The 460,435-nt window shown below is 64.8% G+C and carries 401 protein-coding genes and 2 pseudogenes; 236 read left to right on the forward strand and 167 right to left on the reverse strand.

Going from position 1 to position 460,435, the window contains the following annotated elements:
* Positions 1–213, reverse strand: a 213-nt coding sequence (locus A3AS_RS0100005; RefSeq protein WP_018315544.1) for a transposase family protein, incomplete at its 3' end; no start/stop codon positions are given.
* Positions 214–454: 241 nt separating this feature from the next.
* Here A3AS_RS0100005 and A3AS_RS0100010 point away from each other — a divergent pair.
* The 5 genes from A3AS_RS0100010 to A3AS_RS48095 all read left to right on the forward strand — a co-directional run bounded on the left by A3AS_RS0100010 (position 455) and on the right by A3AS_RS48095 (position 5,965).
* Positions 455–1,852: a hypothetical protein gene (locus tag A3AS_RS0100010; RefSeq protein ID WP_018315545.1), complete on the forward strand. Its 1,398-nt coding sequence runs from the start codon at positions 455–457 to the stop codon at positions 1,850–1,852.
* The gene (locus tag A3AS_RS0100015) at positions 1,849–3,000 is read left to right on the forward strand and encodes a Gfo/Idh/MocA family protein (RefSeq protein WP_018315546.1); all 1,152 of its coding nucleotides are present in this window, start codon (positions 1,849–1,851) and stop codon (positions 2,998–3,000) included. Before A3AS_RS0100010 ends, A3AS_RS0100015 begins: the two co-directional genes overlap by 4 nt.
* Before the next feature lie 137 nt (positions 3,001–3,137).
* Positions 3,138–4,328 carry a dihydrodipicolinate synthase family protein gene (locus A3AS_RS0100020; protein ID WP_018315547.1) on the forward strand — a complete coding sequence of 397 codons (1,191 nt, stop codon included), beginning with the start codon at positions 3,138–3,140 and terminating at the stop codon, positions 4,326–4,328.
* Positions 4,328–5,191 (forward strand): sugar phosphate isomerase/epimerase, encoded by an 864-nt coding sequence (locus A3AS_RS0100025; RefSeq protein WP_018315548.1) that lies wholly within the window; start codon positions 4,328–4,330, stop codon positions 5,189–5,191. Before A3AS_RS0100020 ends, A3AS_RS0100025 begins: the two co-directional genes overlap by 1 nt.
* A gap of 603 nt (positions 5,192–5,794) precedes the next feature.
* On the forward strand, positions 5,795–5,965 hold the full coding sequence (locus tag A3AS_RS48095; RefSeq protein WP_198293670.1) for a hypothetical protein: 171 nt from the start codon (positions 5,795–5,797) through the stop codon (positions 5,963–5,965).
* 183 nt (positions 5,966–6,148) lie between these two features.
* Here A3AS_RS48095 and A3AS_RS0100035 read toward each other — a convergent pair whose 3' ends face one another.
* The 3 genes from A3AS_RS0100035 to A3AS_RS0100045 form a co-directional block, all read right to left on the reverse strand.
* Positions 6,149–7,522, reverse strand: a complete 1,374-nt coding sequence (locus A3AS_RS0100035) for a Spy/CpxP family protein refolding chaperone (protein WP_245283118.1) — start codon at positions 7,520–7,522, stop codon at positions 6,149–6,151.
* Between the two features lie 589 nt (positions 7,523–8,111).
* Positions 8,112–9,326 carry an ornithine--oxo-acid transaminase gene (gene rocD / locus A3AS_RS0100040; RefSeq protein WP_018315550.1) on the reverse strand — a complete coding sequence of 405 codons (1,215 nt, stop codon included), beginning with the start codon at positions 9,324–9,326 and terminating at the stop codon, positions 8,112–8,114.
* A gap of 195 nt (positions 9,327–9,521) precedes the next feature.
* Positions 9,522–10,742: a cytochrome P450 gene (locus A3AS_RS0100045; protein WP_018315551.1), complete on the reverse strand. Its 1,221-nt coding sequence runs from the start codon at positions 10,740–10,742 to the stop codon at positions 9,522–9,524.
* A gap of 105 nt (positions 10,743–10,847) precedes the next feature.
* Between A3AS_RS0100045 and A3AS_RS0100050 the strand changes: the two genes are divergently transcribed.
* From A3AS_RS0100050 to A3AS_RS0100090, 9 genes are all read left to right on the forward strand, one after another.
* Positions 10,848–11,390, forward strand: coding sequence for a phosphonopyruvate decarboxylase (locus A3AS_RS0100050; RefSeq protein ID WP_026201519.1), 543 nt, complete (start codon positions 10,848–10,850; stop codon positions 11,388–11,390).
* Positions 11,387–11,977 carry a thiamine pyrophosphate-dependent enzyme gene (locus A3AS_RS0100055; protein WP_018315553.1) on the forward strand — a complete coding sequence of 197 codons (591 nt, stop codon included), beginning with the start codon at positions 11,387–11,389 and terminating at the stop codon, positions 11,975–11,977. The genes A3AS_RS0100050 and A3AS_RS0100055 overlap by 4 nt, the downstream gene beginning before the upstream one ends.
* Before the next feature lie 160 nt (positions 11,978–12,137).
* Positions 12,138–12,824 carry a TetR/AcrR family transcriptional regulator gene (locus A3AS_RS0100060; RefSeq protein WP_018315554.1) on the forward strand — a complete coding sequence of 229 codons (687 nt, stop codon included), beginning with the start codon at positions 12,138–12,140 and terminating at the stop codon, positions 12,822–12,824.
* Position 12,825: 1 nt separating this feature from the next.
* Entirely contained in the window at positions 12,826–14,019 is a 1,194-nt protein-coding gene (locus tag A3AS_RS0100065) for an efflux RND transporter periplasmic adaptor subunit (protein ID WP_018315555.1), read from the forward strand.
* Between the two features lie 70 nt (positions 14,020–14,089).
* Positions 14,090–17,185: a MexW/MexI family multidrug efflux RND transporter permease subunit gene (locus A3AS_RS0100070; RefSeq protein ID WP_018315556.1), complete on the forward strand. Its 3,096-nt coding sequence runs from the start codon at positions 14,090–14,092 to the stop codon at positions 17,183–17,185.
* A gap of 146 nt (positions 17,186–17,331) precedes the next feature.
* Positions 17,332–19,929, forward strand: coding sequence for an ATP-binding protein (locus tag A3AS_RS0100075; RefSeq protein WP_018315557.1), 2,598 nt, complete (start codon positions 17,332–17,334; stop codon positions 19,927–19,929).
* The gene (locus A3AS_RS0100080) at positions 19,926–20,315 is read left to right on the forward strand and encodes a response regulator (RefSeq protein ID WP_018315558.1); all 390 of its coding nucleotides are present in this window, start codon (positions 19,926–19,928) and stop codon (positions 20,313–20,315) included. The genes A3AS_RS0100075 and A3AS_RS0100080 overlap by 4 nt, the downstream gene beginning before the upstream one ends.
* Complete coding sequence (locus A3AS_RS0100085; protein ID WP_018315559.1) at positions 20,312–21,562, forward strand: adenylate/guanylate cyclase domain-containing protein; 1,251 nt, start codon at positions 20,312–20,314, stop codon at positions 21,560–21,562. Before A3AS_RS0100080 ends, A3AS_RS0100085 begins: the two co-directional genes overlap by 4 nt.
* Before the next feature lie 9 nt (positions 21,563–21,571).
* On the forward strand, positions 21,572–22,318 hold the full coding sequence (locus tag A3AS_RS0100090) for a hypothetical protein (protein ID WP_018315560.1): 747 nt from the start codon (positions 21,572–21,574) through the stop codon (positions 22,316–22,318).
* Between the two features lie 220 nt (positions 22,319–22,538).
* Here A3AS_RS0100090 and A3AS_RS0100095 read toward each other — a convergent pair whose 3' ends face one another.
* From A3AS_RS0100095 to A3AS_RS0100150, 12 genes are all read right to left on the reverse strand, one after another.
* The gene (locus A3AS_RS0100095; RefSeq protein ID WP_018315561.1) at positions 22,539–23,423 is read right to left on the reverse strand and encodes an ABC transporter permease; all 885 of its coding nucleotides are present in this window, start codon (positions 23,421–23,423) and stop codon (positions 22,539–22,541) included.
* Positions 23,424–23,426: 3 nt separating this feature from the next.
* Positions 23,427–24,368 carry an ABC transporter permease gene (locus A3AS_RS0100100; RefSeq protein ID WP_018315562.1) on the reverse strand — a complete coding sequence of 314 codons (942 nt, stop codon included), beginning with the start codon at positions 24,366–24,368 and terminating at the stop codon, positions 23,427–23,429.
* 10 nt (positions 24,369–24,378) lie between these two features.
* Positions 24,379–25,887, reverse strand: a complete 1,509-nt coding sequence (locus tag A3AS_RS0100105; RefSeq protein WP_018315563.1) for an ABC transporter substrate-binding protein — start codon at positions 25,885–25,887, stop codon at positions 24,379–24,381.
* 22 nt (positions 25,888–25,909) lie between these two features.
* Complete coding sequence (locus A3AS_RS0100110; RefSeq protein ID WP_018315564.1) at positions 25,910–27,016, reverse strand: ABC transporter ATP-binding protein; 1,107 nt, start codon at positions 27,014–27,016, stop codon at positions 25,910–25,912.
* Complete coding sequence (locus A3AS_RS0100115) at positions 27,016–28,005, reverse strand: ABC transporter ATP-binding protein (RefSeq protein ID WP_018315565.1); 990 nt, start codon at positions 28,003–28,005, stop codon at positions 27,016–27,018. Before A3AS_RS0100115 ends, A3AS_RS0100110 begins: the two co-directional genes overlap by 1 nt.
* Positions 28,002–28,712 carry a DUF1028 domain-containing protein gene (locus A3AS_RS0100120; RefSeq protein WP_018315566.1) on the reverse strand — a complete coding sequence of 237 codons (711 nt, stop codon included), beginning with the start codon at positions 28,710–28,712 and terminating at the stop codon, positions 28,002–28,004. Before A3AS_RS0100120 ends, A3AS_RS0100115 begins: the two co-directional genes overlap by 4 nt.
* 9 nt (positions 28,713–28,721) lie before the next feature.
* A complete protein-coding gene (locus A3AS_RS0100125) occupies positions 28,722–30,527 on the reverse strand; it encodes a gamma-glutamyltransferase family protein (protein ID WP_018315567.1) in 1,806 nt (601 codons plus the stop codon).
* An 81-nt stretch (positions 30,528–30,608) separates the two neighbouring features.
* Positions 30,609–31,598, reverse strand: coding sequence for an ABC transporter ATP-binding protein (locus A3AS_RS0100130; protein WP_018315568.1), 990 nt, complete (start codon positions 31,596–31,598; stop codon positions 30,609–30,611).
* Positions 31,595–32,581: an ABC transporter ATP-binding protein gene (locus A3AS_RS0100135; RefSeq protein ID WP_026201521.1), complete on the reverse strand. Its 987-nt coding sequence runs from the start codon at positions 32,579–32,581 to the stop codon at positions 31,595–31,597. Before A3AS_RS0100135 ends, A3AS_RS0100130 begins: the two co-directional genes overlap by 4 nt.
* Before the next feature lie 28 nt (positions 32,582–32,609).
* Positions 32,610–33,581 (reverse strand): ABC transporter permease, encoded by a 972-nt coding sequence (locus A3AS_RS0100140; protein ID WP_018315570.1) that lies wholly within the window; start codon positions 33,579–33,581, stop codon positions 32,610–32,612.
* Positions 33,582–33,590: 9 nt separating this feature from the next.
* Entirely contained in the window at positions 33,591–34,571 is a 981-nt protein-coding gene (locus tag A3AS_RS0100145) for an ABC transporter permease (RefSeq protein WP_026201522.1), read from the reverse strand.
* A 104-nt stretch (positions 34,572–34,675) separates the two neighbouring features.
* Complete coding sequence (locus A3AS_RS0100150; RefSeq protein ID WP_018315572.1) at positions 34,676–36,271, reverse strand: ABC transporter substrate-binding protein; 1,596 nt, start codon at positions 36,269–36,271, stop codon at positions 34,676–34,678.
* 305 nt (positions 36,272–36,576) lie between these two features.
* Here A3AS_RS0100150 and A3AS_RS0100155 point away from each other — a divergent pair, with 305 nt between their 5' ends.
* The 6 genes from A3AS_RS0100155 (at position 36,577) to A3AS_RS0100180 (ending at position 44,289) form a co-directional block, all read left to right on the forward strand.
* Positions 36,577–36,831, forward strand: coding sequence for a DUF6489 family protein (locus tag A3AS_RS0100155; protein WP_018315573.1), 255 nt, complete (start codon positions 36,577–36,579; stop codon positions 36,829–36,831).
* Positions 36,831–37,631 (forward strand): triacylglycerol lipase, encoded by an 801-nt coding sequence (locus A3AS_RS0100160; RefSeq protein ID WP_018315574.1) that lies wholly within the window; start codon positions 36,831–36,833, stop codon positions 37,629–37,631. Before A3AS_RS0100155 ends, A3AS_RS0100160 begins: the two co-directional genes overlap by 1 nt.
* A gap of 47 nt (positions 37,632–37,678) precedes the next feature.
* Positions 37,679–39,229, forward strand: a complete 1,551-nt coding sequence (locus A3AS_RS0100165; protein WP_018315575.1) for a wax ester/triacylglycerol synthase family O-acyltransferase — start codon at positions 37,679–37,681, stop codon at positions 39,227–39,229.
* A 10-nt stretch (positions 39,230–39,239) separates the two neighbouring features.
* On the forward strand, positions 39,240–40,235 hold the full coding sequence (locus tag A3AS_RS0100170) for an alpha/beta fold hydrolase (protein ID WP_018315576.1): 996 nt from the start codon (positions 39,240–39,242) through the stop codon (positions 40,233–40,235).
* Between the two features lie 112 nt (positions 40,236–40,347).
* Positions 40,348–43,584 (forward strand): bifunctional cytochrome P450/NADPH--P450 reductase, encoded by a 3,237-nt coding sequence (locus A3AS_RS0100175; protein ID WP_018315577.1) that lies wholly within the window; start codon positions 40,348–40,350, stop codon positions 43,582–43,584.
* Between the two features lie 30 nt (positions 43,585–43,614).
* Entirely contained in the window at positions 43,615–44,289 is a 675-nt protein-coding gene (locus A3AS_RS0100180; RefSeq protein ID WP_018315578.1) for a spermidine synthase, read from the forward strand.
* Here A3AS_RS0100180 and A3AS_RS0100185 read toward each other — a convergent pair.
* Entirely contained in the window at positions 44,286–45,200 is a 915-nt protein-coding gene (locus tag A3AS_RS0100185; protein WP_018315579.1) for an alpha/beta fold hydrolase, read from the reverse strand. The two genes, A3AS_RS0100180 and A3AS_RS0100185, sit on opposite strands and share 4 nt — an antisense overlap.
* Before the next feature lie 167 nt (positions 45,201–45,367).
* On the opposite strand from A3AS_RS0100185, the gene A3AS_RS0100190 reads away from it, so the two are divergent.
* From A3AS_RS0100190 to A3AS_RS0100265, 16 genes are all read left to right on the forward strand, one after another.
* The gene (locus A3AS_RS0100190; protein ID WP_026201523.1) at positions 45,368–45,751 is read left to right on the forward strand and encodes a hypothetical protein; all 384 of its coding nucleotides are present in this window, start codon (positions 45,368–45,370) and stop codon (positions 45,749–45,751) included.
* The gene (locus tag A3AS_RS0100195; protein WP_018315581.1) at positions 45,748–46,830 is read left to right on the forward strand and encodes an alpha/beta hydrolase; all 1,083 of its coding nucleotides are present in this window, start codon (positions 45,748–45,750) and stop codon (positions 46,828–46,830) included. Before A3AS_RS0100190 ends, A3AS_RS0100195 begins: the two co-directional genes overlap by 4 nt.
* Complete coding sequence (locus tag A3AS_RS0100200; protein WP_026201524.1) at positions 46,827–47,420, forward strand: GNAT family N-acetyltransferase; 594 nt, start codon at positions 46,827–46,829, stop codon at positions 47,418–47,420. Before A3AS_RS0100195 ends, A3AS_RS0100200 begins: the two co-directional genes overlap by 4 nt.
* Positions 47,421–47,638: 218 nt before the next feature.
* The gene (locus A3AS_RS0100205) at positions 47,639–48,094 is read left to right on the forward strand and encodes a phasin (RefSeq protein ID WP_018315583.1); all 456 of its coding nucleotides are present in this window, start codon (positions 47,639–47,641) and stop codon (positions 48,092–48,094) included.
* A gap of 220 nt (positions 48,095–48,314) precedes the next feature.
* Complete coding sequence (locus A3AS_RS0100210; protein ID WP_018315584.1) at positions 48,315–49,601, forward strand: DUF445 domain-containing protein; 1,287 nt, start codon at positions 48,315–48,317, stop codon at positions 49,599–49,601.
* A 188-nt stretch (positions 49,602–49,789) separates the two neighbouring features.
* Positions 49,790–50,560 carry a triacylglycerol lipase gene (locus tag A3AS_RS0100215; RefSeq protein WP_026201525.1) on the forward strand — a complete coding sequence of 257 codons (771 nt, stop codon included), beginning with the start codon at positions 49,790–49,792 and terminating at the stop codon, positions 50,558–50,560.
* A 210-nt stretch (positions 50,561–50,770) separates the two neighbouring features.
* Positions 50,771–51,637, forward strand: coding sequence for a phenylacetic acid degradation operon negative regulatory protein PaaX (gene paaX, locus A3AS_RS0100220; RefSeq protein WP_018315586.1), 867 nt, complete (start codon positions 50,771–50,773; stop codon positions 51,635–51,637).
* A gap of 76 nt (positions 51,638–51,713) precedes the next feature.
* Positions 51,714–52,706, forward strand: a complete 993-nt coding sequence (paaA, locus tag A3AS_RS0100225) for a 1,2-phenylacetyl-CoA epoxidase subunit PaaA (protein ID WP_026201526.1) — start codon at positions 51,714–51,716, stop codon at positions 52,704–52,706.
* 10 nt (positions 52,707–52,716) lie between these two features.
* Positions 52,717–53,004, forward strand: coding sequence for a 1,2-phenylacetyl-CoA epoxidase subunit PaaB (gene paaB / locus A3AS_RS0100230; protein WP_018315588.1), 288 nt, complete (start codon positions 52,717–52,719; stop codon positions 53,002–53,004).
* Complete coding sequence (gene paaC / locus A3AS_RS0100235; protein ID WP_018315589.1) at positions 53,004–53,780, forward strand: 1,2-phenylacetyl-CoA epoxidase subunit PaaC; 777 nt, start codon at positions 53,004–53,006, stop codon at positions 53,778–53,780. The genes paaB and paaC overlap by 1 nt, the downstream gene beginning before the upstream one ends.
* A complete protein-coding gene (gene paaD / locus A3AS_RS0100240; RefSeq protein WP_018315590.1) occupies positions 53,774–54,277 on the forward strand; it encodes a 1,2-phenylacetyl-CoA epoxidase subunit PaaD in 504 nt (167 codons plus the stop codon). Before paaC ends, paaD begins: the two co-directional genes overlap by 7 nt.
* Before the next feature lie 2 nt (positions 54,278–54,279).
* Positions 54,280–55,362, forward strand: coding sequence for a 1,2-phenylacetyl-CoA epoxidase subunit PaaE (paaE, locus tag A3AS_RS0100245; protein WP_026201527.1), 1,083 nt, complete (start codon positions 54,280–54,282; stop codon positions 55,360–55,362).
* Positions 55,363–55,463: 101 nt separating this feature from the next.
* Positions 55,464–55,913: a hydroxyphenylacetyl-CoA thioesterase PaaI gene (gene paaI, locus A3AS_RS0100250; protein ID WP_018315592.1), complete on the forward strand. Its 450-nt coding sequence runs from the start codon at positions 55,464–55,466 to the stop codon at positions 55,911–55,913.
* A gap of 38 nt (positions 55,914–55,951) precedes the next feature.
* On the forward strand, positions 55,952–57,283 hold the full coding sequence (gene paaK, locus A3AS_RS0100255) for a phenylacetate--CoA ligase PaaK (protein WP_018315593.1): 1,332 nt from the start codon (positions 55,952–55,954) through the stop codon (positions 57,281–57,283).
* A 76-nt stretch (positions 57,284–57,359) separates the two neighbouring features.
* On the forward strand, positions 57,360–58,364 hold the full coding sequence (locus A3AS_RS0100260; protein WP_018315594.1) for a zinc-binding alcohol dehydrogenase family protein: 1,005 nt from the start codon (positions 57,360–57,362) through the stop codon (positions 58,362–58,364).
* Between the two features lie 2 nt (positions 58,365–58,366).
* Positions 58,367–59,425: a YeeE/YedE family protein gene (locus tag A3AS_RS0100265; RefSeq protein ID WP_018315595.1), complete on the forward strand. Its 1,059-nt coding sequence runs from the start codon at positions 58,367–58,369 to the stop codon at positions 59,423–59,425.
* On the opposite strand, the gene A3AS_RS0100270 is transcribed toward A3AS_RS0100265, so the two are convergent.
* On the reverse strand, positions 59,404–60,318 hold the full coding sequence (locus tag A3AS_RS0100270; RefSeq protein ID WP_026201528.1) for a DMT family transporter: 915 nt from the start codon (positions 60,316–60,318) through the stop codon (positions 59,404–59,406). The two genes, A3AS_RS0100265 and A3AS_RS0100270, sit on opposite strands and share 22 nt — an antisense overlap.
* Positions 60,319–60,418: 100 nt before the next feature.
* On the opposite strand from A3AS_RS0100270, the gene A3AS_RS0100275 reads away from it, so the two are divergent.
* Positions 60,419–61,849 (forward strand): PLP-dependent aminotransferase family protein, encoded by a 1,431-nt coding sequence (locus A3AS_RS0100275; protein ID WP_018315597.1) that lies wholly within the window; start codon positions 60,419–60,421, stop codon positions 61,847–61,849.
* 10 nt (positions 61,850–61,859) lie between these two features.
* Here A3AS_RS0100275 and A3AS_RS0100280 read toward each other — a convergent pair whose 3' ends face one another.
* From A3AS_RS0100280 to A3AS_RS0100300, 5 genes are read right to left on the reverse strand one after another with little or no spacing between them, the layout of a single operon-like run.
* Entirely contained in the window at positions 61,860–63,083 is a 1,224-nt protein-coding gene (locus tag A3AS_RS0100280; protein ID WP_018315598.1) for a bifunctional alpha/beta hydrolase/OsmC family protein, read from the reverse strand.
* A gap of 27 nt (positions 63,084–63,110) precedes the next feature.
* Entirely contained in the window at positions 63,111–63,770 is a 660-nt protein-coding gene (locus A3AS_RS0100285) for a sulfite oxidase-like oxidoreductase (RefSeq protein ID WP_018315599.1), read from the reverse strand.
* Between the two features lie 3 nt (positions 63,771–63,773).
* Entirely contained in the window at positions 63,774–65,096 is a 1,323-nt protein-coding gene (locus A3AS_RS0100290; protein WP_018315600.1) for an MFS transporter, read from the reverse strand.
* Positions 65,097–65,124: 28 nt separating this feature from the next.
* The gene (locus tag A3AS_RS0100295) at positions 65,125–66,345 is read right to left on the reverse strand and encodes a cytochrome P450 (RefSeq protein ID WP_018315601.1); all 1,221 of its coding nucleotides are present in this window, start codon (positions 66,343–66,345) and stop codon (positions 65,125–65,127) included.
* Between the two features lie 54 nt (positions 66,346–66,399).
* Entirely contained in the window at positions 66,400–66,609 is a 210-nt protein-coding gene (locus A3AS_RS0100300) for a ferredoxin (RefSeq protein WP_007607931.1), read from the reverse strand.
* A 155-nt stretch (positions 66,610–66,764) separates the two neighbouring features.
* On the opposite strand from A3AS_RS0100300, the gene A3AS_RS0100305 reads away from it, so the two are divergent.
* Complete coding sequence (locus A3AS_RS0100305; RefSeq protein ID WP_018315602.1) at positions 66,765–67,412, forward strand: TetR/AcrR family transcriptional regulator; 648 nt, start codon at positions 66,765–66,767, stop codon at positions 67,410–67,412.
* Here A3AS_RS0100305 and A3AS_RS0100310 read toward each other — a convergent pair.
* The 4 genes from A3AS_RS0100310 to A3AS_RS0100325 form a co-directional block, all read right to left on the reverse strand.
* On the reverse strand, positions 67,409–68,059 hold the full coding sequence (locus A3AS_RS0100310) for an aspartate/glutamate racemase family protein (protein ID WP_018315603.1): 651 nt from the start codon (positions 68,057–68,059) through the stop codon (positions 67,409–67,411). The two genes, A3AS_RS0100305 and A3AS_RS0100310, sit on opposite strands and share 4 nt — an antisense overlap.
* Positions 68,060–68,206: 147 nt before the next feature.
* Positions 68,207–69,220 carry an amino acid ABC transporter substrate-binding protein gene (locus tag A3AS_RS0100315; RefSeq protein ID WP_018315604.1) on the reverse strand — a complete coding sequence of 338 codons (1,014 nt, stop codon included), beginning with the start codon at positions 69,218–69,220 and terminating at the stop codon, positions 68,207–68,209.
* Between the two features lie 10 nt (positions 69,221–69,230).
* On the reverse strand, positions 69,231–70,580 hold the full coding sequence (locus tag A3AS_RS0100320; RefSeq protein WP_018315605.1) for an aspartate aminotransferase family protein: 1,350 nt from the start codon (positions 70,578–70,580) through the stop codon (positions 69,231–69,233).
* Between the two features lie 3 nt (positions 70,581–70,583).
* A complete protein-coding gene (locus A3AS_RS0100325; protein WP_018315606.1) occupies positions 70,584–71,456 on the reverse strand; it encodes a MurR/RpiR family transcriptional regulator in 873 nt (290 codons plus the stop codon).
* Positions 71,457–71,545: 89 nt separating this feature from the next.
* On the opposite strand from A3AS_RS0100325, the gene A3AS_RS0100330 reads away from it, so the two are divergent.
* Positions 71,546–72,733: an amino acid ABC transporter permease gene (locus A3AS_RS0100330; RefSeq protein ID WP_018315607.1), complete on the forward strand. Its 1,188-nt coding sequence runs from the start codon at positions 71,546–71,548 to the stop codon at positions 72,731–72,733.
* A gap of 2 nt (positions 72,734–72,735) precedes the next feature.
* Positions 72,736–73,842, forward strand: a complete 1,107-nt coding sequence (locus tag A3AS_RS0100335; protein ID WP_018315608.1) for an amino acid ABC transporter permease — start codon at positions 72,736–72,738, stop codon at positions 73,840–73,842.
* A 184-nt stretch (positions 73,843–74,026) separates the two neighbouring features.
* Here the strand turns inward: A3AS_RS0100335 and A3AS_RS0100340 are convergent, their stop codons facing one another.
* On the reverse strand, positions 74,027–75,445 hold the full coding sequence (locus A3AS_RS0100340) for an amidase (RefSeq protein WP_018315609.1): 1,419 nt from the start codon (positions 75,443–75,445) through the stop codon (positions 74,027–74,029).
* Between the two features lie 122 nt (positions 75,446–75,567).
* Positions 75,568–76,344, reverse strand: coding sequence for an SDR family oxidoreductase (locus A3AS_RS0100345; RefSeq protein WP_018315610.1), 777 nt, complete (start codon positions 76,342–76,344; stop codon positions 75,568–75,570).
* A 154-nt stretch (positions 76,345–76,498) separates the two neighbouring features.
* Between A3AS_RS0100345 and A3AS_RS0100350 the strand changes: the two genes are divergently transcribed.
* Positions 76,499–77,572 (forward strand): tartrate dehydrogenase, encoded by a 1,074-nt coding sequence (locus A3AS_RS0100350; RefSeq protein WP_018315611.1) that lies wholly within the window; start codon positions 76,499–76,501, stop codon positions 77,570–77,572.
* A gap of 183 nt (positions 77,573–77,755) precedes the next feature.
* On the opposite strand, the gene A3AS_RS0100355 is transcribed toward A3AS_RS0100350, so the two are convergent.
* From A3AS_RS0100355 to A3AS_RS0100370, 4 genes are all read right to left on the reverse strand, one after another.
* Positions 77,756–78,829, reverse strand: a complete 1,074-nt coding sequence (locus A3AS_RS0100355; protein WP_018315612.1) for a malate/lactate/ureidoglycolate dehydrogenase — start codon at positions 78,827–78,829, stop codon at positions 77,756–77,758.
* Between the two features lie 148 nt (positions 78,830–78,977).
* The gene (locus tag A3AS_RS0100360) at positions 78,978–79,889 is read right to left on the reverse strand and encodes an NAD(P)-dependent oxidoreductase (protein WP_018315613.1); all 912 of its coding nucleotides are present in this window, start codon (positions 79,887–79,889) and stop codon (positions 78,978–78,980) included.
* 12 nt (positions 79,890–79,901) lie between these two features.
* Entirely contained in the window at positions 79,902–81,152 is a 1,251-nt protein-coding gene (locus tag A3AS_RS0100365; protein WP_018315614.1) for a Zn-dependent hydrolase, read from the reverse strand.
* Positions 81,153–81,185: 33 nt separating this feature from the next.
* On the reverse strand, positions 81,186–82,103 hold the full coding sequence (locus A3AS_RS0100370) for a LysR family transcriptional regulator (RefSeq protein WP_018315615.1): 918 nt from the start codon (positions 82,101–82,103) through the stop codon (positions 81,186–81,188).
* A 119-nt stretch (positions 82,104–82,222) separates the two neighbouring features.
* Between A3AS_RS0100370 and A3AS_RS0100375 the strand changes: the two genes are divergently transcribed.
* The 6 genes from A3AS_RS0100375 to A3AS_RS0100400 all read left to right on the forward strand — a co-directional run bounded on the left by A3AS_RS0100375 (position 82,223) and on the right by A3AS_RS0100400 (position 87,800).
* On the forward strand, positions 82,223–83,038 hold the full coding sequence (locus tag A3AS_RS0100375) for a putative hydro-lyase (RefSeq protein WP_018315616.1): 816 nt from the start codon (positions 82,223–82,225) through the stop codon (positions 83,036–83,038).
* Positions 83,039–83,127: 89 nt separating this feature from the next.
* Positions 83,128–84,372: an ABC transporter substrate-binding protein gene (locus A3AS_RS0100380; RefSeq protein ID WP_026201530.1), complete on the forward strand. Its 1,245-nt coding sequence runs from the start codon at positions 83,128–83,130 to the stop codon at positions 84,370–84,372.
* Between the two features lie 195 nt (positions 84,373–84,567).
* Positions 84,568–85,401 (forward strand): branched-chain amino acid ABC transporter permease, encoded by an 834-nt coding sequence (locus tag A3AS_RS0100385; protein WP_245283139.1) that lies wholly within the window; start codon positions 84,568–84,570, stop codon positions 85,399–85,401.
* A complete protein-coding gene (locus A3AS_RS0100390) occupies positions 85,401–86,384 on the forward strand; it encodes a branched-chain amino acid ABC transporter permease (protein ID WP_018315619.1) in 984 nt (327 codons plus the stop codon). Before A3AS_RS0100385 ends, A3AS_RS0100390 begins: the two co-directional genes overlap by 1 nt.
* Positions 86,381–87,112 (forward strand): ABC transporter ATP-binding protein, encoded by a 732-nt coding sequence (locus A3AS_RS0100395; RefSeq protein WP_018315620.1) that lies wholly within the window; start codon positions 86,381–86,383, stop codon positions 87,110–87,112. The genes A3AS_RS0100390 and A3AS_RS0100395 overlap by 4 nt, the downstream gene beginning before the upstream one ends.
* Positions 87,096–87,800: an ABC transporter ATP-binding protein gene (locus A3AS_RS0100400; protein WP_018315621.1), complete on the forward strand. Its 705-nt coding sequence runs from the start codon at positions 87,096–87,098 to the stop codon at positions 87,798–87,800. Before A3AS_RS0100395 ends, A3AS_RS0100400 begins: the two co-directional genes overlap by 17 nt.
* A 16-nt stretch (positions 87,801–87,816) precedes the next feature.
* Here the strand turns inward: A3AS_RS0100400 and A3AS_RS0100405 are convergent, their stop codons facing one another.
* Complete coding sequence (locus A3AS_RS0100405; RefSeq protein WP_018315622.1) at positions 87,817–88,218, reverse strand: hypothetical protein; 402 nt, start codon at positions 88,216–88,218, stop codon at positions 87,817–87,819.
* Between the two features lie 385 nt (positions 88,219–88,603).
* The gene (locus A3AS_RS0100410; RefSeq protein ID WP_018315623.1) at positions 88,604–89,290 is read right to left on the reverse strand and encodes an aldolase; all 687 of its coding nucleotides are present in this window, start codon (positions 89,288–89,290) and stop codon (positions 88,604–88,606) included.
* A gap of 104 nt (positions 89,291–89,394) precedes the next feature.
* On the opposite strand from A3AS_RS0100410, the gene ltnD reads away from it, so the two are divergent.
* The 7 genes from ltnD (at position 89,395) to A3AS_RS0100445 (ending at position 100,709) form a co-directional block, all read left to right on the forward strand.
* Positions 89,395–90,312, forward strand: a complete 918-nt coding sequence (gene ltnD, locus A3AS_RS0100415) for an L-threonate dehydrogenase (RefSeq protein ID WP_018315624.1) — start codon at positions 89,395–89,397, stop codon at positions 90,310–90,312.
* Between the two features lie 14 nt (positions 90,313–90,326).
* Positions 90,327–91,109 (forward strand): 2-oxo-tetronate isomerase, encoded by a 783-nt coding sequence (gene otnI, locus A3AS_RS0100420; RefSeq protein ID WP_018315625.1) that lies wholly within the window; start codon positions 90,327–90,329, stop codon positions 91,107–91,109.
* On the forward strand, positions 91,106–92,380 hold the full coding sequence (gene otnK / locus A3AS_RS0100425) for a 3-oxo-tetronate kinase (protein WP_018315626.1): 1,275 nt from the start codon (positions 91,106–91,108) through the stop codon (positions 92,378–92,380). Before otnI ends, otnK begins: the two co-directional genes overlap by 4 nt.
* Before the next feature lie 168 nt (positions 92,381–92,548).
* Positions 92,549–94,240, forward strand: coding sequence for a methyl-accepting chemotaxis protein (locus A3AS_RS0100430; RefSeq protein ID WP_018315627.1), 1,692 nt, complete (start codon positions 92,549–92,551; stop codon positions 94,238–94,240).
* Between the two features lie 237 nt (positions 94,241–94,477).
* Positions 94,478–96,172 (forward strand): methyl-accepting chemotaxis protein, encoded by a 1,695-nt coding sequence (locus tag A3AS_RS0100435; protein ID WP_018315628.1) that lies wholly within the window; start codon positions 94,478–94,480, stop codon positions 96,170–96,172.
* A 168-nt stretch (positions 96,173–96,340) separates the two neighbouring features.
* Positions 96,341–99,520 (forward strand): efflux RND transporter permease subunit, encoded by a 3,180-nt coding sequence (locus A3AS_RS0100440; RefSeq protein ID WP_018315629.1) that lies wholly within the window; start codon positions 96,341–96,343, stop codon positions 99,518–99,520.
* Positions 99,507–100,709, forward strand: a complete 1,203-nt coding sequence (locus tag A3AS_RS0100445) for an efflux RND transporter periplasmic adaptor subunit (RefSeq protein ID WP_018315630.1) — start codon at positions 99,507–99,509, stop codon at positions 100,707–100,709. The genes A3AS_RS0100440 and A3AS_RS0100445 overlap by 14 nt, the downstream gene beginning before the upstream one ends.
* A gap of 116 nt (positions 100,710–100,825) precedes the next feature.
* Here the strand turns inward: A3AS_RS0100445 and A3AS_RS0100450 are convergent, their stop codons facing one another.
* Positions 100,826–102,340: an acetyl-CoA acetyltransferase gene (locus A3AS_RS0100450; protein WP_018315631.1), complete on the reverse strand. Its 1,515-nt coding sequence runs from the start codon at positions 102,338–102,340 to the stop codon at positions 100,826–100,828.
* Between the two features lie 228 nt (positions 102,341–102,568).
* Entirely contained in the window at positions 102,569–103,702 is a 1,134-nt protein-coding gene (locus A3AS_RS0100455; RefSeq protein ID WP_018315632.1) for a nitronate monooxygenase, read from the reverse strand.
* Positions 103,703–104,013: 311 nt separating this feature from the next.
* Here A3AS_RS0100455 and yghU point away from each other — a divergent pair, with 311 nt between their 5' ends.
* Entirely contained in the window at positions 104,014–104,889 is an 876-nt protein-coding gene (gene yghU / locus A3AS_RS0100460; RefSeq protein WP_018315633.1) for a glutathione-dependent disulfide-bond oxidoreductase, read from the forward strand.
* 215 nt (positions 104,890–105,104) lie between these two features.
* Here yghU and A3AS_RS0100465 read toward each other — a convergent pair whose 3' ends face one another.
* The 3 genes and pseudogenes from A3AS_RS0100465 to A3AS_RS0100475 form a co-directional block, all read right to left on the reverse strand.
* Positions 105,105–106,382, reverse strand: a complete 1,278-nt coding sequence (locus tag A3AS_RS0100465; RefSeq protein WP_018315634.1) for an acyl-CoA dehydrogenase family protein — start codon at positions 106,380–106,382, stop codon at positions 105,105–105,107.
* Positions 106,383–106,675: 293 nt separating this feature from the next.
* Positions 106,676–107,056, reverse strand: coding sequence for a VOC family protein (locus A3AS_RS0100470; protein ID WP_018315635.1), 381 nt, complete (start codon positions 107,054–107,056; stop codon positions 106,676–106,678).
* Between the two features lie 107 nt (positions 107,057–107,163).
* Positions 107,164–107,942, reverse strand: a pseudogene (locus A3AS_RS0100475) (SDR family NAD(P)-dependent oxidoreductase).
* Positions 107,943–108,109: 167 nt separating this feature from the next.
* On the opposite strand from A3AS_RS0100475, the gene A3AS_RS0100480 reads away from it, so the two are divergent.
* The 3 genes from A3AS_RS0100480 to A3AS_RS0100490 are packed head-to-tail and all read left to right on the forward strand — an operon-like array spanning position 108,110 to position 110,262.
* Positions 108,110–108,898, forward strand: a complete 789-nt coding sequence (locus A3AS_RS0100480; RefSeq protein ID WP_018315636.1) for an enoyl-CoA hydratase/isomerase — start codon at positions 108,110–108,112, stop codon at positions 108,896–108,898.
* Positions 108,895–109,881, forward strand: a complete 987-nt coding sequence (locus tag A3AS_RS0100485) for a phosphotransferase family protein (RefSeq protein WP_018315637.1) — start codon at positions 108,895–108,897, stop codon at positions 109,879–109,881. The genes A3AS_RS0100480 and A3AS_RS0100485 overlap by 4 nt, the downstream gene beginning before the upstream one ends.
* Positions 109,882–109,884: 3 nt before the next feature.
* The gene (locus A3AS_RS0100490) at positions 109,885–110,262 is read left to right on the forward strand and encodes a DUF6285 domain-containing protein (protein ID WP_018315638.1); all 378 of its coding nucleotides are present in this window, start codon (positions 109,885–109,887) and stop codon (positions 110,260–110,262) included.
* A gap of 168 nt (positions 110,263–110,430) precedes the next feature.
* Here the strand turns inward: A3AS_RS0100490 and A3AS_RS0100495 are convergent, their stop codons facing one another.
* On the reverse strand, positions 110,431–111,210 hold the full coding sequence (locus A3AS_RS0100495; protein ID WP_026201531.1) for an enoyl-CoA hydratase-related protein: 780 nt from the start codon (positions 111,208–111,210) through the stop codon (positions 110,431–110,433).
* A 213-nt stretch (positions 111,211–111,423) separates the two neighbouring features.
* Here A3AS_RS0100495 and A3AS_RS0100500 point away from each other — a divergent pair, with 213 nt between their 5' ends.
* Positions 111,424–112,698 carry an acyl-CoA dehydrogenase family protein gene (locus A3AS_RS0100500; RefSeq protein ID WP_018315640.1) on the forward strand — a complete coding sequence of 425 codons (1,275 nt, stop codon included), beginning with the start codon at positions 111,424–111,426 and terminating at the stop codon, positions 112,696–112,698.
* A gap of 174 nt (positions 112,699–112,872) precedes the next feature.
* Here A3AS_RS0100500 and A3AS_RS0100505 read toward each other — a convergent pair whose 3' ends face one another.
* Positions 112,873–114,450 (reverse strand): fatty acid--CoA ligase, encoded by a 1,578-nt coding sequence (locus A3AS_RS0100505; protein WP_018315641.1) that lies wholly within the window; start codon positions 114,448–114,450, stop codon positions 112,873–112,875.
* A 279-nt stretch (positions 114,451–114,729) separates the two neighbouring features.
* Positions 114,730–115,602: an SDR family oxidoreductase gene (locus tag A3AS_RS0100510; RefSeq protein WP_018315642.1), complete on the reverse strand. Its 873-nt coding sequence runs from the start codon at positions 115,600–115,602 to the stop codon at positions 114,730–114,732.
* Positions 115,603–115,718: 116 nt separating this feature from the next.
* On the opposite strand from A3AS_RS0100510, the gene A3AS_RS0100515 reads away from it, so the two are divergent.
* From A3AS_RS0100515 to A3AS_RS0100535, 5 genes are all read left to right on the forward strand, one after another.
* Entirely contained in the window at positions 115,719–116,528 is an 810-nt protein-coding gene (locus tag A3AS_RS0100515; RefSeq protein ID WP_018315643.1) for a crotonase/enoyl-CoA hydratase family protein, read from the forward strand.
* A gap of 127 nt (positions 116,529–116,655) precedes the next feature.
* Positions 116,656–118,200, forward strand: coding sequence for an acyl-CoA synthetase (locus tag A3AS_RS0100520; protein ID WP_018315644.1), 1,545 nt, complete (start codon positions 116,656–116,658; stop codon positions 118,198–118,200).
* Between the two features lie 160 nt (positions 118,201–118,360).
* A complete protein-coding gene (locus A3AS_RS0100525; protein WP_018315645.1) occupies positions 118,361–119,155 on the forward strand; it encodes an enoyl-CoA hydratase/isomerase family protein in 795 nt (264 codons plus the stop codon).
* A gap of 87 nt (positions 119,156–119,242) precedes the next feature.
* Positions 119,243–120,328, forward strand: a complete 1,086-nt coding sequence (locus A3AS_RS0100530; protein WP_018315646.1) for a rhomboid family intramembrane serine protease — start codon at positions 119,243–119,245, stop codon at positions 120,326–120,328.
* Positions 120,329–120,417: 89 nt separating this feature from the next.
* Complete coding sequence (locus A3AS_RS0100535) at positions 120,418–120,822, forward strand: YccF domain-containing protein (RefSeq protein WP_018315647.1); 405 nt, start codon at positions 120,418–120,420, stop codon at positions 120,820–120,822.
* Positions 120,823–120,888: 66 nt separating this feature from the next.
* Here A3AS_RS0100535 and A3AS_RS0100540 read toward each other — a convergent pair whose 3' ends face one another.
* The 3 genes from A3AS_RS0100540 to A3AS_RS46970 all read right to left on the reverse strand — a co-directional run bounded on the left by A3AS_RS0100540 (position 120,889) and on the right by A3AS_RS46970 (position 123,398).
* Positions 120,889–121,806: an NADP-dependent oxidoreductase gene (locus tag A3AS_RS0100540; protein WP_018315648.1), complete on the reverse strand. Its 918-nt coding sequence runs from the start codon at positions 121,804–121,806 to the stop codon at positions 120,889–120,891.
* 560 nt (positions 121,807–122,366) lie between these two features.
* A complete protein-coding gene (locus A3AS_RS48100) occupies positions 122,367–122,795 on the reverse strand; it encodes a hypothetical protein (protein ID WP_018315649.1) in 429 nt (142 codons plus the stop codon).
* An 87-nt stretch (positions 122,796–122,882) separates the two neighbouring features.
* A complete protein-coding gene (locus A3AS_RS46970) occupies positions 122,883–123,398 on the reverse strand; it encodes a hypothetical protein (protein ID WP_157644185.1) in 516 nt (171 codons plus the stop codon).
* An 845-nt stretch (positions 123,399–124,243) separates the two neighbouring features.
* Between A3AS_RS46970 and ppc the strand changes: the two genes are divergently transcribed.
* Positions 124,244–127,042 carry a phosphoenolpyruvate carboxylase gene (gene ppc / locus A3AS_RS0100560; RefSeq protein ID WP_018315652.1) on the forward strand — a complete coding sequence of 933 codons (2,799 nt, stop codon included), beginning with the start codon at positions 124,244–124,246 and terminating at the stop codon, positions 127,040–127,042.
* A 68-nt stretch (positions 127,043–127,110) separates the two neighbouring features.
* Here ppc and A3AS_RS0100565 read toward each other — a convergent pair whose 3' ends face one another.
* The 4 genes from A3AS_RS0100565 to A3AS_RS0100580 all read right to left on the reverse strand — a co-directional run bounded on the left by A3AS_RS0100565 (position 127,111) and on the right by A3AS_RS0100580 (position 130,914).
* Positions 127,111–128,223, reverse strand: a complete 1,113-nt coding sequence (locus tag A3AS_RS0100565) for an SMP-30/gluconolactonase/LRE family protein (protein WP_018315653.1) — start codon at positions 128,221–128,223, stop codon at positions 127,111–127,113.
* 116 nt (positions 128,224–128,339) lie between these two features.
* Entirely contained in the window at positions 128,340–129,254 is a 915-nt protein-coding gene (locus A3AS_RS0100570) for an SDR family oxidoreductase (protein ID WP_018315654.1), read from the reverse strand.
* 103 nt (positions 129,255–129,357) lie between these two features.
* Positions 129,358–130,497, reverse strand: coding sequence for a thiolase (locus A3AS_RS0100575; protein ID WP_018315655.1), 1,140 nt, complete (start codon positions 130,495–130,497; stop codon positions 129,358–129,360).
* Positions 130,498–130,500: 3 nt separating this feature from the next.
* Positions 130,501–130,914, reverse strand: coding sequence for a Zn-ribbon domain-containing OB-fold protein (locus A3AS_RS0100580; protein WP_026201532.1), 414 nt, complete (start codon positions 130,912–130,914; stop codon positions 130,501–130,503).
* A 193-nt stretch (positions 130,915–131,107) separates the two neighbouring features.
* On the opposite strand from A3AS_RS0100580, the gene A3AS_RS0100585 reads away from it, so the two are divergent.
* From A3AS_RS0100585 to alkB, 4 genes are all read left to right on the forward strand, one after another.
* Complete coding sequence (locus tag A3AS_RS0100585; protein ID WP_018315656.1) at positions 131,108–132,457, forward strand: amidase; 1,350 nt, start codon at positions 131,108–131,110, stop codon at positions 132,455–132,457.
* Positions 132,450–133,136: a DUF2848 domain-containing protein gene (locus A3AS_RS0100590; RefSeq protein WP_018315657.1), complete on the forward strand. Its 687-nt coding sequence runs from the start codon at positions 132,450–132,452 to the stop codon at positions 133,134–133,136. Before A3AS_RS0100585 ends, A3AS_RS0100590 begins: the two co-directional genes overlap by 8 nt.
* 238 nt (positions 133,137–133,374) lie before the next feature.
* On the forward strand, positions 133,375–134,121 hold the full coding sequence (locus A3AS_RS0100595; protein WP_018315658.1) for a 2OG-Fe(II) oxygenase: 747 nt from the start codon (positions 133,375–133,377) through the stop codon (positions 134,119–134,121).
* Between the two features lie 9 nt (positions 134,122–134,130).
* Positions 134,131–134,784 carry a DNA oxidative demethylase AlkB gene (gene alkB, locus A3AS_RS0100600; protein ID WP_026201533.1) on the forward strand — a complete coding sequence of 218 codons (654 nt, stop codon included), beginning with the start codon at positions 134,131–134,133 and terminating at the stop codon, positions 134,782–134,784.
* A gap of 168 nt (positions 134,785–134,952) precedes the next feature.
* Here the strand turns inward: alkB and A3AS_RS0100605 are convergent, their stop codons facing one another.
* From A3AS_RS0100605 to hpaH, 6 genes are all read right to left on the reverse strand, one after another.
* Positions 134,953–136,581, reverse strand: coding sequence for a thiamine pyrophosphate-dependent enzyme (locus tag A3AS_RS0100605; protein ID WP_018315660.1), 1,629 nt, complete (start codon positions 136,579–136,581; stop codon positions 134,953–134,955).
* Between the two features lie 19 nt (positions 136,582–136,600).
* Positions 136,601–137,470 carry a fumarylacetoacetate hydrolase family protein gene (locus tag A3AS_RS0100610; protein WP_018315661.1) on the reverse strand — a complete coding sequence of 290 codons (870 nt, stop codon included), beginning with the start codon at positions 137,468–137,470 and terminating at the stop codon, positions 136,601–136,603.
* The gene (gene hpaD, locus A3AS_RS0100615; protein ID WP_018315662.1) at positions 137,470–138,453 is read right to left on the reverse strand and encodes a 3,4-dihydroxyphenylacetate 2,3-dioxygenase; all 984 of its coding nucleotides are present in this window, start codon (positions 138,451–138,453) and stop codon (positions 137,470–137,472) included. The genes A3AS_RS0100610 and hpaD overlap by 1 nt, the downstream gene beginning before the upstream one ends.
* Positions 138,454–138,576: 123 nt before the next feature.
* Complete coding sequence (gene hpaE / locus A3AS_RS0100620; protein ID WP_018315663.1) at positions 138,577–140,115, reverse strand: 5-carboxymethyl-2-hydroxymuconate semialdehyde dehydrogenase; 1,539 nt, start codon at positions 140,113–140,115, stop codon at positions 138,577–138,579.
* Positions 140,108–140,506: a 5-carboxymethyl-2-hydroxymuconate Delta-isomerase gene (locus tag A3AS_RS0100625; protein ID WP_018315664.1), complete on the reverse strand. Its 399-nt coding sequence runs from the start codon at positions 140,504–140,506 to the stop codon at positions 140,108–140,110. The genes hpaE and A3AS_RS0100625 overlap by 8 nt, the downstream gene beginning before the upstream one ends.
* A 31-nt stretch (positions 140,507–140,537) precedes the next feature.
* Positions 140,538–141,344: a 2-oxo-hept-4-ene-1,7-dioate hydratase gene (hpaH, locus tag A3AS_RS0100630; RefSeq protein ID WP_018315665.1), complete on the reverse strand. Its 807-nt coding sequence runs from the start codon at positions 141,342–141,344 to the stop codon at positions 140,538–140,540.
* A gap of 111 nt (positions 141,345–141,455) precedes the next feature.
* Between hpaH and hpaR the strand changes: the two genes are divergently transcribed.
* From hpaR to A3AS_RS0100705, 15 genes are all read left to right on the forward strand, one after another.
* On the forward strand, positions 141,456–141,974 hold the full coding sequence (hpaR, locus tag A3AS_RS0100635; protein WP_018315666.1) for a homoprotocatechuate degradation operon regulator HpaR: 519 nt from the start codon (positions 141,456–141,458) through the stop codon (positions 141,972–141,974).
* A gap of 386 nt (positions 141,975–142,360) precedes the next feature.
* Positions 142,361–143,137 (forward strand): HpcH/HpaI aldolase/citrate lyase family protein, encoded by a 777-nt coding sequence (locus A3AS_RS0100640; protein ID WP_026201534.1) that lies wholly within the window; start codon positions 142,361–142,363, stop codon positions 143,135–143,137.
* 95 nt (positions 143,138–143,232) lie between these two features.
* Positions 143,233–144,756: a UxaA family hydrolase gene (locus A3AS_RS0100645; protein WP_018315668.1), complete on the forward strand. Its 1,524-nt coding sequence runs from the start codon at positions 143,233–143,235 to the stop codon at positions 144,754–144,756.
* A 230-nt stretch (positions 144,757–144,986) separates the two neighbouring features.
* Complete coding sequence (locus A3AS_RS0100650) at positions 144,987–145,505, forward strand: PAS domain-containing protein (RefSeq protein ID WP_049814751.1); 519 nt, start codon at positions 144,987–144,989, stop codon at positions 145,503–145,505.
* A complete protein-coding gene (locus A3AS_RS0100655) occupies positions 145,483–146,787 on the forward strand; it encodes a methyl-accepting chemotaxis protein (RefSeq protein ID WP_026201536.1) in 1,305 nt (434 codons plus the stop codon). The genes A3AS_RS0100650 and A3AS_RS0100655 overlap by 23 nt, the downstream gene beginning before the upstream one ends.
* A 321-nt stretch (positions 146,788–147,108) precedes the next feature.
* Positions 147,109–150,378, forward strand: a complete 3,270-nt coding sequence (locus A3AS_RS0100660; protein ID WP_018315670.1) for a DUF2126 domain-containing protein — start codon at positions 147,109–147,111, stop codon at positions 150,376–150,378.
* 27 nt (positions 150,379–150,405) lie between these two features.
* On the forward strand, positions 150,406–152,928 hold the full coding sequence (locus tag A3AS_RS0100665) for a circularly permuted type 2 ATP-grasp protein (protein ID WP_018315671.1): 2,523 nt from the start codon (positions 150,406–150,408) through the stop codon (positions 152,926–152,928).
* The gene (locus A3AS_RS0100670; RefSeq protein WP_018315672.1) at positions 152,925–153,803 is read left to right on the forward strand and encodes a transglutaminase family protein; all 879 of its coding nucleotides are present in this window, start codon (positions 152,925–152,927) and stop codon (positions 153,801–153,803) included. Before A3AS_RS0100665 ends, A3AS_RS0100670 begins: the two co-directional genes overlap by 4 nt.
* Positions 153,804–154,017: 214 nt before the next feature.
* On the forward strand, positions 154,018–154,845 hold the full coding sequence (locus A3AS_RS0100675; protein ID WP_018315673.1) for a hypothetical protein: 828 nt from the start codon (positions 154,018–154,020) through the stop codon (positions 154,843–154,845).
* Between the two features lie 114 nt (positions 154,846–154,959).
* Entirely contained in the window at positions 154,960–155,850 is an 891-nt protein-coding gene (locus A3AS_RS0100680; RefSeq protein WP_018315674.1) for an alpha/beta fold hydrolase, read from the forward strand.
* 136 nt (positions 155,851–155,986) lie between these two features.
* A complete protein-coding gene (gene folE / locus A3AS_RS0100685) occupies positions 155,987–156,613 on the forward strand; it encodes a GTP cyclohydrolase I FolE (protein ID WP_018315675.1) in 627 nt (208 codons plus the stop codon).
* Positions 156,614–156,640: 27 nt separating this feature from the next.
* Positions 156,641–158,164 carry an FAD-dependent oxidoreductase gene (locus A3AS_RS0100690; protein WP_018315676.1) on the forward strand — a complete coding sequence of 508 codons (1,524 nt, stop codon included), beginning with the start codon at positions 156,641–156,643 and terminating at the stop codon, positions 158,162–158,164.
* Between the two features lie 128 nt (positions 158,165–158,292).
* The gene (locus A3AS_RS0100695) at positions 158,293–158,868 is read left to right on the forward strand and encodes an HdeD family acid-resistance protein (RefSeq protein WP_026201537.1); all 576 of its coding nucleotides are present in this window, start codon (positions 158,293–158,295) and stop codon (positions 158,866–158,868) included.
* Between the two features lie 116 nt (positions 158,869–158,984).
* Positions 158,985–160,196, forward strand: coding sequence for an ABC transporter substrate-binding protein (locus A3AS_RS0100700; protein WP_018315678.1), 1,212 nt, complete (start codon positions 158,985–158,987; stop codon positions 160,194–160,196).
* Between the two features lie 157 nt (positions 160,197–160,353).
* Positions 160,354–161,568 carry an acyl-CoA dehydrogenase family protein gene (locus A3AS_RS0100705; protein WP_018315679.1) on the forward strand — a complete coding sequence of 405 codons (1,215 nt, stop codon included), beginning with the start codon at positions 160,354–160,356 and terminating at the stop codon, positions 161,566–161,568.
* Positions 161,569–161,633: 65 nt separating this feature from the next.
* On the opposite strand, the gene A3AS_RS0100710 is transcribed toward A3AS_RS0100705, so the two are convergent.
* On the reverse strand, positions 161,634–162,542 hold the full coding sequence (locus A3AS_RS0100710) for a LysR family transcriptional regulator (protein WP_018315680.1): 909 nt from the start codon (positions 162,540–162,542) through the stop codon (positions 161,634–161,636).
* 221 nt (positions 162,543–162,763) lie between these two features.
* Between A3AS_RS0100710 and A3AS_RS0100715 the strand changes: the two genes are divergently transcribed.
* The gene (locus A3AS_RS0100715) at positions 162,764–163,780 is read left to right on the forward strand and encodes a zinc-dependent alcohol dehydrogenase family protein (RefSeq protein WP_018315681.1); all 1,017 of its coding nucleotides are present in this window, start codon (positions 162,764–162,766) and stop codon (positions 163,778–163,780) included.
* Between the two features lie 82 nt (positions 163,781–163,862).
* Positions 163,863–164,627: an SDR family NAD(P)-dependent oxidoreductase gene (locus A3AS_RS0100720; protein ID WP_018315682.1), complete on the forward strand. Its 765-nt coding sequence runs from the start codon at positions 163,863–163,865 to the stop codon at positions 164,625–164,627.
* A gap of 25 nt (positions 164,628–164,652) precedes the next feature.
* Here the strand turns inward: A3AS_RS0100720 and A3AS_RS0100725 are convergent, their stop codons facing one another.
* Positions 164,653–165,993 carry an epoxide hydrolase family protein gene (locus A3AS_RS0100725; protein ID WP_018315683.1) on the reverse strand — a complete coding sequence of 447 codons (1,341 nt, stop codon included), beginning with the start codon at positions 165,991–165,993 and terminating at the stop codon, positions 164,653–164,655.
* 564 nt (positions 165,994–166,557) lie between these two features.
* Between A3AS_RS0100725 and A3AS_RS0100730 the strand changes: the two genes are divergently transcribed.
* Positions 166,558–166,950, forward strand: coding sequence for a hypothetical protein (locus tag A3AS_RS0100730; RefSeq protein WP_018315684.1), 393 nt, complete (start codon positions 166,558–166,560; stop codon positions 166,948–166,950).
* Positions 166,951–167,193: 243 nt separating this feature from the next.
* Here the strand turns inward: A3AS_RS0100730 and A3AS_RS0100735 are convergent, their stop codons facing one another.
* Positions 167,194–168,933: a methyl-accepting chemotaxis protein gene (locus tag A3AS_RS0100735; protein ID WP_018315685.1), complete on the reverse strand. Its 1,740-nt coding sequence runs from the start codon at positions 168,931–168,933 to the stop codon at positions 167,194–167,196.
* A gap of 222 nt (positions 168,934–169,155) precedes the next feature.
* Between A3AS_RS0100735 and A3AS_RS0100740 the strand changes: the two genes are divergently transcribed.
* From A3AS_RS0100740 to A3AS_RS43170, 7 genes are all read left to right on the forward strand, one after another.
* Positions 169,156–170,538, forward strand: a complete 1,383-nt coding sequence (locus tag A3AS_RS0100740; protein WP_018315686.1) for an ethanolamine ammonia-lyase subunit EutB — start codon at positions 169,156–169,158, stop codon at positions 170,536–170,538.
* Positions 170,539–170,686: 148 nt separating this feature from the next.
* A complete protein-coding gene (locus A3AS_RS0100745; protein ID WP_026201538.1) occupies positions 170,687–172,273 on the forward strand; it encodes a B12-binding domain-containing radical SAM protein in 1,587 nt (528 codons plus the stop codon).
* A 6-nt stretch (positions 172,274–172,279) separates the two neighbouring features.
* Entirely contained in the window at positions 172,280–173,065 is a 786-nt protein-coding gene (gene eutC / locus A3AS_RS0100750; RefSeq protein WP_018315687.1) for an ethanolamine ammonia-lyase subunit EutC, read from the forward strand.
* Between the two features lie 208 nt (positions 173,066–173,273).
* Positions 173,274–175,640 carry an RND family transporter gene (locus tag A3AS_RS0100755; protein ID WP_018315688.1) on the forward strand — a complete coding sequence of 789 codons (2,367 nt, stop codon included), beginning with the start codon at positions 173,274–173,276 and terminating at the stop codon, positions 175,638–175,640.
* A gap of 75 nt (positions 175,641–175,715) precedes the next feature.
* The gene (locus tag A3AS_RS43165; protein WP_049814752.1) at positions 175,716–176,417 is read left to right on the forward strand and encodes a class I SAM-dependent methyltransferase; all 702 of its coding nucleotides are present in this window, start codon (positions 175,716–175,718) and stop codon (positions 176,415–176,417) included.
* Positions 176,418–176,565: 148 nt separating this feature from the next.
* Entirely contained in the window at positions 176,566–176,727 is a 162-nt protein-coding gene (locus A3AS_RS0100765; protein ID WP_157644186.1) for a hypothetical protein, read from the forward strand.
* 11 nt (positions 176,728–176,738) lie between these two features.
* Positions 176,739–177,953, forward strand: coding sequence for an MFS transporter (locus tag A3AS_RS43170; RefSeq protein WP_157644187.1), 1,215 nt, complete (start codon positions 176,739–176,741; stop codon positions 177,951–177,953).
* On the opposite strand, the gene A3AS_RS0100775 is transcribed toward A3AS_RS43170, so the two are convergent.
* Both A3AS_RS0100775 and A3AS_RS0100780 read right to left on the reverse strand, forming a co-directional pair.
* A complete protein-coding gene (locus A3AS_RS0100775; RefSeq protein ID WP_018315691.1) occupies positions 177,919–178,752 on the reverse strand; it encodes a hypothetical protein in 834 nt (277 codons plus the stop codon). The two genes, A3AS_RS43170 and A3AS_RS0100775, sit on opposite strands and share 35 nt — an antisense overlap.
* A gap of 92 nt (positions 178,753–178,844) precedes the next feature.
* Complete coding sequence (locus A3AS_RS0100780; RefSeq protein ID WP_018315692.1) at positions 178,845–179,342, reverse strand: hypothetical protein; 498 nt, start codon at positions 179,340–179,342, stop codon at positions 178,845–178,847.
* Between the two features lie 460 nt (positions 179,343–179,802).
* On the opposite strand from A3AS_RS0100780, the gene A3AS_RS46975 reads away from it, so the two are divergent.
* From A3AS_RS46975 to A3AS_RS0100810, 6 genes are all read left to right on the forward strand, one after another.
* Positions 179,803–180,036 carry a hypothetical protein gene (locus A3AS_RS46975; RefSeq protein ID WP_018315694.1) on the forward strand — a complete coding sequence of 78 codons (234 nt, stop codon included), beginning with the start codon at positions 179,803–179,805 and terminating at the stop codon, positions 180,034–180,036.
* A 192-nt stretch (positions 180,037–180,228) separates the two neighbouring features.
* Positions 180,229–181,113: a squalene synthase HpnC gene (hpnC, locus tag A3AS_RS0100790; RefSeq protein WP_018315695.1), complete on the forward strand. Its 885-nt coding sequence runs from the start codon at positions 180,229–180,231 to the stop codon at positions 181,111–181,113.
* Positions 181,103–181,942, forward strand: a complete 840-nt coding sequence (gene hpnD / locus A3AS_RS0100795) for a presqualene diphosphate synthase HpnD (protein ID WP_018315696.1) — start codon at positions 181,103–181,105, stop codon at positions 181,940–181,942. The genes hpnC and hpnD overlap by 11 nt, the downstream gene beginning before the upstream one ends.
* Positions 181,942–183,198 carry a hydroxysqualene dehydroxylase HpnE gene (hpnE, locus tag A3AS_RS0100800; RefSeq protein ID WP_018315697.1) on the forward strand — a complete coding sequence of 419 codons (1,257 nt, stop codon included), beginning with the start codon at positions 181,942–181,944 and terminating at the stop codon, positions 183,196–183,198. The genes hpnD and hpnE overlap by 1 nt, the downstream gene beginning before the upstream one ends.
* Positions 183,199–183,262: 64 nt before the next feature.
* Complete coding sequence (gene shc, locus A3AS_RS0100805; protein WP_018315698.1) at positions 183,263–185,260, forward strand: squalene--hopene cyclase; 1,998 nt, start codon at positions 183,263–183,265, stop codon at positions 185,258–185,260.
* A complete protein-coding gene (locus A3AS_RS0100810) occupies positions 185,257–186,006 on the forward strand; it encodes a phosphorylase (protein WP_026201539.1) in 750 nt (249 codons plus the stop codon). The genes shc and A3AS_RS0100810 overlap by 4 nt, the downstream gene beginning before the upstream one ends.
* 1,760 nt (positions 186,007–187,766) lie before the next feature.
* Here the strand turns inward: A3AS_RS0100810 and hpnH are convergent.
* Both hpnH and ispH read right to left on the reverse strand, forming a co-directional pair.
* Complete coding sequence (gene hpnH, locus A3AS_RS0100820; protein ID WP_018315701.1) at positions 187,767–188,927, reverse strand: adenosyl-hopene transferase HpnH; 1,161 nt, start codon at positions 188,925–188,927, stop codon at positions 187,767–187,769.
* A gap of 36 nt (positions 188,928–188,963) precedes the next feature.
* Complete coding sequence (ispH, locus tag A3AS_RS0100825) at positions 188,964–189,890, reverse strand: 4-hydroxy-3-methylbut-2-enyl diphosphate reductase (RefSeq protein WP_018315702.1); 927 nt, start codon at positions 189,888–189,890, stop codon at positions 188,964–188,966.
* Between the two features lie 462 nt (positions 189,891–190,352).
* Between ispH and A3AS_RS0100830 the strand changes: the two genes are divergently transcribed.
* Entirely contained in the window at positions 190,353–192,941 is a 2,589-nt protein-coding gene (locus A3AS_RS0100830) for an MMPL family transporter (RefSeq protein ID WP_018315703.1), read from the forward strand.
* Here A3AS_RS0100830 and A3AS_RS0100835 read toward each other — a convergent pair.
* Positions 192,909–193,544 carry a DUF2147 domain-containing protein gene (locus A3AS_RS0100835; protein WP_018315704.1) on the reverse strand — a complete coding sequence of 212 codons (636 nt, stop codon included), beginning with the start codon at positions 193,542–193,544 and terminating at the stop codon, positions 192,909–192,911. The genes A3AS_RS0100830 and A3AS_RS0100835 overlap by 33 nt on opposite strands.
* Before the next feature lie 141 nt (positions 193,545–193,685).
* On the opposite strand from A3AS_RS0100835, the gene hpnO reads away from it, so the two are divergent.
* Positions 193,686–195,077 carry an aminobacteriohopanetriol synthase HpnO gene (gene hpnO / locus A3AS_RS0100840; RefSeq protein WP_018315705.1) on the forward strand — a complete coding sequence of 464 codons (1,392 nt, stop codon included), beginning with the start codon at positions 193,686–193,688 and terminating at the stop codon, positions 195,075–195,077.
* A 123-nt stretch (positions 195,078–195,200) separates the two neighbouring features.
* On the opposite strand, the gene A3AS_RS0100845 is transcribed toward hpnO, so the two are convergent.
* The 6 genes from A3AS_RS0100845 to A3AS_RS0100870 form a co-directional block, all read right to left on the reverse strand.
* Entirely contained in the window at positions 195,201–195,965 is a 765-nt protein-coding gene (locus A3AS_RS0100845; protein WP_018315706.1) for an anti-sigma factor, read from the reverse strand.
* Positions 195,962–196,513, reverse strand: a complete 552-nt coding sequence (locus A3AS_RS0100850; RefSeq protein ID WP_026201540.1) for a sigma-70 family RNA polymerase sigma factor — start codon at positions 196,511–196,513, stop codon at positions 195,962–195,964. The genes A3AS_RS0100845 and A3AS_RS0100850 overlap by 4 nt, the downstream gene beginning before the upstream one ends.
* A 103-nt stretch (positions 196,514–196,616) precedes the next feature.
* Positions 196,617–196,952, reverse strand: coding sequence for a cupredoxin family copper-binding protein (locus A3AS_RS0100855; protein ID WP_018315708.1), 336 nt, complete (start codon positions 196,950–196,952; stop codon positions 196,617–196,619).
* 14 nt (positions 196,953–196,966) lie between these two features.
* The gene (locus A3AS_RS0100860; protein WP_018315709.1) at positions 196,967–197,911 is read right to left on the reverse strand and encodes a metallophosphoesterase; all 945 of its coding nucleotides are present in this window, start codon (positions 197,909–197,911) and stop codon (positions 196,967–196,969) included.
* A gap of 234 nt (positions 197,912–198,145) precedes the next feature.
* On the reverse strand, positions 198,146–198,976 hold the full coding sequence (locus tag A3AS_RS0100865) for an alpha/beta fold hydrolase (RefSeq protein ID WP_018315710.1): 831 nt from the start codon (positions 198,974–198,976) through the stop codon (positions 198,146–198,148).
* A gap of 62 nt (positions 198,977–199,038) precedes the next feature.
* Positions 199,039–200,658: a GMC family oxidoreductase gene (locus tag A3AS_RS0100870; protein ID WP_018315711.1), complete on the reverse strand. Its 1,620-nt coding sequence runs from the start codon at positions 200,656–200,658 to the stop codon at positions 199,039–199,041.
* Between the two features lie 199 nt (positions 200,659–200,857).
* Between A3AS_RS0100870 and A3AS_RS0100875 the strand changes: the two genes are divergently transcribed.
* The gene (locus A3AS_RS0100875; protein ID WP_018315712.1) at positions 200,858–202,030 is read left to right on the forward strand and encodes a M20 aminoacylase family protein; all 1,173 of its coding nucleotides are present in this window, start codon (positions 200,858–200,860) and stop codon (positions 202,028–202,030) included.
* 73 nt (positions 202,031–202,103) lie between these two features.
* On the opposite strand, the gene A3AS_RS0100880 is transcribed toward A3AS_RS0100875, so the two are convergent.
* The 3 genes from A3AS_RS0100880 to A3AS_RS0100890 form a co-directional block, all read right to left on the reverse strand.
* Positions 202,104–203,732: an inorganic phosphate transporter gene (locus tag A3AS_RS0100880; protein WP_018315713.1), complete on the reverse strand. Its 1,629-nt coding sequence runs from the start codon at positions 203,730–203,732 to the stop codon at positions 202,104–202,106.
* 98 nt (positions 203,733–203,830) lie between these two features.
* Positions 203,831–205,273, reverse strand: a complete 1,443-nt coding sequence (locus A3AS_RS0100885) for a UdgX family uracil-DNA binding protein (RefSeq protein WP_018315714.1) — start codon at positions 205,271–205,273, stop codon at positions 203,831–203,833.
* Positions 205,273–206,508, reverse strand: a complete 1,236-nt coding sequence (locus A3AS_RS0100890) for a putative DNA modification/repair radical SAM protein (protein ID WP_026201542.1) — start codon at positions 206,506–206,508, stop codon at positions 205,273–205,275. Before A3AS_RS0100890 ends, A3AS_RS0100885 begins: the two co-directional genes overlap by 1 nt.
* A gap of 162 nt (positions 206,509–206,670) precedes the next feature.
* Between A3AS_RS0100890 and A3AS_RS0100895 the strand changes: the two genes are divergently transcribed.
* From A3AS_RS0100895 to A3AS_RS0100905, 3 genes are read left to right on the forward strand one after another with little or no spacing between them, the layout of a single operon-like run.
* Entirely contained in the window at positions 206,671–207,459 is a 789-nt protein-coding gene (locus A3AS_RS0100895) for an ImuA family protein (protein ID WP_018315716.1), read from the forward strand.
* Positions 207,356–208,951, forward strand: coding sequence for a DNA polymerase Y family protein (locus tag A3AS_RS0100900; protein WP_018315717.1), 1,596 nt, complete (start codon positions 207,356–207,358; stop codon positions 208,949–208,951). Before A3AS_RS0100895 ends, A3AS_RS0100900 begins: the two co-directional genes overlap by 104 nt.
* Positions 208,948–212,322: an error-prone DNA polymerase gene (locus A3AS_RS0100905; protein ID WP_018315718.1), complete on the forward strand. Its 3,375-nt coding sequence runs from the start codon at positions 208,948–208,950 to the stop codon at positions 212,320–212,322. The genes A3AS_RS0100900 and A3AS_RS0100905 overlap by 4 nt, the downstream gene beginning before the upstream one ends.
* 325 nt (positions 212,323–212,647) lie before the next feature.
* On the opposite strand, the gene A3AS_RS0100910 is transcribed toward A3AS_RS0100905, so the two are convergent.
* Entirely contained in the window at positions 212,648–213,418 is a 771-nt protein-coding gene (locus tag A3AS_RS0100910; RefSeq protein WP_018315719.1) for an SDR family NAD(P)-dependent oxidoreductase, read from the reverse strand.
* Between the two features lie 242 nt (positions 213,419–213,660).
* Positions 213,661–213,948, reverse strand: a complete 288-nt coding sequence (locus A3AS_RS0100915) for a hypothetical protein (protein ID WP_018315720.1) — start codon at positions 213,946–213,948, stop codon at positions 213,661–213,663.
* 53 nt (positions 213,949–214,001) lie between these two features.
* On the opposite strand from A3AS_RS0100915, the gene A3AS_RS0100920 reads away from it, so the two are divergent.
* From A3AS_RS0100920 to A3AS_RS0100930, 3 genes are all read left to right on the forward strand, one after another.
* Entirely contained in the window at positions 214,002–215,402 is a 1,401-nt protein-coding gene (locus A3AS_RS0100920; protein ID WP_018315721.1) for a CoA transferase, read from the forward strand.
* A 145-nt stretch (positions 215,403–215,547) separates the two neighbouring features.
* A complete protein-coding gene (locus tag A3AS_RS0100925) occupies positions 215,548–216,792 on the forward strand; it encodes an efflux RND transporter periplasmic adaptor subunit (protein WP_018315722.1) in 1,245 nt (414 codons plus the stop codon).
* Between the two features lie 38 nt (positions 216,793–216,830).
* Positions 216,831–219,947, forward strand: coding sequence for an efflux RND transporter permease subunit (locus tag A3AS_RS0100930; RefSeq protein WP_018315723.1), 3,117 nt, complete (start codon positions 216,831–216,833; stop codon positions 219,945–219,947).
* A gap of 3 nt (positions 219,948–219,950) precedes the next feature.
* Here A3AS_RS0100930 and A3AS_RS0100935 read toward each other — a convergent pair whose 3' ends face one another.
* From A3AS_RS0100935 to A3AS_RS0100955, 5 genes are all read right to left on the reverse strand, one after another.
* Complete coding sequence (locus tag A3AS_RS0100935) at positions 219,951–220,913, reverse strand: amidohydrolase family protein (protein WP_018315724.1); 963 nt, start codon at positions 220,911–220,913, stop codon at positions 219,951–219,953.
* 51 nt (positions 220,914–220,964) lie between these two features.
* Positions 220,965–221,522 carry a hypothetical protein gene (locus A3AS_RS0100940; protein WP_018315725.1) on the reverse strand — a complete coding sequence of 186 codons (558 nt, stop codon included), beginning with the start codon at positions 221,520–221,522 and terminating at the stop codon, positions 220,965–220,967.
* 24 nt (positions 221,523–221,546) lie between these two features.
* A complete protein-coding gene (locus A3AS_RS0100945) occupies positions 221,547–222,977 on the reverse strand; it encodes a TolC family outer membrane protein (RefSeq protein WP_018315726.1) in 1,431 nt (476 codons plus the stop codon).
* A 188-nt stretch (positions 222,978–223,165) separates the two neighbouring features.
* On the reverse strand, positions 223,166–223,945 hold the full coding sequence (locus tag A3AS_RS0100950) for an enoyl-CoA hydratase (RefSeq protein ID WP_018315727.1): 780 nt from the start codon (positions 223,943–223,945) through the stop codon (positions 223,166–223,168).
* Between the two features lie 134 nt (positions 223,946–224,079).
* Positions 224,080–224,760, reverse strand: coding sequence for a hypothetical protein (locus A3AS_RS0100955; protein WP_018315728.1), 681 nt, complete (start codon positions 224,758–224,760; stop codon positions 224,080–224,082).
* 291 nt (positions 224,761–225,051) lie between these two features.
* Between A3AS_RS0100955 and A3AS_RS0100960 the strand changes: the two genes are divergently transcribed.
* Both A3AS_RS0100960 and A3AS_RS0100965 read left to right on the forward strand, forming a co-directional pair.
* Positions 225,052–225,597 (forward strand): sigma-70 family RNA polymerase sigma factor, encoded by a 546-nt coding sequence (locus tag A3AS_RS0100960; RefSeq protein ID WP_018315729.1) that lies wholly within the window; start codon positions 225,052–225,054, stop codon positions 225,595–225,597.
* 2 nt (positions 225,598–225,599) lie between these two features.
* Complete coding sequence (locus A3AS_RS0100965) at positions 225,600–226,238, forward strand: NrsF family protein (protein ID WP_018315730.1); 639 nt, start codon at positions 225,600–225,602, stop codon at positions 226,236–226,238.
* A gap of 10 nt (positions 226,239–226,248) precedes the next feature.
* Here A3AS_RS0100965 and A3AS_RS0100970 read toward each other — a convergent pair whose 3' ends face one another.
* Together A3AS_RS0100970 and A3AS_RS0100975 are read right to left on the reverse strand one after the other, a co-directional pair.
* Positions 226,249–227,352 (reverse strand): DUF2336 domain-containing protein, encoded by a 1,104-nt coding sequence (locus A3AS_RS0100970; protein WP_018315731.1) that lies wholly within the window; start codon positions 227,350–227,352, stop codon positions 226,249–226,251.
* 63 nt (positions 227,353–227,415) lie between these two features.
* Complete coding sequence (locus A3AS_RS0100975; RefSeq protein WP_018315732.1) at positions 227,416–228,573, reverse strand: GGDEF domain-containing protein; 1,158 nt, start codon at positions 228,571–228,573, stop codon at positions 227,416–227,418.
* A 437-nt stretch (positions 228,574–229,010) separates the two neighbouring features.
* On the opposite strand from A3AS_RS0100975, the gene A3AS_RS0100980 reads away from it, so the two are divergent.
* The 4 genes from A3AS_RS0100980 (at position 229,011) to A3AS_RS0100995 (ending at position 233,287) form a co-directional block, all read left to right on the forward strand.
* On the forward strand, positions 229,011–229,580 hold the full coding sequence (locus A3AS_RS0100980) for a sigma-70 family RNA polymerase sigma factor (RefSeq protein ID WP_018315733.1): 570 nt from the start codon (positions 229,011–229,013) through the stop codon (positions 229,578–229,580).
* Positions 229,577–230,272, forward strand: a complete 696-nt coding sequence (locus A3AS_RS0100985; protein WP_018315734.1) for a hypothetical protein — start codon at positions 229,577–229,579, stop codon at positions 230,270–230,272. Before A3AS_RS0100980 ends, A3AS_RS0100985 begins: the two co-directional genes overlap by 4 nt.
* 16 nt (positions 230,273–230,288) lie before the next feature.
* Positions 230,289–232,004 (forward strand): S8 family serine peptidase, encoded by a 1,716-nt coding sequence (locus tag A3AS_RS0100990; RefSeq protein WP_018315735.1) that lies wholly within the window; start codon positions 230,289–230,291, stop codon positions 232,002–232,004.
* 536 nt (positions 232,005–232,540) lie between these two features.
* Complete coding sequence (locus A3AS_RS0100995) at positions 232,541–233,287, forward strand: TIGR03809 family protein (RefSeq protein ID WP_018315736.1); 747 nt, start codon at positions 232,541–232,543, stop codon at positions 233,285–233,287.
* A gap of 131 nt (positions 233,288–233,418) precedes the next feature.
* Here the strand turns inward: A3AS_RS0100995 and A3AS_RS0101000 are convergent, their stop codons facing one another.
* The 7 genes from A3AS_RS0101000 to A3AS_RS0101030 form a co-directional block, all read right to left on the reverse strand.
* Positions 233,419–233,727, reverse strand: a complete 309-nt coding sequence (locus A3AS_RS0101000; RefSeq protein ID WP_026201544.1) for a GIY-YIG nuclease family protein — start codon at positions 233,725–233,727, stop codon at positions 233,419–233,421.
* A 195-nt stretch (positions 233,728–233,922) separates the two neighbouring features.
* Positions 233,923–235,293, reverse strand: a complete 1,371-nt coding sequence (locus A3AS_RS0101005) for a TIGR03808 family TAT-translocated repetitive protein (protein ID WP_018315738.1) — start codon at positions 235,291–235,293, stop codon at positions 233,923–233,925.
* A gap of 201 nt (positions 235,294–235,494) precedes the next feature.
* A complete protein-coding gene (locus tag A3AS_RS0101010; protein ID WP_018315739.1) occupies positions 235,495–236,151 on the reverse strand; it encodes a pyroglutamyl-peptidase I in 657 nt (218 codons plus the stop codon).
* Entirely contained in the window at positions 236,148–237,137 is a 990-nt protein-coding gene (gene meaB / locus A3AS_RS0101015; RefSeq protein WP_018315740.1) for a methylmalonyl Co-A mutase-associated GTPase MeaB, read from the reverse strand. The genes A3AS_RS0101010 and meaB overlap by 4 nt, the downstream gene beginning before the upstream one ends.
* 52 nt (positions 237,138–237,189) lie before the next feature.
* On the reverse strand, positions 237,190–238,701 hold the full coding sequence (locus tag A3AS_RS0101020; protein ID WP_018315741.1) for a tripartite tricarboxylate transporter permease: 1,512 nt from the start codon (positions 238,699–238,701) through the stop codon (positions 237,190–237,192).
* 4 nt (positions 238,702–238,705) lie between these two features.
* Positions 238,706–239,197 (reverse strand): tripartite tricarboxylate transporter TctB family protein, encoded by a 492-nt coding sequence (locus A3AS_RS0101025; protein ID WP_018315742.1) that lies wholly within the window; start codon positions 239,195–239,197, stop codon positions 238,706–238,708.
* Positions 239,198–239,425: 228 nt separating this feature from the next.
* Positions 239,426–240,421 (reverse strand): tripartite tricarboxylate transporter substrate binding protein, encoded by a 996-nt coding sequence (locus tag A3AS_RS0101030; protein WP_018315743.1) that lies wholly within the window; start codon positions 240,419–240,421, stop codon positions 239,426–239,428.
* On the opposite strand from A3AS_RS0101030, the gene A3AS_RS0101035 reads away from it, so the two are divergent.
* Positions 240,414–241,106, forward strand: a complete 693-nt coding sequence (locus A3AS_RS0101035; protein ID WP_245283119.1) for an SRPBCC family protein — start codon at positions 240,414–240,416, stop codon at positions 241,104–241,106. The genes A3AS_RS0101030 and A3AS_RS0101035 overlap by 8 nt on opposite strands.
* A 7-nt stretch (positions 241,107–241,113) precedes the next feature.
* Here A3AS_RS0101035 and A3AS_RS0101040 read toward each other — a convergent pair whose 3' ends face one another.
* The 9 genes from A3AS_RS0101040 to A3AS_RS0101080 all read right to left on the reverse strand — a co-directional run bounded on the left by A3AS_RS0101040 (position 241,114) and on the right by A3AS_RS0101080 (position 249,273).
* Entirely contained in the window at positions 241,114–241,902 is a 789-nt protein-coding gene (locus A3AS_RS0101040) for a DUF3298 domain-containing protein (RefSeq protein WP_018315745.1), read from the reverse strand.
* A 38-nt stretch (positions 241,903–241,940) separates the two neighbouring features.
* Positions 241,941–244,097 carry a methylmalonyl-CoA mutase gene (gene scpA / locus A3AS_RS0101045; protein WP_026201546.1) on the reverse strand — a complete coding sequence of 719 codons (2,157 nt, stop codon included), beginning with the start codon at positions 244,095–244,097 and terminating at the stop codon, positions 241,941–241,943.
* A gap of 16 nt (positions 244,098–244,113) precedes the next feature.
* A complete protein-coding gene (locus tag A3AS_RS0101050; protein ID WP_018315747.1) occupies positions 244,114–244,578 on the reverse strand; it encodes a GFA family protein in 465 nt (154 codons plus the stop codon).
* Positions 244,575–246,446 (reverse strand): methylmalonyl-CoA mutase family protein, encoded by a 1,872-nt coding sequence (locus A3AS_RS0101055; RefSeq protein WP_018315748.1) that lies wholly within the window; start codon positions 246,444–246,446, stop codon positions 244,575–244,577. The genes A3AS_RS0101050 and A3AS_RS0101055 overlap by 4 nt, the downstream gene beginning before the upstream one ends.
* A gap of 81 nt (positions 246,447–246,527) precedes the next feature.
* Positions 246,528–247,019 carry a 2-amino-4-hydroxy-6-hydroxymethyldihydropteridine diphosphokinase gene (folK, locus tag A3AS_RS0101060; protein WP_018315749.1) on the reverse strand — a complete coding sequence of 164 codons (492 nt, stop codon included), beginning with the start codon at positions 247,017–247,019 and terminating at the stop codon, positions 246,528–246,530.
* Positions 247,019–247,387: a dihydroneopterin aldolase gene (gene folB, locus A3AS_RS0101065; RefSeq protein WP_018315750.1), complete on the reverse strand. Its 369-nt coding sequence runs from the start codon at positions 247,385–247,387 to the stop codon at positions 247,019–247,021. The genes folK and folB overlap by 1 nt, the downstream gene beginning before the upstream one ends.
* Entirely contained in the window at positions 247,384–248,244 is an 861-nt protein-coding gene (gene folP / locus A3AS_RS0101070) for a dihydropteroate synthase (RefSeq protein WP_018315751.1), read from the reverse strand. Before folP ends, folB begins: the two co-directional genes overlap by 4 nt.
* A 229-nt stretch (positions 248,245–248,473) precedes the next feature.
* Positions 248,474–248,881, reverse strand: a complete 408-nt coding sequence (locus A3AS_RS0101075; protein ID WP_018315752.1) for a DUF4332 domain-containing protein — start codon at positions 248,879–248,881, stop codon at positions 248,474–248,476.
* Between the two features lie 26 nt (positions 248,882–248,907).
* Positions 248,908–249,273, reverse strand: coding sequence for a hypothetical protein (locus tag A3AS_RS0101080; RefSeq protein WP_018315753.1), 366 nt, complete (start codon positions 249,271–249,273; stop codon positions 248,908–248,910).
* Positions 249,274–249,621: 348 nt separating this feature from the next.
* Between A3AS_RS0101080 and A3AS_RS0101085 the strand changes: the two genes are divergently transcribed.
* The 3 genes from A3AS_RS0101085 (at position 249,622) to A3AS_RS0101095 (ending at position 254,379) form a co-directional block, all read left to right on the forward strand.
* Positions 249,622–251,244: a helicase HerA-like domain-containing protein gene (locus tag A3AS_RS0101085; RefSeq protein WP_018315754.1), complete on the forward strand. Its 1,623-nt coding sequence runs from the start codon at positions 249,622–249,624 to the stop codon at positions 251,242–251,244.
* A 386-nt stretch (positions 251,245–251,630) separates the two neighbouring features.
* Positions 251,631–252,959: a glycosyltransferase family 87 protein gene (locus tag A3AS_RS0101090; protein WP_018315755.1), complete on the forward strand. Its 1,329-nt coding sequence runs from the start codon at positions 251,631–251,633 to the stop codon at positions 252,957–252,959.
* A 25-nt stretch (positions 252,960–252,984) separates the two neighbouring features.
* The gene (locus tag A3AS_RS0101095) at positions 252,985–254,379 is read left to right on the forward strand and encodes a M20/M25/M40 family metallo-hydrolase (protein ID WP_018315756.1); all 1,395 of its coding nucleotides are present in this window, start codon (positions 252,985–252,987) and stop codon (positions 254,377–254,379) included.
* 221 nt (positions 254,380–254,600) lie between these two features.
* Here A3AS_RS0101095 and A3AS_RS0101100 read toward each other — a convergent pair whose 3' ends face one another.
* Positions 254,601–255,380 (reverse strand): class II aldolase/adducin family protein, encoded by a 780-nt coding sequence (locus tag A3AS_RS0101100; protein ID WP_018315757.1) that lies wholly within the window; start codon positions 255,378–255,380, stop codon positions 254,601–254,603.
* Between the two features lie 181 nt (positions 255,381–255,561).
* Positions 255,562–257,211, reverse strand: a complete 1,650-nt coding sequence (locus tag A3AS_RS0101105) for a glycosyltransferase family 39 protein (protein WP_018315758.1) — start codon at positions 257,209–257,211, stop codon at positions 255,562–255,564.
* 312 nt (positions 257,212–257,523) lie between these two features.
* Between A3AS_RS0101105 and A3AS_RS0101115 the strand changes: the two genes are divergently transcribed.
* Positions 257,524–258,426 carry a hypothetical protein gene (locus A3AS_RS0101115; RefSeq protein WP_018315760.1) on the forward strand — a complete coding sequence of 301 codons (903 nt, stop codon included), beginning with the start codon at positions 257,524–257,526 and terminating at the stop codon, positions 258,424–258,426.
* A 133-nt stretch (positions 258,427–258,559) separates the two neighbouring features.
* Positions 258,560–258,979 (forward strand): MucR family transcriptional regulator, encoded by a 420-nt coding sequence (locus A3AS_RS0101120; RefSeq protein ID WP_018315761.1) that lies wholly within the window; start codon positions 258,560–258,562, stop codon positions 258,977–258,979.
* Positions 258,980–259,139: 160 nt separating this feature from the next.
* On the opposite strand, the gene A3AS_RS0101125 is transcribed toward A3AS_RS0101120, so the two are convergent.
* The gene (locus A3AS_RS0101125; protein ID WP_018315762.1) at positions 259,140–259,568 is read right to left on the reverse strand and encodes a SufE family protein; all 429 of its coding nucleotides are present in this window, start codon (positions 259,566–259,568) and stop codon (positions 259,140–259,142) included.
* 67 nt (positions 259,569–259,635) lie between these two features.
* Positions 259,636–260,088 (reverse strand): DUF5330 domain-containing protein, encoded by a 453-nt coding sequence (locus A3AS_RS0101130; protein ID WP_018315763.1) that lies wholly within the window; start codon positions 260,086–260,088, stop codon positions 259,636–259,638.
* Between the two features lie 410 nt (positions 260,089–260,498).
* Between A3AS_RS0101130 and A3AS_RS0101140 the strand changes: the two genes are divergently transcribed.
* The 4 genes from A3AS_RS0101140 (at position 260,499) to A3AS_RS0101155 (ending at position 263,829) form a co-directional block, all read left to right on the forward strand.
* Positions 260,499–262,364, forward strand: a complete 1,866-nt coding sequence (locus A3AS_RS0101140; RefSeq protein ID WP_026201547.1) for an ATP-binding protein — start codon at positions 260,499–260,501, stop codon at positions 262,362–262,364.
* On the forward strand, positions 262,357–263,067 hold the full coding sequence (locus A3AS_RS0101145; RefSeq protein WP_018315766.1) for a peptidoglycan-binding domain-containing protein: 711 nt from the start codon (positions 262,357–262,359) through the stop codon (positions 263,065–263,067). The genes A3AS_RS0101140 and A3AS_RS0101145 overlap by 8 nt, the downstream gene beginning before the upstream one ends.
* A gap of 154 nt (positions 263,068–263,221) precedes the next feature.
* Complete coding sequence (locus A3AS_RS0101150; protein WP_026201548.1) at positions 263,222–263,431, forward strand: hypothetical protein; 210 nt, start codon at positions 263,222–263,224, stop codon at positions 263,429–263,431.
* 53 nt (positions 263,432–263,484) lie between these two features.
* Entirely contained in the window at positions 263,485–263,829 is a 345-nt protein-coding gene (locus A3AS_RS0101155) for a DUF1491 family protein (protein WP_018315768.1), read from the forward strand.
* Between the two features lie 142 nt (positions 263,830–263,971).
* On the opposite strand, the gene A3AS_RS0101160 is transcribed toward A3AS_RS0101155, so the two are convergent.
* Entirely contained in the window at positions 263,972–264,946 is a 975-nt protein-coding gene (locus A3AS_RS0101160) for a DUF2336 domain-containing protein (protein WP_018315769.1), read from the reverse strand.
* Between the two features lie 253 nt (positions 264,947–265,199).
* On the opposite strand from A3AS_RS0101160, the gene A3AS_RS0101165 reads away from it, so the two are divergent.
* Positions 265,200–265,388 carry a hypothetical protein gene (locus A3AS_RS0101165; RefSeq protein WP_018315770.1) on the forward strand — a complete coding sequence of 63 codons (189 nt, stop codon included), beginning with the start codon at positions 265,200–265,202 and terminating at the stop codon, positions 265,386–265,388.
* A 14-nt stretch (positions 265,389–265,402) separates the two neighbouring features.
* Positions 265,403–266,164, forward strand: a complete 762-nt coding sequence (locus tag A3AS_RS0101170; protein WP_018315771.1) for a hypothetical protein — start codon at positions 265,403–265,405, stop codon at positions 266,162–266,164.
* Here the strand turns inward: A3AS_RS0101170 and A3AS_RS0101175 are convergent.
* A complete protein-coding gene (locus tag A3AS_RS0101175; RefSeq protein ID WP_018315772.1) occupies positions 266,148–267,020 on the reverse strand; it encodes a LysR family transcriptional regulator in 873 nt (290 codons plus the stop codon). The genes A3AS_RS0101170 and A3AS_RS0101175 overlap by 17 nt on opposite strands.
* Before the next feature lie 97 nt (positions 267,021–267,117).
* Between A3AS_RS0101175 and A3AS_RS0101180 the strand changes: the two genes are divergently transcribed.
* Both A3AS_RS0101180 and A3AS_RS48835 read left to right on the forward strand, forming a co-directional pair.
* Entirely contained in the window at positions 267,118–267,780 is a 663-nt protein-coding gene (locus A3AS_RS0101180; RefSeq protein ID WP_245283120.1) for an MBL fold metallo-hydrolase, read from the forward strand.
* Positions 267,780–267,977, forward strand: a complete 198-nt coding sequence (locus tag A3AS_RS48835; RefSeq protein WP_245283121.1) for a hypothetical protein — start codon at positions 267,780–267,782, stop codon at positions 267,975–267,977. The genes A3AS_RS0101180 and A3AS_RS48835 overlap by 1 nt, the downstream gene beginning before the upstream one ends.
* Here A3AS_RS48835 and A3AS_RS0101185 read toward each other — a convergent pair.
* The gene (locus A3AS_RS0101185) at positions 267,961–268,878 is read right to left on the reverse strand and encodes a LysR substrate-binding domain-containing protein (protein WP_049814764.1); all 918 of its coding nucleotides are present in this window, start codon (positions 268,876–268,878) and stop codon (positions 267,961–267,963) included. The genes A3AS_RS48835 and A3AS_RS0101185 overlap by 17 nt on opposite strands.
* A 132-nt stretch (positions 268,879–269,010) precedes the next feature.
* On the opposite strand from A3AS_RS0101185, the gene A3AS_RS0101190 reads away from it, so the two are divergent.
* From A3AS_RS0101190 to A3AS_RS0101210, 5 genes and pseudogenes are all read left to right on the forward strand, one after another.
* On the forward strand, positions 269,011–269,772 hold the full coding sequence (locus A3AS_RS0101190; protein ID WP_018315774.1) for an SDR family NAD(P)-dependent oxidoreductase: 762 nt from the start codon (positions 269,011–269,013) through the stop codon (positions 269,770–269,772).
* Positions 269,773–269,792: 20 nt separating this feature from the next.
* Positions 269,793–270,638 (forward strand): transketolase, encoded by an 846-nt coding sequence (locus A3AS_RS0101195; protein WP_018315775.1) that lies wholly within the window; start codon positions 269,793–269,795, stop codon positions 270,636–270,638.
* A complete protein-coding gene (locus tag A3AS_RS0101200) occupies positions 270,635–271,645 on the forward strand; it encodes a transketolase family protein (RefSeq protein ID WP_018315776.1) in 1,011 nt (336 codons plus the stop codon). The genes A3AS_RS0101195 and A3AS_RS0101200 overlap by 4 nt, the downstream gene beginning before the upstream one ends.
* A 160-nt stretch (positions 271,646–271,805) precedes the next feature.
* Positions 271,806–272,831: a TRAP transporter substrate-binding protein gene (locus A3AS_RS0101205; protein ID WP_018315777.1), complete on the forward strand. Its 1,026-nt coding sequence runs from the start codon at positions 271,806–271,808 to the stop codon at positions 272,829–272,831.
* Positions 272,828–274,715, forward strand: a pseudogene (locus tag A3AS_RS0101210) (TRAP transporter large permease subunit). The gene A3AS_RS0101205 and the pseudogene A3AS_RS0101210 overlap by 4 nt, the downstream one beginning before the upstream one ends.
* A gap of 18 nt (positions 274,716–274,733) precedes the next feature.
* On the opposite strand, the gene A3AS_RS0101215 reads toward A3AS_RS0101210, so the two are convergent.
* The 3 genes from A3AS_RS0101215 to A3AS_RS0101225 all read right to left on the reverse strand — a co-directional run bounded on the left by A3AS_RS0101215 (position 274,734) and on the right by A3AS_RS0101225 (position 276,978).
* Positions 274,734–275,312, reverse strand: coding sequence for an amino acid synthesis family protein (locus tag A3AS_RS0101215; protein ID WP_018315778.1), 579 nt, complete (start codon positions 275,310–275,312; stop codon positions 274,734–274,736).
* Positions 275,313–275,320: 8 nt separating this feature from the next.
* Positions 275,321–276,184 carry a fumarylacetoacetate hydrolase family protein gene (locus A3AS_RS0101220; protein ID WP_018315779.1) on the reverse strand — a complete coding sequence of 288 codons (864 nt, stop codon included), beginning with the start codon at positions 276,182–276,184 and terminating at the stop codon, positions 275,321–275,323.
* Positions 276,185–276,276: 92 nt separating this feature from the next.
* On the reverse strand, positions 276,277–276,978 hold the full coding sequence (locus tag A3AS_RS0101225) for a GntR family transcriptional regulator (protein ID WP_018315780.1): 702 nt from the start codon (positions 276,976–276,978) through the stop codon (positions 276,277–276,279).
* Positions 276,979–277,090: 112 nt separating this feature from the next.
* On the opposite strand from A3AS_RS0101225, the gene A3AS_RS0101230 reads away from it, so the two are divergent.
* The 7 genes from A3AS_RS0101230 (at position 277,091) to A3AS_RS0101260 (ending at position 285,729) form a co-directional block, all read left to right on the forward strand.
* Positions 277,091–278,083, forward strand: coding sequence for a zinc-dependent alcohol dehydrogenase family protein (locus A3AS_RS0101230; protein ID WP_018315781.1), 993 nt, complete (start codon positions 277,091–277,093; stop codon positions 278,081–278,083).
* Positions 278,084–278,099: 16 nt separating this feature from the next.
* A complete protein-coding gene (locus tag A3AS_RS0101235; protein WP_018315782.1) occupies positions 278,100–279,005 on the forward strand; it encodes a VOC family protein in 906 nt (301 codons plus the stop codon).
* Positions 279,006–279,077: 72 nt separating this feature from the next.
* Positions 279,078–280,055 carry a tripartite tricarboxylate transporter substrate binding protein gene (locus tag A3AS_RS0101240; protein ID WP_018315783.1) on the forward strand — a complete coding sequence of 326 codons (978 nt, stop codon included), beginning with the start codon at positions 279,078–279,080 and terminating at the stop codon, positions 280,053–280,055.
* Between the two features lie 131 nt (positions 280,056–280,186).
* Positions 280,187–280,549: a hypothetical protein gene (locus A3AS_RS0101245; RefSeq protein ID WP_018315784.1), complete on the forward strand. Its 363-nt coding sequence runs from the start codon at positions 280,187–280,189 to the stop codon at positions 280,547–280,549.
* A 101-nt stretch (positions 280,550–280,650) separates the two neighbouring features.
* The gene (locus A3AS_RS0101250) at positions 280,651–281,043 is read left to right on the forward strand and encodes a FixH family protein (protein WP_018315785.1); all 393 of its coding nucleotides are present in this window, start codon (positions 280,651–280,653) and stop codon (positions 281,041–281,043) included.
* A gap of 79 nt (positions 281,044–281,122) precedes the next feature.
* The gene (locus tag A3AS_RS0101255) at positions 281,123–282,544 is read left to right on the forward strand and encodes an efflux RND transporter periplasmic adaptor subunit (protein ID WP_018315786.1); all 1,422 of its coding nucleotides are present in this window, start codon (positions 281,123–281,125) and stop codon (positions 282,542–282,544) included.
* A complete protein-coding gene (locus A3AS_RS0101260; protein WP_018315787.1) occupies positions 282,541–285,729 on the forward strand; it encodes an efflux RND transporter permease subunit in 3,189 nt (1,062 codons plus the stop codon). The genes A3AS_RS0101255 and A3AS_RS0101260 overlap by 4 nt, the downstream gene beginning before the upstream one ends.
* Before the next feature lie 36 nt (positions 285,730–285,765).
* On the opposite strand, the gene A3AS_RS0101265 is transcribed toward A3AS_RS0101260, so the two are convergent.
* Complete coding sequence (locus A3AS_RS0101265; RefSeq protein ID WP_018315788.1) at positions 285,766–286,836, reverse strand: Cj0069 family protein; 1,071 nt, start codon at positions 286,834–286,836, stop codon at positions 285,766–285,768.
* Positions 286,837–287,253: 417 nt separating this feature from the next.
* Between A3AS_RS0101265 and A3AS_RS0101270 the strand changes: the two genes are divergently transcribed.
* Both A3AS_RS0101270 and A3AS_RS0101275 read left to right on the forward strand, forming a co-directional pair.
* Positions 287,254–287,487: a hypothetical protein gene (locus A3AS_RS0101270; RefSeq protein WP_018315789.1), complete on the forward strand. Its 234-nt coding sequence runs from the start codon at positions 287,254–287,256 to the stop codon at positions 287,485–287,487.
* A gap of 46 nt (positions 287,488–287,533) precedes the next feature.
* A complete protein-coding gene (locus A3AS_RS0101275; protein WP_018315790.1) occupies positions 287,534–288,421 on the forward strand; it encodes a DUF1259 domain-containing protein in 888 nt (295 codons plus the stop codon).
* Between the two features lie 33 nt (positions 288,422–288,454).
* On the opposite strand, the gene A3AS_RS0101280 is transcribed toward A3AS_RS0101275, so the two are convergent.
* On the reverse strand, positions 288,455–288,862 hold the full coding sequence (locus tag A3AS_RS0101280) for a GFA family protein (RefSeq protein ID WP_018315791.1): 408 nt from the start codon (positions 288,860–288,862) through the stop codon (positions 288,455–288,457).
* A gap of 257 nt (positions 288,863–289,119) precedes the next feature.
* Between A3AS_RS0101280 and A3AS_RS0101285 the strand changes: the two genes are divergently transcribed.
* Positions 289,120–289,545 (forward strand): hypothetical protein, encoded by a 426-nt coding sequence (locus tag A3AS_RS0101285; RefSeq protein ID WP_018315792.1) that lies wholly within the window; start codon positions 289,120–289,122, stop codon positions 289,543–289,545.
* 146 nt (positions 289,546–289,691) lie between these two features.
* On the opposite strand, the gene A3AS_RS0101290 is transcribed toward A3AS_RS0101285, so the two are convergent.
* Positions 289,692–290,321: a Crp/Fnr family transcriptional regulator gene (locus A3AS_RS0101290; protein WP_245283122.1), complete on the reverse strand. Its 630-nt coding sequence runs from the start codon at positions 290,319–290,321 to the stop codon at positions 289,692–289,694.
* Between the two features lie 900 nt (positions 290,322–291,221).
* Between A3AS_RS0101290 and A3AS_RS0101295 the strand changes: the two genes are divergently transcribed.
* A complete protein-coding gene (locus A3AS_RS0101295; protein ID WP_157644189.1) occupies positions 291,222–291,689 on the forward strand; it encodes a phasin family protein in 468 nt (155 codons plus the stop codon).
* 209 nt (positions 291,690–291,898) lie between these two features.
* Positions 291,899–292,114, forward strand: coding sequence for a hypothetical protein (locus A3AS_RS0101300; RefSeq protein ID WP_026201549.1), 216 nt, complete (start codon positions 291,899–291,901; stop codon positions 292,112–292,114).
* Between the two features lie 205 nt (positions 292,115–292,319).
* Here the strand turns inward: A3AS_RS0101300 and A3AS_RS0101305 are convergent, their stop codons facing one another.
* Positions 292,320–293,327: a LysR family transcriptional regulator gene (locus tag A3AS_RS0101305; protein ID WP_018315796.1), complete on the reverse strand. Its 1,008-nt coding sequence runs from the start codon at positions 293,325–293,327 to the stop codon at positions 292,320–292,322.
* Between the two features lie 233 nt (positions 293,328–293,560).
* On the opposite strand from A3AS_RS0101305, the gene purU reads away from it, so the two are divergent.
* From purU to A3AS_RS0101355, 10 genes are all read left to right on the forward strand, one after another.
* Positions 293,561–294,433 (forward strand): formyltetrahydrofolate deformylase, encoded by an 873-nt coding sequence (gene purU, locus A3AS_RS0101310; RefSeq protein ID WP_018315797.1) that lies wholly within the window; start codon positions 293,561–293,563, stop codon positions 294,431–294,433.
* A 16-nt stretch (positions 294,434–294,449) separates the two neighbouring features.
* On the forward strand, positions 294,450–295,730 hold the full coding sequence (locus A3AS_RS0101315; protein WP_026201551.1) for a glycine cleavage system protein T: 1,281 nt from the start codon (positions 294,450–294,452) through the stop codon (positions 295,728–295,730).
* Between the two features lie 7 nt (positions 295,731–295,737).
* Positions 295,738–296,646 (forward strand): bifunctional 5,10-methylenetetrahydrofolate dehydrogenase/5,10-methenyltetrahydrofolate cyclohydrolase, encoded by a 909-nt coding sequence (locus A3AS_RS0101320; RefSeq protein ID WP_018315799.1) that lies wholly within the window; start codon positions 295,738–295,740, stop codon positions 296,644–296,646.
* A gap of 101 nt (positions 296,647–296,747) precedes the next feature.
* Positions 296,748–298,118 carry an MFS transporter gene (locus A3AS_RS0101325; RefSeq protein ID WP_018315800.1) on the forward strand — a complete coding sequence of 457 codons (1,371 nt, stop codon included), beginning with the start codon at positions 296,748–296,750 and terminating at the stop codon, positions 298,116–298,118.
* A 485-nt stretch (positions 298,119–298,603) separates the two neighbouring features.
* Positions 298,604–300,109, forward strand: coding sequence for a CHASE3 domain-containing protein (locus A3AS_RS0101330; RefSeq protein ID WP_198293672.1), 1,506 nt, complete (start codon positions 298,604–298,606; stop codon positions 300,107–300,109).
* Between the two features lie 616 nt (positions 300,110–300,725).
* Positions 300,726–301,238 carry a phasin family protein gene (locus A3AS_RS0101335; RefSeq protein WP_018315802.1) on the forward strand — a complete coding sequence of 171 codons (513 nt, stop codon included), beginning with the start codon at positions 300,726–300,728 and terminating at the stop codon, positions 301,236–301,238.
* 159 nt (positions 301,239–301,397) lie between these two features.
* A complete protein-coding gene (locus A3AS_RS0101340; protein ID WP_049814766.1) occupies positions 301,398–302,357 on the forward strand; it encodes an alpha/beta fold hydrolase in 960 nt (319 codons plus the stop codon).
* A gap of 251 nt (positions 302,358–302,608) precedes the next feature.
* Entirely contained in the window at positions 302,609–303,565 is a 957-nt protein-coding gene (locus A3AS_RS0101345) for an ABC transporter substrate-binding protein (RefSeq protein ID WP_018315804.1), read from the forward strand.
* 275 nt (positions 303,566–303,840) lie between these two features.
* Positions 303,841–304,227, forward strand: coding sequence for a hypothetical protein (locus A3AS_RS0101350; protein WP_018315805.1), 387 nt, complete (start codon positions 303,841–303,843; stop codon positions 304,225–304,227).
* Between the two features lie 152 nt (positions 304,228–304,379).
* Positions 304,380–305,048: a CPBP family intramembrane glutamic endopeptidase gene (locus tag A3AS_RS0101355; RefSeq protein ID WP_018315806.1), complete on the forward strand. Its 669-nt coding sequence runs from the start codon at positions 304,380–304,382 to the stop codon at positions 305,046–305,048.
* Positions 305,049–305,261: 213 nt separating this feature from the next.
* Here A3AS_RS0101355 and A3AS_RS0101360 read toward each other — a convergent pair whose 3' ends face one another.
* From A3AS_RS0101360 to A3AS_RS0101370, 3 genes are read right to left on the reverse strand one after another with little or no spacing between them, the layout of a single operon-like run.
* Positions 305,262–305,846 carry a DUF1254 domain-containing protein gene (locus A3AS_RS0101360; RefSeq protein WP_018315807.1) on the reverse strand — a complete coding sequence of 195 codons (585 nt, stop codon included), beginning with the start codon at positions 305,844–305,846 and terminating at the stop codon, positions 305,262–305,264.
* Positions 305,843–306,421: a DUF1214 domain-containing protein gene (locus A3AS_RS0101365; RefSeq protein ID WP_018315808.1), complete on the reverse strand. Its 579-nt coding sequence runs from the start codon at positions 306,419–306,421 to the stop codon at positions 305,843–305,845. Before A3AS_RS0101365 ends, A3AS_RS0101360 begins: the two co-directional genes overlap by 4 nt.
* Positions 306,422–306,430: 9 nt before the next feature.
* On the reverse strand, positions 306,431–308,719 hold the full coding sequence (locus A3AS_RS0101370; RefSeq protein WP_018315809.1) for a transglycosylase domain-containing protein: 2,289 nt from the start codon (positions 308,717–308,719) through the stop codon (positions 306,431–306,433).
* Positions 308,720–309,013: 294 nt separating this feature from the next.
* Here A3AS_RS0101370 and A3AS_RS0101375 point away from each other — a divergent pair, with 294 nt between their 5' ends.
* Both A3AS_RS0101375 and A3AS_RS0101380 read left to right on the forward strand, forming a co-directional pair.
* The gene (locus tag A3AS_RS0101375) at positions 309,014–309,529 is read left to right on the forward strand and encodes a YcgN family cysteine cluster protein (protein WP_018315810.1); all 516 of its coding nucleotides are present in this window, start codon (positions 309,014–309,016) and stop codon (positions 309,527–309,529) included.
* Between the two features lie 163 nt (positions 309,530–309,692).
* The gene (locus tag A3AS_RS0101380; protein WP_026201554.1) at positions 309,693–311,276 is read left to right on the forward strand and encodes an MDR family MFS transporter; all 1,584 of its coding nucleotides are present in this window, start codon (positions 309,693–309,695) and stop codon (positions 311,274–311,276) included.
* A 104-nt stretch (positions 311,277–311,380) separates the two neighbouring features.
* Here the strand turns inward: A3AS_RS0101380 and A3AS_RS0101385 are convergent, their stop codons facing one another.
* The 3 genes from A3AS_RS0101385 to A3AS_RS0101395 form a co-directional block, all read right to left on the reverse strand.
* On the reverse strand, positions 311,381–313,081 hold the full coding sequence (locus A3AS_RS0101385) for an alpha/beta-hydrolase family protein (RefSeq protein ID WP_018315811.1): 1,701 nt from the start codon (positions 313,079–313,081) through the stop codon (positions 311,381–311,383).
* 27 nt (positions 313,082–313,108) lie between these two features.
* On the reverse strand, positions 313,109–316,669 hold the full coding sequence (locus A3AS_RS43175) for a GAF domain-containing protein (protein WP_018315812.1): 3,561 nt from the start codon (positions 316,667–316,669) through the stop codon (positions 313,109–313,111).
* Positions 316,670–316,755: 86 nt separating this feature from the next.
* Complete coding sequence (locus A3AS_RS0101395) at positions 316,756–318,432, reverse strand: thiamine pyrophosphate-requiring protein (RefSeq protein WP_256375076.1); 1,677 nt, start codon at positions 318,430–318,432, stop codon at positions 316,756–316,758.
* Positions 318,433–318,889: 457 nt separating this feature from the next.
* Between A3AS_RS0101395 and A3AS_RS0101400 the strand changes: the two genes are divergently transcribed.
* Positions 318,890–319,561, forward strand: coding sequence for a type 1 glutamine amidotransferase domain-containing protein (locus A3AS_RS0101400; RefSeq protein ID WP_026201556.1), 672 nt, complete (start codon positions 318,890–318,892; stop codon positions 319,559–319,561).
* 620 nt (positions 319,562–320,181) lie between these two features.
* Here the strand turns inward: A3AS_RS0101400 and A3AS_RS0101410 are convergent.
* The 4 genes from A3AS_RS0101410 to A3AS_RS0101425 form a co-directional block, all read right to left on the reverse strand.
* Positions 320,182–322,932: a calcium-binding protein gene (locus A3AS_RS0101410; RefSeq protein WP_018315816.1), complete on the reverse strand. Its 2,751-nt coding sequence runs from the start codon at positions 322,930–322,932 to the stop codon at positions 320,182–320,184.
* Positions 322,933–323,945: 1,013 nt separating this feature from the next.
* The gene (locus tag A3AS_RS0101415; RefSeq protein ID WP_018315817.1) at positions 323,946–324,110 is read right to left on the reverse strand and encodes a Flp family type IVb pilin; all 165 of its coding nucleotides are present in this window, start codon (positions 324,108–324,110) and stop codon (positions 323,946–323,948) included.
* Between the two features lie 289 nt (positions 324,111–324,399).
* The gene (locus A3AS_RS0101420) at positions 324,400–324,636 is read right to left on the reverse strand and encodes a hypothetical protein (protein WP_018315818.1); all 237 of its coding nucleotides are present in this window, start codon (positions 324,634–324,636) and stop codon (positions 324,400–324,402) included.
* A 57-nt stretch (positions 324,637–324,693) separates the two neighbouring features.
* Positions 324,694–325,677, reverse strand: a complete 984-nt coding sequence (locus A3AS_RS0101425) for a Ku protein (RefSeq protein WP_018315819.1) — start codon at positions 325,675–325,677, stop codon at positions 324,694–324,696.
* 236 nt (positions 325,678–325,913) lie between these two features.
* Between A3AS_RS0101425 and A3AS_RS48105 the strand changes: the two genes are divergently transcribed.
* The 14 genes from A3AS_RS48105 to A3AS_RS0101495 all read left to right on the forward strand — a co-directional run bounded on the left by A3AS_RS48105 (position 325,914) and on the right by A3AS_RS0101495 (position 343,267).
* A complete protein-coding gene (locus A3AS_RS48105; protein ID WP_018315820.1) occupies positions 325,914–326,069 on the forward strand; it encodes a hypothetical protein in 156 nt (51 codons plus the stop codon).
* 230 nt (positions 326,070–326,299) lie between these two features.
* Entirely contained in the window at positions 326,300–326,965 is a 666-nt protein-coding gene (locus A3AS_RS0101435) for a response regulator transcription factor (RefSeq protein ID WP_018315821.1), read from the forward strand.
* A gap of 94 nt (positions 326,966–327,059) precedes the next feature.
* On the forward strand, positions 327,060–328,436 hold the full coding sequence (locus A3AS_RS0101440) for a sensor histidine kinase (protein ID WP_018315822.1): 1,377 nt from the start codon (positions 327,060–327,062) through the stop codon (positions 328,434–328,436).
* Positions 328,437–328,597: 161 nt separating this feature from the next.
* Positions 328,598–329,998: a hypothetical protein gene (locus tag A3AS_RS0101445; protein ID WP_018315823.1), complete on the forward strand. Its 1,401-nt coding sequence runs from the start codon at positions 328,598–328,600 to the stop codon at positions 329,996–329,998.
* 100 nt (positions 329,999–330,098) lie between these two features.
* Entirely contained in the window at positions 330,099–330,368 is a 270-nt protein-coding gene (locus A3AS_RS0101450) for a hypothetical protein (protein ID WP_026201558.1), read from the forward strand.
* A 131-nt stretch (positions 330,369–330,499) separates the two neighbouring features.
* Positions 330,500–331,609 carry a c-type cytochrome biogenesis protein CcmI gene (gene ccmI / locus A3AS_RS0101455; protein ID WP_026201559.1) on the forward strand — a complete coding sequence of 370 codons (1,110 nt, stop codon included), beginning with the start codon at positions 330,500–330,502 and terminating at the stop codon, positions 331,607–331,609.
* 37 nt (positions 331,610–331,646) lie between these two features.
* Positions 331,647–332,174, forward strand: a complete 528-nt coding sequence (ccmE, locus tag A3AS_RS0101460; protein ID WP_018315826.1) for a cytochrome c maturation protein CcmE — start codon at positions 331,647–331,649, stop codon at positions 332,172–332,174.
* Positions 332,171–334,153 carry a heme lyase CcmF/NrfE family subunit gene (locus A3AS_RS0101465; protein WP_018315827.1) on the forward strand — a complete coding sequence of 661 codons (1,983 nt, stop codon included), beginning with the start codon at positions 332,171–332,173 and terminating at the stop codon, positions 334,151–334,153. The genes ccmE and A3AS_RS0101465 overlap by 4 nt, the downstream gene beginning before the upstream one ends.
* Positions 334,154–334,157: 4 nt before the next feature.
* A complete protein-coding gene (locus A3AS_RS0101470) occupies positions 334,158–334,640 on the forward strand; it encodes a cytochrome c-type biogenesis protein (RefSeq protein WP_018315828.1) in 483 nt (160 codons plus the stop codon).
* Between the two features lie 104 nt (positions 334,641–334,744).
* Positions 334,745–336,088 carry a methyl-accepting chemotaxis protein gene (locus A3AS_RS0101475; RefSeq protein ID WP_018315829.1) on the forward strand — a complete coding sequence of 448 codons (1,344 nt, stop codon included), beginning with the start codon at positions 334,745–334,747 and terminating at the stop codon, positions 336,086–336,088.
* Positions 336,089–336,309: 221 nt separating this feature from the next.
* On the forward strand, positions 336,310–337,887 hold the full coding sequence (locus tag A3AS_RS0101480; RefSeq protein WP_018315830.1) for a Do family serine endopeptidase: 1,578 nt from the start codon (positions 336,310–336,312) through the stop codon (positions 337,885–337,887).
* 274 nt (positions 337,888–338,161) lie between these two features.
* Positions 338,162–338,842: a response regulator transcription factor gene (locus A3AS_RS0101485; RefSeq protein WP_038947105.1), complete on the forward strand. Its 681-nt coding sequence runs from the start codon at positions 338,162–338,164 to the stop codon at positions 338,840–338,842.
* Positions 338,826–340,286: an ATP-binding protein gene (locus tag A3AS_RS0101490; RefSeq protein ID WP_018315832.1), complete on the forward strand. Its 1,461-nt coding sequence runs from the start codon at positions 338,826–338,828 to the stop codon at positions 340,284–340,286. Before A3AS_RS0101485 ends, A3AS_RS0101490 begins: the two co-directional genes overlap by 17 nt.
* Positions 340,283–343,267, forward strand: a complete 2,985-nt coding sequence (locus tag A3AS_RS0101495; protein ID WP_018315833.1) for a bifunctional [glutamine synthetase] adenylyltransferase/[glutamine synthetase]-adenylyl-L-tyrosine phosphorylase — start codon at positions 340,283–340,285, stop codon at positions 343,265–343,267. The genes A3AS_RS0101490 and A3AS_RS0101495 overlap by 4 nt, the downstream gene beginning before the upstream one ends.
* On the opposite strand, the gene A3AS_RS0101500 is transcribed toward A3AS_RS0101495, so the two are convergent.
* The 5 genes from A3AS_RS0101500 to A3AS_RS0101520 are packed head-to-tail and all read right to left on the reverse strand — an operon-like array spanning position 343,227 to position 349,204.
* Positions 343,227–343,457 (reverse strand): formate dehydrogenase subunit delta, encoded by a 231-nt coding sequence (locus A3AS_RS0101500; protein WP_018315834.1) that lies wholly within the window; start codon positions 343,455–343,457, stop codon positions 343,227–343,229. The two genes, A3AS_RS0101495 and A3AS_RS0101500, sit on opposite strands and share 41 nt — an antisense overlap.
* Complete coding sequence (gene fdhD / locus A3AS_RS0101505; protein ID WP_018315835.1) at positions 343,447–344,274, reverse strand: formate dehydrogenase accessory sulfurtransferase FdhD; 828 nt, start codon at positions 344,272–344,274, stop codon at positions 343,447–343,449. The genes A3AS_RS0101500 and fdhD overlap by 11 nt, the downstream gene beginning before the upstream one ends.
* 4 nt (positions 344,275–344,278) lie before the next feature.
* Entirely contained in the window at positions 344,279–347,164 is a 2,886-nt protein-coding gene (gene fdhF, locus A3AS_RS0101510; RefSeq protein ID WP_018315836.1) for a formate dehydrogenase subunit alpha, read from the reverse strand.
* A gap of 10 nt (positions 347,165–347,174) precedes the next feature.
* Positions 347,175–348,731 carry an NADH-quinone oxidoreductase subunit NuoF gene (locus tag A3AS_RS0101515; protein WP_018315837.1) on the reverse strand — a complete coding sequence of 519 codons (1,557 nt, stop codon included), beginning with the start codon at positions 348,729–348,731 and terminating at the stop codon, positions 347,175–347,177.
* The gene (locus A3AS_RS0101520) at positions 348,728–349,204 is read right to left on the reverse strand and encodes a formate dehydrogenase subunit gamma (RefSeq protein ID WP_018315838.1); all 477 of its coding nucleotides are present in this window, start codon (positions 349,202–349,204) and stop codon (positions 348,728–348,730) included. The genes A3AS_RS0101515 and A3AS_RS0101520 overlap by 4 nt, the downstream gene beginning before the upstream one ends.
* Positions 349,205–349,429: 225 nt before the next feature.
* Here A3AS_RS0101520 and A3AS_RS0101525 point away from each other — a divergent pair, with 225 nt between their 5' ends.
* Positions 349,430–350,323 (forward strand): LysR family transcriptional regulator, encoded by an 894-nt coding sequence (locus A3AS_RS0101525; protein WP_018315839.1) that lies wholly within the window; start codon positions 349,430–349,432, stop codon positions 350,321–350,323.
* A 3-nt stretch (positions 350,324–350,326) separates the two neighbouring features.
* Here A3AS_RS0101525 and A3AS_RS0101530 read toward each other — a convergent pair whose 3' ends face one another.
* The 17 genes from A3AS_RS0101530 to A3AS_RS48110 form a co-directional block, all read right to left on the reverse strand.
* Complete coding sequence (locus A3AS_RS0101530; RefSeq protein ID WP_018315840.1) at positions 350,327–352,657, reverse strand: PAS domain-containing sensor histidine kinase; 2,331 nt, start codon at positions 352,655–352,657, stop codon at positions 350,327–350,329.
* 227 nt (positions 352,658–352,884) lie between these two features.
* A complete protein-coding gene (locus A3AS_RS0101535; RefSeq protein WP_018315841.1) occupies positions 352,885–354,258 on the reverse strand; it encodes a cation-efflux pump in 1,374 nt (457 codons plus the stop codon).
* A gap of 206 nt (positions 354,259–354,464) precedes the next feature.
* On the reverse strand, positions 354,465–355,436 hold the full coding sequence (locus tag A3AS_RS0101540) for a zinc-binding dehydrogenase (RefSeq protein WP_018315842.1): 972 nt from the start codon (positions 355,434–355,436) through the stop codon (positions 354,465–354,467).
* Positions 355,437–355,461: 25 nt separating this feature from the next.
* On the reverse strand, positions 355,462–356,457 hold the full coding sequence (locus A3AS_RS0101545) for a nitronate monooxygenase family protein (protein ID WP_018315843.1): 996 nt from the start codon (positions 356,455–356,457) through the stop codon (positions 355,462–355,464).
* Between the two features lie 1,330 nt (positions 356,458–357,787).
* Positions 357,788–358,438, reverse strand: a complete 651-nt coding sequence (locus A3AS_RS0101550) for a hypothetical protein (RefSeq protein WP_018315844.1) — start codon at positions 358,436–358,438, stop codon at positions 357,788–357,790.
* A 47-nt stretch (positions 358,439–358,485) separates the two neighbouring features.
* Positions 358,486–358,683 (reverse strand): hypothetical protein, encoded by a 198-nt coding sequence (locus A3AS_RS0101555; RefSeq protein ID WP_018315845.1) that lies wholly within the window; start codon positions 358,681–358,683, stop codon positions 358,486–358,488.
* Between the two features lie 188 nt (positions 358,684–358,871).
* Positions 358,872–359,975 carry a hypothetical protein gene (locus A3AS_RS0101560; RefSeq protein ID WP_245283123.1) on the reverse strand — a complete coding sequence of 368 codons (1,104 nt, stop codon included), beginning with the start codon at positions 359,973–359,975 and terminating at the stop codon, positions 358,872–358,874.
* Positions 359,972–360,277, reverse strand: coding sequence for a hypothetical protein (locus A3AS_RS48845; protein ID WP_245283124.1), 306 nt, complete (start codon positions 360,275–360,277; stop codon positions 359,972–359,974). Before A3AS_RS48845 ends, A3AS_RS0101560 begins: the two co-directional genes overlap by 4 nt.
* 736 nt (positions 360,278–361,013) lie before the next feature.
* Positions 361,014–361,787 (reverse strand): fumarylacetoacetate hydrolase family protein, encoded by a 774-nt coding sequence (locus A3AS_RS0101570; RefSeq protein ID WP_049814768.1) that lies wholly within the window; start codon positions 361,785–361,787, stop codon positions 361,014–361,016.
* A gap of 11 nt (positions 361,788–361,798) precedes the next feature.
* Positions 361,799–362,818, reverse strand: coding sequence for a 2-dehydropantoate 2-reductase (locus A3AS_RS0101575; RefSeq protein WP_018315848.1), 1,020 nt, complete (start codon positions 362,816–362,818; stop codon positions 361,799–361,801).
* Between the two features lie 98 nt (positions 362,819–362,916).
* Entirely contained in the window at positions 362,917–363,345 is a 429-nt protein-coding gene (locus A3AS_RS0101580; protein ID WP_018315849.1) for a CBS domain-containing protein, read from the reverse strand.
* A gap of 177 nt (positions 363,346–363,522) precedes the next feature.
* On the reverse strand, positions 363,523–364,857 hold the full coding sequence (oxlT, locus tag A3AS_RS0101585; protein WP_018315850.1) for an oxalate/formate MFS antiporter: 1,335 nt from the start codon (positions 364,855–364,857) through the stop codon (positions 363,523–363,525).
* Between the two features lie 262 nt (positions 364,858–365,119).
* Positions 365,120–366,409, reverse strand: coding sequence for an oxalate/formate MFS antiporter (gene oxlT / locus A3AS_RS0101590; protein WP_026201561.1), 1,290 nt, complete (start codon positions 366,407–366,409; stop codon positions 365,120–365,122).
* A gap of 406 nt (positions 366,410–366,815) precedes the next feature.
* Positions 366,816–368,315, reverse strand: coding sequence for a tripartite tricarboxylate transporter permease (locus tag A3AS_RS0101595; RefSeq protein ID WP_018315852.1), 1,500 nt, complete (start codon positions 368,313–368,315; stop codon positions 366,816–366,818).
* A 42-nt stretch (positions 368,316–368,357) separates the two neighbouring features.
* On the reverse strand, positions 368,358–368,855 hold the full coding sequence (locus A3AS_RS0101600) for a tripartite tricarboxylate transporter TctB family protein (protein ID WP_026201562.1): 498 nt from the start codon (positions 368,853–368,855) through the stop codon (positions 368,358–368,360).
* A gap of 84 nt (positions 368,856–368,939) precedes the next feature.
* Positions 368,940–369,944, reverse strand: a complete 1,005-nt coding sequence (locus tag A3AS_RS0101605) for a tripartite tricarboxylate transporter substrate binding protein (protein WP_018315854.1) — start codon at positions 369,942–369,944, stop codon at positions 368,940–368,942.
* A gap of 456 nt (positions 369,945–370,400) precedes the next feature.
* Positions 370,401–370,538, reverse strand: coding sequence for a hypothetical protein (locus A3AS_RS48110; RefSeq protein WP_018315855.1), 138 nt, complete (start codon positions 370,536–370,538; stop codon positions 370,401–370,403).
* Between the two features lie 398 nt (positions 370,539–370,936).
* On the opposite strand from A3AS_RS48110, the gene A3AS_RS0101615 reads away from it, so the two are divergent.
* The gene (locus tag A3AS_RS0101615; RefSeq protein WP_026201563.1) at positions 370,937–372,268 is read left to right on the forward strand and encodes an Hsp70 family protein; all 1,332 of its coding nucleotides are present in this window, start codon (positions 370,937–370,939) and stop codon (positions 372,266–372,268) included.
* Positions 372,269–372,498: 230 nt separating this feature from the next.
* On the opposite strand, the gene A3AS_RS0101620 is transcribed toward A3AS_RS0101615, so the two are convergent.
* Together A3AS_RS0101620 and A3AS_RS0101625 are read right to left on the reverse strand one after the other, a co-directional pair.
* Positions 372,499–372,942, reverse strand: coding sequence for an SRPBCC family protein (locus tag A3AS_RS0101620; protein WP_018315857.1), 444 nt, complete (start codon positions 372,940–372,942; stop codon positions 372,499–372,501).
* 132 nt (positions 372,943–373,074) lie between these two features.
* Positions 373,075–373,764 carry a hypothetical protein gene (locus tag A3AS_RS0101625; RefSeq protein ID WP_018315858.1) on the reverse strand — a complete coding sequence of 230 codons (690 nt, stop codon included), beginning with the start codon at positions 373,762–373,764 and terminating at the stop codon, positions 373,075–373,077.
* A 345-nt stretch (positions 373,765–374,109) separates the two neighbouring features.
* Here A3AS_RS0101625 and A3AS_RS0101630 point away from each other — a divergent pair, with 345 nt between their 5' ends.
* The 3 genes from A3AS_RS0101630 to A3AS_RS0101640 all read left to right on the forward strand — a co-directional run bounded on the left by A3AS_RS0101630 (position 374,110) and on the right by A3AS_RS0101640 (position 375,041).
* A complete protein-coding gene (locus tag A3AS_RS0101630) occupies positions 374,110–374,319 on the forward strand; it encodes a cold-shock protein (RefSeq protein ID WP_026201564.1) in 210 nt (69 codons plus the stop codon).
* Between the two features lie 199 nt (positions 374,320–374,518).
* Positions 374,519–374,761: a hypothetical protein gene (locus A3AS_RS0101635; RefSeq protein ID WP_018315860.1), complete on the forward strand. Its 243-nt coding sequence runs from the start codon at positions 374,519–374,521 to the stop codon at positions 374,759–374,761.
* Positions 374,762–374,816: 55 nt separating this feature from the next.
* The gene (locus A3AS_RS0101640) at positions 374,817–375,041 is read left to right on the forward strand and encodes a hypothetical protein (RefSeq protein WP_018315861.1); all 225 of its coding nucleotides are present in this window, start codon (positions 374,817–374,819) and stop codon (positions 375,039–375,041) included.
* A gap of 74 nt (positions 375,042–375,115) precedes the next feature.
* On the opposite strand, the gene A3AS_RS0101645 is transcribed toward A3AS_RS0101640, so the two are convergent.
* The 4 genes from A3AS_RS0101645 to A3AS_RS0101660 form a co-directional block, all read right to left on the reverse strand.
* Complete coding sequence (locus tag A3AS_RS0101645; RefSeq protein WP_018315862.1) at positions 375,116–375,313, reverse strand: hypothetical protein; 198 nt, start codon at positions 375,311–375,313, stop codon at positions 375,116–375,118.
* Between the two features lie 281 nt (positions 375,314–375,594).
* Positions 375,595–376,872 carry a formyl-CoA transferase gene (gene frc / locus A3AS_RS0101650; RefSeq protein WP_018315863.1) on the reverse strand — a complete coding sequence of 426 codons (1,278 nt, stop codon included), beginning with the start codon at positions 376,870–376,872 and terminating at the stop codon, positions 375,595–375,597.
* A gap of 65 nt (positions 376,873–376,937) precedes the next feature.
* On the reverse strand, positions 376,938–378,671 hold the full coding sequence (gene oxc / locus A3AS_RS0101655) for an oxalyl-CoA decarboxylase (RefSeq protein WP_018315864.1): 1,734 nt from the start codon (positions 378,669–378,671) through the stop codon (positions 376,938–376,940).
* A 66-nt stretch (positions 378,672–378,737) separates the two neighbouring features.
* On the reverse strand, positions 378,738–379,433 hold the full coding sequence (locus tag A3AS_RS0101660; RefSeq protein ID WP_161966556.1) for a GntR family transcriptional regulator: 696 nt from the start codon (positions 379,431–379,433) through the stop codon (positions 378,738–378,740).
* 351 nt (positions 379,434–379,784) lie between these two features.
* Between A3AS_RS0101660 and A3AS_RS0101665 the strand changes: the two genes are divergently transcribed.
* From A3AS_RS0101665 to A3AS_RS0101715, 11 genes are all read left to right on the forward strand, one after another.
* Positions 379,785–381,914, forward strand: coding sequence for an acetate--CoA ligase family protein (locus tag A3AS_RS0101665; RefSeq protein ID WP_018315866.1), 2,130 nt, complete (start codon positions 379,785–379,787; stop codon positions 381,912–381,914).
* Positions 381,915–382,115: 201 nt separating this feature from the next.
* A complete protein-coding gene (locus A3AS_RS0101670; RefSeq protein WP_026201566.1) occupies positions 382,116–382,958 on the forward strand; it encodes an IclR family transcriptional regulator in 843 nt (280 codons plus the stop codon).
* A 106-nt stretch (positions 382,959–383,064) separates the two neighbouring features.
* The gene (locus A3AS_RS0101675) at positions 383,065–384,033 is read left to right on the forward strand and encodes a tripartite tricarboxylate transporter substrate binding protein (RefSeq protein ID WP_018315868.1); all 969 of its coding nucleotides are present in this window, start codon (positions 383,065–383,067) and stop codon (positions 384,031–384,033) included.
* Complete coding sequence (locus A3AS_RS0101680) at positions 384,030–384,515, forward strand: tripartite tricarboxylate transporter TctB family protein (protein ID WP_018315869.1); 486 nt, start codon at positions 384,030–384,032, stop codon at positions 384,513–384,515. The genes A3AS_RS0101675 and A3AS_RS0101680 overlap by 4 nt, the downstream gene beginning before the upstream one ends.
* A complete protein-coding gene (locus A3AS_RS0101685) occupies positions 384,515–386,014 on the forward strand; it encodes a tripartite tricarboxylate transporter permease (RefSeq protein ID WP_026201567.1) in 1,500 nt (499 codons plus the stop codon). Before A3AS_RS0101680 ends, A3AS_RS0101685 begins: the two co-directional genes overlap by 1 nt.
* 54 nt (positions 386,015–386,068) lie before the next feature.
* Positions 386,069–386,866 (forward strand): NYN domain-containing protein, encoded by a 798-nt coding sequence (locus A3AS_RS0101690; RefSeq protein WP_018315871.1) that lies wholly within the window; start codon positions 386,069–386,071, stop codon positions 386,864–386,866.
* Between the two features lie 85 nt (positions 386,867–386,951).
* Positions 386,952–388,754: an adenine deaminase gene (locus A3AS_RS0101695; protein ID WP_018315872.1), complete on the forward strand. Its 1,803-nt coding sequence runs from the start codon at positions 386,952–386,954 to the stop codon at positions 388,752–388,754.
* Positions 388,755–388,906: 152 nt separating this feature from the next.
* Positions 388,907–390,697, forward strand: a complete 1,791-nt coding sequence (gene gcl / locus A3AS_RS0101700) for a glyoxylate carboligase (protein WP_018315873.1) — start codon at positions 388,907–388,909, stop codon at positions 390,695–390,697.
* 14 nt (positions 390,698–390,711) lie between these two features.
* Positions 390,712–391,497: a hydroxypyruvate isomerase gene (gene hyi, locus A3AS_RS0101705; RefSeq protein WP_018315874.1), complete on the forward strand. Its 786-nt coding sequence runs from the start codon at positions 390,712–390,714 to the stop codon at positions 391,495–391,497.
* 211 nt (positions 391,498–391,708) lie between these two features.
* Entirely contained in the window at positions 391,709–392,596 is an 888-nt protein-coding gene (locus tag A3AS_RS0101710; protein WP_018315875.1) for a 2-hydroxy-3-oxopropionate reductase, read from the forward strand.
* A 113-nt stretch (positions 392,597–392,709) separates the two neighbouring features.
* Positions 392,710–393,093: a DUF1236 domain-containing protein gene (locus tag A3AS_RS0101715; RefSeq protein WP_018315876.1), complete on the forward strand. Its 384-nt coding sequence runs from the start codon at positions 392,710–392,712 to the stop codon at positions 393,091–393,093.
* A gap of 45 nt (positions 393,094–393,138) precedes the next feature.
* On the opposite strand, the gene A3AS_RS0101720 is transcribed toward A3AS_RS0101715, so the two are convergent.
* The 3 genes from A3AS_RS0101720 to A3AS_RS0101730 form a co-directional block, all read right to left on the reverse strand.
* Positions 393,139–393,516, reverse strand: a complete 378-nt coding sequence (locus A3AS_RS0101720) for an antibiotic resistance protein VanZ (RefSeq protein ID WP_018315877.1) — start codon at positions 393,514–393,516, stop codon at positions 393,139–393,141.
* A 77-nt stretch (positions 393,517–393,593) separates the two neighbouring features.
* Positions 393,594–394,190 (reverse strand): thiamine pyrophosphate-dependent enzyme, encoded by a 597-nt coding sequence (locus A3AS_RS0101725; RefSeq protein ID WP_026201568.1) that lies wholly within the window; start codon positions 394,188–394,190, stop codon positions 393,594–393,596.
* A gap of 8 nt (positions 394,191–394,198) precedes the next feature.
* A complete protein-coding gene (locus tag A3AS_RS0101730; RefSeq protein ID WP_018315879.1) occupies positions 394,199–394,756 on the reverse strand; it encodes a thiamine pyrophosphate-binding protein in 558 nt (185 codons plus the stop codon).
* Positions 394,757–395,009: 253 nt separating this feature from the next.
* On the opposite strand from A3AS_RS0101730, the gene A3AS_RS0101735 reads away from it, so the two are divergent.
* The 3 genes from A3AS_RS0101735 to A3AS_RS0101745 all read left to right on the forward strand — a co-directional run bounded on the left by A3AS_RS0101735 (position 395,010) and on the right by A3AS_RS0101745 (position 396,945).
* Positions 395,010–396,059, forward strand: coding sequence for a hydroxyacid dehydrogenase (locus tag A3AS_RS0101735; RefSeq protein ID WP_018315880.1), 1,050 nt, complete (start codon positions 395,010–395,012; stop codon positions 396,057–396,059).
* Between the two features lie 114 nt (positions 396,060–396,173).
* Positions 396,174–396,611: a flagellar basal body rod protein FlgC gene (locus tag A3AS_RS0101740; protein WP_018315881.1), complete on the forward strand. Its 438-nt coding sequence runs from the start codon at positions 396,174–396,176 to the stop codon at positions 396,609–396,611.
* Between the two features lie 121 nt (positions 396,612–396,732).
* Positions 396,733–396,945 carry a hypothetical protein gene (locus A3AS_RS0101745; RefSeq protein ID WP_018315882.1) on the forward strand — a complete coding sequence of 71 codons (213 nt, stop codon included), beginning with the start codon at positions 396,733–396,735 and terminating at the stop codon, positions 396,943–396,945.
* Between the two features lie 3 nt (positions 396,946–396,948).
* Here the strand turns inward: A3AS_RS0101745 and A3AS_RS0101750 are convergent, their stop codons facing one another.
* The 6 genes from A3AS_RS0101750 to A3AS_RS0101775 form a co-directional block, all read right to left on the reverse strand.
* Entirely contained in the window at positions 396,949–397,524 is a 576-nt protein-coding gene (locus tag A3AS_RS0101750; protein WP_018315883.1) for a GNAT family N-acetyltransferase, read from the reverse strand.
* 6 nt (positions 397,525–397,530) lie between these two features.
* On the reverse strand, positions 397,531–399,885 hold the full coding sequence (locus A3AS_RS0101755) for an Orn/Lys/Arg decarboxylase N-terminal domain-containing protein (RefSeq protein WP_018315884.1): 2,355 nt from the start codon (positions 399,883–399,885) through the stop codon (positions 397,531–397,533).
* Between the two features lie 100 nt (positions 399,886–399,985).
* Positions 399,986–402,190, reverse strand: a complete 2,205-nt coding sequence (locus A3AS_RS0101760) for a xanthine dehydrogenase family protein molybdopterin-binding subunit (protein ID WP_018315885.1) — start codon at positions 402,188–402,190, stop codon at positions 399,986–399,988.
* Positions 402,191–402,197: 7 nt separating this feature from the next.
* The gene (locus A3AS_RS0101765) at positions 402,198–403,214 is read right to left on the reverse strand and encodes a xanthine dehydrogenase family protein subunit M (protein WP_018315886.1); all 1,017 of its coding nucleotides are present in this window, start codon (positions 403,212–403,214) and stop codon (positions 402,198–402,200) included.
* On the reverse strand, positions 403,211–403,696 hold the full coding sequence (locus tag A3AS_RS0101770) for a (2Fe-2S)-binding protein (protein WP_018315887.1): 486 nt from the start codon (positions 403,694–403,696) through the stop codon (positions 403,211–403,213). Before A3AS_RS0101770 ends, A3AS_RS0101765 begins: the two co-directional genes overlap by 4 nt.
* Before the next feature lie 140 nt (positions 403,697–403,836).
* A complete protein-coding gene (locus A3AS_RS0101775; RefSeq protein ID WP_026201569.1) occupies positions 403,837–404,316 on the reverse strand; it encodes an Lrp/AsnC family transcriptional regulator in 480 nt (159 codons plus the stop codon).
* Between the two features lie 145 nt (positions 404,317–404,461).
* On the opposite strand from A3AS_RS0101775, the gene ald reads away from it, so the two are divergent.
* Positions 404,462–405,577, forward strand: a complete 1,116-nt coding sequence (gene ald, locus A3AS_RS0101780) for an alanine dehydrogenase (protein ID WP_018315889.1) — start codon at positions 404,462–404,464, stop codon at positions 405,575–405,577.
* A 76-nt stretch (positions 405,578–405,653) separates the two neighbouring features.
* Here the strand turns inward: ald and A3AS_RS0101785 are convergent, their stop codons facing one another.
* From A3AS_RS0101785 to A3AS_RS0101795, 3 genes are read right to left on the reverse strand one after another with little or no spacing between them, the layout of a single operon-like run.
* Complete coding sequence (locus A3AS_RS0101785; protein ID WP_018315890.1) at positions 405,654–407,564, reverse strand: NAD(P)/FAD-dependent oxidoreductase; 1,911 nt, start codon at positions 407,562–407,564, stop codon at positions 405,654–405,656.
* Entirely contained in the window at positions 407,561–408,208 is a 648-nt protein-coding gene (locus A3AS_RS0101790) for a TetR/AcrR family transcriptional regulator (RefSeq protein ID WP_018315891.1), read from the reverse strand. Before A3AS_RS0101790 ends, A3AS_RS0101785 begins: the two co-directional genes overlap by 4 nt.
* Positions 408,205–409,698 (reverse strand): AMP-binding protein, encoded by a 1,494-nt coding sequence (locus A3AS_RS0101795; RefSeq protein ID WP_026201570.1) that lies wholly within the window; start codon positions 409,696–409,698, stop codon positions 408,205–408,207. Before A3AS_RS0101795 ends, A3AS_RS0101790 begins: the two co-directional genes overlap by 4 nt.
* A gap of 171 nt (positions 409,699–409,869) precedes the next feature.
* On the opposite strand from A3AS_RS0101795, the gene A3AS_RS0101800 reads away from it, so the two are divergent.
* The 19 genes from A3AS_RS0101800 to mmsB all read left to right on the forward strand — a co-directional run bounded on the left by A3AS_RS0101800 (position 409,870) and on the right by mmsB (position 430,133).
* Positions 409,870–411,129 (forward strand): ABC transporter substrate-binding protein, encoded by a 1,260-nt coding sequence (locus A3AS_RS0101800; protein ID WP_018315893.1) that lies wholly within the window; start codon positions 409,870–409,872, stop codon positions 411,127–411,129.
* Between the two features lie 89 nt (positions 411,130–411,218).
* Positions 411,219–412,121: a branched-chain amino acid ABC transporter permease gene (locus tag A3AS_RS0101805; protein ID WP_018315894.1), complete on the forward strand. Its 903-nt coding sequence runs from the start codon at positions 411,219–411,221 to the stop codon at positions 412,119–412,121.
* Entirely contained in the window at positions 412,118–413,137 is a 1,020-nt protein-coding gene (locus tag A3AS_RS0101810; RefSeq protein ID WP_018315895.1) for a branched-chain amino acid ABC transporter permease, read from the forward strand. The genes A3AS_RS0101805 and A3AS_RS0101810 overlap by 4 nt, the downstream gene beginning before the upstream one ends.
* A 2-nt stretch (positions 413,138–413,139) precedes the next feature.
* Complete coding sequence (locus tag A3AS_RS0101815) at positions 413,140–413,895, forward strand: ABC transporter ATP-binding protein (RefSeq protein WP_018315896.1); 756 nt, start codon at positions 413,140–413,142, stop codon at positions 413,893–413,895.
* Positions 413,892–414,605, forward strand: a complete 714-nt coding sequence (locus A3AS_RS0101820; protein ID WP_018315897.1) for an ABC transporter ATP-binding protein — start codon at positions 413,892–413,894, stop codon at positions 414,603–414,605. The genes A3AS_RS0101815 and A3AS_RS0101820 overlap by 4 nt, the downstream gene beginning before the upstream one ends.
* Positions 414,606–414,770: 165 nt before the next feature.
* Positions 414,771–414,989, forward strand: coding sequence for a hypothetical protein (locus tag A3AS_RS0101825; protein ID WP_018315898.1), 219 nt, complete (start codon positions 414,771–414,773; stop codon positions 414,987–414,989).
* Between the two features lie 111 nt (positions 414,990–415,100).
* Positions 415,101–416,159, forward strand: a complete 1,059-nt coding sequence (locus tag A3AS_RS0101830) for a YeiH family protein (RefSeq protein ID WP_018315899.1) — start codon at positions 415,101–415,103, stop codon at positions 416,157–416,159.
* A gap of 95 nt (positions 416,160–416,254) precedes the next feature.
* Positions 416,255–417,427 (forward strand): fumarylacetoacetate hydrolase family protein, encoded by a 1,173-nt coding sequence (locus A3AS_RS0101835; RefSeq protein WP_018315900.1) that lies wholly within the window; start codon positions 416,255–416,257, stop codon positions 417,425–417,427.
* A 381-nt stretch (positions 417,428–417,808) separates the two neighbouring features.
* A complete protein-coding gene (gene ytfQ, locus A3AS_RS0101845; protein WP_018315902.1) occupies positions 417,809–418,774 on the forward strand; it encodes a galactofuranose ABC transporter, galactofuranose-binding protein YtfQ in 966 nt (321 codons plus the stop codon).
* A 116-nt stretch (positions 418,775–418,890) separates the two neighbouring features.
* Positions 418,891–420,435 carry a sugar ABC transporter ATP-binding protein gene (locus A3AS_RS0101850; protein ID WP_020508593.1) on the forward strand — a complete coding sequence of 515 codons (1,545 nt, stop codon included), beginning with the start codon at positions 418,891–418,893 and terminating at the stop codon, positions 420,433–420,435.
* Positions 420,432–421,424 (forward strand): ABC transporter permease, encoded by a 993-nt coding sequence (locus tag A3AS_RS0101855; protein WP_018315904.1) that lies wholly within the window; start codon positions 420,432–420,434, stop codon positions 421,422–421,424. Before A3AS_RS0101850 ends, A3AS_RS0101855 begins: the two co-directional genes overlap by 4 nt.
* A complete protein-coding gene (gene yjfF, locus A3AS_RS0101860; RefSeq protein ID WP_018315905.1) occupies positions 421,421–422,401 on the forward strand; it encodes a galactofuranose ABC transporter, permease protein YjfF in 981 nt (326 codons plus the stop codon). The genes A3AS_RS0101855 and yjfF overlap by 4 nt, the downstream gene beginning before the upstream one ends.
* Positions 422,398–423,162 (forward strand): FadR/GntR family transcriptional regulator, encoded by a 765-nt coding sequence (locus A3AS_RS0101865; protein ID WP_018315906.1) that lies wholly within the window; start codon positions 422,398–422,400, stop codon positions 423,160–423,162. The genes yjfF and A3AS_RS0101865 overlap by 4 nt, the downstream gene beginning before the upstream one ends.
* On the forward strand, positions 423,159–424,085 hold the full coding sequence (locus A3AS_RS0101870) for a Gfo/Idh/MocA family protein (protein WP_018315907.1): 927 nt from the start codon (positions 423,159–423,161) through the stop codon (positions 424,083–424,085). Before A3AS_RS0101865 ends, A3AS_RS0101870 begins: the two co-directional genes overlap by 4 nt.
* 2 nt (positions 424,086–424,087) lie before the next feature.
* Positions 424,088–425,164 carry an aldose epimerase family protein gene (locus A3AS_RS0101875; protein ID WP_018315908.1) on the forward strand — a complete coding sequence of 359 codons (1,077 nt, stop codon included), beginning with the start codon at positions 424,088–424,090 and terminating at the stop codon, positions 425,162–425,164.
* Positions 425,164–426,042, forward strand: a complete 879-nt coding sequence (locus A3AS_RS0101880) for an SMP-30/gluconolactonase/LRE family protein (protein ID WP_026201571.1) — start codon at positions 425,164–425,166, stop codon at positions 426,040–426,042. The genes A3AS_RS0101875 and A3AS_RS0101880 overlap by 1 nt, the downstream gene beginning before the upstream one ends.
* A 75-nt stretch (positions 426,043–426,117) precedes the next feature.
* Positions 426,118–427,191, forward strand: a complete 1,074-nt coding sequence (gene chvE / locus A3AS_RS0101885; RefSeq protein ID WP_018315910.1) for a multiple monosaccharide ABC transporter substrate-binding protein — start codon at positions 426,118–426,120, stop codon at positions 427,189–427,191.
* A gap of 177 nt (positions 427,192–427,368) precedes the next feature.
* Complete coding sequence (mmsA, locus tag A3AS_RS0101890; RefSeq protein ID WP_018315911.1) at positions 427,369–428,946, forward strand: multiple monosaccharide ABC transporter ATP-binding protein; 1,578 nt, start codon at positions 427,369–427,371, stop codon at positions 428,944–428,946.
* The gene (gene mmsB, locus A3AS_RS0101895) at positions 428,943–430,133 is read left to right on the forward strand and encodes a multiple monosaccharide ABC transporter permease (RefSeq protein ID WP_018315912.1); all 1,191 of its coding nucleotides are present in this window, start codon (positions 428,943–428,945) and stop codon (positions 430,131–430,133) included. The genes mmsA and mmsB overlap by 4 nt, the downstream gene beginning before the upstream one ends.
* A 99-nt stretch (positions 430,134–430,232) precedes the next feature.
* On the opposite strand, the gene A3AS_RS48115 is transcribed toward mmsB, so the two are convergent.
* Complete coding sequence (locus tag A3AS_RS48115) at positions 430,233–430,400, reverse strand: hypothetical protein (protein WP_018315913.1); 168 nt, start codon at positions 430,398–430,400, stop codon at positions 430,233–430,235.
* Between the two features lie 173 nt (positions 430,401–430,573).
* Between A3AS_RS48115 and A3AS_RS0101905 the strand changes: the two genes are divergently transcribed.
* The 15 genes from A3AS_RS0101905 to A3AS_RS0101975 all read left to right on the forward strand — a co-directional run bounded on the left by A3AS_RS0101905 (position 430,574) and on the right by A3AS_RS0101975 (position 445,798).
* Positions 430,574–431,152 (forward strand): cytochrome c oxidase subunit 3 family protein, encoded by a 579-nt coding sequence (locus A3AS_RS0101905; RefSeq protein WP_026201572.1) that lies wholly within the window; start codon positions 430,574–430,576, stop codon positions 431,150–431,152.
* On the forward strand, positions 431,152–431,412 hold the full coding sequence (locus A3AS_RS0101910; protein WP_026201573.1) for a cytochrome C oxidase subunit IV family protein: 261 nt from the start codon (positions 431,152–431,154) through the stop codon (positions 431,410–431,412). The genes A3AS_RS0101905 and A3AS_RS0101910 overlap by 1 nt, the downstream gene beginning before the upstream one ends.
* Positions 431,413–431,526: 114 nt before the next feature.
* A complete protein-coding gene (locus tag A3AS_RS0101915) occupies positions 431,527–431,979 on the forward strand; it encodes a cytochrome c (protein WP_018315916.1) in 453 nt (150 codons plus the stop codon).
* 100 nt (positions 431,980–432,079) lie between these two features.
* Positions 432,080–433,426 (forward strand): cbb3-type cytochrome c oxidase subunit I, encoded by a 1,347-nt coding sequence (locus A3AS_RS0101920; protein ID WP_018315917.1) that lies wholly within the window; start codon positions 432,080–432,082, stop codon positions 433,424–433,426.
* Positions 433,427–433,491: 65 nt separating this feature from the next.
* Complete coding sequence (locus tag A3AS_RS0101925; protein ID WP_018315918.1) at positions 433,492–434,301, forward strand: CbbQ/NirQ/NorQ/GpvN family protein; 810 nt, start codon at positions 433,492–433,494, stop codon at positions 434,299–434,301.
* 10 nt (positions 434,302–434,311) lie between these two features.
* Positions 434,312–436,228 carry a nitric oxide reductase activation protein NorD gene (locus tag A3AS_RS0101930; RefSeq protein WP_018315919.1) on the forward strand — a complete coding sequence of 639 codons (1,917 nt, stop codon included), beginning with the start codon at positions 434,312–434,314 and terminating at the stop codon, positions 436,226–436,228.
* A 71-nt stretch (positions 436,229–436,299) separates the two neighbouring features.
* A complete protein-coding gene (locus A3AS_RS0101935) occupies positions 436,300–436,962 on the forward strand; it encodes an HAD family hydrolase (protein ID WP_018315920.1) in 663 nt (220 codons plus the stop codon).
* A 7-nt stretch (positions 436,963–436,969) separates the two neighbouring features.
* Positions 436,970–437,920, forward strand: coding sequence for a sugar-binding transcriptional regulator (locus A3AS_RS0101940; protein WP_018315921.1), 951 nt, complete (start codon positions 436,970–436,972; stop codon positions 437,918–437,920).
* A gap of 327 nt (positions 437,921–438,247) precedes the next feature.
* Positions 438,248–439,561: a sugar ABC transporter substrate-binding protein gene (locus A3AS_RS0101945; RefSeq protein ID WP_018315922.1), complete on the forward strand. Its 1,314-nt coding sequence runs from the start codon at positions 438,248–438,250 to the stop codon at positions 439,559–439,561.
* 85 nt (positions 439,562–439,646) lie between these two features.
* Entirely contained in the window at positions 439,647–440,519 is an 873-nt protein-coding gene (locus A3AS_RS0101950) for a carbohydrate ABC transporter permease (protein ID WP_026201575.1), read from the forward strand.
* Positions 440,520–440,522: 3 nt separating this feature from the next.
* Positions 440,523–441,353, forward strand: coding sequence for a carbohydrate ABC transporter permease (locus A3AS_RS0101955; protein ID WP_018315924.1), 831 nt, complete (start codon positions 440,523–440,525; stop codon positions 441,351–441,353).
* A 15-nt stretch (positions 441,354–441,368) separates the two neighbouring features.
* Entirely contained in the window at positions 441,369–442,376 is a 1,008-nt protein-coding gene (locus A3AS_RS0101960; protein ID WP_018315925.1) for an ABC transporter ATP-binding protein, read from the forward strand.
* 20 nt (positions 442,377–442,396) lie between these two features.
* Positions 442,397–443,170: an SDR family NAD(P)-dependent oxidoreductase gene (locus tag A3AS_RS0101965; RefSeq protein ID WP_018315926.1), complete on the forward strand. Its 774-nt coding sequence runs from the start codon at positions 442,397–442,399 to the stop codon at positions 443,168–443,170.
* Between the two features lie 40 nt (positions 443,171–443,210).
* A complete protein-coding gene (locus A3AS_RS0101970) occupies positions 443,211–444,857 on the forward strand; it encodes an FGGY-family carbohydrate kinase (protein ID WP_018315927.1) in 1,647 nt (548 codons plus the stop codon).
* Positions 444,858–444,862: 5 nt separating this feature from the next.
* Positions 444,863–445,798, forward strand: coding sequence for a carbohydrate kinase (locus A3AS_RS0101975; protein ID WP_026201576.1), 936 nt, complete (start codon positions 444,863–444,865; stop codon positions 445,796–445,798).
* A gap of 167 nt (positions 445,799–445,965) precedes the next feature.
* Here A3AS_RS0101975 and A3AS_RS0101980 read toward each other — a convergent pair whose 3' ends face one another.
* Positions 445,966–446,853, reverse strand: coding sequence for a LysR family transcriptional regulator (locus A3AS_RS0101980; protein ID WP_018315929.1), 888 nt, complete (start codon positions 446,851–446,853; stop codon positions 445,966–445,968).
* A gap of 126 nt (positions 446,854–446,979) precedes the next feature.
* Here A3AS_RS0101980 and A3AS_RS0101985 point away from each other — a divergent pair, with 126 nt between their 5' ends.
* The 8 genes from A3AS_RS0101985 (at position 446,980) to A3AS_RS0102025 (ending at position 457,117) form a co-directional block, all read left to right on the forward strand.
* Entirely contained in the window at positions 446,980–448,401 is a 1,422-nt protein-coding gene (locus tag A3AS_RS0101985; protein ID WP_026201577.1) for an amidase, read from the forward strand.
* Between the two features lie 84 nt (positions 448,402–448,485).
* The gene (locus tag A3AS_RS0101990) at positions 448,486–449,436 is read left to right on the forward strand and encodes an ABC transporter permease (RefSeq protein WP_018315931.1); all 951 of its coding nucleotides are present in this window, start codon (positions 448,486–448,488) and stop codon (positions 449,434–449,436) included.
* Positions 449,433–450,326 carry an ABC transporter permease gene (locus tag A3AS_RS0101995; RefSeq protein ID WP_018315932.1) on the forward strand — a complete coding sequence of 298 codons (894 nt, stop codon included), beginning with the start codon at positions 449,433–449,435 and terminating at the stop codon, positions 450,324–450,326. Before A3AS_RS0101990 ends, A3AS_RS0101995 begins: the two co-directional genes overlap by 4 nt.
* A gap of 2 nt (positions 450,327–450,328) precedes the next feature.
* A complete protein-coding gene (locus A3AS_RS0102000; RefSeq protein WP_026201578.1) occupies positions 450,329–451,342 on the forward strand; it encodes an ABC transporter ATP-binding protein in 1,014 nt (337 codons plus the stop codon).
* On the forward strand, positions 451,339–452,343 hold the full coding sequence (locus tag A3AS_RS0102005) for an ABC transporter ATP-binding protein (RefSeq protein WP_018315934.1): 1,005 nt from the start codon (positions 451,339–451,341) through the stop codon (positions 452,341–452,343). Before A3AS_RS0102000 ends, A3AS_RS0102005 begins: the two co-directional genes overlap by 4 nt.
* Positions 452,344–452,399: 56 nt before the next feature.
* Positions 452,400–453,896, forward strand: a complete 1,497-nt coding sequence (locus tag A3AS_RS0102010; protein WP_018315935.1) for an ABC transporter substrate-binding protein — start codon at positions 452,400–452,402, stop codon at positions 453,894–453,896.
* A 572-nt stretch (positions 453,897–454,468) separates the two neighbouring features.
* Entirely contained in the window at positions 454,469–455,671 is a 1,203-nt protein-coding gene (locus tag A3AS_RS0102015) for a calcium-binding protein (RefSeq protein WP_018315936.1), read from the forward strand.
* 240 nt (positions 455,672–455,911) lie between these two features.
* Complete coding sequence (locus A3AS_RS0102025; RefSeq protein WP_018315938.1) at positions 455,912–457,117, forward strand: calcium-binding protein; 1,206 nt, start codon at positions 455,912–455,914, stop codon at positions 457,115–457,117.
* 148 nt (positions 457,118–457,265) lie between these two features.
* Here the strand turns inward: A3AS_RS0102025 and A3AS_RS48120 are convergent, their stop codons facing one another.
* The 3 genes from A3AS_RS48120 to A3AS_RS0102040 all read right to left on the reverse strand — a co-directional run bounded on the left by A3AS_RS48120 (position 457,266) and on the right by A3AS_RS0102040 (position 459,380).
* The gene (locus tag A3AS_RS48120) at positions 457,266–457,418 is read right to left on the reverse strand and encodes a hypothetical protein (RefSeq protein ID WP_018315939.1); all 153 of its coding nucleotides are present in this window, start codon (positions 457,416–457,418) and stop codon (positions 457,266–457,268) included.
* Between the two features lie 400 nt (positions 457,419–457,818).
* Positions 457,819–458,445, reverse strand: coding sequence for an alpha/beta hydrolase (locus A3AS_RS0102035; RefSeq protein ID WP_018315940.1), 627 nt, complete (start codon positions 458,443–458,445; stop codon positions 457,819–457,821).
* On the reverse strand, positions 458,442–459,380 hold the full coding sequence (locus tag A3AS_RS0102040) for a ring-cleaving dioxygenase (RefSeq protein WP_018315941.1): 939 nt from the start codon (positions 459,378–459,380) through the stop codon (positions 458,442–458,444). The genes A3AS_RS0102035 and A3AS_RS0102040 overlap by 4 nt, the downstream gene beginning before the upstream one ends.
* Before the next feature lie 128 nt (positions 459,381–459,508).
* Here A3AS_RS0102040 and A3AS_RS0102045 point away from each other — a divergent pair, with 128 nt between their 5' ends.
* Complete coding sequence (locus A3AS_RS0102045) at positions 459,509–460,420, forward strand: LysR family transcriptional regulator (RefSeq protein WP_018315942.1); 912 nt, start codon at positions 459,509–459,511, stop codon at positions 460,418–460,420.
* The last annotated feature ends 15 nt before the right edge of the window (positions 460,421–460,435 follow it).

Raw genomic sequence — 460,435 nt, forward strand, 5'->3', positions numbered from 1 at the left:
GAACGTATCGTGGCTCGGGATGCCATGTTCCAGGCGAAGGAAGAGCCGCAACAACTCCTCCTTCGACTGTCCGAAGTCCGCCATGTCCGAGCACGAATCCGCCCCGCACAACGTCGCCGCCAACGCGATGAACAGTACTTCCAGCAGATCATGCCGGGCATTGTCCGCGCGCGGGTCCGGCAACCGCCGAAAGGCCTTTCTGAACTTCTGCATCCGACCCCCTCCGTCTTCCGGGAGTCGTCTTCAGAATCCGTCTTGCCTTCCAATGCAATAGCTAGACAAAACCCATATGCGATTCCCCTGCGCTTGCGGGGGAGGGTCGGGGAGGCGGTGTCTCCGCTCGCGAGGACCCCTAAGAGGAGAAAACCCTCACCCGGCGCGTTGCGCCGACCTCTCCCGCAAGCGGGAGAGGTGCACCGCCGCCGTGGCGAAATCGTCGGGACCAACTAGCACCATGTCACCCCGCCTGAAGCTGCGAGACATCGCCTTCTTCGAACGTCCCGTGCAGTTCGCGCGGCCATTCCGCTTCGGTGCGATCACGATCAACGCGACGCCACAATTGTTCGTGCGAGTCGAGATCGAGGTGGAGGGCAGGGGGAGCGCGGTCGGCGCCAGTGCCGAGCTGCTCGTGCCAAAATGGTTCGACAAGCGGCCGGAGCTGTCCCCGGCGCAGACGGTGGATGGCTTGCGGCGGTCGCTCGAGATTGCGCGCGGGCTTTATCTTGCGGAGACCGGGTTTCGTCCAGCGTTTGGATTGCATGCGTCGTGTATTGCCGCCCAAGTCAAAGCGTGTGCGGAAGAGGATATTCCGCCGCTTGCAGCGGGCTATGGTCCGGCGGAAATCGACAAGGCGATCCTCGACGCGCTCCTGCGCGCGGTCGGTGCGAGCTTTTTCGAGGGAATGGCTGACAACATCGCGGGGATCGACGGGCGGATGTCACTCGATCTGACCGGCGCCGAGATCGCAGGGTTTCTGAAGGGCCGAACGCCTCTGCCGCGGGTTGCTATACGGCACACGGTTGGCCTCGATGACAAGATCGAGGGCGAAGGTGGGGTAGCGGACGTGCGCGAAAACGCTGGCGCTCGCTATTTCAAGCTCAAATTGTCGGGCGATCCGGAAGCAGATGTGGCACGGCTGGCGCGCATCGGCAAAGAACTCGGAAACCTGGATCGTGACTACAAGGTCTCCCTCGACGCCAACGAACAATACGCCGACCTTGCTGCATTGCGTGCATTGATCGATCGCCTTGATGGCGACGCAGCCCTGCACGGAATCTCGACCCGGCTTCTTTACATCGAGCAGCCAATGCCGCGCGATATTACATTCCAGACCGCTCTCGGGTCGCTCGCCACGCGTGACTTCATCATCGACGAAGCCGATGATTCCTACGGAACGTTTCTGGCGATGAGGCCGCTCGGCTATCGCGGCATCTCCTCGAAATCCTGCAAGGGTCTCTACAAATCGATCCTTAACGCGGTCCGCGCCGCGCAATGGACTACCGGCGCTGAAACGTTTTTCATCACAGGCGAGGATCTGACCTGCCAGGCCGGCCTCGCCGTGCAGCAGGACCTCGCGCTCGGCGCCTTCCTCGGCGTCACCCACGCCGAACGCAACGGCCATCATTATGTCGACGGCTTTGGCGACACGCCTCTCGCCGAAGCGCAGGCGTTCGCCGCCGCGCATCCCGATCTCTATGCCGATGCCGGGCAGGGCATCCGCCTCTCCATTCACAACGGCGATCTCCTGACGGGATCGCTTCACGCAACGGGCTTTGCGACGTCGGTTCATCCGGACTGGTCGGCACTCCGCCCGCTCGAACAGCCGAGATCACTTCAGGAGCATTTGACATGACCACCCAACGCCTCGGCCTCATCATGAACGGCGTCACCGGCCGCATGGGGCTCAACCAGCATCTGATCCGCTCGATCGTCGCGATCCGGGAGCAGGGCGGTGTACGGCTGAAGAACGGCGACCGCGTGATGCCAGATCCGATCCTGGTCGGCCGCAGCGCCGAGAAGGTCGAGGCGCTCGCCAAGCGCTACAACATCACACGCTGGACCACCGATCTCGATGCGGCGCTCGCCGACAAGAACGACACCATGTTCTTCGATGCCGCGACGACGCAGGCTCGGCCGGGTTTGCTGACCCAGGCGATCAATGCCGGCAAGCACGTCTATTGCGAGAAGCCGATCGCGACGAATTTTGAGGAGGCGCTCGAAGTCGTCAAGCTCGCCAATGCCAAGGGCGTCAAGCACGGCACGGTGCAGGACAAGCTGTTCCTGCCCGGCCTGAAGAAGATCGCCTTCCTGCGCGATAGCGGCTTCTTCGGCCGCATCCTCTCGGTGCGCGGCGAGTTCGGCTATTGGGTGTTTGAAGGTGGTTGGCAGGAAGCGCAGCGGCCGTCCTGGAACTATCGCGACGAAGACGGCGGCGGCATCATTCTGGACATGGTTTGCCACTGGCGCTACGTGCTCGACAACCTCTTCGGCAATGTCCAGAGCGTGAGCTGCATCGGCAACACCGACATCCCCGAGCGTTTCGACGAGCAGGGCACGAAGTACAAGGCGACCGCGGATGATTCCGCCTATGCGACCTTCCAGCTCGAAGGCGGTGTCATCGCCCACATCAACATGTCCTGGGTGACGCGCGTCTATCGCGACGACCTCGTCACCTTCCAGGTCGACGGCACCCATGGCTCGGCGGTCGCGGGGCTCAGCGACTGCATGATCCAGGCGCGGCAGGCCACCCCGAGGCCGGTGTGGAATCCCGACGAGAAGCGGCTGCACGATTTCTACGGCGACTGGCAGAAGCTGCCCGACAACGTCAGCTACGACAACGGCTTCAAGGAGCAGTGGGAGATGTTCATTCGCCACGTCTACGAGGATGCGCCCTACAAGTTCACGCTGTTGGAAGGCGTCAAGGGCGTGCAGCTCGCCGAATGCGCGCTCAAGAGCTGGAAGGAGCGGCGCTGGATCGACGTCGCGCCGATCAAGGCGTGAGATCGATTGGATAGCGTCCCGATATCTACCAAGCCGTCATTGCGAGCGAAGCGAAGCATTCCAGAGTCTTTCTGCAGAGGCAGTCTGGATTGCTTCGTCGCTTCGCTCCTCGCAATGACGGGGAGAGGTCTGAAGTCATGAACAAGCCCGTTCTGCCGATGTCGTCATTGTCGCTCAAGCTGCCCAAGGCCGACCGGTCGATCGAGACCTACCGGCTCGCAGCCTCCCGTACGTTTCCCGCAAAGCTCGAAGGACCGCTGAACCGCATAGCCTTCTCGGCCGTGCACACGGTCGTCGATCCCTTCGCGGACAACGATCCCTGGCTGTCGGCTGCCGTCGACTGGGACAAGACCATCGCCTTCCGCGAGCACGTCTGGGACCTCGGTCTTGGTGTTGCCGAGGCCATGGACACCGCGCAGCGCGGCATGGGGTTGGACTGGCCGACCTCGCTGGAGCTGATCACGCGCTCGGTCGCCGCCGCCAAGCGCCGCAACGCGCTGGTGTTCTCCGGCGCCGGCACGGACCATCTCGCGGTCGAGGATGCCAGGAGCCTCGACGACGTGATCTGCGCCTATGAGGAGCAGATCTCGGCGGTGGAGAAGGTCGGTGGCCGCATCATCCTCATGGCATCGCGCGCGCTGGCGAAACTCGGCCGCACCGCTGACGATTACGCCAAGGTCTACGACCGCGTGCTGTCGCAGGTCCGTGAGCCCGTGATCATTCACTGGCTCGGCGACATGTTCGATCCGGCGCTGGCGGGCTATTGGGGCACCGGGGATCTCGACAAGGCGATGGACACGGCCGTGGCCATCATCAACGGCAACGCCGCCAAGGTCGATGGCGTAAAAGTCTCGCTGCTCGACAAGCAGCGCGAGATCGACATGCGCCGGCGCCTCGACAAGCGCATCAAGATGTACACCGGCGATGACTTCAACTATGCGGAGCTGATCGCCGGCGACGAGCAGGGCTTTTCGCATGCGCTGCTCGGCATCTTCGACGCCATTGCGCCGGCGGCATCCTACGCACTGTCGCGGCTGGCGGCCGGCGACGAAGCCGGATTCCACGACGTGCTGGGGCCGACGGTGCCGCTGTCGCGCCACATCTTCAAGGCGCCGACGCGGTTCTACAAGACCGGCGTGGTGTTCATGGCGTATCTCAACGGCCACCAGGACCATTTCACCATGGTCGGGGGACAGGAGAGCACGCGCTCCACGTTGCATCTGGCCGAGCTGTTCCGTCTGGCCGACAAGGCCGGCCTGCTTGCCAACCCTGAACTCGCGACGCAGCGGATGAAGACCGTGCTCGCCACCCACGGTATCGAATCCTGATGCGCGATTTTTCGTCCGACCATCGCTGGCTGTCGCTGAACACGGCGACCGTCCGCAAGCAGGGTGACCTGGTCGAGATCATCAATGCCTGTGCAAAGCAAGGCATCCGCGCCATCGATCCCTGGCGCGACCAGGTGGCATCCGTCGGCCTCGACCGCGCCGCGCGCGCAGTGCGCGATGCCGGCCTCGAGCTCTCAGGCTATTGCCGCGGCGGCATGTTCACCTCGGACGCATCGCGCCGGAGTGAAGTGCGCGACGACAACAGGCGCTGCGTCGACGAAGCCAAGGCGCTGGGCGCGCCCTGCATCGTCCTGGTCGTCGGCGGCCTGCCGCAATATTCGCGGCCGGGCAGCGAGGCCTCGAAGGACATCGTGACGGCACGCGGGCAGGTCGAGGAGGCTCTCGCCGACATGCTCGACTACGCGAGGCAGGCCAAGCTGCCGCTGGCCATCGAGCCCTTGCATCCGGCTTACGCGGCCGACCGCGCCTGCGTGAACACGACGAAGCAGGCGCTCGACATCTGCGACCGGCTCGATCCTGCTCGCAGCGGCATGCTCGGCGTCGCGCTCGACGTCTATCACATCTGGTGGGATCCGGAGCTGATGAGCCAGATCGCGCGCGCCGGCAAGGATCGCCTGCTCGCGTTCCATGTCTGCGACTGGCTGGTGCCGACAAGGGACATCCTCAACGACCGCGGCATGATGGGCGACGGCGTCATCGACATCAAATCCGTGCGGGCGGCGGTCGAAGCGGGGGGCTTTGAAGGCTATTCCGAGATCGAGATCTTCTCCCACGGTTGGTGGGGCAAGCCGATGGAGGAGGTGCTGCGGACCTGCATCGCGCGGCATAAGGCGGCGGTGTAAAGTTACCACGAGTTCGGCCCCTACGGGCTGGCGAGCTGTTGCAGCGTGTTGAAGCGGACCTTTTGCCCGCTGTTCGGCGTCGATAGAACTCGTCCAGCGCAAGTTCGACCCGCTGGCGAGGCGGCGAGCTGGTCGGAGTACCACCAAAGATGTGGTGGACTGCCATCAGCTTTCAGGCAGAATGTCATCATGCCGATGCCGCAGCCTCGCCACAGTCTGTGCCAGATCGGATGCGGTAATCAGTGGCATCAACGATCAGCAGGGACGGCGGATGTACCCATGCCTGTTGACCTTGAATGGCCCCGACGTGCAACCGTCGGGGCCATTGCCGTGTCCGGCGTGACATGGCTGGCGAGCTTTGCCGAAGGCACTGGCGTGCTTTGGCGCGGCGAAGGACCGCCAAGGACGACCTGCAATTCAATGCGCCGTGCCAAACTGGTTTTGCGATCGAATTTGTCGGCCACGGCCGTTCGCCGAAAAGTCGGACGATTGCGCTATCATTGATTCACCGTCAAACACCGGACTATCACCTGTCAATTCGATCTGCGAAGCTGTGACAACAGAATGCGCTTGCAAACAAGCAAGCGTGAAGAGAGGTTCGCAGTGGATAAGGTGCAGCGTTTGCGTGCGATGAGCTCACTATGCCGCCAACAGGCCGCGTACAACAGCATGAACAAATGGAAGCTGCTCGCAGAAGCGGAATACTGGGATCATCTGGCTAATCTCGAGTTGTCTTCTCACTTCCAGCAATGCAACGCGATCAAACACGAATGACGCTGGGCAGTCCTCGTGAGGTCGGAAACGAGGCTGTCGCTTGCGTTACGTGCCGCCGCACCCTCACAGAGAGTGCGCGGCAGCGACATACATGGTCTCGTCGAGCTTTGAAGCAGGACGATTACGTGACCCCGCTTCGTTCGACCGCGACGCAAATTGCAACGAGAGAACGCGATGCCGTCCTCACGGCCCCGCGACCTGTTGCAGCGTGTTGAAGCGCGCCTTCTGCTCGCTGCTCAGCGTGGCATAGAACTCGTCCAGCGCAGGCTCTACCAGCTTGGCGGCCGTCAGCATCGCCTCGAGCCGGTGCTGCATCGCCTCCAGCCGTCCGACCGGCGTCAGCGGCACATCGTTCGGGCAAGCCGCTTGCAGGCCTTCAACGCCTTTGGCTGTCGCTTCACTGAGGCGGTCGAGCGCCTCCTTCTGCTTGCCGGCTGGGTGGAGCACAGCCTCGATCCTTTGGATCGGCAGCTGGGTCAGGCTGGATTTCGGATCGCCGCAGCCCTCGACGTTGGCTTGTTGCTGCGGCGAGCGCTCGCCGACATTCGGGCCGAGCGCATTGAAGCTGGCCTTCTGCTCGTCACTGAGCGAGTTGTAGAAATTCTCCAGGGCCGGTCGAACGATCTTGACGGCTTCCAGCGTCGCGCTGATGCGGTTCATCATCGCGCGCAGGCGGCCGGGGGGAGTCAGTGCATAGGTCTCCGCGCAGGAGTCCTTGAACACGCCGGCAGCGTTGGCCGCCGCGGTCTTCAATTCATCGAGCAGCGCGCGTTGCTCCGGCGTCGGCCGCACCGCTTTCGCGATATCGGCAAGCGGCCAGGCGGTGACGCCCTTGTCCGGTGTGCCGCACAATTGCTGTAGCGTTTGCGGGCTCACGCTCGCGCGCGGACGGGCGCGACTGCTGCCGCCGGCTTGCGGATAATCATACGGGTTGGTGCTGGCATAGGCGGAATAGGGGCCGTCACCACCCCAGAACACGGTGTCGACGAAGTCGTCATAGGCATATGCCCAATAACCGGGCTCGTAGCCATAGGACCAGAACGTGTAGTTGAAAATGTCGGAATAAGCGTAAGGCCAGAACACCGGCCCAAGCCACGCCACGAACACCGCGGGATGGCGGTGTCGCCAGGCCTGCCGGGGAGCCCAGCCGCTCTGGCGGGTGGTGAGCGCCGCCTGGGCTTGCGCAGGGGCCTGCTCGCGGAAGCGCTCGGCAAATCGCCCGCGCTCGGCCGCCTGCACGGCGGCGACGGCAGTGGCGGCTCGCCCAACTGTGGCGGGCTCGGGGCCCAACCGCTGCAGGCGCGCCTGATCGCGCTGCTGCATGCTCTGTTCGCGCTGGAGCAGGCGGTTCTGCGTCTGCAGCGTCCGCTCCTGTGCACGTTGCGCCCGCACGCCTTCCGGCTTCTGCGACTGCAATTGCTGCACGCGCTGTTGCATCCGATCGATGCGGCTCTGCCGTTCCGAACTCTGACGCGTGAGCATCTCGCGCTGCCGCTGCTGCACGATTTGCTGTCGCTGCTGGATCTGCTGCTGATGCTGCTGCGCGCGCTGCTCCATCCCCTCCTGTCGCGGCGGCCGCGCGGTCACAGCCGATGGCCCGCTTGGACGCGAGGGGGCGGCGATATGCGGCGTCGGCCGCGGGGCCATGGCCGGACGTTGTGGTGCTGCCGGCGCCCGGTGGATTTCAGGTCGCGGCGCTGCCACGTGCGGGGCGGCTCGCGGCGGTGGTGCTGCAAAACGGGGGCCCGGACGCGGCGGCGGTGCGGCGATGTGGGGCGCCGGGCGCGGCGCCATGGCCGGTCGCTGCGGCATGGCCGGTGGATGGAATGCCGGGGCGGCGGGACGTGCCATCGCTGGCGGCGCCGCCGGACGGGCCATGGCCGGCGGTGCTGCTGGCCGTGCTGCCGGCGCTGCGGCCGGACCGGCAGGTCCGCCCCTTCCATGTCCCTGGCCGGGTCCTTGGGCGAGCGCGCCGACGCTCGTCGCCAGCATCGAGACACCAATGAAAGCAGCCGTAAGGCAAGCGCCATGCGGAAGCATGATTGTCGCTCCCAGCTCGTAATCGCCCACGACGTTCAACGCGCAGCTGGCGGAATCGTTCGTTGCCGGCCGCGGCCGGCATTGCGATCTTCCGACGCAGGCCGCCTCAAGAGAAATCCTGCGTCAGAGTGGTGGCGAGCCGCTCTAACGCCCAGTCGACCTGGTCGCTTGTGATTACCAGCGGCGGAGCGATGCGGATCGTCTGCTCGTGGGTATCCTTGGCCAAGATGCCCTTGCTCTGAAGCGCCTCGCAGTAGCGGCGGGCGCGGCCGGCCTCGGGATGCAGCTCAACCGCCAGCATCAAGCCGCGTCCGCGCACCTCGCGGATCGTGTTGGCGCGAATGTCTTTCAAGCCTTCCAGAAAGCGCGCGCCCTGCCTGGCCGCGTTCTCGATCATGCCTTCCTCGGTCAGCACGCGCAGCGCCGCGCGCGCCACCGCGCAGGCAAGCGGATTGCCCCCGAACGTCGAACCGTGCTGGCCGGGCCTCAATGTCCCGAGCACGTCGTTGTTCGAGAGCACGGCCGACACCGGATAGAAGCCGCCGGACAAGGCCTTGCCGAGCAGCGTCACGTCCGCCTCGATTCCCTCGTGCTGTTCGGCGAGAAGCTTGCCGGTGCGGCCGAGCCCGGTCTGGATCTCGTCGAGCACCAGCATCACGTTGTTGGTGGTGCAGAGCTCCCGCACCTCAGCGAAATAACCGGCTGGAGGAAGGATGACACCGGCTTCGCCCTGGATCGGCTCGACCAGAAAGGCGACCGTGTTTGGTGTGATTGCCTCCGCCAGCGCCGTGGCGTCGCCGAACGGGATGATCTTGAAGCCCGGCGCGAACGGGCCGAAATGTGTGCGAGTGTCGGGGTCGGTTGAAAAGCCGACGATGCCCAGCGTGCGTCCGTGGAAATTATTGGCGCAGACGATGATCTCGGCCTGGCAGTCCGGCACGCCCTTCACCTCATAGCCCCATTTGCGCACCGACTTGATCGCGCTTTCGACCGCCTCGGCGCCGCTGTTCATCGGCAGCACCTTGTGGGAGCCGGTCAGTGCCGCGATCTCTTCGTAGAAGGGGGCGAGCTGGTCGTTGTGGAAGGCGCGCGAAGTGAGCGTCAGCCTGTGCGCCTGTTCCACCATCGCCGCCAGGATCTTGGGGTGGCAGTGGCCCTGGCTGACCGCCGAATAGGCCGAGAGGCAATCGAGATAGCGGTTGCCCTCGGTATCCCAGACCCAGACACCTTCGCCGCGGGACAGGACGACCCCGATCGGCTCGTAATTATGGGCCCCAAAGCGTGCTTCCGTTGCGACGAAATCAATGACCGACGCGCTCATCTGTCGTCACTCCATGGCTGCGCGCGGCGGTGCCAACCGACTGCACCGCCGGCCCTCAGCTTGATCTGGGTATCAACTTGCCGCCTTGGAAGTCTTCATCCCTTCCGGTGGCGTAGCCCGATCTGATTTGCCAAAAGTATCAGAGGGTTCTCTACTGTGCATGGGGTTGTTTTCGCAGTTTTTGGTGTCGAGCCCTCAGCCGATCGTACAGGGCACGCTCAAAAAGCCGCGAAACCGCACCCGTCCGCCCCGCACCGGCTGGCCGCTGACGGCATAGTTCGGGAAGCGCGCCAGGAAGCGCGAGATCGCAATCGCGCCCTCCAGCCGCGCCAGCGCCATGCCGGCGCATTGATGCGCGCCGGTGGCGAAGGCGAGATGCCGGTTCGGCGTGCGCGCGATGTCGAAGCTCTCGGGGTCCGGAAACTGTGCGGGATCGCGGTTGGCGGCGCCAATACACAGCGTCACCGACGTGCCGGCATCGAGCATGACGCCGCCGAGTTCGATCTTTTCCGTGGTCATGCGGTTGCCGAGCTGGTTCGAGCTCTCATAGCGCAGCATCTCCTCGACGGCGGTCTTGATCATGTCGGGATTGCCGATCAGCCGCTGCTTCTGGTCGCGATTGCGATCCAGCGCGACGAGGCCGTTGCCGATCAAATTGGTGGTGGTCTCGTGCCCGGCATTGAGCAGGAAGATGCAATTGTGCAGCAGCTCCTTCTCGGTCAGCCGCTCGCCATTCTCCTCACCCTGGATCAGGCGCGTCAGCACATCGCGCTCGGGATTGCCCGGCTTGTCGCGCCGGCGTGCCACCAGCGTCTGGAGATAGCTGAGAAAATCCGTCACCGCCTGGTTGCCGCGCGCGGCGACCTCGGGCGACACCACGGGTTCGAGCGCACCAAGGATCGCCAGCGACCAGTCGCGCAGTGGCCCGCGTTCCTCATGAGGCACGTCGAGCAGATTGCCGATCACCTCGATCGGGATGGACGCGGCGAAATCCTCGATCAGCTCGCAAGCCCCTTTGGCCGCGATGGCATCGAGCAGACCGTCCACCAGCTTGACGATGTCAGGCTCCATGCCGGCGATCGCCCGCGGCGACAACGCGCCCATGATCAGGCGACGCACGCGGGTATGCGCCGGCGGATCGTTGAAGACGAGGCTGGTGGTGTGATGCTCGTAGAGCGGGGTGTCGCCGTATTTCGGCGCGAACTCGCGCTTCTTGTCCGAGCTGAACGACTTGGTGTTCTTGTAGGTGGTGACGAGATCGTCATAGCGGGTCAGGAACACGGTGCCGCTGCGCAGGCGCTTGACCGGCTCGTTCTCCCGCAGTGCACGATAGGTCGGGTAGGGGTCGTCGTAGAATTCCGGCGTCAGCTTCTCGAGGTCGAAGCTTGCCGCCAGCGCCTTCGCATCTGCGTTCATCCCGTTATACTCGCCGGTTAAAGCCGTTATGCCGTTTTTGTTGTTCTGGTCGGCGCATGCATGCGTCTACAGTCTGCCCACCTTGCTAGCCGACCGGACAGGAAAATGCACGCACGCGCTGACGCTGCCGACACGGCGCCGAATTGGCCCGACGATATTTTCGCGACCTTGCAACGCTTCGATGTCAGGCAGGTACCTTACGTGCCGGATGCCGGCCATTCCAAGTTGATCCAGCGCGTGCTGGCATCGTCCACGATGCGCGGCATTCCGCTCACGACGGAAGAGGAGGGCGTGGCGCTTCTTGCCGGCGCCTGGGCCGGCGGACAGCGCGGCGTCCTGCTGATGCAGTCGAGCGGCGTCGGCAATTGCATCAACATGCTGTCGCTGATCCCGATCCTGCGCTTCCCGTTCCTGACGCTGGTGACCATGCGCGGCGAGTGGGGCGAGTTCAATCCGTGGCAGGTGCCGATGGGCTCGACCACGCAGGGCGTGTTCGAGCTGTCGGGTGTCCAGGTGCTGCGGGCCTCCAGCGCGGCCGAGGTGCCGGCTGTGCTCGAAGCCGCTGCGTCGCAAGCCTACAACGCGCTCACCCCCACTGCTGTCCTTCTGTCGCAGCGCCTGATCGGCGCCAAGGTTTTCACCAAATGAGCAAGGCTAATCTCCTCGATCGCCGCCAGGTGGTGTCCACGCTGCTCGCGGACCGCAAGGACGTCGTCGCGATCGGCGGCCTTGGGGCCTCCACCAACGACATGTGCGCGGCCGGCGACCACGCCCGCAATTTCTACCTCTGGGGCGGCATGGGCGGCGCCGCGATGATCGGGCTGGGGCTCGCCCTGGCGCAGCCAAAACTGCCGGTATTGGTCATCACCGGCGACGGCGAGATGCTGATGGGCATGGGCAGCCTGGCCACCATCGGGCTGCAGAAGCCGTCCAACCTCTCGATCGCAGTGCTCGACAACGAGGCCTATGGCGAAACGGGCGGCCAGACCAGCCACACCTCCGCTGCCGCCGATCTCGTTGGCGTCGCCAAGGCCTGCGGCATCGGGGATAGCCGGGCCGTCACGACCATGGCCGAGGTCGAGGCCTTTGCCAAAGCCGTCCACGACGTCTCTGGGGGGCCGCGCTTTGCCAATATGAAGATCGACAGCGCCAGCCTGGAGCGGATTTTGCCAAGCCGGGACGGGACTTACATCCTCAACCGGATCCGCGGCGACCTCGGCTTCCAGCCGATCTAGGGCGGGCCTGTCCATTCCCACCGGCGCCCAGGTCCTGCACGGAAGCCGTGCAGGCGAGGCCAATTTCCACTGAATTAACGACGCACTCAGGTTGCGATGCAACATAGTGCTTGACTTTTGCGTGGGTGAGTGCTTACTCACTAGCATGAGCTCATTGCGTATGACGAGCGACCTGAGGCGTCAATTGATCCTCGGAGCCGCGAAACGCTGCTTTGCCCGACATGGCTATACCGGCACCACGACCAAGAGCGTGGCGGCCGCCGCTGCCATTTCCGAGGCGTTGCTGTTCAAGCATTTCCCGTCCAAGGCGGCGCTCTACGCCGAAATCCTCAGCGACGAATGCGAGGCCGACCCGGCGCTCACCGAGCTTCTCGAGCGAGAGCCTTCGACCGCCACGCTGGTCGAAGTGATCCGCGGCATGGTCGAGCATTTCCTGCACATCGCTGACGGTCCCGATCAGGAAGAGGCTCAGCGCCTGCGACTGATGGCCACGAGCCATTTGGATGATGGCGAATTCGCCCGTTTGCTGTATGCCAAGATCGAGACGCTGATCGGGGCGATCTTCGTCTCCTCGCTCGAACGTGCCGTTGCCGCCGGGGACGCGCGGCCATGCAGCGGCAATCCACTCAACCTGTTCTGGTTTGCGCATCACTCGGTGATGACTGCGGCGCTGACCAGGCTGCCGGCCACGCCTTGCCTCGCTTACGGCAAGGCTGAAGACCTCGAGCGGCAGCTGTGTGAGTTTCTCCTGAGGGGTATCGGACTTAACGACGCCGCAATTGCTTCGCATCTGGGCCACAATCAGGCCGCGGGTGCCGGCAAGGCGGCGATTGCAGAGAGTGCATGACATGAACATCGTAACCGAACACAAGATTTCGGGCGAACCGATCGACAACAAGGCTCCCAAGCGTCCGGTCCGGCCGGTGCTCTGGTTCATCATCGTCGGCACGCTCCTGGCGGTGCTGGTCGGCGGCCTCGTCTGGTTCAATTATTTCCGCGGCCAGATGATCAAGCAGTTCTTCGCCAACAACAAGCCGCCGCCGACCGCGGTCAGCGCGGCGGAGGCCAAGTCCGAGGTGGTGCCGAACCTGCTCACCGCGGTCGGCGGCCTCGTCGCCGTGCACCAGGTCGACGTCAGTGCCGACGTCAACGGCCGCGTCACCGAGATCAAGTTCGCGCCGGGCACGCGCGTCGAAGCCGGCACGCCGCTGGTCCAGCTGTTCGACGCGCCGGAGCAGGGCGACCTTGCCAATTACAAGGCCCAGGCGACCGTCGCGCAGCTGTCGCTTGATCGTGCCAAGCAGCTGGCCGCGCGCCAGTTCGGTCCGCAGGCGACCGTCGATACCGCGCAGGCCGCCTACGACCAGGCGCAGGCCGGCATCGCCAAGACCGAGGCGCTGATCTCGCAGAAGCTGGTGCGCGCACCGTTCTCCGGCGATCTCGGCGTCCGCAAGGTCGAGGTCGGTCAGTATCTGACGGCGGGTACGGCGATCGTGTCGTTGACCGATCTGTCGGAGCTGTGGGCCAACTTCACCGTGACGGAAAAGGATTCCGGCAGCCTCAAGGTCGGCCAGACTGTCAAGTTGAAGGTCGATGCCTATCCGGGCCGTATCTTCGAAGGCAAGATCACCACGATCGAACCGCAAATCTCGACCGACACCCGCAACATCCGCGTGCAGGCGACGATCGCCAATCCGGAGAAGATCCTGAAGCCCGGCATGTTCGTGACCACCACGGTGGTGCTGCCGGACAAGCCGGCCGTGATCACCGTTCCGGAGACGGCGGTCGACTACACGCTGTACGGCGACTCGGTGTTCGTGATCACCGAGAAGAAGGAAGAAGACGGCAAGACCAGCCTGTCCGCGGTGCGCACCTTTGTGCAGACCGGCAACCGGGTCGAAGGTCGCGTCGAAATCATCAAGGGCGTGAAGGCGGGCGACAAGGTCGTTGCCGTCGGCCAGCTCAAGCTGCAATCGGGCGCGGCGGTGTCGATTTCGACCGACCCGGCTCCGCAGATCCCGGCGCAGCCGCCGCGCTACTGACCCTCTGCATTCAAGTGATCCGGCTCGGCCGGATCACTTTTCTTGAGACATATAAATCGAGATCGCCGCGATGCGCTTTACCGATATTTTCATCAAACGCCCGGTTCTGTCGGTCGTCGTCAGTCTGCTGATCCTGCTGATCGGCCTGCGCGCGGCGATGGTGCTGCCGATCCGGCAATATCCCAAGCTGTCGAACACGGTCATCAACATCACGACCGTCTATCCGGGCGCGTCCGCGGATCTGATCCAGGGTTTCATCACCACGCCGATCGAGCAGGCGGTCGCGTCCGCCGAGGGCGTCGACTACATCACCTCGTCCTCGGTGCTCGGCACCTCGACGATCCAGGTCTACATCAAGCTGAACTTCGATCCGAACCAGGCTCTCACCGAGGTGCTGGCGAAGACGAATTCGGTCAAATACCTGATCCCGAAGGAATCCAACGACCCGATCGTCACCAAGACCACGGGCCAGACCACGGCCGTGATGTATCTCGGCTTCTCGTCCGAGGAGCTCTCGGGCTCGGCGATCTCGGATTATCTGACGCGCGTGGTGCAGCCGGTGCTGTCGACCGTCGACGGCGTGGCTTCCGCCGACATTCTCGGCGGCCAGACCTTCGCGATGCGGCTGTGGCTCGATCCCGAGAAGATGGCCGGCCGCAACGTGTCGCCGGCTGACGTCGCTGCGGCGATCACCGCCAACAACTTTCAGTCCGCGGCGGGCCAGACCAAGGGCTATCTCATCGTCTCGAACGTCTCGACGAACACGGGCCTGACCGACGTCAACCAGTTCAAGAAGATGATCGTCAAGGCCAAGGACGGCGGCTTCGTGCGGATGGAGGACATCGGCAGCGTCGAGCTTGCCGCCCAAAGCACGGATGCAAGCGTCGCCTTCAACGGCGAGCACGCGATCTTCATCGGTGTGCAGGCAACCCCGCAGGGCAACCCGCTGACGCTGGTCAAGGGCGTGCGCGCGCTGTTCCCCGAACTCGAGCGCAATCTGCCGCCGTCGATGAAGATGAAGGTCGCCTACGACTCGACCAAGTTCATCCAGTCTTCGATCGACGAGGTGGAGAAGACGCTCGGCGAAGCCGTGATCATCGTGATCGTGGTGATCTTCCTGTTCCTGGCGTCGCTGCGGTCGGTCATCATTCCCGTCGTCACGATTCCCTTGTCGATGATCGGCGTCTGCACCCTGATGCTGGCGCTGGGATTCAGCTTCAACCTTCTGACGCTGCTCGCGATGGTGCTGGCGATCGGCCTCGTGGTCGACGACGCCATCGTCGTGGTGGAGAACATCCATCGCCATCTGGAGGAGGGCAAGACGCCGGTCCAGGCCTCGCTGCAAGGCGCGCGTGAAATCGTCGGCCCGGTCATCTCGATGACCATCACGCTCGCCGCGGTGTACGCGCCGATCGGCTTCCTTGGCGGCCTCACCGGATCGCTGTTCCGCGAATTCGCCTTCACGCTGGCGGGCTCGGTGATCGTGTCGGGCGTGATCGCGCTGACATTGTCGCCGATGATGTGCTCGGTGCTGCTCAAGAACACCGAAGAGGGCCGCTTCGCCAAGGCCGTCAACAAGGTGTTCGGTGCGTTGACGCGCTGGTATGGCCGCAGGCTCGACCGCTCGCTCGACTACAAGGCGATCACGGGCCTGTTCGCGGTGACGATCCTCGGACTCGTCGGCTTCCTCTACATGCACACGTCGAAGGAGCTGGCGCCCGAGGAAGACCAGGGCATCGTGTTCGCGGTGACCAAAGCGCCGAAATACGCCAACATCGACTATGTCGATTTCTACGGCGACAAGCTCGACCACGAATTTTCGAAATTCCCCGAGACCGATCTGCGTTTCGTGCTGAACGGCATCAACGGCCCGCAGGGCGGCATCGCCGGCATGCTGCTCAAGCCCTGGGAGGAGCGCAAGCGCTCGTCGATCCAGTTGAAGCCGCTGGTGCAGGCCGAGCTCTCCAAGATCGAGGGCGTGCAGGCCTTCGCATTCAACCTGCCGCCGCTGCCGGGCGGGCCGGGCGGTCTTCCGGTGCAGATGGTGATCAATTCCACCGCCGGGTTCCAGACGGTCTATGAGCAGATGGAGAAGCTGAAGGACGCTGCGCGCAAGAGCGGCATGTTCATCGTCTCCGACAGCGATCTTGCCTACAACCAGCCGAACGTGAAGGTCACGATCGACCGCACCAAGGCGCAGGATCTCGGCGTCAATATGCAGAACCTCGGCGCCACGCTCGCGGTCCTGCTGGGTGGCAACTACGTCAATCGCTTCAATCTGGAGGGCCGGTCCTACCAGGTGATCCCGCAGGTTCCGCGCGCCAAGCGGCTGTCGCCGGAATCGCTCGGTGGCTTCTATGTGACGACCAACACCGGCCAGCAGCTTCCGCTGTCGACGGTGGTGTCGATCGAGACCAAGACCGATCCGAACTCGCTGACGCACTACAATCAGCTCAATTCGGCGACGTTCTCGGCCGTGCCGATGCCCGGCGTGACCGTCGGTGCGGCGGTCGACTTCCTCGAAAGCGAGGCCAAGAAGCTGCCGCAAGGCTTCAGCCACGACTATCTCGCGGACTCCAGGCAGTACGTGCAGGAAGGCAATCAGCTTGCGATCACCTTCGGCTTCGCGCTCATCATCATCTTCCTGGTGCTGGCCGCGCAGTTCGAGAGCTTGCGTGACCCGTTGGTGATCATGATCTCGGTGCCGATGGCGATCGTCGGTGCGCTGATCCCGCTGTTCTTCGGCGTGGCGACCATGAACATCTACACCCAGGTCGGTCTGCTCACCCTGGTCGGCCTGATCACCAAGCACGGCATCCTGATGGTGGAGTTCGCCAACGAGCTCCAGGTCAACGAGCGGCTCGACCGCCGCTCGGCCATCGAAATGTCGGCCCGCATCCGCCTGCGGCCGATCCTGATGACGACGGCCGCGATGGTGACCGGACTGATCCCGCTCCTGACTGCGACCGGCGCGGGCGCGGCCAGCCGCTTCTCGATCGGCCTGGTCGTCGTGGCCGGCATGTCGATCGGCACGCTGTTCACGCTGTTCGTGCTGCCCGCGGTCTATGTGGTGCTGGCAACCGACCATCGCGCGGCCGCCGATTCCGAGCGGAACAAGCAGGTCAATGAGCTCGACCTTGGCTCCAAGGCCCTGCGGCCGACCTGACGCCGCAAGCTAGCAAGCGAACGAGGGCGGCAGCGGCGGGTCCGCTGTCGCCCTTTTTGTTGCGTCCGGGCGCCGGGCTCACTGGATGGGGCCTTATCCCGCGCTTGCGAAAGACAAGGTCCCGTCTTCTTGCTAGGTTCCGGGTGATGAGCCTTTCTCTCCATCCCGACACCCCGCAAGCCAGGACGCTGCCGAGCGCGGCCTCGGATGGCGTCGCTGCCGGCGCGGGTGCGGGGCGGGGGATCAGGACCCGGCTGTTCACCAAATATGTCGCGCTGTTCGTGGCTGTCGTCGCCATCGCGCTGCTGGCCAACGGCCTGTTCGAGGTCTTCTTCTATTATCGCGAGCACAAGGCTTCGCTGATCCGGGTCCAGCATGAGCAGGCCGAGGCGGCCGCAGCCAAGATCGGCCAATTCGTCAAGGAAATCGAGAACCAGCTCGGATGGACGACGCAACTGCCGTGGTCGGCGGGCTCGACCGAGCAGCGCCGGTTCGACGCGCTGCGGCTGCTGCGCCAGGTGCCCGGGATCACCGAGCTTGCCCAGGTGGATTCGACCGGCAAGGAACGGTTGCGGGTCTCGCGGCTGGCGATGGATGCGATCGAGAGCGGGATCGACCTGTCCAATGATCCGAAGTTCACCGAGGCGGTCGCGCACAAGGTCTATTACGGTCCGGTCTATTTCCGCCGGGAGTCTGAGCCCTACATGACGCTGGCGCTGGCCGGCGCGCGCAGGGATGCAGGTGTCAGTATTGCCGAGGTCAATCTCAAGCTGATCTGGGACGTGGTCTCGCAGATCAAGGTCGGCCAGCACGGGCATGCCTATGTCGTCGGCCCGGAAGGGCGCCTGATCGCGCACCCCGATATCAGTCTCGTGCTGCGCAACACCGACATGTCCGGCCTCGCACAGGTGCGCGCCGCGCAGGCGGCCGGCGGCACCATGCCGGACGCGCTCGAGGAAGCGCGCAACATCCAGGGCCAGAAGGTCCTGACCGCATCGGCACCAATCGAGCCGTTGCACTGGACCATGTTCGTCGAGCTGCCGGTCGAGGAGGCCTATGCGTCGCTCTACGCCTCGCTGCAGCGGCTTGCGATCGTGCTGCTCGGGGCGTCGATCTTCGCGGTGCTTGCGGGGGTATTCCTTGCGCGCCGCATGGTCGGGCCGATCCAGGCCCTGCGCAGCGGTGCGGAACGGATCGGCGGTGGCGACTTCTCCCAGCGCATCTCGATCCGGACGGGCGACGAGCTCGAAGGGCTCGCCGACCAGTTCAACGACATGGGCGCGCGCTTGCAGGAATCCTATGCCGACCTCGAAAACAAGGTCGAGCAGCGCACTGCGGAACTGCGGGAATCGCTGGAACAGCAGACCGCAACGTCCGAAGTGTTGGAAGTGATCAGCTCCTCGCCGGGCGAGCTGGAGCCGGTGTTTCGCAAAATGCTGGAGAATGCCACGCGCGTGTGCGGCGCATCCTTTGGAACGATGAATTTTTGGGACGGCGAAGAATTCAATCTGGCTGCGGACTACAACCTTCCATCCGAGTTCTCTGATTTCAGGCGACGCACACCGATGCGTCCTTATCCCGGCACCACGCTTGAAACTGTCGTCAAGACACGCAAGTCTTCGCAGGTTCCCGATCTTAGGGAGAGCCCGGCTTACCTGGCTCGCGTTCCCAATGTCATTCCGATGGTGGAGGTTGCCGGAGCCCGCACGCTCATGGTCGTCCCCATGCTTAAGGAAGATCAATTGATCGGCGCGATTACGATCTTTCGAAAGGAGGTACGGCTCTTCACGGACAAGCAGATCGCGCTGGTCGAAAACTTCACCAGGCAAGCGGTCATCGCCATCGAGAACACGCGGCTGCTTCGAGAGTTGCGTGAGCGCACCGAGGCACTGTCCCAATCCCTGAGCGAGCTGCGCGCCGCCCAGGATCGCCTGATCCAGACCGAGAAGCTTGCCTCGCTCGGCCAGCTCACCGCCGGCATCGCCCACGAGATCAAGAACCCGCTCAACTTCGTCAACAATTTCTCCGCTCTCTCGACGGAGCTGATCGATGAGCTCAACGAGGCGCTGCAATCGGCTGCGCTCGACGGCAAGTCCAGGGAGGAGGTCGACGAGCTGACCCGCATGCTCAGGAGCAATCTCGAGAAGGTGGTGCAGCACGGCAAGCGCGCCGATTCCATCGTCAGGAACATGCTGCTGCATTCGCGCGAGGGTTCCGGCGAGCATCGGGCCGTCGACATCAATGCGATCGTCGAGGAGAGCCTCAATCTCGCCTATCATGGCGCGCGCGCCGAACGGCCGTCCTTCAACGTTACGCTCCAGCGCACGTTCGATCCCGCTGCCGGTATGGTCGACATCTATCCGCAGGAGATCACGCGCGTCTTGCTCAACCTGATCTCGAACGGCTTCTATGCCACGGCCAAGCGCAAGGAGAGCGCGGGTGAGACCTTCGAGCCGAGTTTGAGCGCAGCAACAAAAGACCTCGGCGGCAGGGTCGAGATCCGGATTCGTGACAATGGCACGGGAATTCCGCCCGAGGTGAAGGAGAAGATGTTCAATCCCTTCTTCACCACCAAGCCGGCCGGCGAGGGCACTGGGCTCGGCCTCTCCATGAGCCATGACATCGTCGTGAAGCAGCACGGTGGCACCATCGACGTGAACACCACACAAGGTGTATTCACCGAGTTCATCATCACCCTGCCGCGCACGATGGCGGCGGACGGCACTTCCGGAGGCAAGTCGTGAACGTTTACATCCTGGTCGTCGACGACGAGCCCGACGTCGAGGCGCTGTTCCGGCAGCAATTCCGGCGCGAGCTGCGCGCCGGCCGCTTCCAGATGGAGTTCGCCTCCTCGGCGCCCGATGCGCTCAAGCGGGCCGCCGAGGTTCGCGATCCTTCGCTGATCCTGATCCTGTCCGACATCAACATGCCCGGCATGAGCGGGCTCGACATGCTGCCGAAGGTGCGTGCCGCGCATCCGGACGTCCCCGTCATCATGATCACGGCATATGGCGACGCCGAGACGCGGCGAAAGGCGATCGAGCGCGGCGCCGTCGGGCTTCTCACCAAGCCGATCGACTTTGCCTTGCTGCGACAGGAGATCGACACGAGGCTCGAGCAAGCCGCATGAGCGCGACCATCCTCTTCGTCGACGACGAGCCGGATCTCGAAGCGCTGGTCCTGCAAAAGTTTCGCAGGCAGATCCGCGACGGACAGGTCGCCATCATATTCGCCCGCGACGGTATCGAGGCGCTGGCCTCGCTCGAGCAGAACCCGCAGGTCGACATGGTGGTCTCCGATATCAACATGCCCAGGATGGATGGCCTCTCGCTGCTCGCGAAACTCCAGGAGGCCGAGGACAAGAAGTCGACCATCATTGTCTCGGCCTATGGCGACATGAGCAATATCCGCACCGCAATGAACCGCGGCGCGTTCGACTTCCTGACCAAGCCGATCGACTTCGCCGATCTGGAAGCCACCATCGAGAAGACCATCCGCCATATCGAGATGCTGCGCGAGGTGCGGCGGCGCCAGATGGAAGCCGAGCGCGCCCATGCCGCGCTATCGCGTCATTTCTCGCCCGAGCTTGCCAAGCGTCTGGCCGCCAGCGGCGACGGCGAGGGCATCGAAGTGCAGTGGCGCGATGTCGCCACCATCTTCACCGATATTACCGGCTTCACCTCATTGGTCGAGAGCGCACCGCCCGAGACGTTGGGCAAGTTGCTTAACGAGTATGTCGGCGGCATGACCGAAATCGTCTTCGCCCATGAGGGCACGGTCGCAAAGATCATCGGCGATGCGATCCAGGTGCTCTTCAACGCGCCCGGCGATCAGCCGGATTATGCCACGCGTGCGGTCGCCTGCGCCCATGAGCTCGATGCCTGGGCGCAGGACTTTCGCGCGCGCCAGAGCGCCATGGGCGTGACCTTCGGTGCCACCCGCATCGGCATTCACGCCGGTCCCGCGCTGGTCGGCAATTTCGGCGGCAACCGCTTCTTCGATTACACCGCGTATGGGGACTCCATCAACATCGCGGCGCGGCTGGAGGCCGCCAACAAGCATCTGGGCACCCGCATTTGCGTCAGCGCCAGCGTCGCCGAGGCGGCTGAGAATTTTCAAGGCCGCCCCGTGGGGGAGCTGATGCTGCGCGGACGCAGCGAGCCGTTGCGCGCGTTCGAGCCGCTCCCACCGGGCAAGTTCGAAGCGCCGGAAACGGCGCTGTATTCGGAGGCTTTCGCCAAGATGGAGGCCGGTGATGCCGCGGCCATGCCGGCCTTTGCCGCGCTGATCGGCATGCACGCCGACGATTCCCTGGCCGGCTTTCACCTGAAGCGCCTGCTCAACGGCGCCAAGGGCATTCGCATGCAACTGGAATAGGAGTTCGCCATGGTTCGTGAGTTCGCTGCCGGCAATTACCGCTTCATTCCGTCCGTGTTCCAGTATTCGGCGGGGGCCGCCGCGGACGACGGCTATGAAATCGAACGCGTCCGCTTCGACCGTCTGGTCCCGCTCGCGGAAGGGTTTGCACTGGCGGCAAGATTCATTCAGGAGGCAGGACGGCCGCTGACGGCATTCTGCGCCTGCGAGCTGCGTTCACCGGCAGCCTTCAGCGAAGAGGGCTTTCGCGCGTTCAACCTGCACTATGTGAAGACGCTGTCCGAATGGAGCATCTTCGACGGCACCACCAATCCGGTGGCGCGCAGCAATGTCTGTCCCGAGATCGATCCGCCGTCGGAGCCGTCGTTCTACGCGTTCTCGTTCACGCGTCCGACCCGCTCGAAAGCGCCGTCCTTCGTGATATCGGGCGGTGCCGAGGCGCGCGAGGGCGGCGGCACCTATGTCGAGCGCACCGTGCGCTATCGCGACCTCAGCCCGGAGGGGCTGCGGGAGAAGGTGCGCTTCACGACGACGTCGCAGATGGAAAACCGCATGGCGGCCTTCGGCTTCGGCTGGAGCGACACCACCGCGGTGCAGGCCTACTCCGTGCACGACTTCCACCACGCACTCGCCGACGAACTGGTCCGCCGTGGCGCGCTGCGCTCCGGCCTGACCTGGCATTTCGCCCGCCCGCCCGTGGTCGATCTCGAATACGAGATGGATTGCCGTCGGGTATTGCGGGAAGTGGTGATCTAGAGTTTCTGACGGCAACGCTCTCTCCGTTCCCTCCCCCCTTGTTGGGGAGGGGCAGGGAGGGGGGGTGCCACACGGGGATTCCGTCCGTGGCGCAGCCGTCCTCCGCGCGCAATCAACCGGCACCTTTTCCTGGGCTACCCCTCTCCCTAGCCCTCCCCCACAAGGGGGGAGGGAACGCTACCGCCGTCGGCGCGCCAGGCGAGGTCTCTTTCTTAAGATCTCAGCGCTGCCGCGGATCGAGCGCGTCGCGCAGGCCGTCGCCGAGCAGGTTCAGCGACAGCACTACGAGGAAGATCGCAAGCCCCGGCCAGATCGCCATCCACGGCGCCTGCGTCAGGAAGCGTTGCGCGGCGTTGAGCATGCTGCCCCAGGACGGCGCCGGCGGCTGCTGGCCGAGGCCGAGGAACGACAGCGCGGCTTCGGCGATGATGGCGGCGGCGATCGAGAGCGTCGCCTGCACCAGCAGCGCGGGCAGGATGTTCGGCAGGATATGCGACAGCGCGATCCGCCACGGCGGGTTGCCGAGCGCGCGCGCGGCCTCGACATAGTCCTCGGCCTTGACGACGAGCACCTGGCCGCGGGTCAGGCGGATGAAGATCGGCGTTGCGGAGATGCCGATTGCGATCATGGCATTGCCGAGGCTCGGCCCGAGGAACGCCGCCAGCGCGATCGCCAGGATCAGGAACGGGCAGGCCAGCATCGCATCCGTGATCCGGCTGATCAGCGCATCGACGAAGCCGCCGCGATAGCCGGCGAGCAGGCCGAGCGGCACGCCGATGCCGAGCGCGATCGCGACCGAGATGAGGCCCGCAAGCAGCGAGGCGCGCGCGCCGTAGACGATCCGGCTGAAGATGTCGCGGCCGAGCTCGTCGGTGCCGAACCAATGCGCCGCGGTGGGCGGCTTGCGCACCAGGCTCCAGCTCGTCGCGATGGGATCATAGGGCCCGATGAGCGGGGCCAGCACGGCGAGCACGATGAACATCGTGAGCACGACGAGCCCGAACACCGCCGCCTTGCGCTTGAACAGCCGCCGACGCGCGCGGCGGGCCGGGCTATCCAGCTGATCGGCTTGCGTGAGAGGGCCCGGCAGCGCGGCGTCGGTCATGATCTAGCCCCGCAGCCGCGGATTGACGAGGATATAGGCGATGTCGGCAACGAGATTCAGCGTGATATAGATCGTGGCCGTCACCAGCACGACGCCCTGCACCACGGCGTAGTCGCGGTTGAAGACGGCATCCACGATCAGCTTGCCGAAGCCGGGAATGGAGAAGATCTGCTCGGTCAGGACGGCGCCTGATAACAGCGTGCCGAGCTCGAGCGCGCCGAGCGTGATCACGGGCGTCAGCGCGTTGCGCATCGCGTGCTTCAGGATCACCGAGCGCTCCAATAATCCCTTGGCGCGGGCGGTGCGGACGTAGTCGCTTTCCAGCACCTGCAGCATGGCGCTGCGGGTATGCCGCATCAGGACCGCGGCAATCGCGTTGCCGAGCACGAAAGCCGGCATGATGGTGACCGCCAGGCTCGCGCGCCAGTTCTCGGTGAGCGGCACGTAGCCGGAAGCCGGCAGCCAGCCAAGCTCGATCGAGAACAGGAAGATCAGCATGATCCCGAGCCAGAAGTTCGGCGTCGAGATGCCCCACAGCGCAAACAGGTTCGCACCGTAATCCCAGGCCGAGCCCTTCTTCACGGCTGCGACGATGCCGGCGGGGATGCCGATCAGGAACGCGATCACGATCGCCATGCCGCCGAGCTGCAGCGTCACCGGCAGCTTCTGAGCGATCAGCTCGCGCACCGGCATCTTGTTGCGTAGCGACTCGCCGAAATCGCCTGAGAGTACGCCCTTGATCCAGTAGGCGTACTGCACCGGGACCGGCTGATCGAGCCGGTACTGGCGGCGGATCTGTTCGATCACGGCCGGATCGCGCTCTTCGCCCGCCATCACCAGCGCGGGATCGCCCGGCAGCAATTGCTGCAGCGAGAAGATCAGCACCGAGACGAAGAACAGCGTCGGCACGATCTGCGCGAGGCGGCGGGCGAGGAAGTTCAGCATTCTGGCGGCGTCACTTCAGCTTGAGCCCGATCACGCGCACGAGGCCGTCAGGCATCTGCTTGTAGCCTTCGAGCTTGGTCGTGTGCGCGATGATGATGCGGCGGTGGTAGAGGTACAGCAGCGGCTCCTCGTCCTGGACCAGCTTGGCCAGGGTCTCATAGCTGGCCTTGCGCTTGGCGGGATCGGTGACCGATCGGGCGTCCTCCAGCGCCTTGTCGGCCTGCGGGTTGTTCCACGCGCCGTAATTCTGCGGCGCACCGCTGTGCAGGAATACAAAGGTGTTGCCGTCGGGATCGACGCGCCCGCTCCACGCCAGCATATAGGCCTGGTAATCGCCGGACTCCGCCTGCTTCAGCCCGGTCGCGAATTCGGTGAGGCGGATCTTCATGTCGAACCCGGCCTCGGCCGCCATCGACTGGATCACCTGCGCCGGCGTCTCGGTCTCCGCGCCCTTCGGCACGAGGAAATCGACGCTGACCGGCGGTGTCACGCCGGCCTCCTTCAGCAGCGCCTTGGCCTTCTCGACGTTGCGGGGACGGACCGGAAGGGATTTCTGATAGTAGGGATGATCAGGGTTGACCCATTGATTGCCGACCTGAAACTCGCCGTTGAACACGACCTGGTTGATGGCGTCGCGGTCGATCGCAAGGTCGAGCGCCTGGCGCACCTTGGCGGACTGGCTGAGCGGCCCCTTGGCCTTGTCCTTGCCGATGTTGAGCGTGACGCCCTGATAGCCAAGCTCGATCGCGGTCGCGACCTTCAGCCGTGAATCCGCGCGGACTTCCTTCAGGTCGGTGGCGAGCACGCGCTCGATCAAATCGAGGCCGCCGGATTTCAGGTTGGCGAGCCGCACCGTGGCATCGACGATCGGCTGGAACACGATCTTGTCGATGAAGACGTTGTCCTTGTTCCAATAGTCCGCGAATTTCTCGAACACGATGCGGTCCTGCTGTACGCGCTCGACGAATTTGTACGGGCCGGCGCAGACCGGACGCAGGCCGAACTTGTCGCCGGCCTCTTTCGCCGCCTTCGGCGACACCATCATCCCGGCGCGGTCGGTGAGCTGGGCCAGCAGCGGCGAGAACGGCGACTTCAGCACCAGCTTGACCGTGAGGGGATCGACGATTTCGATATGATCGACCGAGGCGAGCTCGGGCTTGCGGAACGAGCCGGGGAACGTCAGATGCCGCTCCAGCGAGAACTTTGCGGCTTCGGCGTCGAATGGCTCGCCGTCGTGGAATTTCACGCCGGGCCGGAGCTTGAGGACCAGCGCCTTGCCGTCGTCGGCGGTCTCGCTCGACAGGGCGAGCTGCGGCACGATGTTGAGCTTCTCGTCGATGTCGAACAGCTTGTCGCAGAAGGCGGAGAACACGATGCGGCCGACATAGGTGCGCGCCATCGTGGGATCGAGGATATCAGGATCCTCGGCGAGGCCGATGCGCAGCGTGGTCTGGGCCTGCGCGGCTCCAAGCGACAGCAGGACAGCGGCGGCCGTTGCGGCCAGGCGAAACATCTTCATCGGACAATCCCCATTGCTTCGGCTACGTCGTTGTGGGCGCGGCGCCTTGTATACCAACCCCGGCAGGGCTCCCGCCTTCCGTCTTTCGGCTGAAGGCCGCGACCAATTTAGCAAGCGCCGGCGAAAACCCGCCGGCTGCCGGCAGGATGGCGTCGGCAGACGGCAGCTCCGCCGTGCGGTGACAGGCGGTGGCGTGGCCCGAGCCGTCAGCTAGAAGCGCCGGCGCCTCGTTGCGGCAGCGCTCGATCACGAACGGGCAGCGGGTGTGGAAGCGGCAGCCAGCGGGCGGATTGAGCGCGCTCGGGATCTCGCCCTCGAGCAGGACGGTCGCGCGCTTCGCCTTCGGCTGCGGCAGCGGGATCGCGGACAGCAGCGCTCGGCTATAGGGATGTCGGGGTGAGGCGAACAGCGCATCCGCCTCCGCCGTCTCGACGATCTGGCCGAGATTCATCACCGCGACGTGGTCGGCGATGTGCTTGACCACGGCGAGGTCGTGCGAGACGAAAATGTAGGCGAGGCCGAGCCGGTCCTGTAGCTCGCGCAGCAGATTGAGGATCTGCGAGCGGATCGAGACGTCGAGCGCCGAGACCGGCTCGTCGCAGATGATCAGCTTCGGCTCGACCGCGAGCGCACGGGCGATGGCGATGCGCTGGCGCTGGCCGCCGGAGAATTCGTGCGGATAGCGCCGTGCCAGCCTCGGCTCCAGCCCGACCAGCCGCAAGATTTCCGCGACGCGCGCGCGCCGCTCTGCCGGCGGCACGAGATCGTGCAGCGCCAGCGGCTCGGTGAGGATCTGCCCGACGGTCATGCGCGGATTGAGCGAGGCGTAGGGGTCCTGAAAGATGATCTGCGCTTCGCGGCGGAAGGCGCGCAGCGCATTGGGATCAAGCGAGAGGAGATCGCGGCCGTCGAACCGGATCGTGCCCGCATCCGGCTCGATCAGCCGCAGCACCAGGCGGCTGACGGTGGATTTGCCACATCCGGATTCGCCGACGAGCGCCAGCGTCTTGCCGGCTTCGAGCGAGAAGGAGACGCCATCGACCGCCTTGACATGCGCCAGCGCCCGGCCGAACAGCGAGCGCTCGGCGACGAAATGCTTGACCAGGCCCGTGACCTCGAGCAGCGCCATCACGACACCAGACGTTCGAGCGGCGCGCGGATGCAGCGCGAGAGGTGGCCGGGGCTGACTTCGATCAATGGTGGCGGTGCCTTGGTGCAGGCGTCCAGCACGAACGGGCAGCGTGCGGCGAAGCGGCAGCCTGCGGGCGGCTGCGCCATGTTCGGCACCATGCCCTCGATCGTCGCAAGCTGTTCGGCGCGATGGTCGAGCCGCGGGATCGAGCCGAGCAGGCCGACGGTGTAGGGATGCTGCGGCGCCGAGAACAAGTCGTCCACCGGCGCGCGCTCGACGATCTCGCCGGCATACATCACCGCGACCTCGTCGCAGACCTCGGCGACCACGCCGAGATCGTGCGTGATCAGGATGATCGCGGCGCCGCTTGCCGCTTTCAACTCCCGCATCAGCTCCAGGATTTGCGCCTGCAAGGTGACGTCGAGCGCGGTCGTCGGCTCGTCCGCGATCAGCAGGCGCGGATCGCAGGCCAGCGCCATCGCGATCATCACGCGCTGGCGCATGCCGCCGGAGAGCTTGTGCGGATATTCGTCGATCCGCCGCTCGGGCGAGGGGATGTGGACGCGGCGCAGCAGCTCGATCGCCCGCTCGCGCGCGCTTTTCCGCGAGCCGCCGCGGTGGCGCAAAATGGTCTCGATGATCTGGTCGCCGATGGTGAAGCTCGGATTGAGCGAGGTCATCGGCTCCTGGAAGATCATCGCGAGCCGGTTGCCGCGCAGATTGCGCAGGGTCTGGTCCGGCGTTCGCAGGAGGTCGAGGCCGTCGAAGCGGATCGCGCCCGATATCTCCGCACTTTGCTTCGGCAACAGGCCCATGATCGCCAGCGACGTCACGCTCTTGCCGCAGCCGGACTCGCCGACGAGGCCGAGCGTCGCGCCGTTGGCGACACTGAGGTCGACACTGTCGACCGCGTGGGTGATGCGGCCGTCGTCGCCGTGGAAACGGATGCGGAGGTCCCTGATCTCGATGAGGGGGCTCGCGCTCATGATTGCCTTGCACGCGCTGCTTGGATGCTGGCGTCGATGACGCTGCGATCGGTATTGCCGGCCGGGTTCTGCCGCGTCGGCATGGATGTGCGAAAATGAACCCATAGCTCGTGGCTGACCTGCTCAAGCCGTTCGAGCTCACTGATCGGATCGGGATGGTCGTCGGCGCGAATATCCAGTGCCGGCCATTCCTCCTCGCCATGGATCAAGAGCGCGGCGGACTGCTTGCCGCGCTTGTCGCCGCCGGCGGCTTCGCCCGCTCGCATCGCGGCGAGCAGGCGGCGCGGGAAGGACAGGCTGTCATTGGCGATATAGGTCTTCGCGGTCTCGTCGAGCACGTCGGCGCCAGCCAGCATGTTGCCGGCGATGGAGAACCCGCTGCCTGCGATGTGCCCGCACCAGTCGACGCAGTCGCGCCCGGTATGGGCGGCGATCTCGCCGCTCGCATCCATGATGTGGATCTGACGGCTCTCGCGGCCATCGTCGGTCGCGAGCAGCGCGGCCAGCACGTCGTGCGCGTTGAGGCCTTCCCGCAGCAGCTTGACGCCGTCGATGCCGTAATATGGATTGACGAAGGCCTGCGTCGCGATGGCGCCGACGCCGGCGGCAATATACGGCACGCGTGCCCCAACGGCGAAGAAGCGTGTCGCAACGGCGATGCCGAACTGGCCGGTAGCAGGGTCTCGCGCGATGATCGACCAGGTCATGTGCTGCCTTCAGCGTCCCGCGGCGTAACCTTGCATGCCGCGCGGATTGGCGGCGGCGCGCCGCCGCACGCCCAGGCGCGAGGCCGCGGTGAGGCGGCCTTCGGACCAGTCGGGGCCAACTTCCACGATGTGTCCGCGCTCACGAAGGTTCTCGATCGTCGCCTTGGGCACGCGGTTCTCGACCACGAGCACGCCGGGGCGCGCTGTACGCGGCCAGAACGAGATCGGGAAATGCTCGGAGTGCCAAGCCGGCGCGTCGATCGCCTCCTGGAGATTGAGATTGCAATGGACATGGCGCAGGAAGAACTGCGTGATCCACTGGTCCTGCTGGTCGCCGCCGGGCGAACCCCAGGCGAGGTACGGCTCGCCGTCGCGCAGTGCCATGGTCGGCGACAGCGTCGTGCGCGGCCGCTTGCCCGGCGCGAGCGAACCAGGTTGGTTCTCCTCCAAATCGAACATCTGCGCGCGGCTGCCGAGGCAGAAACCCAGCTCGGGAATGACAGGCGAGGATTGCAGCCAGCCCCCTGAAGGCGTCGAGGATACCATGTTGCCGGCTTTGTCGATGATGTCGAAATGCACGGTGTCGCCGCGCACCTCGCCGAAGCGCCCCACGGTTGGTTCACCGGCGCCGAGCGCGCCAACGGCCTCGCGTTGGCCTTCAGCGCGGCGCAGCTTGACAACGCCGCCAAAGCCCTCGATTGCGCCGGGCCGGAGATCGAGCGAAGCCTTCTCGGTAACCAGCTTGCGGCGTTCGTCGTTATAGGCGTCCGATAGCAGCGTCGCGATCGGGATCTCGCTGAACTTGGGGTCGCCGTAGAATTTTTCGCGATCGGCAAAGGCAAGTTTTGCGCATTCGATCTGGAGATGGATGAACTCCGGCCCGGTGGGATCGAGCCCGTCGAGGGCAAAGCCCTTCAGAAGCGCGAGCTGTTGCAGCGTCACCGGACCCTGGCTCCAGACTCCGGCCTTGCAGACGGTATAGCGGCCATAGTCGTAGGTGAGCGGCGCTTCGATCGTCGGTTGCCAGCGCGCCATGTCGTCGGCAGAGAGCACGCCGCGATGCGGCGAACCGCTGACGTCCATCACCTCTTGCGTCCGGCAGAATTTGTCGATGGCTTCCGCGACGAAGCCTTGCGACCAGGCTTTGCGCGCGCGCTCGATTTCGGCATCACGGCCACCGCCGCCGCTCTCGGCTTCGCTGAGAATTCGTGCGTAGGTCGCGGCCAGCGTTTTGTTGGTAAAGAGCGTGCCGGGCTTCGGCACCTCGCCGTTCGGCAGGTAGACGGCGGCCGACGTTGGCCAGTGCTTGCGGAATAATTGTTCGACGGTCTGGATCGTGGCGCAGGCGCGCTCCACCAGCGGGTAGCCGTCGCGCGCATAGGAGATTGCGGGCTCCAGCACGTCGCGCACGCGCATCGTACCGTAGTCGCGCAGCAGCATCATCCAGGATTCGAAGGTGCCGGGGACGCAGGCCGCGAGCAGGCCGGTGCCGGGCACCATGTCGAGGCCTTCGCTCTTGTAATGCGCGATGGTGGCGCGTGCCGGTGCCGGGCCCTGGCCGCAGATCACCTCGGTGCGGCCGCGCTTCACGTCGTGCACGATGACAGGCACGTCGCCACCGGGGCCGTTGAGATGCGGCTCGACCACCTGCAGCGTGAAGGCGGTGGCAACGCCGGCGTCGAAGGCATTGCCGCCCTTTTCCAGGATGGCCATGCCGACGGCGGTCGCGATCCAGTGGGTTGTGGCGACGACCCCGAACGTGCCCTCGATCTCGGGGCGGGTCGTGAAGGGATCGGGATTGACATTGCTGGCCATGGATTACCTCATTTGCGGCGCGCGCAATTGATCACAGGCGATGCCGCGCCGCCAATGCGCTGCCAGCATGGCACGCGCGCGTCACGCCGGGACCGGCGCGGTGTTGACGGCGTGGCAGGCGACGCCGTCAATCAGTTCCGGCGTCTCCTTGCGGCAGAGATCGAACGCCAGCGGGCAGCGCGGATTGAAGGCGCAGCCGGGCGGCGGATTGATCGGGTTCGGGATCTCGCCCTTCACCGGAATGCGTTGGCGGCCGCTCATGGCGAGGTCGGGCACGGCACCCAGCAGCATCCTGGTGTAGGGCATACGCGGACGGGCGAACAGCTCGCGTCCTTCCGCGATCTCGACGATGCGGCCGAGATACATCACGCCGACGCGGCTCGCCATGTGGCGGACCACGGCGAGGTTGTGGCTGATGAACATGTAGGTCAGACCGAACTTGTCCTGCAGGTCGCGCATCAGGTTCAGGATCTGCGCCTGTACGGAGACGTCGAGCGCCGAAGTCGGCTCGTCGCAGACGATGAACTCGGCATCCGATGCGAGCGCCCGGGCGATCGCGATGCGCTGGCGCTGGCCGCCGGAGAATTCGTGCGGAAACTTCAACCGATCGTCGGGATGCAGGCCGACCAGGCTGAGCAGCTCGCCGACGCGCGCCTGGATGTCGCGCTCACCCTGGATCAGGTCGAAGGCGCGGATCGGCTCAGAGATGATGGCATCGACGCGGAAGCGCGGGTTCAGGCTCGCATAGGGATCCTGGAAGATCATCTGGATGCGGCGGCGCAGCTTTCGGCGCGCCGGCGCCTGCCGCGGATCGGTCATCGAGACGCCGTCGATCAAGACATCGCCGGAGCTCGGCGGCAGCAGGCCGACGACCATCCGCGCCACCGTGGTCTTGCCCGAGCCGGACTCGCCGACCAGCGCAAAGGTCTCGCCCTTCCTGATGTCGAAGGTGACGTGATCGACCGCCTTGAGATATTCGAGATGGCCGCCTTCGAGCACGCGGTTGAGCCAGGGTTTCGAGACGTCGAACACCCGGCGCAGATTTGTGGCCTGGACGAAGGAAGCGCTCATGCCGCGCTCTCCGCCGGCACGCTGTCATAGAGATGGCAGGCGACCGATTGCGCACCGCGCGGCAGCGGCTCGGGTCGATCGACACGACAGCGATCGAACGCGAACGCGCAGCGCGGGTTGAACGAGCAGCCGCGCGGGATCGCCGACAGCCGCGGCATCGAGCCAGGAATCTGCATGAGACGCTTGTCGTCGCCGGCCAGCGTCGGGATCGCGCCCATCAAGCCCTTGGCATAGGGATGCAGCGGATTTCTGACGACGTCCTGCACCGGACCGATCTCGGCGACACGGCCGGCATACATCACGGCGACGCGGTCGGAGGTCTCCGCGATCACGCCCATATCGTGCGTCACCAGCATCACGGCGGTGCCGTGGTCGCGGCCAAGCCGCTTGATCAGCGAGATGATCTGCGCCTGCACGGAGACGTCGAGCGCGGTGGTCGGCTCGTCCGCGATGATCAGCTCGGGCTCGGCGCAGATCGCGAGCGCGATCACGACGCGCTGGCGCATGCCGCCGGAGAATTCGTGCGGGTAGCCGTCGATGCGCTTTTCCGGCGCGGGAATGCCGACCTCGGCAAGCAGGTCGATGGCGCGGCGGCGGGCGGCCGTCTCGGACAGGTTCAGGTGGGTTCGGATCGTCTCGATGATCTGGTCGCCGACCCGGTAGAGCGGATTGAGCGAGGTGAGGGGGTCCTGGAAAATCATGCCGATCCGTTTGCCGCGGATGCGGCGCATCTCCTCCGGCGGCAGATTGTCGATGCGCAGGCCGGCGAGATGAATCTCGCCGCCGGCGATGCGGCCCGGCGGGTCGATCAGGCCGATCACGGCGAGGCCGGTGACGGATTTACCGGCGCCGGATTCGCCGACCACGCCCAGCACTTCGCCCTTGGCGATGTCGAAGGAGACGCCGTCGATGGCGCGCAGCGTGCCGCGGCGGGAGGCGAACTCCACCTGAAGGTTGCGGACGGAGAGGATGGGCTCGGTCATGAGTGAGGCGCTCTTGTCGAGGTTTTGCTCATCGGAGCTTCGGGTTGAGCGCATCGCGCAGCCAGTCGCCGAGCAGGTTGATCGACAGGATCAGCCCGGCCAGCGCGAGGCCGGGGAATGCGACGATCCACCATTCGCCCGCGAACAGATAATTGTTGCCGATGCGGATCAACGTGCCCAGCGAGGGCATGGTGTCGGGCAGGCCGACGCCGAGGAAAGACAGCGTCGCCTCGGTGATGATGGCCAGCGCGAGGTTGATGGTGGCGATCACCAGGATCGGGCCCATCGTGTTCGGCAGCACGTGCCGCAGCATAATCTTTGGCGCGGGCAGGCCGATCAGCTGCGCGGCGGCCACGTAGTCCTTGTTCTTCTCGACCATCACGGAGCCGCGCACCGTCCTTGCATACCCGACCCAGAAACTCAGGCCGATCGAGATCACCAGCACCACCAGCATGCTGGTGGCATCCAGGCGGTTGCCGAGGATGGATTTCGCGATGCCATTGACCAGCAGCGCGATCAGAATGGCGGGAAAGGTCAGTTGCACGTCGGCGATCCGCATGATCACGCCATCGACCGCGCCGCCGAAATAGCCGGCGATCAGGCCGAGTGCGATGCCGAGCGCGCCGGCGAAGATCACACCGGCCACGCCCACGGCGAGCGAGATGCGCATCCCGTAGAGAATGGCGGAGAACACGTCGCGACCCTGCTCGTCGGTGCCGAGCAGGAACGGGCTTTGGCCGTCGGCGGTCCAGAGCGGCGAGATGCGCGAGTTCATCAACTGGAGCTGCGCAGGATCGAACGGGTTCTGCACCGCGAGCGCGGATGCAAAGATCGCGAGCAGGAAAAGCAGCACGGTAATGGCCGCTGCCACCATGGTCAGCTTGGAGCGGCGGAATGAATAGAAGATGTCGCTGTCGAGGGCGCGGCTGAGCCAGCTGCGACCGGTATGCGCGGGCGGCGCGCTCTGCTTGTCGGAATTGGAGGCGACGGCGTCGGACATGCAGGGGCCTTATGTAGCGCGGCCGACGGTCGCGCGCAGGCGCGGATCGACCACGGTGTAGAGAATGTCGACCACCAGATTGATGGTGACGAAGATCAGCGAGACCATCAGCAGGTAGGCGGCCATGATCGGGATATCGACGTTTTGCACGGCCTGCACGAACAGGAGTCCCATGCCCGGCCATTGGAACACGGTTTCGGTGATGATCGAAAATGCAATAACCGAGCCAAACTGAAGGCCGGCGACGGTGATGACGGGGATGAGCGTGTTCTTCAGCGCGTGGCCGAAATGGATGGCGCGGGTAGTCAGCCCGCGGGCGCGGGCGAAACGGATATAGTCGGTTCGCAGCACTTCCAGCATCTCCGCGCGCACCAGCCGCATGATCAGGGTCATCTGGAACAGGCCGAGCGTGATCGAGGGCATGATCAATGCCTTCAATCCCGACAGCGTGAGCAGGCCCGTGCTCCACCAGCCGAGCTTGACCACCTCGCCGCGGCCGAACGAGGGCAACCAGCCCAATGTCACCGCGAACAGATAGATCAGGAGAATGCCGATCAGGAAAGTCGGCAATGAGATGCCGATCAGCGAAACCGCCTGGAATAATTTGGCGAGCACGGTGTCGCGCCTCAGCGCCGAATAGACGCCCATCAGAATGCCGAACACCATTGCAAACACGGTGGCGCAGATCGCAAGTTCCAGCGTGGCCGGCATACGTTCCATCAACAGGGTCGAGACCGGCTGGCGGAACTGGTAGGAGACGCCGAACTTGAATTGCGCGGCGTCGGCGAAATAACGCACGAACTGCACCGGCACGGGATCGTCCAGGCCGAGCGACTTGCGCACGGCTTCGCGTTCGGCCGCCGACGTGTCGATCGAGACGATCTGGTTGACGGGGTCGCCTGCGAAACGGAACATCGAGAAGGCGATGATGCCGACGGCGAACATGACGCCGATGGCCTGAACGGCGCGGCGAAGAGTGAAAGCGAGCATGCCTTCCACTATCCTTGGGTGTGCGTGCGGTCGACGTCTTTGTCAGCCGGAAAAGGAAAGGTCCCGGATGCATGACGCCGCCGGGACCTCGTGTTCAACTGGCACTATTCCTTCTTGGTCGCCCAATGGAACATGACCAGATTGTCGGCGCGCTGCGGCAGGTTGACCTTCTTCGACACGCCCCAGGCCAGCGCCTGCTGGTGCAGCGGAATGTAGGACCAGTCCTTGTTGCCGATTTCGTAGGCCTGCTTGATCAACTGGTTGCGCTTGGCAGTATCGGTTTCGACCAGCACCTTGTCGGTGATGGCGTCGAACTCCTTGTTGCAGTAGCCGCCGAGATTGGCCTCGCCGCGTGAGGATTTCGCATCGTCGCGGCAGCCCATGATGTCGTAGAGCACGTTGTGGGAGTCCATCGTGCTCGGCGTCCAGCCCAGGAGGTAGAACGAGGTCTGATAGCCGCCCTGCTTCAACACCTTGGCGAAGTACTGCGCCTTCGGCTGCGCCAGCAGGTTGATCTTGACGCCGATGCGGGCCAGCATGCCGACAACGGCCTGGCAGATCGCGGCGTCGTTGACGTAACGGTCGTTCGGACAATCCATCGTGACCTCGAAGCCATCGGGATAGCCGGCTTCGGTCAGGAGCTTCTTGGCTCCATCAGGGTCGAATTTCGGCCGCGTGAACTCCTTGGACAGTGCGAACAACTCCGGAGCGATCATCAGCGCCGACGGCGTCGACAGCTCGCGCATCACGCGCTTCTTGATCAGCTCGATGTCGATCGCCTTGTAGAAGGCCTCGCGGACGCGGACGTCCTTGAACGGGTTCTTGCCCTTGATGTTGGAGTAGAGCAGCTCATCGCGCATCTGATCGAAGCCGATGAAGATGGTGCGCAGCTCCGGCCCCTTCAGCACCTGGGCGTTCGGGCTGGAATCGACGCGGGAGATGTCCTGGATCGGCACCGGCTCGATGACGTCGACTTCGCCTGAGAGCAGCGCAGCGACACGGGTTGCGTCCGAAGCGATCGGGGTGAAGACGATCTCCTTCAGGTTACCCTCGACCTTGCCCCAGTAATTGGGGTTGGCCTTGAAAACCGTCTTCACGCCGGGCTGATGGCTTTCGATGGTGAACGGACCGGTGCCGTTCTCGTGGAGAGAGGCATAGCTCGGCGTGGTCGCCGCCACCGGCGTCGGGTCGACGACGTTGTTCTCCTCGGCCCATTTCTTGTCCATGATGTACCAGACATCCCACGAGTTATGCAGGATGGGATTGGGCGAAGGCAGCACGAAATCGACGGTGTAGTCGTCGACCTTGACCACCTTGACGTCGGGCGCAAGGCGGGTCTGCATGTTGGACCCCTTCTTGCGGACGCGATCGGCCGAGAAGACTACGTCGTCGGCGGTGAAGGGGTCGCCGTTGTGGAATTTCACGCCCTTGCGCAAATGGAAGCGCCAGCGGGTCGGCTCCGGGGTTTCCCAGCTTTCGGCAAGCGCCGGAATGATCTTGAGGTCTTTGTCGCGCGCGGTGAGGCCTTGATAGACGTGGCCGAGATGGGCGTGGGTGGTGCTTTCGTTCAGCGTATAGGGATCAAGGGATTTCAGGTCACCCTGGTTGGCATAACGCAGCGTCTGGCTCGACGCCGGCGCGACCGTCAACGCAAGCGTACCGGCGAGCGTCGCCGCAAACAGACTTCGACCGACTGACATTCTTGACCCTCTCCACTCTACCGTGCCGATGATTTTTGATTGTTCGGCAGGGCTGATTGATCCATGTTGCCCAGAGTTCTCGACCGGTGCAAGCGCCATTCCAGCAAGGAACGCGCCAAGTTGCACCGCTGTGCAGCAATGCTGACCGTGCCGCCTGGCATGGAGGACCGCGTCTTTCGACTTTGGTTGACTATATCGGCCGATTGCGGGACGGGGCATGTCGCGCCTGCATCAGGTCGCTTGCGTCGCACCACAACTCGCGGCGATACTGCCGACAGGCCGCTCGAATCTCATCCGGAGGGGATATGAAAGTTAATATCGAAATCGACTGCACCCCCCTCGAGGCCCGCCAGTTCTTCGGTTTGCCTGACGTGGGGCCGATGCAGACGGCGGTGATGGACAAGCTGCAGCAGCAGGTGCTCAGCAACATCGAGAAGGTCTCGCCGGAATCGCTGATCCAGAGCTGGTTCACCTTCGATCCCAAGATCGCCGAGCGGTTTCAGGACATGTTCGTCACGATGGCGGGCCTCGGCGGCACGCGCAGCGACAAGAAGAAATAATGCCGTCCGGGCCGGACGGGCGACAGGCACCGGGCGGGCTTCGTCCGCCGGGCCTCGCCTTGCTGCTTGCAGAAGCGCGCGGCCTGTTCGAATTCAATGCGAGCCTGCTGCTGTCGCCAGTCCTGATGCGCGCGCCCAGGGGTGACGGTCATCCGGTGCTGGCGCTGCCGGGCTTTCTGGCCAGTGACCTCTCGATGGCCCCGATCCGGCGCTATCTCGCCGAGCTCGGCTATGAGGCACATGCCTGGCGGATGGGCCGCAATCTCGGCGGGCTGGGGCGGATGCGCCAGTCGCTGCGCACCCGTCTGGCCGAAATCCATGCTGCGAGCGGACGCAAGGTCAGCCTGGTCGGATGGAGCCTCGGCGGCGTCTATGCTCGCGATCTCGCGCTCCAGGCGCCCGACATGGTCCGTTATGTCGTCACGCTCGGCAGCCCTTTTGCCAATGACGTGCGGGCGACCAATGCCACGCGGCTCTACGAGGCGCTGTCCGGCGAGCGGGTCGAGGATTTCACCGAATTGCGCGAGGCGATCGCCGGCGATCTTCCGGTGCCGGCGACGTCGATCTATTCGCGGGCCGACGGTGTCGTGAACTGGCGAACCTGCTTGCTGCGTCCCTCCGACCGTGCCGAGAACATCGAGGTGCATCTGGCGAGCCATATCGGGCTCGGGGTGAACCCTGCGGCGCTGTGGGCCGTGGCCGACCGCCTGGCGCAACCGGAAGGGGAATTCTCGCCATTTGACCGGGCCGGGCCGTTTGCCATTGCATATGCCCCGCCGGAACAGGCAGTATCGGCCTGACGAGAAGCGCCGGCCAAGGCGCCCGTCAAATCTTGCGGGAGGGAACTATGGCTGACGGTAAGAAGCTGTCGTCGCTGGACGCGTCGTTTCTCTATCTGGAAACGCCGGAGATGCCGATGCATGTCGGGAGCATGGCGATCTTTCGCCTGCCCGACGACTACAAGGGCGACTTCTTCGAAGACTTCAAGGCGATGATCGTATCGCGCCTGCACATCGCGCCGATCCTCAAAGCGCGGCTGGAAAAGGCGCCGCTCGATATCGATCATCCCTCCTGGGTCGAGGACGATCAGTTCGACATCGACCGCCACATCTTCCGTGCCAGCCTGCCACAGCCGCGTGACCGCGCCACGCTGGAGCGCATCGTCGGCTGGATGCACGCCAAGCTCCTGAACCGGGCTCGCCCGCTCTGGGAGTTCTACGTGTTCGAGGGCATGAAGGACAACGAGGTCGGGCTCTATTCGAAGATGCACCATGCCGCGATCGACGGCGGCGCTGGTGCCGCCCTGACCAACATGATCTACGACATCTCGCCGATCCCGCGGAAGGTCGATCCGCCGGCCGCGGGATCCAAGCCTGGACAGGAGCCGCGTGACATCGCCGCCAACCTGCTCGATTCCTATCAGCAGCTGTTCAACCAGCCACTCGACGCGGGCAAGGCCGCCCAGAATCTGCAATTGCCGCGCACCGGCAAGAGCGACATCGGCTCGATCCTGTTCGACAATGCGATGTACCAGATCGAGAGCGCGGTGCGCTTTGCCGGCAATATCCCGACCATGGTCAAGAGCGTCTCCGAGGTGCTTGGCAAGGTCGCCGATCCGAAGTCGCGCGAGAGTCTCGCCAGTATGGTGTCGCCGCCGACCATGCTCAACAAGACCATCTCCTCGGAGCGAAGCTTCGCCGGCGTCTCGATCCCGCTGTCGCGGGCGAAGGCGCTGGCCAAGCGGGCCGGCGGCAAGCTCAACGACGTCGTGCTGGCGCTCGCCTCCGGCGTGGTCCGGCGTTACCTGAAGGAGTACGGCACGCTGCCGGCGAAATCGCTGACCGCGGCGGTGCCGATCTCGCTGCGCGAGGAGGGTAACACCGAAGCCAATAACCAGGTGTTCGGCATGATCTGCTCGATCGCGACCAACATCGACGATCCCAAGGCGCGGCTCGAAGCCATCATCGCGCAATCGACCAAGTCCAAGGAGATGTCGCACCCCTTGCGCGCGCTGATGCCCCAGGTCTCCAACATCTCGATGCTCGGCGCGCCGATCATGGTGCAGATCCTGGCGCTGCTCTACAGCCGCTCCAACCTGTCGGACGTGCTGCCGCCGGCCGCGAACATCACGGTGTCCAACGTGCCGGGGCCGCGGCAGACGCTCTATGCTACCGGCGCGGAGCTATTGCACATCTTCCCGGTGTCGATCTCGACGCACGGGCAGGCGCTCAACATCACCGTGCAGAGCTATCGCGACCAGCTCGATTTCGGCTTCATCGTCGGCGCCAACATCATTCCGCATGTGCAGGTGATGTGCGACATGCTGCCGGAGGAGTTCGCCGCGCTGGAGGCGGCCTACGCGCCGCCAGCGACCGACATCAAGGGTGCCGCTGAGTAGGAATGGTTCGATGATTGAAATGCCACCGCTCAAGTTCGTGCAGACGAACGGAATCCGCATGGGCTATTACGAAGCTGGCCCGAACACCGACATGCCGCCGATGGTGCTGTGCCACGGCTGGCCCGAGCTCGCCTTCTCCTGGCGTCACCAGATCAAGGCGCTGAGCGAGGCCGGCATCCGCGTGATCGCGCCCGACCAACGCGGTTATGGCGCGACCGACCGGCCCGAGCCGGTCGAGGCTTACGACATCGAGCACCTGACCGGCGACCTCGTCGGGCTCCTCGATCATTTGAATATCGACAAGGCAATCTTCGTCGGTCACGACTGGGGTGGCTTCATTGTCTGGCAGATGCCGTTGCGCCACATTGAGCGGGTTGCGGGGGTGGTCGGCATCAACACGCCTCATACCAACCGCGCCTGGGCCGACCCGATCGAGCTCCTGCGCGCGCGCTTCGGCGACAAGATGTACATCGTGCAGTTCCAGGATCCGGCGCGTGAGCCCGACAAGATCTTTGGCAGTCGCGTCGAGCAAACCTTCGATGCTTTCATGCGCAAGCCGGTGCCGCGCCCGCCCGACGCGCCGGCAGAGGAGGTGGTTGCCGGCGTCGGCGCTTCGCCGCGGGTCAATCTGGCGTTTCCGCAAATGATTGCCGCCTATGATGCGAAGCACGATCCGCGCACGCCCATCCTGTCGCCGGAAGAGAAGAAGGTATTCGTCGACAATTTCACCCGGACCGGCTTTACCGGCGGCATCAATTGGTACCGCAACATGTCGCGCAACTGGACGCGTGCCGAAGGGCTCGATCATACGGTGCGGGTGCCGTCGCTGATGATCATGGCCGAGAACGACGCGGTGCTGCCGCCGTCCTCCGCCGATGGCATGGACAAGCTGATTCCCGACCTCGAGAAGTATCTGGTGAAGGACAGCGGCCATTGGACGCAGCAGGAGAAGCCGGAAGAGGTCAGCGCCAAGCTGATCGAATGGCGTAGAAGGCGGTTTGGCTAGCTCATCATTGCGAGCGAAGCGAAGCAATCCAGAAATGTGTCTGCAATCTGGATTGCTTCGTCGCAAGGGCTCCTCGCAATGACGAGGGTTACTGAGGGGGAAACGCACGTCAATGTCATCCAAGAACCGTCTGGACCCGATTCCGCATCCGCCGACCAAGCCGGTGGTCGGCAACATGCTGTCGCTGGACTCGGCCGCCCCCGTGCAGCATTTGACGCGGCTCGCCAAGGAGCTCGGTCCGATCTTTTGGCTCGACATGATGGGCTCGCCGATTGTGGTCGTCTCGGGCCACGATCTCGTCGATGAGCTCTCCGACGAGAAGCGTTTCGACAAGACGGTGCGCGGCGCGCTGCGGCGCGTGCGCGCGGTTGGCGGCGACGGCCTGTTCACGGCCGACACCCGCGAGCCGAACTGGAGCAAGGCCCACAACATCCTGCTCCAGCCGTTCGGCAACCGCGCCATGCAGTCCTACCACCCGAGCATGGTCGATATCGCCGAGCAGCTCGTCCAGAAGTGGGAGCGGCTCAACGCCGACGACGAGATCGACGTCGTCCACGACATGACGGCGCTGACACTGGATACGATCGGCCTGTGCGGTTTCGAGTATCGCTTCAATTCGTTCTACCGGCGCGACTGCCATCCCTTCGTCGAGTCGCTGGTGCGCTCGCTCGAAACCATCATGATGACACGCGGCCTGCCGTTCGAGCAGATCTGGATGCAGAAGCGGCGCAAGACGCTCGCCGAAGACGTCGCCTTCATGAACAAGATGGTCGACGAGATCATCGCCGAGCGGCGCAAGAGCGCGGAGGGGATCGACGACAAGAAGGACATGCTCGCCGCGATGATGACCGGCGTCGACCGTTCGACCGGCGAGCAGCTCGACGACGTCAACATCCGCTACCAGATCAACACGTTCCTGATCGCGGGCCACGAGACCACCAGCGGCCTGTTGTCCTACACGCTCTATGCGCTGCTCAAGCACCCGGACATCCTCAAGAAGGCCTATGACGAGGTCGATCGTGTCTTCGGCCCCGACGTCAACGCGAAGCCGACCTACCAGCAGGTGACGCAGCTCACCTACATCACGCAGATCCTGAAAGAGGCGCTGCGGCTGTGGCCGCCGGCGCCGGCCTATGGCATCTCGCCGCTCAAGGACGAGACACTCGGTGGCGGCAAGTACAAGCTCCGGAAGGGCACCTTCACCACCATCCTTGTGACGGCGCTGCATCGCGATCCCAGCGTCTGGGGGCCAAATCCGGATGCGTTCGATCCCGAGAATTTCAGCCGTGAGGCGGAGGCCAAGCGGCCGGTCAATGCCTGGAAGCCGTTCGGCAACGGCCAGCGCGCCTGCATCGGCCGCGGCTTTGCCATGCACGAGGCCGCGCTCGCGCTCGGCATGATCCTGCAGCGGTTCAAGCTGATCGACCACCAGCGCTATCAGATGCATCTGAAGGAAACCCTGACGATGAAGCCGGAAGGCTTCAAGATTAAGGTGCGTCCGCGCGCCGATCGCGAGCGTGGCGCCTATGGCGGGCCCATCGCGGCTACGTCCTCGGCGCCGAAGGCGCCGCGCCAGCCGACGGCCCGGCCCGGCCATAACACGCCGATGCTGGTGCTTTACGGCTCCAATCTCGGCACCGCCGAGGAGCTCGCGACGCGCATGGCGGACCTTGCCGAGATCAACGGCTTTGCGGTGCATCTCGGCCCGCTCGACGATTACGTCGGCAAGCTGCCGCAGGAGGGCGGCGTTCTGATCATCTGCGCCTCCTATAACGGCGCGCCGCCTGACAACGCGACGCAGTTCGTCAAATGGCTCGGCGGCGATCTGCCGAAAGATGCCTTCGCCGGCGTGCGCTACGCCGTGTTCGGCTGCGGCAACAGCGACTGGGCTGCGACCTATCAATCGGTGCCGCGCCTGATTGACGAGCAATTGTCGTCGCATGGTGCGCGCGCGGTTTATCCGCGCGGCGAGGGCGATGCGCGCAGCGATCTCGACGGCCAGTTCCAGAAATGGTTCCCGGCGGCGGCCCAGGTCGCGACGAAGGAGTTCGGCATCGACTGGAATTTCACCCGCACTGCCGAGGATGATCCGCTCTATGCGATCGAGCCGGTGGCGGTCACAGCCGTCAACACCATCGTCGCCCAGGGCGGTGCTGTCGCGATGAAGGTGCTCGCCAACGACGAGCTTCAGAACAAGGGCGGATCCAATCCATCCGAGCGTTCGACGCGCCACATCGAGGTGCAGCTGCCGCCCAACGTCGCCTACCGCGTCGGCGATCATTTGAGTGTCGTGCCACGCAACGATCCCACGCTGGTGGATTCGGTCGCCCGCCGCTTCGGCTTTCTGCCCGCCGACCAGATCAGGCTTCAGGTCGCCGAGGGCCGCCGTGCGCAATTGCCGGTAGGGGATGCCGTGTCGGTCGGCCGCCTGCTCAGCGAGTTCGTCGAGCTGCAGCAGGTCGCGACGCGCAAGCAGATCCAGATCATGGCCGAGCACACCCGGTGCCCGGTCACCAAGCCGAAGCTGCTCGCCTTCGTCGGCGAGGAGCCTGAGCCGCTCGAACGTTACCGCAGCGAGATTCTAACCAGTCGCAAATCGGTGTTCGATCTGCTGCTCGAATATCCCGCCTGCGAATTGCCGTTCCATGTCTATCTGGAAATGCTTTCGCTGCTGGCGCCGCGTTATTACTCGATCTCGTCCTCGCCGTCGGTCGACCCGGCGCGCTGCAGCGTCACGGTCGGCGTGGTCGAAGGCCCGGCCGCCTCCGGCCGCGGCACCTACAAGGGCATCTGCTCGAACTACCTCGCCAACCGTCGCGCGGGCGATGCGATCTACGCCACCGTACGCGAGACCAAGGCCGGCTTCCGGCTTCCCGACGATCCCTCGGTGCCCATCATCATGATCGGCCCCGGCACGGGCCTCGCGCCGTTCCGCGGCTTCCTTCAGGAGCGGGCGGCGCGCAAGGCGAAGGGCGCCACCCTCGGACCCGCGATGCTGTTTTTCGGCTGCCGCCATCCCGATCAGGATTTTCTCTACGAGGACGAGCTGAAGGCGCTGGCGGCGAGCGGCATCACGGAACTCTTCACGGCGTTCTCGCGCGCGGACGGACCGAAGACCTATGTGCAGCACCTGCTCGCCGCGCAGAAGGACAAGGTCTGGCCGCTGATCGGGCAGGGCGCGATCATCTATGTCTGCGGCGACGGCGGCAAGATGGAGCCGGACGTGAAGGCGGCACTGGTCGCGATCCATCGCGAGAACAGCGGCAGCGATGCGGCCGCAGCTGCGCGCTGGATCGAGGAGATGGGGACGAAGAACCGGTATGTGCTGGACGTCTGGGCGGGAGGGTGATTGTTCGCCCGATCGTGCTACACGTCCCTCATGATTCCCTGGGAAAAAATCGATACCGCCAAGATCCCCGGCTCCGACGAGGAGCTCCGCCTGATGCGGCGGGGCAAGGAGTTTTCCATCAAGCTCGGCACCAACGAGTTGATGAACAACCGCCTGTCGGGCTCGGAGGCCGCGCTCGCAACGCTCGCGGCGAAGCAGATCGAGACGGTCGCCAAGCCTGTTGTCCTGATCGGCGGATTGGGCATGGGCTTTACGCTGCGTGCAGCGCTGGCGGTGCTTGGCGCCAAGGCGAAAATCGTGGTCTCCGAGCTCGTGCCCGCGGTGGTCACCTGGGCACGAGGACCGATGGCGGAGGTCTTCGGCGATAGCCTCGATGATGCCAGGGTCAGCATCCGGGAAACCGATGTCGGTGAAGTCATCCGTGCCAAGAGCGCGGCCTTCGACGCTATCCTGCTTGACGTCGACAACGGCCCCGAGGGGCTGACCCGCAAAGGCAATGATGCGCTCTACAGCGCAAGCGGGCTGGCAGCGGCGAAGACAGCACTGCGGCCGGGTGGCGTGCTCGCCGTCTGGTCGTCGGGACCCAATCACGCCTTCACCAAGCGCCTTAAGCGGGCGGGCTTCGACGTCAATGAAGTCGCCGTCCGCGCCACCGGCAGAGGCGGCGGCGCGCGCCACGTAATCTGGATGGCGAAGAAGAGTTAAGCCGCCTGCGCGGCCGCGCCATGCGCGTGCTTGTCGATGGCGCCAATGATCTCGGGCCAGAACCGCATCGGCAGCGCGTGGCCCATGCCTTCGATCATCAACAGTTTTGCGTTCGGGATTGACGCCGCCGTGTCCTTGCCGCCCTCGGGCCGCACCAGCGGGTCGACGGTGCCGTGAATGACCAGCGTCGGCGCCTGCACGGCGTGCAGCCTTTCCTTGCGACTGCCGGACGCCAGCACGGCGCGGAGCTGGCGGCCGACGCCGGCTGGATTGAGCCCGCGCGCGAACACGCGCTCGGCGCGTTCAGGATCGAGCGCTTCCTCCTCCGGAAAATGTCCGGCGCGCAGCACCTTCCAGGTTTGGCCGTAGCGGACGATGAACTCTTCCTTGCTGCGCGGCGGCGGCGCCATCAGCATTGCGGCGGCCTCGCGCGTCGGCGGCGGCACGCGCGGATTGCCTGTCGTCGACATGATCGAGGTCAGCGAGCGCACGCGCTGCGGGAACGACAGCGTCACCTCCTGCGCGATCATTCCGCCCATGGACGCACCGACAAGATGCGCCGACTTGATGCCGAGCGCGTCCATCAGCCCGACCGTGTCTTTCGCCATGTCGATCAGCCTGTAGGTTGCCGCGACGGGAATCTTGAAGAAGCGCAGCTTCAGTAGCTCGAGTGGCGTCAACCGCTTGCCGCCCGTCAGATGGCTCGACTTGCCGATGTCGCGATTGTCGAAGCGGATCACGCGAAAGCCGCGTGCGGCAAGCTGCTCGCAGAACGCATCGTCCCAATGGATCATCTGGGCGCCTAATCCCATGATCAGCAGCAGCGGCTCGGCATTGTCGTTGCCAAAAATCTCGTAGCAGATGTCGATGCCGTTGGCGCGGACGGTCTGGGGCGGCTGATGGGTCGTCACAGGCGTTCCCTCAAGCGTTTGACTGATGCTGTATCGCACGGTTTCCCGTTGCAATGAAAGCCGCACGCGGCACCGAGCCGCTGCTTGCCGGTTGACCGGCACGGCGCAACGGTGTGGTATGGCGGAAAAAGAAGGGCATCGAAGCTCTCGACATCTGGAGGACGCCGATGACCGACAAGACCAATGACCCGGTCGCCATGTGGCAAAAGATGGTCGGTGAGATGGAGAAGGGGTTCAACTCCTTCGCCAACCAGGCCATGTCGTCACCCGAGTTTTCGCAGGCGATGAACCGTGCGGGGGGAGTTGCTGCAGGTGCTCAGAAGCAGCTCGGCGAACTCATGGAGAAGTATCTGGTCTCCATGAACCTGCCGAGCCGGGAGCAGGTCACAGGCCTTGCCGAAAGGCTGCAAGCTATCGAAGGCCAGATCGGTGAGATCAAGTCGCTGCTGAGCCAGATGGCTGCAAGTGCCGGCGTGTCTCAGGGGGCCGATTCCGCATTGCGGCCGCCACGCACCAAGCGTCCGCCGTCTGAGGGCGGAGAGCAGGCATGAATGCAGCTCCCGGACTTGATTTCGCATCTATCCCGGAACGCATCCAATCCGAGGTGCAGCGCGCCATCCAGCGCAGCATCAAGGGCGTCGAATATTTCTCGACCTCGGGTCCGTCACTTGGATCGACGCCTAAGGATGTGCTGCATTCGCGCGGCACGATGAGCCTCTATCACTATCGGCCGATGTCGGACGAGATCTACCGTGTGCCGGTGCTGATCGTGATGGCGACCACCAACCGCGGCTACATCCTCGACCTCGTGCCCGGCCAGAGCTTTATCGAATTCCTGCTCAAGCGCGGTTACGACGTCTATATGCTCGACTGGAGTGCGCCACGGCCGGAGGAGAAGAGCCTGCGGATGGAGGACTACGTCCTCGACTTCATCCCGGACTGCGTCCGCCGGGTGCAAGCTGATTCCGGTGAGCAGGACGTCTCGGTCATCGGCTATTGCTTCGGCGGCGTGCTGTCGCTGCTCTACGGCGCGATCCACAAGGACGGGCCGATGAAGAATTTGATCTGCTTCACCACGCCGATTGACTTCCGAGAGATGAAGCTGTTCTCGAACTTCTCCGACCGTCGCTATTTCGACGTCGACCATCTCGTCGACAGTGTCGGCAACGTGCCGCCGGAGATGATCCTGTCCTCGTTCGAGATGTTGCGTCCAGCCTCGCGCACGGTCAGCCAGATCCAGCTCTGGGAAAACATCTGGAACGACGAATTCGTCAAGTCGTACCGCATGTTCGACCGCTGGGCGACCGACACGCTGCCGCTGGCTGGCGAGTATTTCCGCGCCATCACCAAGGACCTGATGTGGGACAACAAGCTGTTCAACGACACCATGTCGGTCGGCGGCCGGCCTGCGAAGCTCGACAATATCAAGGTGCCGATCCTGCATGCGGTGGCCGAGCACGATCACATCGTGCCGTATGAGGCCGCCAAGCACCTGATCGCGAAGATTGGTTCTGCGGACAAGGAAGAGGTGATGCTGAAGGGCGGTCACGTCTCGCTCGTCGCGGGAGCCAACGCCGTCAAGCGGCTATGGCCGAAACTGGATTCCTGGCTAGGGAAGAGATCGACATGAGCGAGCAGCGTTCGTATCCGCGCCACGTCAAGTCCGACGCCGGCGATATCGAGATTCGCCTGATGTCGCCCGCGGATGAAGCCGCGGTGCTCGCCTTCGGCAAAGGCCTGCCGACCCACGATTTGCTGTTTTTGCCGCGCAATATCAGCGAGCCGAAGGTGCTGTCGGCCTGGGTCAAGGAGATCGAGCGTGGCGCGATCACGAGCCTGCTTGCGGTCAGGGACGGCAAGGTCGTCGGCTGCGGCACGCTGGTGCGCGATCCGCACTCCTGGTCGCCCCATGTCGGCGAGATCCGCATGGTCGTCTCGCTCGACGTTCGCGGGAAGGGGGTAGGGCGGGCGCTGTCGCAGGAGACCTTCGCGCTCGCGCTCGGCGCGGGCCTGGAGAAACTTTCGGTCCAGATGACGGTCGACCAGCAGGCCGCGATCGCCGTGTTCGAGAGCCTCGGTTTCAAGGCCGAGGCGCTGCTGCGCGACCATGTCCGGGACGTCGACGGCAAGACCCACGACATCGTTGTGCTCGGCCACAACATCGCGCAGGTCCAGGCCCAGATGGAGGCCTACGGGCTGCCAGGCGCGGTGCAGCACTAGGACCGCCATCCAGCCACCGCGGTCCGATCACTCTAGGGAACCCGCTTGGCCAGGGAGGCATCAGATTGCCGCCCGTTAAGGATGTTCACAGTTTCGTGATATCGCAGCGCAATATGAATGTTGCATCGCACAATTAACTATGCCATATAAGCCGTGCCCCGGGCCAATGCGGACGGGGTGAGCCCATAGCTCAAACCAATGAGGATGGAGAGAACCCCATGACCACTGAAACCAACACCGCTTTCGAGGGCTTCAAGGACGCTTTCAAGAACATCCAGAATCTGGAAGTTCCCGAGGCCGCCCGCGAGTTCGTCAAGAAGACCGCCAACACCGCCAAGGATCGTGCTGCCGAGGCCTTCGCAGGCTCCGAGCGCATGACCGCGGCCGTCGAGAACGCGGTGACCGAATCCGTCGCTGAGGCCGGCAAGATCAGCCGCAACATCCAGCAGGCGATCTATGACGACGCCCAGGCGTTCTTCGCCGGCATCGACAAGCTTGCTTCCGCCAAGTCGGTCAGCGAAGCCGTCGAGATCCAGTCGAGCCTGCTCCGCGCCCGCGGCGAAGTGTTCGTCTCGCGTGCCAAGGCGACCGCCGACTATTTCGGCCAGCTCGCCGCCAACGGTGCGAAGTCCGCTCAGGACAATTTTGCCAAGGTCTACAACAAGACCGCCTGATCCGGCGCCCTGAGTGAAAACTGAAATTTGAGGCCCGCTTCGGCGGGCCTTTTGTTTCTGCGCTGCCGTCATTGTGACTGACCGTCATTCCGGGGCGCCCGAAGGGCGAACTCTGGTGCGCAATTGCGCACCAGAGAATCTCGAGCTTCTTAGGTGCGCAAGAGCGCACCATAGTTCGATGCTTCGCATCGCCCCGGAATGACGTAATCTCCCATCCGTCATGAATGCACCCGCCACCTTCTCCTTCGACACCCCCGGCGATGCCGAACGCGCGGCCGAGCTGCGCCGTGTGAAAGCGCTGGCGATGCTGGTCTTGGCCGCGACGCTTCTGCTCTTCATCGTCGCGAAATGGCTGCTGCCGGTGCATCCCGTGTTCGGCTTCATCGCCGCCTTCGCGGAAGCCGCGACCATCGGCGGGCTTGCCGACTGGTATGCCGTGGTCGCGCTGTTCAAGCGTCCGCTCGGCCTGCCGATCCCGCATACCGCGATCATCCAGAGCAACCAGGCCCGGATCGCCGACAAGCTCGGCGAATTCATCCAGGTGCATTTCCTCGAGGCCGGTCCGGTCGAGGCCAAGCTGAAGGAGATCGATTTCGGCTCCTTCGTCGCCGACTGGCTGCGCGACCGCAAGCGCAGCGACGATCTCGCGCGCTTCGCGCTCCGCCTGTTGCCGGAAGCCGTCTCGGCGACGGAGAGCTCGGGCCTGATGACCTTCATCATCCGCCGCATGTCATCGCAGCTCCAGGCCATCGACCTCGCCCCGCTCGCGGCCGGCACGTTGCGCGGCTTCGTGGCGGAGGGGCGCCACCAGATCCTGTTCGACGATCTCCTGCGCGTGATGCACGAGACGCTGAACCAGAAAGAGACGATGGGGATGATCCGCGAGAAAGTGCGCGCGGAATTGCCAACCCTGCTGCGGCTCTATCGCGCGGACAAGTTTCTGGTGAACAAGATCGTGGCGTCCGCCACCGCCTTCTTCAATGAAGTGCGCAGCGATCCCAAACATCCGTTCCGTGGCGAGTTCGATCGCATGGTGCTGAGCTTCGTCGACCGGCTCGGCACCGATCAGGCCTATATCGACCGGATCGACGGGCTGAAGCGCGATCTGCTTGCGCGGCCCGAGCTTGCCGATCTCGCCCGCACCGTGTGGGCCAACACGCGCTCTTTCATCGAGCGCAGCGCGAGCGGCGAAACGCAGGTGCTGCAGCATCATCTCGCCGGCATGTTCGTCGCCGCAGGAGAAGCGCTCGCGGGCGATGCCGAGCTGCGCGGCGAGATCAACAAGGGGCTGGTAACGGTGCTGCGCAGCTTCGTCGCTGACCAGAAAAGCGGCGTCTCCATCTTCATCTCCGACCAGGTCAAGGCGTGGGACATGGCGCAGTTGATTTCGCTGATCGAAATCAACATCGGGCGCGACCTGCAATACATCCGCTTCAACGGCTCGCTGATCGGTGGGCTCGCCGGGCTGGTGCTCTACTCCGTAGAATACCTGCTCCGATTGCTGTGACTTTTGCGTCACGGACGTTAGCATTAACGCGCGGGCCTATTGTCGCCCCGCGACTCTCCCGCTTGAATGTCGGGAACCGGCCGCCTAGCTGATTCATGCTGCGCTGCGGAACGATCAAGAAGCCGGCGTATTGGAATTCATGCCCATTTGCCGGCATCGCGCCCGGCGTCTTCTCAGGGGAAACATTGATGACCGCTACTGCCCAGACGCTGCGTCCGCCGTCGAGAACACTGATGTTTCTGGAAGGGCGCGCGATCCACGAGTTCGGCGCGTTCCTCGGCGCGCTGCCGCTGCTGAGCCTTGCGCCGCGCGGCGATGGGCATCCGGTGCTGGTGCTGCCGGGCCTCGTGGCCTCGGATGCATCCACGCGTGCGTTGCGGACGTTTCTGACCAGCAAGGGTTATGCGGTGAGCGGTTGGCGCCAAGGCCGCAACTATGGTCTGCGCGAGGGCGTGCAGCATGCCATGGTAGATCTGGTCGAGGAGCTCAGCGACACCCATGGCCGCAAGATCAGCCTGGTCGGCTGGAGCCTCGGCGGCCTCTATGCACGCCAGCTCGCCAAGATGATGCCCGAGCGCGTGCGCCAGGTGATCACGCTCGGCAGCCCCTTCGCCGGCAATCCCCGCTCCACCAATGCCTGGCGCGTCTATGAATGGGCGAGCGGTCGGAAGTCGGACGAGGTCGACCCGCGGTTCGGCGGCGAGCTCGCGGTGCCACCGCCGGTGCCGACCACCGCCATCTTCAGCCGCACCGACGGCGTCTGCGCCTGGCAGGGCTGCATGGAAAAGACGGGCGCCCAGACAGAGAGCATCGAGGTCGAGAGCAGCCATTGCGGCATGGGCCATCATCCCGCCGTGGTCTATGCGGTGGCCGACCGGCTCGCGCAGAAGGAAGGCCAGTGGCGGCCGTTCGATCGTAGCGGCTGGCGTAGCCTGGCCTATCCCGATCCGCATCGGTAGTGCGCTTCTTCACCTCGCCCCGCTTGCGGGGAGAGGTCGGATCGCATCGGAGATGCGATCCGGGTGAGGGGAGTCTCCGCGACTCCCGCTCTCACCGAATGCGCGGAGGCTCCCCCTCATCCCGACCTTCTCCCCGCAAGCGGGGAGAAGGAGAAGTGGCGTCGCTCCGGTCCATTGTCGCGCCTGTATCAAACGCGCTATGCCTCGGGCATGGCGCATCCGTTGTCCCGCATCATCGACCAGCTCAAGCGCGAACCCTCGCGCACCGGCTCCATCGTCATCACCGTGTTCGGCGACGCCATCGTGCCGCGCGGCAGCTCAGTGTGGCTCGGCACGCTGCTGGAATTCTTTCAAGGGCTCGACATCGACAGCGGCGTGGTGCGCACCGCGATGTCGCGGCTCGCCGCCGACGGCTGGCTGACGCGCGAGAAGGTTGGCCGCAACAGCTTCTATCGGCTGGCCGACAAGGGGCGCCAGACGTTCGAGGCCGCGACGCGCCACATCTACGATCCGCCGCCATCCGACTGGACCGGACGCTTCGAGCTGCTCCTGATCGGCAATGGTGAGGACCGCGACGCCTCGCGCGACGCGCTGCGCAATGCCGGCTTCGGCAGTCCGCTGCCGGGCGTCTGGGTCGCGCCGTCGGGGGTGCCAGTCCCGGATGAAGCTTCGGGCGCGATCCGTCTCGAGGTCTCGGCGGAGGATGACAGCGGGCGTCGACTGCTCAGCGCAAGTTGGCCGCTGGATCGCACCGCGGATGCCTATCTGAAATTCATGAAGACGTTCGAGCCGCTGCGCGCCGCGATCGGCCGCGGCACGGATCTGTCCGAGGCCGACGCCTTCACCGCGCGCATCCTCTTGATCCACCACTACCGCCGCGTCGTGCTGCGCGATCCGCTGCTGCCCGAAAGCCTGCTGCCGACGAACTGGCCGGGCAGGGCCGCACGGGACCTGTGCGGCGAAATTTATCGTGCGCTGCTTGCCCCCTCCGAACAATGGCTTGATGGACATGGAACCAACGAAAAGGGGCCATTGCCGCCAGCGCGGAAGTTGCTGGAAAGGAGGTTCGAGGCCTGAGTTTTATGTTACAGAAATATCTTGCATGACGTAATTATTGTTATATATTCCCTCCCAATAAATCGGGAGGATGCGCATGTATACCCAGGCGCTGAATACGGCCGAGACCAACGACCGCAGTCTTGAGGACGCAGGCCTAGCTGCGCAGTTCCAGGCCCGCATCGATGCCGAGGAGCGCATCGAGCCGAACGACTGGATGCCGGCGGCCTATCGCAAGACGCTCACACGCCAGATTTCCCAGCACGCCCATTCCGAAATCGTCGGCATGCTGCCCGAAGGCAACTGGATCACCCGCGCGCCGACCCTGCGCCGCAAGGCCGCGCTCCTCGCCAAGGTGCAGGACGAGTGCGGCCACGGCCTCTATCTCTACGCCGCGGCCGAGACGCTCGGCACCTCGCGCGAAGAGCTGGTCGACGCCATGCTCGCGGGCAAAGCCAAGTATTCCTCGATCTTCAACTATCCGACGCTGACCTGGGCCGACATCGGCACCATTGGTTGGCTGGTCGACGGCGCCGCGATCATGAACCAGATCCCGCTGTGCCGCTGCTCCTATGGACCCTATGCGCGCGCGATGATCCGCGTCTGCAAGGAAGAATCCTTCCATCAGCGCCAGGGCTACGAGATCATGCTGACGCTGTGCCGCGGCTCGGACGAGCAGAAGGCAATGGCGCAGGATGCGCTGAATAGATGGTGGTGGCCGGTGCTGATGATGTTCGGCCCGCCAGATAGCACGAGCCAGCATAGCGACACCTCGACCAAGTGGAAGATCAAGCGCTTCTCCAACGACGAGCTGCGCCAGAAGTTCGTCGATGCTACCGTGCCGCAGGCGCAATATCTCGGCCTCACCATTCCCGATCCCGGCATGACGCAGGATGCCGACGGGCACTGGCGTTACAGCGAGATCGACTGGACCGAGTTCAAGCAGGTCCTCGCCGGCAACGGTCCGTGCAATCGCGATCGCATGGCTGCGCGCCGCAAGGCGCACGAAGACGGCGCCTGGGTGCGCGAGGCCGCAGCTAGCTATGCCGCCAAACGTGCGCATCGCCAGACTGCGCAAGCTGCCGAGTAGGGAGATCAATATGGCCACGCCGAACACGCCGCTGTGGGAAGTCTTCATTCGCAGCCGCAACGGGCTCGCGCACAAGCATGTGGGATCGCTGCATGCGAGCGACGCGACGATGGCTCTGCAGGCCGCCCGCGACGTCTACACCCGCCGCGGCGAGGGCCTCTCGATCTGGGTCGTGCCGTCCACCGCGATCACCGCGAGCGATCCCGCCGAAAAAGGCATGATGTTCGAGCCGGCGGAATCGAAGATCTACCGGCATCCGACGTTCTATGAAGTGCCGGAAGAAGTGGGGCACATGTGATGGCGATCGCCAACATCGAGGTCTCCGAAACGCCGCTGGTTCTCTACGCGCTGCGCCGCGCCGACGATGCGCTGATCCTCGGCCATCGGCTGTCGGAATGGTGCGGGCACGCACCGATGCTGGAAGAGGACATGGCGCTCTCCAACATCGCGCTCGACCTCATCGGTCAGGCGCGCGAGCTCTACAGCTACGCAGCCAAGGCCGAAAGCAAGGACAACGACGAGGACAAGCTCGCTTATCTGCGCGACGTCAGGCAGTATCGCAACCTGCTGCTGGTCGAGCAGCCGAACGGCGATTTTGCCCAGACGCTGGTGCGACAGTTCTTCTATTCCGCGTTCGCCGACCTCTACTGGCGCGCGATGATGAATTCGCGCGACACGACGCTGGCCGCGATTGCCGCCAAGTCGGAGAAGGAGAGCGCCTATCATTTGCGCCACGCCTCGGAGTGGCTCATCCGGCTCGGCGACGGCACCGATGAGAGCCACGCCCGCGCGCAGGCCGCGATCGACCAGCTCTGGGCCTTCACCGGCGAGATGTTTGCCGTCGATGATGGCGAGCGCGCGCTGATCCACGCCGGTATCGCGATTGATCCCGGCACCTTGCGTGGTCGCTGGTTGCAAACGCTTTCCGATGTCGCCAATGAAGCCACGCTGGTCCTGCCGCAGAACGACTGGATGCAGCAGGGCGGCCGCGTGGGCCGGCACAGCGAACATCTCGGCCATCTCCTGTCCGAGCTGCAATCGATGCAGCGCACCTTTCCGGGGCTGACATGGTGAGCGTGCTCGACCGTGACAGCGAACTGCGCCGGCGCGCCTGGGACGCCGCGGCGAGCGTGGTCGATCCCGAAATTCCAGTGCTGACCATCGCCGACCTCGGCGTGCTGCGCGAGGTTGCGCTCGACGGCGATCACGTCGAGGTCGCGATCACCCCGACCTATTCCGGCTGTCCGGCGATGAACATGATCGCGCTGGAAATCGAGGTCGCGCTGGAGCGCGCCGGTTTTCGCCGGTCAAAAGTCCGCACCGTGCTGTCGCCGGCCTGGACCACCGACTGGATGAGCGAGGAGGGTCGCCACAAGCTGCGCGCCTATGGCATCGCGCCGCCGCAGGCTTCAAGCTCGCGCCGGGCACTGTTCGGTGAACAGGCAGTGGCCTGCCCGCAATGTGGCTCGGGAAACACCGAGCTGCTGTCTGAATTCGGCTCGACCTCCTGCAAAGCGCTGTGGCGCTGCAAGTCCTGCCGCGAACCGTTCGATTACTTCAAGTGTCATTGACCATGTCAGCCACCGCACCGCGCTTCCATCGCCTGGCCGTCAACGATCTCCGCCGCGAGGCGTCCGACGCCATCTCGATGACCTTCACCATCCCCGGCGAACTCGCCAGCGATTACGCTTTCACGCCTGGCCAATACCTCACGCTCCGCACCACGCTGGACGGTGAGGAGGTGCGCCGCTCCTATTCGATCTGTTCCGGCCCTGATGACGGCGAGATCCGCATCGCCGTGAAGAAGGTCGACGGCGGTGCGTTTTCGAACTGGGCAGCCGAAGATCTCAAATGCGGCGACGAACTCGATGTGATGACGCCGACGGGCCGCTTCGGTGCGATTCCTCACGCGGATGCCGGACGCATCCATGTCGGGTTCGCCGCAGGCTCCGGCATCACGCCGATCCTGTCGATCGTCAAGGGCACGCTCGCGCGTGAGCCGGACAGCCGCTTCTTCCTGTTCTACGGCAACCGCACCACCGACAACATCATGTTCCTTGAAGCGCTCGAGGAACTGAAGGACCGCTTCATCGACCGCCTCTCGATCTTCCACGTCATCTCCGGCGAGGAGCAGGACATCCCGATCCTGCACGGCCGGCTCGACGGCGACAAGGTGAGGGTGCTGCTGCGCTCGCTGGTGCCAGCGGTCAGCGTCGATCACGTCTACATTTGCGGGCCCCTCGGCATGAGCGAGGATATCGAGGCGACTTGCCGCGAGCTCGGCATCGCCGAAGAGCGTATCCACGTCGAACGCTTCGTCTCCGAGTTCGGTGGCAAGCCGCGGCCGAAGAAGGCGGTCGCGCCCGACGCGCCGCCGAAGGCGGTCGCCTCGCTGATCATCGATGGCAAGCGCCGCGACGTGCCGGTCGCGGAGGACGAGGCGATCCTCGATGCCGCGCTGCGCGCCGGCGTCGATCTACCCTTCGCCTGCAAGGGCGGCATGTGCTCGACCTGCCGCGCCAAGCTGGTCGAGGGTGAAGCGCCGATGGACATCAACTATTCGCTGGAGCCCTGGGAGCTGAAGGCCGGGTTCGTCCTGACCTGCCAGGCCAAGCCGTCGTCAGAGCGGGTCGTGGTCGATTATGACCATGTTTGAGCCGGTGCTTCAGACGCTGACGATGCAAATGCGTCGCATTATTTGACAGTCTTCGCCAACCAGCAGAACATCATGGGCAAACATCTGGCCGGGAGAAGCGCGTGAACGTCAAAGCCGCCCTGTCGCCTGAGGATATTGCCCGCGCCTGCGCTGAGGCGATGTGGACGGAGGACGATGCCTCCAAAGGGCTCGGCATGGAGATCGTCGAGATTGGCCCCGGCTTCGCGACGCTCGCAATGACGGTGCGGCCGGACATGGTCAACGGCCAACGCATTGCCCATGGCGGCTTCATCTTCACGCTTGCCGATTCCGCCTTCGCGTTTGCCTGCAACTCGCACAACGAACGCGTGGTCGCAGCGCAAGGGCAGATCACCTTCATCAAGCCGGGCAGGCTCGGCGACCGCCTTGTTGCGAAGGCGTGCGAGGTCACCCGCGGCGGCCGCTCCGGCATCTACGACGTGCGCGTCACCGCCGGTGACATCGTCGTCGCCGAATTCCGCGGGCATTCGCGCGTCATTCCCGGCACGTGGCTACCGACGCAGGATCAATAATCAAGCAAGAAAAAACTAATCAATGATGGGAAACGAGGATGGCTCTGACGAGACTCAAGGAAGGCGGCAGCGCCTATAGCGCCGAGCTGGACGCGCATGAGCGTGCCTCGCGCGACGAGATCATGGCGCTGCAGAAGCAGCGGCTGGCCTGGTCGCTGAAGCACGCCTATGACAACGTCGCGCATTATCGCAAGGCCTTCGACGAGGCCGGCGTGCATCCGTCCGATTTTCGCGAGCTCTCCGATCTCGCGAAATTCCCGTTCACGGTGAAAACGGATCTGCGCGACAATTATCCCTTCAACATGTTCGCCGTGCCGCGCGAAAAGCTGGTGCGCGTGCATGCGTCCTCCGGCACGACCGGCAAGCCGATCGTGGTGGGGTATACGCAAGGAGACATCGACACGTGGTCGGACGTGATGGCGCGCTCGATCCGCGCCGCCGGCGGGCGTACGGGCATGATCATCCACAATGCCTATGGCTACGGCCTCTTCACCGGCGGCCTTGGCGTGCACTACGGTGCCGAAAAACTCGGCTGCACCGTGGTGCCGATCTCGGGCGGCATGACCGAGCGGCAGGTGCAGCTGATCAACGACTTCCGGCCCGACATCATCACGGTGACGCCGAGCTACATGCTGGCAATCCTCGACGAGTTCAAGCGTCAGAAGCTCGACCCGCGCCAGTGCTCGCTCAAGGTCGGCATCTTCGGCGCCGAACCCTGGACCAATGCGATGCGCGGCGAGATCGAGGACGCCTTCGATATGGATGCGACCGACATCTACGGTCTCTCCGAGGTGATCGGCCCCGGCGTCGCCCAGGAATGCATCGAGACCAAGGATGGCCTGCACATCTGGGAGGATCATTTTTATCCCGAAGTGATCGATCCTGAAACGGGTGCGGTGCTGCCGGACGGTGAGAAGGGCGAACTGGTCTTCACCTCACTCACCAAGGAAGCTTTTCCCGTGATCCGCTATCGCACCCGCGACCTGACGCGGCTGTTGCCAGGCACGGCGCGGCCGGGCATGCGGCGGATGGAGAAGGTGACGGGCCGCTCGGACGACATGATCATCCTGCGCGGTGTCAACCTGTTCCCGACGCAGATCGAGGAGGTGCTGCTCGCGACCGACTGGTGCGGCGGCCACTTCATCCTGGAACTGACCCGCGAAGGCCGTATGGACGAGCTGACCATCATCGCGGAGGCGCGGTCCGAGAGCTGGGACGGCCGCGGTCTCCTCGACCATGCCGACCGGATTGCGACCCACATCAAGAACACCATCGGCATTAGCTCCAGGGTGCAGGTGGTCGCGCCCGCCACGCTGGAGCGCTCGCTGGGCAAGGCCAAACGCCTCTACGACAAGCGGCCCAAGGATTGACTTTACGGATTGACTTGACGGATTGACTTGACCGGCCCCAGAGGCGACAAGGCCCGCGAGAAATCGCGGGTCTTTCATGTCGCCAGCCGATACCAAAACCGTCGAAGCGCGCTGCGTGCGCCTCAATGCCAAGGCCGAGAATGCTGCCGCGGTTGCGCCCGTGGTCGAGCATCACACGCTGACGCGCGGTCCGAACGATCTCCTGATCGAGGTCAAGGCCGCCGCCGTCAATCCCTCCGACGTCAAGGCCGCGACCGGCTTGATGCCCTATGCTGTGTTCCCGCGCACGCCGGGCCGCGACTATTCCGGCGTGGTGACCGACGGGCCGGCCGGCACGGTCGGCCGCGAGGTGTTCGGATCCTCCGGCGATCTCGGCATCCGCCGCGACGGTACCCACGCAACCCATCTCGTCGTCGAGGCTGATGCGGTGGTGGAGAAGCCGAGCACGGTGTCGTGGGAGGAGGCAGCGGGCATCGGCGTGCCCTTCGTCACCGCGATGGAAGGCTTTCGCCGCGCCGGCGTGCCGAAGAGCGGGGAGACCGTTTTGGTGTTCGGCGTCAATGGCAAGGTCGGCCAGGCCGCGGTGCAGATCGCGACATGGCAGGGCGCGCGCGTCATCGGCGTGGTGCGCAAAGCGGAAGCTTACGAAGGCCACACCAACGCCCCCATCGAGGTGGTTGACGCCTCCGCGACCGACGTCGCCACGCGCGTGCGCGAATTGACCGGCGGCAAGGGGGTCGATGTCGTCTTCAACACGGTCGGCGATCCCTATTTCCAGGCCGCGCACAAGTCGCTCGCATTGCGTGGCCGTCAGATCCTGATCGCCGCGATCGACCGCATCGTGCAGTTCAACATCCTCGAATTCTACCGGGGCCAGCACACCTATGTCGGCATCGATACGCTCGGCCTGTCGTCGGCCGCTCCAGGCGCAGTGCTGCGCGATCTCGGCCCGGGCTTTGCGAGCGGCCAGCTGAAGCCGTTCCCGATCAAGGCGAATGCCGTCTATCCGCTGGAGCGTGCCAAGGAGGCGTATGTCGCGGTTGCCGGCTCCTCGCGGGATCGCGTGGTCCTGAAGCCGTAATCATGGACTCGTCCGCAGCAATCGTCATCTTCGCCGGCCTTGCCATCGGCCTTGTCTACGGCGCCGTCGGTCTGCTCAGCGGCTTCTGCCTGATGAGCAGCATGCGCGGCTGGCTTGCGGAGGGAGACGGACGGCTGGTGCGGACCTATGCGCTGGCGATCGCCGTCGCGATCGGCGCCAGCCAGTTCCTTGCCGGCAACGGCATGGCTGATTTGAGCAAGTCGATCTACCTGCAGCAGACGTTCTCGGTGCCGGTGCTGTTCCTCGGCGGAGTGCTGTTTGGTTACGGCATGGTGCTGTCGAACGGCTGCGGCTCGCGCGCCCTGGTGCTGCTCGGCCGCGGCAATCTCCGCTCCTTCGTCGTCGTGATCGTGCTCGCCATCGCTGCGCAGATGACGCTCAAGGGGCTGATCGCACCGGCGCGCATCGCGCTGGTTCAGGCCTCGCAAACCACCGTCAATGTCAATTCGCTGCCTTCGTTGCTGGCATCGCTTGGCCCCGGTGAAGTGCTCTCGCGTGCGCTGGCGGCGGCCGTGATCGTCGTCGCGCTGATCCTGTTTGCCTTCGCGCATCCGATGTTCCGGCGCTCACCGGGCCAGATCGCGGCGGGCGTCGTCGTCGGCCTGCTCGTCGCCGCCGGCTGGCTTGTCACCGGCTATCTCGGTGCCGACGACTTCAATCCGGTGCCGGTGACCTCGCTCACCTTCATCGCGCCGATCGCGGACGCGCTGCAATACGCCATGCTCTCGACCGGCCTGACGCTCAATTTCGGTATTGCGACGGTCGCTGGCGTCTTCGCTGGCAGCCTGATCACCGCACTCGCCACAGGCCGCTTCAAGCTCGAAGGCTATTCCTCGCCGCGCCACATGCTGCGCTCGGGCAGCGGCGCCGCGCTGATGGGCATCGGCGGCGTGATGGCGTTCGGCTGCTCGATCGGGCAGGGGCTCACGGGCGTGTCGACACTGGCGCTGGGCTCGTTCGTTGCGCTCGCCGGCATCCTGCTCGGCACGACCGCAGGTTTGCGTGGCGTGCTGCGGGTTCAACCCCTCGCGGTGGCCTGACTGCGCAACAGCCGGTCGCCGAGCGTCGCAAGTCCGATGCCGGTGACGATCAATCCGGCCGCAACGGCGAGGCTCTTGTCGATGGGCTCGCCCAGCAGGATCGCAGCACTGGCGATACCGACGAGCGGTGTTCCGGTGGTGCCAAGCGACGTCGTCAGCGCCGAGATGCTTTTATTGACCATCGACATCGCCCAATAGGCCAGCGCGCTTCCGATCAGGCCAGAGTACAGGAACAGCATAGCCAGCCGCCACGACCATTCCACGTGCGGCAGCCCGTCGATGACCATCGCAAGGGTCGAGAGCACGCCCGTGGCCACGAGCAGCTGCCAGAACAGGAGCTGGAGCGGAGAGGCGATCCAGCGATGCGCGCAGATATAGATGATGTTCGCAGCCCACGAGATCGCGGCCAGGATGACCATGCCGGCACCGAGCACGACGTTGGCATTGCTCCAGTCGATTGAAGACGGATTTAGGATCACGGCAAGGCCGATCAGTCCGAGCAGGGCGCCGGCGAGCTTGGGCGCGGTCAGGATGTCCTTCCCGAGCAGGGGTGCCGCAATCGCGACCCAGAGCGGCGTGGTGTAGCCGAGCACGATGCCCTTGCTTGCGGGCAGGAAGCGCAGGCCGGTCGCGACCAAAATCGAGAAGAGCGTCATGTGCAGCAGCGCGACGCTGAGGACTACTGGAACGTCGCGTCGCTCCGGAATCACAAGATTGTTGCTCAGCCCGAGGATCACAAACAATCCTGCCAGCGCGATCCAGCTCCGGATCGCCGAGCTCCACAGCGGCGGGACGAGCTGCACCAATTGCTTCGTCACCGACCAGTTCACGCCCCAGGCCAGCACGACAATGAGGAACAGGCCGACGGCCGCGCGGGGTGACAGGGAGTTCATCGCAAGATCCTTGAAGCAGTCCGGTCCGGCAGATAGCATCCGCGCTGGTACCCACAAAAGCGCCAGATGAGAAAGGAACAAGGTGCCAGTTTCGGATGATATGATCTCGGCCCTGATCGACCTGAAGCGGACCGGCGACGAAGGTCTGGTGGCTCAACTGACGAGCCAGCTCCGAGGCTTGATCGCGACCGGCCGCCTCGGCAAAGGTCGCGCGCTGCCGTCGAGCCGCCGGCTCGCGAGCGATCTCGGCGTTTCCCGCAACACCATCACCTATGCGTTCGAGCAGCTCGCCGCGGAGGGATACCTCGAGGCCTCGCATGGCCGCCGTCCGATCGTCACCGTCGACGGCGGCGAACGACGCGAAGGAGCGGATACCGTTGCGGCGCGCGTGCGCTCCGGCAAGCTGCGGCTTTCACCCTGGGCCTCGCAGCTCAAGCAGACCGACTGGCCGATGTCCTATCAGGTGCCGCTCAGACCGTTGCGGCCAGGGCTTGGAGATGCGCGAGAGTTTCCGAACGAGATCTGGGCTCGCTGCCTGCGCCGTAGCGCCGTGCATGCGGCCAAACGCGAGCTCGGACCGGTCAACCGAGCGCGCCTGCGCGAGGCGCTCGCGCATTACCTGGCCGCGAGCAGAGGCGTTCGCGCCACGCCAGAGCAGATCATGATCCTGCCGAGCGCGCAGGCCGCACTGACCTTGATCGCGGCTGTTCTCATCTCCCCCGGCGACGAGGTCTGGGTCGAGGATCCCGGTTATCCCGGCGCGGCCGCCGCTTTCTGTGCCTCCGGCGCGCGCGTGACCGGCATGAGGCTGGACACGCAGGGCATGCAGCGGATGCCGGGTCTCGCGGCCCCGAAATTGATCTTCATGACGCCATCGCACCAGCATCCCACCGGACGGCTGATGTCGCTGGCGCGCCGCACCGAATTTCTTGGTGTGTGCAGGCCCGGCAAGAGCTGGATCGTGGAGGACGATTACGACGGCGAATTCCACTACGACAGCCGGCCGGTGCCGGCCTTGCAAGGGCTCGATGCCCATGGCCGCGTGTTCTATGTCGGTACCTTCTCGAAGGTGATGACGTCCGATATCCGGCTCGGCTATCTCGTCGTGCCGCCGGCGCTGGTCAGCACCTTCGAGATCGCACAGCGGCACATCGGGCTGATCGCGTCCAGCCACATCCAGGAAGCGCTGGCCGAGTTCATCGCCGACGGGCATTTCCTCGCGCATCTGCGCCGGATGCGCCGGCTCTATCACGCGCGCCGCGACCACATCGTTGCAGGACTGGAGCGCCATCTGGGCGAGATGCTCTCGGTCGAAGTGCCCGCGGGCGGCATCCAGCTCGTCGCCCGTTTCAAACGCGGGACCGCCGATCGGTCGGCAGTCAAGCGACTGGCTGCCGGGGGCGTTGAAACGCGGGCGCTGTCCAGCCTGGCGCTGGATCGACCCCGCGATCATGGCCTGCTGCTCGGCTTTGCGGCCTGGCGCGAGAACGAGATCAGCGCGGCATTGCGGACGATGGCATCGTGCTTCTAGCGCAGTCGCGCTAGTCCACGGCCTTCGTCACGATGCGGATCTCCGACGTCAATGTCCGGTGCACGGGGCACTTGTCGGCGATCTCCATCAATTTCTTGCGCTGCTCGGCATCGAGCGCGCCATCCATCGCAATGTCGCGTTCGATCTGGTCGAGCATGCCTTCGCGTGTCTCGCACTCCGCGCAGTCTTTGGCGTAGATCTTGGAATGCTTCAATCTGACGGTGACGCGGTCGAGCGGCAGCGATTTGCGGTCGGCATAAAGACGCATGGTCATGGAGGTGCAGGCCCCTAAGCCAGCGAGCAGGAAGTCATAGGGCCCAGGACCGGCATCCTCGCCGCCGGCGGCGACCGGTTCGTCCGCCACCAGACGATGTGGTCCGACCGTGACGAGCTGGTTGAACTTGCTCTTGCGGGTCTCCTGCACCACGACCTGGCGCGGCGCCTCGGGCAGATCCATCGCCTTCGCGGGCTTTGCGGTGTCGATGTAGCGGCTGGCCCAGGCCGTAATCACGTCGGCTGCGTAGAGGGCGTCGGCGGGCTTGGCAAGCAGATGATCGGCATGGTCGAGCGAGACGAAACTCTTGGGGTGCCTGGCCGCAACGAAGATCTTGGTCGCGTTGTCGATGCCGACGGTGTCGTCGACCGGCGAGTGCATCACCAGCAGCGCCTTGTGCAGCCCTGTGATGTCCTTCATCAGCTCCTGCTCGGCGATGTCCTCGAGGAACTCGCGCTTGATCCGGAACGCGCGTCCTGCGAGCGAGACCTCGACCTCGCCCTGCGCGCGGATGTTGTCGAGATGCTCCCTGAAGAGGCCGGTCACGTGCGCCGGATCGGATGGCGCCGCGATGGTCACAACTGCCCTGGCTTCCGGGATACGTCCGGCTGCCGCGAGGATCGCGGCGCCGCCGAGGCTGTGGCCGATCAGGATCGACGGCGCCTTGCGGGCACTGCGCAGATGGTCGGCCGCGCGGATCAGATCGGCGACGTTGGACGAAAACGTCGAATTGGCGAAATCGCCTTCGCTCGAGCCGAGCCCGGTGAAGTCGAAGCGCAGGACCGCGATGCCCTTGGCTGCCAGCGCGACCGAGATGCGCTTGGCGGCCAGCGTATCCTTGCCGCAAGTGAAGCAGTGCGCAAACAGCGCGTAGGCCGCGGGCTCGCCGTCCGGCAACTCCAGCGCGGCGGCAAGCTGATGTCCGCCTTCGCCCGTGAATTGAAAGCGCTCCGTCGACATGGGCTTCCCCTCGTTCCTGCTTGAATTCTAATCGTCGGAATAGCGCTGCTCGGCCCAGGGGTCGCCGCGATTATGATAGCCGCGGACTTCCCAGAAGCCCGGCGCGTCCTCGGTCAGGAATTCGATGGCCTGGAGCCATTTCGCGCTCTTCCAGAAATAGAGATGCGGCACGACCAACCGTACCGGGCCGCCATGCTCCTCCGTCAGCGGCTGGCCGGACCAGCTATGGGCGAGCAGCGCATCCTCGGCGGCAAAGTCTTCCAGCGCGAGGTTGGTAGTGTAGCCGTCATGGGAATGCAGCGTCACGAAGCGTGCGTCCTCGCGCGGCTGGCAGGCCGCGAGCAGCTCGCGCGTGGCAAGCCCTTCCCACTCATTGTCGTAGCGCGACCAGGTGGTGACGCAATGGATGTCGGAGGTGAACCGGGCCTGTTTCTGCGCGATGAATTCGGCGAATGTCCAGAACACGGGGCTCTCGATCGCGCCATAGACGTCGAGCCGCCAGCGCTCGCGTGACACCGGCGGCACGACTCCGAGATCGAGCACAGGCCAGTCCTTGGTGAGGTGCTGGCCGGGCGGCAGCCGTTGGTCCTCCGGCCGCGTGATCTTCCCCGTGAGAAAGCGGCCCTCGCGCGCCCATTTCTCCTTGGTGCGCGTCAGCTTGCTGTCGGATGGCGTCTCGTCAGCCATGGTCTACTCGTGCCGATGCATTGCCGAAGTGTGCTTGGTGTCGCGCATGGTAGCATAGATCACCAGGGACAGGCAGATGATGCCGCTGAGGTAGAAGTAGAACCATTCCTCGTGCCCGATGCTCTTGAAATAGAGCGCGATCGCCGGCGCTGTGCCGCCGAAGACCGACACCGTGATGGCATAGGGCAGGCCGACGCCGAGCGCGCGGACGTTGGTCGGGAACAACTCGGCCTTCACCACCGCGTTGATCGAAGTATAGCCGGCGACGAACAGCCAGGCGCAGCAGATCAGGATGAACGCGACGAAGGGCGACTTAGTCTCCTTCAGGGTCATCAAAAGCGGCACGGTCGCGAGCGTGCCGGCGACACCGAAGAAGATCAAGAGCGGCTTGCGTCCGATCTTGTCGGAGATTGCGCCGTAGATCGGCTGGAGGATGGTCGCGAAGACCAGGGTGCCGAAGATCACGAAAGTGGTCTGGTCCTCGGTCAGCCCGACCGAAAGCTTGACGAAGGTCTGCATGTAGGTGGTGAAGGTATAGAACGCCGCGGTGCCGCCGGCGGTGAGGCCGACCACCAGCAACAGCTCGCGCGGATAACGCAGCAAATTGGTGATCGAGCCGGTCGGCTTGACTACCTTCTTGGCTTCCTCGAACGCCTCCGTCTCGTGCAGGCCGCGCCGCATCACCGCGGCAAAGACCGCGAGCGCTGCACCGATCGCGAAGGGGATACGCCACCCCCAGTCCTTCAGCTCCTGTGGGGTGAGGAAGACCTTTTGCAGGAGCAGCAGCACGATGATCGCGGTGAGCTGGCCACCGATCAGGGTGACGTATTGAAAGCTCGAATAGAAGCCGCGGTGCTTGGGGTCGGCGACCTCGCTGAGATAGGTGGCACTGGCGCCATATTCGCCGCCGAGGCTGAGGCCTTCGATGACGCGGGCGAGCGCGAGGATGACCGGCGCGGCGAATCCGATCGTGGCATAGGTCGGCGTCAGCGCGATGATCAGCGAACCAAAGCACATGAAGACGACAGAGAGCGTGAGCGAGATGCGCCGTCCGAAATGGTCGGCGAGATAGCCGAAGAACCAGCCGCCGAGGGGCCGCATCAGGAACGTCGCCGCGAAGACGACGGCGACGTTCAATTGCTGCACGACGGGGTCGTTGCCCGGGAAGAAGGCGGGAGCGAAATAGAGCGCGAACGCCGTATAGGCGTAGAAATCGTACCACTCGACCAGATTGCCGATGGAGCCGATGAAGATCGCCTTGATCCGCCGCTTGGCGTCGGCGATGTCGATGTGGTCGGAGGCCGGTTGAATTGCTTGTTCAGTCACGTCCGGCCTCTCCGTTGTCTGGAAAGGCCTACATCGCCTTTCCGAGCAAGAATGGCAACTGGCGGGGGCCCCGCACCGTGCCCTGTGACCAGGTCACCGCGCCTGCCGGATCGAGCCGGAAATCTGGAATGCGTTTCAGCCATTCCTCCAGCGCAACCTGCATCTCCATGCGTGCCAGGTTGGAACCGACGCAGCGGTGAATGCCGAGGCCGAAGGCGGCGTGCCGGTTTTCGCGGCGGTCGATCACGACTTTGTCAGCGTCCGGAAACATCTTTGGATCGCGGTTGGCGGCCGGGAACGACAGCAGCACCATGTTGCCCGCCTTGACCGGGCAGCCCGAGATCGTGGTCTCCTTGACCACCTCGCGGGCCATCGTCACCGGAGAATAGGCGCGCAGCAGTTCCTCAACTGCGGTCGGGATCAGTCCCGGCTCGGCGATCAGTCGCTCGCGGTCCCCCGGCGTCTTCGCGAGGTGCCAGAGCGAGGAGCCGATCGCGCTCCAGGTGGTGTCGATGCCGGCGATCAGGAGCAGGCGCAGCGAGCCAAGAACGTGCGAGTCTTCGAGCGGGTTGCCCTCCTTGTCCTTGGCGTTCATCAGGTAGGAGATGAGATCGTCGGTCGGCTTGTCCTTGCGCGCCTCGATATGCGCGCTGAAATAGGCGCTCATCTCCTGCACGGCCTGGAGCAGCTTGCTCTCGTCCTTGATGCCCAGCTCGAGGATCATGTGGATCCAGTTGATGAAGAGATCGCTGTCGCTCTCGGGGATGCCGAGCATGTGGGCGATGGCCCGAACCGGGATATATTTGGCGTAGCGTGCGGCGGCGTCGACCTTGCCATCGGCGATGAAGCCGTCGATCAGCTCGTTGCAGATCGCGCGCATCCGCGGTTCCAGCTTCTTCATCGCGTCCGGCGTGAAGGGCGGCAGCAACAGTTGCTTGGCCGGCTTGTGCACGGGCGGATCTGAGGTGATCGGCGGGGCGGCGTTCCTCGCGATCTCGGGACGGACGTCGCGCACGATGATGCGGCGCGAGGAGAAATGCTCGGTGTCGTTGGCGATCTCGCGCACCGCCTCATAGGTCGTCGGCATGTAGCAGCCGAGGAAACGCTCGGTGTGCACGACCGGGCTCGCTGCGCGCAGCTCGTCCCAGATCGGGAAGGGATCCTCCGTCCATTGCGGATCGGTATGGTCGAAATCATGGACCCAGTCGGTGACGGGCGGATGGGCGGCAGGCGGACTGGCGTCGGACATGGCAGGGAATCCCTTGGCTCGTGTTCGCTGGAAGGACGCGGGGGCGGCCGCGCGCTACTCCTCGATCACATCGATCGCGATTTCCGGGCAGTTGGATTTGGCAAGCCACGCCTTGTCCTCGAGCCCCGGCGGGACCGTGCCGTCGCCGGCTTCGTGGGCGTTGCCGTATTCGTCCAGCTCGAAAAGTTCCGGCGCGAGGGCCTTGCAGCGCGCGTGGCCCTGGCATTTGTCGGGATCGACGTGAACCCTCAGTCGCTCTGTCATGGCGGCATCCTCGGTCGTATCCGCGCGTGGCCCGATGGCGGCGCGTTCCTCATGTCAATTTTATCCGCGGCATTCGCCGCCGGCTTTAAGTTATATGCTATTACATTCGCGACAGGCTTTCCCTGTCAAGCGCAAACTTATAGGTTCGCCCCACCATGCGCTCACAACTCGCCCGCAAGCCCGCGAACACCTACCATCATGGCGATCTTCGCGATGCCTTGGTCAAGGCCGCTTTGCGCGAGGCGGAGCAGGGCGGCGCCGAGGCCATCAGCATCAAGGCGCTGGCAAAGCAGCTCGGTGTGTCGCAGCCGGCGCCGTACCGACATTTCGCCGACCGCGAGGCGCTGCTTGCAGCGGTGACGGCGGAGGCGTTCAGGCAGCTCAGCGCGATCTTGCGAGAGGCCATGGCTGGGACGTCGAAGCAATCAAAGCTGTCGCGGCTGGCGCAGGCGACGCTCGAGTTTGGCCTGCGCCGCAACGGCATCTACCGCTTGATGTTCGCGTCCCGCACCGTGGCATGCGCCGACAGGGGCAGCGAGCTGCACGAGGCCACGCGCGAGACCTTCTCACTCGTGATCGAAGCCCTGGAAGCGCCCGCCGTCGGCTATTTGCGCGAACGTCAGGCGCTCAAGATCTGGGCGGCGTTGCACGGCGTGGTGATGCTGGCCGAGCAGGGCCTGTTCACCGGCGAGGCCGCGCACGCCACGCGCGAGGAACTGGTCGAGGATTTCGTCAGCGAAACGAAGGCCGCGCTCGCCGCTGCCATCAAGGGCGCGCGGCGTCGAAAAGCGACAGATACCTAAGCCTTCGCTTTCAGCAGCTTCATCAGCTTGTCGACCGCGCTGTCAGGCGTGGTTACGACGGGACGGCCGGTTGCTTCCGTCACCAGAGGCGCCGTCGAGGCGATGCTGAACTGTGCCAGCGCGATGACGTCGCAATCGCGCAAATCGCGCGAAGCTTCAACAATCAGCCGGTCGTGCGTAGCGCGGTCGCCGCGATCGAGCGCCGCCAGCGCGCCCGCGGCAAGCTTCGGCACGATCTGGACGGAGGCAGGAAACTCCGGCGGCATCGAGGCCAGGGTCGGCGGAAAGGTGGACAGCAGGCCGATCCGCGTGCCCATCGTCACCGCGCGCTCGATCATGGCTTCGTTGGGCTTGAGCACCGGCATCGGCGCATGCGCGCGCGCGACCGCCTCGATACAGGGGCCGAAGGCCGAGCAGGTGAACAGGATCCCGTTCGCTCCGGTCGCCGCCGCATAGTCGCCGAGCGCGAGGAAGCGCTCGGTCATGGCATCGTTGAGCGCGCCGTCGCGGGCCAGATCCGCCGACAGGCTGTCGTCGAGCAGGTTCATCAGCCGCGCCTCTGGCCAAGCCTTGGCGAACGCCGCTTCGATCGGGGCGATGGAATGCTTGAGGGCGTGGATCAGGGCGATGCGAGGGGACGTCGTCATCTCAGGTGGCTATCCATGGGTCTCGTGCCCCGGACGCAGCGCAATGCGCAGTATTGCGCTGCAGAGCCGGGGCCCATTGTGGCCGCTGGGTCCCGGTTCTGCGCAGCGGCGTTGCACGCCGCAGCGCGTCCGGGACACGATCACGGTTTACTTGAACGGCACCGCGTACATCAAGCCGCCCTTGCTCCAGAGGCCGTTGAGGCCGCGATCGAGCTTGAGCGGGCTCGCCTTGCCGACATTGCGCTCGTAGATCTCGCCGTAATTGCCGGTGGCCTTGATCGCGGTGACCAGCCATTTGTTGTCGAGCCCGAGCCGCGAGCCGAGGTCGCCGGATGCGCCGAGCAGCCGCTGGATCGCGGGCGTCTGCGACTTCGCCATCTCCTCGACATTGCCTTGCGTGACGCCGAGCTCCTCGGCCTCGATCAGGCCGTAATGCAGCCAGGTGATGATGTCGCTCCAGACCTCGTCGCCGTTGCGGGTGAAGGGCCCGAGCGGCTCCTTGCTGATGGTCTGCGGCAGCACGACGTAATCGGCCGGGTTCGGCGCGGCGGTGGTCACGGCGCCGGCGAGTGCGGAGGCGTCCTGGGTCATGGCATCGCAGCGGCCGCCGAAGAAGGTCTGGTACATGGTGTCGACGCGGTCGAACACCAGCGGCTTCCAGTCGATGCCGTTGGCGCGGCCGTAATCGCCGAGCGTCACCTCATGCGTGGTGCCCTGCGCCACGCAGACGGTGGCGCCCTTGAGGTCCTTGATGTCCTTGACGCCCAGATCCTTCTTCACGACAAAGCCCTGGCCGTCGTAGAAGTTGATCGGACCTTGCCGCAAGCCCAGCGTCACGCCGCGCAGATAGGTCTGCGTCGAGTTGCGGTAGAGCACGTCGATCTCGCCCGACTGCAGGGCGGTGAAGCGGTTCTGCGCGGTCAGAGAGACGTAGCGCACCTTGCTGGCATCGCCCAGCACGCCGGCCGCGAGCGCGCGGCAATAATCGACGTCGAGACCTTTGTAATTGCCCTGCGAGTCGGGCGCGGAGAAACCGGCAAAGCCGGCGCTGACGCCGCACACCAGCGTGCCGCGGCTCTTCACCGTGTCGAGCGTCGCGGCGGATGCGACAATTGTCGATGCAGCGAGCACGCTCGCTGCGATAACCACTTTCCTCATCATGCTACTCCCCTCAGTGATTGACACTACGCAACACGTTGTCGACGGCCGTGCCGAGCTTGTCGACGATCAGGTCGATCTCGTCCGCCGAGGCGATATAGGGCGGCGCCAGCAACACGTGGTCGCCGCGAACGCCATCCACAGTGCCGCCGCCGGGATAGCAGCCGAGCCCATTGGCGAAGGCCTCCGCCTTGATCTTCTGATTGAGCTTGAGCGCAGGATCGAACGAGGTGCGGCTGGCGCGATCAGAGACCAGCTCGATCGCCCAGAACAGGCCACGGCCCCTGATATCGCCGACATGGCGGTGATTGCCGAAGCGCTCGGTCAGGCGCTGTTCGAGCTGCTTGCCGCGCTCCTTGACGCGCTCGAGCAGGCCGTCCTCGCGGATCACCTGCTGCACCGCCAGTGCGGCGGCGCAGGCGAGGGGATGTGCAAGATAAGTGTGGCCGTGCTGAAAGGCGCCCGAGCCGGCGCGGATGGTCTCGATGATCTTGCCACTCGCGAGCATCGCCCCAATCGGCTGGTAGCCGCCGCCGAGCCCCTTGGCGATCGCCTGGATGTCGGGCGCGACGCCTTCCTGCTCCCAGGCATGCGTGGTGCCGGTGCGGCCCATGCCGCACATGACCTCGTCGAGGATGAGCAGCGCGCCGTGCCGGTCGCAGATCTCGCGCACCGCCCTGAAGTAGCCGTCCGGTGCCGTTACCGCGCCGGCGGTGGCGCCGACGACCGGCTCGGCGAGGAACGCCGCGACCGTGTTGGGACCGAGCCGCTGAAATTCCGCTTCGAGCTCCGCCGCCAGCCGCGCCACGAACTGCGCATCGGATTCGCCGTCGCGCTTCTCGTGATAGGCAAATGCCGGCGTCACATGGCTGAAGGCGGCCGAGAGCAGCGGCGCATAGGGCGCGCGCCGCCAGGCGTTGCCGCCGGCGGCGAGGGCGCCCAGCGTGTTGCCGTGGTAGCTCTGCCGCCGTGCGATGAAATGTTGCCGCTGCGGCTCGCCGCGCTCGATGAAATATTGGCGCGCGAGCTTGATGCTCGCTTCGATCGCCTCGGACCCGCCGCTGACGAAATAGGCGTAGGCAAGACCACCCGGCTCATGGCCGACCAGCGTCTCGGCGAGAGCCTCGGCGGGCTCGGAGGAGAAGAAAGCAGTATGCGCGTAGGCCAGCGTTGAGGCCTGCTTTGCCATCGCCGCGATCACGCGTGGATGCTGATGGCCGAGGCAGGAGACTGCCGCACCGCCGGAGGCGTCGATGATGCGCCGCCCGTCCTCGGCAAAGAGATAGATGCCTTCGCCGCCGATCGCCTTGGGCGGCGTCTCGCGGAGTGAGCGGTGCAGCACGCGGCTGGTGCGAGCGGCCATGGGTCAACCTTTCTCTGAGACGTAGATGGAGGCAGCGGTGAGCCGCGCCTCGGTATTCTCCAGGCGCTTCTTCGCGGCGGCGCCGCCGAGCGAGAACGTCACGGCAGCCAGCGACTGCGCGATCGCGATCGCGCCGGTGAGACTCGGGAAGAAGCCGGGAGAGGAGGCCGCCTCGAACAGCAGCAAATGGTCGGCGCCCTCGGCCATCGGCGCAGAGAGGGTGTCCGCGATGGCAATCAGCGTCGCGCCGCTGTGATGAGCGGCTTGCGCGACGCGGACGCTCGCATGGGTGTACGGCAGGAAGCCGATGACGATGACGGCTTCGCCCGGCCGGAAGGCGCCGAGGTCGAGATCGTCGGGGCCGGACACGCCGACGAGTTGCACCTGCTCGGGGCGGAACAGCCGAAGCTCGTAGTTCAGGAGCTCGGCAACGCTGCGGCAGCTGCGATAGCCGGCAATCCAGATCCGCTTGGCCTCATGCAGGGAGCGCGCGGCCTCCGCGATCGGTTGCGCCGGAATGCGCGGTAGGCCGGCGGCCTCAGCCTCGAGCTTGTCGGTGACGAGCGCGACATCGGCATTCGGACCGGGCCGGCGGCTTCTGGCGCGGCCGGAGAAGGGCGAGGTCTGCGATGGTCGCCGCGCCTCGGTCAGCGCCGCGCGCAATTCGTCCCAGCCCGAATAACCGATCGCCTTGGCGAGCCGCGTGAACGCGGCGGGATCGGCGCCGGCTTCGGCCGCGAGGTCGCGCATCGAACGGGTGGTGGCGTCATAATCGTTGGCGGCGACGAAGCGCCCGACTTCCTGCAGCCGCATCGGCAGCGATGGCAATGCAATGCGCAGTTCGCTCAGAGGCGAGGATTTCGCGGACTCGACCATGAAACATTTGTTGCACGAAATATAGATTGGTGCAACAGTTGACGTGCGCCGCCCGGAAATCGCTGCCTCTCGAGAAGGGTTTTTGTGCCGTGACATCGGACACGCCGAGACCGCCACCGCGCCGCCGCCTGTTTGGCGCATGGGGACGCCGCGAGCTGCAGGGCCTGTTCTGGCAGGTGCTGGTGGTCGGGATCGCGCTCGCGGTCATCGGCTTTCTCTGGTCCAACACCGTCACCAACCTTTCGGCGCGCCGCATCACGACCGGTTTTGCCTTCCTCGGACGCGAGGCCGGCATGCCCATCGCCGACAGCTTGCTCGCCTATAATCCGAGAGACACGTATCTCTGGGCCTTCGTCGTCGGCATCGGCAACACCTTGCGCGTCGCCGTGATCGGCATCGTGCTCGCAACCATCCTGGGCACCCTGATCGGCATCTCGCGACTGTCGGCCAACTGGCTGCTGTCACGACTTGCCGCCGTCTATGTCGAAACGCTCCGCGACATCCCGCTGCTGCTTCAACTCCTGTTCTGGTACGTGCTGATGCAGGCGCTGCCCGCCGCGCGCGCGGCATGGCGGCCGGTCGAGGGCGTGTTCCTGTCCAATCGCGGCCTGATCCTGCCGGCCATTCCGCTTGGCCCGCCGCAGCTTTGGGTGCTCGGCACGGCGGTGTTCGGCCTTGCCGTGGTCTATCTCATCCGGCGATGGCTGATCGTGCAGCAGATGCGCGACGGCAAACCGCGGCCGGTATGGCCCTTTGCGGTGAGCTTCATCATCGCGTTGCCCGTGCTGGTGTCCGTACTGCTTCGCGTGTCCTGGAAGATCGAGTGGCCGGAGCTGCGCGGCTTCAACTTCGTCGGCGGGCTGACGCTCGCGCCGGAATATTTCGCGCTGCTGATCGCACTCGTCACCTACACCTCGGCCTTCATTGCCGAGATCGTGCGCAGCGGCATCCAGTCGGTGCCGCGCGGGCAGTGGGATGCCGCCAATGCGCTGGGCCTGCGCCGCAGCTTCATGCTGCGGCAGATCATCCTGCCCCAGGCGCTGCGCGTCATCGTGCCGCCGATGACGAGCCAGTACCTCAATTTGACCAAGAATTCCTCGCTCGCGGTCGCGATCGGCTACCAGGACGTGGTCTCGATCGCCAACACCACGCTGAACCAGACCGGGCAGGCGATCGAGGCGATCGCGCTGATCATGGCGGTGTTCCTGACCATCAGCCTTTCCATCAGCTTCTTCATGAACTGGTACAATTCGCGCATTGCGCTGGTGGAGCGCTGAGCATGACCGCGATCGCCGACATGCCGGAAGTGCCGCGCGCCGCCCGCCGCCCGCAGATGGGGAATCCGGCGTTGCGCTGGCTGCGCACCAATTTGTTCTCGTCGATCCCGAGCGGCATCCTCACCGTCGTGCTGCTGGCGATCCTCGCCAAGGGCATCTTCAGCTTCGTCCAGTGGGGCATCGCCAATGCCGTCTGGCTGACCCCGGCGAACGATTCCAGCGCCTGCCGTGCGGTCCGCGGCCTCGGCGCCTGCTGGGCGATCATTCCGGAAAAGTACCGCTTCATCCTGTTCGGCACCTATCCGTTCGACGAGCAGTGGCGGCCGGCGCTGTCGGTCGTGCTGTTCATCGCACTGTACTTTCTCTCGACCCGTCGCGTTTTGTGGCGGCGCGAACTCATCTATCTCTGGATCGGCGCGCTCGCGCTCATCAGCGTGCTGATGTGGGGCGGCGTGCTCGGCCTTTCCTTCGTCTCGCAGGATCGCTGGGGTGGTCTGCCGGTGACGCTGATACTGGCGACGTTTGGATTGGCCTTCGGCTTCCCGCTCGGCATCCTCGTCGCGCTCGGTCGGCGTTCGAAGCTGCCGGCGATCCGCTCGCTCAGCGTGCTCTATGTCGAGCTGATCCGCGGCGTGCCGCTGGTGAGCCTATTGTTCATGGCAAGCGTGATGTTTCCGCTGTTCATGCCCAGCGGATTCAACATCGACAAGCTGCTCCGCGCACAGATCGCGATCATCCTGTTTGCGGGCGCCTACCTCGCCGAAGTCATCCGCGGCGGCCTTCAGGCCGTGCCACGCGGGCAGTATGAAGCGGCGGACGCGCTCGGGCTGTCCTACTGGCGCAAGAACCGGCTGATCATCCTGCCGCAGGCGATCCGCCATGTCATCCCGCCGCTGGTCAACACCTTCATCGCATTCTTCAAGGACACCAGCCTCGTCCTCATCATCGGCATTTTCGATCTGCTCACGACGGCGAAGACGGCGATCATCGATCCTGCGTGGCAACAGTTTTCGGTCGAGGTCTATATCTTCGTCGCTGCGATCTACTTTGTGTTCTGCTTCGCGATGTCGCGGTACAGCCGTAGCCTGGAAGCGACGGGTGGGAGGTGATCTTCCTTCTCCCCTTGTGGGAGAAGGTGGCGCGAAGCGTCGGATGAGGGGTTCTATCGTCGAATTCAGACGGCGAGGGAGTCCCTTGTGGAGAGATNCCCCTCACCCGTCTCGCCGCTATGCGGCGAGCCACCCTCTCCCACAAGGGGAGAGGGTGGTACGGAGCGCGCGGTGTAGAGTGGAATTACTTCCTCACCTTCGGATCGATTGGCGTGGTGCCGCGCAGACCCAGAATATCCTCCAGCACCTTCGCGCCCGCGAGCACCTGCGCATCGCCCCTTGGTGCACCGACCACCTGCACCCCGACCGGCAGGCCCGACGCCGTGAAGCCGCATGGCAGCGACAGCGAGGGGCAGCAGGCGAGCGTGATGGCGTAGACGATGCCGAGCCACTCGACGTAATTGTCGAACCTTTTGCCGGCGCATTCGGCGACATAGCGGTGTTCGATCGGGAAGGGCGGCACGATCGTGGTCGGCGTCAGCAGCAAATCGTAGGTCTTGAAGAACTCGACCGCGCGCGCCGTCATGCCGACGCGCTGGGCCTCGGCGCGTTCGAGCTGCTCGACCGTCAGCTTGAGGCCTTCCTCGATGTTCCAGATCACCTCGGGCTTGAGCAGGTCGCGCTTGGTGCGCAGCAGATTGGCCTTGGTGATCGCGAAATCGAAGGCGCGCAGAACGTGGAAGCATTCATGCGCCTCGCGCCAGTCCGGATGCGCCTCCTCGACGATGGCGCCAGCCTCGGCAAAGCGTTCCGCCGCCTTGCGCGTGATCGCCTTCACCTCGGGATCGACAGGCGTGATGCCGAGATCGGGCGAATAGGCGATGCGCTTCGGCTTCTTGCCGGACTGAGCCGCCGACAGGAACGAGGTCGTGGGCGCCGGCAGCGACAGCGGATCGTCCGCATAATCGCCGCTCATCGCATCCAGCAGCAGCGCGAGATCCTCGACGCTGCGCGCCATCGGGCCGACCACGCCGAGATTGCGATCGATGCCGGATTTGGGGGTATGTGCGACGCGGCCGATGCTCGGGCGCATGCCGACTACGCCGCAGAAAGCCGCGGGGCTGCGCAAGCTGCCGCCCATGTCGGAGCCTTGCGCCAGCCAGGCCATGCCGGTGGCCAGCGCCACGGCCGCGCCGCCGGAAGAGCCCGCCGCAGATTTTAAAGTATCCCAGGGATTGAGGGTTGCGCCGAACACTTCATTGAAAGTGTTGGCGCCGGCGCCGAATTCCGGCGTGTTGGATTTGGCGTAGACGACCGCGCCGTTGGCCTCGAGATTCTCGACCATAAGGTCGGACTTGGCGGGGATATTGTCCTTGAAGATCGGCGAGCCCTGCGTGTTCAACGCGCCCGCAACGTCGGTCAGGTCCTTGATCGGCACCGGCAGGCCCGCGAGCAGCCCCCGCGCGCCGGCGGGTTTCCGCATCAGGGCCTTGGCGCTGTCCCGCGCGCGCTCGAAACACAGGATCGGCAGCGCGTTCACCTTGCCGTCGACCTCACTGATGCGCTTCTCCACGACATCGAGCAGCTCGAGCGGCGAGACATCGCCGGACCGCAGCTTGTCGACGACGGCGCAGGCGGTTTCACGGATCAGGTCTTGAGACAATTACTTTACTCCTGTGCTTATTGTGTTCGTCATTGCGAGGAGCGAAGCGACGAAGCAGTCCAGAGTCCCTCCGCGGCAACAATCTGGATTGCTTCGCTTCGCTCGCAATGATGCGGATAGAGTTAGCCCCAGCCAGCGCTGATGCCGCCGTCCACCGTGTAGATCACGCCCGACGTATAGCCGGCGCGGTCCGATGCCAGGAACGCCATGAGATCGCCGATCTCGCGCGCATGCGCGGGACGGCCGAGCGGCAGGCTCTTCTGGAATTCCTTGTAGCGGTTCTCGTCGCCGAACTGGTGCTTGGCCCGCGTCTTGAGCAGGGTGACGTGGCGATCGGTGCCGACGGGGCCGGGATTGATGCCGACCACGCGGATGTTGTCGGCGAGACTTTTTCCGCCGAGCGCGCGGGTGAAGGCCATCAACGCGGCATTGCCGGCGCTGCCGCAGATGTAATTGGCGTCAAACTTTTCGCCGGCTGCGCCGATATCGTTGACGATCACGCCGCCGCTCTTCGCCTTCATCTGCGCGTAGATCTGCCGCGTCAGGTTGATATAGCCGAACACCTTCAATTCCCAGGCGTGACGCCAGGTCGCCTCGTCGATCTTGTCGATCGAGCCGCCGGGGATGTCGCCCGCATTGTTGACGAGCACGTCGATGTCGGCGGCTTCCTTCGCAAGCCGCGCCAGATCCTCGGCCTTGCGAAGATCGACGATGCTCGTTGCGGCATCGATCTGGTGGGCGGAACGCAGGCGCTCGGCCAGCGCCTTGAGCTGGTCGCCGTTGCGGGCGGCGAGCAGGAGGTGCGCGCCTTCCTCGGCAAACGCTTCGGCGGCGGCGGCGCCAATGCCCTTGGACGCGCCGGTGATCAGGACGCGCTTGCCACGCAGATGCAGATCCATGAGGGTACTCGCAGGATAGGAACAGGATGAAATCAGTAGGCGCTTGGCCGCGCCATGGTCAACATTGCAGTGCAGCGTTGCACTGCCGCTGCGTTTGGTCCATTGCAATGCGGTCAAAAGGCGGCGACTGCCGGACCAACCAAGGACGTTCTCGATGAGCAAGAAACAATACCGGATCGCGGTCATTCCCGGCGACGGCATCGGCAAGGAAGTGATGCCCGAGGGCCTGCGCGTCCTGGAGGCCGCGGCGAAGAAGCATGGGGTCTCCCTGCAATTCGACCATTTCGACTTCTCGTCCTGGGACTATTACGAGAAGCACGGCCAGATGATGCCTGACGACTGGAAGGAGAAGATCGGCAAGCACGATGCGATCTATTTCGGCGCGGTCGGCTGGCCGGCCAAGATCCCGGACCACGTCTCGCTATGGGGCTCGCTGATCAAGTTCCGCAGGGAGTTCGACCAGTACGTGAATTTGCGCCCGGTGCGGCTGATGCCCGGCGTGCCGTCGCCGCTGGCGGGCCGCAAGCCCGGCGACATTGATTTCTGGGTGGTGCGCGAGAACACCGAAGGTGAATATTCCTCCGTCGGCGGCCGCATGTTCCCCGACACCGACCGCGAGTTCGTCACCCAGCAGACGGTGATGACCCGCACCGGCGTCGACCGCATCCTGAAGTTCGCCTTCGAGCTCGCGCAGTCGCGGCCGAAGAAGCATTTGACCTCGGCGACCAAGTCCAACGGCATCTCCATCACCATGCCCTATTGGGACGAGCGCGTTGAAGCGATGGCGAAGAAGTTTCCGGGCGTGAAGTGGGACAAGTACCACATCGACATTCTCACCGCGAATTTCGTGCTGCATCCGGATTGGTTCGACGTCGTGGTCGGCTCCAATTTGTTCGGCGACATCCTCTCCGACCTCGGCCCGGCCTGCACCGGGACGATCGGCATCGCGCCGTCAGGCAATATCAACCCCGAGGGCGATTTCCCCTCGGTGTTCGAGCCGGTGCACGGCTCGGCGCCTGATATCGCCGGCCAAGGCGTCGCCAACCCGATCGGCGCGATCTGGTCGGGCGCCATGATGCTCGAGCATCTCGGCGAGAAGGAAGCCGGCCAATCGATCGTCGAGGCGATCGAGCGCACGCTGGCCGAGCGGACGCTCCGCACCAAGGACCTCGGCGGCAACGCCGACACCACGGCCTGCGGCAAGGCTGTCGCGGATATGGTGGATTGAGGCTCTTTACCCTCTCCCTTGTGGGAGAGGGTGGCTCGCCGCGTAGCGGCGAGACGGGTGAGGGGTATCTCTCCGCGGAGTTAAACCTCTCAAAAATTTTTCGCGGCACGAACCCCTCATCCGGCGCTTCGCGCCACCTTCTCCCACAAGGGGAGAAGGGAAGAGAGGCGTGCCCCGCGCCTTTCAGCCAGCGATGTTCTCGATCGCGGCCTGATCCAGCCCGAACTTCTTCCCGGCCTCGATGATCTCCTGCCAGGTGGTCGGATCGACCGGAATGCCTTCGGCAAGGCGCTTCTCCTTGGTCTCGCGCTCGGGCTCGCCGGCGATTCTGACCTTGTCGACGCCGGGGGCAGGCGGCGAGCCGGTTTGCCAGGCAACAAAACTCTCGACTTCGCGCGCGAGGTTTTCGCCGGTGCCGAGCTTGCCGGGATCGATGACGATCGAGAGCATGCCGTTGAGGACGTTGTACTTGCCGTCGGAGGGGCCCTTGACCACCTGCCCGCCGGAGAGCGCGCCGCCGAGGATTTCGCACACGAGCGCGAGCCCCGAGCCCTTGTGCTCGCCGAACGGCAGGATCGCGCCATGCGGCGGGATCACGGTGTAGCGCGGGTTGGTGGTGGGCTTGCCTTCATTGTCGATGATGGTGCCTGGCTCCAGCGCGACGCCCTTGTTGTGGGCGACGCGGGTTTTGCCCTGCGCGATCCGGCTGGTGGCGAAGTCGAGCACGATCGGGTCCTTGCCGGCGCGCGGGATGCCGACGCAGAACGGGTTGGTGCCGTGGCGCGCATCGCTGCCGCCCCAGGGCGCCACGATCGGGCGGGAAATGACGTTGACGAAGTGGATCGAGACCAATCCGTGGTCGATGCACTGCTCAGCCCAGTGGCCGATGCGACCGATGTGATGCGAATTGGAGAGGCCGACGAGGCACACGCCGTTTCGCTTAGCGCGTTCGGCTGCCAGCTCCATGGCTTCATGACCGATCACCTGGCCGTAGCCGGTGAGGCCGTCGAGGGTGAGGAGCGGCCCCGTGTCGAGCACGATCTTGACGTGCGCGTTCACGGCGAGGCCACCATTGGTGACGCTCTGGACATAGCGCGGGATCATGCCGACGCCGTGGGAGTCATGGCCCTTGAGGTTGGCCTCGACCAGATTGGTGGCCACGAGCTCGGCTTCGCGGTCCGAAGACCCGCCCGCCTTGACGATGGCGCGGATGGCGTTGGTGAGCGGCTCTACCTTGATGGTGCGATAGTCGGCCATTGTTATTGCTCTTATCCTTTCACAATTTGGCGGGGAGCGTAGGGTGGGTTAGCCGAAGGCGTAACCCACCACTTCTGTCTCCGCGGAAACTAAAGAGGTGGGTTACGCCTCGCAGATGCGCTTTGCGCACCTGCAAGGCTAACCCACCCTACGAATTCACGATGCGGCGGCAATGAACCAATGCGGCTTCAATCAGGTTCTCGCTCGCCTCCGGCGTGCGGAAGGCGGAATGCGCCGACAGCGTCACGTTCGGAATTTTTGTCAGCGGATGATCGCCGGGCAGAGGCTCGGTGTTGAAGACGTCGAGGCCGGCATGGCGCATGTGGCCCGATTTCAGCGCGTCGATCATCGCCTGCTCGTCGACGATCGCGGCGCGGGCGGTGTTCACGAAGATGACGCCCGGCTTCATCTTTGCGATCTTGTCGCGCGTGATCATGCCGCGCGTCTCGTCGTTGAGCAGCAGGTGCAGCGACACGACGTCGCTCCTTGCCAGCAGGCTATCGAGATCGGTGAATTCCACGCCCGGATGGCTCTTCGGCGAGCGATTCCAGGCGATCACCTTCATGCCGCTGCCGGACGCAATACGCGCGACCTCGGCGGCGATGCCGCCGAAGCCGATCAGGCCGAGCGTCTTGCCGGTGAGCTGCATACCGTCTTCGCGCAGCCAGTTGCCGCCGCGCATCTCGCGATCCATCATCGCGATGACGCGGGCCGAGGCCCACATCAGCGCGATTGCGGATTCAGCGACCGCGGTGTCGCCATAGCCCTTGATCAGGTGCACGGAGATGCCGAGTTCTGACAGCTCCTCCGGGTTCATGTAGCTGCGCGCGCCGGTGCCGAGGAACACGACGTGCTTCAGCCCCGCACATTTCTTCGCCACCTCGGTCGGCAGCGCGGTGTGATCGACGATGGCGATCTCGGCGCCGTCGAGGATTTCAGGGTATTGCTCGGGCTTGATATCGGGATCCCTGTGGATCCGTACCTTGGGATCCCCGGGCTTCTCCAGCCGTTCCATGATCACGGCAAGCGCTTCATTGGCGTCGACGAAAACTCCGCGCATGGCTCTCTCCGGTCAGGACGCGACGCCGGCGATCGCCAGCACGGTATGCATGAGAACGTTGGTGCCGGCAGTGCAGTCGCCCTGCGTGGCATCCTCCAGCTCGTTGTGGCTGATGCCGTCCTTGCAGGGCACGAACACCATCGCCGCCGGCATGATCGTGTTGAGGTTGCAGGCGTCGTGGCCGGCGCCGGAGGTGATGCGGCGCGAGGAATAACCGAGCGTCTTTGCCGCGTTCTCGACTGCCGAGATCAGCTTGGGATCGAAATGCGTCGGCGGCTTGCGCCAGACCAGGTCGATCTTGACCTCGACCTTGCGGCGCGCGGCGATTTCGGCAATCGCGGCGCGCAGATCGCGATCGAGCGCGTCCATGATGGCGCCGTCCGCGCTGCGGCAATCCATGGTGAAGGCGATCTCGCCGGGAATGACGTTGCGCGAGGGATTTGCGATCACGGCTTCGCCGATGGTGCCGACCGCGTTCGGGCCGTGCTTCTTCGCGATGGATTCCATCGCCAGCACGATCTCCGACAACGTCGCCAGCGCGTCGCGCCGCAGCGGCATCGGCGTCGATCCGGCATGGCTCTCGAAACCGGAGATCTTGCCGTCGTACCACAGCACGCCCTGGCCGGAATCGACCACGCCGATGGTCTTGCCTTCGGCCTCCAAAATCGGGCCCTGCTCGATATGCAGCTCGACGAAACAGCCGAGCTTCTGGAAGCCGACCGGCTTGTCGCCGCGATAGCCGATGCTGTCCAGCGCCTGGCCGACGGTCGTGCCCTCGGCGTCCTTGCGCGACAAAATGTCGTCGGTGGTGAAGTCGCCGACATAGGCGGCGGAGGCCATCATCGCGGGTGCGAAGCGCGAGCCTTCCTCGTTGGTCCAGTTGACGACGCAGATCGGCGCTTCGGTCTCGATGCCGGCATCGTTCAGCGTGCGGATCACTTCAAGTGCGCCGAGCGTGCCCAGAATGCCGTCATACTTGCCGCCGGTCGGCTGGGTGTCGAGATGCGAGCCGATGCCGACGGGCGGCTTCGACATGTCGCGGCCCTTGCGCAGGCCGAACTGTGAGCCGAGCGCGTCGGTGTGCACTTCGAGCCCGGCGTCCTCGCATGCCTTGCGGAACCAGTCGCGCACCAGCTTGTCTTCGCTGCTCAGTGTCAGCCGCCGCACGCCGCCTTTGGCCGTCGCGCCGAATTGCGCGGTCTCGTGGATGGAGCCCCAGAGGCGGGCGGAATCGATTTGCAGATTGGTGGCGGCTCGGCTCATGCGGTGGGGTCTCTCGATTGTCCGGCGCCTTTTTCAATGACGCGCCAGCGCGGGCGCGTCAACTGCGAGGCTGCTCTGCGCAATCTGCCGTGCAAGCTCGGCGACGCGCTCCACGGCGACGACGTCGGGCGAGGCGAGCCAGCTCGCGGTGAATGTCAGCGGTGCGATCGCCAGATCGGTGTCGAGCAGCTGCAGCCGGCCGTCGGCGAGCTCGTTCTCGACGATCGCGTCGGGGATCACGGCGACGCCGAGGCCTTCGACCGCCATGTGGATGACGGTCGCGAGCGATGCGGACGCGTGCAGCCGGATCGGCGGCAGCTCCGGCCGGTCGAATACCTCGCGCACGACCTCGTAAGGCTTGGTCTTGCGCGGGAAGGTGATGATCGGAAATCGCGCAAGCTCCGCCGGTGTCACCCGGCCTTTGCCGAGGCCGAGCGAAGGGCTTGCGAGGAAGCCGATCGGGTAATCGGCGAGCACGCGATTATGCACGCCGGACGCCGACAGCGGTCCGACCACGAAGGCAAGCTCGATCTCCTGCGCGAGCAGGCGCGCGGTGAGGTTGGGCGTGATGTCAACCTCGATCTCCAGCGACAGGTTCGGATAGACCTGGTTCACGCTCTTCACGAGGCGCGGCAGCCAGGTGTGCACGATGGTCTCGGCGACGCCGAGCCGCATCACGCCCCTCATCGCCGAACGATCGCCGATCTCCGCCATCATCTGGGCGCGCAGGCCGATCAGCTTTTCCGCATAGACCATCATCTGCCGGCCGCTCGGTGTCGGCGAGGCGACGCGGTGGTCGCGGTTGAGGAGCTTGACGCCCATCTCGCGCTCGAGCTGGGCGATGCGCTGGGAGATCGCCGGCTGGGTCGTGTTGAGCCGTGCTGCAGCGCCACGGAAGCTGCCGAGCTTTACGACCCAGAGAAAAGTCTCGATCGACCTGAAGTCCAGCATTGGAAGGATTTTCCTCGTCGATAAAATGAATTTATCGATATCGATTAGAAAGGACGATTAGACTTTATAGCACGCTTGGTGTTGGCTGTCTTTGTCGAGTTTATAGGCAGGTCGATTACATGACTGTTTTGGTGGCAGTGCAGCAAACTGAAACGCCCGACGCCCTTCCGAGCCGCAAGGCGCGGCTTGCCTATCGGCAAGGGCTGGTCGCCTCCACCGCCGGCGTCGCCCCCGGCTTCGTCCAGGGCAATCTGGCGATCCTGCCGGCGGAATATGCCAGCGCCTTTCATCGCTTCTGCCAGCTCAATCCGAAGCCGTGCCCGATCATCGGCATGTCCGATGTCGGCAGTCCTTTCGTCCCTTCGCTCGGCGCCGATCTCGACATCCGCACCGACGTGCCGCGCTACCGCGTCTGGCGCGACGGCGAGGTCGTCGACGAGCCGACCGATGTGACGAAGCATTGGCGCGATGATCTCGTGACCTTCGTGCTCGGCTGCTCCTTCTCGTTCGAGGAAGCCTTGCTCGACGAGGGCATGCCGATCCGGCACATCGAGCGCAATGTGCGCGTGCCGATGTATCGTACCAGCATCGCCTGCGGCGAGGCCGGTCCGTTCGCCGGTCCCATGGTGGTCTCGATGCGTCCGTTCAAGCCGGCGGATGCGATCCGCGCGGTGCAGATCACCTCGCGCTATCCCGCCGTGCACGGCGCGCCGGTCCATCTCGGCCATCCGCATCTGATCGGCATCAAGGACATCGCCAAGCCGGACTACGGCGATCCGGTGCCGGTCGCCGACGACGAGATTCCGGTGTTCTGGGCCTGCGGCGTGACGCCGCAATCGGTGATCAACGCCGCCAAGCTTCCGTTCGCGATCACGCATTCGCCCGGCCTGATGCTGGTGACGGATCTCAAGAACAGGACCATGGCCGTGATTTAGTGGGCAGCGTTTGCTGCTTCTTCGGGCTTTACCGCATCCATCAATCGCTTCATCCGATCAGACGAAATTCAGTAACAGGGGACTTTGCCATGACGATCACTCGCCGCGACGTGTTGTTGGGAGCCACCGCGACCGCTGCACTGGTGCCGCTCGCCGCACGCGCCCAGACTTCGGAAGTCGTGATCGGCGTCATCTATCCGTTCTCCGGCGGCAGCGCGCAGCAGGGCGTCGACGCGCAGAAGGCCTATGAGACCGCGCTCGAGGTCATCAACAAGGACACCGATTTCGACCTGCCGCTGGCGAAGGGCGAGGGCCTGCCGGGCCTCGGCGGCGCAAAAGTCCGCCTCGTGTTCGCCGATCACCAGGCCGATCCGCAGAAGGGCCGCGCCGAAGCCGAGCGCCTGATCACGCAGGAGAAGGTCTCCGCCATCATCGGCACCTATCAGAGCGCCGTCGCCGTCACCGTCAGCCAGATCTGCGAGCGCTACCAGGTCCCGTTCGTGTCGGCCGACAATTCCTCGCCGAGCCTGCATCGCCGCGGCCTGAAGTATTATTTCCGCGCCGCGCCGCATGACGAGATGTATTCGGCCGCGATGTTCGACTTCTTCGACGCCATGAAGAAGAAGGGCACCAAGATCGAGACGCTGTCGCTGTTCCACGAGGACACGATCTTCGGCACCGATTCCGGCAACGCCCAGGCCAAGATCGCCGGCGAGCGCGCCTACAAGATCGTCACCGACATCAAGTATCGCGCCAACTCGCCCTCGCTCTCGGCCGAGGTGCAGCAGCTCAAGTCCGCGAATGCCGACGTGCTGATGCCCTCGAGCTACACCACCGACGGCATCCTCCTGGTCAAGACCATGGCCGAGCTCGGCTACAAGCCGAACGCGATCGTGGCGCAGGACGCCGGCTTCTCCGAGAAGGCGCTGTACGATGCCGTCGGCGACAAGCTCGAAGGCGTGATTTCGCGCGGCACCTTCTCGCTCGACCTCGCGCAGAAGCGCCCGATGGTCGGCAAGATCAACGAGATGTTCAAGACGCGGTCGGGCAAGGACTTCAACGACCTCACCTCGCGCCAGTTCATGGGCCTGATCATCCTTGCCGACGCCATCAGCCGCGCCAAGTCGACCGACGGCGAGAAGATCCGTGATGCGCTGGCCGCGACCGACATCCCGGGCGAGCAGACCATCATGCCCTGGAAGCGCGTCAAGTTCGACGAGATGGGCCAGAACAACGACGCCGACCCGGTGCTGCTGCAGTATATCGGCGGCAAGTTCGTCACCATCTTCCCGCCGCAGGCCGCGATCGCCGAGGCGGTCTGGCCGATGAAGTAAGACTGGACGCGGGAGCTCAGATGCAGCTCCCGCCCTCATCCTGAGAAGCGGGCGTAGCCCGCGTCTCGAAGGACGAGGGCTGGGCCATCCTTCGAGACGCGCGCTTGTGCGCGCTCCTCGGGATGAGGATCTATTTCGGGGGACAGACTTTTGACAGCCCAAGCCATTATCCAGAGTCTTGCCAGCGGCCTCCTGATGGGCCTGCTGTACGGACTGATCGCGGTCGGCCTCGCGCTGATCTTCGGCCTGATGGACGTCACGAACTTCGCCCATGGCGAGTTCCTGATGATCGCGATGTATCTGTCCTTCTTCCTGTTCGCCTTCTTCGCGATCGACCCCTTGCTGTCGGCGCCGTTGGTCGCCGCGGCGCTCTTTATCTTCGGAGCGGTGATCTACCTGCTCATTGTTCGCTTTGCCATGCGGGCCAAGGCCAACGCCGGCATGGTGCAGATCTTCACCACCTTCGGCCTTGCCATCGTGATGCGGGGTCTGGCGCAGTTCTTCTTCACGCCTGATTATCGCAGCATTCCGCAATCCTGGCTCGGCGGCAAAACCATCTCGGTCGGCGGCATCTTCCTGCCTGAGCCGCAGCTGGTCGGTGCGCTGGTCTCGATCCTCGCCTTTGCCGGCCTCTACTTCTTCATCCACCGCACCGATTTCGGCCGCGCGCTGGAAGCCACCCGTGAAGATCCCGGTGCGGTCGCGCTGGTCGGCATCGACAAGAACCGCGTGTTCGCGTTTGGCTGGGGCCTCGGTGCCGCGCTGGTCGGCCTCGCTGGAGCGATCATGGCAAGCTTCTTCTATATCTATCCCGATGTCGGCGCGTCCTTTGCGCTGATCGCCTATGTCACGGTGGCGCTCGGCGGCTTCGGCAGCGTGTTCGGCGCCTTTGCCGGCGGCATCATCGTCGGCCTCGTCGAAGCGACCACCGCGCTGGTGCTGCCGCCGTCGCTGAAATCGGTCGGCATCTACGCGGTCTATCTGCTGGTCGTCTTCATCCGGCCGCGCGGCCTGTTCGGATCGATCTGATGGACAAGGATTTTGCAGCGCGGCGCCGCCGCGACCTCATCATCGCCGCGGTGCTCGCCGTGATTGCCGCGCTGACACCATTGTTCGTGAAGGACGTCGTCGTCCAGAACATCCTGATCCTGACGCTGATGTATGCGGGCCTGTCGCAGAGCTGGAACATCCTGTCCGGCTATTGCGGGCAGATCTCGCTCGGCCACGCGCTGTATTTCGGCCTGGGTGCCTACACCACCGAGCTGCTGTTCACGAAGTTCGGCGTGCTGCCCTGGTTCGGCATGCTGGCGGGCGGCGTGGTGTCGGCGCTGATCGCGATGGGGCTCGGTTATCCGTTCTTCCGCCTGCGTGGCCATTACTTCGTGATCGCCACCATCGTCATCGCCGAGATCGGCCTGCTGCTGTTCCACAATTGGGAATGGGCGGGCGCTGCGATGGGCATCACCATTCCGATCCGCGGCGACAGCTGGCTGAAATTCCAGTTCCTGCGCACCAAGCTGCCATACTTCTATTTCGCGCTGGCGCTGTGCTGCCTCGCCTGGTTCGTCACCTGGTGGCTGGAGAACTCCAAATGGGGATTTTGGTGGCGGGCGGTGAAGGACAATCCGGAGGCGGCCGAAAGCCTCGGTGTCGACGTCTTCAATTCCAAGATGGGCGCGGCCGCCGTCTCCGCCTTCCTGGTCGCGGTGGGTGGCAGCTTCTATGCCCAGTTCGTCTCCTACATCGATCCTGAAAGCGTCATGGGCTTCCAGTTTTCGCTCTTGATGGCGCTGCCCGCCGTGCTCGGCGGCATCGGCACCCTGTGGGGCCCGGTGCTCGGCGCCGCCATTCTGATCCCGCTGACGGAGCTGACCCGCTTCAAGTTCGGCGGCTCCGGGCGCGGTGTCGACCTCATCGTCTATGGCACGCTGATCGTCCTGATCTCGCTGGCCTTGCCGCGGGGACTGCTCAGCCTGTTCTCACGCCCGAAGAAGACGGGGGCCGCACGATGACCGCGCTTCTTGAAACCCGCGGCGTCTGGCAGCGGTTCGGCGGCCTCGTGGCCAACAGCGACGTCTCGATCTCGGTCGGCCGCGGCGAGATCGTCGGCCTGATCGGCCCGAACGGCGCCGGCAAGTCGACGCTGTTCAATCTCATCGCCGGCGTTCTGCCCCCGACGCAAGGCTCGATTCTATTCGACGGCGAGGACGTCACCCACATGCCGGCGGCCGAGCGCTGCCAGCGCGGGGTGGGGCGCACCTTCCAGGTGGTCAAGAGCTTCGAGACCATGACCGTCATCGACAACGTCATCGTCGGTGCGCTCGTGCGCAACACCGTGATGCGCGAGGCCCGTCGCAAGGCGCATGAGGTGTTGGAATTCACCGGCCTTGCCGCGCGTGCCGACGTGCTCGCGAGCGACCTCGTGCCGGCCGAGAAACGCCGGCTCGAAGTCGCCCGTGCGCTCGCGACCGAGCCGAAACTGCTGCTGCTCGACGAAGTCCTCACCGGCCTGACGCCGACCGAGGCGCAGACCGGTGTCGCGCTGGTGCGCAAGGTGCGCGATGCCGGCATCACCGTGTTGATGGTCGAGCATGTCATGGAAATCGTGATGCCGCTGGTTGATCGCGCCATCGTGCTCGATCTCGGCAAGGTGCTGGTCGAGGGCAAGCCCGCCGATGTCGTTCGCGATCCCAAGGTGATCAGCGCATATCTGGGAGATCGTCATGCTGTCGGTGCGTGAAGTCACGACCGCCTATCAGGGCCTGGTCGCGATCTCCTCGATCTCGATCGAGGTTCAGAAGGGCGAGATCGTCTGCGTTGCCGGCGCCAATGGCGCGGGCAAGTCTACGCTGCTCAAATCCATCGCCGGTGCCGAGCGTCCGCGCTCAGGTACCGTGACGTTCGACGGCAAGCGCCTCGACGGCATGGCGCAGCACCACATCACGGCGACCGGCATTGCCTATGTGCCGGAGAATCGCCGCCTGTTCCCGCGTCTGTCCGTGCGCGATAATCTGCGTCTCGGCAGCTATCTCTACCGCGGTGAAGCGAACCGCGAAGGACCGCTCGATCTCGTCTTCCAGCTGTTTCCACGCCTGGCTGAACGCCTGGAGCAGCGCGCCGAAACGCTCAGCGGCGGCGAGCAGCAGATGCTGGCGATCGGCCGCGCGCTGATGACGCGCCCGCGCCTGTTGATGCTGGACGAGCCCTCGCAGGGCATCATGCCGAAACTGGTCGACGAGATTTTTCAGGCCGTAAAGCGCATCCGCGATGCCGGCATGACCGTTCTGATCGTCGAGCAGCGCATGGCCGAGTGCCTGGAGATCGCCGACCGCGCCTACATCCTGCAAACCGGCCGCGTGCTGATGCAGGGCCCCGCGGCTGAGATCAGGGGCAATCCCGACGTGAGGAAGGCGTATCTCGGATTGTAGCCGCTCGCTACGATCCCTATCCTGATTGTTTCTTGTTCCGGTTCTTGCTTGCGCCACGCAGCGTCGGCGCTGGTGCCGAGGGTTGCCCGAAGCCATTCATCTGAATGCAAGAGAGCAGGTCGACATAGCTTTCGATGCCACCGGCGGAGGCCTCGGTGTAGCATTGGATGCGAATTGTCTCCGGCGTTGTCGTCCAGATGGACCCGAGCTGTTGCTGTGCGGTCTGCTCGTCGCTCATGCAGGCCTCGTAGGACTGCGGCTCGGTCAGCGACTTGTCGATCTCCTGAGTTGCCTTGCAGTTGGCCTCGACCTTGAGATCGGGGACGCCGCCGCGCCCGGACGTCTGGGCGTTTGCGGATAGTGACAAGACAATAAAGCAGGCGGCAGAGAGGAAGGCGCAGGATACTTTGAAATCCATGACAATTCTCCCAGCGATCGATGAAACAACTCCTTCAGTCAATTACAGGGGGATCATGTGCTCGCGATCCCGGCAATGCAAATCAATTCCGGCAGTGTCAGACGGTGTCGTAGCCCGGATGAGCAAAGCGATATCCAAGGCCCTGGTCCCGCATATCGCTTTGCTCATGCGGGCTACGATCGTCTCGTTCCACGATCTCTGCCGTCATCCTGAGGTGCGCGCTCTTGCGCGCCTCGAAGGATGGGCCGCGAGCGCCTGTAGCCCATCCTTCGAGGCTTCACCTTGCGATGCGAATGCATCGCATGGCTCGCACCTCAGGATGACGTCGGTGGGTGTGGCGGGCGGCCGTCGCCATATTCTCCGCAATGACGAGGTGAGAGCCGGGCTAATGCCCGTGCCCATGCTCCGGCAGCGTCACTCCGAACACCTTCACCAGATCCGTCACCTGCTCCGGCGACAGATAGCGCGGGTTCATCCCGCGCAGCAGCAGGTACAGCTTCGCCGTCTCCTCCAGCTCCTCCGTCGCGAACACCGCCGCTTCCAGCGTGTCGCCGGCAACGACCGGGCCGTGATTGGCGAGCAGCACCGATGAATATTTCCCCGCCAGGCCCTTGATCGCTTCCGCAACCGCGGGATCGCCGGGGCGGTAGTACGGCACGAGCGCGGTGGCGCCGCATTTCATCAGATAATAGGCCGTCATCGGCGGCAGCGCGGCGCGCGGGTCGATCTCGGGCAGCATCGAGAGCGCGACCGAGTGTGTCGAATGCAGATGCACGATGGCGCGTGCACTGCCGCGCGTGTCATAGAGCGCGGTGTGCAGTGGAACTTCCTTGGTCGGGGCATCGCCCGACACCAGCTGGCCGTTCTCGTCGAGCCGCGACAGCTTCGCAGGATCGAGGAAGCCGAGCGAGGCATTGGTCGGCGTCACCAGCCAGCCGCCGCCGTCCAGCCGGACGCTGATATTGCCGGAGGAGCCGGGCGTCAGCCCGCGCTCGAACAGGGACCGTCCGAAGCGGCAGATATCCTCGCGCAGCCTCGTCTCGTTGCTCGTTTCGGTTCTCATGGCCGTCATGCCCGCTTGTCTCACGCTTTGGCAGCGCGGCCAAGCCGTGATATCGGTTCGCCGAGCCGCCGCAAAAGCCGGCCGTCCGGGAAACGTTCGCAAGGGTTAGTTGCATGTCCGCCTCCACGTCACAAAATCAGCGCATCGCGGTCATCGGGCTCGGCTCGATGGGTTTTGGCATGGCGACCTCGCTGAAGCGCGCCGGTCACGCCGTCACCGGCTGCGACGTTTCGGCCGAGGCGGTGGCGCGTTTCGTGAAGGATGGCGGTGCGGGTGCCAAAACGCCGGCCGAGGCGGCCAAGGGCGCGGACATCGTCGTCAGCGTCGTCGTCAATGCCGCGCAGACGGAAGCCGTCCTGTTCGGCAAGGATGGGGCCGCCGAGACCATGCCCGAAGGCAGCGTCTTCGTATCCTCCGCCACGATGGACCCGGACGTGGCGCGACGTCTTGCCAAGCAGCTGGAGGCAACCGGCCGGCATTATCTGGATGCTCCGATTTCCGGCGGAGCGCAGCGCGCCGCGCAAGGCGAGCTGACGATCCTCGCCTCCGGCAGTCCCACAGCGTTCGCGAAGGCACGGCCCGCGCTCGATGCCATGGCCGCGAAGCTCTACGAGCTCGGCGATGCCGCAGGCCAGGGTGCCGCCTTCAAGATGATTAACCAGCTGCTCGCCGGCGTGCACATCGCCGCCGCCTCGGAGGCGATGGCATTCGCCGCCAAGCAGGGTCTCGACATCCGCAAGGTCTATGAGGTGATCACGGCCTCCGCCGGCAATTCCTGGATGTTCGAGAACCGCATGCCGCACGTGCTGGACGGCGACTACACACCGCGCAGCGCGGTCGAGATCTTCGTCAAGGATCTCGGCATCATCCAGGACATGGCGCGCAGTGCCAGGTTCCCGGTGCCGGTCTCCGCTGCCGCACTCCAGATGTTTCTGATGACATCAGCCGCCGGCATGGGTCGGGACGACGACGCCTCGGTGGCGCGGATGTATGCGCAGGTCACCGGCGTCAAGCTGCCCGGCGACAAGTAACGAAGAGGACTCCAATGCCCCGTTTCGCCGCCAATCTCTCGATGATGTTCACCGAGGTGCCGTTCCTCGATCGCTTCGATGCCGCCGCTTCAGCCGGCTTCACTGCGGTCGAGTTTCTCTTTCCCTATGAGCATCCCGCCGAGGCGGTCGGCGAGCGCCTCAAGCGCAACGGCCTGACCCAGGCGCTGTTCAATCTACCGCCGGGCGACTGGAACGCCGGCGAAAAGGGTTTTGCGGCGCTCCCCTCGCGCTTCTCCGATCTCAAGACGGGCCTGGAGACGGCGCTGCCTTACGCCAAGGCGACCGGCGTCAAGCGCCTGCACCTGATGGCCGGCATCGCTAACCGCGGCGAGCGCGTCGCGATCGAGGCGTTCTACAAATCGGTGGCATGGGCTGCGGAGTTCTTCGCCCCGCACGGCATCGACATCGTGCTCGAGCCGATCAATGCGCGCAACGTGCCCGGCTACTTTCTCAACGATTTCGGCTTCGCGCGCGATCTGATCCAGGAGCTGAGGCTTCCGAACCTCAAGCTCCAGTTCGACATCTATCACTGCCAGATCATCCATGGCGACGTCACGATGCGGCTGCGCGAGATGATGCCGATTATCGGCCATATCCAGATCGCCAGCATCCCCTCGCGTAACGAGCCTGACGGGGAAGAGCTGAACTATCCGTTCCTGTTCGAAGAGCTCGACCGGCTCGGCTATGCCGGCTTCGTCGGCTGCGAGTACAATCCGCGCGGCAAGACCACCGATGGCCTTGCCTGGTTCAAGCCCTATGCAGGAGTGAAGCCGTGACACTTGCGTTGGGCTGCATCGCCGACGACTACACCGGCGCTTCCGATCTCGCCAACACGCTGACACGCGCGGGCCTGCGCACCGTGCAGACCATCGGCGTGCCCGCGGACGATCTCGCACTGCCCGAGGTCGATGCCGTCGTGGTGTCGCTGAAGAGCCGCTCGATCGAGGCCGGCCTTGCCGTGTCGCGTTCGCGTGCGGCGGATCAGTGGCTGCGCGGCCGCGGCGCCGGCCACGTGCTGTTCAAGATCTGCTCGACCTTCGATTCCACCGACGCCGGCAATATCGGTCCGGTGATGGACGCGCTGCGTGCCGATAGCGGCGAAGGTGCCGTGCTGGTGACGCCAGCCTTCCCGGAGACCGGCCGCACCGTCTACCAGGGCAACCTTTTCGTCGGCGCCGTGCCGCTCAACGAGAGCCCGCTGAAGGACCATCCGCTCAACCCGATGCACGATTCCAACCTGGTGCGCGTGCTGGCGCGCCAGAGTAGGACGCAGATCGGTCTCGTCGACCTCGCCAACGTCACGCGCGGCGCAGATGCCGTGCGGGCACGGCTGGCCGAGCTGGCGGGCAAGGGCATCGGCGCGGCCATCATCGACGCGGTCTTCGATCGCGACCTCGAGACCATCGGCCTCGTCGCCGCCGAACATCGGCTGTCGGTCGGCGCCTCCGGCATCGGCCTCGGGCTCGCGCGTGCGCTGGTGTCGACGGGTAAAGTCAAATCGGCCAGGGCGAACGGCGAGACCGGCGCTGCCGTCGGTGGACCGGCGGCCTGCCTCGCCGGGAGCTGCTCTCAGGCGACGCTTCAGCAGATCGCCAACGCCGAGCGCGTCATGCCGGTGCTTCATCTCGATCCTGACCGTATCATTACGGGGGCCGGCGAAGCGCAGCGCGCGTTGGACTGGGCGAGGCCGCGGCTGGCGGAGGGCCCGGTGCTGATCGCCTCGAGCGCGACGCCCGATCAGGTCGCCGCATTGCAGGCGCGTCACGGTCGCGACGCAGCCGGCCATGCGATCGAGCAGACCATGGCCGACATCGCGGAGAGCCTTGTAAAATCAGGGGTGCGGCGACTGATCGTTGCCGGCGGCGAGACCTCCGGTGCCGTGGTCGATCGGTTGAAGATTCCCGGATTTCTCGTCGGAGTGGAAATCGCGGCAGGTGTCCCGGTGCTGCATGCGGTGGGCGCGCAAGCCGACATGCTGCTCGCTCTGAAGTCCGGAAACTTCGGCGGCGCTGAATTTTTCTCCGACGCGCTTAGGCTCATGCGCTGAACGCAGAGCATTTTTAGCGACGTGTTCATCTCTTTGAGGCTCCGTACTCGTACGGAGTCGTAGTTAACATCTGCGCAGGTGCTCTGGTGTTGGATGTTGGTGCCGCTCCATTTGGTTGATTCGTAAAACTTCCGGACGCGCACCGCGCCAGCACAAAGAGACCCGATTATGCTTGCCACCATTTCCATCCGCGCCAAGATCATCAGTGTCGTGGCGTTCCTGCTTGTCGCAATGGCCGGCATGGGTCTCCTGGCCGTCATGAAAATGCGGTCGATGAACGCCAACACCACCGACATCACCACGAACTGGATGCCCAGTGTGCGGGTGCTCGGCGAACTTCGGGCGAGCGTCATTACCTATCGCAACGTGGTCCGCCAGCACATGCTGTCTGAAACGCTGGACGAGAAGCTCGCCAACGAGAAGACGGGTGTGACGGTGATCGAGGCGCTCGCCAAGATCCGCAGCCGGTACGAGGCAATGATCACCTCGCCGGAGGAGCGGGCGCTCTACAACCAGTGGTCAAAACTCTGGGACGACTACAAGAACGGCACCGAGGAGGTGATGGCGCTCTCGCGCAAGGAGGCCGGCAAGGTCCCGCACGAAGCGCAGGAGCTGAATACCAAGACCGTCAACAAGATCGGTCTTGCGTCGGATGAGGTCCTGATGAAGGACATCGAGCTCAACACCAAGGGCGGCGATCAGGCGGCACAGGATGCTGCAGACAGTTATTCTTATGCTTTCATGCTGGTCTCGATCATTCTCGGCGCCGCCGTCATCATCGGCATCGGCGTCGGCTTCTATCTCGTCCAGGACGTCTCGAAGGGCATCAACTCGATCATCGAGCCGATGCAGGCGCTGGGCAGGGGCGACCTGTCCGCCGAGGTCCCGCACCGGGGCGATAAGACCGAGATCGGCGCCATGGCTGACGTGCTCCAGATCTTCAAGGAGGCGCTGATCGCCAAGAAGGCCGCCGACGAGGCAGCGGCCGCGGATGCCGAAGCCAAGATCGAGCGTGGCCGCCGCGTCGACAACATCACCCGCGAATTCGAAACCATGATCGGCGAGATCGTCCAGACCGTGTCGTCGGCCTCGACCCAGTTAGAGGCCTCCGCCTCGACGCTGACTTCGACCGCCGACCGTTCGCAGCGGCTGGCGACCACCGTCGCCGGCGCTTCGGAGGAAGCCTCGACCAACGTGCAGTCGGTGGCCTCGGCGACCGAGGAGATGGCTTCGTCGGTCGGCGAGATCAGCCGTCAGGTGCAGGAATCGGCGCGGATGGCGGGCGACGCCGTCGGTCAGGCCCGTGCCACCACCGAGCGCGTCAGCGAGTTGTCCAAGGCGGCGTCCCGCATCGGCGATGTGGTCGAGCTGATCAACACCATCGCCGGCCAGACCAACCTGCTGGCGCTGAACGCCACCATCGAAGCCGCACGTGCCGGCGAGGCCGGCCGCGGTTTCGCCGTGGTGGCCTCCGAGGTGAAGGCGCTCGCCGAGCAGACCGCCAAGGCGACCGGCGAGATCGGTCAGCAGATCTCCGGCATCCAGGCGGCGACCAACGACTCGGTCGGCGCCATCAAGGAAATCTCCTCGACCATCGAGCGCCTCTCGGAGATCTCGTCGGCGATTGCAGCGGCGGTGGAAGAGCAGGGCGCAGCGACGCAGGAGATCGCCCGCAATGTGCAGCAGGCCGCGCAGGGCACCCAGCAGGTCTCCTCCAACATCACCGACGTGCAGCGCGGCGCGACCGAGACCGGCACGGCCTCCTCGCAGGTGCTGTCGGCGGCGCAAATGCTGTCGAACGATTCGGGGCGGCTGAAGAATGAGGTCAGCAAGTTCCTGACCAACGTCCGCGCGGCGTAAGTTCTCGCACACAGCTATCCCTCCAGGAACGAGCGGCGCCAAAAGCGCCGCTCGTTTTCTTTTTCTGCCGGTAGCATGATCTCGCCTAAAGGTAGCATCATGGGGAAGCACCCGTAGGCGCACGGGGTTCCCCTTTCATGGTTGGTTAAATTCGCTTTATGAGAATAACGCAAAGACGACTCGAACAGCGGCCGTCCGAATTGGAATGAACAAATAATCAATTCATTTGGGGCTCCGATGCGCAAGAATTTTCCCGTCACCGATGTCGAATATCCGGTCAGCGACGAGACGCTGATCGTTTCGCGCACCGATCTCAAGGGCAAGCTCAGCTACTTCAACGAGGACTTCATCGCGGCCGCCGGCTTCACATCGGCCGAGCTAATGGGCCAGCCGCACAATATCGTACGCCACCCCGACATGCCGCCGGAGGCGTTCGACAATCTCTGGGACACGCTGAAGGCCGGCAAGCCGTGGCTTGGCGCGGTGAAGAACCGCCGCAAGAACGGCGACTTCTACTGGGTGCTGGCCACTGCCTCGCCGATCCGGGAGAACGGCCAGGTCAAGGGTTACACCTCGATCCGCACAAAACTGCCGGCCGATCAGCGCAAGCTCGCCGAGGAGGTCTATGCCGCGATCCGCGAGAAGAAGGCGCATGGTTATCGCGTCGACGCCGGCATCATCCGCCGCCGCTCGTGGCTCGACCGCTTCAGCGTCTTCACCGGCACGCTGAGGGCGCGCCTCGTCACGACGATGGCGCTCCAGACGTTGTTCATGCTCGCGCTCGGCATCGGCGGCGCGCTCGCCTCCGGCGGTTCGGCCAGCCTGATGCTGTCCGCGCTGGCCGTCGTTGGCGCCCTCGTCGTCGGTTTCGCGGGACTTGCAACCATGCGCGCGATCCAGGGGCCGATGCAGCAGCTCAACGGCACTCTGGTCAACCTCGTGCAGGACAAGCTCGACAACCGCATCGTGATCGAGCGCGACGACGAGATCGGCGAGGCGCTGCGCAATCTTCAGACCGTGCAGACCATCATCCGCTTCAGCCGCGACGAGGTGCAGGCGGTGCAGCGCCGTGCCGAGACCCAGCGCAAGGCCGACATGACCAAGCTCGCCGACGGCTTCGAGGCCGCGATCGGCGAGATCGTCGAGACCGTGTCGTCGGCCGCAACCGAGCTCGAGGCGTCCGCCTCGACGCTGTCCTCGACCGCGGGCCGCGCGCAGGAGTTGGCGACAGTGGTCGCATCCGGCTCGGAAGCCGCCTCCAGCAACGTTCATTCGGTCGCCTCGGCCGCCGAGGAGATGTCGTCCTCGGTGCGCGAGATCGGCCGCCAGGTGCAGGACTCCTCCCGGATCGCGAGCGAGGCGGTCAGTCAGGCGCATGCCACCACCGAACGTGTCAGCGAATTGTCGCGGGCCGCATCGCGGATCGGGGACGTCGTCGAGCTCATCAATGCGATCGCCGGCCAGACCAATCTGCTGGCGCTCAATGCCACGATCGAGGCGGCGCGGGCCGGCGAGGCGGGTCGCGGCTTCGCCGTTGTGGCCTCCGAGGTCAAGGCGCTCGCCGAGCAGACGGCCAAGGCCACCGGCGAGATCGGCCAGCAGGTCGGCGGCATTCAGGCGGCGACGCAGGATTCGGTTAGTGCCATCGGCGAGATCAGCGGCACCATCGCGCGCCTGTCGGAGATTGCTGCAGCGATCGCCGCGGCCGTGGAGCAACAGGGCGCGGCCACACAGGAGATTGCCCGCAACGTTCAGCAGGCCGCCCAGCGCACCCAGCAGGTCTCGTCCAATGTCGGCGACGTCCAGCGCGGCGCCTCCGAAACCGGCTCGGCATCCTCGCAAGTGCTGTCGGCGGCGCAGATGCTGTCCCGCGATTCCAACCGTCTCAAGCTTGAGGTCGGCAAGTTCCTGAACTCCGTCCGCGCCGCCTGAGACAGGCCGCCGCATAGCTGCGATGTCGATTTCGCAGTGCGGTAGCAGGGAAGTGAATGCAGGATAGTTCTGGTTATTAGCGTTTCCGGCGGTGCTCGGGTAAAGGGGAATAGGGATCGCCGTGGGGGCAGATTCCGTATCCTCGCTTGACCCGGATTTGCCTGGCGCATGATTGCTCTGGTCCGTATTGCCCTGAGCCGGCCCTATACGTTCGTCGTGCTGGCACTCCTGCTGCTGATCATCGGACCGCTCGCGGCGCTGCGGACCCCGACCGACATCTTTCCGGACATCCGCATTCCCGTGATCGGCGTGGTCTGGCAGTACACCGGCCTGCCGCCCGACCGGATGTCCGGCCGCATCACGACGCCGTTCCAGCGTGCGCTGACGACCACGGTCAACGACATCGAGCACATCACCGCCAATTCCTATAACGGCTTTGGTATCATCAAGATCTTCTTCCAGCCGAACGTCGACATCCGTACCGCCAACGCGCAGGTCACCGCGATCTCGCAGACGCTGATCAAGCAGATGCCACCAGGCGCGACGCCGCCCTTGATCCTGAACTACTCGGCCTCCACCGTCCCGATCATCCAGGTGGCGCTGTCGGGCGATGGCCTGACCGAGCAGAACCTCGCCGACATCGGCATCAATCAGCTCCGCACGCCGCTGGTCACCGTGCCCGGCGCGGCGATCCCGTACCCGTTCGGCGGCAAGCAGCGCCAGATCCAGATCGACCTCGATCCCACCGCGCTGCAGGCCCGCGGCCTGTCCGGCCAGGACGTCGCCAATGCGCTCGCCGCGCAGAACCTGATCACGCCGGTCGGCACCCAGAAGATCGGCCAGTTCGAGTACAACATCCAGCTCAACAACTCGCCGCTCAGGATCGACGAGCTCGGTAACCTTCCGATCAAGACGGTGAACGGCGCGATGGTCTATGTGCGCGACGTCGCCACCGTGCGCGACGGCAACCCGCCCCAGACCAACATCGTCCATGTCGACGGCAACCGCTCGGTGCTGATGATGGTGCTGAAGGCGGGCGCGACCTCGACGCTCGATATCATCGCCGGCATCAAGCAGAAGGTGATCGAGGTCAAGGACCAGCTCCCGGACGCGCTCAAGATCGGCTTCATCGGCGACCAGTCGGTGTTCGTGCGCGGCGCGATTCAAGGCGTCGCGGTCGAGGGCGTGATCGCGGCGCTGCTCACCAGCGTCATGATCCTGTTGTTCCTCGGCAGCTGGCGCTCGACCATCATCATCGCGGTGTCGATTCCGCTGTCGGTGCTGGGCGCCATCATCATGCTGTCGGCGATCGGCGAGACGCTCAACATCATGACACTCGGCGGCCTTGCGCTCGCAGTCGGCATCCTCGTCGACGACGCCACCGTCACGATCGAGAACATCAATTACCATCTGGAGCAGGGCAAGCCGGTCGAGCAGTCGATCCTCGACGGCGCCAACCAGATCGTGACGCCGGCCTTCGTGTCGCTGCTCTGCATCTGCATCGTGTTCGTGCCGATGTTCTTCCTCTCGGGCGTCGCGCGCTTCCTGTTCGTGCCGATGGCGGAAGCCGTGATGTTCGCGATGATCTGGTCGTTCATCCTGTCGCGCACGCTGGTGCCGACCATGGCGAACTATTTGTTGCAGGCGCATGTCCATCATGAAGGCGGGCCGCCGAAATCGCGCAATCCGCTCGTCTGGTTCCAGCGTGGCTTCGAGGCACGGTTCGAGCGCATCCGCGGCGGTTACCATGGCTTCCTCGGGCTGGCGTTGGCGCACCGCGCGGTGTTCGTGATCGGCTTCCTCTGTGTCGTCGGCGCCTCCTTCGCGCTGGTGCCGTTCCTCGGCCGCAATTTCTTTCCCGCGGTCGACGCCGGCAACATCCTGATGCATGTCCGCACCCAGGTCGGCACTCGTGTCGAGGAGACCGCCAACCAGCTCGCCGACGTGCAGAAGGCGGTCCGCAAGCTGATCCCCGGCGAGATCGAGACCATGACCGACAACATCGGCATGCCGATCTCCGGCATCAACATGACCTACAACAACACCGGCGTGATCGGCCCGCAGGACGGCGACATCCAGATCAAGCTAAAGGAGGGCCACAAGCCGACCGAAGAACACGTACGCATGCTGCGCGAGCAATTGCCGCGGCTGTTCCCCGGAGTCAGCTTCGCGTTCCTCCCCGCAGACATCGTCAGCCAGATCCTGAACTTCGGCGCGCCGGCGCCGATCGACCTGCAGATCCGCGGCGCCAATCTCAGTGCCAATTTCGCTTACGCCAACAATCTGCTGGCCAGGGTCCGCAGGATCCCCGGCGTTGCAGATGCGCGGATCCAGCAATCGCCGAACGCTCCGACCTTCAACATCGATGTCGACCGCACCCGCGCGCAATATGTCGGCCTGACCGAGCGCGACGTCACCAACAGCCTCGTGGTCAATCTCGCCGGCTCCTCGCAGGTGGCCCCGACCTACTATCTCAACCCCGAGAACGGCGTGTCCTACTCGATCGTGATGCAGACGCCGCAGTACCAGATCGATTCGCTGAGCGCGCTGCAGACGCTGCCGATCACCGCGGCCGGCAACGCGCAGTCGCCAATCCTCGGCGGCATCGCCGACATCAAGCGTTCGAGCTCGAGCGCGGTTGTCTCGCAATACGACATCCAGTCGATGGTGCAGATCTTTGCGACGACCTCGGGCCGCGATCTCGGCGCGGTCTCCGCCGATATCCGCAAGGTGATTGCCGAGACCGCCAAGGAGGTGCCGAAGGGTTCCTCCGTGGTGCTGCTCGGACAGGTGCAGACCATGAACAGCGCCTTCACCGGCCTGTTGTTCGGCCTGCTCAGCGCCGTCGTGCTGATCTATTTCCTGATCGTGGTGAACTTCCAGTCCTGGTCCGATCCGTTCGTGATCATCACGGCGCTGCCGGCCGCGCTCGCCGGCATCGTCTGGATGCTGTTCGCGACGGGGACCACGCTGTCGGTCCCCGCGCTCACCGGCGCCATCATGTGCATGGGCGTTGCGACCGCCAACAGCGTGCTGGTGATCTCCTTCGCACGCGAGCGCTACGAGGAGCTTGGCGATCCCGTCGCCGCGGCGCTCGAAGCCGGCTTCGTCCGGTTCCGCCCGGTGCTGATGACCGCGCTTGCCATGATCATCGGCATGGCGCCGATGGCGCTGGGTCTGGGCGAGGGCGGCGAGCAGAATGCGCCGCTCGGCCGCGCCGTGATCGGCGGCCTGATCTTTGCAACCTTCGCCACGCTGATGTTCGTTCCCGTGGTGTTCAGTATGGTCCACAAAAAGCAAGGCGCCAAAGCCGCCGCCCCATTGGAGACCCCGCATGTCGCCCACTGACCCCCGCTCCCCGGTCTCGCACCGGAAACTGGGCATCTTCGGCGTGGTGGCGCTGATCGCGGCCGGCCTCGTCGTCGGCACCGGCATCCGCGCGCGCGAGGAGCAGGGCTCCAGGCTAAAGGAATGGACCGACGATCAGGCCGTTCCCAGCGTCGCGGTGGCGCAGCCCAGCGCCAAGGCGCTCAACGCCACCATCGATCTGCCGGGCCGGCTGGAAGCCTATTATCGCGCGCCGATCTTCGCGCGCGTGTCGGGCTATCTGAAGAGCTGGAGCGCCGATATCGGCGCCCGCGTCAAGGCCGGGCAGGTGATCGCCGAGATCGAGGCGCCGGACCTCGATCAGCAACTGCTTCAGGCTAGAGCCGACCTCGCCAGCCAGCAGGCCAGCGCCAGGCTGTCGGAAGCCACGCTGAATCGGCGCAAGACGCTGGTCGCCTCCAACTTCGTCTCGGCGCAGGAGATCGACGAGCGCACCGCCGATCTCTCCAACAAGAATGCCGCGGTCAATTCGGGCAAGGCCAATGTCGAGCGGCTGGAAGCGTTGGCCGGCTACAAGAAGATCACCGCGCCGTTCGACGGCGTCGTCACCGCGCGCGACACCGATGTCGGCGCGTTGATCAATGCCGGCGGCGGCTCGGGCCCGGCGATGTTCGTGATCTCCGACATCACCAAGCTGCGCGTCTATGTCAACGTGCCCCAGAATTACGTGCCGGCGATCAAGATCGGCGCCAAGGCGACGATCACGCTGCCTGAGTATCCGAACCGGACTTTCCAGGCGACGGTGGAGGCGTCCTCGCAGGCCGTCGACGTCGCCTCCGGCACCACGCGCATGCAGCTCGGGCTCGACAATTCCTCAGGCGAGCTGATGCCCGGCGGCTATGCCAGCGTCAAGCTCAACCTCCAGCGCGATTCCGCGCCGCTCAGCATCCCCGCCAGCGCGCTGATCTTCAACAGCAGTGGCCTGCGCGTTGCCACCGTCGGTGCGGACGACAAGGTGCTGTTCAAGCCCGTGACCATCGCCCGCGATCTCGGCCGCGAGATCGAGCTGGCCTCGGGGATCACCGCGGACGACCGCGTCATCACGGCACCGCCGGACGGGTTGTCGGACGGCGATGCAGTGCGTGTCGTCGGTGCGGGTGCGAAGGGCAAGCCGACGACCGCGTCGGAGAAGCAGGCGCCGAAGGGGTAGGGCGGTCTCGTGCCCCGGACGCAGCTCTCGTAGGGTGGGCAAAGGCGCTCTTACGCCGTGCCCACCAATCTTTCCTGATCACATGAAGACGGTGGGCACGCTCCGCTTTGCCCACCCTACGAAACCTTCCACTCCGGCACGCCATCCGCCGCCATTGCGATCTCGCCGAGCGAGCCAACCGGCGTGCGGTCCATGTTGAGTAGATGCGCCAGCGTGGCGCTATCGCCCGCCGGAATCCGCGCCAGCGTGCGCCTGTCATCTTCCGTCCGCAGCATCACCACGCCATGCTCGACTTCGCCGCCGCGGCCGTAGAGCACCGTAAAGCTCTCGACCTTGCCCTTGCCGCTTGCCTCAGTCACGAACCCCGGCACCGCGCGCTTGTTGCGGTCGGCCTCGCCCTGCACACTCGTCTCCTGCGCCAACGCCTCGCGCGGCCCCGCCTTCGCCACCACCAGCGCGTGATGCTTGGTAACGAAGCCGCCCTGGCCGTAGAGCAGGCCAAGTTTTGCGCCCTCGCGCACACGCCGCACCATCGCGCAGGCCGCATGCGTCATGTAGGTGTTGAGCGGGGCGCCGAAGAAGGTGAGGCCGCCGGTCACGGTCGGTTGCACGTCGGCGCCAAGGCCGAGCGTTCGCCGCGCCATCTTGGGCACGCAGGGGAAGCAGCTATAGAGCTCGATGGCGTCGAAGTTTTTGCCGTTGCCGCCGGCAAGGTCCATCACCGCTTTCAGCACCGCGTTCTGCGGATGGCTCTCGTAGAACTGGTCGCGCAACAGATAGTCGCGTGGCTCCTCCGCCGAGGCGCCGCCGAGCGGATAGACCAGTCTGTCTTCCGCGATGCCGAGCGCACGCGCCTTGGCGAGGCTGGTGAGCAGCAGCGCACCGCCCATGTTGACGCTGGGGTTGGCGACCATCAGCTTGTTGTAGGGCCAGGCGATCAGCCGGTTGTCCGCGGTCGGCGTCGTGATCTCCTCGGGCGCATAACGCCGCTTCAGCCAGGCATTGGGATTTTGCGCGGCGGCTTCCGAATAGCGCGACCACAGCGTGCCGGATTCCGCCATCGCCTCGCGCGGCGTCTGGTCCCAATGCGCGGCTGAGGCGGCCTCGTAGAACGGATAGACGGTGACGGGACGAAACACGCCGAGCTTCACCGCCAACGGCTTCTGGAATGCCGCGCCGCGCTTGGGCTCCTCGACATCATGGGCAAACGGTGTCCACGGCAGCTTTGCCCCAGTGCGTTCCGCCTTGGTCGCGGTCGATTGCGCTTCCGCGCCGCACACCGCCGCCACGCTGCATTCGCCGCGTGCGATGCGCTTGGCGGCTTCGTGGATGTAGCGGATCGGGCTTTCGCCGCCGACCGGGCCGTAATAGCAATGCGCGGGCGTGATGCCGAGGCGCTGCGCCAACAGCTGCTCCGGATCGCGGTAGCGCCAGCTCAGGAAGTTGACGACGTCGAGCGACTGCACCTCGCCGAGCAACTTTGCGCCGGCATCTGTTTCCGCGCGCCGCAGTGCCTGCTCCAGCAGGTCGAGCGGCTCAAGGCCGTCAGTGATGTCTTTCGGGCGATCGACAATCTCGCCGATGCCGACGATGACGGGGATGCGGTCTTCGGAGGTAGGGGAATTGGTCATTTCTTCTTGCTTCACGTTTCAGATTCTTGGCACGCCGTCGCCCTTCGAGGCTCGCTGCGCGGCGCTTCGCACCACGCGGCTCGCACCTCAGGGTGACGGCTACGGAGGAAGCGTCATCCCCGCGCAATGGCGAAGCCATTGTCGCTGGAGGTGCGAGGCCGGCGGCGCAACGCGCCGTCAGTGGAGCCTCGAAGGATGGGCCACGGGCGCGATGCCGGCCACCGGCAATCACTCCGCCACCAGCGCATTCATGTGCTCGACGGCTTCGGCGAAATCTTCCTTGAACTCCTGCACCACCGCGCCCGCCGACTTCACGCTGTCGATGAGCCCGACACCCTGGCCGACGAAATAGCTGACGAGATCGCGCGCCTTGGCGTTGCCGCTCGCCGCCGCGCGGTCGATCGAATTGAAGGCATCGCGGCTGACGATGCTCTGCAGCGGCATCGGCAGTGCGCCGGGGCTGTCCGGCGCGCGGTCCCAGGCATCGGTCCAGACCGAGCGGAGCTGCCGCGCCGGCTTGCCGGTGCGGCCTTTCGAGCGGACTGCATCACGGGAAGAGGCCGCGATCATCTTCTCGCGAAAGATCTCCGTGGTCTCGGCTTCCACCGTCGCGAGCCACACCGAGCCGGTCCAGGCGCCGGCCGCGCCCATCGCCATGCACGCCGCCATCTGCCGTCCCGTCATGATGCCGCCGGCCGCCAGCACCGGCACGTCGCGGATGGGCTTGATCGCCTTGATCACCTCGGGCACCAGCACCATGGTCGAGACCTCGCCGCAATGCCCGCCAGCCTCGGTGCCCTGCACGACGAGGATGTCGACGCCGGCCGCGACCTGGCGCAGCGCGTGCTCCTTGGCGCCGACCAGCGCTGCGACCGGCACGCCGTGTTTCTTGCCCATCTCGATCATCGCCTTCGGCGGCACGCCCAGCGCATTGGCAATCAGGCGGATCGGATGATTGAAGGACACCTCGAGCAATTGCAGCGCCGTCTTTCCGTCGAACGGCTGCGGCTGATCGGCTGCGACCTCGGTGGTCGTCAGCTCGATGTCGTATTTCTTCAGGAGCTCGCGCGTGTAGGCGCGGTGCTCCTGCGGCACCCGCGCTTCCAGGCTCTTCCAGGTGACGTCCTTCTCGCCCGAGGTCGAGATGTTTTCGGGGATCAGCACGTCGATGCCGTAGGGCTTGCCGTCGACGTGATCGTCGATCCATTTCAGCTCGCGTTCGAGCGTATCGGGCGTGTGCACGGTGGCACCAAGCACGCCGAAGCCGCCGGCGCGGCTGACGGCGGCGACGACGTCGCGGCAATGGCTGAAGGCCAGCAGCGGGAACTCGATGCCCAGCATGTCGCAGATCGGCGATTTCATGGCTCTCTCTCCCGGCGGTCTTCGCGTTCTCGTTGCTTTCGCGCGCGAAGCAAGGTGACGCTAGCCGATCGTCACTGGCGATGACAGGCCGGATTCGGCGAGGCATCTTGTGTGTAGGCGTCGCGCTCTACCCGAAGGCCGCTGCGTCCCAGTTGACGCCCGTCATTCCGAGCTCGCCCTGCGGGCGGCCGGAGGAGCCTGCCATGACGAAACGGTGAGATGCCCCGCCCGGCAATGCAACTCGGAGGGCTTGTCATCGGCCATTCGCGGGCTAATTAATGCAGGCGCATCTTTCCGCCGGAGCTCCTCGCATGACCGATACCCCCGCCTACGTGCCGCCCAAAGTCTGGACCTGGAACAAGGAAAATGGCGGCCAGTTCGCCAGCATCAACCGCCCGATCGCCGGTCCGACCCACGACAAGGAGCTGCCGGTAGGCAAGCATCCCTTCCAGCTCTATTCGCTGGCGACGCCGAACGGGGTGAAGGTCACGGTGATGCTGGAGGAGCTTCTGGCGCTCGGCCACAAGGGGGCCGAATACGACGCCTGGCTGATCAGAATTGGCAACGGCGACCAGTTCGGCAGCGGCTTCGTCGACATCAACCCGAACTCCAAGATCCCCGCGCTGATGGACCGCTCCGGTCCGGAGCCGATCCGGGTGTTCGAGTCCGGCTCGATCCTGCTTTATCTCGCCGAGAAGTTCGGCGCCTTCCTGCCGAAGGACATCAAGAGCCGCACCGAGGCGATGTCCTGGCTGTTCTGGCAGATGGGCAGCGCGCCCTATCTCGGCGGCGGCTTTGGCCATTTCTACGCCTATGCGCCGTTCAAGATCGAATACGCCATCGACCGTTTCGCGATGGAGACCAAGCGCCAGCTCGACGTGCTCGACCGGCGTCTTGCCGACAACGAATATCTTGCGGGCAAGGAGTATACCATCGCCGACATGGCAGTGTGGCCCTGGTACGGCGCGCTCGCCAAGGGGCTGGTCTATGGCGCCGGCGAATTCCTCTCGGTGCAGGACTACAAGAACGTGCAGCGCTGGACCGACCAGATCGCGCAGCGCCCCGCCGTGAAACGCGGCCGCATGGTCAACCGCGTCTCCGGCGATCCCGCCAGCCAGCTGCACGAGCGGCACGATGCGAGCGATTTCGAGACGAAGACGCAGGACAAGGTCGAAGCGGCGACGTAGGTCTCGTAGGGCGGATTAGCCGAAGGCGTAATCCGCCATCTCGCAAGAAAGACGGCGGATTACGCTTCGCTAATCCGCCCTACGATCTTCGTAGGGTGGGCAAAGCGAAAGCGTGCCCACCACCTCACGCGTAGGCCACAATGGTGGGCACGGCGCGCGAAGTGCGCGCCTTTGCCCACCCTACGGCTCTTCCCGAGCGGGAAGAGGAGAGACCTTTAAGCCATGCTCAGCTCATGCCGACCGACCACCATCCAGTGCACCTCGTCCGGGCCATCCGCAAAGCGCAGATGGCGCACGTCCTGATACATCTCGGCGAGCGGGGTCCAGTGCGAGATGCCGGTAGCGCCGTGCATCTGGATCGCCTGGTCGATGATCTTGCAGGCGCGCTCGGGCACCATGGCCTTGACCATGGAGACCCAGACGCGGGCCTCCTTGTTGCCGAGCACGTCCATCGCCTTGGCAGCCTTCAGCACCATCAGCCGCATCGCCTCGATCCCGCAGCGCGCCTGGGCGATGATCTGCATGTTGCCGCCGAGATGGGCGATCTTCTTGCCGAAGGCTTCGCGGGTGAGGCCACGCTGCACCATGAGATCGAGCGCCTTCTCGGCCTTGCCGATGGTGCGCATGCAGTGATGGATGCGGCCCGGTCCGAGGCGGAGCTGCGAGATCTCGAAGCCGCGGCCTTCGCCGAGCAGCATGTTCTCCTTCGGCACCCGCACATTGTTGAAGCGCATGTGCATGTGGCCGCGCGGGGCGTGGTCCTGGCCGAACACATACATGGGCCCGAGCACCTCGACGCCGGGCGTGTCGCGCGGCACCAGGATCTGCGACTGCTGCTTGCTCGGCGCCGCGTCCGGATTGGTCTTCACCATCACGATCAGGATCTTGCAGCGGGGATCGCCGACGCCGGAGATGTAGTACTTCTCGCCGTTGATCACCCATTCGTCGCCGACGAGCTTTGCCGTCGTCGAGATGTTCTTGGCATCGGAGGAGGCGACGTTCGGCTCGGTCATGACATAGGCCGAGCGGATCTCGCCGTTGAGCAGCGGCTTCAGCCACTTCTCCTTCTGCTCCTTGGTGCCGACGCGCTCCAGCACCTCCATGTTGCCGGTGTCCGGCGCCGAGCAGTTCATGCTCTCGGACGCCAGCGGGCTCTTGCCGAGCTCGGAGGCGATATAGGCGTAGTCGAGATTCTTCAGGCCCTGGCCGGTCTCGTCGTCGGGCAGGAAGAAGTTCCAGAGGCCCTCCTGTTTGGCCTTGTTCTTGGCCTTCTCCAGCACCTCGAGCTGCTTCGGCGTGAAGCTCCAGCGGTCCGCCTTGCCTTCGCCGGCCTTGGCGAACTCGATCGACATCGGCTCGACGGTGTCGCGGATGAACTTCTTGACGTGATCGTAGAGCGGCCGGACCTGGTCCGACATCCGGAGGTCGTTGAGCTCGTCGCCGGGATTGAGGGTGTAGTTGGTGGTGCGGGGAATGTAGGTGTGTTTTGTCATTGTTCCTCCCGGGGACGCTGAGATCGTTCTGGGCGCAAGAATAGTCGCAGCGCGGCCAAAGTGCGAGCGCGCATTTTTCACGCGCAGCCATGCCACGCGATGGAATATCGCGAGGGCGTTTAAAATGTTGTTTGAATGGGGTGGAGTGAGGCGGCAGGCGCGAGCCTCACTCTCCGCCGTCATCGCCCGACTTGATCGGGCGATCCAGTATCCCAGAGGCGGCAGTGATTGAATCGAGAAGCCGCGGCGTACTGGATTCCCCGCTTTCGCGGGGAATGACAGCGCCGGTTACGTCAGCTCGGCATCCGATGCATCGCGCAGATCTTGTTGCCGTCGAGGTCGCGCAAATAGGCGAGATACAGTTTGCCGCCCGGGCCCTGGCGGATGCCCGGCGGATCCTCAATCGATTTTGCGCCGGCTGCGACGCCAGCCGCGTGCCACGCATCGACCTGCTCAGGCGAATTGCAGGCAAAGCCGATCGTGCCGCCATTCGCGCAAGTCGCCGGCTCGCCGTTGATCGGCTTCGACACCGAGAACACGCCGGTCTTGGTGATGTAGAAGATGCGGTGGCCGTCGACCCTGGCCGGCCGCACTTCGAGCGTGCTCAGCAGGTCGTCGTAGAACGACTTGGCCTTGTCGAGGTCGTTGGTGCCGATCATGATGTGTGAGAACATTTGCCCATTCCCTCAATGTTGTAGCCCGGATGGAGCGCAGCGAAATCCGGGTCTTGCTTGCTTTTGGCTGTCCCGGATTGCGCTGCGCTCCATCCGGGCTACGAAAATCAAAACGCGGTATAGCCGCCGTCGATCACGAACGTATCGGCCGTATGATACGACGACGCCTTGCTCATCAGATACACCGCGATGCCGCCGAAATCGGATGCCTCGCCGAAGCGGCGCACCGGAATGCGGGGCATGACGTTGGCGACGAATTTTTCGTTGGCCATGAGACCGGACGTCATGTCGCTCTTGATCCAGCCCGGCAGGATCGCGTTGGCGGTGACGCCGTGGCGGGCGAGCTCGACGCCGAGCGCGCGCACCAGTGCGTTGATCGCGGCCTTGGTTGCGGCATAATGCTCGTTGCGCGCGGTGCCGAAGATCGAGGCGAGGCTCGAGGTCGCGACCAGCCGGCCGAAGGGATCGCCGGCATTGGCGCGGTCGGTCATGTGTCTCGCCGCGGCCTGGAACGCGTGGAACACGCCGTCGAGATTGGTCGCAAACTCGTGCGCCATTCTTCCTCGGTGCGCTCGATGAAGGAACGCCGGCCACCGCCGCCGATGCCGGCATTGGCGAAGCAGCCGTCGACCCGGCCGAAAATCTCGAGCGTCGCCTTCATCGCCGCATTGACCGAATCCGGATCGGTGACGTCGCAGACGCGGGCATCGACCTTGCCTGATAGCCCCGCCATGCTCGCGGCAGCAGCCTTGTTCTTGTCGGCATTGCGGCCCCAGATCGAGACGTTGCAGCCCTGGCTGGCGAGCGCCTGCGCGATGCCGAGGCCGATGCCGCCATTGCCGCCGGTGATCACGGCGACGCGGCCGGAGAGGTCGAAAAGGTTCATGGCGCGTTTCCTGTTTTTGGGTATGCGGCGCATCAGCCGCTGCGCGCAAGATTGCTTGCTATGCTCTGATCACCATGGACAAGACCGCGCCAAAAATCAAATATGCGCCCCGGCAAAAGTAATTCCGGTCTGCGAAACTGACGCAGGCTGCAACTGACGAGGAAACCATGCAGTTCAAACACGTCACGCTCGATTTCGATGGCTCGGTCGCGATCCTCAGGCTCGACCATCAGGAGGTGATGAACGCGGTCTCCGTGGACATGCTGGGTGGTCTCGCCGAGGCGCTCGATGCAATTGAGGAGAAGAAGGACGAGGTGCGCTGCGTGGTGCTGACCGGCGCGGGCCGGGCGTTCTGCACCGGCGCCAATCTGCAAGGGCGCAACAACCAGTCGAAGAAGACCAAGGCCGGCCTGACGCTGGAGACCGGCTTTCACCCGTTCCTGCGCCGCATTCGCAATCTGCATTGCCCGATCGTGACCGCGGTCAACGGCCCGGCGGCGGGCGCCGGCATGAGCTTCGCGCTGCTCGGCGACATGATTTTATGCGCGCGTTCGTCCTACTTCCTGCAGGCTTTCCGCCGCATCGGCCTCGTGCCGGATTGCGGCTCGACCTGGCTGTTGCCGCGCCTCGTCGGCCGCGCGCGCTCGATCGAATTGTCGTTGATGGGCGAGCGGCTGCCGGCGGAGAAGGCGCTGGAATGGGGCCTCGTCAACCGCGTCTATGACGACGGCGTGCTGATGGAGGAGGCCATGAAGCTCGCGCGCGATCTTGCCAGCGGCCCGACGGTGGCGCTGTCGCTGATCCGCAAGCTCTATTGGGACAGCCCCGAAAACTCCTTCGAGGATCAGCTCAATCTCGAATTCCAGTGCCAGCTTCGGGCCGGCGACACCCAGGATTTCCGCGAGGGCGTCGGCGCGTTCCTGGAGAAGCGTCCCGCGCAGTTCAAAGGCAAATGATCGAAGCCGAGCTTTCACGCAGCGTCCGGCGCTGGTGCAAGGGCGCGACCGGCATCACCGGCGCGGCCAGATTGTCGGGCGGCGCCAGTCAGGAAACCTGGCGCTTCGACATCACGCATCCCGATGGCGGGATCGGCGCGATCCTGCGCCGCTCGCCGAAGGGTTATGGCGCAGCGCCGACGCGCGCGGCGGGTCTTGCGGCTGAAGCGCAGCTGATGCAGCTCGCTTATGAGGCCGGCGTGCCGTCGCCGCGCGTGATGCATGTGCTCGTGCCGGAGGATGATCTCGGCACCGGCTTCATCATGCAAAGGGTCGAGGGCGAGACCATCGCGCGCAAGATTCTTCGCGATGACGAATATGCGGCGGCGCGGCCGCATCTGGCGCGGCAGATCGGCGGCATTCTTGCTGGCCTTCATAGGCTGCCAAAGGACAAGCTGCCCGAGCTTCGCAGCAGGTCGGCGACGCAGGAGATTTCCGAGTTCCAGCGCGATTATCGCAGCCTGAACTGGCCCAAGCCGGTGTTCGAGCTGGCGCTGCGCTGGCTGCGCGACAACGATCCGGGTCCGTCGGCTGAGGAGACGCTGGTGCACGGCGATTTCCGCAACGGCAATCTCATCATCGGCCGCAATGGCGTGCGCGCGGTGCTCGACTGGGAGCTCGCCCATCTCGGCGATCCCATGGAGGATCTCGGCTGGGTCTGCGTCAACTCCTGGCGTTTCGGCGAGATCGACAAGCCCGTCGGCGGCTTTGGCTCGCGCGAGGAGCTGTTCGCGGGCTATGAGGCTGCGGGCCGCCAAGTCGATCCCGCGCGCGTGAAATTCTGGGAAGTGATGGGCACGCTGCGCTGGGGCATCATGTGCGGCGGCATGATGCAGCGCTTTCGCGAGGGGCCTGACCATTCCATGGAACGCGCCATGATCGGCCGCCGCGCGAGCGAAACCGAGATCGATCTGTTGCGGCTCTTGGCGCCGCGCGGGAGCTGACGCATGCAGGACGAACCAACCCCGATCGAGCTGACCAAGTCAGTCGCCGATTTCTTGCGCAACGACATCACCCCGCTGATCTCCGGCCACCAGGCCTTCAAGCTGCGCGTCGCCATCAACATCCTCGATCTCGTGACGCGCCAGCTGACGCGGGAAGAGGGGAGTGATGCTGCGGAGGTCGAGCGCCTGCGCGCGCTGCTCGGCACGGATGGATCGGTGGCGGAACTCAACCACACGCTCGCCGAGCGCATCGCCAACGGCGAGGTTGGCCTCGCAACGCCGGGCCTCGCCGAGCATCTGTGGGCGACCACCATGGACAAGCTCGCCGTCGATCAGCCGAACTACGCGTCGTACAAGCGGGAGCTGGGGCGAGGCGGGTAGGCAGCGCCACATTCTCCGCTGTCATCGCCCGGCTNGNNNGGGCGATCCAGTATTCCAGAGACGGCAGCGATATACTGAGAGGCCGCGGCGTACTGGATGCCCCGGTCAAGCCGGGGCATGACGGCGGTTATGTTGGCGAAATCCGTTGTCGTGACGGGAGGGACGGTCCTACTTCCCCACCCATTTCGGCGGCCGCTTCTCCGAGAACGCCTTCGGGCCCTCGATGTAATCCTGCGAGGCCACCATCGCCTTCACCGCCGGATACTCCCGCTGCTCCTCGATCGCCTGCTCCAGCGAGACGCCGAGTCCCTTCTGGATCGCCTGCTTGGAGGCGCGGATCGACATGGGCGAGTTCTTGGTGATCATGTCCGCCCAGCGCAGCGCGCCCGACAGCGCCTCGCCCTGCGGCACCACCTCGTTGACGAAGCCGAGCTCAAAACCTTCCTTGGCGCTGACATGGCGTGCGGTGAGGATCATGCCCATGGCGCGCTTCAGCCCGATCTGCCGCGGCAGCCGGTGCAGGCCGCCGGCGAGCGCGGCAAGGCCGACGCGCGGCTCGGGCAGGGCGAAGGTCGCGTTCTCCGAGGCAATGATGAGGTCGCACGCCAGCGCGATCTCGAAGCCGCCGCCCATCGCGACGCCGTTCACCGCGGCGATGATCGGCTTGTCGCAGTCGACGCGCGCGGTGAGGCCGGCAAAGCCGCCCTTGTCCCAGCCGCGCTTGCCGCCGGCCGCCTGCCACTTCAGATCGTTGCCGGCGCAGAACGCCTTGTCGCCGGCGCCGGTGACGATCGCGACCCACTGCTCGGCATCCGCGGAGAAATCGTCGAACACCTTCTGCAGCTCGAAATGCGCATCGGTGTGCAGCGCGTTGTAGACCTCGGGACGCGACAGCGTGACGATCGTGATCGGCCCCTTGCGTTCCACCTTTGAGAATTTCAGCTCCATCGCGCGCTCCCGCATTTTCTTCCGAAGGAATATTGCCGGCATATTACCGCGCGTGGACGCTGGGGCACCATCGAATTGCGCTGGTGCGCCTTGCGCGCGTCACACGCCTCGCTTTGCTTGACTTGCACGCGCTCTTCTCAGCTTAATCGCACGAAGCGGAAATGCGCCTAGCGCCTTAACGCAAAACGATAAAATCAATCCGGGAGAGAACCTGTGGATTTCTCATTGCCAGCCGATCTCGTCGCCTATCTCGGAGAGCTCGATCGTTTCATCGAACACGAGATCAAGCCGCTGGAAGAGGCCGACGACAACATTCGCTTCTTCGATCATCGCCGCGAATGGGCGCGCACCGATTTCGAGAATGGCGGCCTGCCGCGGCATGAATGGGAGGCTCTGCTGCGCAAGGCCAAGGATCTCGCCGACGCGGCCGGTCACCTCCGCTTTCCAGTGCCGAAGCAATATGGCGGCAAGGATGGCTCCAATCTCTGGATGGCGGTGATCCGCGAGCATTTTGCCGCAAAAGGTCTCGGCCTGCACAACGATCTGCAGAACGAGCATTCCATCGTCGGCAACTTCCCCGTCGTCACCATGCTCGATCGCTATGGCCGCGACGATCAGAAGGCGATGATCGACGGCTCGATCAGGGGCAAGTACCGCATCACCTTCGGCCTCACCGAGCCGCATCACGGCTCCGACGCCACCCACATGGAGACGCGCGCGGTGCCCGCCACCCGCGACAACGTCAAGGGCTGGATCATCAACGGCGAGAAGATGTGGACCACAGGCATGCACGTCGCGACGCATTGTGCGCTGTTTGCGCGCACTGGCGGCAATGACGGCGACGCCCGCGGCATCACCTGCTTCCTGGTGCCGGCCAAGAGCCCTGGCGTCAAGGTCGAGGAATATATGTGGACCTTCAACATGCCGACCGACCACCCCCGCGTCAGCTTTACCGACGTGTTCGTGCCTGAGGATGCGCTGTTCGGCGAGGTCGGCCGCGGCCTGTCGCTGGCGCAGTGTTTCGTGCATCAGAACCGTATCCGCCAAGCTGCGAGCTCGCTCGGCGCGGCCGTCTATTGCATCAACGAGAGTGTGAAATACGCGCGCGAGCGCAAGCCGTTCGGACGGGCGCTCGCCGAGAACCAGGCGATCCAGTTCCCGGTGGTCGAGCTTGCGACGCAGGCCGAAATGCTGCGCCTTCTGATCCGCAAGACCGCCTGGGAGATGGATCAGCTCACCGAGGAGCAGATCGAGCGCACGCTCTCGGATCGCGTCTCGATGTGCAACTACTGGGCAAACCGCCTCGCTTGCGAATCCGCCGACCGCGCCATGCAGGTCCATGGCGGCATGGGCTACTCACGCCACAAGCCGTTCGAGCACATCTACCGCCATCACCGCAGGTATCGTATCACGGAGGGCAGCGAAGAGATCCAGATGCGCAAGGTGGCAGGATTCCTGTTCGGCTATATGGGGCCGGGGAAGCACTGAGGCATACGCGATATCTCTCCTCGAGTCGTCCCCGCGAATGCGGGGACCCATAACCCCAGGGAGTAGTTTGGGGCGAGATGGCAACTCCGAATCTTCGCCAAACTCGATCCTGTGGGTATGGGTCCCGGGCTCGCGCTACGCGCGCCCCGGGACGACGGTGCGGATGTAGCGAGGCTAATTCACCCGTCGATCCTTCCCCGCCCAATACGGCTCGCGCAACTGCCGCCGCAGGATCTTGCCGCTCGGATTCCGCGGCAGCGCCGGCAGGAACTCCACGCTCTTCGGCGTCTTGTAGCCGGCGATGCGCGTCCGGGTGAAGTTGATGATGTCGGTGACGCTCGCCTCTTTGCCCGGCTTCATCACCACGACGGCCTTCACCGCCTCGCCCCATTTGTCGTCGGGCACGCCGATCACCGCGGCCTCGGCGACATCAGGATGATCGCACAGCGCGCTCTCGACCTCGGCGGGGTAGATGTTCTCGCCGCCCGAGATGATCATGTCCTTGATGCGGTCGTGGATGTAGAGATAGCCGTCCTCGTCCATGTAGCCGGCATCGCCGGTGCGCAGCCAGCCGTCGGAACGAAGCGTCGCGGCGGTCGCCTCCGGCAAATTCCAGTAGCCCGCCATGTTGGAGCCCGAGCGCGTCGCGATCTCGCCGACCTCTCGTGGCGGCAACGGCTTGCCGTCGAGGTCGAGGATTGCGATCTCGATACCCGGCAGCGCCTTGCCCGCCGAGCGCATCCGCTCCAGCCCTTCGACGTGATCCTCCGGCGGCAGCGCGACGATGGTGCCCGTGGTCTCGGTCATCCCATACAGCTGCACGAAGCCGCATTTGAAAACCTCGATGCACTCCTTCAGCAGCGCCGCCGGTATGGGCGAGGCGCCATAGAGCATGTATTTCAGCCGCGAGAAATCGACCGTCCTGGCGCGTGGCTGCCGCACCACGAATTGCATCGCCGCCGGCACCATGAACAGCTTTGTGATGCCCGACTGCTCGAAGAAATCCAGAATCTTGGTCGGATCGAATTCGCGCGCGATCACGCCGCGGGCGCCGTGATATAGGCCCATCACACCCCAGCCGGAACCGCCGATGTGGAAGACCGGCATCGCCACCAGCGAGACGTCGTCGGTCGACCACCGGTTCCACTCCGGCTTGTCCTCGGCATTGCCTGATTGCACCAGGTTGAGGAAGTTGGCGTGGCTCAGCATCGCGCCCTTCGGCTTGCCCGTGGTGCCTGAGGTGTAGAGCTGAATCGCGATGTCGCGCGTCGCGATCGGCACCCCGGGATCGTCACCGCTCTGCGCATCCCGCCAGGCCGGAAAATCCTGCCATTCCGGCGCGCCGCCTTCGGTGGTGATGACAGTGCGCACGCCCGGCAGCTGATCCCTGATCTGGCGGACCTGCGTGATGAACTCCGGCCCGACGAACAGCACCGCGGCTTTGCAATCTTCGACGATGAAGGCGACCTCGGGCCCCGCGAGCCGCCAGTTCACCGGCGCCGTCACGACGCCGGCCTTCATCGCGCCCATCAGCAGCTCGAAATAGAGGTCGCTGTTCTTGCCGAGATAGGCGATGCGGTCTCCCTTCTTCACGCCCATCGCAATCAGCGCGTTGGCGACCTTGTTGGTCCTCGCGTCGAATTCGGCAAAGCTGGTGAGGCGGCCCTCGAACTCGTAGGCGATGGCGTTGCCGCGGCTTTTGGCGCGTTCGCGCACCATGTCGGCGAGAGTTGCCAATGGCTGTGTGGACATGTTTCTCCCGTGGCGTCTTGTTTTTATGCCCAGGAGTGTGGCGTCATCCGCGGGGGAAGACAAGGTGGGAGCCCCGCTGTCGTCCCGGACAAGCGCGCCTCAAGCGCGCGTAGATCCGGGACCCAAAACCACAGGGAGAAGTTTTACGATAACTCGGAGTTACCGTCTCGCGCCACAACTCCTCCCTGTGGTTATGGGTCCCCGCGGTCGCGGGGACGACAGGTGAGGGTGGGGCGAAGACGTCAGCCCCTTACATGCCTCCGCATTCGCGCCAGACAACTACCCCCGCTTCGCCCGGTCCTTCTCGTTCTGCGCCATGATGCTCTCCCGCGCGGTTTTCCAGTCGTCGTCGCTCCAGTCGCGGAGCTGGTAGAAATTGCCACCCATGGCGAGCGCCTGCGCGCCATCCATGGCGATGGTCTCGCCGTTGATCCAGTCGCAGCCGCCGGAGATCAGGAACACCGCGACGTTCTGCAGTTCCTCCATGGTGCCGACGCGGCCCATCGGGTTCATCGCCTTGGTGCGTGCGCCGGCCTCGTCACCCGGCTTGATGCGCTTGCTCATGCCCTCGGTCGGGATCTCGCCGGGCGCGATGGTGTTGAGGCGGATGCCGTAGCGGCCCCATTCGGCCGCGAGCGACATCGTCATGGCATGGATCGCCGACTTGCTCATCGCCGACGGCACCACGTAGGGCGAGCCGTTGCGCACCCAGGTCGTGGTAATCGACACAACGTTGCCGGGCTGCTTGGCCGCGATCCAGCGCTTGCCGATCGCCTGCGTCACGTAGAACGTACCGTGCATGACGATGTTGGCGACGGCGTCGAAGCCGCGCGGCGACAGCTCCTCGCTGCGCGAGATGAAATTGCCGGCGGCGTTGTTGATGAGGTCGGTCAGCGGCGCGTCGCGGAAGATGGTCTCCACCATCTCCTCGACCGCGAGTGCGTTGCGGATGTCGACGCCGTGACTGGTGACGCGGCCGCCATACAGATCCATCAGCTCGGTCGCGGTCTCGTCGCATACGATCTTGCGCCGGCCGCAGATATGCACCTCGGCGCCGAGCTGGAGGAAGCGGGCCGCCATCGACTTGCCGAGTCCAGTACCGCCGCCGGTCACGAGAATGCGCCGTCCGGCCAGAAGATTTTCCTTGAACATGGCTGTTTCTCCCGTACGGAATGTCAGTTAATTGGTCGATTGACTAAATCCGGCCGCCGGCGTCCTGTAAAGCGGCACTGAACAAGAACAGGCAAGAACCAGGGGAGAATTGATCCATGGAAGAGCGCGTCTCGATCTCGATCTCGGAAGGCGTCGCCGACGTGCGCCTGGTGCGCGCCGACAAGATGAATGCGCTGGATCAGGCGATGTTCGAGGCCCTTGTCGCCGCAACCGACCGGCTTTCGAAGGACAAGAGCGTGCGCGCTGTGGTCCTTTCCGGCGAGGGCCGCGCCTTCTGTGCCGGTCTCGACATGGGGCGTTTTGCCGCCATGAAGGAGAAGGGCGGCAATGGAATTCCGGGTGGCGAAAATCGCGATCTCACCAAGCGGACCCACGGCCAGGCGAATTTTCCGCAGCAGGCGGTGTGGGGCTGGCGCCAGCTTCCGGTTCCCGTGATCGCGGCCGTGCACGGCGTCGCCTTCGGCGGCGGCTTCCAGCTGTCACTCGGCGCCGACGTGCGCTTCCTCTCCGCGGACGCGCGGATGTCGATCATGGAGATCAAATGGGGTCTTGTGCCTGACATGGCGGGCACGCCGATCCTTGCGAGCCTCGTGCGCGACGACATCCTGCGCGACCTCACTTATACCGGCCGCATCTTCTCCGCGCAGGAGGCGATGACATACGGCCTCGCCACGCGCATCTGCGACGACCCGCGCGCGGCGGCGCTCGAAGTCGCGCGCGAGATCGCGGGAAAAAGCCCCGATGCGATCCGCGCGGCCAAGCGGCTGCTGAACAATCTCTCGGTCGATCCAGGTCCGGCACTGCTGGCGGAGTCGGTCGAGCAGCAGAAGCTGATCGGCAGCGCGAACCAGACCGAAGCGGTGCGCTCCAATCTGGAGAAGCGCGCGGCGAAGTATGCGGATTAGCTCGGTCCTCATCCCGAGGAGCCGCGCAGCGGCGTCTCGAGGGATGGGCCACGGGCTCTCATGGTTCGAGACGGCGCTTCGCGCCTCCTCACCATGAGGGGCAACTCCAGCAAAAAGAAAAACAACAATGAGCGAAACGTCTGACTTCCTCGGCATCGTCTCCGGCGACCGGCGCCGCAGCCACACTGAGGTCGGAGCCCGCGCAGACCGCATCGCCTCCGGCCTCGCCAGAATCGGCGTCCGCCAAGGCGATTGCGTCTGCATGCTGATGCGCAACGACATCGCCTTTCTGGAGGCCGCCTACGCCGCGATGCGCCTCGGGGCCTATGGCGTTCCGATCAACTGGCACTTCAAGCCGGAAGAGATCACCTACATCCTGAACGACACCGGCACGTCCGTGCTGATCGGGCACGCCGACATGCTGCATGCCCTGCGCGATGCGATCCCTGAGGGCGTCACCGTGCTCAGCGTGCCGACGCCGCCGGAGATCCTGTCCAACTACAGGATCAATCCCGATCATCTGAAGACGCCGGACTTCGCCATCGATTTCGAACCCTGGCTCGCGCAATTCCAGCCCTATGACGGCCCCGTTGTGCCGCAGCCGATGAACATGATCTATACCTCGGGCACGACAGGCCACCCCAAGGGCGTACGCCGCAACGCTCCGACGCCGGAGCAGCAGGCGGCGGGCGAGCGCATGCGCGCGATGATTTATGGGCTCAAGCCCGGCGCCCGCGCGATCCTGCCGGGCCCGCTGTATCATTCCGCGCCGAACTCGTTCGGCATCCGCGCCGGCAAGCTCGGCGGCGCGCTGGTGCTGATGCCGCGCTTCGAGGCCGAAGAATTCCTTGAACTGATTGACCACTACAAAATCGACACCATCTTCATGGTGCCGACCATGTTCATCCGCCTGATGAAGCTGCCGGAGGCGGTGCGCAAGAAGTACGACGTCTCCTCGCTGCGCCACGTCATCCACGCCGCCGCGCCATGTCCGGCCGACGTCAAGCGCGCCATGATCGAATGGTGGGGGCCGGTGATCTACGAATTCTACGGCTCGACCGAGTCCAGCGCGGTGACGTTCGCGACCTCCCAGGACGCGCTGAAGAAGCCCGGCACGGTCGGCAAAATCTCGCCCGGTGCGGAGCTGCGCTTCCTCGGTGAGGACGGCCGCGTGCTCGGGGTGGGCGAGATCGGCGAGATCTATTCCCGCATGGCCGCGCTTGCCGATTTCACCTACCACAACAAGCCGGAGAAGCGCTCGGAGATCGACCGCGACGGCTTCATCACCTCAGGCGACGTCGGTTACATCGACGAGGACGGCTACGTCTTCATCTGCGACCGCAAGCGCGACATGGTGATCTCGGGCGGCGTCAACATCTACCCGGCCGAGATCGAATCGGTGCTGCACGCTGTCCCCGGCGTGCATGATTGCGCGGTGTTCGGCATCCCTGACGCCGAATTCGGCGAGGCGCTGATGGCCGTGGTGGAGCCGCAAGCCGGCGTCGCGCTCGCAGCCGCCGACATCCGCGCCGCGCTGAAGGCGCATCTGGCCGATTACAAAGTTCCAAAACACATCGAGATCCGCAGCGGCCTGCCGCGCGAAGATTCCGGCAAGATCTTCAAGCGCCGCCTCCGCGATCCCTATTGGGAGCAGGCGGGGCGGAAGATCTGAGGCGGTGCCGTAGGGTGGGCAAAGCGACTGGTCCGCCGTAGCTCGAAGAGCGAAGGCGGAAGCGTGCCCACGTTCTGAATGTGATCCGGAAAGATTGGTGGGCACGGCGCAAACGCGCCTTTGCCCACCCTACGAGATCAGGGACAAGGAAACATCTGTCATGACCGACGCCGCCAACGAAGTCCTCTACACCGTCGCCGACCACATCGCGACCATCACCCTGAACGCGCCGGAGCGCCTGAACACCATCTCCGGTCCGATGTTGAACGACCTCGCGCGCCTTTTGACCGAGGCCAACGAGGACAAGAATGTCCGCGTCGTCATCCTCACCGGCAAGGGCAGGGCGTTCTGCGCCGGGCTCGACCTGCGCAAGGAGCGCGACGGCAACGGCCTCAGCGCGGCGTCCTCGCCGACCACGATCAACCTGCGCAACACGCCGCCGACGGTATTGCAGGCGATGGACAAGCCGACCGTCTGCGCCGTCAACGGCGGCGCGGCCGGCTATGGCATGGACACCGCGCTTGGGTGCGACATCCGCATCATGGCTGAGTCCTCGAAGCTCGCGGCCGCCTTCGTCAAGCGCGGCGTGGTGCCGGAATCCGGCGGCACATGGCTGCTGCCGCGCATGCTCGGCTGGGCCAAGGCGGCCGAGCTGATCTTCACCGGTCGCACGCTGAGCGCGCGCGAGTGCCTGGAATGGGGCCTTGCGAATGAGGTCGTGCCGGATGCCGAGCTGATGACCCGCGCCACGAAAATCGCCCGTGAGATCGCCGCCAACGCGCCGCTGGCGGTGCAGGCCTCCAAGCGCATGATGCGGATGGGTCTGAACGAGAATTTCCACGACCACGTCCACCACGTCTATCTCCAGCTCCTGCCGCTGTTCAAAACCCAGGACATGGCCGAGGGCATGAAGGCGTTCATGGAGAAGCGCGAGCCGAAATTCGAGGGGCGGTAGCCGGGGGCGTCTGGTACGCGTTGGAGTAGCAATCATCGAGCGGCTCGGCTAGGTTGGCGTTCCCACGCCAATCCCCTGCGATCATCCATGCCCTCATACCGTGCCGGTTTCTTCGAAGTCCCCCATGCCGCCGTCTACGTGCTGATGACGGTGACGGTCCTCGCATCGGGGTTCTGTTTCATCCAGGCGGGCGGTCCGGCGGCGCCGGCGGAGCTGCTGTATCGCTACGGCGGCATGTATGCGACCGCGATCGCGCGGCACGAATACTGGCGCCTCGTCGCCTATGGCTTCCTGCACGTCAATTTCGTCCACCTCACCATGAACATGCTGTGCCTGGTGCTGTGGGGCGCACATCTCGAGCGGCGGGTCGGGCCGGCCTATTTCCTTGTCATCTACCTGTGCGCGATGGTGTTCGGCGCCGTCATCGGCAATGGCATCCATTCGACGCCGTATTTGACGGTCGGCGCGTCCGGCGCCACCTCGGGCATCCTCGGAGCGCTGCTCTGCCTGTGGATCCTCGGCAAGCTCGACCTCAGGTTCGACTTCTTCGCGATCAATATCGGATTGAACATCGCGTTTGCGCTCGGCAATTCGCGGATCGACTGGGGCGTGCATCTCGGTGGTTTTGCGGCCGGGCTGATCGCCTGCGCGGTGCTGGACCTGATCGAGAAAGCGAATGTGTGGGTGCTTCGCTGCAAATTTCCCGAAGCCGTGAAGGTCAATCTGACACTGCTCGGGTGCGTCGTTGCGCTGTGGGCCTGGAGCGGTCAGGCCCAGGCGATCGCAGCCGGGGGTTCTGGATGGGTCCCGGCTCTCGTCGCCGTGGTCGCGTATTGCGCCGTCGTGAAGACGATTGATCTCGCACTCTCCGTCAAGAAGGGCCTTGCGATCGTCGTGGCGATTTTGGCCGGTGTGAACGCGGCCGCCGTGATGCTGTCCGGTTGGGCCCTGGCATCGTCTTGCAGCCCGCGCTGGCCCACCGGGTCTGTCCCGCTCGACAACTTACTCGCCACATTCTGCCCTAGTCCTGTTGTCATCTCGGGGCTGGCCGCGATCGGCGCCGCCGCGCTGACGCTTTGGCTCTGCTCAAAGGAGATCTCGCGCGGGATCGAGGATGTTGGGTTTGTCGGCACATCGCTGCGCGCCGAACGCAGCCGGCGTCACGGATTATGAGCTTGGAGGGGAGGGGGACATCGGGGCCGTCTTAGCAGAGACAGATTTCATGCCTATATGCACGGGATCATCCACCTCCGGATCATCCCATGACCCCCGTTTCCATGCTGCTCAACATCCTCTGGATCCTCTTCGGCGGCGCCTGGATGGCGTTCGGCTGGGTGATCGCCGCGGTCATCATGGCGATCACCATCATCGGCCTGCCCTGGGCGCGGGCAGCGTTCAACATCGCCGTCTACACGCTGTTGCCGTTCGGCTCGCGGGCGGTCAGCCGCTACGACGTGACCGGTGTCGAGGATATCGGCACCGGCCCGCTCGGCGTGATCGGCAACATCATCTGGTTCGTGCTCGCCGGCTGGTGGCTGGCGCTCGGCCACTTATTGACCGCACTGGCGCTCGCGATCACCATCATCGGCATCCCCTTCGCCTGGGCCCATCTCAAGCTCGCAGGCATCGCGCTGTGGCCGATCGGCAAGGTAATCGTGCCGGCTTGAGGCGTAGGATGGGTTTCGCAAGTGCACCCCATCCTGCGCGCTGCGGACATCAATGAGCATGCTCGCTCAGGGACGAACGCGAATGATCGTATTTCCCTTGCGTCGCCCGGTCGGATTTAAGGCGGCGACCGCATCGTCGAAGGTCGAGACCTTGCCGATGTTCGTCCGCAGTCGTCCGTCCCGCGCCCGCTGGACGATCTCACTGAGTTGGGCGCGATCCGCCTCGACGACGAAGTCGACCGCCAATCCATCGGAGGGCCGCGCCTCGGCCGGCCCGACGATGGTCACCAATGTTCCTCCGGCTCGAATGCGTTCTACCGACCGCTTCTGTATGTCACCGCCGATGACATCGAACACCAGATCGACCTTGCCGACGTCTTGCAGCGAGTCTTTGTCGAGGTCGACGAACTCGTTTGCGCCCAAATCGAGCACCGTCTGACGGTCAGCGGCGCGTCCGGTGCCGATGACGTAGGCGCCGGCCTCTCGTGCGAGTTGCGTCACCATCGACCCGACTGCGCCGGCCGCGCCGTGTGCCAGGATGCTCTGCCCCGATTTGAGACGGCCATGCTGGAACAGCCCTTGCCATGCGGTCAGCCCCGAGATCGGCAGGCTCGCCCCCACTGTGAACTCGACGTCGCCCGGCAGCGGCGCAAGATTGCGCGCCTCGATCGCCACATACTCGGCCAGCGTGCCGTCGCGATACCAGTCCGCCAGGCCGAACACCCGCTGTCCCAACACCAGCCCTGTCGTTCCATAGCCAAGAGCAGTGACCACTCCGGCCAGCTCGTGTCCAGGGATCGATGGTGTTCGGTCGCGATCGAGGCGATCAGTCCAGGTCGAAGGCCACGTCAGCTCAGTCGAGACAAATCCCGACGCATGAACCTGAACCACGACGTCGTTTATCGCAGCCTGCGGCTCGGGCCGGTCCACCAGCTTCATCCCCGCCGTTCCCGCGGCCTGTTCCGTTACAACGATCGCCTTCATTGGATTGTCTCCTCAGTCATTGTCTCTTGACCCAACGGTTGCAGTCAGTGTGAGCCGCGACGGCTATCCACAAACTGCCAGACAGTGTGGAAGTGTCCGCGGTCTGCATTGACACGGGCTCCCACTGAGACTGCCGATCGGGATCGCTTCGTTCGTGATACTAGCAGTTAGATGCGTCACGCCTGGTGATGAGACCAGTACCAAGATTGCAAAATTCGGCTGTACCAAGGGCCATTGAGACGGCGAACAGATTGAGTTCGCAGGATGGCGCGGCCGTTGTCTTCATTTTCCGATAACGGTGCCAGAGCTGACAACCCTATCCAGGCCCAGCTCGACGTCCAGGCAGTTGCTGACCGGAATTCCTGGCGGTCGATGGCAACGGGCGGCCTTTCGGCCGCACAATGTTTCTTGTGATCAAGAGGGGATCGTCGCCACATTGCGCAATGCAGACGGACCCAGCCCGTAGGATAGGGAGAGCGCCAGCGAAATCCATCAATCACTCCGCCTGTGACGAAGCAGGATGGCCTTCGCAAGTGCTCAACCCATCCTAGGTGCCGACGTCACTTTTCGAGTTCGACGATTTCGAAGGACGGCTCAACGCCGGAAAGTACGTCCATGCAGCCCCACCCGGTGATAAACTGGTAATGTTGCACAGGACGATGAACCTTCTTCCATGTCGCCGACTGCGCATCGGCGAACGCGGCACCGTCGACGCGGTAGGCGAAATGTCGGGGAACGAGACCTTCGTTTCTCGTGGGCTGTTCTTCAGTACTGAGCGGCATCTCGTCCAAAAGACGCACGATGGTCGCGCCATCGAAGCGAACGCGAAGGCTTCGCTTTTCAGTCGCAGGCAGTAGAAAGTCCGCCACCAGGCATTCTGCCTCCCACCTGATGGAGAGAAGGTCGCTCTCGTCGCAGTCAAACGTTACGCCTGCATCGATGGGAGAATACTTCGGCATGGCCTGGTTCAGAGCGTAAGCGAAACCCATCGAGCTCCGCCGACGACGCAACATGATGGGTTTCGCAAGGCTCAACCCGTCCTACGCGCTAGCAGACGCGAAGCCGATCATCAAAGCTTAGGCAATACGCCTTCGCGTGTAGAAAAGTACCAAGGCGAAGATTGAGTACGCAAGACCAAACCCCGCCATTACAATGAAATAAAGCAGCGCCGTGAAGGCGTTTGTCGGCTCGCTCGCTGCGTCCGGGTCTATTCTGCCCCATAGACTAACGAACGTGGGCAAGGCCGCTAACAAACATCCGAAAACGCAGAGGTGGATGATCCATCGCCTGCCTTGCGCCCGCAGGGCAAATACTCCACCCACAATTGTCACGAAAATGGGGGCTAGCCAGCTCCAACCGAAGATAATCAAGAAGAAGTCCGCCATTAGCCGAACTGCACATTGTGAATGTGAATGGCGTGCCATGTCGTTGTTATCTGCGTCTTTACGTTCATGACGGCCGTTCAATTGACTATCCTTATCATATTCCTCGGGGTGCCCGTCGGGCAAAACACGCCACATGCAGGTCAAGCGCTGGCGCTGCAAAATATTCTGATTGACCGAATTCGTTGTTTCGGCTAAACCGCATTCCATCCCGGCCCGTCAAAGGGGCGTTTCGCGATCGTCACGATACGTAGGCCGGGATGCGATGGACGCGGCGGCGCCGGCGCGTGAGGTGATGGCAGGGCGGGCAAATCCCGTGAGCCGTTGCGATCCGCGGCACGACACGGCGCGGTCACAGCGTTTCTTTTCGGCGTCGGGGGCGAGCACGCGCGAGCTTCCGGCTGTCCGGGGAGGGACGTCCGCGGACGGCAAAAGCGTGTGGTCCTGACGCCCGCAGTCTGGCGTCAAGGCTTGCGGTGGTGAGGCGCCCCGACCGGGTGCGCGCACCGATCATCTGCAAGACGACGGGGGCAATAGTGCAACGCTCCCCGGGGAGAGCGCGCCATAGGCCGTAAAACCATTGCGCAGGGAAGGCCGGGATGTCCCGGCGTCACCTGTGGTCACCCCGCGTGCGTCTTGTCGCGTGCGGACCTTCGGGTGCCAGCCGGCGCCCGGCCTTCCCTGCGCCCTTTGTTCTCGACGAGGGCGAAACGGACAGCAAAGCTCGGGCGGAATACGCCGCGAGGAGGCGAAGGCGTGCTTATCGGTACAAAGAGAAAGCCTCGTGCCCCGGACGCAGCGAGCGCGACGCGTCTTCGCGGCGTGGTGCGCTGTTGAGCCGGGGCCCAGAAGGCGGCAGGGACGGTGTGGCTTTTGGGGTCCCGGCTCTGCGCAGCAACGCTTGAGCGTTGCAGGCGCGTCCGGGACACGAGCGTGGCCGCCAGTTTGCACCGCCTCCAACTTCGTCTTGCACTGCGGTAGAAAAATATCGCACACTCCGCTGGGCCGAGGAGCCCAGGAAGCTCTTCAAGGGAGCTCTTGAAGAGGAGCGAGCCATGTCCCTCCAGACCATATCATCCGACAGCGCTGAACATCGCGCCAATCGCCCTGAGGACGCCCAGGCGCTGGAGGCCGATGCGCGGCTGCGGGACGACATCCGCCTGCTCGGGCGCATCCTCGGCGACACTGTGCGCGATCAGGAGGGCGCTGATGTGTTCGATCTGGTCGAGCGCATCCGGCAGACCTCGATCCGGTTCCACCGCGACGAGGACCGGCTCGCCCGCCGCGAGCTCGAGCAGATCCTCGACAGCATGTCGACCTCCGAGACGGTGCGGATCGTCCGCGCCTTCAGCTATTTCTCCCACCTCGCCAACATCGCCGAGGATCAGAACAACATCCGCCAGATGCGCGCCCGCAGCGCTGCGAAGAACGGCGGCTCCGGCGTGCTGGCGGAAACGCTCGCCCATGCCCGGGACGCCGGCATCAAGCCCGATCAACTCCGCAGCTTCTTCAAGTCCGCGCTGGTGAGCCCGGTCCTGACCGCGCATCCGACCGAGGTGCGCCGCAAGAGCACGATGGACCGCGAGATGGAGGTCGCAGGCCTGCTCGACCGCCGCGAGCGCGTGGCGCTGACCGCGGAGGAGGCCGATGCCAGCGACGAGCAGCTTCGCCGCGAGGTGCTGACGCTGTGGCAGACCAATCTGCTGCGCCGGACCAAGCTCAACGTGCTCGACGAGGTCGCCAACGGCCTGTCGTTCTATGATTACACCTTCCTGCGTGAGGTGCCGCGGCTGGTCAACGCGCTGGAGGACCGGCTGGAGGAGGGCGGCGAGCAGGCCGCCTCCGAGCTCGCCTCGTTCCTGCGCATGGGCAGCTGGATCGGCGGCGACCGCGACGGCAATCCCTTCGTCACTGCCGACGTGATGCGCGGCACGCTGCGTCTGCAGTCGAGCCGGGTGATGCAGTTTTATCTGAACGAGCTGCACGTGCTCGGCTCGGAATTGTCGATCGCGGCGCATCTTGCCGACGTCTCGGAAGAGCTGCGCAACCTGGCGGAGCGCTCGCCGGATACCTCGCCGCACCGGAGTGGCGAGCCTTATCGTCTGGCGGTCTCCGGCATCTACGCGCGCCTGACCGCGACGGCCGAAAAGCTCGCAGTCGAGATCACGCGCCGGCCGGTCGGCAAGGGTGCGCCATATGCGAGCGTGAAGGAGCTGCAGGCCGATCTCGACGTGCTGCACCGCTCGCTGATCTCCAACAATGCCCGCGTCATCGCCCGCGGCCGGCTGCGGCTGCTGCGGCGCGCGGTGGACTGCTTCGGCTTCCACCTGGCGCGGCTCGACATCCGCCAGAACTCGGCGGTACACGAACGCACCATCGCCGAGCTGATGGACGCCGCCAATCCCGGCATGTCCTATCTCGCGCTCGGCGAAGAGGCGCGCATCTCGCTGCTCACCAATGAATTGCGCTCGACGCGCGCGCTGGTCTCGCCCTTCGTCAAGTACAGCGACGAGACCATGGGCGAGCTCAACGTCTTCCATGCCGCCGCTGAAGCGCATGCGATGTTCGGTTCGGACGCCATTCCCCAATGCATCATCTCGATGTGCAAGGGCATGTCCGACATGCTCGAGGTCGCGGTGCTGCTGAAAGAGGTCGGCCTCGTCCATCCCTCCGGGCGCAGCGCCATCAACATCGTGCCGCTGTTCGAGACCATCGAGGATCTGCAGGCCTCCAGCGGCATCATGGACCGCATGCTGTCGCTGCACGATTACCGCCGCCTCGTCGACAGCCGCGGCAGCGTGCAGGAGGTCATGCTCGGCTATTCCGACAGCAACAAGGACGGCGGCTTCGTCACCTCGGGCTGGGAACTCTACAAGGCCGAGATCGGTCTCGTCGACGTGTTCGAGCGGCATCACGTGCGGCTGCGCCTGTTCCACGGCCGCGGCGGCTCGGTCGGCCGCGGCGGCGGGCCGAGCTATGACGCCATCATCGCGCAGCCCGGCGGCGCGGTGAACGGCCAGATCCGCATCACCGAGCAGGGCGAGATCATCTCGTCGAAATATTCCAACGCCGAAGTCGGCCGCAACAATCTGGAGATTCTCGCCGCCGCAACGCTTGAGGCGAGCCTGCTCAATCCGCGCCAGAGCGCGCCGCGCCGCGAATATCTGACCGCGATGGATGAATTGTCGAACCTCGCGTTTAGAGCTTATCGCGGCCTCGTCTATGAGACCGACGGTTTCGTCGACTATTTCTGGGCCTCCACCGTCATCAACGAGATCGCGACGCTGAACATCGGCAGCCGTCCGGCCTCGCGCAAGAAGACGCGCGCGATCGAAGACCTGCGCGCGATCCCGTGGGTGTTCTCATGGGCGCAATGCCGCCTGATGCTGCCGGGCTGGTACGGTTTTGGCAGCGCGATCGAGCAGTGGATCGCCGAGCATCCGCAACAGGGCATGCCGTTCCTGAAGGAGCTCTACAGGGAATGGCCGTTCTTCCGCATGCTGCTCTCGAACATGGACATGGTGCTCGCCAAAAGCTCGATCGCGATCGCCTCGCGCTATGCCGAGCTGGTGCCGGACGAAGCCCTGCGCGAGAAGATCTTCGGCCGCATCCGCCGCGAATGGCATTCCTGCATCGAGACGCTGCTCGACATCATGGGGCAGGACCGCTTGCTGCAGGGCAATCCGCTGCTGGAGCGCTCCGTGCGCCACCGCTTCCCCTATCTCGATCCGCTCAACCACGTGCAGGTCGAGCTGTTGAAGGAGCACCGCGCGCAGAACCCGGACGAGCAGGTCCTGCGCGGGATTCAGCTGACCATCAATGGGATTTCGGCGGGGCTGCGGAATACGGGGTAAATGCGAATGGCGAATAGGGAGTAGCGAATGGATTCTATTCGCCATTCGCCACCCACCATTCGCCTATCTCAACAGAAATGCGCGCCCTGCGTCTCCACATAGACCGCGTACAGCGACTGGCTCGCGGTCATGAACAGGCGGTTGCGCTTCTTGCCGCCGAAGCAGACATTGGCGCAGGTCTCGGGCAGCAGGATCTGTCCGATGCGTGCGCCGTCGGTTGGCGCGAACACCTGCACGCCGTCATAGCCGGGACCGACCCAGCCGGCGCCGACCCAGATGTTGCCCTCGGTGTCGACGCGCAATCCGTCGGGGAAGCCCGACTTGCCGTCGAGCGTCATGTCGATCAGCTTCTTCGGGTTCGACAGTTTGGCGCCGTCGATGTCGTAGGACCACACCACGTTCTTGGCCTCAGGGTAATGCGTGATGCCGGTGTCGCAGACATAGAGCTTCTTGTAGTCGTGGCTGAAGGCGATGCCGTTCGGCTTGAACGGCTCGTCTGCGACCTTCGCCACCTGTCCGGTCTGGGCGTCTATGCGATAGACGGCTTCCTTCTGGTGCGGCTGCAGCGAACCGGTATTGGCCAGCTTGCCCTCGTAGATGCTGATCGCGCCGTAGCCGGGATCGGTGAACCAGATCGACTTGTCGTTGGGATGCACCACCATGTCGTTCGGGCCATTGAGCGGCTTGCCACCGGCCTGCTCGGCCAGCGCCGTCACCGAGCCGTCGTGCTCGTAGCGGACGAGGCGCGTGCGCTCGGCGCTGAGCTGGCGTCCCTCGGTGTCGAACGAATTGCCATTGGCCTCGTTCGACGGCTTGTGGAACTGCTCGGAGATGTGGCCGTCGTCGTCGAGGTAGCGCAGCTGCCGGTTGGCGGGGATGTCGCTCCAGACCAGATATTGTCCCTGCGCATTCCACGCCGGCCCCTCCGCCCACAGGCAACCGGTGTAGAGCCGCTTGATCGTGGTGTTGCCGACCTTGGCCTTGAAGCGCTTGGGGTCGATGGCGATGATGTCGGGGTCGGGATAGCGCTGCGGCTCGGCGTTGACGCCGAAGTCGCGGGCGTCGGCTCGCGAGGCGAGGACAGTGGATGCGGCGAGAGCCGCCGTGCCTTTGAGCAGAGTGCGGCGGCCGAGGCCGCCCGTTACAGAGGTGTCGTCGGAGTTGGTCAGTGTTCTTGTCATGGTTTCCTCCCAAAGTTGCGTTGGGAGGCCACCATTCGCCCGCAATCGGGCGTAAACCGGGGCGATCTCCGGCCGAGACAACCGGAGATCGCAGGGCAGGGATGCCGGAAATGCGGCTAGACGGGATCCCAGGTGAAAATGTCGGCGGAGCGGTCCAGCTCGTAGAACGAGCCCTTCAGCGCCGGCATGCCATGTTCCGCGATCGACTGCGGCGTCCAGCCTTCGCTCCGCTGCACCGAGCGGATCGGACGGTTCTGGCTGAACAGGAATATCTCGTTCATGCGCACGCCAAAGATCTGCCCGGTGACGTCCTTGGCGGCATCGGAGATCAGATAGCCGCAGAGCGGGGCGATCTTTTCCGGACCCATCTGCTTGATCTTCTCGACCCGCGCCTTTTCGGCCTCAGTCTCGGTCGGAATGGTGCCGATCATGCGCGTCCAGGCGAACGGCGAGACGCAGTTGGAGCGGACGTTGAAACGGCCCATGTCGAGTGCGATGGATTTGGAGAGGCCGACGATGCCGAGCTTGGCGGCGGCGTAGTTGGCCTGGCCGAAATTACCGATCAGGCCGGAGGTCGAGGTGAAGTGCACGAAGGAGCCCGACTCCTGCTCGCGGAAGATTCGCGCGGCGGCATGGCTGACGTAGAACGAGCCCATCAGATGCACCTTGATGACGGCCTCGAACGCCTCCACGCTCATCTTGTGGAAGATCATGTCACGCAGGATGCCGGCATTGTTGACGACGCCGTCGAGCCGGCCGAAATGATCGGTCGCGGTCTTCACGATCTTGCTGGCGGGGATGGCTTCGGCGACCGACTCGAAATTGGCAACCGCGGTGCCGCCGCGCTTCTTGATCTCCTCGACCACCTCCTCGGCGGGCGCCGCGTTCGAACCGGCGCCGTCCGAGGCTCCACCGGGATCGTTGACCACGACCTTGGCGCCTTCCGCCGCACAAAGCAGCGCGATCTCGCGACCGATGCCGCGGCCAGCGCCGGTGACGATGATGACCTTGTCCTGCAGTGATTTAGTCATGGGATGTCTCCTGTTGTGCCCGTCATTCCGGGATGGTGCGAAGCACCAGACCCGGAATCTCGAGATTCCGGATCGCGCTGCGCGCGCCCGGAATGACGGTGTCTTACCTCTCGTTCGTAAACACGATCGTGCCACTCGCCGCGAACATGCCGCCGACGCCGTGGCACACCGAAATCTTCGCGTTCGGCACCTGCGCCGGTGCGATCCCGCGCATCTGCCGCACGCTCTCCTGCAGCGCGTACATGCCGTACATGCCCGAATGCATGTAGCTCAATCCGCCGCCATTGGTGTTGAGCGGCAACTTGCCGCCCGGACGCGTGTTGCCGTCGGCAATGAACTTGCCGGTCTCCTCGTGCGGCATGAAGCCGAGATCGCCGAGGCCGAACAGCGGCAGATGCGCGAACGCATCGTAGATCATGAGATGATCGACGTCCTTGTGGGCGATGCCAGCTTCCTTGAACGCGAGGGGGCCTGCGGTCTTGAACGCGCGCGAGGAGTTGAAGGTCTCCATCTGGCTGACCATCGGCGTCTCCACGCTCTCGCCGGTGCCCATGATGTAGACGGGCTTGCGCGGAAAATCCCTGGCGCGATCGGCCGAGGTCAGGATCAGCGCGCCGCCGCCGTCGGTGACGAGGCAGCATTGCAGCAGGCGGAACGGATAGGCGATCATGCGCGAATTGAGCACGTCGGCGACCGTGATCGGATCCTTCATCATCGCGCGCGGATTCTTCGCGGCCCATTCCCGCTGCACCACCGCGACCGCGGCGAGCTGCTCATGCGTGATGCCGTAGGTCTTCATGAAACGCAGCACGGGGATCGGGAACATGCTCGGCGGCCCGTAGACCCCGAACGGCGCCTCGAACTGGCCTTGCAGGCTGTCGGCGGGGATCGAGCGCGGCGCCTTGCCGATCATCGACTTGCCGCTCTCGGCGTGCGTGATCAGCACGGTCTTGCACAGGCCCGCCTCAATCGCCGCCGCGGCATGCCGAACGTGCAGCATGAAGGAGCAGCCGCCGACCGAGGTGCCGTCCACCCAGGTCGGCTTGATGCCGAGATAGTGGCAGACCTGCTGGGGCGTCTCGACCGCGGTGGCAAAACCGTCGATGTCGGAGAGCTTCAGTCCGGCATCGGCGATGGCGTTGAGCGCCGCATCCGCGTGCAGCTGGAGCTGCGAGGCGTTCGGGATGACACCGAGCTCGGTGGTCTCGGCCGCGCCGACGACGGCAACCTGGTTTCTGCGCATGGTCTACCCCTTCGCCGGACGAAACACGGGGAGGGTGATCTTGTCGTCGAGCGCCTGGAAGGCGACCTCGAGCTTCATGTCGAGCTCGAGCGCCTCGGGCGTCTGCGGACAGTCGATGATGTTGCTCATCATCCGCGGTCCCTCGGCAAGCTCCACCACTGCGATCGCATAAGGCGGCGTGAAGCCGGGCGCGGCCGGACGGTGGTTGATCACGTAGCTGTAGAGGAAGCCCTTGCCGCTCGCCTTGAAGATGCTGACGTTGCGCGAGGCGCAGGACGGGCAGAACGGGCGCGGCGGGAAGTAGACATGCGCGCAGGCGTCGCAGCGCTGCAGGCGCAATTCGCCCGCCTTCGTGCCGTCCCAGAAATGCTGGGTCTCCGGCGTCGGTTTCGGTCGCGCGCGCTGCGGTTCGGCCATGTCGGAACGCCCTCCCAGAAAGCAAATCTTGATAGGGCAGGCTTCACGCCCGCCCGTTTCGATCTTGATGCGACAATCGACCATGGGGCGTCAACGGTCCAGCAATACGCATGCATGCCATCATGCGCACAGTGCTTGTGTCGAACTGAGCCAGCGCTATAGATTGCGCGCGCCAATATTCCGTGAGACAGACATGCCCGATTTTCCGACACTGGCAAAACTCGCCGAAGACCTCGAAAGCGGCCGCACCACCGCCCGCAAGCTGGTCGAGGCCTGCATCGCCAGGATCGCCGATCCCGCCGGGGAGGGCCAGCGCACCTTCCTCCATGTCGACAAGGACGCCGCGCTCGCCGCGGCCGACGCGATGGACGGCTTGCGCAAGGCCAAGGCGGCGCCGTCGCGCTATGCCGGCATCCCGATCTCGATCAAGGATTTGTTCGACATCAAGGGCCAGGTGACGCGAGCAGGCTCCCGCGCGCTCGACGATTCGCCGCCGGCCGAGCAGGATGCGGCGACGGTGGCGCGGCTGCGCAGGGCCGGCTTCGTCGTGATCGGGCGCACCAACATGACCGAGTTCGCCTATTCCGGCATCGGCATCAATCCGCATTACGGCACGCCGAAGGGGGCCTGGAACAGGGCCGAAGGCCACGTGCCGGGCGGCTCCTCCGCGGGCGCGGCGGTGTCCGTGCTCGACGGCATGGCACACGGCGCGCTCGGCACCGACACCGGCGGCTCCTGCCGGATTCCGGCCGCCTTCAACGGCATCGTCGGCTACAAGCCGACGCAGCGGCGCGTGCCGCTCGATGGCTCCGTGCCGCTGTCGTTCTCGCTCGACAGCATCGGGCCGCTGGCACGATCAGTCAGTTGCTGTGCCATACTCGACGCCGTGCTCGCGAACGAGCCGATCGCCCCGCTGAAGCCGCGTCCGATCCAGGGCATGCGACTGGCGGTGCCGACCACAATCGCGCTCGACGATCTCGATGCTGAGGTGGCCGAGACGTTCGAACGCGCCCTGAAAACGCTTTCCGATCACGGCGCCATCATCGAGCGCATCGAGATGGCGGAGTTTCATGACATCGGCCCGATGAACGCCAAGGGGGGCTTTGCCGCGTCCGAGAGCTACGCCTGGCACCGCTATCTCATCACCTCCAAGGGCGATGTTTATGATCCCCGTGTCACTGTCCGCATCATGCGCGGCGAGGCGCAGAGCGCGGCCGATTACATCGATCTCCTCAACGAGCGTCGCTCGCTGATCGCCCGCGTCAACGCGCGCATTGCGCCCTATGATGCGCTGGTGCTGCCGACCACGCCCAACACGCCGCCGAAGATCGCCGACCTTGCCGATGATAAGGCATTCACGCGCGAGAACATCCGCGCACTGCGCAACTGCAGCCTGATCAACATGATCGACGGCTGCGCCATCTCGCTGCCGGCACATCGCCAGGGCGACGTCCCGGTCGGCCTGATGCTGGCGGGCGCGGGTGGAACGGACCATCGTATTTTTGAACTTGCTGCCGGCATGGAGGCCGTCATTCGTGTTTGACCTGACTTTCACCGTCGATGCCCAGGACACCACCACGCCGCTGACGCTCGCGATCGACCAGATGGTCATCGCCGGCTGGACCGGCCGCGACCCCGTTGCGCGCGACAAGCACATCGCCGAGCTGCAGGAGATGGGCATCGCCCCGCCAGCCTCGACGCCGATCTACTACCGTGCCTCGGCGCGGCGGCTGACCCAGGAAGACAGCATCGAATGCACCGGCGGGGATTCCTCCGGCGAGGTCGAGTTCGTGCTGATCGGCTGGCAGGGCCGCATCTTCGTCGGCTGCGGCTCCGACCACACCGACCGCAAGGTCGAGGCCTACAACGTCACCGTGTCCAAGCAGATGTGCGACAAACCGATCGCCGCCACGCTGTGGGAGCTGGAAGACGTCATCGGCCACTGGGACAGGATGATCCTGCGCTCCTACGCCACCATCAAGGGCGAGCGCGTGCTCTACCAGGAGGGCACGCTGGACGCGATGCTGCCGGTGAACGACCTGATCGCGCGCGGCTTCGAAGGAGGAAAATTCCCCGACGGTTGCGCCATGTTCGGCGGCACGTTTGCAGCCAAGGGCGGCATCCGCCCGGCGGAGCGGTTCGATTTCGAGCTGGAAGACCCCGTGCTGAAGCGGACGATCAGGCATGGCTATGACGTGGCGACGTTGCCGGTGAGGGGCTAGCTCCACAAGCGATGGTCCCGTAGGGTGGGCAAAGCGACTTGTCCGCCATAGCTCGAAGAGCGACGGCGGAAGCGTGCCCACGTCTTGCCAAGACGTGGGCACGGCGCAAGAGCGCCTTTGCCCACCCTACGAAACTGGTCTGCTTGATTTCCGCTGTCGCTCTTCCCTTGCAATGACGGGGAGACAGTCGTCGGAAATCGGGTGGCGGAGTGAACGTCCGGCTGCGAAGGTGATTGTTATGACAATGACCGCACGTAAAACGGCCCAATCCTCCGTTCCCGACCTCACCGCCCACGTCGACGCCCTCGACTGGCCGCAGATCACGGCCGAACTCGATTCCCAGGGCTGCGCCGTCCTGAAGGGCCTGTTGACGCCGGACCAGTGCCGCGCCGTTGCCGCGCTCTACCCGGACGACACGCAGTTTCGCAGCCGCATCGTCATGGGCCGCCACGGCTTCGGCCGCGGCGAGTACAAATATTTCTCCTATCCGCTGCCCGATCTGATCGCGCAGCTGCGCCCGGCGCTCTACACGCATCTGCAGGGCGCCGCCAATCGCTGGAACGAGGCGATGGGGATCGACATTCGCTATCCCGCCGCGCATGCCGCGTTCCTGAAACGCTGCCACGAGGCGGGGCAGGCGCGGCCGACGCCGCTGCTGCTGCAATATGAGGCGGGCGACTACAATTGCCTGCACCAGGACCTCTATGGCGAGCACGTGTTCCCGCTCCAGGTCGCGATCCTGCTCTCCGAGCCGGGCCGCGACTTCACCGGCGGCGAATTCGTGCTGACCGAGCAACGGCCGCGCATGCAGTCCCGCGCCGAGGTGGTGCCACTCGCGCGGGGCGACGCCGTCGCCTTCGCTGTGCATCACCGCCCGGTGCAGGGGACACGCGGCACTTACCGCGTTAATCTGCGCCATGGCGTCAGCCGCATCAGGTCCGGCCAGCGCCACACGTTGGGTGTAATTTTCCACGATGCCAAATGAGTGCTGCGATTGACGGCTGATCTGTTCGACAGCGTTGCCGAGGCGCAGCCGTCGCGCGAGGAGATCGCCGATGGTGCCGTGCTGCTGCGCGGCTTCGTCAAACCGATCGAGACCGAGCTGATCGCCGCCGTGCGCGCGATCGTGGCGCAGTCGCCGTTCCGTCGCATGACCACGCCCGGTGGTCATCTGATGTCCGTGGCGATGACCAATTGCGGCGAGCGTGGCTGGATCACCGACCACACCGGCTATCGCTACGACCCCATCGATCCGCGCACCAGCGCGCCATGGCCCGAAATGCCGCCGGTGCTCCGCGATCTCGCCCGCCGCGCGGCGGAGCAGGGCGGCTTTCAAAACTTCGCGCCCGATGCCTGCCTCGTTAACCGCTACGAGCCCGGCACGCGGCTGTCGCTGCATCAGGACAAGGACGAGCTGGATTATTCGGCGCCGATCGTCTCGGTCTCGCTCGGATTGCCCGCGACCTTCCTGTTCGGCGGCCTGGCGCGCGCCGACAAGCCGCGCCGCTTCCGCCTGGTGCATGGCGATGTCGTGGTCTGGGGCGGACCTAGCCGGCTTGCCTATCACGGCGTCGCGCCGCTCGCGGAAGGTGAGCATGCGCTGCTGGGGCGGAAGCGGATCAATCTGACGTTTCGCAGGACGCGGTGACCTTCCTTCTCCCCTTGTGGGAGAAGGTGCCTTCCCGAAGGGAAGGCGGATGAGGGGTCTTTATCCGCCAAGACAGACCCCTCATCCGTCTCGCTGCCGCTTCGCGTCAGCGATCCACCTTCTCCCACAAGGGAAGAAGGGAAGAACCCTGGAACGACGATGCTCCGACTAAGGCTTCGGCGGGTGAATGAACGCCCAGGGGCTGACCTCCGAATCGCGCGTCACTTCCACCGAAATCAGATACGGCCCGCTATGCGCGAGCGCCTTTTCCAGCACGGCCTTGAACTGATCCGGCGCCGTGACACGCGCAGCCGCAACGCCAAAGGACTCCGCGAGCTTGACGAAATCCGGATTGACGAGGTCGGACGCCACCACGCGGCTGTCGAAACGTTCGCGCTGGTCGCGGCGGACATTGCCATAGGCGTTGTTGTTGAACACCAGCGTCACCACGCCGATGTTGAACTGCACGGCGGTGGAAAGCTCCTGCACGCCGAACATGAAGCCGCCGTCGCCGGTGATCGCCACCACCGGCTTGTCGGGGTTGGCGACCTTGGCACCTAGCGCGGTCGGGAAGCCCGAGCCGAGCGTGCCCTGATAGCCTGACGTGATGAAGGTGCGCGGCTGGTAGATCGGAAAGCCGTACCAGGAGGCAAAGCCGACCTGCGACAGTTCATCGGTGACGATCGCGTTCGCCGGCAGCACCTCGCGCAGGATGTTGAGATACGCCATCTGCGGCTGGATGCGCTGGATCTCGGCTTGCGCGGCCGCGGTCGCCTCGCGGATGTCCTCCCGCCGGCCACGGGTCCGCGTAAAGCCGGCTTTCTTCACGGCCGCGACGAGATCGGCCGTTCCGGCCTTGGCATCGGCGACGATGGCGGCATCGACGACGACCCGGCGCATCTCGGTCGGGTCGATGTCGATCCGAACCGATTTCAGCCCCTTCGGCTGATAGGGCCAGCGGAAGCCGGATGCCGGCAGCTCTGCGCGGGTGCCGATTGCGATCATCACATCGGTTGTCGGCCACAGCTTGTAGGCCGCGGCCATTGTGAGGCCCAGCTCATGCGCATTGGAGACGATGCCGCGGCCGCTGCGGAAGGCGACCACAGGCGCATCGATCATCTCGGCGAGCTCGAGGATCTCCTCGCCTGCCTCGATCGCGCCGCTGCCGACAAAAATCATCGGTGCCTTGCTGGCCTTGATCAACGCGGCGGCCTGCTTGGCGAGATCCGGATCGGGCTGCGGTGCGGGCAGCGGCTCCAGCACCCGGGAAGCGGCGGTGTCCGCGCGCTGGGTGAAGACGTCCCAGGGCATCTCGACCGAGGCCGGGCCACGCCGTCCCGACATCATCTCCTGGAAGGCGCGCGCGACGACCGTCGGCGCATTGCCGGGATATTCGATCCGGTCGGCCCATTTCACATAGGTGCGCAAGGTCGCGAGCTGGTCCGGCATCTCGTGCAGATGGCCGCGGCCCTTGCCCAAAAACTGCGTCGGCACCTGGCCGGTGACGCACAGCACCGGCTCGTTGCAGCCGAACGCGGTGAGCAGCGCCGCACTGGCATTGAGCACGCCGGGGCCGGGCACCACGCTGAACACGCCGGGCTTGCCGCTGGAGCGCGCATAGCCGAACGCCATGTAGCCGCAGGCCTGCTCGTGCCGCGCGCCGATCACCTTGAGCTGGGCCTGATGGAAGGCGTCGAACAGGCCGTAGACCTGCGCGCCCGGCAGGCCGAACACGGTGTCGACGCCATGGGCGACCAGGCCGCTTACGATCGCTTCGCCGCCGGTGAGGGTGGTCATTGCATCATTCCAATCTTGTTCAGGCTTCGTCGACGACGCCATTTCGCAAGCTGCCGATGCCTTCGGCCGCGACTTCGATGACGTCGCCGGGCTTCAGGTACCGCGGGGGATCGAACCGGGCACCAGCGCCGGTCGGCGTGCCCGTGACGATGATATCGCCGGGGACGAGCGTTGCGAAGGTGGAGATATAGTTGATGAGATAGCGGAAGGAGAACATCAGCCGGCTGGTGCGATCGTCCTGCCTGAGCTCGCCGTTGACATGCGTGGTGAGCCTGACATCGGCGATCTGCGATTCCTGGACGTAGGGCACGAGCCATGGGCCGAGGCTGCCGCTGGAATCAAAGTTCTTGCCCTGGGTGACGTTGAACTTGGCGTGGCGCAGCCAGTCGCGCACCGAGCCTTCGTTGCACAGCGTGAGCGCCGCGATGTGATCGAGCGCGCTGCTTTCCGGGATGTGGCGGCCTTGCTTGCCGATCACCAGCACGATCTCGCCCTCATAGTCGAGCTGTGCGGACGCCCGCGGGCGCACCAGCGGCGTGTCGTGGCCGACGAAGGAGCGGGGCGAACGCATGAACATGCTCGGATATTTCGGCGCGTCCTGGCCGTCCTTGTATTCGGCGTTACGGTCGGGATAGTTGACGCCGATGCAGATGATCTTCTCCGGCGCGGGCACTGGCGGCAGCCAGGTGATGTCGGCGAGCGCGTGATCCGGCGTGCGGCCGGCGGCTTCCTCGGCAAGGCTCACGAGCTTGCCGGCCGCGATCACCTCGCGCAGCGTCGGATAGTGTTTTGCGTAGCGCGCGGAGAGGTCGACGATGCCGCCCTCGAGGACGGCACCGTAGCTGACATCACCCTTGACGGAATAGGTGGCGAGGCGAGGGAGTTTCATCAGTCGGCCACCAGCACGTCCGCGACAAACTTCGGCTCGCGCACGGCCTGCCCGCTAAACAGCGAGCCCTGCTCGAACCAGGAACGCGGGGCGGGTGCGCCCCACAGCGTCTGGCGGCGCGGATCGCGCAGTGACCAGCGCAGCGGCTCGTGGTCGTGATCCCCCGTGAAATAGTCGCTGGTGTAGAGCTCGAGCCGGTGTCCGTCGGGATCGCGGACATAGAGGAAGAATGCGTTGGAGATGCCGTGGCGTCCGGGGCCGCGCTCGATGTTCTTCACAAAGCCTTGGGACGCCATGACGTCGCAGAGATGGATGATGTTCATCGCCGTCGGCGTCCAGTAGGCGAAATGGTGCAGGCGAGGGCCCTTGCCGTTGGTGATGGCGAAGTCGTGGACATTGCCCTTGCGATGCATCCAGGCCGCGGCGATGCGGCCGTTCGGTCCATCCTCCTCGGCATATTCAGTGAGGCGGAAGCCGAGCCGGGCGTAGAACTCGACGGTGTCCTGCACCTCGGCGGCGAAGACGTTGAAATGATCGAGCCGCTGCGGGTGGCAGCCCCGGTAGAGATCATAGCGGCGCAGCAGATGCGGCCGCCGGTCCATCGACGCATAGAGCTCGATCTGGAAGCCGAAGGGGTCGGTGAACTGCAGGGTCCGGCCCTGGAACGGCTGGTCGACGAAGGCGTAGGAGAGGCCGTTCTCCGAAAGGAAAGCAGCGGCCTTGTCGAGATCCCCATCGTTGCCGACCTTGAAACCGAGCCGCGCGCACGCCGGGACTGCAGCCTTCCGCAGCACTAAAGAGTGGTGCTGATGCTCTTCCGCGGCGCGCAAGTACACGACCTTGTCGTCGGCGTCCTCGACATGCAGGCCGACAATGGTCTCGTAGAACTCGCGGCTCAGCTTCAAATCGGTGACGTCAAGCACGACGTGGCTGGAGCGGATGATGTTGAACGGCGGCTCGAAGATGTGTTGCGGTACGGGCATTTGCGTTTCCCCTCGGCTCGGTCGTCATTCCGGGCGGCTCGAAGAGCCGAACTATGGTGCGCAATTGCGCACCTGAGAATCTCGAGGTTCCGGATTCGCTTCGCGCTCCGGAACGACGAAGCGTTAAATTCCCAGTTTCTGAATCTTGTGCGTGCCCCGCGCCAGCGAGACGTGCTTGGTTTCCATGTAGAAATCGAACGAGTAATCGCCGCCGTCGCGGCCGATGCCGGAGGCTTTCATGCCGCCGAACGGCGTCGGCAAATGGCGGACATTTTCCGAGTTGAGCCAGATCATGCCGGCCTCCAGCGCGTCGGCGACACGTAGTGCGCGGCCGACATCGTTGGTCCAGACATAGCCGGTCAGGCCATAGCGGATGTCGTTGGCGATCTCGATGGCTTCGGCTTCGTCCTTGAAGGGCAGCACCGTGAGGAACGGGCCGAACACCTCCTCCTGCGCCACCCGCATCTTGCCGTGTGCGCCGGTGACCAAGGTAGGCTCGACATAATGTCCGCCGCCCGGGCCGTCATGGGCCTTGCCGCCGACGGCGATCACAGCCCCGTCCTGGCGCGCGACGTCGAAATAGGAGCACACTTTTGCCAGATGCCGCTCGTGGATCAGCGGTCCGATCTCGGTGGCGGGATCGAGGGGATGGCCGACCTTCAGGGCCTTCACGCGCGCGGTGAGCTTCTCCGTGAACTTGTCGGCAATGCCGGCCTGAACCAGGAGGCGGCTCGATGACGTGCAGCGTTCGCCGTTGAGCGAGTAGATCATGAACACGACGGCATCGAGCGCGCGGTCGAGATCGGCATCGTCGAACACGATCACGGGGTTCTTGCCGCCGAGCTCGAAATGCACGCGCTTCAGCGTCGGCGCGCCCTGCACCATGATCGCCGAGCCCGTCGCGCTCTCGCCGACGAAGCCGATCGCCTTGATCGCGGGATGCTCGGTCAGCGCCTTGCCGGCCTCCTCGCCAAAGCCGTGGACGGTGTTGAGCACGCCGTCGGGAACGCCGGCTTGCTTGACGAGCTTGCTGAGCATGTCCGCGGTGACCGGCGACCATTCCGCCGGCTTGTGCACGACGGTGCAGCCGGCGGCAAGCGCCGGGGCGATCTTCCAGGTCGAGAGCATGAACGGCGTATTCCACGGCGTGATCACGCCGACCGGGCCGATCGGCACGCGGGTCGAGATATTCCAGTGCTCATCGCTCGGCGTGTTGAGGCCGTCGCGCGCCTCCGCGCATTTGTCGGCGAAGAAGCGGAAATTCTCGGCCGCGCGGATCGCGGCCTTGGCCATGAAGCGGTAGGCCTGGCCGGTGTCGATGCATTCGAGCACCGCGATGTCGTCGGCGTTGTCCTCGATCGCGTCGGCCACGCGATGCAGCAGCTTCTTCCGCATCGCCGGGCCCATGTCGCGCCAGGACTTGAAGGCAAGCGAAGCGGCCGTTGCGGCGCGGTCGATGTCCTCGGCAGTGCCGCGCGCGACGCTTGCGAGCGTTGTGCCGTCGACCGGTGACTTCGTCTCGAACGTCTCGCCGGAAATCGAGGCAACGGTCTTGCCGTCGATCATGTGACCGATGCCGTCGGCACGCAGCTTCTTCAGCAGCGGTGCGACGCGGTCGCGGTTGGCCTGGAATACATCGGCTTTCGGGCTGGGCTTATCCATGGGCGGCTTCCACTTTCAGGGCGTCGTGGATGTTGTTGCGCTTCCAGCTGGTGTCCTTGTCGTTGATCTGCATGTCGAACGACAAAGCGAATTTGCTGGCAGCGAAGACCGGATCGAGATGGCGGGAGAGCGCCTGGAAGACGTGCTCACCGGCTTTCTGGCGCGTGGGAAGGTCGCGGCCCTCGCCGATGCGCAGCACCATGTCGAGAAAGCCATAGTCTTGCCTGTCATCGGCGATCGCATAGTGCTCGCACCTGATGGCGCGGACGCGGATGCCACCGAGCGGGAAGATGCCGGTCTCGACCGCCGCTTTGCGCACGATCTCGCACACCGCCGCGATATCGAGGCGGCCATCGAGATTGGCCGAATATTCAATCGTGAAATGCGGCATCGCGGTTTCACTCCCTGTATTCTTATGCGCCTTAAGCGAAGTAGCAGCTGACCGATCCGTAGGCGCCATAATCGGCCTGAATTGTGTCGCCCTTGCGGGTCTCGATCGGGCGGATGAAGGAGCCGGCAAGCACGACCTGTCCAGGCTCCAGCGCAAGGCCGAGCGGCGCGATCTTGTTGGCGAGCCAGGCGACGGCGGTCGCCGGATGATTGAGCACGCCGGCGGCAAGGCCGGTCTCTTCGAGCTGGCCGTTTCGAAAGCACAGCGAGCCGATCCAGCGCAGGTCTGCGTCGAGCGGGCGGATCGGCCGCCCGCCGAGCACGATGCCGGCATTCGCCGCATTGTCGGCGATGGTGTCGAAGATTTTTCGCGTCGCCTTGGTCTGGGGATCGACGCGTTCGACGCGGGTGTCGAGGATCTCCAGTGCCGGCACCACGAAGCCGGTGGCGTTGAGGACGTCGAACAGCGTGCAGTCCGGCCCTGCGAGCCGCTTGCTCATGACGAAGGCGAGCTCGGCCTCGACGCGCGTCGCGATGAAGCGCTCGGTCGGAACGATCCCGCCATCGGCGAAGAACATGTCGTCGAGCAGCACGCCGGAATCGGGCTCGTCGATATTGAGCGCGCTCTGCATCGCCTTCGAGGTCAGGCCGATCTTGTGGCCCTTGACGATGCGGCCCTCGGCGATCTTGACGTCGACCCAGGCCTTCTGAATCGCGTAGGCATCTGTGATGGTGATGCCGGGGAAATCCTGCGACAGCTGCCGGATCTGCACGCGGGTCTTCTCCGCCTGATGCAGACGCCGTGCGCAAGCTTGGATATCGTCGTTGGAAAGCGCCATTTGTGATCTTACAAACTGAGGTGCTGGGAGATACTTAACATGTTAAGTGAATGCGTCAAACACAATTTCGGCTTGCTGCACTGCAAACGTTTTGCGGTTTGAAAGGGCATCATGGTGAAGAGACCGGCTGATCCAGCCAACGGAAGCGCGCCTGCCGCACGGCAGGTGCCGATGCGCGATTTCTCCCGCTCTCTGCCGATGTCGCTGTTGCGAGCCCGCGAAGCGGTGATGCGGCAGTTTCGTCCCTCGCTGCGCGAGCACGGCTTGACCGAGCAGCAATGGCGCATCCTGCGTGCACTGGCGGCGATCGAAACGGTCGAGGTCACGGAACTCGCGCGCACGGCGTTCCTGCTCGGCCCGAGCCTGTCGCGCATCCTGCGCGATCTCGAGGCGCGCAATCTGATCGAACGAAAGACGGCGAAGGCGGACCAGCGCCGCAGCATGGTCTCGATCTCGAAAGAGGGCGTGAAGCTGATGGCCTCGGTGGCGCCGACGTCGGAAGCGATCTATGCCGAGATCACGCGACGGTTCGGCGCACGCAAGCTCGCCGAATTGCAGGAGATGCTCGGCGCGCTCGAACAGAGCCTTGCAGAGCTTGGCGCAAGCGAGGAGGCAAGTGCCGAGGAGTGAGCACGTGATGGCCGGAACCTGGGCGTCGGCGATGGTTTGACGTCGATTCGAAGGTGGGCGACGCTGGCGGTGTCGATGCCAGGGGCTAAACTGCCCATGCACGCCGCCGGGCCGATGCGGGGGATCGGGGGCGCCGATTCCGGGCGATCCGGGGCGGAAAATCGTGACAGAGCAGCCCGATCCCTTGCCGGATGACACCCCGGGCGGCAATAGTGGGCGCCGCCCGCGAGGCCGGCGTCAGCGAAGTCGGTATCCAGCGCGCGAGCGCATAGGCGTTGCGTCATTGCGAGCGTAGCGCGGCGCTCCGGTTCGCGCTAACAGCGGGTCGTGCTGTCGCGGCGCTCGTCATGGTGACGAAGGTTCAAACAACAAAGAAGGAAGGCAACGTGGCGAACAAGGTCAAGGAAATCTGGAAGTCGGGCAAGGCCGTGGTCAACGCGTGGCTCGCTATACCCTCAGGCTTCTCGGCCGAGATGATCGCGCAATGCGGCTTCGACAGCGTCACCGTCGACATGCAGCATGGCGTGCAGGACTATCTCTCGATGGTGCAGTGCTTCCAGGCCATGGACAAGCACCCCGTGACCCCGATGGTCCGTGTGCCCTGGAACGAGCCCGGCATCATCGGCAAGGTGCTCGACGGCGGCGCCTATGGCGTGATCTGCCCGATGGTCAACACGCCGCAGGAAGCCAGGAACCTGGTCTCCTATTCCAAATATCCGCCGCAGGGCGTGCGCTCCAACGGCCCGATCCGCGCCGGCATGTACGGCACCGCGGGCTCGTATCAGAAGACCGCGAATGCCGACACCATCCTGCTGCCGATGATGGAGACCAAGACCGCGGTCGAGAACATGGAAGCGATCTTCGACGTCGAAGGCATCGACGGCGTCTATATCGGACCGTCCGACCTCGGCTTCTCCTACGGCCTTGAGCCCAAGCTCGACCGCAGCGAGCCCGAGATCCTGGCGATCTACGAGAAGATCATCAAGGAATGCGGCAAGCGCGGCCTCAACCCGGGCATCCATTGCAGCGGCGCCGAAGGCGCAGCGCGCGCCATCAACATGGGCTTCAAGCTGGTGACGCTCTCGAACGAGGTCGGCCTGATGACGACCTACGCCAAGATGCAGGTCAATGCCACCCGCAAGGATTCGGGCGGGAAGGCCTAAGACCTCGCGAATGGCGAATGGGGGGTAGCGAATAGTGCTGCTCCCCTTTTTCCATTCGCCACCCGCTACTCACTATTCGCTAAAGGAGACCTGCCATGACCATCAGCCCCGTCATCCGCCTGCATCCCGATGATGGCGTGCTGATCGCGCGCGCCAGCCTGCCGCCCGGCACTGTTGTTGCTGACGGCGTGACCACGGTCGAGCGCATTCCCTCCGGCCACAAGGTCGCGATCAAGCCGATCGCTGTGGGCGAGCCTGTCATCCGCTACGGCCAGATCATCGGCTTTGCGACCATTCCGATCTCGCCGGGCCAGCACGTGCACGTGCAGAATATCGGCATGGGCGACTTCTCAAAAGACTATGCCTATTGCGCCGACGTCAAGCCGACGCCGAATTTCGACCTGCCGGCGACCTTCGAAGGCATCCGCCGTCCGGACGGCCGCGTCGCCACGCGCAACTACATCGGCATCCTCACCTCGGTGAATTGCAGCGCGCATGTCGCAGGCCTCGTCGCCGACGTCTTCAAGAAGAATCCCTTCACCGGCGACAATCCGTTGGCCGATTTCCCCAATGTCGACGGTGTGGTCGCGCTGACCCACAAGACCGGCTGCGGCATGACGCAGAACGAGCCCTTGGCGCTGCTCCGCCGCACGCTCGGCGGCTATGCGCGCCACGTCAATTTCTCCCACGTCATCGTGCTCGGCCTCGGCTGCGAGGTGAACCAGATTGGCGGCCTGATGGAGGAGCAGAAGCTCGCTGGACGCCTGCGCGCGATGGACATCCAGGAGGTCGGCGGTACCCGCAAGACGGTGGAGGCGGGCATCGCCTTCGTGCGCGAAGCGCTGGCTGACGCCAACAAGGTCAAGCGCGAGACGGTGCCGGCGAGCGAGCTCACCGTCGCCCTGCAATGCGGCGGCTCGGACGGCTATTCCGGCGTGTCGGCCAATCCCGCGCTCGGTGCGGCCAGCGATCTCATCGTGCGCCATGGCGGCACCGTGATCCTGTCGGAGACGCCGGAGACTTACGGCGCCGAGCATCTCTTGACGCGCCGCGCCGTCAGCCGCGAGGTCGGCGAGAAGCTGGTCGACCTGATGCGCTGGTGGGACGAGTACACGGAGCGCGAAGGCGCCGAGATGAACGCCAATCCGAGCCCCGGCAACAAGGCCGGCGGCCTCACCACCATTCTTGAAAAATCGCTCGGCGCGATGGCGAAGGCCGGCACCACCAACCTCGTCGAGGTACTGCGTTACGCCGAGCCCATCACCAAGAAGGGTTTCGTCTTCATGGACACGCCCGGCTACGACCCTGTTGCGGCAACCGGGCAGGTCGCGGGCGGTGCCAATCTCGTCTGCTTCACCACGGGACGTGGCAGCGTGTTCGGCTGCAAGCCGGCGCCCTCGATAAAGCTCGCCACCAACACGCCCATGTACAAGCGCATGGAAGAGGACATGGACGTCAATTGCGGCACCATCCTCGAAGGCGAGGAGAGCGTCGAGCAATGCGGCCAGCGCATCTTCGAGCTCATTCTGAAGACCGCCTCCGGCCAGCCGACCAAGAGCGAGAGCTTCGATTTTGGCGGCGCCGAGTTCGCGCCCTGGGTGCTCGGCGCGACGATGTAGTCGCGCGTCGCGCAGCATAGATGCAATTGCGTGTCATTGGGGGTAACGCGCGGGCGATGGGCAGCGCGTGTGGTCGCGCGAAATGCACCGATCGTTCGCTACGTAGTGATACGGAGGCACGCTCCTCTCGCCGGGGATTTGCGGCTTACACCTGATTAACAATGTTGTCCTAGACAGGCGGATGATGCGTTCCACAGCGTGGTGGGGCCGGCCTTTTGAGGATCGAACCGATGCAAGCGATACGTCCTACTGGGGTGGAAAATCTCCTCGGTGAGGAGGAGCTGATTGTATCGAAGACCGATCTCAAAGGCCGCATCACCTACGCCAATGACGTCTTTCTCCGCATGGCGAAATACCCCTGGAAGCAGCTGATGGGTGCGCCCCACAGCCTGATCCGCCATCCCGATATGCCACGCTGCGTCTTCAAGCTGCTGTGGGATACGCTCCAGGCCAAGCAGGAAATCTTCGCCTACGTCGTCAATCTCGCGGGAGATGGCAGCCATTATTGGGTGTTCGCCCATGTCACCCCGACGCTCGACGATCACGGCAACATCATCGGCTATCACTCCAATCGACGCAGGCCCGATCCGGCGCCGGTCGAGCGCATCAAGCCGATCTACAAAGCGCTCTGCGCGGAAGAGGCGCGCCACGCCAATGCCAAGGACGGCATGCGTGCGAGCTTCGAAATGATGGTCGGTCTGCTCAAGCAAAACGGTGTCGGTTACGATGAATTTGTGCTCTCTCTCTAAGGCGCAGGGAGCGACCGCAGTCGCGTGCCTTCTCGCCACCATCGCGTTCGTCGCCTCGCTGCTCGGCTGGACCGGAATCGTCAGCGCAGCGCCGCTCGGGGCGGCGATCCTGCTGCTCGGCTACGCCGTCTGGTGTCAGCACCGCACGGCGGTGGCAGTCGATGAGGTCGCCGATGTCTGCCGAAAGGCGGCGCGCGGCGATCTCGAAGCGCGGATCCTGAGCGAGCGCCAGGCCGGGCGGATCGGCGCCATCCAGAAGTCGGTCAACGACATGCTCGACATCACTGATGCCTTCGTGCGCGAGGCTTCGGCATCGATGGACTATGCCAGCCGCGGCAAGTATTTCCGCAAGATCCTCGCGCGCGGATTGCCCGGCTCGTTCCGCCGCTCGGCAACCGTCATCAATGCCGGCACCGACGGCCTCGGCCGCCGCGTGGTCGAGATCGCCGGCCTTGCAAAGCAGTTCGGCACGCATCTCGACGAAGTTGCGGGCAGCCTGATGAGCGCCGCGACCGACCTCGAAGCCGATGCCGGCCAGATGGCGGCGGCGGCGGAGACGACGAACCGCCAGACCTCCGGCATGCGCAGTGCGTCCGGTCAGGCCTCGAGCAACGTTGCGACGGTGGCGAGCGCCGCGGAACAGCTCGCATCCTCGATCGCAGAGATCAGCCGCCAGGTGGCCGGCTCGACCACGAGCACCGGCCGCGCCGTCGACGAAGCCAATCGTGCCGGCAGCGAGATTCGTAGCCTCGCGGATGCGGCGCTGCGGATCGGCGACGTCGTCAAGCTGATCAGCGAAATTGCCGAGCAGACTAACCTGCTGGCGCTCAACGCCACGATCGAGGCGGCGCGGGCAGGCGAGGCCGGCCGCGGCTTCGCCGTCGTGGCCTCCGAGGTCAAGAGCCTCGCCAACCAGACCGCCAAGGCGACCGAGGAGATCAGCGCCAAGGTCGGCGAGATGCAGCAATCGACCACCAATTCGGTCGCGGCCGTCGAGGCGATCGCGCAGACCATCGCGGAGATCGACGGCATCACCGCCAGCATCGCCGCCTCGATCGAGCAGCAGGGCTCCGCGACCCGCGAGATCGCCCGCAACGTCCAGGAAGCATCGGTCGGCACCTCGCAGGTGTCCTCCAACGTGTCAGGCATCAGCGAAGCCGCTGCCGACACCGGCCGCGTCGCTGCCCGCGTCAACAGCGCCTCCGAACGCGTCCACGGCGAAGTCGAGACACTCAGGCGCGAAGTGACGCAGTTCCTGCAGCGGCTGACGTCGGCGGCGTAGGGCTGCGCCGCTCACCGCTGTCGTCCCAGGCGCGCCCTGAAGCGCGCACCGGTCCGGGACCCATCACCAAAGGCAGAACCGTAGGGTGGGCAAAGGCGCGCACTTGCGCGCCGTGCCCACGAATTCTCACCAATCAAACGCAGGTCGTGGGCACGCTTCCGCCTTCGCTCTTCGAGCTACGGCGGACAAGTCGCTTTGCCCACCCTACGATACTGTCCGCGTAGCCCGCACGTTACCTAGGCACTCGCTGCCCGTTGTTAGTGCTTGATCGCGTCCACCTCAGGTGTTCTGCTCAAAAAAGCTGCTGGAGCATCGCACCCCGTGTCGATCTACGTCGCATTACACCACGTCACGCACTACAAATACGATCGCCCGATCGATGTCGGCCCGCAGACCATCCGCCTGCGGCCGGCGCCGCATACGCGCACACCGATCATGAGCTATTCGCTCAAGGTCACGCCATCCAACCATTTCGTGAACTGGCAGCAGGATCCGCAGGGCAACTGGCTCGCCCGCTACGTCTTCCCGGAGAAGACGACCGAATTGAAGATCGAGGTCGACTTCACGGCGCAGATGACCGTGGTCAACCCGTTCGACTTCTTCGTCGAACCCTATGCCGACAGTTTTCCGTTCGACTATCCGAACGGCCTGAAGACCGAACTGGCGCCTTATCTGGAGACCATCAAGCCCGATCGCCTGTTTGCGAAATATCTCGATACGATCCCGCAGGACGCTCCGAACACCGTCAACTTCCTGGTTGAGCTCAATCGCGAGCTTCAGAAGAAGATCCGCTACATCATCCGCATGGAGCCCGGCGTGCAGACGCCGGAGGAGACGCTCGCCTCGGGTGCCGGGTCGTGCCGCGACTCCGCCTGGCTCCTGATCCAGACCTTCCGTCATCTCGGGCTCGCCGCGCGCTTCGTCTCCGGCTACCTCATCCAGATCCGTCCCGACATCGATCCGATCGAGGGACCGCCGGAAGTGGAGAACGACTTCACCGACCTGCACGCCTGGGCCGAGGTCTATCTGCCCGGCGCCGGCTGGATCGGTTTCGACGCGACCTCCGGCATGCTCGCGGGCGGGGGCCACATCCCGGTCGCCGCCACGCCGCATTATCGCTCGGCTGCGCCGATTTCCGGCAGCGCCGGCTTTGCCGAGGTCGAGTTCGCCTTCGATATGAGCGTCCGCCGCATCCGCGAGGCGCCGCGCATCACCAAGCCGTTCTCCGACGAATCCTGGGCGCGACTCAACGATCTCGGCGAGCAGGTCGACGGCGATCTCGCCGCGCAGGACGTGCGGCTCACCATGGGCGGCGAGCCCACCTTCGTCTCGGTCGACGATCTCGAAGCTGCGGAGTGGAATACGGAGGCCGTCGGCCCGACCAAGCGCGCGCTGGGCGACGATTTGATCCGCCGCCTGCGCACGCGCTTCGCGTCCGGCGGCCTGCTGCATTATGGCCAGGGCAAATGGTATCCGGGCGAGAGCCTGCCGCGCTGGGCGTTTGGCCTGTACTGGCGCAAGGACGGGGTGCCGATCTGGAAGAATGCCGACCTCATCGCCAGGATCGGGAATCCGCGGCGCGCCGAGACGAAGGATGCCGAGGCCTTCATGGAGGGCACGGTGGCGCGGCTCGGGCTCGATCCCGGCTACATCATCCCGGCTTACGAGGACACCGCCTACTGGCTCCAGAAGGAAGCCGAGCTCCCCGTCAACGTCGATCCCTCCGACTCCAAATTGTCCGATCCGGAAGCGCGCGCGCGGATGGCGCGGGTGTTCGACGAGGGCCTCAACACGCCGCGCGGCTTCGTGCTGCCGGTGCAGCGCTGGAACGCGCCGCCGCGCTGGCGCAGCGAGCGTTGGGCTCTCCGGCGCAATCACCTGTTCCTGATGCCCGGCGATTCCCCGCTCGGCCTGCGCTTGCCGATCGGCTCGCTGGGCCACGTCCCGCCGAACCAATATCCGTACATCGTCGAGCAGGACCCGATGGAGCCGCGGGGCAAGCTCCCGGTGTTCACGCTTGCGGCGCGCCCGCAGTCGCCGCCGCGGATCGCGCCGGAGCAGCTCAACACGTCGGTCCCGGTCCGCACCGCGATGTCGGTCGAGATCCGCGATGGCGTGCTCTGCGCCTTCATGCCGCCGGTCGAGCGCATCGAAGACTATCTCGAGCTGATCGCGGCGCTCGAAGCCACGGCCGAGGAGATGCAGCTCCCCGTCCATGTCGAGGGCTATCCGCCGCCGTTCGATCCGCGCATCGAGGTCATCAAGGTGACGCCGGATCCCGGTGTCATCGAGATCAACATCCAGCCGGCGAAGAGCTGGCGCGAGGCGGTCGACATCACCGCCGGCCTCTATGAGGACGCCGGGAAAGTTCGCCTCGGCGCCAACCGCTTCCTGGTCGACGGCCGCCACACCGGCACCGGCGGCGGCAACCACGTCGTTGTCGGCGGCTCCTCGCCGCAGGACTCGCCGTTCCTGCGCCGGCCCGACCTGCTCAAGAGTCTGGTCTTGTACTGGCAGCGGCATCCGTCGCTGTCCTATTTCTTCTCCGGCCTGTTCATCGGCCCGACCAGCCAGGCGCCGCGCATCGACGAAGCCCGCCACGACAGCATCTACGAGCTCGAAATCGCGCTCTCGCACGTGCCGCCGCCGGGCTACCAGACGCCGCTGTGGCTGGTCGACCGGCTGTTCCGGCATCTGCTCGTCGACATCACCGGCAATACCCACCGCGCCGAGATCTGCATCGACAAGCTCTATTCCCCGGAGGGCTCGACCGGCCGGCTCGGCCTCGTCGAATTCCGCGCGCTCGAAATGCCGCCCGATCCGCGCATGTCGCTGGCGCAGCAGCTCTTGATCCGCGCGTTGATCGCAAAGTTCTGGCGCGAGCCGCAGGCCGGCAAGTTCGTGCGCTGGGGCACGGCGCTGCACGACCGCTTCATGCTGCCGCATTTCATCTGGGAGGATTTTCTCGACGTTCTCACTGAGCTGAAGCAATCAGGCTATCCGTTCGAGCCGGAATGGTATCTGGCCCAGCTCGAATTCCGCTTCCCCGCTTTCGGCCGCGTCCATCATGGCGGCGTGACGCTGGAGCTACGCCAGGCGCTGGAGCCCTGGCACGTGCTGGGCGAGGAGGGCTCGGCCGGCGGCACCGTGCGCTATGTCGATTCATCGGTCGAGCGGCTTCAGGTCAAGGCGGAGGGTTTTGTCGAGGGCCGCCACATCGTCACCTGCAACGGCCGCCGCCTGCCGATGACCGCGACCGGCCGCTCGGCTGAGGCCGTGGCCGGCGTCCGCTTCAAGGCCTGGCAGCCGGCCTCCGGCCTGCACCCGACCATCCCGGTGCATGCGCCCCTGACCTTTGATCTCATTGATACCTGGAATGGCCGCTCCCTCGGTGGCTGCGTTTACCACGTCGCCCATCCCGGCGGCCGCAGCTACGACACCAAGCCGGTCAACACCTATGAGGCCGAGGCGCGGCGGCTGGCGCGCTTCCAGGACCACGGCCATACGCCGGGGCCGGTCCAGCCACCGCCCGAGGAACGCACAAATGAGTTTCCGCTGACCCTCGACTTGCGGACCCCGCTCCTGCAATGAGTATGATGGTGGGGCAGGGAGAGGCGCATGAGCGAGGGCGCAGCCGAGCAGGACAAGGCGGGTAGGGCGCAAGGCCAGCGTGAAGGCCAGCGCCGCCTTGCCCAATGGGTCCGCGACTATCGCCGCCTGCCCGGCATTCCCGACGAGTTCCTGGGGCCAGACGGCGCCCCGCGCGCGGTCTGGAGCCGCTTCTTCGATGCCTTCGGGGCGCTCGCGCCCGACGAGATCGAGCGTCGCTTCGGCATGGCCGACCGCCATCTGCGCGAGGCCGGCGTCACCTACCGTGCGCCCGGCGACAGCGCCGACCGGCCGTGGTCGATCAGCCATCTGCCGCTCCTGATCGACGAGGCCGACTGGCAGCAGCTTTGCGCCGGCATCACCCAGCGTGCCGAGCTGCTCGAGCTGGTGCTGCGCGACATCTATGGCGAGGGCCGCCTCGTTGCGGAAGGCGCGCTGCCCGCGGCCGCGATCGCCGGCAGTCCCGAATATCTGCGTCCCGTCTGCGGCGTGCCGCCGCCGGGCGGGCGCTACCTGTCGATCTATGCTGCTGATGTCGGCCGCGGCCCCGACGGCCGCTGGTGGGTGCTCGGCGACCGCACCCAGGCGCCGTCGGGCGCGGGCTACGCGCTGGAGAATCGCCTGGTGCTCTCGCGCGCCTTCTCCGACCTCTACAAGTCGATGAACGTGCCGCGCGTCGCGCCGTTCTTCGAGGCGTTCCGCGACAGCCTGCGCGCGCGTGCCGACCGCGACGAGCCCAGGATCGGCGTGCTCACCCCGGGCAGCTTCAGCGAGACCTATTTCGAGCACGCGACGCTGGCGCGCTATCTCGGCTTCCTGCTGGTCGAGGGCGACGATCTCGCCGTCAGCGACAACCGCATCCACATCCGCACGGTCGCCGGGCTGAAGCGGCTCGACGTGCTGCTCCGCCGGGTCGATTCCAATTCGCTCGATCCGCTCGAGCTCGATGCCTCCTCGCATCTCGGTGTGCCCGGCCTGATCGACGTGCTGCGCAAGGACGGCGTCGTCGTCGCCAACATGCCGGGCTCGGGCGTGCTGGAGGCGCGGGCGCTGCTCGGCTTCCTGCCGGCGCTCAGCCGCCGCCTGCTTGGCGAAGAGCTGAAGATGCCGCATATCGCGACCTGGTGGTGCGGCCAGCGCAGCGCGCGCGAGGAGGTGCTGGCGCGGCTCGACGAGGTCGCGATCGAAGGCGCCTATCGGCGCGGCGTGCCCGGTTTCGACAGCGCGGGACCGGTGCTCGCGAACGAGCTGGATGCGAGCGACCGCCAGCGCCTGATCGACGCCATCGCCGCGCGCGGCATGGATTATGTCGGCCAGGAGGTGGTGCGGCTGTCGACCATGCCGGTGTGGGAGCAGGGCCAGATCACGCCGCGTCCGTTCGTGCTGCGCGTGTTCGCAGCCGCCACGCCCGACGGCTGGGCCATCATGCCCGGCGGCTTCTGCCGGATCGCCGAGCAGCCGGATGCGCGCGCGGTGTCGATGGGCGACGGTGCGCGCGCCGCCGACGTCTGGGTGGTCTCCGACAAGCAGGTCTCGACCGCGACGCTGCTGCCGGCGACCGACAAGGTCCGCATCCGCCGCATCGCCGGCGTGCTGCCGAGCCGCGCCGCCGACAATCTGTTCTGGCTCGGCCGCTATCTCGAACGCGCCGAGGCGACGCTGCGGCTGGTGCGCGCTTTGGGCTCGCCGAGCGGGCCCAACAAGGGCACCGCGGCCTCGCTGCAGTCGGGCGAACGCATCCAGCGCCTGCTGGTGGCCTGGGGCGCGATCTCGCAGACTTCGCGCGCCGCGCCCGGGCGGATCACCGCCGAAGCGTTGCAGAGCGCGGAACGTTTCGGCTCGGCGCTGTCGCTGGTGCGCGCGGCGCAGCGCACGGCGACCTCCTTGCGCGAGCGGCTGTCGCCCGATGCCTGGCAGGTCATCACCGAGATGGCCGAGCGCCTGGCCTACCAGGTCGAAGGCGACGACAGCGTGCTGAGCGCGGCCGAGCTGACCTTGCAGGAGCTCGCCAGCCTCGCAGGGTTGGCGCAGGAGAACATGAACCGCGCCGCCGGCTGGCGCTTTCTCGACATCGGCCGCCGCACCGAGCGTGCCATCAACACCACGCGCTTCACCCGCCAGTTCGCCTATGACGAGGCCGGCGACGAGGATCTCGACATCCTGCTGACGCTGGTGGATTGCCAGATCACCTATCGCTCGCGCTATCTGCTGGCGCCGATCCTGGCGCCGGTGCGCGACCTTGCCGTGCTCGACGGCTACAATCCGCGTTCGGTGGCGTTCCAGGTGACGACGCTGAACGAGCACATCGCCGCGCTGCCCAGCCTGAAGGAGCACGGCCTGATCGAGAAGCCGCAGCGCCTTGCGGTGGCGATGCAGGCGATGCTGGCGACCGCGGAGGCCGAGAAGCTCGAGGTCAAGACACTGTTCGCACTGGAGCAGGACCTGCTCAGCCTCGCCGATGCGATCGGTCAGCACTACTTCCCGCACGGCCCCAATGCCGCCCGGCCGGAAAAGCTGACGGGGCTGGCGTGATCTACGACATCCGTCACGTCACCACCTACGAGTACGAGAATCCGGTCAGCTTCGCGCGCTGCACGCTGCGTCTGGAGCCGAGGAGCGGTGGCGGCCAGGAGCTGATCTCGCACAAGGTCGAGATCCGCCCGCGCCCCGCCGAGCGCAACGTCCGGCGCGACTTCTTTGGCACGCTGACCGAAAGCATCGTGATCGAAGCGGCGCATCGCAATTTGCGGATCGACTCGCGCTCGCGTGTCTCCGTGTCACGTAAGCCGCCGGCGCGCGATGCCGACAGTCCGAGCTGGGAGAGCATCCGCGACATCGCCTTCGAGGCGACCAGCCTCGGGCCATCCTCGCCGGTCGGTTATGTCTTCGCGAGCCCGCTGGTGCCGGTGCTGCGTCCGGTCAGCGCCTATGCGGGGATGAGCTTTGCGCCGGGCGCGGGCATCCTCGAGGGTGCGGTCGATCTCATGCATCGCATTCGCACCGAGTTTCGCTACGACCCCAAGGCGACGGTGATCTCGACGCCGCTGAACGAGGTCTTCGACAAGCGGCACGGCGTCTGCCAGGATTTTGCCCATGTGATGATCGCAGGGCTGCGCGGGCTCGGTCTGCCGGCGGCCTATGTCAGCGGCTACTTGCGCACCATTCCGCCGCCGGGGCAGGCCCGCCTGCAAGGCGCCGATGCCACCCATGCCTGGGTGTCGCTGTGGTGCGGGGCGGAGCTTGGCTGGGTCGATTTCGACCCGACCAACGATCTCTTGATTGCCAACGACCATATCGTGCTTGCGGTCGGACGCGACTTTTCCGATGTCTCGCCGGTCGACGGCATCATCGTCGGCTCACCCAAGCAGAAGCTCGGCGTCGCCGTGGACGTGGTGATGGTGGAATAAACGCGCCTCGTCGGCCGGGCTCGCCACCCGGGCGTGCCGCACCTTCACCGCAACCGCGATCTTGCATAGCACAACGGTAACATATTTCCGTAATCGCGTTCCCGGGGGTTTGGTCACTCGGCCCAAGATGGTCTATGCTGGGTCGTTGCGTCGAGGACAAGAACGAGACTTCGGGAGCTGACATGGGACACCACCGGCACGCGGGGCTGCATCCATGATGACGTTGCCGAGACTGGCGGCTGAATCCCTGGAGAAGCTGCTGGGTACGTTTATGCGGCGTCGGTACGGCGAGACCGCTGCAAGCATGGTCGAGAGCGCAACCCGCACCGCGATGGAATGCATCGGTAACAGCGATGCACTTTACCACAATATCGAACATACGATGCTGGTGACGCTGGCGGGCCATTCGATCCTCAGTGGCCGAAATCTCCATACTCACCTGACGGCCGAGGACTACGTCCATGTCCTGATCGCCTGCCTCGCCCACGATATCGGCTATGTTCGCGGCCTGTTTGAGGAGGATGACATCGACGGCTTCGTCATCGATGCCGCCGACACCAAGATCTCGTTGCCGCGCGGTGCGTCGGACGCCAGCTTGATGATGTATCATGTCGACCGCTCGAAGCTCTATGTCTTGCGGCGTCTGCAGCACATTCCGGGTCTCGATCCTGAACGCATCGCCCGCGCTATCGAGGGAACGCGCTTTCCGGCCCAGGAAGGCCACGAGTATGACGTCGATGCCTCGATCCTGCGCGCCGCCGATTTCATCGGCCAGCTCGGCGATCCCAATTATCTGCGCAAGGCCAACGCGCTCTATTACGAATTCGAGGAGGTCGGCATCAATCGCCAGCTCGGCTACGATTCACCGGCCGACATCGTGAACCGCTATCCACAATTCTATTGGAACAGCGTCGCACCGCACATCCAGACCGAGATCGGTTACCTCAACAAGACCGAGATCGGCCGGCAATGGATCGCCAATCTCTACAGCAACGTCTTCCGCGCCGAGCGCGACATCTCGCTGTCCGGGCCGCAGCGGTAGACCTGTTGTAGCCCGGATGGAGCGCAGCGACATCCTGCATTCGCGCATGCTGGCGTTCCCGGATTGCGCTGCGCTCCATCCGGGCTACGAAATCCCCAACGCCGTGAAACAACCATGCGACAAAAAACGATCACCACGGACGTCCTCGACATCGCCTATCGCGAATACGGCGCACCTGACGGCTGGCCCTGCATCCTGGGCCACGGCTTTCCCTATGACGTGAACGCCTATGCCGAGACCGCGCCGATCATTGCCGAGGCCGGCGCGCGCGTGCTGGTGCCCTGGCTGCGCGGCTACGGACCGACGCGGTTTCGCTTCCCGGATACGCCGCGCTCCGGCGAGCAGGCGGCGCTCGGTGCCGATCTTCTGGCCTTCATGAACGCGCTTCATATCGAGCGTGCCGTCGTCGGCGGCTATGACTGGGGCGGGCGCGCGGCCTGCGTGGTCTCGGCGCTCTATCCGGAGCGCGTGATCGCCCTTGTCTCCGGCAATTCCTACAACATCCAGAACATCGCCCGTTCCATGGAGCCGGCCTCGCCGCCGGAGGAAGCCGCGCTCTGGTATCAATATCTCTTCCACAATGAGCGCGGCCGCCGCGCGCTGGAGCGCAACCGGCGTGGCTTTGCCCGCCAGCTCTGGGCGATGTGGTCGCCGAAATGGGCGTTCGACGACACGACGTTCGAGCAGAGCGCGGTGTCGTTCGACAATCCTGACTTCGTCGACGTCGTGATCCACTCCTACCGCCACCGCTATGCGCTGGTCGCGGGCGATCCTGCTTATGTCGCGATCGAGGCGAAGCTCGCAGACCAGCCGCCGATCCGCGTCCCGACGATTGCGATCGACGGCGACAGCGACGGCGTCAATCCCGGCACCGCCCATCACGCCAGCAAGTTCGAGGGTCCATTCGAGCGGCGCGTCTTCACCGATGCCGGCCATAATCTGCCGCAGGAGCGGCCGGCCGAATGGGCGCAGGCGGTGGTCGAGGTCCGGAAAGCGGCCTCATAAAGCTCGTTTCTCGTCCGGCCGGCTGGCTTGTCTGCCGTCCCTCCGATTTTTCCTGATCCTGGGAACCTTTTGCGATTGCAGCCGTCCAAGCTGAGGAGCCGCTTCTATATGCGGCTCGTTGCAGGGGAGGATCTCGATGAAGTCACAAGTGCGCAAGCTGGAACGTGTCGCGGTGGCGCAGGCGCCGGTCGAACGGCCTGACAGGCTCGAGGTCGAGCAGGCGATCCGCACCATGATCCGCTGGGCCGGCGACGATCCCGCGCGCGACGGTCTGCGTGAGACGCCGGACCGGGTCGCACGTGCCTTCGAGGAGTATTTTTCCGGCTATGCGCAGGACCCGACGGAAATCCTGCAAAAGACCTTCGAGGAGATCGAAGGCTATGACGAGATGATCGTCCTGCGCGGCGTTCGCTTCGAGAGCCATTGCGAGCACCACATGGCGCCGATCGTCGGCCGCGCCTGGGTCGCCTATATCCCGCAGGGCCGTGTCGTCGGCATCAGCAAGCTTGCGCGCGTGGTGGACATCTACGCCAAGCGCCTCCAGATCCAGGAGAAGATGACCGCGCAGATCGCCAATACCATCAACGACGTGCTCAAGCCTGAAGGCGTCGGCGTCATCATCAAGGCGACGCATCACTGCATGACCACGCGCGGCGCGCACAAGCCCGGGACCGATCTCGTCACCAGCCGCATGCTGGGCGTGTTCCGCGACAATGCGCTGACGCGCCAGGAGCTGTTGGGGCTCGCCAATTCAGACGATTGATCCGCGGCTGCTCAAGGAGACGGCGCCATGACCGAGAACAACAAGCCGAGCGGACCCGACCTGAGCAAAGGCGTGTCGCTGACCGCGTTCAGGGATGGCAGACTGCTCGGTCATGTCGGCGAGGAAGACGTCCTGCTGGTGCAGGCCGGCAGCGAGATTTTTGCGATCGAGCCGGCCTGCAGCCATTACCACGGGCCGCTCGCCGAGGGCCTGGTGGTGGGCGACACCATCCGCTGTCCCTGGCATCATGCCTGCTTCTCCTTGCGCACCGGCGAAGCCACCCGCCCGCCGGCGCTGAACGCGCTGGCGGTGTGGGAGGTCGCGCGCGATCGGGACAACATCATCGTTCAGCGCAAGCGCGAGGCGCCGAAGCCGTCGATCGCTCATCGCAACGCGCCGACGCCGGAGAAATTCGTCATCGTCGGCGGCGGTGCAGCCGGCTTCGCGGCCGCCGAGACGCTCCGGCGCGAGGGCTTTGCCGGCGCCATCACCATGCTCAGCGATGACGGCGCGATGCCGGTCGACCGGCCCAACCTCTCCAAGGATTATCTCGCGGGCAGCGCACCGGAGGATTGGCTGCCGCTGCGGGGCGAGGACTATTATCAGGACGCGGGCATCGATCTCAGGCTCAACACCGGCGTCTCCGCCATCGATGCGAAGACGCGCAACGTCACGCTCGGCAATGGCGACAGGCTTCCGTTCGACCGGCTGCTGCTCGCGACCGGCGCCGAGCCGGTCAAACTGCAGATCCCGGGCGCCGACCAGCCGCATGTCCACACCTTGCGCTCCGTCGCCGACAGCCGCGCCATCATCAAGGCCGCGGGGAGTGCCAGGCGCGCTTTGGTCATCGGCGCCAGTTTCATCGGCCTCGAAGTCGCGGCGTCCCTGCGGGCGCGCAAGATCGAGGTGCACGTCGTCGCGCCGGAAGAGCGGCCGATGCAGAAGGTGCTCGGCTCGGAGATGGGCGACTTCGTCCGGTCGCTCCATGAAGAGAACGGCGTGATCTTTCACCTCAAAGACACGGTCGAAAAGCTCGACGGCACCCGCGCCACGCTAAAGAGCGGAGCTGTCATCGAAGCCGACCTCGTCGTGGTCGGCATCGGCGTCAAGCCGCGCCTTGCGCTGGCCGAGCACGCCGGCCTTGCGGCGGATCGCGGTGTCAGCGTGAGCGAATATCTCGAAACCAGTGTCGCCGGCATTTTCGCGGCCGGCGACATCGCGCGCTGGCCCGATCCGCATTCCCGGCAAACCATCCGCGTCGAACATTGGGTCGTTGCCGAACGCCAGGGCCAGACCGCGGCGCGCAACATGCTCGGCAAGCGCGAGCGCTTCGACGCGGTGCCGTTCTTCTGGTCGCAACACTATGACGTGCCGATCAACTATGTCGGCCACGCCGAGAGCTTTGACGAGATCGCGATCGACGGCAGCATCGGAGGCAAGGACTGCCTGTTGAAGTACCGCAAGGACGGCCGCGTGCTGGCGGTTGCGTCGATCTACCGCGATCTCGACAACCTCAAGGCCGAGCTCGAGATGGAGCGGTCCCGCGGCTGATGCGCCGCAGCCGATCTTGATTTGCGTCAATGTTACTGCCGGTACGGGTGTTCTGCTGGCTGTCGTCCCGGCACGGCGCGTGCTATTCTGGCGCGTGCCCCCGGGCTACGCAAGCAGGAGTGGCCGTCATGACCAGTGCTTCGGACACGTCACATCACCCAAGTCTCGGCTCCGGCATCGCGGCGCTGCATGCCAAATGGGGCTGGATCGTCGCGCTCGGCGTCGTCTATCTCATCGCCGGGTTCATTGCACTCGGCAGCATGGTGATGGCGACGGTGGCGAGCGTCATCGTGGTCGGCGCCATGATGATCGTCGCGGGCGTCACCGAGATCATCGGCGCGTTCCAGATGAAGAGCTGGGGCAAGTTCCTGATCTGGGCCTTGCTCGGCGTGCTCTACGTGATCGCGGGCTTCCTGACCTTCGAGAATCCGCTGTTCGCGGCGGTCCTGCTGACGTTGTTTCTCGGCGCCTCGCTGATCGCCTCGGGCGCCGTCAGGCTGTTTCTCGCCTTCAGCATGAAGCGCGAGAGCCCGTGGGTCTGGGTGGCGCTGTCGGCCGTCATCACGCTGCTGCTTGGCCTGCTGATCGTCGCACGCTGGCCGGTGAACAGCGTCTACATCCTCGGTCTGTTCCTCGGCATCGATTTGATCATGGCGGGAGCGGGCTGGATCAGCCTGGGCTTCAGCCTGAAGCGGCGCGGCTAAGCCATCAGCAACTCGACGCAAGACCATCTTGCGGAACTCCGCTGATCTGACGCGCTGGCAAAAAGCAGCACGCCGCGCGGCCGCCTCGCGCGGACGATGAGCACTGGGGAGAAACCATGAAAGCCGCCTTGGCCCTGGCCGCAGCGCTCGCTGCCGCCTGCCTGTCCACATCCGTCTCCGCGCAAAAATCCTACGGTCCCGGCGTCAGCGACACCGAGATCAAGATCGGCAACACCATGCCCTATAGCGGGCCGGCTTCGCCCCTCAGCATCACGGGCAGGGTCATTGCGGCCTATTTCGACGAGGTCAACGAGAAGGGCGGGGTTGCCGGCCGCAAGCTCAATTTGATCTCGCTGGACGACGCGTTCTCGCCGCCCAAGACCATGGAGGCGGCGCGGCGGCTGGTCGAAGGTGACGGCGTCGCCTTCATCTTCGCCACCATGGGCACGGCGCCAAGCTCGGCGATCGCAAAATATCTCAACAGCAACAAGGTGCCGCAGCTGTTCCTGATCAGCTCGGCCTCGAAGTGGAACGATCCGGCCAACATGCCCTGGTCGATGGCGCTGCCCTGGGCGCCGAACTACACCAGCGAGGCTGCGATCGACGTCGCCTATGCCCGCGCCAAGAACCCGAATGCGCGCTTCGCCGTGCTCTATCAGAACGACGATGCCGGCAAGGAATATCTACGCGGCGTCAAGGAGGCGCTCGGCGCTGACGCCGACAAGGCGATCGCGATGGCCTCGAGCTTCGAGGTCGCCGATCCCACCGTCGATTCCCAGGTGCTGACCCTGGCGAACACCAAGGCCGACGTCTTCATGATCTATTCGGTGACGCCGCGCGCCTGCGCGCAGGCGATCCGCAAGGCCCACGAGGTCGGCTGGCAGCCGACGCGCTTCCTCGCTAGCGGCTGCGCCAACAAGGCGACCGTGATGGTCCCTGCGGGCCTCGAGGCCGGCAAAGGCGTGCTCTCGCTCGGCGCGCTCAAGCCGTTCGTCGAAGCGCCGAAGAACGATCCGGCGATGACGGCCTATATCGATTTCATGAAGAAGCGCCTGCCCAATGCCGACGTCAACAACGTCGCCGGCCTCTACGGCTACACCGTCGCCGAGGCGCTGGTGGTGCTGCTGAAGCAGTGCAAGGACAATCTGACGCGCGAGAACATCATGGCGCAGGCGGCGAACCTGAAGAGCGTGCCGTTGTCGCTGCTGATGCCCGGCATCACGCTGAACACCACCCCGCAGGATTTCCGCCCGATCAAGGATGGCTATATGCTGCAGTTCGACGGCAACGACTGGGTGGTCGCGAGCGAACTCTTGAAGGGGACGTGAGGGGCAGGGCCCTCTCCGCGATCTCGGAATTGTAGGGTGGGCAAAGCGAAGCGTGCCCACGCAATTTTTGCGACCGAGACAGGTGGTGGGCACGGCGCAAGTGCGCCTTTGCCCACCCTACGACACGGAACCTTGACGAAGCGAATAGGAAACTCCAATGGACTTCCAACACTCCGCCCGTTCGCTGGAGCTCCAGGAGCGCGTCCGCCAGTTCATGCGGACGCATGTCGAGCCGGTCGAGGAGCTCTATTACGAGCAGGTCAAGCCGGAGGCCGCGCGCTACAAGACGCCGGCTGTGCTGCAGGAGCTGAAGCGGCTGGCGCGGGAGCAGGGGCTCTGGAACCTGTTTCTCTCCGGCGAGCACGGCCCCGGTCTCTCCAATCTCGACTATGCGCCGGTGAAGGAGATCATGGGCCGCATCCTCTGGGCGCCCGAAATCTTCAACTGCTCGGCGCCCGATGTCGGCAACATGGAGGTGCTCGCGAATTACGGCACGCCTGCACAGCAGGAGCGCTGGCTGAAGCCGCTGCTGGAGGGGCGCATCCGCTCGGGCTTCTCGATGACCGAGCCGCAGGTCGCCTCCAGCGACGCCACCAACATCCAGTGCGCCATCAAGCGCGACGGGGATGACTACGTCATCAACGGCCGCAAATGGTTCACATCGGGTGCGATGAACGAGGATTGCGAGATCCTGATCGTGATGGGCAAGACCGCGCCCGACGATCCCGACCGCCACCGCCAGCAATCCATGATCCTGGTGCCCAGGAACACGCCGGGCGTGCGCATCGTGCGCGACATGTTGACCTATGGCTATGACGACGCCCCTAGCGGTCATCCCGAGATCGTCTACGAGAACGTCCGCGTGCCCGTGGAGAACATCCTGCTCGGCGAGGGCCGCGGCTTCGAGATCGCGCAGGGACGGCTCGGCCCCGGCCGCATCCATCATTGCATGCGGCTGATCGGCTGCGCCCAGCGTGCGCTCGAATTGATGTGCCAGCGATCAGTCTCCCGCGTGGCCTTCGGCAGGCCGCTCGCCGAGCAGGGCTCGGTGCGCGAGGACATCGCAAACTCGTTCTGCGAGATCGCGCAGGCGCGGCTCCTGACGCTGCAAGCTGCCGACAAGATGGACCGCGAAGGCAACAAGGCCGCGCGCGACCTGATCGCCGCGGCCAAGATCGTGGTGCCCAGCATGGCCGCCCGCGTCATCGACCGCGCCATCCAGATCCACGGCGCCGCCGGCGTCTCGCAGGATACGTTCCTGGCGCGTGCTTACGTCTACGCCCGCTTCATCCGCATTGGGGACGGGCCGGACCAGGTGCATCTCGCCGCGGTCGGCAAGGAGCTGATCAAGCGCGGCGGGGTGATGGGATAGAGCACCAGCGCTTGATTTCGTTGATGTGCGGCTTCGCGCTATGTCAAGCGCGGCGGCGAGGCAAACTAGCCACGTCTTCCTCGCGCTTCGTGATGGCGGAGTGCGTCGACGATCACCTTGAATGCAGCCGAGTTCTGCCGCGAGGTCGGATAATAGATATAGTAGCCGTCGAATTTCGGCGACCAGTCGTCGAGCACGATGACGAGCTCACCGGAACGGACGTGTCGTGTCACCATGTCCTCGGGGACATAGGCGATGCCGAAACCTTTGATGGCGGCGTCGATCATCGCCCGGGAATCGTTGAAGGTCAGTTGTCCCTCGACGCGTACCCGCAGGTCGGGACCGTTCCTGGCGAACTCCCACACGTAATGGCCGCCGGCGGCCGCGCGCCGCTTGATGCAGACGTGCTTCAGCAGGTCTTGCGGATGTCTTGGTTTCGGATGCTCCTTCAGATAGGCAGGCGAGGCGACCGCGACGAGCCGCCAGTCCGGACCGATGCGCACCGCGATCATGTCCTTCTCGATGCTTTCGCCGAGGCGGATGCCCGCATCGAAACCGTCTTCGACGATGTTGCGGAAGGCGGTGTCCAGGCTGAACTCGACCTTGAGGTCGGGGTATTTTTCCAAGACAGGCGACAGCTTCGGCCAGACGACCGTGTCCAGCGCATGGTCCGAGAGCGTGATCCGGATCGTGCCCGACGGCTTGTCACGCAGCGACATCAGCGCGGCGATATCGCGCTCGATCTCTTCGATGCGCGGCGCAACTGATTTTTGAAGGCGCTCGCCCGCCTCGGTCAGGCCGACGCTTCGGGTCGTGCGCGTGAGCAGCCGCAGCCCCATCTGCGATTCCAGGCGCTTGATCGTATGGCTGAGCGTCGATTGCACCACGCCCAGTTTCGCGGCGGCCTTCGTGAAGCTGCGCTCGCGGGCGACGGCCACGAAAGCCAGCAAATCGTTGAAATCCTGGCTTGCCATGGCCGCCACTATTCATGGCCCACATCGATTAATGCAAGCAAATTATATCGACTAATCGGCCGCCGCCCGGGACCCTAGATGTTGTCGTAAACGCGCGGGCTGGGGCTTCGTACCCCGCAGCCGCGTGGATCGCGGTCTTCGCGCTGTTGCTTGGTGTCTCGACGCGATGCGCCGCTTGTGTGTCGGCGGAGTCCGGCTTTGTGACTCGAAGGAAAAAAGCAATGAAAGCGACAATCCTCTACGGACCCGGCGATGTCCGTTACGAAACCGTCGACGATCCCAAAATCGTCCACCCGACCGACGCCATCATCAAGCTGTCGGCGACATGCATCTGCGGCTCCGATCTCTGGCCATATCGCGGCCTGCAGCCGAATGACGGCCCTGCGCATATGGGTCACGAATATTGCGGCGTGGTCGTCGAGATCGGCAGTGCGGTGCGGACCGTCAGGCCCGGCCAGTTCGTCGTCGGCTCGTTCTGCCTGTCGGACAATACTTGCCCGCATTGCAAGTTCGGCTTTCAATCGTCGTGCGAAAAGCGCGAGTTCATGTCGGGCGCGCAGGCGCCTTACGCCCGTGTCCCCCTTGCGGATGGCACGCTCGTCGCGACCAGGGAGGTGCCGGGCAGCGATCTCATCCCGCATCTGCTCGCGACCTCCGACGTGCTCGGGACCGGCTGGTACGCGGCCGACGCTGCGAATGTGAAGCAGGGCTCCGTGGTCGCGGTGGTCGGTGACGGCGCGGTCGGCCTCATGGGCGTGCTTGCGGCGAAAGAGATGGGCGCCTCGCGCATCATCGCCATGAGCCGCCACAAGACGCGGCAGGATCTGGCCAAAGCGTTCGGCGCGACCGATATCGTCATGGAACGCGGCGCAGAAGGCATCGCGCGCGTCAAGGACCTGACCCGGGGCGTCGGCGCCGATTCGGTGCTCGAATGCGTCGGTACGCAGGAAGCGATGTCGCAAGCCCTCGAATGCGCGCGTCCCGGCGGCAGCATCGGCTATGTCGGTGTTCCCCATGGTGTGACTTTTGACGGCCAGGCCCTGTTCTTCGGCCAGCGGCGCATGATGGGCGGTCCTGCCCCGGTGCGGCGGTTCTTGCCCGATCTCATGGACCGCGTCCTCAATGGACGCATACAGCCGGGCAGGGTGTTCGATCTCACGCTGCCGATCGATCAGGTCGCCGAGGGCTACAAGGCGATGGACCAGCGCCGCGCGATCAAGACGCTGCTGACGGTGTGACCGCGGAGCAGGGTGCTGTCTGTCGGGAGCGGCTCTTGCAGGCTCCCGATCGGCAGCCCGACGAGTCCAAAAGGAGATCGACATGAACATTTCATTCGAAGGCAAGGTCGCCTTGGTGACCGGCGCAGCTTCCGGTCTCGGCCTCGCCGCCGCGAAAGCTTTTGCGGAATCGGGGGCGTCTGTCGCACTAGCCGACTGGAACGAGAATGCGGCGCGCGCTGCCGCCGACGAACTCAATGCTCGAGGTCACAAGGCGATCGGCATTCGTTGCAATGTGGCCGATGATGCCGAGGTCGAAGCCATGGTCTCAAGGACGGTCGAGACTTTCGGTCGACTCGATGCCGCCTACAACAACGCCGGCGTCCAGAATGTGCTCGCGGAGACAGCCGACACCACTCGCGAGGATTATGACCGTGTCATGGGGATCAATCTGCAGGGCATATGGAGCTGCATGAAGTTCGAATTGCAGCAGATTCGCAAGCAGGGCAGCGGCGCCATCGTCAATTGCTCGTCTCTCGGCGGCCTTGTCGGTGGTGCGGAACGCGGGATCTATCACGCCGCCAAGCATGGTATCCTTGGGTTCACCAAGAGCGCGGCGCTCGAATATGGAACGCGTGGTATCCGCGTCAATGCCATTTGCCCGGGATTGATATGGACGCCGATGGTGGACCGGATGGTGGCCGACGGGCAAGGCGATGCGCTCAAGGCCATGGAAAAAAGCATCCCGATGGGGCGGGTCGGACGTCCCGAGGAAATCGCAAATGCAGTTCTGTGGCTATGCAGCGATGCTGCGAGCTATGTGACCGGCCAGTCCATCTCGGTGGACGGCGGCTTCGTCATGCGTTGATCCACATGTCGAGCCGCCGAGTGCGTCAGATTGCGGGCCGAAGCGGTTTGAACGCGGCGCGTAGCTCCGCGGAAAAAAGCTCGGGCTGCTCCCAGGCAGCAAAATGACCGCCTTTGTCGACCTCATGGAAGTAGGTGAGGTTGCGATAGGCGCGCCGGGCCCACGTCTCCGGGGCTTGATAGCTCTCGCCGGGAAAGACGGTGATGGCCACCGGGAGCGAGATCTCCGCGGTCTTCTCGGGGGCGGCGAGAGCGGGACTGCGCCCGCTGTATTCCCAGTAAAGTCGCGCCGATGAAACCGCGCTGTTTGTCAGCCAGTAGAGCGTGATGTCGTCCAGCACCTCGTCGCGGGACTTCTCGGGGTCGGTGCCATCGTAATTCCAATGCGAGAAGCCTGGATGACCGAGCATCCAGGCCGCCAGTCCCACGGGAGAATCCGTCAAGCCGTAGCCGATCGTCTGCGGCCTTGTTCCCATCATCACCGCATACGACCGGTTGCCCATCCTGGCCGCCGCGCTGAATGCGTCAAACGCCGTGCGCTCCTTCTCGGACAGGCCCGCCGGGGCAGACCCGCCGGCGGCGAGGATCGCGGCGATTTCGGGCGGCACGATCGCCGGCAAATTGATGTGAATGCCGAGCAGGCCTGCCGGCGCCAGCCGCGCCATCGCGCTGGAGACGGGCGAACCCCAGTCGCCGCCCTGGGCGACGTAATGGGTGTAACCCAGTCGCTTCATGAGTTCTGCCCAGATGCGCGCGGTGCGCTCAGGACCCCAGCCGGTATCGAGCGGCTTGCCTGAGAACCCGTAGCCAGGCATCGAGGGGATCACCACGTCGAACGCGTCTTCAGGCCGCCCGCCATGGGCCGTTGGATCCGTGAGCGGATCGATCACCTTGAGCTGCTCGAAAACCGATCCCGGCCAGCCGTGGGTGATGATGACAGGGAGCGCGTTGGGGTGCCTGGAGCGCACGTGAATGAAATGAATGTCGATCCCGTCGATAGCGGTGATGAATTGCGGAAGCCCGTTCATCCTGGCCTCGATCTTCCGCCAGTCGTACGCCGTCGCCCAATAGTGCATCAGCGGCTGGAGCTTCGCCAAGGGGATCCCCTGCGACTGATCGGAAACCGTCTCGCGGTCAGGCCATCGTGTCGCCAGCACACGACGTCGAAGCTCGACGAGATCGGCCTCGGGGACATCGATCCGGAAGGGGCGAATTGCGCTCTCGCCGGCAGCCGATGCTTTGTGCGCGGGAAACACGCTCGCGGAAATCGCTGCTGCAATTCCAAGCACGGCGGTGCTCAGAAGCGCGCGCCGATCTCTGTTAATGATGATCCCGGAATCGGATGACGAATTGGATGATACCGGCATGGGATGGCCTCCTGGCTTCGGGCGATCGGTGCCTGCGGGGCAGGACAGTCCTTCGTCTGTCCCTGCAACATGGCCTGGAAGCTCGCCAATGGCTCGTTAGGCGTTGTTAAATGCTGTGAGCTGTCGCGAACGCTCGGCGTAGCGAAGCGAGACAAGTGCAGCATGGCTGTCCATGTCCGCTCACAAGGGCAGGGCGGACCGGGATAACGGCGGCACCCGGCGGTAGCGGCGCTGGGAACCATCCCAGTCGTATTACGTTTCTGTTAGTTGTGGAGGCCCCTCATGAGTAACGAGTGGAATAGCCACCGCACCTCAGTCGTCCTTTTCGCTGCTGCGGTGATCGTCGCAATACTCGCGGCGTTCGTCACGACGCTCGATCGGGTCGACACAAGGACGGCGAGCAACGAGACGCCGCCTGGTACGATGGGCCTCGCAAGGCCGCATCCGCCACTGGACCGAGCACCAGGCCAGCCGATACTTGGCAACAATGAATTGCCGCATAGCGCGCCTGCCCGATGATCGAATTGTCCCTTGGACGGGCAGCTCGCGCGGCGGAGACGCACCATGGACCGCTCGCTATTTCTCGCCAGGCTGATGGGGCCAACATTTGTCGCGATCGCGCTCGGCATACTGATCAACCTCGGCATGTACCAAAGCATGATCGTGGAGGCGCTCCACACGGGCATCCTGTTCTATCTGTCCGGCTTGCTGTCGTTGCTTGCGGGCCTCGCGATCATCAATCTGCACAATAGATGGCAGGCGGACTGGCGCTCGATCATCACAGTAATGGGCTGGCTGATGACCCTCGGCGGCATCATGCGTATCGTCTTGCCGCAGGTCGCGGTGGCGATCGGTTCGACCGTCTACAGCGGCCGGGCCGCTACCGTCGTGGTAGCGCTGATAACTGGCGCCATAGGTGCTTTCCTCAGCTTCAATGGTTACGTCCGGCGCGCCTGAGGGCGCGGCGAACGGGACGCCCCCCGGGTGGGGCGACTAGGATCCCGAGCAGACCGCCATCGACATGATGACATCATGCCGGTGTCTTGTCCGACGAGTCAAATCTATTTCGAAAAATCAGAATTGTTTCGCGCCGGCAGCTAAGTCATTGATTCAGCTGCCCCCGGCTACTGTGCATGGGGTTGTTTTTCAGTTTTTTGTCGGAGCGACCCCACCGAAGGCGCTGCAGCGGTGGACGCGCCGTTATCCCGCCTTGGCGATGCGGCCGTCCGCCGACCCCGCGCGCAAGTTCTGGAAGAACGTCTCAACCTCGCGCGACAGCGTCTCTGCGGTCTCGGTCAGGCTGCCCGCCGCCGTCAGCACCGAGGATGCGGCGGTATCGGTCTCGCCGATGGCGTCTCGCAGCGAGGTGATGTTGGCGACCAGCGTCTCGTTGCCTTGTGCGGCGCTTTGCGCGTTGGACGAGATCTCGCGCGTGGCGGCGTCCTGCTGACCGATGGCGCCGGCGATTGCGGAGGTGACCTCGTTGATCTCGCGCACCGCGCCGCCGATCTCGCGCACGGCGTCGACCGCGTTGCGGGTCGAGGCCTGGATCATCGAGACGTTCTCGCTGATCTCGGCGGTGGCCTTGGCGGTCTGGCCGGCGAGCGCTTTCACTTCATGAGCGACCACGGCAAAGCCGCGGCCGGCGTCGCCTGCGCGGGCGGCCTCGATGGTCGCGTTGAGCGCCAGCAGGTTGGTCTGCTCGGCGATCGCCTGGATCAGATTGAGCACGCCGTCGATGCGCTGCGTGGCCGCGGCGAGGCTCTCGATCTCGGAGATCGATTTCTCGGTGCGCTGGCCGGTCTGCTCGACCGCGCCGGCGCTCTGCCGCACCTGGCGGCCGATCTCCACGACCGAGGCCGACAGCTCCTCGGCCGCGCCCGCCACCGCCGTGACGTTGTGCGAGGCCTGCTCGGTGGCGTTCGCCGCCGTGCCGGCGCGGCTAGAGGCATCCGCGGTGACGCGCGTGATGGTCTGCGCGGTCTCGCGCATGACCGAGGCGTTGTCGCTGAGGCCGCGCATGATGGCGCCGATGGCGCCGCGGAACTCCTCGACGGATTGTTCGATGTGCCGGGCGCGCTCCTCGCGCGCGGCAGCGCCCTGCGAGACCTGCGAGGCGAGGTTGCGGTTGCGGCCCATGGCCTCCTGGAAGACCTGGATCGCGCGCGCCAGCGCGCCGATCTCGTCGGCGCGGTCGGAGTGCGGCACCACGACATTCTCGGTGCCGTCGGCGACCTGCTTGATGGTCGCGGTGATCGCGGCGAGCGGCCGGGCGACCGAGCGGGCGATGATGACGATGCCAATCACGACCAGGGCCAGCGCCACGCCGCCGAGGCAGGTCAGCACGAAGGACAATTCGCGATTGGTCTCGGTCTGCTGCGCGATCTGCTTGGCGCGCTCGGCATAGACCTTGGACAGCGCCTCGAGATCCTTGTTCAGCGCCGAACGCACGGTCCGGTTGGCGTCGTTGTCGCCCCATTCGCGGCCGGCCGCCGCATTGATCTCGACGCCGCGGCGCACCAGCTCCTTGCGAAACTCGACGAACTGCTCGATGCGCTTCTTGAAGGTGGCGAACTGCTCGGCATCGTCGGCTTTGACGATGGTCTCCCAGCGCTTCACGACATCGAGGATCTGGGCGTTGAACTTGAGCAGGCCCTCGCCATATTTCTTCACCACGGCGGGCTCGGTCGACATGTAGACGCCGCGCGATTCCATCACGACCGCATAGACCAGCGAGTTGACGCGCTCGACGTTCAGCGCGGCGGCGTTCGCCGTCTCGATCGCGCTGGTCAGGTCGGCGCCGCGGCGGCTGTTGTAGTCGGACAGCATCGCGATCGCCGCCGTCAGCAGCGCGAACAGCGCGAAGATCGCATAAAGCTTGTTGGCAAGCGTGAAACGGCCGGCCAGCTTGGCGGCATTCCCAGATTCGTCTGATGTCATGGTTTTCGGAGGCCCGGAATGGCCTGCAGCGGCCGGTGAACGGGATCGTGTAGAATTGATGCAAAATTATGCAGAACGAAAATGGATGCGGCGTTAACACGGCCGTTGGCTGCCTCCGTCCTTGGTCGTAGGAAAGGCAAGTTATTTCAGCGTCTTGATCCGAAGGTAGAGTTTCAGGATAGTCTTAGGTCGGCCACCGGCCGACGCACCCCGGAGCGACCCTTGGTCTACCGCCATACCATCGACGCCACGACCCACACCTTCGCGGACCTTCGCGACCTCCTTGCCAGGGCGACGCCACCGCGCTCTGGCGACCGGCTGGCCGGGATCGCCGCCGACACCGCCGAGCAAATGATCGCGGCGCGGATGGCGCTCGCCGACGTCCCGCTCGGCCAATTCCTGCAGGAAGCCGTGATCCCCTACGAGGCCGACGAGGTCACCCGCCTCGTCATCGACAGCCATGACGCGAAGGCCTTCGCGCCGGTGGCGTCCCTGACGGTCGGCGGCTTCCGCGACTGGCTGCTGTCGGATGCGGCGACGCCGGATGTCCTGCGCAAGCTGGCGGGCGGCATCACGCCGGAGATGGCAGCTGCAGTGTCGAAGCTGATGCGCAATCAGGATCTGATTCTGGCGGCGCGGAAATGCGAGGTCACCACCGCCTTCCGCAACACCATCGGCCTGAAAGGGCGGATGAGCACGCGGCTGCAGCCCAACCATCCCTTTGACGATGCCAGGGGCATCACCGCCTCGATCCTCGACGGCATCCTGCTGGGCGCCGGCGATGCCTGCATCGGCATTAATCCCGCGAGCGACGATCCGACCGTCATCGCGCAATTGCTGCGGCTGCTCGACGAGATCATCACGCGGCTGAAGATCCCGACGCAGGCTTGCGTGCTGACCCATGTCACGACGACGCTGGCGCTGATCGGGCAGGGCGTGCCGGTCGACCTCGTCTTCCAGTCGGTCGCCGGCACCGAGGCCGCCAACCGCAGTTTTGGAGTCGACCTTGCGCTTCTGAAGGAGGCGCAGCAGGCCGGGTTGTCGCAGGGGCGCGGCACGGTCGGGCAGAACGTGATGTATTTCGAGACCGGCCAGGGCTCGGCGCTGTCGGCGGGCGCCCATCACGGCGTCGACCAGCAGACCTGCGAGGCGCGCGCCTATGCGGTCGCCCGCGCCTTTGCCCCGTTGCTGGTCAACAGCGTGGTCGGCTTCATCGGCCCGGAATATCTCTATGACGGCAAGGAAATCATCCGGGCCGGACTGGAGGATCATTTCTGCGGCAAATTGCTCGGCCTGCCGCTCGGGATCGACATCTGCTACACCAACCATGCCGAGGCGGACCAGGACGACATGGACAATCTGCTGACGCTGCTCGCCGCCGCCGGCGTCACCTTCATCATGGGCGTGCCCGGCGCCGACGACGTCATGTTGAACTACCAGTCGACGTCTTTTCACGACGCGCTCTATGTCCGTGACGTCTTCGGTCTGCGCCGCGCGCCGGAATTCGACGACTGGCTGGCGCAGGCAGGGATTACGGGCGCCGATTTCCGTCTTGCCGGCGATGCAGGCCTGCTGCCCGATTTTGCCTCGCGGCTGATCGCCTGAGGCTGGAAGCTCCCTAAGGCCTTCAGGAAACCATTGGTCCCTCTCCGAATTATGCTTGTGCCACAATATTGAGAAATTCCGGCGGCAGCGTTACGCTATGTGTCTGGCTGGCAATTTCCGCACCATCAGTCGTGGCGGGGGAGCTTAGATGCGAGCTGAAAGTAACGGAACGTCCCGGCGGATTCTCTGTGTGTTTCCGCGCTACACCTCGTCGTTCGGGACATTCGAGCATTCCTATCCCCTGACCGATGGTGTCCGCGCCTTCATGCCGCCGCAGGGGTTGTTGCTGATCTCGGCCTATCTGCCGCCGGATTGGCAGGTCAAATTCGTCGACGAGAACCTCCGCCGCACCACCAGGGAAGAGTTCGAGTGGGCGGAAGCGGTCTTCGTCAGCGGCATGCACATCCAGCGCCAGCAGATGAACGACATCTGCCGCCGCGCTCATGAATTCAATCTGCCGGTCGCGCTCGGCGGTCCCTCCGTCAGCGCCTGTCCCGACTATTATCCGTCCTTCGACTATCTCCATGTCGGTGAGCTCGGCGATGCCACCAACCAGCTGATCGAGATCCTGTCGCGCGACGCCTCGCGTCCCGAGGCCCAGGTGGTGCTGACGACCAAAGACCGCGTGCCGATGACGGAGTTTCCGATCCCGGCCTACGAGCTTGCCGACGTGAAGAAATACTTCCTCGGCAGCATCCAGTATTCCAGCGGCTGTCCCTATCAGTGCGAGTTCTGCGATATCCCTGGTCTCTATGGCCGCAACCCGCGCCTCAAGTCGCCGGAGCAGATCATCGCCGAGCTCGACCGCCTGCGCGAATGCGGCATGACCGACACGGTCTATTTCGTCGACGACAATTTCATTGGCAATCGCAAGGCGGCGATGGACCTGCTGCCGCATCTGATCGAATGGCAGAAGCGGACCGGCTACGTGGTGCGGCTCGCCTGCGAGGCGACGCTCAACATCGCCAAGCGGCCCGAAATCCTCGAGAAGATGCGCGAGGCCTATTTCATCACCATCTTCTGCGGCATCGAGACGCCCGATCCCGACGCGCTGAAGGCGATGCAGAAGGACCACAACATGATGGTCCCGATTCTGGAGGGCGTGCGCACCATCAACTCCTACGGCATGGAGGTCGTCTCCGGCATCATCATGGGGCTCGACACCGACAAGCCGAATACGTCTGAGGCGCTGCTTGGCTTCGTCGAGGAGTCCCGGATTCCGCTGCTGACGATCAACCTGCTTCAGGCGCTGCCGAAGACGCCGCTGTGGGACCGGCTGGAGCGCGAGGGGCGCCTGATCGAGGACGACGGCCGCGATTCCAACGTCGACTTCCTGCTGCCCTATGATGACGTCGTCGCGTCCTGGAAGCACGCCATGGCGGTCGCGTATGCGCCCGAGAAGGTCTACGCGCGCTTCCAGTATCAATGCGACCACGTTTATGTTCACCGCCTCAAGGTGCCGACCCCGGATGAGATGAAGACCTGGGCCAACATCAGGCGTGGCCTCGTCATGCTGCGCAACATCTTCTGGAAGGTCGGCGTGCTCGGCGACTACAAGCGCGTGTTCTGGAAGTTTGCGGTGGGGCGCCTCAAGCGCGGCGATATCGAAGGCCTGATCGGATGCACCCTGATCGCGCACCACCTCATCACCTTTGCGCGCGCGGCCTCCAGCGGCAGGCAGAACGCCTCGAACTATTCGATCCGGCTGCGCGAGGCCGCCGTTCCCGCCGAATGATGCGACATGTCTGATCCGGCCCTGCCGCGCCGTCCGACCCTCGATCTGCGGGCGTTCACGCCCGCGCGCGTGGCACTCGGCCGCAGCGGCGCGAGCGTGCCGACCAAGGCGCTGCTCGATTTCACGCTCGATCATGCCCGCGCCCGCGATGCCGTGCATGCCGCCTTCGATGCGCCGCGTCTGGCCGCCGATCTCGGCGCGCTGGGCCTTGCCGTCACGGAGGTGAGGAGCCAGGCGGTCGACCGCAAAGACTATCTGCTGCGGCCGGATCTGGGACGACGACTCGACCCCAGTTCAGCCGAGGTCTTGGCACGAGCGGCCTCGGCGCCGTGCCGGCTTGCGCTCGTGATCGGCGACGGCCTGTCCGCGGCGGCGGTGCACGCCCATGCGGTGGGGCTGGTGGGGCGCCTGCTGCCGCTGCTCGCGGAAGAGGACGACGTCGCGGTCGGCCATGTCGTCGTCGCCTCAGGCGCGCGCGTCGCGCTCGGCGACGAGATCGGCGCCATTCTCGGCGCGCGCATGGCCCTGATGCTGATCGGTGAGCGGCCGGGCCTGTCGGCGCCCGATAGCCTCGGCGCCTATCTGACCTTTGCGCCGAAGCCCGGCCGCACCGACGCCGAGCGAAATTGCGTGTCGAATATCCACTACGCTGGGTTGAGTTACGACGAGGCCGCCTTCAAGATCGCCTGGCTCGTCCGTGAGGGGCTTGACCGGCAGGTCACCGGTGTGGCGCTGAAGGACGAGAGCGCAGACCGCGCGCCGCGTCGAATTGGCACATCTTCGCCGGGATGACCTGTGGTCAGGCCCCGAAATCGCCGCATCTTGATCGATTTGCCCACACTTCGCCTGCTTGCGAGAAGGGTGATTGACCTGCTAAACCCCGGGCGGCGATTTTCCGCGCATTTTCAAAGGGCAAGCCTCCCATTGGTATGGCGTTTTCAAGCCGTTCGCGGGGCGCAATAAGCTCTCAGACCGAGCCGATTTAGGAACTGGATAAGGCATGCTCGAAAAGCACAGCGAGAATGAGGTTCATGTCGACAAGGTCGAGCAGGGACCTACGTCCTCGATCGCCTTCGGGCTGGAGCGCATCGGGCTGATCGCCGTCCGGGCGCCGATCGTCTCCTGCATCGTCCTGCTCGTCCTGATCGTCGGCGCCGTGTTCGGCATCCACCGGATCAAGATCGACGATTCGCTGTCGCAGCTGTTTCGCTCCGACAGTCGCGAATTCCACCAATATGAAGAGGTGACCAAGAAGTTCCCGGCCGAGGAATTCGACGTCCTCGTCGTGGTCGAGGGCAAGAACCTGCTGGCCCGGAACAATCTGGAGAAGCTGCGCGACTTCATCACCGACCTGCAGCTGGTCGAAGGCACGCGCGGGCTGGTCTCGCTGTTCTCGGCACGCCAGGCGCCGGCGCCGGGCAAGCTGCCGGCGGCGCTGTTCCCGGCCGAGCTGCCCGAAGGCGCCGACTACGACAAGTTCATCGAGACCGTCAAAAACAACGAGATCATTCGCGGCAAGCTGTTGTCGGAAGACGGCACGCTGGCGCTCGTCGTGCTGTCGCTCGATCCGGAGGTGGTGGCGTCCAGCAAGCTGACCAAGACCGTCGGCGACATCCGCGCGCTGATGAAGGAGGATCTCAGCGATACCGGTCTCAACGTGCAGCTCTCCGGCGTGCCGGTGATGCAGCTCGAGATCCGCAACGCCGTCGAGCGCGACGGGCTGACCTACAACATCCTCGGCATCCTCGCCGGCTGCATCATCGCCATCATCTTCTTCCGCAAGATCTCGTTCATGGTCGCTGCGGCGTTCCCGCCGATGATCGCGATCCTCTTGGCGCTCGGCGCGCTCGGCTGGGCCAATTTCAATCTCAACATGTTCCTGAACGTGATGACGCCGCTCATCATGGTCATCAGCTTCTCGGACTCGATGCAGCTCACCTTCGCCGCGCGCGACCGGCTGATCGCGGGCCAGGACAAGTTCACCGCGTTCAAGAACGCGGTGCTGGTGGTGGGCCCGGCTTGCGTGCTGACGCACGGCACCGCCGGCATTTCCTTCATCGCGCTGCAGTTCTCCAACTCCGACCTGATCCGCAAGTTCGGCGAGGCGGGCCTCGCCGCCACCATCATCGCGCTGGTTGCGGTGCTTTCGCTGGTGCCGGTGTTCGGCGTGCTGCTCGTGCGCAACGAGAAGACGTTCGCGGTCAAATTCCAGAGCGCAGATGCCGGCGTCCAGGCGCTGCGCAATTTCTGCTACTGGATCGCGGTGCGGATGGTGGGCCGGCCCGGCCTGTTCAGCCTGATCGCGGTGCTGTTCGTCGGCGGCCTCGGCGTCATCTACGCCAATCTGGAGCCGCGTTACCGGCTTGCCGACCAGGTGCCCGACAAGCGTCAGGCGGTCGCTGCCAGCAACCGGCTCGATGCCAAGCTCACCGGCGCCAACCCGGTCAATGTGCTGATCCAGTTCCCCAAGGGTGAATCGCTCTATTCGCCGGAGACTCTGCAGACCATCGCGGACGTGCATGCGACCGTGGAGAAGGCGGCCGGTGTCGGCAATGTCTGGTCGGTCGAGACCCTGCGCCGCTGGCTTGCGGAAAAGGCCGGCAGCGCCGACGTCGCCACGCTGAAGGAATATGTCAGCGTCATTCCCGAGCATCTGGTGCGGCGCTTCATCGATGCCGAGCAGGACGCGGTGGTGGTCGCCGGCCGCGTGCCGGACAAGGATTCCAGCCAGCTTCTGCCGATCGTCGACAAGCTCGATGCCGAGCTCGACGCCGTCCGCAAGAAGCACCCGGGCTACGAGGTCGCGGTGACCGGCCTTGCCGCGATCGCCGCGCGCAACTCGGCCAGCATGATCGAGAAGCTGAACCGCGGGCTCACCGTCGAATTCGCGCTGGTCGCGATCTTCATCGGCCTCGCGTTCCGCTCCTGGGTGGTGATGTTCGCCTGCATCCTGCCGGGCATCTTCCCGGTGGTGATGTCGGGAACGGTGCTGTGGGCGATGGGCGAGGGCCTGCAATTCGCCAGCGTCGTCGCGCTTACCGTCTCGTTCGGGCTCGGCCTCAGCGCCACCATCCACTTCCTCAACCGCCTCCGGCTCGAGAGCAAGCCGGGCGTCGGCTCGGCGCTCGCGGTGGAGCGGGCGACGGTGCTGGTCGGCCCGGCGCTGATCCTGACCACGGTGGTGCTGGCCTGCGGCCTCGTCGTCACCGTGTTCTCCGATCTGCCGTCGCTCCGGCTGTTCGGCTGGCTCAGCGCCTTCTCGATGGTGATGGCGCTGGTCGCCGACCTCTTCATCCTGCGGCCGACTGCGATGTGGCTGATCAATCTGCACGCCAAGCTGCAAGGGACCGACAAGCCGGCGATCTGAGCGGTTTCATCCATCGGACATGGAATCGGCGCAGCCTGGACGACTGCGCCGGTGTTCCGGCCGAGGATGCGGCCAATGCGGTACGACAGTTCAATCGTGCAGTTTCAGCAGAAGCGAGGCGGCGATTCCGCTGCGTTCTTCATCCCGTTCCTGACGCCGGACATGATCCTGCTCGACGCCGGTTGCGGGCCCGGGACCATCACGGCGGCGCTCGCGGGCTTTGTCGGAAGGGCGGTCGGAGTCGATATCGCGCCGAAGGCGATCGCGGCCGCCAACGAGCTCGCGGTCAAGGCGGGTTCGACCAATCTGGCCTTTGTCGAAGCCGACATGACTGCGCTTCCGTTCGAGGATGGATCGTTCGACGCCGTGTTCTTTCACGCGGTGCTCTACCATCAGAGCCGGTCGACACTGATGCGGACGCTGGCGGAAGCGCGGCGGGTGCTGAAGCCGGGTGGCTTCGTCGCAACGCGCGATGCCGATGCCGGCGGCAACATTCTTCACCCCGAAATCGACGGCGTGCACCTCGCGCTGGACCTCTGGCAACGCTGGTACGAGCACGTTGAGCCGGGGCGCTCTTCTTCGGCCGTCGGCAGAGTTCGATTCTTCGCGCCCACGGCTTCACGCCGGTCTGGGCCGGCGCCAGCTATGTCAACCACAGTGCCGATGCCGTCAGCCGCAGCGAAGCTGTTGCCGATGCGCGGCGGAGCCTGCTTAGCCTGGGGCCGCAACTCGTCCGCAAGGGGCTCGCGACGGATGACGAAATTCAGGCGGCGCTAGCCGGCTGGGACGCGTGGGGAGAGGACCCAGACTCGATCTATTTCAGGTGCCGATGCGAATGCGTCGCCAGGCCGATTTGATCCTGGACTGATCGCGTCGATCGCGGCCGGCAGAAGCTGACGTCCGCCCAGTGCAACCGCAAAGTCTGATGGAACACGCAGACTTTCCCAGTGCTGATGAACTTTTGCGGCTCCATCTTGTTCAACTGCAAGCTGCGGGGAGCTGGTCCGCATCGCTGCCGATGCAGCAGGTGGACGTGCGAACCAACAACGCGCTGAGGAACCATATCGATGGCGCGCTTCAGCTCTGAGGATGGGCGACATGCGCGCTGAGCCGGCCCATGAGGCGGCGTCTGGAGGTGGCGTCGACAGCGTCGAGGCGCCGAATTGGGCGGAGGTCGCCCTCGTGACCGCAACGGTGGGCGTGTTCGCGGTCGCGGTCGGCCTGTCGTCGCCGCTGCTCGCTCTCGTTCTCAAGAGCGAGCAATTCAGCGGCCTTCTGATCGGCACCAACGCCGCGATGATGCCGATCGGGCTTTTGAGCTCCGCGCTTTGCGTGCCGCGTCTCGTGCAGGGAACGGGTGCCTACAAGGCTGCCGTCGGGCTTGCCCTGATCGCGGCCGCAGCACTCGCCCTGATGATGGTCTTTCGCACGCTATGGATCTGGTTTCCGGCGCGGTTCGTGCTTGGTCTCGCCATCGGCGGCTTCTACATCGTCAACAAGGCGTGGTTGAACGAGATCGCCGTGCCGGTCTATCGCGGCCGCGTCATGGGACTCTATGCGGCCGTGCTGGCCGCCGGTTTCTCGCTTGGGCCCTTCGCGCTTGCGCTCACGGGCTCCTCGGGGTGGCGGCCATTCGCGGTCGGCATATTGGCCCTGCTCGCCGCTGCGCTGATCACGGCCATCTTCGCGACGCGGCTGCCCAGCTTTTCCGTCAAGGAGCGCACGCCGATCACGAGCTTCATTCCGTGCGCGCCCGTGCTTCTCGCGGCGGTCGCGACTTTTGCCCTGTTCGATCATGCCACGCTGAGCTTTCTGCCGGCCTTCGGGATGAGGAACGGATATTCCGAGCAGGCGATGGCCATCGGCCTTGCCTTGCTCAATGGTGGCAACGTGTTCCTGCAAGTGCCGGTCGGTTGGCTTGCAGACCGGTGTCCGCGGCGGCTCGTGCTCCTGGGGTGTGCAGCCGCGACCGCAGCCGGCGCTGTCCTGCTCGCCATTGCCGTCCAGCAGGGACTGCTCATGCTGTTCATACTGCTGTTCGTCTGGGGCGCGTGCGCATACGGCGTCACCACCGTCGCGCTTGCCGAACTGGGCGATCGTTTCGGCGGGCCGACCCTACTGGCGGGCAGCGCAGCCTTTACGCTCGCCAGCGGCATCGGCGGAATGTTGGGCGGCCCGCTCACCGGCGCTGCCGTCGACACTGCCGGCGACAGCGGCCTGATCCTGGTCCTGGCGGGCGCCTACGGACTGCTCGGGCTGCTGGTCGCTGTTGTCCCGCTCACGCGTCGATCCGAACGATCCCGTACGGATTGAACTTGAAATCGCTCTCGGCGTAGTCCTGCTCGTGCGACAGCATGAGCTTGCGATCGCGCAGCGTTGCATCGATCCCGCGCTCGGCCATGGCGTTGGCGATCTCCTCCATCAGCATCACCGCGGACCATTCGTTGCCGCGCGATTTCGCGACATAGACCTCCGGCAGGCCGACGAGGTGATAGCCGACGCTCTCAAAGTAGCGATCGCCGGCGAGCGGGCGCTTGGCGAAGGCGAGGCGACAGGCCTTGGCGACGGCGGGCGTCATGCGAAGGCCTTGGTCCGTCTTCGCGCCGTTGCGCGCCTGATCGGCGAGGCTGCGCCAGCGCGCGACGCCGTGTGCGACGCCGGCGCTTTCGCCCTTTGCGGCAACCGCGCCCGCGTCGAACATCTCGTCCACGATCTGCAGCGCTGCGGCCGAACCGGCAGCGGTCTTCTCCTGATCCATCCGCGGGCTCAGCACGTAGAGCACCGCCTTGTGATTGGCGACCGCCGCCTCGTCCGCCGCGGACCATGCCTTCGGAAAGACGCGGTCCCAGCACACCCCGAACGACCGCTCCATGTGCGGATCGGGTTTTGCCTGCGAATAGCTGCGGTCGATCTCGAAGCCGAAATCGGCGATGGTTTTGGCCACCGCCTTCGGCGGTCGCAGCAGGCTGTCGTTCCTGCCGAGGAAGCAGAGCACGTGACGCGGCTTCACGGACGAAGGCTGCATGTTCGCTCCCTGCTGATCATTGGCGAAAGCGCGAGAGGCCACGAAGAGCCCGGCGGCCTTGAGCAGATGCCTGCGTATCGGGTCCATCTCGGCAAGTCCGTTCCGGGTGAGTTCATGTCAGCAAAAAGCCCCCGGCTCGCGAGAACCGGGGGCCATGATTCCATTGAAGCCGGACGAAATCAGCTCCTCGTCATGGTGATGTTGACGCCGCGGATCTCGCCCTTGGAAGAGATCTGCACCGTCTGCTTGGTGCCGTTGGTGCGCAGTGACAGATTGGCGGCGAAGCCGTTGGCCTCGACGAACACGTCGATCTGGCCGCCGCCGGCGGTGCCCTGGAGGTTGCCGAAGATGTTGCGGCTGGACTCGCTCCAGTTTCCGGAGATGCGCTCGCCCTGGCTCGTCACGTCGCTGGTGAGGTCGAACTTGTAGCTGTCGGACGCGCAGTGCAGAGCCTGCTTCAAATTGAGGCCGCTGCCGGCGACCTTGTAGTCGGCCTTGCAGCGAATGCGCTCGGTGGAGCCGTCGGACAGCGACACCGTGCCGGTGCCGGTCCACGCGCCGTCGAAACCGGCAAAGGGGCCGGACGACTGAGCGTGGCCTGCCGAAACCGAGAAGAGCAGCGCCGCTCCGATGCCGGCCGCCTTGATTGCCAGTCCAGATCGCCCAAAGAATTTCATCTCAAATATCCCGTTTTGGAACGACGCCCGCTTACGCGCGATAACGTCTCGCCACATCGAAAGTTTAGTGCTCCGAGCCAGTGTCAGGTTCAAAGCCCGGCCGCCAGAGATGGCGGTTCACGACGCCTCTCGCCAGTCCTGGACCGGTCGATTTGCCCTGTTTCTGCGTGTTTCCAGCGGGAAAGGCGGGGCGGACAGATGCAGCTCTGCAACAGGTATGCAGTAAAACGCAGTGCTCCCGAATTATGACGTAGTATCAATCTCTTACATCTGCCAATGAAGGCGCAGGGAAGACCTGATTTGGTGGGCGTGGCGCCAATTTGGCCGCATTTGCCAGTGCTTGTGCCTTCTCTGAGGCCGCACCTCCCGCGGCGACATGCCATCAGAACAATCCGTTCCGGTCGTCCGCCCTGTGCAGTCCGGGTCCGGTGCGATTCTGCCGTCAGAATGAAGGAATACAATGCGTAAGCTTCTCGTCGCTCTCACCCTGCTGTCGGCTTCTGTTTCGACGGCGGCGTTCGCCCAGCAGGGCCGTGGCACGGACGCCGAGCAGAAGGCCTGCACGCGCGACGTGCAGAAGTTCTGCCGTCCGGTCATCGACCAGGGCGATTTCACCATCCTGGCCTGCCTCAAGGAGAACCGGGCCAAGATCTCCCAGGCCTGCGACCAGGTCCTGAAGACCCACAACCAATAAGCTCGGCCACTGGCCTACAAAAGGCGACCTTTGGGCCGCCTTTTCGGGCCCGATCCGCAAGGGGCAGCCATCGAGAGACAGGATTGGTTTTGCGGCCGTATTCCCCTATATGGGGGCCGCGGCGGATCGCCGGCATGAGCCCGCGCGAGCGAAGAAGCCCTTCCTGTCCAAACGATTGTAAACCAGCCCTCGATGACCTCTGCGAGCGAATTGCGATCCGGTAAGGGTGACCGCGACGAGAATTTTCCCGTCGCGTCCTGGATCATTCATCCGCGTCATCGCGCCCTGATCCTGGCGTATTACAATTTCGTTCGCACCGCCGACGACATTGCCGATCACGCGACCCTGCCGCCCGACCAGAAGCTCGCTTATCTCGACCTGCTCGAGGCGGAGCTGCTCGGCAAGGGCGACACCCAGGCTGAGGCCGTCATCCTGCGCCGTGCACTGGCCGAGCGCGGCATGGCGCCGCGCCATGCGCTCGACGTGCTCATCGCGTTCCGCATGGACGTGACCAAGCTGCGTTACGAGAACTGGGACGAGGTCATCCACTATTGCCGTTACTCGGCGATGCCGGTCGGCCGCTTCATGCTCGATGTCCACGGCGAGAGCACCTCGACCTGGGCCGCATCGGATGCGCTCTGCGCAGGCTTGCAGATCAACAATCACCTTCAGGATTGCGGCAAGGATTTCCGCGAGCTCAACCGCGTCTATCTGCCGCGCGATGCGCTGGCAGCACACGGTGCCTCCGTCGAGCAGCTCGGGCTGACACAGTCGCCGCCGGCGATGCTGGCCTGCCTGCAGGCGCTTGCGTCGCGCAACGAAGCGCTGCTCGACGAGGGCAGGTCGCTGGCTGCGGAGATCCGGGATTTCCGTCTCGGCGTCGACGTGGCGGTGATCCAGGCCTATGCCGACCGTATCGTGCGCCTCTTGAAGGTGCGCGATCCCCTGCGCGAGCGGGTGCACCTGAACAAGTTCGAACTGCTCATCTTCAGCCTTGCTGGAATGATCGGCGAGGCCGGCCGCCGCGCAATCGGACGCAAGGCCATTTCCAGACCGGGGACTGCACATGACGCTTGAGGCGACCTCGCCCGGCGCCAATTATGGCTCGACCGCATCCGGCAGCTCGTTCTACGCCGCGATGCGCATCCTGCCGCATGACCAGCGCGAAGCGATGTTCCAGATCTACAGCTTCTGCCGCCAGGTCGACGACATCGCCGATTCCGACGGCCCTCGCGCGGAGCGGCTCGCCGCGCTTCAGCAATGGCGCAACGACATCGACGCGCTCTATCAGGGCAATCCGCCGCCGCGGCTGAAGGACTACGTCGGCTCGGTGAAGACCTTCGGCCTCAAGCGCGAGGATTTCCTCGCCATCGTCGACGGCATGGAGATGGACGTGCCGCAGGACATCCGCGCGCCCGACATGGCGACGCTGGATCTGTATTGCGATCGCGTCGCCAGCGCGGTGGGACGGCTGTCGGTGCGGGTGTTCGGCCTGCCCGAGGAGGACGGCATCCAGCTCGCCTATCATCTGGGCCGCGCGCTCCAGCTCACCAATATCCTGCGCGACATCGACGAAGACGCTGGCCTTGGCCGGCTCTATCTGCCGCGAGAGGCGCTGCTGCATGCCGGCATCACCTCCGACGATCCGAACCGCGTCATCGCCGAGCGCGCGCTGCCGAAGGTCTGCCTGCCGCTGACGCAGCGTGCGAAGGCGCATTTCGAGAAGTCGGACGAGATCATGAACCGCAACAAGCGCCGCACGGTGCGCGCGCCGCGGATCATGTCGAAGTACTATCATTCCATTCTGGATCTCCTGATTGCGCGCGGCTTCAACGCGCCGCGCCAGCCGGTGCGTGTGTCAAAGGTCACACGTATCCTGATCCTGCTCCGCTACGCTTTCATCTGATGCAAAAGACAGCACATATCATCGGCGCCGGGATTTCCGGCCTTTCCGCCGCCGTGCGGCTCGCCAATGCCAGCTTCAAGGTCGCCGTGCACGAGGCGACGCAGCAGGCCGGCGGCCGTTGCCGTTCCTATTTCGACGGCGCCACCAATCTCACCATCGACAACGGCAACCATCTGCTGCTGTCGGGCAACAGCCACGCGCGCGCCTATGCGCGTTCGATCGGCACCGAGGCGGGCCTCGTCGGTCCTGAAACCGCGCAGTTTCCCTTCGTCGACGTCAAGACCGGGCAGCGCTGGCAGATCGATCTCGGCAATGGTCGTCTGCCCACCTGGGTGCTCGACGAAGGCCGCCGCGTGCCCGACACGGGCCTCACCGATTATCTGAAGCTGGCGCCGCTGATCTGGGCGTCGGAAGACACGTTGGTCGGCAAATCCATTCCTTGCGAAGGCGTGCTCTATCAGCGTCTGGTGCAGCCGCTGCTGCTCGCGGCGCTCAACGTCGATCCGCCCGAGGGCTCGGCTGGCCTCGCCGGCGCCATCGTGCGCGAGACGCTGCTTGCCGGCGGACAGGCCTGCCGTCCCCTGATCGCGCGCGACGGCCTCAGCGCCGTTCTGATCGAGCCGGCCGTGAAGTTCCTGCAGGACCGTGGCCATACCGTGCAGCTCGGCCATGAGCTGCGCTCCTTCACGACCACCGACGGCAGGGCCAGCGCGCTGAATTTCGGCGGCGAGGATGTCGTTCAGATCGGGGAGGGCGATGTCGTCGTGATGGCGGTGCCGCCGCGCGCTGCTGCGAGCCTGCTGCCGGGCGTGAAGACGCCGACCGAATTCCGCGCCATCGTGAACGCGCATTTCCGGATCACACCGCCGCCGGGTTCGGCGCCGATTCTGGGCGTGATCGGCGGCGTCGTGGAATGGCTGTTCGCGTTCCCGAACCGGCTGTCCGTCACCATCAGCAACGGTGACCGGCTGGTCGACATGCCGCGCGAGGAACTCGCGCAGGCGATCTGGAACGACGTCTGCAAGGCCGGCGGGGTATCCGGCGAATTGCCCCCCTGGCAGATCGTGCGCGAGCGTCGTGCCACATTTGCGGCGACGCCGGCGCAGAATGCCCTGCGTCCGGGGCCGGTCACTGCGCTGAAAAACCTGTTCCTCGCGGGGGATTGGACTGCTACGGGATTGCCTGCAACCATCGAGGGATCGGTTCGATCCGGTGATCGCGCCGCCGATCTGGTTCTCGCCGCCAAAGGATCCTGAAAGGCGGCCCTGACGGGCAGACGTCCCGGCCAATTTCAATCGACTATCGGAGCAATCGAGCGAGATGGATTCCGTGAACGCGACCAGCCGCGAAGCCCTTCAACCAGGGACCTTGCAACCAGGGATCTTGCAATCGGGCATCCTGGAATCGAGCATTGCATCTGCGACACAGGGCGTCCTCGACTTCCAGCAGGCGGACGGCCACTGGGTGTTCGAGCTCGAGGCCGACTGCACGATTCCGGCCGAATACGTTCTGTTGCGCCACTATCTGGCAGAGCCGGTCGATGCCGTGCTCGAAGCCAAGATCGCCAATTATCTGCGCCGCGTGCAGGGCGCCCATGGCGGCTGGCCGCTGGTGCATGACGGCGAGTTCGACATGAGCGCCAGCGTGAAGGCTTACTTCGCGCTGAAGATGATCGGCGATCCCGTCGACGCCCCGCATATGGTGCGCGCGCGCGAGGCCATTCACGCCCGCGGCGGCGCGATTCATAGCAACGTCTTCACCCGTTTCCTGCTGGCGATGTTCGGCGTCGTCACCTGGCGCGCGGTGCCGGTGCTGCCGATCGAGATCGTGCTGCTGCCATTCTGGTCGCCGTTCCACCTCAACAAGATCTCATACTGGGCGCGCACCACGATGGTGCCGTTGATGGTGCTCGCAGCCCTGAAGCCGCGCGCGAAGAACCCGAAGGGCGTCGGCATCGACGAATTATTCCTGCAGGATCCGCGCTCGATCGGCATGACCGCGAAGGCGCCGCACCAGAGCATGGCCTGGTTCGTGCTGTTTCGCTCGCTCGACGCCGTCTTGCGCGTGATCGAGCCGATGTTCCCGAAGGCCTTGCGCAAGCGCGCCATCGATGCGGCGCTCGCCTTCACCGAGGAGCGGCTCAACGGCGAGGACGGCATGGGCGCGATCTACCCGCCCATGGCCAACATCGTCATGATGTACGACGCGCTCGGCAAGGACGAGAACTTCCCGCCGCGCGCGATCACACGCCGGGGCATCGACAAGCTGCTCGTGATCAAAGACGACGAAGCCTATTGCCAGCCCTGCGTTTCGCCGGTGTGGGACACGACGCTGACGGCGCATGCGCTGCTGGAAGCCGGCGGCGACAAGGCGGTGCCGGCAGCCAAGCAGGGCCTCGACTGGCTGATCCCGAAGCAGGAGCTAGAGCTGAAGGGCGACTGGGCCGTGAAGCGGCCCGACGTGCGTCCGGGCGGCTGGGCCTTCCAGTACAACAATGCGCATTACCCCGATCTCGACGACACCGCCGTGGTGGTGATGTCGATGGACCGCATGCGCCGGGAGCACGGTGCGACCGGCTACGACGCGGCGATCGACCGCGGCCGGGAGTGGATCGAGGGCATGCAGAGCGACGATGGCGGCTGGGCTGCCTTCGACGTCAACAATCTCGAATATTATTTAAACAACATCCCGTTCTCCGACCATGGCGCGCTGCTCGACCCGCCGACCGAGGACGTCACGGCGCGCTGCATCTCGATGCTGGCCCAGCTTGGCGAGACCGAGAAGACCAGCAAGCACGTGGCCGACGGGGTCGCCTGCCTCAGGAAGACCCAGCACCCCGAGGGCTCCTGGTACGGCCGCTGGGGCATGAATTTCATCTATGGAACCTGGTCGGTGCTCTGTGCCCTCAACATGGCCGGGGTCGACCACAAGGACCCCATGATTCGGAAGGCTGCCGGCTGGCTGGCCTCGATCCAGAACGAGGACGGCGGCTGGGGCGAGGACGCCGTCAGCTACCGCCTCGACTACCGGGGATGGGAGGCCGCCCCCTCGACCGCCTCGCAAACGGCATGGGCCTTGCTTGCCCTGATGGCGGCAGGCGAGGTTGATCACCCGGCCGTCGCCCGCGGGGTGGAGTACCTGATTGCAACACAGAACAAAAAAGGACTGTGGGACGAGCAACGGTACACCGCCACAGGCTTTCCGCGTGTATTCTATCTGCGATATCATGGTTACCCGAAGTTCTTCCCGCTGTGGGCGTTGGCGCGGTATCGGAACTTGCGGAACACCAACAGCAGGGTGGTAGGGGTCGGAATGTGACTTTGGGGACGGGGGACTATCTTACCGCGGGTAATGCCATCGACCCGCGGCCGATACTGATCGTGACCGGACTGGTTCAGGAGGCCCGCATCGCAGCCGGGCCCGGAATGGCGGTTATTTGTTCGTCCAGCAGCCCGACCCAGTTGCGGGCACTGCTGACGGTGGTGGATCCGGAGACGATTCGTGGCGTGATCTCGTTCGGCGTGGCCGGCGGGCTCGACCCGAGCTTGCGCTCCGGAGACGTGGTGCTGGCGACCGAGGTGCTCGACGGCGACACCCGTTGGGCCGCAGGGCTCTCGCTCGGCGACGAATTGATCGACAGCCTGACCTCGGGCCGTCGCCGCGTGGTGCGTGGCAGCCTCGCCGGTGCCGAGGAAGTGGTCACCAAGCGCGCCTGCAAGGCGGCGCTGCATTCGGAGACCGGGGCTGCCGCCGTCGACATGGAAAGCCACATCGCGGCCGCCTACGCCGCCGAGGCCGGGCTGCCCTTTGCCGCGGTCCGCGTCATCAGTGACCCCGCCCACCGCGCGCTGCCGGCGCTCGCCCGCGCCGCCATCAAGCCGAACGGCCAGATCGACCTCGCGGCCGTCCTGCGCGGCATCGTGCGCAATCCGGCAACGCTGCATGCGCTGGTCTCGACCGGCATCGACTTCAACCGCGCTTTGCGCTCGCTGCGCGGCTGCCGCGACTATCTGATCGGCACGGAGCTCATCGAGAGCGAGGTAATGGTGTCGAAGGCGGCCTGAGCGGCGGCGGAAAGCTGAGAATAGAGAAAGGCCCGGTCGCGCGACCGGGCCTTTTCTTTCGTGTCCGTCGCCTGGATGGACCGCGCTGTCGCGAAGTATGCGCGTTGCGTTCCGCTCACAAGGCCGGCATCGCCGCTTCGAGGACATCAAGGGCCTGGTCAAGTTCGGCGCGCGAGATCGTGAACGGCGAGCATAGAGCTCGCCAGCTTGCGCGATTCCATACTCATCGGATTTGTGCGAGAATTCTGGTGGTTTTTATCGGTGGAAGAGTATCGACCATGACGTCGAAAGAAACTCATTCCGTCCTCGAAGGAGCGAAGCACGGCGCGCTAATAGATTGGTGTGGCCGGACCGTTTTCTACATTGCCTTGTGGATTGGGGCTGTGTTCTCCGTCCTTCCAATTCCGTCGGCGTTCTCTCCGCACGAATCTTCGTTGATCACCACTGTTGGTATCCCAATCGGGCTCTTGCTACTCGCATGGGCTATTTTCGAGTGGCTCAAGTGGCGGCTTCTCTAAATTACGGTGACAGTGCTGGACTGCACCCCTGAAGTGAGACACGGCAATTCGTTGCGGTGTCGGCACACGTAGTCAGCGTCCATCGCCGGGTCACGGGCGACCATTCGCTCGCTTCTCCATCTTGTAGTCTGCACCTGTTCATACGGGGGTGCAGTTGCCAGCGAGAGGCGTCGGGCAAAACACCCCAAGCCCGTCAACCCCTCCCCACAAAAATATTCTACTTTCAAGAATTTCGGATTTATGGCATAGAGCGCTTATCCCGGCCCTCCCAGAGGGGGGCTTCGCGATCGTCACGAGATGCGGGTCGGGTGCGGTGGACGCGGCAGCGCCGGCGCGAGAGGCGATGACAGGGCGGGCAACCGCGAGTCATAAGCATCGCGGGACGAACGGCGTGGTCACAGCGGTTTTTGTCGTCGTCCGGGGGCGAGCACACGCTAGCTCTCGGCGATCAGGCCAGACCGTCCGCGGACGGAGAAGTCGTGTGGTCCTGACGCCCGCAGGCTGGCGTCAAGCCTTGCGGTGATGCGGCGGCCCGACCGGGCGCGTGCATCGACCAGCCGCAACGCGACGGGGGCAATAGTGCATCGCTCCCCGGGGAGAGCGCGAAGGACGCCGTTAAAACCATCCGCGCAGGGAAGGCCGGGCGACCGGCACACCTGTAGTCCACCCCGTGTGCACTTCTATTGCGCACGGACTCGGGTGCCGCCGGCGCCCGGCCTTCCCTGCGCCCTTTGGCTTTCATGGGGCGCGAACGAACAGCAAAGCTCGGGCGAAAGAAGCCGCGAGAATGTTGACGCGTGTCTGCGAGCAAGAGCGCATGGCAAAAGCAAGCTGGTGCCGCCCTCTCCGTCATTGCGAGCGCAGCGACTTGTCCGCCGAAGCCTTTGGCGAAGGCGGAAGCAATCCAGAATCTTTCCGCGGAAGGATTCTGGATTGCTTCGTCGCAAGGGCTCCTCGCGATGACGGCGTGGAGAGAGCGGGCAACACATTCGCGACTCGTGCCCCGGACGCAGCGCAGCGTCCCCCCGGCGATGCGAAGCATCGTCCGGTTCGACGATGCGCTGCAGAGCCGGGGCCCATGCATCGATACAGCACGCGGCTGCTGGGTCCCGGCTCTGCGCAGCAGCGCAAAGAGCGCTGCAGCGCGTCCGGGACACGGGCCGCTCGTCTGACGGCGCACAAGACAAAGGCCCGGTCGCGTTGGCGATCGGGCCTTTCTCGGTTGTAGATATGATTGGCGCTTTACGCCGCCGTCGAAGCCTTCTGCGCGGCCTTTGCCTGCGCGGCCTCGGCCTCGTCCTTGCGGATCTCCGACAGGCGCTTCTGCACTTCCGCCGAGAAAATGTACTGCGCCGGGCGCTGCTTGCTCATGTCGATCTCCGGCGCCATGGGACCAGAGGTCCTGATGCCGCGCAGGGACACCCACATCGCCTTCAGCGGGTTGTTGAGGGCTGCGGTCGCCGCGGTCGGCTCGTAGCCGCAATGGGCCATACAGTCGGCGCACTTCTCGTACTTGCCGGTGCCGTAGGTCTCCCAGTCGGTGGTGTCCATCAGCTCCTTGAAGGTCTTGGCGTAGCCTTCACCGAGCAGGTAGCAGGGCTTCTGCCAGCCGAAGATATTGCGCGCGGGCATGCCCCAGGGCGTGCACTCGTATTCCTGGTTACCGGCGAGGAAGTCCAGGAACAGGCCGGAATGCATGAAATTCCACTTCTTGCCCTTGCCCATCGCAAAGACGTCGCGGAACAGCTTCTTGGTCTTGGTGCGGTTGAGGAAGTGCTCCTGGTCCGGCGCGCGCTCATAGGCGTAGCCGGGCGACATCGAGACGCCGACACCGAGCTCGACGGTGAGGTCGAGGAACTTCGCGATCTCCTCGGCCGGATGGCCGTCGAAGATGGTGGCGTTGACGTTGACAGTGAAGCCGCGCGCCTTGGCCGCCTTGATTGCGGAGACGGCGCGGTCGAACACGCCCTTCTGCGACACCGCCTTGTCGTGATGGTCCTTCAGGCCGTCGAGATGCACGGAGAAGAACAGATACGGGGAGGGCTCGAACAGATCGAGCTTCTTCTCGAGCAGCAGCGCGTTGGTGCAGAGCGAGACGAACTTCTTGCGCTCAACGAGGCCGCGCACGATCTCGCCGATCTCCTTGTGGATCAGCGGCTCGCCGCCGGGAATGGCGACCATCGGCGCGCCGCACTCGTCGGCCGCGTCCCAGCACTCCTGCGCGGTCATGCGGCGGTTGAGGATCGCATCCGGATAATCGATCTTGCCGCAGCCGACGCAGGCGAGGTTGCAGCGAAACAGCGGCTCCAGCATCAGCACGAGCGGATAGCGCTTGCGGCCAAGCAGTTTCTGCTTGAGCAAATAGCCGCCGATACGCATTTCCTTGAAGAAGGGGATGGCCATTACAAGTTTCTTTCTGGGCTTTTCAATTCGGGTGGGTCAGCTCGCAGCCAGTTGGGCCGGAAGCCGGAATTCGATGTTTTCCTCGCGGCCCGGCAACACCTGGACCTTGACCGGTCCGATTCGCCGCATCGCTTCGATCACGTCATCCACGAGTACCTCGGGCGCCGAAGCGCCGGCCGTGATGCCGACGGTCCTGGCATTTTTCAACCACTCCGGATTGAGCTCGCTGCCGTCGGCAATCAAATAACTCGCAACGCCGGCTTCGGTGCCGATTTCGCGAAGCCGGTTCGAATTCGAGCTATTGGCAGCGCCCACCACCAAGATCACGTCGACCAGCTTGCTCAAGTCCCTTACCGCAGATTGGCGGTTCTGTGTCGCATAGCAGATATCCCGGATATCCGGACCTTGAATATCTGTAAAGCGGGTCTGAAGGGCCGCGATGATATCCTTGGTGTCGTCGACCGACAGGGTGGTCTGGGTGATGTAGGCCACTGGCGTATCCGCCGGCAGCGTCAGGGCCGTAACCTCTTGAACGCTTTGGACAAGCAGCACGGGGGCGGGAACCTGGCCCATCGTGCCCTCGACCTCGGGGTGGCCGGCATGGCCGATCAGGATCAGCGTGCGGCCTTTGGTGATGTAGCGCTTCCCCTGATTGTGAACTTTCGTGACCAGCGGGCAGGTGGCATTGAGCACGGGAAGGTCGCGCGCGGCGGCCTCTTCCTCGACGCTGCGGGCGACTCCGTGAGCGCTGAAGACCGTCACCGCCTTCGGCGGCACCTCCGACAACTCCTCGACGAAGATGGCGCCTTTGTTTTTCAGGCTCTCGACGACGTATTTGTTGTGCACGATCTCATGGCGCACGTAGACGGGCGGGCCGTACTTCTCCAGCGCCCGTTCCACGATCTCGATCGCACGCACCACGCCCGCGCAGAAGCCGCGCGGTTGCGCCAGATAAACTTCCATTGGTCGCCCATCACGCAAGTTGCACCAATCCGCTTCGTAAGTCCCGGCGGCACCTCGATACTGACCAATGCGTTGCAATATCCGCACCATTGGTCCGCGCACGCGGTAGCCACCCACCCCCGTCGGGGCTCCGGCGCATGGAGGCGCAATACTTTGTGTCAAAAAATCGGCGGTAAGGAAAGCTCGAATGGACCTGGGTTCCCTGCCGAGCCGATTTTACGGTATTATAGTAGAGACGTGGGTGTATGCAAGCCAGCGACATCAGTGACCAGCCCTTCGTCACGTTCCCGCCTCAACTCCCCGGCTATACCGACCGCCCCGCATGATTTTGCCACGGTCTGCCGCCGTTTACCTCGAACCTTCTGGCGGCGAGAGCCTCTCAAAACAGCAATAGGTTTCGCCCGGGAACTCCGATAAACAGCGGGCGTTTCCGGCAAGCTGTTAACCGCAGAAAGAAAAGAAGTGCTGCAAAGCGTAGTCGTTGCCATCGTCAGGGCCTGCACCCGGTTTGCCTCCCTCGTCGTCGTTCTCGGGCTCCTGCTGTCGGTGGGAGCGGGCTATTACGCTGCGCGCCACTTCGCCATCAACACCGACATCAATTCGCTGATTTCCCAGAACCTCGACTGGCGCAAGCGTGACCAGCAGTTCGACAAGGCGTTCGATCAAAACGAAACGATCCTGGCTGTGATCGAGGCCCGGACCCCGGAGATGACGAGCGCCGCGGCGGACGCGCTCTATGCCAGGCTGAAGGACGACAAGACCAACTTCCAGTCCCTGCAGCAGCTCGGCAGCGGCGAGTTCTTCGAAAAGAACGGACTGTTGTTCCTGCCGACCGAAGAGGTCGGCAAGATCACCAGTCAATTCGAATCTGCAGCGCCCCTGATCGAGATCATGGCTGGCGATCCCTCGATCCGCGGCCTGACCGGTGCGCTGGAGACGGGACTCGCCGGCGTCAAGCGCGGGCAGGTCAAGCTCGACAACACCGAGCGTCCGTTCAACCTGATCGCGCAGACGGTCGAGACCGTGCTCAACAAGGGCAATGCGAGCTTCTCCTGGCGCGAGCTCGTCAGCGACGAGCCGCTGAAGGATTCGGACAAGCGCGCCTTCATCGAGTTCAAGCCGATCCTCGACTACAACGCGCTGGAGCCCGGCAAGGATGCCACCGACGCGATCCGCAAGGCCGCAGTGGATCTGGATTTTGCGACCAAATACCAGGCGCGGGTGCGGCTGACCGGTCCGGTCCCGATCGCCAACGAGGAATATGCGACCGTCCAGGAAGGCGCCGTCGTCAACGGCGTCGGCACGGTCCTCGTCGTGCTGCTGATCCTGTGGCTTGCGCTGCACTCGTCGAAGATCATCTTCGCGGTGTTCGTCAATCTCTTCGTCGGCCTCGCGCTGACGACCGCGGCCGGCCTGATGATGGTCGGATCGTTCAATCTGCTGTCGATCGCATTCGCGGTGCTTTTCGTCGGCCTCGGCGTCGATTTCGGCATCCAGTACAGCGTCCGCTACCGCTCCGAGCGCTACAAGCACAACGATCTCACGGGCGCGCTGGTGCTGGCGGCGAAGCGCTCGGCGGTGCCGCTGTCGCTCGCGGCGATGGCGACCGCGGCCGGCTTCCTTTGCTTCATGCCGACCGACTACAAGGGCATCGCGGAGCTGGGCCAGATCGCCGGCGTCGGCATGCTGGTGGCGTTCCTTTCCTCGATCACCGTTCTGCCGGCCATGCTGAAGCTGCTGAATCCGCCCGGCGAGAAGGAGCCGGTCGGCTACGCCTTCCTGGCGCCGCTCGATCACTTTCTGGAGAAGCACCGCGTGCTGGTCGTGGGCGGCACGCTGCTGCTGGCGCTCGCCGGCCTGCCGCTGCTCTATTTCATGAAGTTCGACTTCAACCCGATGAACCTGCGCAACCCGAGGGCGGAATCGATCGCGACCTTCCTCGACCTGCGCAAGGATCCCAACACCGGCGCCAATGCCATCAACGTGATGACCACGTCCGAGGAGCAGGCGAAGCAGGTCGAAGCGAAGCTCGAAAAGGTCCCCGAGGTGCTGCGGGTGATGTCGCTCAACAGCTTCGTGCCGGAGGATCAGCCGCCGAAGCTGAAGCTGCTCGCGCAGGGCGCCAAGGTGCTGAACCCCGCACTCAATCCTGACCAGATCGATGCGGCGCCGACCGACAAGGAAAACGTCGAGGCGCTGAAATCCTCGGTCGACAATCTGCGTCGGACCGCGGGCGATGCGAAGGGGCCGGGCTCGATCGCCTCGCGCCGTCTGGCAGACGCGCTCGAAAAGCTCGCCAATGGCGACGAGGCCACGCGCAACAAGGCGCAAGACGTGTTCGTCACACCGATGAAGATCGTGTTCGACCAGCTCAGGAACGCGATGCAGGCCGGGCCCGTCACCCTGAGCTCACTGCCGCCCGATCTCGTCAGCGCCTGGAAGAGCAAGGACGGCATCATCCGCGTCGAGGCGCTGCCCAAGGGCGATCCCAACGACAACGACACGCTGCGCAGATTTGCAGCGGCGGTGCTCGTTGCCGAGCCGACCGCGATCGGCGGGCCGGTCTCGATCCTGAAATCCGGCGACACCGTGGTGCGGGCGTTCATCCACGCCGGCATCTACGCGCTGCTGGTGATCGGCCTCTTGCTGTGGATCACGTTGCGGCGGTTCGTCGACGTGCTGATGACGCTGGTGCCGCTCCTGGTTGCCGGCGCGGTGACGCTCGAGATCTGCGTGTTGATCGGCCTGCCGCTCAACTTCGCCAACATCGTCGCGTTCCCGCTGCTGCTCGGCGTCGGCGTCGCCTTCAAGATCTACTATGTCGTGGCCTGGCGCTCGGGCAGGACAAACCTGCTCCAGACCAGCCTGACGCGTGCGATCTTTTTCAGCGCGCTGACGACGGCGACCGCATTCGGCAGCCTGTGGCTGTCGAGCCATCCCGGCACGTCCAGCATGGGCAAGCTGCTGGCACTCTCGCTGGTGACGACGCTCGCCGCCGTGCTGCTGTTCCAGCCGGCCCTAATGGGCAAACCCCGCAATCTCAGGGAGTAGGCAGATGTCGCCGACCGGATCGGCGGCACCTTTCTGACCCGGCTTTGCAGGGGCGGTGGCGCTCTTTTGGGCCGCCGCCGGCGCAGGCGCCGCTGTCGCGCCCATCGTGCCCTGAGCCTTCGGCGCCGCGCCGGTGGACTTGGGCGCGCCCTTGGCCATGGCATTGGCGGTGCTCAAGGGGATCGGCGGGCCGACCCGGGTCCAGGTCTCGCCGCCGCAGAGGAAGCCCATCACGCAGCCCTTGATTTCAAGCTGGTCGGCGCCGGCCGGCGTGATGGTGGCGCTATAGAGCTGGCCGTCCTTGGCGTTGTAGACCTGCCCTTCCCACTGATCGGCGCCGGGCTTCTTCTTCATGTCGATCAGCGTCGCCATGCCCAGCGTCGGCCTGGTCTTTTTCGAGGCATCCGGATTGTTCTCGTCGCGGCCGCCGGGCTGCTTTTCCCAGGAAACCGCGCCCCACATGCTGCCATTGCATTGGGCGACGCGAATGTTGGCGACGCCGTCGGCAACCCGCCAGTCGCCGGTGGGATCCGCGGCGAGCGCCGGGGTCAGGCAGGTGTAACCGCCAACCAGTATTAGTCCGGTGTAAAGGGCTAAACGCATGATAGTTCCTTGGCAGTGCAACATGGGCTAAAGCTGTGCTTGCGAAGATGGTCCGAAAAAGGGCAAAAGGCCGCACAGACCGTTTTCAGTAACGGTCCCTTTTCAGTTGACGAGACGGCCCTCAACCGAAGTATGTAACGGATGCACAGCCCAAATCCAGACATGTCTGAGCTTTTCGCGGACCGTCAGGCCCAGCGCAGCACCCTGCATAATCGGTATCTGAACGAGCAGTTCGTTCGGGTTCTCAAGACCATCGGCTACGATGTCGGCTTCCAGAAGGGGCAGGGGCAGTATCTCTACGATCGCGACGGCGCGCGCTATCTCGACCTGCTGTCCGGCTTTGGCGTGTTTGCGATCGGGCGCAATCATCCGGTCATGCGCGACGCTCTCAAGAGCGTGCTCGATGCCGACCTGCCCAACCTCGTCCAGTTCGACGTCTCCGTGCTTGCCGGTGTGCTCGCCGAGCGGCTGCTGAAATATGTCCCCTATCTGGACAAGGCGTTCTTCGCCAATTCCGGCGCCGAATGCGTCGAAGCCGCGATCAAGTTCGCGCGCGGCGCCACCGGCCGCCCCGGCATCGTCTACTGCGCCCACGGCTATCATGGCCTGACCTATGGCGCGCTGTCGCTGACGGGTGATTCGAACTTCCGCACCGGTTTCGAGCCGCTGCTGCCGGGCTGCACCTCGATCCCGTTCAACGATCTGGCCGCGCTGGAAAAGGCGCTGGCCTCGCGCGAGGTCGCGGCGTTCGTGGTCGAGCCGATCCAGGGCAAGGGCGTCAACATGCCCACCGACGAGTTCCTGCCGGGCGCGGCCGCGCTCTGCAAGAAGTACGGCACGCTGTTCGTCGCCGACGAAATCCAGACCGGCATGGGCCGCACCGGCCGCTTCCTCGCGGTCGAGCATTGGAACGTCGAGCCCGACATGGTGCTGCTGTCGAAGTCACTATCTGGCGGCCACGTGCCGGTCGGCGCGGTGCTGACGCGCAAGGCCATCTTCGACAAGATCTTCAACCAGATGGACCGCGCTGTGGTGCACGGCTCCACCTTCTCCAAGAACGACCTCGCGATGGCCGCAGGCATCGCCACGCTGGACGTGATGGAGTCAGAGAAGCTGATCGAGTCCGCCGCCAAGCGCGGCGCCGAGCTGCGCCTCGCGCTGACGCGCATGGTGCCCGGCTATGAGCTGATGAAGGAAGTGCGCGGCAAGGGCCTGATGATCGGCGTCGAGTTCGGCCCGCCGAAGTCGCTGCGGCTGCGCGCCTCCTGGAACGTGCTGGAGACAGCCAACAAGGGCCTGTTCTGCCAGCTCATCACCGTGCCGCTGTTCAAGGACCACAAGATCCTCACGCAAGTGGCCGGTCACGGCAGCCACACCATCAAGCTGCTGCCGCCGCTCACCATCACCGAGGAAGATTGCAGCTGGATCGAAAAGGCGTTCGACGACGTCATCGCCGGCAGCCATAAGGTCCCCGGCGCGATCTGGTCGCTCGGCAAGACGCTGGTGGACAACGCGGTGAGAAGGTCGGCCTGAATTCGGCCGAGCTATCCCGGCAATCGTCATTGCGAGCGAAGCGAAGCAATCCAAACTATCTCGGCGGAGACAGCCTGGATTGCTTCGTCGCTGCGCTCCTCGCAATGACGTTGTGCGTTAGTTCTACCCCTCCACATTCGCCTTCATCGCTGTCTCGAACTTGTCGACGAACTCGGCCAGCTCGTCGGCGCCGATATCGCTGACGGCCCAGAAATTCAGGCCGCGCTCGCCCCAGCGGCGGCAGTTGAAGCCCTGCATGGTCTGGGTCTTCGGCGGCCGATGCTCGGTGCTCGCGGTCTGCGCCACGAACAAATTGATGACGTGCTGGCGACGCTTGTAGACGACGGCGCCGATGGCGCGGGCGTCGATATAGTCGAGCCGGCCACCGACCAGGGTAAAACCCTGCGCGGTGAGGTCGATCACGGGCGGGGCGACATCGAGCTTGCCGTTGAACCACGGCTTGACCGTGTGCTGGTCGGTCGAGATCACGTCGGTGAGGTGGCCAGCCTGCAGCGAGCGCAGATGCGCGGAGACGACCTCCGAGAGGATGCGCTGCTGGTCGTCCTGGCGCAGCACGATGGCGACGATTCCGGTTGCGGCGAGCGCGGAGACCGCCGAGCCCATCGCAAAGCCACGCAGCACGGAGCGGCGGCTGGGCTGGCGTTGCCGCTCGGGCAGTGAGGCCTCGATCCGCGTGCGCAGGCTTGCCGGCGCGGTGTAGCGCAGACTGGTATTGGCGAGCACACCCTGCATCTCGCGCTGTGCGGCAAGCTCCGCCGCGCAGTCCGGGCAGCTGGCGATATGGGCTTCGACCTCGCGCGCGTGGCCGGCATCGAGCTCGTTGTCGAGCAGCGCGTGAAGCAGGATCCTTGCTTCGTCGCAGGTCATTTCGCTTGTTCCTCCTCCGCCGTCCAGGCCGCGCGCAGCAGTGTACGGGCGCGAGCGAGGCGGGACATCACAGTTCCGATGGGCGCGCCGATGGTCTCGGCGATTTCACGATAGGACAGGTTGTTGATCTCGCGCAGCACGAAGGCTTCCCTGAACGGTTCGGCGAGCGCGTCGATCAGCCTGCGGATGGCGCCAGCATCGCGGCTGCGCAGCACTTCGGTCTCGGGACTTGCCTCGCTCTCCTGCCATATCGGCGTCTGCTCGTTGGCGCCGGGCGTGTCCTCGATCGCGCTGGGCCGATGCGCGCGCCGCGCATATTCGGCGTTGCAGACATTGCGCAGGATCGCGAACAGCCATGGCTTCATCGCCGGCCCGCGATAGCTGTCGAAGTGCTTCAGCGCGCGCAGATAGCACTCCTGCACCGCATCTTCCGCGTCGGAGGCGTCGCGCAGCAGATAGCGCGCGAGCGTGTAGACGTCGTCGAGATGGGGCAGCGCCGCTTCGCGGAAGCGTTGCGCCTTGTCCAGATCGTCGCTTGTCGGTGGCATCGCCGCTCGCTTTGCCGTTTCGCCTGATGTCGCCGAAGACGCAGGAGCCCGGCCGGCGTGGGACCACCGGCCGGGCAAGACGTTGATGCCTTGGTTGGAGACGTTACTCAACCTTGATCATCCCCGTCATGTGCGGGTGCAGCGAACAAAAATACTTGTAATCGCCCGCGTTGGTGAAGGTGAAAGAGAACTTGTCGTCAGTGTCCAGGGTCTTGGACCTGAACTTGCCGGCCGACACCACGGTGTGGGGGATGTCGTCCCGGTTGGTCCAGGTCACGGTGGTGCCGGCCTTGATCTTGAGCTCGGCCGGCTGGAAGACGAAATTGTCGATATGGATCTCCATGTCGTCGGCACGAGCGCTTGTTGCGGGCAGCAGGATGGCCGCGGCCAGAGCGAGGCCGAGATCGACGCCGAAGGCGCGGCGGTTGAGGGTCTTCATTGTCAGCTTCCACCTTAGCCCTGGAGCGGCGTGTCGATGATCGCGAGCCGCTGCTCGTTCTGCTTGAAGTTGATGCTGGCAACGCCGAGCATGCCGCGGAGCCTGGCGTCCTCGACCTTCATCGGTCCGGGCGAGGCGGCGGCTCCCGGCGCCGGCTGCGGGAAGGCGGTGGAGCGCGCGGTGTGGAAGGTGACGTTACCCTCGACCTTCTGCATCACCTGGTGAATGTGTCCGTTCAGCACGGTGACCGAGCCAAAACCCTTCACCTGTTCCAGCGCGCGGCCGCCGTCCTCGGTGCCCCAGCCCCATTCCGGATAGACGGTCCAGAGCGGGATGTGGGCGAACAGCACGATCGGCGTCGATTTCGACTTGCCGCGCAGATCGTCCTGGAGCCAGGCAAGTTGCTCGGCGCCGAGATTGCCGAGGCCGCCGGCCTTGAGGTCGACGACGTTGACGAGGCCGATGAAGTGCACGCCGCCGGCATCGAAGGAATACCAGCCCTGGCCCTTGGTGCCGCGGCCATAGCGCTCGCGATACAACTTCACCTCCTCGTCGAGGAAGTCATGCTCGCCGGGCACGTAGTGCACATCGAGCTTGCTCTGCGAGATGATGCGCTCGGCATTGTCGAATTCGGCGGCCTTGGACAGATGCGTGATGTCGCCGGTATGGATCATGAAGGACGGTTTGGCCGGCATCGCGTTGATCTTGCCCACAGCCTCCTCCAGCGTGCCGAGTGCGTTGGGATTGGCCGGCTTGTCGAAGCCGACATGGCTGTCGCTGATCTGGAGGAAGCTCATGCCGGGCGCGGCTGCCGTCGCAGCCTGTGCGGAATCGATGATGCCGAGCGAGCGCGGCACACCGCCGGTGACGGTCCAGAGCACCCCGGTGCCGGCCCAGGTCATGCATTCCAGCACCTTGCGGCGGCTGACGCCGTCGCCGCCGTGATCATGTCCGCTCATCGCATCTCTCCACGTCGCCCGGAATTGGGCTTTCAGAGGAGGTGATCGGGGGAGGGGGAGGCTTATTCGCGGGAGGTGATGACGATTTCGTGAGGTGATTCGTGTCCCGGACGCGCTGCAACGCGTAGCGTTGCTGCGCAGAGCCGGGACCCAGAAGGCTTCACGGGACGTGGCGAGATGGGCCCCGGCCAGCGCAGCAGCGTTGCACGCTGCAGCGCGTCCGGGGCACGAGACCTATTTCGAAAAATCTCTGACGGCTTCGACCACGCGCTCCGGCACTTCCTGTGCCACGCAGTGCCCGGCGTCTTCAAAGACGAACGTGCTGACGCGCGGAATCAGCGACACCGCGCGTCGCGCCATCTCCCAGTAGATCGGGCCCGACTTCGCCGCGGTCGTGACGCGCACCGGGCAGTCGATTTCGGTGAGCGAGGCAAACGGATTACCGCGGGCATCGCCGACATAGACCTGCTCCATCGCCTCGTAGATCGGACGCAGGATTGCGGCCTCGATCTCCGGCGTGCAACAGAGCCGCACCCGGCCATCGTCGAGCGGCACGAAGCCGTGGCGCACATAGGCCCGCAGCGAGGTCTCGGTCCAATCCGCAAACGCCGGCGCGGTGCGATAGCGTTCGTAGACGGCCTCGGCACTGTCGAATTCGGCGCGCCGGCGCAGCGTGCCCTGGACTCGCGACAGGGATTCCTCTCCCAACCCTCCGGGGCGCGCCGCGCGCGGGTCCATGATGGTTGGCTCCATCACGAACAGGCGTGTGAAGCGTCCGGGCAAGAGCTTTGCCGCCAGCAGAAGGTCGGTCGCGCCGGCGCTGTGGCCGATGCCGTAGACGTCGCGCAGCTCGAGTGCATCGATCACCCGGCAGACGTCCTCGGCATAGTCCAGGAAGTGATAGGCGCCGGGCTTGTGGCTGGCGCCATGGCCGCGGCGGTCGAGCGCATAGACCGTATAGTTCGATGCTAGCTCGCGCGCGACTTCGTCCCAGACGTCGGCGACGAAACCGGTGCCATGCACGAGCAGAGCAGGCGGCTTGCCGCTTTCACCCCATTGCAGCATGGCGATCGCTGCGTCGGCGGGGCCGATTGAAAAGCGGTGAGGATTGATCTTGCGACAGGATGCTACTTCGCATCCTCCAAAATCATCGTCGCGCCCTTCTCGGCGATCATCGCCGTCGGCGTATTCGTGTTGCCGGAGGTGATGGTCGGCATGATCGAAGCATCGACAATGCGCAGGCCTTCGAGCCCGTAGAATCGCAGGCGTTCGTCGACCACTGCCATGGGATCGCTCACCGCGCCCATCTTCGCCGTGCCGACGGGGTGGAAGATGGTGGTGCCGATATCGCCGGCAGCCTTTGCGAGCGATGCATCGTCGTCGCCGACGGAGGGGCCGGGCAGATATTCGCTCGGGCGGTATCGTGCCAGCGCTTTCTGCTGCATCAGGCGGCGCGTGGTGCGGATGGCATCGGCGCCGACCTGGCGGTCGTCGTCGGTCGACAGATAATTCGGCGCGATGATCGGCTTCTCGTCAGGGCTCGCCGAACGCAGCCGCACGGTGCCGCGCGAGGTCGGCTGGAGATTGCAGGCGCTGACTGTGATGGCGGGGAAACGGTGCAGGGGATCGCCGAACTTGTCGAGCGACAGCGGTTGCACGTGGAATTGGATGTTGGCGCGGGCGCGCGTCGCGTCGGAGCGCGTGAAGATGCCGAGTTGCGACGGCGCCATGGTCAGGGGACCGCGGCGGCGGAAGGCGTAGTCGAGGCCCATCAATCCGCGGCGAAACAGATTGTAATAGGTCTCGTTCAACGTGCGCACGCCCTCGACCTTGTAGATCGCACGCTGCTGTAGGTGATCCTGCAGATTGCGGCCGACGCCGGGCTTGTCCATGACAATGTCGATACCGAGCGGCGACAGCCAGTCGGCGGGGCCGATGCCGGAGCGATGCAGCACCTGCACCGAGCCGATCGAGCCGGCCGACAGGACCACCTCGCGTTTCGCTCGCGCTTCGATCATCTCGCCGTTCTGGATGAAACGCACGCCGACGGCTCGGCCTTGCTCGATGATGACGCGGTCGACCAGCACATGCTTCTCGAGCCGCAGGTTCTGGCGGTTCAGCGCAGGCTTGAGGAAGCCGCGCGCTGAGGACCAGCGCCGACCGCGCTTCTGGTTGACGTGGAAATAGCTGGTGCCCTCGTTGTCGCCGGTGTTGAAATCCGGGATGCGCTTGATGCCCATCTCCTCGGCGGCATCGCCGACGGCATCGAGAACGTCCCAGGACAGCCGCGGCGCCTCGATGCGCCAGCCGCCGCCGGCGCCGTGATGCTCGCTGGCGCCGAGGAAGTGGTCTTCGAGCTTCTTGAACAGCGGCAGCACGTCGTCATAACCCCAGCCGGTCATGCCGAGCTGTCGCCAGTGGTCATAGTCCGCGGCCTGGCCGCGCATCGAGATCATGGCATTGATCGCCGAGCAGCCGCCGATGACCTTGCCGCGGGGATAGGCGAGCGAACGGCCGTTCAGGCCAGGCTCGGCCTCGGTCTTGAACATCCAGTCCGAGCGCGGATTGCCGATCGCGAAGAGATAGCCGACCGGGATGTGGAACCAGATCCAGTTGTCGTCGCCGCCGGCTTCGAGGACGAGGACGCGATTGCCGGGATTGGCCGACAGCCGGTTGGCGACGATGCAGCCCGCCGTACCGGCCCCGACGACAATGTAGTCAAATTCACCTTCGAGCCGTCTCGGCATTCTGCTTCCACCCAACCGGCGTCATGCCCGGGCTTGTCCCGGCATCCACGCACTTTCTGTTCTAATAGTCAGACGTGGACGGCTGGGACAAGCCCGGCCATGACGAGAGGACAGGGTTACCCTCGGCCCGCGGCAGTTGGGTGGACTGGCGCTTGCATGGTAGACAATCCTGCATTTTCAACAAAGCTTGAGACCCTCCATGCCCATCGTGAACCGCGTCGCCGACCTTCAACCCGATATTCAGGCCTGGCGCCGGGACATCCACGAGCATCCCGAGCTGCTGTACGATGTTCATCGCACTGCAGCATTCGTCGCGGACCGGTTGCGCGAGTTCGGTTGCGACGAGGTCGTCACCGGGCTCGGCCAGACCGGCGTGGTCGGTGTGATCAAGGGCAACAAGCCGGCCGGCGAGGGGCTCAAGACGATCGGCCTGCGCGCCGACATGGATGCGCTGCCGGTCGAGGAGCAGACCAACCTGCCTTACGCCTCCAAGACCCCGGGCAAGATGCACGCCTGCGGCCATGACGGCCACACCGCGATGCTGCTCGGGGCCGCCCGCTACCTCGCCGAAACCCGCAATTTCGCCGGCGATGCGGTCGTGATCTTCCAGCCCGCCGAGGAGGGCGGCGCCGGTGGCGCGGCCATGGTCAAGGACGGCCTGATGGAGCGCTTCGGCATCGAGCAGGTCTACGGCATGCACAATGGCCCCGGTATTCCGATCGGCTCGTTCGCGATCCGGCCGGGCCCGATCATGGCAGCGACCGACGAGGTCGATATCATGATCGAGGGCCTCGGCGGTCATGCCGCGCGTCCGCACAAATGCGTCGATTCCGTGCTGGTCGGCGCGCAGGTTATCACCGCGCTGCAGTCGATCGTCGCGCGCAGCGTCGATCCGCTGGAATCGGCCGTGATCTCGATCTGCGAATTCCACGCCGGCAACGCCCGCAACGTCATTCCGCAGACCGCGACGCTGAAGGGCACCATCCGTACGCTCTCGCCCGAGGTGCGCAAGCTGGTCGAGAAGCGCGTGCATGAGGTGGTGGCGGGCGTCGCACAGATCACCGGCGCCAAGATCGACTTGCGCTACCAGCGCAACTATCCCGTGGTGAACAACCACGCCGCGGAGACCGAGGTGGCGCGGCGCATTGCAAAACAGGTTGCCGGCGATGCCAACGTGCACGAGATGCCGCCGCTGATGGGCGGCGAGGATTTCGCCTACATGCTGGAAGCGCGCCCCGGGGCCTTCATCTTCTGCGGCAACGGCGACAGCGCCGGCCTGCATCACCCCGCCTACAATTTCAACGACGAGGCGATCGTGTTCGGCACGTCCTACTGGGTCAAGCTGGTCGAGGAATCGCTGGCGGCGTCGTAACGCCGAGCTTCAAGCGCAAATGAAAAGGGCCCGTGCATCGCACGGGCCCTTTGTCTTTGAGGAGCGTGATTGCTCAGAAGATCCGCGAGAAGATCACGTAGAGCGTGGCCGACAGCATGATCGCGCAGGGCAGCGTCAGGACCCAGGCCATCAACAGATTGCGGATGGTCGCCATTTGCAGGCCCGAACCGTTCGCGGCCATGGTGCCGGCGACGCCGGATGACAGCACATGGGTGGTGGAGACCGGCAGGCCGAACACGTCGGCGGCGCCGATCGTAGCGGCGGCCACCAGCTCGGCCGAGGCGCCTTGCGCGTAGGTCAGATGGCTCTTGCCGATCTTCTCGCCGACCGTGATGACGATGCGCTTCCAGCCGATCATGGTGCCGAGGCCGAGAGCGATGGCGACGGCGACCTTCACCCAGGTCGGGATGAACTTCGTGGCGCTGTCGAGCCCGCCCTTGTAGGCGTTCAAGGTCGCGACCTCTTCCTTGTTGAGGTCGTTTTCCTTGTCCTTCATCAGGAAGCGGATCGCTTCCGAGGTCAGGTACATGTCGTTACGGGTGTTGCCGACCACTTCCGCCGGCACCTTGTTGAGCGAGCCGTATTTCGCGACCTGGTCGCCGACATCCTTCACCAGCACCGACAGCGAGGGGTAGGTGCCTTCGCTGATGTGGTGCGAGGTGATGTACTGCGTCACCGCAGGACGGGGATCGCCGATGATCGAGTGACCGGCACCCTTGGCCGCGATCACCTTGGAAGCAGCATCCGAGACCTTCTGGAACTGGGCGACCTGGGATTCCGGCAGCGCGCGGTTGAGCGCGTAGGCCGTCGGCACGGTGCCGATCAGGATCAGCATGATCAGGCCCATGCCCTTCTGGCCGTCGTTCGAGCCGTGCGCGAAACTGACACCGGTGCAGGTCGCGATCAAGAGGCCGCGGATCCAGAGCGGCGGCGCCTTGTTGCCCTCGGGCGCGGCATACAGGGCCGGGTTGCGCACGACGAACTTGAGCAGCAGCAGCAGCGTCGCAGCGCAGATGAAGCCGAACAGCGGCGACAGCAGCAGCGCGTAGCCGATCTCGGTCGCCTTAGTCCAGTCCACGCCCGAGGTGCCGTCGCGGCCGCGCATGACGGCGTTGGCGAAGCCGACGCCGATGATCGAGCCGATCAGCGTGTGCGACGAGGAGGCGGGCAGGCCGAAGAACCAGGTGCCGAGATTCCACAGGATCGCGGCGATCAGCAGCGCGAACACCATCGCGAAGCCGGCGCTGGAGCCGACCTGCAGGATCAACTCGACCGGCAGCAGCGAGACGATGCCGAAGGCGACCGCACCGGAGGACATGAGCACGCCGAGGAAGTTGAAGAAGCCCGACCACATCACCGCGACTTCGGCCGGCAGCGAATGGGTGTAGATCACGGTCGCCACCGCATTGGCGGTGTCGTGGAAGCCGTTGACGAATTCGAAGCCGAGCGCGATCAGCAGCGCGACGAACAACAGGATGTAGGGCAGGTAGCTCGTCACGCGCGCGCCGGTCGCGTTGACGTCGACATAGATGCTGTAGGCGACGAACAGCAGGCCCGCGGCGAGGATGCCGAAGAACAGGATCATCGTCAGCGGATTGAAGCCCTTGTCGAGATTTGGCCGCGAGGCCGGCTGGATCGGCGCGGGATCGGCTACCGCGCGGTCGAATGCTACATCGGTCATGTCTGGACGCCCCTTAACTTTGAAGTAAGGGTATTGTCCGCGATTGATTTGAAGGCTGGATGACAAGCGGCGGTTGAAAACCGTTTTCCTGCCAGTATTTAGGCGGCCCGCGCGGCTCTCTTCTGCAAGCCGGCAGCGATCTTCAAATCGTCGACAAAGCGCTGATATTCCTGCACCTTGGCTTCCGGATCGGGCAGCCGCAGCAGATAGGACGGGTGCACCGTCACCAACGCTTTGCGTCCGTCGGGAAGGTCGATGAGCCGGCCGCGGGTCTTGCCGATGGGGGTGATCTTGCCGAACACGCTTTGCGCGGCGGTGGCACCCATCGCCACGATCAGATCAGGCTGAATTGCCAAGACTTCCCGCTCATACCATTGCCGGCAGGCCCGGATCTCCGGCGTATTCGGCTTCTGGTGCAGGCGGATCTTTCCGCGCGGCACGAATTTGAAGTGCTTCACCGCATTGGTGATATAGACCTTCTTGCGATCGACACCGGCCTCCTCCAGCGCACGGTCGAGCATCTGGCCGGCCGGACCGACGAAGGGATGGCCGGCGAGATCTTCCTTGTCGCCGGGCTGCTCGCCGACCAGCATGATGTTGGCGGATCTCGGGCCTTCGCCGAACACGGTCTGGGTCGCGTCCTTGTAGAGATGGCAGGCGCGGCAATGCGCGGCCTCCTCGCGGAGCGCTTCGAGATCGTCGGCAGCTCGCTTGCGTTTCATCGGAGCCTCCGGCCGCTTCTGAGGCTTGTGCGGCTCGGTTGCGGCATTGGCGATCATGGCGCCGGTCATGCGTTCGGCGTCCTCGATCAAGGGCTTAATGATCGAAGCCTCGGGCAGGTTCCTCCAATATTTCTTCGGCATCTCGGCCTGCATCGCCTTCACCTTGAGCCGGGCTGGATTGAAGATGCTGGCGTAATAGCGCCGCCAGGTTTCCTCCAGCCGGTCTTCGCCCGGCGCTTCGCTCTTGCTGACGCCCGGCGTGAACGCGAGCGCGTGGCCGTCCCAATGCGCGCAGAGGCCCGGCGTCAGGATCGACCAGGGCATGTCGGCAAAGCGTTTTGCGAAGAATGGGGCTGCAAGCTCGACGATGTGATGCTCCGGCTCGAACCAGGCAACGTAATGCGCTGCGCGCTCGCGTCCGATCTCGCGGAAGCGGACGAAGGCGTGCATCTTGTGCTCGTCGCGATGGACCGCTCGCGCCATCGCCGTGACCTGCGCGACATCAGGGTCGGTCGCGACCTCGATGAGGTCGTGGTTGTCCTTCAGCCGAAACAGCAGCCGATAGAGGATCGCAAAGCGCTTGATATCGCGGTGCAGGATTGCGGCCTGGGCGAGTTCGACAAATTTTGCGGAGACATTGAAGGTGCCGTCGTTCACCTCGAGGATCGGAGACGGCGCTTGCGGCGCGAACAAATCGGCTTCGCCGCCCCGCACGGTCCAGCTGACATCGGTCGGCTGCACATGATGAAGCACGAGGCTGCGCGCGGCTTTGCGCCAGCCGTCGAAATCGGTTTGGTTGTCGAGAGTGATGTACTGCATCAGAAGCCAAATCCCAATTGTGTTGCTTTCGGCTTGAAGCGCTCGATCAGCCCGGCGGCATCGAGACGATGCGGCGAGGGGCGGTGATCGCTGAGGACGATGAATGGCAGGGCCTTGTGCTTGGGCACGTGCAGCCGCGCGAGATCGGAGAGACGGATCGTGGTGGTGCGCCGCGTCGTAATGATGCGCTCGACCGTTTTGGTGCCGAAGCCCGGCACGCGCAGCAGCTCCTCGCGGCTGGCGCGGTTGACGTCGAGCGGGAAGCGGTCGCGATGGCGCAGCGCCCAGGCGAGTTTTGGATCGATGTCGAGCGGCAGCATCGCGCTGTCGTCGACGATCTCGCCGACATCGAAACCGTAGAACCGCATCAGCCAGTCGGCCTGGTAGAGCCGGTGCTCGCGCAGCAGCGGCGGCTGCACCAGAGGCAAGGCGCGGCTGGCGTCGGGGATCGGGCTGAAGGCGGAGTAGTAGACGCGCCGCAGGCGGTAGGCGCCGTAGAGATTGGCGCTGGTGTGGAGAATGGTGTGGTCGGAGGCAGCATCAGCGCCGACGATCATCTGCGTGCTTTGGCCCGCCGGCGCGAAGCGCTGCGGCTTCGCCCTGGTCTTCGCACTGCGGCCTTCCTCGGCCTCGTCGAGCTTCAGCCGCAGCCGGCCCATTGTACGGCGGATCGCGCGCACGTCCTTCTCCGGCGCGAATTGCTGCAGGCTCGTCTCCTCGGGCATCTCGATGTTGATGGAGAGACGATCGGCATATTTGCCGGCTTCCGCGATCAGCGCATCGTCGGCCTCGGGAATGGTCTTGAGATGGATATAGCCGCGGAAGTGATGCTCCTCGCGCAGCTTTCGCGCGACGCTCACCACCTGCTCCATGGTGTAGTCGGGGCTGCGGATGATGCCGGAGGAGAGAAACAGGCCCTCGATGTAGTTGCGACGGTAGAAGTCGAGCGTGAGCTTGACCAATTCGTCGACGGTGAAGCGGGCGCGCGGCACGTTCGAGGAGGCGCGGTTGACGCAATAGAGGCAATCGTAATTGCAGGCGTTGGTCAGCAGCACCTTGAGCAGCGAGATGCAGCGTCCATCCGGCGCATAGGAATGGCAGATGCCCATGCCGGGCGCGGTCGAACCCATGCCCTTGCCGTCGCTGGAATCCCGCTTCTCGGTGCCGCTGGAGGCGCAGGACGCGTCGTATTTGGCGGCGTCAGCCAGGATTTCCAGCTTGCGTTGTACGTCCATCTTGGAATCCCTTTGATTCAGCTCATGAATCCGCTTGCGCGCCAATTCGATTGACTCTCTACGCGCCGTTAGCTTTATATTAGAACATATCATGAACAAATGAGCCAGCCGCTTGTTCTCTTTTGAGAGCCATCGGCAATCACCTCTGAAGGAGCGGCGAGCATGAGCGGCGCACGGACAAGCGCGCTTGCGACCTTGCGCGGCCAGATCGAGCGTATCGAGACGGCGACGGTCGTGCATCCGCACGATCGCGTCGCACTCGGTCATAGCGAAGCCGACAACGCGCTGAAGGGCGGGCTCGCGCGCGCGGCGATCCACGAGGTGTTTTGTGAGGGACGGCAGGGGACGGCCGCGACCGGCTTCGTCATGGGGCTTGCCGGGCGCGTCTCGGCGCAGCGGCCGTTGCTGTGGGTACGGCAGGATTTCTTGGAGATAGAGGCAGGCGCGCTGTCGATGAGCGGGCTCGCCGAGCTCGGCCTCGATCCGCGCCGCGTGGTGATGGTGCGCGCCGCCGATGTCGAGAGCGCGCTGCGTACCTCGGCCGATGCGCTCGCTTGCGATGCGCTCGGCGCCGTCGTGCTCGAGCTCTGGGGCGAGACCAGGCAGTTCGATCTCGTGGCGAGCCGCAAGCTGACGCTGGCCGCGCAAAGCTCCGGCGTCACCGGCCTGATGCTGCGGATGGCGGCGCAGCCGCTGCCTTCGACCGCGGAGACACGGTGGATGCTGCGCGCGGCGCATTCGCCGCCGGGATCGGTGTGGGACGCATGGGGCGCGCCGCGTTTCGATGCCGAACTCTTGCGTAATCGTCATGGCCCCTGCGGCCGGTGGATCATGGAATGGAATTGTGATGAGTGCCAGTTCAGTGAACCGTCGACGTATTCTCAGCCTGTGGCTGCCGCGCCTGCCCATCGACCGGATCCAGCGTTTCTTCAACAGCGCCGGGCTGGGTAAAACCAATAATGAGCCGAGCATCGTCGTCATCAAGGACAACAATGCGCTGGTGATCCATGCGCTGGACGAGGCTGCCGAGCGCCTCGGCCTGTACATCGGTCAGCCGCTGGCCAATGCGCGGGCGATGTGCCCGGACCTGAAAGTGTTCGATGCCGATGTCGCGGCCGATGCGAAGACGCTTAGCGACATCGCCGACTGGTGCGACCGCTTCACGCCGCTGGTCGCGCTCGACCCGCCGCATGGGCTGTTCCTCGACATCACCGGCTGTGCGCATCTGTTCGGCGGCGAGGCTGCGTTGCTGCAAGCGCTGGTTCGGGCGCTCGGCCGACAAGGCTTTGCCGTCAGCGCGGCAATCGCCGGCACCTCGGTCTGCGCGCGCACGCTGACGCGGCAGGCCACGGGCACCATCGTTGCCGATGGCGAAGAGGCGAGGGCGATCAGCCGGTTTCCGGTGTCCGCGCTCGGTGCGGACGAAGCCATCACCACCGGTCTGCGCCGCGCCGGCCTCAAGACCATCGGCGACGTCGCCGCGCGCTCGCCGAGCGAGATCACGGCGCGGTTCGGGGCGCGGTTCTCAACCTTGCTCGCACATGCGCTAGGGCAGGGCGATGCGCCAATCAACCCGCGTAAGCCGTTGCCCGATTACATCGTTGAGAAGCGTTTCGCCGAGCCGATCGCGACCGACACCATGATCGCAATGACGCTGTCGCGGCTCGCCGATACGCTGATCGCGTCGATGGAGAAGCAGGGCAAGGGCGCGCGCCGGCTGGAAGCCGCGTTCTTCCGCACCGACGGCGTGGTGCGCGCGATCATGGTCGAGACCGGACGTCCGGTGACGCGAAGCGCGGTGATCGACCGGCTGTTTCGCGAGCGCCTCGACGCGCTCGCCGATCCGCTGGATCCCGGTTTCGGCTTCGACATGGTTCGCCTGTCGGCGAGCCGGACCGAGATCGTGGTGCAGGAGCAGCGCGATCTCGACGCCCATGTCCACGACAATGACGAGCTTGCCGCGCTGATCGACCGCATCGCCGCGCGCATCGGCGGAAAGCGCGTCGTCGTGCACCTGCCTGAGGATACCCATATCCCCGAATGCGCTGTGATGGCCGCGCCGGCGCAGCATCATCTCGCCGCCGCCATGCAGGCCGAATGGCCGGCACGGACCGAAAGCGAGCCGCCGCTGCGTCCCTTAAGGCTGTTCGACAAGCCGGAGCCGATCAAGGTGCCGTTCGCGGCCGTGCCGGATGGTCCGCCGCATCAGTTCACCTGGCGCCGCGCGCTGCATGCCGTGGTGCGGGTGGAAGGACCCGAGCGTATCGCGATGGAATGGTGGCGGCAGGACGGCAAGCAGCTGACGCGGGATTACTTTCGCATCGAGGACGCCGAGGGCCTGCGCTTCTGGATTTTTCGCGACGGACTTTACGAGGGGGAGGTGTTCGACGGCGACGGCGAGCCTGCTTCTCCAGGCTGGTATGTGCACGGTCTTTTCGCATGAATAGCCCCGCCTATGCCGAGATCGGCATCACCACGAACTTCTCCTTCCTGCGCGGCGGCTCGGATCCGCGTGCCTATGTGCATCAGGCGAGCAAGCTCGGCATTCCCGCGATCGGAATCGCCGACCACAACACGCTCGCCGGCGTGGTGCGGGCCTGGAATGAGCTCGACAATGACAAGGTGTTGCACAAGCCGAAACTGCTGATCGGTGCGCGCATCGTCTTCATCGACGGCACGCCCGACATTTTTGTCTACCCGCGCGACCGCGCCGCCTATGGCCGGCTGTGCCAGCTCCTGACCAAAGGCAAGCGCGGCGACGACATCACGCGGATCGAGAAGGGCGAGTGCCGTCTCACCTTCGCCGATCTCCTGGAATTTTCGGAAGGCCAGCTCCTGGTCCTGACGTTGCCGCATCGCTTCGAGCCGGCGCAGGCGCTGGATGTGCTTGCAAAGCTAAAGGCGAGCCGCGCCGAAGGCGTGTGGCTGGCCGCGAGCTTGATCTATCGCGGCGACGACCGGCGCCGCCTGGCACGGCTCGATGACCTCGCCGCCGAAGCAAAAGTGCCGCTGCTCGCGACCAACGAGGTGCTTTATCACGATCCCGGTCGCCGTCCGCTTCAGGACGTGCTGACCTGCATCCGGGAAAAGACCACGATCGAGGCAGTCGGACGGAAGCTGGAAGCCAATGCCGAGCGGTTTCTGAAGACGCCCAGGGAGATGGCGCGGCTGTTCCGCGATATCCCCGAGGCGATCGCGGAGACCATGCGTTTTGCGGGGAAGATCGACTTCTCGCTCGACCAGCTCAAATACCAGTATCCGGACGAGCCGGTGCCGCCGGGCAAGACCGCGCAAGGGCATCTGGAGGATTTGACCTGGGCGGGCGTCGATAAATATTTTGGAGGTAAGATCGACGACAAGCTACGCGCGACGTTGAACAAAGAGCTCGCGCTGATCGCCGAGCTGAAATACGCACATTATTTCCTCACCGTGCACGACATCGTGCACTACGCGCGCAGCCAGAACATTCTGTGCCAGGGGCGGGGATCGGCGGCGAATTCGGCGGTGTGCTACGTGCTCGGCATTACCTCGGTCGATCCGACCAAGGTCGATCTGCTGTTCGAGCGCTTCATCTCCAAGGAGCGGCTGGAGCCGCCCGACATCGACGTCGATTTCGAGCATTCCCGGCGCGAGGAGGTGATGCAATATGTCTATCGCCGCTACGGCCGCCATCGTGCCGCGATCATCGCAACGGTCATCCACTATCGCCCGCGCAGCGCCATCCGCGACGTCGGCAAGGCGCTGGGCCTGACCGAGGACGTCACTGCCGCGCTCGCCGACACCGTCTGGGGCAGCTGGGGCAAGGGTCTCAACGACATGCAGGTCAGGCAGGCCGGGCTCGATCCACAAAATCCCATGATCAACCTTGCTGTCGAGCTTGCGACCGAGCTGATCGAATTCCCCCGCCATCTCTCCCAGCATGTCGGCGGCTATGTGCTGACCCAGGACCGGCTCGACACCTATGTCCCGATCGGCAACGCGGCGATGGACGACCGCACCTTCATCGAATGGGACAAGGACGACGTCGACGCGCTCAACATGATGAAGGTCGACGTGCTCGCGCTGGGCATGCTGACCTGCATCCGGAAATGTTTTGATCTGATCGCAGACCACAAAGGCGAGCGTTTTGTGCTGGCGAGCGTTCCACAGGACGACCCCAAGGTTTACGACATGCTGTGTGACGGGGAATCGCTCGGCGTGTTCCAGGTCGAGAGCCGCGCCCAGATGAACATGTTGCCGCGCCTGAAGCCGCGGACCTTCTACGATCTCGTCATCGAAGTTGCCATCGTGCGCCCGGGTCCGATCCAGGGCGACATGGTACATCCGTATTTGCGCCGGCGGAACGGGCTTGAGAAAGTGACCTATCCCTCGCCATCGCCCGAGCATGGCCCCGCGGACGAGCTCTACAAGGTGCTGCACAAGACGAAGGGCGTGCCTCTGTTCCAGGAGCAGGCCATGCGTATCGCGATCGAGGCGGCAAAGTTCACGTCCGAGGAAGCCAACGGCCTGCGCCGCTCGATGGCGACCTTCCGCAATGTCGGCACCATTGGCCAATACGAGGAGAAGCTGATCGGCAATATGGTCGCGCGCGGCTACGATGCCAACTTTGCCAGAAGCTGCTTTGACCAGATCAAGGGCTTCGGCTCCTACGGCTTCCCGGAGAGCCACGCCGCGAGCTTCGCCCAGCTCGTCTACATCTCGTCATGGCTGAAATATCATCACCCCGACGCCTTCTGCTGTGGCCTCCTGAACTCGCAGCCGATGGGCTTTTATGCGCCGGCACAGATCGTCAGCGATGCCCGCAAGAACGGCGTCGAGGTGCGCGATATCGACGTGTCCTATAGTTTTGCGCAGAACACGCTGGAGAATACTGACGGCAGGTATTGTGCCGTCCGCCTTGGCTTTCGCCAGATCGACGGCTTCCATTGGCTCGATCCCGATGAGGAGGTCCTCAAGAAGGAGCAGGCGAAGCGGCAAGGCAAAGTCTACGTCACTCAGGAGGACTGGGCCGACCGCATCATCGCCGCCCGTAACCGTCGCCCCTTCACCTCGCTGGAGGATTTCGCCCGCGACACCGGCCTGCCCAAGCGCGCGCTGATCCTGCTGGCCGATGCCGACGCGTTTCACTCGCTCGGGCTCGACCGTCGCGAGGCGCTGTGGCAGGTGCGGCGGCTGCCCGACGACGTGCCGCTGCCGCTGTTCGAGGCGGCGACCGCGCGCGAGCAGCCGGACGAGCACGCGCAACCGCTGCCGGTGATGCCGCGTTCCGAGCAGGTGGTCGCGGACTACCAGACCATCCGGCTATCGCTGAAGGGGCACCCGATGGAATTCTTGCGCGAGATGTTTTCGCGCGAGCGCGTCGTCGCCTGCAAGGATGTCAGCCACGCGAACGAGCGGCGGCGCGTCCGCTGCGCCGGCGTGGTGCTGGTGCGGCAGCGGCCGGGCAGCGCCAGCGGCGTCGTGTTCATGACGCTGGAGGACGAAACCGGCATCGCCAATGTCGTGGTGTGGCCCAAGATCATGGAGCAGTACCGGAAAGAGGTGATGGGCGCGCGCCTCATCCTGGTCGAAGGCTATATCCAGAGCAGTCCCGAGAAGGTGACGCATCTCATCGCCCAGCGCATGATCGATCGCTCGCACGATCTGGTCGGCCTCGCCAACGACGCCCCGAGCCGCAAGCATCCGGTGCCGGCAGGTGCCACCGTGGTCGAGCCGCTTAACGAAGACCCTCGCGCGCTCACGGACATGCCGGCGCAAAAACACCGCCACCCCCGCAACGTCCGCATCCTGCCGCCATCGCGGGATTTTCATTGAGGGGTGGCGCGGAGTGCTGCCACGTACGGCTGCCGTAGGGTGGGCAAAGGCGCCTAAGCGCCGTGCCCACCTCCTTTTGCGGCTCGTCGCGAAGACGTGGGCACGCTTCCGCCTTCGCTCTTCGAGCTACGGCGGACAAGTCGTTTTGCCCAGCCTACGAGTTTCCCGCTCGCAATGACGAATTTGTTGAAGTAGCGTGCCACACGCTCAGCCGTCATACCCCGCGAAAGCGGGTATCCAGTACGCCGCGGCTTCTCGGCTCTAGCCGCGCCGTCTCTGGAATACTGGATCGCCCGATCAAGTCGGGCGATGACAGTGTGCCCTTCTAAAAATTCACCCGGTTCGAGATCGCGCCGTCCACGACGAGATTGGACCCCGTCGTAAACCCCGACACCGGGCTTGCCAGAAACACCGCGGCGCTCGCGATTTCCTGCGGCGTTGCCATCCGGCCGGTCGGATTGCGCTTCATCGCGTCGTTGTAACGCTCGGGCATGTTCTTCTCGACCATCTCCCAGACGCCGCCCTTGAAATAGACGGTGCCGGGCGACACCACATTCACGCGAATCTTCTTCTTCGCAAATTGCCGCGCCAGTCCCTTGGCCATGTGGATCAGCGCCGCCTTGATCGGGCCGTAGGAGCTGGCCGTGTCCGCCTGCGCCGCCGAGATCGAGGAGATGATGACGAAGGCGGCGTCGCCGCTTCTCTCGCCGCTCGTTTCGAGGAACGGCCGCGCGGCATCGAAGGCATGCACGGCGCCGAGCAGGTCGAGCTGGAAATTCTGCTGCCAGGATGCTGCATCGTGGCCCTGCGCCATCGCGCCGGCATTGGAGAACAGCATGTCGATGCCGCCGAGCTCTTTTGCGGCACCTTCGATCCAGGATTTCAGCGCCGCGCCGTCAGTCACGTCGACCGGGCCACCGGTGGCGTTGACGCCCTTCGCCTTCAGCTCGGCAACGGTGGTCGCGACCTGATCGGCATTGCGCGCGCACACCGCGACATTGGTGCCTTCCCCGGCGAGCGTCTCCGCAATCGCCCGCCCGATGCCGCGCGTGCCGCCGAGCACGATGGCGTTCTTGCCTTTGAGACCGAGATCCATTGTTGGGTTTCCTTTTTGTTGGTCGTGGAGAGTGTAGTCGCGTGCGCGGCATCGCCGCAAATCCCATTGTTCGACCGTCACCCTGAGGTGCCGGAGCGTAGCGGAGGCCTCGAAGGGCGACAGCCCGGCTGCCAACTCGGCCGTGCATCCTTCGAGGCTCGACTTGCGATGCGATGCATCGCAAGCCTCGCACCTCAGGAGGACGGGATTAGCATTGGAGGACATGCCACCACCTTACGTCCTCACTCCGGCGCGGCCCCCACCGGCGGGCCGCCGGGCGGGCGGTGCAGGAAGGTCAGCGAGGCGTAGGCGCCGGCCCAGGAGCCGATCGCCGCGAAAGCGACATAGAACGCGTTTTCGGTGTAGCTGATCACGGCGTAGGAGGAGAGCATGTACCAGACCGCGCTCCAGTTCGCAGCTGACATGCGCCTGCGCGCGATTACAGCCGAGGTGAACATCACATAGACCGCGTCTGTGGCCGCCGTTGCGATGAACACGGCACCTGCGGTGAGAGGATCGATGGCGGCCATTGCATGTCCTTATATGCTAATAGGATGTTGAAAGCTAAAGGGAGAGAAGGGTCATGCAAAGCCCCGCCGACATTCTCAGGGATATCTGGACCTCCGCCGGCGGCGATGCGTCCGCGCTCGAACGTGTGCGCTTGACCGGAGAGGAGCCGCAGATTCCATCCTCCTTTCGTGTTGCTGTTGCCGGCCAAACCACGATTGCTGCGGCGGGCCTTGCAGCGGCCGAGATATGGAGACAACGCAGCGGCGAAACCCAAAACGTCTCCGTCGACATGCGCCACGCCGTCGCCGAATGTCGCTCCGAGCGCTATCTGCGCCTCGACGACAAGCCGCCGCCGCCAGCCTGGGACGCGATCGCCGGCGTCTACCGGACCGGCGATGGCCGCTTCGTTCGCTGCCACACCAATTTCCCGCATCACCGCGACGCCGTCTGCAGGGTGCTCGGCTGCGAGCCCGAGCGCGACAAGGTGCAGGCCGCGCTGGTGCACTGGAAGGGCGAGGATTTCGAGACTGCGGCATACGCCGCGGGCGGCGTGGTCGCTCTGATGCGGAGCTACGACGAATGGTCGGCTCTGCCGCAGGCGCGCGCGCTCGCCGGGTTGCCGCTGCTCTCGATCGAGAAGATCGGCGATGCCCCGCCAAAGCCGTGGCCAAAAGGCGATCGTCCGCTTGCGGGCCTGCGCGTGCTCGATCTATCCCGCGTCATCGCGGGGCCCGTCGCCGGCCGCACGCTCGCTGCGCATGGTGCGGACGTGCTGCTGGTGTCAGGGCCGGAGCTGCCCGCCATTCCCTGGCTCACCATCGACACCGGCCGGGGCAAGCTCGCCACGTTCGTCGAGCTCAAGGGCGAGACGGGCAGGGCGCAATTGCGCGAACTGTTGCGGGATGCCGACATCTTCTCGCAGGGCTATCGCCCGCGCGCGCTCGCCGCCCTCGGCTTTGCGCCCGAGGATGCAGCGCAGATCAATCCGGGCATCGTCTATGTGACGCTGTCGGCCTATGGCCACGCCGGCCCCTGGGCCAAGCGGCGCGGCTTCGATTCCCTCGTGCAGACCACGACCGGATTCAATCATGCCGAGGGACGTGCTGCCGGTCTCGATGGTCCCAAGGAATTGCCGGCACAGATGCTCGATCACGCCACCGGCTATCTGATGGCGTTCGGTGCGATGATGGCCAAGGCGCGTCAGGCGCGCGAAGGCGGCAGCTGGCACGTGCGGGTGTCGCTGGCGCAGACCGGGCGCTGGCTTTGGGGTCTCGGCCGGCTCGATGGCGGACTGAACACCCCGGATCTTACGGGCGAAGCCGTACATACTGCGTTCATCGAGAACATGCCATCTGGCTTCGGCATGTTGAAGGCGGTGCGCCATGCGGCGATGCTGTCGAAGACGCCGGCGCAATGGAGCCGCCCGGCAATGCCGCTCGGCAGTCATCCGGCACAGTGGCCGGCGCGAAGCTGACGTGAAGCTGACATGTCGCGAAATTTTAACGCAAACCGAAAGGCGCGCAGCGTTTTTTAGGTTGTTTGGAATTGCAATTCGGCACTATTAGCGCAACCGATAAGGCAGGCATCTGCCGAGATCGTCGCAGACACGACCGGGCTCCATGGTAGTTGAAAATACCAAGCGATTGCAGGTGTTTACAAAACAACGGGTGGTCACATCCGTAGTTTTACTAGCTCTTGCCGGCGTTGGGGCCTACGGCTTTCGCTACGTCGGCGCCAAAGAAAAGAAGCACTCCGAGATCTCCAGCCAGTCGCGCAAGAATGCGCAGAATTTCACGCCGACGCCGTCGGAATGGGCGACGCTGACGATCGAGCCGGTCAAGGCCAAGGCCTTCCGCGCCGAATATGTCACCGAAGGCAAGGTCGCCGTCGACGAGGACCGCTCGACACCGGTGTTCTCGCCCTATGCCGGCCGCGTCACCAAGCTGCTGGCCAAGCCGGGTGAGATGCTGAAGCAGGGCCAACCGCTGTTCACGATCGAGGCCGCCGACACCGTGCAGGCCCAGAACGATTTCATCGCGGCGATGACCTCGCAGAACAAGGCGAAGTCGGCGCTCGAGCTCTCCGACATCCAGTTCAAGCGCGCCAAGGACCTCTATGAGGGCCATGCCATTCCGCTGAAGGATTATCAGCAGGCCGAAGCGACCCAGGTTCAGGCGCGCAACGACATGCGCTCGTCGGAGACTGCGCTGGAAGCCGCGCGCAACAAGCTGCGCATCCTCGGCTTCACCGACGAGACCATCAAGGCGTTCCAGGACAAAGGCGTGATCAATCGGGAAGTCACGATCTATTCGCCGATCGCCGGCACGGTCGTGCAGCGCAAGATCGGCCCGGGCCAGTATGTCAATTCCGGCGCCAGCGATCCGGTCTTCGTGGTCGGCGATCTCTCCACGGTCTGGCTCACCGCCTTCGTGCGCGAGAGCGATGCGGCCGCGATCTGCATCGGGCAGGACATCACGGTCAACGTGATGGCGCTGCCGGGCCGCCCCTTGACCGCCAAGATCAATTACGTCGCTGCCGCGATCGACCCCAACACCCGTCGCCTGCAGGTTCGCGCCACCATCGACAACAAGGACGGGCTGCTCAAGCCCGAGATGTTCGCCAACGTCACGATCTATTCGGCCGGCGATCGCGCAGCGCCCGCGGTGCCGAAGCAGGCGTTGATCTATGAAGCCGACAAGGTTCGCATCTGGGTCGCGCGCGAGGACAAGTCGGTCGAGCTGCGCCAGATCAAGATCGGCCTCATCAACGGCAACCTCGTCGAGGTCACCAGCAATCTGAAACCCGGCGAGCAGATCGTCACCAAAGGCAGCCTGTTCATCGACCGCGCGGCGTCCGGCAGCTGATCGACGACCCAAAAAATTGCAGACAAACTGAAGCTTGAATGGATCGTCTCGTCGCCCTTGCCGTCAACCGGCGCTTCCTGATGGTCGGGATGTTCGTCGCCGTGCTGATCGGCGGCGTCATCGCCTTCAACCAGCTCAACATCGAGGCCTATCCCGATCCGACCCCGCCGATGGTCGACATCGTGACGCAGAGCCCGGGGCTGTCGGCGGAGGAGATCGAGCGCTACATCACGATCCCGATCGAGACCCAGGTCGCAGGCCTGAAGAACATCACGACCATCCGCACCATCTCGCTCTATGGTCTCTCCGACGTCAAAATCCAATTCTCCTTCGCCTATACTTACGAAGAGGCGTTGCAGCAGGTGCTGAACCGCCTGGCGCAGCTGGCGCCGCTGCCGGGCAACGTGCAGCCGCAGATCTCGCCGCTTAGCCCGATCGGCGAGATCTTCCGCTACCGTCTCGTGGGTCCGCCGAACTACAGCGTGCTCGATCTCAAGACCATCCAGGACTGGATCCTGCAGCGCCGCTTCCGCGCCGTGCCGGGCGTCATCGACGTCACGGGATGGGGCGGCAAGAGCAAGACCTATGAGCTCCAGGTCGACTTCAATAAGCTGGTCGCCAACGGTCTGACGCTGCCGCAATTACTCCAGGCGGTCGGCAATTCCAACGTCAATGTCGGCGGCAACACCGTCAATATCGGCCAGCAATCGGCCGTGGTGCGCGGCGTCGGCCTGATCCGCTCGATCGACGATCTCGCCAATACCATGGTGGCGCAGACCGGCGGCAATCCGGTGCTGGTCAAGGACGTCGCCACCGTCACCGTTGGCCAGAAGCCGCGCCTCGGCATTGCCGGACTCGACGAGTCCGACGACATCGTGCAGGGCATCGTCCTGATGCGCCGCGGCGAGCAGAGCTCGCCGACCATCAAGCGGGTCCACCAGCTCGTTCAGCAGATCAACAATTCCAGCATCCTGCCGCCCGGCGTGCGCATCGAGCGCATCTACGACCGCGGCGATCTGATCGAGCTCACCACCCACACCGTGCTGCACAATATGGTGGTCGGCATTCTCTTGATCGTGCTGCTGCAGTGGATGTTCCTCGGCGATCTGCGCAGCGCGCTGATCGTCGGCGCCACCATTCCGTTCGCGCTGTTCTTCGCCGTCATCATCCTGGTGCTGCGCGGGGAATCGGCCAATTTGCTCTCGGTCGGCGCGATCGATTTCGGCCTGATCGTCGATGCCACCGTCATCATGGTGGAGGCGATCTTCCGCCGTCTGACCCAGACGACGCCGATGTCCGAGACCGAGCATATGTCCCATGAGACGCTGTTCGGCATGAAGAGCCACGCCATCCTCAGCGCGGCCGCCGACGTCTCGCGCTCGATCTTCTTCGCCGCGGCGATCATCATCGCGGCCTTCCTGCCGCTGTTCACGCTGTCCGGCGTCGAGGGCAACATCTTCGGGCCGATGGCCCGCACCTACGCCTATGCGCTGGCCGGCGGGCTGCTTGCGACCTTCACCGTCACGCCGGCGCTGTCCGCGATCATCCTGCCCGCGCATGTCGAGGAAACCGAGACCAGGGTGATGCGGATCCTGCACCGGTTGTACTCGCCGTTGCTGCGATGGGCGGTCGCCAACCGCAACATCGTGCTCGGCGGTGCGGTCGGCCTCGTGCTGATGACGGTGGCGCTCAGCCGGCTGCTCGGCCTCGAATTCCTGCCGAAGCTGGAAGAGGGCAATCTCTGGATTCGCGCCACGCTGCCGCCGACCATCTCGCTCCAGGAAGGCAACAGCTACGTCAACGAGATGCGCAAGGTGATCCGCGCCCGGCCCGAGGTCGAGTCCGTCGTGTCTCAGCACGGCCGTCCCGACGACGGCACCGACGCCGCCGGCTTCTTCAATGCCGAGTTTTTCGCGCCGCTCAAGCCGATCAGCCAGTGGCCCGGCACCCGCGACAAGGAAGAGCTGACCGCGCAATTGCTCAAGCAGCTCGACGATCGCTTCCCGGGCGTCGAGTTCAACTTCTCGCAATATCTCCAGGACAACGTCTCCGAGGCCGTGTCCGGCGTGAAGGGCGAGAACTCGATCAAGCTGTTCGGCAGCGACCTTCAGGCGCTTACCGACACCGCCAACAAGATCAAGTCGGTGCTGGCCACGGTGCAGGGCGTCACCGACCTTGCGGTGTTCACCTCGCTCGGGCAGCCGACCGTCCAGATCGACATCGACCGCGCCAAGGCCGCGCGCTACGGCCTTGCGCCGGGCGACATCAACGCCACGATCAAGGTCGCGATCGGCGGCGACACGGCGGGCGATCTCTACGAGTCCGGCTCCGATCGCCACTTCCCGATCATCGTCCGCCTCGCGCCGGAATACCGCCGCAGTGCCGAGGCGATCCAGAATTTGCGGATCGGCGCACCCGGGCCGAACGGCACCGTCACGCAGATTCCCCTGAGCGAGGTCGCCACCATCAGCCTCGTCTCGGGCGCGGCCTACATCTATCGCGAGCAGCAGGAACGCTATCTGCCGATCAAGTTCTCGGTGCGCGAGCGCGACCTCGGCAGTGCGATCCGCGAGGCGCAGCAGAAGATTGCCGAGCAGGTGCAGCTGCCGCCGGGCTCGCACATGGATTGGGTCGGCGAGTTCGGCAATCTCCAGGACGCGATCCGGCGGTTGTCGATCGTGGTGCCGATCTCGCTGGCGCTGATCGGCGTGCTGCTCTGGTTCAATTTCGGCTCGATGACCGACACGCTGCTCGCGATGAGCGTGATCCCGATGGCGATCTTCGGCGGCGTGCTGGGCCTGTTGATTACCGGCACTGCGTTCAGCGTCTCCGCAGCGATCGGGTTCATCGCGCTGTTCGGCATCGCCGTGATGGACGGCATCATCATTCTGTCGCAGTTCAACCAGCTCATCGAAGAGGGCATGGACCGCGCAAGCGCGGTGGTGCGCACCGGTGAGTTGCAGCTCCGGCCGGTGCTGATGACCTGCGTCGTCGCCGGCGTCGGGCTGCTGCCGGCAGCGCTGTCCGAGGGCATCGGCTCGCAGGTGCAGAAGCCGCTCGCGGTCGTCGTCGTCACCGGCATGATGCTGGCGCCGGTCGTGATCCTCGTGACCTTGCCGGTCCTGATCTCGTACTTCTCGCGCCGCGCGCGCTGACCGTCAAAATCCGTAGAGTCGTGCCGGGTTGTCGACCAGGATCTTCTTGCGCACGTCGGCATCCGGTGCCCACACCGGAAGCTGGTTGAGCAGGCGGCCGTCGTCGATCTGATAGAGCGGCGCGATGTCGGTGGCTTTGCGTCCCTCGACACGGCTCGAATCCGGATGCGGCCAGTCGGTGCCCCAGACGACGCGATCCGGGTTGGCCGCGATCAGCGCCTGCGCGAACGGCACCATGTCCTGATAATCCGGCGCGAGCTTGGATGAGCGATAGGCGCCGGAGATCTTCACATAGGCCTTGCCGGACTTCACCAGCGCAGCGAGATCGGAGAAACCCGGCTGCTCCAGGCCGAGCGAAGCTTCCAGCCCGCCGAAATGGTCGAACACGACAGCTACCGGCGCCGTCTCGACGAGGTCCTTGATCGCCGAGATCATAGGAAGCGTGGTGTAGAGCTGCACGTGCCAGCCACGCGCCTTCATGCGCTCGACGGCGGTGGTGAAGCGTGACCTGCCGACATTGGGGTCGTTGACGCCGCCGGTTGCGAGATTGAGGCGCATGCCGCGGAAACCGTCCGCCTGCATCGCATCGAGCTGTGCCTCGGTGGTCTTGTCGTCGATCACGGCGACGCCGCGCGCATTGGCGCCGCGTGCCTTCATGCCGAACAAGGTCGACGAATTGTCGGTGCCGTAGACGCTGGGGGTGACGATCACCACGCGCTCGATATGCAGCGCCTTGTGCAGTGCAGCCATTTCTTCGGGGCTTGCCGGCTCGGGCGTGTAGACGCGCCCGGCGAAGAACGGAAACTTCTCGACGTCGCCATGAATGTGAGTGTGGCAGTCGCAGGCATGCGCGGGGACGTCGAAATTGACCGGCGTCGCAGGCTGCGCCGCGCGGGCGTGGGCTCTGTTGGTCATGGCTACTCCGGCGGCGAGGGAGGCAAGCAGGACGCTGCGTCGATTGAGCACGGTTTCTCTCCCTGGTTGTTTTATTTGGCAGTGTGCCGGGACGGTACCACATCAGCCGAATCGAAGCTGCGCTTCGTTGCATAGCTGCTCGACGATGTCCGCAAGCAGACGTAAGCCGTCCACGCGCACGACCGGGCAGGGCAGGCCCGCGAGCCATGCTTCATGCTTGGCGAGACTGCGACCTTCGCGGTCACCGGCCTCGTAATGCGAAGCCCATTCGACGAAGGCTTCGGTCTGCTCATGACGCCAGCCGCCCGGTGCGACGGCATCAGCACCGAAATGGGCGGCCTCGCGGGCGCGCAATCGCTTCATCCGGATATCGCGCGGCGCGGTCACGAAGACGACGAGATCGAAGTACGAAACGAGCTCCTCACCCCAGCCGGTGACGGATCCGCTCAGCACCCAATCGAGACGCGGCAGAAACATCTCGCGCATCAGGCGCAGGCGGTCGGCGACGGAGCGCGTCGTCTGGTAGGGCGGCGCGGTCGGCAGCCAGAAATAGTCGTCGCTATCGTGATGCGGCAGCGCAAGCCGGCCGGCGAGCGCCCGGCCGAGCGTCGTCACGCCGGAGCCCGAAGCGCCCGTCAGATGGATGCGGCGGCTTTTCATGGGCACCGGCCCGATGGATTGAAACTACTGCCCCGACGGCGTGCGCAGCCCGTGCCAGGCGTCGCGGACCTGGTGGTAGTGAACCTCGGGCAGATAATCCGGCGTGTTCAGGCTGAGCGTCTTGACGTCGAGATGGCCGATAGCGCTGAGCAGCGTGTAGGAGGCGATGACGCGGTCGCGGTTGGCGCCGATCAGGCGGGCCTTGGCCTGGATCAGATCGGCCTGCGAGTTCAAGACGTCGACCGTGGTGCGTTGTCCGCCGGCGGCCTCGCGCTGCACGCCCTGGAGCGCGACGGTCGCAGCCTTCACTTCGGATTCCGAGGCAGACACGGTGATCTTGGCGCCTTCATTGGCGACCCATGCGCTCACCGCCGCCGTGCGTGCCTGGTTGCGGACCTGGTCGAGCACGAGCCGGCTCTGCGCCGTGATCTCCTTGGCCTGCCGGGTCTGCGCCGCGGCCTGGCCGCCGTCGTAGATCGGCGCGGTGACATTGGCGACGATCGAGGCCTGGTCCTCGGCGAAGGTGCCGAGCGTCGGGTCGTTGTTGCGGCTCTTGCTGGCGCTGCCCTGGATGGTGGCGCTCGGCAGCAATGCGCCTTCGGCGATGCGGATGTTGGTGGAGGCGACATCGACGTCGAAGCTGGCGGCCATCACCGCCGGGTGCTGGCGGATTGCCATCGTCATCGCGTCTTCGCGGCTCTTCGGCAGATAGCGATCGACGGCCTCGGCGGGGCGAAGCTGCGATGGTGCATTGCCGATCACTTGCGCATAGGTCGCCTGGCTGACGGCAAGCGCGACCTCGGCGGCGTTGAGATCGGCAAGGCCGCGGTTGAGGCGCGCTTCGGCCTGCGCGCTGTCGGTCGGCGTGACATCGCCGGCGTTGAGACGGCGCTGGGTGACCGAGAGCGTCTCGCGCAGGAAGGCGACGTTGGAACGCTGCGCTTCGACCAGCGACTGGTTGGCGAGCACATTGGTGTAGGCGGTGACCGCATCGAGCAGCACGCCCTGGCCGACATTGCGCAGCGCCTCGCGGCCCGACTGCACCTGGAGCTCGGCGGCCCGCACGTTGTTGGCGGTGCGGAAGCCGTTGAACAGGGTCTGCGTCACGGTGACGCCGATGATCCATGGCTTCAAATTGCCGGTCTGGATCGTGTTGTCGGGCAGCAGATTGCGCACCGATTGCAGGCCGGCGCTGAGGCTCGCCACGATCTGCGGCCGGTAACCGGCGAGGGCCTGCGGCACGTTCTCGTCCGTGGCGCGTTGTCGCGCACGTTCGGCATTGAGCTGTGGATTGGTCTGGTAGGCCTTGGCGAGCGCCTCCGGCAGGGCTTCGGCCCAGGCGGCGGAGGGCAGGGCGCAGCACAGCGCCAGCGTGGTCCATGTCGCAAGTACAGGACCCACGCCCGATCGATGCCGCGTCAACTCGCGACCAGCTCTGGCGGTACGCCCAATCATGTATTCCCGCTTAACCTCGGCTGTCCGCCCCCGCCGACGGTGGCCTCTTAACTGTTTAACCAGCCGAGGTCCCGCAGGCAAACTGCCGCGGGGGAAACCCCCATGAAATCCGTGCTTGTTGCAGCTTCGTCACAGCGTCTCACGGGAACGCGGCCGAGCCTTACACCAGCCTGACCCGTTCCCTGACGTTACCGGTTCTTGTTCACCGGCTTGCGCTTCTCGATGAACGCCGCCATGCCCTCGGAGCGGTCCTCCAGCGCGAAGGTCGAGTGGAACAGGTTGCGCTCGACGCTCATGCCCTCGGCGAGCGTGGTCTCGAAGGCGCGGTTCACCGCTTCCTTGGCCATCGCCGCCGCAGGGCGCGACATCGCGGCGATCTTCTCGGCCGCTGCCATCACTTCGTCCATCAGCTTGTCAGCGGGCACGATGCGGCTGACGAGCCCGCTTCGCTCGGCTTCCGCCGCATCCATCATGCGGCCGGTGAGGCAGAGGTCCATCGCCTTGGACTTGCCGATCGCGCGTGTCAGGCGCTGGGTCCCGCCGATGCCGGGAATGGTGCCGAGCGTGATCTCGGGCTGGCCGAACTTTGCGGTGTCGGCGGCGATGATGAAATCGCACATCATGGCGAGCTCGCAGCCGCCGCCGAGCGCATAACCGGCAACCGCGGCAATCGTCGGCTTGCGGCACCGCGCGATCCGGTCGCCGCCGATCGCGGCGAAATCCTCGGAGAACATGTCGATGAAGCCTTTCGGCTGCATCTCCTTGATGTCGGCGCCGGCGGCAAAGGCCTTCTCGCTGCCGGTCACGACGATGCAGCCGATGGCGTCATCGGCCTCGAGATCGTCGACGGCAGCTGCGATCTCGCGGAAGACGCCGAAGGAAAGCGCGTTGAGCAGCTTCGGCCGATTCAGCTTGATGATGCCGACCGCGCCTTTGCCTTCGACGATGATGTGTTCGAACGTGCTCATGCTCCACCCACGCTTTTGATTGGGCAGGCAATGTGCCCGCTGGCGCGGTGAGCTTCAAGGGGCTAACGGCCGCCGGAACACGCAGCGAGATGCGCGTTCCGGGGAGGTTTCTCAGGCCAGGATCGGGCCCGCAATCACGCCATGAACATGCGCGCGGCGGACGCCAGCGTCAGCAGCGTGCCGACGCCGATGAAGATCTTGCCGATCAGGGAGCTCTGGTCCCAGGCAGAGCTTTGCTGGGCGCTTGCCATCACCGGTGCCGGCCGGGGCTGGGCCTCGGTTGCAGCAATCACCGCCTTCTGCGCCGGCGGGTTGTCCTGTTGCGCAGCGCGGTCGATGTCGTTGAGCTGATCGGGCGCGACGACCTGGCTCTCGGCGTTCGCGGCACTGGTATTATCGGCCGCTGCCTGGACATTGGTGTTGGCGCGGTCCGTCATCGCCGAGGCCGCTGCCGCAGTCGGGGTGTCGGTGGTGGCGACCTGCGCATTGGCGTTGGCGACCGCCGGCGGCATCTGGCTCGAGGCCGGGACGCTACTATCGGCCGTGTTGTCGGCCGCCTTGTTGTCAGACTTGGCCTCGTCGGCCTGGGCCGGAGCGGCGGTCTTGTCGTCGGATTTCTGTGCTGTCTTGCCGCTGGTGGTGGTGCGGCGTGACTCATGGCGCCGGTGCTTGCTCGGCTTGGCCGCGTCGGCCTGCTTGCCCGCGCTGTCCGAATTGCTTGTGGTTGAGCTTGGGGCCGCCTGTGCAAGGCCTCCGAACAGCAACAATAGGCCGGCCAGAACGATCAGGGCCGCGCGCCCGCTGGCTTTCATCATGGTGATGATCTCCCCAATTCCGCCCGTCCCGGAAACGAACAGAGACCCCGGGGCGTGACGACAGCGGGGCAGAAAATGGGAATCTTCGGGCTACACCGGGCAAAACCGGGGCAGACCGGACCCCATGAAGCCAGCCGCCGGGTGCGGGACGGGCCGATCGGTGTTATGAGCCGTCGCAGACGTTCACGGCCGGATCGGTCGCGAGGTCCGGGGCATATCACGAATTCGTGATCTCGTCGGACCCGCGTAACAAATTGAACGGACGGCCGAATTGCATGGTGAGGGGCGCGCGTGCGCGGACGTGAGGACGAATGGACCGGCCTGATGCGGTCGGCCATGGCTGGCGACGATGCGGCCTATCATCGCCTGTTGAGGGCGGTCACGCCGGTGCTGCGTGCTGCCGCGAGGCGAGGCCTGGCACGGGCAGGCCAGCCTCCCGACCAGGCCGAGGATATCGTGCAGGAGATTCTGTTGGCGGTGCATTTGAAGCGGCACACTTGGGACAGCGAAGCCCCCTTCGCGCCCTGGCTGTTTGCCATCGGCCGCAACAAGCTGATCGACGCGCTGCGCCGGCGCGGCAGGCGCGTCTTCGTCAATATCGACGATTTCACCGAAACCCTGCCGGGCGAGGCGCCCGAGGAAACGGCCTCCGCGGGCGAGGTCGCGGCCCAGCTCAACACCCTGCCGCAGCGCCAGCGCGACGTGCTGCAGTCGATCGCGGTCGAGAGCGCCTCGATCAAGGATACGGCGGCGAAGTTTTCGATGAGCGAGGGCGCGGTGCGGGTCGCGCTGCATCGCGGACTTGCGGCGCTGACGACCAAACTGCGGGACCAGTAGTCATGGACACCGATCAACTCATCCGTTCGCTCGCAGCCGACAACGCCCATCGGGCGCCGCGCGTCGGCACCGTGCTGACCACGGCGCTCCTGGTGGCCGCGCCCTTGTCGATCCTGATCTTCGCGACGTTCCTCGGCGTGCGTCACGACGTGATGAGCGCGATGCACAACCCGTTCTTCGACATGAAATTCGCGGTGACGCTGTCGCTCGCGATTCCCGCCATCATCGTCAGCCTGCATCTGTCGCGTCCGGAAGCCCTGCTGCGCGGCTGGGGCTGGCTGCTGCTGCTTCCCGTCGGACTGCTCGCGGTCGCGATCGGCAGTGAGGCGATGATGGCGCCGGCCATGCCGATGACGATGCGCTTGATGGGCAAGAACTCAAGGGTGTGCCTGGTCGCAATTCCGGCGATGTCGCTGCCGCTGCTTGCGGGGGCGCTGTTCGGCCTGCGCCATGGCGCGCCGTCGCGGCCGGCGCTTGCCGGAGCGCTCGCCGGCCTGGTGTCGGCCGGCCTTGCCGCGACTCTCTATGCCTCGCACTGCACTGACGATTCGCCGCTGTTCGTCGCGACCTGGTACACGCTCGCGACCGCGCTGGTGACCGCGATCGGCGCGGCGGTCGGGGCGAGGGTTTTGCGTTACTAGCGCGCCGGCCTCACGCCGCCGGCGTCGTGCCCAGCTGCATGCGGTGGAAGCGCAGCACCTGCTGCGCGGTCGAGCTGCGCAGCGCCTCGTAAACGTCGCGCAGCGTCAGCATGTCGGTCTGCGAGCCGCCGGAGAGCTTCTCGCGCATGGCGATGATGGCCCGCACGCTTGGCCAGGACATGCCCGCGACCTTGGCGAGGATCATCACGCCCTCGGTGCGGCTTTCGATCATCATGGTCTCGGCGGTCTCGACCGCGACGCCCGCGAGCGCCGCGAGCCCCGCATTGGTTTCGTCGAACTTGCCCTGCTCGGCGAAACTGGTGATCTGGAATTCGTTGAGACGGCCGTCCTCGTGCAGCGACCTCACCAGCGCGCGCGCCATCTCGGTCTGCTTCGTCATGGCGGCGGCGCGGACCCTCTGGGCCACTTCCTGCACCACGCTCGACACCTCGTCCATGAGTTCCGGATGCGCGGCCTCGAGCTTCCTGCGCACGCTCAAGGACGCCTTCGCGACCAGCTTCAAATAGTGATGGCGCGGCAGGTCCGGCCGCAGCCCGATGCAAGTGGCGAGGTCGTCGTCGCGCTCGGCGCGGATGACGAGATCGGTGAGGCTTCCCTCGGAGAGCCGCGCGCCCGGATTGCTGACGGTCGATTGCACCACGTCCTCGTCGCCGCGCGTCACCAGCACGTCGGTCAGCGCTTCCGACAGCACCCGCCGCAGCGAGATCGCCTTGAGATGCGCCTGACCTCGCGTGCGCGCGATCTCGATCAGGGTCGTCTCGTCCAGCCGTTCCGATTTCGACAGCACGGGGCCGGAGACCTCGATGACCTCGTCGAGCGCGAGCGTGCGGATGATTTTCGGCGGCGCGGCCGCAATCGGTGCGAGGCGGTCGGCGAGCAGCGCCTTGGCCGAGGTCTCGATCTGCTCGATCAGGCACTGGAACACGTCGTCGAACACGCGGATGTGGTCGTCGGAATAATCCACCGCGTTGCCCACGAACAGATCGGTGACGCGGCGCAGCGTCTCGACCCGGCGCGCGACGGTGCCGTGCGAGAGTGCAGCCTGCAGTTCCTCGAGCAAATTCTCGGATGTTTTTGCGGATCTGGATCTCATGGCCCTGTCCTGGAGCGCTCGGTCCGGCGGCGGCTTCTGTCGCAGCGGGAAGAAATGGATTGGTCAGCTCGTTGCAATGCGATTGCGCCCTTGCGCCTTGGCGGAATAGAGCGCGCGATCGGCGCGCGCGAGAAACGTATCGGCAGTATCGACGTCGCGCAGCGTCACGACGCCCGCGGAAATGGTCACGCGCAAATTCAGGGAGAATGCGCTCCAGTCGAGATCGGCGACGATGCCGCGCAAGCGCTCGAGCGTGCGCTGTGCGGCCTCGCCCGTTGTGTCCGGCAGCAGCAGGAGGAATTCCTCGCCGCCGTAGCGGCCGAAGCAGTCGGCCGGCCGGATGTTGGCGAACATGGTGATCGCGAAAGTGCGCAGCACCTCGTCGCCGACGGGATGGCCGTGGGCGTCGTTGATGCGTTTGAACCAGTCGAGATCGATCAGCGCGATCGCGCAGGGCGTCGATGCCCGCCGCGACTTTTCGATCTCGGAGTCGAGAAGCCGCATGATGCAGCGGCGGTTGTAGGAGCCGGTGAGTTCGTCGAGCTCGGCCAGCTCCTCGATGCGCTGATAGGCGGCCTTCAGCTCGATGCTGCGCCGGTACAGGATCTTGCGCAGCGTGGCGCCGAACAGGCCGAGGAAGGCGCACTGGCCGATCACCAGCACGAAACAGAGCATCGAGGCGGTTCGCTCCAGCCGGGTCGCAACCGGCAGCCCGATCGGCAGGTCCGAGCCCAGGAAGACCAAAGCGAGCCCGCAAGTCGCAAGGCCCCAGGTGACCATCGCCTGGTGAGAGGTCATGCGCAGCGTGCCAAATGCGAAGATCAGGAACAGCACGGCGAGGAAAGCGACCCCGGCCGTCGGCACTGCGAGCAGGAACAGCAGCTGCAGCGCCATATGCGCCGAGATCTGGAAGACGGTCAGGTAATGATCCTCGAACCGGTCGCCGAAACCGGCTTCCGACAGCACGGTGAACGTACCGATGATCAGGAGGCCGCCGAGCCAGAACAGCGACGGAACGGCCATGGAGACCGTGCCGCCATAGGCGTAGAGCAGCAGGACCGAGGCGCCGAGCGAATAGCTCGCCACCTGGCCGATATACATCTGGCGGCGCTGCCGGGCTCGGCGCGCCAGCACTTCGGAAGCCGCCGCCTCGGGCGTGAGCACGAGATCCGCGACCTCAGCGGCATTCCTCTCGGGAAAGGACGTCGCGGCCGTGCTCATGGTCCCGCCAATGGTGATGTCAGCGTAAAAATCTACGTGGCAAGCCTTTAGGTTTGGTATCCTTTGAAACCGAATCCGAACCATGCAGCGCGGAACAAGGTGCTAGGCTGGCGGAGAAATTTTGCCGGCGATCAGGCATCCGTTTGCGATGCGATCGAGCCTAAGCCGGGCTTGGCGAGACATATGTCGTGCAGGGCTGCTATGGAACCGAACGAGGCCGGGCCGCCTGTGCCGGACAGGCATTGCGCAGGGAAGTATCGCAGTATTATGTTACCGATCTGGATGAAGACGGCCGATGGCCGGAGGTGGGACAAGAAAAATACGCGTATGTGGGGTAGGTCACATAGGCGACCGTACGACTGCGGTAGATTGAACAATTTTGCGCCCCCGGTCGAACCGTCCGCCGCGCCGACCCGACCAACTTTGCGAGACGGGCATTGAGCGTGACACAGGCGGCTTCGGACGAGGTCCTGATCGCCAGGATCGCCCAAGGTGACCGGCTCGCCATGCAGGTGCTGTACGGGCGGCACCATGTCAGGGTCTACAGGTTCGGGCTGAGGCTCGTGCGGGACGAGCAGGCGGCGGAAGACCTCATCAGCGAGGTATTTCTCGACGTCTGGCGTCAAGCCGGCAAGTTCGAGGGCCGATCCGCCGTTTCTACCTGGCTACTGGCAATCACCCGTTTCAAGGCCCTGTCTGCGCTCCGGCGCAGGAAGGATTTCGAACTGGACGAAGACGCCGCCAACGCGATCGAGGATACGTCCGACAATCCGGAAACGGTGGTGCAGAAGAAGGATACCAGTGAAGCGTTGCGGGAGTGTCTGACGGGCCTCTCGCCGGACCATCGGGAAATCGTCGATCTCGTCTACTACCACGAGAAGTCCGTGGAAGAGGTGGCCGAAATCGTCGGAATACCGGAAAACACTGTGAAGACGCGCTTGTTCTATGCGCGCAAGAAACTGGCCGAACTGCTGAAGGCAGCCGGCGTTGAGCGAGGCTGGCCATGATGGCTTTGAGCAAGAAGATGCTGGAGCAAGAGCCCAGTGAAATTGAACTGCTGCTGCCGTGGCACGCGGCCGGCACGCTGAACGCGCGCGATGCGCGGCGGGTCGAGGATGCGCTGGCGCGCGATCCCGAGCTTGCCAGGCAATATGCCGCAATCCGCGGCGAGTATGAAGAGACCATTCATCTGAACGAGAGCTTGGGCGCTCCGTCGGCGCGCGCGCTGCAGAAGCTGTTCGCCGCGATCGATGCCGAGCCGGCGCGGGCGAGCGGCTCGCTGCCGCTGTCGGCGCGCATCTCGACCTTCTTCGCGAGCCTGTCGCCGCGCACGCTGGCCTGGTCGGCGAGCCTTGGCGCCATCGCGCTGATGCTGCAAGCCGGAATCATCGGCGCCGTGCTGATGAAGAACCAGCCCGCGACCTTTCAGACCGCTTCGCTCTCGACCAGCGGTCCGATCACTCGCGAACTCGGCACCACCGTTCCGCCGGCGCGCGCGCTGGTGCGCTTCACGCCCGAGGCCCGCGTTGCCGACATCACCGCGCTGCTCGACAGCTACCAGGCCTCGATCATCGGCGATGCCAAGGGCGGCATGTTCCGTCTCCAGTTCGACAAGGCGATGAGCCAGGACGAGCTCGCCTCGCTGCTCGGCAAGATGCAGCGCGAGAAGTTCGTCAACCTCGCCGTCGCGGCGCCTTGAGCGCGCCGCTGATCCGATGACAGGCAAGTCCGAGAGCAGGGTGCGCGCCGGGGCCTACGCTTCATCGGTCGGCGCCGCGCTTCTGATCGCCGCCTGTCTCGGCGTCGAGGTTGCGCAGGCGCAGGCGATCATGCGCACGCCGACGATCAGCGTGCCCACGCGAACGCCGACCATCTCTCCGAGCATCGCCCCGCGCATCGGTCCGACCATCTCGGCCAGGGCGGTGTCCGTCGACCGCGGCCCGCGGACGATGGCGACCATTCCCCACACCACGACGTCGCGCCTGCGGCCGACGACGACGGTGCTGCCCTATGCGCGCTACTCGCCGAACCTGTATCCGGCCTGTACCGCGCCCTATCGCGATGCCGACGGCGAATGCCTGGCGCAGCCGAATGCCGGCGGCGGTGGCTCGGGCAAAGCCGCCAAGAAGAGCGCCGGCAAGGGCCGCGGCAACGCCACGCCGGCCGCCGCCAATCTTCGCAGCTTCGCCAACGAATTCGTGGCCGAGATCGACGGCACATTGTCGCCCGGTGATGCCGACGCGTTGGCCCGCCGGCACGGCTTGACGCGGATCTCGTCGGAGAGCTTCCCGCTGATCGGGGCTACGTTCGGTCTGTTCCGCATCACGGATGGCCGGCCGTACGAGACGGTGCGGCGCGAATTCGCGGCCGACGGCAGCGTGCGCTCGGTCCAGGCGAACTTCCGCTATGTGCTGCAGGACCAGAAATCGCCGCCCCCGACCGAAGGCGATCCTGCGCAATATGCACTGACAAAGCTCCGCTTGCCGCAGGCGCATACGCTGGCGCACGGCGCCAACGTCACGGTTGCCGTGATCGACTCCGGCATCGACACCAGGCATCCCGAGCTCGCCAATTCCGTCGCCGACAATTTCGATGCACTCGGCAGCGCGGAGGGGCCGCACGTCCACGGCACCGGCATCGCCGGCGCCATCGTGGCGCATGACCGGCTGATGGGCAGCGCGCCCCAGGCGCGCATCATCGCGATCCGTGCCTTCGGTGGCAGCAATGGCGGCGCCGAGAGCTCGTCCTACATCATCCTGCGGTCGCTGAATTACGCCGCCGAGCACGGCGCGCAGATCGTCAATATGAGCTTTGCCGGACCGAAGGACGCGGTAATCGAGCGCGCCATCGCGGCGACCGCCGCGCGCGGCCTCGTGCTGATCGCCGCCGCCGGCAATGCCGGCGCAAAATCGCCGCCGCTCTATCCGGCCGCCAATCCGAACGTGATCGCGGTCAGCGCGACCGACCAGCAGGACAGGCTGTTCACCGCGTCCAACCGCGGCAATTACATTGCCGTCGCGGCGCCCGGGGTCGACATCTTCCTGCCGGCGCCGGACGGCAAGTACCAGATGGCATCGGGAACCTCGTTCTCGGCCGCCTATGTGTCAGGCGTCGCGGCGTTGCTGCTCGAGCGCAATTACACCTTGAAGCCGGAAGCGCTGCGCGTGACGCTGGCGAAGACCGCGCGCGACCTCGGCTCCCCCGGGCGTGACGAGCTTTTCGGCGACGGCCAGACCGATGCGTTTGCCGCGGTCATGGCTGTTCCCGCCGACGGCGCGACGCCGGTTGCGGCTGCGTCCGGTACAACAAAACGTGAAGATGCCGGCAAGCGTCGCGACGAGCCTGGCACCCGCGCGATCGAACAACCTTCGTTGTCGAGTGCGGACGATAAATCCACGATTTCTCAGGCGGATAGGCCGGCGACGCGATAGCGGCTGCGACAAAGATGCGCGCGGGCCGAAGGTTAAAAAATCGAACCCCGCATTGAACGTTCAGCCAGCTGCCACGACCAAATTATGTGGGAGCGGTCATCCCTCCCCATCAGTCATATCAGGCGCGAGCGCCCATCCACCCCAAGCGCCCATATGGCTTGACCCGTCCGGTTGTCCCCCCGGACGGGTCTTTTCTTTTCGGCATCCGATTCTTCGAAGCCTTGCGTCGTTCAGCTTGCGGTTGATGGGACGCCGCCATGTTCGAGTCGGCTGTTCGCCCGGCGCGTCGCACCTCCGCTATGCTTGTGCGAGGCTTGACTCGAAAACACAGCAAATCTCCGCACGACTACGGTGATTGACGACGAATGCCGTGTCGTTGCTGGACAAGTCAAAACTTTTCCACAAAATATTCATGTCGCGTCTAAATTGATTCGTGTGCGTTGCGTCCTCCGCGTCCGTGTTTTCCCCTGACGGGCTGGTTCATGACACATCGCCAAGAGTCTAGCTGCACGTCCGATTGGGCGTCTGCGCGTGCTGTGGTTGCTGGCCGCGACGTCGCGGCGCGCTGGTGCGCTCTCGCCGAGCAGCGGCTGCAACATCTCTCCGAAATGTTCGAGACCGGCCGCTGGCGCCGTTATCACTCCGAGATCGCATTCCTCGAAAACATCCAGGAAGCCAAACGTGCCGTCCAGACCTGGCGCGCGCTCGCGACCGGTGGGGACGTCGCCGAGGCGGCCGCGAGCGTGACGCCGGCATTCGGCTGGTCGCCGGCGACCATGCCCCGCGTGTTTCCGCGCGAGCAACAGGCGCAGATCGTGCAGCCCAAGACCCTGCAGCCAAAGGCCGTCCACATCGCCCCAGAGACCGCCGTCCCGGTCAGGCTCGATCCGAAGCCGGACGTTCTCGCCGAGATCACCGAAGCCCCGGTCGCGCCGCTCGCCGCGCCCGCAGCCTCCGCTGCGATGGCGTCGTTTATCGCGCCTGCCGAGATGCCGCCGCTCAAGGCTCCCGCGGCGAGGGCGCCGCTGACCGCACCTGCCGTGAGGTCACCGCTCGCCGTGCCCGCCGCAATGGCGCCGCGCGCGGCGCCTGAAGTGAGGCCGCCACTCGCGGTTCCTGCCGCGAAGCCGCAGACGGCTGCGCCTGCTGCAATGGCATCGCTCCTGCCGCAGTTCACCCCGCCGGCCGAAGAAATCGTCGCAGCCCCCGAGCGCGTCGTAGAATTCACCTTCAGCCTCGACGGCCTCGAAGCCAAGTACCCGCTGCTCAGGAATGCGTTCTAAGGCCGTGGGTGAGGCCCGAGCAGAGTCGGCCGCCTCTCTCGCCCCGTCATCCTGAGGTGCGAGGCATGGGACGCAAGGCGTCCCATGGGGAGCCTCGAAGGATGAGCGGCCCATCTGCCGCCATACCAAGCTTATGTCTTCGATCTAGGCGCTCCCGCCCGACGCCGCGCAAACTGGCTCACCGCCTTCCAATCCGAACGAATGAGCGCTTCCTTCTTGGCGCGGCTCCATCCCTTGAGCTGACGTTCGGCGGCAATCCCGTCGATGATCCGATCGAAATACTCGGACCACACCAGGACGACGGGACGCCTCGAATAAGTATACCCGGGATAAGCGCCGGCATTATGCTCATCGACACGTTTGGACGTATCCTCACCGGTCGCGCTTCCAATGTAGAAAGAGCCGTCGGCGCATTGCAGCATGTAGATATAGATGCCCACAACATCATCCTTCGAGGCTCCCCACGTGGCGCGCTGCGCCACGTGGGGAGCGCCTCAGGATGACGGCAGTGTTTGGGTTGTCAAGTTTGATGCGACAACCCAAAGGCTATCCCGTCATGCTGAGGTGCGAGTTTCGCGGTGCAGAGCACCGCGGAGCGAGCCTCGAAGGATGACCGGCCCGGCTGTCAGCCACGCCTACCTGCGCACCGCATTGCTGCCGAGCACCACCTGCGCGAACCGCTGCGCGCCGTCGGCTGACAGATCCGACGTCACCGCACGCGCATGGTCCAGCCCGACCACGGCACCGCGCGGGGTCTCGGAGATCATGTTGTTGTTGACCAGCGCGATGCCGGCGCCCGGCACGACGGAGACGCCGACGCCGGCGAGGGCCTTGCGGATCACGTTGCCCGTGATCGCGACGTCGCGCAGATATTTGCCCCAGCCGGCGACGATGCCGTAGGACGGTGCGTTCTCGATCACGTTTCCGGTCACCGAGGTATCCGCCTCGATGTAGATGCCGACGCCGGCATCGTCGTCCGGCGCGGTGCCGATCGGGCGCTTCGGAACGAGGTTGCGGATGATGTTGCCCTGGACCACCGCGATGCGGCCGCCTTCGTTGAAATTGCAGACGGAGACGCCGACCGCGGCGCCGTCGACCGTGTTGTTGGCGATCACCGCGGCCTCGAACGAAAACTCCGAATAGAGCGCGACCTCGCGAACGTCGCTGACGCTGTTGCCTGTGATGTGGATGTTGGAGGCGGAGTTGCCACGCACTGCGGAGTAATCGCAGTTCCTGATGCGGTTGCCGCGCACGATCACGTTGCCGGCGCGAAAGGCGTTGATGGCGTTGCCGTACTGGCCGGAGCCGCCGGGGCCGGCCTTGATGTTCTCGATGCGGTTGTCGGCAACTAGCGTTCCGTCGTCGCCGATCGCGCTGCGCAGGATCTCGATGCCATTGTCGTTGGTGCCGAGAATCGTGTTGCGGGAGACGCTGAGACCCCTGGCGTCGAACGAGACCACCGCGGTCACCGCGATGTCAGTGAAGATGTTGCCGGAGATGTCGCCGGAGACCTGCTCGAGCCAGATGCCGCTGCCGCCTGAGTTCGTGATCTCGCAATCAGTGATGCGCGTATCGCGCCCGCCGAGGACATGGATCAGCCCGCGCCGCGCCGGCAGCGGAATGCTGCCGCCGTCGAAAGTGATGCCGGTGAGGCCGATGGAGTCCGAACCGTCGCTCTGGATCGCCGAGGCGCCGCCGGTGAAGACGAGTTTCGTCGCCCCGCGCACACCGATCAATTGCGCGCCGTTGGGCAGCCGCAACAGCCCGGCGCGATAGACGCCGGGTGGTAGCGCCAGCGGCAGCTGTGCGCGTGCAGCTTCGTCGATCGCGCGCTGCAGCGCGCGGGTCTGATCTTCGCTGCTGCCGGGCCGCACGCCGTATTGTGTGGCATCGCGGCCGAGCAGGGATGTCAGTGGTGCCGCGCGCGCGGCGTCGGCCGGCATGGCGAGCGAGCCCGCGATGCCTGCGGTCGAAGCTCCGATCAGATGGCGGCGATTGAGGTCCATGACGCGTCCTCCGGCGGAGGCGGGAGAGCATCCGCGCCGACTAGGTAGCGCAGGGCAGGCGAGGGCGCGGGGATTGTTCGCGGTAGGGTTAAATGTTTACGCAGAGACGGTGCCGTAGGGTGGGCAAAGCGTAGCGTGCCCACGATTTGACGGGAGATGGAACGAGATGGTGGGCACGGCGCAGGGGCGCCTTTGCCCACCCTACGAAGCCGGCGTGTTCCGCCCCTTCCTGGCCAGCGCCACCATCTCGATCAGCATCGCTTCCCCCGCATCCACCAGCTCTTCCAGCGTGATCCGCGGCGCACCCTTGCGCCGAACCGCGCCGCTGCGTGCGAGCGAGGGAATGTGGATGAACGCCGCGAGCTGCGGGCCGCCCGCCTTCACGTTCTCGATCGCGCGCCAGCTCAGGTAGTTGCAGAGATAGGCGCCGGCATCGCGCGAGGAGCGCGCATCGATGCCGGTGAGGCGCGCGGCGCGCAGCAGCCTTGCCGTGTGCGGACCGAAATTCATCGCGTCGGCATGGCCGGAGATGCCGCGCTTGCTCGATCGGGTGTTGGCGGCATCGGGCCAGAGCATGGTGACGGCGTTGCGCGCGCGGGTCTCGATGCGCAGGTAGGGCGTGCGTGCCGCGAGGCCGAACATCAACAGCGCATCCGGCCTCACCTTTGCGATCACCTCCGGCAATTGCCGGTCGACCGCGGCATAGGTGACCGGGAAGATGTGGCTGGAGATCGCGACATCGTCGAGTGCCGGACGGCGCAGTTGCGCGAGCCGCGCGACCAGCGGCTGGGTCGGGTTATAGGGCGCGCCGGGAAACGGGCCGAAGCCGGTGAGGAGAATGCGGAGCTTTTCGCTCATTTCAGCAACTCCAAGATCTGCTCGGCGGCGAGGGCCGGCGTGAGATGGCCGTCGGCGACCTCGGTCTCGATCTTCCGGACCTTGGTGCGAACCGAGGCCTCGCTGCGCAGCCGCGCCAGCATGCGCTGCTCCAGCATCGACCACATCCATTTCACCTGCTGGTCGCGCCGCCGCGCGGCGAAATCGCCGGACGCGTTCATCGCCTTGCGATGGTCTAAAACCTTCTGCCAGAGGTCGGTGATGCCGGTGCCGGCCAGCGCCGAATAGGTGACGACGGGTGGGTGCCAATGCTCGGATCGGGGGCTGAGGATATGCAGCGCGCCGCGATAATCGGCGGCGGTGATGTTGGCGCGCTTGAGGTTGTCGCCATCGGCCTTGTTGATCGCGATCATGTCGGCGAGCTCGACCAGGCCCTTCTTGATGCCCTGCAATTCGTCGCCGCCGCCCGGCAGCATCAGCGCGAGGAAGAAATCGGTCATGTCGCAGACCGCGGTCTCGGACTGTCCTATGCCGACGGTCTCGACCAGCACGACGCCGAAGCCGGCGGCCTCGCATAACAGCATCGCCTCACGCGTTTTCGCGGCGACGCCGCCGAGCGTGCCCGAGGACGGCGACGGGCGGATGAAGGCATCGTCCGAGGCCGACAGCCGCGCCATCCGCGTCTTGTCGCCGAGGATCGAGCCGCCGCTGCGAGCCGAGGACGGATCGACCGCGAGCACCGCGACCTTGTGGCCCTGCTCGATCAGATAGGTCCCGAGCACATCGATGGTGGTGGACTTGCCGACGCCGGGCGATCCCGTGATGCCAACGCGAAACGCCTTGCCGGTCTCCGGCAGAAGCCTCTGCACCAGCTCCCGCGCCAGCGCCTGATGGTCGGCGCGCCGGCTCTCCACCAGCGTGATGGCCCGCGCCAGCGCCGCGCGGCTGCCGCCGCGGAGCTCCTTGGCGAGGGTCTTGATGTCGAGCGAGGGCTTCTTCTCAGTCATGCCCCTGCTTTACAATGCCGAGGCGGGGCAGGCGAGGCCCGCCCGCCCGATATCACCGGCTCGTGGCTGCCGCGGCTTGCGGCTGTTTTACCTTGCGCCAGACCCACACCATCACCGGCCAGAGCAGGGCGCCGATCGCCATGGCGGCGAGGATCGCTGCGACCGGGCGCTCGAAGAACGGCAGGATACTGCCGTCCGACTTGATCAGCGAGGTCACGAAGGCCTGCTCGACCATGGTGCCCATGACGATGCCGAGCACCATCGCGGCGACGGGATAGCCGTTCGCCTCCATCACGTAGCCGATCACGCCGAAGGCGGCGACGGTGACGACGCCGAACATGTTGTTGCCGATCGCGAACGAGCCGACCGCACAGCACAGCATGATGATCGGCATTATGGTCGAGCGCGGCGCCAGCAGGATGTAGGCGGCAACCCGGATCATGGCGATGCCGAGCGGGATCATCAGGATGTTCGCGATGATGAACATCAGATAGATCGCGTACATGCTCGACGCCTTCTCGGTGAACAGCGTCGGGCCGGGATTGAGGCCCTTCATGTAGAGCACGCCGATCGCGATCGCGGCGATGGTGTCGCCGGGGATGCCGAACAGCAGCGAGGGCACCCAACCCGAGGCGATGCTGGCATTGTTGCTGGCGCCGGCCTCGACCAGGCCCTCGACATGGCCGGTGCCGAATTTTTCCGGCTCCTTGGAGAAGCGCTTCGACATCGCGTAGGAGACCCAGGCGGCCATGTCGGCACCGGCTCCGGGCAGCACGCCGATGATGATGCCGACGATGTTCCCGCGCGTCATCTGCCAGTGATATAGCTTTGTCAGCCTCCACTGTCCTGCCATGATGCTTCCGAATTTTCGTCGCGGCAGCGGCGGCGGCTCGGGGGTCAGCATCGCGCGCATCACCTGCGCCACCGCGAACACGCCGACCAGCGCCGGGATCGGCTCGATGCCGCCGAACAGATCGGTGAGGCCGAAGGTGAAGCGCGGCACGCCGCCGGGATTTTCGATGCCGATGCAGGAGACCAGCAGGCCGAGGAACATGCCGGCGATCGCCTTCACCGGGGAGGAGCGCGCCACCAAGGTGGCGCACATCAGGCCGAGCAGCGCCAGCCAGAAATATTCGAAGGTCGAGAACGACAGCGCGATCTCGGCAAGCGGCGGCGCCAGGATCATCAGCGACAGCACGCCGGCGATGCCGCCGACCGCGGAAAACCACACGCCGGCCCCGAGCGCGAGCTCGGCCTGGCCCTTGCGCGTCATGGCGTAAGCTTCGTCCGCGTAAGCCGCGGAGGCCGGCGTGCCGGGAATGCGCAGCAGTGCGCCGGGAATGTCGCCGGAGAAGATCGCCATCGAGGACGCCGCGACGATGGTCGCGATCGCCGCGATCGGCGAGAGGTAGAAGGTGACGGGGACGAGTAGGGCGGTTGCCATCGTCGCCGACAGGCCCGGCAGCGAGCCGATCACGAGCCCGTACACGGAGGCCGCGAACATCGAAATGATGACCTCCCAGGTGGAGATCAGCGCGAATGCGTCAAGCAAGGTCTTCAGCATGGGATTACCAGGGCGTCGGCAGCAGGCCGGCGGGCAGCGGCACGCGGAGCAGCTTGCCGAAGATGAGATGGATGGCGAACGGCGACAGCGCGGCAAGCGGCAGCGCCAGCTTCCACTTCGCACCGAGCGCAGTGGACGTCACGTAGACCATGATCGCCGCAGTGATGATGAAGCCGAGCCGGTCGGCGGCGGCGACGTAAAACAGCAGCAGCGCCGGCGGCAGCAAAGCGCGCAGGCCGTAGAGCTTGCCCTGCGGCGGTGGAGCGGCCGCCTGGCCGTCCTCCAGCGGGATCAGCTCTTCCTCCTCCTCGAAGGAGTGGCCGATCCCGAACACGATCGCGAGCCCGCACAGCGCAAGGCCGCTGCCGATCACGAGCGGAAACACGTTGGGGCCGACCGGCTGACCCGGCACCGGCGGCAGGATGTAGCCGCCATAGGCGGCAGCCGCGCCGAGGACGACGAGAAACGATCCCGTGACGGAGTCGGGAAGACGCATGGGGAGGAGTCCTACAGGAGGTGCGCTCCCTCTCCCCGCTTGCGGGGAAAGGGTTGGGGTGAGGGGGGCTCGCCGCGGGCGAGGTGAGAGTTGGAGGCGTGGAGAGTCCCCCTCACCCGAATTCGAGCAAAGCTCGAATTCGACCTCTCCCCACACGCGGGGAGAGGTGATGCAGTGAGCGAACCAACCACGTCAGCCAAAGTCATCTCACGCGAGAGCTGTGAAAGGTCACGCCTTGCTCAAGCCCGCCGCTTTCATCGCTTCACCCATCTGGGCGTCGCCCTTGTCCATGAAGCCTGCGAACTGGCCGGCATCGCCCCACACGGTGCCGAAGCCGCGATTGCTCATGAAGTCCTTGAACTCGGCGGACTCGTAGACCTTCTTCAGCGCCGCGGTGAGCTTGGTTGCGATCTCCGGCGGCAGGTTCTTCGGGGCGCCGATGCCGCGCCAGGCGCCGGTCGCATAATCGATGCCCATCGCTTCCTTCAGCGTCGGCACGTCCTTGAAGATCGGGTTGCGCGCGGGCGCCATGATGGCGAGGCTCCTGGCCTTGCCGGCCTCGATGATGGCGCGCGCCTCCGGCACCGAGCAGGTGGTGAGATCGAGGCCGCCGGCGGCGAGATCCTGCATCGCAGGGGCCGCGCCGTTCGATGGCACCCAGGCGACCTGGTTGGCGGGCAGGCCCATCGCCTGCATCCAGCCGACCAGCGCCAGATGCCAGATGCCGCCCTGGCCGGTGCCGGAGGCCTTGAACTTGCCGGGAGGCGCCGCCTTGATCGCGTCGGCGAGCTCCTTGACCGTCTTGTAGGGCGAGGAGGAGGAGACCTGGATGCCCGGGGGATCCTCGTTCATCAGCGCCAGCGGCGTGTAGCTCTTCGGCGTCAGCTCGGTGAGGCCCTGCCAGTGCATCATCGAGATTTCGACGGTCAGCATGCCGATGGTGTAGCCGTCGGGCTGTGCGGTCGCGATCGCGCTATGGCCGACCACGCCGGAGCCGCCGGTGCGGTTGACCACGTTGAAGGGCTGGCCGAGGTCCTTTTCCAGAAGCGCTGCGACAATGCGCGCGGTCGCGTCGGTTCCGCCGCCCGCGCCCCACGGCACGATCACGGTGACCGGCCGGGCCGGATAGGCTTGTGCGCGTGCGGGCTTGTTGAAGCCGAAAGCGGCGGACGCGGCAACGGCGGCGGTCGAAGCCGCAAAGGTGCGACGCGAAATCTTGGACATTGAATCTCTCCCAGCGGCGCCCGTGAGGTCGGGTGCTCTTCTCAATGGCGACATTCTAGTCGGCTTTGCAGCGCCGCCGCAAGGTAGCGCTACCAACGAGATCGCCATGTTTTGTGAAACCCTGATGCCCATCGGGTGGGCAGTCGGAAATCGGGTGGGTTTTGCCCGCGCAATTCGCCAACCTCTGCGCGTAACGAAAGCCAAAGGCAAGCCACCGATGACCCAAGCCTATTACAGCGCCGTGCTGGACCGCCCGCTGAACGAAGTCTGGTCGCTGATCCGCGATTTCAACAACTATCCCGCTTACATCGACGGGGTGAGCGAGAGCGAGATCGAAGACGACAAGCGTGGCGATGAAGTCGGCGCCATCAGGCGCTTCTGCTATCTCGGAAACTGGATCCGCCAGCGCCTGGTCGATCACTCGGATCGGCAGCACACCCTGACCTACGCCGGTCTCGAAGCGCTGCCGTATCCGCAAGATGACGGAAGCCAGACGCCGGCGCCGACGCGCTATCAAGGCACCATGCACCTGCGCCCGATCATCGAGGGCAATCGCACCCTCATCGAATGGTCGGTCGCGCTTGATACCGAGCCGGCGGATGCCGATCGCTGGCAGGCGCTATTCGCGTCCTGGATTCCTGATTGGACGGACTCACTTGCGCGAACGCTGGCGCGGGCCAGTTAGCGACCGCTCACGGCTCCTCGGCGTCGCCCTTCGGCCGCGCGCCGGCGAAGATGCGCGCGCCTTCCGCGGTGAGATACGGCTTCAGCGTCTCCCACGGCACGAAGGCGACATACTCGCCCTCGGCGTAGGGGCCGACGGCGTAGGGCGGATAGTGGAAGGTGAGGCCGGAGCTCTTGCCTGCCTCGGTCGACGGCGCGAGCGTCACCGCGCCGATCTTGAGCAGGCTCGGCGCGACGCCCTTGAACCATTCGTCGGTCGCGGTCTGGCTGGTGCCGCGCTTCTTCTTCTCGGCTTTGAGCGAGGCGATGATGGCCTTCGCCATCGCCGTCATGGTCGGCCCCCTGTCGGCGGTCTCGGTGAAGAACGGGCGGATCGAGATGCGCTTGGTCTCGCTCTTGTCCCAGAGGATGGTGTCCACATCGGAATTGGGGTGGGCACCGTGCGTATCCATGTAGTCGTTGCGCAGAAGGCTGACATAGCGGTCGGCAACGACGGAGCGGACCAAATATTTGCGCTCGAAATCCCAGCCACCGTCCTTGAAGAATTGCGGGTCGGCTTTGCGCGCGGCGGCAGCTTCGGCGGCATTCTTGTTGAGCCATTTTTTGCCCTCCGCGACGCAATCCGCCACCAGCGCCGTATCCGCCTTGATCCTGTCGTCGAGGAACATGCGCGCCTCGATGCTCTTGGTCTTGACGGCGGCGTCGGGCTTGGGGTCGGCGGCGTGGGCGGGACCGAACAGCGCGCTGCAAACCGTGGCGACGCTGAGCGCGCGCATGAACATTGGCGCGAAAAACATCACGCAAATTCCTTCTTGTCGGGAAATAGACGGCGAAGCTACTCCGCCGCCTCGCTATGGCCGAGCCGCGCATTCAGCTTGCGGATCAGCTCCTCGGCGGCGTCCGCGATCACCGTGCCCGGCGGGAAGATCGCTTCAGCGCCGGCGGCGTAGAGCGCGTCGTAATCCTGCGGCGGCACCACGCCGCCGACGATGATCATGATGTCGTCGCGGCCCTGCTTCTTGAGCGCCGCCTTCAGCTCCGGCACGGCGGTGAGGTGGGCCGCGGCGAGCGAGGAGACGCCGAGGATGTGCACGTCGTTCTCGACCGCCTGCCGCGCGGCCTCATCGGCGGTGGCAAACAGCGGCCCGATGTCGACGTCGAAGCCGATGTCGGCAAACGCGGACGCGATCACCTTCTGGCCGCGGTCGTGGCCGTCCTGGCCGATCTTGGCGACGAGGATGCGCGGGCGGCGGCCCTCGGCCTCCTCGAAGGCGTCGATCAGCGCCTGAACCTTCTCGACCTGATTGCCCATGGTGGACGCCTCCCGCTTGTAGACGCCGGTGATGGACTTGATTTCAGCGCGGTGTCGGCCGAACACCTTCTCCATCGCGTCGGAGATTTCGCCGACGGTCGCCTTGGCGCGCGCCGCGTCGATCGCGAGCGCGAGCAGATTGCCATTGCCCTCGCCGGCCGAGCGCGTCAGCGCGGCGAGCGCGGCATCGACGTCCTTCTGGTTGCGCTCGCTCTTCAGCCGCGTCAGCTTGTCGATCTGCAGGCGGCGGACATTGGTGTTGTCGACCTTGAGGATGTCGATCGGCGCCTCGTCGGTCGGCTTGTACTTGTTGACGCCGATCACCGCCTGCTTGCCGGCGTCGATCCGCGCCTGCGTCTTGGCGGAGGCCTCCTCGATGCGCAGCTTCGGCAGGCCGGCCTCGATGGCCTTCGCCATGCCGCCGAGCTCCTCGACCTCCTGGATGTGGCCCCATGCTTTCGCCGCGAGGTCGCGCGTGAGACGCTCGACATAATACGAGCCGCCCCAGGGGTCGATGATGCGGGTGGTGCCGCTCTCCTGCTGCAGGAACAGCTGGGTGTTGCGGGCGATGCGCGCCGAGAAATCGGTCGGCAGCGCCAGCGCCTCGTCGAGGGCGTTGGTGTGCAGCGACTGGGTGTGGCCTTGCGTTGCCGCCATCGCCTCGACGGTGGTCCGCATCACGTTGTTGAAGACGTCCTGCGCGGTCAGCGACCAGCCCGAGGTCTGGCTATGCGTGCGCAGCGACAGCGAGCGTGGGTCTTTGGGGTTGAAGGGCTTGAGCAGCTTCGCCCAGAGCAGGCGCGCGGCGCGCAGCTTGGCGACTTCCATGAAGAAGTTCATGCCGATCGCCCAGAAGAACGACAGGCGCGGCGCGAAGCGGTCGACGTCGAGACCTGCAGCTAGGCCGGCGCGCAAATATTCGACGCCGTCGGCGAGCGTATAGGCGAGCTCGAGATCCTGCGTCGCGCCAGCCTCCTGCATGTGATAGCCGGAGATCGAGATCGAATTGTATTTCGGCATCTTTTGCGAGGTGTACGCAAAAATGTCCGAGATGATCCGCATCGAAGGCGCCGGCGGATAGATGTAGGTGTTGCGCACCATGAACTCTTTCAGAATGTCGTTCTGAATGGTGCCCGACAGCTTCTCCGGCGGCACGCCCTGTTCCTCGGCGGCAGCGACGTAGAGCGCGAGGATCGGCAGCACCGCGCCGTTCATGGTCATGGACACGCTCATCTGGTCGAGCGGAATCCCAGCGAACAGTGTGCGCATGTCGTAGATGGAATCGATGGCAACCCCGGCCATGCCGACGTCGCCGCCGACACGCGGATGATCGCTGTCATACCCGCGATGGGTGGCGAGATCGAAGGCGACGGAAAGGCCTTTCTGGCCGGCCGCGAGGTTGCGGCGGTAGAACGCGTTGGAATCCTCCGCCGTGGAGAAGCCGGCATATTGCCTGATAGTCCAGGGCTGGTTGACATACATGGTCGGGTAGGGCCCGCGCAGGTAAGGCGCGATGCCGGGATAGGTCTCGAGGAAATCGAGCCCGGCAAGATCGGCCTCGCCATAAGCGGGCTTCACCAGAATGCCCTCGGGCGTCAGCCAAGGCTCGGCGCTGCCTGACGGTGCAGCGGTGGCGGCACGCTCGAATGCGACGTCTGCGAAATTGGGAATGCGGCTCATGGTTTCAACCATATCCTCAATCATGATCCGGATGCTGATGGCTGACGATGGTCGCCATCTTCTCCGGTCCGTAATTCTGTTGCGTGGTCTGGCTCGGCAGATTGGCGATGCCCACCACCCAGCCGAGGCGGGATTCGGTGCCGAACTGTCGTGTCGGAATAATCTGGTCAGGACGGTCGAACGCGCCGGTCATGATCTCGATCCGGTCGCCGTCGATGCGGCCGAAGCTCAGCGGCGTGCCGCAGCCGGCGCAAAAGCCGCGTTCGGCGATGGTGGAGGAGCGGAAGAACGACGGCTGCCCCTTGGTCCAGGCAAAGTCCGTCTTGTTGATGTCGGCAAAGGAGGCGAACGGCGCGCCGGCCGCCTTCTGGCACATGCGGCAGTGACAGATCGAAATCCTGGTTGGCGCCGTCGTGACGCCAAAGCGCACGGCCCCGCATTGGCAGCCGCCGGTGAGAACTGGTTTGCCTGGTTCGGTCATTTCTGTTCCATCCGTCGATAGGCGTCTTGCAGCGTGGCAAGCGCATCGCCTCCGGCGAAGACAAAACCCGTGACGCCGGCGGCCCGCAGCGCCGCCTCGGCCTCAGTCGGGCGGCCTGCCAGATAGATATGTCGACCGCCGGCCGTTTGCAGGGCCTTCGCTGCAGCTTCGGCGTGTTCCGCATAGACCTTGTCGTTGGAACAAAGACAGGCAAGCTCGGCGCCCGAGGCCTTGAACGCTGCAGCCACCTTGGCCGCATCGGCAAAGCCCTCGCTATCGAGGGCTTCGATGCCGCCGGCTTCGAAGAAGCTCTTGGCAAAGGTCGCGCGCGCCGTGAAATCGGCGGCCGTGCCGAGATTGGCCAGGAACACTTTCGGCCGGGAGCCCCGCGCCTTCAGCGCCGCGTCGGATTTGTCACGCAGCGCCTCGAACGGTTCCGCCAGCCGGATCGGCGGCAGCGGATCGAACTTGTATTTCTGCTCGCCGTACGGTGCCAGCTCGACCGGCGTCGCTTTCAGCACCGCGGTCTCGCTCTCGTGCAGGTTCGGAAACTCGCTGGCGCCGGTCAGCACGTCGCGACGCTTTGCGATGTTGGCGTCACGCGCTTTTCGCGCGGCCGCGACCTTGCCCTGAAACAGGCCTTGCTGAAGCGCGGCAAACGCACCGCCGGCTGTCTCGCTCTCCTGGAATAGGGTCCAGGCCGCCTCACAAAGCTGCGCGGTCAGCGTCTCGATGCCGCCTGCGCCGGCCGCGGGATCAGAGACCTTGGCGAGGTTGCTCTCTTCCAGCAGCAGGAGCTGCGTATTGCGCGCCACACGGCGCGCGAACGGATCGGGCAGGCCGAGGGCCAGCGTATGCGGCAGCACGGTGATCGCGTTGGCGCCGGCCAGCCCCGCCGCGAATGTCGCGATGGTCGCGCGCAGCATGTTCACGTAAGGGTCGCGCTGCGTCAGCATGCGCCAAGCCGTGTCGGCGGCGATGAACAGCGGTTTGGGCGTGAGCCCGCACGCTGTCTCGATGCGCGCCCACAACAGCCGCAGCGCGCGGAATTTCGCCATGGTCAGGAACTGGTCGGCATCTGCGGCAAGCCGCGCATAGACCATGCCTTGCGCGGCTTCGAGCGGAATGCCGGCGCCTTCGATCGCGCGCAGATAAGCGACGCCGCAGGCGAGCACGAAGGCGAGCTCCTGCACCTCGGAGCCGCCGGCATCGTGGATCACGCGTCCGTCGGCGGACGCGAACGGTCCCTTGAAACCAAGCCCGGCGAGGCCCTTGATCGCGCCGGTGACGGCAGGGGCGATCTCCTCCCAGGTATAGGGACTGTGACCCCACACCGCGCCCGCCGCGAGCGGATCGAGCCCGAAGCGGATGTTGCAGGCGGCGGGATCGAGGCCGCTGCTCTTCACATATTCCGCGACATGGATCGCGGCCATCCGCGATTGCGGTCCGATCTGAAGCTCGAGGCCGATGCCGGCATCGAGATGGATGTCCTTCAAGACCCTTGCGATGGCTTCGGCCGAAGGTTCCAGACCGAACCCGTGAGCGCCGCTGCCGCCGGCGAACACCAGCGCGAGCCCGGTCGCGCCGTTCTCCAGATCCTGCAACGCCTGTGCATTCGCGAGCGCCGCGTCGGGATGGTCGATCCGCTGGATGATTTGCCAGGGTGCGGCGGCTGGTCGACCCACGACGGGCGCGACACCCTTGGCGCGCGGATAGAGCGGATCGATCTTGAGGCCGTCATAGGTCTTGCCGACCAGCTTCTCGAACGGCGCGCCCTTCAGAACGCCGTCGACCAGCTTGCGCCAATCCTCGACGGTCCTCTTGGGAAAATCGGCCGCCAGCGGCAGGTCGTCAGTCATGGAGGTCATGCGGCCAAGGGCTCCCAAACGTATCGTTATTCGCAGGCGAAATTGCCACGGCGGGCCGCCCCTGCAAACGGTTGTTTTTGGTTAACCGGTATCCGGAAGCCGCTCAATGCCTTGCGTCGAGACGCTGGCGAGCCCGTCACGCACTGGAATGCCCGAGATCACGCGGTCGGGTGCAATCTCGGCCAGCGGCACCAGCACGAAAGCGCGCTCGAACAGGCGCGGATGCGGCAAGGTCAGGTCCGGCTTCTGCAAGCTGACATCGTCATAGGCGATCATGTCGAGATCGAGCGTGCGCGGGCCCCAGCGCCGCTCCTTGTTCCGCGTACGGCCGAATTTCTGCTCGACCTTCTGCAGCACGAACAGCAGCGCGTGCGGATCGAGGTCGGTCTCGATCTCGATGCAGGCATTGATGAAGGGGTCCTGCTGTTCGTCGCCCCAGGGCGGCGTGGCATAGTCCGAGGACCGCGCGATCAGGGCGCCTTGCGCCATGCCGCAGATGTGCGCGATCGCCTTGGCGAATGTCGCGCGGACATCGCCGACATTGCCGCCGAGTGCGATCAGCACGCTTGCCATCAGGGGTGCCGCGAGCGGGTCAGCATGATGCCGACATCGTCGAAGATCGCGGCGATCGGCGCATGCGGCTTGTGCACGGTGACCTTCACGGCGCGGATACGTGGGAAGTGCGACAGGATGGCGTCGGCCACCGCGCCGGCGGCGCGCTCCAGAAGCTTGTAATTGGTATTCTTGAACGCTGCCGTGGTCGTCGCGACGACGTCGGCATAGGACACGGTGTCGGCGAGCCGGTCGCTGCGCGAGGGCTCCGACAGGTCGGTATAGAGTTCGAGATCGATGACGAAGCGCTGGCCGACTTCGGTCTCGTGATCCATCACGCCGTGGCGGGCGTGGATCGACAGGCCGGTGACGAAAATCGTATCGGTCATTGCTTGCCCTCGATTGCGTTCGCCACCCGCAGCGCCTGCAAGGTCTCGGCGACGTCATGGGTCCGGATGATCTTTGCGCCGCGCTGTGCGGCGATCAGGTGCGCGGCGATCGAGCCGGCGAGCCGGTCCTTCGGCTCCGATGGCGACACCGAAGCGATGAAGCGTTTTCGCGAGGCACCGACGAGGATCGGCAGGCCGAACATCTCGAATTCGCGCAAGCGCGCCAGCGCGGTCATGCTCTGCTCGGCAGTCTTGCCGAAGCCGATGCCGGGATCGAGCACGATCTTGTCGCGCGCGATGCCGGCCTTTGCGGCGATATCCAGCGAGCGCAGGAAGAACGTCTTCATGTCCGTGATGATGTCGATGGCGGGATCGGCGTCGTCGCGGTTGTGCATGACGATGACGGGAACGCCTCTCGCGGCCACCAGCGGCGCCATGGCGGCGTCGCGTTGCAGGCCCCAGACGTCGTTGGCGATCGCCGCGCCCTGGTCGAGCGCGTAGGCCACCACCTCGGCCTTCATGCTATCGATCGACACCGGCACGCCGAGCGCGACCACGCCCGCCAGCACCGGCTTCAGCCGGGCGAGTTCGTCGTCCGCCGTGACGGCCTTCGCGCCCTTGTAGGGCCGGGTGGATTCGGCGCCGATATCGATGATGTCGACGCCATCCGCGATCATCGCCCGCGCCCGTGCGAGCGCCTGCTCGGGCGCGATGAACTCGCCGCCATCGGAGAAGGAATCCGGGGTGATGTTGAGCACGCCCATCACCGCCGGGATCGGTCGTTCCAGCAGTTTCCGCAGCGCATCTGGCCCGGCCGAGCCGGCGGGCGGGACGGATGGGGAGGGCGAGGCATTCATGCCGCCCGCTTTGCGCGGTCGGGGAGGGGGAGTCAAGACGGAAGGGCGCAGCACAACCCTGGTCTGAGACCGTCACCCTAAGGCGCGCGCCTCTTCGGCGAGCCTCGAAGGGCGACGACCCGGCTCTCTCCGTGCGGATGTGGCGGTGGCAGTGCATCCTTCGAGGCTCTCCACGGGACGCTTTGCGTCCCTTGTTTCGCACCTCAGGATGACGGAGAGAGCAAGTGGACTAATACGTAATCTTCGGCTGCAGCTTCTTCGCCTTGGCGATGATGTCGCCGACCGACTTCTCGGAAGGCAGGATGCGGAGCAGCTTCTTCTTTTCGTTGGCGTCGCGCATGCTCTGGGCGAGCCTTGCCGGATTCCGATAGGCGAGCTCGCGCACGGTGGTGACGCCGGCGGCGCGGACCAGGCCGACCTTGGCCCGCCCCATGCCGGGAATACGCATGTAGTCGGAGACGTTGGCCCATTCCAGCAGCAGCTGCTCGCTAATGCCGGTCTTGGCGGAAAGCGCCTTGCGGCCCTTCACCGTGCCGGCCGCCTCGAGCAGCCCGTCGGTGGTGCGGATGCCTTGCGCCTTCAACTTGTTGGCGGCAAAGACCGACAGGCCCTCAATCTCGGAGATCGGATATGTCATGATACTCGATATGAATTGCCAAAGCTTCAGGCGAACTGGCTGAGGCCCGGCGTCCCCGCAACGATCTTGCCCATCTGATCTGCTCCGATTTTGTCTCGGCCGAAGCGGAAAAGTTCACGGGCGACGTTTTGAATCTCCGACATGCCAAGTCCGAGGCCCATCAGGCGCGTGCCGACAGCCATCAAGCCGCCGCCCATCAGCCGCGACAGTCCGCCGCCGCTCCTGGATGCCTCGATCGCGGCTTCCGCTCCGGGGATCTGATCGATCAGGGCCTGCACGCTGTCGGAAGGACCCTCGTTGCGGAGGAAGCCCAGGATGATGCCGACGCTCTTTTCAGCGACAGCACTATCTATGCTGGCGTTTGTCGCCAGCCGCCCGATCAGCTCGTCCATAAGGCCCGCCCCTCAGCCGGTTTGCTTGCCGGAGTATTTCTTTCGAAAATGATCTTGAGCCGGTGTGATGTGAAATTCAAGCGATGAACGCACGCGTCGTCGCGATTCACCTTCGAACGCGCGAAAAGTGTTGCAGCGATGCAAGAGCGGAGATGGAATCGGCGAAAAATTGCCGCGTTGCGAACGCCTCGTTCCTACTTTCGGCTGATGTCGTCCGTCCGTTTCCGACTATGTCGCATGTTCGGCCATGTTGAACCGTTTTAATCGGCGCGCAACATGCGTTAAACTACGGAACTGGTGCATTTGAGTTTCAATACGCGAAACCCGGCAGAGAGATCAGAGAGAATAATGACCGCACAGGACAGCAAGCTCGGCGATACCGACGACAAGATCTTCGTCGGCAAGGGAGACGAGCAGGCATGGCTGACGCTGGCGCTCGCCAATCGCCACGGCCTCGTCACGGGTGCAACCGGAACCGGCAAGACCGTGACGCTGCAAGTGATGGCGGAAGGATTTGCACGCGCCGGTGTTCCGGTCTTCGCGGCGGACATCAAGGGCGACCTCTCCGGCATCTCCGAGGTTGGCGAGGCCAAAGACTTCATCCTCAAGCGCGCTTCCGAAATGGGGCTGAATTTCCAGCCCGACCAGTTCTCGACAGTGTTCTGGGACGTGTTCGGCGAGCAGGGCCACCCGGTGCGCGCGACCGTCACCGAAATGGGGCCGCTTCTGCTCGCGCGCATGCTCGACCTCAACGACGTGCAGGAGGGCGTGCTCAACGTCGCCTTCCGCGTCGCTGACGACAACGGGCTGACCCTCATCGACATGAAGGATCTGCGCGCACTGCTCGACGCCATCGTGCCCGATAGCGCGAAGAAGGGCGCGGACGCGGGGGAGGATCCGCTCGCCGCCATCCGCAAGGCCGCGCAGGGTTTCGGCAACGTCACCAAGGCCACCGTCGGCACCATCCAGCGCCAGCTGCTGGTGCTGGAGAACCAGGGCGGCACCAAATTCTTCGGCGAACCGGCGCTGACGCTGAAGGACTTCATGAAGACCGACCGCGACGGCCGCGGCATGGTCAACATCCTGGTCGCCGACAAGCTGCTGCAGAACCCCAGGCTTTACGCGACATTCCTGCTGTGGATGTTGTCGGAGCTGTTCGAGGAGCTGCCCGAGGCCGGCGATCTGCCCAAGCCAAAGCTCGTGTTCTTCTTCGACGAGGCGCATCTGCTGTTCAACGATGCGCCCAAGGCGCTGATGGACAAGATCGAGCAGGTGGTCCGCCTGATCCGCTCCAAGGGCGTCGGCGTCTACTTCGTGACGCAAAACCCGGTCGACGTCCCCGACCGCGTGCTCGGACAGCTCGGCAACCGGGTGCAGCACGCGCTACGCGCCTTCACCCCGCGGGACCAGAAGGCGGTCGCCGCTGCGGCCCAGACCTTCCGGCCCAACCCGAAGCTCGACACCGCCAAGGTGATCATGGAGCTCGGCAAGGGCGAAGCGCTGGTGTCCTTCCTCGAAGGCAACGGCACGCCGGCGATGGTGGAGCGGGTGCTGATCCGGCCGCCGTCGGCTCGCATCGGGCCGATCACGCCGGACGAGCGCAAGGCGATCATGGCTGCGAGCCCGGTGAAGGGCAAATACGACGCCGCGGTCGATGAAGAGTCCGCTTACGAGATGATCCAGAAGCGCATCGCCGGCACAGCGGCCACAGCGGACGGCCCGGCTGGCGGAAATGGCGGCGGGCTCCTCGGCCAGATCGGCTCGATCGTCGGCACTATCTTCGGCACCAACGTCAAGCGCGGCCGCCTGTCGACCGGCCAGGTCATTGCGCGGGACGTGACGCGATCGGTCACCAACCAGGTGATCGGCGGGATGGCCGCCAATATCGGCAAGTCGGTCGGCGGCCAGCTTGGCGGCTCGATCGGCCGCACGCTGGTCCGCGGCGCGCTCGGCGGATTGCTGCGGCGGTAGCCACGCCAAAGACCTCATTTCAGGCAATCCGCTTCCGCTTGGTGCGACCGACCTCGCTCCGTTCGTGGGGCAGGGCGATCGCATGTGAGCAGCGGCGTCCTTGCGGCCATCCTTCGAGACGCCCGCTTTGGCTGGCTCCCCAGGATGAGGGCGGAGCGCGTAGCAGCCATTTCAACGGGCGCCGATGCTGTTTAGCCTCATCCTGAGGAGACCGCGGAGCGGTCGTCTCGAAGGACGAGGCGTGCGCAGATCGCCACCAAGAAGCCAAACGCGATGCCTGACCTCGCAGGTAAGTCCGATCACCACCCGGTACAATTTCAGGTGAGGGGCTCTCCAAGCCTGCGCCGGTCTGCTACGTCCTGTTCGCCGCCGCACAGGACCACCCCGTGACCCCGCCCGCCCCGTTAGCCAAGCCTGACGCGCCCAGACGCCTGTCGCTGCGCGCGCCGCTGGACCTGCTGTTTCTGTTCTGCTGCGTCCTGCTCACCGCCGACGTGCTCGTTCCCGAGATCTTCGGCAGCGGCAAGACCAAGGATTACCCGCTGTGGTTGTGGGCCGGGCAGCAGGTCTTGCAGGGTGAGCCACTCTATCCCGCCACGGCCGTCGAGTATTTCGAGTTCATCTATCCGCCGCTGCCGGCGATCCTGCTGGCGATCCCGAGCTGGTTCGGCAAGATCTCGCTCTATGTCGTCCTGTCGATCCTGAATGCCGTGGCGTGGTGGTACACCGGGACGTTCTCCCAGGTCATGGCCGGCTCGGGGCGCAGCCCCGGCCGCTGGCTGGAGGCGCTGCCTGCCGTCGTCACCGTGCCGTTCGTGTTCGACATGTTCGACCTCGGCCAGCCGAACCTCGTCCTGCTGGCCATGATGCTCTACGGTTTCTGGAGCTTGCGGCATCAACGTCCCTGGCTAGCGGGCTTCATGTTCGCGCTCGCCGCTGTCATCAAGGTGTTTCCGATCGCGGTCCTGCCGTATCTGGTCTGGCGGCGGAAATGGGTGGCGGCCGCCGCCACGGTCGCCTTCACCGGCATCCTGCTCTATGTCGTGCCGGCGCCGATCCGCGGCTTCGAGCGCAACGCGGCCGAGCTTGCGACCTGGTATCAGGGCATGGTCGGAACGAGCTCGGAAAAGGGCTTTGGCCAGCGTGACGAGCAGAACTGGTCGTGGGTCAACCAGTCCCTCATCGCCGTCACGCACCGCCTGGTCCGTCCGATCAACTTCAATCTGGAGGATCCCGGCAAGCCGCCGCGCACGATGAACATCATCGACGTCGATTACAGGACGGCGAACTGGATCGTGCTGGTGCTGTCGGCCTTGCTCGGGCTCGGCTTCGTCGCGATCATGCCGCAGCAAGCGCGGCGAACGGCGCGCTCGGATGCCGAGGAGCTCGCCATCCTGTTCTGCCTGATCACGGTGGCCTCGCCTTTGGCTCGGCAATACTACTTCATGTGGCTGTTCTTCCCGATGACGGTGCTGATGCATCGCGCCGCCTTCGACGAACGGGCGAATGTGCGTCTCGGAACCTGGCTCGCCCTCGGCGCAGCCGGAATTCTCATGCTGCTGGCGCTGCCGTGGTTTCCAACTGTCCTCCAGGCTTGGGGCAACAATCTCCTCGCGACCGCCGTTCTTGCAGGTAGTCTTGCATGGCACATCCGGCATCCGCCCGTTGCGGCTGGCTCCGAGCCCGCGACGGCGCTAAAACCCGGTACCTCTTGAGACTCGAACGTCAGGACCAACGACCATGGCCAATGCGCAGCTTCAATCCGTGCTCGACCACATCGACAAGGATTTCGACAACAGCCTGGAGCGTCTGTTCGCGCTGCTCCGGATCAAGTCGATCTCCGCCGATCCGGCCTTCGCCGGGGATTGCAAGGCGGCGGCCGAGCATCTCGCCAAGGATATCGCGAGCCTCGGTGTCGCCACTGAAGTGAGGCCGACCGCGGGCCATCCCGCCATCGTCGGCAAGACCGGAGCCGGTGGGCGGCCGCATGTGATCTTCTACGGCCATTACGACGTGCAGCCGGTCGACCCGCTCGATCTCTGGCACCGTCCGCCGTTCGAGCCTGTCGTCACCGACCATGCCGACGGCCGCAAGATCATCGTCGCGCGCGGCGCCGAGGACGACAAGGGCCAGGTGATGACGTTCGTCGAAGCCTGCCGCGCCTGGAAGAAGGTGACGGGCTCGCTGCCGGTCGACATCACGTTCCTGATCGAAGGCGAGGAGGAGGTCGGCTCGAAGAACTTCGTGCCCTTCATCGAGGCCAACAAGGAGGAATTCAAAGCCGACTACGTGCTGGTCTGCGACACCGGCATGTGGGACCGCAACACGCCGGCGATCACGACCTCGCTGCGCGGCCTGCTCTACGAGGAGCTGAAGATCACCGCCGCCAATCGCGACCTGCATTCCGGCGTGTTCGGCGGCAGCGCGATGAACCCGATCCGGGTGCTGACGAAAATTCTGGGCGGCCTGTTCGACGACGACAACCGCATCACCATTCCCGGCTTCTATGACGGCGTGAAGGATCTGCCGCCTGATATCCTGGAGCAGTGGAAGAAGCTCAATCTGACGCCGGAGATGTTCCTCAAACCGATCGGCCTGTCGATCCCGGCCGGCGAGAAGGGGCGCCTCCTGATCGAGCAGGCCTCATCGCGCCCGACCTGCGACGTCAACGGCATCTGGGGCGGCTATATCGGCGAGGGCTCCAAGACGGTGATCCCGTCGCATGCTTCAGCCAAGGTCTCGTTCCGCCTGGTCGAAGGGCAGGACCCGCAAAAGATCCGCAAGGCCTTCCGCGACTACGTGACGGCGCGCATTCCCGGCGACTGCAAGGTCGAGTTCGGCGACCATTCCGCCGCGCCCGCCGTCGCGCTCGACTGGAACATGAAGCCGCTCGCCGCCGCCAGCAAGGCGCTGACGGAGGAATGGGGCAAGGAGACCGTGCTGATGGGCTCCGGCGCCTCGATCCCGATCGTCGCCGACTTCAAGCGCACGCTTGGCCTCGACTCGCTGCTGGTCGGTTTTGGATTGGACGACGACAACATCCATTCGCCGAACGAGAAGTACGATTTGAGAAGCTTCCAGAAAGGCATCCGCTCATGGGCCCGCATCCTCGCGGCGTTGGCGGAGGTGAAGTAGGGCACGGTGCCGTAGGGTGGGCAAAGGCGCACAGCGCCGTGCCCACCATCTCTCACCAAACGCGAAAGAACGTGGGCACGCTGCGCTTTGCCCACCCTACGGCTCTGCTGTCGTGGCGACCACCGCCCCAAAATAAAAACGCCGCCCGGAATTGGGCGGCGTTTCATTCCAAAAGGCGTAGAGGTTAGTTGGGCGCTACCCTACACCAAATCCCGAAAATCTCAAGACCGGTAGCCCGGGAGCTCGCGGTCGAGCTTGCGCAGCAGCGGCGGCCACACGAGGTTGGTGGCGCGCAGCTCGGCGCGGTCGCGGTTGGCGAGCAGCTCGGTGTTCTTGTCGATCGCGGTATCGTCGACCGGGTAGACCGGCGTGCCGAGCGCGCGCGTGCGCACCTGCATCGAGCAGGCGCGCTCGAGGTGGTACATGCGCTCGAAGGCGGAGGCGACCGAGCGACCGACGGTGAGCGTGCCGTGATTGCGCAGCAGCATGTGGTTGTGGTCGCCGAGATCCTTCTGCAGCCGCGGCCGCTCGTCGTGATCGAGCGCGATGCCTTCATAGTCATGATAGGCGAGGTCGTGGGTGACGAGCTGGGCGGTCTGGTTCAGCGGCAGCAGGCCTTCAGCGCTGCTCGACACCGCGGTGCCGTCGAGCGTGTGGAGATGCAGCACGCAGATCGCGTCCTCGCGCACCTCGTGGATCGCCGAATGGATGGTGAAGCCCGCGGGGTTGATGCTGTATTCGCTCTCGGAGAGCTGGTTGCCGTGCAAATCGACCTTGACGAGGCTCGAGGCCGTGATCTCGTCGAACATCAGCCCATAGGGATTGATGAGAAAATGATGGTCGGGGCCGGGCACGCGCGCAGAGATGTGGGTGTCGACCAGATCGTCCCAGCCGTACAGCGCGACAAGGCGGTAGCAGGCGGCGAGATTGACCCGTTGCTGCCACTCGGCCTCCGTCATATGAGACGGCACTTCCTTCAGGCGCGCTTCCGCTGGCGACATGGCTGATCTCTCCGAACATCGTTGTTGCGGGGAGGGAGCGTAGTACCGCTCGTGGCAAGCAGCAAGGCGCGACAAGCGCGCGGCAGTCAAGCGTAGCCCGCATGAGCGGAGCGACATGCGGGACCGCTCTGAGAGGGATCCCGGATGTCGCTTCGCTCATCCGGGCTACGGGAGAAGAATATTACGGCGCCGGGATCGAGAGCAGGCTGGAAATGCTGCGGCCGCGGATGTCGTAGACGCGGGCGAACACCACGTCGTCGCGCTTGATCTCGACCATCACGGGCGCGGTGAGGCCCTTGCAGTAGAACTCGCCGAGCGTCATCGCGAAATCGGCCGCGTTGGAATCCCAGCCGATGGTGAAGTCGGGCCCGAGCGCGACCTGGGCGGGGCGCTGCGGACCGCAGACCGCGACCTTCCATTTGCGATTGGTCGGCGGCACTTCCTGGCGTTCGACGATCTGCTCGCGCAGCTCATCCGAGGCCTGCTTCAGCGCGAGGCCCCAATAGTCCAGCATGAAGCGGTCGTCGGCGCCGCGCACGGTGCCGGCGATGTGGTTGAAGTGGGTGTACTGATAGGGATGCAGCCGGATCATCTCGGCGAGCGAGAGCGCGAGGCCAAAGCAGAACGTGGCGAGCACGACCGGCTGCCAGGTGCGGTGATTGGCGCGCAGGCGCTCCATGGCCCAGGCGAAGGCGACGCCGCCGAGCACCGCCATCGGCGGGATCACGAACACGAAATGGCGGATGCCGTTGTACAGCGCCGGCCGCTTCACCATCGCGATCGCGAGCGGCAGGGTCGCTGCCAGCGTCAGCATCAGCATGATGGTTTTGCGCCGCGCCGGAACCTCGCGGCGCGGCAGCATGGCGAAGGTGCTGACCACGGCGCCGGCCATCAGCACCAGCATCACCTCGGGCAGTTGCAGCGCGAACAGCGTCGGCAGATAGGACCAGGGCATGTCGGGCACGGACACGATCGCGCCGTCGAACATCTCTTTCCACGGCTTCTCGAAGAAGTGCGAGAAGTAGGTCAGCGCCTCGAAGGGATTGCCGGGCTCCATGATCGACCACGGCCAGATCAGGCCCATCACGAGGTAGCCGAACGCGAGGCCAGGCAGCAGCACATAGACGACATGGGCGAAGCGGCGGACCGACTCGCGCAGGCCCTCGCTGCGCAGTTCCTGCAGGAACAGCGGGATGAAGCCGAGCACGGCGTAGACCAGCGCGAGCCCGCCGAGAACGCGGCAGCCCAGCGAAAGGCCGGCACCCAGGCCGACGATCAGGATCGTGCGCGGCGACGGCTTGGGATATTCCTCGGCGAGCCGGACCAGGCCGAGCATCAGGATGATCATGGCCACCGCGAAGGGCGCATCCTTCGGATTCATGAACATGTGGCCGTAGAAGATCGGGCACAGCGCGAGCAGCAGCAGCGAGGCAAGACCGGCAAGGGGGCCGCCGATGCGGCGGCCGAGCCGCCACGTCACCGCAAGTCCGACCACGCCGACGATGGCGCCGACCAGTCGTCGCGTCTCGAACAGCTCGAGCGGAATGATCTTGTGCAGGAGGGCCGCGACCATGTCGAAGCCGCCGCCATACATGTAGAGATTGGCGAAGGAGAGCGCCGCGGTGTCCTTGAAGCCGGAACCGAACATGCGCAGCAGCAAATCGGCATATTCAGCGTGGGTGTAGTCGTCCCAGCCGAGGCCGTAGTCGCGGAACGTCAGGCCCGCAATGACCGCGACCGCGGCCAGCACCAGCATGGCGAGATCGTCGCAAGTCCGTTCGACCGAGCGCCGCAGAGGCGTGTCGATCGCCGCAGTCGTGATGGATGTCATGGCTATCGGTGCCCCGGAATCCCCTCTTGGCCCTGCTGGTGCGCGCGGGCCTCAACCCCGGACTCCCTATAGCGCAGTTCCATTTCCAAGTAATTGGGCATTATGGCTAAATTCCTGATGCGACGCAGCAATTCCGGTTACTTGAGAGCAGTCTAAGCAGTAGCGAGCTGTAGCTGAAGGGAATGTGAATAAGTCCCTGATTTCCTTCCCTTTAGGAACGCTACCGACAATTCCTCGTTGGCGTGGAACACCGGATGACGGTATCGTGGCGTAGCGGTTGTCGCGTGTGGATGGCGACCGGGGGTGAGTTCGATGAATCTGGCATTGTTGATCGCGGGGATTTTCGCCGTCGTGGCGGGCTTCCTTTCGATCCTGTTTGGCTTCTCCGTCAGGGAGTTCAGCCTCGGCAGCCCCCTCATAATCTCGGGCACGATCTCCGTCTGCTCCGGATTGTTACTGGCCGGCCTCTATGTCGTGGTCACGGAACTGAAGGGCCTCGCGCGCCGGCTGGCCGGTGCGCCGTCCGAGGTTCGGGTCAGGCCCGTGCTGCCGGGCCTCGCCGCATCCGGGCCGGGCCTTGCCGTGCCAGGCGCTGCTGCGCCCGAGCCGATGCCCGCTGCGGCGGCAAGGGGCGAGGCAAGGATCGAGCCGCCACCGTCGCCGCCGCCCGCCGCAGGCCCGCCGCCGTGGCAGAGCGAAGCCGCCGCGCGCGAGCGTCCGCGTGTCGAGACGCCGCCGGTGCCGGAAGCTCCAACGCCGCCCGCGGCTCCGGAAGCGCCGCGCCGGCGCAACCTGTTGTTCGCCTCGACCTCGCGTAAGGAACGGGAGCGTGCGGAGGCGAAGGCCATCGAGGACGCGCCGCCGCAGCTCCCTGCGGAGCCCGGTGAGGCCCTGGATACTCCGCCTGCAAGCTTCGACGATGCCTGGCCGAAGCCGGACCGCATGCGTCCGCCGGAGCCGCCGGCCGCCTTGCGCCGGCCGCCGCCGCGCTCGCCATCGACCTTTGCGGAGGCCGCTCCGCCTGCACCCGAGCCGCCGCCGCCTCCACCGCCACCTGTCGAGCAGCCGCCCGTCACCGTGCTCAAATCCGGAATCGTCGACGGCATGGCCTATTCGCTCTATTCCGACGGCTCGATCGAAGCGCAGATGCCGGAGGGCATGATGCGCTTTGCCTCGATCGACGAGCTGCGCGCCCATCTCGACCAGCGGTCCTGAGCTCTGCCGCGCAGAACTAGAGCGCCGTTGTCGCCACCGTGTCGGTCATCGCCTTGTTTCAGCCGAACGTCCTGTTGACACGGAATAGTTCGGCGTCGTCTATCCCGTGAGGCGCAAGTGGAGGGGCGGGCCGATGTCGGACGCTGGGGCAAAGAATTTCATCGAGCTGACGGCGAGCATCGTGTCGGCCTATCTCAGCAACAATCCGACGCCTGCGACGGAGATTCCGAATCTGATCAGCCAGGTGCATGGCGCCCTGGTGCGGGTGTCGTCAGGTCGCACCGAGACCGCGCCGCTCGAGCCGGCCAAGCCGGCGGTCTCGCTGAAGAAGTCGATCGCGCCCGACTATCTGGTCTGCCTGGAAGACGGCAAGCGCTTCAAGTCGCTGAAGCGCCATCTGCGCACGCAATATAACATGACGCCGGAGCAATACCGCGAGAAATGGGGCCTGCCAGCCGACTATCCCATGGTCGCGCCGAACTATGCGGTGGCGCGCTCGCAATTGGCCAAGCAGATGGGCCTCGGACAGCAGCAGCGGAAGAAGGGAAAGTAGAATCGCTCGCTCGGCCAGCTCTGGTAGGGTGGGCAAAGGCGCGTGCTTGCGCGACGTGCCCACGAATTCTCACCAGTCACACGCAAATCGTGGGCACGCTTCCGCCTTCGCTCTTCGAGCTACGGCGGACAAGCCGCTTTGCCCACCCTACGAGAGCTTCTTACGACGCTTCCGCCAGCGCCTCTTTCGCATCGGTCTTGATGCGCTCGACCATCGAGCGCAGGCCGTTGGAGCGCTGCGGCGTCAGGTGATCGCGAAAGCCGAACTCGTTGAACACCGCGATCGCGTCGGTATCGAGGATCTGCTGCGGCGTGCGGCCCGAATAGAGCGAGAGCACGATCGCGACCAGCCCGCGCACGATATGCGCGTCGCTGTCGCCGCGATATTTCAAGATCGGCGCGCCATGGCCGCGGTCGACCAGCTTCTGGAGCCAGACTTGGCTGACGCAGCCGTTGACCTTGTTCTCGGCGGAGTGTTCCGCCTCGGGCATCGGTTCCAGGGTACGGCCGAGCTCGATGACGTACCGGTAGCGGTCGTCCCAGTCGTCCAGAAGCTCGAAATTGTCCCTGATTTCGTCGATCGTCGTCATGTTGGCCCGTGTTCCCGTTAGGGCCAATATAAGGATGCGAGGAGATGAAATCGATAGGGTTTGGGCGCTAATTCGCCGCCGCCGGGCCGCGCCATTCCAGCGCGAGGTCGTCCTGGCTCAGGGTATCGCGCGGCGCCTCGGCCGATGCGGCATCGCCTTCGCCGGCCATCGCGATCGAGCCGGTATGGTCGGGCGCCTTCTTGTCGTTCTTGTCGTTCTTGTCGGTCTTCTCGTTCTTGTCGTTGGAGATCTGCTCTTTCTTGTCGTTGATGATCTGGTAGATCTTGCGCGCCCCGTCCTGGGCGCGCTGGCCGATGATGGTCGCGGCCTGTCCGCCGACCTCACAGGCCGCCGGCTGGCGCTTGCAGAACTGGGTCATGTCGGAGACGGCCGCGGTCGCAGCCTGCACCGCATCGGCAGCACCGATCTGCGGCAGCTTGTCCGATTCGGGCGTCTTGTCCCTGGGCAGGAGCACCAGCACCAGCCCGAGCCAGAATGTGATGCGGAGCAGAAAGCGCATCTTAGCGACCTGTACGTTCGATCCCGTCCACGGCGAACTCCGCGGATGTCGGACCTAGCAACTCTCGATAAATCGCAAGTGATTGCCTTGAGCTTAATTCGCGGAAAATTTACGCAAAATTCTTCGAGATCGACGGTGTCGTAAATTTTCGATTGACGCCGGCGCCCGTGATTTCGCTGGCACGCATATCCACCAATTCGAAACCATGCCGGGAGGCGTGAAACCCTGTGTTCACCATCCTCGCCGAAGACGTCGCCAAATCGTCTAAAAAGCCCCGCGATGTCCCGGCGTCCGGCCGCACACCGAGCCGCCTTAGCACTCGTTTAAGGTCGCTCTGACACGGTGGCTCAACGACAAGGAGGCGTTGCGGCGCGTCTTCCAAAAGACGATTGAGCCGAAGCGCGAGACCCGTGACAGTTTTGAGTATCATCCGCGATTGTCTCGATGCACTGCTGCATCCCTCCGCGCGTTACGATGCGCTGATGCGGGCGCGTCATCGTGCCTTCATGGCGCCGCGGCTGCTCGGCAGCCTGGCCGCCTTTGCCGCATTCCCGGTCTATCTCGCCATGCGTGGCGCGCCGAGCGCGGTCGAGGTCGCCGCGTTCGCCTGGCTGATCGCGCCGATCCTGCTGTCCTGGTTCCTGTCGCGCACCGGCCGCTATGAAGGCGCCCATGTGCTGTCGTCGCTGGCGCTCGCCGGCCTGATCATGGCGGTCGCGGGCACCACGGGCGGCATCGAATCATTCGCCGCGGTCTGGCTGGTCGTGGTTCCCCTCGAAGCCGCGCTGTCGGCCTCGCGCCGCGTCGCGGCCTTCGCATCCTTGCTCGCGCTGTCCTGTGCAGGACTCCTGATCCTCGTCGGCCAGCTCGGCTGGCTGCCGGTTGCAGACACCAGCCCTGCTGAACGCGGCGTGCTGATGGCGTGCGGCGTCGTCTCGGCGACGCTCTATGCCGCCGGCCTTGCCTTCGGCGCCGAATCGCTGGCGCGCACCAGCGTGGCGCTGCTCTCGCGTGAGGAGGAGCGTTATCGCCTGCTCGCCCGCAACATGAGCGACGTCGTCTCGCGGCATCGGCGCAACGGTGCGGTGCAGTTCATCTCGCCCGCGGCGGAAGCGATGCTCGGCACGCCGGTGGCGCAACTGCTCGGGCATGGCCTGTTCGACCGCGTCCATGTCGCCGATCGCCCGGCCTATCTCACCGCGCTCTCCGATGCCGCGCGCGGCGATGTGCGCAGCATCGAGTTCCGGCTGCGGCGAGAGCCCGACGGTTCGGAGCGCGGTCAGGTCGATTTCCTCTGGGTCGAGATGCGCTGCCGCCCGCTCGACCGGGATATCGGCCAAAATCCTCATGGCGACGTCATGCGCGAGGCCGAAGTCGTCGCCGTGATGCGCGACGTCACCGACCACAAGCTGTCCGAGCAGGCGCTGGATCAGGCGCGCAGTGCCGCGGAAGCTGCCGATGCCGCCAAGACGCGCTTCCTCGCCACCATGAGCCACGAGCTGCGCACGCCGCTGAACGCCATCATCGGCTTCTCCGAGATGATCGCGCAGGAGCAGACCCTGATGCTGGGCTCGGCCCAGCGCCAGGAATATGCCCAGCTCATCAACGATTCCGGCCAGCATCTGCTGTCGGTCGTCAACGGCATCCTGGACATGTCCAAGATGGAGTCGGGCAATTTCGAGATCGCGTCCGAGCCGTTCGCGCCGCGCGCTTCGCTGTTGCATTGCTGCAATCTCTTGGCGCTGAAGGCGCGGGAGAACGGCATCGACCTCATCACCGATGCGCCGCAGGATCTGCCTGTCATGACCGGCGATCCCAGGGCATTCAAGCAGATCGTGCTCAATCTCGTCGCCAACGCCATCAAGTTCACAGAGCGCGGCGGTCAGGTCTCGGTAACCGCTGCCGTGTCGGGTTCGCAGCTGACGCTGCGCATCAGCGACACCGGCGTCGGCATCGCGCCCGACGATCTCAAGCGCATCGGCGCGCCGTTCTTCCAGGCGGGCAAGACCTATCAGCGCCGTCACGAGGGAACCGGCCTCGGACTTTCGATCGTGAAGAGTCTCGTGGCGTTGCATCTCGGCGAATTGACGGTACAAAGCAGGTTGGGAGAGGGCACCGCCGTCACCGTCAGGCTGCCGCTCGTCTACACGCCGCCGCAAGTCAAGCCGGTCGAGAGCAAGGTCGCGACGCTGACGCCGGTGCTGCGCCAGGACCTTCAGGACCAAACTCACGACCAGTCTCAGGACCAACCCGCTCTGGTGAAGAAAAGTGCCTAAGAAGTCTGCCAAGGACGAAGCCGCTCCGCGCCGCCGTGGCGCGAAGGCCGCGGTCATCGATGTCGAGACCGAGCGCAACCTCGTGATGCGCGTGCTGCTGCACAGCCCGAAGGACACGCTGGCCGGTCTCGTCGCCGTCGCCGCGATCGGCGCGATCGTTGCCAATGCGCTGTTCCTGCAGACCGGCCGCCATCCGGCGCCGATGTTCGGCACCGTGATCAATCTTCCCGCGCCGTCCGCCGTGGCGCTGTCGAACCCAATGCCGCGTCCGCGCCCGGTCGGTGCCGATACCTCGCCGCTGGAGCCGCGCGCGACGGAGTTCCGCGCCGAGCCGAAACCTGCCGAGCGAGCCGCCGAGAAGCCGCCCGAAAAGCCCGTCGAGGCGACTGCATCGACGCCGCGGGCGGGCAGTGATCCCATGACCAATCTGGTCAAGGCGACGACCTCGACGCCGCCGTCCGCCATGCGTCCGCCCGCGCCGATTCCGGTGCCGCAGAGCCCCGCCGCACGGCGTATCGCCGGCGTGCAGCGCGCGCTGTCCGAATATGGCTACGGCAATTTGAAGATCACGGGCACGATGAGCGGTGAGACCCAGTCCGCGATCCAGAAGTTCGAGCGCGAGCACAAGATGCAGGTCACTGGCCAGCTGTCCGACCGGCTGCTGCGCGAGCTCGGCGCCGCGATCGGCCATCCCGTCGAATAACGCGCATCCCGCTGTCATTGACGCCGATCAATTCCGGCCATCGCGCGCCGCAGACCAAGCCGCGCCCGCGCGCGGGCGATTTGCTTGGGATCAATGACGGTCGACAGCGTTGGGGAACATGATCGCTCATCTTCAACGAAGAAGAGAGATTGTCATGTTCAAGGTCTCGGTTCTGGTCTGGATTATGCTGGGCACGACGCTGGCGGGCGTCAGCCTGATCGTCGTGCTGATGGTGCCGAGTTTCGCCGCCGACGCGATCAGGAACATCCCCTATGCAGTCGCCGTGGGATTCGCGCTTGCGATGCCGCTGTCATATCTCGTTGCGCGCCAGATCAACGGCGGGCAACGTGTAAGCAAGGCGTGACAATCGGACGCTGAGACTGGCGGCGCGCGTCACGCTGGCCTATCGTTCGACTCATGCGTTTGAAATCCAACATATGGGTCGCGGCCTACCTGCGCCGGTGCCAGACCGAGGGCGTGTTCGGCGCGGTGCGTCGTCGCGGGGCCGAGGAGGCGGGCGCGGTGTTCGTGAAGGTGTCGTTGCTCGACGGCCATGCGATGCTCTACGCGCCGGCGCCGCAGACCGTCTATGACGACGGCCGTCCCGTCGATCGCTTCTTCGTGCCGGTCGCGCAGCAACCCCTGCCCGAGCACACGATCGAGGAGCGTCTCGCCAAGGAAATCCGCTTCGATCCGGACGCCTGGATCGTCGAGACCGAGGATCGCGGCGGGCGGCATTTTCTGGAACTGGCGAAGACGTAACTGCTGCTCTTCCGTCGTTGCGAGCCCGACACCCAGCCTTGTAGCCCGGATGGAGCGAAGCGTAATCCGGGACTTCCGCCACGAGTGACGGAGACCCGGATTACGCTGCGCTCCATCCGGGCTACGGGCTAAACCGTCTGCGCTACCGATCCGATGACCCGTCGGTGCCGGTGCGGCGCGGCATCGCGCCGGGCTGCACGCCCGGCCGCGTTTGGCTTGCCCCCGCGCGGGCGCGCTGGCGTTCGCCATCGTGCAGTGACGGCTGGTACTTTGCACGCGTGACGGCCAGCGTCGAGCCGCGCCAGGCTGCCAGCATGACCAGTGCCGAGCGGTCGCTGAGGCGGTCGTAGAGCCGCGACAGCCGGTACACCTCGTTCACGGACGTGCCGATCTCCGGCTTGAAGAACAGCAGGATGCGCTGGAAGTTCGGGCTCGGCATGTCGAGCGCGCGCGCGGCGACCGCGAGCGCCTCGCCGCCGGCATCGTCGACGATCTGGGCCGCGACGCGCGAGGGCAGGATCAGGCTGTCGCCGAGCTCGAGGGTAAAATTGTCGACGTCGCCCGCGATCGCCGCCATCTCCAGGATCTGAATCGCGCGCTTGGCGCGCACGGTCGGAATGCGGGGCGCGGCCTTCAGCGGGGTCTGCGCCAGGTTGTGCAGGATCAGCGCGCGCTCGGAGGCGCCGGCGTGGAAGAACATGTCGTGGATCTCGGCGGCGTCCGTCGGCTGCATCGCCATGTTGGCGGCCATGCGCAGCTCGGCGTCGGTCGGCGTGCGGGCCGGCGAGGGGGCGGGTGCGGGCGTGGGGATCTCGCGGGCGAGCGGAACCCTGCGGCCTTCCTGCGCGGCGACCAGCCCGAGCTTCTGCAGGACCGGGACGGGCGTCGACGGATAGATTGCGAGCTTGGCCTTGATGGCTGCGCGGGTCGCATCGTCGACCTGGTCGATCAGCCGCGTTGCAAGCTCGGTGAACTGGCGCTGCTCGTCGTCGCTGTGGATGCGCGTCTGCACATAGAGGTCGGTCAGCACGCGCAGCAGCGTCGGCCGAACATCGACGCCTTCGCGACGGGAGAGGGACATCAGCCCGTCGAATCCGGGAAACAGCGACTTGGTCATGGAGAGATACGCGACCTGGAAGAGATACTGCTCGCCAGCCTATCGCAGGCTCCTTTAAAGGCTCGTTAAGGAAAACGAGGCGTGAAGCCGAACGCTCGATTTGAAGCGATCTCGTGCCGCAGCGGGACGTCGCGGCCGGCCCGTGCGGTTACGGTCCGACCGCGACGTTTACACCCCGTTAACCATGAACTGATCTTAATGAATGCATGTTGCATGAGCGCGCCTGGTCGCGCGGCAATTGAAGAGAGCTGACATGGGGACCATCATTGAATTTCCGGCCGGTCGTCGGGTGGGCTCGTCGGGGGATGTCGCTCCGCGCGCGGACATGGGAACGATCCTGATCCTTCCCGTCATCCGTATCGAGCGCGAGGCAGACGAAACCAGCGGCGATCACGGGCCGGAGCAGGGCACAGCGCCGGGGCGCCGTCGTCGCCGTCGCTGATTTCGGGCTTTGCAATGCCGGACACTATCCGCCAGATCCGGTCTGTTCTATCGGCCGCCCTGCTCACGCTGCTGGCTGTGACGCTCGGTGCGTGCAGCGGCGGCGATTTCGGCCGCACCCGCGCTGACATGCGCAGCGACGACATGCATCGCTGGTTAGGGGCCGAAGCCACCGGCAGCGTCGGCCTGACGCCGTCGCAATTCCAGCTCACCGACGAGGAGCGCCAGCTGCGCGACCTCGCCTATCCCATGATCGAGCCGCCGCTGTCACGCCCCGCATGGAAGAGCGTGTTCGGCGACTACAAGGCGATGCCTTCGCCCTGGCGGCAGAAGATCGTGTTCGACCGTACCATGTATGGTCGCACACTGATCGACGAGCCGCACCGCTCGCATTCCTCGCGCTATGCGCAGCTGATCGAGGACGTGCGCAACGACATCACCCGCTTCGAGCCGTTCTTCGCGTCCGCGATCCGCGTCATCGACCTCGACCGGAAGCGCGACGCCAGCATGGCGCGCGTCTCCGCGCTCTCGCCGAGGGAGAGGGACGACGCGGTGGCGCGCATGCAGGAGAACTCGCTGATCGTGCAGTGGGTGCAGCAATGCCTGGAGCAGCGCATCTCTTCCTATCGCTGGGCACTGGAGCGCCTGGTGATCCACGCTCCCGACGGCATGGCCGCCGACGCCGACCGCCTGATCGGCGAGCTCGCCGCCCAGACCGCCAACCCGCCGGTCCAGGCACAACCGCCTTATGGGCGTGCGGTCATCTCGAAGGGCTGAGCTTTTTGCGCGCGCCGACCCGGCGCTTGGTTCGATCCGGCCGCCGCTGCTTCTGCAGCTTCCCGACAAACTCCTTCAGCGCATCCGCCAGCGGCATCGAGGCGCGGTAGGCGAGGCCGACCTCGCGCTTCACCTTGACCTCGATCTCGCGGACCGCGACATCAAGATTGCCCTTCGCCACGCCTTCCGGGACGATGGCGATGCCGACACCGGCGGCGACCAGCGCGATGGCCCAGTCTTCCGACTGTGCGATCGCCGCGGTCTGGCGCCGCTGCGCATTGCGGCCGAAGAATGCGCTCTGCTCGCAATGGCAGCGATCGATCAGCGGCACGCCGGCAAGGTCGGCGGTCCGCAGCTTGTCCTTCAGCGTCAGCGGGTGCGACGGCGGCAACGCGGCGACATAGCGCTCGCTCCACAGCGCGACGAAATGCTCGTCATCGCGCACCATGGTCTTGGCGATGATCCGCGCGTCTGCGCGCTCGTCGCTGCCGACGAGGCGAAGCGCGATGTCGCTACGCGCCGTCAGGGGCTTCAAGAGCGCGATGGTCCGGGGCACGTCGAGCGTGCGCATCAGGCCCAGCGTCACCGTGGTCTTCGTGCTAGGCTTTTTGAACAGGCTGCGCGCGGCATCGGTCTCGTCGATGATGCGGCGGGCGAGGGTGTGAAACTGCTCGGCCGAGGCAGTGGGCGCGACGCCCTTCTTGTGCCGAATGAACAGCGTGGTGCCGAGCTCCGCCTCCAGATTGGTGATCGCAGTCGAGATCGACGGCTGCGACACGAAGCAGGCCCGCGCCGCCGCGGTCAGATTGCGCTCACGGTAGACGGCGGCGAAGTAGCGAAGCTCGCGGATATCCATAGGATTGGCCTAGAGATAATATCAATATTCGATAGTTTACCTATGGATCGAGCCATGACAAGAGCGTCCTGCTCACGAACACCGGCAGGGATACGCGATGAAGATCCACCATCTCAACACCGGCACGATGTGCCCGATCGGCCGCCGCCTGGTGAACGGTAGCGGCAGCTTGTTCCAGCGCGCCCGCCTGGTCTGCCACTGCCTGCTGATGGAGACGAATGACGGGCTGGCTTTGGTCGACACCGGGATCGGCCTCGATGACATCGCCTCGCCTGAGCGGCTGGGGCGGCGCTGGGTGCGGCAGACCGCGCCAAAGCTGGATCCCGCGGAGACGGCGGCCGAGCAGGTGAGGGCGCTCGGCTATTCACCGAACGACGTGCGTCACGTGCTGCTGACGCATCTCGACCGCGATCATGCCGGCGGCGTGCCCGACTTTCCCGATGCCGCGATCCACGTCCACCGCGCCGAATACGACATGGCGGTGCTGCGCAAGCCCGCGCCTCCGGAAGGCCGCTATGTCACGGGGCAGTGGAGCCACGGTCCGCGCTGGCAATTCTACGGTGAAGCCGGCGAGGACTGGTTCGGCTTCAAGGGCGTGCGCGCGCTCGGCGACAAGGAGGCGGACATCCTGATGATCCCGCTTGCCGGCCACACGCTCGGCCATTGCGGCATCGCGGTGCGCTCGGGCGATGGCTGGTTGCTGCCGGCGACAGTTACTTCCACCATGCCCAGCTCGCCGCATCGCCGCGCGTGCCCCTGATGCTCGGCTACTTCCAACGCCGCGGCGACATGGACCGCGACATGCGGATCGCCAACCAGGAACGGCTGCGCGCGCTGAAGCGCGATCACGGCGATCGCGTGACGATCGTCAACAGCCACGACCCCGCGGATTACGAGCGCTGCCGGTGCGGGATCCACGGAGCGATCAAAGCCCGAGCAGTCAGCCCGTCGACTTGACTCTCGATCGGCCTGAGACCGGCCCGGCGACCGCCACCTCCCGCGTGATCCACTCGGCGAATACGCGGATCGGTCGCCGCTGCTGGCTCGCGCGCGGGAACACCAGGTGATGGCCGATATAACGGATGTCGACGGAGCGTCCGGCGAGGGGGGCAACCAACCGCCTTGTGGCGATCTCGCGTTCGGCAAGCCGGGTTGACTCCAGCGTCACGCCGAGGCCGCTCGACGCCATCGCGATCGCCAGAAAGCTGCGATCGAAGCGCATGCCGTGAATGGCAGGCGCTTCGAGTCCGTTGGCGGTGAACCATTGGTGCCACTGCACCTGCTTCACTTCCGAGCGGATCAGCACCTGATCGAGCAGGTCCTTCGGCTTGCGGATCTTCTTCGCGAGCTCGGGCGTGCAGAGCGGCGTCACGATCTCTTCGCCGAGCGGAATGACCTCGACACCCTCGGCTCTCGGCTGCCCGTAGACGATGTCGATGTCGAAATCGTCGTTGCTGAACCGGGCATATTCCGTGCTGGCGGCGAGCCGGACCTCGAGCTGGGGCTCTGCGGCCATGAAACGGGCGAGGCGCGGGGCGAGCCACTGCGCGGCAAAGCTCGGCGCGCAGTGCACCCTGAGTAATTGCGGGCCGCGGCCCGCGACCTCTTCGATCCCGCGCCGCAGATTGTCGAAGGCGGCGCCGGCATGACGCATCAGGTTCTCGCCCGCCGGCGTTAGACGGACGGCGCGGGCGCTCCGCTCGAACAATATCGTGCCCATCGCGCTTTCGAGCTTGCGGATGGCGTGGCTCACCGCGCTCGGCGTCAAATGAAGTTCGTTCGCCGCATCCCGGAACGAGCCGGTGCGTGCGGCCGCCTCGAACGCGCGGATGGACGATATCGGAATACTGGACAGCAGCATCCGACGAGTGAACCAAATTCACCTATGCAAGACAACAGCGCGTTTGTCGGAGACGGGGCAGGGGCATAATCAACGGGTCAAGAACAAGGCGCCGTCGGTGCCGGCAACAGCCGTTCAGGGAGGATCACAATGCTGCTACGCGGCAAGACAGCCATCATCACCGGAGCGGCCTCGCCGCGGGGCATCGGCCTTGCAACGGCCCGCCGCTTTGCGGCCGAAGGGGCGCGGGTCGCCATTCTCGACATCGACGGTTCGGCCGCGGAAGCCGCCGCGCGCGGGCTCGAATCCGGCACTGGCGAGCCGCATCTTGGCCTCGCCTTGGACGTCACCGACAAGCAGGCCTGCATCAAGGCCGTTGAAGCGGTCATCGCTCGGTTCAGTCAGATCGACATCCTCATCAACAATGCCGGCGTGACGCAGCCGGTGAAGCTTCTCGACATCACGCCTGAAGACTGGAACCGTATCCAGGACGTCAACCTCAAGGGCATCCTGTTCCTGTCGCAGGCCGTGATCCCGCATATGCAGAAGCGCAAGAGCGGGTCGATCGCGTGCATGTCGTCGGTCTCCGCGCAGCGCGGCGGCGGTATCTTCGGCGGACCGCATTACTCGGCGGCGAAGGCCGGCGTGCTGGGACTCGCCAAGGCAATGGCTCGCGAATTCGGGCCCGACGGTATCCGCGTCAATTGCGTGACGCCGGGCCTGATCGGCACCGATATCACCGCAGGCAAGCTCACCGACGAGATGCGGACGAAGATCCTCGAGGGCATACCGCTCGGCCGCCTCGGCGAGGCCACCGACGTCGCGGGTATCTACACCTTCCTCGCCTCGGACCTGTCGGCCTATGTCACCGGCGCGGTCATCGATGTGAACGGCGGCATGCTGATCCACTAGCCGAGGAGGGGAGAACGATCATGGCAACACCGACGCTCACAAACGCGCCGACGCTCGCACAGCGGGCCCGCAACATCCGCCGCAACGCCTTGCTGATGGGCGAGGTTCAGGGCCAGGGTTATATCGCCCAGGCGCTCGACATCGCCGACGTGCTGGCGGTGGCCTATTTCCACGCGATGCGCTTTCGCGCCGAAGATCCGGTCTGGGAAGGCCGCGACCGTTTTCTGCTGTCGAACGGACACTATGCGATTGCACTTTATGCGGCGCTGATCGAGGCCGGGATCATTCCCGAGGCTGAACTCGAAACCTACGGCTTCGACGAGAGCCGACTGCCCATGTCGGGCATGGCCTCCTATACCCCGGGCATGGAGATGTCCGGCGGCTCGCTCGGCCTTGGCCTCGGCATCGCCGTCGGCATGGCGCTCGGGCTGAAGCGGAAGAACTCGGCGGCGCGGATATTCACCCTGTTCTCGGACGGCGAGCTCGACGAGGGCTCGAAATGGGAAGCCATCATGTCTGCGGCCCATCACAAGCTCGACAACATCATCGCAATCGTCGACGTGAACAATCAGCAGGCCGACGGTCCCTCCAAGCAGATGCTCGGCTTCGAGCCGCTGGTCGATAAGCTCGAGGCGTTCGGCTGGTTCGTGCAGCGCGTCGACGGCAACGATCTCGATGCAGTGGTGGGGGCTTTCGATGCCGCGACGGCGCATGCCGAGCCGAAGCCTCGCATGATCGTCGCCGACACCTTGATGGGCAAGGGCGTTCCCTTTCTGGAGCAGCGCGAGAAGAACCATTTCATTCGCGTCGAGCCGCATGAATGGCAGCTCGCGCTGTCGGCCTTGAACGCGGGAGACCAGCCATGAAGTCCGCAGGATCCACCCCTTCGGCAAAGCCGCGCCTCACCACCTCGGCCATGATCGCCTCGATCGCGGCGGAGGGCCAGCGCACCAAACCCGCTCCCTTCGGCCACGCGCTCGTCGAGCTCGCCCGCAGCCGCGGGGACGTGGTCGGGATGACCGCCGATCTCGGCAAATACACCGACCTGCATATCTTCGCGCAGGCCTTCCCCGATCGTTACTACCAGATGGGCATGGCCGAGCAGCTGCTGTTCGCCGCAGCCTCGGGGCTCGCCGCCGAAGGCTTCATGCCGTTCGCAACGACCTACGCGGTGTTCGCCTCGCGGCGGGCCTATGACTTCATCCACCAGACCATTGCGGAAGAAGACCGCAACGTGAAGATCGCCTGCGCGCTGCCCGGCCTGACCTCGGGTTATGGACCCAGCCACCAGGCGTCCGAGGATCTCGCCCTGTTCCGTGCGATGCCGAACATGACGGTGATCGATCCCTGCGATGCGCACGAGATCGAACAGGTCGTGCCGGCGATCGCCGCGCATCGCGGGCCGGTCTATATGCGCCTGCTGCGCGGCCAGGTGCCGCTGGTGCTCGACGAGTACAATTACCGGTTCGAGCTCGGCAAGGCAGCCTTGCTTCGTGACGGCAGCGACGTCCTGATCATCTCCTCGGGCATCATGACCATGCGCGCGCTGGAGGCGGCCCAGGCCTTGTCGGATGACCGCATTGGTGCGGCGGTCCTGCACGTTCCGACCATCAAGCCGCTCGACACCGAAGCGATCCTGCGCGAAGCGGGCAAGCCCGGCCGCCTCGTCGTCGTCGCCGAGAACCACACCGTGATCGGCGGGCTCGGCGAGGCCGTGGCGACGCTGCTGATGCGCTCGGGGGTTCATCCCGCGTTCCGCCAGATCGGACTTCCCGACGAGTTTCTCGCCGCCGGCGCGCTGCCGAGCTTGCACGACCGCTACGGCATCTCGACTGCGGAAGTGAAGCGGCAGATCAAGGATTGGCTGCGCTAGGAGCCCGCCCTCCCGATCCACGACCGACATGCTTCGCAGCGCCGCTGCGAAGAACGACGGCTGCTGTCCAATGCCGGCGCATCGAGAGCCGGCCAGCAGCAACACGGGCGGTGAAGAGCCGCCTTTAGATCAACCAATCCACGCTCGACAGGAGGAAACGATGACCTTGCGCAAGCCGATAACCCTGAGCCGCCGCAAGTTGCTCATGGCCGGCGCCGCGGTGCCGCTATGTGCCATTCTCACCCGCCCGGCCTCGGCCGCGGAATTCACCTACAAGCTCGCGACGGGGCAGGATCCGACGCATCCCGTCAACATCCGCGCCAAGGAAGCGGCCGACCGCATTCGCGAGGCGACGAGCGGCCGGCTCGAGATCAACCTGTTTCCGGCCAACCAACTCGGGTCGGATACCGACCTGTTGACGCAGGTCCGCAACGGCGGCGTCGAGTTCTTCAACCTGTCCTCGCTGATCCTCGCGACGCTGGTGCCGGCTGCAGGCATCGTCAACCTCGGCTTTCTCTTCACGAACTATGACGCGGTCTGGAAGGCGATGGATGGCGAGCTCGGCGCCTATATCCGCGCGCAGATCGCGCGGACGCCGATCATGGCGGTGTCGAGCCCCTGGGATAACGGCTTCCGCCACGTCACGTCCTCTGGTCGCGAGATCAGGACACCGGACGATCTCAAGAATTTCAAGCTGCGCGTGCCGGCCGCCCCCAATCTGACATCGTTGTTCCAGGCGCTGGGGGCAGGCCCCGCGCCGATCAATTTCAACGAGGTCTACTCCGCGCTCCAGACCAAGGTGGTCGACGGTCAGGAAAATCCGCTGCCGATCATCGCGACGGCCCGGCTGTACGAGGTGCAGAAGACCTGCTCCCTGACCGGACACGTCTGGGACAATTACTGGATCCTCGGCAACAAGCGCGCTTTCGAAAAGCTGCCGAAGGATGTGCAGGGGATCGTGACGCGCGAGCTGGATCGCTCCGCCAAGGACGAGCGTGCGGACGTTGCCAAGCTCAGCGATTCCTTGCGCGCCGATCTGACCGCAAAAGGCATGCAGTTCATCGACGTCGACCGCGGCGCGTTCCGCCAGGCCCTGGCCAAGACCAGCTTTTACGCCGACTGGAAGGCCAAGTTCGGCGATGAGGCCTGGGCTCAGCTTGAGAAAGCGGCGGGCAAGCTGTCATGACCGCGATCAACCATATGCCTGGGATCGATCAGGGCGCCGCGGTCGCAGTGCCTCAATCCGGTGTGCACCGCTGGGCCGTCGCGGCCAACAGGGTGCTTGGTCATGTGGTTGCGATCCCGGCGGCACTCCTGGTGCTCGCCGAGATCGTCGTTTTGTCGGCCGGCATCGTCGGGCGATATGTCTTTCACGCTCCGATCATCTGGGCCGATGAGCTCGCCGGCATCCTGTTCCTGTGGCTCGCCATGCTGGGATCGGTGATCGCGTTCCAGCGCGGTGAGCACATGCGGATGACGGCCATCATTGGCATGCTCCGTCCCGGCGCACGTGCCTTCCTGGACGTCGTTGCCGCCGCGGCATCGCTGGCGTTCCTGTTGTTGGTGATCCATCCCGCCTACGAGTTCGCAGCCGACGAGGTGTTCGTCACGACGCCGGCGCTCGAAATCGTCAACAGTTGGCGGGCTGCCGCGTTACCCGTCGGCATCGGATTGATGCTGGTCGCGGCGGTCCTGCGGCTCGCCCGCATCTCGAGCCTGCGCAGCCTGCTCGCGGCCGCGGTGCTCGTCGCAGGCATCATCACCGCGCTCGTTCTCATCGCGCCGGTGTTGAAACCGCTGGGCAATCTCAACCTGCTGATCTTCTTCGTGGTCATCGTCGGCGCCATGGTGCTAGCGGCGGTGCCGATCGCCTTTGCCTTCGGTCTTGCTACCGTCGGCTATCTGGCGCTGACGACGAATACGCCCGATGTGGTCATCATCGGGCGCATGGGGCATGAGCCATCTGATCCTGCTGGCTGTGCCGCTCTTCGTGTTCCTCGGCCTGCTGATCGAGATGACCGGCATGGCGCGGGCCATGGTCGGCTTTCTCGCCAGCCTGCTCGGCCACGTGCGCGGCGGCCTGCATTATGTGCTGGTCGGCGCGATGTACCTGGTGTCGGGCATCTCCGGCTCGAAGGCGGCCGACATGGCCGCCGTGGCGCCGGTGCTGTTTCCGGAGATGACCAAGCGCGGCGCCAGGCCCGGTGATCTCGTCGCGCTGCTCGCGGCGACCGGGGCCCAGACCGAGACCATTCCGCCGTCGCTCGTGCTGATCACCATCGGCTCGGTGACGGGAGTGTCGATTGCGGCTCTGTTCACCGGGGGGCTGCTGCCCGGCATCGTGCTCGCCGTCGGTCTCTGCGCCGTGGTCTGGTGGCGATACCGGGGCGAGGACCTGTCGCATGTGAAGCGGGCGACGGGGAGGGAGATCGGCCGCGCCTTCGTCATTGCCATTCCGGCAATGGCGCTGCCCTTCGTCATCCGCGCCGCAGTGGTCGAGGGCGTCGCCACCGCGACCGAGGTGTCGACCATCGGCATCGTCTACTCGGTTCTCACCGGGCTTCTGATCTATCGCCAGTTCTCCTGGCGCCGGCTCTATCCGATGCTGGTGGAGACGGCGTCACTCTCCGGCGCGATCCTGCTGATCATCGGCGCTGCGACAGGGATGGCGTGGGCTCTCACCCAATCGGGTTTCTCGGCATCGCTTGCAAAGTTCATGACGGCTCTGCCGGGCGGAACGCCTGTCTTTCTCGGCGTGACCATCCTCGCCTTCGTCATTCTGGGCAGCGTGCTGGAAGGCATCCCCGCCATCGTCCTGTTCGGGCCGCTATTGTTTCCGATCGCCCGCCAGGTCGGCGTGCACGAAGTGCACTACGCGATGGTCGTCGTGCTCGCGATGGGCATCGGCCTGTTCGCCCCGCCATTCGGCGTCGGCTATTACGCGGCCTGCGCCATCAGCCGCATCAGTCCCGACGAGGGTATCAGGCCGATCGCCGGCTATATCGTCGCCCTGCTGATCGGCACGCTGATCGTCGCGGCAATTCCGTGGATCTCAACCGGCTTCCTGTGACGCGGAGACGGGCGGCGCTCAGCGCTGCCCGTCATGCACGGAGATCTCGGATGCCTTGAGGCCGCCGATGCGCGCGTGGGGGCGGCCGCCGGTCGCCATCACGAGGCCGAAGGCGATCTCGTCGCGCCGTGGCGCATCCCACAGCGTCATCTCCGCGGTGCCGAAATGGCTGCGGACATAGGCGGCATGGATGTGGCCGAGCGGTACCATCAGGCGCGTGCCGGGACCGCCGATGGTCTTCGCGGCCGGCACAATCGCCTTCGGCTGGCCCAGTACCTCGCGCATGCCATGGCCGCCGGCTTCATGCCAGACGGCGCCTTGCTCGAGCTCGCCGTCCTCGCCGACGATGATGCCTTTGCCATAGGCTTCGATGCGCTCGGCGCCGCCGAGCTGTGCGATCAGCGCGCTCGCAAGCTCGCGCCCGAGCTGACGCAAGGACGCCTGGAACGGCATCAGGTCCGGCTCATAGCGGCCGGCGAAGGGATTGCGGATCACCGCGACGGCGGTTCCGACCAGCAGCGGCTTTTCCAGCCGGGGCCCGCGCTCATGCCAGATGGTCTCGACGCCGAGCGCGGTCTTGCGAATATCGTAGGACATCGGCGGCCCTACGCTTCGTTCACGACGGGATTGCTGAGCACGCCGATGTTCTCGATCTCGACCTCGACCACATCGCCGGCTTTAAGGAAGATCGGCGGCTTGCGGGTGAAGCCGACGCCGGCCGGCGTGCCGGTCGCGATGACGTCGCCGGGGACGAGATCGAAAATGGTCGAGCAATATTCGATCAGCCGCGGGATCGAGAAGATCAGCATCGAGGTGTCGGAGGACTGCACGGTCGCGCCGTTGACGCGCGTTTCGAGCTTGAGCTTGGTGGGATCGCCGATCTCGTCCGGCGTGACCAGCCACGGTCCGAACGGGCCGGTGCCGACGAAGTTCTTGCCCGAAGCGATTTGCTGGGCGTGGCGCTGCCAGTCGCGCACGCTGACGTCGTTGTAGATCGAATAGCCCGCCACATGATTCCATGCGTCGGCCTGGCTGATGTGACGGCCGCCCTTGCCGATGACGACGGCGAGCTCGCCCTCCCAGTCGAAATTGTCCGAGACCTTCGGCCGGATCACCGGCGCGTTGTGCGCAACCTGGGAACGCCAGACCCGCAGGAAGATCGGCGGGAATTCCGTAATCTCGCGCTTCATGCCGAACGCCACGGCTTCATTGTGGTGGTCGAGATAGTTGCGCACGGCGCAGACGATCTTCTCGGGCCGCGGAATCACCGGCAGATATTTGACGTCGCTCAGCGCCAACGTCGGCTTGTGCCCGGCGACGATCGCCTCGCGCCTGGCGTAGTCATCGCTGCCGAGAAAGTCCGCAAGCGTCGGGTACCGGGGCAGGGCGCGGCCCAGATCCACCACGCGGTTTTCGACAACGGCGCCCCAGCTTTCCCGATTTCCGTCCAAGAACGACAGCAGCTTCATGGTTTCGCCCCAAGGGTTCCTATTTTCGATAGGGTGTATTATTTTCGAAAATGAAGCCGGGCGCAAGCCCGCCGCGTGAAAATGCAGCTCGCCTATTCGGCGTCGAGCAGATGGCCGGCGTATTTGGCGACGTTGTCGGAGGTCGAGCGGATATGCGCTTCGATCAGCTGCACGGCGAGATCCGCGTTGCGCGAGATGGCGGCCTGCATGATCGCCTGGTGCTCGCCGGCCTTATCGCGCGGGCGCGGCCGGAAATTGGCGGAGAGATGCCGGTAGCGCTCGGCCCGATCGAACAGCTCGGCGCGAATGGCGAGCAGCGTCGCCGAGCCGCAGGCGGAGACCAGCGCCTGATGGAACTGGCGATGCGCGATCTTCCACTCGGGATCACGCAAGGGATGCTCGGGATCGCGCTGCTCGATTCGCTTCAATCTGTGCAGGGTGGAGATCACCGCGATTTCCCAGTCGTCATCGCCCCGCTCGATCGAGCGGCGGATCAATTCCATCTCGATCAGCACCCGCGCATCGGTGACCTCCACCAGATCCCGGCGGCTGACCGGCGCGACGCGAAAGCCGCGCTGCTCCTGGGCGTCGACCAGGCCTTCGGCGGCGAGCGCGGTCAGCGCCTCGCGCAGCGTCGTGAAACTCGCGCCGAACCGCTCGCGCAGCACGTCGAAGCGCAGCGGCTCGCCGGGCGGAAGCGCGCAGGCAATGATCTCCTCGCGCAGCCGATGCGTGATGTCGGCGGCGATGGTCTTGCCGAATTCCTTGCGGGGGCGGATGGCGCTCTCGGGCATGGGGATCTGTCGCTGAATCGATGCCTCAACATGCCGCGCTAACGAGCATCTTGCAATAATTTTCGTAAACGGTATGATTTTCGAAAATCTGGTCTAGGGAGCACGTGAAGTCATGAGGGCGGTGCTGGTGCGTCAGCCGGGTGGGCCGGATGCACTCGAGGTGGTCGAGCTTCCGGTGCCTGTGCCCGGAGCCGGCCAGGTGCAAATCCGGGCCGAGGCGTTCGGGGTCGGTCAGCCCGACGTGCTGATCCGGCGCGGCGTCTACAAATGGATGCCGCCGTTGCCGGCCAATCCCGGCAACGATGTTGCGGGGCGCATTTCTGCGCTCGGGTCCGGCGTCGAGGGACTTGCCCTCGGCCAGAAGGTGCTGCTCAGCGCCCGCGATCTGGCCCAGCGCGGCGGCTGCTACGCCGATTACGTGGTCGCGCCCGCGGATGCCGTGCACGCGCTGCCCGACAATGTCGATCTGCAGGCGGCCGTGTGCCTGTCGAACTATCAGGTCGCCTACGCACTGCTGCACGAATGCCGTCATCCCCGCGCGCCCGCAAGCGCGCTCGTGATCGGCGCAGCCGGCGGCGTCGGCACGGCGCTGGTGCAACTGGCCAAGCTTGCCGGGATGACCGTCATCGGCACGGTCTCCACCGAAGAGAAGGCTGCATTCGCCAGGGCGAACGGCGCCGATCATGTCATCTTCTACCGAAGCGAGGATGTCGTGGCGCGCACCCGCGAACTGACCAAGGGCGAGGGCGTCGGCCTCGTGCTCGATCACGTCTGCGGTCCCGAGTTCACCTCTTATCTCGGCGCGCTCGGTAAATGGGGCACGCTATTGTCCTACAACGCCTTCGCCGGATTGCCGGAAGAGAATCTGATGGCGGCGATGCGCGATCATCTCGACATCTGTCCGGCGATACGCTGCTTCTCCTTCCACATCTACGACCACGATCGTGACGGACGCCGTGCCCTGATGCGCAGCGTGATCGAGGCCTTGAGCCGCAACGCGATCAAGCCGGCGATCTCGGCGGTGCTGAAGCTCGACGAGGTCAGGAAGGCCCATACGCTGCTGGAGCAGGGCTCCGCGCTCGGCAAGATCATCATGATTCCATGAGGGGGTGAACCGCACGATGAGCACACAAGCACCCATTGCACGCTTCACGCGGCTGCGACACGCGACCTTCACCTCGCCCGATCCGGAGCGGCTGCTCGACTATTATCGCGGCGTGATTGGACTTGGCCTCGTGGCCCGCGATGGCAACCGCCTGTTCCTCGCCAGCGATTCCGAGCAGCTCTCGCTCGTGATCGAGCCCGGCGATGCCGCGCTGAGCAGCATCGCCTTTGAGATCTCCCCGGAGGTCCAGATCGAGGCGCTGGGCGCCGCGCTCAAGCAGGCGGACTTGCGGCCCGAGCTTCGGAGCGATCCCTTGCCTGGTGTGTCCCGGCTGCTGTCGTTTAGCGATCCCGAAGGCACACGTTTCGAGTTGATCCAGGGCTGGACGCCGACGCCCGCCCAGGAGCGGATCGGTGGGCTTGCTGTCGCCAAGCTCGGCCACGTCGCGCTCCGCACGCCCGATCCCAAAGCCGCTTCGGAGTTCTACGCGAACGTAATGGGGCTGCGGGTCTCCGACTGGATCGAGGATCGCTTCGTGTTCATGCGCAGCGGCTTCGAGCATCACACGTTGAATTTCGCGCTCGCGCCTGGCCGCGGTCTGCATCATTTTGCGTTCGAGCTGCGGGGTCCCGAGCACATGCATCGGGCCTGCGACCATCTCGCGCGTCACAAGCTCCCGGTGCTCTGGGGACCGGTGCGTCACGGCCCGGGCCACAACACGGCTATCTATCACCGCAATCCCGATGGGCATCTGGTCGAGTTGTTTCATGACCTCGACCGGATGGTGAACGAAGAGCTCGGCTATTTCGAGCCGCGTCCCTGGCATCGCGATCGTCCGCAGCGGCCAAAAGTCTGGGTCGGGCTGCCGCGCGACGTCTGGGGCATGCCGCCATCGCCTGAATGCACGGAGTTCGCGCGCTAGCGGATTTGAGTTCTAACGGAAGATCGCCGCACGCGCGGCCAACGACATAACAATCAAAGGGAGGATGCATCCATGCGTCGGATGAAGCGGCTTGCTGCGGCCATTTTTCTGCTTGGTGGTTGTCTCGCGACCATCCCGGCATCGGCGGACAATTATCCGTCGCGCCCGATCCGCCTGCTGCACGGCTTTGCCGCCGGCGGCGCGGCCGACACGCTCTCGCGCATCATTGCCGACGGGCTGTCGAAGAAGCTCGGGCAGCCCATCATCGTCGAGGCCAAGCCGGGTGCCGGCGGCAACATCGCGGCGGATGCGGTCGCCAAGGCGGCGCCCGACGGTTATACGCTCGGCCTCGTCACCGGCGCGCACGCGATTTCCGCGGCGACCTACAAGAGCCTCGCCTACCAGCCGGCCGAGAGCTTCGAGATGATCTCGACGCTGGTCTACTACGCGCTCGTCATCGCCGTGCGCAACGACTACCCCGCAAAATCGCTGGGTGAGCTCATTGACATGGCGAAGGCAAAGCCGGGTTCGCTCAGCTTTGGATCGGTTGGTTTCGGCAGCACGCATCATCTTGCCGGCGAGCTGCTGAACGCCACCGCCGGCATCGAGATCGTGCACGTGCCCTATCGCGGCGATTCCCAATCCGTCACCGCGCTGCTCGGTGGCGACGTTCCCGTCATCGTCGGCACGCCCGTGCTGCTGGCTCCGCAGATCCAGAGCGGCGCGATCCGCGGCCTGGCCGTGACTTCGCCGACGCGCACCGCGCTGTTGCCTGATGTTGCGACCGTGCAGGAAGCCGGCATCAAGGGCTACGACGTGCGCACCTGGGCCGGCCTGCTGGCGCCCAAGGGAACGCCGCCTGCCATCATCGCCGCGCTCAATGCCGCGACTCTGGAGGCGCTCGGGGGTCGCGAGCTCAGGCAGCGTCTGGAGACGGCCGTCGGCGGCGAGGTCCGCGGCAGCTCGCCGGAGGAGATGAAGAAGCTGATCGGGACCGAGATCGCCAAATGGACCGGCGTGGTGGAGCGGGCGAAGATCCCGAAGATCTGAGCCGGGCCGGCGGCAGGGCCGGTACCGGCTGGCCCTGCTCACGAATGCTTGATCCGGATCAACAAGCGCCACCGGCACTGGGATATGCTACGAGGGATACGCTGCGACCTTGATAAGGTAACTCGATAAAGATGCGCCTCGTTCGTACCATCCTGGCATTCGCAATCGCCATATCCCTGGCGATGCTGCCCGTTGGCGCGTCCGCATCCGGCCTTGCCATGTCGTCGGACGACATGCAGGCGACCATGCACATGAGCGCGGCCGGCGACATGGCGATGGACGATTGCTGCCCCGACATGGGGACGCCGTTCCAGACCGGCGGTTACAAATGCGGGATGGGCTTCTGCTGCGTCGGCGGCACCATCGCGCTCGATGCCATCAGGCCCGTCGCCTTCGGGCATTTCGCCGTAGCGGTAAGCACGATCGCCATCCCTGAGGATCAGGTCGTCTCCGTCCGCGGCAGCAGTCCTCCCTTCCGACCTCCTCGAATCTGATCTCGCAACAGCCGAACGCGCGCAGCACGTTTGCGCGCGACGACGACTGACGCGTGCGCGCCATGCGCCGCGGCGAAAGATCAGATCATGAGGACAGGACAATGCTTTCCAAATTCACCACCGCGGCGCTCGCCGCCACCCTTTCGCTTGCCGCCTCCGCGGCGATGGCAGGCGCCGGCGACTACGCCTTCGAGGCCGTCACCACGCAAATGAAGAAGGGCGACGACGTTACGCTCTCGGTTCGCCTGACCAACAAGCAGACCGGCAAGCCGGTGGCGGACGCCGTCATCTTCAAGACCCGCGTCGACATGGCCCCGGACGGGATGGCCGAGATGGAATCGGCGGTAGCGCCGCTGCCGTCGAAAGAGCCGGGCGTCTACGCCTTCCGGACGGACCTGCCGATGGCCGGCCGCTACCAGGTCACGCTGTCGGCCAAGGTCCAGGGCGAGCCCGAGACCGTCACCGGCAAGGTGATCGTCACGGCGACCAAGTGAGCGTGCGGACGCCGCGAGCGGCGTCCGAACTTCTCTGTCCCATTCACATGGATGCGCGCACGCCGCGCGAAGGCACACCATGAAGACGCTGCGTCTCCTGACAACACTCGCGCTGGGCGGCGGCCTGGTTTTGGGTGCGTACTGGCTCTCGAACGACGGCCACTGGTCCGTTCATGCCGAGGCGACCCCGGCTCCGGCCCAGGCGGACCGGACCCCGCTCTACTACCGCGATCCCAGCGGCGCGCCGCTCTGGTCCGCCGCTCCGAAGCAGGACGACCGTGGCCGGGATTATCTGCCGGTCTATGAGGACGGTCAGGCGAATGCGGCGGCACCAAAGCCACCGCAGGCGGCTTCCTCGCGAAAAATCCTCTACTACCGTAATCCCATGGGCCTGCCCGACACCTCGCCGGTGCCGAAGAAGGACCCGATGGGGATGAACTACGTCCCCGTCTACGAAGGCGACGAGGTCGACGATGGCACGGTGAAGCTGTCGCCGGGCAAGATCCAGCGCACCGGCGTCAAGTCCGAGCCCGTCCGGCGGCGCGAGATCCGCGTCGCGGTGAGGGCGCCCGGCACGATCCAGCTCGACGAGCGCCGCGTCTCTGTCATCGCGATGCGCGCCGAAAGCTTCGTGCAGAAAGTCGCAGACGTCACCACCGGCACGCGGGTAAAGGCAGGCCAGCCGCTGATGGAGATCTACAGTTCGGCGGTGGCGTCCGCGGCGGCGGAATATCTGGCAACGATCACCTCGAAGACGGTGGGCGGCGTCGAGCTGTACGGCCGCGGCTCGCGGCAACGGCTGGTCAATCTCGACGTGCCCGAGCAGGTCATCGCCGAGATGGAGCGGACGCGCGTTGCGCCCGTCACCGTGCATTGGTCGGCGCCGCGCGACGGCATCGTGCTCGAGCGCAACGCGATCGACGGCATGCGCGCCAATTCCGGCGAGGTGCTGTTCCGGATTGCGGACACCTCGGTCGTCTGGGCGTTGGCCGACGTCGCCGAACGCGATCTCGGCAACATCGAGGTAGGGCAGTCCGTGGCGGTGCGCGCGCGCAGCTTTCCCGGCCGCATCTTCAGCGGCAAGATCGCCGTGGTCTATCCGCAGGTGAACCGCGACACCAGGACGGTTCGCGTCCGGATCGAGCTCGCCAATCCCGACGCGGCGCTGCTGCCGGACATGTATGTCGATGCCGAGATCGACACGGCCGATAGCGCGCCCGTGCTGGCGATCCAGGATAGTTCGGTGCTCGACACCGGCACGCGGCAGGCCGTCCTCGTCGACAAGGGCGAAGGGCGCTTCGAGCCGCGCGAGGTGAAGCTCGGCCGGCGCGGCGGCGGCTACATCGAGGTGCGCGACGGACTTGCCGATGGCGAGGCGGTGGTCACATCCGCCACCTTCCTGATCGATGCGGAAAGCAATCTGAAGGCCGCGCTCAAGGGGTTTGCGGAGGGAGCGCCTCAGCCGTCAGATGCGGGCCATGCGACGGGAGAGCACAAATGATCGCCCGCATCATCGCCTGGTCGGCGCGCAATTTGCTGCTGGTGCTGTTCGGCACCGGCTTTGCGGCCGCCGCCGGTCTCTATGCGCTGATCCACCTGCCGCTGGATGCAATCCCGGATCTCTCCGACACCCAGGTCATCGTCTACACCGAATATCCCGGTCAGGCGCCGCAGGTGATCGAGGACCAGGTCACCTATCCCCTGACCACGGCGATGCTGACCGTGCCGAAATCGAAAGTGGTGCGCGGCTTCTCCTTCTTCGGCGCCTCGTTCGTCTACGTGATCTTCGAGGACGGCACCGACATCTATTGGGCGCGCTCACGCGTGCTGGAATTCCTCAACGGCGCCTCGTCGCGACTGCCCGCCGGCGTCACCCCGACCATCGGCCCCGACGCCACCGGCGTCGGCTGGGTCTACCAGTATGCGGTCCTGTCGAAGGAATTGAACTTGGCGGACACCCGCACAATCCAGGACTGGAATCTGAAATTCGCGCTGGCCAAGGCCGAAGGCGTCGCCGAGGTCGCCAGCATCGGCGGCTTCGTCAAGCAGTACAATGTGGTGCTCGACCCGCAGCGGATGCGTGACCGCGGCATCAGCATGCAGAAAATTCGTGAGGCGATCCGCGCCAGCAACGCCGACGTCGGCGGACGCACCGTCGAGCTCGCCGAGTTCGAATATGTCATCCGTGGCAAGGGCTATATCAAGAGCATCAACGATCTCGGCAACATCGTGCTGAAGACCTCCGGCGGAACGCCGGTGCTGCTCCGCGACGTCGCCAATGTCGAGCTCGGACCGGACGAGCGCAGGGGCATCACCGAGCTGAATGGCGAGGGCGAGGTCGCCAGCGGCATCGTGCTGCAGCGCTTCGGCGTCAATGCGCTCGACGTCATCGAGAACGTCAAGAAGCGCTTCAAGGAGATCGCGAGCAGCCTGCCGAAATCGGTCGAGATCGTGCCGGTCTACGATCGCTCCAACCTGATCTACGCGGCCATCGACACGCTCAAGCACACGCTGTTCGAGGAGAGCGTCGTCGTCGCGCTGGTCTGCATCGTGTTCCTGCTGCATGTCCGTAGCGCGCTGGTCGCGATCCTGATGCTGCCGGTCGGGGTGCTGATGGCGTTCGGTGCCATGAAGCTGCTCGGCCTCGGCTCCAACATCATGAGTCTCGGCGGCATCGCGATTGCGATCGGCGCCATGGTGGATGCCGCGATCGTCATGATCGAGAACGCCCACAAGCATCTCGAGCGCGCCGGGCCCGGCCAATCGCGCGTGCAGGTCCTGATCGATGCCGCCGCGGAGGTCGGCCCCGCGCTGTTCTTCAGCCTGCTGATCATCACCGTGTCGTTCATGCCGATCTTCACGCTGGAATCGCAGGAGGGACGGCTGTTCAGCCCGCTGGCGTTCACCAAGACGTTCTCGATGGCGGCCGCGGCCCTCTTGTCCGTGACGCTTGTGCCCGCCCTGATGGTGATCTTCGTCCGCGGCCGGATCGTGCCGGAGAGCAAAAATGTCATCAATCGTTTCCTGATCTGGATCTACCGGCCCGTGATCAAGGGCGTGCTTCGCGCCAGGACGCTGGTGATCCTGGTCTCGGTCGCAGTCCTTGCCGTCACGATCTGGCCGGCCCGCCAGCTCGGCACCGAGTTCATGCCGGCGCTGAACGAGGGCACGCTGCTCTACATGCCGACGACGCTGCCCGGCATCTCCGTCACCAAGGCGGCCGAACTGATGCAGACGCAGGACCGCATCATCAAGTCGTTCCCCGAAGTCGCCTCCGTCTACGGCAAGGCCGGACGGGCGGCGACCGCGACCGATCCGGCCCCGACCGAAATGTTCGAGACGGTGGTCAATCTGAAGCCGAAGGAGCAGTGGCGGCCCGGCGTCACCGTCGACAGTCTGATTGCGGAGATGGACAAGGCGCTGCAGTTTCCCGGTGTCTCCAACGCCTGGACCATGCCGATCAAGGCGCGCATCGACATGCTCTCCACCGGCATCCGTACGCCTGTCGGCGTCAAGGTCATGGGCACCGACCTCGTCGAGATCGACCGGCTGGCGCGGCAGGTCGAGCGGGTGATCAAGACCGTTCCGGGCACGTCCTCGGCTTACGCCGAGCGCGGCATCGGCGGCTACTATCTCGAGATCGTTCCGGACCGCGAGGCGCTCGCCCGCTACGGCATTTTGATCCAGGACGTTCAGGACACCATCGCGGCCGCGCTCGGCGGGCAGACGGTGACGACGACCGTGGAGGGCCGGCAGCGGTTCACGGTGAACATGCGCTATCCGCGTGACCTGCGCGACAATCCCAAGGCGATCGCTGGCGATATCCTGGTTCCGATGCCGGCGGGCGGCGCCGTGCCGCTCGGCGAGGTGGCGAAGGTCGAGCCGGCGCGCGGGCCGACGTCGATCCGCACCGAGAACGGCCAGCTGGCGACCTACATCTATGTCGACATCCGCGACCGCGACATCGGCAGCTACGTCGCGGACGCGCAACGCGCGGTGACGGAGAGCATCCAGTTTCCCGCCGGCACCTATGTCGTCTGGAGCGGCCAGTACGAATATCTCCAGCGCGCGGCAGCGCGCCTGAAGATCGTCGTGCCCGTGACGCTGACGATCATCTTCCTGTTGCTGTACCTGAATTTCAGGGCACTCACCGAGACGCTGATCGTGATGCTGTCGCTGCCGTTCGCGCTGGTCGGCGGCATCTGGATGATGTGGTGGTTCGGCTTCAATCTGTCCGTCGCGGTCGCCGTCGGCTTCATCGCGCTCGCCGGCGTTGCCGCCGAGACCGGCGTCGTGATGCTGATCTACCTCGATCACGCGCTGGCCGAGATGAAGGCGAGGCGCGAGGCCGAGGGCGGGGTCTTCACCCGGCGCGATCTCCATGACGCCATCATGGTGGGCGCGGTCGAGCGCGTCCGGCCCAAGATGATGACGGTTGTCGCCATCATGGCGGGCCTGCTGCCGATCATGTGGAGCACCGGTGCCGGATCGGAGATCATGCAGCGCATCGCGCTGCCGATGATCGGCGGGATGATCTCCTCGACACTGCTGACGCTGATCGTGATCCCGGCGATTTTCGGGCTGGTGAAGGGGCGGGGACTGCCTGATGGCGAGCAACCGGCGCTCGTCGACGAATATGCCGTTGAAACGGAAAACGGCATGCACGCTCCGCAAGCGGCCGAATAGGATCGCTAGACGTTGTCCGGCTTCCCGGGCTTTGGCTCAGCCGGACCGTGTCTCCTGGCTCCGCAGCAGGCGGTGCGTCACCGTTCGTGCGATCGCCGCCGGCGCCTCCTCGGGGATCGCAAAGCAGGAGCTCGCGTTGATCTCGCACAGCACGTAGGTGTCGGCGCCCGCCGCATCGCGCGGCCCGTACAGGAAATCCGCATCCCAGATCACCGGCAGTGACGATTCATCGATGCCGAGCGTTTCCACCATCTGCGGCGTCCATTCATCCTCCATCGACCTTCGCAGCGCCCGGAACGGCGGGGCATCAGGGCCGTGCATGATCCGCGGGCCCGGCTGCGCCTCGGGCGCGTCGGGGCCTTCCGGAGGCGGTGGGATCAAGGCCTTGATCAGTTGGTGCCCAAAGCCCGCGACGCTGGCGCCGCTCATGTAGCAGCGGATCATTCCGTCGGGCAGGCGAGGTTGAAACGCCTGGTCGATGATGCAGCCGCCCCAGCCGAAATACGGTGCGCAGCGCGCCACCAGATCGTCGAACCTGATGTCCTCGGGCCGGCTCCCGCGCTGGGCCGGGAGCACGCGAACCGGCTCGGTCGTGTGCGGAAGCGCTTCGACCTTCCAGACGCCTTGGCCGCCATTGCCGCGATTTTGCTTGAGCACGCGGGGGCCGTCCGCCCGAAGGCGCGGGGGAAATTCGGCGCGGAACGCAGCGGCGGTGTCATAGCGATGCGTATCGGTCCCCCAGCCCAGGTGGCGCGTTCGGTAAAGCACCTCCTTGACGCCCATCTTCTGGATTACGTCGGGATGGGCGCTCACCCACGGTCCCTGCGCGGCGACGTCGCGCAGCAGGGCATCGAGCTCGGCGCGCGTCTTGCCCTGGTGGATCGGATCGACCCAGACCAGCACGCCCTCGGCCGCCAGCAGTTGATCGCGGACTGCGTCGGCAAAGCTCTCGTCGTAGATCACGGGACGCGCGTCGATGCCGACGGCGGCGAGCGCTTCGAAGACGCGGACGAAGCGGCTGTTTTGCGGCGTTGCATCCTGGCGGGCGGCGGCGTCTCCGCGTGAGAGGATGGCGATAACATTGCGGGAAGAGAAGTCGGTGTCCATGCGCAAGCTCCACGAATGGCGTGCTGCGCAGAGCTTGGACCGGGGTCTCACGGGGAGTCTGCTTCGTCCCCACGTGACGAACCCTAATGAGATCGTCCGGTCGTTTCAAGATGCCGGTTGGCGCGGTTCCGTTCCGAGTGAACTCTTCGTGACGCGCCTCGGCGATGCGCCGGTTGACAGCTGGGCCACCCGGGTTTCTATTCGTCGCGACGGGGATTTGCGATCTCCCCGCGAGGCGACATGCCCAAGCATCGCGTCCTGATCACCAAGGACGCAGCATGTCATCGTTTCCCAATCTCATCAGACAAATCGGGATTTTTCATTCGTGCACGGCGGCCGCGCCGAAGCGCGTTGGCGTCATCTCGTCGCGCCGCGCCGAACGACTTCACCTGGGGCAGGAGACGCCAGGAGAATGTCATGCGGAGAAGGGTCATCTTTCACACAATCCTCTTTCTGGCGATCGCCAGCGGGCTGTCGAGTGCACGCGCTCTGACACAAGAGGAGGTCGTCGCCAGAATCCAGGCGGCCGGCTACACGCAGGTCAGCGACATCAAATCGACAGCCGAGGGCACGACCGCAAAAGCCGTGAAGAACGGCAAGGACGTGCGGCTCGTCGTCGACAGCGCCGGCCAGATCAAGGAGCAGAAGTGAACCCTGGGGCACGGGAGCCTGAAATCCAAGCTTAGGGAGCAGTTCAATGCGAAAGACAATTTTGGCACTGATCGGCGTCAGTGCCTGCTTCATCTCGAGCGCTCGTGCGCAGGATCTCGACTGGAAGAAGGTCGATGAAACACTGGGCCGCAAGCCCGCCGTTGCGGACGATGTCCACCGCTACGCCTTTCCCCGCACCGATCTCACCGTGACTTTGGACGGGGTGACGATCAAGCCGGCGCTGGCGCTCGGCGGCTGGCTCGCGTTCAAGCCCGCGCATGGCGGTGCCATGGTCATGGGCGACCTCGTGCTCCTCGAGACCGAGATCAATCCCGTGATGGCGAAGATGATCGCGAGCGGTCTGGAGATCACCGCCGTGCACAATCATCTGCTGCGCGCGAGCCCGGCGACGTTTTACATGCACGTCGCCGGACACGGCGATCCCGTCAAGCTGGCCTCGGCGATCCACGATGCGCTGGCCGAAAGCAAAACCCCCTTGACGGTCGCGGCGCCGGCAGGCCCGCCGCCTGCCATCGACCTCGACACCGCAAAGCTCGATCAGGTCATCGGCGTCAAGGGGCAGGCCAACGGCGGCGTCTACCAGTTCAACGTCAAGCGGCGCGACCCGATCACGGAGGACGGCATGCTGCTGACCCCCGTCGGTGCGATGGGCGTTGCGATCGCCATCAACTTCCAGCCGACCGGAGCAGGCAAGGCCGCCATCACCGGCGATTTCGTCCTGACCAGCGACGAGGTGAATCCGGTCATCGTGGCGCTGCGCACGCACGGCATCGAGGTCACGGCGCTGCACAGCCATATGCTGGACGAGCAGCCGCGACTGTTCTTCATGCACTTCTGGGCCAATGACGACGCGGTCAAGCTCGCGAACGGCCTGCGCGCCGCGCTGGACAAGACTGCAAGCACCAAAGGCTGACGGCGGGGCCGAGCCGGCGGTGATGTCTCGCGCTTACGGCTGCGGCGGAAAGCGGTCGAACGTCGGCAGTTCGTGCGCGTGCTCCATCCAGCGCAGGCGCTCGGCGACCTGGATGTGCATCGTCGGCGGCACGGCCTCGGGATCGTCATAGGTCGCGCTCTGGATATCGATGATCCCGGGCATCAGGCTGGCATTGTCGTAGAACAGGCCGGTGCCGCAATTGGCGCAAAAGTGCCGCCGGACATGTTCAGAGGAGCGGTACACCTTCGGCTCGCCCTTGGTCACCTTGAGAGCGCTCTCCGCATACATCGTCCAGCCGACCACCGGAGCGCCGGCGTGGAGCCGGCAATCGCGGCAGTGGCACAGCGCATGCACGATCGCCTCGCCCTCGACCTCGTAACGGATTGCGCCGCAGTGACAGCCGCCGGTGATGGTGCTCATGCATTCCTCCGATGGAAGGCGGGTTTGGTGGATCGATAACTCGCGAGACGCGCGGCTTCAACGGCGCAAGCGATTTGAAGTTGCGTCCTACTGTCGCCTGACAGCTGCTGCCACGCCAAGCCCTCGGCGCCGCGGCTTCGCCACGGGATCTTCAGCCTCGGTTTTCCACACCCACGACCCGCAGTATCGAATTGCGGATCCAACCTACTAGCGATCGATAATTTGCCAGCGCCGTCGGGCGCAGCTTTGATGACGGCATGAGCACCAAATCACGCGAGGTCATCTGGGGCGGCCGGATTCTGGGTGCGGAAATTTCGGCCAAGCACGCGCGCGAGGAGGCCAGGAAGGCGGTTCGCGAGGCTGATCGGGCCGAAGCCGAAGCCTGGTCGGTCCGCATGGAAGGTTACGGTGGTCCCTCACAACCCTCGCCGACGATCGGCCAATGCCTGAACGGCGGCATGGGCTGGCTCGAGGTCGAGTGCAACAGGTGCAAGGCGCGCGCGAGCCTGCCGCTCGATGCGATCCGCCGTCCCCGCGATACGCCGATCTGGAAGCTGGAAGCCTCGCTCAAGTGCCGGTCATGCCGAAAGGGACGTTCCGCGCCGCCCGTCCACATGATCAAGCTGACGGCCACGCAAAGCATCACGCCCTACAAATGGGTGCATCCGACCGAGGAGCGGTAATCAGGCGCTGCGACGACAACAGCCCGCGCGCCTTGTCGATCTCTTGCCGCTGGCGCCGGATGTCGTTCCTCGCTGGGGCGTCGGCTCTTCGGGCTAGACCGGTCATCGTCACGGTCAAATCTGCCTCGGCAGAACCAAACGCGAGTTCAAGCTGGATCGATAGAAAAGATATCGTCGACTTCGAGACGCATGGTGTCGCGGCATTCGCACGCCGCCGCTGCGAGCCGCGATGGGTCGATCTCGATTTCGCCTCGCCGCTCAGATCTGATCGCTCCGGAAGCACGCAGATTGCGCATCAGGAGCGTCACCGTCGTCCGTCGCACACCCAGTATTTGCGAAAGCGTCTCCTGCGTGAGCGGGAGGACGTCGTGGTCGACGCGGTCGTGAAGATGGAGCAGCCAGCGTGCCATGCGGGCTTGGACCGGATGCAGCGCATTGCAGGCTCCACCGATTTGTAGCTGTATCAGCATTGCCTTGAAGTGAAGCTGGACAGCGTGGCGGATCGCGGGGCTACGGCTAAAAGCCGCGTGGAATCGCGATACGGGGATCCGCGAGGCGGTGCCGGCGGCACGAACGATGGCGGTAAGGGCCGCAGGGGACGGCCCCAGCACGGAAAGGGTGCCTACTGCTCCCTCGCGCCCTATCGCAGCGCTGGCGACCGTCTCCCCGTTCGCCATGTCGATCATCACCGAAATGGCCCCACTATGAGGGAAGAGGACGTGCTCGGTCTGGTCACCCGCCCGCGAGATGACCGCGTCCCGATCGAGCGCGACCATCTCCAGCTCGGGTGCTAGCAGACCGAGATCTGCCGCCGGTAGGGCGGCGAGAAGTCGGTTACCAATTCCGCTGGGATGCGTCACGGTAGCCCACCGCGAACCGCATTTCGAGCGGCATAGGACGGCAAACTCGAACTTTGTTTGAAACCGCGTACGCTTCGCTCTCCGAAATCCAATTCAGCTGCGGAAGCTCTCAATTTCAAAAATAAAACTCCGAACACACGCGACCGCGAGGCGCGTTTTGCCTTACGCCATCATTCAGGACTTAGATTCAAGCGCTATGTGGCACAATTGCAAAATGCGTATGGGTAACACCATAAGGGGTTCCAATTTCCGGAGCGCGGCAAACGCAGCGGTGAGAGAGTTGGGCGAACCATGCCTTTCACCGCGATCGGCGCGATCTACGCGATGATGAGCACAAGCTACTGAAAGGGCCGTTCAGGAACTCCGCCAGCACACTCCGCCGGTTTCGTTTGTCCGAAAGTGGCCCGTGAGCGATAGGCAGGGTGAAGCAGAGGGGCAGGCGGCTTGAGGCTTGCAAGCTACCGTTGCAGGCACGTCGCGTGATGTCCGTTCTTGCGCAAACGTAGCGCATCCCAACGCAGCCAGCGCGGGGCTCCTTTGCAAGGCTTGCGCTAAGGAAGGAACTTCCTGCCCCTTGCGATATCCCAGTTATGCACAGTCACTCCCCGACATACCTTCGTCTGTGTTGACAATCCCAAAAAAAGTTTGAGCGAGAGTCACAAACCGAACCGACTTCCCGCTTCTCGCAGCACAAAGTCGTGGCGGGTCGGGGCTAGATCAAGGCTCATCCAAAATCTGATCGAACACAGAGCGTGAGCTCTCGTGACGCAAGCGAGCGTTGCGAGGAGTGCTTTCGCTTGAGAAAGGAAATGTTGCGTGACTGAAAGCCAAACGAAACTGCCGCCGAACGGAACGAACATTTTCGCGATGCCATGGTTGGATTTCTCGAAGGTCGTGTTGCCCGGCGTGGGGCGCGAGCTTGCCGAGCAGGGCCTCGCCCGCGCACGGGAAGGCTGCGAGAAGATCAAGGCCGCATCGGAAGAAATGACGCAGGCGCTGCGTGAGACCTATTCGAGCAATGCGAGATGCACGACCGACTACGGGCTCAAGGTGTTCGAAATCTCAAACGCCAATGCCGCTTCTGCGCTCGATTTCTTCGTCGATCTGTTCGGCAGCAAGTCCGCGACCGATGCCTATACATTGTCGGCGGCGCAAGCGCGCAAGGCTTTCGACACCGCCTCTGACCAGAACAGGGAATTGTGGGCGCTTGCCCAGAAGCTCGCGACGGAAACGGGTGAGCCGATCAGGAAGCATTTCACCAGGGTCCTCCACCCAGGCGGCTAAAAGCGCGTTCAATTTCACATTCGGATTCGTCTGAGGAGGAGATCCGGCTGGTTGGACCACGCCCAACTGAGCGAGCACGCCCCACTGCCCCATGCTCGACCAACAAGGTGCGCGATGCCTCTCAGGCCTCGCACCGACGAGAGGCGCATTCCAGCCGGCCGGTGTTTTTCTGCAAACCACAACAAAGACAAATCGCAAGGGAGGGCAACATGGGAATGGTCATGGTCAAATGTCCACAAACCGGACACGCGATTCCCACCGGCATCAAGACTGATCGCGAGAGCTTTGGACGCCGCGCGGTGTTTTTCTCCCGCACCCGGTGTCCGATCTGCCGCACCGATCACGCATGGTTCGCGCGGGAAGCCTGGGTCGACGAGCCGGCCACCCGCGCCGCGAGCTGGCGTCTGGTACCGGAATATGGATGAAATGGTCGCCGGCGCCCTCATTGAAAGGCACCGCGTCAAAGACGACATGACGCATGAGTTGGTGCTGGCGGACCACAGCTCAGGGTCTTGATCTTTCCAGCAGCGTTAAATGCCAAGACCGCGTTCACTACATTTTCCCCGCTGATGTAGCCGGTACGCGCGGACTGGTGCGGTTTCCTCCAAATGGTGAACTCTTCGTGACGCGTTACCGCCGCCGTGACGCGGTCGTTGTCGCAGACCGCCCGGCGATGGGTGCCGCGGCTTTGGCGCGCGACTTGGCATAATCGGCCGACATCGCCAGCGCGGGGTCGCGGTCCCGGAGCTCCTCGGCCACGATTGTTTGAAGCCAGCGCACGGCGGGTTCGTTGTCCATCCGCCTGTGCCAGTGCTGCTTCAACTCGATGAGAGGTATCGAGACCGGCGGGGGTAGCAGCTTCAGCCCGGCGTTCGCGTACCAGGCCCCGAGCGAGAACGGCACGGTGGAGATCATGTCGCTCGTCGCAATCAATTGCGGCACGCTCATGAAATGCGGCAGGTGCAGCACGACGCGGCGTTGCAGCTTGAGCTCGCGAACGCGCCTTTCGAAGATCTCCTGACTGCGCCCCTGCTGGTTTACGACGATATGGTCCGCGGCGAGAAACTGTTCGAGCGAGAGGGTGTCACCGATCGTTGGATGGTCCTTTCGGACGATGCTGGTGAAGGGATGATCGAACAGATCCTCCGTCACGATGTTCGGACCGACGAGGTCCGGAAAATAGCCTATCGCCAGATCGATCTCGCCGCTTTCGAGCGCGTCTTCCAGATCCTCGTGCGACGTCGGCAGGCACCGCAAGCTCGCTCCGGGAGCCATGCTGCGAATGCGTTGGAGGATCGGCGGGATGAAAATCAGGACGCCGATATCCGAGGTTGTGACCGTGAACACGCGGTCGCTGTCTTCCGGCACGAAACGCGGCTTGCGCAGTATCTGCTGATCGACGGTGGACAGCACCGTCCGCACGGCTTCGGCGATCGATTCCGCGAAGGGCGTTGGCCGCATGCCGCGGCCGGTCGAAAGAAACAGCGGATCGCCAAAGAAATCCCGCAGCTTGCGCAGACCGGTGCTGGCCATTGGCTGGCTCATTCCGAGCTCACGGGAGAGCGCCGACAGGTTCTGGGTGCGGAAGAGCCCGTCGAGCAGCAGAAGAAGGTTCAGGTCGAGCCGTCTGATATCCATCACATTGATAGCTTGTATTGAATAATACCGGATTTTCAATGACGGCTTTATGCGCGATGGTCTCCTGCAACGCCCGCAGGGCGACTTTGGGAGTGAAATCAAAGCCGTAGGTCGTCGGCCGCACAGGCTGGTCCGGTCCCCTTCCTCAGTCCGCCTCTCAACCTTTCCCACATCCGCTCACCCCGTCGGTGCGTCGGAGCACGACCGCGCGTGGCGCGAGGAATCGTCCGCAGATGCAGCCTGAACTTGCTGGAAGCTCTCAATACATCCTGACCCTGTCATGCCGCGATGTGCCCGGGATCGTGGCCGACGTTTCGCGCTGTCTGTTCGAGAACGGCGGCAACATCATCGAGGCGGCGCAGGTCGACGAGATCATGAGCGAACGCTTCTTCATGAGGGTCGGTGTCACACTGTCGGACGAGGGCGCGCAGAAGGCGCGAGCAGGCCTTGAGATCATCGCCCGAAGGTTCGGCATGGAGTGGAAGCTCCGATCCCAGGCCGAACGCAAGCGCGTGCTCCTGTTCGTCTCCAAATTCGATCACTGCCTGGGCGATCTCCTCTATCGCCACAGGCTCGGCGAGCTCCAGATGGACGTCGTCGGGATCGTTTCCAACCATCCGCGTTCGGCCCTTGCCGTGAGCCTCGTCGGCGACATCCCTTTCCATCACCTTCCGGTTACGAAGGAAACGAAGATGGAGCAGGAAGCGCAGATCAAGGCGCTTGTCGCGACGACGAATGCCGATCTCGTCGTTCTCGCGCGTTACATGCAGATCCTCTCGGACGATCTCTCGCGCCATCTCCATGGCCGTTGCATCAACATCCACCACAGCTTCCTGCCGGGGTTCAAGGGCGCAAAACCCTATCACCAGGCGCACGCGCGCGGCGTGAAGCTCATCGGAGCGACCGCGCACTTCGCGACGAGCGATCTGGACGAAGGTCCGATCATCGAACAGGACGTCGAGCGCGTCAGCCACCGCGATACGCCGGACGATCTGGTCCGGAAGGGGCGCGACATCGAACGGCGCGTTCTCTCGCGCGCGGTCCATCTCTTCCTCGAGGACCGCGTCATCATCAACGGCGATCGAACGATCGTCTTCTCCAATTGAGAAACGGAGCACGACAATGTTGACCCCCAAGGGTATGCGCAAGACCCCCGAAGGCTATTTCACCTCGCGTTGGGGCCTTCCCGAATACACCGACTGGATCGACGAGAGCATGTCGTGGAAGGAGACCTGCGCCATCGGCGACTGGTCGTTCCTCTGGGAGCGGCGCTTCAAGGGACCCGATGCCCTGAAGCTTTTCTCGGATACCTCCGTCAACAGCTTCCAGAAGTTCGACATCCGTCAGTCCAAGCACGTCGTCCATACGACAAAGCAGGGAAAAGTCATCGCCGAGGGCATCCTCACGCGGTTGTCCGAAGACGAGTTCATGTTGTTCGGGCGCGGCACATTCTGGGTCGACTACATCCGCCGGCACGGCGACTACAAGGTGACGTCCGCAGCCGATGACTGGTTCAATTTCCAGGTCCAGGGGCCGACATCGCTCGCGCTCCTTGAAAAGGTCGCGAAGCAATCGCTGCGAGACGTCAAGTTCATGCATTCGGGCGAGATCGAGATTGCCGGCTGCAAGATGCTCGCGCTGCGGCAGGGCATGTCCGGCGAGATCGGCTTCGAGCTTCAGGGGCCGATGGGGCAGGCGGCGGCCGTCTACGACGCCATCGTCGCTGCCGGCCAGGAGTTCGGCCTGCGCCGGATCGGCGGCCGCGCGATCTTCATCAACCATCTCGAGGCCTGCTTCCCGACCATCGTCACCGACTACATGCCCGCGATCTTCGACGAGGACATGAAGGAGTATCAGGATGAGTTCCGCGCAGCGATGCCGGGGTTCGCCTCGACCTTCAACATCGCAGGCAGCTTCCAATCGGACGACGTCCGCGACTGGTACCGGAGCCCGGTCGAGCTGGGCTGGGCCAAGAACATCAAGTTCGATCATGACTTCATCGGACGCGCGGCGCTCGAGGACGAAGTTGCCCATCCAAAGCGCGTGATCCGCACGCTCGTCTGGAACGGAGACGACGTGGCCGACGTGCACGCCTCCCTCTTTCAGAAGGAGCATGAGCCGTACCAGTACATGGAGATGCCTCGCGACCAGCGCGGCTTCATGTACGCCGACCGCGTGCTGAGTGGCGGAAAGGACGTCGGCGTGACGACGTCGCGGGGATATAGCTACTTCTTCCGCGAAATGTTGTCGCTCTGCACCATCGACGTCGATCGTTCCGAGATTGGCAATGAGGTCGTCGTGGTCTGGGGCGAGCCCGGACGTCGGCAAAAGCAGATCCGCGCCAAGGTGGCGCCGGCGCCCTACAAGAAGGACAACCGGCGCGCTGATCTCTCCAAGGTCTGACCCGCCCATGTCCGCGCGCATCATCGATGGAAGGGCGCTCGCTGCCGAGGTTCGGAATGAAGTGGCCAAAGGCGTCGCCGCCCTGGTTGCCGGCGGCGCGGCGGTCCCGGAGTTGGCCGTCGTGCTGATCGGCGACGACCCCGCCAGCCACGTCTATGTCTCGAACAAGGTGCGGCAGACCGAAGCTGTTGGCATGCGATCACGCCGGTTCGTGCTCGCTGCGGACACGCCGGAGCGACTGTTGCTCGACCTGATCGAGCAGTTGAACCGCGATCCCGCGGTGAGCGGGATATTGGTTCAGTTTCCGTTGCCCTCGCAGATCGATGCCGCACGCGTCGTGACGGCTATCCGGCCCGACAAGGATGTCGATGGATTCAACCCGTTGAACGTGGGGCGGACGGCCGCCGGAATGGAAGGTGCCCTGGTTCCGTGCACGCCTCTAGGCATCCTGCGTTTGATCAAATCGGTGCACGACGACATCACCGGCTTCGGAGCACTGGTCGTCGGAGCATCGAACGTCGTGGGCCGGCCGATGGCGCGGTTGCTGTTGCAAGAGATGTGCACGGTCTCCATCGCGCACGTTCGGACCACCGATCTGGAACGGCGCTGCAGGGAAGCCGACATCCTCGTTGTCGCAACCGGCGTTCCGGGCCTGATCCGCGGTCATTTCATCAAGCCGGGCGCAACGGTCATCGACGTCGGCATCACTCGCATCAAGTCCGGTTCAGGAGCCGAGAAGCTTGTCGGCGATGTCGCTTTCGACGAGGCAATTGAGGTCGCCGGCGCGATCACGCCCGTCCCGGGTGGCGTCGGGCCGATGACCATCGCGTGTCTGCTCGCCAACACGTTGGCCGCGGCCCGAATGGAAGCCGCCCGGTCGAAGGCGAATGAGGCGGACGTGACGACGGCTGCCTGACTGCAACCGCGGACGAACGTGCCTGGCGAGAATCGGGCGGCCGAGTTGCGGCCGCCCGAGCACAGATATTCGAAAGCGTTTACAAAAGGGGGAGAACGAACATGACGACACAGGTCCTGGACACACCGCAGCAGCGGGTTATCGACATCGGTTCGCTCGCAGAGGAGGGGACGTGGAACGCCTCGCGAAAGCAGGTGCTGCTCCTCTGCGCTCTCGCCATCGTCCTCGATGGTCTGGACAATCAAATTCTCGGCTTCGCCATACCATCGATGATCAAGGAGTGGAGCGTCACGCGCAGCGATTTCGCTCCGGCCCTCGCGTTGGGCTTCGTGGGCATGACGATCGGCACGCCGATCGGGGGCGTCGTCGGCGACTGGCTCGGACGCAAGGTTGCCCTCATCGCATCCGTCTTCCTGTTTGGTGCGGCGACCTTCGCGATTGCGGTCGCTCATGGCGTCGGCGAGGTCGGCCTGTATCGTTTCCTGGCGGGCCTTGGGCTTGGCGGTGCCCTTCCGGCGGCGACCGCGTTGATCGCGGAATTCACGCCTAGGCGAAATCGCAGTCTTTCCGTGATGCTGGGCATTGTCTGCATCCCCATCGGAGGCATGATTGGTGGCCTGATCGCCGCTCAGCTGCAGCCCGAATATGGTTGGCGCATGCTCTTCGTGGTCAGCGGCGTGTTGCCGGTGATCGTCGCCGCGATCCTGATGTTTGCACTGCCGGAATCGCCGCAATATCTGTTGGCGCGTGGCGCCGACATGGAAAGGGTGGCGAAATCCGTTCGGATCCTGGACGAGGCCGCTGCCGCTTCCAAAGCCTTCATCGACCGGCGCGACGTCGGTGTCGAACGTGCTTCGCTCACCGCATTATTCACCGCCGGATTTCGTCGTACGACGACGGCGCTCTGGATCGCGTTCTTCTTCTGTTTGTTGCCGGTCTACGTCCTCTACGCGTGGGCTCCCACTCTCTTGACCGGCAAGGGTTTTGACGTGCAGACGGCGAGCTTCGGTCTGGCACTGTTCAACTTCGGGGGCGTCGGTGGCTGCATCGTCACCGGTTGGGCGATCGGCAGGTATGGGACGCGCGTTGCGATCCTGACTGTTGCCGGCGCAGCGATCATCGGCGCGATGATCCTGGCATCGATACCGCTATCGACCGAAACCCAGCCGTTGCTCATGGCTCTCTTGTGCATCGAAGGCTTCTGTCTGCTCGGCGCGCAGGGCTCTCTCTATGCGCTGGCGGCCCACATCTATCCGACCAACGTCCGGTCGACCGGTGTCGGTGCGGCAGCCGGCTTCGGCCGGGCGGGGGCCATTGTCAGCGCGTATGTCGGCACATTCGCACTGAACTATGGTGCGACCGTGTTCTTCGCCGTCATCGCTTTCTGCGTCGCGATTACGTTCATCGCGGTGGCGGTCATCGATATGCATCAGGCGGCGATGAGAGCCGAAACGGCGAGTTCCGGCATCTGAGGGAGATGCCCCTGCTACTGTGCATGGGGTTGTTTTCTCGCTTTTGTTTTGCGAACGCCTAAACAGCCCCGCTCAGCGCCGGCCGTGCGGGGCCTCGGCCTTGACCCGCGTTGACGAAGTAATCGAATAGAAGAGGATTTGCCGCGATGCCGAGCTCGGAATTGGCCCGTGGCTGCCGTTACCCCCCAGAGCAACGAACGCCTGCTTCCGACAGGTGACCCGACCAAGCTCATGCTGGCCGGCTAGGCAGCGCCGCACGAAACTTCTCGATGAAGCCGTCGAATTCCTTCTGCAAGGCAGGAGAAGCGACGGCTTTCTTCGGCGCCTGGGCGACGCCCGACGAGACACACTGACTGCGCTCCACTCCGGAGGCTGCGCCGCTTTGCCCCGTCCCGGTCCCATACCAATTCTTGCGAATGCCATCGCTTGGGAGCAAGCTTGAGCTAGCTGTCTGGTCGGTCGCGGACTTCGGCCTTGAGGGTCAAGTGCCCCAGTTTTCGAGTTTACTGATTTTGCACAAATTGATGGCGGCATTTGCCGCCGTGGTAGCGGTCATATTCGTGAGCGGCGCAATAGTCTACGACAGACTTAGCCTGATCGAAGAGGCCAAAAACCGGCGGGTCCATACCACTGACGTGTTGGACACGTTAGAGGCGGCAGTAGCCGCAGCGCTGGATCAACAAACTAGTTTACGCGGCTATTTGATCAGCGGCGACGAGAAGTTCTTGGACCCGTACCGCAGAGGCGGCGCCGACTTCAGCGCGGCAATCCGAAAATTAAAAGAACAGACTTCGGATAACCCAGACCAGCAAGGTCGTCTAGATGAATTGAACAAGCTGGCGATGACTTGGCGCGTCGAGACCGCTGAGCGGGAGATCGCGCTGATGGCGCATCCCACGACTCGGGAGCAGGCGCGCACGTTGGAGGGGGCGACCGGCAAAGCTGCCATGGACGCAATCCGCGCCAAGGCGAGCGAAATCGAGCAGGTTGAGCGCGATCTGTTGGCAAGGCGTGACGCCGTCCAGAAGTTGGCATACGCTACTGCATATACGGCAACCGTGATGGGCGCCGCAGCCTCGCTCATGATCGCAGTGTTGATGGGCATACTACTCACACGCGCGATCGCGCGGCCGATCACAGGCATGACCGGGGCTATGGCGGCGCTTGCCAAGGGAGACACGAGCATCGACGTGCCTGGAATTGATCGGCGTGACGAAATCGGCGCAATGGCGGCCGCGGTAAATGTTTTCAAGAAAGGCATTATCGAACGCCAGAAGACACAGGTCGAGCTCGCTCATGTCAGTCGCGTAGCCACAATGGGGCAGCTGACGGCCTCGATTGCCCATGAGATCAATCAGCCGATCTCGGCTGCGCTTACTAACGCCGACGCCGCCTTGAACTGGCTCGCCGCGAACCCACCAAACCTGGACAAGGGCCGCGAGTCCCTCCACCACATTGTCACAGATTGCCAACGAGCCGGCGACATCGTCCACCGGATCCGTGCTATGGTCAGGAAAGCGCCGTTGCCCAAAAGTCGGCTCGACGTCAACGCAGCCGTTCTGGACGTCATCGCCATGGTCCGGAGCGAGGCGGTGAGGCATGGAATCTCGGTACAGATACAACTCGCTGAGGACCTGCCGCAAATCGAAGGTGAGCGCATTCAGCTGCAGCAGGTGCTCCTTAATCTGATCCTCAACGCCGTGGAAGCCATGAACAGCCTTGAGGATGGCAAGCGGGAGTTGCAGATCAGTACCGAAAGGGATGTTGCAGGCGGCGTGCTCGTCGCTGTACGGGATTCAGGCCCGGGGCTCGAGCCGACGAATGCGGAACGTGTTTTCGACGCGTTTTACACGACCAAGTCCAACGGCCTAGGCATGGGGCTTGCCATCTGTCGGTCGATCATTGCGGCTCATGGCGGACGATTGTGGGTCACCCTGAATACACCGCGGGGCGCCGTCTTCCAGTTTACCCTCGCTCCCCTTCATGACTAGGCCACTTGGCCTTATTGCAAGGGCGCTCAGGTTGTCCTCGAGCACGTCGCCGAGCTTCCGGATCAGCTTGCCGCCTCTATCCGCCAGCGCGGCGCGCCATGTGCCTGCGGGATGAAGTCACCTTTCAGGCCTTCAACTCGAAAGGGGCCGCAGATTTTTCGAGAGATCGAGAACCTTTGAGCGCCCATGCTCGATTGGTCAAGGCGACGCCTCCGCCCGATCTGAAGCTACCGGAACCAACAATGTCCTCCGGACGATCTCGCAAAGCCAGCGATGCGGCCCATCAATGGCCGCAATCGATGCTGCTCTCCGAAGGTTCGATACGAGGAGGCCTCGCGATCAAGGCATGAATGTTTGCGTAGTCGCCGCAAAGCACAACGGTCGGAAAGCTGATTGTTCTCAGGCCGAGGCCCATTGAGCATAGTCTGGAAGATCGCCAGCTAGACGTTTGTTGGTTGGAGTTGCTACCTGAAATCAACGCCCACGTCGCAGAACCTGCGTGTCTCAGTTCATGCGGAACTCCAACAATTCGCGGGTTTGGAACGCCACATCACAAAGCCTGTTGTCCGTTCAGAAATGACTGTGTGGTCGCCCCCCATATTCTTTGGAGCGTCAGATGAGCAAACGCAAACCGCCACCAGCGTCAAAGCGCGCCCCCAATCCGAAAACGGCCGCGCGGGCCCAACGGAACAAGCAGGCCATTGTTAAAAGCTCGAAAGAGAACGGACCTCGCTCTGTTGCGGCAACCTCGATTGAACCACCTCTTAAGCTTCATAACGATCCTAGACCCGAGGTTCCTGTCATTGAGTCTCGGGTGGATGCCCTGCCAAATGACCTCAGTCGGAGAATGATTAATAGCGATCCAATGAAAGGCTTTGCCTTAGCCACGGCAAACATGCAGGCGTACCAAGCAAAGCTTCTTGAGATAGCTCAGGCCAACGTGCAATTTGCTTTCGATTTCGGCCTGAGACTTGCGACGATCAGGTCACCAGCTGAATTTTTCCCCGTCATTATGGAGTTTACAACCAGACGGGTCGATATGTTCGGGCAGCATTCGAAAGAATTGGCGGCATATCCGTTCTGGCGCATCGAGCCGCTCCGAGAGCTCACGGCTCTGCCGGGACGATAACTGCAAGCCGTGCCCGCTGCGGCAAAGGATGGACGCAACGCGGATCACGCACGGGGCGATCACGGTTCTTTTGGCTAGAAGGGAGCGGAATCAGCAGCCCTTAGAGGGCGCGATGCCGCCAATCCGAGGGACCCGCGATCGGGAATGGAGGTTGACACCATGTCGACAACTGAAGCCGTTCTGCTGATCGTTTTGGCAGGACTTGTCGTTCTGATCCTCTGCAACATCACGTTTCAGGTGACAGCGGAGCGAAGGAATCCGCCTATCGGCGTCTTCACCGTGTGCGACGGAGTGCGCATTCACTATATCGAACGGGGCGATGCCGCAGCGCCTTGCGTGGTCCTGCTCCACGGAAATGGCACCATGGTTCAGGATCTCGTCCTCAGCGGGTTGGTCGACCGCCTGGCCCGCAACTATCGCGTTGTTTGCTTCGACCGGCCAGGGTTTGGCTACAGCGACCGTCCGCGCACGCGCATCTGGACGCCCACAACGCAAGCTTCCTTGTTCGCGAAGGCCCTTGATCAGCTCGGAGTGCGCAATCCCGTGGTGCTCGGCCACTCCTGGGGAACGCTGGTGGCAATCGCGCTGGCGCTGAGAAGCGGTTATGCCGTGAGCGGGCTGGTGCTTGTGTCCGGCTACTATTTTCCAACCTCTCGGATGGACTTTTGGCTCATGTCAGGTCCGGCACTGCCGCTGCTGGGCGATCTTATGCGCTACACGATCTCGCCGATCATATCGTGGGCTATCGCGCCGAAGCTGATGCGCACGCTGTTCGCGCCGCGTGCCATTCCGCCGGAATTCAAGAATGAATTTCCGATCTCGTTGGCTCTCCGGCCCAAGCAGTTGAGGGCGGCAGCCGAGGAGAGCGCGTTCCTTATTCCCGCTGCTGCGCAATTGCAGCTTCAGTATCAGGGTATCCGGTGTCCCGTCAGGATCGTGCATGGGAAGAGTGACCGGCTCATCGAGGCCGACCAGTCGCGCCGCCTGCACGAGGCGTTGCCCCGCTCAGTGCTACACTTGGTGGAGGATGCCGGTCACATGGTTACCTATGCAGATTCGCCGGGAATAGCGGATGCCGTGGCGACGCTGGCGCTCACCGCGCCGCTGAGGACCGCATAGCGTATCCTGTTGCAATGCGGGCGTCCCGGAAGTGGCCCTCAACCGCACAAGGCTGAGGCCATTGTGGTGTCGGCTATCCGCGGCAGACCGGACGCGGGGCCATGCCCACTTCGAACTGGTGACCCACACCAGACATCACCAACGTTTCAATCCACCATTTCAACGGCTATGATGGCAAGCGCGCGCGCTGCCGAAATTGGAAATGCACCATCAGAGCGATCATGAGTGGGCGCCGGTGTTTTATAGCTTTAATGGGAGCGGCCATCGTCGTCGCGCCGCTCTCGACACGCGCGCAACAGCCGGCCACACCGGTCATTGGATTCCTCAACAACTTGTCGCCTGGTGCGATCGCCCGCCCCGTAGCCGCGTTCCGCGAGGGCCTGAAGGAAGCCGGCTTTATCGAAGGCCACAACCTCGTGATCGAATATCGGTGGGCCGAGAATCACAATGATCGTTTGCCCGCGCTGGCTGCCGATCTGGTCCGGCGCCAGGTTGCGGTGGTTGTTGCGACCGGCGGTGGCGCCTCGGCGCTAGCCGCGAAGGCTGCGACCACCACAATTCCGACCGTGTTTTCCTCAGCCACTGATCCTGTCGAGCTGGGCCTCGTTGTCAGCCTAAACCGACCCGGCGGAAACGCCACCGGCGTTTATGTGATGACCAACTCTTTGGAAGCCAAGCGGCTGGGCCTGCTGCACGAACTGGTGCCAAACGCCGCGACCATCGCCATGCTGGTCAATCCGGGCACTCCCGGCGCCGACAGCCAGTTGACGGAAGCAAAGACGGCTGCGCAAACCCTCGCGCGGGAGATTCACGTTCTAAGGGCACACAACGAGCCGGAGCTCGACAGGGCCTTCGCGATCCTGGCCGAGCACCATACCGACGCTCTCCTCGTCGCGGCCGATCCGTTCTTCAACGCTCACCGCCAGCAGATCGTCACAATGGCAGCACGCTACGCCGTTCCCGCAATTTACGAGTTCCGGGAGTTTGTGGTGGCCGGCGGCCTGATGAGCTACGGGATCAGCCTGGCCGACGCGTACCGGCAGATTGGACTTTATACCGGCAAAATTCTTCAGGGCGCCAAGGCCGCTGACTTGCCGGTTATGCAGCCGACCAAATTCGAATTGGTCATCAATCTCAAGGCCGCGAAGGCGCTGGGCATCACTGTCCCGCCGATGCTGCTCGCCCGCGCCGACGAGGTGATCGATTAGGGGAGTTGTTGCTGCGGTGCACGAGTCAGCTTGTGGCCGTTGCTGATCTCAGCCCAGAGCTGCGTCGATGTCCGCTTCATAGAGGTGACCCGACCAAGGTCTTCTGGCTGCCGAAGGCAGCCTTTGACCCAGAGGAGACGTGACATCGGAGGCAAATCTGCGTCGGCTCGGCGCACTGGTACACCCAAGCGATCGATACACTTCGAACGAGATCTTTAAATCCGCCGAAGCTGATTTTCGCATAGACGTTGAGTATACCATCTTCAGGGTTCTCGATGTTCATAAGATTTGTTGTAATCGAAATCGACAGCAATTCGCAGCAGCGGCAAGGTCTATTTCGGGCCGTACAAACTCTTGAGGAATCGGGCGCGCTGAACGCTGAGGATGCGGAACACCTCAATGCGATCTTCGGCTGGTTTGACGAGCATCTGCGCGAGCCAGAGCGTTTGGCAATTTCTTCTCGCCATCATGGAAGAGCACAAGCACTAAGTTGGTTCAAAGACACCGCCACCGATCACATCGCAAAAATGCGACAATTAGCGAAAGTGCTTGTGCGCTACGGCGTGCCAGTCGAGATGATTAAAGCTAAGCGATTAGGGTACATTCTGTACGAGGATGAGTTTCAGGTGGCAGCGTTCCCATTTAACGACACGCCAACTTAGTCCGAGACGGCGAAGGGCCTTCGATGTCGCCTAGCGGACGTTCACGGTGACGCCGCCGGAGGGCCGCTTTTGACCCTAAGCGGTCATCAGGGAACATGGACGCTTCGTTCCAACTGTCCTAGGTTCAAGTCTAAGGCAATCTACAGGCGAGCATGGAAGAACACTCCTTCGTCGTGTCTAAAGAGCGTGGGAACAATCGCTCCGATACGCGCCCGTTGATTTGGTGGTTCGTCCTGGCCCTTATAGCGCTAGTTGCGTCGCAAGTTATGCGACTGCATCAACATCAAGCGGCAAGTTGGCTTCTCTGGGACTATGCGGGTCGGATCATTGCACTCACCGTTTTGGCGACGGTCCCTTCTGCGCGTGTCGCAGCCTTCCGATCAGATAAACGTCAAATTTCCCTTTTTGAGATCATCGCCTGGATTGTCGGAATTTGCTTGTTAGCCCGTTTTGGCCAGTGGCCGCGACAGCTCCTCAATGCAGCATTCCCCGCAACTGTGCTCGGTGCATATCCGCAGCCGACTGGATGGCTAAACGCACTCGATCTTGTTTTTGGCCTAGCGCTGGTCGCTGGCAGCGAAGAGATCATATTCCGCCAATACATCCGGCAAGCATTCCAGCCGTTTGTCGGTAACGGCATGTTCGCCGTCCTGACCACGTCAATTCTATTCGGCGCCTATCATTGGTGGGCCGGGCTCGGCAATGTTCTTCTCGCCACGGTAATAGGCGTTTTCCTCATGCTAATGCTGCGGCGGTCGGGTGCGCTATGGCCGGTGGCATTCGCGCATTACTTGGTAGATTTGATCGTTTTCGCGCAGTGATCCATGCGGGGGGCGGAAAGTCTTATGACCGCTAATGGCCCAAAAGCGAAGTTCAGTGGCGGCCACTTTCGCGGCGCTGTTGGACACTGAGCCGATATTGGGGCGCCGGGCGTGCGTAGGAGTTCACGCACAAGCCCGATGATCTCAACGTCCCTACTGTGCATGGGGTTGTTTTTCAGATTTTTGTTTTGAGGGCCGCCGAACCAGCCGCGCTCAGCGCCGGCCGCGGGGGGCCTCGGCCTTGGCGGGCTGTTCGGTCTGCGGGCCGCAACTCGCGGCTGCAAGAGTTGCCTGCGCCTGCTGCATCAGGCCGGGCTCGGGGGCGAGCGCTTTCATCACGATCAGGCCGGTGGTGCTGGGGGAGTCGATGATCAGGCGGTCGGCCGCAGTGACCTCTTCGTCCTCGGGCAGCTCGTTGTGCTGCGCTTCCGTCATCAAATCGAGCTCGATCACCTTGCGGCCCGCCGAGCGGTCGTTGATGGCGTAATAGGCGATCTCGTTGCGGGTGTAGAACGACACCGAGGTGTAGGCCTGGCTCACCGGCACCGTCAGCTTGATCGGTCCGCTTGTGAGATCGTAGCGGCAGATCGCCAGCGCAAAGGCCGGGTCCATGAACGGCATCGGTGAAGTGTTGGGATCGGCGAGGGGAAGCTGGCTGACGCCGTTGAGCTTGGTCATCGGCGTTAGTCGCGAATAGGCATCCTGCGTCGCGATCCGCGGCAGCGCCAGCACGCTGACGAGGTGGACCACGAGGCCCAGCACCACGCCGGCAACGACGGTGAACAAGAGGCGGATCATGAGCAGCCCACCGTCGAAATCGTCGGCATCGGCGCATCGCGCTGGGTGCGCGTCGCAACGCCGACCGGGGTGTCGTAGAGGCGCAGCATCAGCGCGTAGCGTTCGATGCCGCCGGTCGGCAGCCAGTTGCCGGCGCGCGAGCGCGAGGCGATGCGGATCTCGAACGAGCCGTCGGACTGGCGCACGATCTCCTGGCTGGTGAAGCCGTAGCGGGCCAGCGAGTTGGCGACGAGGTGGCCTTTGCGGTCGTACAGCGTCAGCGTCCAGAACCGCGCCGGCGGCGTCACGCCGGAGACGATCACGTCGCAGCGGCCGTCGAGCGCCTTTTTCTTGTCGTCGGTGGTCGCGGTGAAGGCGACGCCGTCGCCGGTGCCGATCGGCAGCTCGCCGTTGCGCACGATGGTGGCGCGCGAATAGGGATCGACGTCGGCGGTGCCGGTGCGCGGCCGCGCGGTCCAGGCGCCGATGGTCAGCGCGCCGATCTCGGTGCCGCGCGTCGTCGTCATCCAGGTTGCGCCGAGGCCCACCACCGTCGCGAGCAGAAGGGCCGTCAATGTGATCAGGATCAGCCGCACTTGTTTCGATCAGTTCTTGCGCGGGGCGGAGGCGTTGGCATTCTCTTCCGCATAGTTCTGCGGGAAGGCGAGCGCGCTCGTCGCCGAGGGCGGCCTGGCCGCCTTGGTGTCGGCATCCGCCGATTTCTTTGCCGTCTTGGCGGCGTCATCCAGCAGCTTCTCGACGCGCACCAAAATGTCGGCGCCGCGCTTGGTCAGCACCGGCGGCGGACCCGGCTTGGTCTCCAGCACCTTCGGCGCCGCGTTGGCCTGCGCGTTGCTCACATGCTGCGGCGGCAGCTTCTGGCCCATGCCGATGCCGGGGATCTCCCGGACCTCGACGCCCTGATGCGCCGCGAGCATGATGTCGTGCCAGGTCTGCGCCGGCAGCGAGCCGCCGGTCATGCGGTTGGTCGGCGAGTAGTCGTCGTTGCCGTACCAGACCGCGCAGGTGAAATTGCCGGTGTAGCCGACGAACCAGGCGTCGCGATACGCATTGGTCGTGCCGGTCTTGCCCGCCGTCGGAATGCCGTCGAGCGCGGCGCGGCGCGCGGTGCCTTCGCTGACGACGTGGCTCATCATGCCCGCCATGTCGGCGGCGACGGAGGCGGGGATCGCCTGCCGCGGCTTCGGGCCGTCGCGGTCCCAGCGCCAGACGAGGTCGCCGGCACCGGTGCGCACTTCGAGCACCGAATGCGGCGTCACCGCCTTGCCACGGTTGGGGAAGGTCGCGTAGGCGACGGCGTGCTCGAGCACGGTGACTTCGTCCGAGCCGATCGGCAGCGACGGCGTGTCGGGCAGCGGCGCCTTGAGGCCGAAGCGGCGCGCGACTTCGACGATCTTGGCGCGGCCGATCTTGGCCGGGTTGGGTGCCTTCGGCTGCTCCTTCTGGCCGATCGCGATCGACAGCTTCACCGGCACCACGTTGATCGAGCGCGTGATCGCCTGCGTCAGGGTCACCGAGCCGGAATAGGAATGGCCATAGTTCTGCGGGCACCAATTGCCGATGCAGACCGGGCCGTCGACCACGATCGAGTTCGGCGTAAAACCGTTCAGCAGCGCGGTAGTGTAGACGTAAGGCTTGAACGACGAGCCCGGCTGGCGGTAGGCGTCGGTGGCGCGGTTGAACTGGCTGGCGCCGTAGTCGCGGCCGCCGACCATGGCGCGGATGCCGCCGTCGAGGTCGGAGACCACGGTCGCGGCCTGCGTCGCGTGATAATCGCGGCCGAACTGGCGCAGCTGGTTCTCGACCGCGTCTTCCGCGGCCTTCTGCACGTTGGTGTCGATGGCGAGGCGCACCACGAAGACGCGCTCGGTGTAGGACTTCGGGAAAGTGTCGACCAGCTTGCGCATCTCGTCGAAGGCGTAGTCGAGATAGTAGTTCGGCGAAGCCTCGTCGCGGCGGTCGACCGCGAAGGCCGGGTTGCGGCGGGCGCCGAACACCTGGCCCTCGGTCATGAAGCCGGCATCGACGAGGTTGTCGAGCACGACGTTGGCGCGGGCGCGGGCGGCGGGCAGGTTGATGTGCGGTGCGTATTTCGTCGGGGCCTTGAACAGGCCGGCGAGCATTGCGGCTTCCGCCAAGGTCACGTCGCGCGCGGATTTGTTGAAGTAGAAATGCGCCGCGCCGTCGACGCCGAAGGTGCCGCCACCCATATAGGCGCGATCGAGATAGAGCTTGAGGATCTCGTTTTTGGTCAGGCGCCATTCCAGCCAGACCGCGAGGAAGGCCTCGTTGACCTTGCGCTCGATGGTGCGCTCGTTGCTGAGGAACAGGTTCTTGGCGAGCTGCTGGGTGATCGACGAGCCGCCCTGGCGGACGCCGCCGGCTTGCGCGTTGGTGACGAGCGCGCGCGCGGTGCCGGCGATATCGATGCCGAAATGCTCGTAGAAGCGGCGGTCCTCGGTCGCCAGCGTCGCTTTGATCAGCACGTCCGGAAAGTCTTCCAGCGGGATCGAGTCGTTGTGCTTGATGCCGCGGCTGCCGATCGGGTTGCCGTAGCGGTCGAGGAAGCTCACGGCGAGATCGGATTTCTTCAGCCAGTCCTCGTCCGCGGTCTCGCGGAAGGCGGGGATGGCGAGGGTGAGCATCACGACCAGGCCGCCGAGGCCGAGGGTGGCGGCCTCCGACAGCGGCTCGATGAACACCCAGCGCTTCCAGCGTCCGACATAGAAGCGGTCCATGAAGGTCGAGTAGCGCTCGTAGAGCTCGCGGATGCCCTTGGCCGAGGAGAACAGCGAGGAGTCGATGCGCGCATCAAGGTCCAGGAAGAAATTCCGGACCTTCTGCTTCCAATGCGGTGGTATGATCTGGCGCACCTAGAACCCTTGAGGCTTGGTTCGAAAGCGTTCAAGCACCCGGCCGGGGGCGGCATCGAGACGTCTTGAGGGAATGTTGCGGCAAACCCAAGGCGCCCGGCCAGCATCCGAGGGACTTGCTGTTCCTTCTAGCCGAGCGGGGCCCATAAACCAATGGTCAGGCTCGCGATTTTGAACAACAGGCCTAATTGACCCCGGGTCATTACGGGCCTCAAAGGCGCCTTGCTTGCACCACCCCGGCCGCACGCCCTAGATGGCTTGAGCCGTAGCTCTTTCGAACCTTTGTTGAGGCGCATGACCGCAGTTCCCAAACGACCTTCAGGCCAGGAGGGATTCTTCTGGAAAACCAAGACGTTGGAAGAGATGTCGGCGGGCGAATGGGAAAGCCTGTGCGATGGCTGCGGGCGCTGCTGCCTGAACAAGCTCGAGGACGAGGACACCGGGCAGATCTATTTCACCCATATCGGCTGCAAGCTGCTCGATGGGATGAGCTGTGCCTGCAAGGACTATCCGAATCGCTCCGACAAGGTTCCTGACTGCGTCCGCCTGACCCCGGCCAATGTCCGCACCCTGAACTGGCTGCCGCCGAGCTGCGGCTACAAGCTCGTCGCCGAAGGGCGCGATCTCTATTGGTGGCATCCGCTGGTCTCCGGTGATCCCAACACCGTGCATGACGCCGGCGTCTCCGTGCGCGGCCGGGTCGAAGGCAGCGAGGACGAGATCCCGGACGAGGAGCTCGAGGACCACATCGTGCAATGGCCGGCCCTGCTGCCGAAGCGGGCTCGCCTGAAGCGACGTCCGAAGGACTGAACCGCCGTCAGGTCTTGCGCGGCGATCACGTCTTCGGGATGGCCCGGGGGCGGGATGCACCCATGCGCCGCGGCGTCTGCCTGGGACAAACTTTGCTGTCTACATTGGGCTGCATAGAACGAATCCTTTGCGGCGTTGCGCCGCCCCACGACGTCCGAGCGAGATGAACAAGTTCGACCGGCAGAGCAGTTCTGCCGACATCCAGACTTTGCCTGACGATATCGCCGAGGAGCTGTCCCGGCTTCCGAGCGAAGTCATCAGCGTCGATGATGCGCCCTCCATCGCGCCGCCGGTGCCGCTGTCGCAGGACGAGGTCCGCACCATCGTCATCAGCCTGATGCTGACGATGTTCCTGGCGGCCCTCGACCAGACCATCGTGGCGACCGCGCTGCCGACCATCGGGCGCCAGTTCCAGGACGTATCCAATCTCTCCTGGGTCATCACCGCCTATCTGCTCGCCTCGACCGCAGTCGCGCCGGTGTTCGGCACGCTCAGCGACATCTACGGCCGCCGCGTCATGATCATCATCTCGCTCAGCCTGTTCGTGGCGGGCTCGGTGCTGTGCGCAGTCGCGCCGAACATGCCGATGCTGATTCTGGCGCGCGGCCTTCAGGGGCTCGGCGGCGGCGGCATCATGCCGGTCGTGCAGACCGTGATCTCGGACGTCGTCTCCCCGCGCGAGCGCGGCCAGTACCAGGCCTATTTCTCCAGCGTCTGGATGGTCGGCGGCATTTTGGGCCCGGTCATCGGCGGCGTGTTCGCCGAGCATCTGCACTGGTCGATGATCTTCTGGATCAACCTGCCGCTCGCGGCCGCGGCGATCGTGATGCTGCTGCCGAAGATGAAGAAGATCCCGGTGTTCCACCGTAAGCGCAAGGTCGACTGGCTCGGCGGCGTGCTCCTGATGGCCTCCGCCGTCGTCTTCATGCTGGTGCTGACCTGGGGCGGTTCGCGCTACCCCTGGCTGTCGCCGACCGTGCTGGCGATGGTGGGAGGCGCCGTCGCGCTCGCGGTCAGCTTCGTGTGGCACGCCCGGCGGGCCGACGAGCCGTTCCTGCCGCTGAAGCTGCTGACCGGATCGGTCGCGCCGTTCGCGCTGACCGCCGGCGGCTGCGGACTCGGGGCGATCACCGGCCTCACCGTGCAGCTGCCGCTGTATTACGAGTCGGTCTACCATTTGAGCGCAAGCGAGGCGGGTCTCGCGCTGATTCCGCTCGCGGCGGTCTCGACCGTCGGCGCGGCCGTCGCCGGCCGCACCATGGCCCGTGCCAAGCACTACAAGCGCGTCGCGATCATCGGCACCTCCTGGGCCGCGCTGTGCGGCCTCGGCCTCACGCTCACTACCCTGCCGCTGTGGGGCTTGCTGACGCTGATGGCGGCGTTCGCGCTCGGGCTCGGCACCACCTTCCCGGTGTGCGTGGTCTCGCTGCAGAACTCGGTGGCGCGCCCGCAGGTCGGCACCATCACCGGCGCGATGAACTTCTTCCGCTCGCTGATGTCCTCGTTCACGGTCGCCGCGTTCGCCGCGATCCTGCTGATCGCGCTCGGCATCGACGTGCCGCTCGCCGGCGAGCACCACGCCGCAGGCGCCGTCGCTATCCCCGCTGACGACATGCGCCACGCCTTCCGCTACGTGTTCGGCGCCGCCACCGCGCTGATGACCATCGCCGCGCTGTGCCTGATCGCGATGGAGGAGCGGCCGCTGGCCGGTCCCGCCACGGCGCCGCCGGTGGAGATGGCGGAGTAGGCGCCTAAGCGCGATGCGATGAGGATGAATCGTCATCGCGCTTTAGGTTGTTGTTTAAGCATGATCTCTTCGGAAAACCGCTGCGCACTTTTCCGGATCATGCTCTAGCCGCCGCGGTCGGGATCCTCGTCGATAGTGCCCGCACCCGTCTTCCGCGCTTTCGCCGCGAGCTGCTCTTTGAGCTGCGCCAGCGCGCCGGCGGACCAGTCATGGACATCGGTCACTGCGATCCAGGCATCGACATAATGCTCGGGCGCATAGACATGGCCAAAGCCCATCGGCGTGTTGGTCGCAACCGCCATGTCGAGGGCGAGCTGGAGCATCGTCACGATCGGATACCATCGCAGCTCCGGCGACACGTCCGGCCCGCGCGGCGCGCTCATCCAGGCCGGGGCACGGTAGGCATCGCTATAGGCGAAGAAGGTGATCGCGTCGCTGGCATATTGCAGGTAGACGACGCGCATCGGACCCCACGGCGCGTCTGCCGGGACCGTCGGGCCGTTCTGGTTCATGAAGCGCACGAAGCGGTTGTCGCGGAATTCCGGCAGCCACGCCGGCGATCCCGGATTGCGGTTCGCAGTGATCGAGCGCCACAGGCGGCTCTCGAACGGCGCCCCGCTCCATAGCGCGCCGGCGATGGGATCGCCGATCATCTCGAACAGCTCCGCGGATTTCTCCGAGTTCATGGCGCCGAGGCTGAGCCCGTGCAGATACAGTTTCGGCCGCCCGTCCTTCGGCAGCGTCGTCCAGTAGCCGTAGATCTCCGCGAACAGCGCGCGCGCCGCCTCCGCGCCGTATTCGGGCTGAAACAACAGCGACATCGGGCTGTTGAGATAGGAGTACTGCATTGCGACGCTGGCGACGTCGCCATGGTGGAGATATTCGACGGTGTCCATCGCAGCAGGGTCGATCCAGCCGGTGCCGGTCGGCGTGACGACGATCAGGATCTTGCGATCAAAACCGTGCTGGCGCTTGAGCTCCTCGAGCGCAAGCCTGGCACGCGCCTGCGCGGTGGCGCCGCCGGCGAGGCCCACATAGACCCGGATCGGGTCCTGCGCCGGCCTTCCGCTGACGGCGCTGATCTCGGTTGCGGTCGGACCCGAGGCAATGAAGCGGCGCCCCATGCGCCCGAGCTCTTGCCACTTCACCAGTGATGCCGGGCTTCCGGTCCGACCGGGATCAGTCGGCTGCGGCCGCTCGGGCTCGAGCAGGACGTCGAGTTCGCGGAAGGAGGAGTCGAGCGCGTTGAACGCCGTGCGGATCAGGACATTGCTGGCGATCGACCAGAACAGCAGGCCTGCGGCGAGCACGCCGATGACGTTGGCGAGCTTCCGCGGAATGACGCGCCTCGTATGCTCGGCGAGGAAGCGGGCGAGGAGCGTGAACAGCCGCCCCAGCACCAGCAGCACGACGAAGGTTATCAGGGCGATGACGCAGACCTTGAGCGGATGCGCGGTCTCGACCGGCGCCATCTTCATCACGGCGCGGATCGAGTTCTGCCATTCGGCTGCTCGCCACAGAAAGACGATCACGACGAGCAGGCAGGCGGCTGCCGCCAGCGCATTCGCAATCGATCTGGCGCGCGCCGAGGGCTCGGGCAGCTCGAGATAGTGCCACAGCCGCCGCCACAGCACGCCGGCGAAATAGCCGATCGCAAAGCAGCCGCCGGCCAGGACGCCTTGGGTGAGATAGCTCCTGGGGATCAGCGTCGGCGTCAGTGCAGCCGCGAAGAACAGCGCGCCAAGCATGAGGCCGACGCCGGATAGCGAGAGGAGTTGCCGCCGAATGAACCGCGCCAGATTCATCAAAACGCCTCCCGGGCGAACTTGTCCTCAGGGCTTGTCTGAAAAGCTGCTCTTGCGCGGCAGCACGATCGTGAATTCGGTGAACTCGCCGGGCGTGGTCGCGACGTCGATCGTGCCGCCATGCTGCTTCACCACGATGTCGTGGCTCATCGACAATCCGAGGCCCGTGCCTTCGCCGGCCGGCTTGGTGGTGAAGAACGGATTGAACATCTTTTCCTTCACCTCGTCCGGGATGCCGGTGCCGTTGTCGCGGATGCGGATCTCGACGTGATCGCCGCGGTCGCGGGTCGCGGCGGTCACGACCGGCTCGTAACCGGCCGCCTCGGTCTCCGCCTTGCGCTTGGCGACCGCATGGAATCCGTTTCCGATCAGGTTCAGCAGCACCCTCGTGATCTCCTGCGGGAACACGTCGGCCGAGCCTGCCGCCGGATCGAGCTCGCGTCTGAGCGTCACGTCGAACTGCGGCTTCTCGGCCCGTGCGCCGTGATAGGCGAGGTTGAGGCTCTCCTCGACCACGGCGTTGACGTCGCTCAACCGATGCTCGCCGCCGCCCGCGCGCGAATGCAGCAGCATGTTCTTGACGATGGAGTCGGCGCGCCGTCCGTGCTGGACGATTTTCCCGAGATTGTCCTTGAGAAGCCCGGTGAGCTCGTCGACTTCGCCGCGGATATCGTCCGCGAGCGTCACGGGCGCGAGCACCTCGTTCAGCTCGTCGGTCAATTCGGCGGACAGCGAGGCAAAATTGTTGACGAAGTTGAGCGGGTTCTTGATCTCATGCGCGATGCCGGCGGTGAGCTGGCCGAGGGAAGCGAGCTTCTCGGTCTGGATCAGGCGATCCTGCGCCGCGCGCAAATCGTCGAGCGACTTCGCAAGCTCCCGGGTGCGGTCCTGCACTTCGTCGAAGAGGCGCACATTCTCGATCGCGATGACGGCTTGGTCGGCGAAACTGGTAACGAGTTCGATTTGCTTTTCGCTAAACGGCCGGATCGCGCGACGTGCGAGAACAATAGCGCCAACGGTGCTGCCTTCGCGCAGTAGGGGCACACCCAGGAAGCTACGCGGATTGCCGCTCAATTCCTGGCCTTCAAAGGAGTAATCGGGGTCCTCGAGCACATCGGTGACATGAACAACCTTGTCGCCGAGCAGAGTCCTGCCCGTGATGGTGCGCCTATCCGGCCGGACCGGAAGGTCTCTTACATATTCGACGAATTTGGCTGGAAAGCCGTAGGAGCCCGCCCGGAAATAGGAGCTGCCGGATTTGCGGGTAATCGCCGCCATATCGGCTTCGCATAGTCGCGCCGCCGATTCGACCAGCGTATCGAGCACGGCTTGCAAGTCGAACGCCGAGCGGCTGATAACCTTGAGCACGTCGGCAGTCGCCGTCTGTTGTTGCAGCGACTCGGTCAAATTCTCGGTGCGCTGGCGCAATTCACTGAGCAGCCGCGCGTTCTCGATGGCGATCACGGCTTGCGCCGCGAACTGGTTCAGCAGGGTGATCTGCTTCTCCGAGAACGGTCGGCTCTCCTGCCTGAAGATCATGACGTTGCCGACCACGCGCTCATCCTGAAGCAACGGCACCGCGAGCAGGCAGCGGGCGCCGCCGAGATCGACCAGCGCCCGACCATTCGGCTCGCCGCTGCGATAGACGTCTGACTCCAGCAGGTCGACAATTTCGACGAACGGTTCGCCCTTCAAAAGACGCGCGGGCGCGGTGGCCGAACCATAGTTGAGGGGCGCCTTGCGCCGGTATTCATCGTAGGCGGGGGGCAGTCCGTAAGTGGCGGCTGTGCGGAACTGCGTGCCGTCGTAGGTATTGAGCACGCCGAAGCTGGCGCCGCAGAGCTGCATTGCCTTGCTGAGCATCGCCTCGAATACCGGCGCGAGATCCCCGGCCGATCGGCTGATGACGCTGAGCACCTCCGATGTTGCAGTCTGCTGCTCCAGTGACTCTGCGAGTTCATGCGTCCGCGCCTGCACCTCGTTGAACAGGCGCGTGTTCTCGATCGCGATCACGGCCTGGTCGGCAAAGGTCTTGAGCAGGTTGATGGCCTTGTCCGGGAATTGGCCGGCTTGCGGCCGCGTCACGGCGATGGTGCCGATTGCGACGCCGTCGCGCAGCATCGGCACCGCGAGGATGCTGCGATAGCCCCGCGTCCGCGCCAGCTCCTTCATGGCGTCGGTGAGATCAGGCTCGTTCTGCATGTCGCTGCGGAAGGCATATTCTCCGCTTCGAGCGACCCGGCTGTGGATGCCTGGCGACGACAGCGGTGCGGGGAACGAGCTGAGCAGATCGGCATTGCCGGCTGCATTATCCGTGGTGAAGGCGGCCAGATGCAGCTTGCCGTCGACCACGCGGGTGACGGTGGACGAATGTCCGCCGATCAGTGCCTTGGCGCTGTCGGAGATGGCCTGGAACACCGGCGTGACGTCGGCAGGCGAAGCCGCGATCACCTTGAGGATGTCGGCGGTCGCGGTCTGACGCTCCAGCGCCTCCCGCGTCGCATTGAACAGGCTGACATTCTTGATCGCGATCACCGCCTGGTCGGCGAAGGTCTGCAGCAGCCGCACATGATGCTCAGTGAAGGCGCCGGTCGCACGGCGCGTCGCGATGATGATGCCGATCGCTTCGCCCTCGCTCATCAGCGGCGCGAACAGCATGCTGCGATAGCCGCGGGCGCGCGCGATGTCGCGCGCGGCCGGCTCGAGCTCGGTGTCGGGCAATTGCGCCGCCGCACCCTTGGCTACGAGCTGGTAGGGCGGAAACTGCGCGAACGGCACCGGGAACGAGGCCTGCAGCACGCGATCGCCGGCCGGATCGGTCGGCGTGAACGCGGCAAGGTGCGCAGCGCCGTCGACATAGCGCAGCACGGCCGTGGAGAAGCCGCCGATCAGCCGGTTGGCGTTGGCCGCAATGGCCTTGAACACCGGCTGCTCGTCCGACGGCGAGGCCGCCATCACCTTCAAAATGTCCGCCGTGGCGGTCTGGCGCTCCAGTGCCTCGCGCGTCGTGTTGAACAGCCGTGCATTCTCGATCGCGATCACGGCCTGGTCGGCCAGGGTCTGGAGCAACTGCACGAGGTCGGGCGCGAACGCGCCAGGCTCGGCGCGGGTGACGCTGATCATGCCGACCGGCGTGCCCTGGTTCATCAGAGGCATGAACAGCACGCTGCGGAAGCCGCGCAGCCGCGCCAGATCGCGGTTCAGCTGCGGCACGTCGGCGGCTTCGCTGTCGGGAAACTGGATCGTCTGGCCGCCGCGTACCAGCGCAAAGGTCGGAAACTCCGTGATCTTGCGCGGGAACGACGCCTTGAGCCCTTCGTCCGCTTCCGGACTGGTCGGCGTGAACGCCACGAGATGCAGCTCGTCGCCGATGAATTGAAGCACGGTGGCGGAGAAGCCGTCGAGCAGGCGCTTGGAACTCGACGCGATCGCCTCGAACACCGGCCGGGCATCGGAGGGCGAGGCCGCGATGGTGCGCAGGATCTCCGCGCTGGCGCTTTGGCGATCCCGCGCAGTTGCCAGCGCGTTGCGCAGCTGCGCATTCTCGGCTGCGAGCTCATCGGCGATGTCATGGGAAAGGTTGGTCATTTGCAATCCGGCTTGATGCCGCGACAGGCGCGGCACCGGGGCGGATTATCACATTCCCTGCGGCCGGAGCCAGCGTCTGGCTTGCCTCACGTCCCCGGCCGCGACACCTCCGTCTCCTTGCTGGTGATGAACTCCAGCAGCACCGGGATGCCTTCTTTCGTCTTCTCGATGCCGCGTTTGATCGCGGGGATGATGTCCTCCGGCCTCGTCACCCGCTCGCCATAGCCGCCGAAGGCGCGCGCCATTGCGGCGTAGTCGCCGGAAATGTCGGTCGAGCGATATCTTTCGGTCGAGACCGGCATCACCTTCAATTCGATCGCCATGGAGAAATTGTTGAGCAGGATCGACATGATCGGGATGCGCTCGCGCACCGCGGTCTCGAAATCCATGCCGGTGAAGCCGATCGCCGCATCGCCCCAGACGTTGATGCAGAGCTTGTCGGGCTTTGCCAGTTTCGCCCCCATCGCCAGGCCGAGGCCGTAGCCGAGCTGCGTCGTCTTTCCCCAGCCGAGATAGGTGAGGGGGTTTACCGATTTCCAGAACGGCGAGAGCTGGTCGCGCGGACTGCCGGCATCATGCGTGATGACAGTGTTCTCGATGTCGACGGTGTGCTGGAGATCCCACAGCACGCGATACGGGCTGAGCGGCGCGTCATTGCTGGTGAGCTTCGGCATCCATTTCGCCAGCCACTCCTTGTGCGAGGCCGCGATCTCGGCCGCGACCGCTGACGCATCGCGATCAGCAGTGACGGTCTTGCCGATCTCCTCCAGCAGCGCGTCGAGCACGAGGCCGGCGTCGCCGACCAGGCCGATCTTCGCCTCTACATCCTTGTTGAGATGGTTGGGATCGAGCGTGGAATGGATGATGGTCTTGCCCTTCGGCATCGCGATGCCGAAGTTCGTTTCCGTGAAGGAGCAGCCGATGCCGAAGATGATGTCGGCCTCGGCGAGGAATTTTGGCACCGCGCGCGGCACCGCAAGTCCGCCGGAGCCGAGCGAGAGCGGATGCGTTTCCGGAAACGAGGATTTGCCGCCTAAGCTGGTGGTGACGGGGATCGCCAGCCGCTCCGCGAGCCGCTGCAACTGCGGCCAGGCCCGCGCGTAATGCACGCCCTGGCCGGCATAGATCACCGCACGCTTGGCGTTGACGAGCAGGGCTGCCGCCTCCTTCACATGCACGGGGTCGGCGCCGTAGCGGGTGCGCAGCACCGGCGTGTAGTCGAGCGGCTCCGGCACCTCCTCGTTCCACATGTCCGAGGGGATTTCGACGATCACGGGACCGCCGCGGCCGTTCTTCAGCTTGGTGAAGGCGCGGCGGAAGATGTTGGCGACCTCGGCGGCCAGAATGATCGGCTCCGACGATTTCGCGAACGGCTTCATCGCCTCGCTGGAATTGAAGTTCGGCTCGACATGCGCAAGCCTGCGCTGATAACCCATCGGCAGCACCAGCACGGGCACGGATTCGCCAAAGCACTGTGCGACGCCGCCCATCGCATTCTCCGCACCGGGCCCATGCTGCATGCAGAACGCGCCGATGCTGTGCCCCGAGGTCACGCGCGAGATCGCATCCGCCATGTGGATGCCGACGCGCTCCTGCCGCACCATCACCGGACGGATCTCGGCCTTGGCCGCATGCTCGATCAGATGGTTGACCGGATAGCCGCAGAGGATCTCGATTCCCTCGCGCCTCATGATTTCCGCAATGGCGGTGCCGAGCTTCATGGCGTCTCTCTCCCTTGAGGCTTGACCGGTTGATCCGGCGATTACGGGGAGAGGATCAGGAAATTCAGGAGGCGTAAAGCGCGGTGGATCACACCGGCGGAGAGGTCAGCCATGCAGAACGCGCGCGCAGGACGGGGCGCCATCGTGACGTTGAGATTCGCCGCGCCGTCTCACCATTGATCAGAATGTCGCGACGAGACGTACTCATGCGCTGCGCTGCTGTCGCAATAGGGAACTCACCGCATCCGGCTTGCTTCCGAATTGGCATCTGTAATCGTTGCCGTGCGAATTTGAAACCGCGCACCGATGCAAAGGGGATTCGGTTTGACAGTCACGGATGCTCGAAGCACGCTGGCGTCGACATTGCGAAGGGGGGCATATCGACATGATCGAGCTCAGGGTGAACGGGATCAACCGCACGGGCAGCCCTGTCCGAACTGATGCGTTCCCCGCGTCGCACCAGCGCGACCCCACACGGCGTCATCGAAAGGAAGAAAACGTGACCCAGCATGTCCTCTTCATCGTCACCAACGCAGCCGTGATCGGTCCGCATAGCCGCAAGACCGGATTCTTTTTCGCCGAGATCGCCCATCCTTTCGAAGTGCTTGACAAGGCCGGGGTCGCGGTCGAGTTCGCATCCCCGGCCGGGGGATGGACGCCCTACGATGCGTATGACGAGAAAGATCCCGCCCAGAGAGATTTTCTCGCGAGCAAGGCCTTTCGTCGCCTGAATCACAGTCGCAGACTGTCCGAGGTGGACGCTGCCGACTACGACGCCATCCTGGTGCCCGGCGGTCTTGGGCCCATGGTGGACATCCAGCGCAATGCAACGGTCCAGAGTGCCGTCGTGCGCGCCTGGACCACCGGCAAGCTCGTCGCCGCTGTTTGTCACGGGCCGTGCGCGCTGCTCGGCGTCAACCTCGGTGATGGCATCCCGTTCGTGCGCGGCAAGAAGCTCACGTCCTTCTCGAGGAAGGAAGAATACGACTACGCCCGCGATGATGTGCCTTACGAGCTCGAGGACGCGTTGAGGGCCGAGGGCGCCGACTACTCGTCGGCCGCCAATTGGCAACCTCACGTCGTCGTCGATGGCCGGCTCATCACGGGGCAGAACCCCGCTTCGGCCGGACCGTTGGGAAAAGAGTTGCTGTCCGCCCTTAAGGATCGGTGACGTCCTATCTGCAGCCCTGGCAGATCATCAGCTTTCGCTTTAACGCCCCATCTTCCTGATCGGGGCCATCCGCATCCGCATGGGACCCGGTGTTCTTTGCGGCGCGTGACCTCATTGGCGGCGTCGCCTGGTGCGGGGCGTCATTGTCATCGACGGTGCCGATGCTGAAGCCGTCGTAGTCGGCGGCCGGATTCGGTATCGCTTGAGGCCCGCCTATCGTGGGTGTCAAAGTCTCTCTGCCGGACGCCGCCGGCGGAGCCCTGTTTGTCGTCACGCGTGCCGGCTTGGTGGCACCCGGACGCGGCGACGCATCGGGCGCAGCAAGCGAAACCGGCGGGGCGACCGAAGTCTGGCTTCTCGCGTTCTGGTGCGGCCATACGACGACAAACATGAGGCCGAGAGCCAGGAGCGTCACGCGTCTCATCCGCATCCTTTCGGCAGCTCAGGTTCAACGATCGATGGCATGGCCCGCCGAACCACGACGCGGACAGAGTATCAGGACCAGCCTTGCCGTCAAAGCGTCATGGCTCGGACAGCGCGCTGCGCCATCCGGGCGGTATTCGGCTGCATGGCCCGACAGGCAAGACCTGCCGGCGCCGGGCGAAGCGCGCCTCGTCGGCTCAGATCAGCGTGCCCGCATGGAAGCTTGCTTGAGCGAGCAGCGATTGAATCACGACATTGTCGCCGGGACCGCCATCCAGCACGTCGAGGCCGCTGCCGCCGATCAGCACATCGTCGCCGACCCCGCCGAGCAGCGTGTCGTTGCCGGCGCTGCCGATGAGCACGTCGTCGCCGCCACCGCCGTCGAAGACCAGATGCGGCCCGCCGGGGCCGACGCCCGACGCCTCGATCACGTCGTCGCCGCTGAGGCCGTTGATGGTGATAGTGTCGTTGAAGTCGAAATTCTCAATCACCATTTGGCTTGCCAGGCCGTCGATCACCAGCGCGCCGTTGCTGTTGAGCGACAGCGTGATGACGTCGTCGCCGGTGGTGCCGTTGATCACGATGTTGTCGGCCGCGCCGTCGCCGCCGGGAGTGCCGGGGACGCCGCCAAGGTCGATCTTCACCTGCGTCACGTCGGTGCCGCTCATGTCGCCGACAATGATCTTGTCGGCGCCGCCGCGGGCATTGAACGCGATCGTCTCGACGCCGCCCGTGTCCATCGTGATTGAGGCGACGTCGCGCGTCAGCTCGGCGCGGGCGCCGTTGGCGAAGATGTTGATGGTTTCCGCGATGTTGGCGCCGTTGAACAGCAGGGTGTCGCTGCCGGCCTGGCCCTCGATCGTGTCGTTGTCGTCGCCCGGATTCCAGACGAAGGTGTCATTGCCCGCGCCCATCAGCGCGACATCGTTGCCGTCGCCGCCGTTGATCAGGTCGTCGCCCTGGCTGCCAATGATGGTGTCGTTACCGATGCCGCCGTTGATCGTCAGCTGCAGCACGCCGGCGGCGAGCCCGCTGGCGTCGATGGTATCGTCGCCGGCAAGGCCATTGAGCGTCAGCTGATCGGTTGCGTCCATTGCGGTCAGGTGGCTGGCCGCGTGCGGGCCGAACACCGTGACGCCGGCGGCATTGCCGCTGACGCCGAACGTATCGGCCCCCTGGGTCGCATCGACCGCGACGGTATCGACGGCGCCGTCGGGCGTTCCGGCCGAACCGCCGAGGTCGATGTTCACCCGCGTCACGTCGGTGCCGGTCAGATCACCGACCGTGACATGATCGCTCCCGCCCAGCGCGTGGATATCGACCTGCTCGACCCCGTGCAGGTCCATCGTGATGTTTGCAACATCGCGCGTCAGCAGCGCGCGATCGCCGTTGGCGGCAATGGCGATGTTCTCGGCAATGTTGGCGCCGAAGAACCGCAGCGCGTCGACGCCGGTGCCGCCCTCGACGGTGTCGCTGCCGTCGCCCGGATTCCACTGGACGATATCGTTGCCGGCGCCCAGCAGGGCGACGTCGTTACCCTGGTTGCCGTCGATGAAATCATTGCCGTCGCCGCCGATCAGCGTGTCGTTGCCGGCGCTGCCGAGGATCGTATCGTTGCCGGCGCCGCCATCGATCGTCAGGTGCACGATCCCTGCGACCAATGCCGCCGCCGAGATCGTGTCGTTGCCGCCGAGGCCTTGGATGAGAAGCGCATCGTTCGCGCCTTCCGCACTGCTGATGGCGACATCGGCCGGCAATCCCGTGATCGCAACCGAATTGCCGGAGCCGGACCCCTCGATGGTATCGGCGCTGCGGGCGCCTTCGAGCGTCACGGTATCGGCTGCCCCGTCTCCGGTGCCGCCTGATCCGAGATCGATATTGACCTGCCTGACGTCGGTTCTCGTCAGGTCGCTGACGACGATGTTGTCGCTGCCGCCCTGCGCGTTGATGGTGACGGTTTCGATGCCGTCGAGGTCCATCGTGATGTTGCCGACATTGCGGGTCAGCAGCGTGCGTCCGTCATGGGCAGCGGACAGGGTGATCTCCTCACCGATGTTCGAGCCGTTGAACAACAGGGTGTCGGTGCCGGCCTGTCCTTCGACCTTGTCGCTGCCGTCGCCGGGATCCCACTGGAAGGTATCGTTGCCGGCGCCGAGCAGGGCGGTGTCGTTGCCTTGATTGCCGTCGATGAAGTCGTTGCCATCGCCGCCCAGCAGGCGGTCCGCGCCGTTGCCGCCGAGGATCGTGTCGTTGCCGGCCCCGCCGTCGATCGTCAGATTGAGTGCGGCGAGATTGCCAGTTGCGGTGACGACGTCGTCGCCGCCGCCGGCCTTGAGCACGAGGTTCTCGGTGGTGCCGATGTCCAGCGAGAACGGGGCCACATCGACCCGGTCGAAGCGCACGCGTGTGCCGTTGGCCGTGATGGCGAAGGTCTCGCCGCCGTTGCCGCCGTTCACCTCGGCGGTGTCGATGCCTTCGCCGCCTTCCATCAGGTCGCTGTCGTCGCCGGGGTTCCAGATCATGCGGTCGTTGCCCGCTTCGCCGAACATCTGGTCGTTACCGTCGCCGCCGATCAGCACGTCATTGCCGGAGCCGCCGAACAGCAAATCGTTGCCGCCCTTGCCGAACAGCGTGTCGTGACCGGACTGGCCGAACAGCATGTCGCCAGCGGATCCGCCGGTCAGCGTATCGTTGCCCGCGCCGCCGAACAGGTTCGCCGCAGGCATCGCGCCGTTGCTCTCGTCTATCGTGATGATGTCGTTGCCGTCGAGGCCGAAGGCCTGGATCAATTTGGTGTTGGCGACCGTCGCGGGGCCACCCTTGATTGCGACCGTGCCATGGTTGACAACGATGGTCCCGGCTGCGTTGCGGCCCAACAAGACCGTGTTGTTGTGGCCGTTGCCAACGACGCTGAGGATTCCGGCAGAAAAATTTGCTGTGACAGCCATGTGCACTCGCTTTGCGTGATCGAAATGGGCCGTGCGGCGGTATTGCCGAGGCGAACGGCAGACGATCTCATCTGTAGGCCGGGATGCCGGTTCCGGCTTGACGAAGCTCTTCCGAGGGCCTCCTGTTTTTCTTGAGAACAGCTTGATTTTCGGAAGGAGCGCGGGTTTCGGGGCGCTCGACCATCCCAACCACCATTCGTTGTGTTGCCCGACGGGCAAAACACACCAGCGGTGGGTCCACCCCTCGCGTCAAAATATTCGTATTTACAGAAATTCCGTTTTCCCGTACAAGCCGAAACATCCCGCCCGCCACAAGGGGCGTTTCGCGATCGTCACGGGACGCGGGCCGGGATGCGGTGGCCGCGACGGCGTCGGCGCGTCATGTTGGTTGCAGGGCGGGGAAACCCGTGAGCGGCGACAGGCGCGATACGACACGGCGCTGACAGCGTCTCTGTCCAGTCTCGATGGCGAGCGCACGCCAGCAATCGGGAATGCGGATGGGGATGTGCGCGGACGGAGAAGTCGTGTGGTCCTGACGCCCGGGGTCTGTGCGTCAAGTCCTGCGGTGATGTCGCGCCAACCGGCGCGCATCGATCATTCCCGCAAGGCGACGGGGGCAATAGTGCATCGCTCCCCGAGGAGAGCACGAAGGACACCGTGAAAACCATCGCGCAGGGAAGGCCGGGCGACCGGCACACCTGTCGTCCACCCCGTGCGCGCTTCTTGAGCACACGCGGGACTTCGGGTGCCAGCCGGCGCCCGGCCTTCCCTGCGCCCTTGCTTTTGACGGGGGCGGAAGAAGACAGCAAAGCTCGGGCGAAACAAGCCGCGAGGATGCGAAGGTATGTTGGCGGATGAAGCGCAAGCCGTTAGAGCGACGTCATCTCTCCATACTCCGTCATTGCGAGCGAAGCTCGTCATGGCAAGCGCGCCGGTCCGGAGATGATGCGAAGAGGGAGGGAATGCGGCGGCGATATCGCCGATGTCGGCCTGGTTCGTTCAGCCCCAGGCCGTTACTTTATCCCCGTGCTGATCGCGACAAACTTGTTGTTGAGGAGGGCGCCGCCCATGGTGTTCACGGCCGTTATGATCGCCAGCGCGATGCCTGCGGCAATGAGGCCGTACTCGATCGCGGTTGCACCATTCTCATCGGCAAGGAAGGACCTAAGCAAACGCATTGCCAACTCCCATTCATCCGATCCAACGTATGGTCGCGTCGTTATCGGACTTGCAAAAGGATCGAATAAGTATTCATGCGCGCCAAAAGAATTAAGCCCCGGCGAACGCGTTCCTGCTCATACGACGGCATTCATTAAATTAAGGTTCTATCGATCCGTCCAAATGGATTCATACCGGCAGGGCTCCGCCGGGCTGCGCGGGCGCAGCGCCCGTCAGGGCGCGATCGTGCGGCCGCTTAACCGATTGTTGAGCCTGTTCGTCAACGGGCCGGCAAGGACACCATGGCGCTCATCCGCGCCGGTCGTCCGCATTCAACGCCCGCAACATGGCGATGCGGGCGAACATCACCCAGCCGCCGCCCGTCTCGGCCGCATTGATCAAGGTCTCGATGGCGGTCTGCCAGCGCGGCTCGTGCTGGACGTCCTCGGGCAGCCGCATGATGTAGTCGGCCGCCTCCTGAAGCGTCAGCAGCTGGCGCTTGTTGCTCACGCGAACGGGATCGTCGAACGCCGTCGACCAGGGCATGTCAGGCCGCCTGATCGGCGAGGGGTGGCATCACGGCGCAATCGCGGGGGGATGCGGCTAGCTGGCCTTCTTCGCCCGAGCAGGCGCGCGCACCGGCTTGTCGGCCTTCTTCGAAGTTTCCCTGGTCGCCGTCTTCGCAGCAGCGTCCTTGCCGCCCTTGCCGGCGATCGGCAGCAGCATCTCGCGCTGGCCTGCGACGCGCTTCTTCGGCTTCTTGGCTTTGGCTGCTTCCTTGGCGACCTTCGCCGCAGGCGCGGCGTCCTTCTCGTTCGCGATGCTCTTCTTCAGCGCGTCCATCAGGTTGATGACGTTGCCGCCGCTCTTCGGCGCGGCCTTGGCGGTGATCGGGGCGCCGCTGCGCTTCTTGTTGATGAGATCGATCAGCGCGGTCTCGTAATGGTCCTCGAACAGCTCGGGCTCGAATGCCCCGGACTTCTTCTCGACGATGTGCTTGGCGAGGTCGAGCATGTCCCTGGTCAGCTTCACGTCCTGGATGTCGTCAAAATACTCTGTCTCGCTGCGGACCTCGTAGGGATAGCGCAGCAGCGTGCCCATCAGGCCGCTCTCGAGCGGCTCGAGTGCGATGATGTGCTCGCGGTTGGTCAGCACCACGCGGCCGATCGCGACCTTGTCCATGCTGCGGATGGTCTCGCGGATCACTGCATAGGCGTCATGGCCGACCTTGCCGTCGGGCACGAGATAATAGGGGCGGATCAGATAGCGGTTGTCGATGTCGGCCTTCGGCACGAACTCGTCGATATCGATCGTGTGGGTCGAGTCGAGCGCGATGTCGTCGAGCTCGTCCTTGGTGACCTCGATATAGGTGTCGGTGTCGACCTTGTAGCCCTTGACGATGTCCTCAGAGGTCACCTCGTCGCCGGTCTCGGCGTCGACCTTGAGGTACTTGATGCGGTGGCCGGTCTTGCGGTTGATCTGGTTGAAGGAGACCTTCTCAGTATCCGAAGTGGCCGGATAGAGCGCGACCGGACAGGTCACGAGCGACAAACGCAGAAAACCCTTCCAATTGGCGCGGGGGGCCATGGGCTACTCCAAACGCAACAAGGACAGACTTACGAGGATACCATCGGGCAACAGCGAATCATAGCAAGGTCGGGCGTTGATCTTGCAACTGCGTTAACCGGCCGTGGGGCGTTGGGTTGCTGTCCCGATCGGGTGGCAAAAGCCGGAACATCACATCGGATCGGGCGTTGGCTCCGCATACACGGCTGCGAGGAGGTCGCGGTCATCGGAGGCGACACGCAGAGATTGAGGGCATCATGGCAACCACGCGAGAGCAGCGTCAGATCGTCGAAACACCAACCGAGGCGCGTCAGGGCGAACCTGGGCCGTCAGTTGCCGCATTGCTCGCCATCTCGACCGGGCTTGCGATCCTGATCCTCGCCGTCATCTGGTTCGTGTTCTTCCGGACCTGACCGCCGAATTCACGGGAAGGGCGGACCTTCCGACCTGCCGCGGCACGCGGCACACTGCGCCCGCCATGTTGCCGGCTCGTCCGGTAGCATGGCGGGCGCAGTCGCATCGGCTGCTGACCTATCGTATATGACCAAAAAGTAACGCGCCCGGTTCCCCGCGTTCATATTCAGTTCACGCCGGAATTGCTCATCTGGTGTGGTGTTGATGCGGCCTATGTCTGGAGAGAAGCGTGCGCCTGCTCGTTGTTGAGGACGACCCCGATCTCAATCGCCAGCTCACCAAGGCGTTGACCGACGCCGGCTATGTCGTCGATCGCGCCTTCGACGGAGAGGAGGGGCACTATCTCGGCGATAACGAGCCGTATGATGCCGTCGTGCTCGACATCGGCCTGCCGAAGAAGGACGGCATCTCGGTGCTGGAGGCCTGGCGCCGCAACGGCCGCACCATGCCGGTCCTGATCCTCACCGCACGCGACCGCTGGAGCGACAAGGTGCAGGGCTTCGATGCCGGTGCCGACGACTACGTCGCAAAGCCGTTCCATCTGGAGGAGGTGCTGGCGCGCATCCGCGCGCTGCTGCGCCGCTCGACCGGCCATGCCCAGAGCGAGCTGAGCTGCGGTCCCGTCACGCTAGACACCAGGACCGGCCGCGTCAGCGTCTCCGGCAATCCGGTCAAGATGACCTCGCACGAATATCGGCTTCTGGCCTACCTGATGCACCATTCCGGGCGCGTGGTCTCGCGCACCGAGCTGGTCGAGCACCTCTACGATCAGGATTTCGACCGCGACTCCAATACGATCGAGGTGTTCGTCGGCCGCATCCGCAAGAAGCTCGACGTCGACATCATCCAGACCGTCCGCGGCCTCGGCTATCTCCTGACCCCGCCGGCCGCCTGACGCGTTCCGGGGCTTGACGGGCAGCCCGGCAGGGGCCTTGGTCCGGTCATGAGCTCTGACGCCCCGCCATCCTGCGCCTCCCGGGATCATTCCGATGGCCGCTAGTTCGCTTGCGACCCGCCTGTTCCTGTCGGCGACCGCCTGGCTCGTGGTGATCCTGGCCATCACCGGCGTGGTGCTGTCGTCGGTCTACAAGAACGCCACCGAGCGCGCCTTCGACAGGCGGCTCAATCTCTATCTCCGCACCCTCATCGCCGAGGTCGCAACTCCCGACGAGCCGCCCGACCGCCAGTTCCAGTCGCTGGGCGAGCCACTGTTCGAGCTGCCGCTGTCCGGCTGGTACTGGCAGATCACGCGGACCGACACCGAGAAACCGGAGGTACGCTCCTCGCGCTCGCTCTGGGACAAGAAGCTGCCGAAGCTGGAAGAGCAGGGCGCCGAGCTCACCGCCGCCGGCATCCGGCTGGCCTATGTCGACGGGCCCGAGGGGCAGAATCTGCGCATGGTCGAGCGTCCCGTCGATCTCGGCGCCGACGGCAAGTTTCTGGTCAGCGTCGCCGGCGACGACACCGAGATTTTCGACGAGACGCGCAGCTTCGACTATTATCTCGGCGGCACCTTCACCGCGCTCGGCATCGTGCTGCTGCTGACGACCGTGTTCCAGGTCCGCTTCGGCCTCGCACCGCTCAAGCGCATCTCGGAATCGATCGCCGACATCCGTTCCGGGCGGGCGGAGCGGCTGGAGGGCGAATTCCCGGTCGAGATCGCGCCGCTGGCGCGCGAGACCAACGCGCTGATCGATGCCAATCGCGAGATCGTCGAGCGCGCGCGCACCCATGTCGGCAATCTCGCCCACGCGATCAAGACGCCGCTCTCGGTCATCGTCAACGAGGCCGGCGCCCACATCACCGATCCCTTCGCGGCCAAGGTGATGGAGCAGGCCGATGTGATGCGCGACCAGGTCGCTCATCACCTGGAGCGTGCGCGCATCGCCGCGCGGGTCTCGGTGGTCGCGACCGTGACGGAAGTGGCGCCGGCCATCGAGGCATTGCGGCGGACCATGGAGAAGATCCATCGCGACCGCGGCATCGTGGTCGAAGCCAAGGCCGATCCGTCGGCAAAATTTCGCGGCGAGCGGCAGGATCTGGAGGAGATGGTCGGCAATCTCGTCGACAATGCCTGCAAATGGGCGGCCTTGCGCGTCTTCATCGAGGTCCTCGTGGAGCCGCCGCACCAGGCGGGGGTGGGCCCGCGGCTGCGGATCATCGTCGATGACGACGGCCGCGGCCTGTCGGAAGCCGAGCGTGCGCAGGTCTCGCGGCGCGGCCAGCGGCTCGACGAGTCCAAGCCCGGCTCGGGTCTGGGGCTGTCGATCGTGACCGACCTCGCCGCGCTCTATGGCGGCAGCCTCTCGCTCGGTGGTGCGCCGACCGGCGGCCTGCGCGCTGAACTGGTCCTTCCCGGCATGTAATCCATTGTTCCGACAAGATTATTTCGTCCTCGTCGATGCCCGGCCGCAGCAAACTGGTGGGATTCGGTCCGACGTCCTAAACGGCTTCTTAAGTGGGGGCCTCCTATGATCGCGCCGGACCCATCCCATGTCCGCCATTTTACCGTGCATTACCCGGGCGCATGAGCCAGACATCGATCGAGCGGCTGAGGGAATATCTCGCGCAGCTCCCGCCGCAGGCGCAGGCGCTGCTGATGCGGGAGTTCGAGCGCGCGCTGGAGCGCGGCCAGGACACGGCTGTCGCGACCCTGGTGCTCGAGCAGTTGCGCAAGATCGTCCGCAAGTCCGAAGCCGATGAAGCTCCGCCGCCGCGCACGGACGATCTGTCGCGGCTGCTGTTCCAGGCGCTGGAACCGTTCCTGATCGAGGCTGGCGTCCCGCTGCGGGTCGGGCAGATCCGCCGCACCTCGCTCCAGCCGATCTGGCAATGGCTCGGCCGCGACGGCGCACCGGATAAGGTGAACGAATTCGAAGCCGCGCTGGCGCGGATGCCCCCCGATAGTGCGGGGCAGGTCGAGGCCCTCGCGCAGAAGCTCCAGGGGGTGGCTGCGGATGCCATTTTCGAGCTGACGGGACCGGGCGGCGGCGACAAATCGCGCGCGCTGGCCCGGGTCGGCGCGCCCAACGTGATCGAGGACCTCTATTCGATCGGAGCGGTGCTTCAGGTCCGGGAGGCCATCGCCGGCCTGAACGAGAAGCTGCCGCGCACCTTGCGCGCTTTCGGCGATCCCCAGATCGCCTCGGTGACGTCGGCGCTCAACATTCCGGTCCTGCAGACGCCGCAGATGCTGCCCTTCGCGCTGTCGATCGTGGTGCAGCGGATGACGGCCCCGTGGCAGATCATCCGCCTCGCCATCAAGATTGCCGCGTCCGACGACGAGATCCGCGTCGCGGCGACGCCTTACGGCGTTGCCGTCACGATCGCGCTGCACGACCTGTCCTGTGTTGCCGCCACCCTGCGCATGGACATCAAGCGCGGCCATTTCGACAATGTTGCCGGCAACCTCAAGGCGTTGCACGACGGCGTGCGCGGCCTGCGCACCGAGCTCGACCTGCGCAACGATTCCGCCTGGGGCAAGCAACTGACCTCGATCCGGGCCGACATCTCCAATGCGCTGCAATCCGAGATCGACAGCGTTCCCGGCCGCGTTCGCCGCATCCTGCGCCAGCGCCCCGAGAAAGACATTCCGCCGGGGGCGCGGATCGACAGCACCGAGGTGGAGGAAACGGCGGCGCTGATCGATTTCGTCGCGACCTGCCGCAATTATGCGAGCGAGCTTGCGATCAACGAGGTGACGCTGCGCACCTATTCCGACCTCCAGCAATATGTCGAACGTTCGACCGAGCAGCTGGTGCAGTCGCTGCGCGCCGCCGATCACAAGGTCCGCACCTATCGGCAGCAGCAGGTGCAGGCCGCGATTCGCTTCTGCCAGGTGCTGTTTGGCGATGATTACGCCTCGTTGATGAGCCGGGCCGCGGAGAACGCAGCGACCGGCGAGCGCAAATCGTCGCGCGCGAGCTAACCTAAGCGCATATTTTCGTGATCACAATTTGTGGTTGACGGTATCGGTGGTGCGCCGTACGGTCCCCGTGCAAGTCTGGGGAACTTCTATTTGTGGGCGCATGAAACCCGTTATCAGCTCCATTGAAATCGAGAACCGCATCATTGTTGCCAAGTATCAGAGACTGATGGTCGGTGCCAAAGTGGTGCTGGTCGAGAAGGCAAGCGGTCGGCAACTCTCCGAGACAATCACGAGGGTTGCATCCCCGGTTCCGGTCGGAGCGCTGCGCATCAGATTGCCGGATGCAGTCAAGCCGGGAACATACTTCCTGAGGGCCATCAACGGCCACGGTGAGGACGCCGCGCAAAGTACGGACTTCGAGATCGGCTAAGCCGTTGGATTTTCACCGTTTCGAGACCGCGCGCGGTCGCGCCAAATTGACAATTGTCAATTGCCGCATCGTCCGGCCGTGGTGTAAAGCCACCTATGGGCGCGGTTCGTGCGCTGCCGGAAGCTTGCCAGATGACGCTATGGTTCGTGTTCGCGCTGATGACGGTCGCGGCGATTTTCGCCGTGCTCTGGCCGCTTGGCCGCAATGGACGCGCGCAAGACCAGGGCAGCGAGGTCGCGGTTTACAAGGACCAATTGGCCGAGATCGAGCGTGATCTCGCCGCAGGCTTGATTCCCGCGCCGGACGCCGAGGCTGCGCGCGTCGAGATCAGCCGCAGGCTGCTCGCTGCGGCCGCCAGCGAGCCAGCCATGGCGCCGAAATCGAATCTCAAATGGCGCCGCGCGGCGGCCGTGCTGGCGCTCGCGGGCCTGCCGCTCGTTGCGATCGGCATTTACATGCCACTCGGCTCGCCCCGGCTTCAGGACTTTCCCCTGGCGGAGCGCGAGCGCGGATCCGGGTCCGGCGTGGCGCAGTCGCTCGAGAATCTCGTCGTGCAGGTCCAGCAGCATCTGGAGAAGAATCCGACCGACGGGCGCGGCTGGAATGTGCTCGCGCCGGTGCTGGAGCGGCTCGGCCGTTTCGACGATGCGGTGCGCGCCTATCGCAACTCGCTCACCTACAATGGCGAGAGCGCGGAGCGCCGGTCCGATCTCGGCGAAGCGATCTCGGCTGCCGCCGGCGGTGTGGTGACCGTCGAGGCCAAGGCGGAGTTCGAGCGTGCGCAGGCCCTGAACGCGGACGATCCCAAGGCGAACTACTTCCTGGGCCTTGCCGCCGAGCAGGATGGTCGCAAGGGCGATGCAGTCACGATCTGGCGCGCGCTGCTTGTGAAAGCGCCCGCGGATGCGCCGTGGCGTGCCCTGGTGCAATCCTCGCTGGCGCGGGTCGGTGGCGGGACGATGCCGGCGCTGTCGGACGAGACGATCGCTGCGTCCAAGGATATGGCCGAAGGCGATCGCAACGCGATGGTGCGCGGCATGGTCGATCGTCTGGCCACCCGGTTGAAGCAGAACGGCGACGACGTCGATGGATGGTTGCGCCTGGTGCGCGCCTATCTCGTGATGGGCGAGCGGGACAAAGCCATGGGGGCATCGGCCGATGCCCGGCAGGCGGTTGCCAGCGACGCCGAGCGGCTGCGCCAGCTCAACGAAGGCCTCAGGACTCTCGGGCTCGGCGGATGACGATGTCGGGACGAGCGAAGTGGAGAACGGATACGCCATGACGCGCAAGCAGCGACGTATGACCATCATCGGCGGCTCGCTCGCCGTGCTCGCGCTCGCGGCCGCGCTGGTGCTCAATGCACTTCGCGACTCCATCGTGTTCTTCTCGACGCCGACCATGGTCGCCGAGAAGCACGTCGAGCCAGGCAAGCGGTTTCGCCTCGGTGGACTGGTGCAGCCCGGCTCGCTCCAGCGCGGTGACAATCTCGCGGTGACCTTCGAGGTTGCCGACGGCAATGCCAAGCTGCCGGTGGCCTACAAGGGCATCCTGCCCGACCTGTTCCGCGAGGGGCAGGGCGTCGTCGCTGAAGGCGCGCTCGACGCCCATGGCGTGTTCAAGGCCGATACGGTGCTTGCCAAGCACGACGAGACCTACATGCCCAAGGACGTCGCCGACGCCCTGAAGAAGCAGGGGCACTGGAAGGACGATTACGGCGGCAAGCCGTGTGATAGCGGCAAGACGTCTGACGCGGGCAAGCCCGCGGCGACGACCGCGCAGGGCAACCCGCAGGGAGCAATGCGGTGATCGCAGAATCCGGACATTACGCGCTGGTGCTGGCGCTTGGGCTCGCATTGATCCAGTCGATCGTGCCGCTGATCGGCGCACGCCTGAACGATGTCGCGCTGATGAATGTGGCGCGCTCCACGGCGCTGGCGCAGCTGCTGTTCGTCGGTGCCTCGTTCGTCGCTCTCGTGATGCTGCACGTGAACTCGGACTTCTCCGTCGCCAACGTCTACGAGAATTCCCACTCGATGAAGCCGCTGCTCTACAAGATCACCGGCGTGTGGGGAAACCATGAAGGCTCGATGCTGTTGTGGGTGTCGATCCTCGCGCTGTTCGGCGGACTGGTCGCCGCGTTCGGCAACAATCTGCCGCTGTCGCTGCGCGCGCACGTGCTCGCCGTGCAGGCGTGGGTCGCCAGCGCCTTCTACCTCTTCATCCTCGTGACATCGAACCCGTTCCTGCGCATCGCCACCCCGCCGGTCGAGGGCCGCGATCTCAATCCGGTGCTCCAGGACATCGGGCTCGCCGTGCATCCGCCGATGCTCTATCTCGGTTATGTCGGCTTTTCGATCTCGTTCTCCTTCGCAATCGCGGCGCTGATGGAGGGCCGGATCGATGCGGCCTGGGCGCGCTGGGTGCGTCCGTGGACGCTGGTCGCCTGGATATTCCTGACGCTCGGCATCGCCATGGGCTCGTACTGGGCCTATTACGAGCTCGGCTGGGGCGGCTGGTGGTTCTGGGATCCGGTCGAGAATGCCTCGTTGATGCCGTGGCTCTCCGGTACCGCGCTGCTGCATTCGGCCCTGGTGATGGAGAAGCGGAACGCGCTGAAGGTCTGGACCATCCTGCTCTCGATCCTGACCTTCTCGCTGTCACTGCTCGGCACCTTCCTGGTGCGCTCGGGCGTCATCACCTCGGTGCACGCCTTCGCCACCGATCCCACCCGTGGCGTGTTCATCCTGCTGATCCTCTGCCTGTTCATCGGCGGCAGCCTGGCCCTGTTCGCGGGCCGCGCCACGTCGTTGAAGCAGGGCGGCCTGTTCGCGCCGATCTCGCGCGAGGGTGCGCTGGTGCTGAACAATTTGCTGCTCACGGTCGCCTGCGCGGTCGTGCTGTTCGGCACGCTCTATCCACTCGCGATGGAAATGCTCGCCGACTTCAAGATGTCGGTCGGTGCGCCCTTCTACAATCTCACCTTCGCGCCGCTGTTTACCCTCTTGCTGCTTGCCGTGCCGTTCGGGCCGATGCTGGCGTGGAAGCGCGGCGATCTGCTCGGCGTGACGCAGCGCCTGTTAGCTGCGGGCGTTGCCGGGCTCGTCGCCGTCGCCATCGCCTGGGGCTGGGCCAGCGGGGGCAGCACGCTGGCGCCGCTCGCGATCGGGCTTGGCATCTTCGTCATCGGCGGCGCGGTCACCGACATCGTCGAACGGACCGGCTTCGTGCGGCTGCCGTTCGCAACGGTGCTGCACCGGGCGCGCGGCATGCCGCGCTCGGCCTGGGGCACGGCGTTCGCGCATGCCGGCCTCGGCGTCGCGCTGATCGGGATCGTCTGCGAAACCACCTGGAATAGCGAATATATCGCGACCATGAAGCAGAACGACGTCGCCCACATCGCCGGCTTCGACGTGAAGCTCGACGGGTTGCTGCAGCGTCAGGGCCCGAATTACCGCGAGATGATCGCCGAGTTCAACGTCGGCCTCGATGGCAAGCCGCTCAGCGTCATGACGCCCTCCAAGCGCAGCTTCACCACCCGCGGCTCCTCGACCACCGAGGCCGCGCTACTGACGCGCGGCGCGAGCCAGCTCTACATTTCGCTCGGCGAGGCCAATGCCGAGGGCGCCATCGCCGTGCGGATCTATCACAAGCCGCTGGTGCTGCTGATCTGGTGGGGGCCGGTGCTGATGGCGTTCGGTGGCGTGCTGTCGCTGTCCGACCGGCGCCTGCGGGTCGGCGCGCCGAAGCCGGCGCGGGCCAAGCAGCGCCTCCAGCCGGCGGAGTGATCCGATGCGCCGGATGATGGCCGCGTTCGTCCTGCTGATGCTGCTGGCCTTGCCGGCGGCCCACGCCGTGCAGCCCGACGAGATCATGCCGGATCCCGCCAAGGAAGCCCGCGCGCGGGAGCTGTCGCGCGAGCTGCGCTGCATGGTCTGCCAGAACCAGTCGATCGATGATTCCGATGCGCCGCTGGCGCGCGACCTGCGGCTCCTGGTGCGCGAGCGCATCGGCGCCGGCGACAGCAACTCGCAGGTGCTCGACTTCCTGGTCGCGCGCTATGGCGAGTTCGTGCTGCTGAAACCACGCTTCGAACGTCAGACCCTGCTGCTGTGGCTGCTCGGGCCGCTGCTGCTGATCGGCGGCGGAGTGGCGCTTTGGCTGCAAATCCGGCGTCGTGCGCGCAGTGGTGCAGACGTACCTGCTCCGCCGCTGACTGCGGACGAACAGGCGCGGCTCGCTGCGTTGATGTCCGATGATGCGAAGTCGTCCTAGGCTACGTAATGATACTTAAGCCGCTTGGCGCAGCTTGTTTCATGCTCTGTTGACCTTTGTCTGGAAGCTTGTCGCAAGATTCGATTCCAGCCTTTGGGTCCCCCATGTTCGCGAACAGCAATCTGACGATCCGCTTCCTGGTCGGCGCCGTCGTCACTGCATTATTGTTTCTGCTGGGCATTGGCGGCGGCACCGGCTTCATCGCGGTGCTCTATCTCAACAACGAGATCACCAGCCTGTCGGCGGACTTCGCCACGCTGAGCGGCCCCGCGCGCGACCACGCCATGCAGATCTACCAGCAGGCGCAGACTGCGTTCTCCTATTTCCTGATGGCCTGCGGCGTGATCGCCGTCGTCGCCGTCGCGATCTGCTTCACCACCTGGTTCGCCGTGCGCAACGGCATCCTCAGTCCGCTGGCCGCGATCGTGCACGCCATGCGCGAGGTCGCCGACCAGAAATTCCAGACATCGGTTCCGGGGCTTGGCCGCACCAACGAGATCGGCCTGCTCGCCGGTGCGCTGGAGGTCTTCAAGACCAACGGGCTCGAGCGGCGCCATCTCACCGAGCAGCAGCTGCGCGAAGCCCAGCACCAGGCCGAGCGATCGAAATTCCTGGACGACCGGATCAAGCGCTTCAACGATCTCGTCGCCAGCGTCGTCGACAGCGTGGCCTCATCGGCCGTGCATCTGAAGAGCAACGCCGAGACGCTGTCGCGGACCGCCAACGACACCAGCACCAAGGCCAATGCAGTCGCGAGCGCGGCGAGCCAGGCCAGCGCCAGCGTGCAGACGGTCGCAGGTTCTGCCGAGGAGATGACGAACTCGATCGGCACGATCAGCCGCCGCGTCACCGACGCGACCCAGCGCGCCGAGGGCGCGGCGTCCCAGGCGGAGAAGAGCCGCGACACCATCCACACGCTGTCGGATGCCGCCGACAAGATCGGCGAGGTCGTGCAGCTCGTGCAGGCGATCGCATCGCAGACTAATCTGCTGGCGCTGAACGCCACCATCGAGGCGGCGCGGGCAGGAGAGGCCGGCAAGGGGTTTGCGGTGGTCGCCTCCGAGGTGAAGAATCTGGCGCATCAGACCAGCAAGGCGACGGAGGAGATCACCTCTCATGTCGCCAGCATTCAGGGCATCACCGCGGAGACGCGCGGCGCGATCGACGGCATTTCCAAGACGCTGTCGGAGATCTCGTCCATCATGTCCGGCATCGAGGTCGATACCGCCCAGCAGCGCAACGCCACGCAGGAGATCACGCGCAGCGCCCAGAACGCCGCGCACGGAACCCTCGACGTCTCCAACCATATCGTCCAGATCACCTCGACCTCCGCACAGACCGGCCGCATGGCCGCCGAGGCGCGGGATTCCGCGGTCGACCTGTCGCAGCAGGCCGCGACCCTGAAGCGCGAGGTCGACGAGTTCATCGTCAGCGTCAGGGCAAGCTGAGCGCGCCAAAACGCGCCTGCGACGCCATCACGGGAACTCGGTTAAGTTCCTGTGAGGCCACAATTTTCGGTCTGCGCTGAACTGCCGCATCACGCATGGCCCTTCATTACAAAAGTTTAACCCCGCCGCCAGCGCACGGTAAGGCGGGAGCCCCCATCTTCAGGACCGTAAGGTGCCGCCATCGGGCACCAAATGGATTTCAAGGCCCTGGAGATCTCCGCATGACCGACCGTCCCGACCTCTCGAACCTTCCGTCCTACCGGCAGCCGCGCCGGTCGGTGTTTTCCGCGCGCAAGTTCGCGCTGATGGCCTCGGTCGTCGCCGGTCTCGGCGCGGCCGTCTATGGCTTCAGCCCCTCGACCTCGCCGGCCGACCTGTTCTCGACCCCGGCGCATGCGCAGGTTAACAACGAGGTCCGCAAGGTCGAACGCCCGGTCGGTTTCGCCGACATCGTCGAGCGTGTGAAGCCGTCGGTGATCTCGGTGAAGGTCAACATCAAGGAGAAGACCGCGAGCAACGACGACGGCGATGATTCCTCCTCGCCGTTCCAGCCGGGCTCGCCGATGGAGCGCTTCTTCCGCCGCTTCGGCGGTCCGGATGGTTTCCCGGGCCTGAAGGGCGGCCGTGGCCGCGTCGTGCAGGGTCAGGGCTCGGGCTTCTTCATCTCGGCTGACGGCTTTGCCGTGACCAACAACCACGTGGTCGACGGCGCCGACAAGGTCGAGGTCACCACCGATGACGGCAAGACCCACACCGCCAAGGTGATCGGCACCGACCAGCGCACCGACCTCGCTTTGATCAAGGTCGAGGGCAGCTCGAACTTCCCGTTCGCCAAGCTCGCCGACGCCAAGCCGCGGATCGGCGACTGGGTGCTCGCGGTCGGCAATCCGTTCGGCCTCGGCGGCACCGTGACCGCGGGCATCGTCTCGGCGAGCGGCCGCGACATCGGCAACGGTCCGTACGACGATTTCATCCAGATCGACGCGCCCGTGAACAAGGGCAATTCCGGCGGTCCCGCTTTCGACACCAACGGCGAAGTGATGGGCGTCAACACCGCGATCTACTCGCCCTCGGGCGGCAGCGTCGGCATCGCGTTCTCGATTCCCGCGAGCACCGTGAAGAGCGTGGTCGCCCAGCTCAAGGACAAGGGCTCGGTCAGCCGCGGCTGGATCGGCGTGCAGATTCAGCCTGTCACCTCCGACATCGCCGACAGCCTCGGCATGAAGAAGGCCGAAGGCGCGCTGGTGGCGGAGCCGCAAGCGAACGGTCCGGCCGCGAAGGCCGGCATCGAGTCCGGCGACGTGATCACCGCGGTCAATGGCGAGGCGGTCAAGGACGCCCGCGAGCTTGCCCGCACCATCGGCGGCATGGCACCCGGTGCGACCGTGAAGCTCAACGTGCTGCACAAGGGCCAGGACAAGGTCGTGAACATGACGCTCGGCCAATTGCCGAACACGGTCGAGGCCAAGGCCGATAACGACAATGACAGCGGCAAGGGTGCGAGCAAGGGCACCGACGTGCCCAAGCTCGGCATGACCGTTGCGCCCGCCAATTCGGTGGCCGGCGCCGGCAAGGAAGGCGTCGTGGTCACCGAAGTCGATCCGAAGAGCGCCGCGGCCGAGCGCGGCTTCAAGGAAGGCGACGTGATTCTCGAAGTCGGCGGCAAGAGCGTGGCCACCGCCGGCGAAGTTCGCGATGCCATCAACATGGCGCGGACCGACAACAAGAACAGCGTCCTGATGCGCGTGAAGAGCGGCGGCCAGTCGCGCTTCGTCGCGGTGCCCCTCGCCAAGGGCTGAGGCTTCAGGAGGCCTACGAGATGAAGGGTGTCGCCGGCATCAGTCGCCCCCGCCGACGGCGCCCTTCTGGGAAGCAGCGCAACGTTCGCTTCCCCTGTCTACCTTCCGGTGGAATTACGCCCCCCTCCGTCGGAAGGCCTAGGGCGGTGAAGTCCCCCCAGCTTCACCGCCCGCCTTTTTCTCGATGCCAGAGTCTCCCCCTCGGCTTGCATGCGATTGCCGCTCGCGCCATGTTTAGAGAAGGTTGACCTCCTTGACCGCCGCCGAACGCACGATGCGCCTCCTCATCATTGAAGACGACCGCGAATCCGCCGACTACCTCGTGAAGGCGTTTCGCGAAGTCGGACACATTGCCGACCACGCCGCCGACGGCGAGGAAGGCCTTGCCATGGCTGAGAACGGCGATTACGACGTGCTGGTGGTCGACCGCATGCTGCCCAAGCGCGACGGCCTGTCGCTGATCGGTGCGCTGCGCGACCAGGACAACACGACGCCGGTGCTGATTCTCTCCGCGCTCGGACAGGTCGACGACCGCATCAAGGGCCTGCGCGCCGGCGGCGACGACTATCTGCCAAAACCCTATTCCTTCGCCGAGCTGCTGGCCCGGGTCGAGGTGCTGTCGCGCCGCCGCGGGGGACCTGCCGAGGACACGCTCTACCGCGTCGGCGATCTCGAGCTCGACCGGCTCTCTCATCGCGTCGCCCGCGGCAAGGACGAGCTGACGCTGCAGCCGCGCGAATTCCGCCTGCTCGAATATCTGATGAAGCATGCCGGCCAGGTGGTGACGCGCACGATGCTGCTCGAGAACGTCTGGGACTATCATTTCGATCCGCAGACCAACGTGATCGACGTGCACATTTCGCGGCTGCGCTCCAAGATCGACAAGGGCTTCGAGCGGCCGCTGCTGCATACGATCCGCGGCGCCGGGTACATGATCCGTGACGGCATTCGGTAAACTCGTCCGCACCACGGCGTTCCGGCTGACGCTGGTCTATCTGCTGCTGTTCGCGATGTTCGCGGCTTCGCTGCTGGCCTATTTCGCCTGGAATACGCGGCGGCTGATCACCGAGGAAATCACGCAGACGGTCAATGCCGAGACCTCGGAAATCAACGAGATCTACGGCCGCGGCGGCATGTTTCGCCTGGTGCGCACGATCGAATACCGCGCGCTGCGCCCGGGCGCCAACCTCTATCTCGTGACGACGCCGACGGGGCAGGCGATCGCCGGCAATGTCGGCTCGCTGGCGCCCGGCGTGATGGCGACGCGGGGCTGGTCGGAGACGGCCTACCGGCGGATCGAGGACGCCGACGACCGCGACCATCGCGCGCTCGTGCGCGTCACCGAACTGGAAAACGGCTTCCGGCTTCTGATCGGCCGCGACCTCGCCGAACGGCGTCGCCTGTTCGGCATCGTCGCCAAGGCGGCGCAATGGTCGATCCTGATCGTCGTCGTGCTCGGTCTCGGCGGCGGCATCTTCGTCGCGCGCCGCGTGCTGAGGCGCATCGACGCGATGACCGGGACCGCGCAGCGCATCATGACCGGCGATCTCAGCGGGCGTCTCCCGGTGGGACGCAGCGGCGACGAGCTCGACCGCCTCGCGGAAAATCTCAATGCCATGCTGGAGCGGATCGAGGCGCTGATGGCCGGCTTGAAGGAAGTCTCCGACAACATCGCCCACGACCTCAAGACGCCGCTGACGCGCTTGCGCAACCGCGCCGAGGAGGCGCTGGCGAAATCGGGCTGCGAAGCCGATTACCGCGCGGCGCTGGAGCGGACCATCGAGGAATCCGACGGATTGATCCGCACCTTCAACGCGCTGCTGATGATCGCGCGCGCGGAGTCAGGGCAGGCGCGCGGCAACATGGATGATTTCGACGCCGCAGAGGTCGCCAACGGCATCCACGAGCTCTACGAGCCGCTCGCCGAAGACGACGGCATGACCTTGAAGGTCAAGGCCGAGCCGACGCCGGTTCACGCCAATCGCGAGTTGATCAGCCAGGCGCTCGCCAATCTGGTCGAGAATGCGATCAAATACGGCAAGCCGGTCGCGCAGGCCGGCGGAACCGTGGTCAGCATGGACGCGAGGCCGATCACGATCGAGGCCCGACGCGACGGCGACAAGGTGCTGCTCAGCGTCACCGATCGCGGTCCCGGCATCCCCGAAGCCGACCGCGCGCATGCCGTCGAACGATTCGTTCGCCTGGAAGCGAGCCGCACGCTGCCGGGCTCCGGCCTCGGTCTCAGCCTCGCTTCTGCGGTTGCGACATTGCACGGCGGTGAGTTGAGGCTGGGCGACGCCCAACCCGGTCTCGTCGCAACGCTGGCGCTGCCCGCGCGCGCCGGGGCCGGCGACAGGGTTGCTCCGCCAATACCGGATGTGCCACAGAAGGTGGCATGAACCACTCCGCGCCGGGAAACGCGGACAAGCATGGTGAGAGGCTGGCCGCGCGCTTCGCGGAGGCTCCCCATATTGCCGCTTCCACAACCGACGAACGACGTCTTGAAAGCTGGCTGTCCGAGCTCGAGCCGACCCAATCGGCGCGTCTCGAAACGCTGCTGACGCAGCCCTTCGCCCGGAACATCCTGACCGGTATCGCGGAATTCTCGCCCTATCTGTTCGATCTGGTGCGCGCCGATGCCTTGCGCCTGATCCGGTTGCTCGAATGCGATCCGGATGCGCATCTGACGGCGCTCATCGCGGAGGCGAGGGGGGCGGTGCTCGCGGCCCCTGACGAGGCCGAGGTGATGCGACTGCTCCGCCGCATGAAGGCTGAGGCCGCGCTCCTGACCGCCTTGTGCGACATCGGCGGGGTCTGGCCGGTGATGCGGGTGACGGCGGCGCTGACCGATGTCGCGGTGTCCTCGGTGCAGGCGGCGCTCCAATACCTGCTGCGGCAGGAAGCCGCACGGGGCAAGATCTCGCCGCCCAATCCCGAGGCGCCCGAGGAGGGTTGCGGCCTGATCGTGCTCGCGATGGGCAAGATGGGGGCGGGCGAGCTGAACTATTCCAGCGATATCGATCTCATCGTGTTCTTCGATCCCGACGAGACAACGCTTTCAGCGGACATCGAGCCGCAGCCGTTCTTCGTCCGGGTCACGCAGGGGATGGCGCGCATCCTGCAGCAGCGCACCTATGACGGCTATGTGTTTCGCGTCGACCTGCGCCTGCGTCCCGATCCATCCTCGACCCAGGTCGCGATCTCCCGTGACGCCGCGCTGAATTATTACGAGCGGGAAGGGCGCACCTGGGAGCGCGCCGCGATGATCAAGGCGCGTGCCTGCGCCGGTGATGCCAGGGCGGGCGAGGCATTGCTCGCCGAGATCGCGCCCTTCGTCTGGCGCAAGCATCTCGATTTCGCCGCGCTCGCCGACGTCCACGACATGAAGCGGCAGATGCAAACCTATCGCGGCCAAAGCGAGGTCGCGGTGGAAGGGCACAACGTCAAGGTCGGCCGCGGTGGCATCCGCGAGATCGAGTTCTTCGCGCAGACCCAGCAATTGATCGCCGGCGGCCGCCATCCGGAATTGCGGGTGCGGCCGACACTCGAGGCGCTCGACATTCTCGCCTCCAGCAACTGGATCACCGTTGCGGCGCGTGACGAGCTGACCATTGCGTACGAATTCCTGCGCCGGGTCGAGCATCGTCTCCAGATGATCGCCGACGAGCAGACCCATGCGCTGCCTGAGGACAAGGACGCGGTCGAGCGCTTTGCGCGCTTCTTCGGCTATGCGGATCGCGAGGCCTTCGCGGGCGAGCTGCTGCGACAGCTCAAGATCGTGCAGGGGCACTACGAAAAACTGTTCGAAGGCGACGATCCGACCGGCACGGCAAAGCTGCCCGCGCTCGACTACCGTGCGGGTCCCGAGGATCCGCGCCTGCTCCAGCACCTCGCGACGCTCGGATTCAAGAAGCCTGCCGCGGTCGCGCAGACGGTGCGCGACTGGATCACCGGCGACTATCGCGTGTTCCGCAATGAGGCGACGCGCAGCGCCTTCGTCGAGTTCGTGCCGGCCCTGATCGACGGCCTTGCCCATGCCGAGGAGCCGGATCGCGCCGTCGTGGCGTTCGATCAATTCCTTGGGGCGCTCCAGCGCGGCGGCCGGCTGATCACCCTGCTCGGCCAGAACCGCGAGCTCGTCGCGCTGGTCGCGCTGGTGCTCGGTGCGGCGCCGCGGCTCGGCGAGATGCTGGCGCGGCAGCCGCAGCTGATGGATGGCCTGATCGATCCGCGCTTCTTCGGCGCCATGCCGGACAGGCAGGAATTGTCGGGGCGGTTGGCTGCGACCGTGCAGGACGCCGGCTCATACGAAGAGTTCCTCGATCGGCTGCGCCTGTTCGGGCAGGAGAGCCTGTTCCTGATCGGCACGCGCATTCTCTCCGGCACCGTCTCGGCGCAGCAGGCGAGCACGGCCTTTGCCGACGTCGCCGAAGGAATCGTCCACACCGTGCATGGCCTCGTTGCCGACCGCTTCGCGGCCCAGCATGGCCGGATCAAGGGGCAGGAGACCGCGATCATCGCGATGGGCCGGCTCGGCAGCCGCGAGATGACGGCCTCATCCGATCTCGATCTGATCCTGCTCTACGATTTCGACAGCGACAATCCGGACTCCGATGGGCCGAAATCGCTGCAGGGTCCGCATTATTTTGCGCGGCTGACCCAGCGCCTGATCAGCGCGTTCACGACGCGCACCAATTATGGCGTGCTCTACGAGATCGACATGCGGCTGCGTCCTTCAGGGCGCGCCGGTCCCGTAGCCTCGAGCCTCGTCTCATTCGCGGATTACCAGGCCAACGAGGCCTGGACCTGGGAGCACATGGCGCTGACGCGCGCGCGCGTGGTGTCGGCTTCGCCCGAATTCCGGATGCGGATCGAACGCGTCATCCGCGGCGTCCTGACCCGCCGCCGCGATTCCGCAATCACCGCCAACGACGTCGCCGACATGCGACGCGCGATCGCCCAGGAGAAGGGCGAGGCCGATTGCTGGGATCTCAAACATGCCGCCGGCGGCATGGTCGACATCGATTTCATCGCGCAATATCTCCAGCTCGTGCACGCGCACGATAAGCCGGAGATCCTCGACGTCAGCACGTTGCAGGTGCTCGACAATGCATGCAGGCTCGGCGTCCTCCCGCAATCGGAGACCGAGATATTGCGTGCGGCCGCACGGCTCTATCACGACCTCACGCAGATCCTGCGGCTCTGCGTCAGCGACCGCTTCAAGCCGGAAACCGCGGGCACCGATCTGCAACGCGTGATGGCGCGGGCCGGCGACGCGCCGGATTTCTCGTCGCTGGAGGCGCGCGTGAAGGAGACGCAGAGCGAGGTGCGGCGCGTGTTCAGGGCGCTGCTGGAAGGGACGTTGCCTTCAACGAGCTGAGCGCCTCGCGGACGTCAGGCTCGAGCCCCGCGCCGCCGGCATCGAGATGGGCGAAGATCGCGCGCTTCATCCTGGGATCCCAGAACTTCTTGATGTGCTCGGCGATCCCCGGCACGGCCTTGCCGTGGCCCTGGCTCTCGAAGAACTTGCCGATCTGGTTGGCCATGTAGATCAGGCGGTCAGGCGACATCGGCAACCTCCGTGGCATGGCGACCGACGATCCGGTCACCATGCGAAAACACCTCGAACCCATCCTGGCGGGCAATGGCGATCAGCGTGATGCCCGCGGCTTCCGCGGTACGCACCGCGAGCGCGGTGGGCGCGGACACCGCGATCATCACCGGCGCGCCGATCGCCGCAGTCTTCTGCACCATCTCGACCGAAACACGGCTCGTTAGCAGCACCATGCCGGCGCCTGCGTCGGTGCGGCTGCGCGCGAGGGCGCCTGCGAGCTTGTCCAGCGCGTTGTGGCGGCCGACATCCTCACGCAGCGCGACGATGTGGCCGGCAGGGGACCAGAACGCGGCGGCATGAACCGCGCGGGTCTGCAGATTGATCGATTGCAGCGGCGCGATCGCCTGCATCGCCGTCATGATTTCTTCCGGCGTGAAGCTCTGCCCCTGCGGCACGACCGCAGCGGGTCGCACGGCTTCGGCAATCGACTCGATACCGCAGATGCCGCAGCCGGTGGGACCGGCGACGTGGCGGCGGCGCTCGCTGATCAGTGCCGCGTCATCCGACGCCAGCCACATCCGCAGCTCAATGCCGTCGTCGAGGCGAACAATTTCGAGCGAGCGGATGTCGTCGACCGATTTAACGATGCCTTCGCTCAGGCTGAAGCCGACCGCAAAATCTTCCAGGTTCTGCGGCGTTCCCATCATGACGGCGTAAGTGCCGCCATTATAGGTCAGAGCCAGCGGCGTCTCCTCCGGAATGAACCGCGTTCCTTCGGACGCGACGCCGTTGCGCCAGATTCCGCGATCGATCGCCTGGACAGCTACATGCATGCGGTTACTCCGCGGCCTCGGCCGGCGCAATGCGCCGCGACTGGCGCGCCTGGGCGTCATAGGCCTTCTGCCAGTCGGACGGGCCGTTCGAGGGCGAGACCTCGACCGCCGTCACCTTGTATTCGGGGCAGTTGGTCGCCCAGTCCGAATAGTCGGTCGTGATGACGTTGGCCTGCGTGTCCGGATGGTGGAAGGTGGTGTAGACGACGCCGGGCGCCACGCGATCGGTGATCTCCGCACGCAGCGTGGTCTCGCCGGCGCGGCTCTTCAGCCGCACCCAGTCGCCGTCGCGCACGCCGCGCTGTTCGGCATCGTGCGGATGAATCTCCAACCGGTCCTCGGCGTGCCAGACCACGTTGTCGGTGCGCCTTGTCTGCGCGCCGACATTGTACTGGCTGAGGATGCGGCCGGTCGTGAGCAGCAGCGGATAACGCGGACCGGTGCGCTCGTCGGTCGCGACATATTCAGTGACGACGAACTTGCCCTTGCCGCGGACGAAGCCGTCGATATGCATCACCGGCGTGCCTTCGGGCGCCTTCTCGTTGCAGGGCCACTGCACCGAGCCGAGCTCGTCGAGCTTGGCGTAGGAGACGCCGGAGAAGGTCGGCGTCAGCGCCGCGATCTCGTCCATGATCTCGGAAGGATGGCTGTAGTTCATCTCGAAACCCATCGCCTTGGCAAGGCCGATGGTGACCTCCCAATCGGCCATGCCGTTCTTCGGGGTCATCACCTTGCGCACGCGCTGGATGCGGCGCTCAGCGTTGGTGAAGGTGCCGTCCTTCTCGAGGAAGCTCGAGCCGGGCAGGAAGACATGGGCGTAGTTCGCGGTCTCGTTGAGGAAGAGGTCGTGGACGATGACGCATTCCATCGCGGACAGTGCAGCCACCACGTGCTTGGTGTTGGGATCGGACTGCAGAATGTCCTCGCCCTGCACGTAGATCCCCATGAAGGTGCCCTCGACCGCGGCATCGAACATGTTGGGAATGCGCAGGCCCGGCTCGGGGTTGAGCTTGACGTTCCACAGCGCCTCGAACTGATCGCGCACTGCGTCGCCGGAGATGTGGCGATAGCCGGGCAGCTCGTGCGGGAACGAGCCCATGTCGCAGGAGCCCTGCACGTTGTTCTGGCCGCGTAGCGGGTTCACGCCGACGCCGGGACGGCCGATATTGCCCGTGACCATCGCAAGGTTCGCGATCGCGATCACGGTGGTCGAGCCCTGGCTGTGCTCGGTGACGCCGAGGCCGTAATAGATCGCGCCGTTGCCGCCGGTGGCGTAGGTGCGGGCGGCTTCGCGCAGATCCTTCGGGTTGACGCCGGTGAGGATGGCGGTGGCTTCCGGGCTGTTCTTGGGCTGCGCGACAAAGGCCGCCCATTCCTCGAACTCGCTCCAGTCGCAACGCTCGCGCACGAAGGCTTCGTTGACGAGGCCCTCGGTGACGATGACATGCGCCAGCGCGGTCATGACCGCGACGTTGGTGCCGGGCATCAGGGGCAGGTGCAGCGCTTTCACATGCGGCGATTCCACCATCTCGGTGCGGCGCGGATCGATCACGATCAGCTTGGCGCCCTGGCGCAGCCGCTTCTTCAGGCGGGACGCGAACACCGGATGAGCGGAGGCCGGATTGGCACCGATCACAAGGACGACGTCAGTGTCCTCGACCGAGTCGAAATCCTGCGTGCCTGCGGAAGTGCCGAAGGTGGTGGCAAGGCCATAGCCGGTCGGCGAGTGGCAGACGCGGGCGCAGGTGTCGACATTGTTGTTGCCGAAGCCGGCGCGGATCAGCTTCTGCACCAGATAGGTCTCTTCATTGGTGCAGCGGGACGAGGTAATGCCGCCGATGGCATCGCGGCCGTATGTCTTCTGGATGCCGCGCATCTTGGCGGCGGCAAACGAGAACGCCTCGTCCCAGGACACTTCGCGCCAGGGATCCTCGATCCGTTCGCGGATCATCGGATTGAGGATGCGTTCGCCGTGGTTGGTGTAGCCCCAGGCGAAGCGGCCCTTGACGCAGGAATGGCCGCGATTGGCCTTGCCGTCCTTGTACGGCACCATGCGCACGACTTCCTCGCCGCGCATCTCGGCCTTGAAAGTGCAGCCGACGCCGCAATAGGCGCAGGTGGTGACGACGGAGTGCTCGGGCTGGCCGATTTCGATCACCGATTTTTCGGTCAGCGTTGCGGTCGGGCAGGCCTGCACGCAGGCGCCGCAGGAGACGCATTCCGAGCCGAGGAAGCTTTCGCTCATGCCCGGCGAGACGCGGCTGTCGAAGCCACGGCCGGAGATGGTCAGCGCGAAGGTGCCTTGCACCTCCTCGCAAGCGCGGACGCAGCGCGAGCAGACGATGCACTTGGAGGGATCATAGGTGAAATAGGGATTGGACTCGTCCTTCGGCATCCAATGGTCGTTGTCGCAGCCGTGGCTCTTGCCAGGTGACTTGGCGAAGACGTGGTTTTCGCCCTCATAGCCGTAGCGCACGTCGCGTAGGCCCACGGCGCCGGCCATGTCCTGCAGCTCGCAATCGCCGTTGGCGCCGCAGGTGAGGCAGTCGAGCGGATGGTCGGAAATGTAGAGCTCCATCACGCCCTTGCGCAGCTTCTTCAGCCGCTCGGTCTGGGTGTGCACGACGAGCCCGTTCATCACCGGCGTGGTGCAGGAGGCCGGCGTGCCGGCGCGGCCCTCGATCTCGACGAGGCAGAGCCGGCAGGAGCCGAACGCATCGACCATGTCGGTGGCGCAGAGTTTTGGGATCTGATGGCCGGCGTCCATCGCGGCGCGCATGATCGAGGTGCCCTCGGGCACCGTGACCTCATTGCCGTCGATGGTCAGCGTTACCATCGTTTCCGATTTGGAAGCCGGCGTGCCGAAGTCGATTTCTTCGATCAGAGACATTGTCGTTCTCCTATTCCGCGGCCTGAAGCGTGGTCGGTGCCGGAATGAAATCCTCCCGGAAGTGCTTCAATGCACTGAGCACAGGGTAGGGCGTGAAGCCGCCGAGCGCGCAGAGCGAGCCGAATTTCATGGTGTTGCAGAGGTCTTCGACCAGCGCGAGATTTTCGCTGACGCGCTCACCGTTGATGATCTTCTCGATGGTCTCGACGCCGCGGGTCGAGCCGATCCGGCAGGGCGTGCACTTGCCGCAGGATTCGACGGCGCAGAATTCCATGGCGAAGCGCGCCTGCCTGCGCATGTCGACGCTGTCGTCGAACACGACGATGCCACCATGGCCGATCAGGCCATCGCGCGCTGCGAAGGCCTCGTAGTCGAACGGCGTGTCGAACAGGGCACGGGGGAAATAGGCCCCTAACGGACCGCCGACCTGCACGGCGCGGACCGGCCGGCCCGTGAACGTGCCGCCGCCGATGTCGTCGACGAGCTCGCCAAGCGTCACGCCGAAAGCGGTTTCATACAGCCCGCCATAGCGGATGTTGCCGGCGAGCTGGATCGGCATCGTGCCGCGCGAGCGGCCCATGCCGAAATCCGCATAGGCATTGGCACCCTCGGCGAGGATGAAGGGGACGGCCGCGAACGACAGCACGTTGTTGATGACGGTCGGCTTGCCGAACAGGCCGTGATGCGCCGGCAGCGGCGGCTTGGCCCGCACGATGCCGCGGCGGCCTTCGAGGCTCTCCAGCAGCGAAGTTTCCTCGCCGCAGACGTAAGCACCGGCGCCGACCCGGACTTCGAGGTCGAAGCTGTGGGTGGATCCGCCGATCTTGTCGCCGAGATAACCGCCGCGCTTGGCAGCCCGGATCGCAGCGTTCATCGCTTCGACCGCATGCGGATATTCGCTGCGGATGTAGATGTAGCCCTTGGTCGCGCCGACGGTGATGCCGGCGATGGTCATGCCCTCGATCACCAGGAAGGGATCGCCTTCCATGATCATGCGGTCGGCGAAAGTGCCGCTGTCGCCTTCGTCGGCGTTGCAGACGATGAACTTACGGTCGGCCTTGGCCTGCGTGACCGTCTTCCATTTGATGCCGGTCGGGAAGCCGGCGCCACCGCGGCCGCGCAGGCCCGAGGCCGTGACTTCGTTGAGGATCGCATCCGAGCCGAGTGACAGCGCGCACTCCAGCCCCTTGTAGCCGCCATGGGTGCGGTAGTCGTCGAGCGAACGCGGGTCGATCACGCCGCAACGGGCGAAGGTGAGGCGGGTCTGGCGCTTCAACCAGGGAATCTCGTCGGTCGCCCCCAACCGCAGCAGATGTGGCGTGTTGCTCGCGAGCGCGTCGAGCAGGGAGGGCACATCGGCTTCAGTAACCGGGCCGAAAGCGATCCGGCCCTGTGGCGTCGCCACCTCGACCAGCGGCTCCAGCCAGTACATGCCGCGCGAGCCCGTCCTGACGATCTCGACTGCAATGCCGCGCCCGGCTGCTGCCTGCTCAAGCGCCAGCGCAACCTGATCAGCACCAACGGCGATCGCGCCGGCGTCGCGTGAGACGAACAGACGCAAGCTCATCGCTGTGCCTCCACAATCAACGCATCGAGGCGCTTCTGATCGAGCCTGCCGATGAGGCGGCCGTCGAGCATTGCGGACGGGGCGGTGGCGCACAGGCCGAGGCAGTAGATCGGCTCCAGCGTGACACGATCGTCGGCCGTCGTGTTGCCGAGCGACACGCCGAGTTTTGCTTCGGCGCGCGCCGCCAAGGCATCGCCGCCCGCGGCCTGGCAGGCCTCCGCGCGGCAGAGCTTCAGCACGTGGCGGCCGGCCGGCTTGTGGCGGAAATCATGATAGAACGTGAATACGCCGTGGACTTCGGCGCGCGACAGGTTGAGCGCCTGCGCGACCATGGGAATGGCGGCCTCCGGCACGTAGCCGAACGCCTCCTGCAGCGCGTGCAAGATGACGAGCGTCGCGCCCTCCTGGTTGGCGTGCTCGGCGATGATTTCGGCGCCGCGCGTCTCGTTCCAAGGCTCAAAAACCGCTGTCATTCTTCGTTCTCAACCAGAGCGTTTCCTTGGGCGCAAACTAGTTGGAATCATTCGAAGATCAATAAAGCTGTCCCGTGCTGCGATTGCGAATTCGGATCGATTTGCAACCGCAATCGACCGATACGAATTGGTAATGGAAGTTGGATCGGCTGCCGGTTTTTGCGTGTTGGCGCAGGCCCGGCGTGCTAGCTTGCATGCCACGATGGAATTCGAGGGGACGACCGGTTGATCGACAAACTTGAACTATTGCTGGCGCTGGCGAAGGAGCGGCATTTCGGACGCGCGGCGGAGGTCTGCGGCGTGACGCAACCGACGATGTCGACCGGGCTCAAGCAGCTCGAGGAGATCCTCGGCGTGATGCTGGTGCAGCGCGGCTCCCGTTTCCAGGGGTTCACCCCGGAAGGCGAGCGGGCGCTCGACTGGGCGCGGCGGATCGTCGGCGATGCCCGCGCGATGCGTGACGAGATCAACGGGCTGAAGCATCAGCTCTCCGGCGAAATCCGCATCGCGGCGATACCGACCGTGCTCGGCATGGTGGCCGCGCTGACGACGCCGTTTCGCGCAAGGCATCCCGAGGTGCGTTTCAGCATCCGCTCAACGACCTCATCGGAGGTGCTGGGATTGCTCGAAAATCTCGAGGTCGATGCGGGGCTGACCTATATCGAGAACGAGCCGATCGGCAAGGTGCGGACCATTCCGCTCTACAACGAGAGCTATCGTTTGCTGACGTCGCCGGACGGCATGTTTGGCGACCGCGAGACGGTGACCTGGAAGGAAGTCGGGCAGGTGCCGCTGTGCCTGCTGACGCCCGACATGCAGAACCGCCGCATCATCGACCGCGCGCTGCGTTCGGTCGGCGCGGAGGCGACGCCGACGCTGACCTCGAACTCGCTGCTGGTGCTGTTCACGCATGTGAAGACGGGGCGCTGGGCGAGCGTGATGCCGGCCAAGCTTGCCGAGACGCTCGGCCTGTCCGACACGGTGCGCTCGATCCCGATCACCGATCCTGACGTCAATTACAGCATCGGCATGGTGATCCCGCAGCGCGATCCGATGACGCCGCTGATCGCAGCGCTGGTCAATGTCGCGCGGGAAGTCGCGCCGTCGCTGCAGCTGTAGGGATCACGCCGCCGCCGAAATCCCGGACGCAGCCTTGATCGCGTCGCGCGGCAGGGTCACGCGGACGACGGTGCCGACCTCGATCTTGGAGCGCAGCCGCATCGAGCCGCCGTGGAGTTGCGCCAGCGAGCGGGCGATCGCAAGGCCGAGGCCCGAGCCGTGATAGGTCTTGGTGAGCTGGCTCTCCACCTGCTCGAACGGGCGGCCGAGCCGCGCCAGCGAATGCGGCGCGATGCCGATGCCGGTGTCGGCGATCATCAGCACGATCCGGTCGTCGAGTTGCCGGCTGCGCACCACGACGCGTCCGCCGTCCGGCGTGAATTTCACGGCGTTGGAGAGCAGGTTGACGATGATCTGCTTGGTGGCGCGGCGGTCGGCGACGACGGAGATGGATTTTGCGATGTCGGCATCTAACGTGATGTGCTTGTCCTGGGCCCGGCCGGTGACGACCCGCAGGGATTCCGCCAGCGTCCGCGACAGGTCGAGCTCTTCCATGTCGAGCTTCATGCGGCCCGCCTCGATCTTGGACATGTCGAGGATGTCGTTGATGACCTCGAGCAGATAGTGGCCGCTGGTCAGGATGTCCTGGCAGTATTCCTGGTACTTTTCGCTGCCGAGCTCGCCGAACATGCCCGAGCCCATGATCTCGGAGAAGCCGATGATGGCGTTGAGCGGCGTGCGCAGCTCGTGGCTCATATTGGCGAGGAATTTCGACTTGGTCTGGTTGGCTTCCTCGGCGCGGGTCTTCTCGCGCTGGTACTTCTCGGCGAGGTCGGCAAGCTCGACCGCCTGGCGCTCCAGGGCCGCCTGCGAGCGCTTCAGGTCGATGACGGTGGCGCGCAGGCGCAGATCGTTGTCGACCAGCTTCTGCTCGTGCTCCTTGATGCGGGTGATGTCGGTGCCGACCGAGACGTAGCCGCCGTCCTTGGTGCGGCGCTCGCTGATGTGCAGCCAGCTGCCGTCGTCGAGCTGCGCCTCGAAGGTGCGCGCGCCGGGGCCTTGGGCAGCGGTCTCGTTGTGGCGGGTGCGCACCTCCGGCATGCGGCCGACCTCGAGCACGGTCTCGTAGGAGGTGCCCGGAATGACGGCGGTGTCGGGCAGCTTGTGCAGGCGCTGGAAGTGCGAGTTGCAGAGCACGAGGCGGTCGCTCGCGTCCCACAGCACGAAGGCTTCCGGGATGGTCTCGATCGCGTCGCGCAGGCGGAGGTCGGCTTCCACGGTCCTCTCGGCAAGGCTCTTCTGCTCGGTGATGTCGACGGCGATCCCGATCAGGTGCACGCTGGAATCGGTCGCCCCGCGCGTCTTCTCGCAGCGGACGCGGAGCCAGATCCAGTGGCCGTCGACATGCTGCATCCGGAAGGTCTGGTCGATGTGGTCGATCTTCTCGGAGATGAGCTGGTCGGCGATCGCGAACAGGTCGATGTCGTCGGACTTCACCAGCGCGTTGACCTCGCCGAAGGTGAGGAGCTCGTTGCGGCCGTCGAGGCCTAGCATCGAGAACATCGACTGCGACCAGAAGATCCGGCCGCGCGACAGGTCCCAGTCCCACAGCCCGCAACGGCCGCGGTTGAGGGCGGTGTCGATCCGGCCGCGCACGGCGTCGTTGATGAGGTCGCCTTCGCGGGCGCGGGTGGACTGCCAGTGGAAGGCGAAGCCCAGGATCAGGACGACGAATCCGGTGGTCGCCGACAGCGTCACCGAGAGCGCGGCGTCCGAGCCCCAGATCGGCTCGTTGCGCTCCTGGATCACGGTGACGAAGCCCGGCAGCGACTTGATCTGCCGCGAGGTCGCCATCGCGGCGTTGCCGGTCGGCAGCGTCATGTCGGAGACGTTGCCGTCGCGTGTCGGCGCCGCGAGCAATTGTGCTGTCGTGATGGCATCGAGCAGGCGGTCGTTACCGGAAGGGTCGCTGTCGACTGGGACGCGGGCGAGGAGACGGCGATCGACGCCGGCCGAGGTGACGATGACGTGGCGGCCCGAGGCCGTGCCCCAGGACGGGATCATATCCGGCAACAGCGCCGGCAGGCTCTCGATGTTCTTGAGCCGCTCCTGACGGGCGGAGGTCAGGCGGTCGATGCGTTCGGCGAGCAGGTCGGCCAGCGCCGAGATGTCGTGCCGGATCACCAGCCGCTTCTGACGCGTCTGATCGACGACCTGCACGAAGGCGCCGAGGCAGATCGTGATCAGGAACGCGATGATGAGCGTCGGCACGGCGCGACGAAGCGCCGGCTCTGCAATCAAGAGCCGATGATAGGCAGGTTTCGCGATCGATTGCGCCAATCCCTTGATCGAATCGGATTGGACGCACGCGTTCGCGGCGTCTGCACGCGACATGCCTTCGGCCCCCTAAAAACCTAGCTTGCAACTGAAGTTCGGAGGCAGCCCCACATCGCTTCCGAATCACAGCGATTTGAATCCAGTTTTCGCGGGGTGTCGAGAGTCAATGAATCGTTAACGCGAAATTATTCTTATCCCACGCGCAGTTTGCGCATCGCGCGTCCGCAAACGCACGGGCGCGAGGAGTCCGAAACGAGAACGTGTGACTCCTCGCACGCTCTCCGTCACGCACGCGGCGGTTCGGCGTGGCTGATCACGCGCTTCACGCTCGGGAACGCGCGCCGCAGCGCGCGCTCGATGGCGTCGACGTGCTCGTGCACCTTGATCACGCTCATCGACGGCGCGGCGCGGCAGTGGAAATTGACGATCTCGCCGGCGTCGGTGTTGCGGACGCGCACATTATGGATGTCGTGGATCTCGCCGCCAGCGGCATATTCGGTCAGCGCGGCGGCGATGGCCTGGACGCGTTCCGGCGCGGCATCGACCCCGAACGGCAGTTCCGGTTCCAGCGGCTCGATGTGGACGTCGACCTCGACGTCCTCGCCGAACTCCTCCTGGATGTTGCGCTCCAGCGTGTTGGCGACGTCGTGGGCGGCCTCTAACTGCATCCCGGCGTCGACCTCGAGGTCGATGCTGACGATCAGCTTGGCGCCGAGATCGTGCACCGTGACGTGGTGGACGGCGAGGCCCGAATTGCGCGCGATCACCATGATGCGGTCGCGCACGGTCTCGTTGTCGCGTGCGACGGGAACGGCGGTGAAGGAGAGGTCGGTGTCGCCGAACGCCTTGGCGACGGCGGCTTGCGCGTTGTGCTTGATGTCCTCGACGCGGTCGATCGGATAGGTCCGCGGCACCTTGACGATGGTGTCGATGAACGTGGTCGCCCCGACCATGCGCACCCGCAGCCGCTCCACGTCGATCACGCCCGGGACGCTTCGGATCGCGGCCGTAGCCTTCTCCTGCGCGCCCTCCGGGGCGCGGTCGACCAGCGTCTGCACGGTCGAGCCGGCCATGCGCAGGCCGAGCGCTGCGATCATCACGGCGACCGCGGCGGCCGCCGCGGCGTCGCCCCACCAGAAGCCGAGGGCGGCGAGGATCAGGCCGATGATCACGGCGAACGAGCCCATCACGTCGGAGGCGAAATGCAGCGCGTCGGCGGCGAGCGCCTGGCTCCTGGTCTCGCGCGCGGCGCGATGCAGGGCGCGAGCGCGCCAGAGATTGACGACGATGTCGATCACCAGCACGACGAAGGGCACGGCAGAAATGGTGGGCGGCGGGGTTCCCTCGCGCAGCCGGCTGTAGGCCTCAACCAGGATGCCCCCGGCGAGCACGTAGAGCAGGGCGGTAACACCGAGTGCCGAAACGCTCTCCAGCTTGCCGTGGCCGTAATGGTGCTCCTCGTCGGCCGGCTTGTCCGACACCCGCACCACCGCCCAGGTGATGATGGTCGCGACCAGGTCGATCGAGGAGTGCAGCGCCTCGGAGATCAGCGCGAGCGAGCCGATCGCGATGCCGACCACGAACTTGGCCGCCGCCATGCCGCCGCTGGCGAAGATCGAGATCGCGGCGACCGAGGTTTTGTTGTGCTGGGAGGTCATGGCGGGGGATTTAGCAGCCCGGGGGTGAACATCAAGCGGCGATCCACAGCTGTTGTCGCTAGTGATTTGCAGGAGCGATCCGCGTCTTGCTCCGGCCTCCTAGGGTGGGCAAAGGCGCGTTGGCGCCGTGCCCACCATTCGTCCGTGATGGATACCGATCGTGGGCACGCTTCGCTTTGCCACCCTACGGGACCGCTGTCGGCGCTCTACGGCACCGTCACCACGATCTTCCCCAGATGCTTGTTCGCCTCCATGTGCTCGAACGCCTGGTCGATGTCGTCGAATGCGAACACCCGGTCGATCGGCAGCTGCAGTTTTCGCGATTCCACCGCGCCCCAGATGTCCTTCCTGACCTCCTCGAAGATCTCGCGGACCTCCACGATGGTGCGGGTGCGGAAGGTGACGCCGACATAGTCGATGCGGCGCGCGGCGTGCAGGTCGAAGTTGAAATCGGCATGGGTGCCGCCGAGCCGGCCGACATTGACGATGCGGCCCTTCACTTTGGTCGCCGCAAGGTTCTGGCTTGCGACCTTGCCCGAGACCTGGTCAACGATGAGGTCGACGCCTTCACCGTTCGTCGCCTTCAGCACCTCGTCGACCCATTTCGGATCGGAGCTGTCGACGGCGAGGTCGGCGCCGTGCTCCTTCAGCCGGCCGCGGCGCGTGGCGTCGGTCGACGAGCCGATCACGAGCTTTGCGCCCTTGAGTTTTGCAATCTGCATCGCCATCAGGCCGACACCGGAGCTGGCGCCCTGGATCAGCACGCTCTGGCCCGCCTGCACGCCACCGACGGTGACGACGGCGTTGTGCATGGTCGCGAGCGCGACGGGCAGGGTGGCGGCTTCCTCGAAGTTCATGTTCGACGGCGCGCGGAACAACCGGCCGTGATCGGCCAGTGTGTACTCGGCAAACGCAGCGCCGCCCGAGCCCATGATGCGGTCGCCGATCTTCACGCCCTTGGCATCCGGTCCGAGCTCGGCGACCTCGCCGGCCCATTCCATGCCGAGCACGGTGCCGGCGCCGCCGGCCGCGCCGTGGGCGTGCCCCTTGCGCATACCGGTGTCGGCGCGGTTGAGCCCGCAGGCGCGGACGCGCACCAGCACCTGCGTGCCCTTCGGTTTTGGTTGAGCGACGTCGGAAATCCTAGCGCCCTCAGGGCCGTAGACGTAAGCCTTCATGGATTGCTCTCGCTTCTTGCGGTGATTATTCGGCGGCTTCGCGTTGCGGCTGAACGATCATGCCCTCCAGCCGGCTGCGAATGATCGCTTCCGCCTCGCGCGCGATGCGGGAGATGAGCTCGGCGCAGGTCGGAATGTCCTGGATCAGGCCCTGCACCTGTCCGGCCGACCAGATGCCTTCGTCGGAATTCCCGGTCGCATAGACCATCTTGCCGCGGGCACCGGCGACGAGCTCGCGGATGTCCTCGAACTTGGCGCCTTCCTTCTCCATGGCGACGACCTTGGTCGAGATCTCGTTCTTGGCGACGCGCGAGGTGTTGCGCATGGTGCGGAAGATCAGCTCGGTCTCGCGCTCGTCATTGGCGACGATTTTCTCCTTGATGAGCTGGTGGATCGGGCTTTCCCTGGTCGCCATGAAGCGCGTGCCCATGTTGATGCCGTCGGCGCCCAGCGCCAGCGCGGCGACGAGGCCGCGGGCGTCGGCAAAGCCGCCCGAGGCGATCATCGGGATCTTGATCCTGTTGGCGGCGGCGGGGATCAGGATCAGGCCGGGCGTGTCATCCTCGCCGGGATGGCCGGCGCATTCGAAGCCGTCGATCGAGATGGCGTCAACGCCCATGCGTTCGGCCGAGAGCGCGTGGCGGACGCTGGTGCATTTGTGCACGACCTTGACGCCGTGCTTTCTGAACTCGTCGACGTGCTCCTGCGGCTTGTTGCCGGCGGTCTCGACCACCTTGATCCCGGCCTCGATGATGGCGGCGCGGTATTCGGCATAAGGCGGCGGCTTGATCGCGGGCAGGATGGTGAGGTTGACGCCGAACGGCTTGTCGGTGAGGTCGCGGCAACGCGCGATCTCCTTGGTTAGATCCTCCGGCGTCGGCTGGGTCAGCGCCGTGATGAAGCCGAGCGCGCCGGCATTGGCGACCGCCGCGACCAGCTCGGCGCGGCCGACCCATTGCATGCCGCCCTGGACGATCGGGTGCTCGACGCCGACGAGTTTCGTGAACCGTGTCTGCAACATGATGTGTTTCCCCTGATATGGCCCGCAGGCTCTGTTGTCGGTTGATGGCGCAAGGATGCCGCCCGGGTCGGGAAATGTCTATTGCGCGGGCGTGCGGTGGGGGCGGGGCGATCATGCGGGCGGTGGGGATGATTCCGCGGGGCGGATAATTTTGTTCCGTCATCCCCGCGCAACCGCGAAGCGGCTGTCGCTGGAGGTGCGAGCTGCACGGTGCGAAGCAAGGTGCAGCAAGCCTCGAAGGATGAACGGCCACGCTGCGAAAGCCGGGCTGTCGCCCTTCGAGGCTTGCTCAGTGGCGCGATGCGCCCCCGAGCGCGCACCTCAGGGTGACGATCATAGATTTGGACCCGCGGCAATAAGCAGTTTGTGCTCATCGCAGACACACCTTCGCGCTCTCGCGGCATCTGCGCCCGAGTTTTGCTTCGTCGCGTTGCCCTCATGAAAGACAAGGGCGCAGGGAAGGCCGGGCGCCGGCTGGCACCCGTAAGTCCGTGCGCGAAAAAGATGCACACGGGGTGGACCACAGGTGAGCCGAACGCCCGGCCTTCCCCTGCGCGATGGTTTACGGCGTACTTCGTGCTCTCCCCGGGGAGCGATGCACTATTGCCCCCGTCGCCTTGCGGATGACTGATGCGCGCACCGGTTGGCCGCCACATCACCGCAGGACTTGACGCACAGACCCCGGGCGTCAGGACCACACGACTTGACCGTCCGCGCACGTCTTCGCATGTCGCTTCGAGTGCTGGCGCGTGCTCACGCCCGAAGCCATGCGAAGACGCTGTCGGCGCCGGGTCGTATGCGCGAAGCGCTTTGCTCACGGTTTCCCGCCCTGCAATGCTGCTCGCGCCCGACGCCGTCGCGTCCATCGCACCCCGGCCCGCGGTTCGTGACGATCGCGATCCGCCCCTTGTCTCGGGCCAGGGTGGCTTGTGTGTACGACAAATCCGAATTTCGGTAAAGTGGAATATTTTGGCGGGCGGGCTTGACAGGCGGAGTAGAGAAATTGGCAGGGTGTTTTGCCCGACGGGCGAGGGTGCTCCGAACGTGCCGGAGCGCTATGCGCACCGCTGCGTCAACCACCGTCATTGCGAGCGCAGCGACTTGTCCGCCGAAGCCTTTGGCGAAGGCGGAAGCAATCCAGAATCCCTCCGCGGAAACACTCTGGATTGCTTCGTCGCAAGGGCTTGCCTCGCAATGACGCCGGAGGTGACGGCGGCGGTTCGTAGCCCGGATGGAGCGTAGCGCAATCCGGGGCCCATGCGACGAGCGAAGGCGGTCCCGGATTTCGCTTTCGCTCCATCCGGGCTACGAGGCCGCCGCTACAGGGCAGCTACTCCGCCGACAGCCGCACCATCTGTCGGCCGCCGTTCATGTCCTTGAGGCTGTTGACGAAGTTTTCCGGGCGCTGCCAGCGATACGGGACCTTCAGGCCCATGAACTCGGCGATGTCGCCGATGAAGCCGGTGCAGTTGGTGGTCTCGGCGTTCCAGACCGGCGAGCTCGCCTGCAGTTTCTTGATGTAGGCGAACACGCGCTTGGCGTCGGCCTCGTTCAGATAGACCCGGTAGCTCGCGGTCAGATATTCCGGATCGAGATCGCCGTAGCTTGCACCGGTCTCCGACGGCACGAAGGTGATGTGGCCGAGCACGTAAGCCAGCGTGTCGCCGGCGGGCGTGAGGCCTGCGACCTCGACCGCCTTCTCGCTGGTCTTGCCGTACCAGACGAAGGCGTGGCCCCAGCTCGCGGCCGTGCGGGCGCGGAAGTCGACGTAATAGGGACCTTTCTCCACACGCGCGACGGAGCGCCGCGCCGCTTGCGGCTGAGGCCGCGATGTGGAGCCGGTCGTGGCAAGCGCGTTGGCATCGGCAACGCGCTTGTTCGCTTCGTGGGCCGAGGCCGAGGGCGTCGTACACGCGATCATGGCCGCGAGGGCGAACCCCGCAAGGATGCAGGGTCCCGATCGATCAGGTTTGTTCGTCACGCTGTGCCCCTCGACTGTCGGCCGCTTACGCTAGTCTTGCTTGCGTTTCAGTAACGCGCAGCGACCGGGCCGGGCGCCTTGCCGATCGGGGCCTTTCCAACCGGGCTCTTGCCAATCGGCATCTTGCCGATCGGCGCCTGCTCGGCCGGATAGACCGGCACGGGCTGGCGGCGCGGCAGATCCGCAGCGTTCGCAGCCGTCACCAGAGCAAGCGTGGCACCCAGAGCAATTACAATCTTCTTCACAGCGATACCCCTAGAAGGTTTGGTCCAAACACGGCAGTGCCGTGCCCCCCAGACACGCCTCACAGAAGGGCGGCCGAATGCGACCAAGTTGCGGCGCGCGCGGGACATGTTGGCGGCATATCTCTGACGCGCACAGATGTGATGTGTCTGGATGTTTCGGAGTGCTGCTGTCAGTCCTACGCGGCAACTCACCCGATCCGGTTGAGGCTATTCCTGATCGTCGAGAAGATGCCGCCGATGTCCTTGCGCAAGGCATCGAGCGCGTTGAAATTGTCGAAGATGCGGGCGAGGCGGTCTTCGACCTCGCGCTTGCTCTTGGTGAGCGCGTCGACGCGCGAGGCGAGGGTGACGTCGCCGTTCGCCTCGATCTCGCCGACGGTTTTGGCGAGGAGGTCGCGGGTGCTGCCGACCTCCGCGATCAGGGCCTCGATGCCGAACACCGGCGCCTTCAGCGGGACGAGGTCGGCCTGCGATTTCGACAGCTCCGCCTTGAAGGCGTTCAGCGTCGCCAGCGTCTCCTGCAGGGCGCCGAGGCGCTGGCGCGACTGCAGGACGAAATCGTTCAGCGCGTTCTGCCGGTCGGCAAGGGTCTTGCCGTCGGGGTCGGTCTCGACGTCGGCGAGCGAGCGTTCGAGCTGGGCCTGGCGCTGGCCGAGCTCTTCGAAGTCGAGCCGGATGCTTTTGAGAATGTTGAAGCTGTCGTCGATGCGGGCGAGGCGCTGCTCGATCTCGATCTTGTTCTTCGACAGCGTCTCGACGCGCGTGGGAAGCGGCGTCTCGCCGCCGGTCTCGAGCTCGTCGATGGTCTTGGCAAGGCGCTCGTGGCCGAGGCTGAGCTCGCCGATCAGGGCGTTGATGCCGGCGTCGGTTGACCGCAGCGGCACCAGCTCCGCGTGGGATTTGGCCAGATCCTCCTTGTACTGGTTGAGGGTCGCAAATGTCTCCTGGACGCTGTTCACCCGTCCTAGAAGCGCCGCCACGTCGCGCGCGATGTCCCTTTGCCGGTCGGCAAGGTTGTTCTTGCGATCGTCGGTCTCGAGATCGTGCAGGGAGCGTTCGAGCTGATTCTGGCGGTCGCGGATCTCGGTGAAGATCGGCTCGACCGCGCGGCGCTGCTCGGCGATTTTGCCGACCATGTCGCGCAGGTGCTGCTGGCGACTGCGGATTTCGGCGAGCTGGTCGTGCATGTCGGTGGATTGGTTGCGCCCCTGCTGGAGCAGCGCGCGCTGCTCGGTCTCGCCCAGCTTGTCGTGGAGCGCGGAGACCGCCTCCCTCGGGTCGCTCTCGATCAAATGCTGGACGGTGGCGTCGAGATGGTTTGCAGGGCGTGGGCGACGACGACGTCCTCGCGGGTTTTCTTGAGCCGGTCACGCAGCGTCTTCAGGCTGCGGTCCTGGCGCGACAGCCGCCAGGCTGAAGCGCCGATCAGGGCCAAAGCGAGGGCGGGGAAGACTCCGGTCGCGACGCGTTGCGGCACCGGCAGGCTCGCGAACCAGGCGGGCAGGTGACTGAAGTCGTGACCGAGCGCCTGCTGGGCGAAGACCGCGACGATGGCCAACAGGCCGAACCAGGCAACCAGGAAAAACAGCCACATCGTGAATTCCTCACGCCGTTCGCCATGATTGCCAAGAGCGGAACCGGGCGCAAGGGGCGGAGAGGCTTGTAGGCTGTTTCGGGCGGCGTGATCCACGGCTGGTTGCGTTGGGCCTATGGGTGGAGGCGGCGCGGGGAGTGCCGGGTTTTCCCGGACAGACGTTCCCCACACACGCGTCATGCCCGGGCTTGTCCCGCCTGCGCGGCCGAAGCCGCTTCGGCGCGGCGAAGGCCCGACCAACCTAGTCAGTGATGTGTCCGAACAGGTGTCAGCCATGTCCCCGGACTCTAAACAACAAACCCGGCCATGACGGAGCGAGCAGCATTAGTAGCCCGCATGAGCGGAGCGACATGGGAGACCATGCGAAGAATCGTCCCGGATGTCGCTTGGCTCATCCGGACTGCGGCGCCGTGCGCGCTATCATTTCCCGAGGAAGTTCGAGCGCATCTTGTCGGCGAACCAGACCGCGAAGATCGCACCGAACGCGAGAGCAAAGTACAGAGCCGTCCACAAAAGTGCATTACCTGCATTCGTCATGGCGTCCTCCCTGGCGTCAGAAATGGATTGCCCGGGAAGGATAAGGCGGCCGTGCCGGTGCGATTTGCGCCGGATCAATTTTGCCGCGCTGCAGCGAGAATAAGTGAGTAGCCCGCACGAGCGTAGCGCATGCGGGACCAAGCGAAGAGCCGTCCCGGATGTCGCTGCGCTCATCCGGGCTACGGCACTGCGTCTGCAGCTACAGCCGAAACTCGTTCGTGAGCTCGCCGATGCCGTCGATCGCGACGGTGACGGTGTTGACCGGCTCCTTCATCACGCCGACGCCGACCGAGGTGCCGACGGCGATGAGGTCGCCGGGGAGCAGGGTCATGTCGTGGGAGATCTTGCTGACCAGCTGCTGCGCCGAGAAGATCATGTCGGAGATCGGGTAGTTTTGCCGCTCCGCGCCGTTGAGGATGGTGCGGACGGTCAGCTTGGCCGGATCGAGGCCGGTTGCGATGACGGGACCGAACGGGCCGTAATCGTCGATGCCCTTGGCGCGGGCCCATTGCGGGAAGGTAGGGTCGCTGGTCAGGATGTCGTTGGCGGTGATGTCGTTGACGCAGGTATAGCCGAAGATGAAGCTGTTGGCTTCGCTGGGGGAGACACGCGCGCAGGTCTTGCCGATGACGATGCCGAGCTCGCCTTCATAGGTGGTCTTGCCGTCGTAATAGGAGGGACGGCGGATCACGGCGCCCGGCGTCGTGATGGTGGTGGTGGCCTTGAGCAGATAAAGCGGCTCCGGCGGCTCGGGCTGGTTCAGCTTGGCGGCGAGCGCGTGGAAATTATTCCAGAGCGCGACGATCTTGCTGGGCGCGCAAGGCGCCAGCAGCTCGACCTCCGACAGTGCCAGGATCTTGCCGGTGGCGGTGTTGCGGCCGAACATCTCGCCCTCGTGCACGCTGATGCCCGATGGCGTCAGCGTGCCGAAACCGGTCGCGCCATTATTCCGGAAGCGCAGCCACTGCTTCATCTCGCCCGCCATCACGCCACCGCCAGTGCGCGGGGATCTGACGGCGTCGAGACGCCGTCATAGAGGCCGGCGATGCGGGCGCGCTGGGTCACCATCGCCAGCACCGAATCGAGCGCGGGCGTCGCGATGCCGGTGAGGCGGCCCATCTCCTGCACCACGGTGACCAGCGGGTCGATCTCCATCGGGCGGCCGCGCTCGAGATCTTGCAGCATCGAGGTCTTGTGCGCGCCGACCTTGCGGGCACCCTCGATGCGGCGCTCGACGTCGACGCGGAATTTGACACCGAAGGTCTCGGCGATCGCTTGTGTCTCCACCATGATTGCGCGCGACAGCGCACGGGTAGACGGATCGGTGCAGATCACGTCGAGCGTTGCATGGGTCAGCGCGCTGATCGGGTTGAAGCAGACATTGCCCCACAGCTTGAGCCAGATCTCGTCGCGGATGCGGTCGAGCACCGGCGCCTTCAGCCCGGCCGCGACGAACAGATCGGCGAGGCGCTGCGCGTCGCTGGTGATCTCGCCGGAGGGCTCGCCGAGCGGGAAGTTGTTGCCGTAGACGTGGCGGATCACGCCGGGCGCCTCGATCTCGGTGGCGGGATAGACGATGCAGCCGATGGCGCGCTCGGCGCCGATTTCGCGCCACTGCCGCCCGCCGGGGTCGATGCTCTCCAGCGTCGAATTCTCGTATTGGCCGCCGTGTTTGTAGAAGTACCAATAGGGGATGCCGTTGACGGCGGTGACGATGCGGGTGTGCGGCCCGAGCAGCGGCTGCATCTTCTCGATCACGCCGGTGATGGAATGGGCCTTCAGCGTGATGATGATGTAGTCCTGCACGCCGAGCTCGGCGGGATCGTCGGTGCAGCGCGGATGCACGGTGTGCTTCTCCTCGCCCGCGAGCAGCGTCAGGCCGCGCTCGCGCATTGCGGCAAGGTGCGCGCCGCGCGCGATGAGGCTGACATCGGCGCCTGCGCGCGCAAGCTGAACCCCGAGATATCCGCCGATTGCGCCGGCGCCGTAGATGCAGATCTTCATGAAATCCTCGCGGGAGACCGGAATTTTGGGACGAAAGATCCGGTCCGGCTCGAACGCGTCCGAGCCGGCCGGTAGTCACAGGGGAAGAGTGCGTCGCTTCAGGCTGCCGCTTGCGGCTTGCCGTTGATGGCCTCGTCCATGGCAGCTGCGATGTCGCGCATGCTGATGACGGAGACGAGGCTGTAATCGTCGATAACAGGCAAATGGCGGATATGATGCCGATTCATCAGATGCCGGACCTGCTCGATCGTATCGCTGGAGCTGCAGGACACCAGCTGCTGCACCGAGACGAGCTGCGAGACCTTGACGTTGACGGCATTCGCGCCGTGCTCGGCGACGGCGCGCACCACGTCGCGCTCGGTGAACATGCCGACGGCGGTATTACCCTCCGAGCGGACCACGTCCTTGACCACGAGAGCGCTGATGTTGTTGGCGCGCATCAGCTTGGCGGCGATACCCACCGTTTCGTTCATCCGCACCGTGACAACGCGCGGCGTCTTCTTGCGCAGAATGTCTCCGACCAGCATTGCAACCTCCCTGGGTGAATGTTGCGAGAAGTGTGGTATACATAATGCCAATCGTCAAGCGCTGGTTTGGGCGATCCGAAAAATCTTGCGACAGTAATACTGACGTTTGCCGTGCGCGAAAAAGAAAAGGGGCGCATCGCTGCGCCCCTTGGTCGATCCCTGCAATGTAAGTGGCGGCTACGCCGTCTCGGTCTTTGCAGTGGTCTTGGCGCTGCCGGTTGCGGTGTTCGCGCTCTCGACTTCCTTGCCGAGGATGAAGGAGCGGCGCATCGGCTTGATCACGAACAGCGCCGTCAGCGCCGCCGTCGCGTTCAGGGCGACGGCGACCACGAACACGGCCTTCCAGCCGTAGGTCGCCGAGATCACGCTGGCGAGCGGGACGAGCAGGGAGGCGGTGCCCTTCGCGGTGTAGAGCATGCCGTTGTTGGTGGTCGCGAATTTCGAGCCGAAGGTGTCGCCGCAGGTCGCGGGGAACAGCGAGTAGATCTCGCCGAACACGCCGAAATACACCGCGGTCGCGAGCACGAACACGACCGGGACATGGCCGTAAGCCGACAGCGTCAGCAGCATCAGCGCCGCCGTGCCGAAGGCGATGAACATGGTGTGCTCGCGGCCGATCGTGTCGGAGACCCAGCCGAAGAAGGGGCGTCCGAAACCGTCGAGGATGCGGTCGAGCGAGATCGCGAAGGTCAGTGCCGCCATCTGGAAGCCGGCCAGCGTGACCGGGGTGTCGGCGATCTTGAAGTCGTGCGCGATGGGGCCGATCTGCGCCGCTGTCATCAGGCCGCCGGATGCGACCATGACGAAGACGAGATACATCACCCAGAAAATAGGGCTGCGCAGCACCTGCGGCGGGGTGAAGTCGATCTTGGTCTGCGGCAGGTTGAGCTGCTTCTTCTTCGGCGGGATCGAGAGCCGCGGCGGCTGGATGAAGAAGGCGAGCACGAACACGATCACGCCCTGGCCGATGCCGAAGGTGAAGAAGGCGTGCTGATAGCCGCTCGATGCGATCATCGTCGCGATCGGCACGATGGTGAGCGCGGCGCCGGCGCCGAAGCCGGCGGCGGTCGCGCCGGCGGCAAGGCCGCGGCGGTCGGGAAACCATTTCAGCGCGTTGCCGACGCAGGTGCCGTACACCGCGCCCGCGCCCATGCCGCCGATGATCGCGGCCGCGTAGAGCAGGGTGAGACTGTCGGCATAGGAATTGAGAATCCAGGACAGCGCGATCATCACGCCGCCGAACATGACGACGATGCGCGGGCCGTATTTGTCGACGAACCAGGCCTCGATCGGCACCAGCCAGGTCTCGGTGACGACGAAGACGGTGAAGGCGAGCTGGATCGCGGCGCGTCCCCAGTGGTGGGCCGCATCGATCGGATCGACGAACAGCGTCCAGCCATATTGCAAATTGGCGATCATCGCCATGCAGACGATGCCCATGACGAGCTGGAGCCAACGGAAACCGGTGCGAAGAGGCGCGGCCGTGACGGCGCCGTCCGTGCTGGAAATCATCAAGAAACCTCCCAACGCGCCTGATTGATCGCGACTTTGGATGGCAAGATGACCCAGTGTCGCAAATGTTGTGGCTTATCGTCGCAAGCGCGGCACAGAGCTTGGTATACCATATTCCAGAATGCAAGACCTAACTGCGGCGGATTGTTCACAAATCTGCGGTTCCATTGGAGGGGAACGGCGCTGCAAGAACGTCGCCAAAACGAAAACGCCCGGCCGTGAGGCCGGGCGTCTGCTTGATGAAGAGCTGTGATGGAGCGTGTCAGATGGTCGATTTGGCCACCACGACCTTGCGCCAGGGCTTGAGCACCGCGATCGCCAGCAGCGAAGCCAGGATGTTGGCGCCGGCCGCGATGATGAACACGCTGTCCCACGTGCCGGACGATTGCTGCATGTAGTTGCCGATCGGGACCAGCAGCGCGGCGGTGCCCTTCGCGGTGTAGAGCAGGCCGGCATTGGTGGTCGCGAACTTGGCGCCGAACGTGTCGGTGCAGGTCGAGGGGAACAGCGAGTAGATCTCACCCCAGGCGAAGAACACGAAGCCCGAGAGCAGCACGAACCAGATCGGATCGTGGCCCCAGAGGTAGAGCATCCAGATGCCGAAACCTTCCATGCCGAAGGCGATGAACATCGTGTTCTCGCGGCCGATCATGTCGGAGATCCAGCCGAAGAACGGACGCGTCAGGCCGTTGAGCACGCGGTCGATGGTGGCCGCGAACGTCACTGCTGTCATCGTCACCGCCATCAGCGTGACCGGCACGTTGTCGACCTTCCAGTCGGCCGCGATGGGCTTCAGGTTGGCCGTCACCATCAAGCCGCCGGCGCCGACGATCACGAACATGAAATACATCAGCCAGAAGATCGGCTGACGCAGCACCTCGGTCGGCTGGTAGTTGCGCCGGGTCTGCAGCAAGTTGGCATTGGCCACCACGGTCGGCACCTGGCCTGCTTTCGGCGCGAGCAGGAAGAAGGCGAGGATGCAGATGATGATGCCCTGTCCGAGGCCGAAATAGAGGAAGGTGGTCTGGAATCCACTGTCCTTGATCATGGCCTGGATCGGCGCGACGGTGAGCGCGGAGCCCGCACCGAAGCCCGCGGCGGTGATGCCCGCGGCAAGACCGCGCTTGTCCGGAAACCACTTCAGCGCGTTGCCGACGCAGGTGCCGTAGACGCCGCCGGCGCCGATGCCGGCGATGATCATGCCGAGGTAGTAGCCGTTGAGCGAAGTGGCCTGGGCGTTGATCGCCCAGCCGATGGCGCAGAGCACGCCGCCGACCAGCACGACGATGCGCGGACCGTATTTGTCGACGAACCATCCTTCGACCGGGACCAGCCAGGTCTCGAACAGGACGAAGAGCGTAAAGGCCCATTGGATCGACGCGCGATCCCAGCCGAACTTCTTCTGGATGTCAGGGACGAAGAACGTCCAGCCGTACTGATAATTGGCGATCATCACCATCGCGGCGACGCCAACTGCCAACTGCGTCCAGCGATAGGCGTCGCTGACGCGCGCGACGCTTGGGGCCGCTGTTGACTGCACCATGTCTGTCATAAAAAACCCTCCCGAAGGCGCCGATCATTTTTATGCGTGCGCTGGTCGCATCCTGGTATTCATTATGCCAAGATTCAAGCGAAGGACTGGAGGGTGCGGCGAAATATCGCGGCTTTATCACATGCGCCATGGCTGGGCGATTGTAAAGCCCAATTCGCTTTCGGCCTGTGATCAACGCATTGATTTCGTGAGAAGTCTTCCCCGTTGCGGCGAAGCCGCAAGCAGCTGGTGGGAACCTACGCATCCACAATTTTCAGCTTCTGGGTCGGTCGAGCGCGCGGCCCCCTCGCACATCGGTGCGCGGCTGTGGCGTGACTGCTCAGTCGTGGAATTCTGTATTCCAGAAGTTTGGCCGCATGGCCGGGTTCAACGGCGGCCGCCGACGCCGATTGCGCCGGCGCCCGCCTCACGCCATCGACATGCGCAGCCGGCTGTAGCCTTCCTGGATCGCGGACCAGAACAGGGCGATCAGACCGAGCGCCATGATGGTGCTGACGAGGCCGTTGGAGAAGAACACCCCGAGCGAGCCCTGCGATCCCAGCAGCGATTGGCGGAAGGCTTCCTCCGCCTTGTCGCCGAGCACGATGGCGAGCACGAGAGGTGCGAGCGGGTAGTTGCATTTCTTCAGGAGATAGCCGAGCACGCCGAACACCAGCATCAGCATCACGTCGAAGGTGCTGTTGTGCACCGAATAGGCGCCGATCGCGCACAGCACCAGGATCAGCGGGGCGATGATGCCGAACGGTACGCGCAGGATCGCGGCGAAGAGCGGCACGCAGGTGAGCACGACGATGAGGCCGGCGAGATTGCCGAGATACATCGAGGCGATCAGTCCCCAGACGAATTCCTTCTGCTCCACGAACAGCATCGGGCCCGGCTGCAGGCCCCAGATCAGGAGGCCGCCGAGCAGCACGGCAGCCGTCGGCGAGCCGGGCACGCCGAGCGACAGCATCGGCAGCAGCGCCGAGGTGCCCGCCGCATGCGCGGCCGTCTCCGGCGCGATCACGCCTTCGATCTCGCCCTTGCCGAAATTGTTGCCGCGCCGCGCCAGGCGCTTGGCGATGCCGTAGCTCATGAAGGAGGCCGGCGTCGCTCCGGCGGGCGTGACGCCCATCCAGCAGCCGATCAGGCAGGAGCGCAGCGAGGTCATCCAGTAGGTGGGCAGCTCGCGCCAGGTCTGAAGCACGACGCGAAGGTTGATGCTGGCATTGCCGCCGCGGAAGGCGAGCCCTTCCTCCATGGTCAGCAGGATCTCGCCGATCCCGAACAGGCCGATCACGGCGATCAGGAAGTCGAAACCGTTGAGCAGCTCGGTGACGCCGAAGGTCAGCCGCAATTGCCCGGTGATCGAATCGAGGCCGACCGCCGCGAGCGCGAAGCCCATCATCATCGCCGCGATGGTCTTGAAAGGCGGCTCCTTGCTGAGGCCGACGAAGCTGCAGAAGGCGAGGAAGTACACTGCGAACTTCTCCGCCGGACCAAATCGCAGCGCAAAGCCCGCGACCAGCGGCGCGACCAGCGTGATCATGATGACGGCAAACAGTGCGCCGACGAAGGAAGAGGTGAAGGCGGCGGTCAGGGCTTCGCCGGGCTTGCCCTGCTGCGCCATCGGATAGCCGTCGAAGGTGGTCGCCACCGACCATGGCTCGCCGGGGATGTTGAACAGGATCGAGGTGATGGCGCCGCCGAACAAGGCGCCCCAGTAGATGCATGACAGCATGATGATCGCCGATGTCGGCGGCATGCTGAAGGTCAGGGGAAGCAGGATCGCCACGCCGTTGGCGCCCCCGAGCCCCGGCAGCACGCCGATGATGACCCCGAGCGTGATGCCGATGATCATCAGCATGATATTATAGGGCTGCAGGGCGACCGCGAAGCCGTGAAATAGATTGGCCAACTCTTCCATATCGATACGTCCTGCAGCAGCAATTGAATGAATGCGTGGCCCTTACAGACCGAGCCATTCCTCGAACGGCCCCTTGGGAAGCGGGACCAGGAACCAGCGCTCGAAAACGAGATAGGTCACCACCGGCATGCCGACCGCCACCGCGATGACCGTCAGCCAGCGATAGCCACCGAGCCAGCGCATGAACCAGGCGATGAAGACCATCGAGGCAATGTAGAGGCCGATGAACGGCATCGAGCCGACATAGATCGCGGTGGGTACGACGACGCTCATGACCTGGCGAAGCTGTCCCCATTCCGCGAACAGGCGGCCGTCGTCGTCGCGTCGCGCGTGCCACAGGTTGATGGCGCTGGCGCCGACGATTGCGGCGCCGATATAGAAGGGGAAGAACCCGGCTCGCGGACCCTCCGCGCCCCAGTTGATGCCGGCCTTCAGGCTGCCGAAGATAACGACGAGACCAAAGGCGCCGATCAACAGCGCCATGCCGATTTCCATCGTCTTGTGTGCCGGGCCAGATTCGGATCCGGATCGTTCAGTCATGAGACCTCCGCGCAGAAATGCAGTCGTCGCATTCGCCGACGGCCTGAGGACGACAGCATCCTCGGCCGTCATCGATGCCGTGGCTCAATTCGATGCGAGGAAACCGGCTTCCTTCATCAAGCCCTCGTGCCGCTTCTCCTCCGCCTCGACCCACTTGGCGTAGTCGGCCCCGGTCAGGAAGGTCGTGTTGAAGGCGCCGCTCTTCATGAAATCCTGCCATTCCGGCGTGGCGCGAACCTTCTTGAACAGCTCGACGTAATACTCGACCTGATCCTTGGTGGCCTTGGGCGACATGAAGATGCCGCGCAGCATGAGATATTCCATCGCGAGGCCCTGCGACTTGCAGGTCGGAATATCCTTCCAGGCCTTGCCCTCGGCGATCGGCTCGTCATAGGCCATCGGCTGGGCGTCGAAGACGCAGAGCGGACGGAGCTTGCCGCCGCGCCATTGCGCGACCGCCTCGATCGGATTGTTGACGGTGGAATCGACGTGATTGCCGACGAGCTGAACCGCGACCTCGCCGCCGCCCTTGTAGGGGATGTAGGTGAACTTCGCGTCGATCGCCTTCTCGATGCCGACCGTAATGATCTGGTCTTCCTGCTTCGAGCCGGTGCCGCCCATCTTGAACGAGCCGCTTGGTGCCTTCTTCGCGGCGTCGACATAATCCTTGACGCTAGTGTACGGCTTTTCGGCATTCACCCAGAGCACGAATTCATCCAGCGCCAGCATCGCGACCGGAGTCAAATCCTTCCAGTTGAACGGAATCCCCGTTGCCAGCGGTGTCGTGAACAAGTTCGAGAGCGTGATGATGATCTTGTGCGGATTGCCCGACGACGTCTTCACGTCGAGAAAGCCTTCGCCGCCTGCACCGCCGGCCTTGTTGATGACGACCAGCGGCTGCTTCATGAGATTATGCTTGGTGACGATGCCCTGGATGGTTCGTGCCATCTGATCGGCGCCGCCACCGGTGCCCGCGGGCACGATGAACTCGACCGGACGAACCGGCTCCCAGGCCGCAAAACTTGCGGTGCTGCCTGCGCACGACATCGCCATTGCCGCCAAAGCGACATTCAGAACGAATGACTTCATCTCGTTTCACTCCCTGTCGAAACGCGGCCGTTCTTTGCCGGCTCGCGTCAGCCCATCCGGATTCACACGCTTGGGGTCACCTTTGCGGTCGATCTCCCATTGCAGCCTCACCAACCAGAAGTTTATGAGCGGGGACAAGGCGCGACATCCGCTCCTTTGGGCTAAGGCTCCGCCATGATTGGCAAACGTGCCATGTCCTTGGCCGTTCCTGTCCCGCGCTCTGCATCCCCATCTAGCACCTTGGTCGTGCAATCGTTTTTGGTTGTCGAATGGTATGCGAGATACCAGCTGGCTCACAATTGGACAGCTGGCCAGATCGGCGGACCAATCGTCGCAGTTGTGTTCGCGGGCGAAGCGGGACCAAAAGAAAATGGCCCCGACGAGGGGGCCATTATCAAACGTAGCGCCTGCGATTGCCGGCCGCGCGCCGTTTCGGCTGCGCGAGAAAGGCCTTTCTTACAGGCCGAAACGCGGCAGGTCGCCGTTGTGGTTCGAGATCGCGGCGCTCGCCATCAGGAAACGATCGACCGCAGCCATAAAGCGGCTGAACAGCGAGGAGGAGGGGGCGAAAGCGACGGAAGCGGTCTTGGACATTGGAATTCCCTTTCTTGAGACGATCAGTCTTGGCGTCTCGTCTGGGGATGAAACTATGTATACCAGATGCCACTGTCTATGCGCTTGTTTGCATAGCAGCATACAAAGTCCCGCATTGCAGCATAATGCCGGGTTAATCCGGCCGGTTCGGGCTTAAAAGGCCCACCAAAAGAGGCTTTTCCGTCTTAGACGCCATCTTCGGACGCCGAAAGCACACCGATCAGAGGCAAATTCAGACGATTGAAGCGGAAAACGGTGCCCTCCGGCGCGAACCTGACGCGAGCCTCAATGGCCGAGGGCTTTGCAGGGCAAGGGCTTTCTTGGCGGGGCAAGGCTTGGCAGGGCAGGTCAAAGTCGCTAGTGGTCTGCCCCCTTCCAATCATCTGTCAGAGTGGTTCATGTCGAGCGCCTCGCCCGCCGTCTCGATCGGCATCGATTTTGGGACCAGCAATACGGTCGTCGCCCTTGCCGCGGACGACCGCCGGGTCGAGGCCATCCGCTTCGACCACGGCGGACAGCGCCATAGCGTCTATGTATCGGCTTTGTGCTTCTGGGAGGACCGGCCGGGCGCCGGTGCCCAGGCCGAAGGCGGCCCCTGGGCGATCGAGCAATTCCTCGAAGGACGCCACGTCTACCGCTTCCTGCAATCGTTCAAGACGTTTGCGGCGAGCAGCAGCTTCAACACCACGCAAGTGTTCCGGCAGCGCTTCAAGTTCGAGGATATTCTGGCGGCGTTCCTGCGGACGTTGGCGCGCCATGGCGGCGACAGGTTCGGCTTCGAGACCTCGACCATCACGGTCGGCCGCCCGGTGCGCTTCGCCGGCGGCAATCCCGATGAAGAGCTGGCGATGCAGCGCTACCGCGCCGCGTTCGAGCGCCTGGGCGCCGGCCATGCGCGCTACGTCTACGAGCCCGTGGGCGCGGCGTTCTCCTTTGCCCGAAGGCTGGAGCACGATGCCACCGTGCTGGTGGCGGATTTTGGCGGCGGCACCAGCGATTTCTCCGTGATGCGCTTCTCGCGCGCGGGCGGCAGCCTTCGCGCCGAGCCACTCGGCCACGCCGGCGTCGGCATCGCCGGCGACACGTTCGATTACCGGATCGTCGACCACGTCGTCTCGCCGCGGCTCGGCAAGGGCTCCAGCTTCCGCTCGTTCGACAAGGTGCTGCCGATCCCCAGCGGCCATTACACCAACCTCGCGCGCTGGCATCAACTGGCGATGATGAAGAGCAACGGCGATCTGCGCGAGCTCAGGGAGCTTGCGCGCACCGCGCTGAAGCCGAAGCTGCTCGAGGATTTCATCACCATCGTCGATCTCGACCTCGGCTTTTCGCTATACCGCGCGGTGTCCGACGCAAAGGTCGCGCTGTCGGCGCAGGACGAGGTGGATTTCCGCTTCAAGGGCGGCGGCGTCGACATCGGCGCGGCCATCACGCGGAAGAATTTCGAATCCTGGATTGCCGACGACATCGCCCGGCTCGGGGCCACCGTCGACAAGGTGCTGGCCGAAGCCGGCATCACCGCGCGCGAGATCGAGAAGGTGTTCTTGACCGGCGGCACGTCCTTCGTACCGGCAGTCCGAAAACTATTCGCCGAGCGGTTCGGCAACGAACGGCTGACGTCGGGCGACCAGTTCGAGTCGATCGCCTATGGGCTCGCCTTGATCGGACACAGTTCCGACCCGGACCGCTGGACCGCCGGCGGCGGGCTCGAGGCGAAGGCGGGAGCTTAACGATTCTCCGTCATTGCGAGCGCAGCAAAGCAATCCAGAATCCCTCCGCGGAAACACTCTGGATTGCTTCGCTACGCTCGCAATGACGGCGTGGGTAGAACGGCGCATCGGCTCGACCAGTGCCGTAGGGTGGGCAGAGCGAAGCGTGCCCACGCGTCTGTCGCTGTGTCGGAAGATCGTGGGCACGGCGCAGTTGCGCCTTTGCCCACCCTACGACGTCAAGGCCGTCGCTACTGATTGATCTCCGGCTCGACCAGCTTCGCCAGATTGCGCAGGGATTCCTGCCAGCCGAGATAGCAGGCCTCCGGCGGGATGACGTCGGGGATGCCGGCCTGCGTGATGTCCACTTCGGTGCCGACCGAGACCTTCTTCAGGATCACGGTGACCTGAATTTCGCCGGGCAGGTTGGGATCGTCGAACCTGTCAGTGTAGCGAAGGCGTTCGCCGGGCACGAGCTCGACATATTCGCCGCCGAACGAATGGCTGTTGCCCGTCGTGAAATTCCGGAACGACATCTTGAACGTGCCGCCGACCTTGGGCTCGAAATGATGCACGGTGCAGGTGAAGCCGTTCGGCGGCAGCCATTTCGCCATCGCATCGGCCTCCAGGAAAGCGCGATAGACTTTTTGCGGGCTGGTGGCGAGAACGCGATGCAGGTGGATCGTGCTGGGCATGGTTGTTATCCTCAGTGATTGATGGGCCCGAGATTGGCGTCTATGGCCCATTCATGTCACGAGGACGACCGGGAAGGCGCCGATCCGACATGGCATCTCGTTTTTTTGTCGGCGGTCCTTCTGGCCGGGTTGCTAGATCGCTGTGACATCCTGTGGCGTCATCGTGAATGCCAGCCTGTAGCGGCCGATCGTCGCATTGTTCTGTGCGCCGAGATCGCCAAGCGATCCTGGCGAAAGCGGGCTGGCGATCACAGCCTCAACCACATCGGCATCGTAGCCTGAGAGCAGCACGATCCAGTCGGCAGCGCCGTCCTTGCCGCGGATCTGTTGTTCAGTCGTGGGCGCGCTCGTGCGAGGCGTGTCGGTGAAGAGGAGGTGGGCGCCTGTCAGCCCCGGCTGCAGCGCCAATGCGCTGAGCGTTTCCGACAGGCGCGTCTGCAATTGCGCATCCCGTCCGGTTTCCGGCGACAGCCTGATGGTGGCAAGCGAGGTCGCGACACCTCCGCCAGAGCTCGCGACGATCCGGCATTGGCTGCGGACCATGCCGAGATGATGCGGCATCATCCTGGTCGACCACGGCGTTGGCGCGTTGAGCCGGTCGAGATATCCCTTCGACGTGAGGACCTCGTATTGTTCGAGCTCGTAGAGCACGAAGAAACCTTCGGCGTCCGTCGTGCTGGTCCAGCGCGACCCGCGCCGGAAGCCGGGAATGCTCATCCGCTCCTGGAAGTGTTCATGCGAATGCCAGTCGCCGAACTCGGTGCGCTGCTCGGGGCGAACGCTCCACCACATCGCGACGGCGGCCTTGCCCAGTAGTGACATGGTGACCTCCCATCCTGAGCAGCAAGATCAGCCCGAATGTCTACGCCGCGTCAACGGAAGCCACAATTCCGCAGCCGTTCCTCGTTCAAACCCAATCCGTTTCGCCAGAGGGAGGCTCCGCGTAGTCGCCTCAAACCTGGGACTGTTCCGCCGAGGTCCCTGGTGCAATTAAGCTTGGCCAAGCCTTGCAAGTGGGGATGGTGGGGTATACCCTGAATTCGTTCGTTCAGCCGCTGTGCCTTGTTGAATGCGCCCGCGGGCTCCTTTTCCATAGACATCGACGAATTGAATTGGTTCTGCGTGAGCGTCACGCGGAATGTGCGCTTGCGCGCTTTGGAGAAGAAAATGACGACAGGTACCGTGAAGTGGTTCAACGGCCAGAAGGGCTTTGGATTCATTCAGCCCGACGACGGCGGCAACGATGTGTTCGTTCACATCAGCGCGGTCGAGCGGGCTGGTCTTGCGGGTCTCGCTGAAGGCCAAAAGGTCAACTTCGAGGCCAAGACCGACAAGATGCGGGGCAAAGTCAGCGCTGAGAATCTCTCGCTGGCTTGAGCTCGCTAAAGCATGATCCGGAAAACTGCGCAGCGGTTTTCCGAAGGGATCATGTTAGACAACAATCTAGAAGCGCGATGACGGTTCATCGTGATCGCATCGCGCTTTGGTACCGTTTCACGGATGTACTGAAACGGTTACGCTGCCCGCTCGATCGTAAGGATTGAGCGGGTTTTGTCTATTCGGAGCAGGGTGAAGGATGAGCGCCAGGAAATCGGCAGAACCGTCACCCGAAGGCATCGCGCGTTCCAACCGCCAGCGCCTGGCGGCCGAGGAAGGAGCACGCGCGATGGCGGATGCCGAAAAGCAGGCGGTGGACGTTCGCAAGAACATGGCAAGGCTTCGCGAACTGCGCGAAGCCAAGGAAGCGGCCGATGCAACTCTTCGCGCATCGTTACCGGCACCAACCCCGACGAAGCGCAAGAAGAAGCCGCCGCAATAGTCGACTTCAGCAGCGCCGCCGACGAAATCTGGAAGGACCGGTCACATGCCGAAGAGTGCGGGTCGTGCCTAGAGCCAAGTCGGACGGCGGTGGCACAATCACCTTTTTCCTGGCGCTTGGCGCAGGCCGGCAGATGTGCCGGCTCGCGACCACGTTCCAAACGCAGAAACAGGCTTTCAGCTATCTTCAGAAGCACCGCACCGAGTTCGAGCGCATCGCGCGAACCCGGCTGGCGTCCGGGGAGCTCGAAGACGGCATCGTCGTTCTCTCGATGCTCTAGGTGGCTATCCGGCGCCGATTTCGGCGGCTTTCAACCGGCCGGATGTCAGATCGTAACCAGCGACGGGGCGCTTCCTATTCGGGCAAGCCTTTTTCGAGCAGCTCTTTCGACTTTGCCTCGCGGGCCAATCGCTCTGCTTTGAGCCGCTCGCGGTTCTCGTTGAGGGAGTGCTGGTGCTTGGCATAGTCAGTCATGGGCTTCTGCGTCTTGACAGGCTTGAACGCCTTGTTGGCTTCACGCCTGGCCCGATCAGAGGATTGATCTCTCAACATTTCGACCTCACTTCGATCAATGGGCGTGGCCCGCGAGCGCCGAACGCGACGCCACCCGCTTGCGAGCGGATTAGTCACCCTCTGAACGGGAGGGTGGACAATCCTTCAGTGTTGGGCGGTTTGGCGCGAGGTTTGGTCACTCGCCGTGGAGGCGGCACGTTCGCACTTCTGAGAGCATGCCGGTCGAAGGAGTAACGGCCGGCGTGTGGTTCAGTTCCTTCGGTCCGAAACAAAAAGGCCGCCGAAACCGGCGGCCTTTCGTCGTTCACTGATAGGTCCGCTTACTCCGCGGCCTGCTTCTGCGGCGGGTCGAGCGCGCCGGACTTGTGGATGTCGGCGACCTGGTGGTCGGAGAAGCCGAGCACGGAGCGCAGGATCTCGTCGGTGTGCTCGCCGAGCAGCGGGGAGCGCTCGACGTCGCTCGGGCTATCCGACAGCTTGATCGGGTTGCCGACCGAGATGTACTTGCCGCGGGTGGGGTGGTCGACTTCGACCAAGGTACCGGTGGCGCGCAGCGACTGGTCCTCGATGATCTCCTTCATCGACAGGATCGGGCCGCAGGGGATGTCGTCCTTGTTGAGGATTTCCATCGCCTCGAACTTGGTCTTGGTCATCGTCCACTGCTCGATGCGCGCAAAAATCTCGTTGAGGCGCGACAGCCGGGCCGGCGGCTTGGCGTAGTCGGGATGGGTCTTCCAGCCGGGTTCGCCGATCACGTCGCAGATCTTCTCCCAGACCGGCGCCTGGGTGATGAAATAGAGGTAGGCGTTGGGATCGGTCTCCCAGCCTTTGCACTTGACGATGCGGCCGGGCTGGCCGCCGCCGGAATCATTGCCGGCGCGCGGCACGGCGTCGCCGAACGGAATGCCTTCGCCGTACTGGCTGTATTCCTTCAGCGGGCCATGGGCGAGGCGCTGCTGGTCGCGCAGCTTGACGCGGGCGAGGTTGAGCACGCCGTCCTGCATCGCAGCCGTAACCTTCTGGCCCTTGCCGGTGACGGTGCGCTGGTAGAGCGCGGTGACGATGCCGAGCGCGAGGTGGAGGCCGGTGCCGCTGTCGCCGATCTGCGCGCCGGTGACGAGCGGAAGACCGTCGCGGAAGCCGGTGGTGGAAGCGGCGCCGCCGGTGCACTGCGCGACGTTCTCATAGACCTTGCAGTCTTCGTACGGTCCGGGGCCGAAGCCCTTGATCGAGGCGACGATCATCTTCGGGTTGATGGCCTGGATCTTCTCCCAGGGGAAGCCCATGCGGTCGAGCACGCCGGGGCCGAAGTTTTCCACCAGCACGTCGCACTTCTTGATCAGCTCGGTGAGGACTTCCTTGCCCTTGGGGTTCTTGGTGTCGAGCGTGATCGAGCGCTTGTTGTGGTTGAGCATGGTGAAATACAGGCTGTCCACGTTCGGGATGTCCTGCAGCTGGCCGCGGGTGATGTCACCCACGCCCGGACGTTCCACCTTGATCACGTCGGCGCCGAACCAGGCGAGCAGCTGCGTGCAGGTCGGTCCTGATTGAACGTGGGTGAAGTCGAGAATGCGAACGCCCGTAAGCGCTTTGGTCATCGTGTTGCTCCGTACTCTGTGTCTGCCCCCGCCAACCGCAGGGAATTAAGGGTTGAGGGGTGGACTTACTTCTTCTTCTGCAGAACGCTCTGCGGATTGAGGTTGCCGATGCGGCCGCTCTCCGAGCCCGCGGCCGGATCGATCACCGCGTTGATGAGCGTCGGCTTGCCGGACTTCATGGCTTCGTTGACGGCACGCTTGAGCTCGTCCGGCGAGGTGGCATTCACGCCGACGCCGCCGAAGGCTTCCATCATCTTGTCGTAGCGCGCGCCCTTGACGAACACCGTCGTCGCCGGATCGGCGTTGGCGCCGTTGACGTCGGTGCCGCGATAGATACCGTCATTGTTGAAGATGACGACGCAGATCGGCAGATTGTAGCGGCAGATGGTCTCGACCTCCATGCCGGAGAAGCCGAAGGCCGAGTCGCCTTCCACTGCGAGCACGGGGTGACCGGTCTCGAGCGCGGCGGCAATCGCCTGGCCCATGCCGATGCCCATCACGCCCCAGGTGCCGACGTCGAGACGCTTGCGCGGGCGGTACATGTCGATCACGCCGCGGGCGAGATCGAGCGTGTTGGCGCCTTCGTTGACGAGGATCGCCTCGGGGTACTCCTTGATGACGTTCTTCAGCACGCCGAGCGCTCCGTGATAGTCCATCGGCGATTTGTTGTTCATGAGCTTCGGCGCCATCTTGGCGACGTTCTCTTCGCGCTTGGACGAGATCGCCTTGGTCCATTCGGCGGGCGGGGCGGTCCAGCCCGTACCCATCGCCTGATTGAAGGCAGAGACGACCGAGCCGATGTCGCCGACGACGGGCGCGACGATTTCGACGTTGGAGTCCATCTCGCGCGGCTCGATATCGACCTGGATGAACTTCTTGGGCGCTTCGCCCCAGCTCTTGCCCTTGCCGTGCGAGAGCAGCCAGTTCAGCCGCGCGCCGATCAGCATGACGACGTCGGATTCCTTCAGCACGGTCGAGCGGGCCGCACCGGCGCATTGCGGATGGGTGTCGGGCAGGAGGCCCTTGGCCATGCTCATCGGCAGGAAGGGCACGCCGCTCTTCTCGACGAAGGATTTGATCTCTTCGTCGGCCTGCGCGTAGGCCGCGCCCTTGCCGAGGATGATGAGCGGACGCTTTGCGCCCTTCAACACGTCGAGCGCACGCTTGACCGAAGCGGGCGAGGGGATCTGCGCGGGCGCAGCGTCGATCACCTTGACCAGCGACTTCTGGCCGGCATCAGCGCTCATCACCTGGCCGAACAGCTTTGCCGGCAGGTCGAGATAGACGCCGCCCGGACGGCCCGAGACCGCAGCGCGGATGGCGCGGGCCAGGCCGATGCCGATGTCCTGGGCGTGCAGCACGCGATAGGCCGCCTTGCACAGCGGCTTTGCGATCGCGAGCTGGTCCATCTCTTCGTAGTCGCCCTGCTGCAGGTCGACAATCTCGCGCTCGGACGAGCCCGAGACCAGGATCATCGGGTAGCAGTTGGTGGTGGCGTGGGCGAGCGCGGTGAGACCGTTGAGGAAGCCGGGCGCGGAGACCGTGAGGCAGACGCCGGGCTTCTTGGTGAGGTAGCCGGCGATGCCTGCGGCGTAACCGGCGTTCTGCTCGTGGCGGAACGAGATCACGCGGATGCCCTCGGCCTGCGCCATGCGGCCCAAATCCGTGATCGGGATGCCCGGCACATTATAGATGGTGTTGATGCCGTTCAGCTTGAGCGCGTCGATGACGAGATGGAAGCCATCCGTCAGCTCCTGCTCGGTGCCCGGTGCCTCGGACTTGGTCGCGGTATTCAGCATGGGCCTTGTCTCCCTGGTCTCATATAGCGGGGCGAATTGTTCGCCCTTCTGGTGAACGTTGCTTGGTTACGTGAACAGTTCCTGGCCGTGCGCTTCGACGTAAGCGGCAAGGCCGAGAGTGTGGTCGCGGGCGCGCTTCTCGGCGAGCTCGGTGTCGCGCGCCTCCAGTGCTTCGATCATGCCGAGATGCTCGGGCAGCGAGGTCGCGGTGCGGTCCTTGCGTCCGATGGTCAGCTGGCGATAACCGCGCACGTGCAGCAGCAGGTCGTTGGTGAGATCGACCAGCACCGGAGATTCCGACAGCGAGATCAGCGCCTGGTGGAAGGCGATGTTGGCGCGCGAATATTCCTCGACGTGATCCTCGGGCAGGCGATCCTTGCCGAAGTCCTTGAAGTAGTCGCGCAGCGCCGTGATGTCCTTCTTGCGCGCCGTGGTGGTGATGAGGCGCGCGGCCATGCTCTCCAGCGCCGCCCAGGCGCGGATCATGTCGACGATCTCGCTCTTGGTCCTGCGCACCACCATGATGCCGCGGCGCGGCACCGTCTTCACGAAGCCGTCCTGCTCGAGCATCGCGATGGCTTCGCGGATCGGGGTGCGGCTGACACCCAGACGTTCGGACAGCGCGCGCTCGTCGAGCATCACCGGCTCGGGCGTCGAATAGATGTCCATCCTGAGGATGGCTTCCTTCAAGGCGTCATAGGCCTTGTTCTTGAAGCTGCTCTCCGGGGCAATACGAACGATTGCGATATCTGCCTCGGCCATGTTCGGCAACGCCTTGGTTGGTTTCCGCAGTGACACGACGAATCTCCTCCAGTGGGAGTCGTCTTTTACAGGATTATTAACGGGAAAGTTTTTGGCATACCACATGCCAGAATGTCAAGCTGGCTATTTTTTGCGGCGTTCCAAGCAATGCTGCAGCTTGACAAGTTGGCTTCTGGCATACCAAATGCCATCGCCAGCCATTTTTGATCCACGGCGGCGGAGTAGTCTGGCGCTTATGCCGCTCCGTTCCGCGGAATGGAACAGAGCGCGGCGAATGGCAAGCATCACGGGCAGCCGCAAAACCACGCGCGCGCTTTGAAAAGAACGAACTGAGGTCAAGGGAGAAGCCACATGTCCAATTCCAAAGAAGCCGTCCGCAAGGTGCTTGACCAGGTCAAGGCGGACAACCGCACCAGCCTGACGGCCCCGGAAGGCAAGCTGGTCTGCGACGCCTATGGCATTCCGGTGCCGAAGGAGGGCGTGGCGAAGTCGGCGGGCGAGGCCGGCAAGATGGCCTCGTCGATGGGCTTCCCGGTCGTGATGAAGATCGTCTCGCCGGACATTCTCCACAAGACCGAAGCCGGCGGCGTCATCGTCGGCCTCAAGACCGCCGAAGAAGCCGAGAAGGCCTATGAGACCATTCTCGGCAACGCCAGGAAATACAAGGCCGATGCCAAGATCGACGGCGTCCAGGTGCAGCAGATGCTGGCTGGCGGCACCGAGGTCATCGTCGGCTCGATCACCGACGGCTCGTTCGGCAAGCTCGTCGCCTTCGGCCTCGGCGGCGTGCTGGTCGAGGTGCTCAAGGACATCACCTTCCGCCTCGCGCCTGCGACCAGGGAAGACGCGCTCTCGATGCTCGACGGCATCCAGGCACATGAGATCCTGAAAGGCGTGCGCGGCGGCGAGCCGGTGAACCGCAACGCCCTCGCCGATGTCATCGTCAAGGTCTCGCAGCTCGTCACCGATTTCCCTGAAATCGTCGAGCTCGACCTCAATCCGGTGTTCGCGACGGCGAAGGGCGCGACCGCCGCCGATGTGCGCATCGTCGTCGACTTCGCCTATGTGCCGAAGCCGAAGCCGCGCCCGACCGAAGAGATTGTCGCGGCGATGAGCCGCATCATGCAGCCGAAGGCGGTCGCCGTGGTCGGCGCCTCCGCCGAGGACGGCAAGATCGGCAACTCCGTGATGAAGAACCTCATCAACGGCGGCTACAAGGGCGACATCTATCCGATCCACCCCAAGGCCGCCGAGATCCTCGGCTACAAGGCCTATAAGAGCGTCAAGGACGTGCCTGGCGTGATCGACACGGCGGTGTTCGCGATCCCCGCCAAGTTCGTCGCTGCGGCGCTCACCGAATGCGGCGAGAAGAAAATCCCGGGCGCGGTGCTGATTCCGTCCGGCTTTGCGGAGGCCGGCGCGCCCGAGCTGCAGGCCGAGATCGTCGAGGTCGGCAAGAAGTACGACATCCGCCTGATGGGGCCGAACATCTACGGCTTCTACTATACGCCGGCCAATCTCTGCGCGACCTTCTGCACGGCTTACGACGTCAAGGGCCACGCGGCGCTGTCGTCGCAGTCGGGCGGCATCGGCATGGCCATCATCGGCTTCTCGCGCTCGGCGAAGATGGGCGTCTCGGCCATCGTCGGCCTCGGCAACAAGTCCGATATCGACGAGGACGATCTGCTCGCCTTCTTCGAGCAGGATCCGAACACCAATCTGATCGCGCAGCACTGCGAAGACCTCAAGGACGGCCGCGCCTTCGCGGAAGCCGCCAAGCGCGTCTCCAAGAAGAAGCCGGTCGTCGTGCTCAAGGCCGGTCGTACCTCGGCTGGTGCCAAGGCGGCCTCGTCGCACACCGGCGCGCTCGCCGGTAACGACAAGATCTACGAGGACGTCCTGGCGCAGTCCGGCGTGATCCGCGCTCGTTCGCTGCGGCAACTGCTCGAATTCGCCCGCGGCGTGCCGGTGCTGCCGACGCCGAAGGGCGAGAACGTGTTGATCATCACCGGTGCGGGCGGCTCCGGCGTGCTGCTGTCGGACTCCTGCGTCGACAACGGCCTGTCGCTGATGTCGATGCCGGCGGATCTGGATGCGGCCTTCCGCAAGTTCATCCCGCCGTTCGGGGCTGCCGGAAATCCTGTGGATATCACCGGCGGCGAGCCGCCGATCACCTATGTCAACACGGTGAAGCTCGGCCTCTCCGATGAGCGCATCCATTCGCTGATCCTCGGCTACTGGCACACCATCGTCACGCCGCCGATGGTGTTCGCCCGCAACATGGTCGAGGTGAAGAAGGAGATGGAGGCGAAAGGCTTCGTGAAGCCGATCGTCGCCTCGCTCGCCGGCGACGTCGAGGTCGAGGAAGCCGCCGAATATCTCTACCAGAACGGCATTCCGGCCTACGCCTACTCGACCGAGCTGCCGGTCGAGGTGCTCGGCGCCAAGTACAAATGGGCGCGCGGGGCAGGGCTGCTCTGAGTATGACGACCTTCGCCTCTCCTCGGTTGCGGGGAGAGGCCGGAATTTGCGCAGCAAATTCCGGGTGAGGGGGACTCTCCGCGAGTCTGACTGCTGCCGTCCTTGCGGAGGCTCCCCCTCACCCTGACCCTCTCAGAGCGAGCGGAGCTCGTCTCGGCCCCGCAAGCGGGGAGAGGGGAAGAAGAACGAATGCAGGTCGCGATGAGCAAGAACGTGATCCGGCGCAAATCGCTCGAGCCTCGATCGGCATCGGAGGCCGATAACGACACGCGCGACGGCGGCGTGCAGTCCGTCGATCGCGCGCTGTCGATCCTGGAAACGCTGGCCGAGGACGACGAAGGCTATCGCCTCAGCGATCTGGCGGTGCGCACCGGCCTGTCGGCTTCCACGGTGCACCGCCTGCTGGCGACGCTGGAAAGCCGCCGCTTCGTGCAGTTCGACCGCACCGAATCCAAATGGCACGTCGGCTCGCGCGCCTTCACGGTCGGCGCGAGCTTCGCGCGGCGGCGTAATTTCTCCACGCAGGCGATTCCCTACTTGCGCAAGCTGCGTGATCTCACCCGCGAGACCGCCAATCTCGCCGTGGTCGACGATGAGTTCATCATCGTGCTGACCCGCATGGAGAGCCGCGAGATCATGCGCTCGCTGACCCAGGTCGGCGGCCGCGTTCCCATGGTGACGTCGGGCGTCGGCAAGGCCGTGCTCGCAACCTATTCCGATGAGGACGTCGGCGCCGTCATCCGCCATCACGGCATGCCCCGGCTGACCGAGAAATCCATCGTGCGGCCGAGCGACCTGTTCAAGGAGCTCGAAAAAATCCGCAAGCAAGGTTTTGCGCTCGACGATGAAGAGGCCTGCATGGGGCTGCGCTGTATTGCCGCAGTGGTCTACAACGACTGCGCCGAGCCGCTTGCGGCGATTTCCGTCTCAGGCATGACCAGCCGCCTGACCGACGACAGGCTGCCGGAGATCGGCCAGATCGTGCGCGAGGTCGCCGGCGAGCTGACCGTCGCGCTCGGCGGGGTGATGCCGATACCGCGCTAATTGGGGAACCCGGGCACTGTCGCTGGACAGCATCGGCCGTTTTGGCTGATATGCGACCAAACGACACAATGCGGCAAACGTCCGCATGAGCCTGGAGAGCGTCCTTATGTTCCAATTTTCCGCGCGCCTTGCCGGCGCAGCCGTCGCGCTGACCCTTGCGGCAGCGACGCCGTCCCTTGCCCAGCAGCTCGAGCTCAAGCTGATGGCGCCGGCGGCCCCGGGCGGCGGCTGGGACCAGACCGCGCGCTCGATGCAGCAGGCGCTGGTGGCGGCGGGCGTCGCGCGCAGCGTGCAGGTCACCAACGTTCCCGGCGCTGGCGGCAGCGTCGGCATCGCCCAGTTCGTCAATGGCGCCAAGGGCGACGGCAACCAGCTGATGGTCAACGGCTTCGTCATGGTGGGCGCGCTCGCCATGAACAAGTCGCCGGTGACGCTCGAGCAGGTGACGCCCATCGCGCGCCTCACCGAGGAAATCCAGGTAATCGTGGTTCCCGCGAATTCGCCGATCAAGACCGCGCAGGATCTGGCCGCCGCGGTGAAGGCCGATATTGCCAAGGTGACTTTCGCCGGGGGCTCGGCCGGCGGCGTCGACCATGTGATGGCGGCGTTGTTCGCCGGTGCCGTCGGCGCCGACGCCAAGAAGATCAACTACATCCCGTTCTCCGGCGGTGGCGAGTCGCTGGCTGCGATCCTCGGCGGCAAGGTCACCGCGGGCATTTCGGGGCTCAGCGAATATGAAGGGCAGATCAAGTCCGGCAAGCTGCGCGCGATCGGCGTGACCTCGGAGAAGCGCATCTCCGGCAGCGAAATCCCGACCTTCAAGGAACAGGGCATCGACCTCGTGATCGCCAACTGGCGTTCGGTGGTGGCGCCTCCCGGCATCACGCCGGAGCAGCGCAAGACCTTGAGCGATGCGGTCGAGAAGATGGTGAAGTCGGACGCCTGGAAGGAAATCCTCAAGCAGAAGGGCTGGGAAGACGCCTATCTCGGCGGTGACGCCTTCGCCGACTTCCTGAAGAAGGAAACCGTGCGCGTCACCGACGTGCTGAAATCGGTCGGCCTGGTCAAGTCATGACCTCGGGCGATCCGGCCCAGCCGCCGCGGCGCGTCGATCGCGCCGGCATCGTCATCGCTGCACTGCTCGCAGGTCTCGCTGCGTTGCTGGTCTTCGACGCCCGCGGCCTGTCATCCACCGCGATGTACGGCATGGGGCCGGAGGCGATGCCGGTCGTAGTCGCCAGCGGCCTCGCGCTGCTCGCGATCGGCAATTTCATCGACGCGCTGCGCGGCAATTTGCCGGCGCGCGAGAGCGCCGATCCGGTGCCCGTGGTTCTGATCCTCATCGGCCTTGCGCTGCTGATCGCCATCATCGGCTTTGGCGGCGGCTTCATCCTGGCAACGTCGGCGCTGTTCGTGACGACGTCGGCCGCCTTCGGCCGCCGCGCCATCCTGGTAGATTCCATCATCGCCCTCGTGATGTCGACCCTGATCTATCTCGCGTTCGACCGGCTGCTCACGCTCAGCCTTCCGACCGGCCCGCTGGAGCGACTGCTGTGATGGACACTTTTGCCGCGCTGGCCCACGGCATGGCGGTCGCCGTTCAGCCGATGAACCTGCTTTACGCGCTGATCGGTGTGTTCCTCGGCACTGCCGTGGGCGTGCTGCCCGGCATCGGCCCCGCCCTGACGGTCGCGCTGTTGCTGCCCGTCACCTATAAGCTCGACCCCGGCGGTTCGCTGATCATGTTCGCCGGCATCTATTATGGCGGCATGTATGGCGGCTCGACCACCGCGATCCTGATCAACACGCCCGGCGAGAGCGCCTCGATGGCGACTGCGCTCGAAGGCAACAAGATGGCCAAGGCCGGCCGCGGCGGGCCAGCGCTTGCGACATCCGCGATCGGCTCCTTTGTCGCCGGAACCATCGCCACCATCGGTCTGGCCTTCCTCGCGCCGTGGCTGGTCGATTTCGCAGTGCGCTTCGGCCCTGAGGACTATTTCGCGCTGATGTGCGTCGCCTTCGTCACGGTGTCGGCGACCTTCGGCGATTCCCCGGTTCGCGGCCTGACCAGTCTGTTCATCGGTCTGACGCTCGGTCTCGTTGGCATCGACAAGCTGACGGGGCAGGCGCGGCTTGCGTTCGGTGTCCCTGAACTGCTCGACGGCGTCGAGGTGACGACGCTGGCCGTCGGCCTGTTCGCGGTCGGCGAGGCGCTCTATGTCGCGTCGCGACGCCACCACAGCGAGGAGAAGCTCGAGCCGGTGCGCGGCTCGCTGTGGATGACCAAGGAAGACTGGAAGCGGTCGTGGAAGCCGTGGCTGCGCGGCACGATGTTCGGCTTTCCGATCGGCGCGCTGCCGGCGGGCGGCGCGGAGATCCCGACCTTCCTGTCCTATTCGACCGAGAAGCGGCTGACGAAACACCCCGAAGAGTTCGGCAAGGGCGCGATCGAAGGTGTCGCGGGGCCGGAAGCCGCCAACAACGCCTCCGCCGCCGGCACGCTGGTGCCGCTGCTGACGCTCGGGCTGCCGACCTCGGCGACGGCAGCGATGATGCTGGCGGGCTTCCAGCAATACGGCCTCAACCCGGGGCCGCTGCTGTTCGCCGAGCGGCCTGACTTGGTGTGGGGCCTGATCGCCAGTCTGTTCATTGCCAATTGCATGCTGCTGGTGCTGAACCTGCCGCTGGTCGGCCTCTGGGTGCGGCTGCTCGCAATCCCGCAGCCGTGGCTTTATGCCGGCATCCTCGTGTTCGCGACCATGGGCACCATCGCCGCAAAGCCGTCGGTGGTCGAATTGTCGATGCTTGCCGGCTTCGGCGTGCTCGGCTTCCTGATGCGCCGGTTCGATTTTCCAATCGCGCCCGTCGTGGTCGGCCTGATCCTGGGCCCGATCGCCGAGAGCCAGTTGCGCAGGGCGCTCGCGATCAGCCTCGGCGATCCCATGACGCTGCTGCAGAGCCCGATCTCGGCGACGCTGCTGGCGCTGGCCCTGATCGCGCTGCTGGCGCCGTTTGTGCTGAAGGGGCTGGGCCGGTTCAAAGCGACCGAAGATTAGTCATCCCGGCGCACGCGTCTTTTGATGCCGCGTCCATCCGTAGGGACATGCCCCATGCCGTCAGAACTTCGCTCGCCCCGTCTCGCCGTCCTGATCGATGCCGATAATGCGTCGGCGAAAATCGCGGACGGACTGTTCGAGGAGATCGCCAAGATCGGCGAGGCCAGCGTTCGCCGCATCTACGGCGACTTCTCCAATGCGCGGTCGAAGGGATGGGCCGACATTCTGTCCAAACACGCCATCATCCCGCAGCAGCAATTTGCCTATACGACGGGAAAGAATGCATCAGACATCACGCTGGTCATCGACGCCATGGACCTGCTTCACAGCGGCCGGTTCGACGGCTTTTGCCTGGTGTCATCGGACAGCGATTTCACCCGGCTTGCCGCCCGCATCCGGGAGCAGGGCATCGATGTCTTTGGGTTTGGCGAGCAGAAGACACCCGAAAGCTTCAGGCAGGCCTGCCGCAGATTCGTCTATACGGAGAACCTGCTCGCCGGCACTGCGACCACCCAGGACGCATCCTCACGCTCAGCGCCGCTTCAGCCGCCCGATGCCGCCACGCCCATCATCAAGAAGGTCATCACCCAGATGGAGAGCGAGGACGGCTGGGTCGCGCTCGGTGAAGTCGGACGGCAGCTCGCCAATCTCGCTTCCGATTTTGATCCGAGGACCTACGGCTTCCGCAAGCTGAGCGACCTCGTGCGGAAGACGAATTCGTTCGAGATCGATGAGCCGAAGGGCCGGTCGATGCGGATTCGGGTCAAGCCCATTGCTGCACCGCCGGCAAGAACGCGGAACCCGCGCCGGCCTGCCAGGTCGGGGGCAGGCGGCGCGGCGCCTAAGGCGTAAGCAGGGCGTGCCGTCATATTTGCACTTGCCCGGTTTGGTGCAGGGCGTAACCATCGCCGGGCCGTAACGCCGCGCGAGGGTCCCGATGCCCAAACTCACCCGCTTCACCGTCGCCCCGCTGCATGCGATGACCCGGCGCCTGGCCGACGTCGCTTCCGCTCGCCTCGCGCCAGATCTGGTCATCACCGGCGCGCGGATGCTCTCGACCTATTCGGAACGCATTCATCCCGGTCGGGAGATCTGGATCACCGGCGGGCGCATCGCGGCGGTGAAGCCATCAGGTGCGGCGAAGAAAATCTGGCCCAGCGTGCCGCTCTACGATGCCGCTGGCGGCATCGTCGCGCCGGGCCTGGTCGATCCGCACATCCACATCGAATCCTCGATGGTGACGGCCTGCGCCTATGCCGAGGCCGCGCTGCTCAACGGCACCACCACGATCTTCTGCGACAGCCACGAGATCGGCAATGTCATGGACGTCGCCGGTGTCGAGGCGATGCTGGAGGACGCGCGCGAGGCGCCGCTCTCGATCTTTTTGACGGTGCCGAGCACGGTGCCGGCAACGTCGGCCGAATTGGAAACGGCCGGCGGCGACCTCACACCGGACAAGATCGCCGGCCTGTTCGACCGCTGGCCCGAAGCCGTGGGGCTTGGTGAGAAGATGGATTTCGTGCCTGTCACGATGGGCGACGAGCGCAGCCATGCCATCCTTGCGGCCGCCTTGAAGCGGGGACGTCCGGTGTCCGGCCACGTCTACGGCCGCGAATTCGTCGCGGCCTATGCGGCGAGCGGTGTCAGCGACACCCATGAGGCGATCGAGCGCGACATCGCCGACGATCTGCTCGATGCCGGCGTCTGGGTATTCCTGCGCGGCGGACCGCCGACGACGCCATGGCATTCGCTGCCGCAGGCGATCCGCACCATCACCGAGCTCGGTGCGTCGCACAAGCGCACGGCCGTGTGCACCGACGACCGCGACGCCGACGATTTGCTCATGTTTGGCCTCGACTGGGTGGTGCGCGAAGCCGTGAAGGCCGGGATGTCACCGGAGCAGGCCTGGTCGATGGGCTCGCTGCATGGCGCTACGCGCTTCGGCATGGATGGCGACATCGGTGGCCTCGGCGGCGGCCGCCGCGCCGACCTCGTGCTGATGGACGACCAGCTCAAGCCACAATGCACCTGGTATGGCGGCGAGCTCGTGGTCGAGAACCGCAAGATCACCGGGCTGCTCGATCAGGCGCTGTCGCACCGCTATCAATATCCAAAGGCGGCTTACGCGACGGTGAAGCTGCCGAAGAAGGTCAAGCTGACGCCGGATCTCCCGGCGAAGGCCTGCACCGTCAATGCCATCAAGACGGCGCTGCCGGGCATCACGCTGATCCATGACAAAGTCGCGATCGAACCCGCCACTGACTGGCCGTCTTTGTTCGCGCGCTACGGCCTCTGCTTCGTCACGGTCATCGAGCGCCACGGCAAGTCGTCCGGCAACGTCGCTTATGGACTGCTGAAGGACTTTGGCCTCAAGCGCGGCGCGGTCGCCTCCAGCGTCGGACACGACAGCCACAACATCATTGTCGCCGGCACCAACGAGCCCGATATGCAAGTCGCGATCGCGGCCATCAAGGACCTGCAGGGCGGCGTCTGCGTCGTCGCCGATGGCAAGGTAAGGGCGCTGGTTCCGCTACCGATCGCGGGGCTGCTCTCGGACAAGCGCGTCACGGAGGTGGCCGAAGAGGTCAAGGCGTTGAAGAAGGAATGGGCCGAGGCCGGCTGCACCATTCCCTATATGGGCTTCAATTTGATTCCCCTATCGGTCATTCCGGAAATTCGCATCACCGACAAGGGCCTCGTGCTGGTGCCGCAGATGGAACTGGCGCCGCTGTTCGAGTGATCCGCTTTCACGCGACTCTCGATCTAACCGTTTGAGACGCCCAAGATTTTTCCGCGGCTGCCACATCGTGGAAAATAAAATCGATCTCGTTGAGATCGCATCACGCGCACCCGATGATCTCGCTCGCTGACTTGAACCGAGCGAGGTCCGATATGGCGAAGATGCGAGCTATCGATGCTGCCGTGCGAATTCTGGAAAAGGAAGGCATCTCCACCGCCTTCGGAGTTCCCGGGGCCGCGATCAATCCGCTTTACTCGGCGCTGAAGAAGCGCGGCTCGATCCACCACATTCTGGCGCGGCATGTCGAGGGTGCCTCGCACATGGCCGAGGGCTATACGCGCGCCAAGGCCGGCAATATCGGCGTCTGCATCGGAACCTCGGGGCCGGCTGGCACCGACATGATCACCGGGCTCTATTCGGCGATCGCCGATTCCATTCCGATCCTCTGCATCACCGGGCAGGCGCCGCGGGCGCGGCTCTACAAGGAAGATTTTCAGGCCGTCGACATCGAGTCGATCGCAAAGCCCGTGACGAAATGGGCCGTTACCGTGCGCGAGCCGGCGCTGGTGCCGCGCGTGTTCAGCCAGGCGTTTCATGTCATGCGCTCGGGCCGGCCCGGGCCGGTCCTGATCGACATGCCGCTCGACGTGCAGCTGGCCGAGATCGAGTTCGACGATGAGACCTATGAGCCGCTGCCCGTCTACAAGCCCGCTGCCACGCGAAAACAGGTCGAGAAGGCGCTGGAGATGCTCAACGCCGCCGAGCGTCCGCTGATCGTCGCGGGCGGCGGCATCATCAACGCCGATGCGTCCGACCTCCTGGTCGAATTCGCCGAGATCGCCAACGTTCCTGTGGTGCCGACGCTGATGGGGTGGGGCGCGATCCCCGACGATCACGTGCTGATGGCGGGCATGGTCGGCCTTCAGACCAGCCACCGCTACGGCAACGCCACCATGCTGGAATCCGACTTCGTGCTCGGCATCGGCAACCGCTGGGCCAACCGCCACACCGGCTCGGTCGAGACCTACACCAAGGGCCGCACCTTCGTGCATGTCGACATCGAGCCGACCCAGATCGGGCGCGTGTTCAATCCGGATCTCGGCATCGTCTCGGACGCCAAGGCCGCGCTCGAGCTGTTCGTCACCGTCGCCAGGGAGTGGCGCCGGTCAGGCAGGCTCCGCGAGCGCCAGGCGTGGCCCGCGGCCTGCCGCGATCGCAAGAAGACGATGCTGCGCAAGAGCCACTTCGACAACGTCCCGATCAAGCCGCAGCGCGTCTATGAGGAGATGACCAAGGCCTTTGGTCGCGACACCTGCTATGTCACCGTGATCGGCTTGTCGCAGATCGCCGGCGCCCAGTTCCTCGGCGTCTACAAGCCGCGCAACTGGATCAATGCCGGGCAGGCGGGTCCGCTCGGCTGGACGCTGCCCGCCGCGCTCGGCGTGCGTGCGGCGTGCCCGGATCGCGACATCGTCGCGCTCTCCGGCGACTACGACTTCCAGTTCCTGATCGAGGAGCTCGCGGTCGGGGCGCAGTTCAATCTGCCCTACATCCACGTCGTCGTGAACAATTCTTATCTCGGCTTGATCCGCCAGGCCCAGCGCGGCTTCGAGATGGACTATCACGTCCAGCTCTCTTTCGAGAACATCAACGCGCCCGAGATCGGCGTCTACGGCGTCGACCACGTTGCGGTCGCCGAAGGCCTCGGCTGCAAGGCGATCCGCGTCACCGATCCGAAGGACGCGCAGGCCGCGTTCGCGACCGCGCGCGAGCTGATGGCCAAGCACCGCGTGCCCGTGGTGGTCGAGTTCATCCTCGAACGCGTCACCAACATCGCGATGGGAACGGAGATCGACAACATCGTCGAGTTCGAGGAGGTGCTGGACCTGCCGCTCGACGAGGTCGAGCGGGCGCGCCCAGGCGTGCTGCAGCCGGCGGAATAGGGAAGGACCTCATCATGCCGAAATTCGCCGCCAACCTCACCATGCTCTTCAACGAGATGCCGTTCCTCGACCGCTTCGCAGCGGCGAAGGCGGCGGGCTTTTCCGGGGTCGAGTATCTCTTTCCCTATGATTTCGACAAGGCGCAGCTGCGCGAGCAGCTGGAAGCCCATGGTCTGACGCAGGTGCTGCACAATCTGCCGGCCGGAAATTGGGCAGGGGGCGAGCGCGGCATTGCGATCCTGCCCGATCGCACCGCTGAATTCCGCGACGGCGTGTTTCGCGCCATCGACTATGCCAAGGCGCTCGATTGCGAGCAGCTCAATTGCCTCGTGGGTATTGCACCTGTGAATGCCGATCCGCGCGAACTGAACGAGACGCTGGTGGGAAATTTGCGCTTTGCGGCCTCGACGCTGGCGCGCGAGAACATCAAGCTGCTGGTCGAGCCGATCAACACGCTCGACATTCCCGGCTTCTTCCTCAACGGCACCGAGCAGGCGATACAGCTGATCTCCGAGGTGCGGTCGAACAACCTGTTCGTCCAGTACGACATCTATCACATGCAGATCATGGAGGGCGATCTCGCCCGCACCATGCAGGAATATCTGCCTGAGATCGCGCACATCCAGCTCGCCGACAATCCGGGCCGCCACGAGCCCGGCACCGGCGAGATCAACTATCCCTTCCTGTTCCGCCATCTCGACGCGATCGGCTATCGCGGCTGGATCGGCTGCGAATACAAGCCGCGCACCACGACGCTGGAAGGGCTGTCCTGGCACGCCGCGCAGACCTTTGAGACCTGAGAACGCACCCACAGCGACGGTGCGCTCCCTCTCTCGCTTGCGGGGGAGGGCTGGGGTGGGGGTATCTCCGCGAAAAGATTCGATCGAGATGCGCTGAAAGACCCCAAGCGGATAGAGCCCCCACCCGGCGCTACGCGCCGACCTCCCCCGCAAGCGGGAGAGGTGCACCGAGCTTGTGGATCGACTTAGCCTAAATCTGGAGGAATGAGACATGACCAACATCGGCTTCATCGGACTTGGCACCATGGGACGGCCGATGGCCGGCCATCTCCTTAGCGCTGGCCATCGTGTTCTCCTGCACGATGTTGCGCCGGTTGCGGCTGAGCTGATTTCCGCGGGCGGCATCGCCTGCAAGTCGGCCAAGGAAGTCGCGGAGGGCGCGGATGCCGTCATCATCATGGTGCCGGATACGCCGCATGTGGAAGCGGTGCTGTTCGGCAAGGATGGTGTTGCGAGCGGTATCTCGAAAGGCAAGATCGTCGTCGACATGAGCTCGATCTCGCCGCTGGCGACGAAGGAGTTCGCCAAGAAGATCGAGGCGCTCGGGGCGGATTATCTCGACGCGCCGGTGTCGGGCGGGGAGGTCGGCGCCAAGGCGGCGAGTCTCACCATCATGGTTGGCGGGCCGGAGCGGGCCTTTGGCACCATGAAGCCGGTGTTCGACAAGATGGGCAAGAACGTCACTCACGTCGGCGCCAATGGCGACGGGCAGACGACGAAGGTTGCCAACCAGATCATCGTCGCGCTGACGATCGAGGCGGTGAGCGAGGCGCTGTTATTTGCATCCAAAGCCGGGGCCGATCCGGCGCTGGTGCGCAAGGCGCTGATGGGCGGCTTTGCCTCCTCGCGCATCCTCGAAGTGCACGGCGAGCGCATGGTGAAGCGCAATTTCGATCCTGGTTTCCGCATCGAGCTGCACCAGAAGGATCTCAATCTCGCGCTCGAGGGCGCGCGCACGCTCGGCCTGTCGCTGCCGAGCACGGCGGTGGCGCAGCAATTGTTCTCGGCCTGCACCGCGCATGGCGGCAAGGGCTGGGATCATTCCGCGATGGTGCGGGCATTGGAACTGATGGCAGGCCACGAGATCGCGGCGGCCTGAATTGTTACGCGGTAACAGTCTCCAGTTTTGAAGCCTCTTCGACACGGGGGAACCGGAACAATGCTCCGGCCCCGCGGTTGAAGGCGCAGGACAATCACTGGAGACAAAACAACATGAAAACCCGTCTTGCGATTACGTTGGCTGCAGCGTCGCTGCTGGCGTCGAGCGCAGCCTTTGCTCAGTCGACGACCGAACAAGGCGCCAGGGACGGCGCGCGTGCTGGTGGCGACATCGGCGGACCGATCGGCGCGATGGTTGGCGGCACCGTTGGTGCGGCCGTCGGAGCCGGCCTCGAGATTCCGAATGCGGTGCTGGGCGGAATCCCGCGGAGTGACTCCGTCGTGGTCGAGGAGCGCGTCGTGGTGGGCGAGCCGCTGCCGCCGACCGTGGTGCTCCGCCCCGTACCGAACTACACCGAGTATCGCTATGCGGTCGTGAACGATCGCCGCGTGATCGTCGAACCGCGCACGCGTCGCGTCGTCAAGATCATCGACTGATCCAGGCCGACCACAGGCGTGGAGAGAAAAGGGCCCTGCGGAGTTCTACTCCGCGGGGCTTTCGCTTGCTGCAGAGGGGCTTGCGAGAAAGCGTGTCACAACCCAATCGGTGATCGCCGCGAGCGCAAAGCCAAGGCAGGCCGTCAGCGCGTCGACCAGAAAATCCTCCAGCCGGGCGTGGCGTCCGGGTGCCCAAAATTGCATCAGTTCGAGCACGCCAATCAGGACGACTGCGGCCCCCGCGCCCAGCAGGCGCCGCCGCGGATAGGCAAGGCCGAAGGCCAGCCCTACCAGGATGAATGCGAGAGCGTGTTCGCCGTCCTGGCCGAGGTCGGAATGGGGCCGCAGGCCAGGGGGACCGAGGGTGGCGAAAGTAACGGCGGCCGCGAGCAGCCAGGCAAAGGAACGGATCAAAATGGACATCCGGTTCGCTTAGCACAGATTGGCAGCGGGCCGGTACAGTCCCTCCATCAGATCGCTGTGTAGTTAATGACAAAAAGTTAAAGCGGCTCGCGCACGCCAAGCCCGTGCATGAAGCGCTCCCGGATTTGTACGGGATCGCGCCTTGTGGTGCCGACGCCCGGCTTGTCGTCGATGCGGACCGCGATCAGGCTCGGCTCGGCGGCGGACATCGCCGTATCGACCAGGCGCTCGAAATCCTCCTCGTCCGCAGCCCAGGCGCTATTCGCAAGGCCGGAGCCTGCGGCGATGGCAACGATATCCGCGACGCTGGCCGCGGGTGTCGGCTGTGCGCCGGTAATCTGATAGATGCCGTTGTCCATCACGATCATGATGAGGTTTTTCGGCTTCAACGTCGCGATCGTCGAGAGTGCGCCGAGCTGCATCAACAGCGAGCCATCGCCTTCGAGCGCGAAGACGCGGCGGTCGGGCTGCGCCAGCGCCACGCCGAGCGCGATCGGGAAGGCGAGCCCCATGCTGCCCAGCATGTAGAAATTCTGCGGGCGATGCCCGGCGGCCCAGAGGTCGAAATTGGTGTTGCCGATGCCGCCGATCACGGCTTCCTCGTGCTTGAGCTTTGCGATTAGGCGCGAGGTCACATCGAACCGGTTCATCACCTTGGTATTGCCAGTGTTCATGGCGGCGCTCACTTGTCGAAAACCTTGCCGCCGGTGAGCAGCGGGTTGAGGATCAGGGCCACCGGCGCCTGTGTCGTGACGGCCTGCTTGATCGAACGGTCGGCGATGAATTCGAGCTCGTCGAGCCGGGTGATGGTGTGGTGCTCCAGCGCCAGCGAATCCAGCACCGGACGCATGGTGCGGCAGACCAGCGACTGGCCGTAGTTGAACTCGCCGAGCGTGCCGCGCTCGGACACGAACATGATCAGCGGGATCTGGTAGGGCACCGCGAGCGAGGCGAGCACATTGGCGAGGGTGGCGAAGCCGGAGGTCTGCATCAGGACCGCGCCGCGCCGCCCACCCATCCAGGCGCCCGAGACGATGCCGACGGCTTCCTCCTCGCGAGCGGTGGCGAAGGTGGTGAAGAAGGGATCGGCGTGCAGGTTCTTGATCAGGGGCGTCAGCACCCGGTCGGGCACGTAGGGAATGAGGCTGATCTCGTTGCGCTTCAGGGTTTGCAGGACGATGCCGTGCCAGCTCTGGTCACCGGACGCCTGTCCCTGCGTCTGCTGTTCCGCAATCGCCATTGCGTTCTCCCTTGGCGTATTTTCTTGGGCCGCGCATGCTTCTTGGTTCTGGCCGTCGCGGCGATCGGTCGAACTTGACGGAGCAGGCGGGATTGTCAACATGTCCGGGCCGCACCGTGATCTGCGCTGGACGGCCTGCCGCGGTCGGCGCCGCCATGTCATAAGCGGCGACAACGAGAAAACGGGAGGGGGCACGGACGGGCGCGCATCGCGCCGACCTTGCGGATCTCCCTGGAGAGCCGGAAGGGTCCTGATGTCCGTCAACAGCAAGCGCGTCTTCTACTCCAATTATTTGGCCAATCCGATCTATGTCGACATCCTGAAGGCGCGGCCCGACGTTCGGCTCGACCGCATCGAGAACGGGAGTCCCGAAGATGTCTACGCGCCGATCCTGAATGCGGCGCACGTTTACCAGATCGGTGCCGCCCGGGACGAGCTCGCCCCGCATTTCCATGTCGATGCCACCTTCCTGAAGCGGACGCCGAACCTGCTGCTGGTCTCCAGCAATGGCGCGGGCTTCGACCCTGTCGACGTCGAGGCCTGCACGGATGCGGGCGTGCTGGTCGTCAACCAGTCCGGCGGCAATGCCCATTCGGTTGCCGAGCACGCGCTGGCGATGATGCTGACCTTGTCCAAGCGCATCATCCAGTCCGACCGCCGCCTGCGCCGCGAGCGCGACGTCAACCGCAATGATCTGGTCGGCAACGAGGTCGAGCACAAGACCGTCGGCATCATCGGCCTCGGCAATGTCGGCCGCCGCATCGCCGCGCTGTGCAAGGGCCTGCTCGGCATGAAGGTGCTGGCCTACGACCCGTATTTGTCGGCCGAAGTGATGGCCGAACGGGGCGGCGAGAAGGTCGAGCTCGACGAGCTGTTGCGCCGCGCCGATTTCGTCTCGATCTCCTGTCCGCTCGACAAGGGCAGCCGCAACATGATCAGCACGCGCGAGTTCGGGCTGATGCAGCCGCATGCGTATTTCATCACCACGGCGCGCGGCTTCATCCATGACGAGGATGCGCTGCTCCAGGCCCTGCGCGACAAGCGTATCGCCGGTGCCGGCCTCGACGTCTGGTCCAAGGAGCCGCCACCGCCGGAGCATCCGCTGCTCCAGTTCGACAACGTGCTGGCGAGCCCGCACACCGCGGGAGTGACCATCGAAGCGCGCCAGAACATGGGGCGGATCGCGGCCGAGCAGGTGCTGGACACGCTCGACGGCAGGCGCCCGCCGCGCATCATCAATCCCGAGGTCTGGCCGCGTTATGCGGAGCGCTTCAAGCAGGCTTTTGGCGTGACGCCGGGGTAGGGCGCGAAGGCTCAGCGCGCTCCGATCATTGGTTACCACGACGGAAAGGCAAAGCGCCGCATCTTATCGAGCGGGTAAGTGAACGCGTATCAGTTGTCCTGTAGTTGAAAGTCCATGAGCATATTTTCGATTGCGACATCCGGACTTTCGGTGGCGAGTTTGCGCGTGAACGTTGCCGCGAGCAACATCGCCAATGTTCAAACGACCGGCCCGCTGCCGGGGTCGGGCGGGTCGAGCCCATCGGCCGTTACAGGCAGTCCGGGCATTGCTCCGACATTTCCCGCGGCTTACGTGCCATTGCGCGTCGACCAGGTCGACCAAACGCCGGGCGGCACGATCGCGAAGGTGTCGACGGTATCGCCGAGCTATACCGCGCAATCCGACCCAAGCGCTCCCTTCGCAAACCAGGATGGGCTGGTCGCAGCGCCGAATGTCGATATCGCCAGCGAATTCGTTCAACTGGCGGCAGCCAAGTACAGCTTCATTGCCAATGCGAAAGTCATTCAGGCTTACGCGGAAACGACAGAGTCGCTTCTCGACATCACCACATGAGGGCGGACTGCTGCCTGGATGGGCGGCGGGAACCTTGCCGGTCCTTGATCCGCGTCAAAATCTCCTTCCCCGGTCCGGCTTAAATGGGATTAGAGTGCGGCCGGGGCAGCAGGGAGGTCCCATGTCAACCTATGTCGTCAAGTTCATGAAAGATGTGCTCGGCGAGTACGGCCGGCAGAGCGAGATTTGCCAGGGTACGCTGGAAATCGACGCCTCCGACGAGGACGAGGCCAGGGAGCGGGCGAAGGCCAGGTTCTGCAAAGACCAGGCCCTGCATCACTGGTCGCTGCATGCCGACCGCATCCATGTGAGAGCGGCCGACTTTCCGTCCTGAGGTCTACCGGCCCGGCGCCACGAGGGGTGGGGGCGCCGTGGTCCCCGCGCCGAGCGATCGCTGCACCATGACGGTGTCGGACCAGCGGCCGTGGCGATAGGCCACGCCGCAAAGCAGGCCGGCGCGCGCGAAGCCGAACTTCTCGTGCAGCGCCAGCGAGGGCGCGTTGTCGGCGTCGATATAGCCGATCATCTGGCGGAAGCCGGCCGCCGCACAAGCATCGATCAACTCGTGCAGCAGCAGCCGTCCGACCCCGCGGCCGAGCTGCTCGTGGTGGACGTAGATCGAGTGCTTGGCCGTGTAGCGATAGGCCGGGCGCTTGCGGAACAGCACGGCATAGGCATAGCCGACCACCTCGCCGCGAAACGTCGCGACCAGATGCGGCAGGCGGATCTGCCTGAGGTTCTTGCGCCGGTCGCGCAGATCGTCCGGCTCGGGCGCACCGGTTCCCTCGATGTCGCGCGCCACGCCGTTGCGGACGTGATGGCGGTAGATCGCCAGCATCGCCTCGACATCGCTGTCGCGTGACGGTCTGACCAGGACGGGTTCGTCACTCGCGCGCGCCGCTGTTTCGTTCATTCGCACCTACTCGGCAACGACGTAAGTATAGAGCCCGATGCGCCCCTGGGCATCGATCTCCTTGTAGACGCCCTGGATCTCGACGTCGAAGCCCGGAAACGTGTTGAAACAGGTTTCGAACATCTTGAGATAATCGACCATGGGCTTGGCCCGTTCCGTCAGCCGCTCGCCGGGCACGATGGTGGCGATGCCCGGCGGATAGACCACGAAAGGGGTGGTCGCGATGCGGCCCGCGATGGCCTCGATCGGCAAATAGTCGACATCGTTCTTGAACAGATAGCGCGCGGCATCGCGGGGCGACATCGCGATCTCAGGCATGTGCTCGGGCATGAACTGCCGGGCCTGAAGCGCGCTGACGTCGGCGGCGCGGAAGAACCGGTGCATCTCGCCGCAGAGATCGCGTAAGCGCACGCCGGCATAGCGCGCCTGCCGCCGCTGATAGAACTCCGGAATGACGTCGGCCAGCAGTGCATTGTCGTCGTGGAGCTTCTTGAAGGCGACAAGGCCCGAGATCAGCGTGCCGGCCTTGCTCGCCTCGACGCCGGGGGTCAGCAGGAAGAGCAGGGAGTTGAGGTCGTTCTTCTCGGGGACGATGCGGTTCTCGCGCAAATATTGCGCCACGACGGGGGCAGGGATGCCGTGCTCGGCATAGGCACCTGAGCGGTCGAAGCCGGGGGTGAGCAGCGTCAGCTTGTTCGGATCTGTCATGGCAAACTCCTCGGCCATGCCGGGGAAGCCGTGCCAGTTGGTATCGGGCGAGAGCTGCCACAGCGCGGCGTTGGTGGCGAGCTCATCGGTCGAGAGGGTTTCCCAGGCGACGTTGTGGACGGCGCCCGGGCGGCCGACATCGGGAATGGCGACGCGGTCGGGAACGAAGGGTTCGAAGAACCAGCGCCGGTCCGGATTCTGCTCTTTCTCTTCGAACTCCCTGCGCATCGCGCGGATCTTCTTGCGCAGCTCGATGCCGAGGCGAATCGTGTCGTCCCACAGCACTTCGCCCGAGCGGCCCTTCATCATCTGCGCACCGACGTCGAGCGAGGCGAACAGCGGATAGAAGGGTGACGTGGAGGCGTGCTGCATGAAGCTTTCGTTGAAGCGGCGGTGCTCGACGCGTCGCTTCTGGCCGCGGATGTGGCGGTCCTTGATGTGGATCTGGGAGGCCTGCGAGAAGCTCGCAAGCTGCTTGTGAGTCGATTGCGTCGCGATGATGCCCGGTGCTTCCGGCGGAAGGTTCGCCAGCCCCATGGCGAAACGGCCGGCATAGAGAGGGTGGAACTTCATGAAGCCGGCCCAGGCCTCGTCGAACAGGATGTACTCGCACAGATGGCCGATGCGCTTCAGGATCATCTCGGCGCTGTGGATCGTCCCATCATAGGTGCACTGTTCGACGACGGCGACGCGGAACGGCCGCTCCTTGCGCCAGGCCTCCTTGTCCGTGACCAGCGGGTGATTGCGGATCGCCTCGCGCAAGGTCTTCTCGTCCAGCACGTCCCAGCGCATCGGGCCGATCAGGCCCCAGGCGTTGCGGATGGTCGGCACGTAAACCGGGACGCCGCCGTTGATCATCAGGGCGCCGTGATGGGCAGCCTTGTGGTTGTTGCGGTCGAACAGCACGAGGTCGCCGTCGGTGACGAGGGCGCCGAGCGCGACCTTGTTCGAGGTCGAGGTGCCGTTGAGCACGAAATAGGTCTTCTCCGCGCCAAAAATCTGCGCGGCTTCCTTTTGCGCCTTCAGCGCCGGCCCCTCGTGGGTGAGGAGGTCGCCGAGATCGAGCACGGAATTGTCGAGGTCGTCCCGGAACACGGATTCGCCGAGATGCTCGACGAAGACCCGGCCGATCGGGCTGCGGTTGTAGAATACGCCGCCATTGTGCCCCGGGCAGGTCCAGAGCTGGTTGCCTTCCTCGGCATAGTCGACCAGCGCGCCAAAGAACGGCGTCTTCAGCGTTTCGGCATATTGCTTGAGCCGGCTGATTAGATTCTTGGCGATGAAGGTCGGCGTTTCCTCGGACAGGAAGACATAGCCGTCGATGAAATCGAGCACCTCGACCGGCAGGTCCTCGAAGCGCTTGCGCCGGATCAGGAGGATGATCGGGAAATCGAGGCCGCGGCGGCGCATCAAATTGATCAGCGCCGAGGTCTTGCCCTCCAGGCCCTTCTTGCCCCAGTCCACCACCATGCAGCCGATCGCGGCGTCGGTCTGCACCGCCATCTCGGCATCCTCGAGCTTGCGCGCCCGGACCACCTCGAAGCCGGAGCGCTGGATCTCCTCGATGATCTGGTTGAAGCGGACGCCTTCGAGATCGTCGGCGTCGAACACTGGTGCGGCGAACAGGAAGTTGAAGCGCTTGAAATAGTCCATGTCGGGTCCTGAATGTGCCAGAGACACAGCTCATCGACACATTCGATGACAGCTGGATGACACTGACCCGATCCAGGCATGGCTCGGATGACAAGGCAGGTCAGCCGAGCAGCTTGTCCAGCGTGATCGGGAAGTGCCGGACACGCTTGCCGGTGGCATGATAGACGGCGTTCGCGATTGCCGCAGGCACGCCCACGATGCCGATCTCGCCGAGACCCTTGACGCCGAGCTTGTTGATTCGGTCGTCCGGCTCGTCGACGAAGATGACGTCGATGTCGTGAATATCGGCATTCACCGGGATGTGGTACTCGGCGATGTTCGCGTTCATGATGCGGCCGAAGCGGTGGTCCATGACCGTCTCCTCGTGCAGCGCCATTCCGATCCCCCAGACCACGCTGCCCATGATCTGGCTGCGGCCTGTCTTGGTATTCAGGATCCGCCCGGCCGCGACGGCGCTCACGACTCGCGTGACCCGAATGACGCCGAGTTCCTCGTCGACCTTCACCTCGGCGAAGACAGCCGAATGCGTGTTGCGGGCGTGCGACTTGTCCTCCGCGAACTGGTTGAGCTTCTGCTTCTCGATCCGCTCGAGCTTGCCGTGACGCATCACATCGGCGATCGAGACAGCGCGGCTCTTGTCGCCGGCCTTGGAAATCGTGCCGTCAACAAGAACCATTTCCGATGCATTGAGGCCGCCAAGTGGCGAGTCAGGTATCGCCTTGGCCAGACGCGCGAGCTCCTGGCGAATGTCCTCGGCCGCTCCCAAGACCGCATGTGCGCTCGAAGCGGCCATCCAGGAGCCGCCCTCGACGGGCGCTTGGGGCAGGGTTGAATCGGCAAGCTTCACGTCGATATTCCCGATCGGCAGCCCGAGGGCGTCGGCCGCGACCTGCGCCATGATGGTGTAGGTGCCGGTGCCGATATCGGACGCGGCGCAGGATACCTCGGCGTGGCCGTTGGCGGTCAGCACGATGCGCACGGCGACCGGCATCTGCAGCGCCTCCCACACCCCTGTCGCCATGCCCCAGCCGACCAGGTCCTTGCCATCGCGCATCACACGCGGCGCGGGATTGCGGCGGGCCCAGCCGAAGGCTTCCGCGCCACGGGCGTAACATTCGCGCAGCTGCTTGCTGGTGAAGGGCAGGTCTTCGCTCTGGTCGCGATCCGAGTAGCACTTCAGGCGCAGCTCGATCGGATCGAGCTTGAGTGCGACGGCCAGCTCGTCCATGGCGCATTCGAGTGCGCAGACGCCCGTTGCCGCGCCCGGCGCACGCATGTCGCAGGGGGTGGGGACGTCCAGGTGGACGAGCTTGTGGGAGAGGCGACTGTTGGGGCTCTTGTAGAGCTGCTGCGCCCAGCCGGTGTCATTGCGTGAGAAATCCTCGTAGCGCGAGGTGACGGCAATGGCTTCGTGCGTGACCGCATCGAGCGTGCCGTCCGACTTTGCGCCGAGCGCGACGCGCTCGATGGTCATCGGCCGGTAGCCGAGCCCATACATCTGCTGCCGCGTCAATACGACACGAACGGATCGCTTCAGCGCGAGGGCGGCAAGCGTTGCCAGCACCACCTGGTGCTGCGGCCGCAGGCCGGAGCCGAAGGCGCCGCCGACATAGGGCGAGACCACGCGGATGTCCTCCGGCTTCATGTCGAACACGCCGCAGAGATATTTATGGACGTTCTGGACGCCCTGCGTCTTGTCGTAGACCGTGAGGCTGCCGCTGCCGTCCCAGACCGCTGTCGTCGCATAGAGCTCCATCGGGTTGTGGTGCTCGGTCGGGAGGACGTAGTCGGCCTCATGGCGAACCGCTGCCCCAGCCAGCGCCGCTGCGGCGTCGCCGCGCGGCTTGTGCGGCTGGTCCACATTGGCGGATGTGCCGCGTTCGGTTTCGAGATCGGTCGCAAACGCCTCCTGCTCGTATTCGACACGCACGCGCGTTGCCGCGAATTTGGCAGTTTCCCAGTCCTCCGCGATGACGAGCGCGATTGGCTGACCGTTGAACTTGACCCTGTCGTCGTAAAGCGGGCGGAAGGGTGAACCCTTCTCCGGCGCCACCTCGTCCTTCCAGGCCTCATCCTTGTCGGCGAGGGCCACGCGATGCGTATGCGTGAGCACGTCGACCACGCCCTTCACCTTCAGCGCGTCGCTGGTGTCGAGCCGAGCGATGCGCCCGCGCGGAACCGTGGCATCGACGATGAAGCCATGGAGGAGGCCGTCTGCCGCGAATTCGCCGGCATATTTGGCGGCGCCAGTGACTTTGGCCCGGCCATCGACGCGGGACGTTGGTGTTCCGACATAGCCGTTCATCGGTCCCTCACGCGATCTTCTTGTGAGCTTGTGACTGTGGTGTGCCGCTTGCGGCCTGCATCAGCGTACGCACGACGGCCCGGCGTGCGAGTTCGAGCTTGAAGCCGTTGTGCGAACCAGCGACCGCTCCCTGCAGCAGCAGATCGGCAGCGCGTCCAAAATGATCCGGCGTTGCCGCCTGGCCGCGCAACGCCGCTTCAGCTTCGAGCCTGCGCCACGGCTTGTGAGCCACACCGCCGAGTGCCAGGCGCGCTTCGCTGATTGCGTTGCCCTCCAGTTCGAGCGCAGCCGCGACCGAGACCAAGGCAAAGGCGTACGACAGCCGGTCACGGATCTTCAGATAGCTGTAGTTCCGGGCAAAGCCGCGCGGCGGCAGCCCGATCGCGGTGATGATCTCGCCGGTGCTGAGATTGGTATCGACGTGAGGTTTGTCGCCTGGAAGCCGATGGAAATCTGTCAGCGCGATGGTGCGCTCACCGGTGGGGCCTGCGATGTGCACCAGCGCGCCGAGCGCGGCCAGCGCCACGCTCATGTCGGATGGGTTGGTCGCGATGCAGGAATTGCTGGCGCCTAGGATCGCGTGGTTGCGGTTGAGACCGTCGATCGCCGAGCAGCCGCTGCCGGGCTCTCGCTTGTTACAAGGGGTGGTCGTATCATAGAAATAGGCGCAACGCGTTCGCTGCATCAGATTGCCGCCGACCGAAGCCATGTTGCGCAATTGCGCGGAGGCGCCGGCGAGGATGGCGCTGGCGAGCAGGGGATAGCGCTGTTCGATCAACGGATGGTAAGCAAGGTCCGAATTCGGCACCAGGGCGCCGATGCGCAGCCCCTGATCGGGTGTCTCCTCGACGTTGCGGAGCGGCAGGCGGGAGATGTCGATCAGCCGCGAGGGGCGTTCGACGTTCTCCTTCATCAGGTCGATCAGATTGGTCCCGCCGGCAATCAGTTTTGCGCCAGGATCGGCGGCCAGAAGGCGGATCGCGTCGGCGACATCGTTGGCGCGGGAATACTGAAAATTATTCATGACCGGCTCATCGCCTGCTCGATCGCAGCCACGATGTTGGGATATGCGCCGCAGCGACAAAGATTTCCGCTCATCAACTCCCGGATCTCGTCGGCATCGCGCGCCCGACCTTCGGCCAACAAGCCCGCGGCAGAGCAAATCTGTCCCGGCGTGCAATAGCCGCACTGGAAGGCATCGTGGTCGATGAAGGCCTGTTGCAGGGGATGCAACGTGCCGTCCCTGGCCAAGCCTTCGATCGTCGTGATCTCGGCGCCATCCTTCATGACCGCGAGGGTCAGGCAGGAATTGACCCGTCTTCCGTCGACCAGCAGGGTGCAAGCGCCGCATTGGCCGTGATCGCAGCCTTTCTTGGTGCCGGTCAACTCCAGGCGGTCACGCAGCGCATCGAGAAGCGTGGTCCACGGCACGACCTGAAGCGCGCGCCTTTCGCCATTGACGACGAGGTTGATCAGAATGCGCTCGGGGATCGTAGTGTCGGCCATATCCTAATTCCTTGCGGAAAGGCCGAGCTGGACAAATAGTGGAAGTGACGCAAGAATGCGCTGCCGCCGCTGGCCGATAGCGCCCAACGGATGACGCGTTGCTTGGTTCCAGACCGATTCCCCCGACCGGATAGACGAGGTCAGCGCTTCACTTCGCCGAATACCACCGTCGGCACCGCGCGGTTGACGATTTCGCGCAGGGCAAAGCTCGATTGCACGCGCGCGACGCGCGGCAGGCGGGACAGCTCGGTGCGGTGGATGCGCTCGAAATCCTGGATGTCGCGGGCAAGCACGATCAGGATGTAGTCGTCGGTTCCCGACATCAGGAAGCAGCGCACGACGGAAGGGCATTTCACCACCTCCGCCTCGAACGCCTTCAACGCGTCGTCGCTCTGGCTTTCCAGCGCGATGCGGACCAACACGGTGATGGTGAGGCCGAACTGGGCGAGATCGAGTGCGGCCTGGTAGGCCTGGATGTAGCCCTCGTCCTCCAGAGCCTTCTGCCGCCGGGCCAGCGCCGTGCTGGAGAGCCCGACCTTGTTGGCAAGCTCGGTGTGGCTGGCACGCGCATTGGTCGTGAGTTCCGCGAGGATCGCGAGGTCTTTCCGGTCGAGGGCCAATGTTTCGTTTCCAGCGTGAAAGGGCAGCTTGGCGCCGGAAACCGGCGCGCGCCTGCCGAAACTAGCGGATATTTGCACGAAACCAAACCGGTCCCGTCGCTACGATGAGGAACAGAATCAAGGCGTCGGCAAAGGAGCCCGGAAGATGCGCGTCGGTGTGCCCAAGGAGATCAAGGTGCAGGAATATCGCGTCGGGCTCACCCCGGGCGCCGTCCGTGAATATGTCGCGGCCGGGCACCAGGTCACGGTCGAGACCGGCGCCGGCGGCGGCATCGGCGCATCCGACGAGGTGTATCGGCGGGCAGGGGCCACCATTGCCGAGAGCGCCCGCGACATCTTTGCCAAGTCCGACATGATCGTGAAGGTAAAGGAGCCGCAGAAGAGCGAATGGGCCCAGCTCCGGGACGGCCAGATCCTGTTCACTTATCTTCATCTTGCGCCGGATCCGGAGCAGGCCAAGGGCCTGCTTGCCTCCGGCTGCACCGCGATCGCCTATGAAACCGTCACGGACGCGAACGGTCACCTCCCGCTGCTCGCCCCGATGAGCGAAGTCGCCGGTCGACTCGCCATCGAGGCCGCCGGCGCCGCGCTCAAGCGCTCGGCCGGCGGCCGCGGCCTGTTGCTGGGCGGCGTGCCCGGCGTGCAGCCGGCGCGCGTCGTCGTGCTCGGCGGCGGCGTGGTCGGAACGCAGGCGGCGCGCATGGCCGCAGGCCTCGGTGCCGAAGTCACCGTGATCGACCGCTCGATCCCGCGCTTGCGCCAACTGGACGATCTTTTTGCCGGACGCGTGCGTACCCGCTTCTCGACCATCGAATCGGTCGAGGACGAGGTCTTCACCGCCGATGTCGTGATCGGTGCGGTGCTGGTGCCGGGCGCCAGCGCCCCCAAGCTGGTCACGCGCGCGATGCTGAAGTCGATGCGGCCGGGCGCCGTGCTGGTCGATGTCGCGATCGATCAGGGCGGCTGCTTCGAGACTTCGCACGCGACCACGCATACCGACCCGACCTATGAGGTGGACGGCGTCGTGCACTATTGCGTTGCCAATATGCCGGGCGCGGTGCCGGTGACGTCGAGCCAGGCGCTGAACAATGCGACACTGCCGTTCGGCCTGATGCTCGCGAACAAGGGCTTTGCCGCGGTGCTGGAAAACCCGCATTTGCGAAATGGGCTGAACGTCCATCGCGGGCGCATCACCAACAAGGCGGTGGCGGAGAGCCTCGGGCTGGAGTTCGCACCGATGGAGAGTGGGCTGGCGGCTTAGCGGCGCGGCGTACGCGGATGTCTCACCCTTTCCTACAAGGGGAGAGGGGGCACCGGTTCTGCCGAGCGATCAACGTTCACGCCTTCGTCAGCCTGTACTGCCGCAGATCGGGATCATGGGTCATGCGCCAATAGTCCACGAACCGCCACGGCATCGCCGAAAACACCCGACCACTCGAATTGCGATAGTAGGTGCTCATGCCAGGGTGCGTCCAGATCATCGCTTCGTGCTCGACATCGACCTTACGGACGTAGTCGTCGAGCACGTCCTGGCGGACGTCGATGGCAGCGACGTCGTGCTCGATCATTTCGGCGAGGCAGGCGGCGATGTAGCGGCTCTGGCATTCCGACTGGAAGATGACGCTGCCGCCATGCGCCGGGCCGGAGTTGGGGCCGAGCATGCAGAAGAAGTTGGGGAAATCGGGCACGGTGAGGCCGAGGAACGCGGTCGGATTGTCGTTGCTCCAGGCCTGGCGCAAATCCTTGCCTTTGCGGCCGCTGATGTTGAGGCGCGCCGCCATTTCCGTCACCTTGAAGCCGGTTGCGACCACGATGACGTCGGCAGGGCGGTGATTGCCATCGGCGGTTACGATGCCGCGCTGGTCGAAATGGTCGATTGCGTCGGTGACGAGCTCCACGTGCGGCCGCGTCAACGTCTTGAACCAGTTGTTGTCGAGCAGGATGCGCTTGCCGTAGGGCGGATAGGTCGGCACGCATTTTTCGATCAGGTCCGGCCGGCCCTGCAATTCCGACAGGATGAAATCGGTCAGCTCCTGGCGGTGCCGGTCGTTGCCCTTGTTGACGGCACGCTCGGGATGCGGCCAGGCCGGGTCCTTGCGCAGGAAAGGCAAGAGGCCGTCGCCATAGCGCCAGAACATGTTGAAGCGGTACCATTGCACGTAGAAAGGCAGATGCGCCAACAGCCAGCGCGCACCCTCGCTGATCGGATCGGCATAGCCCTTCACCGGCCGCGCCCATTGCGCGCTGCGCTGATAGACGGTGACCGAGGCGACGCGGCCGGCGATCGACGGCACCAGCTGCATCGACGTCGCGCCGGTGCCGATCACGGCGACATGCTTGCCGTCGATGTTGATGTCATCGGACCACAGCGCCGAATGCAGGATCGTTCCCGTGAACTTGTCCTCGCCCTCGAAGTGTGCACGGGAGGGATCGTTGAGCTGGCCGATGGCCGAGACCAGCGCGGTGGATTCGAAGGTCTCTTCGCCGCTCTCGGTCTTGAGCGTCGAGATCCAGCGCCTTTTGCCTTCGTCCCAGCGCGACGAGGTCAGCTCGGTTTTGATGCGCAGGTGCTCGCGGATGCCGTATTCGTCGGCGACCTTCTGAAGATAGCCGAGCAGTTCCTCGCGCTGGCAGAAGTAGCGGGTCCATGCATTCCCGGAGCCGAAGGAATAGGAATAGGAATGGTTCGGCGTATCGACGCCGCAGCCGGGATAGCGGTTGATCCACCAGGTGCCGCCAAGCTCGGCGTTCTTCTCGACGATGGTGTAGGGAATGCCGAGATGACCGAGCGCCACGCCGAGCGCAATGGCGCAGACGCCGGCACCGACGATCAGCACGTGCTGCTCCGCGAGCTTGTCGCTCGATGGCTGCTTGGTCCAACGCGCCTCGCGCGCAACAAACCCCATCTCCTCGCGCATCAGCGGGGCGTATTCCGGCGCGACATTCTCGCCGAGGCAGCCGCGCATCATCTTCAGCAGCAGCTCGTCGCCGGGATCAGTGATGACGGGCTTCGGCGTGCCATTGGCGAAGAGCTTCACCACCGCGGCGCGGATCTCGTCCTGGATTTCCTTGGGCACGCCTGCCTCGGGATCGGGAATGAGGCGGATGTCGCGCTTGGGCAAGTACGGCGCCGCGAGCCATTTCTCGTCGCCGGTCATATGCACCAGCACCATCAGGAGGCAGCGGATGTCGCCTTCTGCGATGGTCGAGGCAAGGTCGAGCGGCCTGTGCGGAGATTCAATGTTCATGGCGTGTCCTGGTCTCCGGAGCCGGTGAAGAGGCCGCGCGTCATCAGCTTGCGATAAGCGGAGATGACGTGCTCGGGCACAGCGGTGACGCCGCCGGCCGAGTAGGAGTAGCGGCGGCTGAGATAGCCGCGCGCACCCATCAGCATGTGGACGATCGCCTCGAACTCCTCGTCGCTGAAATCCGCGATGGCGCCGGCAAGGCGCGCACGGCGGAGGATGCGGACATAGGCGACCGAGATGTTGTCGAGATGTTTCTGGTAACCGATGGGTGCGAAGAATTCGGCCTCGTTGAGGATGCGCAAAAATTCCGGGACCTCGCGGATGAAGTCGAAGAAGGCGGCGAAGCGCTCGATCTCCTGCCGCGCCGCATCCGCCGTGCCGGTGCGTACGCGGATGAACTCGACCATGTCGAGGCCGATCTTGGGCAGCAGCTGGTCGAGCAGCTCCTGGCGGTTCTCGAAATGATTGTAGAAGGTGCCCTGCGCGACGCCGGCCTGTTCGGTGATGCGGGCGACGGAGGCTTCGGCATAGCCATGCTTGCCGACGACCTTGGTGGCGGCCTCGAAGATCTTCTGCTTGGTCCAGGCGTTGCGCTCGATGCGGTTGAGCTTTGTGACTTTCGCGGTGGCTGGGCCTTGCGTCATGCCACGGTCTCCAGTTCGGCGCGCAGCACGCGCTTGAGAATTTTTCCAGATGGATTGCGCGGGAGGCTGTCGCGGATGATCAGCTCTTTCGGCACCTTGAAGCTTGCGAGCCGCGCGCGGCAGTGCTCGGTGAGAGCAGGGAGCTCGAGCCTGGCGCCCTCGGTCAGCACGACGATCGCGACCGGCCGTTCACCCCAGCGTGCGTCACGCAGGCCGATCACCGCGACCTCGCGCACCCCAGGCAATTCATAGATGACGCGCTCGACCTCGGAGGAGGCGATGTTCTCGCCGCCGGAGATGATCATGTCCTTCTTGCGGTCGGTCAGATACAGGAAGCCATCCTCATCGAGATAACCGACGTCGCCGCTGCGGAACCAGTCGCCGAAGAAGGCGGACGCCGTCTTGTCCGGATCCTTCCAATAGCCGCGCGTGATCTTCGGTCCGCGCAGGCAGATCTCGCCGTTAACGTTCGCCGGCACGGCCTTGCCGTCCTCGTCGCGGATCTCGATCTCGACATGGGCAATCGCACGCCCGGTCGAGCCGATCTTCTCGATCTCGCGGCCCGCTTCCATGAAGGTGTCGCCGCCGACGGTCTCGGTGAGGCCATAGGCATCGATATAGCGTGCGTTGCGGAAATATTCGGCGAAGGCGCGGATGCGCAGCTCCGGCGTTTTCTCGCCGCCGCCGATGGCCCATTGCAGGCTGGAGACGTCGTAGCGCTCGCGCGTCGGGCAGGTGAGCATCGCGCTGGTCATCACAGGTGCGAACCAGGCTGCGTTGAGCTTGTCCTCGGCGATCGCTGCAAGCGCCGTCTCCGGCTCGAAATTGCGTTCGATGCGAATGAAACCACCGTGCCAGAGCACGGCGATGCCGGGCAGGTCGAGCGCGCCGACGTGATAGAGTGGGCCGACGACGAGAAGGCGGGTCTCGGCGCTGAGGCCGAGCGCGATCGTCTGGTCGGCGGACTTCCAGTAGAAATTATCGTAAGACAGCATCACGCCCTTGGGGCGGTCGGTCGTGCCCGAGGTATACATCAGCCGCATCAGGTCCGATGGTGCGCGGACATGCATCGGCGCGGGCAGCGCATCGCCAGCAAGACGCGCAAGGCTCTGCTGCGCGGCCTCGTCGAGCACGACAACCTCTGTGCCCGCGGCATTCGCAGCCAATTCCTCGTCGACGATCAGAAGCCGTGCGCCGGCATTGCCGGTGATGTAGCCGACCTCGTCGCGGGAGAGGCGGAAGTTGATCGGCAAGAACACCGCGCCGAGATGGCTGGTGGCGAAGACGAGCTCCAGGAAAGCCGCACTGTTCTTCATCAGCACGGCCACGACATCGCCGGCGCCGATGCCCTGCGCGGCCAGCCAGCCCGCCACCGTTCGGACACGCGCATCGAACGCCGCGTAGGAAATCTCCTCGCCGCGATATTTCAGCGCGGGCCGGTCCGGCGTGCGCCGGGCATGAAAGGCGATGAAACTCGAAAGATTGATCATTTGCGGACTTTTGGGCCGTTTGTCGGCCGCACTTCCTCCTACAATGAATTCTGACTCGTAATTCATCTTCGGCTTGACGTCACCCCCCACCCTCTGAAATCCTCCGGAATACGGAGACGACACGATCTCCGACAGGGATTTGAAACGCCGACCCGACAGAGGGAGGGAAAAATGACGAGGACCCGCACGCCGGGCATCAGCCGCCGTTCAACGTTGGCGCTGATGGGCGCCGGTGCGATGAGCGTTGCCGCGCCTTGGGTGGCGCGTGCGCAAGCCAAGACCATCAAGATCGGTATGCCGACGATCCTGTCGGGCCGCGTGGCCCAGCTCGGCACGTCCTCGCGCAATGCGGTGATGCTCGAGGTCGAGAAGGTCAACGTCGCCGGCGGCCTCGGCGGCCGGCAGATCGAGATGGTGATCCGCGATTCCAAGGGCCAGCCGCAGGAAGCCGCCCGCGTCGCGCGCGAGCTCGTGAATACCGATGGCTGTGAGCTGCTGATCGACGCCGAAGCCTCGTCTGGCGCCTTCGCGGTGCATGAGGTTGCACGCGATCTCGGCGTGTTCTGCATCCACACCAATTCGGAAACTTCGTCGCTGACTGCGGACCCGAAGCAGCACATTCCCAATGCCTTCCGCACTGCGCGACAGGGCGTGCACGATTCCATCATCGGCGGCAGCTATGCCGCGGCGATCGCCAAGACCAAGGGTCTGAAGAAATGGGCGACCTGCTCGCCCGATTATGCTTATGGCCGCGACACAACGGCGGAGTTCACGCTGTACCTGAAGCGCTTCGCGCCCGAGGTCGAGATCATCAGCGAGTCCTGGCCCAAGCTGTTCCAGCCCGACTACACCGAGGTGGTGACGAAGATCCTTCAGGCCAAACCCCAGGCGCTTTATTCCTGCCTGTGGGGCGGCGATCTCACCTCCTATATCGATCAGGCCAACATCTACGCGATGTTCGGCCAGATGGAGGTGTTCGCGGTCAACATGGCCGACTACACCGCGCTCACTGTCGTGAAGAACCTGCCCAAGGGCATCCACTCCGGCAACCGCTACATCAAGACCTTCCCGACCACACCGGAGAATGCCGCCTGGGGCGACGCCTACAAGGCGAAGTACAACGAATATCCGACCAACTGGTCATGGGAGAACGCCACCGCCATCATGCTGATGGCGGAAGCCGCGAAGAAGGCGAACTCCGCCGACGGCAAGAAGATCGCGGAGGCGTTGAAGGGCCTCACCATCAAGTGCCCGTTCGGTGCCGACGGCACCGTGACGATGCGCGGCGACGACCACACGCTGGTCGGCTACGCCATCGGCTGGGGCACCACGATCCCGCAGGAGCCATATGTGCCGGAGGTCAAGGCGGGCGACTGGAAGACGATCTTCGAGCTGGAGGCCGAGTGGAAGAAGAGCAAGGGCTACACCTGATCTGATGTGCGGCGGAGACGGGCGACCGTCTTCGCCGTTTCGTTTGATTTTTCGCGCCGTGTCAGGCGCCCGATAATGAAAGTGCTCTCGTGGATTTCGACGCGCTTGCCGGCTGCCTCTCCAGTTCCGCCTGCCTGGTGACGCAGACCACCAGCGGCCTCATCATCGGCATGCTGCTGTTTCTCGTGGCGGTCGGGCTGACGCTGATCTTCGGCGTGCTCAAGGTGGTCAATTTCAGCCACGGCGCCTTCTACATGTTCGGCGCCTATTTCGCGATGACCGCCTATCAGCTCACCGGCAGTTTCGCGCTGGCGATGCTGGCGGGCGCTGCCGGCACCGCTATTCTCGGCCTGATCTTCGAGCGCGTCTTCATGAGCCGCGTCTATGGCGCCGACGTCTTGATGCAGCTCCTGGTCTGCTACGCCTTCGTGCTGATTTTCGACGATGTCGTGCGCCTGATCTGGGGGCCGGAATTCAAGTCGATGGGCATGCCGTCCGCGTTCCAGGTGATGCCGCTGTTCATCGCCGGAGGCGTGGTGCCGCCTTATTACCTGCTGCTGATCGGTGTCGCGCTGGTCGCAGCGATCGTGCTCGGCATCGGGTTGTCGCGCAGCCGGATCGGCAAGGTGATCCGCGCCGCCGCGCAGAATCCCGGCATGGTGTCCGCGCTCGGCATCAACACCGGCTTGATCTATGGCGGCGTGTTCGCGCTCGGCGGCATGCTGGCGGGGCTCGCGGGTGCACTCGCCGCACCGGTGCGCTCGCTGACGCCCGGCATGGGATTCTCGGTGCTGATCGAATCCTTCATCGTCACCGTGATCGGCGGCATGGGCTCGATCCTGGGCGCCCTGATCGGCGCGCTGCTGCTCGGCCTGATCCGCTCGTTCGGCTCGCTCGGCTTTCCCCTGTTCACCGAAGGCCTGATGTATCTGTTCATGGTGATCGTGCTGGTCTCGAAACCCACCGGCCTGTTCGGCAAGGAGGCGGCATGACCGAGCTGGAGGCCGGACGTGCGCAAGGGCTGGCACCCGTGCGCGGTGGCTCGGTGCTGCAACGTTATCGCGACGTCCTGATCGCGCTGATCGCCTTTGCCGTGCTGGCGAGCTTGCCGCTGTTGACGGGCAGCAAGGCGCTGCTCGATTTCGTCATCCGCTGCTCCGCCTACGGGCTGTTCGCGACCTCACTCAACCTACTGGTCGGCTACACCGGCCTGACCTCGTTCGGCCATGGCATGTTCTTCGGCCTTGGCGCCTATAGTTTCGGCCTGATCATGCAAAAGCTCGGCGTGCCCGTTCCGGTCGCCTTCGTGGCGACGCTGGCGATCACGGCGCTCGTCGCGGCCGTCATCGGCGCGATCTGCGTGCGGCTCAAGGAGATCTATTTCGCCTTCGTCACGCTCGCCTTCCAGATGCTGATCCACTCGACCATCCTGTCCTGGGCTTCCTTCACCGGCGGCGACCAAGGCCTGCGCGGCGGCATTCCGCGACCGGTCTTTCTCGGCATCGATCTGGCCAACCACGTCCATCTCTACATCGCCAGTTGCGCGCTGTTGATCCTCGGACTGCTCGGAATGCGCCAGATCGCGCAATCGCCGTTCGGCTACACGTTGCGGATGATCCGCGACAATGCCGCGCGCGCGAGCTTTCTCGGCATCGACGTCTGGCGCGCCAAGCTCACCGTGTTCGTGCTGGCAGCGCTGTTCGCGGCGATGGGCGGCATGGTGATGGCGCTGTTCGTTTCCGGGGCCTATCCGGAATTCGCCTATTGGACCATCTCGGGTGAAGGCATCTTCATCAACATGCTCGGCGGTGTCTCAACCTTCCTCGGGCCGATGGTCGGCACCGTGCTCTTGCTGCTGCTCAACGACACCGTGACGCGGTTCACCGAGTACCATGGCATCGTGCTCGGCGTTGTCATCCTGTTCTTCGCGCTGGGCCTGCGCAAAGGCTTGCTGGATTTCGTCGCGGAATGGTTTTCGCAGCGGCGCGACGCAGGCGAGGGCCGCTAACGATGCTGGAGATCCGCAACCTCGCAAAGTCCTTTGGCGGCGTGAAGGCAACCAACGACGTCTCGCTCGATTTCCCCGACGGTTCGCTTACCGCGGTGATCGGTCCGAACGGCGCCGGCAAGAGCACGTTCTTCAATTTGATCACCGGCGCGTTGAAGCCTGACACCGGCCAGGTGCTGCTCGACGGCGTCGATCTCGCCGGCCGCTCGCCGCCGGAGATCGTCCGGCACGGCATCGGCCGCGCCTTCCAGGTTGCGAGCATCTTCAAGTCGCTGACGGTGCAGGAAACAATGCTCGCTGCGGTCAGTGCCGACCAGCGCAGCTCGGCGGTGCTGCACAAGCGCTTTCCGTTGGCGGAGACGCGCGACCGCGCCGAGCACGTGATGGAGCTGCTCGGCCTTGCGGGCAAACGCCATCGCACCGCCGCGACACTGTCGCATGGCGATCAGAAGCTGCTCGATATTGCCCTTGCGCTGGTGCTCGAACCAAAAGTGCTGCTGCTGGACGAGCCCACCGCCGGGATGGGGCCGGAAGAGCGTTGGCGCATGATCGACAAGGTGCGCGAGCTCTGGGAGACCCAGAAGATCACCGTCGTCTTCATCGAGCACGACATGGACATCGTGTTCAAGATCGCGCCCAAAATCGTCGTGCTCTGCTATGGCCGCATTCTTGCGACCGGCACGCCCGAGGAGATCCGCAACAACAGCGCCGTGATCGAGGCCTATCTTGGCACCGAGCATGCTGGAGCGACCGCATGAGTTCTGTCGTCATCGAAGTCGTCGATCTCGACGTTTATTACGGCACCAGCCAGATCCTGTTCGGCGTCGGCCTCTCGGTGCGGCAGGGCGAGACCATGGCGCTGCTGGGCCGCAACGGCGCCGGCAAGTCCACGACCATGAAGGCGATCATGGGGCTGGCGCCGCCGCGGCGCGGCAGGGTGAGCCTCCGCGGCTCGGTGATCTCCGGCTGGAAGCCGCACCATATCGCGCGTGCCGGCCTCGGCTTCGTGCCGGAGGACCGCCAGATCTTTCCGGAGCACACCGTCGAGGACAATCTCGTGATCGGAAAGAAGAGGGGGCCGGAGGGCCAGGACGAATGGCCGATCAAGCGCATCTATGAGGTGTTCCCGCTGCTGGAGCCGCTGCGCCATCGCATTGCCGGCCGTCTTTCGGGCGGCGAGCAGCAGATGCTGGCCATCGCGCGCACGCTGATGGGCAATCCGGCGCTGTTGCTGCTGGACGAGCCGAGCGAGGGGCTCGCGCCAATCATCGTGCAGCGGATCGGCGAGCTGTTGCGGCAGCTTCGAAGCATCGGATCGACCGTGCTGATCGCCGAGCAGAACATGCATTTCTGCCTGGGGCTCGCGAGCCACGCCACGATCATCGACAAGGGCCAGATCGTCTACGCCGCCGGAATCGACGAGCTGAAAGCCAATGAGGCGATCCGCCGGCGTTATCTGGCCCTTTGAGCCCGGCGGGCGGTGCCCGAATAGGCCCGAAGAAGAAAACGGTTGTCCGGGGTCATTCCGGCGGAAGGAGTTTCCCCGCGGGGGACCAAAAAAGCCAATCGCTTCCATTGCTGTTTGGGGTCGAAAAGACGACATTTCAGCCACGAATTGATGGATTGGCCTGCTATGGAACGCACTGGATTTGAGCCCTTCGGCGAGCAATTGGTGTCCGCAACGGATGCCCAGCCGAAGTCGCGCGCGTCAAAGCTCCTGTTGCGGGTCGGCACCGGCCTGTTCTGGTCGCTCGTGGCCGGAATTGTGCTCGCGCGTGCAGCGTTCTTCGAACCCGGCGTCTACGACGGGTTCAGCCGTGTGGCCTCGCTCGCCAAGAGCCTGATCTTCTGAGGCCGTTTATTCCGGGTTGAGGACAGAACTTCCCTCGGCCCTGATATGTCGAAAACTTATTCCCCATTGAGCTGGCGCTGCGTATAAATCTTTCTCCCCTGGGAGAGATTTGTGTCGCAGAATCAAGCATCCAGCCCGGCCGATGCCAAGCCGGCCACCGCCGCGAGCCGTATTTTCGCACTGATTCCAGGCATCCTCCTCTGTATCGCCGTCGCCGGTGTCTCGGCCCTGCTAGAAAGGGCTGAGCTCGGGGTGTTCGAGCATCCCTATGTCGAGGCGCTGGTGATGGCGATCCTGCTCGGGATGGCCCTGCGCAGCTTCTGGAAACCCGCGCCGCGCTGGCAGGCCGGCATCGCCTTCAGCGCAAAACAGCTGCTCGAAGTCGCGGTCATGCTGCTGGGCGCCTCGATCAGCTTCGCCGCCATCGCGGCTTCCGGCGTCGCGCTGCTGGCGTCGATCGCAGCCGTCGTGGTGATTGCACTCTGCGTGTCCTTTGGCATTAGCCGGATGATGGGCCTGTCGACGCGGCTGTCGATCCTGATCGCCTGCGGCAACTCGATCTGCGGCAATTCGGCGATCGCCGCCGTGGCGCCGATTATCGGCGCCAACAATGACGAGATCGCATCCTCGATCTCCTTCACCGCGATCCTTGGCGTGATGATGGTGCTCGGCCTGCCGCTGCTGATTCCGCTGTTGCAATTGTCTGCCACGCAATACGGCATCCTCGCCGGCCTCACGGTCTATGCGGTGCCGCAGGTGCTGGCCGCGACGGTCCCGGCCGGGCTCGTCTCGACGCAGATCGGCACGCTCGTGAAGCTGATGCGTGTGCTGATGCTCGGGCCGGTCGTCGTCGGCCTGTCGCTGGTTGCCTCGCGCTGGCAGAGCGATGCCAAGAAGACCAGCGTCGGCTTCTTCCGCCTCGTGCCCTGGTTCATCCTCGGCTTTCTGGCGCTGGCGACCTTGCGTTCCCTCGAGATCGTGCCGGGGACGGTGGTTGGGCCGGTGACCAAGATCACGAGTTTTCTCACTGTGGTGTCGATGGCGGCCCTCGGACTCGGCGTCGACGTGCGCGTGCTCGCCAATGTCGGCGGGCGGGTGACGGCCGCGGTGACGCTGTCGCTGATGCTGCTGCTCGGAATCAGCATCGCACTGGTGCATTGGTTCAAGTGAAGGGCGCGCTCTCTGGACTTCCCCCGCCAGAAGTTTATTGCTCTTCGCCAATATGATCGGCTGCGGCTGATCCGAGAAACAGTGAGGGCGCGGCCATGACGATATTGACGGTGAAAGACCTTCTCCCCGAGGACGGAACACGCGGCACACTCGCCGGCCGCGTCTGGCTGCCGCAGGCGAACGGTCCGGCCGTGGTCGCCGTCCGTGGCGATGGCGTGTTCGACGTCACCGCAAGATTTCCGACCATCAGCGCGCTCTGCGAAGAGGGCAACCCAGCCAAGGCGCTGAGCCTGACCAAGGGCGAGCGCATCGGCGATCTCGACGCCATCGTGGCCAACACGGCGCCGGACCAGCGCGATCGCCAAAAGCCGTGGCTGCTTGCGCCCGTGGACCTGCAGACGCTGAAAGCTGCTGGCGTGACTTTTGCCATCTCGATGCTGGAGCGCGTGATTGAGGAGCGGGCGAAGGGCAATCCGGCCTCTGCCGAAGCGATCCGCAAGGAGGTGACGCGGCTGATCGGCGACGATTTGTCAAAGCTCAAGCCGGGCTCCGACCAGGCGATGCATCTGAAGCAGGTGCTGATCGATCAGAACGCCTGGAGCCAATATCTCGAGGTTGGCATCGGTCCCGATGCCGAAGTCTTCACCAAGGCGCCGACCATGTCCTCGGTCGGCACCGGCATGGATGCCGGCCTGCATCCGAAATCGACCTGGAACAACCCGGAGCCGGAGCTCGTGCTGTTCGTGTCGAGCCGCGGCAAGATCGTCGGCGGCGCACTCGGCAACGACGTGAATCTGCGCGACTTCGAAGGACGCTCCGCGCTGCTGCTGTCGAAGGCCAAGGACAACAACGCCTCCTGCGCGATCGGACCGCTGCTGCGCCTGTTCGACGACAGCTTTACGCTCGACGATGCGCGCAAGCTCGACATCAGCCTGAACGTGAAGGGAGCGGACGGCTTCATTCTCGACGGCCATTCCTCGATCAGCAAGATCAGCCGTGATCCGACCGACCTGGTCGAGCAGACCATCGGCAAGGTGCATCAATATCCTGATGGCTTCGTGCTGTTCCTCGGCACGATGTTCGCGCCGGTCAAGGATCGCGATGCGCCGGGGCAGGGGTTCACCCACAAGCGCGATGACATCGTCACGATCGCAGCGCCGCAACTCGGCAAGCTCGTCAACCGCATGCGCACCAGCGACGAGTGCGAGCCCTGGACCTTCGGCATTGGTGCGCTGATGAAGAACCTGGCGCAGCGGAAGTTGATTTAACGCTTCACGTCTCGCAGCTGATCTCCCAAGTGAACGTCTATGAGGCCGTCGTGCCCGGGCTTGTCCCGGGCATCGACGTTCTTCGTCATGCGAGATGAGGCGTGGATGGCCGGGACAAGCCCGGCCATGACGGTGTCCGCGGCCTGGACCCAACCACAAACTTCCTTCATCTTCCCGTTGCATCGGTGGAACAAAATCGCGCTTGGCGTGTCTTAGAACCGCTTGCCGCCGCTCGGGCGCGTTTTCCTTCAAATAGTCAAATAATATGACTAGTCGGAACCCATCTTCCATGAAATAGTCCCTCCCGCCGCCTCAAAGGCCGGCCTGCGGGTGCCATGCTACCAATCGGCGCCCCGGATAACATTTTGGGAGACTCGCCTGATGATCCTCAAAGCCCTCTTTGCGGCCAGCGCCACGGCCGCCTTGTTGCTCGCGCTGCCGGCGAATGCCGCCGAGCTCACCATCGGCTTCTCGCAGATCGGATCGGAATCCGGCTGGCGCGCCGCCGAGACGTCGGTCTCCAAGCAGGAGGCCGCCAAGCGCAAAGTCAATCTCAAGATCGCCGATGCGCAGCAGAAGCAGGAGAACCAGATCAAGGCGATCCGCTCCTTCATCGCGCAGAACGTCGATGCGATCTTCCTGGCGCCCGTGGTCTCGACCGGCTGGGACTCGGTGCTGAAGGAGGCCAAGGAAGCCAAGATCCCGGTCGTGCTGCTCGACCGCGACATCGATCCGTCCGGCAAGGAACTCTATCTCACCGCCGTAACCTCGGACAGCGTGCATGAAGGCGAGGTCGCCGGCGACTGGCTGGCCAAGACGGTCGGCGCCAAGGCCTGCAACATCGTCGAGCTGCAGGGCACGGTCGGCGCCAGCGTCGCCACCAACCGCAAGAAAGGCTTCGACACCGCCATCGCCAAGCACGCGAACCTGAAGGTGGTGCGCAGCCAGACCGGCGACTTCACCCGCGCCAAGGGCAAGGAGGTAATGGAAAGCTTCATCAAGGCCGAAGGCGGCGGCAAGAACATCTGCGCGGTCTACGCCCACAACGACGACATGATGGTGGGCGCGATTCAGGCGATGAAGGAAGCCGGCCTCAAGCCTGGCAAGGACATCCTCACCGTTTCGATCGACGCGGTCCCCGATATCTTCAAGGCGATGGTTGCCGGCGAAGCGAACGCCACGGTGGAGCTGACGCCGAACATGGCGGGCCCGGCGCTCGATGCCGTCGCAGCCTTCAAGGGCAAGGGCACGGTTCCGCCGAAATGGATCCAGACCGAGTCCAAGCTCTATACTGCCGCCGATGATCCGCAGAAGATCTACGACAGCAAGAAGGGCCTCGGTTACTGAGGCGGGCTCCGCGCCGGACCGCTTCCAGTGGTTCGGCCCCCCCTTCGAAACCGCTGCACGAACGGCTAGGCTGGGTGTCCGCTTCAATGGCGGGCACCCGTGGGAGTGAATTTGCCATGCAGAACAGCCCCGATCCTGCTCTGCCCCTTCTTGAGGTGCGCGGGATCAGCAAAAGCTTTGGCGCTGTGCGCGCGCTGCAGGAGGTCGACTTCACGCTGCGCGCCGGCGAGATCCATGCGCTGCTCGGCGAGAACGGCGCCGGCAAATCCACGCTGATCAAGGTCGTCACCGGCGTATTCCCGCGCGATGCCGGCATTGTCAGGATCGGCGGTGAAGAGGTCGCGCCGCGCTTGGCCAAGGCAGCGCTGGCAGCGGGCATTGCCACCGTCTACCAGGAAGTCAACCTGCTGCCGAATCTGTCGGTGGCGCAGAACCTGTTCCTCGATCGCCAGCCGATGCGCTTCGGCATCGTGCGCGAGCGCGAGATGCGCCGCCGCGCCAAGGCGCTGCTTGCGGAGTTTGGCCTCGATATCGACGTGGCTGCGCCGCTTGGTACCTATTCGGTCGCTGTGCAGCACGTCACAGCGATTGCCCGCGCGGTGGACCTGTCCGCGCGCGTGCTGATCCTGGACGAGCCCACCGCGAGCCTCGACCGCCACGAGGTCGAGATCCTGTTCGGCATCATGCGGCAGCTCGCGAAGCGCGGTATCGGCATCGTCTTCGTCAGCCACTTCCTCGACCAGGTCTACGAGATCTCCGATCGCATCACGGTGCTGCGTAACGGCCGCCTCGTCGGCGAGCGCGAGACCGCCTCGCTGCCCCGGCTCGAGCTGATACGGCTGATGCTCGGCCGCGAATTGGCCGAAACCACCAGCGCGCGCGTATCAGTGGGCGAGCACAAGGTGCGCGAAATCTGCGCGAGTTTCGAGAATTACGGCAAGGCCGGCTATGTCGCGCCGTTCAATCTCGAGCTGCGCCATGGCGAGGTCGTCGGTCTCGCCGGCCTGCTCGGCTCGGGCCGGACCGAGACGGCGCGGCTGGTGTTCGGCGCCGAGCGCGCCGATGTCGGGAAGGCGAGGGTGGAGGGTGCCCCGGTGCGGCTGCAGTCGCCCCGCGACGGCGTACGCCACGGCTTTGGCTATTGCCCGGAGGAGCGCAAGACCGACGGCATCGTCGCCGAGCTCACTGTGCGCGAGAACATCGTGCTCGCGCTCCAGGCCAAGCGCGGCCTGCATCGGCCGCTGTCGCGCCGCGAGCAGGACGAGATCGCGCGCCGTTACGTCAAGATGCTCGACATCCGTCCGCCCGATGCTGAGCGCCCCGTCGGCCTGTTGTCCGGCGGCAATCAGCAGAAGGTTCTGCTGGCGCGTTGGCTCGCGACCTCGCCGCGGCTTCTGGTGCTGGACGAGCCGACCCGCGGCATCGATGTCGGCGCGCATGCCGAGATCATCCGCCTGATCCGCGAGCTCTGCGACGACGGGCTTTCGCTGCTCGTGATCTCCTCCGAGCTCGACGAGATCGTGACCTATTCGGACCGCGTCGTGGTGCTGCGCGACCGCGCCCATATCGAGGAGCTCGCGGGCGAGGCGATCGACGTCGGCAACATTCTCGCCGCCATTGCCGCCGACAGCGTCGCTGTTGCGCTTGAGGCCCACGCATGACAGCGCTGCTGCCGCGCCGCGGCCTTGCCCAGATCCTGGCGCTGATCGTCATCCTCGCGGTCGATCGCGTGGTGTCGCCGCAATTCTTCGACCTGCGCCTCCAGGACGGCCGTCTGTTCGGCAGCCTGATCGACGTGCTCAACCGCGGCACGCCGGTGGCGCTGCTCTCGCTCGGCATGGTGCTGGTGATCGCGACGCGCGGCATCGATCTCTCGGTCGGCGCCGTCATGGCGATCGCGGGCGCGATCGCAGCGAGCCTCGCCGACACTCACAGTCTGGCCGTCGTGCTGGCGGCAGCACTCGGCGCGGGCTTGATTTGCGGCCTGTGGAACGGCTTCCTCGTCGCGGTGCTCGGCATGCAGCCGATCGTGGCGACGTTGATTTTGATGGTGGCGGGACGCGGCATCGCCCAGCTCATCACCGAGGGACGCATCGTGACGTTCTCCTCGCCGGATCTGGTCTGGCTCGGAAATGGCTCGGTGCTCGGACTGCCGGTGCCGGTGGTGATTGCCCTGGGCATGCTCATCCTGACCGGCGCGGTGGTGCGGGGCTCCGCGCTCGGCCTCCTGATCGAGGCGACCGGCGGCAATGCGCGCGCGAGCGAGCTTGCCGGTGTCGGCACCCGTGCGATGATCCTGTCGGTCTATGTCTGGTGCGGCGTCTGCGCCGCGCTGGCCGGCGTGATCGCGGCGGCCGACATCATGGGGGCGGACGCGAACAATGCCGGCCTCTGGCTCGAGCTCGATGCCATTCTGGCCGTGGTGATCGGCGGCACCTCGTTGTTCGGCGGCCGCTTCAGCCTCGTGCTGGCCGTCCTCGGCGCGCTGATCATCCAGACCATGAACACCGGCATCCTTTTGTCCGGCTATCCGCCGGAGTTCAACCTGCTGGTCAAGGCGGTGGTGGTGCTCACGGTGCTGTTGCTGCAATCGCCCAAGTTGACCGGATTTGCCGGCATCGCCGCGCGGCTGCGGAGGACGAAAGCATGAGAGGTCTGCCGCCTGCCCTCATCACGGCGATCGTGCTGGTCGCGGGCTTCGCCGCCTGCGCGGTGCAGTTTCCCAACATCGCCTCGACCCGCGTCGTCGGCAATCTCCTTACCGACAACGCTTTCCTCGGCATCGTCGCGGCCGGCATGACCTTCGTCATCATCTCCGGCGGCATCGATCTCTCGGTCGGCTCGGTGATCGGCTTCGCCACCGTCTTCGTTGCGCTCGCGATCGAGCGCTGGGGCATGCCGCCGCTGGTTGCTTTCGTCGTCGTCCTCGCACTCTCGGCGGCCTTCGGTGCGGCGATGGGCGCGGTGATCCATGTCTTTGATTTGCCACCCTTCATCGTGACGCTCGCCGGCATGTTCCTGGCGCGCGGAGCGAGCTTCCTGCTCTCCACCGAATCCATACCGATCACCGCGCCGATCTATTCCACCGTGTCGGACTTCGCCTTGCGATTGCCGGGTGGCGGGCGATTGACGGCGATTGCGATCATCATGCTCGCGATCGTGATCGGCGGAGCCTTGCTGCTGCATCTCACCCGGTTCGGCGCCAATGTCTATGCGCTCGGCGGCAGCCGGACGACAGCGAGCCTGATGGGGGTTGCGGTCGGCAAGATGACGGTGAAGATCTACATGCTGTCGAGCCTGCTCGCAGGCATCGCCGGCATCGTCTTCTCGTTCTACACCAGCGCCGGCTATTCGCTTTCCGCCGTCGGCGTCGAGCTCGACACCATCGCGGCCGTCGTGATCGGCGGCACGCTGCTCACGGGCGGGCAGGGCTCGGTGATCGGTACTTTCCTCGGCGTGCTGATCCAGGGCCTGATCCAGACCTACATCAATTTCGACGGCACGCTGTCGAGCTGGTGGACCAAGATCGCGACCGGCATCTTGCTGTTCGCCTTCATTGCCTTGCAGCAGGGTCTGGTCGCGCTCGCGCGCCGGCCGCTGGCGAAGAGCGCAGGAGCCGCCACATGACATCGCGCATCGTCGTCATCCCGACGCGGCGGGCTCACTCCAACCATGCGGAGGTCGCCCGCTCGATCGGCGTCGACATCATCGCCGGCCGCTACGCGGAAGGGACGCGCCTGCCTGGTGATGCCGAGATGATCGCGATGTTCGGCGTGTCGCGGCCGGTGCTGCGGGAGAGCGTGAAGACCCTGGTCGCCAAGGGCCTGCTGACCACCAAGGCGCGCGTCGGAACCGTCGTGCGCGAACGCGCCGCCTGGAACATGTTCGACGCCGACGTGCTGGCCTGGCATCTTGACGCCGGTATCGACAAGCGTTTCCTCAATGACCTCGCCGAGATCCGTCTCGCGGTCGAGCCGCGCGCGGCCATGCTGGCGGCCAAGCAGCGGTCGGAGGAGGATCTGGCCGAACTTCGGCGCAGCATGGAGCGCATGCGGCTCGAAGCGTCCGATTCGGTCGGCTTTGCCGATGCCGACCTCGCACTTCACGTCGCCGTGGCGCGCGCCTCCGGCAACCTGTTCATGCGCTCGATCGGCCACGTCATCGAGGCCGCGCTTCGCGCCTCGTTCCTGCTGAGCGCGCCGGTCGAATTGGAAGACCGCGACACGGTGTTGCTCTGGCACCAGAAGATCGTCGATGCGATTGCGGCCGGCGATGCGGAGGCCGCCTCTGAGGCGATGATTTTCGTCATTCACAACGGCATGCATCGCCATGAGGGCACGGTCATCGAGACCGCACCGGCCTCCGTGGAATCTGGAGAGGGATCGTGACGGAACTCCGCATTGCCATCGTCGGCTTCGGCAAGATCGCGCGTGACCAGCATGTCGGCGCAATCGCCGCCGTGCCGGGCGCGGGGCTGGCGGCGATTGCCAGCCGTAACGCCTCGCTGCCGGGACTGCCGCATTTCGCCACCATCGAGGAGCTGCTGGAAAAGGGACCGCCGATCGATGCGGTCTCGCTCTGCACGCCGCCGCAGGTGAGGCGCGCTCAGGCCGCCGCGGCGCTCGCGGCGGGCAAGCATGTCATGCTGGAGAAGCCGCCGGGCATCGGTGTCGCCGAACTCGATCCGCTGATCGCGATGGCGGCGGAGGCAAAGCGCACGCTGTTTGCGACCTGGCATTCACGCCATGCGCCGGCGGTCGAGCCCGCGCGGCAATGGCTCACTGAGCGTCGCATCAAGTCGGTGCACATCAGCTGGAAGGAAGATGTCCGCGTCTGGCATCCCGGGCAGGGCTGGATCTGGGAGCCGGGCGGCCTCGGCGTGTTCGACCCCGGCATCAACGCGCTGTCGATCCTGACCAGGATCCTGCCGAAACCCGTGTTCGTCACCGCGGCTGAGCTGGCGTTTCCCGCCAATTGCCAGGCACCGATTGCGGCGAACCTGACGCTGACCGACATCGATGGCCTTGCTGTCACCGCCGAGTTCGATTTCCGCCAGACCGGACCGCAGAGCTGGGATATCGTCGTCGAAACGGACCAGGGCCGGATGACTTTGTCCAGCGGTGGCGCGCGGATGGAGGTCGACGGCAAGGTGCTTGCCGAGGCGCCCGATGAGGAATATCGCGGACTCTACCGGCGCTTCGTCGAGCTCGCGGCGACCGGCGCAAGCGACGTCGATCTGACGCCGCTTCGCCTCGTCGCCGACGCGTTCCTGCTCGGCAGGCGCACCGTGGTCGAACCGTTTGTGGATTAGACATGGCCGCATCAAAAATCACAAAAGACATCTTCGGAACACTGCCCGACGGCCGCGAAGTCGAGCGCATCGTGCTGCGCGGCGAGGGCGGCTTCGAGGCGCGGATCATCACCCACGGCGCGGTGATCCAGGCGCTGATTGCGCCGGATGCGAAGGGCGGTCACGACGATGTCGTGCTCGGCCATGATGCGTTCGCCGGCTATCTCGCGGAGCGAAAGTTCCTTGGGGCCACCGTCGGCCGCTATGCCAACCGTATCGCCAACGGACAGTTCTCGCTCGACGGTGAAACGGTACAGCTCCCGGTCAACAACGGCCCGAATGCGCTGCACGGCGGCCTCGACGGTTTTGATCGCAAGCTCTGGCAGATTGCGGAGATCGACGACGGCGCCGCGCCCAGGGTGACGCTCACTTACACAAGTCCGCATGGCGAGGAGAATTATCCCGGCCAGCTCGATGTCCGCCTGACCTATCGCGTCACCGGCCCGACCGAATTGTCGTTGAGCATGGAGGCGCGGACCGACCGTCCCACCATCGTCAACCTCACCAACCACAGCTTCTTCAATCTGGAAGGCGCGACGTCAGGCACGCCCATTCTCGATCACAGGCTGACGGTCGCCGCCGAGCATTTCCTCGCCATCGACCCCACCGCCATTCCGCTGCCTGGACCGCCGCGCGCGGTGGCGGGAACGCCGTTCGACTTCCGCGAGCCTCGACCCGTGGGAGAACGTATCCGGCAAGGCGATGAGCAATTGCGCAACGGCAGGGGCTACGACCACACCTACTGCCTTGCGCGCGACGGCAAGCTTGCGCTCGCAGCGCGGCTGGAGGCACCGCGCGCGGGGCGCGTCATGGAGCTGTTCACCGACCAACCCGGCCTGCAAGTCTATTCCGGCAACTATCTCGACGGCACGATTTCGGGGAAGGGCGGCAAGCTGATCCGGCAATCGGATGCCATGTGCCTGGAGCCGCACATCTGGCCTGACGCGCCGAACCGGCCGGATTTCCCGAGCCCGCGCCTCGATCCCGGCGGAGTTTATCGGCATCACACGGTCTATCGTTTCGGTGTGAGGGCGTCATGATGGAACAGGTGCCGACATCAGTTCTCTCGGACGATCCCTGTCATCTCGGCGAGGGCCCGACCTATGACGTGACCACAGACACCGCCTGGTGGTTCGACATTCGCGAGGGACGGCTGTTCGAGGCGCAACTCGACAGCGGCAGCATTCGCGTCCACGCGCTCGGCCGGATGGCGAGCGCGCTCGGGCGCATCGATGCCGAGCGGCAATTGATCGTCGCCGAGGATGGGCTTTACATCCGCAAGGTCGCCGACGGTGCGATGACGCTGTTCCTTCCGCTCGAAGCGGACAAGCCCGCCACGCGCTCCAATGATTGCCGTGTGCACCAGTCCGGCACGTTCTGGATCGGCACCATGGGCAAGAAGGCCGAGCCGAAGGCGGGGGCGATCTACGCGTTCCACCGCGGCAAAATCTCGACGCTGTTTCCCCGCATCAGCATTCCCAATTCGATCTGCTTCTCGCCGGACGGCGCCATTGGCTATTTCACCGACACCGTACGCGCCGTGCTCTACGCAGTCCCGCTCAATCCCGCGACCGGCCTGCCGCGCGGCGAGCCGGAGGTGCTGCTGCGACACACCGGTATCGGCGGCCTCGATGGCTCAGTGTGCGATGCCGACGGAAACATCTGGAATGCCTGCTGGGGCGCGAGCCGGATCGATGTCTATTCTCCGCAAGGCGAGCGTCTGCGCTCGCTGAGCGTGCCGGCAAAGCAGGCAAGCTGCCCGGCTTTCGTCGGCCCCGATCTGTCGCGCCTCCTCGTCACGTCAGCGTGGCAGGATATGGACGCGGCGGCGCGTGCCGCCGATCCGCAAGCCGGTTGCACTTTTCTATTGGAGCCATCCGCGCGCGGTCGCGCGGAGCCCGACGTCAAGCTCGCATAGGAGACCAGAGGCAGTCCACGACGACGACGTTCTCGACGACATCAAGAAACAGTCTGACACCCAAGGGAGTAAAACATGCTGAAACTGAAGACGACATTCCTCGCACTGGCGTTGGCCGGCGCTGCGACGATGGCCACAGGCCTCACCGCCTCCGCCCAGGACAAGGCGACCGTCGGCATCGCGATGCCGACCAAATCGTCGGCGCGCTGGATCGACGACGGCAACAACATGGTCAAGGTGCTGAAGGAGCGGGGTTACAACACCGACCTGCAATATGCCGAGGATGACATCCCGAACCAGCTCTCGCAGGTCGAGAACATGGTGACCAAGGGCGCGAAAGCGCTGGTGATCGCTGCAATCGACGGCACCACGCTGTCCGACGTGCTCAAGCAGGCCAAGGCGAAGGGCATCACCGTGATCGCCTATGACCGCCTGATCCGCGGCACGCCGAACGTCGACTATTACGCGACCTTCGACAATTTCCAGGTCGGCGTGCTCCAGGCGCAGTCGATCGAGCAGGGGCTCGGGCTGAAGGACGGCAAAGGCCCGTTCAACATCGAGCTGTTCGGCGGCTCCCCCGACGACAACAACGCCTACTTCTTTTATAACGGCGCGATGAGCGTGCTGAAGCCCTATATCGACAGCGGCAAGCTCGTCGTCGGCTCGGGCCAGATGGGTATGGACAAGGTCGCGACGCTCCGCTGGGACGGCGCCACCGCCCAGGCCCGCATGGACAATCTGCTCAGCGCCTACTACGGCAACAAGAAGATCAACGCCGTGCTCTCGCCCTATGACGGCATCTCGATCGGCATCATCTCCTCACTGAAAGGCGTCGGCTACGGCAGCGCCGATCAGCCGATGCCGATCATTTCGGGTCAGGACGCCGAGGTGCCCTCGATCAAGGCGATGCTGCGCGGCGACCAATATTCGACCATCTTCAAGGATACCCGCGACCTCGCCAAGGTGACCGCCGACATGGTCGACGCCGCGCTTGCCGGCAAGCAGGTCACGGTCAACGACACCAAGACCTACGAGAACGGCGTCAAGACCGTGCCGTCCTACCTGCTCAAGCCGGTCGTGGTTTACAAGGACAATTGGGAGAAGGTGCTGGTCGACAGCGGCTACTACAAGAAGGCGCAGTTCCAGTAATACTCTTTCCTTCCTCTCTCCCCGCTTGCGGGGAGAGGGGAAGGGTGAGGGGCGCGAGCGAGGTGGCAGTGGGACTCGCGGAGACTCCCCCTCACCCGGATCGCATCTTGCGATGCGATCCGACCTCTCCCCGCAAGCGGGGAGAGGTGAACGACAGCGATCGAGGGATATGACACGATGACCGCCATGCTGGAGATGCGCAACGTCAGCAAGAGCTTTGCAGGCGTGCAGGCGCTACGCGACGTCAACTTCTCGGTTCACGCCGGGCAGATCCACGCGCTCGTCGGCGAGAACGGTGCCGGCAAGTCGACGCTGATGAAGGTGCTCAGTGGTGTCTACCCGCATGGAAGCTATGAGGGCACCATCGTCTTCGACGGCGAGGAGCGGCGCTTCCGCGACATCAACGATTCCGAGGCGCTCGGCATCATCATCATCCACCAGGAGCTGGCGCTGATCCCGCTGATGTCGATCGCGGAGAACATTTTTCTGTCGCATCCGCCTTCAAAGCTGGGCGTGATCGACCGCGACGAGGTGTACCGGCGCACGCGTGAACTGCTGGCGCAGGTCGGCCTGAAGGAATCCCCTGACACGCTGATCACCGATCTCGGCGTCGGCAAGCAGCAACTGGTCGAAATCGCCAAGGCGCTGTCCAAGCGGGTGCGGATGCTGATCCTGGACGAGCCGACCGCGAGCCTCAACGAGGCTGACAGCGCCGCGCTGCTCGAACGCCTGATGGCGTTCCGCGAGCAGGGCATCGGCTCGATCCTGATCTCGCACAAGCTCAACGAGGTCGCCAAGGTCGCCGACCACATCACCGTGCTCCGCGACGGCCGCACCGTCGACAGCATCGATTGCCGCGCCGAGCCGATTCAGGAAGACCGCATCATCCGCAGCATGGTCAATCGCGACATGGCGCACCGTTTCCCCGAGCGCAGCGTGAAGATCGGCGAGCCCGTGCTCGACGTCGCGAACTGGTCGGTCTATCATCCCATCCATCCCGAGCGGCAGGTGATCAAGAACGTCAATTTCGGCGTCAGGCGCGGCGAGGTCGTCGGCATTGCCGGGCTGATGGGCGCCGGCCGCACTGAATTCGCCATGAGCCTGTTCGGCCGCTCCTGGGGCACCCATATCAGCGGCAGCATCCGGCTCGAAGGCAGAGACATGGTGCTGCCGAGCGTCGCGGCGGCGATCGACGCCGGCCTTGCCTATGTCACCGAGGATCGCAAGCAGCTCGGCCTGATCCTGGCCGACGACGTCCGCAAGAACATCACGCTCGCCAGCCTCGACCAGGTCGCGCCAAGCCGCGTGATCGACGACATCGCCGAGCTGAAGATCGCCAGCGACTATCGCACCCGCATGCGCATCCGCTGCTCCGACGTCTACCAGGAGACCGGCCAGCTCTCCGGCGGCAACCAGCAGAGGGTGGTGCTGTCGAAATGGCTGATGACCGACCCCAAGGTGCTGATTCTGGACGAGCCGACGCGGGGCATAGACGTCGGTGCCAAATACGAGATTTACTGTATCATCAACGAGCTGGCGGAGGCCGGCCGCGGCGTCGTGGTGATCTCCTCGGAGATGCCCGAGCTGCTCGGCATTTGCGACCGCATCTGCGTCATGAACGACGGCGCCTTCGTCGGCGAGTTCAGCGGAGCCGAGGCGACGCAGGAAAAGATCATGCGCGCCATCATGCGCAACGAACGAAACATTGGGAACGCCGCGCCCGCGGCCGCGGAAATGGGAGGAATGCAGCCATGACCGACAAGACGGTATCGCTGCCCGAGGAGCGCCGGCACGGCAGCTTCATCAAGAACAATTTGCGCAACTACGGCATGCTGATGTCGTTGATCGCGATCATGCTGTTCTTCCAGGTCATGACAGGCGGCACGCTGTTGCAGCCGCTCAACCTGACCAACCTGGTGCTGCAGAACAGCTACATCGTCATCATGGCGCTCGGCATGCTGCTGGTGATCGTCACCGGCCATATCGACCTGTCGGTCGGCTCGGTCGCCGGCTTCGTCGGCGCGGTGGCCGCGGTGCTAATGGTGACCTACAAGATCGACTACACGCTCGCCTTCATCGCCTGCCTGTTGCTGGGTGCGGCGATCGGCGCGGCGCAGGGCTATTGGGTGGCCTTTTTCGGCATTCCGTCCTTCATCGTGACGCTGGCGGGCATGCTGGTGTTCAAGGGCCTCGCGCTCGCGGTGCTGCAAGGGCAGTCGCTCGGCCCGTTCCCGGCGACCTTCCAGAAACTGTCCTCCGGCTTCATTCCGGAGCTGCTGCCCGAAGCCGGCACGCTGCATCCGACCTCCATGCTGATCGGTGCCGTGCTCGCGCTCGGACTCGTCTATGCCAGCGCCAAGGGACGCTCGCGTGAGCAATCGCACGGCATCGAGGTCGAGCCTTATGCGTTCTTCCTGGGCAAGAGCGTCCTGCTCGCTTGCGCCGTGCTCTATTTCACCTATCTGATCGCCTCGCATCGCGGCCTGCCGAACGTGCTGGTCATCATGACCGCGCTGATCGCGCTCTATGGCTTCGTCACCCGGCGCACCGTGATCGGCCGGCAGGTCTACGCGGTGGGCGGCAATGCGAAGGCGGCAAAACTGTCGGGCATCAAGACCGAACGGCTGACCTTCCTCACCTTCGTCAACATGGGCGTGCTGGCCGCACTCGCCGGTCTCGTCTTCGCCGCGCGCCTCAACACCGCGACGCCGAAGGCGGGATTGGGCTTCGAACTCGACGTCATCGCCGCCTGCTTCATCGGCGGCGCCTCGGCCTATGGCGGAGTCGGGCGCGTCGGCGGCGCCGTGGTCGGCGCCATGATCATGGGCGTGATGAACAACGGCATGTCCATCCTCGGCATCGGCATCGACTATCAGCAGGTCATCAAGGGCCTGGTGCTGCTCGGGGCGGTGTGTATCGACGTGTATAACCAGCGGCGGTAGCCGCATTGACGGTCTGGTAGGGTGGGCAAAGGCGCGTAAGCGCCGTGCCCACCATCTTCTCTCGTGGCACTATGGTGGGCACGCTTCGCTTTGCCCACCCTACGGCAGCGGTGATTGCGTCGTGAACAGCACCGTCGCGATCGCGACGGAGAGGATTACCGCCGATACGGTTGCCACGGTGGACAGGACCCCCATTCGCCGGAGCGCGATGGCGAACACGATGATGATGGGGGTCGCGGTCATCAGCCCGATTTGTGCATCGCTCATTGCATCGCTCGCCGTTTTGCGGAACCACCGGATGCACCGACCCTATGGCGGTGAGGCGGGCGGGACGTTGCGATAGCGCAAACCTGCCTCCCGCCAGTTGCACTATTTGTCCGGCGACAAAGTTGGAATCGCGCCGGTGGGATATCTGTTCGGCGTCTTGATGCGGAAGTCAGATGTCGGCAACGGATTGCGAACAACAGGGAACCGGCTGGGGAATCCTGGAAGATCTTCCCGGCGATCCCATGATCTGGGTGCTGATCTTCAGCGAGCTCGCCGCCTTCGGCCTGTTCCTTGGCGCTTTCGTCATCGCGCGCGCGCTTCACCCGGCGGTCTTCGCGGCCGGTCAGGCCAGCCTTGATGCGCATCTGGCGGGAATCAACACCATCGTGCTCGTGACCAGTGGCTGGGCTGCCGCGCGCGGGGCGGCTGCTGCACGGGCGGGCGAAAGCCGGCGTGCACGCGGCTGGCTGTTCGGCGCCATGGCCCTTGGCGTCGTCTTCATCGCGGTCAAGCTGTTCGAATATGCCGGCGAGATCGCGTTAGGAAACGGCCTGGAGACCAGCCCGTTCTTCACGCTGTACTTCCTCCTCACCGGCTTCCATCTCCTGCATGTCGGCCTCGGCATCGTGATTCTGGCCGTAGTGTCCCGGGGCGCCCGAGCGGCGGGCGTCGAGACCGGCACCGCTTTCTGGCACATGGTCGACCTGCTCTGGATCGTCATGTTTCCCATCATCTATCTGGTGCACCCGTGATTCCGGATCGTCTCGACATCACCTGGATCACGTTGATCGGCCTAGCGCTCGCGACCATTCTGGTGCCGCCGCTGGTGTCGCGCCCCTTGTTTGCCGACGCCTTGCTGCTGACGTTTGCCGCTCTCAAGGGCCGCCGTATCGTGCTCGATTTCCTCGATCTTCGCTCAGCGCCGGCACTTTGGCGCGGCATCGTCAGCGCCTGGGTCTTCATCGTGGTGCTGTTTGCCTGGCTCGCATCAGCCGTCGTTGCCCTGATCTGACTGGCGGTTGCGCATCGTCGCGCTGCTTGCGCTTCGTCAAAGAGGACCCCCAGGCAATCGGCAATAAATCGCAGCATCGCATCTTTCTCAGGAATCAAACGGAAAGGATTGGCAATGGCTGAACGCCTGACCAAGTCGGCCGCTCGAAATGTCTTCTACGGCGGTTCGGCCTTCTTCTTCGCCATTTTCATAGGGCTGACGGCGCACAGCCATTACTACATGGCGACGACCTCGACCGACGCGAAGACGCTGACGTCGTCGGTCGCCCGCGGCAAGCATGTCTGGGAGAAGAACTCCTGCATCAACTGCCACACACTGCTGGGCGAGGGCGCCTATTTCGCCCCAGAGGTCGGCAACGTCTGGGATCGCTGGGGCGGCAACGAGGATCCGGCCGCCGCGCGCGAGACGCTGAAGGCCTGGATGCAATCGCAGCCCTCGGGCGCAGAGGGCCGGCGGCAGATGCCGCAGTTCAACCTGACCGACCAGGAACTGAACGATCTCGCCGACTTCCTGCAATGGACCAGCACGATCAAGCGTCAGAGCTGGCCGCCGAACAAGGCCGGCTGAGCATGATCCGGAAAAGTGTGAAGCGGTTTTCCGAAGAGATCATGCTCAAACAACAAGCAAGGCGCACAGCTTTCCTCTTTCAAGACAGAGAGAACCCGAGATGAAGTACCAAACCCAGAAAGTCGCGATGCTGTATTTCTACGGCGCGCTGACCCTGTTCCTGGCCCAGGTCGTGTTCGGCCTGCTCGCCGGGACCATCTACGTCCTACCCAATACGCTGTCGACGCTGCTGCCGTTCAACATCGTCAGGATGATCCATACCAACGCGCTGATCGTATGGTCGCTGATCGGCTTCATGGGCGCGACCTACTATCTGCTCCCGGAAGAGACCGAGAACGAGCTCTACAGCCCGCTGCTGGCGAAGATCCAGTTCTGGATGTTCTTCGGCGCAGCCGGCATCGCCGTGGTCGGCTATCTCTTCCACTACCACGAGGGCCGGGAGTTTCTCGAACAGCCCTTCATCATCAAGGTCGGCATCGTCGTCGTCTGCCTGATGTTCCTATTCAACGTCACGATGACGGCGCTGAAGGGCCGCAAGACCACGGTCACCAACATCCTGTTGTTCGGCCTGTGGGGCGTTGCGATCTTCTTCCTGTTCGCCTTTTACAACCCGGCGAACCTTGCCGTCGACAAGATGTACTGGTGGTACGTCGTCCATCTCTGGGTCGAGGGCGTGTGGGAGCTGATCATGGCCTCCGTGCTCGCCTATCTCATGATCAAGCTCAACGGCATCGATCGTGAGGTCGTCGAGAAGTGGCTCTACGTCATCATCGGCCTTGCCCTGTTCTCGGGCATCCTCGGCACCGGCCACCATTTCTATTGGATCGGCGCGCCCGGCTACTGGCAGTGGATCGGCTCGCTGTTCTCCACGCTCGAGGTTGCGCCGTTCTTCACCATGGTGATCTTCACCGTGCAGATGACCTGGAAGGCCGGCCGCAAGCATCCGAATCGCGCTGCGCTGTTGTGGTCGGTTGGCTGCTCGGTGATGGCGTTCCTTGGTGCCGGCGTGTGGGGCTTCCTGCACACGCTGTCCTCGGTGAACTACTATACCCACGGCACGCAGGTCACCGCCGCGCACGGCCATCTCGCCTTCTTCGGCGCCTATGTGATGCTGAACCTGTCGGTGATGGCCTATGCGATCCCGCAGATCAAGGGACGTGCGCCCTATAACCAATGGCTCTCCATGACGAGCTTCTGGATCATGTGCACGGCCATGATGACCATGACTTTCGCGCTGACCTTCGCCGGCGTGGTCCAGGTTCACCTGCAGCGCGTGCTCGGCCAGGGTTACATGGACGTGCAGGACCAGCTCGCGATGTTCTACTGGGTCCGGCTCGGCTCCGGCGTGTTCGTCGCGATCTCCGCGCTGATGTTCGTCTGGGCCGTGCTGGTGCCGGGCCGCGAGAGGCAGGCGACCATTCCTGCGGCGCTGCAGCCGGCCGAGTAATCGAGAGAAAGGGCGGCCGCGGTTCGCCGCGGCCGCCTGCTTCCTGGAGAATCCGGAGAGACATCATGAAAGCTGCCCTTCACACGGTAACCTCGGCCCCCGAGCTGCCGGCCTATGTTCCATCCGGAAACGAATGCGAGCTTTTCGAACATGCCTGGCGGCGTCGTCTGCCGGTTTTGCTCAAGGGGCCGACCGGCTGCGGCAAGACCCGCTTCGTCGCGCATATGGCGGCGCGGCTGGGCCTGCCGCTTCACACCGTCGCCTGTCATGACGACCTCACTGCCGCCGATCTCACCGGCCGCTATTTGCTCAGGGGCGGCGACACCGTGTGGACCGATGGTCCGTTGACGCGCGCCGTGCGCGAGGGCGGCATCTGCTATCTCGACGAGGTCGTGGAGGCCCGCAAGGACGTCACCGTGGTGCTGCATCCTCTGACCGACGACCGCCGTATCCTGCCGCTGGAGCGGACTGGCGAGGAGCTGGTGGCGCCGAACAGCTTCATGCTCGTGGTCTCTTACAATCCCGGCTATCAGACGCTGCTGAAGGCGCTGAAGCCATCGACGCGCCAGCGCTTCATCGCCATCGAATTCGGCTTCCTGCCGCCCGAGCAGGAGATCGCCGTCGTGTCCGCCGAAAGCGGACTGTCGCCGGAGCGCGTGCGGCCGCTGGTGGGGCTGGCTGGTCGGCTGCGCGCGCTGAAGGGCCACGACCTGGAGGAGGGCGTCTCGACCCGGCTCGTGGTCTATTGCGCGACCCTGATTGCCGCGGGCACGCCGATTGCCGATGCCGTGCTGGCCGGCATGATCGAGCCGCTGACCGACGATTCCGACGTGAAGGCGGCGCTGCTGGACGTCTCACGCGCTGTCATCGGGTGAGGCCGCGCCCATGCTCGACTTCCTCGAACTGGAGGAGACGGTCGGCCGCGCCTGGCACAGGATAGTCGGCGGCACCGCGAGCTATCCGGTTCATGATGATCACGCCGTGGCACTGACCGAGGTGCGAGGCCGGCTCGCGGTGATGTTCCGCGCGCTTGGCGGCGAGACCGGGGTGCAGATTGCAAGCGCGGGCGCGCGAAAATCAGGGCACCGTCTCGGCTGGCGGCAGCGCATCGGCCTCGGTGACGAGCGCCTCGAGCAGCCGGGCCGTGACGCGGCGACCATCTTCCTGCCCGATCGGATCTCGATCTTTCCCGACCGCGCCTTGAACGCGGCGCTCTATCGCTGGCTTGCGGCATGGTTCGCAGCTGCACCGATCGAGACGATCACGGAAGCCGATCCGCTGCGGCGGGATCTTCTGGTGTTGCGCCGGGCAAGTGAGACGGCGGTCTGGGTGCTCACGCAATTCCCCGGGCTCGTCGCCGATTATGCCCAGCTCGCGGCAGCAACCGCCGAGGCCCGGCCTCGTCGCCCCCTGCCGCGCATCGAGCAGGAAGTCGAGCAGATCGTCTTGGCCTTGCTCGGCGTCGGCAAGGCGCCTGCGGGCAGACTATGGCCGGCGATGATGGGAACGGGCCCGCTGCCGGACAAGGCGCCGCCAGGCTATCATTCGATCCTGCCGTGCCCACTCTGGGGGGATTGCTGGACGCGTGAGCTCTCGCCCGCGCATGCAGGCGAGGACGAATGTGCCCCGGGCGCCGAGCCCGAGGCCCAGGACAATCGCAAGCGCTTTGCCGTCCGCGAGCGCGAGGACAGTGCCAACCGCCGCGATCCCTTCGTGCTCAACCGCTTCGAGAAGATCCTCGCGATGGCCGAGATGGTCAATGTCGACCGTCCGGCCGACGACAGTGAAGACGAGGATGCGCAGAAAGCGGCCGACGATCTCGAGGAGATCACGCTCAGCCGCCGCATCGGCAAGCCGGCGAGCCGGTTCAAGTTCGATCTCGATCTGCCGCCGGAGGCCCTCGATGCGTCGCGGCTGAGTGCGGACCTTACCTATCCCGAATGGGATTACCGCAGCGGATCCTATCTGCCCGATCATTGCCGCGTGCTGGCCGGTGCGGCCTCCGAGCAGGGTGAGAGCTGGACGCCTGACGACGCCATGCGCCGGCACATCCGCCAGGTGCGCCGCCGCTTCGAGGTGTTGCGGCCGCGTCACGAATTGATGCGCGCCCAGCTCGACGGACACGATCTCGACCTCGACGCGCTGGTGCGCGCGCGCTGCGACCTCCGCGCCGGCAGCAGCAGCGGTCTCGATCGCATCCACGTGGCGATGCGCCCGCAAGGGCACGATCTCGCCGTCACGCTGCTCGTCGACGTCTCGCTGTCCACGGACGCCTGGGTCGATGGCTACCGCGTGCTCGACGTCGAGAAGGAGGCGCTGCTGGCGCTCGCCCATGGGATTTCGGCCTGCGGCGATCACCACAGCATCCTCACCTTCACTTCACGTCGGCGGTCCTGGGTGAGGCTCGAGACGGTCAAGGCCTTTGGTGAGCCGATGAGCGGGACGGTCGAGCGCCGCATCGGCGCGCTGAAGCCGGGCTATTACACGCGGATCGGCGCGGCGGTGCGCCACGCCGCAGCCGAGCTCGCCCGCCAGCCGCAGCGCAAGAAGCTGCTGCTCGTCCTCACCGACGGCAAGCCGAACGACGTCGACCATTACGAGGGCCGCTTCGCGCTCGAAGACACCCGCAAGTCGGTGCAAGAGGCGCGCCGGCTCGGCATCGCCGCCTTCGGCGTAACGGTGGACGCAACCGCGCAATCCTATTTCCCGACCCTGTTCGGGCGCGGCGGCTATGCCATCGTCGGCAACATCAAGCGGTTGCCCGCGGCGCTGCCGGCGATCTACCGGCAGGTCGCGCACTAACAGGGGGAAGGCCGGCGACGCTTCCCCCTCGAACTATTGCTCATCAGCTGGGTATATGATCGAATGGCCGGATGGACGACTTCCGGTCAAAACCCGACCTGATCATCTTCGACTGCGACGGCGTACTCGTCGACAGCGAGCTTTTGAGCTGCCAGTGTCTGTCCGAGGTGCTGGCCGAATTCGGCATTGCGCTCACCCAGACGCAGGCGCTCGAGCTTTTTCTCGGGCGCAGCACCAAGGCGATCGAGCAGCATTATCGTGATCTCGGGCAGATCGTGCCGGATGGCTTTCTGCCGCGCCTGAAGTCGCATGTGCTGGCGACGTTCGCGGGCTCACTCCGGCCGATCCCCGGCGTTGCCGCCATCATGTCCGACCTGCGAATGCCGTTTTGCGTGGCGTCGTCGAGCGACATCGACCGCGTCTCGCTCTCTCTCGACGTCACGAACTTGCGGGCGCATGTCGGCGAGCGGATCTATACCGCGCAAATGGTCAGGAATGGCAAGCCGGCGCCCGATCTGTTTCTCCTTGCGGCCGAGAAGATGGGCGCGCAACCTGTGCGTACCCTGGTGATCGAGGACAGCGTCAGCGGCGTGCAGGCGGGCAAGGCGGCCGGCATGACGGTCTGGGGATTTGTCGGCGGCAACCATTATCGCGGTCGCGACGGCCGGGCTATATTGTCCGAGGCGGGGGCCGACCGGGTCTTTGCGCGCATGAGCGATTTCTGGGAGGCGTGAGGCCCGCATGGCCGCCGAGAACGACAAATCCCGACTCGACGACGCCGCGCGCGCCGGCTGGCTGTATTTCATCGCCGGTCACACCCAGGACGAGATCGCAAGGATGCTCCAGGTCTCGCGTGCCTCGGCGCAGCGGCTGGTCTCGTTGTGCCTAGCCGAGCGTCTCATCACCTTCCGGCTCGAACACCCCATCGCCGCCTGCATGGAACTTGCGGCGCGCCTGAAGGAGCGTTTCGATCTCGCTCACTGCGAGGTGGTGCCGGCCGATCCGGCGGCGCCGCAGGCTACTTCCGGCATCGCCGAACGCTGCGCCAATCTGCTCGATGCGACGCTGCGTTCGGAGACGCCGGTGATCGTCGCGCTCGGCACCGGCCGTGCAGTGCGCGCCGCAGTCGAGCGTGTCACGCCGATCGACCGGCCCAATCACCAGATCGTCTCACTGGTCGGCAACATCTCCGCCGATGGTTCGGCGAGCTTCTATGACACCGTCGGCCGGCTCGCCGACCGCACCGGTGCGCGGCACTATCCGATGCCGCTGCCGTTCCTGATGTCGTCGGAGGACGAGCGCAACAAAATGGTCCGCATCGAGCCGATCGCCAAGGTGAAGGCGGTCGCGGCCAAGGCGGACTTGCGCCTCGTCGGCATCGGCCAGATGGACCAGAAGGCGCAGGTGCATGTCGACGGTTTCGTCACCCGTGACGAATTGTTCGAGATGATGCGGCTGGGTGCCATCGGCGAGATCACCGGCTGGGCCTATGATTCCAAGGGCCGCCTGCTCAAGGCCGGCACCAACAAGCGCCTCACCAGCATCCCGCCCGAAGTGCCGGCGAAGACCACGACGATTGCCGCCGCGGTCGGTGTGGCCAAGGTGCCGGCCATCGCGGCGGCATTGAATGGGCGGCTGATCAGCGGCCTGATCACCGACGAGACGACCGCGCAGGCGATTTTGGAGCGGTAGGGCGAACTGGCGCGGCTGCGGGACTCGGCTCCCTCTCCAGCTTGCGGGAGAGGGGTGGGGAGAGGGTCTTTCCGCTGGGAAGACTCCCCAAGAGGTGAAAGCCCTCACCCGTATCGCATCTTCGATGCGATCCCACCTCTCCCGCAAGCGGGAGAGGTGGAGCAAGCCGCGCCATCCTCGTCCATTCGCTCGCAACCACTCCCGCACCGCAGCACTCATAAGTTGCGCAAACGGCTCTGCGCCTGCTTGACAATCCTCCTCCCTTGCGTTGAACATACGCCCAACGCGTGGGCATATGCTCAAAACGCGAGTTTGAGGGAGGTCACCGTGAAACATGTCTTGGGCGCCGTCTGTGGCGCGTCTGTTCTGTTGCTGGCCGTCCCCGCGATGGCCGAAACGACCCTGACGATCGCCACCGTCAACAATGGCGACATGATCCGCATGCAGGGGCTGACGGCTGAATTCACCAAGAAGTACCCCGATATCACCGTGAAATGGGTGACGTTGGAGGAGAACGTGCTGCGCCAGCGCGTCACCACCGACATCGCCACCAAGGGCGGTCAGTTCGACGTCCTCACCATCGGCACCTATGAGGTGCCGATCTGGGCCAAGAAGGGCTGGCTGGTGCCGCTCGCCAATCTCGGCGGCGATTACGACGTCGCCGACCTCCTGCCCAAGATCAAGGATGCGGTTTCCGTCGACGGCAAGCTCTATGCCGCGCCGTTCTACGGCGAAAGCTCGATGGTGATGTATCGCACCGATCTGTTCGAGAAGGCCGGCCTGAAGATGCCGGAAAAGCCGACCTGGGATTTCGTGATCGACGCCGCCAAGAAGCTGACCGACAAGAGCGCCGGCACCTACGGCATCTGCCTGCGCGGCAAGGCCGGCTGGGGCGAGAACATGGCGTTCCTCTCGGCCATGGCCAATTCCTACGGTGCGCGCTGGTTCGATGAGAAGTGGGAACCGCAGTTCAACACGCCGGAATGGAAGACGACGCTCACGACCTATGTCAATCTGATGAAGGAAGCCGGCCCTCCCGGCGCGAGTTCCAACGGCTTCAACGAGAACCTGGCGCTGTTCAACGCCGGCAAATGCGCGATGTGGATCGACGCCACGGTGGCGGCGTCCTTCGTCACCAATCCGAAGGATTCCAAGGTCGCCGACAAGGTCGGTTTCGCGCTCGCGCCCAACACCGGGCTCGGCAAGAACGCCAACTGGCTGTGGGCCTGGAATCTTGCGATCCCCGCCGGCTCCAAGAAGATGGAAGCCGCCGAGAAGTTCATCGCCTGGGCGACGAGCAAGGACTACACCAAGCTCGTGGCATCGAAGGAGGGCTGGGCCAACGTGCCGCCGGGCACGCGCACCTCGCTTTACAAGAACGATGAATATCTGAAGGTCGCACCCTTCGCAAAACTGACGCTAGCCTCGATCGATGCGGCCGATCCGAACAAGCCGACGGTGAAGCCGGTGCCTTATGTCGGCGTGCAATACGCTGCGATCCCCGAATTCCAGGGCATCGGCACCCAGGTCGGCCAGCAATTCTCCGCCGCGCTTGCGGGCTCGATGACCGTCGATGCCGCGCTCACCGCGGCGCAATCGGCAACCGAGCGCGAGATGAAGCGCGCCGGCTACATCAAGTGAACCCGAGCTCTTCCTCCTGAGCTCAGACTAGCGGCCATCCAGCGTCATGGATGGCCGCCTTCTTCCCGCCAGCGGAGAAGCGTTGATGGCAACCCGGCAGACGCAGACCCTTGCGCGCTCGCTCCTGACGCCGGCCGTCGGGCTGCTGTTCATCTGGATGATCGTCCCGCTGGCGCTGACGATCTATTTCTCGACGCTGCATTACAGCCTGCTCGATCCCGGCTCGGAATCATTCATCGGGCTGGAGAACTTCCGCTACTTCCTCACCGATCCCGCCTTCCTGGCTTCGCTCCAGAACACGCTGGTGCTGGTCGGCTCGGTACTGGCGCTGACGATCCTGCTCGGGATTCCGCTGGCGCTGCTGATGGACCAGCCGGTGATTGGACGCAATTTCGTGCGGCTGATGGTGATCGCACCGTTCTTCGTGATGCCGACGGTGAGCGCGCTGGTCTGGAAGAACTTGCTGATGCATCCGGTGTCCGGCCTGTTCGCCTGGCTCGCCTCGCTGTTTCATCTGACGCCGATCGACTGGTTCAACGACGTGCCGCTGTTTGCCGTCATCCTGATCGTGACGTGGCAGTGGCTGCCCTTCGCGACGCTGATCCTGCTCACCGCGCTGCAATCGCTCGACGAGGAGCAGAAGGAGGCCGCCGAGATGGACGGCGCCAGCGCCGTCTCGACCTTCATCTACATCACGCTGCCGCACTTGGCGCGGCCCATCACCGTGGTGATCCTGATCGAGACGATCTTCCTGCTCACGGTCTTTGCGGAAATTTATGTCACCACGGGCGGTGGCCCGGGCCTGCAAACCACCAACATCGCCTTCCTGATCTATGCGCAGGCGCTGATCCAGTTCGACGTCGGCAGCGCCTCCGCGGGCGGCCTCGTTGCTGTCGTGATCGCCAACGTCGTCGCCTTCTTCCTCGTCCGCATCGTCGGCCGCAATCTGGAGGCTTGAAGCATGGCTCGGATGGCGACGACGCGGCGGGTGGTGATATCGACAATCGGGGCGTGGTTCTTCGGCTTCCTGATCTTCTTCCCGATCCTCTGGATGGTGCTGGCGAGCTTCAAGACCGAGCTGGAGGCCTTCGCCATCCCGCCATCCTTCCTGTTCTTCCACTGGACCACCGAAAACTATGCGACCGTGCAGGAGCGCAGCGACTATTTCCACCACGCCATGAACTCGGTCATCATCGCAGGCGGCTCGACGCTGATTGCGCTTCTGATCGCGATCCCCGCCGCCTGGTCGATGGCGTTCTCGCCGACCAAGCGCACCAAGGACATCCTGCTCTGGATGCTCTCGACCAAGATGATGCCGCCGGTCGGCGTGCTGGTGCCGATCTACCTGATCTACAAGACCTTCGGCCTGCTCGATTCCCGCATTGGCCTCGTCTTCATCCTGTGTCTCGGAAACTTGCCGATCGTGATCTGGATGCTGTTCACCTATTTCAAGGAGATCCCGCGCGACATCCTTGAAGCCGCGCGCATGGACGGCGCCACCATCGGCCGCGAACTCGTCTATGTCTTGACGCCGATGGCGATCCCGGGCCTGGCCTCGACCATGCTGCTCAATTTGATCCTGGCCTGGAACGAGGCGTTCTGGACGCTCAATCTGTCGACGTCGAACGCTGCGCCGCTCACCACGTTCATCGCCTCCTATTCGAGCCCGGAAGGGCTGTTCTGGGCAAAGCTGTCGGCGGCCTCGACGCTGGCGATCGCGCCCATTCTCGTCCTCGGTTGGTTCAGCCAGAAGCAGCTCGTGCGCGGGCTCACCTTCGGCGCGGTGAAGTAGAAGGGCTGCCGGATCATGGGTCAGATCACACTTCAGGGCGTGCAGAAATCCTTCGGCCCGGTGCACATCATCAAGGGCGCCGACCTCGACATCGCCGACGGCTCCTTCGTGGTGTTCGTGGGCCCCTCCGGCTGCGGCAAGACCACGCTCCTGCGGCTTATCGCCGGGCTCGAAGACGTCTCTGGCGGCAAGATCCTGATCGACGGCAAGAACGTCGTCGATACGCCGCCCGCCAAGCGCGGGCTCTCAATGGTGTTCCAGTCCTACGCGCTCTATCCGCATATGAGCGTGCGCGGCAATATCGGCTTCGGCCTGAAGATGGCGGGCCTCGCCAAGGACGAGATCAACCGCAAGGTCGAGGCGGCCGCCGCGACGCTGAACCTCACGCCCTATCTCGACCGCAAGCCGCGCGAGCTTTCCGGCGGCCAGCGCCAGCGCGTCGCGATCGGCCGCGCCATCGTGCGCGAGCCCAAGGCCTTCCTGTTCGACGAGCCGCTCTCCAACCTCGATGCGGCGCTGCGCGTGCAGATGCGCATCGAGGTGACGCGGCTGCAGAAGCAGCTCGGCACCACCGCGATCTACGTGACACACGACCAGGTCGAAGCCATGACCATGGCCGACAAGATCGTCGTGCTCAACGGCGGCAAGATCGAGCAATATGGCTCGCCGCTGGAGCTTTACGAGCGGCCGGCCAATCTCTTCGTCGCCGGTTTCATAGGTTCGCCCAAGATGAATTTCGTCACCGGCGAGCTCGCCCTGCAACGTGGTGCGGCCACCATCGGCGTCCGGCCGGAGCACCTCAAGATTGACCGCGATGGCACCGGAGGCTGGCAGGGGACCATCGCGGTGGCCGAGCATCTTGGCAGCGACACCTTCCTTTACGTCGATGCCGGTCCGCTCGGCATGCTGACCGCACGCTACATCGGCGAGCTGAGCCTGCATGCCGGCGACCGCGTGTCGCTGGTGCCGGACCCCGCGCGCATCCATCGCTTCGACGACGGCGGTAACGCGCTTCGGAACTAACAAGAAACGGGAAGACCACCATGTACCTGGAAAAATTCAAGCTGAACGGCAAGACCGCGTTCATCACTGGCGGCGGGCAGGGCATCGGCCTTGGCTGCGCGGAAGCGCTGGCCGAAGCCGGCGCCAGGGTCATCATCGGCGACCGCGACAGCAAGGTCGCCGACAGCGCCAAGGCCAGCCTGAAGGCGAAGGGCTTTGACGTGGAGACCGCGATCATGGACGTGACCGACACCAAGCGCGTGGCGGAGGTCGCGAACGACCTCGTCGCCCGCCACGGCAAGGTCGACATCCTCGTCAACAATGCCGGCATCGCCCGCAGCGAAACCCCGGCGGAGACCGTTACCGACGAGCACTGGCTCAACGTCATCGACGTCAATCTCAACGGCACCTTCTGGTGCTGCCGCGAATTCGGCAAGCACATGCTCAAGGCCGGGAGCGGCGCCATCGTCAATGTCGGCTCGATGTCCGGCTTCATCGTCAACAAGCCGCAGGAGCAGTGCTTCTACAATGCCTCCAAGGCGGGGGTGCATCATTTGACCAAATCGCTGGCCGCCGAATGGGGCGCGCGCGGTATCCGCGTCAATGCGGTGGCGCCGACCTATATCGAGACCCCGCTCAATGCCTTCGTGAAGAGCAACGCCAAGATGTATGACGCCTGGATCGGCGGAACCCCGATGGCACGGATGGGGCAGGTCGAGGAGATCGCCTCGGTCGTGTTGTTCCTGAGCTCCGAAGCGGCGAGCCTGATGACCGGCAGCATCGTGCTGGTGGATGGCGGCTATACTTGCTGGTAGGTTCACCGTCAAAGCTGACGGAAAGCGACCGGGAGCGACAATGCCGCGAGTGTATATCGGCGTCGACGTGGGGACCACGAGCACGCGGGCCGGAGTGTTTGACGAGGCCGGCACGCTTTTGGCCACCGCCCGGCATCCGATCCGCATCTGGCACGAGGCCGGCGATATCGTCGAGCAGTCGTCCCAGGACATCTGGGAGGCCTGCGCGACATCGGTGCGGGCCGCGATGGCGGAAGCCGCCATCGCGCCCGACAGTGTCGGTGGCATCGGTTTCGACGCGACGTGTTCGCTAGTTGTCCTCGACCGGCAGGGCGAGCCGCTCACGGTCAGCGCATCCGGCGACAAGCAACGCAATGTCATCGTCTGGATGGATCATCGCGCCACGGCCGAGGCGCGGCTGATCAACGAGACCGAGGACGCCGTGCTGCGCTATGTCGGCGGCTCGATCTCGCCCGAGATGGAGATGCCGAAGCTATTATGGCTGAAGCGGCACCTGCGCGCGAGCTTCGACGCCGCCGGACACTTCTTCGACCTCGCGGATTATCTGACCTGGCGCGCGACGGGATCGCTCCAGCGCTCGACCTGCACCGTCACCTGCAAATGGAACTATCTCGCCCATGACGGCGGCGGCTGGAGCGCGCAATTCTTCAAGCGCATTGGCCTGTCCGACTTCGTCAATGAGAAATACGCCCGCATCGGCACCGAGATCGTCGCCCCCGGCACGCGGCTCGGCGCGGGGCTCACCGCCACGGCCGCTGCCGAGCTCGGCTTGTCGCCGGGCATACCGGTCGGCGCTTCGCTGATCGATGCGCATGCCGGTGGCATCGGCGCGATCGGCGGCCGCGACGGATCGGGCGGGGCGAGCGATGTCAGCGACCGGCTTGCCTACATCATGGGAACGTCGGCCTGCATCATGGCGACGACGACCGAGCCGTGCTTCGTCCCCGGCGTGTGGGGGCCTTATTACTCCGGCATGGTTCCTGATTTCTGGCTCAACGAGGGCGGCCAGTCAGCCGCGGGCGCGGCAATCGACCATCTCCTCAAATCGCATCCCGGCCATACCGAGGCGAGCGCGGCGGCGCGCAGCGAGGGTCTCGACCTCATCGACTTCCTCGAGCGCCGCATTATCGCGCGCGCAGGCAGCGCCAGCCGTGCCGCGCTGCTCGCCCGCGACATCCATGTTCTCCCCGAGTTCATCGGCAACCGCTCGCCCTACGCCGACCCTGATACGCGCGCGGTGATCGCGGGCCTCGATCTCGACACCGACATCGCCGCGATGGAGCGGCTGTTCGTCGCCGGCCTGTGCGGACTCGCTTATGGGCTCGCCGAGGTGATCGAGGCGTTTGCCGCGCATGGCGTTTGCTCCAGCATCATCATCATGGGGGGCGGTGCGAGCCGCAGCCCGTTGGTGCGGCAGATCATGGCGGATACGACGGGCCTCACCGTCGCGCTGCCGCAGACCAGGGAGCCGGTGCTGCTGGGGGCTGCGATGCTGGGGGCGGTGGCCGGCGGCGCCTATGCCTCGATCGGCGAGACCATGGCAAAAATGTCGGCGCTGGGACGGAAGAGCGAGCCGACCGCGCCCGACATGGCCGCGTTTCACGCCCGCAAGCGCGAGGTCTATAAGCTCCTGCGCGACGTCGATCGCGGCAGCCGCGCGGCGATGGCCGACATCGCGAGAGGTTGAAGGACATGCTGATTGCCTGCGGCGATGCGCTGATCGATTTCGTGCCGACGGGAAATGCGCAAGGACGCGAGGCGGTGATGCCGGCGGTCGGCGGCTCCTGTCTCAACGTCGCCATCGGCATGGCCCGGCTGGGCGCACCCACTGGATTCGTCGGCGGCATCTCGACCGATTTGTTCGGGCGGATGATTGCAGATCATGCGGCGGCCTCCAACGTCGACCTCAATCTCGCCACCCGCAGTGATCACCAGACCACGCTCGCTTTCGTGCGCATCTTCGCGGGCGAATCGCATTATGCCTTCTACGACGCCGGAACCGCGACGCGGAACTGGACCTACCGGCGCGGGACGATTCCGTTCGCGCATGTGGACGCCGTTCATGTCGGCTCGACCACACTCGTCAACGACCAGGGCGCGGCCGAGACGACAGCGCTGATCGCGGACGCGCGGGCGTCGTCGACGATCTCGTTCGATCCGAACTGTCGGCCCAATCTGGTCAAGGACAAGCCGGCTTACCTGGCGCGCATGGCCGAGTTCACTGGCTGTGCCGATCTCATCAAGATGTCCGACGTCGACTTCGCCTATCTCTTCGGCGACGAGCCTTACGAGCAGCGGGCGAAGGCGCTGCTCGGGCAGGGCACGCGCCTCGTCGTCATCACCCGCGGCAACAACGGCGCGATCGCATGGCACGCGGGGGCAGGGCAGATCGAGGTCGCCGCGCCCAAAGTCGAAGTCGCCGACACGATCGGCGCGGGCGACAGTTTTCAGGCGGCGCTGCTCTTTGCCCTGCACAAGCAGGGGCGCATTGCCCGGCAAGCATTGAAGGACATAAGCGCCGTCGAGCTCCGCCTGGCCCTGTCCTTTGCCGCCAATTGCGCCGGCCTGACCTGCACCCGCCCGGGCGCCGATCCGCCCTGGAGCCATGAGATCAATTGGAGCTGGTAGCCCGTTTTTCCCTTCTCCCCTTGTGGGAGAAGGTGGCGCGAAGCGCCGGATGAGGGGTATGCACCCACGAGCGCGAGAGCTTCGTTGGCCGCGCGAGACCCCTCACCCGTCTCGCCGCTTCGCGGCGATCCACCCTCTCCCACGAGGGGAGAGGGGAAGGCACCGAGTCACATCCGCGCAACGGCCTTCTCGGCGCATTTTATGAACCTGGAGATCAGCGGGCTCTGGGAATCCCTCCGCCAGCACACCGCGATGTCGATAGAATCGGCGGCATCGCGCAGCGGCCTGAACACGATGCCGCGTGGCGCGCCGAGCTGGGCGCAGGCCGGCACGATCGCAAGACCTTCGCCGGCGAGAACCAGGCTCATGGCCGAATGCACCGTCTCCACACGACTCGCGATCGGCATCACGATCTGATGTCGTCGCAGCAGGGCTGCGACCGCGGAGGAGGCGGGATCTTGCTCCGGAGGCGGCAACGCGATCAGCGGACGGCCCTGCAACCGCGCCATCGGCACGGCGCCGAGACGTGCGAGCGGCGAGCGGATCGGCATTGCCAGCATGAATGGCTGCGCACCGATCCGAGCTACCTGGATCTCGGGATGGTTGATGGCCGGCATGCACAGCGCAACCGTGACACTGCGGTCAAGCAGCCTGGCCTCGCGCGTCGATGCGCTGAGCTCGGCGAAGTCGAGATCGACGCCGGGAATGGAGCGGCGCAGCTCAGGGATAAGCCGCGGCAGCATCGCATTCGCCAGGACGAACATGTAGCCGACCGAGAGCCGCCCGCGCTTGCCGGCGGCGACCGCGCGCGCAGCTTCGGCGCCGTCGACGGCCAGCGCCAGAGCTTCGCTCGCACGCGCCAGCAGCGCCAGGCCTGCCTCGGTCAGGTCCATGCCGCGGGTGCCGCGGCGGAACAGCGGCGCGCCGATCTCGGCCTCGAGCTTGCGGATCTGGACGGACAGCGGAGGCTGAGCCATCCGCAGCCGCTCGGCGGCCTTGCCGACGCTGCGTGTCTCGGCGACGGCGACGAAATAGCGGAGGCGGCGAAGATCCATTGGCATACTGTAAACGTATGGGTTGGCCATCAAAATCGTATTGGACGGCGAGTTAACAAAACTGTCATTCTCGCTGTCAATGCTTTGGGCCAACGGCGGCCCGCTTCGGAGCGTGATGTGACGACGATGAACGGCGATCCCTGTCTCCTGTCCGCAACCGAGCTGCGCGGCCTCATCGCCGAAAAGCGGATTTCGCCCGTCGAGATCGTCAGTGCCGTGCTCGCGCGCGCCGAGGCGCTCCAGCCCGAGTTGAACTGCTTCATCACGCTCTGCGGCGACGAGGCGATGGCGCAGGCGCGCGTCGCCGAGCGCAAAATGATGGCCGGCGAGCCGCTCGGCCTGCTCCACGGCATCCCCGTCACCGTCAAGGACATCGTCAACACCAAGGGCGTCAAGACCACCTTCGGCGCCGTTCCCTACAAGGACAATGTGCCGAACGAGGATGCCGTCGCGGTGGCGCGGCTGCGCGCCGAAGGCGCAATCCTGATCGGCAAGACCACGACGCCGGAATTCGGCAGCAAGTGCCTGACCGATTCACCTTTGTTCGGCCGCACCCGCAATGCGTGGGATCGGTGCCGGTCCTCCGGCGGCTCCAGCGGTGGCGCGGCCGTCGCGGTCGCCAGCGGCATCGCGCCGCTCGCGATCGCGACCGACGGCGGCGGCTCGACGCGAATTCCCGCGGCCTGCAACGGCGTGGTCGGCTTGAAGCAGAGCAACGGAGTCATCCCCCATAGTCAGGCGCTCGATGCGTTCGGCAACCAGACCTATGTCACGCCGACCACGCGGACCGTCGCCGACACGGCGTTGATGATGCAGGCGATGGCAGGCGAGGATGCTTGCGACCCCTGGTCGATCGGCGTCCCCGTGCCCGATTTCATCGGCACGGCCGCGCCGCGCGGCGATCTGCGCGGGCAGCGGATCCTGTATTGCCTGACGCCGCCGGGCCGTCCGGTGTCCGCCGAGGTCGCAGCCAGCTTCAAGGCGAGCCTCGACCGGCTGGCGGGGCTCGGCGCCGAGCTCGAGGAATTTTCCGGCGACGGTTTCGACATCGAGCCGATCTGGCGCGCCATCAACCACACGGTCTGGCGCACGCGCTTTGCAAAACTCGCAGCCGACCACAAGGACGAGCTGAGCGAGGCCTTCCTCAAGCAGCTCGCGCTTGCGACCGAGGTCAGCGGCGTCGACTACCAGGAGGCGATGTTCGCGCGTACCGCGCTGTTCCGCCGCGTGCAATCGCTGCTTGCGCGCGGACACTTCCTGGCGATGCCGACGCTCACGCGCACCGCGCTGCCGATCAAGCAGGATTTGTTCGGCTCCATCGAGATCGACGGAGCGCATTTCGACAGTGTCCGGCCGCACTGGTTCCCCTGGACCATGCCATTCAACATGACCGGCCATCCCGCCGTCAGCCTGCCCTCTGGCTTTGGCCGAGACGGCCTGCCGATCGGGCTTCAGCTCGTCGGCCGCTTCCGTGCCGATGCGGAGTTGCTGCGCGTCAGCGCGCTGTTCGAGGCTTCAAGCGACCTTCTGTCCCGCTGGCCGGCTTGAGGAGATGGGCATGCTGCAAAGGGCTTGCCTCCGGCGTCCGGACATGTTGATCGTGCCGCAGCTGAGCCCTGAAGCCGAGCGCGCATGAGCGTATTTGTCCTCCGACGTCTGTTGACCTTGCTGGCGACGCTGGTCGGCGCATCCCTGATCATTTTCCTGGTGCTGGACGCGCTTCCCGGCAACGCCGCGCAGATGCTGATGGGCGCCGATGCCTCGCCGGATGCGGTCCGCGCGCTCACCGTCAAGCTTGGGCTCGACCAGCCGCTGGCGGTTCGCTATTTGCAATGGATCAAGGGCCTCCTCGTCGGCGATCTCGGCAACTCCTATGTCTACGGCACGCCGGTCGCCAGCCTGATCGCGGAGCGGCTGGTGCTGACCATTCCGCTCGCGATCATGGCCATGACGATCACGGTGACGCTGGCACTCTCGGCCGGCATCTATACCGCCGCCAATCACAACAAGCTCGGCGACGTCGGCGTGATGTCGCTGACGCAGGTCGGCATCGCGCTGCCGAATTTCTGGTTCGCGATCCTCTTGGTGCTCCTGTTCGCGGTGCGGCTGCAATGGCTCTCGGCGGGGGGATTTTCCGGCTGGGAGGATGGCATCTGGCTCGGCGTGAAGTCGCTGCTGCTGCCGGCGATCTCGCTCGCGGTGGTGCAGGCTGCGATCCTGGCGCGTGTCACGCGCTCGGCCGTGCTGGAAGTGCTGCGCGAGGATTTTGTTCGAACGGCGCGCGCGAAGGGGCTCGGCAAGCGCGAGGTGCTGTGGAGCCACGTGCTGCGCAATGCCATGATCCCCGTCATGACGGTGATGGGGCTGCAATTCGCCAACCTGCTCGCCGGCACCATCGTGATCGAGAACGTGTTCTATCTGCCGGGCCTTGGCCGCCTGATCTTCCAGTCGATCGCCAACCGCGACCTGATCGTGGTGCGCAATTGCGTGATGCTGCTGGCGACCATGGTCGTCATCGTCAATTTCGTGGTCGACGTGCTCTATGCCTTCATCGATCCCCGCATCAAGGTCCACGACCTGTGAGCGCGCCCCTGACCACTCCGATTGACGCGCCGGTCGCGGCGCGCCGCGTACCGGCCAAGACCTTCTGGGGCCGCGCGCTGCACCATCGCAGCTTCGTGCTCGGCGGTTCGCTGAGCCTTCTGGTGCTCGCCTCGGCGCTGCTTTCGCTGGTGTGGACGCCATGGTCTCCTTACGAGATCGACATCGCCTCGAAGCTGCGGCCGCCATCGGCGGCGCACTGGCTCGGCACCGATTCCTTCGGCCGCGACATCGTCTCGCTGCTGCTCGCCGGCGCCCGCGCCACCATCATGGTCGGCGTCATCGCCGTCAGCATCGGTCTCACCTTCGGCGTCACGCTCGGACTGATCGCCTCGGCCCGGCGCGGCTGGACCGAAGAGATCATCATGCGCTTCTCCGACTTCACCTTCGCCTTTCCGGCGGTGCTGTCCGCGATCATGCTCGCCGCGGTGGTGGGGCCGGGGATGGTCACCTCGATCGTCGCGATCGGCATCTTCCAGATCCCGACGCTGACCCGGCTGACGCGCGGCTCCGCCAACGCGATCTGGGCGCGCGAATTCGTGCTGGCCGCGCGTGCCGCAGGCAAGGGCGCCTTCCGTATCACCATCGAGCATGTCCTGCCGAATATTCTGTCGATCCTGATCGTGCAGGTCACCATCCAGTTCGCGCTCGCTATCCTGGCTGAAGCCGCTTTGTCCTATCTCGGTCTCGGCACGCAGCCGCCACAGCCGTCCTGGGGACGGATGCTGAACGATGCGCAGACGCTGCTGTTCCAGTCGCCGATGCTCGCGGTCTATCCGGGCGCTGCGATCGCGATCGCGGTGCTGGGCCTCAATCTTCTCGGTGACGGATTGCGCGACCTGCTCGATCCCCGACTGGCACGGGAGCGATGACGATGGGCGCGCGCTCCACCATGCCGCTGATCGAGGTCGACAATCTCGGTGTCCGCCTCAACACCAGCCGCGGGCCGGCACAGGCCGTGCGCGGCGTCAGCTTCTCCCTCAAGCGCGGCGAGACGCTGGGGTTGGTCGGCGAGTCCGGCTGCGGCAAGTCGATCACCGCGATGTCGCTGATGGGGCTGTTGCCCGATAGCGCCGTGGTCTCGGGCAGCATCAAGCTCGACGGCAACGAGCTCGCAGGGTTGCCGGACGCCGATTACTGCCGCCTGCGCGGCAACCGCATCAGCATGATCTTCCAGGAGCCGATGACCGCGCTCAATCCGATGCACACGATCGGGCACCAGGTGGCCGAGCCGCTGCGACGTCACAAGAAGCACTCGGCGGCGCAGGCGCGCAAAGAAGCCATCGCCTTGCTCGACCGCGTCGGACTGCCCGATCCGGCGCGGCGGGTCGACGCCTATCCGCACCAGTTTTCCGGCGGCCAGCGCCAGCGCATCACCATCGCCATGGCGCTTGCCTGCGAGCCTGACCTGTTGATCGCGGACGAGCCGACCACCGCGCTCGACGTCACCATTCAGGGCCAGATCCTCGACCTCATCGCCGATCTCGTCGAGGAGCGCGGCATGTCGATGATCCTGATCTCGCACGATCTCGGCGTCATCGCCGAGAACGTGCAGCGCATGATGGTGATGTATGGCGGCACCGTCGTCGAGAGCGGGCCGACCGACGAGGTGTTCCGCCGCATGGGGCATCCCTATACGCAGGGCCTGTTCCGCGCCCGGCCGAAGCTCGGCGCGCGCAAGGGGACGCGGCTGAAGACGATCTCGGGCACCGTACCGGAACTTGCGGATCTGGCGGCGGGGTGCACGTTCTCCGACCGATGTCCGCTCGCGATCGATCAGTGCCGCGCCGCGCTTCCGCCGATGGTCGACGTCGGACCCCGGCACGTCGTGCGTTGCATCAGGACGGATGTCTCGATGGCTGAGAACGTCGGAGCGCTGTCCGCATGACCGCTGCGCCCCTTCTCGACGTGAAGGATCTCGAGCAGCGCTACGCCCTGCCGCGGGAGAGCCTGTTTCGCCCGCCGGGCCAGGTGCGCGCGCTCAATGGCGTCAGCGTGCAGGTCGCCGCCGGCAAGAGCCTCGGCGTCGTCGGCGAGTCCGGCTCGGGCAAGTCGACCTTCGCGCGGCTGGTGATGGCGTTGGAGCGGCCGACGTCGGGCCAGGTCGCGCTGCTCGGCCGCGATCTCAATCGCATCTCGGCCGACGAACTGCGTCGCGCCCGCCGCGATTTCCAGATGGTGTTCCAGGATCCTTACGGCTCGCTCGATCCGCGCCAGACCATAGCCCGCATCGTCGCCGAGCCGCTCACTGTGCTGGAAGACGCCGACCGCACCACTTTTCGTGCGCGCGTCGCCGCAGTGCTGCGCCAGGTCGGCTTGCGCGATGCCGACATGGAGAAATATCCGCACGAATTCTCCGGCGGCCAGCGCCAGCGCATCGCCATTGCGCGCGCGCTGATCACCCAGCCGAAGCTGATTGTCGCCGACGAGCCGGTCTCCGCGCTCGACGTCTCCGTGCAGGCGCAGGTGCTGAACCTGATGCAGGATCTGCAGGAGCAGTTCGGGCTGAGCTACATCCTGATCAGCCATGACCTCGCTGTCGTCGACTATCTCTGCGACGAGGTCGCGGTGATGTATCTCGGCCGGATCGTCGAGCAGGGACGGCCCGAAGATCTGTTCGAGCACTGCGCCCATCCCTATACGCGGGCGCTGCTGGAGGCGGTGCCCCGGGCCCGCGCCGGCGGCGGTCGGCGGCGGCGCGGTGGCCAGGCGATCGCCTCGCAATCGGCGGCGGCGGCCGGATGCCCCTATGTCGCGCGCTGTCCGCTCGCCGACCAGCATTGCCGCGAGGCGCTGCCTGCGTTACGCAAGGTGGGCGAGGGGCACCTTGCCGCCTGCCACAAGGCCGAGGCCGTGATGGCGTTGCCGCAGGCAGCCATGGAAGGTTAGTGTCCGGAGCAGGATTGGCGTAGGCTCACGAAGACAGCAGGCCGGGGAGTTACGAGATGTTCAGGAAACTATCCATCGTCGCATTTGCCGCCGCGCTGGTCGCGGCGCCTCTGCCGGTGCTGGCGCAGAGCAAGAAGGACAGCGTCGTCATGGCCATGGCGCTGGAGCCGCCGGGGCTCGATCCGACCAACGCCGCCGCCGCCGCGATCGCCGAGGTCACGCTCTACAACATCTACGAGACCCTGACCAAGATCAACGAGGACGGCTCCGTTTCGCCCTTGCTGGCGGAGAGCTGGACCGCTTCGCCGGACCTGAAGACCTATACGTTCAAGCTGCGCAAGGGCGTCAAATTCCATAACGGCGAGGCATTCGATTCCGCCGCGGTGAAGTTCTCGTTCGAGCGCAACGCCGCGCCGACCAGCACCAACAAGGATAAGAGCCTGTACCAGGCCTTCGAGAAGGTCGAGGCGCCCGACGCCGACACCATCGTGATCACGGTGAAATATTCCGAGCCGAACCTGCCGTTCTTGCTCGGCCAGGCGGGCGGCTCGATCGTCGAGCCGAAGAGCGCGCCGACCAACGTGACGCAGCCGGTCGGCACCGGGCCCTATCAGCTCGGCGCCTGGGCCAAAGGCTCCTCGATCACGCTGAATAAGTGGGCCGATTATCGCAACGCCTCGGCGATCAAGCTTTCGAAGGTGACGATCCGCTTCATCTCCGATCCGGCCGCGCAGGTGGCGGCGCTGCTGTCGGGCGACGTCGATGCGTTCCCGCGCGTCGCCGCGGCGCGCGCCCTGGCCCAGTTCAAAGCCGATCCGCGTTTCACGGTGCTGGTCGGCGGCTCCAGGGCCAAGACCATCGTCGCGATCAACCATCGCAAGAAGCCGCTGGACGACGTCCGCGTCCGCCGCGCCATCCTCGCCGCGATCGACCGCAAGGCCATGATCGACGGCGCCGTCGACGGCTTCGGCACGCCGATCGGTAGCTTCTATGTGCCGGGGGCGCTCGGCTATGTCGACACCACCGGCATCAATCCCTACGACCCCGAGAAGGCCAAGAAGCTGCTCACTGAAGCCGGCGTCACCACGCCGCTCGAATTGTCGCTCAAGCTGCCGCCGCCGTCCTATGCGCGGCAGGGCGGCGAGATCGCCGCAGCCCAGCTCGCCAAGGTCGGCATCGTCGCCAAGATCGAGAACGTCGAATGGGCGCAATGGCTGTCGCAGGTGTTCGCCGGCAACGGGCCGCACAATTTCGACCTCACCATCGTCAGCCATGTCGAACCGTTCGATCTCGTGAAGATCACCGAGCCGGATTACTACCTCGGCTACAACAACGAGAAGTTCAACGCACTCTACAAGCAGATCGTGTCGACGCCCGAGGAGGCCGCTCGCGCCAAGCTGCTCGGCGACGCCCAGCGCATGCTGGCCACCGACGCCGTCTCCGCCTACCTCTATCAGCCGCAGCTGATCACCATTACAGCCAAGAAGCTGAAGGGCGTCTGGAAGGACGTCCCGCAGTACGAGAATGATTTCTCGACATGGTCCTGGGAGTAGGGCGCTCCATCAAGTCGAGCGTATCGCGTCAATCTTGGCCTCTCCCATCGGGGAGAGGCCATTCCTTTGGCGCGTCCAAACAAAAAACTGAAAAACAACCCCATGCACAGTAGCCGGGCATAGTCATTTCAATGGCTTGCACGTTGCGTCGCAATGGCTTGTGCGTTGCGTCGTTCAATGGTCGATACGCCGGAATATTGACCCGTCGGGCAAAACACCGGCAATATTCCATCATCGCGGTCTCGTGGTTCGGGCCGCTGTCGGGCGAGGCACGCCGTGAAGATGCCGATGCCGCCTGGTGGAGTCGCAAGCAGATGCGCCGGCGTTCGCTCGGCTGCTTTTGCCAGCAGGTCATCAAACCTTCACGGATGCGCAATCTGAGGTGACGATCCGCACGACGCAGCCGCGGTTCCATGCGCGCGATCAAACTCTCTCCCGAATTCCTGCAAATCTCTGCCATCTACCAAAGGTAGATTCGCTCCCGGTGAAGCGTGGTCAACAACGCGTCTTGCAAAAAAGAAAGCTCTGCAGGCGTCAGGTCCGCTTCCGACAATGAAAATGGGAGTTACGCCATGCAGCATCTGCCGAACGACACCTACGACGTCACGCTTGACCAATTTGGCCAAATCGCGACCGTGTATGGAGACCCCGGCTTTCCGGCATCCACCGACGTCGTGGGCGGCAACGACACCGTGACCGCCAGTGTCGCCGCGCTCAATGCAAAACTCACGATCTTCGGTGACGACCACACGATGTTGCTTGGTCATTCCCAAGGCGGAAACGACACACTGATCGCCGACATCGACGGCGGCTGGGACGCCGCCGTCGTGATTGGCGATACCCAGTCGATGATCGATGATGCCAAGGGCGGCAACGACACCATCGTCGCGGATGCCGGCCGCACCATCTACACGACGATCTCGGCGTTCGGGGATGTCGCCGGCGACATGTCGGGCAATGCGCAGGGCGGCCATGACGACATCACCGGCTCAATCGCGTGGCGCGGCGGCGCCAATCTGTTCGCCGGCGATGCCGGCGGTTCCATGATGGACACCACGCATGGCGGCAACGACACACTCGATGTCAGCGTGCTCACGACGGATGGCGGGGCGACCGTCAGCGGAGACGCCATCGGTTCCCTGAGGGGGCTCGCGCAGGGCGGCAACGACAACCTGACCGTCACCTTGAACGGTGGCAGCCCCATCTCGAGCGGAGCCCTGTTCGGGGATTCGGCTGAAACCCTGATGGACTTCGCCCAAGGCGGCGACGATGTGCTCACCGTCAAGCTCGACGGCCAGTATGCGGAAGCCGGCGCGCAGATGTACGGCGATGCGCCGACCATGGTGGGCAATTCCCATGGCGGCAACGACGTCCTCAATGGCGGCGCTGGCCGCGATTTCATGTATGGCGACGCGCGAATCTACGAACCGGCGACACCAGGCTCGATCACCGGCGGCGTCGACACGCTGAACGGCGGGGCTGGCGACGACCGGATGTGGGGCGGGGGAAACAGCGACTTGTTCGTCTTCAACACCGGCTCGGGCAACGACACGATCGTCGACTTCGGTCAGGGCAACAAGGCCGTCGGCAGCACCGCGGTGGAACAGGATCTGGTCGACGTGCAGGGCTACGGCTTTGCAGACTGGACGGCGCTGTCGAAACTGATCAGCGACAACTCCGCCGGCGATGCCGTGATCCATCTTTCCGCCAATGATTCAATCACGCTGGACGGGGTTCACACGGCGAACCTGCATCCAACCGACTTCATCATCTGAAGGCGCAGAGCAAGAGCGGCGGTGTCGCCCCGCGACGCGGAGCGCCATCGCGGCTGCGCAATGACGAGTTTCGCCGCACGGCGTAACGAACCCGTCGCCATCAAACTCTGTCCCGAATTCCAGCAAACCTCCGCCATCGACCAGAACTAAATTCGTCTCGGTGAAGCGTGGTCACAGCACGTCGGGCAAAAATTCCAGCGACGTGAGCCCCGCTTCCGACAATGAAATGGGAGTTACGCCATGCAATATCTGCCGAACGACACCATCGACGTCCTGCTCGACCAGTTTGGTCAGATCGAAACCCTCTACGGTGATCCGAATTTTCCGACCACCACGGATGCCTGGGGCGGCAACGACACCGTGACGGTCACCGTCACCCAGCCGGAAGTTGACGTCACGATCTTCGGCGAGGACGACACGACGTTGCATGGCCACTCCCGCGGCGGCAACGACACCCTGACCGTTACTGGGAGCTACGGCTGGAATGCCTTCCTCGTGGTCGGCGACGCCCGGGCAATGACCGACGACGCCAGGGGCGGCAACGACACGATCAGTGTCGGGGCCGATTCGCTTTACACCGACGTGCATGTTTTCGGTGATGTCGCCGGCGACATGTCGGGCAATTCGCACGGCGGCAGTGACACCATCACGAGCGCGGTGGGCTGGCGAAGCTACGACCATGTGTACGCCGGCGATGCCGGCGGTTCCATGAACGGCGCGGCGCAGGGCGGCAATGACACGCTCGACATCACTGTGAACACCATGCAGGGCTTTGCGACAGCTAGCGGCGATTCCATCGGCTCCATCGGCGGCGATGCGCATGGTGGCAACGACAACATCACCTTCACCTTCGGCACCGACGTCGTCTGGACCGCTGGATTCGGCTACGGAGATTCGGCGACCTCGCTGACCGACAATGCCCAAGGGGGAGATGATATTCTCACAATCGAGTTCGATGGCATCGACAGCCTCCATTATACGAACCCGGAGCTCTTCGGCGATGCGCGGACCATGTCCGGCAATGCCCAAGGCGGTAACGATATTCTCACCGGCGGAGCAACCAACGATCACCTCTATGGTGATGCCGCGAACTATGCCCCCGCGACGCCGGGCTCGATCACCGGCGGCAGGGATATTCTCAACGGCGGCACCGGCGATGACCAGCTTTCCGGCGGCGGAAACAGCGACACCTTCGTCTTCAACACCGGCTCAGGCAATGACCTGATCACCGATTTCGATCAGGGCAACAAGGCGGTCGGCAGCACGGTGACCGAGCACGACCTGATCAATGTGCACGATTACGGGTTTGCGGACTGGACGGCGCTGTCGAGCCTGATCAGCGACAATGCCGCCGGCGACGCCGTGATTCATCTGTCGGCGAGCGACAGCATCACGCTCGACGGCGTCCACGCGGCGAGCCTGCACCAGACCGACTTCCTCATCTGAGCGAGTTGCCCTGGAAGCAACGATCTCGCCCCGCCTGCGGCGGGGCGAGACTCGGGTTGCATCTTGGCCGCCCAGCAGCGCTAGCACTTCGGCGCTTGAACGACCGCTTCTGACCCGAAGCGGGCTTGCTGTGCCAGGCCGAAGCTAATTATTCAGTCTTATCAGCTGAACCCTTGCGCAGCGCCTCTAAGGCTATACGGGCGTGGTGGGCTGCTTTCTGGTTGCCCACCGTTTCGATCTTTTCCAGTGCCCAAGTCAAATACTGCATAGCAGCCTGGACGTCAGCAGTTTGGTCGGTCATATGACCGTTTCTATCGAATTATGATCGGTTCGTCCCTCGCTTGCTGCGCATATGCGAATTGCATCAGCGATGGCGGCTGTGGCCAAAAGTGAACAGTCTCGCGGTGACGGAAGGAGCATTATCGGCTGTTGCTCCCCGAGTTCAGCGCCATACTCCGTCCTGAATTGATGCAGAGGTCACGCAGTGATCGACGGTAGTATTCCCATTTTGAGCCCTCGGGCTAAGCGCCTCTTGCGGCGCTTAGCCCGAGGCTGCTCTGACCACACCAATGCGGTTCAGATCGGCGGAAGAGCTGATCAAGTTGGCGAACAGCGGAAGCGGCTGCTGGGTGCGACCCACGACGGGCGGTTCGAGTGAAGGCGGCGGCGCACCGTTTGGAAACGATGCGCCGCTAGTTAGGTCATGCTGCCCTGGCGTGGACGTTGCCGATCCAGTCGCGGGCGAGTGTCACGTCGGCTTGCGACAATTGATGGCCTGCCGGCAGGACCCTATGGGTCACGCTCGCGCTTGCTTGCGAGAGCAGAGCCGCAAGCTTGGCCGAATTGCCGGCCGGCACGATCGGATCAGCCTGCCCAGACAGCAGCAGGACCGGCTTGCCGGCAAGATCGGCCGTAGGCGGATCCGACAGTGGCACCATCGCGCGCAGCAGGATCGCGCCGGCCAGCACCTCCGGCTTCAGCAGCAACAGCGCGGCTGCGATGTTGGCGCCGTTGGAGAATCCGACCGCGACCGGCGCGGCGATGCCGTAGCGCTGCCGAGCCTCGTTGACGAAGTCGCCGAGCTCGTTCGCGCGGCGGCGGACGTCGTCCTCGTCGAACACACCTTCGGCGAGGCGGCGGAAGAAGCGCGGCATGCCGTGCTCGAGCACGCGGCCGCGCGGCGAGAGCAGGGCGGACCCCGGCGAGATCATCTTACCGAGCCCGAGCAGGTCGTTCTCGTCGCCGCCGGTGCCGTGCAGCAGCAGCAGCGGAGGTGAGCCCGCGCTGGCCGCGGGCTCGAAGCGATGGATGAATTCAGTCTCGGTCATGACACGGTCTCTTCCAGATTCGGCAGAACGCCCTCGATCTGCTTGCGCTGTGCTTCGAGGAAAGCAGGCAGCTTGAGGTCTTGCCCCAGCGTCGCGACAGGTTCGTCGACGGCGAAGCCGGGGATGTCGGTCGCAATCTCGAACAGCACGCCGCCGGGCTCGCGGAAGTAGATCGAGCGGAAGTAATTGCGATCCCTTTGCTCGGTCGGATGCAGGCCGTGATTGCTCACGAGCCTTTGCGCCATCTTGCCCTGCTCGGCATCGTCAGCCGCGCGGAACGCGATGTGATGCACCGAGCCGCCGCCCTGATGCCCGCGCAGGAAGCCCTTGGCCTCGTAGATGTCGACGACGCTGCCCTCGACATCGCCAGGCGCCTTGAAGCGGATCACCGAGCCTTCACGGCCGGTCTCCTTGAAGCCGAACACGTCGGTGAGGACGGCTGCCGTCTTCGCCGCGCTGTCGAGCAGCAAGGTCACGCCATGGAAACCGCGGATCGCGTGCTCGGCCGGCACGTCGCCATTGCTCCAGCCGGGCTCGCTCTCGGCGCCGGGAACGCCAACCAGCGCCAGCGCCATGCCATCGGGATCGGTGAACGGCAGCACGGATTCGCCGAAGCGCTTCTCCAGCGCCTCATACGCGATGCCCTTCTCGGTGAAGCGCTGGGTCCAGTAGCCGAGCGAGCGCTGCGGCACGCGGAAGGCGGTCTGATGGGTCTCGCCGACGCCGCGTCGCCCGGCCGAAACGCCCGCCCACGGAAAGAAGGTCAGGATGGTGCCGGGGCGGCCGGCCTCGTCGCCGTAGTAGAAGTGATAGGTGCCGGGATCATCGAAATTGACCGTCTTCTTGACGAAGCGCAGACCGAGATCCCGCGTGTAGAAGCGGAAATTCCTGATGGGGTCGCCGGCTATCGCGGTCACATGGTGCAGTCCAGACATTTTCGTCCTCCATAGTTCGGGGAGCGTCTTGCTCTGGCCGGAAATATCGTTCCGCTTTGTATTGGAGACAATCCATGCAAATATGACGGCTATGTCTACGATTTGGAAACAATCGCCGAGGCCGGCCCTTGGATAAGGTCGCCAGCCTCCGCGCGTTCGTGAAAGTGGTCGAAAGCGGCAGTTTTGCCGAAGCGGGGCGGCAGTTGCGGCTGTCGCGCTCGGCGATCAGCAAATATGTCGCCGACTTAGAGGAGAGCCTCGGCGTGCAGCTCCTGAACCGGACCACGCGGCATGCCAGCCCGACCGAGAACGGCCAGCGCTATTTCGAGCGCGCACTCGTCATCCTCTCGGAGATCGAGGCCGCCGACCAGGCGGTGACGCAGGCCCAGTCGGCGCCGCGCGGCCTGCTCCGCGTCAACGCGCCGATGTCGTTCGGCACGATGCGGCTCGGGCCGGTGCTGGCCGATTTCATGGCGCGCTATGGCGAGCTTCAGCTCCAGATCGTCCTCAGCGACGATCTGCTCGATCCCGTCCAGGACGGTTTTGACGTGACCTTGCGGATCGCGGAACTGGAATCGTCGAGCCTGATCGCGCGGAAAATCACGCCGGTGGCGCGCATGATCTGCGCTTCGCCGGATTATCTCGCACGTCACGGCACGCCAAAGCACCCGCAGGATCTGCGCGAGCACGCCTCGCTGACATACGGCTTCCTGCTCACCGGCAATCAGTGGAAGCTTACCGGCGCGGATGGCGATCACTGGATCCAGCCGGCCTGGTCGCTCTGCGTCAACAATGCCGAGGTGCTGCGCGACGTCGCGATCAAGGGCAGGGGGCTCGCGCTGCTGCCGGAGTTCATCGCCGCTGACGCGTTGCGGACAGGCAAGCTGCGCGCCGTCCTGCAAGACTATTTTGCGCCGCCGCTCGCGCTCTATGCGGTCTATCCGCCGACGCGGCATTTGTCGGTGAAGGTGCGGCTGTTCATCGACTTTCTCGTCGAGCGGTTTGGGCGCGATGAAGAAGCCGGCGCGCAGGCGGGCTGAGGCTGGGTCGCGAAG

The organism is Bradyrhizobium sp. WSM2793 (genome assembly GCF_000379585.1).
Taxonomy (GTDB): Bacteria; Pseudomonadota; Alphaproteobacteria; order Rhizobiales; family Xanthobacteraceae; genus Bradyrhizobium.

Excerpts from the sequence above, each read along its gene's own strand:
- A3AS_RS0101240 (WP_018315783.1), top strand. The coding sequence starts at position 279,078 with ATGCGTCGGATGAAGCGGCTTGCTGCGGCCATTTTTCTGCTTGGTGGT.
- A3AS_RS0101230 (WP_018315781.1), top strand. The coding sequence starts at position 277,091 with ATGAGGGCGGTGCTGGTGCGTCAGCCGGGTGGGCCGGATGCACTCGAG.
- hpnD (WP_018315696.1), top strand. The coding sequence starts at position 181,103 with ATGACGCTTGAGGCGACCTCGCCCGGCGCCAATTATGGCTCGACCGCA.
- hpaD (WP_018315662.1), bottom strand. The coding sequence starts at position 138,453 with ATGCCCGTACCGCAACACATCTTCGAGCCGCCGTTCAACATCATCCGC.
- A3AS_RS0102040 (WP_018315941.1), bottom strand. The coding sequence starts at position 459,380 with ATGTCTGGACTGCACCATGTGACCGCGATAGCCGGCGACCCCATCAGG.
- A3AS_RS0100075 (WP_018315557.1), top strand. The coding sequence starts at position 17,332 with ATGAGCCTTTCTCTCCATCCCGACACCCCGCAAGCCAGGACGCTGCCG.
- rocD (WP_018315550.1), bottom strand. The coding sequence starts at position 9,326 with ATGAGCGCGTCGGTCATTGATTTCGTCGCAACGGAAGCACGCTTTGGG.
- A3AS_RS0101105 (WP_018315758.1), bottom strand. The coding sequence starts at position 257,211 with ATGACATCCATCACGACTGCGGCGATCGACACGCCTCTGCGGCGCTCG.
- A3AS_RS0100490 (WP_018315638.1), top strand. The coding sequence starts at position 109,885 with ATGCAGGACGAACCAACCCCGATCGAGCTGACCAAGTCAGTCGCCGAT.
- oxlT (WP_026201561.1), bottom strand. The coding sequence starts at position 366,409 with ATGACAGACATGGTGCAGTCAACAGCGGCCCCAAGCGTCGCGCGCGTC.
- A3AS_RS0101480 (WP_018315830.1), top strand. The coding sequence starts at position 336,310 with ATGACCGACCGTCCCGACCTCTCGAACCTTCCGTCCTACCGGCAGCCG.
- A3AS_RS0100115 (WP_018315565.1), bottom strand. The coding sequence starts at position 28,005 with ATGAGCGCGAGCCCCCTCATCGAGATCAGGGACCTCCGCATCCGTTTC.
- A3AS_RS0100195 (WP_018315581.1), top strand. The coding sequence starts at position 45,748 with ATGAATGCAGCTCCCGGACTTGATTTCGCATCTATCCCGGAACGCATC.
- A3AS_RS0100975 (WP_018315732.1), bottom strand. The coding sequence starts at position 228,573 with ATGAGCACGGCCGCGACGTCCTTTCCCGAGAGGAATGCCGCTGAGGTC.
- A3AS_RS0101320 (WP_018315799.1), top strand. The coding sequence starts at position 295,738 with ATGTCCGCGCGCATCATCGATGGAAGGGCGCTCGCTGCCGAGGTTCGG.
- A3AS_RS0101325 (WP_018315800.1), top strand. The coding sequence starts at position 296,748 with ATGACGACACAGGTCCTGGACACACCGCAGCAGCGGGTTATCGACATC.
- otnI (WP_018315625.1), top strand. The coding sequence starts at position 90,327 with ATGCCCCGTTTCGCCGCCAATCTCTCGATGATGTTCACCGAGGTGCCG.
- A3AS_RS0100410 (WP_018315623.1), bottom strand. The coding sequence starts at position 89,290 with ATGACGGCCATGAGAACCGAAACGAGCAACGAGACGAGGCTGCGCGAG.
- A3AS_RS0102015 (WP_018315936.1), top strand. The coding sequence starts at position 454,469 with ATGCAGCATCTGCCGAACGACACCTACGACGTCACGCTTGACCAATTT.
- A3AS_RS0101475 (WP_018315829.1), top strand. The coding sequence starts at position 334,745 with ATGTTCGCGAACAGCAATCTGACGATCCGCTTCCTGGTCGGCGCCGTC.
- A3AS_RS0101290 (WP_245283122.1), bottom strand. The coding sequence starts at position 290,321 with ATGGTCGCGCTCGATCGGGACGCGGTCATCTCGCGGGCGGGTGACCAG.
- A3AS_RS0101905 (WP_026201572.1), top strand. The coding sequence starts at position 430,574 with ATGTCGGCAACGGATTGCGAACAACAGGGAACCGGCTGGGGAATCCTG.
- yjfF (WP_018315905.1), top strand. The coding sequence starts at position 421,421 with ATGAGAGGTCTGCCGCCTGCCCTCATCACGGCGATCGTGCTGGTCGCG.
- A3AS_RS0101095 (WP_018315756.1), top strand. The coding sequence starts at position 252,985 with ATGGCCAATGCGCAGCTTCAATCCGTGCTCGACCACATCGACAAGGAT.
- A3AS_RS0100205 (WP_018315583.1), top strand. The coding sequence starts at position 47,639 with ATGACCACTGAAACCAACACCGCTTTCGAGGGCTTCAAGGACGCTTTC.
- A3AS_RS0100690 (WP_018315676.1), top strand. The coding sequence starts at position 156,641 with ATGACCGAGAACAACAAGCCGAGCGGACCCGACCTGAGCAAAGGCGTG.
- A3AS_RS0100515 (WP_018315643.1), top strand. The coding sequence starts at position 115,719 with ATGGAAGAGCGCGTCTCGATCTCGATCTCGGAAGGCGTCGCCGACGTG.
- mmsA (WP_018315911.1), top strand. The coding sequence starts at position 427,369 with ATGACCGCCATGCTGGAGATGCGCAACGTCAGCAAGAGCTTTGCAGGC.
- A3AS_RS0100865 (WP_018315710.1), bottom strand. The coding sequence starts at position 198,976 with ATGCTGCAATGGGGTGAAAGCGGCAAGCCGCCTGCTCTGCTCGTGCAT.
- A3AS_RS0101540 (WP_018315842.1), bottom strand. The coding sequence starts at position 355,436 with ATGAAGGCTTACGTCTACGGCCCTGAGGGCGCTAGGATTTCCGACGTC.
- paaC (WP_018315589.1), top strand. The coding sequence starts at position 53,004 with ATGGCGATCGCCAACATCGAGGTCTCCGAAACGCCGCTGGTTCTCTAC.
- A3AS_RS0100510 (WP_018315642.1), bottom strand. The coding sequence starts at position 115,602 with ATGTTCAAGGAAAATCTTCTGGCCGGACGGCGCATTCTCGTGACCGGC.
- A3AS_RS0100125 (WP_018315567.1), bottom strand. The coding sequence starts at position 30,527 with ATGGCCAGCAATGTCAATCCCGATCCCTTCACGACCCGCCCCGAGATC.
- eutC (WP_018315687.1), top strand. The coding sequence starts at position 172,280 with ATGTCTGATCCGGCCCTGCCGCGCCGTCCGACCCTCGATCTGCGGGCG.
- A3AS_RS43165 (WP_049814752.1), top strand. The coding sequence starts at position 175,716 with ATGCGGTACGACAGTTCAATCGTGCAGTTTCAGCAGAAGCGAGGCGGC.
- A3AS_RS0101955 (WP_018315924.1), top strand. The coding sequence starts at position 440,523 with ATGGCTCGGATGGCGACGACGCGGCGGGTGGTGATATCGACAATCGGG.
- A3AS_RS0100715 (WP_018315681.1), top strand. The coding sequence starts at position 162,764 with ATGAAAGCGACAATCCTCTACGGACCCGGCGATGTCCGTTACGAAACC.
- paaX (WP_018315586.1), top strand. The coding sequence starts at position 50,771 with ATGGCGCATCCGTTGTCCCGCATCATCGACCAGCTCAAGCGCGAACCC.
- A3AS_RS0100055 (WP_018315553.1), top strand. The coding sequence starts at position 11,387 with ATGAGCAAGGCTAATCTCCTCGATCGCCGCCAGGTGGTGTCCACGCTG.
- A3AS_RS0102005 (WP_018315934.1), top strand. The coding sequence starts at position 451,339 with ATGACCGCTGCGCCCCTTCTCGACGTGAAGGATCTCGAGCAGCGCTAC.
- A3AS_RS0101850 (WP_020508593.1), top strand. The coding sequence starts at position 418,891 with ATGCAGAACAGCCCCGATCCTGCTCTGCCCCTTCTTGAGGTGCGCGGG.
- A3AS_RS0100390 (WP_018315619.1), top strand. The coding sequence starts at position 85,401 with ATGGACAAGGATTTTGCAGCGCGGCGCCGCCGCGACCTCATCATCGCC.
- A3AS_RS0100910 (WP_018315719.1), bottom strand. The coding sequence starts at position 213,418 with ATGGATCTCGGTCTCAAAGGCAAGAACGCCATCGTGCTCGGCGGCACG.
- A3AS_RS0100315 (WP_018315604.1), bottom strand. The coding sequence starts at position 69,220 with ATGATGAGGAAAGTGGTTATCGCAGCGAGCGTGCTCGCTGCATCGACA.
- A3AS_RS0100265 (WP_018315595.1), top strand. The coding sequence starts at position 58,367 with ATGGACTCGTCCGCAGCAATCGTCATCTTCGCCGGCCTTGCCATCGGC.
- A3AS_RS0101305 (WP_018315796.1), bottom strand. The coding sequence starts at position 293,327 with ATGGATATCAGACGGCTCGACCTGAACCTTCTTCTGCTGCTCGACGGG.
- A3AS_RS0100930 (WP_018315723.1), top strand. The coding sequence starts at position 216,831 with ATGGATCGTCTCGTCGCCCTTGCCGTCAACCGGCGCTTCCTGATGGTC.
- A3AS_RS0101300 (WP_026201549.1), top strand. The coding sequence starts at position 291,899 with ATGGGAATGGTCATGGTCAAATGTCCACAAACCGGACACGCGATTCCC.
- A3AS_RS0101360 (WP_018315807.1), bottom strand. The coding sequence starts at position 305,846 with ATGATCCGCCTCTTGTTCACCGTCGTTGCCGGCGTGGTGCTGGGCCTC.
- A3AS_RS0100485 (WP_018315637.1), top strand. The coding sequence starts at position 108,895 with ATGATCGAAGCCGAGCTTTCACGCAGCGTCCGGCGCTGGTGCAAGGGC.
- A3AS_RS0100900 (WP_018315717.1), top strand. The coding sequence starts at position 207,356 with ATGAGTGCCAGTTCAGTGAACCGTCGACGTATTCTCAGCCTGTGGCTG.
- A3AS_RS0101925 (WP_018315918.1), top strand. The coding sequence starts at position 433,492 with ATGAAAGCTGCCCTTCACACGGTAACCTCGGCCCCCGAGCTGCCGGCC.
- A3AS_RS0101030 (WP_018315743.1), bottom strand. The coding sequence starts at position 240,421 with ATGTCCAAGATTTCGCGTCGCACCTTTGCGGCTTCGACCGCCGCCGTT.
- folB (WP_018315750.1), bottom strand. The coding sequence starts at position 247,387 with ATGACCGATACGATTTTCGTCACCGGCCTGTCGATCCACGCCCGCCAC.
- A3AS_RS0100095 (WP_018315561.1), bottom strand. The coding sequence starts at position 23,423 with ATGACCGACGCCGCGCTGCCGGGCCCTCTCACGCAAGCCGATCAGCTG.
- ytfQ (WP_018315902.1), top strand. The coding sequence starts at position 417,809 with ATGATCCTCAAAGCCCTCTTTGCGGCCAGCGCCACGGCCGCCTTGTTG.
- A3AS_RS0102035 (WP_018315940.1), bottom strand. The coding sequence starts at position 458,445 with ATGACCGAGACTGAATTCATCCATCGCTTCGAGCCCGCGGCCAGCGCG.
- A3AS_RS0100300 (WP_007607931.1), bottom strand. The coding sequence starts at position 66,609 with ATGACAGAGCGACTGAGGGTTCACGTCGATCCCGACAAATGCCAGGGC.
- A3AS_RS0100370 (WP_018315615.1), bottom strand. The coding sequence starts at position 82,103 with ATGCTGGACTTCAGGTCGATCGAGACTTTTCTCTGGGTCGTAAAGCTC.
- A3AS_RS0101785 (WP_018315890.1), bottom strand. The coding sequence starts at position 407,564 with ATGAACATTGAATCTCCGCACAGGCCGCTCGACCTTGCCTCGACCATC.
- A3AS_RS0100705 (WP_018315679.1), top strand. The coding sequence starts at position 160,354 with ATGGACTTCCAACACTCCGCCCGTTCGCTGGAGCTCCAGGAGCGCGTC.
- paaE (WP_026201527.1), top strand. The coding sequence starts at position 54,280 with ATGTCAGCCACCGCACCGCGCTTCCATCGCCTGGCCGTCAACGATCTC.
- A3AS_RS0100580 (WP_026201532.1), bottom strand. The coding sequence starts at position 130,914 with ATGGCCGAACCGCAGCGCGCGCGACCGAAACCGACGCCGGAGACCCAG.
- A3AS_RS0100165 (WP_018315575.1), top strand. The coding sequence starts at position 37,679 with ATGGCTGACGGTAAGAAGCTGTCGTCGCTGGACGCGTCGTTTCTCTAT.
- A3AS_RS0101605 (WP_018315854.1), bottom strand. The coding sequence starts at position 369,944 with ATGAAGTCATTCGTTCTGAATGTCGCTTTGGCGGCAATGGCGATGTCG.
- A3AS_RS0101500 (WP_018315834.1), bottom strand. The coding sequence starts at position 343,457 with ATGTCGCCTGACCGCCTGATCTACATGGCCAACCAGATCGGCAAGTTC.
- A3AS_RS0101915 (WP_018315916.1), top strand. The coding sequence starts at position 431,527 with ATGGCTGAACGCCTGACCAAGTCGGCCGCTCGAAATGTCTTCTACGGC.
- A3AS_RS0100360 (WP_018315613.1), bottom strand. The coding sequence starts at position 79,889 with ATGCGCGGAGTTTTCGTCGACGCCAATGAAGCGCTTGCCGTGATCATG.
- A3AS_RS0101440 (WP_018315822.1), top strand. The coding sequence starts at position 327,060 with ATGGCCGCTAGTTCGCTTGCGACCCGCCTGTTCCTGTCGGCGACCGCC.
- A3AS_RS0101630 (WP_026201564.1), top strand. The coding sequence starts at position 374,110 with ATGACGACAGGTACCGTGAAGTGGTTCAACGGCCAGAAGGGCTTTGGA.
- A3AS_RS0100585 (WP_018315656.1), top strand. The coding sequence starts at position 131,108 with ATGCCCGATTTTCCGACACTGGCAAAACTCGCCGAAGACCTCGAAAGC.
- A3AS_RS0101255 (WP_018315786.1), top strand. The coding sequence starts at position 281,123 with ATGAAGACGCTGCGTCTCCTGACAACACTCGCGCTGGGCGGCGGCCTG.
- A3AS_RS0100270 (WP_026201528.1), bottom strand. The coding sequence starts at position 60,318 with ATGAACTCCCTGTCACCCCGCGCGGCCGTCGGCCTGTTCCTCATTGTC.
- A3AS_RS0100535 (WP_018315647.1), top strand. The coding sequence starts at position 120,418 with ATGACCCCCGTTTCCATGCTGCTCAACATCCTCTGGATCCTCTTCGGC.
- A3AS_RS0101270 (WP_018315789.1), top strand. The coding sequence starts at position 287,254 with ATGCGGAGAAGGGTCATCTTTCACACAATCCTCTTTCTGGCGATCGCC.
- A3AS_RS0101220 (WP_018315779.1), bottom strand. The coding sequence starts at position 276,184 with ATGAAGCTGCTGTCGTTCTTGGACGGAAATCGGGAAAGCTGGGGCGCC.
- A3AS_RS0101960 (WP_018315925.1), top strand. The coding sequence starts at position 441,369 with ATGGGTCAGATCACACTTCAGGGCGTGCAGAAATCCTTCGGCCCGGTG.
- A3AS_RS0100845 (WP_018315706.1), bottom strand. The coding sequence starts at position 195,965 with ATGACCTGCGACGAAGCAAGGATCCTGCTTCACGCGCTGCTCGACAAC.
- oxlT (WP_018315850.1), bottom strand. The coding sequence starts at position 364,857 with ATGATTTCCAGCACGGACGGCGCCGTCACGGCCGCGCCTCTTCGCACC.
- A3AS_RS0100450 (WP_018315631.1), bottom strand. The coding sequence starts at position 102,340 with ATGACCAATTCCCCTACCTCCGAAGACCGCATCCCCGTCATCGTCGGC.
- A3AS_RS0100965 (WP_018315730.1), top strand. The coding sequence starts at position 225,600 with ATGGACACCGATCAACTCATCCGTTCGCTCGCAGCCGACAACGCCCAT.
- A3AS_RS0101020 (WP_018315741.1), bottom strand. The coding sequence starts at position 238,701 with ATGCTGAAGACCTTGCTTGACGCATTCGCGCTGATCTCCACCTGGGAG.
- A3AS_RS0101920 (WP_018315917.1), top strand. The coding sequence starts at position 432,080 with ATGAAGTACCAAACCCAGAAAGTCGCGATGCTGTATTTCTACGGCGCG.
- A3AS_RS0100010 (WP_018315545.1), top strand. The coding sequence starts at position 455 with ATGTCACCCCGCCTGAAGCTGCGAGACATCGCCTTCTTCGAACGTCCC.
- A3AS_RS0101085 (WP_018315754.1), top strand. The coding sequence starts at position 249,622 with ATGACCGCACAGGACAGCAAGCTCGGCGATACCGACGACAAGATCTTC.
- A3AS_RS0100885 (WP_018315714.1), bottom strand. The coding sequence starts at position 205,273 with ATGCAGTACATCACTCTCGACAACCAAACCGATTTCGACGGCTGGCGC.
- A3AS_RS0101940 (WP_018315921.1), top strand. The coding sequence starts at position 436,970 with ATGGCCGCCGAGAACGACAAATCCCGACTCGACGACGCCGCGCGCGCC.
- paaA (WP_026201526.1), top strand. The coding sequence starts at position 51,714 with ATGTATACCCAGGCGCTGAATACGGCCGAGACCAACGACCGCAGTCTT.
- A3AS_RS0100595 (WP_018315658.1), top strand. The coding sequence starts at position 133,375 with ATGACAATGACCGCACGTAAAACGGCCCAATCCTCCGTTCCCGACCTC.
- A3AS_RS0101055 (WP_018315748.1), bottom strand. The coding sequence starts at position 246,446 with ATGACCTCCATGACTGACGACCTGCCGCTGGCGGCCGATTTTCCCAAG.
- purU (WP_018315797.1), top strand. The coding sequence starts at position 293,561 with ATGCAGCCTGAACTTGCTGGAAGCTCTCAATACATCCTGACCCTGTCA.
- A3AS_RS0101165 (WP_018315770.1), top strand. The coding sequence starts at position 265,200 with ATGGGGACCATCATTGAATTTCCGGCCGGTCGTCGGGTGGGCTCGTCG.
- A3AS_RS0101410 (WP_018315816.1), bottom strand. The coding sequence starts at position 322,932 with ATGGCTGTCACAGCAAATTTTTCTGCCGGAATCCTCAGCGTCGTTGGC.
- A3AS_RS0101770 (WP_018315887.1), bottom strand. The coding sequence starts at position 403,696 with ATGGCCGACACTACGATCCCCGAGCGCATTCTGATCAACCTCGTCGTC.
- A3AS_RS0101685 (WP_026201567.1), top strand. The coding sequence starts at position 384,515 with ATGGACACTTTTGCCGCGCTGGCCCACGGCATGGCGGTCGCCGTTCAG.
- A3AS_RS0101545 (WP_018315843.1), bottom strand. The coding sequence starts at position 356,457 with ATGTTGCAGACACGGTTCACGAAACTCGTCGGCGTCGAGCACCCGATC.
- A3AS_RS0101350 (WP_018315805.1), top strand. The coding sequence starts at position 303,841 with ATGTTCATAAGATTTGTTGTAATCGAAATCGACAGCAATTCGCAGCAG.
- A3AS_RS0101200 (WP_018315776.1), top strand. The coding sequence starts at position 270,635 with ATGAAGTCCGCAGGATCCACCCCTTCGGCAAAGCCGCGCCTCACCACC.
- A3AS_RS0101225 (WP_018315780.1), bottom strand. The coding sequence starts at position 276,978 with ATGCCCGAGAGCGCCATCCGCCCCCGCAAGGAATTCGGCAAGACCATC.
- A3AS_RS0101735 (WP_018315880.1), top strand. The coding sequence starts at position 395,010 with ATGTCCGTCAACAGCAAGCGCGTCTTCTACTCCAATTATTTGGCCAAT.
- A3AS_RS0100180 (WP_018315578.1), top strand. The coding sequence starts at position 43,615 with ATGATTCCCTGGGAAAAAATCGATACCGCCAAGATCCCCGGCTCCGAC.
- A3AS_RS0100950 (WP_018315727.1), bottom strand. The coding sequence starts at position 223,945 with ATGAGCACGTTCGAACACATCATCGTCGAAGGCAAAGGCGCGGTCGGC.
- A3AS_RS0100015 (WP_018315546.1), top strand. The coding sequence starts at position 1,849 with ATGACCACCCAACGCCTCGGCCTCATCATGAACGGCGTCACCGGCCGC.
- A3AS_RS0101385 (WP_018315811.1), bottom strand. The coding sequence starts at position 313,081 with ATGAATCTGGCGCGGTTCATTCGGCGGCAACTCCTCTCGCTATCCGGC.
- A3AS_RS43175 (WP_018315812.1), bottom strand. The coding sequence starts at position 316,669 with ATGACCAACCTTTCCCATGACATCGCCGATGAGCTCGCAGCCGAGAAT.
- A3AS_RS46975 (WP_018315694.1), top strand. The coding sequence starts at position 179,803 with ATGCGTAAGCTTCTCGTCGCTCTCACCCTGCTGTCGGCTTCTGTTTCG.
- A3AS_RS48110 (WP_018315855.1), bottom strand. The coding sequence starts at position 370,538 with ATGTCCAAGACCGCTTCCGTCGCTTTCGCCCCCTCCTCCTCGCTGTTC.
- A3AS_RS0100940 (WP_018315725.1), bottom strand. The coding sequence starts at position 221,522 with ATGAAAAGCCGCCGCATCCATCTGACGGGCGCTTCGGGCTCCGGCGTG.
- A3AS_RS0100045 (WP_018315551.1), bottom strand. The coding sequence starts at position 10,742 with ATGAACGCAGATGCGAAGGCGCTGGCGGCAAGCTTCGACCTCGAGAAG.
- A3AS_RS0101520 (WP_018315838.1), bottom strand. The coding sequence starts at position 349,204 with ATGACAGCGGTTTTTGAGCCTTGGAACGAGACGCGCGGCGCCGAAATC.
- A3AS_RS0100720 (WP_018315682.1), top strand. The coding sequence starts at position 163,863 with ATGAACATTTCATTCGAAGGCAAGGTCGCCTTGGTGACCGGCGCAGCT.
- chvE (WP_018315910.1), top strand. The coding sequence starts at position 426,118 with ATGCTGAAACTGAAGACGACATTCCTCGCACTGGCGTTGGCCGGCGCT.
- A3AS_RS0101675 (WP_018315868.1), top strand. The coding sequence starts at position 383,065 with ATGTTCCAATTTTCCGCGCGCCTTGCCGGCGCAGCCGTCGCGCTGACC.
- A3AS_RS0101195 (WP_018315775.1), top strand. The coding sequence starts at position 269,793 with ATGGCAACACCGACGCTCACAAACGCGCCGACGCTCGCACAGCGGGCC.
- A3AS_RS0101710 (WP_018315875.1), top strand. The coding sequence starts at position 391,709 with ATGACCAACATCGGCTTCATCGGACTTGGCACCATGGGACGGCCGATG.
- A3AS_RS0101855 (WP_018315904.1), top strand. The coding sequence starts at position 420,432 with ATGACAGCGCTGCTGCCGCGCCGCGGCCTTGCCCAGATCCTGGCGCTG.
- A3AS_RS0101760 (WP_018315885.1), bottom strand. The coding sequence starts at position 402,190 with ATGAACGGCTATGTCGGAACACCAACGTCCCGCGTCGATGGCCGGGCC.
- A3AS_RS0101215 (WP_018315778.1), bottom strand. The coding sequence starts at position 275,312 with ATGTCCTACGATATTCGCAAGACCGCGCTCGGCGTCGAGACCATCTGG.
- A3AS_RS0100880 (WP_018315713.1), bottom strand. The coding sequence starts at position 203,732 with ATGACCGATGTAGCATTCGACCGCGCGGTAGCCGATCCCGCGCCGATC.
- A3AS_RS0101010 (WP_018315739.1), bottom strand. The coding sequence starts at position 236,151 with ATGAGCGAAAAGCTCCGCATTCTCCTCACCGGCTTCGGCCCGTTTCCC.
- A3AS_RS0101975 (WP_026201576.1), top strand. The coding sequence starts at position 444,863 with ATGCTGATTGCCTGCGGCGATGCGCTGATCGATTTCGTGCCGACGGGA.
- paaK (WP_018315593.1), top strand. The coding sequence starts at position 55,952 with ATGGCTCTGACGAGACTCAAGGAAGGCGGCAGCGCCTATAGCGCCGAG.
- A3AS_RS0101050 (WP_018315747.1), bottom strand. The coding sequence starts at position 244,578 with ATGACCGAACCAGGCAAACCAGTTCTCACCGGCGGCTGCCAATGCGGG.
- A3AS_RS0101100 (WP_018315757.1), bottom strand. The coding sequence starts at position 255,380 with ATGTCGCCAGCGGAAGCGCGCCTGAAGGAAGTGCCGTCTCATATGACG.
- A3AS_RS0100700 (WP_018315678.1), top strand. The coding sequence starts at position 158,985 with ATGAAAGCCGCCTTGGCCCTGGCCGCAGCGCTCGCTGCCGCCTGCCTG.
- paaD (WP_018315590.1), top strand. The coding sequence starts at position 53,774 with ATGGTGAGCGTGCTCGACCGTGACAGCGAACTGCGCCGGCGCGCCTGG.
- gcl (WP_018315873.1), top strand. The coding sequence starts at position 388,907 with ATGGCGAAGATGCGAGCTATCGATGCTGCCGTGCGAATTCTGGAAAAG.
- A3AS_RS0101720 (WP_018315877.1), bottom strand. The coding sequence starts at position 393,516 with ATGTCCATTTTGATCCGTTCCTTTGCCTGGCTGCTCGCGGCCGCCGTT.
- frc (WP_018315863.1), bottom strand. The coding sequence starts at position 376,872 with ATGACCAAAGCGCTTACGGGCGTTCGCATTCTCGACTTCACCCACGTT.
- A3AS_RS0101175 (WP_018315772.1), bottom strand. The coding sequence starts at position 267,020 with ATGGATATCCGCGAGCTTCGCTACTTCGCCGCCGTCTACCGTGAGCGC.
- A3AS_RS0100755 (WP_018315688.1), top strand. The coding sequence starts at position 173,274 with ATGCTCGAAAAGCACAGCGAGAATGAGGTTCATGTCGACAAGGTCGAG.
- shc (WP_018315698.1), top strand. The coding sequence starts at position 183,263 with ATGGATTCCGTGAACGCGACCAGCCGCGAAGCCCTTCAACCAGGGACC.
- A3AS_RS0100085 (WP_018315559.1), top strand. The coding sequence starts at position 20,312 with ATGAGCGCGACCATCCTCTTCGTCGACGACGAGCCGGATCTCGAAGCG.
- A3AS_RS0101595 (WP_018315852.1), bottom strand. The coding sequence starts at position 368,315 with ATGGAAGAGTTGGCCAATCTATTTCACGGCTTCGCGGTCGCCCTGCAG.
- A3AS_RS0100920 (WP_018315721.1), top strand. The coding sequence starts at position 214,002 with ATGCAAAGCCCCGCCGACATTCTCAGGGATATCTGGACCTCCGCCGGC.
- A3AS_RS0101180 (WP_245283120.1), top strand. The coding sequence starts at position 267,118 with ATGAAGATCCACCATCTCAACACCGGCACGATGTGCCCGATCGGCCGC.
- A3AS_RS0100985 (WP_018315734.1), top strand. The coding sequence starts at position 229,577 with ATGATGGCTTTGAGCAAGAAGATGCTGGAGCAAGAGCCCAGTGAAATT.
- A3AS_RS0101635 (WP_018315860.1), top strand. The coding sequence starts at position 374,519 with ATGAGCGCCAGGAAATCGGCAGAACCGTCACCCGAAGGCATCGCGCGT.
- A3AS_RS43170 (WP_157644187.1), top strand. The coding sequence starts at position 176,739 with ATGCGCGCTGAGCCGGCCCATGAGGCGGCGTCTGGAGGTGGCGTCGAC.
- A3AS_RS0100730 (WP_018315684.1), top strand. The coding sequence starts at position 166,558 with ATGGACCGCTCGCTATTTCTCGCCAGGCTGATGGGGCCAACATTTGTC.
- A3AS_RS0100130 (WP_018315568.1), bottom strand. The coding sequence starts at position 31,598 with ATGAGCGCTTCCTTCGTCCAGGCCACAAATCTGCGCCGGGTGTTCGAC.
- A3AS_RS0101765 (WP_018315886.1), bottom strand. The coding sequence starts at position 403,214 with ATGAATAATTTTCAGTATTCCCGCGCCAACGATGTCGCCGACGCGATC.
- ltnD (WP_018315624.1), top strand. The coding sequence starts at position 89,395 with ATGTCCGCCTCCACGTCACAAAATCAGCGCATCGCGGTCATCGGGCTC.
- A3AS_RS0100605 (WP_018315660.1), bottom strand. The coding sequence starts at position 136,581 with ATGACCACCCTCACCGGCGGCGAAGCGATCGTAAGCGGCCTGGTCGCC.
- A3AS_RS0100275 (WP_018315597.1), top strand. The coding sequence starts at position 60,419 with ATGATCTCGGCCCTGATCGACCTGAAGCGGACCGGCGACGAAGGTCTG.
- A3AS_RS0100725 (WP_018315683.1), bottom strand. The coding sequence starts at position 165,993 with ATGCCGGTATCATCCAATTCGTCATCCGATTCCGGGATCATCATTAAC.
- A3AS_RS0100155 (WP_018315573.1), top strand. The coding sequence starts at position 36,577 with ATGAAAGTTAATATCGAAATCGACTGCACCCCCCTCGAGGCCCGCCAG.
- A3AS_RS0100120 (WP_018315566.1), bottom strand. The coding sequence starts at position 28,712 with ATGACCTGGTCGATCATCGCGCGAGACCCTGCTACCGGCCAGTTCGGC.
- A3AS_RS0101810 (WP_018315895.1), top strand. The coding sequence starts at position 412,118 with ATGACCGAGCTGGAGGCCGGACGTGCGCAAGGGCTGGCACCCGTGCGC.
- A3AS_RS0101040 (WP_018315745.1), bottom strand. The coding sequence starts at position 241,902 with ATGTTTTTCGCGCCAATGTTCATGCGCGCGCTCAGCGTCGCCACGGTT.
- scpA (WP_026201546.1), bottom strand. The coding sequence starts at position 244,097 with ATGAGCCGCATTCCCAATTTCGCAGACGTCGCATTCGAGCGTGCCGCC.
- A3AS_RS0101575 (WP_018315848.1), bottom strand. The coding sequence starts at position 362,818 with ATGAAGATCTGCATCTACGGCGCCGGCGCAATCGGCGGATATCTCGGG.
- A3AS_RS0101970 (WP_018315927.1), top strand. The coding sequence starts at position 443,211 with ATGCCGCGAGTGTATATCGGCGTCGACGTGGGGACCACGAGCACGCGG.
- folK (WP_018315749.1), bottom strand. The coding sequence starts at position 247,019 with ATGGCAAGCGTGCTGATCGCACTCGGCGGCAATGTCGGCGATGTCCGC.
- A3AS_RS0100895 (WP_018315716.1), top strand. The coding sequence starts at position 206,671 with ATGAGCGGCGCACGGACAAGCGCGCTTGCGACCTTGCGCGGCCAGATC.
- A3AS_RS0100160 (WP_018315574.1), top strand. The coding sequence starts at position 36,831 with ATGCCGTCCGGGCCGGACGGGCGACAGGCACCGGGCGGGCTTCGTCCG.
- A3AS_RS0101790 (WP_018315891.1), bottom strand. The coding sequence starts at position 408,208 with ATGACGCAAGGCCCAGCCACCGCGAAAGTCACAAAGCTCAACCGCATC.
- meaB (WP_018315740.1), bottom strand. The coding sequence starts at position 237,137 with ATGACTGAGAAGAAGCCCTCGCTCGACATCAAGACCCTCGCCAAGGAG.
- fdhD (WP_018315835.1), bottom strand. The coding sequence starts at position 344,274 with ATGCATGTAGCTGTCCAGGCGATCGATCGCGGAATCTGGCGCAACGGC.
- A3AS_RS0100190 (WP_026201523.1), top strand. The coding sequence starts at position 45,368 with ATGACCGACAAGACCAATGACCCGGTCGCCATGTGGCAAAAGATGGTC.
- A3AS_RS0101155 (WP_018315768.1), top strand. The coding sequence starts at position 263,485 with ATGCGTTTGAAATCCAACATATGGGTCGCGGCCTACCTGCGCCGGTGC.
- A3AS_RS0100925 (WP_018315722.1), top strand. The coding sequence starts at position 215,548 with ATGGTAGTTGAAAATACCAAGCGATTGCAGGTGTTTACAAAACAACGG.
- mmsB (WP_018315912.1), top strand. The coding sequence starts at position 428,943 with ATGACCGACAAGACGGTATCGCTGCCCGAGGAGCGCCGGCACGGCAGC.
- A3AS_RS0100200 (WP_026201524.1), top strand. The coding sequence starts at position 46,827 with ATGAGCGAGCAGCGTTCGTATCCGCGCCACGTCAAGTCCGACGCCGGC.
- A3AS_RS0100540 (WP_018315648.1), bottom strand. The coding sequence starts at position 121,806 with ATGAAGGCGATCGTTGTAACGGAACAGGCCGCGGGAACGGCGGGGATG.
- A3AS_RS0100530 (WP_018315646.1), top strand. The coding sequence starts at position 119,243 with ATGCCCTCATACCGTGCCGGTTTCTTCGAAGTCCCCCATGCCGCCGTC.
- A3AS_RS0100625 (WP_018315664.1), bottom strand. The coding sequence starts at position 140,506 with ATGCCGCATTTCACGATTGAATATTCGGCCAATCTCGATGGCCGCCTC.
- A3AS_RS0100645 (WP_018315668.1), top strand. The coding sequence starts at position 143,233 with ATGACCATCAGCCCCGTCATCCGCCTGCATCCCGATGATGGCGTGCTG.
- A3AS_RS0100970 (WP_018315731.1), bottom strand. The coding sequence starts at position 227,352 with ATGAGATCCAGATCCGCAAAAACATCCGAGAATTTGCTCGAGGAACTG.
- A3AS_RS0100470 (WP_018315635.1), bottom strand. The coding sequence starts at position 107,056 with ATGTTCTCACACATCATGATCGGCACCAACGACCTCGACAAGGCCAAG.
- hpnH (WP_018315701.1), bottom strand. The coding sequence starts at position 188,927 with ATGGCCATCCCCTTCTTCAAGGAAATGCGTATCGGCGGCTATTTGCTC.
- A3AS_RS0100525 (WP_018315645.1), top strand. The coding sequence starts at position 118,361 with ATGACCGACGCCGCCAACGAAGTCCTCTACACCGTCGCCGACCACATC.
- A3AS_RS0101875 (WP_018315908.1), top strand. The coding sequence starts at position 424,088 with ATGGCCGCATCAAAAATCACAAAAGACATCTTCGGAACACTGCCCGAC.
- A3AS_RS0100850 (WP_026201540.1), bottom strand. The coding sequence starts at position 196,513 with ATGCCACCGACAAGCGACGATCTGGACAAGGCGCAACGCTTCCGCGAA.
- A3AS_RS0100430 (WP_018315627.1), top strand. The coding sequence starts at position 92,549 with ATGCTTGCCACCATTTCCATCCGCGCCAAGATCATCAGTGTCGTGGCG.
- A3AS_RS0100445 (WP_018315630.1), top strand. The coding sequence starts at position 99,507 with ATGTCGCCCACTGACCCCCGCTCCCCGGTCTCGCACCGGAAACTGGGC.
- A3AS_RS0101485 (WP_038947105.1), top strand. The coding sequence starts at position 338,162 with ATGCGCCTCCTCATCATTGAAGACGACCGCGAATCCGCCGACTACCTC.
- A3AS_RS0101570 (WP_049814768.1), bottom strand. The coding sequence starts at position 361,787 with ATGAAGCAGTGGCTGCGCTTCCGGAATAATGGCGCGACCGGTTTCGGC.
- A3AS_RS0101660 (WP_161966556.1), bottom strand. The coding sequence starts at position 379,433 with ATGGCCGAGGCAGATATCGCAATCGTTCGTATTGCCCCGGAGAGCAGC.
- A3AS_RS0101725 (WP_026201568.1), bottom strand. The coding sequence starts at position 394,190 with ATGAACACTGGCAATACCAAGGTGATGAACCGGTTCGATGTGACCTCG.
- A3AS_RS0101450 (WP_026201558.1), top strand. The coding sequence starts at position 330,099 with ATGAAACCCGTTATCAGCTCCATTGAAATCGAGAACCGCATCATTGTT.
- A3AS_RS0101260 (WP_018315787.1), top strand. The coding sequence starts at position 282,541 with ATGATCGCCCGCATCATCGCCTGGTCGGCGCGCAATTTGCTGCTGGTG.
- A3AS_RS0100505 (WP_018315641.1), bottom strand. The coding sequence starts at position 114,450 with ATGTCCACACAGCCATTGGCAACTCTCGCCGACATGGTGCGCGAACGC.
- A3AS_RS0100050 (WP_026201519.1), top strand. The coding sequence starts at position 10,848 with ATGCACGCACGCGCTGACGCTGCCGACACGGCGCCGAATTGGCCCGAC.
- A3AS_RS0100320 (WP_018315605.1), bottom strand. The coding sequence starts at position 70,580 with ATGGCCGCTCGCACCAGCCGCGTGCTGCACCGCTCACTCCGCGAGACG.
- A3AS_RS0100905 (WP_018315718.1), top strand. The coding sequence starts at position 208,948 with ATGAATAGCCCCGCCTATGCCGAGATCGGCATCACCACGAACTTCTCC.
- hpnC (WP_018315695.1), top strand. The coding sequence starts at position 180,229 with ATGACCTCTGCGAGCGAATTGCGATCCGGTAAGGGTGACCGCGACGAG.
- A3AS_RS0101275 (WP_018315790.1), top strand. The coding sequence starts at position 287,534 with ATGCGAAAGACAATTTTGGCACTGATCGGCGTCAGTGCCTGCTTCATC.
- A3AS_RS0101375 (WP_018315810.1), top strand. The coding sequence starts at position 309,014 with ATGACCGCAGTTCCCAAACGACCTTCAGGCCAGGAGGGATTCTTCTGG.
- A3AS_RS0100945 (WP_018315726.1), bottom strand. The coding sequence starts at position 222,977 with ATGATTGGGCGTACCGCCAGAGCTGGTCGCGAGTTGACGCGGCATCGA.
- A3AS_RS0101740 (WP_018315881.1), top strand. The coding sequence starts at position 396,174 with ATGAGCATATTTTCGATTGCGACATCCGGACTTTCGGTGGCGAGTTTG.
- A3AS_RS0100395 (WP_018315620.1), top strand. The coding sequence starts at position 86,381 with ATGACCGCGCTTCTTGAAACCCGCGGCGTCTGGCAGCGGTTCGGCGGC.
- A3AS_RS0101150 (WP_026201548.1), top strand. The coding sequence starts at position 263,222 with ATGTTCAAGGTCTCGGTTCTGGTCTGGATTATGCTGGGCACGACGCTG.
- ccmI (WP_026201559.1), top strand. The coding sequence starts at position 330,500 with ATGACGCTATGGTTCGTGTTCGCGCTGATGACGGTCGCGGCGATTTTC.
- A3AS_RS0100890 (WP_026201542.1), bottom strand. The coding sequence starts at position 206,508 with ATGGACGTACAACGCAAGCTGGAAATCCTGGCTGACGCCGCCAAATAC.
- A3AS_RS0101530 (WP_018315840.1), bottom strand. The coding sequence starts at position 352,657 with ATGTCGCGTGCAGACGCCGCGAACGCGTGCGTCCAATCCGATTCGATC.
- A3AS_RS48120 (WP_018315939.1), bottom strand. The coding sequence starts at position 457,418 with ATGACCGACCAAACTGCTGACGTCCAGGCTGCTATGCAGTATTTGACT.
- A3AS_RS0100060 (WP_018315554.1), top strand. The coding sequence starts at position 12,138 with ATGACGAGCGACCTGAGGCGTCAATTGATCCTCGGAGCCGCGAAACGC.
- hpnE (WP_018315697.1), top strand. The coding sequence starts at position 181,942 with ATGCAAAAGACAGCACATATCATCGGCGCCGGGATTTCCGGCCTTTCC.
- A3AS_RS0101990 (WP_018315931.1), top strand. The coding sequence starts at position 448,486 with ATGAGCGTATTTGTCCTCCGACGTCTGTTGACCTTGCTGGCGACGCTG.
- A3AS_RS0101930 (WP_018315919.1), top strand. The coding sequence starts at position 434,312 with ATGCTCGACTTCCTCGAACTGGAGGAGACGGTCGGCCGCGCCTGGCAC.
- ispH (WP_018315702.1), bottom strand. The coding sequence starts at position 189,890 with ATGGAAGTTTATCTGGCGCAACCGCGCGGCTTCTGCGCGGGCGTGGTG.
- A3AS_RS0101745 (WP_018315882.1), top strand. The coding sequence starts at position 396,733 with ATGTCAACCTATGTCGTCAAGTTCATGAAAGATGTGCTCGGCGAGTAC.
- A3AS_RS0101120 (WP_018315761.1), top strand. The coding sequence starts at position 258,560 with ATGTCGGACGCTGGGGCAAAGAATTTCATCGAGCTGACGGCGAGCATC.
- A3AS_RS0100695 (WP_026201537.1), top strand. The coding sequence starts at position 158,293 with ATGACCAGTGCTTCGGACACGTCACATCACCCAAGTCTCGGCTCCGGC.
- A3AS_RS0101280 (WP_018315791.1), bottom strand. The coding sequence starts at position 288,862 with ATGAGCACCATCACCGGCGGCTGTCACTGCGGCGCAATCCGTTACGAG.
- A3AS_RS0101160 (WP_018315769.1), bottom strand. The coding sequence starts at position 264,946 with ATGACCAAGTCGCTGTTTCCCGGATTCGACGGGCTGATGTCCCTCTCC.
- A3AS_RS0100745 (WP_026201538.1), top strand. The coding sequence starts at position 170,687 with ATGCGAGCTGAAAGTAACGGAACGTCCCGGCGGATTCTCTGTGTGTTT.
- A3AS_RS0100915 (WP_018315720.1), bottom strand. The coding sequence starts at position 213,948 with ATGGCCGCCATCGATCCTCTCACCGCAGGTGCCGTGTTCATCGCAACG.
- A3AS_RS0101795 (WP_026201570.1), bottom strand. The coding sequence starts at position 409,698 with ATGATCAATCTTTCGAGTTTCATCGCCTTTCATGCCCGGCGCACGCCG.
- A3AS_RS46970 (WP_157644185.1), bottom strand. The coding sequence starts at position 123,398 with ATGGAATGCGGTTTAGCCGAAACAACGAATTCGGTCAATCAGAATATT.
- A3AS_RS0101580 (WP_018315849.1), bottom strand. The coding sequence starts at position 363,345 with ATGCTGGTCGGAGACATTCTGCGCAAGAAGACGCCGCGCGTTGTCACG.
- A3AS_RS0101625 (WP_018315858.1), bottom strand. The coding sequence starts at position 373,764 with ATGTCACTACTGGGCAAGGCCGCCGTCGCGATGTGGTGGAGCGTTCGC.
- A3AS_RS0100325 (WP_018315606.1), bottom strand. The coding sequence starts at position 71,456 with ATGGTCGAGTCCGCGAAATCCTCGCCTCTGAGCGAACTGCGCATTGCA.
- A3AS_RS0101695 (WP_018315872.1), top strand. The coding sequence starts at position 386,952 with ATGCCCAAACTCACCCGCTTCACCGTCGCCCCGCTGCATGCGATGACC.
- A3AS_RS0101950 (WP_026201575.1), top strand. The coding sequence starts at position 439,647 with ATGGCAACCCGGCAGACGCAGACCCTTGCGCGCTCGCTCCTGACGCCG.
- A3AS_RS0100385 (WP_245283139.1), top strand. The coding sequence starts at position 84,568 with ATGGGCCTGCTGTACGGACTGATCGCGGTCGGCCTCGCGCTGATCTTC.
- A3AS_RS0100610 (WP_018315661.1), bottom strand. The coding sequence starts at position 137,470 with ATGAAACTCCCTCGCCTCGCCACCTATTCCGTCAAGGGTGATGTCAGC.
- A3AS_RS0100455 (WP_018315632.1), bottom strand. The coding sequence starts at position 103,702 with ATGAAATCGCCGATCTGCGACATGCTGGGCATCGAGTTCCCGCTGCTG.
- A3AS_RS0101235 (WP_018315782.1), top strand. The coding sequence starts at position 278,100 with ATGAGCACACAAGCACCCATTGCACGCTTCACGCGGCTGCGACACGCG.
- A3AS_RS48845 (WP_245283124.1), bottom strand. The coding sequence starts at position 360,277 with ATGTGGCTGTTTTTCCTGGTTGCCTGGTTCGGCCTGTTGGCCATCGTC.
- A3AS_RS0100170 (WP_018315576.1), top strand. The coding sequence starts at position 39,240 with ATGATTGAAATGCCACCGCTCAAGTTCGTGCAGACGAACGGAATCCGC.
- A3AS_RS0101515 (WP_018315837.1), bottom strand. The coding sequence starts at position 348,731 with ATGAGCTTGCGTCTGTTCGTCTCACGCGACGCCGGCGCGATCGCCGTT.
- A3AS_RS0100380 (WP_026201530.1), top strand. The coding sequence starts at position 83,128 with ATGACGATCACTCGCCGCGACGTGTTGTTGGGAGCCACCGCGACCGCT.
- A3AS_RS0101815 (WP_018315896.1), top strand. The coding sequence starts at position 413,140 with ATGCTGGAGATCCGCAACCTCGCAAAGTCCTTTGGCGGCGTGAAGGCA.
- A3AS_RS0101980 (WP_018315929.1), bottom strand. The coding sequence starts at position 446,853 with ATGGATCTTCGCCGCCTCCGCTATTTCGTCGCCGTCGCCGAGACACGC.
- A3AS_RS0100735 (WP_018315685.1), bottom strand. The coding sequence starts at position 168,933 with ATGACATCAGACGAATCTGGGAATGCCGCCAAGCTGGCCGGCCGTTTC.
- A3AS_RS0102000 (WP_026201578.1), top strand. The coding sequence starts at position 450,329 with ATGGGCGCGCGCTCCACCATGCCGCTGATCGAGGTCGACAATCTCGGT.
- oxc (WP_018315864.1), bottom strand. The coding sequence starts at position 378,671 with ATGCTGAATACCGCGACCAAGTCCGAGGCACCGGGCACCGAGCAGGAG.
- A3AS_RS0102025 (WP_018315938.1), top strand. The coding sequence starts at position 455,912 with ATGCAATATCTGCCGAACGACACCATCGACGTCCTGCTCGACCAGTTT.
- A3AS_RS0100480 (WP_018315636.1), top strand. The coding sequence starts at position 108,110 with ATGCAGTTCAAACACGTCACGCTCGATTTCGATGGCTCGGTCGCGATC.
- A3AS_RS0101125 (WP_018315762.1), bottom strand. The coding sequence starts at position 259,568 with ATGACGACGATCGACGAAATCAGGGACAATTTCGAGCTTCTGGACGAC.
- A3AS_RS0101285 (WP_018315792.1), top strand. The coding sequence starts at position 289,120 with ATGAGCACCAAATCACGCGAGGTCATCTGGGGCGGCCGGATTCTGGGT.
- A3AS_RS0101265 (WP_018315788.1), bottom strand. The coding sequence starts at position 286,836 with ATGGACACCGACTTCTCTTCCCGCAATGTTATCGCCATCCTCTCACGC.
- A3AS_RS0102010 (WP_018315935.1), top strand. The coding sequence starts at position 452,400 with ATGTTCAGGAAACTATCCATCGTCGCATTTGCCGCCGCGCTGGTCGCG.
- A3AS_RS0100100 (WP_018315562.1), bottom strand. The coding sequence starts at position 24,368 with ATGCTGAACTTCCTCGCCCGCCGCCTCGCGCAGATCGTGCCGACGCTG.
- A3AS_RS0100780 (WP_018315692.1), bottom strand. The coding sequence starts at position 179,342 with ATGAAATTCTTTGGGCGATCTGGACTGGCAATCAAGGCGGCCGGCATC.
- A3AS_RS0100675 (WP_018315673.1), top strand. The coding sequence starts at position 154,018 with ATGATGACGTTGCCGAGACTGGCGGCTGAATCCCTGGAGAAGCTGCTG.
- A3AS_RS0100665 (WP_018315671.1), top strand. The coding sequence starts at position 150,406 with ATGAGCGAGGGCGCAGCCGAGCAGGACAAGGCGGGTAGGGCGCAAGGC.
- A3AS_RS48835 (WP_245283121.1), top strand. The coding sequence starts at position 267,780 with ATGCTCGGCTACTTCCAACGCCGCGGCGACATGGACCGCGACATGCGG.
- A3AS_RS0101820 (WP_018315897.1), top strand. The coding sequence starts at position 413,892 with ATGAGTTCTGTCGTCATCGAAGTCGTCGATCTCGACGTTTATTACGGC.
- A3AS_RS0101495 (WP_018315833.1), top strand. The coding sequence starts at position 340,283 with ATGAACCACTCCGCGCCGGGAAACGCGGACAAGCATGGTGAGAGGCTG.
- A3AS_RS0101680 (WP_018315869.1), top strand. The coding sequence starts at position 384,030 with ATGACCTCGGGCGATCCGGCCCAGCCGCCGCGGCGCGTCGATCGCGCC.
- ald (WP_018315889.1), top strand. The coding sequence starts at position 404,462 with ATGCGCGTCGGTGTGCCCAAGGAGATCAAGGTGCAGGAATATCGCGTC.
- A3AS_RS0100775 (WP_018315691.1), bottom strand. The coding sequence starts at position 178,752 with ATGGACCCGATACGCAGGCATCTGCTCAAGGCCGCCGGGCTCTTCGTG.
- A3AS_RS48115 (WP_018315913.1), bottom strand. The coding sequence starts at position 430,400 with ATGAGCGATGCACAAATCGGGCTGATGACCGCGACCCCCATCATCATC.
- A3AS_RS0100210 (WP_018315584.1), top strand. The coding sequence starts at position 48,315 with ATGAATGCACCCGCCACCTTCTCCTTCGACACCCCCGGCGATGCCGAA.
- A3AS_RS0101005 (WP_018315738.1), bottom strand. The coding sequence starts at position 235,293 with ATGGACCTCAATCGCCGCCATCTGATCGGAGCTTCGACCGCAGGCATC.
- A3AS_RS0101130 (WP_018315763.1), bottom strand. The coding sequence starts at position 260,088 with ATGCGCTTTCTGCTCCGCATCACATTCTGGCTCGGGCTGGTGCTGGTG.
- A3AS_RS0100175 (WP_018315577.1), top strand. The coding sequence starts at position 40,348 with ATGTCATCCAAGAACCGTCTGGACCCGATTCCGCATCCGCCGACCAAG.
- A3AS_RS0100285 (WP_018315599.1), bottom strand. The coding sequence starts at position 63,770 with ATGGCTGACGAGACGCCATCCGACAGCAAGCTGACGCGCACCAAGGAG.
- A3AS_RS0100765 (WP_157644186.1), top strand. The coding sequence starts at position 176,566 with ATGGAACACGCAGACTTTCCCAGTGCTGATGAACTTTTGCGGCTCCAT.
- A3AS_RS0100070 (WP_018315556.1), top strand. The coding sequence starts at position 14,090 with ATGCGCTTTACCGATATTTTCATCAAACGCCCGGTTCTGTCGGTCGTC.
- A3AS_RS0101715 (WP_018315876.1), top strand. The coding sequence starts at position 392,710 with ATGAAAACCCGTCTTGCGATTACGTTGGCTGCAGCGTCGCTGCTGGCG.
- A3AS_RS0101420 (WP_018315818.1), bottom strand. The coding sequence starts at position 324,636 with ATGCCCTGGTCGACGGCGTTCGACGATCCCGTTCGCGTGAGCAACAAG.
- yghU (WP_018315633.1), top strand. The coding sequence starts at position 104,014 with ATGACCGATACCCCCGCCTACGTGCCGCCCAAAGTCTGGACCTGGAAC.
- A3AS_RS0101190 (WP_018315774.1), top strand. The coding sequence starts at position 269,011 with ATGCTGCTACGCGGCAAGACAGCCATCATCACCGGAGCGGCCTCGCCG.
- A3AS_RS0100260 (WP_018315594.1), top strand. The coding sequence starts at position 57,360 with ATGTCGCCAGCCGATACCAAAACCGTCGAAGCGCGCTGCGTGCGCCTC.
- A3AS_RS0100855 (WP_018315708.1), bottom strand. The coding sequence starts at position 196,952 with ATGAAGACCCTCAACCGCCGCGCCTTCGGCGTCGATCTCGGCCTCGCT.
- A3AS_RS0100520 (WP_018315644.1), top strand. The coding sequence starts at position 116,656 with ATGAGCGAAACGTCTGACTTCCTCGGCATCGTCTCCGGCGACCGGCGC.
- A3AS_RS0100710 (WP_018315680.1), bottom strand. The coding sequence starts at position 162,542 with ATGGCAAGCCAGGATTTCAACGATTTGCTGGCTTTCGTGGCCGTCGCC.
- A3AS_RS0100655 (WP_026201536.1), top strand. The coding sequence starts at position 145,483 with ATGAATTTGTGCTCTCTCTCTAAGGCGCAGGGAGCGACCGCAGTCGCG.
- A3AS_RS0101690 (WP_018315871.1), top strand. The coding sequence starts at position 386,069 with ATGCCGTCAGAACTTCGCTCGCCCCGTCTCGCCGTCCTGATCGATGCC.
- A3AS_RS0101880 (WP_026201571.1), top strand. The coding sequence starts at position 425,164 with ATGGAACAGGTGCCGACATCAGTTCTCTCGGACGATCCCTGTCATCTC.
- A3AS_RS0101345 (WP_018315804.1), top strand. The coding sequence starts at position 302,609 with ATGGGAGCGGCCATCGTCGTCGCGCCGCTCTCGACACGCGCGCAACAG.
- A3AS_RS0101835 (WP_018315900.1), top strand. The coding sequence starts at position 416,255 with ATGACGATATTGACGGTGAAAGACCTTCTCCCCGAGGACGGAACACGC.
- A3AS_RS0100020 (WP_018315547.1), top strand. The coding sequence starts at position 3,138 with ATGAACAAGCCCGTTCTGCCGATGTCGTCATTGTCGCTCAAGCTGCCC.
- A3AS_RS0101965 (WP_018315926.1), top strand. The coding sequence starts at position 442,397 with ATGTACCTGGAAAAATTCAAGCTGAACGGCAAGACCGCGTTCATCACT.
- A3AS_RS0101245 (WP_018315784.1), top strand. The coding sequence starts at position 280,187 with ATGCGCCTCGTTCGTACCATCCTGGCATTCGCAATCGCCATATCCCTG.
- A3AS_RS0100860 (WP_018315709.1), bottom strand. The coding sequence starts at position 197,911 with ATGAGCGGACATGATCACGGCGGCGACGGCGTCAGCCGCCGCAAGGTG.
- A3AS_RS48105 (WP_018315820.1), top strand. The coding sequence starts at position 325,914 with ATGGCAACCACGCGAGAGCAGCGTCAGATCGTCGAAACACCAACCGAG.
- A3AS_RS0101865 (WP_018315906.1), top strand. The coding sequence starts at position 422,398 with ATGACATCGCGCATCGTCGTCATCCCGACGCGGCGGGCTCACTCCAAC.
- A3AS_RS0101080 (WP_018315753.1), bottom strand. The coding sequence starts at position 249,273 with ATGGACGAGCTGATCGGGCGGCTGGCGACAAACGCCAGCATAGATAGT.
- A3AS_RS0100065 (WP_018315555.1), top strand. The coding sequence starts at position 12,826 with ATGAACATCGTAACCGAACACAAGATTTCGGGCGAACCGATCGACAAC.
- A3AS_RS0100955 (WP_018315728.1), bottom strand. The coding sequence starts at position 224,760 with ATGATGAAAGCCAGCGGGCGCGCGGCCCTGATCGTTCTGGCCGGCCTA.
- folE (WP_018315675.1), top strand. The coding sequence starts at position 155,987 with ATGAAGTCACAAGTGCGCAAGCTGGAACGTGTCGCGGTGGCGCAGGCG.
- A3AS_RS0100575 (WP_018315655.1), bottom strand. The coding sequence starts at position 130,497 with ATGCGCAGAAACCAGGTTGCCGTCGTCGGCGCGGCCGAGACCACCGAG.
- A3AS_RS0100350 (WP_018315611.1), top strand. The coding sequence starts at position 76,499 with ATGAGCAAGAAACAATACCGGATCGCGGTCATTCCCGGCGACGGCATC.
- A3AS_RS0101935 (WP_018315920.1), top strand. The coding sequence starts at position 436,300 with ATGGACGACTTCCGGTCAAAACCCGACCTGATCATCTTCGACTGCGAC.
- A3AS_RS0101670 (WP_026201566.1), top strand. The coding sequence starts at position 382,116 with ATGAGCAAGAACGTGATCCGGCGCAAATCGCTCGAGCCTCGATCGGCA.
- folP (WP_018315751.1), bottom strand. The coding sequence starts at position 248,244 with ATGAATGCCTCGCCCTCCCCATCCGTCCCGCCCGCCGGCTCGGCCGGG.
- ccmE (WP_018315826.1), top strand. The coding sequence starts at position 331,647 with ATGACGCGCAAGCAGCGACGTATGACCATCATCGGCGGCTCGCTCGCC.
- paaB (WP_018315588.1), top strand. The coding sequence starts at position 52,717 with ATGGCCACGCCGAACACGCCGCTGTGGGAAGTCTTCATTCGCAGCCGC.
- A3AS_RS0101205 (WP_018315777.1), top strand. The coding sequence starts at position 271,806 with ATGACCTTGCGCAAGCCGATAACCCTGAGCCGCCGCAAGTTGCTCATG.
- A3AS_RS0100990 (WP_018315735.1), top strand. The coding sequence starts at position 230,289 with ATGACAGGCAAGTCCGAGAGCAGGGTGCGCGCCGGGGCCTACGCTTCA.
- A3AS_RS0101025 (WP_018315742.1), bottom strand. The coding sequence starts at position 239,197 with ATGCGTCTTCCCGACTCCGTCACGGGATCGTTTCTCGTCGTCCTCGGC.
- A3AS_RS0100310 (WP_018315603.1), bottom strand. The coding sequence starts at position 68,059 with ATGACGACGTCCCCTCGCATCGCCCTGATCCACGCCCTCAAGCATTCC.
- A3AS_RS0100035 (WP_245283118.1), bottom strand. The coding sequence starts at position 7,522 with ATGGAGCAGCGCGCGCAGCAGCATCAGCAGCAGATCCAGCAGCGACAG.
- A3AS_RS0100345 (WP_018315610.1), bottom strand. The coding sequence starts at position 76,344 with ATGGATCTGCATCTGCGTGGCAAGCGCGTCCTGATCACCGGCGCGTCC.
- ppc (WP_018315652.1), top strand. The coding sequence starts at position 124,244 with ATGTCCCTCCAGACCATATCATCCGACAGCGCTGAACATCGCGCCAAT.
- A3AS_RS0101250 (WP_018315785.1), top strand. The coding sequence starts at position 280,651 with ATGCTTTCCAAATTCACCACCGCGGCGCTCGCCGCCACCCTTTCGCTT.
- A3AS_RS0100090 (WP_018315560.1), top strand. The coding sequence starts at position 21,572 with ATGGTTCGTGAGTTCGCTGCCGGCAATTACCGCTTCATTCCGTCCGTG.
- A3AS_RS0101800 (WP_018315893.1), top strand. The coding sequence starts at position 409,870 with ATGACGAGGACCCGCACGCCGGGCATCAGCCGCCGTTCAACGTTGGCG.
- A3AS_RS0101730 (WP_018315879.1), bottom strand. The coding sequence starts at position 394,756 with ATGGCGATTGCGGAACAGCAGACGCAGGGACAGGCGTCCGGTGACCAG.
- A3AS_RS0101825 (WP_018315898.1), top strand. The coding sequence starts at position 414,771 with ATGGAACGCACTGGATTTGAGCCCTTCGGCGAGCAATTGGTGTCCGCA.
- A3AS_RS0100440 (WP_018315629.1), top strand. The coding sequence starts at position 96,341 with ATGATTGCTCTGGTCCGTATTGCCCTGAGCCGGCCCTATACGTTCGTC.
- fdhF (WP_018315836.1), bottom strand. The coding sequence starts at position 347,164 with ATGTCTCTGATCGAAGAAATCGACTTCGGCACGCCGGCTTCCAAATCG.
- A3AS_RS0101750 (WP_018315883.1), bottom strand. The coding sequence starts at position 397,524 with ATGAACGAAACAGCGGCGCGCGCGAGTGACGAACCCGTCCTGGTCAGA.
- A3AS_RS0101335 (WP_018315802.1), top strand. The coding sequence starts at position 300,726 with ATGAGCAAACGCAAACCGCCACCAGCGTCAAAGCGCGCCCCCAATCCG.
- A3AS_RS0100375 (WP_018315616.1), top strand. The coding sequence starts at position 82,223 with ATGACTGTTTTGGTGGCAGTGCAGCAAACTGAAACGCCCGACGCCCTT.
- A3AS_RS0101755 (WP_018315884.1), bottom strand. The coding sequence starts at position 399,885 with ATGGACTATTTCAAGCGCTTCAACTTCCTGTTCGCCGCACCAGTGTTC.
- A3AS_RS0101170 (WP_018315771.1), top strand. The coding sequence starts at position 265,403 with ATGCCGGACACTATCCGCCAGATCCGGTCTGTTCTATCGGCCGCCCTG.
- A3AS_RS0100650 (WP_049814751.1), top strand. The coding sequence starts at position 144,987 with ATGCAAGCGATACGTCCTACTGGGGTGGAAAATCTCCTCGGTGAGGAG.
- A3AS_RS0100110 (WP_018315564.1), bottom strand. The coding sequence starts at position 27,016 with ATGGCGCTGCTCGAGGTCACGGGCCTGGTCAAGCATTTCGTCGCCGAG.
- hpaR (WP_018315666.1), top strand. The coding sequence starts at position 141,456 with ATGGTGAAGAGACCGGCTGATCCAGCCAACGGAAGCGCGCCTGCCGCA.
- A3AS_RS0100565 (WP_018315653.1), bottom strand. The coding sequence starts at position 128,223 with ATGACAAGAACACTGACCAACTCCGACGACACCTCTGTAACGGGCGGC.
- A3AS_RS0100870 (WP_018315711.1), bottom strand. The coding sequence starts at position 200,658 with ATGCCGAGACGGCTCGAAGGTGAATTTGACTACATTGTCGTCGGGGCC.
- A3AS_RS0101665 (WP_018315866.1), top strand. The coding sequence starts at position 379,785 with ATGTCCAATTCCAAAGAAGCCGTCCGCAAGGTGCTTGACCAGGTCAAG.
- A3AS_RS0101600 (WP_026201562.1), bottom strand. The coding sequence starts at position 368,855 with ATGACTGAACGATCCGGATCCGAATCTGGCCCGGCACACAAGACGATG.
- A3AS_RS0100280 (WP_018315598.1), bottom strand. The coding sequence starts at position 63,083 with ATGTCGACGGAGCGCTTTCAATTCACGGGCGAAGGCGGACATCAGCTT.
- A3AS_RS0101315 (WP_026201551.1), top strand. The coding sequence starts at position 294,450 with ATGTTGACCCCCAAGGGTATGCGCAAGACCCCCGAAGGCTATTTCACC.
- A3AS_RS0100875 (WP_018315712.1), top strand. The coding sequence starts at position 200,858 with ATGCCCATCGTGAACCGCGTCGCCGACCTTCAACCCGATATTCAGGCC.
- A3AS_RS0101615 (WP_026201563.1), top strand. The coding sequence starts at position 370,937 with ATGTCGAGCGCCTCGCCCGCCGTCTCGATCGGCATCGATTTTGGGACC.
- hpnO (WP_018315705.1), top strand. The coding sequence starts at position 193,686 with ATGCACAGCCCAAATCCAGACATGTCTGAGCTTTTCGCGGACCGTCAG.
- A3AS_RS0100135 (WP_026201521.1), bottom strand. The coding sequence starts at position 32,581 with ATGACCGAGCCCATCCTCTCCGTCCGCAACCTTCAGGTGGAGTTCGCC.
- A3AS_RS0100335 (WP_018315608.1), top strand. The coding sequence starts at position 72,736 with ATGACCGCGATCGCCGACATGCCGGAAGTGCCGCGCGCCGCCCGCCGC.
- A3AS_RS0100305 (WP_018315602.1), top strand. The coding sequence starts at position 66,765 with ATGCGCTCACAACTCGCCCGCAAGCCCGCGAACACCTACCATCATGGC.
- A3AS_RS0100405 (WP_018315622.1), bottom strand. The coding sequence starts at position 88,218 with ATGGATTTCAAAGTATCCTGCGCCTTCCTCTCTGCCGCCTGCTTTATT.
- A3AS_RS0100150 (WP_018315572.1), bottom strand. The coding sequence starts at position 36,271 with ATGTCAGTCGGTCGAAGTCTGTTTGCGGCGACGCTCGCCGGTACGCTT.
- A3AS_RS0101470 (WP_018315828.1), top strand. The coding sequence starts at position 334,158 with ATGCGCCGGATGATGGCCGCGTTCGTCCTGCTGATGCTGCTGGCCTTG.
- A3AS_RS0101380 (WP_026201554.1), top strand. The coding sequence starts at position 309,693 with ATGAACAAGTTCGACCGGCAGAGCAGTTCTGCCGACATCCAGACTTTG.
- A3AS_RS0101620 (WP_018315857.1), bottom strand. The coding sequence starts at position 372,942 with ATGCCCAGCACGATCCACCTGCATCGCGTTCTCGCCACCAGCCCGCAA.
- A3AS_RS0101535 (WP_018315841.1), bottom strand. The coding sequence starts at position 354,258 with ATGACCTCCCAGCACAACAAAACCTCGGTCGCCGCGATCTCGATCTTC.
- A3AS_RS0101415 (WP_018315817.1), bottom strand. The coding sequence starts at position 324,110 with ATGCGTTTGCTTAGGTCCTTCCTTGCCGATGAGAATGGTGCAACCGCG.
- A3AS_RS0101115 (WP_018315760.1), top strand. The coding sequence starts at position 257,524 with ATGAATCTGGCATTGTTGATCGCGGGGATTTTCGCCGTCGTGGCGGGC.
- A3AS_RS0100465 (WP_018315634.1), bottom strand. The coding sequence starts at position 106,382 with ATGACAAAACACACCTACATTCCCCGCACCACCAACTACACCCTCAAT.
- A3AS_RS0100140 (WP_018315570.1), bottom strand. The coding sequence starts at position 33,581 with ATGTCCGACGCCGTCGCCTCCAATTCCGACAAGCAGAGCGCGCCGCCC.
- A3AS_RS0101425 (WP_018315819.1), bottom strand. The coding sequence starts at position 325,677 with ATGGCCCCCCGCGCCAATTGGAAGGGTTTTCTGCGTTTGTCGCTCGTG.
- A3AS_RS0100025 (WP_018315548.1), top strand. The coding sequence starts at position 4,328 with ATGCGCGATTTTTCGTCCGACCATCGCTGGCTGTCGCTGAACACGGCG.
- A3AS_RS0100215 (WP_026201525.1), top strand. The coding sequence starts at position 49,790 with ATGACCGCTACTGCCCAGACGCTGCGTCCGCCGTCGAGAACACTGATG.
- A3AS_RS0101075 (WP_018315752.1), bottom strand. The coding sequence starts at position 248,881 with ATGACATATCCGATCTCCGAGATTGAGGGCCTGTCGGTCTTTGCCGCC.
- A3AS_RS0101355 (WP_018315806.1), top strand. The coding sequence starts at position 304,380 with ATGGAAGAACACTCCTTCGTCGTGTCTAAAGAGCGTGGGAACAATCGC.
- hyi (WP_018315874.1), top strand. The coding sequence starts at position 390,712 with ATGCCGAAATTCGCCGCCAACCTCACCATGCTCTTCAACGAGATGCCG.
- A3AS_RS0100835 (WP_018315704.1), bottom strand. The coding sequence starts at position 193,544 with ATGCGTTTAGCCCTTTACACCGGACTAATACTGGTTGGCGGTTACACC.
- A3AS_RS0100105 (WP_018315563.1), bottom strand. The coding sequence starts at position 25,887 with ATGAAGATGTTTCGCCTGGCCGCAACGGCCGCCGCTGTCCTGCTGTCG.
- A3AS_RS0100680 (WP_018315674.1), top strand. The coding sequence starts at position 154,960 with ATGCGACAAAAAACGATCACCACGGACGTCCTCGACATCGCCTATCGC.
- A3AS_RS0100295 (WP_018315601.1), bottom strand. The coding sequence starts at position 66,345 with ATGTCCGACGCCAGTCCGCCTGCCGCCCATCCGCCCGTCACCGACTGG.
- A3AS_RS0100400 (WP_018315621.1), top strand. The coding sequence starts at position 87,096 with ATGCTGTCGGTGCGTGAAGTCACGACCGCCTATCAGGGCCTGGTCGCG.
- A3AS_RS0101340 (WP_049814766.1), top strand. The coding sequence starts at position 301,398 with ATGTCGACAACTGAAGCCGTTCTGCTGATCGTTTTGGCAGGACTTGTC.
- A3AS_RS0100495 (WP_026201531.1), bottom strand. The coding sequence starts at position 111,210 with ATGGAGCTGAAATTCTCAAAGGTGGAACGCAAGGGGCCGATCACGATC.
- A3AS_RS0100570 (WP_018315654.1), bottom strand. The coding sequence starts at position 129,254 with ATGACTAAATCACTGCAGGACAAGGTCATCATCGTCACCGGCGCTGGC.
- A3AS_RS0100145 (WP_026201522.1), bottom strand. The coding sequence starts at position 34,571 with ATGCTCGCTTTCACTCTTCGCCGCGCCGTTCAGGCCATCGGCGTCATG.
- hpaH (WP_018315665.1), bottom strand. The coding sequence starts at position 141,344 with ATGGCGCTTTCCAACGACGATATCCAAGCTTGCGCACGGCGTCTGCAT.
- A3AS_RS0101645 (WP_018315862.1), bottom strand. The coding sequence starts at position 375,313 with ATGTTGAGAGATCAATCCTCTGATCGGGCCAGGCGTGAAGCCAACAAG.
- A3AS_RS0100365 (WP_018315614.1), bottom strand. The coding sequence starts at position 81,152 with ATGAGCCGAGCCGCCACCAATCTGCAAATCGATTCCGCCCGCCTCTGG.
- A3AS_RS0101985 (WP_026201577.1), top strand. The coding sequence starts at position 446,980 with ATGAACGGCGATCCCTGTCTCCTGTCCGCAACCGAGCTGCGCGGCCTC.
- A3AS_RS48100 (WP_018315649.1), bottom strand. The coding sequence starts at position 122,795 with ATGGGTTTCGCTTACGCTCTGAACCAGGCCATGCCGAAGTATTCTCCC.
- A3AS_RS0100355 (WP_018315612.1), bottom strand. The coding sequence starts at position 78,829 with ATGGCCGACTATCGCACCATCAAGGTAGAGCCGCTCACCAACGCCATC.
- A3AS_RS0100435 (WP_018315628.1), top strand. The coding sequence starts at position 94,478 with ATGCGCAAGAATTTTCCCGTCACCGATGTCGAATATCCGGTCAGCGAC.
- hpaE (WP_018315663.1), bottom strand. The coding sequence starts at position 140,115 with ATGGATAAGCCCAGCCCGAAAGCCGATGTATTCCAGGCCAACCGCGAC.
- A3AS_RS0101445 (WP_018315823.1), top strand. The coding sequence starts at position 328,598 with ATGAGCCAGACATCGATCGAGCGGCTGAGGGAATATCTCGCGCAGCTC.